This is a genomic window from Burkholderia sp. 9120, assembly GCF_000745015.1.
Taxonomy (GTDB): Bacteria; Pseudomonadota; Gammaproteobacteria; order Burkholderiales; family Burkholderiaceae; genus Paraburkholderia.
In genome coordinates, this window is sequence record NZ_JQNA01000002.1 from 5,455,192 (window position 1) to 5,916,564 (window position 461,373).

General features: G+C 63.5%; 383 protein-coding genes and 2 pseudogenes (2 of these 385 cut by a window edge). 178 read left to right on the plus strand and 207 right to left on the minus strand.

Annotation, left to right across the window (positions count from 1 at the left end; all coding sequences use genetic code 11):
* From FA94_RS32420 to FA94_RS32440, 5 genes are all read right to left on the minus strand, one after another.
* Positions 1 to 72, minus strand: the 5' end (the start) of a protein-coding gene (locus FA94_RS32420; protein ID WP_035559359.1) for a hypothetical protein. It extends 207 nt beyond the left edge of the window; the window shows 72 of its 279 coding nt (coding positions 1-72); it begins with the start codon at positions 70 to 72; its stop codon lies beyond the left edge, outside the window.
* 120 nt (positions 73 to 192) lie between these two features.
* A complete protein-coding gene (locus FA94_RS32425) occupies positions 193 to 1,344 on the minus strand; it encodes a porin (RefSeq protein WP_035559362.1) in 1,152 nt (383 codons plus the stop codon).
* Positions 1,345 to 1,471: 127 nt separating this feature from the next.
* Positions 1,472 to 2,290 carry an ABC transporter ATP-binding protein gene (locus tag FA94_RS32430; protein ID WP_035559365.1) on the minus strand — a complete coding sequence of 273 codons (819 nt, stop codon included), beginning with the start codon at positions 2,288 to 2,290 and terminating at the stop codon, positions 1,472 to 1,474.
* On the minus strand, positions 2,287 to 3,357 hold the full coding sequence (locus FA94_RS32435; RefSeq protein ID WP_035559368.1) for a FecCD family ABC transporter permease: 1,071 nt from the start codon (positions 3,355 to 3,357) through the stop codon (positions 2,287 to 2,289). Before FA94_RS32435 ends, FA94_RS32430 begins: the two co-directional genes overlap by 4 nt.
* 19 nt (positions 3,358 to 3,376) lie before the next feature.
* On the minus strand, positions 3,377 to 4,648 hold the full coding sequence (locus FA94_RS32440) for an ABC transporter substrate-binding protein (RefSeq protein ID WP_081936390.1): 1,272 nt from the start codon (positions 4,646 to 4,648) through the stop codon (positions 3,377 to 3,379).
* Between the two features lie 199 nt (positions 4,649 to 4,847).
* Between FA94_RS32440 and FA94_RS32445 the strand changes: the two genes are divergently transcribed.
* Both FA94_RS32445 and FA94_RS32450 read left to right on the plus strand, forming a co-directional pair.
* Positions 4,848 to 5,561: a response regulator gene (locus FA94_RS32445; protein WP_035559370.1), complete on the plus strand. Its 714-nt coding sequence runs from the start codon at positions 4,848 to 4,850 to the stop codon at positions 5,559 to 5,561.
* 13 nt (positions 5,562 to 5,574) lie between these two features.
* A complete protein-coding gene (locus FA94_RS32450; RefSeq protein ID WP_051981403.1) occupies positions 5,575 to 7,038 on the plus strand; it encodes an ATP-binding protein in 1,464 nt (487 codons plus the stop codon).
* Positions 7,039 to 7,049: 11 nt separating this feature from the next.
* Here the strand turns inward: FA94_RS32450 and FA94_RS32455 are convergent, their stop codons facing one another.
* The 7 genes from FA94_RS32455 to FA94_RS32485 all read right to left on the minus strand — a co-directional run bounded on the left by FA94_RS32455 (position 7,050) and on the right by FA94_RS32485 (position 13,463).
* Positions 7,050 to 7,661 carry a glutathione S-transferase family protein gene (locus FA94_RS32455; RefSeq protein ID WP_035559374.1) on the minus strand — a complete coding sequence of 204 codons (612 nt, stop codon included), beginning with the start codon at positions 7,659 to 7,661 and terminating at the stop codon, positions 7,050 to 7,052.
* A 121-nt stretch (positions 7,662 to 7,782) separates the two neighbouring features.
* A complete protein-coding gene (locus FA94_RS32460; protein ID WP_035559377.1) occupies positions 7,783 to 8,763 on the minus strand; it encodes a zinc-binding dehydrogenase in 981 nt (326 codons plus the stop codon).
* 107 nt (positions 8,764 to 8,870) lie between these two features.
* Positions 8,871 to 9,461, minus strand: a complete 591-nt coding sequence (locus FA94_RS32465) for a TetR/AcrR family transcriptional regulator (RefSeq protein ID WP_035559379.1) — start codon at positions 9,459 to 9,461, stop codon at positions 8,871 to 8,873.
* A gap of 202 nt (positions 9,462 to 9,663) precedes the next feature.
* Positions 9,664 to 9,984: a hypothetical protein gene (locus FA94_RS32470; RefSeq protein ID WP_035559381.1), complete on the minus strand. Its 321-nt coding sequence runs from the start codon at positions 9,982 to 9,984 to the stop codon at positions 9,664 to 9,666.
* Positions 9,985 to 9,997: 13 nt separating this feature from the next.
* Complete coding sequence (locus FA94_RS32475) at positions 9,998 to 10,195, minus strand: hypothetical protein (RefSeq protein ID WP_035559382.1); 198 nt, start codon at positions 10,193 to 10,195, stop codon at positions 9,998 to 10,000.
* Between the two features lie 365 nt (positions 10,196 to 10,560).
* Positions 10,561 to 12,363: a glycoside hydrolase family 15 protein gene (locus tag FA94_RS32480; RefSeq protein ID WP_035563757.1), complete on the minus strand. Its 1,803-nt coding sequence runs from the start codon at positions 12,361 to 12,363 to the stop codon at positions 10,561 to 10,563.
* A 104-nt stretch (positions 12,364 to 12,467) separates the two neighbouring features.
* Entirely contained in the window at positions 12,468 to 13,463 is a 996-nt protein-coding gene (locus tag FA94_RS32485; RefSeq protein WP_035559385.1) for an SDR family oxidoreductase, read from the minus strand.
* 307 nt (positions 13,464 to 13,770) lie between these two features.
* On the opposite strand from FA94_RS32485, the gene FA94_RS32490 reads away from it, so the two are divergent.
* A complete protein-coding gene (locus FA94_RS32490) occupies positions 13,771 to 16,944 on the plus strand; it encodes a response regulator (RefSeq protein ID WP_051981006.1) in 3,174 nt (1,057 codons plus the stop codon).
* 90 nt (positions 16,945 to 17,034) lie between these two features.
* On the opposite strand, the gene FA94_RS32495 is transcribed toward FA94_RS32490, so the two are convergent.
* From FA94_RS32495 to coxB, 5 genes are all read right to left on the minus strand, one after another.
* On the minus strand, positions 17,035 to 18,354 hold the full coding sequence (locus FA94_RS32495; RefSeq protein ID WP_197070267.1) for a c-type cytochrome: 1,320 nt from the start codon (positions 18,352 to 18,354) through the stop codon (positions 17,035 to 17,037).
* A 122-nt stretch (positions 18,355 to 18,476) separates the two neighbouring features.
* On the minus strand, positions 18,477 to 18,905 hold the full coding sequence (locus FA94_RS32500; protein WP_035559387.1) for a hypothetical protein: 429 nt from the start codon (positions 18,903 to 18,905) through the stop codon (positions 18,477 to 18,479).
* Positions 18,890 to 19,543: a cytochrome c oxidase subunit 3 gene (locus tag FA94_RS32505; RefSeq protein WP_035559390.1), complete on the minus strand. Its 654-nt coding sequence runs from the start codon at positions 19,541 to 19,543 to the stop codon at positions 18,890 to 18,892. The genes FA94_RS32500 and FA94_RS32505 overlap by 16 nt, the downstream gene beginning before the upstream one ends.
* Position 19,544: 1 nt before the next feature.
* Positions 19,545 to 21,623 (minus strand): cytochrome c oxidase subunit I, encoded by a 2,079-nt coding sequence (gene ctaD, locus FA94_RS32510; protein WP_035559394.1) that lies wholly within the window; start codon positions 21,621 to 21,623, stop codon positions 19,545 to 19,547.
* Between the two features lie 41 nt (positions 21,624 to 21,664).
* Complete coding sequence (coxB, locus tag FA94_RS32515) at positions 21,665 to 22,645, minus strand: cytochrome c oxidase subunit II (protein WP_051981406.1); 981 nt, start codon at positions 22,643 to 22,645, stop codon at positions 21,665 to 21,667.
* Positions 22,646 to 22,950: 305 nt separating this feature from the next.
* Between coxB and FA94_RS32520 the strand changes: the two genes are divergently transcribed.
* From FA94_RS32520 to FA94_RS32575, 11 genes are all read left to right on the plus strand, one after another.
* A complete protein-coding gene (locus tag FA94_RS32520) occupies positions 22,951 to 24,783 on the plus strand; it encodes a thiamine pyrophosphate-requiring protein (protein WP_035559397.1) in 1,833 nt (610 codons plus the stop codon).
* Positions 24,784 to 24,793: 10 nt separating this feature from the next.
* The gene (locus FA94_RS32525) at positions 24,794 to 25,915 is read left to right on the plus strand and encodes an enolase C-terminal domain-like protein (RefSeq protein WP_035559400.1); all 1,122 of its coding nucleotides are present in this window, start codon (positions 24,794 to 24,796) and stop codon (positions 25,913 to 25,915) included.
* Between the two features lie 18 nt (positions 25,916 to 25,933).
* The gene (locus FA94_RS32530; protein WP_035559403.1) at positions 25,934 to 26,935 is read left to right on the plus strand and encodes a hypothetical protein; all 1,002 of its coding nucleotides are present in this window, start codon (positions 25,934 to 25,936) and stop codon (positions 26,933 to 26,935) included.
* A complete protein-coding gene (locus tag FA94_RS32535) occupies positions 26,932 to 27,597 on the plus strand; it encodes a gluconate 2-dehydrogenase subunit 3 family protein (RefSeq protein WP_035559406.1) in 666 nt (221 codons plus the stop codon). Before FA94_RS32530 ends, FA94_RS32535 begins: the two co-directional genes overlap by 4 nt.
* Complete coding sequence (locus FA94_RS32540; protein ID WP_035559409.1) at positions 27,587 to 29,230, plus strand: GMC family oxidoreductase; 1,644 nt, start codon at positions 27,587 to 27,589, stop codon at positions 29,228 to 29,230. The genes FA94_RS32535 and FA94_RS32540 overlap by 11 nt, the downstream gene beginning before the upstream one ends.
* Positions 29,231 to 29,406: 176 nt before the next feature.
* Positions 29,407 to 30,309 carry an SDR family oxidoreductase gene (locus FA94_RS32545; protein ID WP_035559412.1) on the plus strand — a complete coding sequence of 301 codons (903 nt, stop codon included), beginning with the start codon at positions 29,407 to 29,409 and terminating at the stop codon, positions 30,307 to 30,309.
* A 15-nt stretch (positions 30,310 to 30,324) separates the two neighbouring features.
* Positions 30,325 to 31,617 carry an NRAMP family divalent metal transporter gene (locus FA94_RS32550; protein ID WP_231585082.1) on the plus strand — a complete coding sequence of 431 codons (1,293 nt, stop codon included), beginning with the start codon at positions 30,325 to 30,327 and terminating at the stop codon, positions 31,615 to 31,617.
* Between the two features lie 686 nt (positions 31,618 to 32,303).
* Positions 32,304 to 32,834, plus strand: coding sequence for a 2Fe-2S iron-sulfur cluster-binding protein (locus FA94_RS32560; protein WP_051981008.1), 531 nt, complete (start codon positions 32,304 to 32,306; stop codon positions 32,832 to 32,834).
* Entirely contained in the window at positions 32,834 to 33,820 is a 987-nt protein-coding gene (locus tag FA94_RS32565; RefSeq protein ID WP_035559418.1) for an FAD binding domain-containing protein, read from the plus strand. Before FA94_RS32560 ends, FA94_RS32565 begins: the two co-directional genes overlap by 1 nt.
* Positions 33,820 to 36,135 (plus strand): xanthine dehydrogenase family protein molybdopterin-binding subunit, encoded by a 2,316-nt coding sequence (locus tag FA94_RS32570; protein ID WP_035559421.1) that lies wholly within the window; start codon positions 33,820 to 33,822, stop codon positions 36,133 to 36,135. Before FA94_RS32565 ends, FA94_RS32570 begins: the two co-directional genes overlap by 1 nt.
* A 417-nt stretch (positions 36,136 to 36,552) precedes the next feature.
* Positions 36,553 to 37,176 (plus strand): LysE family translocator, encoded by a 624-nt coding sequence (locus FA94_RS32575; RefSeq protein WP_035559424.1) that lies wholly within the window; start codon positions 36,553 to 36,555, stop codon positions 37,174 to 37,176.
* Between the two features lie 15 nt (positions 37,177 to 37,191).
* Here FA94_RS32575 and FA94_RS32580 read toward each other — a convergent pair whose 3' ends face one another.
* Complete coding sequence (locus FA94_RS32580) at positions 37,192 to 38,607, minus strand: aminotransferase-like domain-containing protein (RefSeq protein ID WP_035559429.1); 1,416 nt, start codon at positions 38,605 to 38,607, stop codon at positions 37,192 to 37,194.
* 233 nt (positions 38,608 to 38,840) lie between these two features.
* Here FA94_RS32580 and aptA point away from each other — a divergent pair, with 233 nt between their 5' ends.
* A complete protein-coding gene (gene aptA, locus FA94_RS32585) occupies positions 38,841 to 40,169 on the plus strand; it encodes an omega-aminotransferase AptA (protein WP_035559432.1) in 1,329 nt (442 codons plus the stop codon).
* Positions 40,170 to 40,265: 96 nt separating this feature from the next.
* On the opposite strand, the gene FA94_RS32590 is transcribed toward aptA, so the two are convergent.
* Positions 40,266 to 40,784 (minus strand): DUF6496 domain-containing protein, encoded by a 519-nt coding sequence (locus FA94_RS32590; protein WP_035559435.1) that lies wholly within the window; start codon positions 40,782 to 40,784, stop codon positions 40,266 to 40,268.
* 179 nt (positions 40,785 to 40,963) lie between these two features.
* On the opposite strand from FA94_RS32590, the gene FA94_RS32595 reads away from it, so the two are divergent.
* Positions 40,964 to 41,215, plus strand: a complete 252-nt coding sequence (locus FA94_RS32595; protein ID WP_007178046.1) for a hypothetical protein — start codon at positions 40,964 to 40,966, stop codon at positions 41,213 to 41,215.
* Between the two features lie 28 nt (positions 41,216 to 41,243).
* On the opposite strand, the gene FA94_RS32600 is transcribed toward FA94_RS32595, so the two are convergent.
* The 11 genes from FA94_RS32600 to FA94_RS32650 form a co-directional block, all read right to left on the minus strand.
* Positions 41,244 to 42,452, minus strand: coding sequence for an ABC transporter substrate-binding protein (locus FA94_RS32600; protein ID WP_035559437.1), 1,209 nt, complete (start codon positions 42,450 to 42,452; stop codon positions 41,244 to 41,246).
* Positions 42,453 to 42,507: 55 nt separating this feature from the next.
* Entirely contained in the window at positions 42,508 to 46,152 is a 3,645-nt protein-coding gene (locus tag FA94_RS32605) for a molybdopterin cofactor-binding domain-containing protein (protein ID WP_035559438.1), read from the minus strand.
* Entirely contained in the window at positions 46,149 to 46,667 is a 519-nt protein-coding gene (locus FA94_RS32610; protein ID WP_035559440.1) for a (2Fe-2S)-binding protein, read from the minus strand. The genes FA94_RS32605 and FA94_RS32610 overlap by 4 nt, the downstream gene beginning before the upstream one ends.
* A gap of 31 nt (positions 46,668 to 46,698) precedes the next feature.
* Positions 46,699 to 47,898, minus strand: a complete 1,200-nt coding sequence (locus tag FA94_RS32615) for an amidohydrolase family protein (RefSeq protein WP_035559442.1) — start codon at positions 47,896 to 47,898, stop codon at positions 46,699 to 46,701.
* A gap of 111 nt (positions 47,899 to 48,009) precedes the next feature.
* Positions 48,010 to 48,723: an ABC transporter ATP-binding protein gene (locus FA94_RS32620; RefSeq protein WP_035559445.1), complete on the minus strand. Its 714-nt coding sequence runs from the start codon at positions 48,721 to 48,723 to the stop codon at positions 48,010 to 48,012.
* On the minus strand, positions 48,720 to 49,529 hold the full coding sequence (locus FA94_RS32625; protein ID WP_035559447.1) for an ABC transporter ATP-binding protein: 810 nt from the start codon (positions 49,527 to 49,529) through the stop codon (positions 48,720 to 48,722). Before FA94_RS32625 ends, FA94_RS32620 begins: the two co-directional genes overlap by 4 nt.
* Positions 49,526 to 51,469: an ABC transporter permease gene (locus FA94_RS32630; protein WP_035559449.1), complete on the minus strand. Its 1,944-nt coding sequence runs from the start codon at positions 51,467 to 51,469 to the stop codon at positions 49,526 to 49,528. The genes FA94_RS32625 and FA94_RS32630 overlap by 4 nt, the downstream gene beginning before the upstream one ends.
* A 31-nt stretch (positions 51,470 to 51,500) precedes the next feature.
* Positions 51,501 to 52,085 carry an amino acid synthesis family protein gene (locus tag FA94_RS32635; protein ID WP_035559452.1) on the minus strand — a complete coding sequence of 195 codons (585 nt, stop codon included), beginning with the start codon at positions 52,083 to 52,085 and terminating at the stop codon, positions 51,501 to 51,503.
* 64 nt (positions 52,086 to 52,149) lie between these two features.
* Positions 52,150 to 52,740 (minus strand): amino acid synthesis family protein, encoded by a 591-nt coding sequence (locus tag FA94_RS32640; RefSeq protein WP_035559455.1) that lies wholly within the window; start codon positions 52,738 to 52,740, stop codon positions 52,150 to 52,152.
* Positions 52,716 to 53,663 (minus strand): UPF0280 family protein, encoded by a 948-nt coding sequence (locus tag FA94_RS32645; protein ID WP_035559457.1) that lies wholly within the window; start codon positions 53,661 to 53,663, stop codon positions 52,716 to 52,718. The genes FA94_RS32640 and FA94_RS32645 overlap by 25 nt, the downstream gene beginning before the upstream one ends.
* 45 nt (positions 53,664 to 53,708) lie before the next feature.
* A complete protein-coding gene (locus FA94_RS32650; RefSeq protein ID WP_035559459.1) occupies positions 53,709 to 55,313 on the minus strand; it encodes a hypothetical protein in 1,605 nt (534 codons plus the stop codon).
* 270 nt (positions 55,314 to 55,583) lie between these two features.
* Here FA94_RS32650 and FA94_RS32655 point away from each other — a divergent pair, with 270 nt between their 5' ends.
* Positions 55,584 to 56,324 carry a TetR/AcrR family transcriptional regulator gene (locus tag FA94_RS32655; protein WP_035559461.1) on the plus strand — a complete coding sequence of 247 codons (741 nt, stop codon included), beginning with the start codon at positions 55,584 to 55,586 and terminating at the stop codon, positions 56,322 to 56,324.
* Positions 56,325 to 56,401: 77 nt separating this feature from the next.
* Here the strand turns inward: FA94_RS32655 and pcaC are convergent, their stop codons facing one another.
* Genes pcaC through FA94_RS32680 form a run of 5 tightly spaced genes read right to left on the minus strand, consistent with a single transcriptional unit; the run spans position 56,402 to position 60,380 of the window.
* Positions 56,402 to 56,791, minus strand: a complete 390-nt coding sequence (gene pcaC / locus FA94_RS32660; RefSeq protein ID WP_035559463.1) for a 4-carboxymuconolactone decarboxylase — start codon at positions 56,789 to 56,791, stop codon at positions 56,402 to 56,404.
* Positions 56,788 to 57,579, minus strand: coding sequence for a 3-oxoadipate enol-lactonase (gene pcaD / locus FA94_RS32665; RefSeq protein WP_035559464.1), 792 nt, complete (start codon positions 57,577 to 57,579; stop codon positions 56,788 to 56,790). The genes pcaC and pcaD overlap by 4 nt, the downstream gene beginning before the upstream one ends.
* A gap of 5 nt (positions 57,580 to 57,584) precedes the next feature.
* Positions 57,585 to 58,964, minus strand: a complete 1,380-nt coding sequence (locus FA94_RS32670) for a 3-carboxy-cis,cis-muconate cycloisomerase (RefSeq protein ID WP_035559467.1) — start codon at positions 58,962 to 58,964, stop codon at positions 57,585 to 57,587.
* A 53-nt stretch (positions 58,965 to 59,017) separates the two neighbouring features.
* Complete coding sequence (locus tag FA94_RS32675) at positions 59,018 to 59,668, minus strand: 3-oxoacid CoA-transferase subunit B (protein WP_035559470.1); 651 nt, start codon at positions 59,666 to 59,668, stop codon at positions 59,018 to 59,020.
* Between the two features lie 13 nt (positions 59,669 to 59,681).
* Positions 59,682 to 60,380, minus strand: a complete 699-nt coding sequence (locus FA94_RS32680) for a 3-oxoacid CoA-transferase subunit A (protein WP_035559471.1) — start codon at positions 60,378 to 60,380, stop codon at positions 59,682 to 59,684.
* 279 nt (positions 60,381 to 60,659) lie between these two features.
* Between FA94_RS32680 and FA94_RS32685 the strand changes: the two genes are divergently transcribed.
* Together FA94_RS32685 and folE are read left to right on the plus strand one after the other, a co-directional pair.
* Positions 60,660 to 61,589 carry a LysR family transcriptional regulator gene (locus FA94_RS32685; protein WP_035559474.1) on the plus strand — a complete coding sequence of 310 codons (930 nt, stop codon included), beginning with the start codon at positions 60,660 to 60,662 and terminating at the stop codon, positions 61,587 to 61,589.
* Between the two features lie 126 nt (positions 61,590 to 61,715).
* Positions 61,716 to 62,354, plus strand: coding sequence for a GTP cyclohydrolase I FolE (gene folE, locus FA94_RS32690; RefSeq protein ID WP_035563780.1), 639 nt, complete (start codon positions 61,716 to 61,718; stop codon positions 62,352 to 62,354).
* 63 nt (positions 62,355 to 62,417) lie between these two features.
* Here folE and FA94_RS32695 read toward each other — a convergent pair whose 3' ends face one another.
* A complete protein-coding gene (locus tag FA94_RS32695; protein WP_035559477.1) occupies positions 62,418 to 63,323 on the minus strand; it encodes a DMT family transporter in 906 nt (301 codons plus the stop codon).
* Entirely contained in the window at positions 63,320 to 63,517 is a 198-nt protein-coding gene (locus FA94_RS38925; protein ID WP_156126754.1) for a hypothetical protein, read from the minus strand. The genes FA94_RS32695 and FA94_RS38925 overlap by 4 nt, the downstream gene beginning before the upstream one ends.
* A gap of 129 nt (positions 63,518 to 63,646) precedes the next feature.
* On the opposite strand from FA94_RS38925, the gene FA94_RS32700 reads away from it, so the two are divergent.
* On the plus strand, positions 63,647 to 64,771 hold the full coding sequence (locus tag FA94_RS32700) for a VTT domain-containing protein (protein ID WP_035559480.1): 1,125 nt from the start codon (positions 63,647 to 63,649) through the stop codon (positions 64,769 to 64,771).
* Between the two features lie 16 nt (positions 64,772 to 64,787).
* Here the strand turns inward: FA94_RS32700 and FA94_RS32705 are convergent, their stop codons facing one another.
* A complete protein-coding gene (locus FA94_RS32705) occupies positions 64,788 to 65,657 on the minus strand; it encodes a CHAD domain-containing protein (protein WP_081936276.1) in 870 nt (289 codons plus the stop codon).
* A gap of 446 nt (positions 65,658 to 66,103) precedes the next feature.
* On the opposite strand from FA94_RS32705, the gene FA94_RS32710 reads away from it, so the two are divergent.
* Entirely contained in the window at positions 66,104 to 67,687 is a 1,584-nt protein-coding gene (locus tag FA94_RS32710) for an inorganic phosphate transporter (RefSeq protein WP_035559485.1), read from the plus strand.
* Between the two features lie 134 nt (positions 67,688 to 67,821).
* Here FA94_RS32710 and ppk2 read toward each other — a convergent pair whose 3' ends face one another.
* Positions 67,822 to 68,748 (minus strand): polyphosphate kinase 2, encoded by a 927-nt coding sequence (gene ppk2, locus FA94_RS32715; RefSeq protein WP_035559489.1) that lies wholly within the window; start codon positions 68,746 to 68,748, stop codon positions 67,822 to 67,824.
* Between the two features lie 321 nt (positions 68,749 to 69,069).
* On the opposite strand from ppk2, the gene FA94_RS32720 reads away from it, so the two are divergent.
* Positions 69,070 to 70,131, plus strand: a complete 1,062-nt coding sequence (locus FA94_RS32720; RefSeq protein WP_035559492.1) for a S1C family serine protease — start codon at positions 69,070 to 69,072, stop codon at positions 70,129 to 70,131.
* Positions 70,132 to 70,240: 109 nt separating this feature from the next.
* Here FA94_RS32720 and ggt read toward each other — a convergent pair whose 3' ends face one another.
* From ggt to FA94_RS32750, 6 genes are all read right to left on the minus strand, one after another.
* The gene (gene ggt / locus FA94_RS32725) at positions 70,241 to 71,974 is read right to left on the minus strand and encodes a gamma-glutamyltransferase (protein WP_035559496.1); all 1,734 of its coding nucleotides are present in this window, start codon (positions 71,972 to 71,974) and stop codon (positions 70,241 to 70,243) included.
* Positions 71,975 to 72,106: 132 nt separating this feature from the next.
* A complete protein-coding gene (locus FA94_RS32730; RefSeq protein WP_035559499.1) occupies positions 72,107 to 73,510 on the minus strand; it encodes an MFS transporter in 1,404 nt (467 codons plus the stop codon).
* Positions 73,511 to 73,669: 159 nt separating this feature from the next.
* Positions 73,670 to 74,434, minus strand: coding sequence for a phosphocholine cytidylyltransferase family protein (locus FA94_RS32735; RefSeq protein WP_035559502.1), 765 nt, complete (start codon positions 74,432 to 74,434; stop codon positions 73,670 to 73,672).
* Positions 74,435 to 74,461: 27 nt separating this feature from the next.
* Positions 74,462 to 75,481: a flippase-like domain-containing protein gene (locus FA94_RS32740; protein WP_035559505.1), complete on the minus strand. Its 1,020-nt coding sequence runs from the start codon at positions 75,479 to 75,481 to the stop codon at positions 74,462 to 74,464.
* Positions 75,478 to 76,302: a HalD/BesD family halogenase gene (locus FA94_RS32745; protein WP_035559508.1), complete on the minus strand. Its 825-nt coding sequence runs from the start codon at positions 76,300 to 76,302 to the stop codon at positions 75,478 to 75,480. Before FA94_RS32745 ends, FA94_RS32740 begins: the two co-directional genes overlap by 4 nt.
* The gene (locus tag FA94_RS32750) at positions 76,299 to 77,006 is read right to left on the minus strand and encodes a CDP-alcohol phosphatidyltransferase family protein (protein WP_035559511.1); all 708 of its coding nucleotides are present in this window, start codon (positions 77,004 to 77,006) and stop codon (positions 76,299 to 76,301) included. The genes FA94_RS32745 and FA94_RS32750 overlap by 4 nt, the downstream gene beginning before the upstream one ends.
* A 240-nt stretch (positions 77,007 to 77,246) precedes the next feature.
* On the opposite strand from FA94_RS32750, the gene FA94_RS32755 reads away from it, so the two are divergent.
* Complete coding sequence (locus FA94_RS32755; RefSeq protein ID WP_035559513.1) at positions 77,247 to 77,678, plus strand: hypothetical protein; 432 nt, start codon at positions 77,247 to 77,249, stop codon at positions 77,676 to 77,678.
* 211 nt (positions 77,679 to 77,889) lie between these two features.
* Here the strand turns inward: FA94_RS32755 and FA94_RS40015 are convergent, their stop codons facing one another.
* The 3 genes from FA94_RS40015 to FA94_RS32765 form a co-directional block, all read right to left on the minus strand.
* Positions 77,890 to 78,312 (minus strand): YjaZ family protein, encoded by a 423-nt coding sequence (locus FA94_RS40015; protein WP_494471393.1) that lies wholly within the window; start codon positions 78,310 to 78,312, stop codon positions 77,890 to 77,892.
* Positions 78,313 to 78,418: 106 nt separating this feature from the next.
* Positions 78,419 to 80,395: a PhoX family protein gene (locus FA94_RS32760; RefSeq protein WP_035559515.1), complete on the minus strand. Its 1,977-nt coding sequence runs from the start codon at positions 80,393 to 80,395 to the stop codon at positions 78,419 to 78,421.
* A 211-nt stretch (positions 80,396 to 80,606) separates the two neighbouring features.
* Positions 80,607 to 81,143 carry a hypothetical protein gene (locus FA94_RS32765; protein ID WP_035559518.1) on the minus strand — a complete coding sequence of 179 codons (537 nt, stop codon included), beginning with the start codon at positions 81,141 to 81,143 and terminating at the stop codon, positions 80,607 to 80,609.
* A 627-nt stretch (positions 81,144 to 81,770) separates the two neighbouring features.
* On the opposite strand from FA94_RS32765, the gene FA94_RS32770 reads away from it, so the two are divergent.
* The 3 genes from FA94_RS32770 (at position 81,771) to FA94_RS32780 (ending at position 84,223) form a co-directional block, all read left to right on the plus strand.
* Positions 81,771 to 82,922, plus strand: coding sequence for a porin (locus FA94_RS32770; RefSeq protein WP_035559521.1), 1,152 nt, complete (start codon positions 81,771 to 81,773; stop codon positions 82,920 to 82,922).
* A gap of 229 nt (positions 82,923 to 83,151) precedes the next feature.
* Positions 83,152 to 83,574 (plus strand): hypothetical protein, encoded by a 423-nt coding sequence (locus tag FA94_RS32775; protein WP_231585083.1) that lies wholly within the window; start codon positions 83,152 to 83,154, stop codon positions 83,572 to 83,574.
* Positions 83,575 to 83,707: 133 nt separating this feature from the next.
* Positions 83,708 to 84,223, plus strand: coding sequence for a metal-dependent hydrolase (locus FA94_RS32780; protein WP_035559523.1), 516 nt, complete (start codon positions 83,708 to 83,710; stop codon positions 84,221 to 84,223).
* Positions 84,224 to 84,245: 22 nt separating this feature from the next.
* On the opposite strand, the gene FA94_RS32785 is transcribed toward FA94_RS32780, so the two are convergent.
* The 4 genes from FA94_RS32785 to FA94_RS38935 all read right to left on the minus strand — a co-directional run bounded on the left by FA94_RS32785 (position 84,246) and on the right by FA94_RS38935 (position 86,771).
* Positions 84,246 to 85,067, minus strand: a complete 822-nt coding sequence (locus tag FA94_RS32785; RefSeq protein WP_035559526.1) for an AraC family transcriptional regulator — start codon at positions 85,065 to 85,067, stop codon at positions 84,246 to 84,248.
* Between the two features lie 73 nt (positions 85,068 to 85,140).
* Positions 85,141 to 86,067, minus strand: coding sequence for a serine O-acetyltransferase EpsC (gene epsC, locus FA94_RS32790; protein ID WP_035559528.1), 927 nt, complete (start codon positions 86,065 to 86,067; stop codon positions 85,141 to 85,143).
* Positions 86,068 to 86,239: 172 nt separating this feature from the next.
* The gene (locus FA94_RS32795; protein WP_035559531.1) at positions 86,240 to 86,473 is read right to left on the minus strand and encodes a hypothetical protein; all 234 of its coding nucleotides are present in this window, start codon (positions 86,471 to 86,473) and stop codon (positions 86,240 to 86,242) included.
* Entirely contained in the window at positions 86,463 to 86,771 is a 309-nt protein-coding gene (locus FA94_RS38935; RefSeq protein ID WP_156126757.1) for a hypothetical protein, read from the minus strand. The genes FA94_RS32795 and FA94_RS38935 overlap by 11 nt, the downstream gene beginning before the upstream one ends.
* A 24-nt stretch (positions 86,772 to 86,795) precedes the next feature.
* Here FA94_RS38935 and FA94_RS32800 point away from each other — a divergent pair, with 24 nt between their 5' ends.
* Positions 86,796 to 87,248, plus strand: coding sequence for a DUF3005 domain-containing protein (locus FA94_RS32800; RefSeq protein ID WP_035563788.1), 453 nt, complete (start codon positions 86,796 to 86,798; stop codon positions 87,246 to 87,248).
* Between the two features lie 270 nt (positions 87,249 to 87,518).
* Complete coding sequence (locus tag FA94_RS32805) at positions 87,519 to 88,124, plus strand: short chain dehydrogenase (protein ID WP_035559533.1); 606 nt, start codon at positions 87,519 to 87,521, stop codon at positions 88,122 to 88,124.
* Between the two features lie 101 nt (positions 88,125 to 88,225).
* On the opposite strand, the gene FA94_RS32810 is transcribed toward FA94_RS32805, so the two are convergent.
* Complete coding sequence (locus tag FA94_RS32810) at positions 88,226 to 89,164, minus strand: SMP-30/gluconolactonase/LRE family protein (protein ID WP_035559535.1); 939 nt, start codon at positions 89,162 to 89,164, stop codon at positions 88,226 to 88,228.
* Positions 89,165 to 89,879: 715 nt separating this feature from the next.
* Between FA94_RS32810 and FA94_RS32815 the strand changes: the two genes are divergently transcribed.
* Positions 89,880 to 90,584, plus strand: a complete 705-nt coding sequence (locus FA94_RS32815; RefSeq protein ID WP_035559538.1) for a helix-turn-helix transcriptional regulator — start codon at positions 89,880 to 89,882, stop codon at positions 90,582 to 90,584.
* On the opposite strand, the gene FA94_RS32820 is transcribed toward FA94_RS32815, so the two are convergent.
* Entirely contained in the window at positions 90,568 to 90,885 is a 318-nt protein-coding gene (locus tag FA94_RS32820; protein WP_035559541.1) for a helix-turn-helix domain-containing protein, read from the minus strand. The genes FA94_RS32815 and FA94_RS32820 overlap by 17 nt on opposite strands.
* A gap of 155 nt (positions 90,886 to 91,040) precedes the next feature.
* On the opposite strand from FA94_RS32820, the gene FA94_RS32825 reads away from it, so the two are divergent.
* Positions 91,041 to 91,634: an acyl-homoserine-lactone synthase gene (locus tag FA94_RS32825; protein ID WP_035559543.1), complete on the plus strand. Its 594-nt coding sequence runs from the start codon at positions 91,041 to 91,043 to the stop codon at positions 91,632 to 91,634.
* Positions 91,635 to 91,741: 107 nt separating this feature from the next.
* On the opposite strand, the gene FA94_RS32830 is transcribed toward FA94_RS32825, so the two are convergent.
* Positions 91,742 to 92,431 carry a FadR/GntR family transcriptional regulator gene (locus tag FA94_RS32830; protein ID WP_035559546.1) on the minus strand — a complete coding sequence of 230 codons (690 nt, stop codon included), beginning with the start codon at positions 92,429 to 92,431 and terminating at the stop codon, positions 91,742 to 91,744.
* A gap of 256 nt (positions 92,432 to 92,687) precedes the next feature.
* Between FA94_RS32830 and FA94_RS32835 the strand changes: the two genes are divergently transcribed.
* From FA94_RS32835 to FA94_RS32845, 3 genes are all read left to right on the plus strand, one after another.
* Positions 92,688 to 93,155 (plus strand): universal stress protein, encoded by a 468-nt coding sequence (locus tag FA94_RS32835; protein WP_035559549.1) that lies wholly within the window; start codon positions 92,688 to 92,690, stop codon positions 93,153 to 93,155.
* A 164-nt stretch (positions 93,156 to 93,319) separates the two neighbouring features.
* The gene (gene fnr, locus FA94_RS32840) at positions 93,320 to 94,114 is read left to right on the plus strand and encodes a fumarate/nitrate reduction transcriptional regulator Fnr (RefSeq protein WP_156126758.1); all 795 of its coding nucleotides are present in this window, start codon (positions 93,320 to 93,322) and stop codon (positions 94,112 to 94,114) included.
* Positions 94,115 to 94,267: 153 nt separating this feature from the next.
* The gene (locus tag FA94_RS32845) at positions 94,268 to 95,656 is read left to right on the plus strand and encodes an SUMF1/EgtB/PvdO family nonheme iron enzyme (protein WP_035559551.1); all 1,389 of its coding nucleotides are present in this window, start codon (positions 94,268 to 94,270) and stop codon (positions 95,654 to 95,656) included.
* A gap of 52 nt (positions 95,657 to 95,708) precedes the next feature.
* Here the strand turns inward: FA94_RS32845 and FA94_RS32850 are convergent, their stop codons facing one another.
* From FA94_RS32850 to FA94_RS32870, 5 genes are all read right to left on the minus strand, one after another.
* Positions 95,709 to 97,418, minus strand: coding sequence for a cyclic peptide export ABC transporter (locus tag FA94_RS32850; protein ID WP_231585084.1), 1,710 nt, complete (start codon positions 97,416 to 97,418; stop codon positions 95,709 to 95,711).
* A 36-nt stretch (positions 97,419 to 97,454) separates the two neighbouring features.
* On the minus strand, positions 97,455 to 99,470 hold the full coding sequence (fhuB, locus tag FA94_RS32855) for a Fe(3+)-hydroxamate ABC transporter permease FhuB (RefSeq protein WP_035559554.1): 2,016 nt from the start codon (positions 99,468 to 99,470) through the stop codon (positions 97,455 to 97,457).
* A complete protein-coding gene (locus tag FA94_RS32860) occupies positions 99,463 to 100,446 on the minus strand; it encodes an ABC transporter substrate-binding protein (RefSeq protein ID WP_035559556.1) in 984 nt (327 codons plus the stop codon). The genes fhuB and FA94_RS32860 overlap by 8 nt, the downstream gene beginning before the upstream one ends.
* An 11-nt stretch (positions 100,447 to 100,457) precedes the next feature.
* The gene (locus FA94_RS32865; RefSeq protein ID WP_035563798.1) at positions 100,458 to 101,267 is read right to left on the minus strand and encodes an ABC transporter ATP-binding protein; all 810 of its coding nucleotides are present in this window, start codon (positions 101,265 to 101,267) and stop codon (positions 100,458 to 100,460) included.
* Between the two features lie 91 nt (positions 101,268 to 101,358).
* Positions 101,359 to 103,530 (minus strand): TonB-dependent siderophore receptor, encoded by a 2,172-nt coding sequence (locus FA94_RS32870; protein ID WP_231585085.1) that lies wholly within the window; start codon positions 103,528 to 103,530, stop codon positions 101,359 to 101,361.
* Positions 103,531 to 103,864: 334 nt separating this feature from the next.
* Here FA94_RS32870 and FA94_RS32875 point away from each other — a divergent pair, with 334 nt between their 5' ends.
* A complete protein-coding gene (locus tag FA94_RS32875; RefSeq protein ID WP_081936277.1) occupies positions 103,865 to 104,782 on the plus strand; it encodes an AraC family transcriptional regulator in 918 nt (305 codons plus the stop codon).
* A gap of 51 nt (positions 104,783 to 104,833) precedes the next feature.
* Here FA94_RS32875 and FA94_RS32880 read toward each other — a convergent pair whose 3' ends face one another.
* From FA94_RS32880 to FA94_RS32915, 8 genes are all read right to left on the minus strand, one after another.
* The gene (locus tag FA94_RS32880) at positions 104,834 to 121,603 is read right to left on the minus strand and encodes a non-ribosomal peptide synthetase (RefSeq protein WP_035559561.1); all 16,770 of its coding nucleotides are present in this window, start codon (positions 121,601 to 121,603) and stop codon (positions 104,834 to 104,836) included.
* Positions 121,604 to 121,649: 46 nt separating this feature from the next.
* Positions 121,650 to 122,078 (minus strand): phosphopantetheine-binding protein, encoded by a 429-nt coding sequence (locus FA94_RS32885; RefSeq protein WP_035559564.1) that lies wholly within the window; start codon positions 122,076 to 122,078, stop codon positions 121,650 to 121,652.
* On the minus strand, positions 122,053 to 129,744 hold the full coding sequence (locus tag FA94_RS32890) for a non-ribosomal peptide synthetase (protein ID WP_035559566.1): 7,692 nt from the start codon (positions 129,742 to 129,744) through the stop codon (positions 122,053 to 122,055). The genes FA94_RS32885 and FA94_RS32890 overlap by 26 nt, the downstream gene beginning before the upstream one ends.
* 36 nt (positions 129,745 to 129,780) lie before the next feature.
* The gene (locus FA94_RS32895; RefSeq protein ID WP_197070268.1) at positions 129,781 to 141,948 is read right to left on the minus strand and encodes a non-ribosomal peptide synthetase; all 12,168 of its coding nucleotides are present in this window, start codon (positions 141,946 to 141,948) and stop codon (positions 129,781 to 129,783) included.
* A 340-nt stretch (positions 141,949 to 142,288) separates the two neighbouring features.
* On the minus strand, positions 142,289 to 143,719 hold the full coding sequence (locus tag FA94_RS32900; RefSeq protein ID WP_035559569.1) for a cupin domain-containing protein: 1,431 nt from the start codon (positions 143,717 to 143,719) through the stop codon (positions 142,289 to 142,291).
* A 78-nt stretch (positions 143,720 to 143,797) separates the two neighbouring features.
* Positions 143,798 to 144,556: a thioesterase II family protein gene (locus FA94_RS32905; RefSeq protein WP_231585086.1), complete on the minus strand. Its 759-nt coding sequence runs from the start codon at positions 144,554 to 144,556 to the stop codon at positions 143,798 to 143,800.
* A 16-nt stretch (positions 144,557 to 144,572) separates the two neighbouring features.
* The gene (locus FA94_RS32910; RefSeq protein WP_035559571.1) at positions 144,573 to 144,806 is read right to left on the minus strand and encodes an MbtH family protein; all 234 of its coding nucleotides are present in this window, start codon (positions 144,804 to 144,806) and stop codon (positions 144,573 to 144,575) included.
* A 555-nt stretch (positions 144,807 to 145,361) separates the two neighbouring features.
* Positions 145,362 to 147,830 (minus strand): penicillin acylase family protein, encoded by a 2,469-nt coding sequence (locus tag FA94_RS32915; protein WP_035563810.1) that lies wholly within the window; start codon positions 147,828 to 147,830, stop codon positions 145,362 to 145,364.
* A gap of 381 nt (positions 147,831 to 148,211) precedes the next feature.
* Here FA94_RS32915 and FA94_RS32920 point away from each other — a divergent pair, with 381 nt between their 5' ends.
* A complete protein-coding gene (locus FA94_RS32920; protein WP_051981016.1) occupies positions 148,212 to 149,210 on the plus strand; it encodes a hypothetical protein in 999 nt (332 codons plus the stop codon).
* 142 nt (positions 149,211 to 149,352) lie between these two features.
* On the plus strand, positions 149,353 to 149,901 hold the full coding sequence (locus FA94_RS32925; RefSeq protein WP_035559574.1) for a hypothetical protein: 549 nt from the start codon (positions 149,353 to 149,355) through the stop codon (positions 149,899 to 149,901).
* Between the two features lie 13 nt (positions 149,902 to 149,914).
* Here FA94_RS32925 and FA94_RS32930 read toward each other — a convergent pair whose 3' ends face one another.
* Positions 149,915 to 151,348: a carotenoid oxygenase family protein gene (locus tag FA94_RS32930; RefSeq protein ID WP_051981018.1), complete on the minus strand. Its 1,434-nt coding sequence runs from the start codon at positions 151,346 to 151,348 to the stop codon at positions 149,915 to 149,917.
* A gap of 162 nt (positions 151,349 to 151,510) precedes the next feature.
* Between FA94_RS32930 and FA94_RS32935 the strand changes: the two genes are divergently transcribed.
* On the plus strand, positions 151,511 to 152,242 hold the full coding sequence (locus tag FA94_RS32935; protein WP_231585087.1) for a TetR/AcrR family transcriptional regulator: 732 nt from the start codon (positions 151,511 to 151,513) through the stop codon (positions 152,240 to 152,242).
* 58 nt (positions 152,243 to 152,300) lie between these two features.
* Entirely contained in the window at positions 152,301 to 153,716 is a 1,416-nt protein-coding gene (locus FA94_RS32940; protein ID WP_035559577.1) for an aminotransferase-like domain-containing protein, read from the plus strand.
* Between the two features lie 14 nt (positions 153,717 to 153,730).
* On the opposite strand, the gene FA94_RS32945 is transcribed toward FA94_RS32940, so the two are convergent.
* Positions 153,731 to 153,919, minus strand: coding sequence for a DUF2970 domain-containing protein (locus FA94_RS32945; RefSeq protein WP_035559580.1), 189 nt, complete (start codon positions 153,917 to 153,919; stop codon positions 153,731 to 153,733).
* A 310-nt stretch (positions 153,920 to 154,229) separates the two neighbouring features.
* On the opposite strand from FA94_RS32945, the gene FA94_RS32950 reads away from it, so the two are divergent.
* The 4 genes from FA94_RS32950 to FA94_RS32965 all read left to right on the plus strand — a co-directional run bounded on the left by FA94_RS32950 (position 154,230) and on the right by FA94_RS32965 (position 158,813).
* Entirely contained in the window at positions 154,230 to 156,020 is a 1,791-nt protein-coding gene (locus FA94_RS32950; protein WP_035559583.1) for a nitrite/sulfite reductase, read from the plus strand.
* Positions 156,017 to 156,412, plus strand: a complete 396-nt coding sequence (locus FA94_RS32955; protein ID WP_035559586.1) for a DUF934 domain-containing protein — start codon at positions 156,017 to 156,019, stop codon at positions 156,410 to 156,412. The genes FA94_RS32950 and FA94_RS32955 overlap by 4 nt, the downstream gene beginning before the upstream one ends.
* Before the next feature lie 22 nt (positions 156,413 to 156,434).
* The gene (locus tag FA94_RS32960; protein ID WP_035559589.1) at positions 156,435 to 156,815 is read left to right on the plus strand and encodes a winged helix-turn-helix transcriptional regulator; all 381 of its coding nucleotides are present in this window, start codon (positions 156,435 to 156,437) and stop codon (positions 156,813 to 156,815) included.
* A gap of 162 nt (positions 156,816 to 156,977) precedes the next feature.
* Positions 156,978 to 158,813 (plus strand): ABC transporter ATP-binding protein, encoded by a 1,836-nt coding sequence (locus tag FA94_RS32965; RefSeq protein ID WP_051981019.1) that lies wholly within the window; start codon positions 156,978 to 156,980, stop codon positions 158,811 to 158,813.
* 63 nt (positions 158,814 to 158,876) lie between these two features.
* Here the strand turns inward: FA94_RS32965 and FA94_RS32970 are convergent, their stop codons facing one another.
* Positions 158,877 to 159,470 carry a flavin reductase family protein gene (locus tag FA94_RS32970; RefSeq protein ID WP_035559592.1) on the minus strand — a complete coding sequence of 198 codons (594 nt, stop codon included), beginning with the start codon at positions 159,468 to 159,470 and terminating at the stop codon, positions 158,877 to 158,879.
* A gap of 184 nt (positions 159,471 to 159,654) precedes the next feature.
* On the opposite strand from FA94_RS32970, the gene FA94_RS32975 reads away from it, so the two are divergent.
* Positions 159,655 to 160,281, plus strand: coding sequence for a hypothetical protein (locus FA94_RS32975; RefSeq protein ID WP_051981022.1), 627 nt, complete (start codon positions 159,655 to 159,657; stop codon positions 160,279 to 160,281).
* A gap of 52 nt (positions 160,282 to 160,333) precedes the next feature.
* Here the strand turns inward: FA94_RS32975 and FA94_RS32980 are convergent, their stop codons facing one another.
* The gene (locus tag FA94_RS32980) at positions 160,334 to 161,212 is read right to left on the minus strand and encodes a LysR family transcriptional regulator (RefSeq protein ID WP_035559599.1); all 879 of its coding nucleotides are present in this window, start codon (positions 161,210 to 161,212) and stop codon (positions 160,334 to 160,336) included.
* 92 nt (positions 161,213 to 161,304) lie between these two features.
* Here FA94_RS32980 and FA94_RS32985 point away from each other — a divergent pair, with 92 nt between their 5' ends.
* The 6 genes from FA94_RS32985 (at position 161,305) to FA94_RS33010 (ending at position 168,209) form a co-directional block, all read left to right on the plus strand.
* A complete protein-coding gene (locus tag FA94_RS32985) occupies positions 161,305 to 162,324 on the plus strand; it encodes a nitrilase-related carbon-nitrogen hydrolase (protein ID WP_035559602.1) in 1,020 nt (339 codons plus the stop codon).
* A gap of 79 nt (positions 162,325 to 162,403) precedes the next feature.
* Positions 162,404 to 163,300 carry a LysR family transcriptional regulator gene (locus tag FA94_RS32990; protein WP_035559605.1) on the plus strand — a complete coding sequence of 299 codons (897 nt, stop codon included), beginning with the start codon at positions 162,404 to 162,406 and terminating at the stop codon, positions 163,298 to 163,300.
* A gap of 328 nt (positions 163,301 to 163,628) precedes the next feature.
* Positions 163,629 to 165,191 carry an MFS transporter gene (locus FA94_RS32995; RefSeq protein ID WP_231585088.1) on the plus strand — a complete coding sequence of 521 codons (1,563 nt, stop codon included), beginning with the start codon at positions 163,629 to 163,631 and terminating at the stop codon, positions 165,189 to 165,191.
* Between the two features lie 12 nt (positions 165,192 to 165,203).
* Entirely contained in the window at positions 165,204 to 166,280 is a 1,077-nt protein-coding gene (locus FA94_RS33000) for an HlyD family secretion protein (protein WP_035559607.1), read from the plus strand.
* Positions 166,277 to 167,797, plus strand: coding sequence for an efflux transporter outer membrane subunit (locus tag FA94_RS33005; RefSeq protein WP_051981024.1), 1,521 nt, complete (start codon positions 166,277 to 166,279; stop codon positions 167,795 to 167,797). Before FA94_RS33000 ends, FA94_RS33005 begins: the two co-directional genes overlap by 4 nt.
* The gene (locus FA94_RS33010; RefSeq protein WP_063771812.1) at positions 167,787 to 168,209 is read left to right on the plus strand and encodes a hypothetical protein; all 423 of its coding nucleotides are present in this window, start codon (positions 167,787 to 167,789) and stop codon (positions 168,207 to 168,209) included. Before FA94_RS33005 ends, FA94_RS33010 begins: the two co-directional genes overlap by 11 nt.
* Before the next feature lie 99 nt (positions 168,210 to 168,308).
* On the opposite strand, the gene FA94_RS33015 is transcribed toward FA94_RS33010, so the two are convergent.
* Positions 168,309 to 169,523, minus strand: coding sequence for an ROK family transcriptional regulator (locus tag FA94_RS33015; RefSeq protein WP_035559609.1), 1,215 nt, complete (start codon positions 169,521 to 169,523; stop codon positions 168,309 to 168,311).
* Positions 169,524 to 169,720: 197 nt separating this feature from the next.
* On the opposite strand from FA94_RS33015, the gene FA94_RS33020 reads away from it, so the two are divergent.
* The 3 genes from FA94_RS33020 (at position 169,721) to FA94_RS33030 (ending at position 172,813) form a co-directional block, all read left to right on the plus strand.
* Positions 169,721 to 171,199 (plus strand): APC family permease, encoded by a 1,479-nt coding sequence (locus tag FA94_RS33020; protein WP_063771847.1) that lies wholly within the window; start codon positions 169,721 to 169,723, stop codon positions 171,197 to 171,199.
* Positions 171,189 to 172,190 (plus strand): ROK family protein, encoded by a 1,002-nt coding sequence (locus tag FA94_RS33025; protein ID WP_063771813.1) that lies wholly within the window; start codon positions 171,189 to 171,191, stop codon positions 172,188 to 172,190. The genes FA94_RS33020 and FA94_RS33025 overlap by 11 nt, the downstream gene beginning before the upstream one ends.
* Positions 172,191 to 172,381: 191 nt before the next feature.
* On the plus strand, positions 172,382 to 172,813 hold the full coding sequence (locus tag FA94_RS33030) for a PRC-barrel domain-containing protein (protein WP_035559612.1): 432 nt from the start codon (positions 172,382 to 172,384) through the stop codon (positions 172,811 to 172,813).
* 98 nt (positions 172,814 to 172,911) lie between these two features.
* Here the strand turns inward: FA94_RS33030 and FA94_RS33035 are convergent, their stop codons facing one another.
* The gene (locus FA94_RS33035; RefSeq protein ID WP_035559615.1) at positions 172,912 to 173,889 is read right to left on the minus strand and encodes a substrate-binding domain-containing protein; all 978 of its coding nucleotides are present in this window, start codon (positions 173,887 to 173,889) and stop codon (positions 172,912 to 172,914) included.
* Between the two features lie 133 nt (positions 173,890 to 174,022).
* Positions 174,023 to 175,360 carry a leucine-rich repeat-containing protein kinase family protein gene (locus tag FA94_RS33040; RefSeq protein ID WP_035559619.1) on the minus strand — a complete coding sequence of 446 codons (1,338 nt, stop codon included), beginning with the start codon at positions 175,358 to 175,360 and terminating at the stop codon, positions 174,023 to 174,025.
* A gap of 282 nt (positions 175,361 to 175,642) precedes the next feature.
* Here FA94_RS33040 and FA94_RS33045 point away from each other — a divergent pair, with 282 nt between their 5' ends.
* A complete protein-coding gene (locus tag FA94_RS33045; protein ID WP_035559622.1) occupies positions 175,643 to 176,293 on the plus strand; it encodes a methylated-DNA--[protein]-cysteine S-methyltransferase in 651 nt (216 codons plus the stop codon).
* 49 nt (positions 176,294 to 176,342) lie between these two features.
* Here the strand turns inward: FA94_RS33045 and FA94_RS33050 are convergent, their stop codons facing one another.
* Positions 176,343 to 177,929, minus strand: a complete 1,587-nt coding sequence (locus FA94_RS33050; RefSeq protein WP_035559625.1) for an alpha/beta hydrolase family protein — start codon at positions 177,927 to 177,929, stop codon at positions 176,343 to 176,345.
* Positions 177,930 to 178,072: 143 nt separating this feature from the next.
* The gene (locus FA94_RS33055) at positions 178,073 to 178,972 is read right to left on the minus strand and encodes a LysR family transcriptional regulator (RefSeq protein WP_035559628.1); all 900 of its coding nucleotides are present in this window, start codon (positions 178,970 to 178,972) and stop codon (positions 178,073 to 178,075) included.
* Positions 178,973 to 179,132: 160 nt separating this feature from the next.
* On the opposite strand from FA94_RS33055, the gene FA94_RS33060 reads away from it, so the two are divergent.
* Together FA94_RS33060 and FA94_RS33065 are read left to right on the plus strand one after the other, a co-directional pair.
* Positions 179,133 to 179,996 carry an alpha/beta fold hydrolase gene (locus FA94_RS33060; protein ID WP_035559631.1) on the plus strand — a complete coding sequence of 288 codons (864 nt, stop codon included), beginning with the start codon at positions 179,133 to 179,135 and terminating at the stop codon, positions 179,994 to 179,996.
* 61 nt (positions 179,997 to 180,057) lie between these two features.
* A complete protein-coding gene (locus tag FA94_RS33065; RefSeq protein WP_035559635.1) occupies positions 180,058 to 180,804 on the plus strand; it encodes an SDR family NAD(P)-dependent oxidoreductase in 747 nt (248 codons plus the stop codon).
* Positions 180,805 to 180,862: 58 nt separating this feature from the next.
* Here FA94_RS33065 and FA94_RS33070 read toward each other — a convergent pair whose 3' ends face one another.
* The gene (locus FA94_RS33070; protein WP_035559637.1) at positions 180,863 to 181,570 is read right to left on the minus strand and encodes a dienelactone hydrolase family protein; all 708 of its coding nucleotides are present in this window, start codon (positions 181,568 to 181,570) and stop codon (positions 180,863 to 180,865) included.
* A gap of 207 nt (positions 181,571 to 181,777) precedes the next feature.
* On the opposite strand from FA94_RS33070, the gene FA94_RS33080 reads away from it, so the two are divergent.
* The 5 genes from FA94_RS33080 to FA94_RS33100 all read left to right on the plus strand — a co-directional run bounded on the left by FA94_RS33080 (position 181,778) and on the right by FA94_RS33100 (position 188,157).
* On the plus strand, positions 181,778 to 182,755 hold the full coding sequence (locus FA94_RS33080) for a transporter substrate-binding domain-containing protein (RefSeq protein WP_156126760.1): 978 nt from the start codon (positions 181,778 to 181,780) through the stop codon (positions 182,753 to 182,755).
* Positions 182,756 to 182,884: 129 nt separating this feature from the next.
* A complete protein-coding gene (locus tag FA94_RS37485; protein WP_051981027.1) occupies positions 182,885 to 183,292 on the plus strand; it encodes a hypothetical protein in 408 nt (135 codons plus the stop codon).
* 76 nt (positions 183,293 to 183,368) lie between these two features.
* Positions 183,369 to 185,519, plus strand: coding sequence for an ATP-binding protein (locus FA94_RS33090; protein WP_231585089.1), 2,151 nt, complete (start codon positions 183,369 to 183,371; stop codon positions 185,517 to 185,519).
* Positions 185,516 to 187,528, plus strand: a complete 2,013-nt coding sequence (locus tag FA94_RS33095; protein WP_035559646.1) for a hybrid sensor histidine kinase/response regulator — start codon at positions 185,516 to 185,518, stop codon at positions 187,526 to 187,528. The genes FA94_RS33090 and FA94_RS33095 overlap by 4 nt, the downstream gene beginning before the upstream one ends.
* On the plus strand, positions 187,525 to 188,157 hold the full coding sequence (locus FA94_RS33100) for a response regulator (RefSeq protein ID WP_035559649.1): 633 nt from the start codon (positions 187,525 to 187,527) through the stop codon (positions 188,155 to 188,157). Before FA94_RS33095 ends, FA94_RS33100 begins: the two co-directional genes overlap by 4 nt.
* Positions 188,158 to 188,814: 657 nt before the next feature.
* Here FA94_RS33100 and FA94_RS33105 read toward each other — a convergent pair.
* The 4 genes from FA94_RS33105 to FA94_RS33120 are packed head-to-tail and all read right to left on the minus strand — an operon-like array spanning position 188,815 to position 191,222.
* Positions 188,815 to 189,288 carry a DoxX family protein gene (locus FA94_RS33105; protein ID WP_035559652.1) on the minus strand — a complete coding sequence of 158 codons (474 nt, stop codon included), beginning with the start codon at positions 189,286 to 189,288 and terminating at the stop codon, positions 188,815 to 188,817.
* A gap of 26 nt (positions 189,289 to 189,314) precedes the next feature.
* Positions 189,315 to 190,082: an HvfC/BufC N-terminal domain-containing protein gene (locus FA94_RS33110; protein WP_035559655.1), complete on the minus strand. Its 768-nt coding sequence runs from the start codon at positions 190,080 to 190,082 to the stop codon at positions 189,315 to 189,317.
* Complete coding sequence (bufB, locus tag FA94_RS33115) at positions 190,079 to 190,921, minus strand: MNIO family bufferin maturase (RefSeq protein WP_035559657.1); 843 nt, start codon at positions 190,919 to 190,921, stop codon at positions 190,079 to 190,081. Before bufB ends, FA94_RS33110 begins: the two co-directional genes overlap by 4 nt.
* A 22-nt stretch (positions 190,922 to 190,943) precedes the next feature.
* Entirely contained in the window at positions 190,944 to 191,222 is a 279-nt protein-coding gene (locus FA94_RS33120) for a BufA1 family periplasmic bufferin-type metallophore (protein ID WP_035559660.1), read from the minus strand.
* Positions 191,223 to 191,464: 242 nt separating this feature from the next.
* Between FA94_RS33120 and FA94_RS33125 the strand changes: the two genes are divergently transcribed.
* From FA94_RS33125 to FA94_RS33135, 3 genes are read left to right on the plus strand one after another with little or no spacing between them, the layout of a single operon-like run.
* Positions 191,465 to 192,037: a sigma-70 family RNA polymerase sigma factor gene (locus FA94_RS33125; protein WP_035559663.1), complete on the plus strand. Its 573-nt coding sequence runs from the start codon at positions 191,465 to 191,467 to the stop codon at positions 192,035 to 192,037.
* Positions 192,034 to 192,678 (plus strand): DUF1109 domain-containing protein, encoded by a 645-nt coding sequence (locus FA94_RS33130; RefSeq protein WP_035559666.1) that lies wholly within the window; start codon positions 192,034 to 192,036, stop codon positions 192,676 to 192,678. Before FA94_RS33125 ends, FA94_RS33130 begins: the two co-directional genes overlap by 4 nt.
* 27 nt (positions 192,679 to 192,705) lie before the next feature.
* Entirely contained in the window at positions 192,706 to 193,617 is a 912-nt protein-coding gene (locus tag FA94_RS33135; protein ID WP_051981029.1) for a patatin-like phospholipase family protein, read from the plus strand.
* A gap of 50 nt (positions 193,618 to 193,667) precedes the next feature.
* Here FA94_RS33135 and FA94_RS33140 read toward each other — a convergent pair whose 3' ends face one another.
* The 5 genes from FA94_RS33140 to FA94_RS33160 form a co-directional block, all read right to left on the minus strand.
* Complete coding sequence (locus FA94_RS33140) at positions 193,668 to 194,633, minus strand: porin (RefSeq protein ID WP_051981429.1); 966 nt, start codon at positions 194,631 to 194,633, stop codon at positions 193,668 to 193,670.
* 222 nt (positions 194,634 to 194,855) lie between these two features.
* Entirely contained in the window at positions 194,856 to 196,490 is a 1,635-nt protein-coding gene (locus FA94_RS33145) for a methyl-accepting chemotaxis protein (RefSeq protein WP_035559668.1), read from the minus strand.
* A 170-nt stretch (positions 196,491 to 196,660) separates the two neighbouring features.
* Complete coding sequence (locus FA94_RS33150) at positions 196,661 to 198,178, minus strand: GGDEF domain-containing protein (protein WP_156126761.1); 1,518 nt, start codon at positions 198,176 to 198,178, stop codon at positions 196,661 to 196,663.
* A 180-nt stretch (positions 198,179 to 198,358) separates the two neighbouring features.
* Positions 198,359 to 199,987 (minus strand): amidase, encoded by a 1,629-nt coding sequence (locus tag FA94_RS33155; protein ID WP_035559674.1) that lies wholly within the window; start codon positions 199,985 to 199,987, stop codon positions 198,359 to 198,361.
* A gap of 203 nt (positions 199,988 to 200,190) precedes the next feature.
* Positions 200,191 to 201,096: a LysR family transcriptional regulator gene (locus FA94_RS33160; RefSeq protein WP_035559677.1), complete on the minus strand. Its 906-nt coding sequence runs from the start codon at positions 201,094 to 201,096 to the stop codon at positions 200,191 to 200,193.
* A gap of 116 nt (positions 201,097 to 201,212) precedes the next feature.
* Between FA94_RS33160 and FA94_RS33165 the strand changes: the two genes are divergently transcribed.
* Both FA94_RS33165 and FA94_RS33170 read left to right on the plus strand, forming a co-directional pair.
* Complete coding sequence (locus tag FA94_RS33165; protein WP_035559680.1) at positions 201,213 to 202,091, plus strand: NmrA family NAD(P)-binding protein; 879 nt, start codon at positions 201,213 to 201,215, stop codon at positions 202,089 to 202,091.
* Between the two features lie 128 nt (positions 202,092 to 202,219).
* On the plus strand, positions 202,220 to 202,771 hold the full coding sequence (locus tag FA94_RS33170) for a GNAT family N-acetyltransferase (RefSeq protein WP_035559683.1): 552 nt from the start codon (positions 202,220 to 202,222) through the stop codon (positions 202,769 to 202,771).
* Between the two features lie 57 nt (positions 202,772 to 202,828).
* Here the strand turns inward: FA94_RS33170 and FA94_RS38940 are convergent, their stop codons facing one another.
* Entirely contained in the window at positions 202,829 to 203,560 is a 732-nt protein-coding gene (locus FA94_RS38940) for a hypothetical protein (protein WP_156126762.1), read from the minus strand.
* A gap of 962 nt (positions 203,561 to 204,522) precedes the next feature.
* Here FA94_RS38940 and FA94_RS33180 point away from each other — a divergent pair.
* The 3 genes from FA94_RS33180 (at position 204,523) to FA94_RS33190 (ending at position 207,272) form a co-directional block, all read left to right on the plus strand.
* Positions 204,523 to 206,031 (plus strand): MFS transporter, encoded by a 1,509-nt coding sequence (locus FA94_RS33180; RefSeq protein ID WP_035559686.1) that lies wholly within the window; start codon positions 204,523 to 204,525, stop codon positions 206,029 to 206,031.
* Between the two features lie 138 nt (positions 206,032 to 206,169).
* Positions 206,170 to 206,625: a YjjA family protein gene (locus FA94_RS33185; protein ID WP_035559689.1), complete on the plus strand. Its 456-nt coding sequence runs from the start codon at positions 206,170 to 206,172 to the stop codon at positions 206,623 to 206,625.
* A 185-nt stretch (positions 206,626 to 206,810) separates the two neighbouring features.
* Positions 206,811 to 207,272, plus strand: coding sequence for a DUF3761 domain-containing protein (locus FA94_RS33190; RefSeq protein WP_035559691.1), 462 nt, complete (start codon positions 206,811 to 206,813; stop codon positions 207,270 to 207,272).
* Between the two features lie 137 nt (positions 207,273 to 207,409).
* Here FA94_RS33190 and gudD read toward each other — a convergent pair whose 3' ends face one another.
* Together gudD and FA94_RS33200 are read right to left on the minus strand one after the other, a co-directional pair.
* Positions 207,410 to 208,759, minus strand: a complete 1,350-nt coding sequence (gene gudD, locus FA94_RS33195) for a glucarate dehydratase (protein WP_035559693.1) — start codon at positions 208,757 to 208,759, stop codon at positions 207,410 to 207,412.
* Between the two features lie 143 nt (positions 208,760 to 208,902).
* Positions 208,903 to 210,234 (minus strand): MFS transporter, encoded by a 1,332-nt coding sequence (locus FA94_RS33200; RefSeq protein ID WP_035559695.1) that lies wholly within the window; start codon positions 210,232 to 210,234, stop codon positions 208,903 to 208,905.
* Between the two features lie 403 nt (positions 210,235 to 210,637).
* On the opposite strand from FA94_RS33200, the gene FA94_RS33205 reads away from it, so the two are divergent.
* The 12 genes from FA94_RS33205 to FA94_RS33255 all read left to right on the plus strand — a co-directional run bounded on the left by FA94_RS33205 (position 210,638) and on the right by FA94_RS33255 (position 225,197).
* Positions 210,638 to 211,366 (plus strand): FadR/GntR family transcriptional regulator, encoded by a 729-nt coding sequence (locus FA94_RS33205; protein ID WP_035563848.1) that lies wholly within the window; start codon positions 210,638 to 210,640, stop codon positions 211,364 to 211,366.
* A 414-nt stretch (positions 211,367 to 211,780) separates the two neighbouring features.
* A complete protein-coding gene (locus tag FA94_RS33210; RefSeq protein ID WP_051981432.1) occupies positions 211,781 to 212,635 on the plus strand; it encodes a DUF3034 family protein in 855 nt (284 codons plus the stop codon).
* A 40-nt stretch (positions 212,636 to 212,675) separates the two neighbouring features.
* Entirely contained in the window at positions 212,676 to 213,119 is a 444-nt protein-coding gene (locus FA94_RS33215) for a group I truncated hemoglobin (RefSeq protein ID WP_035559697.1), read from the plus strand.
* Positions 213,120 to 213,223: 104 nt separating this feature from the next.
* A complete protein-coding gene (locus FA94_RS33220) occupies positions 213,224 to 213,844 on the plus strand; it encodes a methylamine utilization protein (RefSeq protein ID WP_231585090.1) in 621 nt (206 codons plus the stop codon).
* A gap of 17 nt (positions 213,845 to 213,861) precedes the next feature.
* A complete protein-coding gene (locus FA94_RS33225) occupies positions 213,862 to 216,237 on the plus strand; it encodes a putative bifunctional diguanylate cyclase/phosphodiesterase (protein ID WP_051981031.1) in 2,376 nt (791 codons plus the stop codon).
* 140 nt (positions 216,238 to 216,377) lie between these two features.
* Complete coding sequence (locus FA94_RS33230) at positions 216,378 to 217,940, plus strand: diguanylate cyclase (protein WP_035559701.1); 1,563 nt, start codon at positions 216,378 to 216,380, stop codon at positions 217,938 to 217,940.
* Positions 217,941 to 218,145: 205 nt separating this feature from the next.
* Positions 218,146 to 218,658 carry a DUF2844 domain-containing protein gene (locus FA94_RS33235; protein ID WP_035559704.1) on the plus strand — a complete coding sequence of 171 codons (513 nt, stop codon included), beginning with the start codon at positions 218,146 to 218,148 and terminating at the stop codon, positions 218,656 to 218,658.
* 29 nt (positions 218,659 to 218,687) lie between these two features.
* Complete coding sequence (locus FA94_RS33240) at positions 218,688 to 220,007, plus strand: DUF3443 domain-containing protein (RefSeq protein WP_035559707.1); 1,320 nt, start codon at positions 218,688 to 218,690, stop codon at positions 220,005 to 220,007.
* A gap of 214 nt (positions 220,008 to 220,221) precedes the next feature.
* Positions 220,222 to 220,458, plus strand: a complete 237-nt coding sequence (locus FA94_RS38945; RefSeq protein WP_156126764.1) for a hypothetical protein — start codon at positions 220,222 to 220,224, stop codon at positions 220,456 to 220,458.
* Positions 220,455 to 223,454 carry a tetratricopeptide repeat protein gene (locus FA94_RS33245; protein ID WP_051981033.1) on the plus strand — a complete coding sequence of 1,000 codons (3,000 nt, stop codon included), beginning with the start codon at positions 220,455 to 220,457 and terminating at the stop codon, positions 223,452 to 223,454. The genes FA94_RS38945 and FA94_RS33245 overlap by 4 nt, the downstream gene beginning before the upstream one ends.
* Positions 223,455 to 223,748: 294 nt before the next feature.
* The gene (locus FA94_RS33250) at positions 223,749 to 224,570 is read left to right on the plus strand and encodes an alpha/beta fold hydrolase (protein ID WP_035559710.1); all 822 of its coding nucleotides are present in this window, start codon (positions 223,749 to 223,751) and stop codon (positions 224,568 to 224,570) included.
* A 396-nt stretch (positions 224,571 to 224,966) separates the two neighbouring features.
* Positions 224,967 to 225,197, plus strand: coding sequence for a hypothetical protein (locus FA94_RS33255; RefSeq protein ID WP_035559712.1), 231 nt, complete (start codon positions 224,967 to 224,969; stop codon positions 225,195 to 225,197).
* A 146-nt stretch (positions 225,198 to 225,343) separates the two neighbouring features.
* Here FA94_RS33255 and FA94_RS33260 read toward each other — a convergent pair whose 3' ends face one another.
* Complete coding sequence (locus FA94_RS33260; protein ID WP_035559714.1) at positions 225,344 to 227,572, minus strand: NADP-dependent isocitrate dehydrogenase; 2,229 nt, start codon at positions 227,570 to 227,572, stop codon at positions 225,344 to 225,346.
* A gap of 409 nt (positions 227,573 to 227,981) precedes the next feature.
* Here FA94_RS33260 and FA94_RS33265 point away from each other — a divergent pair, with 409 nt between their 5' ends.
* The gene (locus FA94_RS33265; protein WP_035559716.1) at positions 227,982 to 230,165 is read left to right on the plus strand and encodes a TonB-dependent siderophore receptor; all 2,184 of its coding nucleotides are present in this window, start codon (positions 227,982 to 227,984) and stop codon (positions 230,163 to 230,165) included.
* 33 nt (positions 230,166 to 230,198) lie between these two features.
* Here FA94_RS33265 and FA94_RS33270 read toward each other — a convergent pair whose 3' ends face one another.
* Complete coding sequence (locus FA94_RS33270) at positions 230,199 to 231,116, minus strand: LysR family transcriptional regulator (RefSeq protein WP_035559718.1); 918 nt, start codon at positions 231,114 to 231,116, stop codon at positions 230,199 to 230,201.
* A 127-nt stretch (positions 231,117 to 231,243) separates the two neighbouring features.
* Between FA94_RS33270 and FA94_RS33275 the strand changes: the two genes are divergently transcribed.
* Complete coding sequence (locus FA94_RS33275) at positions 231,244 to 232,899, plus strand: MFS transporter (protein ID WP_081936284.1); 1,656 nt, start codon at positions 231,244 to 231,246, stop codon at positions 232,897 to 232,899.
* Positions 232,900 to 232,966: 67 nt separating this feature from the next.
* On the opposite strand, the gene FA94_RS33280 is transcribed toward FA94_RS33275, so the two are convergent.
* Positions 232,967 to 233,641 carry an RNA polymerase factor sigma-70 gene (locus FA94_RS33280; protein ID WP_035559719.1) on the minus strand — a complete coding sequence of 225 codons (675 nt, stop codon included), beginning with the start codon at positions 233,639 to 233,641 and terminating at the stop codon, positions 232,967 to 232,969.
* Between the two features lie 259 nt (positions 233,642 to 233,900).
* Here FA94_RS33280 and FA94_RS33285 point away from each other — a divergent pair, with 259 nt between their 5' ends.
* Both FA94_RS33285 and FA94_RS33290 read left to right on the plus strand, forming a co-directional pair.
* Positions 233,901 to 234,209 carry a putative quinol monooxygenase gene (locus FA94_RS33285; protein WP_035559721.1) on the plus strand — a complete coding sequence of 103 codons (309 nt, stop codon included), beginning with the start codon at positions 233,901 to 233,903 and terminating at the stop codon, positions 234,207 to 234,209.
* Complete coding sequence (locus FA94_RS33290; RefSeq protein WP_035559723.1) at positions 234,206 to 235,369, plus strand: iron-containing alcohol dehydrogenase; 1,164 nt, start codon at positions 234,206 to 234,208, stop codon at positions 235,367 to 235,369. The genes FA94_RS33285 and FA94_RS33290 overlap by 4 nt, the downstream gene beginning before the upstream one ends.
* 382 nt (positions 235,370 to 235,751) lie before the next feature.
* Here FA94_RS33290 and FA94_RS40020 read toward each other — a convergent pair whose 3' ends face one another.
* Both FA94_RS40020 and FA94_RS40025 read right to left on the minus strand, forming a co-directional pair.
* Positions 235,752 to 236,306: a hypothetical protein gene (locus tag FA94_RS40020; protein ID WP_502690851.1), complete on the minus strand. Its 555-nt coding sequence runs from the start codon at positions 236,304 to 236,306 to the stop codon at positions 235,752 to 235,754.
* A gap of 210 nt (positions 236,307 to 236,516) precedes the next feature.
* Positions 236,517 to 236,828, minus strand: a pseudogene (locus FA94_RS40025) (hypothetical protein); the annotation flags it as partial.
* On the opposite strand from FA94_RS40025, the gene FA94_RS39830 reads away from it, so the two are divergent.
* Complete coding sequence (locus tag FA94_RS39830) at positions 236,821 to 237,969, plus strand: collagen-like triple helix repeat-containing protein (protein WP_286166112.1); 1,149 nt, start codon at positions 236,821 to 236,823, stop codon at positions 237,967 to 237,969. The pseudogene FA94_RS40025 and the gene FA94_RS39830 sit on opposite strands and share 8 nt — an antisense overlap.
* 270 nt (positions 237,970 to 238,239) lie before the next feature.
* Positions 238,240 to 239,508 (plus strand): isoprenylcysteine carboxylmethyltransferase family protein, encoded by a 1,269-nt coding sequence (locus FA94_RS33305; RefSeq protein ID WP_035559725.1) that lies wholly within the window; start codon positions 238,240 to 238,242, stop codon positions 239,506 to 239,508.
* A gap of 86 nt (positions 239,509 to 239,594) precedes the next feature.
* Here FA94_RS33305 and FA94_RS33310 read toward each other — a convergent pair whose 3' ends face one another.
* Positions 239,595 to 240,524 (minus strand): EAL domain-containing protein, encoded by a 930-nt coding sequence (locus tag FA94_RS33310; protein ID WP_035559727.1) that lies wholly within the window; start codon positions 240,522 to 240,524, stop codon positions 239,595 to 239,597.
* A gap of 395 nt (positions 240,525 to 240,919) precedes the next feature.
* Here FA94_RS33310 and FA94_RS38345 point away from each other — a divergent pair, with 395 nt between their 5' ends.
* Entirely contained in the window at positions 240,920 to 241,198 is a 279-nt protein-coding gene (locus tag FA94_RS38345; RefSeq protein ID WP_081936286.1) for a transposase, read from the plus strand.
* Between the two features lie 256 nt (positions 241,199 to 241,454).
* Here the strand turns inward: FA94_RS38345 and FA94_RS38950 are convergent, their stop codons facing one another.
* Complete coding sequence (locus FA94_RS38950; RefSeq protein WP_156126766.1) at positions 241,455 to 241,607, minus strand: hypothetical protein; 153 nt, start codon at positions 241,605 to 241,607, stop codon at positions 241,455 to 241,457.
* Between the two features lie 30 nt (positions 241,608 to 241,637).
* Here FA94_RS38950 and FA94_RS33315 point away from each other — a divergent pair, with 30 nt between their 5' ends.
* Together FA94_RS33315 and FA94_RS33320 are read left to right on the plus strand one after the other, a co-directional pair.
* Positions 241,638 to 241,910 carry a hypothetical protein gene (locus tag FA94_RS33315; RefSeq protein ID WP_035559729.1) on the plus strand — a complete coding sequence of 91 codons (273 nt, stop codon included), beginning with the start codon at positions 241,638 to 241,640 and terminating at the stop codon, positions 241,908 to 241,910.
* 220 nt (positions 241,911 to 242,130) lie between these two features.
* Positions 242,131 to 242,451, plus strand: coding sequence for a DUF4148 domain-containing protein (locus FA94_RS33320; protein WP_035559731.1), 321 nt, complete (start codon positions 242,131 to 242,133; stop codon positions 242,449 to 242,451).
* A 261-nt stretch (positions 242,452 to 242,712) separates the two neighbouring features.
* Here FA94_RS33320 and FA94_RS33325 read toward each other — a convergent pair whose 3' ends face one another.
* The 7 genes from FA94_RS33325 to FA94_RS33355 form a co-directional block, all read right to left on the minus strand.
* Positions 242,713 to 242,961, minus strand: a complete 249-nt coding sequence (locus FA94_RS33325; RefSeq protein ID WP_035559734.1) for a hypothetical protein — start codon at positions 242,959 to 242,961, stop codon at positions 242,713 to 242,715.
* 94 nt (positions 242,962 to 243,055) lie between these two features.
* Positions 243,056 to 244,228 carry an acyltransferase family protein gene (locus FA94_RS33330; RefSeq protein ID WP_035559737.1) on the minus strand — a complete coding sequence of 391 codons (1,173 nt, stop codon included), beginning with the start codon at positions 244,226 to 244,228 and terminating at the stop codon, positions 243,056 to 243,058.
* 117 nt (positions 244,229 to 244,345) lie between these two features.
* Positions 244,346 to 245,392 (minus strand): phytoene/squalene synthase family protein, encoded by a 1,047-nt coding sequence (locus tag FA94_RS33335; RefSeq protein ID WP_035559740.1) that lies wholly within the window; start codon positions 245,390 to 245,392, stop codon positions 244,346 to 244,348.
* A 148-nt stretch (positions 245,393 to 245,540) separates the two neighbouring features.
* Positions 245,541 to 246,425 (minus strand): amidohydrolase family protein, encoded by an 885-nt coding sequence (locus FA94_RS33340; protein ID WP_035559743.1) that lies wholly within the window; start codon positions 246,423 to 246,425, stop codon positions 245,541 to 245,543.
* A gap of 32 nt (positions 246,426 to 246,457) precedes the next feature.
* Positions 246,458 to 248,359, minus strand: a complete 1,902-nt coding sequence (locus FA94_RS33345; protein WP_035559746.1) for a feruloyl-CoA synthase — start codon at positions 248,357 to 248,359, stop codon at positions 246,458 to 246,460.
* 77 nt (positions 248,360 to 248,436) lie between these two features.
* Entirely contained in the window at positions 248,437 to 249,888 is a 1,452-nt protein-coding gene (locus tag FA94_RS33350; protein ID WP_035559748.1) for an aldehyde dehydrogenase, read from the minus strand.
* Between the two features lie 74 nt (positions 249,889 to 249,962).
* The gene (locus tag FA94_RS33355) at positions 249,963 to 250,790 is read right to left on the minus strand and encodes a p-hydroxycinnamoyl CoA hydratase/lyase (RefSeq protein WP_035559751.1); all 828 of its coding nucleotides are present in this window, start codon (positions 250,788 to 250,790) and stop codon (positions 249,963 to 249,965) included.
* A 166-nt stretch (positions 250,791 to 250,956) separates the two neighbouring features.
* Between FA94_RS33355 and FA94_RS33360 the strand changes: the two genes are divergently transcribed.
* The 10 genes from FA94_RS33360 (at position 250,957) to tehA (ending at position 263,054) form a co-directional block, all read left to right on the plus strand.
* Complete coding sequence (locus FA94_RS33360) at positions 250,957 to 251,427, plus strand: MarR family winged helix-turn-helix transcriptional regulator (protein ID WP_035559753.1); 471 nt, start codon at positions 250,957 to 250,959, stop codon at positions 251,425 to 251,427.
* A gap of 287 nt (positions 251,428 to 251,714) precedes the next feature.
* Positions 251,715 to 252,974 (plus strand): 3-(3-hydroxy-phenyl)propionate transporter MhpT, encoded by a 1,260-nt coding sequence (mhpT, locus tag FA94_RS33365; protein ID WP_035559757.1) that lies wholly within the window; start codon positions 251,715 to 251,717, stop codon positions 252,972 to 252,974.
* A gap of 72 nt (positions 252,975 to 253,046) precedes the next feature.
* On the plus strand, positions 253,047 to 254,186 hold the full coding sequence (locus tag FA94_RS33370) for a porin (protein WP_035559759.1): 1,140 nt from the start codon (positions 253,047 to 253,049) through the stop codon (positions 254,184 to 254,186).
* 10 nt (positions 254,187 to 254,196) lie between these two features.
* Positions 254,197 to 255,924 (plus strand): tannase/feruloyl esterase family alpha/beta hydrolase, encoded by a 1,728-nt coding sequence (locus FA94_RS33375; RefSeq protein ID WP_035559762.1) that lies wholly within the window; start codon positions 254,197 to 254,199, stop codon positions 255,922 to 255,924.
* A 397-nt stretch (positions 255,925 to 256,321) separates the two neighbouring features.
* Complete coding sequence (locus FA94_RS33380) at positions 256,322 to 257,842, plus strand: ATPase domain-containing protein (RefSeq protein ID WP_035559765.1); 1,521 nt, start codon at positions 256,322 to 256,324, stop codon at positions 257,840 to 257,842.
* Positions 257,843 to 257,848: 6 nt separating this feature from the next.
* Positions 257,849 to 258,199: a response regulator gene (locus FA94_RS33385; RefSeq protein ID WP_035559767.1), complete on the plus strand. Its 351-nt coding sequence runs from the start codon at positions 257,849 to 257,851 to the stop codon at positions 258,197 to 258,199.
* A gap of 185 nt (positions 258,200 to 258,384) precedes the next feature.
* Positions 258,385 to 259,818, plus strand: a complete 1,434-nt coding sequence (locus tag FA94_RS33390) for an MFS transporter (protein WP_035559769.1) — start codon at positions 258,385 to 258,387, stop codon at positions 259,816 to 259,818.
* A gap of 16 nt (positions 259,819 to 259,834) precedes the next feature.
* Positions 259,835 to 261,034 carry a CaiB/BaiF CoA transferase family protein gene (locus FA94_RS33395; RefSeq protein ID WP_035559771.1) on the plus strand — a complete coding sequence of 400 codons (1,200 nt, stop codon included), beginning with the start codon at positions 259,835 to 259,837 and terminating at the stop codon, positions 261,032 to 261,034.
* 2 nt (positions 261,035 to 261,036) lie between these two features.
* Positions 261,037 to 261,861, plus strand: coding sequence for a citryl-CoA lyase (locus tag FA94_RS33400; RefSeq protein WP_035559774.1), 825 nt, complete (start codon positions 261,037 to 261,039; stop codon positions 261,859 to 261,861).
* A gap of 179 nt (positions 261,862 to 262,040) precedes the next feature.
* Positions 262,041 to 263,054 (plus strand): dicarboxylate transporter/tellurite-resistance protein TehA, encoded by a 1,014-nt coding sequence (tehA, locus tag FA94_RS33405; protein WP_035559777.1) that lies wholly within the window; start codon positions 262,041 to 262,043, stop codon positions 263,052 to 263,054.
* 106 nt (positions 263,055 to 263,160) lie between these two features.
* On the opposite strand, the gene bla is transcribed toward tehA, so the two are convergent.
* The gene (gene bla, locus FA94_RS33410) at positions 263,161 to 264,099 is read right to left on the minus strand and encodes a class A beta-lactamase (protein WP_035559779.1); all 939 of its coding nucleotides are present in this window, start codon (positions 264,097 to 264,099) and stop codon (positions 263,161 to 263,163) included.
* A gap of 99 nt (positions 264,100 to 264,198) precedes the next feature.
* Between bla and FA94_RS33415 the strand changes: the two genes are divergently transcribed.
* Positions 264,199 to 265,077 carry a LysR family transcriptional regulator gene (locus FA94_RS33415; protein ID WP_035559782.1) on the plus strand — a complete coding sequence of 293 codons (879 nt, stop codon included), beginning with the start codon at positions 264,199 to 264,201 and terminating at the stop codon, positions 265,075 to 265,077.
* On the opposite strand, the gene FA94_RS33420 is transcribed toward FA94_RS33415, so the two are convergent.
* Together FA94_RS33420 and FA94_RS33425 are read right to left on the minus strand one after the other, a co-directional pair.
* A complete protein-coding gene (locus FA94_RS33420) occupies positions 265,074 to 265,325 on the minus strand; it encodes a hypothetical protein (protein WP_035559785.1) in 252 nt (83 codons plus the stop codon). The genes FA94_RS33415 and FA94_RS33420 overlap by 4 nt on opposite strands.
* 53 nt (positions 265,326 to 265,378) lie before the next feature.
* Positions 265,379 to 265,882: a lecithin retinol acyltransferase family protein gene (locus FA94_RS33425; RefSeq protein WP_035559788.1), complete on the minus strand. Its 504-nt coding sequence runs from the start codon at positions 265,880 to 265,882 to the stop codon at positions 265,379 to 265,381.
* Between the two features lie 462 nt (positions 265,883 to 266,344).
* Here FA94_RS33425 and FA94_RS33430 point away from each other — a divergent pair, with 462 nt between their 5' ends.
* A complete protein-coding gene (locus tag FA94_RS33430; RefSeq protein ID WP_035559792.1) occupies positions 266,345 to 266,632 on the plus strand; it encodes a hypothetical protein in 288 nt (95 codons plus the stop codon).
* Positions 266,633 to 266,637: 5 nt separating this feature from the next.
* Positions 266,638 to 267,408, plus strand: a complete 771-nt coding sequence (locus FA94_RS33435) for a PP2C family protein-serine/threonine phosphatase (protein ID WP_035559795.1) — start codon at positions 266,638 to 266,640, stop codon at positions 267,406 to 267,408.
* Positions 267,409 to 267,441: 33 nt separating this feature from the next.
* Here FA94_RS33435 and FA94_RS33440 read toward each other — a convergent pair whose 3' ends face one another.
* The 10 genes from FA94_RS33440 to FA94_RS40030 form a co-directional block, all read right to left on the minus strand.
* Positions 267,442 to 268,794 (minus strand): sigma-54 interaction domain-containing protein, encoded by a 1,353-nt coding sequence (locus FA94_RS33440; protein WP_035559798.1) that lies wholly within the window; start codon positions 268,792 to 268,794, stop codon positions 267,442 to 267,444.
* Positions 268,794 to 271,850 (minus strand): peptidase domain-containing ABC transporter, encoded by a 3,057-nt coding sequence (locus FA94_RS33445; protein ID WP_035559801.1) that lies wholly within the window; start codon positions 271,848 to 271,850, stop codon positions 268,794 to 268,796. Before FA94_RS33445 ends, FA94_RS33440 begins: the two co-directional genes overlap by 1 nt.
* 41 nt (positions 271,851 to 271,891) lie before the next feature.
* Entirely contained in the window at positions 271,892 to 272,644 is a 753-nt protein-coding gene (locus tag FA94_RS33450) for a peptidylprolyl isomerase (protein ID WP_035559804.1), read from the minus strand.
* A gap of 37 nt (positions 272,645 to 272,681) precedes the next feature.
* Entirely contained in the window at positions 272,682 to 274,055 is a 1,374-nt protein-coding gene (locus tag FA94_RS33455; protein ID WP_035559807.1) for a beta-barrel domain-containing protein, read from the minus strand.
* Positions 274,033 to 276,696 carry an FHA domain-containing protein gene (locus tag FA94_RS33460; RefSeq protein WP_035559816.1) on the minus strand — a complete coding sequence of 888 codons (2,664 nt, stop codon included), beginning with the start codon at positions 276,694 to 276,696 and terminating at the stop codon, positions 274,033 to 274,035. Before FA94_RS33460 ends, FA94_RS33455 begins: the two co-directional genes overlap by 23 nt.
* A 239-nt stretch (positions 276,697 to 276,935) precedes the next feature.
* Positions 276,936 to 278,477 (minus strand): efflux transporter outer membrane subunit, encoded by a 1,542-nt coding sequence (locus FA94_RS33465; RefSeq protein ID WP_231585092.1) that lies wholly within the window; start codon positions 278,475 to 278,477, stop codon positions 276,936 to 276,938.
* 135 nt (positions 278,478 to 278,612) lie between these two features.
* Positions 278,613 to 278,888 carry a hypothetical protein gene (locus tag FA94_RS33470; RefSeq protein ID WP_035559819.1) on the minus strand — a complete coding sequence of 92 codons (276 nt, stop codon included), beginning with the start codon at positions 278,886 to 278,888 and terminating at the stop codon, positions 278,613 to 278,615.
* A gap of 280 nt (positions 278,889 to 279,168) precedes the next feature.
* Positions 279,169 to 279,603: a DUF4399 domain-containing protein gene (locus FA94_RS33475; protein ID WP_035559822.1), complete on the minus strand. Its 435-nt coding sequence runs from the start codon at positions 279,601 to 279,603 to the stop codon at positions 279,169 to 279,171.
* A gap of 47 nt (positions 279,604 to 279,650) precedes the next feature.
* Positions 279,651 to 280,154: a DUF4399 domain-containing protein gene (locus tag FA94_RS33480; RefSeq protein WP_035559825.1), complete on the minus strand. Its 504-nt coding sequence runs from the start codon at positions 280,152 to 280,154 to the stop codon at positions 279,651 to 279,653.
* 333 nt (positions 280,155 to 280,487) lie between these two features.
* Positions 280,488 to 280,646, minus strand: a complete 159-nt coding sequence (locus FA94_RS40030) for a hypothetical protein (RefSeq protein ID WP_459251939.1) — start codon at positions 280,644 to 280,646, stop codon at positions 280,488 to 280,490.
* 6 nt (positions 280,647 to 280,652) lie between these two features.
* On the opposite strand from FA94_RS40030, the gene FA94_RS33485 reads away from it, so the two are divergent.
* Positions 280,653 to 282,512 carry an SUMF1/EgtB/PvdO family nonheme iron enzyme gene (locus tag FA94_RS33485; protein WP_502690852.1) on the plus strand — a complete coding sequence of 620 codons (1,860 nt, stop codon included), beginning with the start codon at positions 280,653 to 280,655 and terminating at the stop codon, positions 282,510 to 282,512.
* A gap of 60 nt (positions 282,513 to 282,572) precedes the next feature.
* On the opposite strand, the pseudogene FA94_RS33490 reads toward FA94_RS33485, so the two are convergent.
* Positions 282,573 to 284,813, minus strand: a pseudogene (locus FA94_RS33490) (serine/threonine protein kinase).
* Positions 284,814 to 285,228: 415 nt separating this feature from the next.
* Between FA94_RS33490 and FA94_RS33495 the strand changes: the two are divergent.
* From FA94_RS33495 to FA94_RS33510, 4 genes are all read left to right on the plus strand, one after another.
* Positions 285,229 to 285,504 carry a hypothetical protein gene (locus FA94_RS33495; protein ID WP_035559830.1) on the plus strand — a complete coding sequence of 92 codons (276 nt, stop codon included), beginning with the start codon at positions 285,229 to 285,231 and terminating at the stop codon, positions 285,502 to 285,504.
* Between the two features lie 97 nt (positions 285,505 to 285,601).
* Positions 285,602 to 285,886, plus strand: coding sequence for a hypothetical protein (locus tag FA94_RS33500; protein ID WP_035559833.1), 285 nt, complete (start codon positions 285,602 to 285,604; stop codon positions 285,884 to 285,886).
* A 196-nt stretch (positions 285,887 to 286,082) separates the two neighbouring features.
* Positions 286,083 to 286,301 carry a hypothetical protein gene (locus FA94_RS33505; RefSeq protein ID WP_035559836.1) on the plus strand — a complete coding sequence of 73 codons (219 nt, stop codon included), beginning with the start codon at positions 286,083 to 286,085 and terminating at the stop codon, positions 286,299 to 286,301.
* 321 nt (positions 286,302 to 286,622) lie between these two features.
* A complete protein-coding gene (locus tag FA94_RS33510; protein ID WP_035559837.1) occupies positions 286,623 to 286,904 on the plus strand; it encodes a DUF3303 domain-containing protein in 282 nt (93 codons plus the stop codon).
* 141 nt (positions 286,905 to 287,045) lie between these two features.
* Here FA94_RS33510 and FA94_RS33515 read toward each other — a convergent pair whose 3' ends face one another.
* The 10 genes from FA94_RS33515 to FA94_RS33560 form a co-directional block, all read right to left on the minus strand.
* Complete coding sequence (locus FA94_RS33515; RefSeq protein WP_035559840.1) at positions 287,046 to 287,951, minus strand: isocitrate lyase/PEP mutase family protein; 906 nt, start codon at positions 287,949 to 287,951, stop codon at positions 287,046 to 287,048.
* An 86-nt stretch (positions 287,952 to 288,037) separates the two neighbouring features.
* The gene (gene leuD, locus FA94_RS33520) at positions 288,038 to 288,658 is read right to left on the minus strand and encodes a 3-isopropylmalate dehydratase small subunit (RefSeq protein ID WP_035559842.1); all 621 of its coding nucleotides are present in this window, start codon (positions 288,656 to 288,658) and stop codon (positions 288,038 to 288,040) included.
* Entirely contained in the window at positions 288,655 to 290,073 is a 1,419-nt protein-coding gene (gene leuC, locus FA94_RS33525) for a 3-isopropylmalate dehydratase large subunit (RefSeq protein ID WP_035559852.1), read from the minus strand. The genes leuD and leuC overlap by 4 nt, the downstream gene beginning before the upstream one ends.
* Entirely contained in the window at positions 290,070 to 290,960 is an 891-nt protein-coding gene (locus FA94_RS33530; protein WP_035559856.1) for an isocitrate lyase/PEP mutase family protein, read from the minus strand. Before FA94_RS33530 ends, leuC begins: the two co-directional genes overlap by 4 nt.
* 13 nt (positions 290,961 to 290,973) lie before the next feature.
* A complete protein-coding gene (locus FA94_RS33535; RefSeq protein ID WP_035559859.1) occupies positions 290,974 to 291,750 on the minus strand; it encodes an ABC transporter permease in 777 nt (258 codons plus the stop codon).
* A complete protein-coding gene (locus FA94_RS33540) occupies positions 291,747 to 292,505 on the minus strand; it encodes an ABC transporter permease (protein WP_035559862.1) in 759 nt (252 codons plus the stop codon). The genes FA94_RS33535 and FA94_RS33540 overlap by 4 nt, the downstream gene beginning before the upstream one ends.
* Positions 292,502 to 293,365 carry an ABC transporter ATP-binding protein gene (locus FA94_RS33545; protein ID WP_035559865.1) on the minus strand — a complete coding sequence of 288 codons (864 nt, stop codon included), beginning with the start codon at positions 293,363 to 293,365 and terminating at the stop codon, positions 292,502 to 292,504. Before FA94_RS33545 ends, FA94_RS33540 begins: the two co-directional genes overlap by 4 nt.
* Positions 293,366 to 293,372: 7 nt before the next feature.
* A complete protein-coding gene (locus FA94_RS33550) occupies positions 293,373 to 294,356 on the minus strand; it encodes an ABC transporter substrate-binding protein (protein WP_035559873.1) in 984 nt (327 codons plus the stop codon).
* Between the two features lie 232 nt (positions 294,357 to 294,588).
* Positions 294,589 to 295,284, minus strand: a complete 696-nt coding sequence (locus FA94_RS33555) for a GntR family transcriptional regulator (protein ID WP_035559876.1) — start codon at positions 295,282 to 295,284, stop codon at positions 294,589 to 294,591.
* A 220-nt stretch (positions 295,285 to 295,504) separates the two neighbouring features.
* The gene (locus tag FA94_RS33560) at positions 295,505 to 296,392 is read right to left on the minus strand and encodes a LysR family transcriptional regulator (protein WP_035559879.1); all 888 of its coding nucleotides are present in this window, start codon (positions 296,390 to 296,392) and stop codon (positions 295,505 to 295,507) included.
* A 218-nt stretch (positions 296,393 to 296,610) separates the two neighbouring features.
* Between FA94_RS33560 and FA94_RS33565 the strand changes: the two genes are divergently transcribed.
* The 7 genes from FA94_RS33565 to FA94_RS33595 all read left to right on the plus strand — a co-directional run bounded on the left by FA94_RS33565 (position 296,611) and on the right by FA94_RS33595 (position 303,336).
* Positions 296,611 to 297,378: a glutaredoxin domain-containing protein gene (locus FA94_RS33565; protein WP_035559887.1), complete on the plus strand. Its 768-nt coding sequence runs from the start codon at positions 296,611 to 296,613 to the stop codon at positions 297,376 to 297,378.
* 147 nt (positions 297,379 to 297,525) lie between these two features.
* A complete protein-coding gene (locus FA94_RS33570; RefSeq protein ID WP_035559890.1) occupies positions 297,526 to 298,194 on the plus strand; it encodes a GntR family transcriptional regulator in 669 nt (222 codons plus the stop codon).
* Between the two features lie 121 nt (positions 298,195 to 298,315).
* Complete coding sequence (locus FA94_RS33575) at positions 298,316 to 299,962, plus strand: MFS transporter (protein ID WP_035559893.1); 1,647 nt, start codon at positions 298,316 to 298,318, stop codon at positions 299,960 to 299,962.
* Between the two features lie 116 nt (positions 299,963 to 300,078).
* Positions 300,079 to 300,717, plus strand: coding sequence for a TetR/AcrR family transcriptional regulator (locus FA94_RS33580; RefSeq protein WP_035559895.1), 639 nt, complete (start codon positions 300,079 to 300,081; stop codon positions 300,715 to 300,717).
* A 96-nt stretch (positions 300,718 to 300,813) separates the two neighbouring features.
* On the plus strand, positions 300,814 to 302,052 hold the full coding sequence (locus tag FA94_RS33585) for a YbfB/YjiJ family MFS transporter (RefSeq protein WP_035559898.1): 1,239 nt from the start codon (positions 300,814 to 300,816) through the stop codon (positions 302,050 to 302,052).
* A gap of 154 nt (positions 302,053 to 302,206) precedes the next feature.
* Positions 302,207 to 302,362 carry a DUF3309 family protein gene (locus FA94_RS38350; RefSeq protein WP_035559900.1) on the plus strand — a complete coding sequence of 52 codons (156 nt, stop codon included), beginning with the start codon at positions 302,207 to 302,209 and terminating at the stop codon, positions 302,360 to 302,362.
* Positions 302,363 to 302,535: 173 nt separating this feature from the next.
* Positions 302,536 to 303,336, plus strand: coding sequence for an SDR family oxidoreductase (locus FA94_RS33595; RefSeq protein ID WP_035559903.1), 801 nt, complete (start codon positions 302,536 to 302,538; stop codon positions 303,334 to 303,336).
* Positions 303,337 to 303,339: 3 nt separating this feature from the next.
* Here the strand turns inward: FA94_RS33595 and FA94_RS33600 are convergent, their stop codons facing one another.
* The 5 genes from FA94_RS33600 to FA94_RS33620 form a co-directional block, all read right to left on the minus strand.
* The gene (locus FA94_RS33600; RefSeq protein WP_051981036.1) at positions 303,340 to 304,743 is read right to left on the minus strand and encodes a four-carbon acid sugar kinase family protein; all 1,404 of its coding nucleotides are present in this window, start codon (positions 304,741 to 304,743) and stop codon (positions 303,340 to 303,342) included.
* Positions 304,744 to 304,777: 34 nt separating this feature from the next.
* Positions 304,778 to 306,073, minus strand: coding sequence for a ribulose-bisphosphate carboxylase large subunit family protein (locus tag FA94_RS33605; protein WP_035559905.1), 1,296 nt, complete (start codon positions 306,071 to 306,073; stop codon positions 304,778 to 304,780).
* A complete protein-coding gene (locus FA94_RS33610; protein WP_035559908.1) occupies positions 306,070 to 306,609 on the minus strand; it encodes a VOC family protein in 540 nt (179 codons plus the stop codon). Before FA94_RS33610 ends, FA94_RS33605 begins: the two co-directional genes overlap by 4 nt.
* Before the next feature lie 93 nt (positions 306,610 to 306,702).
* Positions 306,703 to 308,589 carry a TRAP transporter large permease gene (locus FA94_RS33615; RefSeq protein WP_035559910.1) on the minus strand — a complete coding sequence of 629 codons (1,887 nt, stop codon included), beginning with the start codon at positions 308,587 to 308,589 and terminating at the stop codon, positions 306,703 to 306,705.
* Positions 308,590 to 308,663: 74 nt separating this feature from the next.
* Positions 308,664 to 309,689, minus strand: coding sequence for a TRAP transporter substrate-binding protein (locus tag FA94_RS33620; RefSeq protein WP_035559912.1), 1,026 nt, complete (start codon positions 309,687 to 309,689; stop codon positions 308,664 to 308,666).
* 216 nt (positions 309,690 to 309,905) lie between these two features.
* On the opposite strand from FA94_RS33620, the gene FA94_RS33625 reads away from it, so the two are divergent.
* Positions 309,906 to 310,970: a LacI family DNA-binding transcriptional regulator gene (locus FA94_RS33625; protein ID WP_035559914.1), complete on the plus strand. Its 1,065-nt coding sequence runs from the start codon at positions 309,906 to 309,908 to the stop codon at positions 310,968 to 310,970.
* A 645-nt stretch (positions 310,971 to 311,615) separates the two neighbouring features.
* Positions 311,616 to 312,089, plus strand: coding sequence for an Lrp/AsnC family transcriptional regulator (locus FA94_RS33630; protein WP_035559916.1), 474 nt, complete (start codon positions 311,616 to 311,618; stop codon positions 312,087 to 312,089).
* Positions 312,090 to 312,159: 70 nt separating this feature from the next.
* Here FA94_RS33630 and FA94_RS33635 read toward each other — a convergent pair whose 3' ends face one another.
* Both FA94_RS33635 and FA94_RS33640 read right to left on the minus strand, forming a co-directional pair.
* A complete protein-coding gene (locus tag FA94_RS33635; RefSeq protein WP_081936288.1) occupies positions 312,160 to 313,146 on the minus strand; it encodes a TauD/TfdA family dioxygenase in 987 nt (328 codons plus the stop codon).
* Between the two features lie 147 nt (positions 313,147 to 313,293).
* The gene (locus tag FA94_RS33640; protein WP_035559921.1) at positions 313,294 to 314,535 is read right to left on the minus strand and encodes a YbfB/YjiJ family MFS transporter; all 1,242 of its coding nucleotides are present in this window, start codon (positions 314,533 to 314,535) and stop codon (positions 313,294 to 313,296) included.
* A 284-nt stretch (positions 314,536 to 314,819) separates the two neighbouring features.
* On the opposite strand from FA94_RS33640, the gene FA94_RS33645 reads away from it, so the two are divergent.
* The 3 genes from FA94_RS33645 (at position 314,820) to FA94_RS33655 (ending at position 316,916) form a co-directional block, all read left to right on the plus strand.
* Positions 314,820 to 315,479 (plus strand): nitroreductase family protein, encoded by a 660-nt coding sequence (locus tag FA94_RS33645; protein ID WP_035559923.1) that lies wholly within the window; start codon positions 314,820 to 314,822, stop codon positions 315,477 to 315,479.
* A 127-nt stretch (positions 315,480 to 315,606) separates the two neighbouring features.
* Positions 315,607 to 316,086: a hypothetical protein gene (locus tag FA94_RS33650; RefSeq protein WP_035559925.1), complete on the plus strand. Its 480-nt coding sequence runs from the start codon at positions 315,607 to 315,609 to the stop codon at positions 316,084 to 316,086.
* Positions 316,087 to 316,097: 11 nt separating this feature from the next.
* Positions 316,098 to 316,916, plus strand: coding sequence for a 4'-phosphopantetheinyl transferase family protein (locus FA94_RS33655; protein ID WP_035559926.1), 819 nt, complete (start codon positions 316,098 to 316,100; stop codon positions 316,914 to 316,916).
* 21 nt (positions 316,917 to 316,937) lie between these two features.
* On the opposite strand, the gene FA94_RS33660 is transcribed toward FA94_RS33655, so the two are convergent.
* The 5 genes from FA94_RS33660 to FA94_RS33680 all read right to left on the minus strand — a co-directional run bounded on the left by FA94_RS33660 (position 316,938) and on the right by FA94_RS33680 (position 322,395).
* A complete protein-coding gene (locus FA94_RS33660) occupies positions 316,938 to 317,639 on the minus strand; it encodes a 4'-phosphopantetheinyl transferase family protein (RefSeq protein ID WP_035559928.1) in 702 nt (233 codons plus the stop codon).
* Positions 317,640 to 317,734: 95 nt separating this feature from the next.
* Entirely contained in the window at positions 317,735 to 319,063 is a 1,329-nt protein-coding gene (locus FA94_RS33665) for an MFS transporter (protein ID WP_035559935.1), read from the minus strand.
* 254 nt (positions 319,064 to 319,317) lie between these two features.
* Positions 319,318 to 319,554 (minus strand): DUF2783 domain-containing protein, encoded by a 237-nt coding sequence (locus tag FA94_RS33670; protein WP_035559938.1) that lies wholly within the window; start codon positions 319,552 to 319,554, stop codon positions 319,318 to 319,320.
* A gap of 92 nt (positions 319,555 to 319,646) precedes the next feature.
* Positions 319,647 to 321,386 carry an FAD-dependent oxidoreductase gene (locus FA94_RS33675; RefSeq protein WP_035559949.1) on the minus strand — a complete coding sequence of 580 codons (1,740 nt, stop codon included), beginning with the start codon at positions 321,384 to 321,386 and terminating at the stop codon, positions 319,647 to 319,649.
* 49 nt (positions 321,387 to 321,435) lie between these two features.
* Positions 321,436 to 322,395 (minus strand): MBL fold metallo-hydrolase, encoded by a 960-nt coding sequence (locus tag FA94_RS33680; protein ID WP_035559951.1) that lies wholly within the window; start codon positions 322,393 to 322,395, stop codon positions 321,436 to 321,438.
* Between the two features lie 259 nt (positions 322,396 to 322,654).
* On the opposite strand from FA94_RS33680, the gene FA94_RS33685 reads away from it, so the two are divergent.
* Positions 322,655 to 323,569, plus strand: a complete 915-nt coding sequence (locus FA94_RS33685) for an IclR family transcriptional regulator (protein ID WP_035559953.1) — start codon at positions 322,655 to 322,657, stop codon at positions 323,567 to 323,569.
* Entirely contained in the window at positions 323,566 to 324,474 is a 909-nt protein-coding gene (locus FA94_RS33690; RefSeq protein ID WP_035559955.1) for an IclR family transcriptional regulator, read from the plus strand. The genes FA94_RS33685 and FA94_RS33690 overlap by 4 nt, the downstream gene beginning before the upstream one ends.
* Before the next feature lie 40 nt (positions 324,475 to 324,514).
* On the opposite strand, the gene FA94_RS33695 is transcribed toward FA94_RS33690, so the two are convergent.
* From FA94_RS33695 to FA94_RS33720, 6 genes are all read right to left on the minus strand, one after another.
* Positions 324,515 to 327,226: a hypothetical protein gene (locus FA94_RS33695; protein WP_035559957.1), complete on the minus strand. Its 2,712-nt coding sequence runs from the start codon at positions 327,224 to 327,226 to the stop codon at positions 324,515 to 324,517.
* Positions 327,213 to 328,460 carry a DUF3142 domain-containing protein gene (locus tag FA94_RS33700; RefSeq protein WP_051981039.1) on the minus strand — a complete coding sequence of 416 codons (1,248 nt, stop codon included), beginning with the start codon at positions 328,458 to 328,460 and terminating at the stop codon, positions 327,213 to 327,215. Before FA94_RS33700 ends, FA94_RS33695 begins: the two co-directional genes overlap by 14 nt.
* Positions 328,453 to 329,211 (minus strand): PA3715 family protein, encoded by a 759-nt coding sequence (locus FA94_RS33705; protein ID WP_051981041.1) that lies wholly within the window; start codon positions 329,209 to 329,211, stop codon positions 328,453 to 328,455. The genes FA94_RS33700 and FA94_RS33705 overlap by 8 nt, the downstream gene beginning before the upstream one ends.
* A 223-nt stretch (positions 329,212 to 329,434) precedes the next feature.
* Positions 329,435 to 330,298, minus strand: a complete 864-nt coding sequence (locus FA94_RS33710) for a MurR/RpiR family transcriptional regulator (RefSeq protein WP_035559958.1) — start codon at positions 330,296 to 330,298, stop codon at positions 329,435 to 329,437.
* Between the two features lie 195 nt (positions 330,299 to 330,493).
* Positions 330,494 to 331,576, minus strand: a complete 1,083-nt coding sequence (locus FA94_RS33715) for an ABC transporter ATP-binding protein (protein ID WP_035559961.1) — start codon at positions 331,574 to 331,576, stop codon at positions 330,494 to 330,496.
* A gap of 69 nt (positions 331,577 to 331,645) precedes the next feature.
* Positions 331,646 to 332,419 carry an SDR family oxidoreductase gene (locus FA94_RS33720; protein ID WP_035563886.1) on the minus strand — a complete coding sequence of 258 codons (774 nt, stop codon included), beginning with the start codon at positions 332,417 to 332,419 and terminating at the stop codon, positions 331,646 to 331,648.
* Between the two features lie 334 nt (positions 332,420 to 332,753).
* Between FA94_RS33720 and FA94_RS33725 the strand changes: the two genes are divergently transcribed.
* The 4 genes from FA94_RS33725 to FA94_RS33740 all read left to right on the plus strand — a co-directional run bounded on the left by FA94_RS33725 (position 332,754) and on the right by FA94_RS33740 (position 339,389).
* Positions 332,754 to 333,986 carry an ABC transporter substrate-binding protein gene (locus tag FA94_RS33725; RefSeq protein WP_035559964.1) on the plus strand — a complete coding sequence of 411 codons (1,233 nt, stop codon included), beginning with the start codon at positions 332,754 to 332,756 and terminating at the stop codon, positions 333,984 to 333,986.
* Between the two features lie 184 nt (positions 333,987 to 334,170).
* Complete coding sequence (locus FA94_RS33730; protein ID WP_035559968.1) at positions 334,171 to 335,061, plus strand: carbohydrate ABC transporter permease; 891 nt, start codon at positions 334,171 to 334,173, stop codon at positions 335,059 to 335,061.
* On the plus strand, positions 335,058 to 335,909 hold the full coding sequence (locus tag FA94_RS33735) for a carbohydrate ABC transporter permease (protein ID WP_035559971.1): 852 nt from the start codon (positions 335,058 to 335,060) through the stop codon (positions 335,907 to 335,909). The genes FA94_RS33730 and FA94_RS33735 overlap by 4 nt, the downstream gene beginning before the upstream one ends.
* Positions 335,910 to 337,091: 1,182 nt before the next feature.
* Positions 337,092 to 339,389, plus strand: a complete 2,298-nt coding sequence (locus FA94_RS33740; protein WP_035559974.1) for a hypothetical protein — start codon at positions 337,092 to 337,094, stop codon at positions 339,387 to 339,389.
* Between the two features lie 81 nt (positions 339,390 to 339,470).
* On the opposite strand, the gene FA94_RS33745 is transcribed toward FA94_RS33740, so the two are convergent.
* Entirely contained in the window at positions 339,471 to 339,896 is a 426-nt protein-coding gene (locus tag FA94_RS33745) for a MarR family winged helix-turn-helix transcriptional regulator (protein ID WP_231585093.1), read from the minus strand.
* 60 nt (positions 339,897 to 339,956) lie between these two features.
* Between FA94_RS33745 and FA94_RS33750 the strand changes: the two genes are divergently transcribed.
* The 3 genes from FA94_RS33750 to FA94_RS33760 all read left to right on the plus strand — a co-directional run bounded on the left by FA94_RS33750 (position 339,957) and on the right by FA94_RS33760 (position 343,547).
* Positions 339,957 to 341,180 carry an FAD-dependent oxidoreductase gene (locus tag FA94_RS33750; protein ID WP_231585094.1) on the plus strand — a complete coding sequence of 408 codons (1,224 nt, stop codon included), beginning with the start codon at positions 339,957 to 339,959 and terminating at the stop codon, positions 341,178 to 341,180.
* 275 nt (positions 341,181 to 341,455) lie between these two features.
* Positions 341,456 to 342,553, plus strand: a complete 1,098-nt coding sequence (sfnG, locus tag FA94_RS33755; RefSeq protein WP_035559983.1) for a dimethylsulfone monooxygenase SfnG — start codon at positions 341,456 to 341,458, stop codon at positions 342,551 to 342,553.
* Positions 342,554 to 342,785: 232 nt separating this feature from the next.
* Positions 342,786 to 343,547 (plus strand): glycosyltransferase family 2 protein, encoded by a 762-nt coding sequence (locus FA94_RS33760; protein ID WP_051981047.1) that lies wholly within the window; start codon positions 342,786 to 342,788, stop codon positions 343,545 to 343,547.
* A 49-nt stretch (positions 343,548 to 343,596) separates the two neighbouring features.
* Here the strand turns inward: FA94_RS33760 and FA94_RS33765 are convergent, their stop codons facing one another.
* From FA94_RS33765 to FA94_RS33790, 7 genes are all read right to left on the minus strand, one after another.
* Positions 343,597 to 344,595 (minus strand): flippase-like domain-containing protein, encoded by a 999-nt coding sequence (locus FA94_RS33765; RefSeq protein ID WP_035559987.1) that lies wholly within the window; start codon positions 344,593 to 344,595, stop codon positions 343,597 to 343,599.
* A gap of 83 nt (positions 344,596 to 344,678) precedes the next feature.
* Entirely contained in the window at positions 344,679 to 346,121 is a 1,443-nt protein-coding gene (locus FA94_RS33770) for a metallophosphoesterase family protein (protein WP_035559990.1), read from the minus strand.
* 240 nt (positions 346,122 to 346,361) lie between these two features.
* Positions 346,362 to 347,804 carry a hypothetical protein gene (locus FA94_RS33775; RefSeq protein WP_231585096.1) on the minus strand — a complete coding sequence of 481 codons (1,443 nt, stop codon included), beginning with the start codon at positions 347,802 to 347,804 and terminating at the stop codon, positions 346,362 to 346,364.
* Between the two features lie 347 nt (positions 347,805 to 348,151).
* Positions 348,152 to 348,502, minus strand: a complete 351-nt coding sequence (locus tag FA94_RS33780) for a DUF4148 domain-containing protein (RefSeq protein ID WP_035559992.1) — start codon at positions 348,500 to 348,502, stop codon at positions 348,152 to 348,154.
* A 64-nt stretch (positions 348,503 to 348,566) separates the two neighbouring features.
* On the minus strand, positions 348,567 to 348,716 hold the full coding sequence (locus FA94_RS38955; RefSeq protein WP_156126767.1) for a hypothetical protein: 150 nt from the start codon (positions 348,714 to 348,716) through the stop codon (positions 348,567 to 348,569).
* A gap of 220 nt (positions 348,717 to 348,936) precedes the next feature.
* Positions 348,937 to 349,758 (minus strand): LytR/AlgR family response regulator transcription factor, encoded by an 822-nt coding sequence (locus tag FA94_RS33785; RefSeq protein WP_035559993.1) that lies wholly within the window; start codon positions 349,756 to 349,758, stop codon positions 348,937 to 348,939.
* Between the two features lie 7 nt (positions 349,759 to 349,765).
* Positions 349,766 to 350,845: a sensor histidine kinase gene (locus tag FA94_RS33790; RefSeq protein WP_035559996.1), complete on the minus strand. Its 1,080-nt coding sequence runs from the start codon at positions 350,843 to 350,845 to the stop codon at positions 349,766 to 349,768.
* 630 nt (positions 350,846 to 351,475) lie between these two features.
* On the opposite strand from FA94_RS33790, the gene FA94_RS33795 reads away from it, so the two are divergent.
* Both FA94_RS33795 and FA94_RS33800 read left to right on the plus strand, forming a co-directional pair.
* Positions 351,476 to 351,979: an inclusion body family protein gene (locus FA94_RS33795; RefSeq protein ID WP_035559998.1), complete on the plus strand. Its 504-nt coding sequence runs from the start codon at positions 351,476 to 351,478 to the stop codon at positions 351,977 to 351,979.
* A gap of 69 nt (positions 351,980 to 352,048) precedes the next feature.
* Positions 352,049 to 352,552, plus strand: coding sequence for an AidA/PixA family protein (locus tag FA94_RS33800; protein WP_051981051.1), 504 nt, complete (start codon positions 352,049 to 352,051; stop codon positions 352,550 to 352,552).
* 206 nt (positions 352,553 to 352,758) lie between these two features.
* On the opposite strand, the gene FA94_RS40035 is transcribed toward FA94_RS33800, so the two are convergent.
* A complete protein-coding gene (locus FA94_RS40035) occupies positions 352,759 to 352,935 on the minus strand; it encodes a hypothetical protein (RefSeq protein ID WP_502690854.1) in 177 nt (58 codons plus the stop codon).
* On the opposite strand from FA94_RS40035, the gene FA94_RS33805 reads away from it, so the two are divergent.
* Together FA94_RS33805 and yfcF are read left to right on the plus strand one after the other, a co-directional pair.
* Positions 352,907 to 353,323 (plus strand): DUF3455 domain-containing protein, encoded by a 417-nt coding sequence (locus FA94_RS33805; protein WP_502690853.1) that lies wholly within the window; start codon positions 352,907 to 352,909, stop codon positions 353,321 to 353,323. The two genes, FA94_RS40035 and FA94_RS33805, sit on opposite strands and share 29 nt — an antisense overlap.
* 30 nt (positions 353,324 to 353,353) lie before the next feature.
* On the plus strand, positions 353,354 to 353,986 hold the full coding sequence (gene yfcF / locus FA94_RS33810) for a glutathione transferase (RefSeq protein ID WP_035560005.1): 633 nt from the start codon (positions 353,354 to 353,356) through the stop codon (positions 353,984 to 353,986).
* Positions 353,987 to 354,029: 43 nt separating this feature from the next.
* Here the strand turns inward: yfcF and FA94_RS33815 are convergent, their stop codons facing one another.
* Positions 354,030 to 355,295: an MFS transporter gene (locus FA94_RS33815; protein ID WP_035560008.1), complete on the minus strand. Its 1,266-nt coding sequence runs from the start codon at positions 355,293 to 355,295 to the stop codon at positions 354,030 to 354,032.
* Between the two features lie 113 nt (positions 355,296 to 355,408).
* On the opposite strand from FA94_RS33815, the gene FA94_RS33820 reads away from it, so the two are divergent.
* Positions 355,409 to 356,389: a LysR family transcriptional regulator gene (locus tag FA94_RS33820; protein ID WP_051981053.1), complete on the plus strand. Its 981-nt coding sequence runs from the start codon at positions 355,409 to 355,411 to the stop codon at positions 356,387 to 356,389.
* Here FA94_RS33820 and FA94_RS33825 read toward each other — a convergent pair.
* The gene (locus FA94_RS33825; RefSeq protein WP_035560011.1) at positions 356,349 to 357,242 is read right to left on the minus strand and encodes a DMT family transporter; all 894 of its coding nucleotides are present in this window, start codon (positions 357,240 to 357,242) and stop codon (positions 356,349 to 356,351) included. The two genes, FA94_RS33820 and FA94_RS33825, sit on opposite strands and share 41 nt — an antisense overlap.
* Positions 357,243 to 357,363: 121 nt before the next feature.
* Positions 357,364 to 358,323, minus strand: a complete 960-nt coding sequence (locus FA94_RS33830; RefSeq protein WP_035560013.1) for an AraC family transcriptional regulator — start codon at positions 358,321 to 358,323, stop codon at positions 357,364 to 357,366.
* Between the two features lie 126 nt (positions 358,324 to 358,449).
* Here FA94_RS33830 and FA94_RS33835 point away from each other — a divergent pair, with 126 nt between their 5' ends.
* Entirely contained in the window at positions 358,450 to 359,532 is a 1,083-nt protein-coding gene (locus FA94_RS33835) for a zinc-binding dehydrogenase (RefSeq protein WP_035560016.1), read from the plus strand.
* Between the two features lie 19 nt (positions 359,533 to 359,551).
* On the opposite strand, the gene pdxR is transcribed toward FA94_RS33835, so the two are convergent.
* Positions 359,552 to 361,111, minus strand: coding sequence for a MocR-like pyridoxine biosynthesis transcription factor PdxR (pdxR, locus tag FA94_RS33840; RefSeq protein ID WP_035563900.1), 1,560 nt, complete (start codon positions 361,109 to 361,111; stop codon positions 359,552 to 359,554).
* 140 nt (positions 361,112 to 361,251) lie between these two features.
* On the opposite strand from pdxR, the gene FA94_RS33845 reads away from it, so the two are divergent.
* Both FA94_RS33845 and FA94_RS33850 read left to right on the plus strand, forming a co-directional pair.
* Positions 361,252 to 361,989, plus strand: a complete 738-nt coding sequence (locus tag FA94_RS33845) for an NAD-dependent epimerase/dehydratase family protein (RefSeq protein ID WP_035560019.1) — start codon at positions 361,252 to 361,254, stop codon at positions 361,987 to 361,989.
* Positions 361,986 to 362,543 carry a cupin domain-containing protein gene (locus tag FA94_RS33850; protein WP_231585097.1) on the plus strand — a complete coding sequence of 186 codons (558 nt, stop codon included), beginning with the start codon at positions 361,986 to 361,988 and terminating at the stop codon, positions 362,541 to 362,543. Before FA94_RS33845 ends, FA94_RS33850 begins: the two co-directional genes overlap by 4 nt.
* Before the next feature lie 96 nt (positions 362,544 to 362,639).
* Here the strand turns inward: FA94_RS33850 and FA94_RS33855 are convergent, their stop codons facing one another.
* The 12 genes from FA94_RS33855 to FA94_RS33910 form a co-directional block, all read right to left on the minus strand.
* Positions 362,640 to 363,224 carry a nucleoside 2-deoxyribosyltransferase gene (locus FA94_RS33855; protein WP_035563904.1) on the minus strand — a complete coding sequence of 195 codons (585 nt, stop codon included), beginning with the start codon at positions 363,222 to 363,224 and terminating at the stop codon, positions 362,640 to 362,642.
* Between the two features lie 186 nt (positions 363,225 to 363,410).
* On the minus strand, positions 363,411 to 363,851 hold the full coding sequence (locus FA94_RS33860; RefSeq protein ID WP_035560022.1) for a hypothetical protein: 441 nt from the start codon (positions 363,849 to 363,851) through the stop codon (positions 363,411 to 363,413).
* Positions 363,852 to 363,973: 122 nt separating this feature from the next.
* Positions 363,974 to 365,665: a purple acid phosphatase family protein gene (locus FA94_RS33865; RefSeq protein WP_035560025.1), complete on the minus strand. Its 1,692-nt coding sequence runs from the start codon at positions 365,663 to 365,665 to the stop codon at positions 363,974 to 363,976.
* A gap of 402 nt (positions 365,666 to 366,067) precedes the next feature.
* Complete coding sequence (locus tag FA94_RS33870; protein WP_035560027.1) at positions 366,068 to 366,292, minus strand: hypothetical protein; 225 nt, start codon at positions 366,290 to 366,292, stop codon at positions 366,068 to 366,070.
* Between the two features lie 108 nt (positions 366,293 to 366,400).
* On the minus strand, positions 366,401 to 366,820 hold the full coding sequence (locus tag FA94_RS33875; RefSeq protein WP_035563906.1) for a hypothetical protein: 420 nt from the start codon (positions 366,818 to 366,820) through the stop codon (positions 366,401 to 366,403).
* Positions 366,821 to 366,890: 70 nt separating this feature from the next.
* Positions 366,891 to 368,825, minus strand: coding sequence for a putative bifunctional diguanylate cyclase/phosphodiesterase (locus tag FA94_RS33880; RefSeq protein WP_035560030.1), 1,935 nt, complete (start codon positions 368,823 to 368,825; stop codon positions 366,891 to 366,893).
* Between the two features lie 409 nt (positions 368,826 to 369,234).
* Positions 369,235 to 369,531 carry a 4Fe-4S dicluster domain-containing protein gene (locus tag FA94_RS33885; protein WP_035560033.1) on the minus strand — a complete coding sequence of 99 codons (297 nt, stop codon included), beginning with the start codon at positions 369,529 to 369,531 and terminating at the stop codon, positions 369,235 to 369,237.
* Positions 369,532 to 369,533: 2 nt separating this feature from the next.
* Positions 369,534 to 369,845, minus strand: coding sequence for a hypothetical protein (locus FA94_RS33890; protein WP_035560036.1), 312 nt, complete (start codon positions 369,843 to 369,845; stop codon positions 369,534 to 369,536).
* Between the two features lie 12 nt (positions 369,846 to 369,857).
* Positions 369,858 to 370,439: an RNA polymerase sigma factor gene (locus FA94_RS33895; protein ID WP_035560039.1), complete on the minus strand. Its 582-nt coding sequence runs from the start codon at positions 370,437 to 370,439 to the stop codon at positions 369,858 to 369,860.
* A 122-nt stretch (positions 370,440 to 370,561) separates the two neighbouring features.
* Entirely contained in the window at positions 370,562 to 371,434 is an 873-nt protein-coding gene (locus tag FA94_RS33900) for an SDR family oxidoreductase (RefSeq protein WP_035563908.1), read from the minus strand.
* A 61-nt stretch (positions 371,435 to 371,495) separates the two neighbouring features.
* Entirely contained in the window at positions 371,496 to 371,897 is a 402-nt protein-coding gene (locus FA94_RS33905) for a VOC family protein (RefSeq protein WP_035560041.1), read from the minus strand.
* A gap of 118 nt (positions 371,898 to 372,015) precedes the next feature.
* Positions 372,016 to 372,678: a TetR/AcrR family transcriptional regulator gene (locus FA94_RS33910; protein ID WP_063771814.1), complete on the minus strand. Its 663-nt coding sequence runs from the start codon at positions 372,676 to 372,678 to the stop codon at positions 372,016 to 372,018.
* Between the two features lie 121 nt (positions 372,679 to 372,799).
* On the opposite strand from FA94_RS33910, the gene FA94_RS38355 reads away from it, so the two are divergent.
* Positions 372,800 to 373,159 (plus strand): Fur family transcriptional regulator, encoded by a 360-nt coding sequence (locus tag FA94_RS38355; RefSeq protein ID WP_081936290.1) that lies wholly within the window; start codon positions 372,800 to 372,802, stop codon positions 373,157 to 373,159.
* Between the two features lie 17 nt (positions 373,160 to 373,176).
* Here the strand turns inward: FA94_RS38355 and FA94_RS33920 are convergent, their stop codons facing one another.
* The 7 genes from FA94_RS33920 to FA94_RS33950 form a co-directional block, all read right to left on the minus strand.
* On the minus strand, positions 373,177 to 373,488 hold the full coding sequence (locus FA94_RS33920; protein ID WP_035560047.1) for a hypothetical protein: 312 nt from the start codon (positions 373,486 to 373,488) through the stop codon (positions 373,177 to 373,179).
* Positions 373,489 to 373,552: 64 nt separating this feature from the next.
* Positions 373,553 to 374,416 (minus strand): dienelactone hydrolase family protein, encoded by an 864-nt coding sequence (locus tag FA94_RS33925; protein ID WP_051981055.1) that lies wholly within the window; start codon positions 374,414 to 374,416, stop codon positions 373,553 to 373,555.
* Between the two features lie 244 nt (positions 374,417 to 374,660).
* A complete protein-coding gene (locus tag FA94_RS33930; RefSeq protein ID WP_035560048.1) occupies positions 374,661 to 375,764 on the minus strand; it encodes a nucleoside hydrolase in 1,104 nt (367 codons plus the stop codon).
* A gap of 130 nt (positions 375,765 to 375,894) precedes the next feature.
* On the minus strand, positions 375,895 to 376,833 hold the full coding sequence (gene rbsK, locus FA94_RS33935) for a ribokinase (protein ID WP_035560050.1): 939 nt from the start codon (positions 376,831 to 376,833) through the stop codon (positions 375,895 to 375,897).
* A 31-nt stretch (positions 376,834 to 376,864) separates the two neighbouring features.
* Entirely contained in the window at positions 376,865 to 377,866 is a 1,002-nt protein-coding gene (locus FA94_RS33940) for an ABC transporter permease (protein WP_035560054.1), read from the minus strand.
* Between the two features lie 2 nt (positions 377,867 to 377,868).
* Positions 377,869 to 379,482 carry a sugar ABC transporter ATP-binding protein gene (locus FA94_RS33945; RefSeq protein WP_035563916.1) on the minus strand — a complete coding sequence of 538 codons (1,614 nt, stop codon included), beginning with the start codon at positions 379,480 to 379,482 and terminating at the stop codon, positions 377,869 to 377,871.
* Positions 379,483 to 379,551: 69 nt separating this feature from the next.
* On the minus strand, positions 379,552 to 380,517 hold the full coding sequence (locus tag FA94_RS33950) for a sugar ABC transporter substrate-binding protein (RefSeq protein WP_035560056.1): 966 nt from the start codon (positions 380,515 to 380,517) through the stop codon (positions 379,552 to 379,554).
* A 193-nt stretch (positions 380,518 to 380,710) separates the two neighbouring features.
* Between FA94_RS33950 and FA94_RS33955 the strand changes: the two genes are divergently transcribed.
* A complete protein-coding gene (locus tag FA94_RS33955; RefSeq protein WP_035560059.1) occupies positions 380,711 to 381,583 on the plus strand; it encodes a LysR family transcriptional regulator in 873 nt (290 codons plus the stop codon).
* 7 nt (positions 381,584 to 381,590) lie between these two features.
* Here the strand turns inward: FA94_RS33955 and FA94_RS33960 are convergent, their stop codons facing one another.
* From FA94_RS33960 to FA94_RS33990, 7 genes are all read right to left on the minus strand, one after another.
* Positions 381,591 to 382,346 (minus strand): glucose 1-dehydrogenase, encoded by a 756-nt coding sequence (locus tag FA94_RS33960; protein WP_035563918.1) that lies wholly within the window; start codon positions 382,344 to 382,346, stop codon positions 381,591 to 381,593.
* A gap of 99 nt (positions 382,347 to 382,445) precedes the next feature.
* The gene (locus FA94_RS33965) at positions 382,446 to 383,933 is read right to left on the minus strand and encodes a SulP family inorganic anion transporter (RefSeq protein WP_035560062.1); all 1,488 of its coding nucleotides are present in this window, start codon (positions 383,931 to 383,933) and stop codon (positions 382,446 to 382,448) included.
* A 153-nt stretch (positions 383,934 to 384,086) separates the two neighbouring features.
* Complete coding sequence (mug, locus tag FA94_RS33970) at positions 384,087 to 384,614, minus strand: G/U mismatch-specific DNA glycosylase (protein ID WP_035560065.1); 528 nt, start codon at positions 384,612 to 384,614, stop codon at positions 384,087 to 384,089.
* A 105-nt stretch (positions 384,615 to 384,719) separates the two neighbouring features.
* Positions 384,720 to 386,282, minus strand: coding sequence for a DHA2 family efflux MFS transporter permease subunit (locus tag FA94_RS33975; protein WP_035560067.1), 1,563 nt, complete (start codon positions 386,280 to 386,282; stop codon positions 384,720 to 384,722).
* Between the two features lie 90 nt (positions 386,283 to 386,372).
* Positions 386,373 to 387,629: an HlyD family secretion protein gene (locus tag FA94_RS33980; protein WP_035560070.1), complete on the minus strand. Its 1,257-nt coding sequence runs from the start codon at positions 387,627 to 387,629 to the stop codon at positions 386,373 to 386,375.
* A 19-nt stretch (positions 387,630 to 387,648) separates the two neighbouring features.
* Complete coding sequence (locus tag FA94_RS33985) at positions 387,649 to 389,151, minus strand: efflux transporter outer membrane subunit (RefSeq protein ID WP_035563920.1); 1,503 nt, start codon at positions 389,149 to 389,151, stop codon at positions 387,649 to 387,651.
* Positions 389,152 to 389,189: 38 nt separating this feature from the next.
* Positions 389,190 to 389,627: a MarR family winged helix-turn-helix transcriptional regulator gene (locus FA94_RS33990; RefSeq protein WP_035560073.1), complete on the minus strand. Its 438-nt coding sequence runs from the start codon at positions 389,625 to 389,627 to the stop codon at positions 389,190 to 389,192.
* A 344-nt stretch (positions 389,628 to 389,971) separates the two neighbouring features.
* Here FA94_RS33990 and FA94_RS33995 point away from each other — a divergent pair, with 344 nt between their 5' ends.
* The 3 genes from FA94_RS33995 to FA94_RS34005 are packed head-to-tail and all read left to right on the plus strand — an operon-like array spanning position 389,972 to position 395,892.
* Positions 389,972 to 391,603 (plus strand): ShlB/FhaC/HecB family hemolysin secretion/activation protein, encoded by a 1,632-nt coding sequence (locus tag FA94_RS33995; RefSeq protein ID WP_231585099.1) that lies wholly within the window; start codon positions 389,972 to 389,974, stop codon positions 391,601 to 391,603.
* Position 391,604: 1 nt separating this feature from the next.
* A complete protein-coding gene (locus tag FA94_RS34000) occupies positions 391,605 to 395,108 on the plus strand; it encodes a beta strand repeat-containing protein (RefSeq protein ID WP_197070271.1) in 3,504 nt (1,167 codons plus the stop codon).
* 10 nt (positions 395,109 to 395,118) lie between these two features.
* A complete protein-coding gene (locus FA94_RS34005; RefSeq protein WP_035560078.1) occupies positions 395,119 to 395,892 on the plus strand; it encodes a FecR family protein in 774 nt (257 codons plus the stop codon).
* A gap of 38 nt (positions 395,893 to 395,930) precedes the next feature.
* Here the strand turns inward: FA94_RS34005 and FA94_RS34010 are convergent, their stop codons facing one another.
* Positions 395,931 to 396,854, minus strand: a complete 924-nt coding sequence (locus tag FA94_RS34010) for a LysR family transcriptional regulator (RefSeq protein WP_035560081.1) — start codon at positions 396,852 to 396,854, stop codon at positions 395,931 to 395,933.
* Between the two features lie 171 nt (positions 396,855 to 397,025).
* Here FA94_RS34010 and gltP point away from each other — a divergent pair, with 171 nt between their 5' ends.
* From gltP to FA94_RS34080, 14 genes are all read left to right on the plus strand, one after another.
* A complete protein-coding gene (gene gltP, locus FA94_RS34015) occupies positions 397,026 to 398,351 on the plus strand; it encodes a glutamate/aspartate:proton symporter GltP (RefSeq protein ID WP_035560083.1) in 1,326 nt (441 codons plus the stop codon).
* 30 nt (positions 398,352 to 398,381) lie between these two features.
* Positions 398,382 to 399,683 (plus strand): aminotransferase class V-fold PLP-dependent enzyme, encoded by a 1,302-nt coding sequence (locus FA94_RS34020; RefSeq protein WP_035560086.1) that lies wholly within the window; start codon positions 398,382 to 398,384, stop codon positions 399,681 to 399,683.
* Positions 399,684 to 399,733: 50 nt separating this feature from the next.
* Positions 399,734 to 402,106 carry a bifunctional salicylyl-CoA 5-hydroxylase/oxidoreductase gene (locus FA94_RS39665; protein WP_035560088.1) on the plus strand — a complete coding sequence of 791 codons (2,373 nt, stop codon included), beginning with the start codon at positions 399,734 to 399,736 and terminating at the stop codon, positions 402,104 to 402,106.
* Positions 402,103 to 402,885, plus strand: a complete 783-nt coding sequence (locus FA94_RS34030) for an SDR family NAD(P)-dependent oxidoreductase (RefSeq protein ID WP_035560091.1) — start codon at positions 402,103 to 402,105, stop codon at positions 402,883 to 402,885. The genes FA94_RS39665 and FA94_RS34030 overlap by 4 nt, the downstream gene beginning before the upstream one ends.
* On the plus strand, positions 402,882 to 403,439 hold the full coding sequence (locus FA94_RS34035; protein WP_035560094.1) for a MarR family winged helix-turn-helix transcriptional regulator: 558 nt from the start codon (positions 402,882 to 402,884) through the stop codon (positions 403,437 to 403,439). The genes FA94_RS34030 and FA94_RS34035 overlap by 4 nt, the downstream gene beginning before the upstream one ends.
* Before the next feature lie 27 nt (positions 403,440 to 403,466).
* A complete protein-coding gene (locus FA94_RS34040; protein ID WP_035560097.1) occupies positions 403,467 to 404,318 on the plus strand; it encodes an enoyl-CoA hydratase family protein in 852 nt (283 codons plus the stop codon).
* A gap of 1 nt (position 404,319) precedes the next feature.
* Entirely contained in the window at positions 404,320 to 405,528 is a 1,209-nt protein-coding gene (locus FA94_RS34045) for an acyl-CoA dehydrogenase family protein (RefSeq protein WP_035560100.1), read from the plus strand.
* A complete protein-coding gene (locus FA94_RS34050) occupies positions 405,525 to 405,968 on the plus strand; it encodes an acyl-CoA thioesterase (protein WP_035560103.1) in 444 nt (147 codons plus the stop codon). Before FA94_RS34045 ends, FA94_RS34050 begins: the two co-directional genes overlap by 4 nt.
* Positions 405,965 to 406,360 (plus strand): RidA family protein, encoded by a 396-nt coding sequence (locus tag FA94_RS34055; RefSeq protein ID WP_035560106.1) that lies wholly within the window; start codon positions 405,965 to 405,967, stop codon positions 406,358 to 406,360. The genes FA94_RS34050 and FA94_RS34055 overlap by 4 nt, the downstream gene beginning before the upstream one ends.
* A 101-nt stretch (positions 406,361 to 406,461) precedes the next feature.
* On the plus strand, positions 406,462 to 408,102 hold the full coding sequence (locus tag FA94_RS34060) for an AMP-binding protein (RefSeq protein ID WP_035560111.1): 1,641 nt from the start codon (positions 406,462 to 406,464) through the stop codon (positions 408,100 to 408,102).
* Between the two features lie 100 nt (positions 408,103 to 408,202).
* Positions 408,203 to 408,880 carry a glutathione S-transferase gene (locus FA94_RS34065; RefSeq protein ID WP_035560115.1) on the plus strand — a complete coding sequence of 226 codons (678 nt, stop codon included), beginning with the start codon at positions 408,203 to 408,205 and terminating at the stop codon, positions 408,878 to 408,880.
* A 185-nt stretch (positions 408,881 to 409,065) separates the two neighbouring features.
* Positions 409,066 to 410,559 (plus strand): DHA2 family efflux MFS transporter permease subunit, encoded by a 1,494-nt coding sequence (locus FA94_RS34070; RefSeq protein ID WP_035560118.1) that lies wholly within the window; start codon positions 409,066 to 409,068, stop codon positions 410,557 to 410,559.
* Between the two features lie 95 nt (positions 410,560 to 410,654).
* The gene (locus FA94_RS34075; protein WP_035560121.1) at positions 410,655 to 411,488 is read left to right on the plus strand and encodes an AraC family transcriptional regulator; all 834 of its coding nucleotides are present in this window, start codon (positions 410,655 to 410,657) and stop codon (positions 411,486 to 411,488) included.
* A gap of 109 nt (positions 411,489 to 411,597) precedes the next feature.
* Positions 411,598 to 413,634 (plus strand): M3 family metallopeptidase, encoded by a 2,037-nt coding sequence (locus FA94_RS34080; RefSeq protein ID WP_035560124.1) that lies wholly within the window; start codon positions 411,598 to 411,600, stop codon positions 413,632 to 413,634.
* Between the two features lie 84 nt (positions 413,635 to 413,718).
* Here FA94_RS34080 and FA94_RS34085 read toward each other — a convergent pair whose 3' ends face one another.
* Positions 413,719 to 414,957, minus strand: coding sequence for a hypothetical protein (locus FA94_RS34085; RefSeq protein ID WP_051981059.1), 1,239 nt, complete (start codon positions 414,955 to 414,957; stop codon positions 413,719 to 413,721).
* A 450-nt stretch (positions 414,958 to 415,407) separates the two neighbouring features.
* Here FA94_RS34085 and FA94_RS34090 point away from each other — a divergent pair, with 450 nt between their 5' ends.
* The gene (locus FA94_RS34090; RefSeq protein WP_197070272.1) at positions 415,408 to 416,511 is read left to right on the plus strand and encodes a serine hydrolase domain-containing protein; all 1,104 of its coding nucleotides are present in this window, start codon (positions 415,408 to 415,410) and stop codon (positions 416,509 to 416,511) included.
* Positions 416,512 to 416,532: 21 nt separating this feature from the next.
* Here FA94_RS34090 and FA94_RS34095 read toward each other — a convergent pair whose 3' ends face one another.
* The gene (locus tag FA94_RS34095; protein ID WP_035560127.1) at positions 416,533 to 417,297 is read right to left on the minus strand and encodes a ParA family protein; all 765 of its coding nucleotides are present in this window, start codon (positions 417,295 to 417,297) and stop codon (positions 416,533 to 416,535) included.
* An 88-nt stretch (positions 417,298 to 417,385) separates the two neighbouring features.
* The gene (locus FA94_RS37490; RefSeq protein ID WP_051981064.1) at positions 417,386 to 418,150 is read right to left on the minus strand and encodes a helix-turn-helix transcriptional regulator; all 765 of its coding nucleotides are present in this window, start codon (positions 418,148 to 418,150) and stop codon (positions 417,386 to 417,388) included.
* An 85-nt stretch (positions 418,151 to 418,235) separates the two neighbouring features.
* Between FA94_RS37490 and FA94_RS34105 the strand changes: the two genes are divergently transcribed.
* Positions 418,236 to 418,910 carry a class I SAM-dependent methyltransferase gene (locus tag FA94_RS34105; RefSeq protein WP_035560131.1) on the plus strand — a complete coding sequence of 225 codons (675 nt, stop codon included), beginning with the start codon at positions 418,236 to 418,238 and terminating at the stop codon, positions 418,908 to 418,910.
* A 6-nt stretch (positions 418,911 to 418,916) separates the two neighbouring features.
* Here the strand turns inward: FA94_RS34105 and FA94_RS34110 are convergent, their stop codons facing one another.
* The 6 genes from FA94_RS34110 to FA94_RS34135 form a co-directional block, all read right to left on the minus strand.
* Positions 418,917 to 419,675, minus strand: coding sequence for a GGDEF domain-containing protein (locus FA94_RS34110; RefSeq protein ID WP_051981065.1), 759 nt, complete (start codon positions 419,673 to 419,675; stop codon positions 418,917 to 418,919).
* 11 nt (positions 419,676 to 419,686) lie between these two features.
* Positions 419,687 to 420,073, minus strand: coding sequence for a DUF1987 domain-containing protein (locus FA94_RS34115; RefSeq protein WP_035560132.1), 387 nt, complete (start codon positions 420,071 to 420,073; stop codon positions 419,687 to 419,689).
* 20 nt (positions 420,074 to 420,093) lie between these two features.
* Positions 420,094 to 420,657 carry a SiaB family protein kinase gene (locus FA94_RS34120; protein ID WP_035563933.1) on the minus strand — a complete coding sequence of 188 codons (564 nt, stop codon included), beginning with the start codon at positions 420,655 to 420,657 and terminating at the stop codon, positions 420,094 to 420,096.
* A 14-nt stretch (positions 420,658 to 420,671) separates the two neighbouring features.
* Entirely contained in the window at positions 420,672 to 421,787 is a 1,116-nt protein-coding gene (locus FA94_RS34125; protein ID WP_035560135.1) for a SpoIIE family protein phosphatase, read from the minus strand.
* Between the two features lie 310 nt (positions 421,788 to 422,097).
* The gene (locus tag FA94_RS34130) at positions 422,098 to 423,693 is read right to left on the minus strand and encodes an FAD-dependent monooxygenase (protein WP_035563936.1); all 1,596 of its coding nucleotides are present in this window, start codon (positions 423,691 to 423,693) and stop codon (positions 422,098 to 422,100) included.
* Positions 423,694 to 423,903: 210 nt separating this feature from the next.
* Positions 423,904 to 424,821 carry an AraC family transcriptional regulator gene (locus FA94_RS34135; RefSeq protein WP_197070274.1) on the minus strand — a complete coding sequence of 306 codons (918 nt, stop codon included), beginning with the start codon at positions 424,819 to 424,821 and terminating at the stop codon, positions 423,904 to 423,906.
* A gap of 101 nt (positions 424,822 to 424,922) precedes the next feature.
* Here FA94_RS34135 and FA94_RS34140 point away from each other — a divergent pair, with 101 nt between their 5' ends.
* The 3 genes from FA94_RS34140 (at position 424,923) to FA94_RS34150 (ending at position 427,143) form a co-directional block, all read left to right on the plus strand.
* Positions 424,923 to 425,672, plus strand: a complete 750-nt coding sequence (locus FA94_RS34140; RefSeq protein WP_035560143.1) for an SDR family oxidoreductase — start codon at positions 424,923 to 424,925, stop codon at positions 425,670 to 425,672.
* Positions 425,673 to 425,728: 56 nt separating this feature from the next.
* Entirely contained in the window at positions 425,729 to 426,487 is a 759-nt protein-coding gene (locus FA94_RS34145; protein ID WP_035560146.1) for an SDR family oxidoreductase, read from the plus strand.
* Positions 426,488 to 426,555: 68 nt separating this feature from the next.
* Complete coding sequence (locus FA94_RS34150; protein ID WP_081936295.1) at positions 426,556 to 427,143, plus strand: septal ring lytic transglycosylase RlpA family protein; 588 nt, start codon at positions 426,556 to 426,558, stop codon at positions 427,141 to 427,143.
* 33 nt (positions 427,144 to 427,176) lie between these two features.
* On the opposite strand, the gene FA94_RS34155 is transcribed toward FA94_RS34150, so the two are convergent.
* Complete coding sequence (locus FA94_RS34155) at positions 427,177 to 428,274, minus strand: DUF4919 domain-containing protein (RefSeq protein WP_176060523.1); 1,098 nt, start codon at positions 428,272 to 428,274, stop codon at positions 427,177 to 427,179.
* A 318-nt stretch (positions 428,275 to 428,592) separates the two neighbouring features.
* Complete coding sequence (locus tag FA94_RS34160) at positions 428,593 to 430,782, minus strand: ATP-binding protein (RefSeq protein ID WP_051981067.1); 2,190 nt, start codon at positions 430,780 to 430,782, stop codon at positions 428,593 to 428,595.
* Between the two features lie 91 nt (positions 430,783 to 430,873).
* Between FA94_RS34160 and FA94_RS34165 the strand changes: the two genes are divergently transcribed.
* The 3 genes from FA94_RS34165 (at position 430,874) to FA94_RS34175 (ending at position 434,369) form a co-directional block, all read left to right on the plus strand.
* Entirely contained in the window at positions 430,874 to 431,614 is a 741-nt protein-coding gene (locus tag FA94_RS34165; protein WP_035560154.1) for a DUF429 domain-containing protein, read from the plus strand.
* A gap of 53 nt (positions 431,615 to 431,667) precedes the next feature.
* The gene (locus tag FA94_RS34170; protein WP_051981069.1) at positions 431,668 to 432,168 is read left to right on the plus strand and encodes a GNAT family N-acetyltransferase; all 501 of its coding nucleotides are present in this window, start codon (positions 431,668 to 431,670) and stop codon (positions 432,166 to 432,168) included.
* Positions 432,169 to 432,428: 260 nt separating this feature from the next.
* A complete protein-coding gene (locus tag FA94_RS34175; protein WP_035560159.1) occupies positions 432,429 to 434,369 on the plus strand; it encodes an SMP-30/gluconolactonase/LRE family protein in 1,941 nt (646 codons plus the stop codon).
* 60 nt (positions 434,370 to 434,429) lie between these two features.
* Here the strand turns inward: FA94_RS34175 and FA94_RS34180 are convergent, their stop codons facing one another.
* From FA94_RS34180 to FA94_RS34190, 3 genes are read right to left on the minus strand one after another with little or no spacing between them, the layout of a single operon-like run.
* Entirely contained in the window at positions 434,430 to 435,275 is an 846-nt protein-coding gene (locus FA94_RS34180) for an MBL fold metallo-hydrolase (protein WP_035560161.1), read from the minus strand.
* A 20-nt stretch (positions 435,276 to 435,295) separates the two neighbouring features.
* Entirely contained in the window at positions 435,296 to 435,622 is a 327-nt protein-coding gene (locus FA94_RS34185) for a tautomerase family protein (protein WP_035560164.1), read from the minus strand.
* A gap of 7 nt (positions 435,623 to 435,629) precedes the next feature.
* The gene (locus tag FA94_RS34190) at positions 435,630 to 436,175 is read right to left on the minus strand and encodes a hypothetical protein (protein WP_035560167.1); all 546 of its coding nucleotides are present in this window, start codon (positions 436,173 to 436,175) and stop codon (positions 435,630 to 435,632) included.
* 165 nt (positions 436,176 to 436,340) lie between these two features.
* Here FA94_RS34190 and FA94_RS34195 point away from each other — a divergent pair, with 165 nt between their 5' ends.
* Positions 436,341 to 437,237: a LysR substrate-binding domain-containing protein gene (locus tag FA94_RS34195; RefSeq protein WP_035560170.1), complete on the plus strand. Its 897-nt coding sequence runs from the start codon at positions 436,341 to 436,343 to the stop codon at positions 437,235 to 437,237.
* A 13-nt stretch (positions 437,238 to 437,250) separates the two neighbouring features.
* Here FA94_RS34195 and FA94_RS39670 read toward each other — a convergent pair whose 3' ends face one another.
* Positions 437,251 to 437,622, minus strand: a complete 372-nt coding sequence (locus FA94_RS39670; RefSeq protein WP_156126770.1) for a hypothetical protein — start codon at positions 437,620 to 437,622, stop codon at positions 437,251 to 437,253.
* On the opposite strand from FA94_RS39670, the gene FA94_RS34205 reads away from it, so the two are divergent.
* Positions 437,516 to 438,799, plus strand: a complete 1,284-nt coding sequence (locus FA94_RS34205) for a methyl-accepting chemotaxis protein (RefSeq protein ID WP_286166119.1) — start codon at positions 437,516 to 437,518, stop codon at positions 438,797 to 438,799. The genes FA94_RS39670 and FA94_RS34205 overlap by 107 nt on opposite strands.
* A 57-nt stretch (positions 438,800 to 438,856) precedes the next feature.
* Here the strand turns inward: FA94_RS34205 and FA94_RS34210 are convergent, their stop codons facing one another.
* From FA94_RS34210 to FA94_RS34230, 5 genes are all read right to left on the minus strand, one after another.
* Positions 438,857 to 439,879, minus strand: coding sequence for an alpha/beta hydrolase (locus tag FA94_RS34210; RefSeq protein WP_035560176.1), 1,023 nt, complete (start codon positions 439,877 to 439,879; stop codon positions 438,857 to 438,859).
* Between the two features lie 60 nt (positions 439,880 to 439,939).
* Complete coding sequence (locus FA94_RS34215) at positions 439,940 to 440,365, minus strand: organic hydroperoxide resistance protein (protein WP_035560179.1); 426 nt, start codon at positions 440,363 to 440,365, stop codon at positions 439,940 to 439,942.
* Between the two features lie 159 nt (positions 440,366 to 440,524).
* Complete coding sequence (locus FA94_RS34220; protein ID WP_035560182.1) at positions 440,525 to 441,091, minus strand: TetR/AcrR family transcriptional regulator; 567 nt, start codon at positions 441,089 to 441,091, stop codon at positions 440,525 to 440,527.
* 96 nt (positions 441,092 to 441,187) lie between these two features.
* On the minus strand, positions 441,188 to 443,461 hold the full coding sequence (locus FA94_RS34225; protein ID WP_035560185.1) for a xanthine dehydrogenase family protein molybdopterin-binding subunit: 2,274 nt from the start codon (positions 443,459 to 443,461) through the stop codon (positions 441,188 to 441,190).
* Positions 443,462 to 443,989: a (2Fe-2S)-binding protein gene (locus FA94_RS34230; protein ID WP_035560188.1), complete on the minus strand. Its 528-nt coding sequence runs from the start codon at positions 443,987 to 443,989 to the stop codon at positions 443,462 to 443,464.
* A gap of 140 nt (positions 443,990 to 444,129) precedes the next feature.
* Between FA94_RS34230 and FA94_RS34235 the strand changes: the two genes are divergently transcribed.
* A complete protein-coding gene (locus FA94_RS34235; RefSeq protein ID WP_035560190.1) occupies positions 444,130 to 445,026 on the plus strand; it encodes a LysR substrate-binding domain-containing protein in 897 nt (298 codons plus the stop codon).
* Here the strand turns inward: FA94_RS34235 and FA94_RS34240 are convergent.
* The gene (locus FA94_RS34240) at positions 445,013 to 445,900 is read right to left on the minus strand and encodes a LysR substrate-binding domain-containing protein (RefSeq protein ID WP_035560192.1); all 888 of its coding nucleotides are present in this window, start codon (positions 445,898 to 445,900) and stop codon (positions 445,013 to 445,015) included. The genes FA94_RS34235 and FA94_RS34240 overlap by 14 nt on opposite strands.
* A gap of 239 nt (positions 445,901 to 446,139) precedes the next feature.
* On the opposite strand from FA94_RS34240, the gene FA94_RS34245 reads away from it, so the two are divergent.
* From FA94_RS34245 to FA94_RS34300, 12 genes are all read left to right on the plus strand, one after another.
* Complete coding sequence (locus FA94_RS34245) at positions 446,140 to 447,096, plus strand: amidohydrolase family protein (protein ID WP_035560195.1); 957 nt, start codon at positions 446,140 to 446,142, stop codon at positions 447,094 to 447,096.
* On the plus strand, positions 447,096 to 448,022 hold the full coding sequence (locus tag FA94_RS34250; RefSeq protein WP_012428924.1) for an amidohydrolase family protein: 927 nt from the start codon (positions 447,096 to 447,098) through the stop codon (positions 448,020 to 448,022). The genes FA94_RS34245 and FA94_RS34250 overlap by 1 nt, the downstream gene beginning before the upstream one ends.
* Positions 448,023 to 448,138: 116 nt before the next feature.
* On the plus strand, positions 448,139 to 449,533 hold the full coding sequence (locus tag FA94_RS34255; RefSeq protein ID WP_035560199.1) for a UbiD family decarboxylase: 1,395 nt from the start codon (positions 448,139 to 448,141) through the stop codon (positions 449,531 to 449,533).
* The gene (locus FA94_RS34260) at positions 449,530 to 450,138 is read left to right on the plus strand and encodes a UbiX family flavin prenyltransferase (protein WP_051981073.1); all 609 of its coding nucleotides are present in this window, start codon (positions 449,530 to 449,532) and stop codon (positions 450,136 to 450,138) included. Before FA94_RS34255 ends, FA94_RS34260 begins: the two co-directional genes overlap by 4 nt.
* A gap of 40 nt (positions 450,139 to 450,178) precedes the next feature.
* Positions 450,179 to 451,255: a CobW family GTP-binding protein gene (locus FA94_RS34265; protein WP_035560202.1), complete on the plus strand. Its 1,077-nt coding sequence runs from the start codon at positions 450,179 to 450,181 to the stop codon at positions 451,253 to 451,255.
* A gap of 115 nt (positions 451,256 to 451,370) precedes the next feature.
* On the plus strand, positions 451,371 to 452,711 hold the full coding sequence (locus FA94_RS34270; protein ID WP_035560204.1) for a nucleobase:cation symporter-2 family protein: 1,341 nt from the start codon (positions 451,371 to 451,373) through the stop codon (positions 452,709 to 452,711).
* A gap of 95 nt (positions 452,712 to 452,806) precedes the next feature.
* Positions 452,807 to 454,186 (plus strand): isoxanthopterin deaminase, encoded by a 1,380-nt coding sequence (locus FA94_RS34275; protein ID WP_494471397.1) that lies wholly within the window; start codon positions 452,807 to 452,809, stop codon positions 454,184 to 454,186.
* Between the two features lie 537 nt (positions 454,187 to 454,723).
* Positions 454,724 to 455,506 carry a DUF3050 domain-containing protein gene (locus FA94_RS34280; protein ID WP_035560210.1) on the plus strand — a complete coding sequence of 261 codons (783 nt, stop codon included), beginning with the start codon at positions 454,724 to 454,726 and terminating at the stop codon, positions 455,504 to 455,506.
* 84 nt (positions 455,507 to 455,590) lie between these two features.
* The gene (locus FA94_RS34285) at positions 455,591 to 456,517 is read left to right on the plus strand and encodes a diiron oxygenase (protein ID WP_035563951.1); all 927 of its coding nucleotides are present in this window, start codon (positions 455,591 to 455,593) and stop codon (positions 456,515 to 456,517) included.
* 10 nt (positions 456,518 to 456,527) lie between these two features.
* Positions 456,528 to 460,178 (plus strand): amino acid adenylation domain-containing protein, encoded by a 3,651-nt coding sequence (locus FA94_RS34290; RefSeq protein ID WP_035560213.1) that lies wholly within the window; start codon positions 456,528 to 456,530, stop codon positions 460,176 to 460,178.
* 67 nt (positions 460,179 to 460,245) lie between these two features.
* A complete protein-coding gene (locus FA94_RS34295) occupies positions 460,246 to 460,734 on the plus strand; it encodes an SRPBCC family protein (protein WP_035560216.1) in 489 nt (162 codons plus the stop codon).
* A 192-nt stretch (positions 460,735 to 460,926) separates the two neighbouring features.
* Positions 460,927 to 461,373, plus strand: the start of a protein-coding gene (locus FA94_RS34300; protein WP_035560220.1) for an aminotransferase-like domain-containing protein. 753 nt of this gene lie beyond the right edge of the window; only the first 447 of its 1,200 coding nucleotides appear in the window; its start codon is at positions 460,927 to 460,929; the stop codon falls past the right edge of the window.

Sequence of the window (461,373 nt, forward strand, 5' to 3'; positions counted from 1 at the left end):
CTGGCCCGGCATGCTGCAATAAAAAAACAACGCGCCGGCACAGGCCAGCGCGACGATGAAAACGTTACCCATGATTCGACGAAATGGCGTCCGAGGTCAGAGCTTGTTAATGAGAATGATTATCATACACGCCCGGTCGTTTTTTCGTCTCGCAGCGTGGCAACGTGCATTGAGCGCGCCACGCTCAATGCGCTAGAAACGGTGCCGCATACCCGCCGCCACAACGAGCTGCTGATTGGTCGACGAAGCGGTCTGGCCGCTGACATCGGCGGTGAGACCCGAGCCGTCGGCGCTGATGTGTTCGTAGCTGCCTTGCAGATACACATCGGTACGCTTGGACAACGCATAGTTGGCCTGCAGCGACACTTCATGCCACTTCGGATGATGTTCGCCGTGCGCATTCGACAACGCGCCGGACGTGTACGTGTACTCGCCGTTGAGACTCAACGCCGCCGTCAACGCGTAGCTCGCGTTCGCTTCGTAGTTGCTGAAGCTCGCGCCTTGGCCGTTCTGCACGAGGCCGAGACTATTCGCGCCGTTGATCGTCGCGAGCCCGCCGAGCTGCGTGCGCGTCCACACGAAGCCGAAGGTCGCCGCACCTAGCGCGTAGTTCGCGCCCGCGCCGTAAGTGCGCTGACGCGCCGCGATAAAGGTACGGTCGGTCAGCGTCAACGCGCCATTCGCGTTGCTGCTGCCGCCGTTGTTCGCTTGCAGGTAACCCGCGCCGAGACTCAACGGACCCGCGTTATACGAAGCGCCGAAGCTATACAAGCGGTTGTCGTCGAAACCCGCGGCTTCGTTCGAGAAGCCGTACAACGCGCCGAAGCGCAAGCCGGCATAGTCGTTACTCGCGAACTTCAGCGAGTTGTTCACCCGAAACGAGTTGTTCAGGTTGTCGTTGTCGTACGGATGCGCGGACAGATTATTGCCGCCGGGATGATGTCCGGTGAAGCTGAGCGGCGCCAGATAATCCACCACCGAATCGTACTGTCGCCCGAGCGTGATCGTGCCGAGGCTGTTGTTCGTCAGCCCCGTATACGCCTGATAGCCGAACATGCGGCCGCCCTGGCGCAGCGTTCCGTTCATCACGCTGAAGCCGCTTTCGAGCTGGAAAATCGCCGCGGTGCCGCCGCCCAGATCTTCGCGGCCGCGAAAGCCCCAATGGCTGCCCGTCACGTTGCCGCTGCCCGCCTGCACGTTGCTGTGGCCGTTCTGGTTGTTCACGTAGGACAAGCCCGCATCGATAATGCCGTACAGCGCCACGCTCGACTGCGCGTGCGCCATCGGTGCGTGAACCGCGCCGTACCCCGCCGCGCACGCGGCAATCATCAGAACCTTCTTCATTGTTTTCCCCTGGTCAGTCGATAGATCTAGGCAACCGCGAGCGCGCACAACGACGCGACGCCTTCAACGAAGGCGTCGTTCGATCTACGGCAAACGGCTTGTGTAGTGGGCTGGCTGGGCCGCGTGGTTAACGGCTGGCGATGCCCGTGCGATCGGCGAGACCGTCGATCAGCACTTGATGGTGTCCACGCGAGCACGGCTCGATTCGCGCGACGACACCGAAAACGTGAGCCAGGCTCGCCGCCGTGACGACGGCCGGCGGTGGTCCGAACTGGACGATGCGGCCGTCGTGCAGCAACATCGCGCGGTCGCAGGCACGCATGGCGACGTTGATGTCGTGCAGCACGACGACGGTCACGATGCCGCGCTCGCGCGTCACGTCGCGCAACACCTGCATCACATGAAACTGATGGTTCAGGTCGAGCGCGGAGAGCGGCTCGTCGAGCAGCAACACTTGCGGATCGCGCACCAGCGCTTGTGCGATGCCGACCAGTTGACGCTGACCGCCGGACAACTCGTCGAGCGAGCGCGTGGCGAGCGTGTCGATACCGAGGCGTTGCAGCACCGCGTGCGCGTGCGCGATATCGTTCGCGTGATGCGCACCGCGCGGTTGCAGCGACGCACCGCGCGTCGCGCGGCACGCCACTAGTACCGACTCCAGCACCTGCAGCCGCACACCCGCAGGCAGTGCCTGCGGCAGATACACGACGCTATGCGAGCGCGCGCTCGCCGCCGACAACGCGAGCTTCTCGCCATCCAGCGACAACGCTCCGCTACTCGCGTGCGTGAGACCCGCCAACGTGCGCAGCAACGTGGATTTACCGCTGCCGTTCGGTCCGAGCAGCGCGGTGATCTGACCGCGCGGCAGCGGTCCGGCGTCGAGCGAAATGAGAACCTGGCGGCGTCCGTAATTGACGCTCAGGTCGTGAATGTGCAGCCCGCTCATCCGAGTTGCCCCTGCGATCGCACGACGATACCGAGAAACTGCGGAATGCCCACCAGCGCCGTGACGATGCCCACGGGAATCAGCACGCCAGGAATGATCAGCTTCGACGCGATCGACGCCAGCGACAGCATCAGCGCACCGAGCAACGCGCTACCCGGCAGATAGAAACGGTGGTCCTCGCCGAACAGGGTCCGCGCGATATGCGGCGCGATCAGCCCGACGAAACCGATCGTGCCGACGAACGACACCGCGAGCGCCGACAGCACCGAGACGCGCAACAGCGTGCCCAGCCGCAAACGTCGCACGTCGATGCCGAAGCTCGCCGCGCGATCTTCGCCGAGGCGCAGCGCGGTGAGCGTCCACGCGTTGCGCATCGACATGGGCACCGCGATCGCGAGCGCCACGCTCAGCACGGCGATCTTGGTCCAGTCGGCACGCGCGAGCGAACCCAGCGTCCAGAACACGAGACCTTGCAGCGCGTCGGCCGATGCGATGAACTGCATCAGCGACACTAGCGCGTGAAATGCGAACACCAGCGCAATGCCCATCAGCACCACGCCCGCCGTGCTCATGCCGCGCCAACGCGCGACGCCGTCGAGCATCAGCGCGGACAACAGCGCGAACACGAAGGCATTCGCCGAAACGATCCACGTTTGCGACACACCGGGAATCGCGATGTCGAGCACGATCGCGAGCGACGCGCCAAATGCCGCCGCCGCCGACACGCCGAGCGTGTACGGACTCGCGAGCGGATTGTTGAGGATGGTCTGCATCTCCGCGCCCGACAAACCCAGCGACGCGCCCACGATCAACGCCATCACCGCATACGGCAAGCGGATCTGCCAGACGATCACGCTCGTTGCCGGATCGGCCGAAGACGGATCGAACACCGTGCGCAACAGCGACGCGATCGGCAAACCCGACGGGCCGGAGCGCAGATCGAACAGCAACGCGCAGACAATTAACGCGGCGAGCGCCACCAGCGACATCACGCGTCGTTGCGTGAGACGCCGATAGCTGCGCAGGCTGGCGCCGTGCGGATCAACCTGATTCACAAGCGTGGACATCGATTCGATTCCGCTCCGGCTAGTGCGACGCGAGCGCCGCGGCGCTGCCGGTGCCGCTGCCGGTGCCGTCCACCCAGTACGCGCCGGCAGGCGGTACCGCGAGGAAGCGGCGATACAGTTCCGCTTGCGTCGCGTGCACGTCGAGGTCCTTGAACTGCTGCGGGTAGAACCACTTCGCGAACGCCTCGATCGCGACGATGTTGTACGGCGAGTCGTAGTAGTTGTGCGAGATGCCATGCACGCGGCCGTCGTGGATCGCCTTGATCGTGTCGAAGCCCGGCCGCGCGACCAAGGTCGCGAGACTGGCGCGCGCGTCCGAGTCACTGGTCAGCGCGCCCACGCGCAACGACGCGAGGCCCGGTTTGGTGCGACTGCCCGTCGCGATGTAGACATCCGGACGCGCCGCGATCACCTGTTCCATGCTGATATCGCCGAGTACGCCGGGCACGAGGCCGGCGGCAATATTGCGGCCGCCCGCCGCCGTGATGAACTCGCCGAAGTTGCCGTTGCCGGCGGTGTGGCAGCAGCCCGCGTCCCACACGCCCGCGAGCAGATCGACGAACACCTTCGGCCGTTGCGCTTGAGGCACCGCGTCGACCACGCTTTGCACGCGCGCCAGATGCTGTTGATAGAACTGCGCGTACGCATCGGCTTCCTTCTCGCGATGCATCACCGCGCCGAGCAGCTTGATACTCGGCAACGTGTTTTGCAGCGGATGCAGCCGGAAATCGACGAACACCACCGTCGTGCCGGTCGCTTCGAGTTGCTTGACGAGCGCGTTATAGCGGCTCGGGCCGTGGCCGGCGAGGCTGAAGATTGCGAGGTCCGGTTTCAGGCTCAACGCCTTCTCGTCGCTGATGCTGTCTTCGGACGCTTTGCCGATTAGCGGCACCTGCTTGATGCCCGGAAATTGCTCCGCGTACGCGTTGAAGGTCTGCGGGTCCATTGCCGGCAAATCGCCTTGCCAACCGACAATGCGCGCAAGCGGTTGCTTGCCTTCGAGCAGCGCGACCGCCATCAGCAGACGGCTTTCGCCGAGCAGAATGCGATGCGGCTCGGCGGGGATGTTGACGATGCGGCCGGCGAGGTCGGTGACCGTGCCGGATGCGGCGGGCGTGATCGACGTCGATGCGGCGGGCGCGGCCGCGAAAGCCTCGGGGCTACCAATGGCCGCAACCAATGCAATTGACGCGATCGACGTGATCCACGCGATCGACCAACCCACCGCCGCCGCAACGACGCTCAGCCGCGCAAAACGGGCGCGGCTGGAAAAGCTCCTAAAAATCGACATGATATAGTTGGTGAATGAGAATGATTGCCATTTGCCAGCCACTTTAGCGACGCAATGTAATGGCGATGTGTTGAAAAAGCGCTGTTTTGTAATGGAATGTGTTGGCGCGGTTCGAACCGCATCCGACGCCCCACGCCGACCCGCAGGGCGGCTACCATCCGCATCGGCGAATCCCGGGGCAAAGAACAAGAGTTTGACGATGGACCACATATTGATCGTCGATGACGATCCCAACATCCGCCATTTGCTGCGCGACTATCTGCGCGACATGGGCTATGACGCGAGCACCGCCGGCAACGGCGCGGAGATGCAGCGGATCATCCATTCGTCGCAGGTGGATCTTGTCGTGCTGGATCTGATGCTCGACGGCGAAGACGGCCTCGACATCACGCGCGAACTGCGGCGCTCGCACAGTGTGCCGATCATCATTCTGAGCGCGCGCGGCGGGCTGCTCGACCGGATTCTCGGCCTGGAAATGGGCGCGGACGATTACCTGCCCAAGCCCTTCGACCCGCGTGAACTGGTCGCCAAAATCAAGGTGGTGCTCAGGCGCACACGCGCCATGCCGGTGGCGCCGCGCGCGGATGCGAACGCCTTCGTCAGCTTCGCCGGCTGGCGGCTCGATACGCGCATGAAGCAGATGCTGTCGCCGGAGGGCGTGGTCGTGTCGCTCGGCGGCTCCGATTACCGCACACTGCGCACGCTGCTCGATCATCCGAACCGGCCGCTATCGCGCGAGTTTCTGCTCGATCAGGTGTTCGGCAAGGAACGCACCCCGCTCGACCGTTCGATCGACGTGTGCATCAGCCGCTTGCGCCAGCATCTGAAAGATGTGGCGCGGCGCGCGGAAGTGATCCGCACGGTGCGCAACGAAGGCTATATGCTGGTCGCCGATGTGGCGTATGAAGCGTGAGGCGCGCGCGTTCATGAAGCGCCTGTTGCCGCGCTCGCTGCCACGCTTGCTGCCACGCGCATTGACTCGCCTATGGCCCGACACGCTTTACGGCCGACTCGTGCTGATTCTCGTGGTCGGCATGTTCGGCGGCCAGTTGTTCACCAGCACGATCTGGTTCGAGACACACGACAACCGCACGCTCGAAATTCCCGCCCGTCTGTTCGCGAGCCGTCTCGCCGATACAGTGCGGCTCCTGCAACACGCGCCCGACGACGCCGCGCGCCGCGCGATCATCGGGCAACTCGGCGACGAGCGCTATCGGCTCAGGCAGATCGACGCGCCGGTCGCCTCGCCGGTCGAACACGCCGACGGTCAGGTCGCGCAATACATGGTGGGAAATCTGCTGTCGGGCGTGATTGCGCGGCGTCTCAAGGAACCCGTCGACGTGCGTCTGCTCGACGCCCACCTGCGCGACGAGTCCGGCCACCACTCCGGCATGCTGAGCCTGTTCAATTCACGCATGCCGACCGGCGATTTTCATGTGCAGCTCAAAGTGCCGAACGGTCCGTGGCTCGATGTCGAGGCCAATGAAGGACAGGCCGGCATGCAGACCCAACCGTGGTCGCTGGTGCTCGACTATCTGCTACGGATTTACTTCGTGCGCTTCATGGCGGTGTTTCTGCTCGCGCTCGTCGCGGTGCGATTTGCCGTGCGTCCGCTGAGAGAACTCGCGAAGGCGGCCGAGGCGCTGGGCCGCAATATTTATCGTCCGCCGTTGCCGGTCAGCGGGCCGCGCGAAGTGCGCACCGCGGCGCAATCGTTCAATACGATGCAGAAGCAACTGACCGACGGCCTCGCCGCGCGCACGCGTTTTCTGGCCGCCGTGTCGCACGATCTGCGCTCGCCGCTTACGCGTCTGCGCTTGCGCGCCGAAATGCTGCCCGATCCGGCATGGCGCGAGCGGCTGCGTGGCGATCTCGACGAGATGGAAGCGATGGTGCGCACGACGCTCGACGCCGTGCAGGGCGTGGAAATCACCGAAGCGCGCCACGACATCGATCTCGATTCGATGCTCGACAGCATCGCCGCGGATGCGCGCGAAGCAGGTCATGCGGCAACGGTGGAGGGCAATGCGTTACGCCCCTTCCCCGGTTATCCGCGCAACCTGAAGCGTTGTTTGCAGAACCTCGTCGACAACGCGATCCGCTACGGCGGCGAAGCGTCGATACGGGTCAGCGATATGGCGGGAGAAGTACAGATCGTGGTCGGCGATAACGGTCCCGGTATCGCCGATGAAGCCATGCTCGAACGCGTCTTCGAGCCCTATTTCAGACTCGCTGCGCAAGGTGTCACGGGAGCGACAGCAACGACGGGCACCGGACTCGGGCTCACCATCGCGAGAAGTATCGCGGCCGCGCATGGCGGCACGCTTGTGCTCAGAAACCGGCCGAACGGTGGGCTCGACGCGGTTTTGACACTGCAGCGGTATAGCTAACGCCCGGCCTGTTACGCGCCAGCCTTTTCCACCGCGCGCTGGTACGCGGGCCGAGCTTCGAAGCGGTCGACGAACGCCGTGAGATTCGGGAACGCGTCGCGTCCGCAGAAACGCAGCGCCGTCTGCGCGACGTAAGAAAGCTGGATATCCGCACCCGACAATTCGCTACCGAGCAGATAGTCGCGGCCGGCGAGTTCCTGATTCAGAAAGCCCAGGTGATTCTGCAATTCACTGCTGATCCGCGGTTGCAGCGGCGCAGCGCCGTCGCCCAGGCGCGCGGTGTAGACCTTCAGCATCAGCGGCAGCATCGCCGAGCCTTCGGCATAGTGCAGAAACTGCGAGTAACGGTCGTATTCGGGCGTGCCGTAAGCCGGGCCCAAACGACCGTTGCCATAACGGCGAATCAGATAGTCGACGATCGCGCCGGACTCGAAAATCACTGCGTCGCCGTCGCGAATCACCGGAGCCTTGCCCAGCGGATGAATCGCCATCAGTTCGGGCGGAGCGAGACGGGTGTCGGGATTGCGCTGATATTGAACGAGCTTGTAGTCGAGGCCGAGTTCTTCCAGCAGCCAGGTGATACGGCGTGAACGGGATTCGTTGAGGTGATGGACTTCGATCATGATGTGGCCCGGTGGAGTGGGAAGGTGGAAGAAAGAGTGAAGCATGCGCGCAGTTGCGAATCGCGTCGAGGATTCGCAACTGCCGTGTCGTTAGGGCACAAGCCCCGGCTCAAACTCAAGCTCAGGCGAAACGCAGCAACACCTTGCCCTTGCGTGCGCTCTTGCCACTCGCCTCAGCCGCCAACGCCACGTTCTCCACATCGAATACCGCGTCCACCGGCAACTTCAACTCGCCGGATGCCGCCAGCCCGATCAGTTCGCCGACCATGCGCGCTTTATCCGCAGCCGAAGTGACTTCGAAAATCTTGCTGGCCCAAAAGCCTTTGACCGTTGCCTGCTTGAAGATCGCATCGCCGGAACTGAGCCGCATCGGCTCGTTCGACATTGCGCCGAACGACACCAGCGTGCCGTTTTCGCCGAGCAGGCCGAAGATGTCGCCACTCGCATCGCCGCCCACCGAGTCGACGCCCGCGACCAGCGGCGCCTCGCCGATCAACTCGCGCACACGCTTCTTCCAGCCGTCGCCGTCCGTCGACACCGCATTGCCGATGCCGATCTCGGCCAGTTCCGCCACGCCCGCTTCGCGCCGCACCAGATTCACGACATGGATACCGCGCGAATTGGCGAGCATCGCCAGCGTCTTACCGACTGCGCCGTTCGCCGTGTTCTGGATGAACCACTGGCCCGCTTCCAGATGCAGATACTCGAGCAACATCACGGCGCTCAACGGCATGGCGATCAACTGACAGCCTACTTCGTCGCTGACCGCATCCGGCAGCGGAATCACCGCAGCCGCCGGTGCCAGCACGTAATCGGCCCACGCCTCGTGAATGCCGGCCACCACCACGCGTTGACCGACCTTCACATGCGCGACGCCTTCGCCCACCGCATCGATCACCCCGGCGACTTCGGTGCCGCCCACGGCCGGCAGCGTCGGCTTGTAGCCGTACTGACCGCGAATGGTCCAGAGGTCGTGATTGTGAATCGGCGACAAGGTCGCTTTGATCCGCACCTGGCCCGCGCCCGGATTCGGCGTGGGACGCTCGGCGAGTTGCAGCACTTCGGCCGGATTGCCGAAAGCGGAATAGAGGACGCTACGCAAAGTCGATCTCCTTGAACGTGCAACGATTGAAGCTCCGCATGACCTGGAGCCGGTGCTTGTGTATGGGATAGGTCGGCGGCCTGTCGAGACCACGACACGCCGCGAAATCACAGCGCGCGCAGCACGCTTTGCGTCACCGCCATGGCTTGCGCCATCGCGCTGCCGTCTTTGCGCAGCTTGGTGACGAGCGCCGCGCCGAGCCACATGTGATAGAGCAGTTCCGCCGCCTCTTTGGCGCGGATCTCCGGCGACAGCGAACCGTCGGCCTTGCCCTCTTCGATCACGCGCGCCAGACGCATCATCAACCGATCGACGCCGTCGCGCAGCACGATACGCATCTCGTCGGACAGGTCGCCGACTTCCGCGCTCAGCTTCACCACCAGACACTTTTCGTCGCCGTCCTGGTCGAGCTGCTCCTGTTGCCACGCGGACCAGTAGCTGAGCAGCTTGTCGCGACCGTTGACGCCGGGTTGGCCGAACAGCGCGTCGAGTCGCGCCGCGTAGTCCGCAACGTACTGTTGCAGCAGCTCGCTGCCGAACGCTTCCTTCGAACCGAAGTAGTGATAGAACGACCCTTTCGGGATGTCGGCCGTGGTCAGAATCTCGTTCAGACCCACGCCGACAAAACCCTTACGCGCGATCAGCGCGCGGCCGGCATCGAGGATGTGCCGACGGATGTGTGGATGGCTAGCTCTCATAGGTGACGGATTATGGCCGCAATTAGACCAGTCGTCTAGAGCGTAGAAATGGCTAGCCGCGCTAGCCTGTCCCGTCCGAGGATGAAGGGATGAGAGAGCACCACCGCCGCCTCGACGAACGCCGTGAAAAGCGCGCTGCCGGCACGGTTCCCCCACGTCATGGCGCGGTTCATAGCCCGCTTCATGGTGCTCTCCCAGGCAGTCAGGCCGGGCTGTAGATAATGCGCGCGAGTTCCTGATGCACTTCGACACTCACCGAGTATTCCGCCGACGCCTCGATGAACCGCAGCGCCACGCCGGACAACTCGTCGGACTGTTTTTCGCTCAACCGCGAGAGCGCCTCGACTCCATACGTATTCGCAATGACGTCGTGCGCCCGCTGTTCCGCGTCCGCAATGGACGCGAGCAGCGAGGGGTCGCCGGACAGCGCCGCAACGGCCTTGACCGCCGCCCATTGGGCGCGGCGTGTGGTCATGACCGTTGCGGACCGGTTGCGAAAAACGCGGGCAATGAATTTGAACATGGCCCGCCTCCGATCAAGCGACTGCGTTACCCGGCAACGTGCCCGTGTCGCGCTCGACGGTTTCTTTACCGGCCTCCAGTTTCTCCGCTTCGGCCTCGCCGATTGCACGTTGCTGTGCCATCGATGCCTGGCTCCAGGTGTGGTCCTCGGGAACCTGCGGCGTCCTGGTTGCGTTGTAGGCGGTCTTGATCAGTTTCGTGAGCTTGCTCATGATGAGGTCCCGTAGCGTGTAGTGAATCAACGTGTGTGATGATTTTTATCGGCGCTTATCTGAAACGTATGCGCTCAATCTGGGTCATGCAGTTCGGATGTTAGTGGCGTTGATATTTTTCAGGGGGACCGATTGTTTTTCTGTGTCGGTGAGCGCACTCAGGGTTTCCGCGAGACTTGATCGTCGTCGGGAACGCAGCATGGCAACTTCAAACGCTCCACTCAAGCGTGCGCTACGACTGGGTCGACCTGAAAGCGACGCCTCGGCCCGCCCCCGTGGTCGCTCGGAGTCCGGGCGACAGCGCAGGCTCGGGAACCATGGCGAAATAAAACGCGCGCCCCACAAGCCGCTCGGTTGCAACGGTATCAGGAGGACTCAGCCCTATCCGTGCGGCCATCACCGCGCCTCAATGTCGGACCGCTGAGTGCGAGCGCCGCATTGACAACGGCAAGATGGGTCAGCGCCTGCGGAAAATTACCGGCCAGATGCCGGCCCGCCACGTTATATTCCTCGGCGAGCAAACCCAGATCGTTGGCCACCGCGAGGACGCGTTCGAACTGCTCTCGGGCCTCCTCGCCCCTGCCCTGCAGCTTCAGGCACTCGGACATCCAGCATGAACAGGCGAGAAACACGCCCTCGCCCGGCTTTCCGACTCGCGGCCTGGTTCGCCGGATCAGGCCGCCTTCGGACAGCTCGCGACCGATGGTCGCGATAGTCGATGCAATACGGCGGTCTTCGACCGGCAGGAAGCCGACGAGAGGCAGAAGTAAAACACTCGCGTCCAGTTCATGTCCGCCGTAGTACTGGGTGAAGGTGCCGAGACCCTCGTTCCAGCCCTCCCGGCAGATCTCGTCATGCACGGTTTCACGCAACTCCCTGATTCTGTCCAGCATGTCGCGGTCAACCAGATTGCCGCGCTCATGACGTCCGACAAAGCGGTCGAACGCGACCCAGACCATGACCTTCGAATAGGTGTAGTGCCGCGCTTCACCACGGGATTCCCACATGCCGGCGCCCTCGGTTTGCCAGATCGTTTCGAGGTGCTCGATGAGCCGCGTTTCGACGACAAGCTCCTGATCCGAAGCAGGAACGCCGCCACGGCGCGACAGATCCAGACAATCCAGTACCTCGCCATACACATCGAGCTGGTGCTGCGTCGACGCGGCGTTGCCGATCCGCACAGGTTTGGCAAAGCGATATCCGGGCAGCATCTCCACGGTCCATTCCGGCAGATGGCGTGCGCCGTCGACCCGATACATGATCCGCATGTTGTCCGGCGAGCCGGCTATCGCACGCAGCAGCCAGTCGCGCCAACCCTGCGCCTCTTCGTGATAGCCGGCATTCAACAAGGCGGAAAGCGCAAAGCTCGCATCGCGCAACCAGCAGTAGCGGTAGTCCCAATTCATCCCGCCGCCGGGCGCTTCGGGCAGTGACGTAGTCGGCGCGGCAAGCAGACCGCCGCTTCGCTGATGAATCAATGCCTTGAGCGTAATCAGCGAGCGCCGCACCTGACGAGGCCAGCCGGTTTTGGCATTGTCGAACCGTCCGATCCAGTCGAGCCAGAAACGTCGCGTCGAAACGAGCGCCGCTTCGGCGTCGATCGACGCCGGAGGACCATCATGGCTGTTACCGTAGCTCATGACGAAAGCAATCCGATGGCCCGCGGACACGGAGAAATCAGCATCAATCGATGCCGCTTTTGCAACCAGCGGTACCGGCGCACGCAAAATAACCAGATTGGGGCCGACCTTGGCAACCATGTCGCCGCCATCCACGACGCTCCACGGCGACAATGCGCCGTAGTCGAAGCGAAGGCGCACGCAACTGTGCATCGTGACCTTTCCTCGCAGCCCGACCACGATGCGCACGACCGACGAAAAGGTCTTTCGAACCGGCATGAAATCGATGATTCGCACCTCGCCGTCCGCCGTCTGCCAATCTGTTTCCATGACAAGCGTATCGTCTTCGTAGCGTCGGACGCGGCCGGTGATCGCGCCTGCGGGCGCAAGCGACCAATGCCCGTGTTCGTCTGTTCCGAGCAAGGCTGCGAAACAGGCGTCATCGTCGAACCGTGGCCAGCACAACCAATCGATGGATCCGTCCTTCGCCAGCAGAGCCGCCGTCTCTCCGTCGCCCAGCAGCGCATAGTCTTCAATCAGCTTGCTCACGATCATCCGCCTTGTACCGCGCCGCTCGCCCGACCGGCGCTGAAGCAAAAATTGCCATCGCAACGAGACCGTTCCCTGTCATCGATGCATAAAAGAGCGAAGCGTTACGCGCCTTTCTTCTTCCTGACGAACAGACCCACGCCGGCCAGGCCGATTCCGACCAGCACCCAGAACGCGTTGCGATGGCGGTTTGTGAACATTTCCCAACTACCCGATCGTGACCGGCTGCCAAACCGTCCGTGTGCACCGTAATCGCCCGGAACCGGCTCGAACAGATTGCCGGGCGAGTCCGCCCCGAGTGGTTCGTCGGTCAGTTGACCCTCGTAGCCGGCGCTTGCCAGATACCTGTCTATCAGACCCGGAGCGACGCGGTTGGCAAGGATGGCCTTGACGGTGGGAAAACCGACCCAGACTTGCCGTCGCCTATGCGTTGCGGCAAAGAAAATGGCCCGTGCGGCCACCTCGGGTTCGTAGATCGGCGCCACCGGTTGTGCTTTCCTGCCCATCTTGTTTAGGGCCCAGTCGAATTGTGGCGTGTTGAGCGCGGGGAGATCCACCATGGTCAAATGAACGTTCAACCGGTCGTGGATGATCTCGGAGCGCAGCGCGTCGGTAAACCCCCGCACGGCGAACTTGGCCCCGCAGTAGATCGACTGAAGCGGCACCGACCGGTAGCCGAGCGCCGAGCCGACATTGACGATCGTGCCGCGGTTGCGCGTGCGCATCCGTGCGAGCGCCGCCATCGTGCCATGCACCTGCCCGAGATAAGTCACCCTGGTGCCGCGCTCGAATTCGCGCGCGGTGAGTTTCGACACCGGCGCGAATACCGTCGCCATGGCCACGTTGACCCAGACAACGATCGGTCCGAGCTCCCGTTCAACGCGTGACGCCGCCGCTTCCACGGCATCGGCGTCCGCGACGTCGGTCGGAATAGCGAGGGCGCGCACGCCGTAGTTCGCCTCGAGATCCGCAGCCGCGCGGTGGACCCGTGTGGGGTCGCGCGACAGTAATGCGACGTCGTATCCGTGTCTCGCGAACTCATCGACCGTGGCTCGCCCCACTCCGGCACCGGCTCCCGTCACCACGACAACCTTGGCCATAGCGTAGTCCCCGTTTATCGCCCGAATGCGGCCGACCGGAGCGTCGGAAATTCGGGCGTTCAAGAAAGATATTGTCCAGCGACCTGGCGAGCAGTTTCTGTTCCCGAGGAAACTGGCGGCGCTTGAATCACGTACGGTTACGCCGCCGACAACCGGGCGCCAATGCGTGGTCCCGTGAATTACAATGCGCGGGCCACTCGGTAGCCCGGTCGTCAGGCCGGACTGCCTGCCGCGAAGAACGGCGCTGTATCGACCACCCGCTGACGCACTGCAGCGAGACCATGCGACTAGTCTGGGTACACCCAATATGCTGACCTACAACAAAACCACAGCGATATACGGGGCAATTGCCGCGCTGACCATCACGATTTTTGTGCTCGATTGCCTGACGCCGCTCGGCGTTGCCGTCTGGATTCTCTACCTTGCCCCGGTGGCCCTGTGCCTATTCGTCAGGGACGCGGCCGCCCCGCTGTTATCCGCGCTGGTGTCCACGCTGTTCATTGCGGGCGGCTTTTTTCTTTCCAGCGGTACGCCGACGATCAGCGTAGCCGTCGTCGTGATGAATCGCGCGTTCGCCATCCTTACCATCTGGAGCGTGGGCGCCATGGCTTTCATGTACGTGCGTTCGCGTAGCAGACTCGAAAGCCTGACCCGATTCCAGCATGCCCAGGTGCAGGTCGCCACGCAGATTCGCGGCGCAACCACCCCCTCGGCTTTGGGCGCGTCGGTCTTGCGTATTCTGACGACACTGGCCGACGCCCAGGTCGGCGCGATCTACGTCCGCGACGAAGACATCTTGCGTCGCATCGCCACCTGGGCCCTGCCGGATCCCGACGCCGCGCCGGCGACCATTGCGCTCGGCGCCGGGCTGATCGGCCAGGCCCCGCAGGAAGGACGAACCCTCAGAATCGCGGACGCGCCGGCAGGCTACCTGCATATCGGCTCCGCACTCGGCGACGGGCATCCGTCGCAGATATTCGTTACGCCGCTGACCGCCGACGGCGTGGTGGTCGGCGAGCTCGAACTCGGCTTCGCCTCGGGCCAGCGGCCGCTCGACGACATTGAACAGGTGGTGGAAGGCGTGGCCGAGAGCATCGGGATGGCGCTTCGCTCGGCAAACTATCGTGCCCGCCTCGAAAATCTGCTGGAGGAGACGCAGCGCCAAAGCGAACAGTTGCAGGTGCAACAGGAAGAACTGCGGGTCACGAACGAGGAACTGCAGGAACAGAGCCGCGCGTTGATGGACTCTCAGGCCAGCCTCGAAACGCAGCACACCGACCTCGAACAGAAAAATGTGCTGCTCGAAGGCTATGCCCACCGTCTGGAAGCACAAAAAACGGAACTTCTGATCGCACAGGAGGCGCAGGAGGTCAATGCAAAACGCCTTGAAGACGCCAGTCGCTACAAGTCCGAATTCCTGGCCAATATGTCGCATGAACTGCGCACGCCGCTCAACAGTTCACTGATCCTTGCGCAACTATTGGAGCGCAATAAAGACGGCAACCTGACCTCGGAACAGGTGCGCTACGCCGCGACGATCCATGCGTCGAATAACACGCTGCTCGTTCTGATCAACGACATTCTCGATCTGTCGAAAGTCGAAGCCGGACAGATCGCGATCGAATGCGAACCGGTCACGATCGATGCATTGGTGCTGTCACTACAGCAGACCTTCGCGCCGATTGCGCAGGAGAAAGGCCTCGATTTTCGTATTCATCGAACAGCGGATGTGCCCGATGTCGTGATCACCGATAACCAGCGCGTCGAGCAGATTCTGCGAAACCTGCTGGCGAACGCAATGAAGTTTACCGAGGCCGGAGAAGTCCGCCTCACGGTTGAGCGCGTCGACGCCGAGACGCTCCGCTTCGACATCCATGACTCAGGAATCGGCATCGCCGCCGATAAGCTCGACCTTATCTTCGAAGCGTTTCAGCAGGCCGACGGCACCACCAGCCGTCGATTCGGCGGTAGCGGGCTGGGCCTGTCGATTTCGCGCGAGTTCTCCCGCCTGCTGGGTGGCAGGATCAGCGTCGCGAGCGAGCAAGGCGTCGGCAGCGTGTTCAGCCTCACGCTGCCAATTTGCTTCACGCCCGCGGCGCGACCGGCCGCGCCGGCCGATGCGACGCTGTCCGCGCCGTCTGCGAGCGCGCCATCTGCCGCGGCAAAAGTGGGACTGTCGGGCACCGCACCGCGCTTGCAGGTTTCCCCGCCGGCGCGACAGAACCTGGTCGAACTGCCGGAATCGCCGAGCGCTTCAGTGCCCGCCGATTCGATTCCCGATGATCGGAACTTACGGCAGCGTGGCGGACGCCTTATCCTGGCGATCGAAGACGACACCGCTTTCGCGGCCATTTTGCGCGACCTCGCACACGATCTGAATTTCGACTTCGTCCATGCAACGAATGCCACGAGCGGGCTCTCACTCGCACGCGAGACGCAACCCGCCGGCATCCTGCTGGATATCGGCTTGCCGGACCGCTCAGGACTCACGGTGCTCGAATGGCTCAAGCAGGATCCGCTCACCCGCCATTTGCCGATCCATATCGTATCCGCGACCGACCACGCCGAGCGGGCCAGGTTCCTTGGCGCGGTCGGCTATACGTTGAAACCCACCGCACGGGAAGCGCTCGAGGCAGCGATCCTGCGCCTCGAAACCCGGCTCGAACAACAGATGCGCCGCGTGCTCGTGGTCGAAGACGATCCCGTGATGAGCGAGAGCATTCGCGCCCTGCTGGAAACGGGTAAGACGGAGATCGTCCTGTCCTCCACGCTGGGCAATGCGCTCGGGCAGATGGAAACGAACCGCTTCGACTGCATCGTGACGGATCTCGCGCTGCCGGACGGCACCGGCTACGATCTGCTAGAACGACTCGCGGCCAACCTGTCCTGGGCGACGGTACCCGTCATCGTCTACACCGGGCGCGTGCTGTCCGACGACGAAGAGCAAAGGCTGCGGCGCTATTCGAAGTCGATCATCATCAAGGGCGCAAGATCTCCCGAGCGTCTGCTCGACGAAGTGACGTTATTCCTGCACAGCGTCGAATCCTCGTTACCGCCCGAGCAGCAAAGAATGCTCCGCGCGGTGCGGCAGCGCGATCGTGAATTCGAAGGGCGAACCATCCTGCTAGCCGAAGACGACGTGCGCAATATCTTCGCGCTTTCGCACGTCATCGAACCGCTCGGCGCGACCCTCAGAATCGCGCGCAATGGCCTTGAGGCGCTGCAGACACTGGAACGCGAACCCGACATCGACCTCGTTCTGATGGACGTCATGATGCCGGAAATGGATGGGCTTAGCGCCACCCGGGAAATTCGCCGCAGCGAACGGTTCGGACGGGTTCCGGTGATCGCACTGACGGCCAAAGCCATGGCCGACGATCGTCAGCGCTGTCTCGAGGCTGGGGCGGACGACTACATTTCCAAACCAGTCGACGTCGAGAAAATGATTGCACTGTGCAGAGTGTGGTTGCAACAACGGTAGAGGATCGACGCAGCCGCGAGTTCGGCGAACCCGCACGGCAATCGGCGCGGGGCCAACGCCGGCGAGACCGTACCGTGCGCGGAGCCCGCACTATTTGTGCAAGGCGCTGCGCACGCTCGACACGTCGTGCGTCGTCACCGGCGCCGCCGCATTGCCCCACGTATTGCGGATAAACGTCAGCACGTGAGCCATTTCGTCGTCGTCGAGCTTGCCGGCGAACGAAGACATCTTGCGCGACTCGGGTCCGTCCCTGGTATGCGGACTGCCGCCGCCTTCGACTAGCAGCCGCACGAGCGAAGCAGAGGAAGCCGATAGCACCGCCGGATTGCCCGCCAGCCGCGGATATTTCTGCGCTACACCCGCCCCGTCCGACTGATGGCAGCGCGCGCAGTAAGTCGCGTAGATGCCCGCGCCGGGATGCTCGACGTCGCCGGTTTTCAATGCCTGCGCGCTCAACAGCGCCGCGCGCGAACGCCCATTGAACAGGCCGCTTTGCGCGCGCGGCGGAAGGCTCTTCAGATACGCGGCGATGGCCGCGAGGTCCGCGTCGCTCATGTATTGCGTGCTGTCCTCCACGACCTGCACCATGCTGCCGAAGGTGATCAGTCCGCCGCCGTGGCCCTGTTTCAGGAACGCGGCAATGTCGGCCGGCGCGCTTCGGCCGAGACCCGAGCCGGGGTCGGCGGTAAGGTTCGGCGCGAACCAGTGGTCGTTGGTGCCGCCCGTCAGATAGACCGTGCTGGACTCGGTATAGCCGCGCTCTTCATAAGCCGGTCCTCTCGGTGTGTGACAGGCACCGCAATGACCCAGCGATTGCACGAGATACGCACCGCGATTCCATTGCGCGTCCCGTCCCGTTTCGGGCTTGAACGGACCACTCGGAACGAAGGCCCAGTCCCAGAACATGAGGGCCCAGCGCTGGCTGAACGGGAACGGCAATCTGGTTTCGGGCGCGGCGACCGCGACCGGTTGTACGCCATGCATGAAGTAGGCGTACAGCGCGTGCAGGTCCTCGTCCGAGATTTTTGCAAACGACGGGTAAGGCATCGCCGGATACAAACGCTTGCCGCCAGGCGCGACGCCTTCGCGCAATGCCCGTGCGAAGTCGTCGTAGGTGTACGCGCCGATGCCCATGTGCGGGTCGGGCGTGATGTTCGACGAGTAGATCGTGCCGAACGGCGACGCCATGCCGAGGCCACCGGCGAATGACGGTGAAAGTATTGGAGCGGCGCCTGGTTCGGTAACGCGTGGCGCGGCCGTATGACAGCCGGCGCAGTCGGCAGCTTTGGCGAGGTAAGCGCCGCGCGCGACCTCGGCGGCATCGGCGGGGTTGCTGTTTGCCGTGCTGTTCACTGTGCCACTTGCGGCGACGGCCATGGCCCACACAGCCGGCGGGTTCGGCGGGTTCATCGCTTCGCCCCACATAACGCCTGACGCAAGCATTATCGCCACACCAGGCGCCGCACGCGTCAGCCGTCGCCCATGCAACCAAGCCAATAAAGAAGCCATAAAATCGCGGAGCGTACGCATCGTCACCACCACCTGCACGGCGACACAATCGCCAACGCGACATCGGTCGCGACCAGTGCAAACAGGAACAACACGCTGCACATTGCCGCGACACGGCTCAGGAACCCCGCCAGTTCAGCACGCGTTCGCCGCGCGCCGCTCAATGCAGCCCCCTGTTTCGATCCTCCGATCCGCCGAAGATTGCGCCACGCGATCACGCTGCCCAATCCGCCCACGACAAAACACAGCGCACTGATCACGACGAGCGCTGGACGCATCCACGGAACAACCGGCGCGGACAGGGGTTGGTTGAACGGATAGCAGCTCTGCGCGGCCAGCGTTTCCGCCATCACCATCTGCAGTAGCCACGCAAGCGGCGGCAGGACCAGACCCGGCAGCACGTATCGCAACGGCGGAAACGGCGCGTCGCGCGGAGTCAACTCCTCGGCCATGACCCCTCCTGAAAGAGGTAAGGCGTCAGATACAGCGTGCTGAAAATAAACAGCCACACGACGTCGACGAAATGCCAGTACAGCCCGCCGATCGTCAACGCCGCACAGCGTTTTTCGTCGAAGTAGCCGAGCGCGGTCCACAACAGCAGGAGTAACAGCACGACGATTCCCACCAGCACGTGCGCCATATGGAATCCGGTGATGGTGAAATACAGCGAACCATAGAGATGTGTGGTCAGGCCGTACGGATGATCGTGCCATTCCAGCAACTGGATGCCGATAAACACGCAACCCAGCACGACACCCGTCCCCATCGACGCCACCGCCCAGCGCAGCCGCCTGCGGCGCACGAGCCGCTCGCACAACCAGACGAACACGCTACTCGACAGAAGAATGACGGTATTCGCCACGCCGAGTCCCAGCTTCGGAAGCCCTTCAGGCGGCCAGCGCTGCGGATTTTGCGAGGCCAGATACAGGTACGAAAAGATCAGATAGCCGAACAGCGCACCTTCAGTGACGATCAGCGTAAGACACCCCCACCATCCGCCCGAGCGCTCGCCCGCGCTGCCCACGGGCAATTCGTACGTGGGCTCCACAGGTTCGGATGACGGCTGATTCAGATCGATGGCGTCGCTCATTTCAGCCTCCCGCGTCGTGGACCAAGGCCGGCTCGCGCTGGAGCAACGGACGTTCGGGCCATAACCAGACGATGATCGACGCCGCGCAGCCGGCCAGCATCGCGCCCGCAAAAATCCACGCCGCCAGCGCGAGCCCGGCGAACACGAGCGTGGCGAAGACCGCGAGCCAGAACGGCGCGTACGAATCGCCGGGCATCTTGAGGATCACATCCGGACTGGCATCGAGCGCGGTGGTGCCGAGCGCTTCGCGGCCTTGCGCGAGCAGATAGCCTTCGTCGAGCTGCGAGTGCACATGGACCGTCTCGCCCGGCTCGTCGAGCTGCGAGTGCACATGGACCGTCTCGCCCGGCTCGTCGATCCGGCCTTCCCACAACGGATGACGACTCGCGAGCGTCGGCACCACCGCAAAGTTGTACGGCGGCGGCGGTGAGCTGACCGACCATTCGAGCGTGGGCGCGTCCCACGGATTGTCGCCGGCCGGCTTGCCGTTCTTCAGGCTCACCAGCAGGTCGATCAGAAAGATCAGCACGCCCGCTGCGAACAGGAAAGAACCCAGCGACGTGACGAGATTCACCGTATTCCAGCCCATGTCGGCGGGATAGGTGTAGATGCGCCGCGGCATACCAAGCAGACCGGCGATATGCATCGGAAAAAACGCGATATTGAAGCCCGCGAACAACACCCAGAACGCGAGCTTGCCGATGCGTTCGCTCATCATCTTGCCGGTGAATTTCGGAAACCAGAAGTAGATGCCGCCAATCACGGGAAACACGTTGATGCCGAGCAGCACGTAATGCAGATGCGCGACCACGAAATAGGTATCGGTGAGTTGCCAGTCGAGCGGCACGGCCGCCGTCATCACACCGGACACGCCGCCTATCACGAACAGCAGCACGAAGCCCGCGAAGAACAGGAACGGCACGCGAAACACCGGCCGCCCGGTCCAGATCGTCGCGATCCAGGCGAAGGTGGCGACCGCGCTGGGGATCGCGATCACCATGCTGGCGGCGCCGAAAAACGACAGCGCGAGCGCCGGAATCCCGGTCGCGAACATATGGTGAATCCACACGACGAAGCCGACCACCATCGTCGCGACCGTGGAGAGCGCCACCGGTCCGTAGCCGACCAGCGGACGCCGGCAGAACACCGGCAGCGCGTCGGAGACGATGCCCATGGCCGGCAGCACCACCGCGTACACCCACGGATGCGCGAAGATCCAGAACAGATGCTGCCAGAGCAGCGGACGGCCGCCGTTGAGCACGTCGAAGAAGTGCGTGCCGATGCGCCGGTCCATCCACAACATGAAGAACGCGAGACTCACCGAGGGCACCGCCAGCAGGTTGCCGCCCGACGCGGTCAAGGTACCCCACACCAGCACCGGCATCCGGTCGAGCGACATGCCCGGCGCACGCATGCGCAGCAAGGTCACGACGAAGTTCATCGAGCCGACCGTCGTCGAGATGCCAAGCAGCACCATGCCGAGCGCGTAGATGTCGATATTCGGCCCGGTGCTGTATTCGAGGCCGGAAAGCGGCGCGTAATTGAACCAGCCGGCGTCCGGCGCCTGTCCCGCCGGAAAACTCGCGTATAGAAAAATACCCGCGAACAGAAACAGCCAGTACGACAGCGCGTTCAGGCGCGGAAACGCCATGTCGCGCGCGCCGAGCACCAGCGGCCACAGATAGTTCGAGAAACCGGAGAGCACCGGCAACGCGTACAGGAAGATCATCGTCACGCCGTGCATCGTGAAGAGCTGGTTGTATTGCTCGGGCGTGAGGACGGTGGCGTTGGGGCGCGCGAGCTGGATGCGCATGAGCAGCGCTTCGACCCCGCCCATCAACAGGAAGATGAAAGCGGTGACGAGATAGCGCAAGCCGATGGTTTTATGATCGACCGTCGAGAGCCAGCCGCGCCAGCCGGGCGGCGCTTCCCAGATCTCGCGCAGGCGCTTTTCCTCCGCGCTGCCGGGCAGCACCCGGCCACGCTGCGGCAGCCGCGTGAGCGGCAAGCCGGCCACGGCGCAAGGCGGTGTGCGCGGCGATTCGCCAGGCGTCGAAGCAGTCGCAGGATGATCGGCCATCGAAAGGTGCTCCGTGATTTCAGCGGGTTTTCAACGGGGTTTCAATGCAGCGTCGCCAGATAGGCCGACAGCGCGGCGGCGTCGCCGCTCGTCAGCGCGATATCGGGCATCAACGCTTCAGGCTTGATCTGCTGCGCGTGCTCGATCCAGTCGAGCAGATGCGCCGGTGTGTTGGTGAGCGTGCCCGCCGCGATCGTGCGGCGCGAGCCGAGATGGGTGAGATCGGGCGCTTGCAGGCCATTGGCCTCGGTGCCGCGAATCGTGTGGCAACCGGCGCAGCGTTCGGCGAACAGATGCTGGCCCGCCACGGCGGCTGCATCGCCGACGGATGCCGCCGCCTGGCCTTGCGCGTCGCGCCACGCGTTGAAATCCGCCGGGGGTTGCGCGACCACTTCCAGCGCCATATGCGCATGCTGCGCGCCGCAGAATTGCGAGCATTGCCCACGATAAAGGCCCGCCCGATCCGCCTGAAGCCACTGCTCGTTGGTTTGTCCGGGGATGGTCTGGGTTTTCCCCGCCAGTTGCGGAACCCAGAACGCGTGCACGACGTCCGCGCTGTTCAGTTGCACCTTGACCGGCTCGCCGACCGGAATATGGATTTCGTTCGCCGTGCTGAAGTTGCGGGCCGGGTTGGGGTCGTCGGCGTAATCGACTTTCCACCACCAGTCGTAGGCGGTGACGGTAATGGTGAGTTGCGGATGACTGGCGGGCGAAGCCACCGACTCGAGCGTCACGAGGATATAGACCAGCATCGCCAGCAGCGCCGCCGCAGACAGACCTGTGCCGACGTAGATCCAGCGCATGCCGCCGGCTTCGGCATTGAGCGTCCCCATCTGAGCCGCCGGACGCTTGCGCAGGATCGCCCCGGCCAGCAGTGCGGCAATGATGAGGGTCACCAGGACCGCGATCGCGGTCATTACCCAGCCGAGATGCATGGTGGGACCGGCCGCCGGCCCCGCCGCATGCAGAAAGTAATTGAGCGGCGCCCCCGCCTCCGCATGCACCGTCATCGGCATCAACATCGACGCAAGCGCCGCCAGAAAGAAAATCTGTCCGTGACCGGCGTGCAGATCCCGTGATTCGGTCGTCTTGCTTGCGGACACTGTGGGCTCCCGTGGCATGGCCTGCCATAGCGGCACGTCCCACTCAGGCGAGCTTGCGGGACGTGGATCGACAATGCTGAAGCAAAAAATGGACCTCGCCTGCCGCCTGGTTTAGCGGTGCATGTTCACCTCTGCGAAGGGCCGAAACATTACCTTCTGAAAGAACGCGGAACGACGCTTGCGGCAAACGACTGGAATCCGTGTTTTCTTCTCAGGAGTAGTCCATGTCTCAAACCGTCGGCGACTTCATCATCGAGCGACTGCATGCCTGGGGTGTGCGCCGCATTTATGGCTATCCGGGCGATGGCATCAACGGCGTCTTTGGCGCGCTAAACCGGGCTCAGTCCGACGCCAAAAAATCGAAATCCGGCAATCCCATCCAGCCGATCGAGTTCATCCAGGTTCGCCACGAGGAGATGGCCGCCTTCATGGCTTCCGCGCACGCGAAGTTCACCGGCGAGCTCGGCGTGTGCATCGCCACCTCGGGCCCCGGCGCGTCGCATCTGATCACGGGTCTTTACGACGCGCGAATGGATCACATGCCGGTGCTCGCCATCGCGGGTCAGCAAGCGCGGGCGGCTTTGGGCGGTCACTACCAGCAGGAACTCGATCTCGTCTCGCTGTTCAAGGACGTCGCCGGCGCCTTCGTCGAACAGGCTTCGGTGCCCGCGCAGGTGCGCCATCTCGTCGATCGTGCCGTGCGCACCGCGTTAGCGGAGCGCAAGGTGACAGCCATCATCCTGCCGAACGATCTGCAGGATCTGCCTTACGAAGCACCCAGCCGTAAACACGGCACGCTCCATTCGGGCGTCGGCTATCGCGCCCCGCGCCTCATGCCCTACCCCGACGATCTCAAGCAGGCCGCCGACGTGCTCAACGCCGGCAAGAAGGTCGCGATCCTCGTCGGCGCGGGCGCGCTGCACGCAACCGACGAAGTCATCGCCGTCGCCGAAAAATTGGGCGCGGGTGTCGCCAAGGCGTTGCTCGGCAAAGCCGTGCTACCCGACGACCTGCCGTGGGTGACGGGCTCGATCGGCTTGCTCGGCACCAAGCCGAGCTATGAGCTCATGATGGAATGCGACACGCTACTGATGATCGGCTCGGGCTTTCCGTACTCGGAATTTCTGCCGAAAGAAGGCGCGGCGCGCGGCGTGCAGATCGACCTGAAGGCCGACATGCTGAGTCTGCGTTATCCGATGGAAGTGAACCTCGTCGGCGATAGCGTTGAAACATTGCGTGCCCTGCTGCCGCTACTCGAACAGAAGACGGATCGCGCGTGGCGCAAGAAGATTGAAGGCTGGACCGAGGACTGGTGGAAAACGCTCGACAAGCGCGCGCACGAAGCGGGCAAAGACGCGGTGAATCCGCAGCGTACCGTCTGGGAACTGTCCAAACGCATTCCGGCTAACGCGATCGTTACGAGCGATTCGGGTTCCTGCGCGAACTGGTATGCGCGCGACCTGAAGGTTCAGCGCGGCATGATGTGCTCGCTGTCGGGCGGCCTGGCGTCGATGGGCGCGGCCGTTCCCTATGCGATCGCCGCCAAATTCGCGTTCTCCGAACGGCCGGTGATCGCGCTGGTCGGCGACGGCGCCATGCAGATGAACAACATGGCCGAACTGATCACCGTATCGAAGTACTGGAAAGACTGGGCCGATCCGCGCTGGATCTGCATGGTGCTCAACAACAGCGACCTGAACCAGGTCACGTGGGAACAGCGGGCGATGGAAGGCGACCCCAAGTTCGAGGCGTCGCAGGATATTCCGTCCGTGCCGTATCACAAGTTCGCGGAGTTGATCGGCCTGAAAGGCATCTATGTGGACAACGACGCGCAGATGGGTGCCGCGTGGGACGAAGCGCTGGCATCCGACCGGCCGGTCGTGATCGAAGTGAAGGCCGATCCGAACATTGCGCCGTTGCCGCCGCATATCACGCTCGCCCAGGCCAAGGCGTTCGCGTCGACCTTGATGAAGGGCGATCCGAACGAAGGCAACGTGATCGTCGAAACGGCCAAGCAGGTGCTTGGCGCGGTGCTCCCCGGTCATCACGACAAGTGAGCGTGACGCCATGACGGATCGCATCGCATCGACCGGCGGGTCGCAAGCCATCGTGACGGCTTTGCGCGCGAGCGCCTACCGTATTCCGACCGACGCGCCAGAAGCGGACGGCACGTTCGCCTGGCATGCGACCACGCTGGTGGTCGTCGAAGTGGACGCCGCGGGACACACCGGCATCGGCTACACGTATAGCGACGCGAGCATCGTCGCGCTGATTCGCGACACGCTCGGCGAATGCGTGCTGCAGCACGACGCATGGGACATTCGCGCTATCTGGCAACAGATGCAGCGTCAGGTCCGCAACCTCGGCCGCGCGGGTCTGGCGGCCACGGCTATTTCGGCGGTCGACTGCGCGCTGTGGGATCTGAAGGCGAAACTGCTCGGCCTGCCGCTCGTGCGGCTGCTCGGCGCGGCGCGCGATACGGTGCCGATCTACGGCAGCGGCGGCTTCACCACCTACAGCGATAAACAGATGCGCGAGCAACTAGCCGGCTGGGTGGAGCGCGATGGTTGCCGCTGGGTGAAGATCAAGATCGGCAGCGAGCCGGAGAAAGATCCGGCACGGGTGGAAACGGCACGCGCGGCGATCGGCACAGCCGGGCTTTTTGTCGACGCGAATGGCGCCTTTACACCGCAGCCCGCTCTGCATTGGGCTCAACGATTCGCGGAGCAACGGGTCGAGTGGTTCGAAGAACCCGTTTCGTCGGACGATCCGGCGGGTCTGCATTTCGTGCGCGAGCATGCGCCAGCGGGGATGGAAATCGCCGCTGGAGAATATGGCTACACGCTCGACGATTTCCGGCAACTGCTTGCCGCCGGTTCCGTCGATGTCCTGCAGGCCGACGTGAGTCGCTGTGGCGGCGTCACCGGTTTCATGCAGGCCGCCGACCTCTGCGATGCCTTTCATGTGCCGCTATCGGCGCACTGCGCGCCCGCGTTGCATCTTCACGTCGCGTGCGCGGCGCCACGCCTGCGGCATCAGGAATGGTTTCACGATCACGTGCGCATCGAGTCGATGCTGTTCGACGGCGCGCCTCGGGCGGCCGGCGGCGTCATCGCCCCCGATCTGAGCCGTCCAGGCTGCGGCCTTGAATTCAAGGCTCGCGACGCCGCGTCCTACCGGATCGATTAGAAAAAGGAAGCCACTGAAATGACTTCTCAACGAGTGTCGGGGCTGATCTGCGCGGTGGCCGGCGCGGCTGCGGTGGCGGCGTTCGCGATGCGTTCCTCTGGACACGGCGAATCAGCACGAATTGCAACGAAGGAACCACGGCGCGGCGCACCTGGAAACACCCTGCGCGCGCAACGAACGCGGTCGGCAGCCAACATGGCGCCGGCTGTCGAAACGCACATCGAAACCTCCCGCACCTTCAATCACAGTTCCGCGCTGCTGGCGCTCTCCGTGCTCGCCGACAGCGCGATGGAGCACTATCGCGGCTCGTTCGACAACCCGGCGATGTATACGCCGCTAGTCTGCGCCACCCTGTCGCTATTGGCCGGCCTGCATGGCGGTCGCGACAGCCAGCAGCACGCCCATCAGGTACGTCACGCGATTTATCTGGGCGCCGCCGTCGCGGGTATCGCCGGTACCGGCTTCCATCTGTACAACATCACGAAACGCCCCGGCGGCTGGAGCTGGAACAACCTGTTTCATGCGGCGCCGGTCGGCGCGCCGATGGCCTTGCTACTTTCCGGCGCGCTGGGCGCCGTCGCCGAACAGTTGCGCGATGAACCGGCGCACGACCCGCAATTGCTCGGCATGCCGGCAGGCCGTGCGCTCGGCTTACTCGTCAGCGCGGGACTGATCGGCACGGCGGGCGAAGTCGCGCTACTGCATTTTCGCGGCGCGTTTCAACATCGCGCGATGTACGCGCCGGTCTGCGTGCCGCCGCTCGCCGCCGCCCTGCTCGCGCAGGCCGCCCTGAGCTCGCCACGCGAGCGCTGGCTGACGCGGCTGTGGTTGCGCGTCACCACGGCGCTCGGTTTTGTGGGCATGGGGTTCCACGCGCGCGGGATCGCGCGCCGTCAGGGCGGTTGGCGCAACTGGAGCCAGAACCTGTTCAGCGGTCCACCGTTGCCCGCGCCGCCGAGCTTTTCCGCGCTCGCGCTGGCCGGACTCGCAGCCTTGCGTCTGAGGGAGACCGAAACATGAGCGACACGAACAGGACACCGCGCGCCACCCGTTACCCCGGCTACGACGTGCTCGACAAACGCACGACCCCGTCATGGGACGACCCGACGCGCGACGTGATCGCGCAACGGCTGGCCACGCCCGCCGAGCCGCGCTTTTTCAACGCCGTCGAATGGCTCGCGGTGCGGGCCGTGTGCATCTGCATCGTGCCGCAAGCCGATGCGCAGCCCGTGGTGCCGCTTGCCGAACTGCTCGACGCGAAGCTGCACCAAAATACCGGCGACGGTTACCGCGACGTCCGCTTGCCTCCGCTTCAGCAGGCCTGGCGCACTGCCCTCGCCGCGCTCGACGCCGAGAGCCGCACGCGTCACGAATTGCCGTTCGGCAGCGTCGGAAAAACCGGCCAGATCGCACTGCTCGAAGCGATGCAACGGGGCGAACTCAAAAGTGACGCATGGTTCGGCATGCCCGCCGACCTGTTCTTTGCCGAACGTCTGCTGCACGACATCTGCAGCGCCTATTACTCGCATCCGCATGCATGGAGCGAAATGGGCTTTGGCGGCCCGGCCAATCCGCGCGGCTACGTGAGGATGGTCTTCGATCGGCGCGACCCGTGGGAGGCCGCTGAAACGAAACCCGGCCACGAAGAAGCGACTCGCAAGGAGAACCGGCGTGCTCGATGAAGCCCAGCAGCATCCACGCGGCAAAAACGGGCGGGCGCCCGACGTCTTCGAACGCGGCGGCTGGGTGCCGATGCGCGAATATCCGAACGACGACGAGGTCGACTTCGCGATCGTCGGCACTGGCGCGGGCGGCGGCACGCTCGCCTGCCGGCTGGCGGAGCAAGGCTTCCGGGTCGTTGCGTTCGATGCGGGCGCATGGTGGCGTCCACTGGAAGAGTTCGCGTCAGACGAAACGCATCAGGCGAAGCTCTACTGGACCGACGAGCGCCTCTGTGACGGCGAGAATCCGCTCAGGCTCGGCAACAACAACAGCGGCAAGGCGGTCGGCGGCAGTACGGTGCACTTCGCGATGGTCTCGCTGCGCTTCCGGCCCGAGTGGTTCAAGTCGCGTAGCGTGCTGGGCTATGGCGCGGACTGGCCGCTCGACTGGCGCGACATGTGGCGCTACTACGCACAGGTCGAGGACGCATTGAAGATCTCGGGTCCGGTGAATTATCCGTGGGGACCGAAACGACCTCGCTACCCATACCGCGCGCACGAATTGAATGCCGCGGCGCTCGTGCTCGCACGCGGCGCCGAAGCGCTCGGGATCGACTGGAGCGCCACCCCGTTGGCAACACTCTCGGCCCCACGCGGCAAAGCGCACCCTTGTGTGTATCGCGGCTTCTGCACCTCCGGCTGCGCGACCAACGCCAAACAGAGCGCTCTCGTCACATGGATTCCGCGCGCGGTGCGTGCCGGCGCGGAAATACGCGATCTGGCGATGGTCGGCCGTATCGTCACGAACGACGCGGGCCTCGCGACCGGCGTCGACTACCTGCGCGAAGGCCGCTGGCAGTTCCAGCGCGCGAAACATGTCGTGGTCGCCGGTTATGCAATCGAAACGCCGCGCCTCCTGCTGATGTCGGCAAACGGGCGCTTCCCGGACGGCCTCGCGAACAGTTCGGGCCTCGTCGGCAAGAACCTGATGGCGCAGTCGAATCAGGCGGTCTACGGCACCTTCGACGAAGAAATCCGCTGGTACAAAGGCCCCCCGTCGCTGGCGATCACGGAGCACTGGAATTACACCGATACCGGTAAGGACTTCTTCGGCGGCTACGCCTATATGAGCCAGGGACCGCTGCCCGCCGGCTGGGCCAGCGTGCAAAACGGCCGGGGACTGTGGGGCGACGCGTTAGCGCGCGAGATGCACAGGTACAACCATCAGGCCGGCTTGAAGATTGTCGGCGAAACCCTGCCGCAGGAGCGCAACCGCGTCACGCTCGCGGACGAAAAGGATCAGTACGGTCTGCCGGTGGCGCGGGTGACCTACTCGCTGTGCGACAACGACAAGCGGTTGATCGCTCATTCACTGAACTTCATGGAGCAGGCACTCGGTGCGGCCGGCGGCCGCGAGATCTGGCGTGAAAACGACGACACCTGTCACCTGAACGGCACCGCACGCATGGGCGACGATCCATCGCGCAGCGTGGTCGACGCGGACTGCCGCAGCTGGGACATCCGCAATTTGTGGATTTGCGACGGCTCGGTGTTTCCAACCGTGGGCGGGGTGAATCCCTCGCTGACCATTCAGGCAATCGCGTGCCGGACTGCCGAGCGCATCGTCGAGCTGGCTGCACGGGGAGAACTGTAGAAGCACAGGTGGTCGCGCAGGCCGGTGAGCATCGGCAGACGTGCCGTCGACCGCGATCTGCGTCGCCGTCCTTCGCCCAGTTGCGCCTTGCCCTGGAATGTCCATTGCTCAATCATTTGATTCCACGGGCGCGCCGCTGGTAGACGTCTCGCCTAATCGATACAAGGAGTCCCGCAATGTCAGAGACCCGCGATCAGTTCACGATGCAAGACCCGACTAAACAGTACCCCCAGCCCCCGTTCGAGCGACAACCGCAGTCCGCGCCTGGCCTCGCGCGACAGATGACGCCCAGGCCCGATCATGGCGAAACCAGCTACAAGGGCTTCGGCAGACTGGTCGGCCGGCGCGCACTGATTACCGGCGCGGACAGCGGGATCGGCCGCGCGGTCGCCATCGCGTTCGCCCGTGAAGGCGCCGACGTCGCGCTGAACTACCTGCCGGGCGAAGAGGCGGACGCGCGCGAAGTCGTCAAGCTGGTCGAGGCCGCGGGCCGCAAGGCCATCGCGCTACCCGGCGATGTAAGCGAAGAAGCCTTCTGCACGCAATTAGTGGATCAGGCGATCGAACGGCTAGGCGGGCTCGATATTCTCGTGAATGTCGCGGGCAAACAGACTTACGTCGACGAAATCGCCGATCTGTCGACGCGGCAGTTCGAAGCGACCTTCCGAACCAATGTCTTCGCGATGTTCTGGCTATGTAAAGCCGCCCTGCCGCATCTGCCGCCCGGCGCGACGATCATCAATACGACGCCGATCCAGAGCTATCAGCCCAGTGCCGGACTGCTCGATTACGCGTCGACCAAAGCGGCCATCACCGCGTTCACCCACGCACTGGCGAAGCAGGTCGTCGGCAAAGGAGTCCGCGTGAATGCCGTAGCGCCTGGGCCGGTATGGACGCCGCTGCAGCCGAGCGGTGGCCAGCCGGAGGAGAAAGTCGAGAAATTCGGCTCCGAAGTACCGATGAAGCGTCCGGGACAGCCCGCCGAACTCGCGCCGGTCTATGTGCTGCTCGCGTCGCAGGAGTCGAGCTTCGTGACGGGCGAGGTGTACGGTGTGACGGGCGGTAATCACCTGACCTGACGCGCCCGCAGAACCATGTCCTTCGTCGGCGAACAGGCGCGGACCACGGATGCGCGCGACGCACTGCCCGCGCATTCGTGGGCAATGCATGTCGGCCCAGGGCTGATTTCGACCGCAACCGACAACGACCCGAGCGGAGTCGTGACGTATTCGCTAGCCGGCGCGCAATTCGGTTACGACATGCTGTGGATGTGCGCGCTGTCCTATCCATCGATGGTGGCGTTCCAGCTCGTCGCGTCGAGAATCGCGGCGCAGACGGGTAAGGGCTTGACGGTAAACATGCGCGAGCATTACTCGCGTCTGCTTTTCTATCTCGCGGTTGCGCGCTTTCTCGTCGCCAACGTGTTCAACATCGCGGCCGATGTCGTCGCGATGGGGGTCGGCGCGCAACTCCTGTGGCACGGTTCAGTTCCGCTATTCGCCGCCGCTTTCGGCGTTCTGTCGATCGCGCTCCAGTGGTTTGTGCCGTACGCACGCTATGCGCGGATTCTGAAGTGGCTGGCTGCGTGCCTGTTCGCCTACGTCGGCGTCACGCTGATCGGCCATACGTCATGGCAGACGCTCGCTTTCAACGCCTTCGTGCCGCACATCACATGGCGCGGCGACTACTTCACCATGCTGCTGGCCGTGCTGGGCACGACGATCAGCCCGTATCTTCTGTTCTCTCAGGCCGAGCAGCAGATTGAAGGAAATCGACCTCGAGCAGCGGGTGCGGATCGCGCCACGAGCAACCGGCAGTTGAAAAAAGTGCGCGGCGATACTCTCATCAGAACGGTGCTGTCGAACGCGGTCGGGTTGTTTATCATGGCCGCGGCCGCGTCGACGCTTCACGCAAGCGGACACGTTCTCGCCAACGCCTACGACGCCGCAAGCGTACTTCGGCCGCTCGCTGGCGGATATGCATCGCACGTGCTGGGATTGGCGTTCATCGGCACCGCCCTGCTCGCTCTGCCCCCGCTCGCCGGATCGGCCGCCAATGCTGCGGTCAGCGCGCGGGACCGGCGCCCAGGCAAGCAGCACAATCGGCCGGTGGCTCGCGCACTTCTCGTTGTCATGGCGCTCGGCGTGTCGATCGGGGTCGGCCTGACACTCATGCACGTCGAGCCGATCCGGGCGCTCTACTGGAGCGCCGTGCTCAACGGCTCGACCGCTACGCCCGTGATGGTGATGCTCGTGTTGCTAAGCATGAAACGCTCCGCGGTGGGCGATCTCAACACCCATTGGACCTTGCGCGCGCTGTGCTGGTTGGCCACGCTGTTCGCGGGCGCGGCACTCGCAGCCGAGTTTGCCTGCAAGTGGCTTTTTTGAGCGCTGCGGGTCGCAGCGCTATCGAACGACGCAGCGGCTCAGACCGGCGCGGCGCTCGCCCGCAGGCACTCGTGTTACAGGCGCGATTGAATCCTGTCGAACCGCGCGGAGGGCAAGCTGGAGGGTCTTGTCTGATCAGCTACCCAACGGGGAGAGTCGAAGGCCAGTTCCGGGCGCGGGTACAACAGTTGCGACGAGGATATGAGGGCGATCGTCGATCTGGTGACGGCATCGTCGGCGGCAAGCCGCACAATCGCATCGAGCATGTCGCCCCTATCCAACCACAAGGTCTAATAGTGTCATGGCCACTCCCCCCGACAGCGGCGCCCCGGCCGGTATTCGCAAGATTTGCGCAAAACGTCGGCTGGCGCCTACCGCGGAACGATATGGGTCAATTCAGCATTTGATCCGAAGTGCGCTGTTGCATCGGCAGACATTAGCCTTCATCGCGTGGGTTTCGGTTGGGACGGGCACGATATTTCTTGTGCTTTCACTTCGGGCGATCGCTTTGTGCGCGTTTCTAGTCGGCGCCTGCTGCGCGTACGCTGGGCGGCGACCGCCGCCCTGAATCGCCGGTTGGTGGACAGACGCCAAGCTCGTGGAACGCCGCTTGCGACAACGCGCTGAGGTCACGGCGATGCCGGAGCATCGCGACAGGTCAACGCGAATTCAATGGGAGTGCAACCATGCATTTCGTCATCAACGGCTGCGAGGCCGAGCTGGACTTCGACCCCAGGACATCGCTGCTCGATCTGCTGCGGGAACACCGTCACCTGTTCGGCGCGAAAAAGGGCTGTGATCAGGGAGCATGCGGCGCCTGCACTGTGCTGGTGGACGGGACCCGCATCAACAGTTGCCTCGCGCTCGCGGTGCAGTACCAGGATTGCGCAATCACCACCATCGAGGGGCTGGGCGGACCAGACAAACTTCATCCTCTGCAAGCCGCTTTCGTCGAGCACGACGGCTTCCAGTGCGGCTACTGTACCCCCGGCCAGATCTGCTCGGCGCTCGGCATGGTCGAAGAACTGAAGCGCGGCGTGCCGAGCTATGTGAGCGCGGACGTGAGCGCGGCAGGTTTCGAACTCACGGACGATGAATTGCGCGAACGAATGAGCGGCAACCTGTGCCGCTGCGGTGCCTACAACGGCATCGTCGACGCGATCCATGACACGTTCGGCGCGGACGGCGTCGAGCCCGCCAGGCGCGAGGCCGCCTGATGAATCCCTTTACCTACGAACGCGCGTCCGATCCGCAGACGGCGCTAACGCTCGGCGTCCAGCCGGGCGCCAAATACCTGGGCGGGGGCACCAACCTCGTCGACCTGATGCGCGAGACCATCGAGCATCCCATCGTGCTCGTCGACGTTACGCGTCTCTCGTGCGCAATCGATGAGACCGCCGAAGGCAATCTGCGAATCGGCGCCGGGGTCAAGAACACCGCAGCGGCGGCCGACCGGCGCGTGCGGGAGCGCTATCCGATGCTGTCCGAGGCGATCCTCGCCGGCGCTTCCGCGCAGATCCGCAATATGGCGACCGTGGGCGGCAACCTGCTGCAGCGCACGCGCTGCGGCTACTTCTACGACGACGCGGCGCACTGCAACAAACGCGTGCCCGGCGCGGGCTGCGATGCAGTCGATGGTTTCAACCGCATGCACGCCATTCTTGGCGCTTCGCCCGCCTGTGTCGCCACCCACCCTTCCGATATGGCCGTGGCGCTGGCTGCGCTGGATGCGGTGGTCACGGTGGAAGGTCGCAACGGCAAACGCGAGATTCCGTTGATCGATTTTCATGTGCTGCCCGGCGAAACGCCTCACATCGAGACCGTGCTGGAGGCCGGCGAATTGATCACTGCGGTGACGCTGCCGCCTGCCATGACGGGTCGTTCCATCTATCGCAAGGTACGCGACCGCGCCTCCTATGCGTTCGCGTTGATCTCGGTCGCCGTGGTTCTGCAAGTGCAGGACAGCGTCGTGAAAGACGTGCGGATCGCTCTGGGCGGCGTCGCTCACAAACCGTGGCGCGCCAGCGCGGCCGAAGCGGCCGTCAAGGGCGGCCCGGCGACCGAAGCGGCGTTTCACGCGGCGGTGCAAACCGAACTCGCTTCCGCGCGCGGTCTGCGCGACAACGCCTTCAAGATTGAACTCGCGCAGCGCGTGATCGTCGACACACTGGTCCGCCTGACCGCTCTGCAGGAGACACACTGATGCCTATCCTCAAGGATGCCATGCAGGCGGTGATGAAAAAGGCCATTGCCCTCGCCCCTGACCGCTTTATCCCCGGCGGCGAGCCCGATCCGCTGATTCTCCGCAAGCACGGCCTGATCGGCGCTTCCGTGAGCCGCATCGACGGACCGTTGAAGGTTTCCGGCCTGGCGACTTTCGCGGCCGAATTTCCGCTCGATGGCATGACTTACGCGGCGCTCAAGTATTCGACCATTGCGCGCGGCCGCATTGTCGACTTCGACACCGCCGCCGCCGAGGCCGCGCCAGGCGTCGTCCTGGTGATGACCTACCGCAACGCGCCTCGCCTGAAACCCATGCCGGCGTTCATGACGCAGCCCAAGGCCGCGGGCGGCGACGATCTGCCGGTCATGCAGGATGAGCAGATTCACTGGAATGGCCAGCCGGTCGCGCTGGTGCTGGCCGAGACCCAGGAGCAGGCGGACCATGCGCAATCGCTGATCGGGATCACGTATGAGGCGCAAAGCGATGCGGTGACATCGCTCACTGCGGCCAAGGCGAAAGGCTCGGAACCCGGCGTGTTCCAGGGCGAGCCGTTGAAGCTTGAGATCAACGAAGCGGAGGCCATGCTGGCTGCGGCGCCCTATAAGATCGATGCCCGCTACACGACCCCGCGTCACAATCACAATCCCATCGAACTGCATGCGGCGACGCTCGCCTGGCAGGGCGACACGCTGCGGATTCACGACACCGTGCAGGCAGTCGCTCACGAAGCATGGACCCTCGCACACGTGTTCGGCATCGACGAGAAAAAAGTGCACGTCACGTCGCCGTATGTGGGCGGCGGCTTCGGTTCGAAAACGGTGTGGCAACACCAGGTGCTGGCCGCCGCAGCAGCGAAGCTGGCACAGCGGCCCGTGCGGATCATGCTGTCCCGCGAAGGGGTATTCCGCCTCGTGGGCGGCCGCACGCTCACCGAACAGCGAGTTGCGCTGGGCGCCCAGGCCGACGGCACGCTGGACGCGCTGATCCACACCGGCACGGTCGCCATGACGCCCCACAACAACATGCCGGAACCATTCATTCTGCCGGCAAAAAGCGCCTACGCGTCGCGCAGCTTTTTGCTCGACGTCGAGACCGTCAAGATGCACATGACGGCCAATACTTTCATGCGAGCGCCCGGCGAGGCAGTCGGTACGTTCGGCCTGGAGTCCGGCATCGACGAACTCGCGCACGCCATGGGCATGGACCCGATCGAATTGCGGATCGCGAACGAGCCGGACAAGGATCCGACGAGCGGGCTGCCGTTCTCTCAACGTGGCATTGTCGAGGCCTGGAAGGTGGGACGCGAGCGCTTCGGCTGGCAGGCGCGCGTCGCGCCGGGCGCACGGCGCGACGACGACTGGCTGGTCGGCATGGGCTGCGCAACGGGCACCTATCCGTATTACCGGATGCCGGGCGGCGCAGCACGTATCACGCTGACCGATACAGGGCGCGCCACCGTCAGCATCGCCGCGCACGAGATGGGCATGGGCACGTCGACCGCTCAGACTCAGATCGTTGCCGAGCGGCTCGGCCTGGGCATGGACGCCATCGATTTCAAATACGCCGACTCCACGTTACCAGGGGTGGTGCTGGCGGGCGGCTCGCAGCAGACGGCCGCGATCGGCGCTGCCGTGATCGCGGCTCATCACAAGCTCGTCAGAAAACTGCTCCAGTTCGCCGGCAACAACTCGCCCCTTTCCGGGCTTTTACCCGACGAAGTGGGCGGCCGCGACGGCGGTCTCTGTGCGCTGGCAGACGAGAACCGCTTCGAGACCTACGCCGCCTTGCTGGCCCGCGCCAGACAAACGGAAGTGACGGTCGAGGCTGACGCGCCGATGCCCTTCGAGTTACAACACTGGTCCATGCACAGCCATAGCGCGCTGTTCTGCGAGGTGCGGGTGAACGCCGTGACCGGCGAGATTCGCGTAAGCCGCTTTCTCGGCTCGTTCGACTGCGGCCGGATCATCAACGCCAAGACCGCGGCCAGCCAGTTTCGCGGCGGCATCATCATGGGCCTTGGCCTTGCGCTGATGGAGGAAAGCGAGTTCGACGAGAGAACGGGCCGCATCATGAATCCGTCGCTCGCCGACTATCACGTGCCGGTGCATCTGGACGTGCCGAAGATCGACATCATCTGGAACGATGACGCCGATCCTCACACGCCGATGGGCGCACGCGGCGTGGGCGAAATCGGTATTACCGGCGTGGGCGCGGCCGTGGCGAACGCGGTCTTCAACGCAACGGGCAAGCGCATTCGCGATCTGCCCATTACGTTGGACAAGGTCATCCGCTAAAGCGGGAATCGCTGCGGCCGTACGGGGTGAACGAGGCAGAAATGAATCTCCCTCGTTGACGCCTTTTGACGCTTAAGCGCCTCGAAATAATAGTCGTCGTCGACGCGGTGATCCCAGCGATCGACGGCGCCTCCTATCGACAAAGGCGGTTCGCGGCGGTCGGATTGCTCCTGCCAGGAAGTCAATGTTAGCTGCTCGATACGTCGCAACGTCTTATCGGTCTATTATTGGCGAAAATCTCAACAATACAGTCGTTTTACGGTCAGGGATGTGATCCGAGCCGGCTGTCGTCATGTGCCCGTACCGGACACCATCTCGCAAACCGTATAGGTACTGTACCGGCAACCCTCTTTAGAATGCTTCGACGTCCTATTGCTAGTTCTATTCCAGTTCTATCGCCAGACACCGGAGCACGCCATGTTTTACCTCAGCCTCAGCGCCCTGCCAGCCGGCATTCTGTTCGCGCTCGTCACCAGCATCACGCCCGGTCCGAACAACACGATGCTGCTCGCCTCGGGCGTCAACTTCGGTTTTCGCCGCACGTTGCCGCATCTGTCCGGTATCAGCCTCGGCGTCGTGCTGTTGATGCTGTCGGTGGGCATTGGCCTCGGTGAAGCCTTCGTCCATTTCCCGGTGCTGTACACGGTGCTCGAAGTGGCGAGCGTTGCCTATCTGCTGTATCTGGCGTGGAAGATCGGCACGTCGGGTGAATTGAAGCTCAAGAAAGGCGAGCGCCGGCCCATGAAATTTCATGAAGCCATCGCGTTCCAGTGGGTCAATCCGAAGGCATGGATGATGGTGCTGACCGCCGCCACGACCATTCATCTCAGCGAGAGCTACAGCATGAATGCGGTCGCGATGGCCGCGATCTTCTACGTGATCGGTTTTCCGTGCATCTGCTTGTGGGCAGGGTTCGGCACGGCGATGCGCAAGGTGTTGTCGGACCCGAAGCGCCTGCGTATTTTCAATGTCGCGATGGCGCTGTTGCTGGTGCTGTCGTTGTATCCGATCGCGCTGAAGCTGCTCGGCCACGCGGGTTGAGCAGCGCAATAGCGACTACACCGCGCCTCGGCCGACCCGCTCGATAAATCGCCACAACGCGTCGTCCGTCGAGTAAGGCGCGTTGAAGCGGAACCATGCGCTCGGCGCATCGTCGGGCCTGAAGTACGAGCCCGGCGCAAGCCAGATGCCGTGCGCGAGCGCCGCCGTCGCCACCTCGCCCGCACGCTCGGGTTCGATCGGCAGACGCGCCCACAGAAACAAGCCGGCACGCGGCCGGTGGAACAGTTCCAAACCCAGCGAATCGAGCCGCTCTTCGACCGTGGCATGCACGAGCTTCAGCCGCTCGTTCACGGCCTCCACGTGACGTGCATAGCGCCCTTCGAGCAGCACCTTGTCGACGATCCGTTCGATCGCTTCCGACGACGTCAACCCCACCGCCATCTTCGTGCGCGCCAGTTCGCGCAACACCGCGCGCTCGGCGACCACATAACCGCAGCGCAGCCCCGGCGTCACCGTCTTCGAAAAACCGCCCACGTACAGCACGCGCTGCAAGCCTTCCATCGCCGCGAAAAGCGGCGCGCCGGACGGCGCCAGTTCACGGCTCACGTCGTCTTCGATCACCCACATGCGCTGACGCTCGGCGATCTGCAGCAGACGGAACGCGGCCGACATGCCGAAGGTCGCGCCGGTCGGATTCTGCAGCGTGGTGTTGACGAAGATCGCCTTCGGCTTGTGCTGCGCGACCAGCGCTTCGAGCACGTCGGTATCGACGCCCGCCGGCGTGCGCGGCACGCCATGCACGACCAGCCCCGCGAGCTTGAGGATCTGCAGCAGGTTGCAATATCCCGGATCTTCGACGATCACGGCATCGCCCGCGCGCAGCAACGTGCGCACGATCAGATCCAGCCCTTGCGTCGCACCCTGCGTGAGCAGCACGTTGGAGACGTCCACCGGCAAACCGCGCCGATCGAGCTGCTCGGCGATCCGCTCGCGCAGCGGCGCGAATCCGTACGGATGCCCGTAATCGCCGAGCCGCGCCGCCGGCACCCGGCTCATCGCACGTAATGCATGCTGCAGACCGGTTTCGTTGATCCACTCGTTCGGCAGCCAGCCGCCGCCCGCCTTGATCGGCACCGAATGGTCGGCGAACACGTCGGACAGCAGCCAGGTCGCGGTGAGGCTCGGCGGCTGCCAGTCGGTCGCGGCGACTCGCGCGGACTGCGCGCGCGCCGCCACCCGGTAGCCGGAACCGCGCCGCGCGACCACCAGCCCCATCGACACCAGACGGTTGTATGCTTCAGTCACTGTGAAGGTGCTCAGCTCATGGCTCTGCGCCAGTTGCCGCACCGACGGCAGCAGTGCGCCCGCGCGCAGCGATTGCCCCTCGATGGCGCGCGTGAAGCCTTGCACCACCTGCTCGACGAGCGTGGGCGCGGCGCGCCGGTCGCGCTCGAGTTGAAGTTCGATCATGGTCAGGACGCAAAAGCACGCCGCAAAAGGCGGCGAAACAGGGATGAAATGCGTTGGATCGAAGCCTGCGAAAGCCTCCCATCCAGCGACACAGTTAGCACAGTTAGCGCAAACCTACCAATACAGTTAGCGTCACACTGCGTCAACTGTTTATGCCGCCATTAAACCGCGGACGCTACAGTTTCGCCATGCCCCAAAGGACGCCCTTGGGGACCCACTTCGAGGAGATACCCATGACTTCGCGCCCTGTCATCGACGACCTGTCGTCCTTCTGGATGCCCTTCACCGCCAACCGCCAGTTCAAGGCCGCGCCGCGCCTGCTGGAATCGGCCAAGGGCATGTACTACCGCACCACGGACGGCCGCGAAGTGCTCGACGGTTGCGCCGGTCTCTGGTGTGTGAACGCCGGCCACGGCCGTGACGAGATCGTGGCCGCGATCACCGAGCAGCTCTCCACGCTCGATTTCGCGCCGACCTTCCAGATGGGCCACCCGCTCGCGTTCGAAGCCGCCACCAAGGTCGCCGAACTGATGCCGGAAGGCCTCGACCGCATCTTCTTCACGAACTCGGGTTCCGAATCCGTCGACACGGCGCTAAAGATCGCCCTCGCCTATCACCGTTCGCGCGGCGAAGGCCAGCGCACCCGCCTGATCGGCCGCGAGCGCGGCTATCACGGCGTGGGCTTCGGCGGCATTTCGGTCGGCGGTATCGCGCCGAATCGCAAGACCTTCTCCGGCGCGCTGCTGCCGGCGGTGGATCATCTGCCGCACACGCATAACCTCGAACACAACGCCTTCACGAAGGGCCAACCGGCGTGGGGCGCGCATCTCGCCGACGAACTCGAACGGATCGTCACGCTGCATGACGCGTCGACCATTGCGGCCGTGATCGTCGAGCCGGTGGCTGGTTCCACGGGCGTGCTGATTCCGCCGCAAGGCTATCTGCAGAAGCTGCGCGAGATCTGCACGAAGCACGGCATCCTGCTGATTTTCGACGAAGTGATTACCGCCTTCGGCCGCATCGGCAAGGCGACGGCCAGCGAGTATTTCGGTGTGACGCCGGACCTGATCACGATGGCCAAGGCCATCAATAACGCCGCGATTCCCATGGGCGCGGTGGCGGCCAGCCGCACGGTCCACGACACGATTGTCAACGGCGGCGCGCAAGGCGCGATCGAACTGTTCCACGGCTACACGTATTCGGCTCACCCGGCAGCGGCCGCGGCGGCCGTCGCCACGCTCGATCTGTATCGCCGCGAAGGCCTGTTCGAACGCGCCGGCAAGCTCGCGCCGACCTTCGAAGCCGCCGCTCACTCGCTGCGCAACGCGAAGCATGTGAAGGACGTGCGCAACCTCGGCATGATCGCGGGCGTGGAGCTGGAATCGCGTGACGGCGCGCCGGGCGCGCGGGCTTACGAGGCGTTCGTCAAATGCTTCGAAGCGGGCGTGCTGGTGCGCTTTACCGGCGACATCCTGGCGTTTTCGCCGCCGCTCATCATCGACGAAGAGCAGATCGCGCACATCTTCAAGACGGTGGGCGACGTGCTGGCGACGGTGCAGTAAAGACAGGGCAGTAAAGCAGGAAAGGCGGCGCCGTCCTCGGCGCCGCCTTTCATTTATCGCCTGCCTCGCAACGGCAGGCCAGACAGCAGACCCCACTCAGTGATGCGTGCGTGAAGCTCTCGTGTGTGCCGCCTTTTTCGCGGCCGCCGAGCGCCCTGCCGCGCCCTTCGTCGCCGCTGCCTTCCTGGCCGCGGCAGAACGGCTGGCCGCCGGACGTTTGGCCGCCGCCGACTTCGTCTGCTTCGACAGCGCCGCGCGCGACGCGCCCGCGCTCCCTTCCCGCTTCAACGCATTGGTGGACGCTCGCGAACGCTTTGCCGTCGACTCCGTGCTCTTCTTCGCGGTGCTCTTGTGCTGGCCGGCGGCGTTATCCTTGGCGGCTTTCTTGCGTGTTGCCTCGCTCGCCGTGCCCTTCTTCGGCGATTTCACGGCGACGCCAGCACGGCGCGCTTCCGAGAGGCCGATCGCGATCGCCTGTCTGGCCGACCTGACACCGTGCTTGCCGGCGCGCACCTTGTCGACCTGTTCCTTGACGAACTCCCCGGCCTGGGTACTCGACGCCTTGCCGGCGCGTTTGTCGGCCGCGACGCGCTTAAGGGTTTTCTGTTCAGGCATGACGATCCTCCGGTTGATGGTGACCTTTGTCATGCAGCAACGGCCGTGCCGCCAGCGCGGCGGCCCTGAATCGTCGTGAATCGCGATGAAAGTTGCCCGCCAGGGCTCGCGCCGGCCAGACGGACGGCGTATGGTGTCAGCAAGGGTCGGCGCCGTGGTCCGGCCCACGGGAGACGCTCATGAAGATACCGACCGTTCGTGCAGGTGCGCATATCGAAGGCGTGCATTGGATCGCCGAATACGCGGAAGACGTTCACGAGATCCGCGTGTTTCGCGAGGGACAGGAGGTGGACGTGCATAACGCCCCGTCCACCCTGTTCGGCGATGAAGAGAATGCGGGCTCCAAAAGCACCGCGGATCATCGCGCGGTCGAAGCCGCCGTGCTCGCTTATCTGAAACGTTTTGTGATCGAGCACGACGCCGAAGAGTAGCGGCGCATGACGGCCGCCGCACTCACACTTAGTCAGCCGGCCGCAGCTTCTTGACCTCCGCATCCGACGGCTGAACGCTCGCGCCGTCGATATACCGGTACGACGTCATCACGCCCTTGCCGTCCTTCAAACCCGTCACGCCGACGTACGCGCCCATGGTCGACTGATTGTCCTGCGCGCGATAGGTGATCGGCCCGAACGGCGTATCCACGCCGAGTCCCTTGAACGCGGCGGCGAGCTTATCCGGATCGACCGAGCCGGCCTTCCTGATGCCGTCGGCAATCGACATCAACGCCGAATAACCCACCACCGAACCCAGTCGCGGATAGTCGTGATACTTGGCCTGATACGCGTCGACGAACTTCTTGTTGGCCGCCGTTTCGATCGAATACCACGGGTAGCCGGTCACGATCCAGCCGGTCGGCGCTTCCGCACCCAGCGGGTCCAGATAGTCCGGCTCGCCCGTCAGCAACGACACCACGCTGCGATCCTTGAAGAGTCCGCGCGTATTGCCCTCGCGCACGAACTTGCCGAGATCGGCGCCGAACAGCACGTTGAAGATCGCATCCGGCTTCGCGTCGGCGATCGCCTGGGTGACCGCGCCCGCGTCGACGTTGCCGAGCGGCGTGGCCTGTTCCGCGACGAACTGCACGTCAGGTTGCGCGGCCGTCAGCAGCTTCTTGAAGGTCGCCACCGCCGACTGACCGTACTCGTAGTTCGGATACACCAGCGCCCAGCGCTTCTTCTTCAGCTTGACCGCTTCCGGCACCAGCATTGCCACCTGCATATACGTGGAAGGGCGCAGACGGTACGTGTATTTGTTGCCGTCGGCCCAGACGATCTTGTCGGTCAGCGGTTCGGCGGCGAGGAAGAAAATCTTCTTCTGCTTCGCGAAGTCGGTCAACGCGAGACCCGTGTTCGACAGGAAGCCGCCGAACAGCAACTGCACCTGCTCGCGCGCGATCAATTCCTGCGCCACGCGAATCGTGTCGCCCGGGTTGCCGTTGTCGTCGCGCGACACGACTTCGAGTTGTTTGCCGAGCACGCCGCCCGCCGCATTCACCTGGTCGAGCGCGAGATTCCAGCCGTTCTTGTAAGGCCCGAGAAAGGCGGGTTGCGCCTTGTAGCTGTTGATTTCACCGATCTTGATCGTCTGCTGGGCGCTCGCGCTCAGCGCGGCGAGCGACAGCAGCGTCGGCACCATGAGGCGAGAGAGGAATCCTGCGCGCGTGGTCATGCGTTTCTCCGTTATCAAAAGGATTGCGGGAATACGGGTCGTTGTTATCAAGCATTCACTCGGCCGGCGGCGTCGCGCGAATTCGTGCGACGCTCGTCGCCACGTCCTGCCAGGCCGGCTTGCCACCGGCGAATTGCTGCCGCAGATAAGACACGAGTTCGCTCACCTGGGCGTCGTTGAAACTGTCGCGGTAAGCCGGCATCGTACCGAGTTCGGGCCGTGCAGGCGAGCCGATGCCGTCGAGAATCACGCGAATCAGGTTATCAGGCGTTGCGCTGTGCAGATTCGTGTTAAGCCCGAGCGACGGATGCGCGCCGAACAGTTGCGGCCCGTTGCCGGTGTGATGGCACGCGGCGCACGCGCCGTCGAAGAGCCGTGCGCCGAGCCCCACGGGCGCGCCGGTAATCGCACTGGCCTGTTCGTACTGACGCGCCAGCGCGACCGGATCGGCATTCGGCTCCAACGGATTGAGCGACGCCAGATAGGCAGCCATCGCGCGAATATCGCTGTCGGGCAGCGCCGCCAGATCGCCGACAACTGGCGCCATCGGCCCCGCCGCGACGCCGTGCAGCGGCGCGTGACCGTAGCGCAGATAGCTGAACAATTCGTCTTCGCTCCACGGCACGGGCGCGTTGGAGAGCGTCGATAACGCAGGCGCTTCCCAGCCTTCGGCGATGCCGCCGCCCATGAACGCCGCGCCGCTTTTCTCCGCGCCGAATGCGTTGCGCGGCGTATGACAGGCGCTGCAATGGCCGAGTCCGTTCACCAGATACGCGCCGCGATTCCATTGCGCGCTTTGCGTCGCGCTCGCGGTGAACGTCGTGCGGCCGAGAAACAGCGCGTTCCATGCGCTCATCAACGGACGCACGCTGAACGGATATGGCAGTTTCGTTTCCGGCGGACGCGAGCGAACCGGCGTTTGTGCCATCAGGTAAGCGTAGAGCGCTTTGAGATCGTCGTCAGAGGTGTTCTGGAACGACGTGTACGGAAACACCGGATAGAGCCGATGACCGTCGCGGCTGATGCCTTGCCGCATCGCGCGCACAAAAGCCTCCAGCGACCAGTTGCCGATCCCCGTCTGACCGTCGGGCGTGAGGTTGGTGCTGTAGACCGTGCCGAACGGCGTATCGAGCGGTTTGCCGCCGGCGTTCGGCACGCCGTTGTGCGCGGTGTGGCACACCGCGCAATTGCCGAGCGCGGCAAGCAATTTGCCGCGCGCCACGAGTTCGGGCGCGAACGCGCTCGCGAGCGGCGGCGTGATCGGTGCAATGGCAGCCGGCGCGAGCGACAACGCGCCGAGCCAGCCGGCCGCGCCCGCCGCGAATGCGCCGAGAAAGCCCAGGCGCCAGCGCTTTTTCTTGCGCGCTTTGGCGTCTTCGGCTTGCGCGTCGGCGAGCGCCGCGCGGATCGTCTCGGGCGTGAACGGCGGCCGGCGAAAGCGCACGCCCGTCGCGTCGTACAACGCATTGGCAATCGCCGCCGCGCCGGGCAGCGACGCGGATTCGCCCGCGCCCATCGGCGGCTCGCCGTGACGCGGCATCATCACCACGTCGATCACCGGCACTTCACGGAACGTGAGGATCGGATACGCGCCCCACTCCTGGCTCGTCACCGCGTTCTCGCCGAACGTCACGCGTTCTTTCAACGCGCGGCTGGTCGCCTGGATCACGTTGCCGTGAATCTGATGACGCACGCCGTCCGGATTGACCATCGTGCCGGTATCCTGGCCGACCACCACGCGCGTCACCGCGAGTTCGCCGCTCTTGCGGTTCACTTCGATGTCGGCGACCCATGCGGACCACGCCGCGCCGAAGCCGGGGAATTTGCTGTGCACGTAGCGGGCGTAAGCGAAACCGCGGCCTCGGACGATGTCGCCTTGTTCCTGGGCTGCCGCATTTTCAGCGCGGTTTTCAGCGGGGTTTTCTGACCGCTCGCGCGGTTCCCAGCCCGCTTTCTCGGCCACCGCTTTGACCAGATCGATCGCACGCGGATCGGTGAGATGCTGCAGGCGAAACGCGACCGGATCGACGCCCGCCTGCTCCGCGAGTTCGTCGATAAAAGACTCGTGCGCGAACGTGTTCGGCAACGCGGACACGCCACGCAGCCACGACGCCCGCACGATCGGCGGCATGTCGTCGCAGACAATCCGCATGGCGCGATAGTCGTACGGCGGCACGGCCGTGCGGTCGCCCATTTCGAACACCTGCGGCTGCGCGGAGATCGTGCCGGTCAGCAATAGCGCTAACGTCGGCGCGTCGTTCGACGGATAACGCGTCGCGAAATCGTACGCCGCCAATTCGCCTTGCGCATTCAACGCGCCGCGCACGTCCATCAATTGCGCGGCGCCTTTCGGCTCCCACGCATGCTCGTCTTCGCGCGATAGTTGCACGCGCACCGGACTGCCGGTGGCGCGCGAGAGCAACGCGGCGTCGGCGGCAACGTCGTCCGCGCAATTGCGGCCGTAGCAACCGGCCGCCTCCATGCGCACGATCTCGATGTGCGCTTCGTCCATGGCCATCAGCAGCGCGAGGTCGGCGCGCAGCGAATGCGGATTCTGCGTGCCCGACCAAACCTTCAGCGCGCCCTCGCGATAGTCGGCCACCGCGCACGACGGACCAATCGAGGCATGCATCTGAAACGGCCAGACGTAGGTGCGTTCCAGCACGCGAGCCGGGGCTTGCGCGAGCGCGGCATCCACATCGCCCTCGATCACCAGATCGCGGCGTTTGGCCGGATTCGCGCGCAGCGCGGCTTCCACCTGCTCGCTGGTGTGGAGCGGCGGCAAACCTTCCACGGCTTTCCAGCGCACGTCGAGCAGCTTTACCGCTTGCTGCGCGACTTCCTCGCGCTCCGCGACGATGCCGACGAAATCGCGAATCACCACCACCTTGACGATGCCGGGCAAATCGCTGAGCGAGTGCTCGTCGACCTGCAACAGGCTATTGCCCATGAAATCGCCCTGCGCGATGCCCGCATACGGCGGGCGCACCACACGGCCGTGCAACATGCCCGGGAGACGCACGTCATGCACGAAACTCAATTCGCCGGTGGCCTTCGCGGGAATATCGACACGCGGTGTGCTCTTGCCGACGATCCTGTAGGCGTCGGGGGATTTCAACGGCGCGTCGGTGGCGAGTTGCAGTTCGACGCGTTTGCCGACAACCAGGTCGGCGTAGCTCACGCAGCCTTTTGCTCTGGCGTCGTCACCGCGCTGAAAGACCACACCATCACGCACATCGAGCTGCACCGCGTCGACATTAAGACGTTCGGCCGCTTCCTTCAGCAGATAGTGCCGCGCCTGCGCCGCCGCGTGCCGCAACGGCACGGCGGAAATCTGAATCGTGGCGCTGGCAATCGTCGGCCCCTGATTCGGCGCCTCGCCCGTATGACCGAGCACGATCGACACACGCGTCAACGGCACATCCAGTTCTTCCGCGACGATCTGCGCGAGCGCCGTGCCGATGCCGGTGCCCAGGTCGACGTGCCCGTTAAACGCGACGACGCTGCCGTCGTCGCGCACCACGAGGAACATGTCCGCCTCGGTCGGCACGAACGACGAGCGCGATCCCGGCTGACCGATTGCCGCCTTCACCGGCGCCAGCGGTGGCCGCGTGACGATCAGCACACTGCGCGCGTCATACAACTGCTGACGCGAAGGCGGCGCGGCGCGTCGATCGACGCTGAAATCCGGCCCGGTCACGTGCGTACGCTCTCATGCACCGCCGATTGCGCGGCGGGCTGCGCGGCCAGCAACTCGGCGGCGCGCTGCACCGCGCGCACGATCTCGACATGCGTGCCGCAGCGGCACAGATTGCGCGACAGCTCGCGGCGAATCGTTTCGACGCTCGGATGCGGATCGCGATCGAGCAAGGCCTTGGCCGTCATGATCATGCCGTTGAGGCAATAGCCGCACTGCGCGGCCTGTTCTTCGATAAACGCCTGCTGCACGGGGTGCAGCGCCGTCCGTGTGCCGAGTCCTTCGAGCGTGGTGATTTCGCGGCCCAGCGCGACCTTCGCGGTAGTGACGCAAGCACGCGTCGGCACGCCGTCGAGCAGGACCGTGCAGGCGCCGCATTCGCCGAGACCGCAGCCGAATTTCGGCCCGTTCAGCGCGAGGTCGTTGCGCAGCAGGTACAACAACGGCGTGTCCGCCGCGGCGGCGACGAGATGCGTCGCGCCGTTCACGTGCAGCGTCAGCGGCGCCTGGCGGTTCATGACCGTGCAGGCCGGGCGGAGCCGCGCGCGCTCACAGCACCACCGGCACTTCGGTGGCCGGCGGCGTGTTGCGGCTGCGCCGGCAACGGATCAAGCCGTCGATCATCACCATGCCGACGCCGGGAATATCGCCGAGTTGCACGCTTTCAAGCAGCGTGTCGGCGGCCGTGTGTTGCGCGCGGTCCATGAACACGAGATCGGCGGGACGGCCCACTTCGATCAAACCCTGGCGCAGATCGCGCTGCCGCGCGGTGTTGCCGGTCGCGAAACAGAAGGCGATTTCCGCGGGCACGTCCGCGAGACTCGAAATCAGCGCGATCATTCGCAGAATGCCGAGCGGTTGCACGCCGGAGCCGGCCGGACTATCGGTGCCGAGAATAATGCGGTGCGGACACTTCAATTCGATCGCATGACGCGCGGTCAGCAAGGCGATCCGTTCGTTGCCGTTGTGGACGATCTCCAGCGCGCGGCTCGATTGCTCGCACAAATCGCACACGTGTCGATAAGACAGCGACGTATGCCCGCCGTTGATGTGGCCGATCACGTCCGCGTCGGCCGCGAGCACCACGTCGCGATCGATCAGCCCCGAGCCCGGAATCGACGGACCGCCTGTATGAATCGTGCTTTGAATGCCGTACTTGCGCGCCCACGCCACCATCTGCGCGGCTTCCTCGCCACCCTTCACGCTGCCGAGTCCGACTTCGCCGAGCAGCTTCACGCCCGCTTCCGAGAGCTCCTTGAAGTCTTCCTCGACCATGCCCTTCTCGATCACCGGCGCGCCCGCCATGACCTTCACGCCGCCGCCGACACCCGCGCCGCGCATGCCTTCGAACGAGCGTTGCGCGGTAATGGCCAGCGCCTTCACGCCGACGATGTCTTTCGGTCGGCCGGGTAAATGCACTTCGCCGGCCGAGATCATGGTCGTCACGCCGCCGTTCAGATTCGATTCGATCCAGCCCATCTGATTCTGGCGCGGCGTCCAGTCGCCGAATACCGGATGCACGTGCGAGTCGATCAGACCCGGCGCGACCGTGGTGCCTTTGCAATCGACCGTGGTCCGCGCGCCTTCGAGATCGCAGTCTTTTTCCCGGCCAATCGCGACGATCACGCCGTCGTCGATCACCAGCGTGTCCGCGTCGAGAATCGGCTGATCGATGTCGCCGGATAGCAGCAGCCCGATGTTCGTTACCGCGACCTTGCCCGACAAGCCTGTCAACGTCTCTGCTGCCATCTGCTTCTCCTTTCGCAACGACTGCGGGGCGTCGCGAACTTGCCTGGAGTGCCTTTCAGGCCGTTCGCCGCGCCGATGGAATCACACGCTCATGCATCACACGCTCACGCATTACACACTCAAATACGCGCGCCTCACGGTCTCGTTCTGCGCCAGTTCGCCAATCGTGCCGCTAAAGCGGATCTGCCCTTTTTCAAGCACATACGCGCGGTCACTGACCAGTTCGGCGAAATGCAGGTTCTGTTCGGACAACAAAATCGACAACCCTTCGCGCTTGAGTTCGAGAATCATGTTCGCCATCTGTTCGACGATCACCGGCGCGACACCTTCCGACGGCTCGTCGAGCAGGACCAGATACGGATTGCCCATCAGCGTGCGCGACACGGTCAGCATCTGCTGCTCGCCGCCGCTCATCTGGCCGCCTGGACGGCGCGGCATTTCGCCGAGATTGGGAAACAGGCGGAACAGTTTTTCCGGCGTCCATTGCGGCGCGCCTTCGCGCGGCGGCTGACGGCCGGTGGCCAGGTTCTCCATCACCGTCAGATCGGCGAACACGCGGCGGTCTTCGGGAACGAAACCCATACCCATGCGAGCGATCTTGTACGACGGCAACGCGGAGATGTTCTGGCCGCGAAACGTGACCTCGCCCTGACGGCGCGGCAGCAGACCCATGACCGCTTTCATCGTGGTCGATTTGCCGGCGCCGTTGCGACCCATCAGCGCGACGACTTCGCCGCGGCCGACTTCGATACCGACGTCGAACAGAATATGCGCGCGGCCGTAGAACGCGTTGAGGCCGGTGACTTTCAGCATCGGCTCGCTCATTGCAGCGCTCCCTGTCCTGACTGGCCGCCCGCCGTCTCATGCAAGGGCGCACGCGGCTGGAACGTTTTGCCGGTGCCGAAATAGACTTCCTGCACGCGGGTGTCGTTACGGATCGTGTCGGCGTCGCCCTCGGCGATCAGCTTGCCGCGCGCGAGCACGATCATGCGGTCGGCGTACGCGAACACCACGTCCATGCTGTGCTCGGTGAACAGCACGCCGATTTGGTGTTCGGTGACGAGACGCTTGGTCAGGGCCATCAACTCGTTGCGTTCCTTCGGCGCCATGCCGGCGGTGGGTTCGTCCATCAATAGCAACTTGGGACGGTTGGCGAGCGCAATGGCGAGTTCGACGCGCTTCACGTCGCCATACGCGAGCACGCCGCAAGCGCGCTGAGCATCCGCGGCCATGCCGACCTGGTCGAGCAACGCGAGCGCTTCGTCGACATAGTGTGCGGTCGCGGGCTTCCACAGGCCGAAGGTCTTGCGCTCGCGCGAGACCAGCGCCATCTGCACGTTTTCCAGCACGGTCATCGAATTGAAGGTCGCGGCGATCTGAAACGTGCGCCCAACGCCCAGACGCCAGATGTCGCGCGGACGCATGCCGACCAGTTCCTGACCGTCGAGCCGGATCGAGCCGGACGAAGGCGGCAACTGGCCGTTGACCATGTTGAAACAGGTGGATTTGCCGGCGCCGTTCGGGCCGAGCAGGGCCAGCAGTTGGCCGGCTTCGAGATCGAAAGAGACGTCGTCGACGGCCTTCAGACCGCCGAACGATTTGCAGAGACCGGCGACGCGCAGCAAGCTCATAGCCCCTCCTTGATCGCCGCCGTGCGTTGCGAGGGTTCGACGGCGCGGCTGTCGGCGTTGTCGACGGTGTCGTCGCCGAAGCGCTCGCGGATGAAGCCGACGATCCCCTGCGGAAACGCAATCACCAGCAGCAAGATTGTGAGGCCCAGCAGCGCCTGCCAATAATCGGTCTGCCGCGCCACGGTGTCCTGCAGCCACGTGAACACAGCCGCGCCCACAATCGGGCCGGTCAGCGTCTGCAAGCCGCCGAGCAGCACCATCACGAGGCCATCCACCGAGCGGCTCACGCTGATCACTTCCGGCGAGATCGTTCCTTTGGAGAAGGCATAAAGCGAACCGGCCAGTCCACAGAACAGCGACGCGATCACGAACACCGCCCACTGCACGCGCTTGACGTCGATGCCGATCGCCTCGGCGCGCAGCACGGAATCGCGCGACGCGCGCATTGCGTAACCGAGCGGCGAGAACAGCATCTTGCGTAACAGCCACACGCCGATCACGGCGCACACCAGCGTCAGGTAGTAAAACGCCACCGGAGACGACAACCAGTTCGACGGCCACAAGCCGAGCACGCCGTTGCTGCCGCCGGTCACATCGTCCCACTGGAACACGACGGACCAGACGATCTGCGCGAACGCGAGCGTCAGCATCGCGAGATAGACGCCGGAGAGCCGCACGCAGAACCAGCCGAACACCAGCGCGCCGCCCACCGCGAGCAGCGGACCTAGCAGCAGCGCGGCTTCCATCGGCAGATTCAGCACTTTGAGGAACAGCGCCGCGCCGTAGGCGCCGAGTCCGAAGTAAGCGGCATGGCCGAACGAATGCATGCCGCCGGGACCCATGATGAAATGCAGGCTCGTGGCGAACAGCACGGCGATCAGAATTTCGACCAGCAGCACCGGCATATAGGGGAATGCGTTCGCCGCGAGCGGCGCCAGCACGAGAACCAGTAAGGCAAGCGCGGCCAGCCATTTGAGGCGTTTGCCCGCCGGACGCAGCGGCGTTTCCGGCGCGGCCATGCCACGCACCGCGGCCGTTGCGCGACCCAGCAGCCCCCACGGACGCACCACCAGCACCACCGCCATCACGACGAACTCGGCGACCAGCGTGAAGCGGCTCAACGACACGCCGATGCCGAAGATCGTCACATGCCCAATGCCGATACATAGCGCCTTGATCTCCGCGATGATCAACGCGGCGACGAACGCGCCCGGAATCGACCCCATGCCGCCGACCACCACCACCACGAACGCGTTGCCGATCGTCTCCAGGTCCAATGAAAGATTCGCCGACATGCGCGGCCCTTGCAGCGCGCCACCCAGTCCGGCCAGAAACGCGCCGACGAAAAACACGCCGGTAAACAACCACGCCTGATTGATGCCGAGCGCGCCGAGCATTTCGCGGTCCTGGGTCGCGGCGCGCACCAGCGTGCCCCAACGCGTGCGCGTCAACGCATACCAAAGCAGCAGCAGCACCACGGGTCCGATCACGATCAACGCGATGTCGTAAGTCGGCAGCGGATGACCGAGGAATTCGACCGCGCCCGCCAGATGCGGCGCACGCGGTCCGAACAGGTCTTCCGGACCCCATAGCCACAATGCGGCGTCGCGAAAGATCAGCACCAGCGCGAACGTGGCCAGCAGATGGAACAGTTCAGGCGCCTGATAGATACGCCGCAGCACGATCATTTCGACCAGTGCGCCAAGCACCGCGACCACCAGCGCGGCCGCCAGCACGGACAGCCAGAAGCCGCCGGTGGTCTGGCCGAAACGGCTGGCGATGCTGTACGCGACATAAATGCCGAACATATAGAACGAGCCGTGCGCAAAGTTGACGATGCGCGTCACGCCGAAGATCAACGACAAACCGGCGGCGACCAGAAACAGCGTCGACGCGTCGGCGAGTCCATTGACCAGCTGTACCAGCAAATTCGAAAGCATCGCGACCCTCGGCAAATAACCGAATGCTAACTCAGCGCAAACCGTCTTCGCCCTTGATCTCGCTCGCCTGCAAGCCGCCGATGCGCGGCAGCGGCCGGCCCGAGGCCGTCACCGCGACGGCCACGACGATCTCATGCGCGCGCGGCGCGTCCGACACGCGCGCTTCGATCGCGTCGAAATGGCTGCGTACGAAGGCGGCGTCTTTGTGGCCGAGCGGCACGTCGATCGCGGTGCCGAGCGTGCCCATTTTTTTCGCCGACGGCACCAGCGCCGCACCCTTCTCGACCGCCACGCGCAGCGGCGCGCCGAGCTTGGGGTGCAGGATCGCCGCGGCGTGTTCCAGTTCGCCGGCCTCGCCCACGATCGCGGCTTTGCCGTAACTCTGCGCGTCGCCCGGTGCAATGCCTAGCGCTTCGACGCACTTGTTGCCGAGCAACGCGCCGAGTTCTTCGCCGGCTTCGATCAACGCGTCGAGCTTGGCCTCGTAGCGGCCAGCATACGGATTGTCGATCACCGCAATGGCGACCGCGCGGCGCGTGGGCGGATCGATCGTCTGGCCCATTTCAATACGTGTTTCGTCCACCTGCACGACCAGCTTGCGAAGCTTGATTGCCATTTCGCTCTCCGAGTTTCGATGCCTGCCTGGATTTCTTGCCGATGCGTCGGGTCCGGCCGTTACTTCAGCGCAAACCGTCCTTGCCCACGATCGCCTCTTTCGCGAGACCGCCGACGCGCGCATGCACGCGCTGCCCGGTGCTCATCGCGAGGATATACACCAGCTCGTCGGCCGCGGGCGCGCCGGGCACGCGCACTTCGATCGCGTCGAAGTGACTGCGCACGTAGCTCGCGTTGACGTGCGTGAGCGGCACGTCGAGCGCGGTGGACGGCGCGCCGACTTTTTTCGTCGACGGCACGATTGCGTTAGTCGGCACGCCGTTTTTCTCCAGCAGCTCGCGCATTGCATAACCGCCGGGAACATGCCACAGCGCGCCATGTTCGAGTTCGCCGCGCGCGCCGACAATCGCGCCCTTGCCGTAGCTTTCAATCGACGCAAGCGGCACCGCCATCGCCGCCAGCAAGCGTTGCGCCATGTCGAAGCCGATCGGTTTGAGCGCTTCCATGGCGTGCTCGATGGTCGCTTCGTAGCGGCCGGCGAATGGATTCGTCATCACCGCGGCAATCGCGCCGCGCCTGAGCGGCTGCGCGGGCGCGGGGCCGAATTCGTGAAAGATATCTTCGACGTGCGTCAGCACGCGGCGTATTTCGAACACGGAGCCTCCTTGTTCATGGGAGCGCGCTGGGTGAGCCACGCGCCGGTACGTGTGTCCTCGTGAAGTCCGGCGACGCGCACCCGTCCTTGCAGGAACAGCGCGGCGCCTTCTATCAAGCCTTGTTCGCGCAGACGTCGCGCGGTTTCGACGCCGCGCGCCAGCGCGAAATCGATCAACGGTTGCGGTAACGCGGGGACCTCGACGGTAACGAGCAGGTCGCCGAGATCGCTATCGTCTTTCAACGACGACGCCGGCCGCCGCACGATGCCCGCGTGGTCGAGATTCACGGCGTTGGCGATGATCGTGGCGGCGGCGTCGGCCGTGGCCGCGTCGCGCGCGAGCACGGTCACGCTGTCGGCAATGCCCAGGCTGAAACTGCGGCCGCGCCATCCGCTGGTTGCGATGCCACGAATCGGCTGGGTGGCGTCGAGCGTCAGGTTGGCGTCGAGCGCCTGATCGTGCGAGAGCCCTGCGCCCGATAACCGCGCGAGGTCTGCGAACACGCCTACGCGGTATTGCTGTCCTTCGGTCAAATACAGCGCAATGTCGCCACCGTTGTTGATATAGGCGCGGGCGATACCTTGACGTGCGAATGCGGTGATCAGTTCGTCGGCGACGCTGCCGGCCACAGCCGCCATCGGCGTGATGTAGCGCGCGCGATGCGGATGACACGCGGACCACATGCGGCGCGCTACGGCGCCGTTCGGACCCCCGTCGTTCAGCGACGCCTGATGCTTTACCGGCTGCCGCAGCAGCGTCAACTCGCCTACCAGCTCCGGCAATACGTCGACAAAGCGCGCCCAGCACGCGTCATACGCGGCTTGCAGCGCCGCGGGTTCGCCGTCGGCGTCGAGGATCAGGTCGATCGGCCCGTGCTGCCAGTGCCAGCGGGTCGCATCGAGCCGGGTGCGGGTGGGGTTCATCGCGGTCGTCTTCGTTGCATGGGTCGCATGGGCAGCGCGCGCCGGTTAGCCGAGCATCGGCGGCATGGCCGGCGGCCACGGATTGTCGGGATTGCGCGCCAGTGTGCGGCGCGCGAGCGGCGCGCCTTCCGTATGATCCGGCCCGTTCGCCAGCACACTCTCCAGCGAACGCACCGCGTCGAGATGACCGCCGAGGTCGCGATACGCGTCATACGTCATGGTGAACTCAATCGGCGCAACGAGCGCGGGCGTCGGCACCGTGCCGAACGAATGGTCCGGCATACGCGATACATCCACCATGACGGTGATGCCGCCGCCTGGCCACACATAAGCCGGCGCGCCGCCGCAGGTCACGTTGACGAGTTTCTGCTTGATCGCGCGCGTGAGCAGCACCGGGTTCTCGGTCGCGCCCGCGCGCAGACTGCCGCCCGCGCCGCCGATAAACTGCACGCTGGCGAGCGACGGCTCGCAGTTCTCGCCAATCCGCTCGACCGTGCGGCGCACCGCCTCCGGCATGGCCGCGATACGCGGCACGAGATCGTGGTCGAGTTCGTACCACTGCGCGTGTTCGCCGGTCGTCGACACCATCAGCAGACGCATGCCCGGCTTCGCGACGGCCGGGTCGAAGCCTTCGACAATCGCCAGCGGATCGTGAATGTCGGTGCCGCCCCAACCGGTGCCGGGATTGGCCACCTGGAAATAACGGCCCGGCGTCGATTTACGTCCGCGAATTTTCAGACCCGAGCGCGCCATGCCGAGGCACCGGCCCGCCTGATGTTCCGTCAACACGCCCGTAATGTGATCGTCGACCACCACGACTTCATCGACGTGATCAAACCACTGTTTCGCGAAAATACCGATGGTGGCCGAACCGCAACCCACTCGCATGCGCTGCTCTTCGACACCGTCCACGATCGGCGCGGCGCCCGCGCGAATCACCAGACTCGCGCCGCCGTCGATCGTGAATTCCACCGCTTGCTTGTTGCCGAGCGCGAGCATCATGTCGCAGGTCACGCGGCCTTCTTTCTTGCTGCCGCCGGTCAGATGATGCACGCCGCCGAGGCTCAGCATTTGCGAGCCATATTCCGCGGTCGTGACGTGACCGACGATCTCGCCCTGGCAACGCACATTCGATTGCTCAGGGCCGAGAAAACGGTCGGTGTCGATCTTCACCTTGAAGCTGCAATAGCTGAAAATCCCTTCCGTGACGACGGTGATCATATCGACGTCGTCGAGATTCGACGCGACGATAAACGGCGCGGGCTTGTAGTCGGGATACGTAGAGGATGCGCCGATACCGGTGACGAACAACGACGGGTCGGTCACCGGATCTTGCGTGGAAGACGCTGCACCAAATTCGACCGTGGTATCGGCAGCGTTGGCGTTGAGACCGACGGTATCCGCACGCGACAGGAACACCACCGGATCGACGCGAATCAATCTTCCCTGCGCATTCGCATAGCGATCGCACGCGCCGGTGCGGCCTTCGGATATCTGGCACAGCACCGGGCAGGCATTGCACTCGATCTTGTTCGTCGCCATGCGCTCGCTGCGCGGCGCGGCTTTTTCAAGCACGGTGGGACCGGGCGTCGACGCGGTTTCACCGTCGACGCGCTCGGCACCGAAATCGACCTTCGTATGTTCTGTCATGGCGGGGTTTCCATACGACGACATTACAATCGGTCCTGCTCCGGCTGACGAATAGCCCTTGTTTCAGGGCGTTTTCGTGTGCTTCGCCGCTTTCCATGTTGCGGTCACTCACCATTCGTGTAGTATCCGCTACACCAAACTCGTTAGAAATCTACTCGATCAAATTAGTCTGCGCAACGTGTTTCCCGGCGTTCACTTCAATGGTGCAACGCGACATCGGGGTGTAGCATGCCGTTCAACGTGACGCTAACAAAGAGAGCCGAGACCGCCATGAGTCCCACTGCCGCCCGCAAGCCGGGCGCTACCGGTATCCGTGCGAAGCAGGCGCAAGATACGCGCGCCAAGATCCTCAAGGCGGCCATCAAGGTCTTCGCGAAGCAAGGCTATGCCAGCGGCCGGATCGAGAGTATTTCAAAGGCCGCGCGTTCGCACGACCGCATGATCTATTACTACTTCGGCAGCAAGGAACAGTTGTTCGTCGAGGTACTGGAAACGATCTACACGCAGTTCAACGAGGCGGAAAGCCAACTCCATCTCGACCTGGACGATCCTGTGCACGGTCTTGAACAGATGGTGGAATTCGTCTGGCAGTATTACCTCGATCATCCCGAGTTCGTCACGTTGTTGTCGAGCGAGAATCTGCATCAAGGCAAGCATGCGAAGAAGTCGCTCAAGCTGAAAGAGATTTCGGGCTATGCGATTTCTGTCGTGCAACAGTTATTGGATGCGGGTCAGGCGCAACAGGTGTTTCGCGCCGACGTCGCCGCGCGCGACGTGTATCTGATGATCGCGTCGCTCGGCTATTTTTATAACGCCAACCAGTACACGCTGGGCGCGTTTCTCGGCGAACCGCTAATGGACAAGGCGGCGCTCGCGCATTGGCGCGAGGTCATCAAAGACACGGTGTTGCGTGCGGTGCGTTTGGAATTGCCGGCGAGCGCGGCAACTTCGGCAGCGGCGGGCTCCGCGATTTCCGCCGCAGTGATTGAGCGCGAACGCGGCGCTGCATAAAAAACGCGCGCCGTTTGAGCGGTGCGCGTTTCGTTTCTTCACAGCGTGACAGCGTGAATGCGTAGCAACGTACAGCGTTAAGGCGCCGCCGCATCGTCTTCGCGGAACAGTTTGTCGGCGAGATGGAACGCCGAGTTCGCCGCCGGCACGCCGCAATAAATTGCGGTTTGCAACAGCACTTCCTTGATCTGCTCGCGCGTCACGCCATTGTTCTTCGCGGCGCGCAGGTGCAACGCCAGCTCTTCGCTGCGATTGAGCGCCACCATCATCGCGATGGTCAGCAGACTGCGCGTGTGACGCGGCAAGCCCTCGCGCGTCCAGATTTCGCCCCACGCGTAGCGCGTGATCAGGTTCTGGAATTCTTCCGTCAGCTCCGTGCGGTTCGCCAGCGAACGATCGACGTGCGCGCTCCCCAGCACCGCGCGGCGCACGTCGAGTCCCGCTTCGTAGCGATCTTCGTCGTTCATTTCGCCTCCGTCAGAAAGTCGAGCACGGTCTTCGTGAACGCGTCGACTTGCTCGATGTTGGAAATGTGCGAGGCGTCCAGTTCGACGTAACGCGCGCCCGGAATCGACGCCGCCAGCTCGCGGCCTTGCGCCGGCGTGGCGGCAAGGTCGTGCGTGCCGCTGATCACCAGCGTAGGCAGTTTGATGCCGGCGGTTTCGGGACGCAGATCGGTGGCGTCGATCGCGTCGCAATTGGAGGCGTAGCCTTCCTTGTCGGTGTGCACGAAGACGTCGCGGATCATGGCGAGCACTACCGGCTCACGCTCGATGTACTCCGCCGTGAACCAGCGCGGCAAGACCGCGTCGGCGAGTGCGAGCATGCCTTCGCTACGCGCTCTCGCGGCACGCGGCACCCACACTTCCGGCGAGCCGATACGCGCCGCCGTATTGCACAGCACGACGCGCTCGAACCGGTCCGCGTGACGCGCGGCCAACGCGACGCCGGTCAGGCCGCCCATCGACAGTCCGCAAAAATTCGCGCGGGCGATCTTCAGCGTGTCCATCAGGCCGAGCACGTCGCCGGTTAATTGGTCGATCGTGTACGGACCCTTCGGCGCTTCGGAGTGTCCATGCCCGCGCGTGTCGTAGCGCAGCACGCGAAACTGGCGGGACAGCGCCGCGACCTGCGGCGTCCACATGGACAGATCGCTGCCGAGCGAATTCGACAGCACGATCCACGGCGCGTTGCCGTGACGGTCGCCGTCGATTCGATAGTGAAGCTCGGTGCCGTTGACTGCGGCGTAAGGCATGCCCGTTACTCCCTGGATGGGGCGCGCTGTGCGCCCGTGGTGTGAAGTGCCAGCACGGCGTCCACATAAGCGTGGGCCTGGCCGACGTAGTGTGCGGGATCGAGCAACTGCTTCAGCCGCTCGATCGGCAGATGTTCGGTAACAGCCGGATCCGCGGCGAGCACGTCGAACAGTGTTTGCCCGTCGCGAATCGCCGCCTTCGATGCGCGCTCAACCAGATGATGCGCGTCGAGCCGGCCGATGCTGTCGCCGAGCGCGAGCATCACCGCTTCGCCGAGAATCAGACCACGTGTAACACCGAGATTCGCGGCGAGGCGCGGCACGTTCACGTTCAGTCCGGCGGCGATCTGTTCGATGTTAGCGAGCGCGCCGCCCGCGAGGCGCGCGAGGTCCGGCAGCGCGTCCCACTCCGCCTGCCAGCCGCCGAGCGCGCGCTCGTGCTCCTGGACCATGCCGGCGAATACCGTGGCGACGAGCCCTGGCGCGCGTGTCGCGGCCGTCAGCACGGCGGCGCAGCCAACCGGGTTGCGCTTGTGCGGCATGGTCGACGAACCGCCCTTGCCCGCGGCGGCCGGTTCGGCCAGTTCATCGATTTCGGTTTGCATTTGCAGCGAGACGTCGCGCGCGATCTTGCCGAGCGTGCCGATCAGCATGCCGAAGAACGCCGCCGTTTCGGCGATGCGGTCGCGCTGCGTATGCCACGGCAAAGTGGGCGCGGCGAGGCCGAGTTCTTGCGCGAGCGATTCGGTGACGCGCGGCGCGGCGTCGCGCAGACTCGCCAGCGTGCCGGCCGCGCCGCCGAATTGCAGCACGAGCACGCGAGCACGCAAGGCATCGAGCCGTTCGCGATGCCGCAGCAACGCGTCGAGCCATTGCGCGAATTTCAGGCCGAGCGTGATGGGCAGCGCCTGCTGCAACCACGTGCGGCCGATCATCGGTGTTGCGCGATGCGTGGCCGCGAGTTTCGCCACCGCGTCGCACGTGGCGTGCAAACCCTGGTCGAGCAAGGCGAAGGTGTCGCGCAATTGCAGCATTGTCGCCGTGTCGATAATGTCCTGGCTCGTTGCGCCCCAATGCACGTATTTCGACGCTTCGGCGTCGGCGGCTTTGACGCACGCGGTCAGTTGCTTGACGAGCGGAATCGCGAGGTTGCCGCCGAGCGCGGCGTCGCGCGCGAGGGCCTCGGCGTCGAGTTGATCGGCCTGGCAAGCGGCTTCGATCGCGGGCACCGCCGTAGCGGGAATCACCTGATGTGCCGCCGATGCACGCGCCAGCGCCGCTTCGACGTCGAGCATGCGTTGCAGCGTGGCGCGCGGTGACCAGAGGTCGTTCATCGGCTGCGTGCCGCAGAGAAGGCCGGTCAGACGGGCGCTGGAGTCGAGCATGATGGCGTCGAGGTTCGGAGGGATCGGAGTGAAGCTTAACCCGCCTGCGTCGCTTACGCCGCTTGCGTCCCGTCGATCAGCGGCACGCCGGTCAGCTTGTGCAGCGCGTCGAAATCGATATCCGAGAAAATCTCGCGCACCACGAGGCCTTGATCCGTCACGTCGATCATCGCGAGGTCCGTATAGATACGGTCCACGCACGCAATGCCCGTGACCGGATAGGTGCATTCGGCGGCGATCTTGCTCTCGCCCTGCTTGGTCAGGTGCTCCATCATCACGTACACCTGCTTTGCGCCGATCGCCAGATCCATTGCGCCGCCCACGGCCGGAATCGCGTCCGGCGCGCCGGTGTGCCAGTTCGCCAGATCGCCTTTGGCCGAGACCTGGAACGCGCCGAGCACGCAGAAATCGAGGTGGCCGCCGCGCATCATCGCGAACGAATCGGCATGGTGAAAGTACGCGCCGCCCGTGAGCAGCGTGACGTGCTGCTTGCCGGCGTTGATCAGTTCGTCGTCTTCGTCGCCCTTGGCGGGCGCCGGGCCCATGCCGAGCAGGCCGTTTTCGCTATGCAGGAAGATTTCCTTGTCGGCGGCGAGGTGGTTGGCCACCAGCGTGGGCACGCCGATGCCGAGGTTCACGTAGGCGCCTTCGGGGATATCCAGCGCAACGCGCTTGGCCATTTCATCGCGAGTCAGTTTTTTCATGTCGGTCTCCGGGTCAGGCGGCGGTGGCGGCAGCGGTTTGATGCGCCGCCTGCGGCACTTCAATGACACGTTGCACGAAGATGCCGGGCGTGACGATCACTTCCGGATCGAGTTCGCCGAGCGGCACCACTTGCGACACCTGCACGATCGCGGTTTTCGCCGCGCTGGCCATGATCGGGCCGAAATTGCGCGCCGTCTTGCGATACGTGAGATTGCCCCAGCGGTCGCCCTTATACGCTTTGATCAGCGCGAAGTCCGCATGCAGCGGGGACTCCAGCACGTAATGCTTACCGTCGATCAGACGGGTTTCCTTGCCTTCGGCGAGCCGCGTGCCGTAAGCGGTCGGGGTGAAAAAGCCGCCAATGCCCGCACCGGCCGCGCGAATCCGTTCCGCGAGATTGCCCTGCGGCACCAGTTCGAGTTCGATTTCACCGGCGCGATACAGCGCGTCGAACACATACGAATCGGTTTGACGCGGAAACGAACAGATGATCTTGCGCACGCGCCTGGCTTTGAGCAGCGCGGCGAGGCCGATGTCGCCATTGCCCGCGTTGTTGTTGACGATGGTCAGCTCGCGCGCGCCCCGTTCGATCAGCGCATCGATCAGCTCCGACGGCATGCCGGCCGTGCCGAAGCCGCCGATCATGACGGTCGCGCCGTCGTGGACATCGGCGACGGCCGATTCAAGTGACTCGAAAATCTTGTTGATCATGTCGAATTTCCTTTGGGAACGCTGCGTGCCGCTGGGCTGCCGCCTTGCCGGTGTGTTCACTCGCGATTTGTTCGTTCTGTGAACATGGATTCGTTTAGCGAACGTTATGGCAATTATGGTTGCGCTTCGGCCGCATTGTCAAGGCAGGGGATTCCCCTTGACCCGCGGTTCCGGCCTTCAACGAACCAGCCCGATTATCCGCAGACGAGATTTTTGGACTACCCTCTATGCCGATAAGCCAATAATCCATCACGCGCACCGCTGCAGGCCCAATCGAGCATGTCCGAAACAAACCTGGATCTGAACCTGATCCCCTTTCTGGTCGCGATGGAAGACACGCGCAACGTCAGCCGCGCCGCCGAGCAGCTCGGCGTCAGCCAACCGCGCGTGAGCACCGCGCTGGGACGGCTGCGCGAATACTTCGACGATCCGCTGTTCGTGCGTACGTCCAGAGGCATGGAGCCGACGCCGCGCGCGCTCGCCATCCTGCCGGCCGCCCGCGACGCGTTGCTGCGAATCGAGAAAGGCATGCTCGACGTCCAGGACTTCGATCCGGACACCAGCACGCACACCTTTTCGATCGCGCTTTCCGATGTCGGCGAGATTGTCTTTCTGCCGCGCCTGCTGCAACTCTTTGCGGAGCGCGCGCCGTTCGCGAATCTGCGCTCGGTAACGCTGTCGCCGTCGAACGTGGAACGCGGGCTCGAATCGGGCGATGTCGACCTGGCGGTCGGCTATTTCCCGGATCTGGCAGGCAACAACTTCTTCCAGCAACGGCTCTTCACCCATCGTTTCATCTGCCTGATGCGCGCCGGTCATCCGCTCGCGAAGGCGCCGCTCACGCTCGCGCAGTTCGTGGCGGCGGGCCACGCCGTCGTCCGTGCCGAAGGACGCAGCCAGGAAGTGCTGGAGCAATTCCTGGAGAAAAAGCGCATCAAGCGGCGTGCCGTGCTCGAAACGCCGCATTTCATGAGCCTGCCGTTCATCCTCGCGCGCACCGATCTGCTGGCGACCGTGCCGCATGCGATCGGTTTCGCGTACGTGTCCGAGCATGCGTCGATCACGCTGGTCGAACCGCCGCTGCCCTTGCCGCGTTTCGATCTGCGGCAGCACTGGCATCGCAAGTTTCATAACGATCCGCGCGCGAGCTGGCTGCGCGGCGTGGTCGCCGAACTGTTCAACGACGCGATGGACGAGTGGCCGAAGTAGTCGCCTGCGCCCCGACAGCGATCAGGGTGATCGGCACGAAACGGCATAAAACATGGAACAATGGCCGCACTCATTGACCCCGCGCGCCAGCAGCAGCGGCAACGCGCGCTCCCGGAGGAACACCGCATGACCAGCAGCAAGGCAGAAAAAACCCAACCCGCGGCGAACGCGGACCGCCCGAGCCGCGAAGAAGCCGAAGCGGCCGTTCGCGTGCTGCTGCGTTGGGCCGGCGACGATCCGGCGCGTGAAGGCCTGATCGATACGCCGGCGCGCGTGGTGCGCTCCTATGAGGAGTTCTACGCGGGCTATCAGGTCGATCCGCGCGAGATCCTGGCCCGCACCTTCTCCGAAGTGGACGGCTACGACGAAATGATCGTGCTGAAAGACATCCGCTTCGAAAGCTATTGCGAGCATCACATGGTGCCGATCATCGGGCGCGCGCATGTGGCGTATCTACCCCAGCATCGGGTGGTCGGCATTTCGAAGCTGGCGCGTCTCGTCGATGCCTTCGCCAAGCGCCTGCAGATTCAGGAAAAGATGACGGTGCAGATCGCCGACACGCTGAACGAAGTGCTGCAACCGGCGGGCGTCGGCGTGATTCTCGAAGCGGCTCACCAGTGCATGTCGACGCGCGGCGTCCACAAGGCCGGCGTAACGATGGTCACGTCGCGCATGCTGGGCACGTTCCGCTCCGATCCGTCGACCCGTCGCGAGTTTCTGTCGATCGTGGGGAATCCGGGCGTGGTGGCGGTGGCCAATACGTAATACGTCGCGGGAATGGGCGGCCGTGCTTCAGGCCGTGCCTCATGCGTTGCCTCTTTCGCTGCTTCACGCCGTGCTTCGTGCGGCGCCCATCCGGCCCAACGTGGCGAGCAACACCGCGCCGAGCACGCACGCCACGCCCGTCAGTTGCGCCGCGCTGACCGGCTCGCGCAACGCGAGCGCCGCCAGGGCCACCGCGCTGACCGGCACCAGCGCGGTCATCAATCCGGCCTCCGCGCCGCTGATCCGCGCGGCGCCCGCATACCAGAGCACGAAACCCGCCACCGTCGGCACCAGCGCGTAGTACAGCACGCCGGCCAGCGCGTGCGCGTCGACCGGCAGCATCCACGGTTTCTCGAAGCAGGCGGGCGCGATCGCAACCGCGAAACCGATCCCGCACATCAACGCCGACAGCGGCAGCGGCGCGACCGGCTGGTGCAGCTTGCGATTGAGCAGAATGAAAAGCGCCTCGCAGACAATCGCCGCGAACACCAGCGCATTGCCCATCAGCGAACCCGCCGCATGCGGCGCCGTGAAATCGTCGGGATGGACGGTACACACCAGCACACCCGCCGTGGCCAGCAGGATCGCGCCGATCAAGGCCGGCGCCGGGCGCTCGCCGAGCGCGAGCATCGCCACGCCCGCCGACACCGCGGGCAAGGTGCCGGCAATCACGCCGGCGTCCGCAGCGGACGCGAGTTTCATGCCGCTGATCAGCAGCACCGTATAACCGACGCTGCCCGCGCCGGCCTGGGCGATCACGAGCAAGGTATCGTGGCGATCCAGACGCGGCCAGCGCACGCCGCGCCAGCGCATGACCAGCACGAACAACGGAAACGCGATCGCGAAGCGCAGCGCGGTCGCACTGAACGGCGGCAAGCCGGCCGCGATCGATTTGCTGACCACCACCGTGCTGCCGACGCCGAGCATCGCCAGTGCGCAAAACAGGTATCCGAGATGCCGCGAATTCATGGTGCCGTCCTATTCCTGTTATTCCTGTTCGTGGATACGTTGAAACGAGCAGGCAGAATAGGTGCGCGGCGGGCGAGCGGTCTTGAACGAAATTGCAGCGTGTTGATGAGCGGATCGATGAGCGTGCGGGAGAGCGGATCGGGATCGGCATAGGCATAGGCCCCGGCGTCGAACTCATCGAGTATGCTCAGCAAGGTCGGACGCGTTGGCCGCGCGCACGAAACACCCATGTCGGCCATCACGCCCGTCGGGAACGCACTTTGCAGGCACACTAACGAAGGCCGCTTCAAGCCGGCCCAAACGCAATAACAGGAGCTGCTCAATTGGTAGAGTTTCCGTCTTCGGCGGTGGCAACCTGGGGTGGCGCGTTCGTGTTCATCAACGTCCTGTTGACGCGCCTCGGCGTGCCGATTCCCGCGGTGCCCGTGCTGCTTTTCGCCGGCTCCGCGATCGCCGCCGGCACGCTGTCGTTCTGGCCGATCCTGTGCGCCGCGGTGCTCGGCGCGCTGATCGGCGACGCCGCGTGGTTCGCCGCCGGCCGTCTGTATGGCCGCAAGCTGATGGCCGCGCTCGGCCGACTCTCGCCCGCGATCGATTCCAAGGTCGACAAAGCGCGCTCGCTGTTCGAGCGCTTCGGCGTGCCGCTCGTGTCGATCTCGAAGTTCGTCCCCGGCCTCGCGCTGATCACCCCGCCGCTGATGGGCACGACAGCCGTCGACACGCGTATCTATGCTGTCTGGGATCTGGTGGGCGTGCTGGCGTGGGCCAACTTCTGGCTGCTCGGCGGCGCGGCGGCGGAACGGCAGTTGCACATGCTGCTCGACCTGGTGAAGGCGCGCGGCGGTACGGTGATCGATATTCTGCTGGGCGCCGCGCTCGTCTATCTGCTCTACCGGGTGCAACAGCGACGTCGTGAGCGGCGGCGATTCGCGCGGGTGGCATCGGCGGAGGCAGCGCAAGACGCGCCTCGCGGCTGGCGGCGAATCGTGCCGCCCAAGGTACTCGACGCCCGTCCGCAAGCCCTCGCACTCGACACGCAGCGCACGATTCCCGGCGCGCTCGCCCTCGATCCGCGCTCGACCGAGCAGATCGACGTTGCGCTTCGTGCGTACGACATGGTGATTTACTGCATTTGCCCGGACAGCGCGACCGCGGTGGAAATCACGCAGCGCATGCGGCTAGGCGGCTATACGCGGATTCGTGCGTTGAGAGGTGGGCTGGATGCATGGCAACGGCGCGGTTTTCCTGTCGAGCCGCTCGGGCCGCCCGACGAATTGAGCACCGGCAAACGACCACCGCAACCACAGCCGCACGGCGACGAAGCCAACGGCACGCGCGGCAACTTTTGCGACATTCAGGACATTCAGGACACGCACGATACTCAAAACGAAAGCCGCAGCGCGATCACGCTGCGCGGCTTCGCGCCGCGCCGCAGTCAAAGCACGTAATCCGCGCGGCTCGGTCTCAGCGATTGCGCAGCAGACTGGCGGCCGAGCGCATCCGCCGTTTGCGTTCTTTCTTCAGCCAGTGAAGCGCCGCGTCGGTGTCGCCGACGTCGGCGAGCAACGCGGTGTTGTCACGCAACAGCATTTCGCTGGCGACGATATCGTTTAGCGTCCCGAAGCGTTTCTGAATCTGCTTCAAACGCTTGAGCGTGCGCTTATGCCCGCCGCTCAGCACCGGCGCGAAGAACTCCAGCAGATAGCGCAGTTTCTTGCCTTCTTTTCTGACATCGTGAAAGGCCGTGTAGTTGGCGCGCTTTGCCCGGCGCGCGCGCTTCATGCGCTTCTTCAACGCGCGCTCGGAAGCCGCCACGCGTTGATTGGCAAATTCCTGCAGCGGCACGCGCTCGGGCGCGGTATTCAATTCCTTGGCGGCACTGCTCAACGCCTCGCGCAGCAAATGCTTGACGTCCGCATTCGATAGCGTTTCCCGGCTAGTGGCCAGGGCGTCGTCGCGTGCTTGCTGAAGCCTGGGCGCGAGGCCGCTCGCGGCGCTTTTCCTGCGGCTCAGCAACTCGCCCAGGATGTCCCAGTCGCGCGTCTTGCCGGCGGCCGTGGCCAGGTACTTATATAGCGCGCGTTGGCGCGTGTTCTCGGCTTTTTCCAGCAAGGGCTGGAAGGCCCACCAAAGGGAGCGCAGACGCCGCAGCGACACGCGGAACTTGTGCAGCGCTTCGGGCGAGGCGTCCTCGCGAACCGCTTTGCCCTCTTCGATCGCTTCGTTGACGAGCGGCTCGGCGTAGGCCGTGAAAGCGGCCTGCGCCGAAGTTTCCGCGCCGCCCGCTTCGCTGTCGGCGGCGTGCTTGTCCATTTTCCGGTGCTCTCGGTTCATTGGCGCCCCTTTTTCCGTTCCTCTCTGGAGCGTAGCAAAAAAAGAACCCAGTGGGGCTTGGCGCGCGCGTTCGCCGCGGCACGATTCGGGAGAAAGTGCACGACCCTTACGCCAGACAGGAAGATATTTTTACCGCGTTCGATAGCGCGACGCCGTATCACCGACTATCTTCAACATACGCGTCACCGCTCGCGCGAATGCAAAAAATCCGCGCCCGTCACTCGCGTGACATGCATGCAAACAACATGCAGTTGTTTTCGGACATCTGACAATCGATGTTCGCCAGCTTTCAGTCAAGCGTTCATCGAAATGGCCCGCAGCCTTTACCCGCGTGCCTTCCCGCGCGATATAGGTCCCACCGGGGCGTCATGTCGTTGTCATCGTTACGACACACTCGCCCCGCAGGATCGGTAGTTCCGCGACAAACAATTTTTGGGGCACAAGTCATGCCGGAACTTTCGTATCCGCAACCGGGCACCGCTGCTAAAGGCCGCAATCTCAGCCTCCTCATCTTCTTCGCGGTTATCGCTATCGGCGCCGCTTACTGCGCCATGCATCTGGTGGACGATCTGCAACCTGTCCGCGAGGGGTCGGTTCTACCGTATCTGCTCCTCGGCGTCGCACTGCTGATCGCGCTCGGTTTCGAATTCGTCAACGGTTTCCATGACACCGCCAACGCGGTCGCCACGGTGATCTACACGCATTCGCTCGCACCGAACCTCGCGGTGGTGTGGTCGGGTACGTGGAATTTCCTCGGCGTGCTGACCTCGACCGGCGCGGTCGCATTCGGCGTGCTGCAACTGCTGCCTGTCGAACTGATCTTGCAGGTGGGCAGCAGCGCCGGTTTCGCCATGGTCTTCGCGCTGTTGATCGCCGCGATCATCTGGAACCTCGGCACGTGGTATTTCGGTCTGCCGTCGTCGAGCTCGCACACGCTGATCGGCTCGATCATCGGCGTTGGTCTGATGAATCAGCTGATGCACGGCGCGAACGGCACCAGCGGCGTGGACTGGAACCAGGCGCTCGGCGTCGGCAAGTCGCTGCTGTTTTCGCCGCTGGTGGGCTTTCTCGCGTCGGCTTTGCTGCTGCTGGTGCTGAAAGCCGTGGTGCGGATTCCCGCGCTGTATGCCGAGCCGAAGGGCAAAGAACCGCCGCCGTTCTGGATTCGCAGCCTGCTGATTCTGACCTGTACGGGCGTGTCGTTCGCGCATGGTTCGAACGACGGTCAGAAGGGCATGGGCCTCATCATGCTGATCCTGATCGGCACGGTGCCGACCGCGTATGCGCTGAACAAGGCGGTCACGCCGGCTGAAACGCAAACGTACCTTGCGGTCGCACAGCATGCGTCGGTGACGCTCGGCAAGTACACGCAAGGCGCCGCGCCGTCGACCAATCCGCGTGGCGACGTCGAAGCCTATGTCCGCACCCGTCAGTTGGCACCGGTCACGTTGCCGGCATTGCAGCAACTTACGGAACAGATCGCGCACCAGGTTGGAGAATCGGGCTCGATGAGCGCCGTGCCGCAAGGCATCGTCGATAACGTGCGCAACAACATGTACGTGGCCTCCGAAGCCATCCGCCTGATGGAGAAGGCCAAACAGCCGGCGTTCGCACCGGAAGACGCCAAGGCCATCGACAACTTCAAGTCGCAAACCGATCACGCCACCAAGTTCATTCCGACGTGGGTGAAGGTCGCGGTGGCGATTGCGCTGGGTCTCGGCACGATGGTCGGCTGGAAGCGCATTGTCGTGACGGTCGGCGAGAAGATCGGCAAGCAGCATCTGACGTACGGACAGGGTGCGTCGGCTGAAGTCGTCGCGATGCTGACGATCGGCGCGGCCGACATGTACGGCCTGCCGGTTTCGACGACGCACGTGTTGTCCTCGGGTGTGGCGGGCACGATGGCGGCCAACGGCTCGGGCTTGCAATGGGGCACCGTGCGCAGCCTGATCCTCGCGTGGGTACTGACGCTGCCGGTGTCGATCGCACTCGCTGCCGGCCTGTATTGGGTGTTCCGGATGCTGTTCTAAAGAGCGTCTCTGAAGAAGCCGCCGGTCCGCGTTGACGTTCGCGGGATCGGCGAGTCTGAATGAAAAAAAGCGCGGCTCACAGGCCGCGCTTTTTCTTTGTGCCGAGCGCCGGGAAGCGCTCGGTCGCTTAGTGCTTAGTAAAGCTCGGGCACGATCATCGACGTCGGCACCGGCTGGCGGCTGTATTCGTCGTTATGAACACGCGCCGGCAGTTCGATCGCGGGATGTTCAACTTCGTGATACGGCATCTGGCTCAGCAAATGATGAATGCAGTTCAGGCGCGCGCGCTTCTTGTCGACCGCCTGCACGACCCACCACGGCGCCTCGGGAATATGCGAGCGCTGCAGCATCACTTCTTTCGCCTGCGTGTACGCTTCCCAGCGACGGCGGCTTTCCAGATCCATCGGGCTCAGCTTCCACTGCTTCAGCGGATCGTGAATGCGGTTCTGGAAACGGATCTCCTGCTCTTCGTCGGTAATCGAAAACCAGTATTTGAGAATCTGCACGCCGCTGCGCGCCAGCATCTTTTCGAATTCCGGCACCGAGCGGAAGAACTCTTCGTATTCTTCGTCGCTGCAAAAATTCATCACGCGCTCGACACCCGCGCGGTTGTACCAACTGCGGTCGAACAGCACCATTTCGCCGCCTGCCGGCAGATGCGAAACGTAACGCTGGAAATACCACTGCGTGCGTTCGCGGTTGTTCGGCGCCGGCAGCGCGGCGACGCGGCACACGCGCGGATTGAGCCGCTGCGTGATGCGTTTGATCGCACCGCCCTTGCCGGCCGCGTCGCGCCCTTCGAAAATCACCACGAGGCGGTGGCCGGTCTGCACGATCCAGTCCTGCAGTTTGACGAGCTCGCCCTGCAGACGGAACAACTCGCGGAAGTACATCTTGCGGGCTTCGCGATGCTCGGGCGTGAAGCCTTCCGCGCCGTCGATAATGCGGTCGTCGACTTCCATTTCGAGCTCTTCGTCGTAGGCGTCGATGAGGTCTTCCTCGAAACGGCGTTGCCGCTCTGCGAGCACTTCGGCTTCAGGTCTCGGATCCAGCTCTTTCATTGCGGCTCTCCTGGCAACGGAAATGGTTAAGCGCGCGGCGAGAAGTCCGACGCGAACGCGTTCGATTATCGAAGCGCGAGGTGTCAGCCGTGTTACCGCCGCAGCCGCAGTTCGGCGCCCTGTGGGTGCCAATGGGCACATACGGGCGCACAGCGGCACTTGGGCACACAGGCGCACGATTGCGGGGCATGCGGGGCCGGCTCACCTTGTCCTCATCCATGATAGCGACTTTTGCGGCGTCGTCCGGCGCCGCCTGCTGCATGGACTTGAAAACGTTGGCGATGCCCCGCATCTGCGTACCCGTTTATCCGGAGCATCGCCATGGGAAGCCGCCCACGCTTCATCGATGGCCTGTCGCGCGCCGCCTCCGACGCCCCCGGGCCGAATCCACTCAATCCTTTATCTGACGACACGCTACTCGACGCCTATTCCCGCACCGTGATCGGCGCGCTGGAGCGCGTGCAGCAGGCAGTCGCCTTCATTTCCGTCGAACGCAGGCTGCCCGGCGAGGCATCCGGGCACGGGCACGGGCGAGCCCGTGAGCGCGGCGCGCGCGGCGGCACCGGTTCAGGTTTTCTGTTCACGCCCGACGGCTATCTGCTCACCAATAGCCACGTCGTGCACGGCGCCACGCACATCCAGGTCACGCTGGCCGACGGCGCGAAATTCGACGCCGATCTGGTCGGCGACGATCCGGACAGCGATCTCGCCGTATTGCGGATCGGCTCGCCGGAGCCGTTGCCGCATGTCGAGCTCGGCGAATCGTCGAAACTGCGTGTCGGCCAGATTGCGATCGCGGTCGGTAATCCGCTTGGGCTCGCGCAAACCGTCACGACCGGCGTCGTGTCGGCGCTCGGCCGTTCGCTGCGCTCGAACTCCGGCCGCATGATCTATGACGTGATCCAGACCGACGCCGCGCTGAATCCCGGCAATTCCGGCGGTCCGTTGATCAATTCCGCCGGCCAGGTGATCGGTGTGAATACCGCGATCATTCCCGGCGCGCAGGCCATCTGTTTCGCCACGGCAATCGATACCGCCAAGTGGGTCATCATGCAGATCTTTACGCACGGCCGGGTACGGCGTGCGTATATCGGCGTGGCCGGCACCACGACGCCGCTCGTGCGGCGCGTGCAGCGCTATTTCGGCTTGAGTTCGGAGAGCGGCGTCTACGTGATGGAAATCGTCAAAGGCAGCCCGGCCTCGCTCGGCGGTTTGCGTACCGACGACACGATCGTCGCGATCGACGCGCTCGCCGTGCAGGACGTGGATGGTCTGCAGCGCGCGCTCGACGCATCGCGGATCGATAAACCGGTGAACGTGACGGTATTGCGCGGCGCACAGCGGCTTGAACTGACGTTGACGCCGGTCGAGCAGACGAGTTGAGTTTGCGGGTGTGAACAAAAAAGGCCTCGCGCTCAATCGAGTGCGAGGCCTTCTATCTTCGACCAGCGGCGCATCAGCAAAACCGCACCGCCATAGGTCACTCAGACACTTACGGAATCACCCGCGTCACACCACGGCCGCGCGGGTCGGCTGCCGCTTCCGGCGTATCGCCGTTCACCTTGATCGCCTGAATGTCGCCGCTGAAATCCTGACCCTTCAGCGTATAACCCTTGGCTTCGATCTGCTGGGCGAGTTCGCCCTCGATCGGCTTGTAGGGCTCCCAGAAGATCGTGTTCGGCGGCAACAGTTGATGATGGAAACGCATCGCCGCCACCGCGTCCTGCAACGGCATGTTGAAGTCGTAAATGTTGTTGATCACCTGGAAGATCGACGTGAAGATGCGCGACCCGCCCGGCGTGCCGATCACCAGTGAGACCTTGCCGTCTTTGGTCAGAATGGTCGGGCTCATCGACGACAGCGGACGCTTCTTCGGCTCGATCGAATTCGCGTCGCTGCCCACCACGCCGAACATATTCGCCACGCCCGGCTTCGCGGAGAAGTCGTCCATTTCGTCGTTCAGCACGATGCCGGTGCGATCCGCCACCACGCCCGAACCGAAATAGCCGTTGATGGTGTACGTATTCGACACCGCGTTACCCCACTTGTCGATCACCGAGAAGTGCGTGGTTTCGGCTTTCTCCGGCATGGTCGTGCCGAGACCCGGTTGCACGCTCTTCGTGTCAGACGGGGTGTTCGGATTGACTTCGGCCGCGCGTTTGGCGAGATACGCGTCGTCGGTCAATTGCGCGATCGGCACCTTGTAGAAGTCGGGATCGCCGAGATACTGCGCGCGGTCCGCGAAGACCCGCTTCTCGATTTCCGCGATCAGATGCACGTATTGCGCGGAATTGAGCGTGACGTCCTTGAAGTCAGGCGCGAGGTCGGCCTTCATCTTCAGCAACTGGACAAGGCCGATACCGCCCGAGCTCGGGGGCGGCGCGGTGTACACGCGATAGCCGTTCCAGTCGGCCTGGATCGGTGTACGCCAGACAGCCTTGTACTGCTGCAGGTCGGCCTTCGTAATCAGACCGTGTCCGCGCATGGACGCCGCGATCAGATCGGCCGTCTTGCCCTGATAGAAGTCTTTCGCGCCCTGATCCGAAATACGCTGCAGTACGGCGGCGAGATCCGGTTGCTTGAAGTTGACGCCTTCCTTCAGATTACCGAAGTACGTATCGAAGTTGGTCTTGCCGGCGAAGTCTTTCGCGGACGCGTCGCGGCGTTCCTGCAATTGCTGGCTGACTTCAAAACCGTTGGTCGCGTAGTGAATGGCCGGTGCGAGTACCTGCTTCCACTTGAGCTTGCCGAAACGGCGCTGCGCCTGCCACATGCCGTCCACGGTGCCCGGCACGCCCACCGCGCGATAGCCGAACAGGCTCATGCCTTTGATGACCTCGCCCTTGTCGTCGAGATACATGTTTTTGGTCGCGGCAAGCGGCGCGCGTTCGCGATAGTCGAGGAAGTACGGCTTGCCGTCGACATACAGCGTCATGAACCCGCCGCCGCCGATGTTGCCCGCTTCCGGATACGTCACGGCGAGCGTAAAGGCGATCGCGACGGCCGCGTCGACGGCATTGCCGCCTTCCTTGAAGATCTGTTCGGCGGCGTCGGCGCTGTACTTGTCCGCGACCGCGATGGCGGAGGCCGTGAGAATGGCCGGCTGGCTCTTCGCGGCGGTCTTCGCGACCGCGGGCGTAGCCTCGAGAAACCCGGTTGAAACTGAAACGAGCGCGACCAGCGCGAATCCGCTGGCGGACGATTTGGCGTTGCGGAACAACCTCATTGACTATCCCCCAAAGACGACTCTTTCACCTGACGAGAACGAAAGCTGCCTTGGGCTTATAACATGCAAGTCGCCCCTTTGCGAAGCCGCGAAAATCCTTAGTACGGACGCTGCGGCACGCAAAATCCGGCGTTACGCGCGGCCCCGACTGCCGCGCGCGATCTCGTCGCCGGCGCCTTGCGGCAGGCGCGCGGTGATCGGAATCGACATGAACGAAAACAGTCCGACCACGATAAACGCAGGCCAGAAATCGGAGAACACGATGCTCGAATGACCCTGCACGTTATGCGAAATTTGCAGCACGATACCCGCGATCGTCACGCCGAGGCCTAACGAAATCTGCTGGATCACACTCGCAACACTCGTTGCACGACCAACGTCGCGGCTCGGAATATCCGCATACGCGAGCGTGTTCAACGAGGTGAATTGCAACGACGGAAAGAACCCGCCGAACAGCACGACACACCAGATCAACCAGTGCGGCGTGCCCGGAAAGAACAGCCCGTAGACCGCGATCGCCAGACCCGCGCAACCCGCGTTGAACATCAGCACGGTGCGGAAACCGAAACGCTCGAGTATGCGCGACGCCGCCGCCTTCATGAAGATCGATCCGAACGCGGACGCGCAGGTGATCGACCCCGACTTGAAGGCTGTCATGCCGAGGCCTTCCTGCAACGCGAGCGGCAACAGAAACGGCACCGCACCGAGACCGATACGGAATAGCGAGCCGCCGACCACGCTCGCGTGAAAACTCGGAATGCGCAGCAGGCGCAAGTCGAGCACCGGCAATTCGACGCGACTGGCGTACAGCACATACAGCACGATCAGCACCACGCCGATCACGCACATGCTGACCGACACCGTGTTCGACACCAGTTCTCCGCCCACCAGCGAGAGCCCCAGCATGAACAGCGACGCACCGCCCGCTGACAAAATGAAGCCGGTCCAGTCGAGCCGCCCGGGATGCGCTTCGCGCACGTTGGCGATGTGCTTGTTGGCCAACCAGATGCCCAGCAGCCCGATAGGAATATTGACGAAGAAGATCAAACGCCAATGCAGATAGGTGGTAATGAAACCGCCGAGCGGCGGCCCGACCACCGGCCCGAGCAGCGCCGGCACCGTCAGATAATTGACCGCGCGAATGAAGTCCGATTTCGGCACCGAACGGAAGATGATGATGCGCCCCACCGGCACCATCATCGCGCCGCCGATGCCTTGCACGAAGCGCGCAATCACGAACATGCCCAGCGATGTGGAGGCCGCGCACATCAGCGAGCCGGCCATGAAAATGCCGATGGCCGTGCGAAACACCGTGCGAGAACCGAAGCGGTCGGCCACCCAGCCGCAGATGGGAATGAATACGCCGAGACCGATCACATAGGCCGTGACGGCCAGCTTGAGGGTGATGGGATCCTGGCCGAGATCGCGCGCCAGAACCGGCAGCGACGTCACGATGACCGTGCCGTCCACGTTTTCCATGAACATCGCACACGCGACGATCAGCGGAACAATGAAAGTGCCTAAAGCGAGAGGCATTGGCATGGCGACGGGTTGCAAGGCCGTCGATGTAAAGCGTCGATTATGGCATCGCATCGGCAACACATGTTGTTGTGCGAGCCGTAAACGGCAAAGAGCCGGTATCGAACCGGCTCTTTGATCGTGCCGCCTTCGCTCGGCGAAGACGCGGGAGAAGACTTAGCGCGACGCGCTAACCAGCGGTTGCAGTTGCGGCAGAATCTCGGTGCTTGCGCGCGCAACGTCGTTCGGGAAGTCGATCTCGATCCAGGGTGCGCCGGTGACGTCCGCGGTGTCGAACACCTGAGTGCGTTCCAGCAGCAGATCGCGCACGGCTTCTTCGTGCGGCAGGTTGGCACGACCGCTTTCGACATAGCCGGCCACGATCTCCGCGAAACGCTGCGCGGTTTCCTGGCGGAAGCGGAAGAAGCCGACCGATTCGCCGATCGTGTCGTAGTCGAGATTCACGGCCAGCTGCTTGCGCAGTTCGACCGGCACGCCGTCTTTCAGACACAGCTTGACGGGTTCGTCGCCGGCTTCGAAATCACGGTCGATCAACAGACGGTTGACCGTCTCGCCCGCGACCAGCGCGTTCAGGATGCGCTCGTCGTACAGCACGTCGGCGTCCATCAGCAGCACGTCGCCGCCGCGCGTCAACGCATCGGCCACCGTGTGCACCGTCAGCACGCTGCCCAGATCGAAACGCGTGTTCAGCACGGTTTCCACCTTGTGCGGCCAGTTGATGCGCTCCAGTTCTCCCTGCACCGACTCCGGCTGGAAGCCGAGCGCCAGGACGACGTCCGTCACGCCGGCGGTTTCGAGCATTTGCAGATGCCGCTCGAGCAGGCTCATGCCGTCGAACTGCAACAGACACTTCGGGAACTGAGCTTGCGGCGGTTGCTGGAGACGCAGGCCGAGGCCCGCTGCGAGAATGATGGCACGCATGCGCGGTCCTTTGAAAAAATACGGAGTTTAATCGACAACCGGCACGCGCCCCGTGGCGCGCCGCCGTTGCCAGCTTCGTTCGCTGAAGTGCAAAACCAGCAAGCCCGGCAAGCCTAACAGGATTTCGCGCGCGCGCTTGGCCAGCGACAACGCCAGCGCCGCGTCCGGTGGCAAACCGACCAGCGGCGCGAGCAGCAGATATCCGCCTTCCTGCACGCCGAGCGAACCCGGAATCATAAACGCTGCGCCGCGGATCGCCTGGCCCAGGCTCTCCAGCAGCAACGCGTCGACCCAGTCGACCGGATGACCGAGAAAGCGCAACGCGAGCCATACTTCGACCGTGCCGACGATCCAGCCCGCCAGACTCAACGCGAAGCTTGCCGCCACCCGGCCGCGCTCGCGGTACATGGCTTGCACGGCGGCGTCGACGGCTTCGGCGCGGGTCATTAGCGAAGACCAGTCACGCTTGCCGAACACTTTCGACACCACGCCGAGCAGGCGGCCGAACAGGCCGCGCCGCTGCGCATAGTAGAAACCGACGATCATCGCGCCCAGCACGCCGGTGGCGATCAGTGTGGCGGTTTGCAGATCGTGCAACGCGCCGTGCGCAGCGTATGCGCCGAACAGCAGCAGGCCGCCCAGCGCGAAGATGATTTGCGCAAGCGCTTGCGCCGTGGTGCTGACGGTGATCGCGGCGGCCGCGTCGCGCATACGCATGCCGCGTTGCGACAGTTGCCGGACCATGACGACCGGACCGCCGATCTGGCCGGCCGGCAGCAGACTATTCACCGACTCGCCGACCCAGCGCCCGAACAGCGCGTCGCGCAGCGACAGATCGTGATGCACGCCGTCGTGACGACGACGGAACAGCACGGAGATCGCGCCGGCGTCGAGCACGAGCGGCACGACGTGGAACAGCGCGACGAGCGCGAGCCCCCAGCCAGCGGCGAGCAGCGTCGACGCAATCGAACCGAAACCCTGCCACGCGAGCAAGCCGACAAACAGCGCCGTCCCGATCGACAGCAGAATCAGAGCCGCGCGACTCACGACCGATCCTTGCCGCGCGCGGTCATCTGACGGAACACCTGGCGGAAACCGAAGTACGCGATCGCGTCTTTCATGTTCGAGATGAAGCGGCGCCACGGCCGCATGTTCGGGTCGGTCACGTATTCGAACGTCAGCGACACGCGGATTTCATTCGCGCTGGCCGGCGTAATGCGATGGCGCAGCTTGTCGCCGTCGAAAAACACGAGGCCACCCGGCGGAATCTGCACCGAGCCGGGTTGATCCGGCACGTCCGGATTGCGCGTGTGCAACTCGTAGTCGAGCCGGCACGACGATTCGTCGATCACGCCGAGCAACAGCGTGTAGCGGCGGCCGTCATAGTACGAAGTATCGTAGTGCCAGCCGATGTGGTCGCCCGGCCGCGTGTAGTAGTACAACGCGTACGCGTGCGGGTCGTCGGCGGGCGAAAGTTGCAGTTTGTCGCCGCTCAGTTGCTCGAGCCAGCCGAGCAGTTCCTTCGAGCGGTACAGCTCGGCGATGAACGGCGCGAGGCGGTCGATCGTATGACGGCTGACGCTGCCGCCCTGCTTGTGACCCGGCAGGTAGTTGCGATTGACTTCGTCGAGCAGTGAGCGCGCGCTGTGGGCGAGCTGCGCGGTGACTTCCGGCGCGAGAAAATCTTCCAGATAGAGGAACGCGCCCTGATCCGCGAAATCCTTACGCAGACGCGGGTTGTCGAACGTACGCGTGCGGCCTGACACCGCGCGGTCCGCGTTCGGCGCGGCCGCCGAAGGCGCCGCCGAAACTGGCGAGCGGTCGGCTGAAACGGGGGCGATCACGCCGTCGTTGGCTTGCGTACTCATTCGCTGGCCCACATCTGACGGGGTTCGGCAGCGCTGGCGGCCACGGCCGGTGCGACGGCGGCAGCGGCGCGGCGCGCCACGCGCCAGTAGTCGATCACCACCCACGCGGCGAACAGCGGCGCGCCAATCGACGCCACCACGACGAACGGCATGACGACGCTCGTCAGCGTGACAATAGGTAGCAGGTACAGCACGTCTTCGGTTTCGAAACCGCCGACCGAGGCCTGCTTGGTGCCCGCCTTGCCCGCCATTTCCTCGATGCGCATGCGCAGGAAGAAAATCAGCGCGACGGCCACGCCGGCCAGCGCGCCGAGCCAGCCCGGCTCAACCTTCAGACCGCCGATGTGCGCGGCGCCCACACCCATTCCCATGCCGATGAACAGCATGACGGTGACGGCCGCGTCGCAAGCGAGGTCGTAAAAATGACCGATTCGGCTGGACTTCCCGCCGATGCGCGCGAGCTCGCCGTCCGTATGGTCGACGAAATTCGACAGCACGATCAGGAAAGCGCCGCCATTGGCCCACGCGAAACCGCCGTGCGCGAGGCACAGCGCGCCCGCCAGCCCGATCAGCAGGCGCAGCGTAGTGAGGTGGTTCGGCGTGACCCAGGTGTTCACAAGCGGAGTCACGAGTCGGCGGGCGAGCCGCGCGTCCCATGTTCTGGGCGGCGGAACGTTAATTGGAGTTTGGGGTCGCGAATTCATAACCCGGAAATATATACGGGATCGAGAAAGATTGCTTTCTTCCCGGCCGTTTCTTTGAGGTGGGTTCATTACCGCGATAGGTTAGCGGATGAGCAGAATCTGCTAAATCGATATAAAGTGCGAATCCAGTTGCGCCTGTCATGCGGGAACCCTTCGATGCGCAACGTCTTTTCGTGCCTGACGCGACGCCGCCACCCGTTGCGAACACACTACATCGAGCCCTGGTTGCCGTTACACCTTATGAAACGCTTTTTTTTCTCCGTAGCGCTTGCGCTGGCCGCCACGCTACCCCTTACCAGCCATGCCGTCGCGCTCGACGCGCCGCTCGCGTGCAATGAAAGCGGCCATCAGTTCATCGCCGATCTCGCGCAGCAACAACTGATCGACCCGAAGCCGACGCGCGTGGAGAGCAATTCGATCAACGCCTTTTCGCCGACCTCCGGCGCCGACCTGACCGCTTACGGATTCCGTATCTTCGCGGTGGTCGGCTACGAAAAAGACGACCCGATGTTCCGCGTCGGCGACGGCGAACCGCTCGCCCGCTCCGCCTACGGCGTGGTGGTGTTCGGTAGCCAATCCAAAGTGCAGAGCGCGATTACGGCTGCGGGCAGCACGGCGATCGTGCATCGCGTGGCGCCGCTGATCACGGCGATTTTCTGCAAGCGAAGCTGAGGCGGCGTGGCAGTGCGGCGCTAGCCGGGTTGGACAATAGGTAGATAGGAAATGCGGGATTCTGCGGGTTATCATCTTCGCAGATGGATTTTTCGGGGCCTGAAAGGGCGTCTATCTGCCTCCTGGTTCGCCAGGGTCCAGCCGTGCTGGTTACCGTCGGTTCACACCGACCAAGCGCACCCGCGAAGTTATGAGGCCCCCACGTGGGGCCTCACCTGTTTCTGGCGCACGAAAATCGCGCTACTGGCGATTGAGGCTCGGATCGCGAATGGGTTCGCCTCTCAAAATTTTCGCCGCCATGACACGAAATCTCACGATGCTTCGCCGATTGCGCGGAACGCCCGGCTTTCCGTTGGCGATGTCGCGCACATACGCAGAATGCCCGCGCAACATTCCGATGGTCGACTATCTTGCGCTCGCGGCCGAGCACGTCGAAATCGAGCGCCGCCTCCGCTCGTGGGCCGAACGACACGCAATGCGACGTATATTCGACATGGACCCTCGCCGTGGCGGCGGGAAATTTCGCCGAAGCGGGTACGTCCAGCGCGAAGGCGCTGGCGACAAGATGCGACAGGTCATATCGAACGCGTGCCACGTCGACATAACCTTGTCGCAAAATCGAAATCCACTTCATAGGCCAGCCAAGGGGGAAACCGCAAATTATCGCGAGATTCCCCCTCGCTGACTCCTCGGCCGGATGGCCTAGGGCAGGCAGTCGGCCCTACGCCGAGCCACTCCCCTTAAAGCTTCACCGCTGCCGGATCCGCCGTCAGATACCCCACCGACGCGCCGAACCGATCCTTATAGTTCGCGCGCACCAGCGGTTCGAGCGTGTCCCGCAACGACTGCGTATGCTGGCTGCCCCAGTCGCCGGCGTGCTGGAAGTTGCTCATGATGTAAGTCCAGCCGTTGAGCTCGTCGACCGCGTGCAAGCCGGTCGATTCGGCGCCGGCCGGCGTCGACAGCAAACGCGTGAGCTGTTTCGTGTCGACGTTGTACGCCCACAGGAAATTGTTCACGTGGTAGCCGCTGTCCTCGCCGATAAACAGCGTGCGCAGCTTCTCGGAGAACTTCAGATTGTCCGGATTCGCGACCCGCTCCGGATCGGCCTTGTTGCCGAGCGCGTCGGCGGCGATGTCCTTGCCGACCAGTAGCGCGCTGGTATGCACCGGCACCCACTCGCTGTTGATCGCCGCGCCGCCGTTGTCCTTCTGGCCGCCCGCGAGCTTGTGCTGAAGCACGCCGCCGGCGTTGATGGCGGCATCGACGGAAATGTTGCTCTCCGCATTCCACCCCTTCGCCGTGTTGCCCTTCACCATCGAATCGACAATGTTCTGCAACGCCGAGTACGCGATCTTGTCTTTAATGTTGACCGTCGTGCCTTCCATCTTCGTGAAGCCCATGCTGCCGCCCGCCAAAAACGCGTAACGGTGGGTTTCGAGGAAAGCCGCGACCTTTTCCTTGCCCGGCACGACCCGAACCCATTGCGCGGCGCCGCCGGCGAAAATCTTCTTGTAGCTGGCGTCGGACGGATCGGACCATTTGACGTCGATCACGTCCTGCGGACGGTTCGATTTCGCCATGGCCTCGACTTCCGCGCTCGTTGCGTGGCCCAGCTTGATCCACGACAGGTCCGCGCCCGCCGCGGCCGGATCGACCGAGAAGCCCGCGCCCACTTTCGCGACGTACAACGTGCCGGCCGACAGATCTTTCTCGACGTCCGCCACGAACATGAAGAGGCCGCTGTTGGTCGCGTCGTCGCCCATCAGCACCGTGCGGTTATCCGGCATGACTTGCACGAGCTCGTGCGAAATACGGCCGAGACAGTAGTGTTTCCTGACGCTGCCCGTGCCGTCCGCCTTGACCGTGATTTCCGGCAGATGCCCATAAAGGTACGGGTTGAAGGCGATGTTCGTGTTGCCGTACAGATTCTCGTTGTACGCCTTGTATTGCGCGAGACTGCTCGTGCTGGTCGTGAACGCGTCCGGCTCGTATTCCTCGCTGGACAGATGCGTATTCCACGGCGACAGGCTCGCGCCGCACGTGATCCACAGTCCATTCGCGGGCGACGTGTCGACGTTGTGATACTTGACGAGCGTCAGCTTGCCGGTGGCCGGATCCTGGTCCAGCGTGAGCACGGCGATCGGCGAAGGCAGACGGCCGTACATATCCGCGCCGGACTGCGAGCGCGTCGTGTATTCGAACTGGACCACGGCGAACACCGTGTTGCCCTTGACGCCGGCCACCTTCGCGCCGTCGATCTTCAGCAGCGACGTGCCGTCCGGCGAATCCGAGAAAAACTGGCGCCGTTGCGCGGGCACCGTGTTGTCGTAGATCGGCTGATTGTTGATGTCGAAGTAACCGCCCGCCAGCACGGTGCCGCCCTTGCCGTCCGGCACCATGTCGCCGGTCATGAAGAACGGCTGATAGGCAAGCTTGTAGGCCCGTTTGGAGCCATCGGAATACGACACGGTCAGGCTCGAGCCGACCGTGGTGGTCGCCATCAGCGCCGGATTGGCCAGCGACGGCGCCGGCATGCTGGCAAACGAAGCCGACGTGAAATTCGCGACGGGCGTGGCCACCGGGCCCGCCAGATCGTTGCCGCCGCCGCAGGCGGTCAGCATCGACGCCGTGGCGAGGCCGCCTAACGGCAGCATCGGCGCGCCGGCCAGGAGTTTCAGGGCCTTGCGGCGGGAAAGGTCGAACGGCTCTGCCATGTTGTTGTGATCCAGGGTTCGGGTAGCGTGGGTGAATGCACAGTCGGCACGCACTCAGACCCAAAACCGCATGGCTCACGCTCGCGCCGCTATGACGCGAGGATTCTATGAAGTGAATGTGAAAGTATATTGACAGCTATTGGTAATGTTTAATTTAGCTTTCTGTTAGCTAAACCGCCCTACCCTGCGCCTTGCGTCGCTCGCCCTGCCGTTAGCCCGGCCGACGAAACTCGTTTTCGACCCACGCAACGGCGCTCGCCTTGCTGAGTTTAAAGTTCGGCGCGACCTGAACCTGCGCGAGCTGTTCGCCGAACTGGTCGAGCGCGGTCAGCAGCGCGTACGGCTCGATTTCGTCGGGGACGATGTCGAGCGTGATGTCGAGTTCGTCGTTGCCGTCGGCGCTCGACACGCGCACTTCTTTATGAAGTTGCGCGCGCAGCTGTTGTTCGTGGCGGCGCAGCACTTCCGACGCGGTCTTCACCAGCGTATTGAACGCCGAGGTGTCGAGCGGCTTCGGATCTTTCTTGTTGCGGCCCATGGTCCACGGCCCGACGAGCGCCGGCTCCGCTTCGCCGTCTTTGATCATGGCGACGGCCCAGCCTTCGTCGTCTTCGTTCTTGATGACGCGCGCGGTCCAGCCGTCGTCGCGCCACAAGCGTGGTTCGTGCACGGTTTCGTCCAGTTCGGACGAGCCTTCCGTCGTGATATCGGCAGCGTTGTCGGACGATGGAAGGGGGGTGTCGGTCATTACAGGTTTACTCACGTTCGCGGGGCGGAAACACATCTGAAGCACACGATTCTACCTGCCCGGCTCGCGCCCAATGTGGCCCTCTGACGATCGGACAAGCCGGCATAAGCCCGGCGTCACTCGAAATATTCCGTTTCCTTATTCGCGGGAACTTATAAATCTATTATAAAATTTTTATAAAAAAACGCGGCCCGTGGGCCGCGTATAAAAGATGAAAAAGACACCCTTGGTCAAAGGGTGACTCAATTGTAGATGCGTAATTCTCCGGGATAGATCATCTCAACAGGAAGAGTGAGTTGCAGAAAACGCAATGAATCCCTGGGCTAGCGCCCATCCCTTTCGAATCCCTTCCCCGTAACGCCTGGCGGGCGGCGTCGCGATTGAGCAACGCCGCGGCATTGACAAGTCATTCACGAATTATCCGCGCAAAACAATTCATCTTTATTTACCATCACTTACCCGATTTCAATCCGCCATTACGAATTTGAAAATTCATTGTTGTGTCATATGCGATTAAAGATCGGAATAGCAGGAATACACTTCGCTGCGGATCGTCAGGCAGCCGGCGGAATCGGCGGTCAGCACTGGAATGCGATTCTCTATGCACAGTCCCGGAGTTATCTAAACATGAAAAAAACCCTCATCGCAGCAGGTCTCATGGGCGCGTTCGCCATCAGCGCTCACGCACAAAGCAGCGTCACGCTGTACGGCACGCTGGACGCCGGCCTCGTCTACTCGAACAACCAGGGCGGCCACAACAACTGGCAGCAAGGCAGCGGTTCGGTGTCGAACACGTACTTCGGCCTGCGCGGCAGCGAAGATCTCGGCGGCGGTCTGCACGCCATCTTCACGCTGGAAAACGGCTTCAACCTGAACAACGGCCAGGACACGGAAAGCAGCACGATGTTCAATCGTCAGGCCTTCGTCGGTTTGAAGAGCGACCAGTACGGTGCGGTGACGCTCGGCCGTCAATACGACTCCGTGGTCGACTATCTCGGCCCGCTGTCGGAAGCCGGCGCGGGTTACGGCAACAACCTCGCGGCTCACCCGTTCGACAACGACAATCTGGACAACTCGTTCTCGATCAAGAACGCCGTGAAGTACACGAGCGCGAATTATGCGGGCCTGAAATTCGGCGGCTTGTACGGCTTCAGCAACTCGGCCGGCCAGTTCTCGAACAACCGCGCGTGGAGCGCCGGTGCTTCGTACGACAACGGCCCGTTGAGCGTCGCGGCGGCTTACCTGCAACTGAACCAGTCGGGCAGCTCGAACCTGGGCGGCGCCGTGTCGCAAGGCGACGGCACCGCCGCAGTCGCGGCGAACCTGCAGCGCACCTTCGGCGCGGGCATCAACTACACGTACGGCCCGGCAACGGCCGGCTTCGTGTACACGCACACGCAACTGGACGGCATCACCGGCGTGGACGTCGGCGGCGTGACGTTGCCGGGCGTCTCGGGCACCAACCTGCATCTCGACAACTACGAGCTGAACGGCAAATACGCGCTGACGCCGGCGTTGAGCCTCGCGGCGTCGTACACGTTCACCGACGGCAAGATGTCGGGCTCGAACGGCTCGGGCGATCCGAAGTGGCACACGGTCTCGCTGCAAAGCGATTACTCGCTGAGCAAGCGCACCGACGTGTACGTCGAAGGCGTGTATCAGCATGCGTCGGGCGAACTCGGCAACTTCGGCGCGAACGTCGCGTCGATCAACACGCTGGCGCCGTCGTCGACCGGCAACCAGGTGGCCGCGGCCGTCGGTCTGCGTCACCGCTTCTAAGTTTTTTCAGCGGTACTTTGTGGAGCGGATGCATCCATCCGCTTTGCAGCCGAACCCGCGCGCGACACGATCGCGCGCGGGTTTTTTCATAGGCCTTACGGATCGGCGTATGACGCAGGCAGATAGTGACGGCGTCGCCATGCGGTGGGTATACTGAGCCCGGCTGCCTTGCCTGCCGCAATGTCGTTGCGGTTGAACGGCGGCTTCGTCGCGAAGCATGACGCACACGTTGTATCGCGCCGCGCTTCGCCCGCGCCCCAAGTTCCCGTGCCTGACCGGGGACGCCGACGACCGGATCATGAAAAGACTTTTCCTGCTTGTGCCTGTTATTGCTGTGACGGCTTGCCTCACTGCCTGCGGTTCCTCCAGCGGTCCCCTCCGCGACGCCTCCCAGCCGATGATGTACGTGTCTTCGCAACGTGCTCCCGCCTATATCGCCGATTGCCTCGAAAGCCACCTGTCGCGCATGCGCATGTCGAACGTTGGCGGCGCGACCGAGATCGCCGTCGGCTCCGATTCGAACAACTCGTATTTCGTGACGCTGACGCCGTACAACGCCGGCTCGGTCATCAAGGTGATGCATCCCGCGAACGCGCCGGACGATCCACCTGAACCGGAAATGCGCTTCGATATTGCACGCTGCGCGACCTGAGATTCGAGTCGCCTGTTTGCCGTTTGAAGGCCACGCCGATACGCGATTTTTTTAACTCGCGGATCGGCTATTTTTTTATCCGCGCTTCTGCGAACATAGCCGCCCTTTGTTCTTCCAGACGGCACGAGTTTCGATGGCATCCAGCAAAGCACATCATGCAACCGGGTTTGCGGCCGGCGTCATCGCGGCGGCAGTGGTCGCGCGTGTCGGCGGCGGCGGTTCATTTCATCTCGGTGTGTTGCTGAGCTTTATCGCGGGCGTGGCGGGCAGTACCGCGCCGGACTGGCTCGAAGTGGCGTGGTGGTCGCGCGCGCGTCGTCTGTGGATTACGCATCGCACGCTGACGCATTGGGGCGTGGGTTGGCTCGCGCTGCTCGCCGCGTCGTATCACTGGCTCGGCCATTCGGTCTATGCCGCGCCGGCGTTCGGCTTCGCATGCGGCGGTCTGATGCACCTGCTCGCCGACTGGCCGAATCCGCTCGGCGTGCCTTGGATCGCAGGCCGGCATTCGTTGAATCTGTGGAACAGCGGACACTGCGATCTGATCGTGGTGGCGGCTTCTTGGGTCGCGGCGTGGTTCGTCGGCCAGCACGTCTGGCTGCATGGCGTGCATGGGCTCACGATGCTGCACTATTTGCGAGCCGGGTAACGGCTGCGCGAAGCCTCGCGAATCAGCGGACGGCGGCGGCGTAGTTCGCGGGTGTCACGCCCAGCAAGCGCACGAACGCGCGCGTCATGTGACTCTGATCGGCGAAGCCCGCAGCGGCCGCCGCATCCGCGAGCGTCACGCCACGCGCGATCCATTGTCTTGCGAGTCCCACGCGCCGTTGCATCCGGTAAGCGTGCGGCGGCAATCCCATTTCGTGCGCGAAACCGCGCAGTAACTGAAAGCGGCTCAGGCCGGTATCGGCGGCGAGATCGGCGAGCGTGAGCGAGGCGGAAGGATCGTCGTCGATACGTGCTTTCGCGCGCGCAATCGGCCCCAACGCATTCGCCGACGACACACGCGCCGGTTGCGTGGCATGCGCGCGGACCAGATGTCCGAGCAGGTCGAGCAACGCTTCCTCCCGGACCAGATCGTCAAGCACGGCGTGCGTCTCTACCGAGACCGCGAACAGCCTGTCGAACCGACGCTTCAGCAGAGGATCGCGCGCGACCGGCTGGGTCAGCTCGATCTCGTGCGCCGCCACGCCGTTGAGTTCATGGGCAACGCCGATCAACATCGACGGTTCGAAATACAGCATGCGCCACGCGCGGCCGCGTTCGTCGAGCGGACTGCCGTCGTGGACTTCGCCGGGATTGACCATGATCGCGTCATTCGCGCGCGCCTCGACGACGCCGCGCCCGCTCGCCGACCGATGCCCACCGCTGACAATCACGCCGACGCCAAAGCGATCATGCGAATGACGCGGAAACGCGTGCGCGGTTTCGGCCACCGTCGCTTCGACGCCGGCCAGCGCGCAACGAGGCATGTGGACGCGGCCGCGTGACATGATTGGCGGCCTCAGCAGCGCGGCGACGCCAGGCGCCGAAGCTGACGCTGACGTTCGCTACAAGACGCGCACATTACCCGCGCCCCTCGTCGCTGCGCTCGCCTTCGCGGATCTTGCCTTGCGACACGCTGCTCCCCGGCGGCACGCTATGCGTGAGCCACACATTGCCGCCGATCACCGAGCCGCGTCCGATCGTGACGCGCCCGAGTATCGTCGCGCCGGCGTAGATCACCACGTCGTCCTCGACGATCGGATGACGCGCATTACCCTTGATCAGGGTGCCGTCGAGATCGGCCGCGAAGCTCTTCGCGCCGAGCGTGACCGCCTGATACACCCGCACGCGCTCGCCGATGATCGCGGTCTCGCCGATCACGACGCCCGTGCCGTGGTCGATAAAGAAACTTGGCCCGATGGTCGCGCCAGGGTGAATGTCGATCCCGGTCGCCGAATGCGCGATCTCGTTGATGAAGCGCGCCAGCAACGGCACGCCGAGCCGATGCAACGCATGCGCGAGCCGATGGTGCGTCATGGCCCACACGCCGGGATAGCAAAGCAGAATTTCGGTAATGTGCTGCGCGGCCGGGTCGCCGGTAAAGGCCGCCTGAATGTCGCTGACCAGCAGCGCGCGAATGCCCGGCAACTGCGTGCCGAATTCGCGCGCCACGTTGAACGCGCGCGCCTTCAGTTCGGCGTCCGGCGTCGCGCCGAACTCGGGCAGAAAACGCAGCGCGCGGCGGATCTGTTCCGCGAGCAGGCGCAGCGTACTTTCGAGCGTGTGGCCGACGTAGTAGTCGACGGTTTCATCTGTCAGATCGGGCGCGCCGTAGTGCGTGGGAAACAACGCCGCACGCAAGCCAGCAACGATGTTGATTACCGCGTCGCGCGACGGCAGTTCGCGAATACCGAGCGGATGCCGCGTGCGATGCAATTCTTCGCGCGACGCGCGCAGGTCCGCGACGATCTGTTCGAGACCCCAGCTATGGGCAGGCACATTAGGCATAAAAGACAGCGCCGCGCGCGGGCGCGGTTCAGAGTGATTGTCCCGAGAGATTACCGCGTTTTGCCGCAGCTCGCGCAGGGCGGGCTCAGGCTCTTCTCTACGGGATGCTCTGCTGAATACGGCTCGCGCATGTGGCGGCGCGCGGCGCGCGGCGTGACGTAGCGCGGCGGATTCAGATGGTCACACTGCTCGCGTCGATCCAGCGCACGGCCCAGTCGCGTGCATGCGCGATGGCCGCGCCTTCATCGGGAAAGCGTAAGTCGGTGGGGAAAAAACGGTTGGCGACCAGTTCGCCGTCGCTCGATCGCGAGATGACCACATAGGGTTGCCAGGAGCCATCGCCCGCGCGCGCAGGCGCGCAATTTAGCAAATAGCCGCGATGTGTGAATGCAGCATCAAAGTGCATGTGTCACCCGCCCTGACGGCCCCATAAATGTTTTCAGTAGCGCACGGTTGCCTGTTAGCGGCGTGTTACCGGCCACGATGAAATGGCCGGACGAATCTCGTCGATTTAACCGCGCTGCGCTCGTCGGAGTAAGATCATACTCTGTAGAAAATACGCGTCCATTAAAAAAATGAAAAGAATTCTGCGCGTAATCGCCAGGCGAAATGCGCGCCGTACGTAAGGGCGGCGCAAGCGCCGTGCAAGTCACGCGCGCCAACTTTTTTGCCGGGCGGAACGGGTTTTGCTGCACTTCACCCATGTCCTCTTCCAAGGAGAATGCATGATGAACAGCGATATCAACAAGCCAGCAGACACCAGCGCGCAACCGCTTACGAGCGGCCCCGTCACGACCGAATTGCACAACGACCGCACGCACGACAGCACCGTCGACACCGACGGCAAGAACCTCGAAGCCGCGCGTATCGCGGGCCACAGCCCGATCGCCCCCGACGAGATCACGACCTCCAACGCGACGCTCGTCAACAGCGTGCCGGAGGCGCTCGACGGCATGGCCGGATTCGACAGCCGGGTCGGCGGCAATCATCTGCTGCTGGCGCTTGAGCCCGGTTACACCGTGATCGATCGGGGCATGGTCGCGCCGCAAGAGGGCTATTCCGCCGATCATCAGTTCGATGATCCGCGCCCCGTCGGCAGCCGCCAGGATCGCGGCCGCATTCACTACGCGCTCAATCATCTGCGGCCGGCGCGCGTGATCGAATTACATCGGGTGAAATAAGCATTCGCATTTCGCGCATGTTTTATGTCTGTTTGAATCCGCACGCGCGGCCCGATTAAATCACGTGTCTTGAAGCGCACACCGTTTGAATAGCGGTGTGCGTTTTGTTTCGGATTTACCTCGGGTTTACCTTGCTCCCGGCCGCTCTCGGCCTATTGCACCGCAGCGATTAGAAACTCCAGGTTGCAGGACCTACGCGCCGTCGCGCCTTTTTCGCTTTTCCGAACCTCGGCACAATCAGGCGCACATCAACACTCAACGGGACAGCAAATGAAAAAGATCGTCGTGATCGGCGCCACCGGTACGCTCGGCCAGGCAGTCAGCGCGGAACTGAAGGTGCGCAATGAAGTGATCGAAGTCGGCGCAACACGCGGCCAGTATCGTGCCGACATTACCGACCCGGCGAGCGTCGCGCAGCTCTTCCGCGAGATCGGCAAAGTGGACGGCGTCGTCACCGCAACCGGCAAGGTGCATTTCGGGCCGCTGCCGGACATGAGCGTCGAACAGTTCTGGGTTGGTCTGCGGGACAAGCTGATGGGCCAGGTCAACGTGGTGCTGGCCGCGCAGCACTACATGAACGACGGCGGTTCGTTCACGCTGACGAGCGGCATCCTCGCCGACGAACCGATTCGCCTCGGGGCGAGCGCGACGACCGTCAACCTCGCGCTCGAAGGTTTCGTGCGCGGCGCGGCGATCGAATTGCCGCGCGGCATCCGTATCAACGTGGTGAGCCCGACAGTGCTGACCGAAGCGCTCGACGCTTATGCGCCCTTCTTCCGCGGCTTCGAGCCGGTGACCGCACAGCGCGCGGCGCTCGCTTATGTGCGCAGCGTGGAAGGCGCGGAGACGGGCCGCGTGTATCGCGTCGGTTACTGATCCTGATCGGCCGAGACAGCGGCGATGCGGTCACGCCGCATCGCGACGCCGTCCGCTAGCCAAACGCCGCGTTGCTTCGCGGCGGTGGCGGCGTGAGATTTTCAACCGCCCTGCACGCCCTGCGTATTCACGTAGACCGAGTACAAGCCGTGGCTCGCCGCCATGAACAGCCGGTTGCGATGCCGTCCGCCGAAGCACACGTTCGCGCAACGCTCCGGCAACGCAATGTGGCCGATCGCTTCGCCTTGCGGCGTGAAGATGCGCACGCCGTCGAGTTCGTCGCTGCCCATCCCCCAGCCGCACCACAGATTGCCGTGAACGTCGACGCGAAAGCCGTCCGGCGTGCCGGGACCGGCGTCGATCAGCACGCGGTTATTCGACAGCGAGTCGCCATGGCCGGCGACGTCGAATGCGCGAATCTTGCGCGGCTCGCCACGCGATTCGACGGTGTACAGCACCGTTTCGTCCGGCGAGAACGCGAGGCCGTTGGGGCCCAGCACGTCGTCGGCGACCACGCTCACTTCGCCCGATTGCCCGTCGATGCGATACACGCAAGCCGGCAACTCCGACGCCTGACGCTCGCCTTCATAAAAACTGTCGATACCGAAGGTCGGATCGCTGAACCAGATCGAGCCGTCCGATTTCACGACCACATCGTTCGGCGAATTGAAGCGCTTGCCGCGATAACGGTCCGCGAGCACGGTAATCGACCCGTCGTATTCGGTGCGCGTGACCCGTCGCGTCAAATGCTCGCAACTGACGAGGCGCCCCTGGCGGTCGCGCGTATGGCCGTTCGCGTTGTTCGACGACTGGCGAAACGTGCTGACCGCGCCGCTCGTTTCATCCCAGCGCAGAATGCGGTCGTTCGGAATGTCGCTCCACAGCAGATAGCGGCCGTCGCCGAACCAGACCGGCCCCTCCGACCAGCGCGCGCCCTGATACAGACACTCGACGGAAGCGGACGCCAGCATCAGCGCCTTGAAGCGCGGATCGAACACGCGAATGGAGGGATCGGGATAGCGTCGGCTGGTGTCGGTCATGTGGTGCGTGGATGGGGCGTGAGTAAGGGCGTAGTGGGGACGAGGTGGCGGCGATTTCAGCGCTTGATGCGAAGGCGTCACGGGTGAATGTGAGAGCCCGCGCCGGGCCCTGCATTTTTCCGTAGTCGGGCCCAATGGCGGAAATTGCGCGTGCGCGCGAATTGGCGCATTCAAGGTAGCACCGGGCTCGCAATGTTGTCAAACAACCTGATACTCGCGGCGCCGTGTCGAACACCAGGGAAACGACGCAGAAGATTAGGGGCAGCAATCCACCTATTTTGTATGACAATAGCGACTGGCGCGCAAAACACCGGGGCATCGCGGCACACGCAGGCCCTTAAAAATGGGGTTATTTGGCATTTAGCGTGCTTTTGCCTTAAATTTCGGCAAAAAATGGCCGATTAGAATGGGTTTCGCAGTTATGCTGCCAATGCCATGCATCAAAATGGCGGCTAACGCGAGAATCTCCCGCTCAAATGATCGATGAATGCCAATTGGATCAGAGATTCAGGTAGACAGAGCCGTTCATTCGCCGCTTCGCAGAATCACGGAAATGATGTTTCCTTCGAGAATCTCACCCGGCTTTGCAAAATAATTTTTGGTGATAGATTGTGAAGATAACAACAACCGCAGGCCATGCCCTACCGCAATTAACCGCTGCGGGCTGCTTGCGAGTCTGAGAGAGCCAAAATTGTCGCTACATTTTATCGAGCAGATGGCACCGCTACTGAACGCCGCCGACGAAGCGGAATGGTTCGGTGCAATCACGGGCCTTGCCGAGACGTGGGGCTTCGACAAGCTTTTGATCGCCATGCTGCCGCGTCCGACCATCCGGCTTGAAGACGCGTATATCCGCAGCACGTACGCACCGGTCTGGCGCCGTACCTATGACGAACAGGGGATGGTCCATATCGACCCGACGGTTGCGCATTCCATGACGCGCTCCACGCCGCTGATCTGGTCGCCGGATATCTTCGAGACCGACGCGCAGCAGGCCATGTTTGAAGAAGCGCGCTCGCATGGGCTACGCGCCGGCGTGACATTGCCGATTCATGGCCCGAATCAGGAAGCCGGCATGATGTGCTTCGTCAACGACACCAACCCGAACGAGGCGTTCTGGCGTCATATTGACGTGGCACTGCCGAATTTGCTGTTATTGCGCGATCTGGTAATCGATACCAGTCAGAAGCATTTGAATACGCACGCTCAGACTTTACTGCCCAAGCTGACGCCGCGCGAACGCGAATGCCTGAAATGGACCGCGCGCGGCAAATCCACCTGGGAGATCTCCCATATCCTGAACTGCTCGGAAGCCGTAGTGAACTTCCACATGAAGAACATCAGGACGAAATTCGGGGTGAATTCGCGGCGCGCGGCGGCCGTGATTGCCGCACAACTCGGACTTATTGACCCGGGTTGAGCAACGCGGCGGCGTCGCGGCTGAACAGCACGCGTTCGGCACGGCCCAGGTCCGCGTCGGAAACGGTCTTGGTGAAATACAGACCCAGCAGAATCGACACCGGCGCCGGGATTTCCGCGCCCGATTCAAACCGGCTGCCGCGCGACTGTGTCACGCCAAAACGAGCCCAGAAACGGCGCTGGCTCTCTTTCTTCTTTTTGCGGTAAGCGATGATCAGCACGCGATCAACCGCCGTGGAAGGCTCGGCTGCACGGGTTTGCAGGCCGGTTTGCGGTTGCCAATGATTTTCGAGAAGTTCCATTTTCTTGTCCTGTCGGTTAAGTACGGATGCCTGTCTCGAATTCTGCGTTACCCGATAAGCATTCACACCTACCTAGGTAGGTAGGTGGCAGAGCGATTCATAATGCATAAGTTTTCCTGCGTATTGGCTACCCCCAACACGTTCAGGAGAACGTCATGCAACCAGTAATCCGGATTGGAATGCGTCAGGAATTTGACAACGAGGACATCAACGAGATGTACCGCCTGCGAGCCCGGGTATTTCAGGGGCGACTAGGGTGGGAAACGCCGACCATCGCGGGCATGGAGGTCGACGGCTACGACGCCCTCGGGCCGCTCTACATGCTGATTCAGGACGAAAACGGCCGCGTGCGAGGCTGCTGGCGCCTGATGCCGACCGAGGGTCCGAATATGCTGAGGGACACGTTCCCGCAATTGCTGCACGGCGAAGCGGCGCCCGCCGGGCGGACCATCTGGGAATTGAGCCGGTTCGCGATCGAAACCAACGGCGAAGACCAGTCGTTCGGTTTCGCCGACCTGACCATGCACGCTATCCGGGAGGTCATCCGGTACGCGATCCAGATGGGCTTCACGAGCTATGTCACGGTGACCACCACGGCGATCGAGCGGATGCTGCGCAAGACCGGCATGGAGATCAGCCGGATCGGGCCGCCGGTGCAGATCGGCGTGGAGCGGGCGGTGGCGCTGGACGTGGCCATTAGCGAGAAGACCCGCTTCGCGCTGTTTGGGCCGATGGCGGCGGCGGCTTAACCCGCGTCCGCCTTAAGCACCTTTACCCGCTTCATCGCTATTACCGCTATTACCGCTGCCGCGGCGGCACCAACGCTGCGGCGGCGGGACGGCCGCCACCTGACCGTTCACGAACCGAACATCCGTTCCAGCGCATTACCCAGATGCGCTCGCATCGCCGCGCCGGCCGCCATCGGGTCCTGCCGGCGAATCGCGTCGAACACGGCGAGATGCTCGTCCTGCACCAAGCGCTGCCGCTCCACCGTCTTCACCAACGAAAGATTGCGCGACAGATTCATGCTGAACAGGATCTGTTCTTCGATAAACGACATAACCGTGATGAAAAACGGATTCTTGGACGCGCGCGCCACCGCCAGGTGGAACATGAAGTCGTCATTCGCGCCAATTTCCTGGGTTTCGCCGATTCGTTCCAGTTGATCCAATGCATGCTGGATCGCCGCGATATCGTCGGCGTCGGCTTTTAGTGCGGCATGCTCGGCCGCGCCCGCTTCCGTCACCATCCGAAATTCATAGCAGCGGCGGATGTCAGACAGCGTCTCGAGCGGCGCGAAACGTCGCACATCCGGATCGGGTCGACGCGCGACGGTCGTGCCCGAACCATGCCGCGTCATGATGATGCCGTCCGCCCGCAGACGGGCCAGGGCTTCCCGCACCGTCGGCCGCGACGTCGCAAAGCGTTCCGCCAGCGCGTGCTCCGTGGGCAAGCGCTCACCTTCCTTGTACTCGCCCTCGACAATGCGATTCAGAATATCGCCGTAGATCTTGTCGGGGAGGCCTGTGGTTTTGCGCTCGTTCATCAGCGGGCTGAAGCAGCTTGTCTGAGTAGGTCTTAATTGTAAGGCAAACCCGGTGCTATCTTGATTGGGTTATGCGTCTCATATCTCTGCGTAAACCGTCGGCGCTAAGGCTGAAGGACAGGGTGCGCTTTGCATTGTCATCGCGAAATTTGACAAGTCTTTGATTTACATCCTGCCTGCCTGCATCTTTTTCAGCGATCATTTAAGCTCGCATCGGCAAACAATCGCCAAACCCTCTTTCAGACGCGGAGTCGATATGTACACACGCATCCTTGTCGCGGTTGACGGCAGCAATACCTCACGCCGTGCATTCGAAGCAGCGCTCGCGCTCGCCAAGTCTAACGGCGCCGTGCTGCAGCCTTTCTATGTCGTCGAAAACACGCCGCTGTATTTCGAGGCGCCCGGCTACGACCCGTCCATATTGCGCAACCGTCTCGTCGAAGAAGGCAAGGAACTCGGCGCGGAATTCGCCAAGGCCATGCTAGAGCAAGGTGTGAAGGGCGAACTCGTGGTGGGCGAAGCGTCGTCGCTCGACGACGTTTCGGGGACCGTGCTGAAGGCCGCCGCCGCATTCAACGCCGATCTGCTGGTCATGGGCACGCATGGCCGGCGCGGTGTCCAACGGATGATTCTCGGCAGCGTGGCCGAGCGCTGCGTGCGTCAGGCGAGCTTGCCGGTGCTGCTGATTCCATCCGCCGCGGGCAAGGATAGCGAAGCCGCGTGACAAATCGCGGTTAGCCGGACCCGTCGCCTGGCAATCCGTCAGTCATACGCACGGACCTGATATCGCTCAAGATGCCTAACTGTTCGCGCGCGTCATTTTGCCGCTAAATGTGCAACGTGGCCGGTGGGACAATCAGTCATTACCCTGACAACTGGCTGCAGAACATGCTGACTCCTACCACTGCCGCGCCCGTCGCTCACGCCGACGATTCCATCGCAAGCTCCACGCCGGTGCGCAGCGGCCGCCGTGCGACGACCTTTCGTCCGAGCACGCGCAGCGCCGCCCGCTGTTCGAGTTGCGCGATGCGTCAACTCTGCATGCCGCAAGGCTTGTCGCCCGACGAGTTGACCAAGCTCGAAACGCTCATCTGTTCGGCGCGCTCCGTGCAGCGCGGCGAAGCGCTGTATCGCAGCGGCGATCGCTTCGACAGCATCTACGCCGTGCGTTCCGGTTCGATGAAAACCGTCATGGCGCACCGCGACGGCCGCGAGCAGGTCACCGGTCTGCGTCTCGCCGGCGAGGCGCTCGGACTCGACGGCATCAGCGAAGACGTGCATGCCTGCAGCGCCCTCGCCCTCGAAGACAGCACCGTCTGCATCGTTCCGTACACCGCGCTCAAATCGCTGTGCCGCGAAATCGGCTCGATGCAGGAACGTCTGCATAAGCTGCTGGGCGAGCAGATTGTTCGCGAGGCCGCGCAGATGATGGTGCTCGGCTCGCTGTCGGCGGATGAGCGGGTCGCGGCCTTCCTGCTCGACGTGTCGGATCGCAATGCGCAACGCGGTTATTCGTCGGCGGAATTCAACTTACGGATGACGCGCGAGGACATGGGCAGCTATCTCGGCATGACGCTCGAAACCGTGAGCCGCACCCTGTCAAGATTTCAAAAACGCGGACTGATCGATATACAGGGTAAGCACATTCGGATCGTCGATCTGGACGGTTTGCGGCATCTCTGATCGAGCGGTCTGTACAGCCGCGCAGCGCAGCCGTTCGTCGCTTACGTCTCTCCCAGGTTCCGCCGGTTTCCGTCGACGCGTAGTCATCCTGGCACGGCTCCTGCGACTCGGGTACAGTCTTGAGTCTGTCCCCCCGCAAGGAGACCCGGCGAAATGAACCGCGACCCCGCCCCGCATCACCCGCTCGTCCAGCGCCTGATCGACGCGCGTCGAATCACCGACGATCTGTTTGCTATCGTCAAACCCGAATTTCTGTATGAACGGCCGATCCGCGAGCGTCATCGCATCGTGTTTTATATCGGCCATCTAGAAGCTTTCGATCGTAATCTGTTCGATCAACGCCTGTGCGATCTCCCGGCGTTCGACCCGCAGCTCGACCAGCTTTTCGCGTTCGGTATCGATCCTGTCGACGGCGGTTTTCCCACCGATCAACCGGGCGACTGGCCGTCGCGCGACGCGGTGCGCGATTACGCGCTGCGCGCGCGTGAGCAGATCGACCGTGAGGTCGGTGCGCTTGCGGACAAGACGCCTCCCGGCCATGCAGGTCGTGGAGGCGGCGGCGATAGTACGCAAGCGGCCGCAGCGGAACAGCTATTGAACGTTGCAATCGAGCATCGGCTGATGCACGCGGAAACACTCGCGTACATGCTTCATCAATTGCCGCTCGAACAAAAAGTCAGCGGGCTCAATGAGCCCGTGGCAACCCAGCCTGGGCGCACGGGGGCGTTAGCGTCGATGGTCCGCGTGCCGGCCGGCACGGCCGTGCTCGGCATGTCGCGCGACGCTGGTCAATTCGGTTGGGACAATGAATTCGGCGAGATGCACGTGGACGTCCCCGCCTTCGAGATCGATCGCCACATGGTGACGAACGGCGCATTTCTCGCCTTCATCGACGCAGGCGGTTATCGCGAACGGCAATGGTGGTCCGACAAGGATTGGGCGTGGAAGGAAGCCGAGCGGATCGAGCACCCCGCCTGCTGGTCGCAACGCGACGAGCGCGACCCACGCCACGAGCATGACGCGCACGATACAACTGAACTGAGAGACGCAAACGGCAAGCAACCCGCGTGGACGCTACGCACCATGTTCGATGACGTGCCGCTGCCGCTCGATTGGCCCGCCTACGTCAGCCACGCCGAAGCCAGCGCCTACGCGCGTTGGACCGGCAAAACGCTGCCCACCGAAGCGCAGTGGCAACGCGCGGCGCACGGCGCGCCGCACGCCGCGTCCGGCAATTTCGATTTCCGCAGTTGGGACCCGCGCCCCGTCGACGCCTATCCGGACAACGTCAGCGCATTCGGCGTGGAAGGTCAGTTCGGCAACGGCTGGGAGTGGACGTCGACATTGTTCGACGCGTTGCCGGGATTCGAAGCGTTTCCGTTCTACCTGGGCTACTCGGCGAATTTCTTCGACGGCCAGCATTTCGTGATCAAAGGCGGATCGGCACGCACCGCGCAGTGCATGTTGCGGCCGGCTTTCCGCAACTGGTTTCAACCGCATTACCAATATGTCTATGCCGGGTTCCGCTGTGTGAAGGCATGACGCCGGGGCAATGTCATCAACGTAATGACATTGCCCCGTCCGGCGATCTCCCTCACGCCACCTGCACCGGCCGACCGCTGCGCTCATCGGACACGTCGACGATTTTCCCGTCCCGCACGCGAACGATTCTGTCGGCCGCGTCGAAGAACCGGTCGTCGTGCGAGATGGCAATAATCGTCTTACCCATCTGCTTGAGTTCGGGCAGGAACTCCCGGTAAAACACCCGGCGGAACGTCGGGTCCTGATCCGCGGCCCACTCGTCGAGCATGATGATCGGCCGCGCTTCGAGCATGGCCTGCACCAGCACGAGGCGTTTGCGCTGCCCGGTCGACAGATCGGTCGTACTGAAAGCGCCATCTTCGACACGAACCTTATGCGCGATCTCGAGCCGCTCGAGCGCTTCACGCGCGCGCTGCACATCGCCCGGATCATTGGTCACGAAGTCGTCGAACAGGTAGTAATCGGCGAACACCGCTGAAAACAACTGCCGGTAGCTGTCCACCCTGTCATGCCGCACCGGCTCGCCGTTCAGCAGCAGTTCGCCTTCCTGCGGCGCGTACAGCCCGAGCAACAGCTTGATGAGCGTGGTCTTGCCACAGCCGTTCTCGCCGACGATAAAAATGATCTCGCCGCGCCGCACGTCGAGATCGACCGGCCCCAGCGCAAAACCCGGCGCGCCTGTCGGCGCCGGAAACGCATACGACGCTCCCCGCAGCTCGATCCGCTCGAATTCCGGCAAGGCCGCAGCCGGCGCGTCGATCAGCAGATCCGGCTCGCGATTGGCGAACTCGGCGGACAGCTCGGCAATGCGCCGGAACGACACCTGCGCCTGGCCCAGCGCGGGCAACGCGCTCGACAACTGCTGCACCGGTCCCTTCACATACAGCAGCACGATCACGAAGCCGCTCACCACCGACGACGCCACGCCAAGCCGATGCTGCAGCGCCACCATCAAGCCGATCACGACGAAGAACAGCACCGACGACGTGCTCTCGTGCAGCCAGTAGAGGCTCATCGCCTTCGTCTTGAGTTGCGAGATCATGTCGATCGCGCCGCCGAGCTGCGCGTCATAGACACGCCGACGGCGGCCGCGATTCATGCGCAGTTCTTTCGCGCCCTCGGTGATCGAGCGATATTGCTTCTGCAGATCGTCCTGCGCGTCACGCACCTGATCGTAATAGGTGTTCCAGCGGCTCCGCGCCCAACGCGCCATCAACAGACCCGCAACGATCGCGAACGCCGCGAGTCCGAACAGCACCGGCGACAACAACAGCAGATACACGATGCAGCCCAGCGTCAGCGCAAACGCGATCGCATAGCTCGAAAAGCTGAACGTGAACACGCTGATCGTATCGATGTCGCCATTCAGCGTCGCGAGCAGCCGGTGCACGCGATGCTGTTCGATCGCGGCCAGCGGCGCGCAGACGATGCGCGACGAGATGTCTTTGCGCAACGCCGCGATGACCTTCTGTCCGACCACGCTGTTCGCGAGACCCGCGATCAGGTTGCCGCCCACGGTCAGCGCGCAGAGTCCCGCGAAGGCCCACGCGGTGCGCTCGCTCACGCCGCCAGGCTCATGGAGTCCATCGTTGACGGCGGCCAGCAGCCAGGCCGTCGAAAAACCGCCGATACAACCCATTACCGTAGCGAACAGGGTGAGCGGCCAGAAGCCGCCGATCAGCCGCAGCGCCTCGCGCATGGCGTGGCTCGCGGGCAGCGTCGACGCCGCCTTTGCTTTGTCCTTCTGTTTCGCCTGATTCATCGTACTTCTCCTTAATTCGTGTCACGCCGCGCGGCTTCAGCGGCCCAGCGACCACATCAGGTAAAGACCGCCGGCGATCATCGCGAGCAGACCGGCCGGCATCTGCTGCGGAAACAGCACGTTGCGGCTGAGCCAGTCGGACACGACCATCAGCAGCGCGCCGAGCAAGGTCGACGCCACCAGTTCCGTGGCGGCACGGCGAAATCCCATGCGCCTCGCCATATGCGGCGCCATCAGTCCGATGAACGACAACGGCCCGACGATCATCGCCGCCGCCGCGCTCAACAACGCCGCGAGCAGCAGAATCAGAAACCGCGCGCGCCGCACCGCCACCCCGAGCGACGCCGACACGGACGCACCCAGCGGAAAGATATCGAGCCAGCGCGTACACAACAGCGCCAGCGCGAACAGCACGACGGCGAGCGCCACCGCCGCGGACGCCATGTTGGCATCGATCAGATACGTGGAGCCCATCAGCAGATTGCGCAGCATCGGCGCATACGGCCCGCTGCCCGCGATCACCAGCCCGAACACGGCCTGCGACAGCGAACCGACGGCGATACCCGCGAGCAGCAGTTGCTCCGTGGCGAAGCCGCTGCGTTTGGCGAGCGCGAGCATCGCCAGCAAGGTTGCGAGCGCGCCGATGCCGCATGCGACGAACATCAGCGGCGCACCGGGCGCGCGCACCAGCAATACCAGCGCGATCATCCCGAGCAGGCTGCCGCCGCTGATACCGAGCACTTCGGGGCTCGCCATCGGATTGCCGCTCAGGCGTTGCAGCAACGTGCCGGCCAACGCGAGCAGCGCGCCGACGGCCAACGCGCTTTCGATCCGCGGCGCACGCCAGTGCCACAAGCCGGCCCATTCCGTCGACGTCGCCCAATGCCAGCCCGACACGCCGCGGCCAAAGCCCGCTGCGATTACGACAGCCACCACCAACGCGAGCGCCGCGCCGATCAGCAGACGACGCGTCGTGCGCGGCGCCTGCGGCGTGGCGAAGTGGTGCATGCGCTCCGCGTGCGGCGGCGCCGCGCGCGCTTTCAGGCGCGGCACCAGCCACAGCAGCAACGGACCGCCGAACAGCGCGGTGGCCGCGCCGGTGGGCAGCAATTCGCCGGCCAGTCCGCCGACCTGCTGGATCGCCTGATCGGTGGCCCAGAGCAGTAGCGCGCCAATCACCGGCGCCCACGTCAACTGGTCACGCAGACGACGCGCGCCACAGGCTCGCGCAATAGCCGGCGCGGCGAGTCCGATGAAACCGATCACGCCGACCGCCGCGACGACGAACGCCGTCAACGCGACCGCCGCCGCGAGCGCGAGAAAACGTGTGCGCGTGAGCGACAGGCCGAGACTGCGCGCACCGGCGTCGTCGAGACCGGCCAGCGTCAGCGGCCGCACGAGCGCGGCGCACAGCGCCGCGCAAACCACCACGCGCGGCAGCAGCCACAGCGTGGTGTGCCAGTCCTGTTGCGCGAGCGCGCCGCCGCCCCAGATGAACATCGCCGTGAGCGAGCGTTCGTAGATGATCGACAGCGCGAGGCTGATCGCGCCGCAATACAGGTTGACGATCATGCCGCCCAGCACCAGCGTGGTCGGCGCGAACGCGCGCCGCGAAGCCAGTGCGAAGACGAACAGCATCGCGAGCGAGCCGCCGGCCAGTGCGACGCCTTCGCGCCAGGCCAGCAGCCACGCGGGTGCCCACAACGTGGCCAGCAACAACGCGAGATACGAGCCTGCCGACACACCCACGGTCATCGGTTCGGCGAGCGGATTGCGCAACACCTGCTGCAACACCACGCCGGCGAGCGCCAGCGCCGCGCCGCAGAGCAGCGACAACGCGAGGCGCGGCAGCCAGCTGTAGTGGACCACCATCGCGCGAATATTGTCGACGTCGGGCGCGAAAATCGCCCGCAGCCAGTCGGATGGCGGCAAGTGGGACGCAAGGCCGCGCAACGTCAAGGCCGCCGCGAAGACCAACAGGCCGAGCATGGCCAGCAACGGACGGCGCGCATGCCACACGCCCGGCGTGCGGCCGAGGGAAAGATCATGCATCGTGCGCCTCCGGCAATAGCACATCGGCCAATTGGCGCGCGAAACGCGCGCCGCTGAAAAGCGCGCCGCCCTGCGACACCTTGGGCATGCCGGCCACGCGCTGCGCGCGCACGAACGGCAGACTGCGCCACAGCACGCCGTCGGCGAGCGTGGCGCGGGCCGCTTCCGGCAGCGGTTCGATATAGACGAGGCGCGCGTCGGCCACATCGGCGAGGCGCGTGAAATCCGTCACGGCGTAGCCGCGCGCGTTGGTCTCGTGAGTCCAGGCGTTGCGCAGACCCACGCGCTCCATCACGTCGCCGAACAGACTGCCCTTGCCGTAGACGAGCAGATGACGGTCGTCGACGAACTCGACCATGAACACCGGTTGTCGTGCGATCGACGCGCTGCTCGCCGCATTCGACGCGAAACGTGCGCGCACGGCCTCGAGCGCGGCATCGGCCGACGCGAGCGCCGCGTCGCCTTGCGGCTCGCGTCCGAGAATTCGCGCGAGACGCCGCGTTTCATTGCCGATCTGTTTCCACGGCTCGACACCCGCTGCGGATAAAGCGATCGTGAGGGTCGGTGCGATCCGGTGCAGTTGTCCAAGTAGCGGCTGATGCGCGGGCGTCACCAGCATCAGATCGGGCCGCAACTGTTCGAGCAGTTCGAAATTCGGCTGATACAGCAGTCCGATGTCGACCACGCCCGCCGGCAGCGGCGGCGCGACGTTGGTGCGCCGATACCAGTCGGGCACCGACGTGGCGAGCGGCGTCACGCCGAGAGTCAGCAGCATTTCGGTGAGACCGAAGTCCATCACCACGATGCGCGACGGCACGGCCGCCGGTCGCGCATTCACGCCAGAAGCGGAGCCAGAAGCGGAAACCCGCGCCGCCGAAGCAGCGCTCGCCGCGCCGGCAGCCGCCCGTGCGGACGCGCCCGTCAGCGCGCAAGCCAGCCCGGCCACCGTGAGGCCGAGCATACGACGTCGTTGCATGTGCGCTCTCCTCAACTCGGATAACACACGGGCACACCGCCGCGCGTGTTCTGCACGGTTTCCATCGGCACGCCGTAAATGGATTGCAAGACCTCGGGACGGCAGATTTCAGCGGGCGTGCCGCGCACCAGCAGATGACCGCTATGCAGCGCGACCATCTCGTCGCAGAAACGCGCCGCCATGTTGATATCGTGCAGCACCACCACCACGCCGAGTCCGCGGGTCTCGCTCAGACGCCGCACGAGGCCGAGCACTTCGAGTTGATGCGCGATGTCGAGCGCCGAGATCGGTTCGTCGAGCAGCAGGCAGTCGCTGTCCTGCGCAACCAGCATGGCGAGCCACACGCGCTGACGCTCGCCGCCCGAGAGCTGGTCGACGTAACGCTGCGCGTAGTGCTGCACGTCGGTGAGCGCCATGGCCTCATCGACGGTTTGTGCGTCTTTCGCGGTGAAACGACCGAGCGCGCCGTGCCACGGATAACGGCCGAGTGCGACGAGTTCGCGCACCGTCATGCCGTCGGCGGCAGGCGGCTGTTGCGGCAGATAGGCGACCTTGCGGGCGAATTCGCGCGACTCCCAGGCGTCGAGCGCGCGGCCCGCGAAGCGCAGCGTGCCGCGCGTCGGCGTTTGTTGACGCGCGAGCACGCGCAGCAGCGTGGTCTTGCCCGAACCATTGTGGCCGATCAGGCCGCAGACACGACCACGCGCGAGCCGCAGACTCACGTCCGCCAGCAGCGTACGACCGCCCGCTTCCACGCTCAGACCCTCGGCTTCGTAAAGCGCTTCGCCCTCGCGTTGCAGGCCTTCGCGAGCGGATTCCATCAACGCCGTTGCCAATCCTTTTCTCCTGTGAAACCAAAGCGAGCCCGCTACGCGTCGTCGACGCGTAGCGGGCTCGATGCTCATGCCAGTTTTACCACTGATACTTCGCGGTGCCGAGCACGCCGATCGTCGAACCGTAGTAGCACGCGCCGCCCGAACAATAGGCCACGTACTTGCGGTTCGCGAGGTTGGTGCCGTTCAGCGCGAACTTCCAGTTGCTGATGTCGTAGTGCACGGCGGCATCCAGCAGCACGACGCTGCTCACGTCGAACGAATTGGCCGTGTCGCCCGCCGACATGCCGATATAGCGCACGCCGCCGCCGAAGCCGAGCCCACGCAGCGGACCCGTATGCAGCGTGTAATCGGCCCAGATCGACGCCAGGTTACGCGGCGCGAACGTGGGCCGCTTGCCGAGCTGCGATGCCACGTTGGACTTCGTGACCACCTGATTCAGATACGTGTACGAAGCGATCGCCGACAGACTGTCGGACAGTTGCAGGCGGCCTTCGAGTTCGAGACCGCGCGAGCGCACTTCACCCGTTTGCACCGCATAACCCGGGTGCAGCGAGTCGGTAGTCGACACGTTCTGTTGCGTCAGGTTGAACAGCGCGGCCGTGAACAAGGCGTTGTAGTTCTTCGGCTGATACTTCACGCCGACTTCGTATTCCTGACCGGTGGTCGGCACCAGCGCCTGATTCGCGAAGTTCACGCCAGTGGTCGGCTGGAACGATTTCGCGTAGACGAAGTACGGCGCGATACCCGAGTCGAACAGGTACGACAGGCCGCCGCGCCACGTGAACGCGTGCGGCGTCTGGTTCTGCACCGAAGCCGCGGTCGGCGTGACCGACTGGATGTTGGTCGAACTCCAGTCGTTGCGCGCACCGAGCGTCAGCAGCCAGCGGCCGTATTCGATCTGATCCTGGATATAGACGCCGACCTGATCGGTGGCCGTGTCGACGCGCTTGGTGGTCGCCGTGATCTGGCGGAGCGTCGAGTAGTCCGGCGCAAACGGATTGAGCGTACCGACCGCCCCCGTCCCCGAGTTCGCACCGTTCAACAGGCGCTGATAGTCGAGCCCGAACAATACGGTCTGCTTGACGGCGCCGGTCGAGAACTTCGCCTCGATCTGGTTATCCATATCGAACTGACTCAGATGCTCGCGGTCCAGGAACGCGTTCATGGTCAGCACTTTGTTCGACCCCGCCACCGAGTTGCCGAAGAAGGTCTGGTGATAGTCGATGTCGTCGTGCATGTAACGCGCGTTCGAACGGAACGTGAAAATCGGGCTGATCTTCTGTTCGAACTGGTAACCCACGGCGTACTGCGTGCGGCGGAAATAATCGTCGTTCGGATTGCCGACGTAGGTCCCCGTGCCGATCTTGCCGTTCGGGTTGAAGGTGGCCACGCCGCTCACCGGCAGCGAGTCGAACAGGCCGCCCGCCGGGTCGCGCTGGTATTGCGCGTACAGCGTCAGCGAGGTGTCCTTGGTCGGACGGATCGTGACGCTTGGCGCGATCGCGAGACGCTGGTCCTTGATGCCGTTCACCTGAGTATCCGAATCGCGGCCGAGACCGGTCACGCGGTACAGCACGGTGCCGGCCTCGTCGACCTTGCCGCCTATATCGAAGCCCACTTCATAGCGGTCGTGATTGCCGAACTGCAGCATCAACTCGTGCACGGAGTCTTCGGTCGGCATCTTCGACACCAGATTCACGATACCCGCCGGGCTGCCCGCGCCGTACAGCACGGAAGCCGGGCCGCGCATCACGTCGATACGCTCGAGGAAGTACGGGTCGATCCGCGGATTCGCGTAATACGCGCTCGGCTGCAGGATCAGGCCGTTGAGATAGGTCGAGTAGTCGAAGCCGCGGCCGCGCAACTGGTCGAAACGGAAGTCGGTCGAGTCCTGCGAATAGACGCCCGGCGTGTAGCGCAGCGCCTGGTCGATGGTCGTCGCGCCCTGCTGATCCATCTGATCGCGCGTCACCACCGAGATCGATTGCGGCGTACGCACAATCGGCGTGTCGGTCTTGGTCGCCGTGAGGCTACGCTTGGCCACCACGCCCGCGATCGGGCCGGTCGCCGACGACTCACGCGAAGCGTTCACGCTCACGGCCGGCAGCGTATTGCTGCTCGCCGCGTTCGTGCCGCTGGCCTGCCCCACCGGCGCGCTCTGACGAGTCGCGCTGTCGGCGGCGCCCGACGATTGCGCATGCGCAATCGAGGAAAGCGCCAGCGGCATGCTGAGCAAAACGAGTCTCACCGGAAGTCCGCGCTGCCCCGTACTTTTGTTTTTCTTACATCCCTTCATCGTCGATTCACCATTGAATGTTAATGATAATGAGTCTTATTTCTTATGCAACAGCGATTTGTCCCACGGCAAAACAACGCCGTGGGACTGCGCAATGCGCGGGCTTGGGGGATGGACTATTTAGATTTTAATCAGGCGTTGCGTCCGGGAAAGCACGGCCAGTTTCCGCGCACACCTGTCGATTTCGGATGATACAGACATGTCCTTTGCAGAGGCGGACGTTTTTATGCGTCACATGGACACTAAATGACCGATCCAGACGATAATATCGAAAATACCGAATCGAATGGACAAATCTCTCGTGAAGCCCGTTGCGCATGCCAGCCCGGTCGGCAGTCCCGTGACCGTGACGAATTCCGCCGCATTGGCGAATCCCACTGTTAAAGCGTCGACCGACAGCCGGCCGGATCTGCCGATCGTGTTCGGCCAGGCGATCGAATACGAATCCGGCGCGCGCGAAATCGCCCACACGCATCCGCGCGCGCAACTCCTGTACGCCACCAACGGCGTGATTCGCGTGCGCACGCCCGGCACCAGTTGGGTCGTCACGCCGGACCGCGCGTTGCTGGTGCCGCCGCGCGTCGAGCATGAACTGGAGATGGTCGGCAAAGTCTCGTTCCGCACGGTCTATGTCGACCCGTGCCCGATGTGCGGCGACGAGGAAGGCCGCCTGCTGGCGGTGAACGCCCTGCTGCGCGAGGCGATTCTGGCGCTGGTCACGCAACCCGCGCGCAACCCGCCGCCGGGCAGTCTCGCCGACGTGCTCGCCCAACTGATCGTCCATCTGCTCAGCGCGGCCGCCACCGAAGACCTCGGCTCGATCCTCGACCAGGCTGCCCGTCTGCCGTTGCCGCAGCATCCGCGCTTGCGCAAGATTTGCCAGGCGCTGATCGACGAGCCGGCCAACAGCGACTCGCTGGAATACTGGGGCGACCGCATCGGCGCAAGTTCGCGCACGTTGGCGCGGCACTTTCAACGCGAGACCGGCATGCCATTCGCCAAATGGCGCGAGCAGATGCGCGCGTCCGAAGCGATGTGCCGCCTGTCGACCAGCACGCCGATCACCGAGGTGGCCGCCTACCTCGGCTACGCGGACGCCAACACGTTCGCGGTGATGTTCAAGCGCGTCCTGCATATGACTCCGTTGAAATATCAATCGATGATGAACCCCGCGACCGCGCCGCTGGACGCGCTGCAGGGCTGAGCGGCGCGCGCCGTCCGAGCGTCCGGACTCGCGCGCACCGCCCCGGCCCGCTTAGCGCGCCGCGTCGTCGAACGCCTCGCGCAACGTCGCACCTAGCGAGTCGAGCAGCGCGGGATGCCACGCGATGTCGTCGTGCGCCGCGTCCACCTCGACCGAGCTGGCGAGCTTCACACCGCTGCTCTGCCAGCGCGCGAGATCCTCGGCCGTTGACCGCGACGCACCGCGCGCCGCCCACCAGAAGGACAACGGCGCGCGCGGCGCAGCCGGCCAGTGCCGACGCAACGCGAGCGCGGCATTGGCTTGCGCGAGCGCCGCGTGTTCGACCAAAGTGGAGGCCGAGGCGGACGGCAACGCGCCGTCGTCGGCTTGAGCGAGCCATGCCGGAACGCGGGCAGCCAAAGTGGCTACTTCTTCCGGCGTGGCTTGTTCCCGCCAGGCGGGCTGCGCGGCCATCGTTGCCGCCTCAGCCGCCGTTGCCGCCATTGCTACTGTGACCGCCGCAGATGCCGCAACCGTCTTCCCGTTCACCCCCGCCACCTCGGCCGAGCCAACCGCATCAGCCGCCGCGTCCGGATGAATCGACACATCGAGCAGCCCGACGAACGCGACCTGCTCGCCCTCGTCCTCCAGCACACGCGCCACTTCCGTCGCGATCATCCCGCCGAACGACCAGCCGAGCAGCGCATACGGACCACGCGGCTGCGCGCGCCGGATCGCGTCGGCATACTGACGCGCCAGCGCTTGCAGTCCGGTGAAACGCCAGGACTCGTCGCTAAAGGCCGGATACTCGACGCCGACCACTTCCACTTGCCCCACCAGCATCTGCGCGAGCGCGCGATAGCCCGCCACCAGGCCGTAGCCCGGATGAATCGCGAACAGCCGATGCGGCGCATCGCCCGCATTCAGACGCACCAGATGACGCGGCGCGGCGGCCTCGTCGACAGCGTTCGAAGCAAACGCATCCAGCGCCGCAGCCAGATCGGCGAGCACCGGATGCTCGAACAGCATCCCCACCGCGAACCGCGCAAAGCCAGCGGCGCGCGCCAGTTCCGCCACCCGCAGCGTCGCGAGCGAATCGCCGCCCTGCTCGAAGAAATGCGCGCGTGAGCCAACCGGGACGCCGCCCAGCACGGTCTGCCAGATCGCGGCAAGCCGCACCTCGGTCGGCGTGGCCGGCGCTTCGTCGGCGGCAACCTGGGCTGCGGCATCGGTCGCGCCGGCGGCCGTCGCAAGCGGCAGCGCCTTGCTGTCGAGTTTGCCGTTGACCGTGAGCGGCAACGCGTCGAGCGTCGCGAACAAAGACGGCACCATATAGTCCGGCAACTGCTCGCGCAGGTGCGCGCGCAGCGCCGTGCTCCAGTCGTCGGGCGCGGTATGCGCCGGATCGGGCACGATCCACGCCGCCAGACGCAGGCTTTCGCTCGCGACGCCGTCGGTCGACGGCGCGCCGACCGCCAGCACCGCCGCGTCGCGCACGGCCGGATGCGCGAGCAGCCGCGCGCGAATCTCGCCCGTCTCGATCCGATAGCCGCGAATCTTCGTCTGGAAATCGTTACGGCCGACGTAGTCGATTTCGCCGTCGGCGTCGTGAATCGCGAGATCGCCCGAACGGTACAGACGCGCACCCGGCGCGCCATACGGATCGGGCACGAAACGCTCGGCGGTCAGCGCGGCGCGGCCCAGATAGCCGCGCGCGAGACCCGCGCCGCCCACGCACAACTCGCCGGTCGCGCCCTCGGGCACGACGTTCAGGTCGTCGTCGAGCACGCGCAGCGCGAGGTCGTCGAGCGGCGCGCCGATCACGCTGCGCGCCGTCGTGCCGACTGCCGCGCGCAGATCGTCGTCGGCGAGCGGACGGCAGGTGACGTGCACCGTCGTCTCCGTGATGCCATACATGTTGACCAGCATCGGCCGCGTACCTTCGACGCCGCGTGCGCGGCGCGCCGCCGCCCAACCCGCGAGCGCCTGCGGCTCGAGCTTCTCGCCGCCGAAGATCACCACGCGCAGACGCGCAAGACCGGCGTCGCTCTGCATGTCGACGCGCATCAGCGGCATGAAGGCCGAAGGCGTCTGATTCAGCACGCTCACACCCTGTTCGCCGAGCCAGCGGTGCAGCGCTTCCACGTCGCGCGCGAGCGCGGCGGGCGCGACGGCCAGGCGCGCGCCGGTGGTAAGCGCGCCGAAGATTTCCCACACTGAAAAGTCGAACGCGTACGAGTGGCACATCGACCAGACGTCATCGGCGTGGAAGCCGAATGTCTCGCCGGTGCTGTCGAACAGACGCGCGGCGCTGCGCTGCGAAATCGCGACGCCCTTGGGTTGTCCCGTCGAGCCCGACGTGTAGATCACGTAGGCGAGCTGCTCCGGCAACGCGACCGGCGCAGCGACGCGCCAGTTCGCCGGGGCGGGCGGCACGACGCCGATGTCGAGCATGCTGATGCGCGCACCAGCATGCGCAAGCGCGCCAATACCCGCTTTATCAACCAGCACCCGCACAATGCCCGCATCGCCAAGCAGATAGTCGAGCCGTTCACGCGGATACGACGGATCGAGCGGCACGTAGGCCGCACCCGCCTTCAACACGCCAAGCAGCGCCGCGATCAGCGCCGCGGACCGCTCGAATGCCACGCCGACCAGCTCCTCGCGTCCCACGCCCTGCGCGAGCAGATGCGCGGCGATGCGATCGGACCACGCGTCGAGTTCCGCGTAAGTAACGCGCGCATCGCCGGCGACGACCGCCAGCGCGTCGGGCCGTTGCGCGACCTGCGTCGCGAAGCGAGCCGCGAGCGACACGAACGCATGATCGACCGGCGCGGCCTGAGCGAAATCACCGCCCTCGAACGGCAACACGCCGCGCGGCACCTGCAGATCGCCCACCCAACGCGTGGCCGGGCGTGCGATCTGTTCAAGGAGCGCCGCGTACTGCGCGGCCAGACGATCGAGCACCGCCGCGTCGAGTTGCGCGGCGTCCGCGTTCCATTGAATCGACAGTGCTTCGCCGGGCGACACCGCGAGCGTCAACGGATAGTGCGTGCGCTCGAGCGTTTCCGACGCGCTCACCTCCAGCCCCGTCTCGCCTTCGCGCAGGCCGGCGTCGATCGGATAGTTCTCGAACACGACGAGCGTGTCGAACAGCGGCCCGGACTCGCGCCCCGCACTCTCCGCGGCCCAGCGCTGCACCTCGCGCAGCGGCGTGTGTTCGTGCTGGCGCAACGCGGCGTTATGTTGCTGCAGACTGGCGAGCCAGTCGCCGAGCGGTTCGTCCGAACGCAGCGCCGTCCAGACCGGCAAACTGTTGATGAACAGGCCGAGCATGCCGTCGATACCCGGCAGTTCGGGCGGACGCCCCGACACGGTGACGCCGAACGCGATCCGTCGACGGTTCGCGTGACGCGCGAGCAACGCGGCCCACGCGGCCTGGATCAGCGTATTGAGCGTCACGCGATGACGCACCGCCGCCGCCCGCAGCGCCTCGCTCAACGCGACGCCGAGCGGCTGCGCGAGACGATGCACGCCCGTGTTCCCAAGCGGCGCGGTGTCGCCTGCTTGCCGGCCGGCGGGCTTGCCGCGCAGCGACGGCATCAGGAGCCCGACCTCGTCGAGTGCCTGCAATTGCCCGCGCCACCAGTCCTGCGCGGCGGGTTGATTCTGACGCCAGCGCACGTACTCGCGATACGGCGTAGCGGCCGCCAACGGCGCATCGATTGCGTCCAGCGCCGCCGTCTCGCGTCGATAGGCGTAGATCACTTCGCCCATCAGTTGCGCGGCGCTCCAGCCGTCGAGCAGCGCATGATGATCCGTCCACACGAGATCGTGAGCGCCGTCCGGGCGTGCGAACAGATTCAGACGCATCAGCGACGCATGACGCAGATCGAACGGCGTCGTCACATCTTCCGCGCGCCACTGTGCAAGCGCGGCTTCATAGTCGTCGTGCGCGCGCCAGTCGTGCAACGTAACCGGCAACTCGACGCGCCGACGCACGATCTGCAACGCCTCGCCGCCGTGCCGCCATTCAAAGTGCGTGCGCAGAATCGCATGCCGTTCGAGCGCGATGCGCCATGCGGCGGCGAGCGCGTCGCGGTCGAGCGTACCGCGCAAGGTCAGTCGCTTCTGATTGATATAAACGCCCGCGCCCTGCTGCAACAGACTGTGGAACAGCAAGCCCTGCTGGAGCGGCGTGGCCGGATAAATATCTTCGACATCGCCGAGCGGCAGATCGAGCGCATCGAGCTGCGCGGCGTCGAGTTGCGCGAGCGGGAAATCTTCCGCCGTCGCACCGGCGGCCGCCCGCGAGCAATGCTCGACAAACGCCGCGAGCGACGCGCGGAATGAATCGGCGAGCGCGCTGACCGTCGCGTCGGCAAGCACATCCGGGCTGTAGCGCCAGGTGATGGCCAGCATGCCGTTCTCGACTGCACCGTTCAGGTCGAGCACATATTTCAACCGCGAATCGCCGGACATCGGCGCACCGGTCGACTCGCTCGCAAAGCCGAACCGGCCATTGCGTTCAAGCACCTGATCGGTCTGCCCAAGATAATTGAAGCCGATGCGTGGCGCCGGCAATGCCGACAATTCCGCGCGCACGGCCGGATCGGCGGCAAGCTGCGTGAGCATGCCCCAATGCAGGCCCTTGTGTTCGATTGCACGCAGACGTTGTTTGGCGGCGCGCAATGCGTCGCGCGTCCGTGAACGTCCGGCGTTCCCCTGCGCGTTCGCGTTCGCATCCACGTTCACGCCAGCCGGAATCCACACCGGAAAGCGCGTCGTGAACCAGCCGATCGTGCCGCTCAGATCGAGTTGCGCATCGATCTCCTCGCGGCCGTGGCCTTCAAGTGCGATCAGTGCGCCAGCCGCGCCACTCCACGACGCCACCGCGTCCGCGAGCGCGGCCAGCAGCACTTCATCCGTGCCCATCCGGTAAGCGCGCGCGGGTTCGCGCAACAGCGCCTCGGTCAGCGCGCGATCGAGCGTCAGTGTATGAACGCGGCTCGCCGCGAGCCGCATGTCGGCCTGCGACTCGTCGCGCTCGACCGGCAGCACGGCGCTCGCGCCCTCTAGCCCCATGCACCATTTCTCCGCCTCGCTCTGCGCCGGCAGCGCGGCGGCATAACGCGCCGCCTGTTCCACCCACGCGCTCCACGGCAACGGCGTGGCCAAGGCTGCGTCCGGTGCTTCGCCACGCGCCGCGCTCGCATACAAGGTTTCGAACTCGTCGAGCAACACGCGCCACGACACACCGTCCACCACCGCGTGATGAATCACGACGAACAAACGCCCTTCGTCCGCGCCGACCTTGAACCACGCCGCGCGCATCAGCGGTCCGGCTTGCAGATCGAGGTCGCGGTGCAGGCGCTCGCCCTCGCGTTCGAGCGCCGCGCGCCAGTCGGCTTCGCCGCTCAGATCGATCGATTCCACCAGCGTCGGCAGCGTTGCGAAGTAATCCGCGGCGGGCGTCACACGTTGAACCCACGTGCCGTCCGCGGTCTTCTCGAAGCGCACGCGCAACGCGTCGTGACGCGACACCAGCGCGCGCACCGCCGCCTCCAGGGCCTGCGAATCCAGCGTGCCCGCCACACTCAGCAATGCCGCCTGATTCCAGTGGGACTCGCCGTGCGGATAACGCCGGAAAAAGTCGGCCTGAATCGGCGTGAGTGGCAACGCGTCATGCCGTTCGGCGTGCCGGCTCTGGGCGTCGGCGTCGTCCGCCGACACGTCGAGCGCAACCGCCGCGAGCCGTGCCACCGTCGGCTGTTCGAACAGTTGACGCGGCGTGATGCGCAAACCCGCCTGCGCCGCCCGCGCGACGATCTGCAGACTCAGGATCGAATCGCCGCCCACCTCGAAGAAATTCTCGTGTACGCCGAGCGCGTCGCGTCCGAGCACGCGCTGCCAGATCGCCAGCAGCGCGGCTTCGCGCGGCGTGGACGGCGGCGTGTGCGAGCGCGCCGTGAGTGCCGCCTCGTCAGGGTCCGGCAATGCGCGGCGATCCACTTTGCCGTTTTGCATCATCGGCAACGCGGCGAGCGCGACGAACACCGCCGGCACCATGTGCTCCGGCAGACGCGCGTCGAGCGCGGCGCGCACGGCGTCGATATCGGCGCTGCCGCTCAGATAGCACACGAGCCGCTTATGCGCGCCGCTGCCGCGCAGATCGACCAGCGCTTCGCGCACGCCGGGCTGCTCGCGCATGGCCGTCTCGATCTCGCCGAGTTCGATACGGAAACCGCGCAGCTTGACCTGCTGGTCGAGTCGACCGAGAAAATCGATACGGCCGTCGGCACGCGCGCGGCACAAGTCGCCCGAGCGATACATGCGCGAACCCGGTTCGCCGCGCGGATCCGGCACGAAGCGATCGGCCGTGAGCGCGGCGCGGCCGAGATAGCCGCGCGCCATCGTCAATCCGCCGATGCACAGTTCGCCGACGCCCAGCGCGGGCACGGCGTTACCCGCGTCGTCGTAGACGCATGCCGTGCGCGACGGATACGGCGTGCCGATCGACACCACCGGGGTTTGCGCGTCGGCCGCCGTGGTGCGCCGATGCAGACACGCGACCGTGGTTTCGGTCGGACCATAGAGATTGTCGAGCGCGATGCCCGCGAGCGGACCGTCGCGCCATTGCGCGAGCGCGTCGCCAGGCAGCGCCTCGCCGCCGACGGTGATCTGCCGCAAGCGCGCCAGATCGCTGCGCGCGGGCGGCGTGCGCAACCACTGCTGCCAGTACGCGGTAGGAATGCGTGCGAAGCTGACCTGCTGCTCGATCAGCGTGCGGCTCATGGTGGCGAGGTCCCACATCTCGGGGCCGCGCATCACGACGCGACCGCCCTGCATCAGCGACGGCAGCAACTCGTGCAACGCGACGTCGAAGTTGATCGTCGACGATTGCAATTGCGTGTCCGTCGCGGCGATGTCGTAGGTGCCGATGAAGTCCGCCAGATGTTCGGCGAGCGCGGCATGATCGACCGCCACGCCCTTTGGCTGACCGGTCGAGCCCGACGTGTAGATCACGTACGCGAGTTGCGATGGATGCAGCGCGAGCGGCGCAAGTGTTTCGTCGTTGTAGGTGGCGTCGTCGTCGAGTGAGCCTTGTGCGTCCAGCGTGAGGACTTCGCAGTCCCGCAGCACGTCGGCGAGTTGCATGGCGCTCGCGCGATCGGCCACCACGCGCTGCACACCCGCGTCCGCGAGCATGTAGGCGAGACGATCCGGCGGATACGCCGGGTCGAGCGGTACAAAGGCCGCGCCCGACTTCATGATGCCGAGCAATCCAACCGGCAGCGCCGGCGAACGCGCCACGCACAGACCAACACGCGCTTCGCGCAGGCCTGCCGCTGACGGTTTATTGTCGACTTCCCGCTGCGCGGCGGCAGCATTCACGCCCACCGCAAGCGTTCGCAACCGCGCCGCTAACCGATCCGAACGCGCGCGCAATTGGCCATAACGCAGTTCCGCCCCTTCGCAGACGATCGCCACAGCCTCGGGCTGACGCTGCGCCTGCGCATCGATCGCCGCAAACGGCGCGGCAAACGAACGCGCACGCGGCGCGGCATCGCCCGGCGTGGCATCCGCGAGCGCGATGTCGCCGAGTTTGAGCGTGTCGTCGACGAGCACCTGCTCCAGCAACTCGACGTAATGCGCCGCGAGCCGCGCGATGGTCGCCTCGTCGAATACATCGGTGGCGTAACCGAACGACAGCGTGAGCGCGTCCGGCGTGTCGTTGGCATTGAGCGTGAGATCGAAGCGCGCGGTCTGTTCGGCTGCGTCCACGTTCGAGATCGTGAGACCCGGCAACGCAGGCGCGGCGCGATCGGCCTTCGCGTAGTTGAACATCGCCTGGAAAAGCGGCGTGTGACGCAAGCTGCGTTGCGGGTGCAAGGCTTCGACCAGTTGCGCGAACGGCACGTCCTGATTCGCCTGCGCGGCGATCACCCGTTCGCGCGCGGCGTCGAGCACCGCCGCGAACGGCTCGCAACCGCGCAATTTCGCCCGCACCACCAGCGTATTGACGAAGCAGCCAACCAGTTCGTGCGTCTCGCTGCGGTCCCGGCCCGCAACCGGCACGCCGACGCGAATCTCGTGTTGTCCGCTATAGCGCTGCAATAGCGCTTGCCATGCCGCGAGCAGCACCATGAAAGGCGTCGCGTGACGGCGCGCGGCCAGCGCGTGAACGCGCGCGCCGAGCGCGCCGTCGAGCGGCACGCGCCAGGCGGCGCCCGCGCTGCCTCGTGCATCGCTGCGCGCGCGGTCGAACGGCAATTCGAGGACAGGATGTTCGTCGCCGAGTTCGTGACGCCAGTAGTCGAGTTGAGCGGCCAGCGCGGTGGCGTCGGTTTCCTGCGACTGCCACAACGCGTAGTCGCCGAATGCCACGGCGAGCGGTGCCAGCGGTTGCGTTGGCTGCGCCGCCTGTCGCGTGGTTTGCGCGGCATACAGCGCCGCAAAATCCGCGAGCACGATGTCCTGCGACCAGCGGTCGGACACGATGTGATGCATCGAAAAATGCAGCACATGTTCCTGCGCCCGCAAGCGCAGCACGCTGACGCGTAGCACCGGTCCACGCAACAGATCGAACGGCTGCGCACCGAGCGCCGCCAGCGTGGCCGCGCGCTCCTGCTCCGGTTGCGCTTCGAGATCGAGGGTCTGCCAGCCGGGCTGCGCATCGAACGATTGCAGCGCGGCGCCTTCCGTTTCTTCGACCCGCATGCGCAGGCTCTCGTGCCGGGCAATCAGCGCGTCGAGCGCGGCGCGTGCCGCCGTCACGTCGAATTGGCCTTCGAGACGCACCGCGCCGTTGATCGTATAGGCGGGGCTCGCGGGGTCGAGCTTCCACAGGAACCAGAGACGCTGCTGCGCGGGCGTCAACGGAACGCGCGTCAAACTCGCGGGCCGTGGTTCGATACGCGACGGCACAGCATCCGCGTTTGCCGTGCTGTCTTGAAGCACAGCCGACAGCGCCGCCGCGAAATCTTTCAGCACCGGCTGGGTGAACAGCAGCGGCAGCGCAACCGTGCGCTTGAGTACTTCCCGCGTGCGAGCCACAGCCCGCATAGCCAGCAGCGAATGACCGCCCAGCAGGAAAAAGTGATCGTCACGGCCGACACGCGCCACGCCCAGCACATCCTGCCAGATTTGCGCAATTGCGCGTTCGTCGTCCGTTTGCGGTTCGACATACGCGGCGCTCGCATCGAGCGATTGCGGCTCCGGCAATGCACGCCGGTCGAGCTTGCCGTTCGACGTGAGCGGCAACGCGTCGAGCGCGACGAAAATGGTGGGCACCATATGCGGCGGCAGACGTGCGTCGAGCCAATGCTTGAGCGCTTCGCCCAAGAACGCGTTCGCCGCGATGTCACCGCCCGCGCCGCTCTCCGGCGCACGCGGCACGATATACGCGACGAGGCTCATCGCGCCGCTCGCGTCGGGCCGCGCCAGCACCGCGACCTCGCGCACCGTCGGCGCGCCGAGCAACGCGGCCTCGATTTCGCCGAGTTCGATGCGATAGCCGCGCACCTTCACCTGAAAGTCATTACGGCCGATGTATTCCGGTTCACCGCCCAGCAGCCGCCGCGCCAGATCGCCGGATTTATACATGCGACTGCCCGGCGCGCCGAACGGATCGGGCACGAAGCGCGCGGCCGTCAGACCCGGTGCATGCAGATAGCCGCGTGCCAGACCCGCGCCGCCCACGTGCAATTCGCCCGCCGCGCCATCGGCGACTGGATGCAGCGCGGTGTCGAGAATCGGCAGCGACAGATCGGGGATTGCCACGCCGATCACGCTGCGCGGCGCGGCGCCGCGGGTGTCCGCGAGACTCAACGGGCGATAGCTCGAATGCACCGTCGTTTCGGTAATGCCGTACATATTGACGACGCGCGGCGCGCGCGCGCCGCCCCGCTCGAGCCACGCGTGCAGGCTCGCCGGCTCCAGCTTCTCGCCGGCGAAGATCACCGTGTGAAGCGTGTGCAATGGCGTGTCGCTTTCCAGGTCGACGTGCATCAGCGGCATGAAGGCCGACGGCGTCTGGTTCAGCACGGTCACGCATTCGTCGCGTAACAGTCGATGACACGCGGACGGATCGCGCGCGGTCCAGTACGGCACGATCACGAGACGGCCGCCGTGCGTGAGGCAACCAAACAGTTCCCATACCGAGACGTCGAATGCATAGGCATGGAAGAGCGGCCACACGTCGGTGGGGCCGAAGCCGTACCACGCGTCGGTGGCGGCGAACAGGCGCGCCACGTTCGCATGCGTGATCGCCACGCCCTTCGGCCGGCCGGTCGAGCCCGATGTGTAGATCACGTAAGCGAGTTGTTCAGGATGCAGACGCAGTGGCGGCGTGTGCTCGGGCTGATCTCTCACCGCGTCGGCCAGCAACAGTTCGCAGCCGTCGAGCAGGTCCGCCCAGCGCGTGGCGCTGGGCGCGTCGGCCACCACGCGGCGGGCGCGCGAATGGTCGAGCATGTACGCCAGCCGTTCGGCCGGATAGGTCGGATCGAGCGGCACATACGCGGCGCCCGCCTTGAGAATGCCGAGCACGCCCGCGACCAGCGCCGCCGAGCGCTCCATGCACAGGCCCACGCATTCATCGGCGCGCACGCCCGCCGCGAGCAGGCGATGCGCGATCTGGTTCGACCAGCGGTCGAGCGCGTCGTAGGTGTAGGCGGTGTCGCCGTCGGTGAGCGCGATCGCGTCGGGACGTGCGCGGGTTTGCGCGGCAATCCGTTCGAGTACCGATTCGAACGCGAAGGTTTCGCGCGGCGCAGCGACGTGCGCGAGCGTCGAGGCGAGCGTCAGCGTGCGCAGCAGCGGATCGCCGTGCGCCGCGATCTGCGTCAGCAGTTCAAGAAAGTGCGCGTCGAGCCGTTCGATCGTTGCGCGGTCCACGCGCGTCGACTCCGCCGACCAGCGCAACCCGATCCGCGCGTCCGGCATGACACTCAGCGTCAGCGGAACATGCGTGCGTTCGAAGGCAGCCGTCTGTTCGATGGCCACGCCGTGCGCGCCGTGACGCAAGGTGGCATCGACGGGATAGTTTTCGAACACGAGCAGCGTGTCGAACAGGCCGTCGCCGCTCCGCGCGGTCCATTGCTGGATGCGCGACAGCGGCGTGTGTTCGTACTGGCGCAGCGCGCCATTGTGGTGTTGCAGCGCGTCGAGCCACGCCGACAGCGGCATTGCTTCCGGCACGTCGACCCAAACCGGCAGGCTGTTGATGAACAGCCCGAGCATCTGCTCCACTTGCGGCAAATGCGCCGGACGGCCGGATACGGTCACGCCGAATGCCACCTGGTTGCGGTTGCCGTAGCGCGACAGCAGCAACGCCCACGCGCCTTGCAATACCGTATTCAGCGTTACATGGTGACGTCGGGCGGTGTCGCGCAATGCTTCGCTCAAGCTTTCGTCGAGACGCGATTCGTGCGGCGGCAAGTCTGCTTCGGCGGCGACTTCCAGTGCGCGGCCTGTGTTCAAGCCGAGGCTTTCGAGCAGCGTTGCCGGTTCGTCGACGCGTGCGGCCTGCTCGCGCCACCATGCTTCGCCTTCGTCCTGCTGCAGACGCCATTGCACGTAGTCGCGGTACGGCGGCGCGTTCTTAACCGGTTCACGACCGGCGCGCAAAGCTTCATACGCGTCTGCCACTTCGCGCATGAGTTGTGCGCTGCTCCAGCCGTCGAGCAACACATGATGATCGGTCCAGATCAGATCATGCGCACCATCCGCGCGAATGAACAACGCGATGCGCAGCAACGGCGCACGCTCGACATCGAAGCCACGTTGCACGTCCTCCCGCATCCATGCGTGAAGCCGTGTTTCATAAGCCTGCGTATCGAGCGACGACCAGTCGTGCTCGACATACGGCAAATCAACATTACGCAGCACGACCTGCAACGCGTCGCCACCATGTCGCGTCTCGAACTGCGTACGCAGAATCGCGTGCGACGCAACCGCATGCGTCCACGCCGAGCGCAACGCCGCGCGATCCAGCTCGCCGCGCAAGGTCAAACGACGCTGGTTCACATACAAACCGCTACCGCTCTCCAGCGCGCTATGAAACAACAAGCCCTGCTGAACCGGCGTGGCCGGATAGATATCCTCGACACGCGCGAGGTCCAGTTTCAGCGACTCGAATTGCGCCTGGCTCAGTCCCGCCAATACAAAATCCGCGGCGGTCGCTTCCGGCTGTGCTTTGAGCGCATGTTGAATCAAGCCTTCGAGGCTGCGCTCGAACAACGCTTTCAACGCCTGCGCGTCGCTCGTGGCGAGAATCTGCGGCGCGTAGCGCCACGTCACGCTCAACGCGCCATTCGCGATACGTGCAACGATAGAGAGCGGTTCGTCGACGGGCGCGTCCGCGGCAATCGACTCGCCTGCGGATTCCTCCGCGAAACCGAAACGCCCCGCTTTGTCGAGGCTCGAATCGAACTGCCCCAGATAATTGAAGCCGACACGCGGCATCGGCAAACCGGCCAGCGAGGCCTTCGTGTCCACGTCACCATACGCGCTCAGCAGGCCCCAGTGCAGGCCGTTGTACGGCACCGCACGGCGTCGCGCCTTGGCATCGATCAGCGCGTCGCGCGCGTCATCGTGCGCTTCCAGCCACAGCGGATAACGCGTGGTGAACCAGCCCACCGAGCGGCTCAGGTCCGGCGCGTCGTTACCGAGCGCTTCGCGGCCGTGCCCTTCCAGCGCCAGCAACACGCCGCGTCCGCCAACCCCACGCGCGACGTTCAACGCCCGCACCGCCTGTGCCAACGCGGCGAGCAACACCTCTTCCACATTCGTGCGATACGCCTTCGGCGCGTCCTGCACCAGCAGCCGCGTCGTCGTCGCGTCCAGCGCGGTTTCGAGCGTCAGCGTGTCGGCCATACGCATCACTTGCGAAGACTCGACGAACGCGGCCGGCGCGCCGCCATCGGTTCGCGCCGCCGACAGCGCGTCGCGCCACCACTGCGCCTCGCGACGCACACCACCCTCCTGGGCATACGCGACGGAACGTTCGACCCAGACACTCCACGGCGTGCCCGCTTGCAGTTCGATCGCGTGGCCTTCGAGCGCTCGCGCGTACGCCGTTTGCAGATCGTCGAGCAACACGCGCCACGACACGCCGTCCACGGCCAGGTGATGAATCGCGACCAGCAGCCGCCCTTCGTCGCGCAAACGGACATAGCCCGCGCGCACCAACGGTCCGTTCGCGAGATCGAGCCCGGCCTGCAAACGCGTGCCCGCCTGTTCCAACGCCGCTTGCCACGCGTCGCGCTCGCGCCAGTCGAACACCTCTAGCGCACACGACGACGCCGCGCTCACCTGCTGACGCCACGCACCGTCGCGTTGGAAAAAGCGCAGACGAAGCGCATCGTGCGTGCGGACAATCGCGTCGAGCGCGGCGCGCAACGCCGTCTCGTCGAGTTCGCCTTCCACACGCAGCAACGCGGCCTGATTCCAATGGTTTTCGCCGAGTGGGAACTGCTCGAAGAACGCCTGTTGAATCGGCGTGAGGTCCAACGGTTCACGGGACTCGGTCAGCACGGTCTGCGTTGTAGCCGCTTCGGCCACCCGCGCAAGTCGCTCCACCGTAGGCTGCTCGAACACCTGTCGCGGACCGAGGACATACCCCGCTTGCCGCGCCCGCGCGACGATCTGCAGACTCAGAATCGAATCGCCGCCCGCTTCAAAGAAATTGTCGGTCACGCCGAGATCGTCGCGACCCAGCACCGTGCGCCAGATGGCGAGCAACGCCTGCTCCGCCGCCGTAGAAGGCGCGACGCGCGCCAGCGTGATGTCCGGCGCCGGCAATGCATGGCGATCCACCTTGCCGTTGCCCATCAGCGGCAAGGCGTCGAGATGGACGAACGCCTGCGGCACCATGTAATCGGGCAAGGTCTGCTCGAGCGCGGCACGCAACGCGGCCTCGTCCTCGCAACCCACGACGTAGCCCACCAGACGCCGGCTCGTCCCTTCGCCATGCAGCGCCACCAGCGCTTCACGTACGCCCGGTTGCGAACGCATCGCCGCTTCGATCTCGCCGGGTTCGATGCGAAAGCCGCGCAGTTTCAGCTGCTGATCCGCACGACCGATGAAATCGACACGGCCGTCGCGGCGGATTCTCACGAGGTCACCCGTGCGATACAGGCGTGCGCCCGGTTCGCCGTGCGGGTCCGGCACGAAGCGATCCGCCGTTGCCGCTGCCGCGCCGAGATAGCCGCGCGCCAGTTCGTCGCCGCCCAGGCACAGCTCGCCCAGGCCGCCGAGCGGGACGAGGTTGCCTTCCGCGTCGAGCACGGCAAGGCGCCGTTGCGGATACGCGTGGCCGATCGAGACGATCGTGTCGTCAGCGTCGGTTGCGCGAGTGGTGCGATAGAGCGATGAAATCACCGCTTCGGTCGGACCATATTGATTGTCGAAGCGCACGCCGGCGAACGCGCTGGTGTGCCAACGGCGCAGGCCGTCGCCGGGCAGCGGTTCGCCGCCGACCGAAATCCAGCGCAGTGTCGGGAAAGCTTGGGTCGGTAGATGATTGAGCCATTGCAACCAGTAGGCGGTTGGCAAATCCGCGCCCGTGACGCGTTCGCGCTCGAACACCGTGTTCAGCGTGGCCATGTCCCACAGCGCGTCGCCGCGCATCACGACGGTCGCGCCGGCCACGAGCGGCGCGAGCAGTTGTTCGGTGGCGACGTCGAAGCTGATGGTGGCGAACTGCAGGATACGGTCGGCGGGTTCGAGCGAATAGGCGTCGACGAATGCGCGCAGATGCGCGGCGAGCGCGCCATGCGGAACGCCGACCTGCTTCGGTTCGCCGCTCGATCCGGAGGTGAAGATCGTGTAGGCGAGTTGTTGTGGATGGGGTTTTGCTTGCGCTTGCGTTGGTTGCGCTTGCGTTGCTTGTGTTGCGCCCGTTGCTTGCGTGCCTTGCGTTGCGATTTGCGCGGCATCGTCTGCGGCTTCGAGCGTGTCGGCGAGCACCACCGGCGCGTTGCCGAAACGGTCCGCGAAGCGCGCGGCGCACACCGAGTCGGTGACGATGGCGAGCGCATTTGAACGGGCCAGCATCACGGTAATCCGTTCGTCCGGATAGTCGGGATCGATTGGCAGATACGCGCCGCCGGCCTTCAGAATGCCTAGCAAACCGGCGACCAGCGCCGGGGTGCGTCGCGTGCACAGCACCACGGTGCGATCCGTCGCATCGCCATGCTGTGCGAGCGCCGCGGCGATCCGCGCCGCCCATGCGTCGAGGCTCGCGTAGTCGAGCGTGCGACCTTCGCAGACCAGCGCGTCATGCGTGCCGCGCGCGGCGACCTGGGCCGCGAACAATTCGATTACGCTGGCTTGTGCGTCGCCGGTAGCACGCCGCGCGACAGACGGCTCGCTCGAAGCGCCACGCGTATGCAGCGGCAAATCGCGCAACAACGTCTCCACGCGCGCACCTTCGAGCAGCGTCAGATAGTCGTCCAGCAACGCGTCAATCGTAGCCGCGTCGAACAGATCCGCGGCGTAGTCGATCTGCGCGCGCAACGCGCCGTTGTCGTCCACCACATGCAGCATCAGATCGAACTTGGCCGCGCCGGTATCGGCGTCTAGCGCGTCGAGCGTGAGACCCGGCAACGTCAGCGTGCCTGCCGCGTCGCCCGGCGCGTAGCTGAACATCGATTGAAACAGCGGCGTATGCGTGAGACTGCGCGGCGGTTGCAGCGCGTCGACCACACGCGCGAACGGCACGTCCTGATTCGCCTGCGCGTCGAGCACGCGTTGCGCGATCTGCCGCGCGAGCGCGCCGAACGTGTCGCCGCCGTGCAAGTCCGCGCGAATCACCAGCGTATTGACGAAGAACCCCACCACGCCTTCCGTCTCGAGACGGTCGCGCCCGGCCGCCGGCGTGCCGATGCGGATATCGCGCTGGCCGGTATAGCGATACAGCAACGCGTCCCAGCCCGCGAACAACGTGGCGAACAAGGTCACGCCCAGTTCGCGCGACAACGCGCCGAGCCGCTCGCGCTGCGCGGCGCCGAGCGTGCGGCTCGCGCTGCCGCCGAGCGGAGTGTCGAGCCCGCGGCGCACACGGTCGGCGGGCAGTTCCAGCACCGGGTGACTATCGCCGAGTGTGGCGCGCCAGTAGTCGAGTTGTGCGTCGAGCGCGGCGCCTTCGAGCCATTCGCGTTGCCACAGCGCGTAGTCGCCGTATTCGATCGACAACGCGTCGAGCGCGTTCGCCTCGCCGCCCGCGCGATACAGCGCGCCGAGTTCCTTCTGCAGAATCGCCTGCGACCAGCCATCCGACACGATGTGATGCAAGGCCAGATGCAGCACATGCTCGCGATCGCCCTGACGCAACAGCGTGACGTTGAACAGCGGCCCGCGTTCGAGATCGAACGGCGCGCGCGACAACTGTTGCAGCATGACGTCGAGATCGCTCCCTTCGACGTGATCCACTTCACGCCAGCCGTAATGCGCTTCGTCCGCGTTCGCGAATTCGGCGAGGTGCTGCCACGCGACGCCTTCGGTTTCGCCAAAGCGGGTTCGCAAACTCGCATGCCGCGCGACCAGCGTATCGAGCGCAGCGCGTAGGCGCACCACGTCGAGTTCGCCCGCCAGACGCAAGGCGCCCACCATGTTGTACGCCGCGCTGTGCGGCTCGAGTTTCCACAGGAACCACAGGCGCTCCTGCGCATGCGAGAGCGGCAGACGCTCGCCGCGTTCGCGCAAACGCACGATCGGCAGATCGGACAGATCGTGGCCTCCCGCGGCGAACCGCTGCCGGAACGCCGCGCGCCGTTCCGGCGTGAGGTCGGCGTAACGACGGGAAACGGCCAGCATGTCCTGAGCAATATTGTTCATTGTCTAAATCCGGTATCCGATGGCAAACAGCAACGGGACTGACCCGTCAATCCAGTGTTTCGAAAAGGTCGTTGAGCGCATCGACGCGCGCGCTGCCCGCCTGTTCGGCGGACGCGCCCACGGCGACGGCTTGCGCGGCCTGCGCGTCGTCGAGCGCGGCGGCCAGCCGTTCAACCGTGCGATGGCGCAGCACGTCGGCGAGCGCGACCTTGCGCGACAGACGCGCCGTGAGCCGCGTCGCGATCCGCACCGCGAGCAGCGAATGACCGCCGAGTTCGAGGAAATCGGCCTGCACGCCGAACGCGTCGAGGTTCAGCACCTCGCGCCAGACCTCGAAGACGAGCGTTTCCATCGACGTGCGCGGCGCGAGCGGCGCGCTGTCGGCGACAGGTGTAATCGGCGGCAACGCGTTGCGGTCGAGCTTGCCGTTACGCGTGAGCGGCAATGCGTCAAGACACGCGAACGCGGACGGCACGAGGTGCGCGCTGACACGCGATGCGAGCCACTCGCGCAATACCGGCCACGGGTGTCGGGGCGTCGGCGTGCAGGACGGCGTAGGCGGCGAGACGGAGGTCGGTGGTGTCGGTGGCGTTAGCGATGTCGGCGCTGTCGGTGGTATCGGCGCTGCCGTCTTTGTTCGCAGCGGCGACAGCGACGCGTTGCGCGACCACCGCCGCATCGGCGATCCACGGATGCGCGAGCAGATGCGCCCGCACTTCCGCCGGTTCGACGCGGAAGCCGCGAATCTTCACCTGATCGTCGATGCGTCCCGCGAAGACGAACGCGCCGTCCGCCTGACGCCGTACGCGGTCGCCGCTGCGATACGCGCGCGCACCAGCGGGCCCGTTCGGATCGGGCACGAAACGCTCGGCGGTTTGCGCCGGACGGCCCAGATAGCCGAGCGCAAGCGCGGGACCGCCGATCAGCAGTTCCCCCGCGCAACCGTCGGGCATCGGCTCGCCGGCACGGTCGACGATACCCGCGCTTGCATGCGCGAGCGGTGTGCCGAGCGGCAGGCGCATGCGCGTTTCACGGGCCTGCTGCGTGTGATGCGCTTCTAGCGCTTGATCCGCCTCATGCGCCTCATACGCCAACACCCCGACCGTCGTCTCCGTCGGCCCATAGTGGTTGAACAGCACACAACCGCTCGCGAGCGAACGGATTTGCGCGACGAGCCCCGCTTCGGCCACCTCGCCGCCCAGCACGAGACAGCGGCGCGGCAGCACGTCGGCGGGAGTGGACGCACCGCGCAGCAACGCGCCGAGATGGCTCGGCACGATCTTGAGCGCGTCGATGCGTTGCGCTGCCATGTAGTGCGAGAACGCTTCGGGATCGGTTGCGCGGGCGTCGTCGATCATGTGCAGCGTCCAGCCGGACCACAGCGCGCCGAGCAGCGTGGTGTGGCCGAGATCGGCGGCGGGCGTCGACACATACGCCGCGCTGCCGATGCCGGCCGGCAAACGTTCGAGAATCGCCCCGACGTAGGCCGTCATCGCGCCGTGCCCGACCACCACGCCCTTCGGTTCACCCGTCGATCCCGACGTATAGATCACGTACGCGGGTTGCGCGGGATGCGGGACGGCGTGGTCGGCGGCAAAGTCATACGATGTGGCGGGATTGGTATTCGCCGCTGTCGTCGTCGGATCGATACAGGTGAGGGTGTCGCTCAGCGCGGATTGACCCGCCGGCAACGCGGCGGCAATCAGATGACGCGCACCGCTATCGGCGAGTTGCGCACGCAAACGCTCGGCGGGCGCGGCGATATCGAGCGGCAGATACACGCCGCCCGCACGCCATACGCCGACCAGCGCGACCGCCAGATCGAGCGAACGTGGCAATGCGACCGCCACGATGTCATCGGCGACCAGACCCGCGGCGTGAAGACGCGTCGCCAGTTCGCCCGCGCGTTGCCAGAGCGCGCTCCAACTCAACGATTGCCCTTCGCAGACGATCGCCGGCAAGTCGCCGCGACGGCGTGCATGCTCCGCGATGTGCGGCAGCATCGCGCCCTCAGCGCGACGCGCGTCGCCCGTTGCGGGCTGCGGCACGTCGAGCGTCAGCGTGCGTAGCAGCGGATCCCGCTGCGCCACCATCAGACGCAAAAGTTGCGTGAAATGCGCGTGAATCCGCGCGACGCGAGCGGCATCCAGCCGGGCAGCGTCGTACTTCCAGATCAGCGTGGTCTCGCGATCCGGCAGCACCACGAGCGTCAGCGGATAGTGCGCGCGGCCTGCGGATTCGATGCCTTCCAGCGTGAGGCCGGTGCCCTTGAGCGCGGCATCGACGGGATAGTTTTCAAATACGAGCAGCGTGTCGAAGAGTGCATCGCCGCTACGTGCAGTCCATTGCTGAACCCGCGAAAGCGGCGTGTGTTCGTATTGTCGCAGCGCGCCGTTGTGTTGCTGAAGCGCTTCGAGCCAGTTCGATAGCGGCGTCTCTTGCGGCACGTCGACCCAAACCGGCAGGCTGTTGATGAACAGCCCGAGCATCCGTTCCACTTCCGGCAGATGCGCCGGGCGACCCGATACGGTTACGCCGAATGCCGCCTGGCCGCGATTGCCGTAGCGCGACAGCAGCAACGCCCACGCGCCTTGCAATACCGTATTCAACGTCACGCGATGACGTCGCGCGGTGTCGCGCAATGCCTCGCTCAGCGTTTCGTCGAGTTGATGTTCGAGCGGCGCGGCTTCTTCTACGACACGATCCGCCTTGCGCTCATCGGTCAAGCCGAGGCTTTCGAGTAGCGTCGCCGGTTCGTCGACGCGTGCGGCCTGCTCGCGCCACCATGCTTCGCCTTCGTCCTGCTGCAGACGCCATTGCACGTAGTCGCGGTACGGCGGCGCGTTCTTAACCGGTTCACGACCGGCGCGCAAAGCTTCATACGCGTCTGCCACTTCGCGCATGAGTTGTGCGCTGCTCCAGCCGTCGAGCAACACATGATGATCGGTCCAGATCAGATCATGCGCACCATCCGCGCGAATGAACAACGCGATGCGCAGCAACGGCGCACGCTCGACATCGAAGCCACGTTGCACGTCCTCCCGCATCCATGCGTGAAGCCGTGTTTCATAAGCCTGCGTATCGAGCGACGACCAGTCGTGCTCGACATACGGCAAATCAACATTACGCAGCACGACCTGCAACGCGTCGCCACCATGTCGCGTCTCGAACTGCGTACGCAGAATCGCGTGCGACGCAACCGCATGCGTCCACGCCGAGCGCAACGCCGCGCGATCCAGCTCGCCGCGCAAGGTCAAACGACGCTGGTTCACATACAAACCGCTACCGCTCTCCAGCGCGCTATGAAACAACAAGCCCTGCTGAACCGGCGTGGCCGGATAGATATCCTCGACACGCGCGAGGTCCAGTTTCAGCGACTCGAATTGCGCCTGGCTCAGTCCCGCCAGCACAAAATCCGCCGCAGTCGCTTCGGCCCGCGCATTCACCGCATGGTCGATCAGACGTTCGAGACTGCGCTCGAAGCGAGCCTTCAGCGCCTGCGCTTCCTGCTCCGGCAGAACTTGCGGCGCATAGCGCCAGCTCACGCAAAGCTTGCCGTCGACGATCCGTGCGTTGATATCCAGCGGATAAGCCAGCGTCGCCGCGCGATCAGTCAACTCGCCGATGGCCTCGTCGGCGAGCGCAAAGCCGCCGCGCTCGTTGAAATGCCGGTCGAACTGCCCCAGATAATTGAAGCTGACCAGAGGCAAGGGCAAAGTCGCGAGCGACGCTTTGGTCTCCGCGTCGCCGTACGTGCTCAGCAAGCCCCAATGCAAACCGTTGCGCGGCACCGCGCGACGCCGCGCCTTGGCGTCGATCAGCGCGAGACGCGCGTCGGCTTGCGCTTCGAGCCACAGCGGATAGCGCGCGGTAAACCAGCCCACGGTACGGCTCAAATCGAGGTCCGTGTCGCTCTGCGGATCGAACGCGTCCAGCGTTTCGCGGCCATGACTTTCCATCGAGAGCAACACACCGCCCTGCGTGCCGACGGCCTGCGCGAGCGCCGCGAGTAGCGTCTCCTCGACGTTCGTGCGATAGGTCGCGCCCACGCGCTCTACCAGCGTTCGCGTGAAAGCCGTTTCGAACGACGATTCCAATGTTTGCACCGAAGCGACCGTCGGCGCCGCTGCTTCCTTCGCTGCAACAAAACCCCGCACGTCCGCGCGTGCAGCGGACAGCGCGCCGCGCCACCATGACAACTCATTGCGAAGCTCGCTACGTCGCGCGTACTGGGCCAGGCGCTGCGCCCACACGCTCCACGGCGCGCTCGCGGTCAGTTCGATCGGTGTGGACGCGCTGGCCTGCGCATACGCACGTTGCAGGTCGTCGAGCAGGACGCGCCACGACACGCCGTCCACCGCCAGATGGTGAATCGCGATCAGCAAACGGCCGCCCTGCGCGAGGCGGAACCAGGCCGCGCGAATTAGCGGACCGGCTTCGATATCCAGCGACTTCTGCAACGACGTGCCCTGCTGCTCGAGCGCCACAAGCCAGTCCGCGCGATCGCGCCAATCGAAGACTTCGAACTGGCACGCCGACACCTCGCCGACCTGCTGCTGCCAGACCCCGTCATGCAACGCGAAGCGCAACCGCAACGCGTCGTGCGTGCGAATCACTGCGTCGAGCGACGCGCGCAACGCGGTCTCATCCAGCGTATCCGGCACGGTGAGCAGCACCGCCTGATTCCAGTGATGCTGCGCGCCACCGAAACGTTCGAAGAACGCCCGTTGAATCGGTGTGGTCTCGAAGCGCGTCTGGCTTGTCCGCGAATGTTGCGCGGCGGCTTGCGTTGCGCCGCCCGATGCCGCCGTTGCTGTTGCCGTTGCAGCGGCCTTGACCGCCAGCGCCGCGAGTCGTTCGATCACCGGATGATCGAACATCTGCTTGGGCGTGAAACGCAAACCCGCGCGACGCGCCTGCGCGATCACCTGCAGGCTGAGAATCGAGTCGCCGCCGATCTCGAAGAAGTGATCCGTCACCCCGATATCGTCGCGCCGCAAAACGCGTCGCCAGACGGCGAGCAGCGTCGCTTCCGCTTCATTGCGCGGTTCCACCGGGCCCTGTGCCTCATTCGCTGCCAGCGACGAGCCGTCACCGTCGCCGTCACCGGCTTGCGGCGCCGTACCGAGCGCCAGCAAGGCCGCGCGATCCACCTTGCCGTTCGCCGTGACCGGAAGCGTCGCGAGCGCGCTCACGCGCGCGGGCACCATATGCGCGGGCAGATTCGCTGCGAGTTCGGCACGTAATGCGTCGGCGTCGAGCGAAACGCCCGCCGCAAAAGCGCTCAACTGAAGCGCGCCATGCTCGTCGGCGTGGGCGATGACCACGGCGTCCACGACACCAGGCAACGCGCGCAGCGTAGCAGCGATCTCGGCGGGTTCGACGCGGTAGCCGCGTATTTTCACCTGCTGGTCGAGCCGTCCTTCGAAGACCAGAGCGCCGTCCGCGCGTCGATATGCGCGGTCGCCGGTGCGGTAAAGACGCGCGCCCGGCGCGCCGTGCGAATCGGGCACGAAGCGCTCGGCCGTCGCGGCCGCGCGGCCACGATAGCCGCGCGCGAGCGTCGCGCCGCCGACGCAGATTTCGCCGCTCGCGCCGGGCAAAGCCGGATTGCCGTCGGCGTCGAGCAAATAGACGCTTGCGCCTTCGAGCGGAAAACCGAGCGGCAGCGTGGCCGCTGCGCCGCCTCGCGCGAACTCGGCGCGATCGAGGCGCTGCGTGAGCACGCCGACCGTGGTTTCGGTCGGCCCATAGTGGTTGAGCACCGCGCAATCGGGCGCGAGCGTCGCGATCCGCGTGAGCAGCGCGGGACCGGCCGCCTCGCCGCCAAGCACGAGCGCGCGGCGCGGCAATGCGTGCGCCGCATCGGCGGCGTGCAACAGGCCGGCCAGATGGCCGGGAACGATCTTCAGCGCGTCCACCGCATGCCGCGTCATCGCGGCGGCAAAGCGGTCCGGGTCGCGCACGTCGGCGTCACTGAACAGATGGAGACGCCAGCCTGCCGCCAGCGCGCCGAACAGCATGGTATGGCCGAGATCGGCGGCGGGCGTCGACGTGTAAGCAGCGCTTTCGATACCTTCAGGCAGACGGCGCAGCACCGCGTGCGTGTAGTTCGCCAAAGCGCCGTGCGAAACGGTCACGCCTTTGGGCTCGCCCGTGGAACCGGACGTATAAATCAGGTAGGCCGCTTGCTGCGGATGAGCGGGTTCGTTGGGGGCAGTATGTGCGTCGGTTTCGGTAGCGACGGCTTCGACGCTTGCAAAAGCGTGATCCGCGACGATCGTTTCACAAGCCGCCTCGGCGGCAAGCGCGGCGATGCGCGCTGCGTCGTCGGCCGAGCAGATCACGCAGCGTGCGCCGCTGTTCTTCAATTGCCAGATCAGACGTGCGTCGGGCGCGCCGAGATCGAGCGGCACATAGACGCCGCCCGCGCGCCAGACGCCGAGCACGCTCGCGACGAACGCCGCGCTGCGTGGCAATGCGAGCGCCACCGGCGTCTCCGCCTGCACACCGAGTCCACGCAAGCGCTGGGCGAGCCAACCGGCACGCGCCCACAACTCAGCCCATGAGAGCGTCTGTGCGTTGCCGGCTGCATCTTCTTCGACGCAGGCAATCGCGTCGCGTCGCGACGAGTCGTGCGCCGCACGCGCGGCAACTCGCGAGAGCACGGTGGCCGGATTGTCCTGTCCGCTCGATTGCGCCTGCGCTGCGGGGACGCCGAGCGAGAGTTCGCCCACGCGCTGTTCCGGATCGGCGGCGAATGCGTCGAGTACCGCCGCGAGCGTGCCGATGAGCCCGCGCACGTCGCGATGCGCCAATTGCGCGCAGCGGTATGACAGGACCAGCCGCAGCGTTTCACCCGGGACGGCGATCAGGCTGAGCGGATAGTGATTGCGTCCGCTGCTGTAGGCAGCGCCGTAGGTCTGCGCGTCGATGTCCTTTTCGGCGTCGGCATCGGGCACGGCCTCGCCCTCTGCATCCTGATCCAGCCGACTGATCCTGAGCCCGTCCTCACGCGCGGCCGAACTCAGGTGCTGCGGAAAGTTTTCGAACACGACGATGCTGTCGAACAGCGCCGCGTCCGCATCCAGCCCGGCACGTGCGCGCAATTTCGCAAGCGGCACGTGTTCGAGCGGGCGCAATGCGTGGTTCGCCTGTTGCACCTCGTCGAGCCATGCGCCGACGCTCGCCTGCGGCGGCACGCGCAGCGCGAGCGGCAACGTGTTCACGAACATGCCGACCATGCGCGCGACGTCCGGCGCTTCGGCGGGTCGTCCCGACACCGTCACTCCGAAGCACACCTCGCGCGTGCGCGCATGACGCGACAGCAGCCAGGCCCACGCCGCCTGCACCAGCGTGTTCAGCGTCACGCGGCGTTCGCGCGCGAAGCGCTCCAGCGTCGCGGTGCGCGTTGCGTCCAGCACGACGGTTTGCTCGGCGAACGGCGCGCGAGCGGCGGTGTCCGGTGCGGCATGTGCACCACGCGCCCGGCTCGCCGGCAACGGCGTCGGCCAGCCATCGTGCGCGAGCAGCGGCGGCAACGCGGTGTCATCGAACGTGCGCTTTTGCAGCCATTCCACGTAGCGATGAAACGGCGGCTCGGCCGCTTCATCGGCCACACTCGCACTGCCCGTGCGATGACGATCGTAAGCAGCAACGCAAGCCGCCAGCACCGCCGCCATACTCCAGCCGTCGATCTGAATGTGATGCAGCCGCCACACGAACCAGTAACGCGCGTCCCCGACTCGCAGCAGTTGAAGTTCAAGACTCGCCGCGTGTTCGAAGTTGAAGCCGCGCGTGCGCGCAGCCTGCCACTCCTCTGCCAGTTTTGCGCGCTGTTCAACAGACGACAGTGCCCGCCAATCGTCGAGCGCGAGGGTAGCGTCGCTCGTGCGATACACCACCTGCAACGGCGACTTCAGCCCGTTCCAGCGAAAGTCCGTGCGCAGCATCGCGTGCTTCGCGACCACCGTGCGCCACGCACGGCCGAGTGCGTCGACGTCGAGCGGCCCCGCGAATTCCAGCACCTTCTGCGCGTAATACGGATCCGCGTCGCCGCGCAATGCAAGCGCGAGCATGCCGGCCTGAATGTCGGTGAGCGGCGCGATCTTCTCGATGTTGTCTTTCAGGCGAAACGTCATGACGCGAACCCTGCAATGGAACGGCACAAAATGAATTCACGCATCGAAGCTCTCCAGCAAATTATCGAGATCGTCCTGATCGATCTGACTGCCGAAATCGGACGGCGTGTACTGCGGCGCGGCCCGATCGCACTGCGCGACCAGCAGGTCGAGCCGCGCGGCGAACGCATCGACCAGCGCCTGCACACGTGGCGCGGCCACTTGCTCGCCGGCGAAGCGCCAACTGATCGCGAGCTTGCCGCGCGCGACCTTGGCGTTGATGTCGAGCGCCCACGTGAACGGCGCATCCGCCGCGACCGGCCAGCCCGCGTGTTCAGAGGCGAAGCGCCAGCGGCTCGCGGCGTCGAGGCTCGGATCGAACTGGCCGAGGTAGTTGAAGCTGATTCGCGGCGCCGGCAGCGCGGCCAGCGTCGCGCGAACCGTCTCGCTGCCGTGCGCGTTGAGCAGGCCCCAATGCAGACCGTTGTGCGGCACGGCGCGGCGGCGCTCTTTCGCATCGACCAGCGCGCGATGCGCGTCGTCGTGCGCATCGAGCCACAGCGGATAGCGCGTCGTGAACCAGCCGACCGTGCGGCTCAGATCGAGTTCCTCGTCGCCGAGCGCCTCGCGGCCGTGTCCTTCGAGCGACACCAGCGCGCCGCGCGCGTCGCACCATTCGCGCAGCGCTTGCGCGAGCGCGGCCAGCAGCACTTCCTCGACGCTCGCGCGATAGGCCTTCGGCGCTGACTGCAACAGCCGGCGTGTGGCCGCTTCGTCGAGTTCGAGCGTGACCGCCTCGGTGTCGGCCATGCGCGGCAGCCGCGACGGCACCGCGAACGACGGGCTCGCGGTGTGCGGCATCTCCGCGTTGGCGAGCGCGTCGCGCCACCAGTTGGCTTCGTTGCCGACTTCGTCGCGTCGAGCATGCGCGATCGCGCGCTGCACCCATGCGCTCCACGGCAGATTCGCCGGCAACGTCGGCGTGCGCCGGGCGAGCGCCTGCTCATAGGCCGATTGCAATTCGTCGAGCAGCACGCGCCACGACACGCCATCCACGGCGAGATGGTGAACCGCGATCAGCAAACGCCCCTCGCCACGCAGACGGAAGTAACCCGCGCGGACCAGCGGTCCGTGGGCGATATCGAGTGTCGATTGCAGATGCTCGCCGGCTTGCGCGAGTGCGTCTTGCCAGGCCTCGTGCTCGCGCCAGTCGAACACCTGCAGCGCGCAGGCCGATGCTTCACCCACCTGCTGCTGCCACGCGCCTTCACTGCGGAAGAAACGCAGGCGCAAGGCGTCGTGAGCCGCGATCAGCGTATCGAGCGCCACGCGCAAAGCGGTTTCGTCGAGTTCGCCGCGAACCGCGAGCAGGGTCGACTGATTCCAGTGGTTCTCGCCGTGCGGGAACTGGTCGAAGAAAGCGCGCTGGATCGGCGTGAGACCAAGCGGTTCATGCGTCACGGCGAGCGCCGCGTGCGGCTCGGCGCTTTGCACGAGCGGAACGAGCGCGGCCACCGTGGGATGCTCGAACACCTGGCGCGTGCTGATCTTCAAACCGGCCTGACGCGCCCGCGCGACGATCTGCAAACTCAGAATCGAATCGCCGCCCGCTTCGAAGAAGTTGTCGGTAACGCCGAGGTCGTCGCGACCGAGTACCGCGCGCCAGATGTCGAGCAGGCTGCGTTCCGCCTCGCTCGACGCATCCACGCGTTCGCCGGTCAGCACCGGCGCGGGCAACGCGGCGCGGTCGAGTTTGCCGTTGCCCGTGAGCGGCAACGCGTCGAGCGCCACCAGCACGTGCGGCACCATGTGCGCGGGCAGCCGGCTAGCCAGACGCTCGCGCAACGCGGCAGCGTCGAACGTGGCGCCTGGCGTGCCGACCACATAGGCGACCAGTTGCGCGCTGTCGTCGCGGACCAGCGCAACGGCGTCGCTGACGTCGCGATCGGCCAGCAGCGCGTGACGGACTTCGCCCAACTCGATGCGGAAGCCACGCAGCTTCACCTGCGCGTCGTCGCGGCCGAGGTAGTCGAAAGCGCCGTCGGCGAGCACGCGGGCGCGATCGCCGGAGCGATACAGCCGCGAGCCCGGCGCGCCGAGCGGATCGGGCACGAAGCGTTCGGCCGTGAGCGAGGGACGTCCCACATAGCCGCGCGCCACCCCGGCGCCGCCTACGCACAACTCGCCCGCGGCCGACATCTCGCCGGTCGCGTTGCGCACCGCGAGGCCCAGATCGGGCAACGGCGCACCGATAGGCGACTGCGCGTGCGAGCCCATTTTTGCGGCGGACGTATCGCCGAGATCGCTCGCGTTGAGCAGATACGTGGTCACGTGGACGGTGGTTTCGGTGATGCCGTACATGTTGACCAGTTGCAGGCCGGCCGGCGCACGCGTGCGATGCCAACGCGCCAGCGCCGCCGGTTCAAGTTTCTCGCCGCCGAAAATCACGAGGCGCAGCGAAGCGAGCGGCGTCGCGTCGACGTCAGGCGCAAGATCGTGCTGCATCAACGCGCCGAACGCGGAGGGCGTCTGATTCAGCACGCTCACCTGCTCATTGCGCAGCAACGCGTGAAATGCGGGGGTGTCGCGCGTGATCCAATACGGCACGACGACGAGCCGCGCGCCCGTGCACAGCGCACCGAACATCTCCCAGACGGAGAAGTCGAACGCGCTCGAATGGAACAGCGTCCAGACGTCGTCCGCATGAACCGGATGACGTTGCGCCGCCGCGTCGAGCAAGCGAGCGACGTTGCCGTGCGTGACGCCGACGCCCTTCGGCTGACCCGTCGAACCGGACGTGTAGATGATGTACGCCAGTTGTTCGGGGTGAGGCTGGGCAGCCTGGTTCGCGGGCGAAACCTCGTTCGCGGCCCGATCCGCCGTGCCTGAATTCAGCAACGACAGCACGTTGAGATCGCGCAACAGCGTTGCGTGACGCGCGGCGCTGTCGTCGTCGGCCAATACGGTCTGGATACCGGCGTCGGCGAGCAGATAGCTCAGGCGTTCATGCGGATAGTCGGGATCGAGCGGCACATACGCCGCGCCCGCCTTCAGCACGCCGAGCACACCCGCGACCAGCGCATTGCCGCGTTGCGCGCAGAGGCCGACACGCGTTTCCGCTCGCGCGCCTTGCGCCACCAGACGCGCGGCCAACGCATCCGACCAGCGGTCGAGTTCGCCATACGTGAGCTGGTCCGTGCCGCAGGTGAGCGCGCGAGCGTCCGGCCGGCTGCGAACCTGTTCGGCGAAACGGGCGAGCACGCTTTCAAACGCGAACGATGTACGCGGTTCGGCCCAGGTCGAGGCCGCCGTCGGCGCCGGTAACGCGAAGTTGCGCAGCGGCCCTTGCGCCCGCGCGGCGACGATCTGCGAAAGCAGCGCGACGTAACCCTCGGCGAGGGCGTCGAGTGTCGAACGGTCGAGGCGCGCGGCGTCGGCGGTCCAGCCGAGTTCGAGCGTATCGCCGACCAGCGCCGTCACCGTCAGCGGATAGTGGCTGCGCTCGCTGGCGTCCACCGCCATGATGCGCAGCGGTGCGTCGCCGGCACGCAAGGCGGCGCTCACTGGATAGTTTTCGAACACGAGCACGCTGTCGAACAACGCGTCGCCACTGCGTCCCGACCACTGCTGCACGCGTGCGAGCGGCGTGGCCTCGTGTTCGCGCAGTGCGGCGTTCGCGCCTTGCAATGCGCGCGCCCAGTCGCCGAATTCCATCGCGGACGGCACATCCGTCTCGAGCGGCAATGTGTTGATGAAGAGGCCCACCGTACGGCCGATCCCTTCGGGCGCAACGCCGCGTCCCGATACGGTCACGCCGAACGCGGCGCGTGAGCGGTCGGCGCGGCGCGCGAGCAGCAGCGCCCACGCAGCCTGCAACACGGTGTTGACGGTGACGCGAGCGGAACGCGCCGTCTGCGCGAGTTGCGCGGTGAACGAGGTGTCGAGCACGCGGTGCAAGCGCAGCGCGGGCGTGGCGGCCGCGTGTGCGTTCGCGTTTGCATCTGCGTTTGCATCCGCATCGCTCGGCGAAGACAGCAACGCTGGCGCGCTATCCAGCAGCAATGCGGGCGGCTTCGTGTCGTCGCTCGCAAGATGCGCGCGCCACCATGCCTCGTCGCCGTGACGACCCTGCAGCCACGCGACGTAATCGCGCCATGCGGGTGCGCCGTCCCGCGGCTTCGTGTCCAGCGCCGTGCGTTGCCCAGCGCGTACGGTGTGGTAGTCCGCGAGCACTTCGTCGAGCAGTTGCGCGGCACTCCAGCCGTCGGTCAGCAAATGGTGGGTGGTCCACACGAGGTCGTGCGCGCCGTCGGGGCGTGCAAAGAGCGCGAGGCGCCAGAGCGGCGCGTGCGCGAGATCGAAAGGACGCGCGCGATCGGCGGCGAGCCAGGCGTCGAGGCGTGCGTCGTAGCCCGTTCCCTGCGCGTGCCAATCGTGGCTCTGCCAATCCAGTTCGAGCGTGCGCTGCACCACCTGCAACGGCACCCCGCCATGCGCCCATTCGAACGACACGCGCAGCACCTCATGACGCGCGAGCGCCGCTTCCCAGGCCGTGCGCAACGCGTCGCCGTCGAGCATACCCGCCAGCGTGAGGCGCTTCTGATTCACATAAACGCCCTGCGCCGCGCCTTCCAGCGCGTGGAACAACAGGCCTTGCTGAACCGGCGTCGCCGGGTAAAGATCGGCCACGTTCTGGAACGGCAACGCGAGCCGTGCCAGCGCAGCGCTGTCGAGTCCGGCAAGCGGGAAGTCTTCGGGCGTCGCGCCCGGTCCGGCTTGCGCGCAATGCGCAATCAGTTCGCGCAGGCTCGCATTGAATCGATCCGCGAGCGCCTGAGCGCTGTCGTCGTCGAGCAGGCCGCCGGCGTAGCGCCACTGCACCCGCAATTCACCGGCCACGACCATCGCGTTCAGGTCCAGCGCGTAGTGCAGCGCGCTGGCCGGATCGGTGCTGTCGTCGACCAGTTCCGGACGCAATGCGATACCCGCCGCGCCGGGCGTGCCGTCGAACTGGCCGAGATAGTTGAAGCTGACTTGCGGCGCGCTCAGGCTCTGCAGCGCGGTGGCCGCACGTTCCCAACCGGCGGCATGAGAGGCCGCGGCGCGCAGCAATGTCTTGGTGGCGCGCAGCGTCGCCATGCGGGCCTCGGCGGAATCCGCTTTGTCCGTTGCGTTGCTGGTCGCCTTGTCGGTTGCTTTCAGCCACAGCGGATAACGCTGCGTGAACCAGCCGACCGTTTGCGATACGTCCACGTCATCGCGATGCAGTGCACGGCCGTGACTTTCCATCGACACCAGCACGCCGCCCCACCCGTCGCATGAAAGCGCGAGCGCCGCGAGCAGCATGTCCTCGACGCTGGTGCGCAACGCATGCGCGGTGCCTTGCAGCAGGACGCGCGTCGCCTCGGCATCGAGCGTCGTGGTCAGCGTGCGCGCGTCGCACACGCGCTGGCCTTGCAAAGCCTCGGCAGGCCACAGCGGACGCGAAGCCTGCAAGGTCTCGCGCCACCACGCTATGTCGCTGGCGGCCTCCGTCGCATGCGCATTCACATTCGTAAGCGCCGACGGCGTCGACACGCGTGCGCTATCCACCCACACGCTCCACGGCATCGACACGCGTTCGGCGAACGGCGCCTCACCGCGTGCCAGACGCTCGCACGCGAAACCGAGTTCGGCGATCAGCACACGCCACGACACAGCGTCCACGATGAGGTGATGCGCGGCGAGCAGCAGACGGTCCGACGTCGACGCGGCGCGACGCACGAGCGCGGCGCCGAACAACGGTCCGTGCGAGAGATCGAAGCCGCGTTGCAGGCGCGCGGCGGCATCGGCCTGCGTCTGCTCCTGCGCGCTTGCATCGCCCGCCTCGACGACTTCGAAGCGCACTTCGCCCGCGCCTTGCACCTGCTGATGCCAGGCGTGCGCCTCGTCGCGCACGAAGCGCAAGCGCAGCGCATCGTGACGTTCGACCAGCGCTCGCAACGCCGTGTGCAACAGTTTCGCGTCGAGCGTAGCGGGCACGTCCAGCCACACGGCCTGATTCCAGTGCGCCGGCGCCTGCGGATGACGCTCGAAGAAATGCCGCTGTGCGGCGGTCAGCGGCAGCGGCGCGCGACGCTCGTTCCACTGGCGCGTGCTGCCGGTCTGCTCGCGCATCAACGCCGCGAGTCGCGCGACGCTCGGCGCGTCGAACACTTCGCGCGGGGTGACCGCATAGCCGGCGTCGCGCAGACGCGCGACCACTTGCAGCGTGAGAATCGAGTCGCCGCCCGCTTCGAAGAAGTCGTCGGTGACGCCGAGGTCGTCGCGTTGCAGTACCTTGCGCCACACCGCCAGCACGATGCGTTCGCGCGCGTCGCGCGGTGCGACGCTGGCGGTCGGCGCGACCGGCGCGGCCGGCAACGCGGCGCGGTCGAGTTTGCCGTTCGGCATCAACGGCAACGCGTCGAGACGCACGAACGCCGACGGAATCATATGCGCCGGCAGTTTTGCTTCGAGCGCCACGCGCAGCATGGCGGTCTCGTCCTGCGTATTGCCGGGAGCCGGCGCGGCTGTGTTCAGTTCGCCAACCCAATACGCGACGAGTCGCTTATTACCGCCATTGCCGCCGTCGTCGCGCGCCATCGCGAGCGCATCGCGCACGCCATCGCAACTGCGCAGCGCAGCTTCGATCTCGCCCGGTTCGATACGGAAACCGCGCAGCTTGATCTGTTCGTCCAGACGCCCCAGAAAATGCGCCTCGCCCTCTGCACCGATGCGTCCAAGGTCGCCGCTGCGATACACGCGGCTACCCGGCGCACCGTGCGGATCGGGCACGAAGCGCTCGGCGGTCAGTGCCGGCCGGCCGAGATAACCGCGCGCGAGCGTGGTGCCGCCAATGCACAACTCGCCCTGCCCGCCTTGCGGCAGCGAACCGCCATCCGGGTCGATCACGGCCAGCGTGCGCGACGCGAACGGCACGCCGATCGGTGCGGTGGCGTACGCGGCATCCGCCGCGACGGTCGCGCGATGCAAACAGGCCACCGTGGTTTCGGTCGGGCCATACAGGTTGTCGACGCGGATCGACGCGAGCGGCGAGCGCTGCCACGCGGCGAGCGCATCGCCCGGCAACGCTTCGCCGCCGACCGTGATCTGCCGCAGCGACTCGAAGCGACGCTTCTCCGGTTCGCGCAACCATTGCTGCCAGAACGCGGTGGGAATGCGCGCGAAGCTCACGTGCTCGTCTTCGAGCGCGGCGTTGAGCGTCGCGAGGTCCCATTGCGCGGCGCCACGCATCAGCACGCGGCCGCCCTGCATCAGCGCGGGCAGCATTTCGTGCAAGGCGACGTCAAAGTTGATCGTCGAGATCTGCAACTGCGTATCGGTGTCGCGAATCCCGTAGGCGCGCACGAAGTCGCTCAGGTGGCGCCCAAGCGCCGCATGCGACACAGCCACGCCTTTCGGACGGCCGGTCGAACCCGACGTGTAGATCACGTACGCCAGCGCTTCAGGATGCACGGCGGTAACGAGCGGCGCGGCGTCTTCGGCGCTCACGTCCTCCACTTGCAGAATGCGTCGACCGTCGAGCAAGCTGCCCACGCGTTCGGCGCTGGCACGATCCACGAGAACGATTTCAATGCCCGCGTCGTCGAGCATCGTGGCGAGACGCGCGGCCGGATAATCGGCGTCGAGCGGCACGAAGGCGGCACCGGCCTTGAGGATGCCGAGCAACGCGCACGGCAGCGCCACCGAGCGCGAGACACAAAGCCCCACGCGGACATCGGCGAGCGGCGCGGCATGCTCGCGCTGCAAACGGCGCGCGATCTGATTCGACCACCGTTCGAGCGAGCGGTAGTCGATCGCGTTGCCGTCGCACTTCACCGCCACGGCGGTAGGCCGCGTGCGCGCCTGCGCGGCAATCGCCTTCCAGACCGGTTCAAACGTCGACGCCCCGGCTTGTGCCGAGGCAGCGAAGGCCGTAAGCGCCGTCTGCCCCGTTCCGCGCGACAGACGCAGGCCGGCGAGCGGCGTGGCGCCCGCGTCGGCGAATTGTTCGAGCACTTCGAGGTAATGCGCGGCCAGACGTTCGATCGTGGATTCGTCGAAGACGTCGCAGGCGTAGTCGAACGCGAGTTCGAGTGCGCCGTTCTGTTCGGCCACGTTGAGCGCCAGATCGAACTGCGCGCCGCGCGTGAGGTTTTCGATGTCACGCAGGCGCAGATGGCGCGAATGCGCGAGCGCCGCGCGATCGATGCCCTCGTAGTTGAAGAGCGTCTGGAACAGCCCGCCGTGCGAGCCGTCGCGCGTGCCGCCCAGCGCGGCCACTACCCGCGCGAGCGGCGCCTGCTGATTGGCGAGCGCGTCGAGCAACACCGCGCGCGTTTGATCGAGCCACCCGGAACACGTCAGGCGACCGGAGATCGACACCGGCAGCGCCAGCGTGTTGACGAAATAGCCAAGCGCGCCGCGGCTCGCCGCGCTTTCGCGGCCGGCCACCGGCACGCCGACGCGGAATTCTCGTTGGCCGCTGTAGCGATGCAACAACGCGGTCCACGCGGCGTACTGCACCATGAAGGGCGTCGCACGCGCCGCCTGGGCGAGTGCGTTCAGGCGTTTCACGAGACCCGCGGGTACGTGCAGCGAGACCCGCTCACCTACGTCGCTGCGTTGCGCGGCGCGCGGACGGTCCAATGGCAGCGCGAGTTCGGCAACCGGCGAGGCGAGCCGTGCACGCCACCACGCGAGCTGCGTATCGAGCGCCGCGCGATGGGCGGCGTCGTTCTCGCCGCGCGCGTAGGCGGCATATTGCAACGGCGCGGAGTCGAGCGCCGCCGACGGCACGCCGTCGGCGCGCGCGTCATACGCGGCACACCACTCGTTAAGCAGCAACGCGAGCGACTGCGCATCGGCGACGATGTGATGCACGTGCAGATGCACGACATGTTCGTCGTCGCTCACGCGACAGAGCGCGACGCGCAACAGCGGATCGTGCGCGAGATCGAACGGTTGCGCAGCAAGATCGCCGAGGAAGGCATAGAGGCGCGCGTCGCGCACGCCGCTGTCGAAGGACGAGAAGTCCTCGCGGCGCCATTGCGCGGCGCGCACGTCGTCGACGATCTGAGCCGGCACGCCGTCGGTCTCGACAAAGCGGGTACGCAGGATCGCGTGACGCTGCACGATATCGCCGAGCGCCGCTTCGAAAACGGCTTCGTCGAGCTTGCCGCCGATCCGTACGCTCGCCGAAATCGAATTCGCCGTGCCTTGCGGGTCGAGTTGCCAAAGCAGATAAAGACTCGTCTGGCCGGCACTCAGCGGAGCCGGCTCATGGAGATCGACCGAGGCGAGGCGGTCCGCTTCGTCGGCGGATTGCGTAATCCGTTGAGCGACGTCGCGCAATTGCGCCACGCCCAAACGCGTCAACGCCGCCGCCTGGGCCGCGATAGTGGGATGTTCGAACACGAAGGCGATCGGCAACGCGGTGTCGAACCGCGCGTTGATCGCGGCGGCCAGTTGGCCCGCGACGATCGACTGACCGCCGCTCGCGAAAAAGTCGTCGTCGCGTTGCACGTGGCGCAGCGACGGCAACGCGTGCCACAACGCGGCAATGCGCTCTTCCAGCGCGTCGCCTTCGAACGGCGTCGCTGCTGTGTGTTGCGCGTGGCTCTCAAGTTCAGCGTTTGCGTCATGCACGTAACGCGTGACGCACGCGAGCGAGCCATCCGCGAAACCCGTCGCGCAAGCGGCGCGCCGCAGCTTCCCGCTCGACGTGCGCGGCAACGCGCCCGCTTCGAGCAACAGAACAGCGCCGACCGGCTCGCCGATCGCGGCGGCCACCGCGCGCCGGATCGCATCGATCACGGTCTGCTCTGCGCCGTCGCGCTGCGCGGCGCGCGCCAGTTCCGCCGCCACGCCGATTGCTTCCGCGCCGTTCGCGTCACGCACGGCGAAGGCCGCGATCCGGCCGCTGCGCAGTCCATCGACCTGCGCGAGCGCGCGCTCGATATCCTGCGGATAGACGTTGCGACCGCGCAGGATGATCAGATCCTTCACGCGGCCGGTGACGAACAGGCGGCCGTTGTTGACGAAACCAAGGTCACCGGTGCGCAGCCAGCGCGTGCCGTCGACGGCATCGGGAACGAACGTGGCCGCGCTCGCCGCCGGCTTGTTCCAGTAGCCCTGCGCGATGCTCGGGCCGCCCAGATGAATTTCGCCGACGCGTCCATCCTGCAGCAGTTCGCCGGTTGCAGGGTCGACGATTCTCAGCGAATGATCCGGCGTGGAGCGGCCACAATCGACCAGCGGCGTCGCCGCGCGGTCTTCGCTTTCGGCCTTACGCCCCGCGCCTTGCGCAAGTGCATTCACCTCGAACAAAGGCGCGAGCGCGCCCTCGCCCGCCACACCGCCGCTCGCGAATAATGTCGCTTCGGCGAGCCCATAGCAGGGGTACAACGCGCCTTCACGCAAACCCGCCGACGAAGCCTTGCGCGCGAACGCGTCGAGCGTGGCGGCCTGAATCGGCTCGGCACCGCAGAAGGCTACGCGCCAGCATGAGAGATCGAGACCGTCGAACTGCTTGTCGCGCACACGGTCCGCGCACAACTGATACGCGAAATTCGGACCGCCGCTCACGGTCGCGCGATAACGCGAGATGGCGCGCAACCAGCGCGCCGGTTGTTCGAGGAAGTGCTGCGGATCGAGCAGCACGAGTTCGAAACCGAAATACAGCGGCAACATCAGCCCGCCGATCAAGCCCATGTCGTGATAGAGCGGCAACCAGCTCAGCATGACGTCGCGCGTCGCGTCGATCGACATGCCCGCGTGAATCGCGTGTTCGTTGGCGGCGATATTGGCGTGGCTGACCATCACGCCCTTCGGCTCCGAGGTCGAGCCCGACGTGTACTGCAGGAACGCGAGCGCTTCGGCCTGCGGACGCTCGAAAGCGAGCGGCGCGGCGTGTTGCGTTTGCTCCGGCGTGAGCGTAATGCAGGCGGTGTCCTGCGAATCGCTGGTGAGCGCGCTCCACTGGACCTGCTGCTCCGCGCCGACAATCGCGATACGCGGCGAGCAATCCGCCTGCATCGCGCGCAAACGTTCGAGGTGTTGCGCATGTTGCGGTTGCGGCGCATAGGCCGGCACCGCGACAAGGCCCGCATACAGGCACGCGAGAAAGTTGACGACGTAGTCGAGGCCGCTCGGCAGCAGGATCATCACGCGTTCGCCCGGCGCGGCGTGCTCGCGCAACCCGGCGGCGGCGCGCTGCACCCGTTCGAGCAACTGCGTATAGCTGAGCGCGCGTTCGTCGGCGACGCCGTCGGCCAGATAGCGCAGTGCGATCGCATGCGGACGGTAATACGCGTGGTCGACGAGTCGCGACACGATGTCGTCGTGAGTCGCCGGACCGTTGGCGCTCGCGTCATGCGCCGCGCGCGCGAGCCGCGACTTGCGGCTCAGGAACGGGCAGACGTCGCCGGCGCGCGCATTGTCGTCGCCGAGAAAGTACTGTTTCCACTCCAGATTGCCGGGGTCGCCGTAGAAACCGAGGTCCGGGTGCGGATCGACCGCGTCCCACTTCAGCAGACGCTGGCGCACCTGATTGCGCGCTTCGCGGCCAATCACCTTGTTGGTGATGGTGTCGACGAACACCGCGCGCGGCTGGAACAGCAGCACCATGCCCGGCCCGAGATTGCGGCTATGACGCGTGGCGAACGACGGTAACGCGCACACCACGAACATTTCGATACCGGCGTACGAGAACTCCCAGTCTTCGTGGGAGGGATCGGGATATGCATCGGCGGCGGCATGCGGGTCGACGTCGTGCAACGCCTGCAGGATGCGCCAGAACTGACGCTGATACTCGTCGTGCGACAGCGGTTCGGCATCGGGCTCGAAGAACACCGCGATATTGTTCTTGCGATAGTCGGGCATGGCCGCGAGTCGCGCGAAGGTTTCCATCGACCCCGCCAGATCCGTGGTGTCCTTGCCGTTCACGAACGCGTAAAACATCTCGCCGCGCTTCTCCGCGACGGTGCCGAAGAAGCACGGATAGGCCGGGTGCATCACCTGCTCGCGCAGCGTCGCGTAAGAGGACGCGAGCCACTCGGGCAGTTCCACCTGCGCGCCGATCGCCTCGCCGCGAATCACGCGGCTGGTCCAGTCGGCGGCATTGCAGGCGCTCGCGCGCGCTTCCAGCGACAACGGCAAAGCGGCATCGCCCGGCGTGCCGTGAGATTGATTCGGTTCCATCATGCTCCCTTGATTTCGTCGACCGGACGCGCGCCGACGCGCGCCCGCCATGCGTGCCGCTCGCGGCCACGCTGATTTAGCTGGGTTTTCGTGGGGAGAATCGCGACGCTTCGGGATGAGCGTCTTTATTCTGAAGACATGGACCGCCGCGCACGGCGGGTTTGTCTATCGACTGCGATGTTGCATGGGTACGGCTTCGCGGCGCTTGCCTGGTGGCGGCCGGTTAGTGGCCAATTAGCTGCCTGGTATTGGCCTGGTAGTGGTCTGGTAGTGCCGGGCTTCATTCAGTCCGGTTCGCGCGCGCCGCTGTTGCAGGGCTGCAGCAACGCGCGAACGGCTTACGTCAGGCCGGCTGCGGCGCGTCGAGTTCGACGACGAGTGCGTTGACCCAGTCGTCCGGGATGATCGGCTGGTGATACGTACACTCGCCGGACACCACCGTCGAGCCGTGCAAACGGCCGTCGGGAATCAGCACCATGTCGCCTTCATTCATCTTCAACTGCATGCCGACGTTGCCCCAGAACAGCATTTCGCCCGCTTCGATCGTGACGAGACGGTGATCGTTGTGAACGTGGGTCGTCGAACACATCTCGTGCGGCTCGACAAACGTCTCGCGATCGATGTCGGGAAACTCGGCATAGATGCGCGTGCTGATGCGCTGCGCGAATTCGCAGAAACGTTCGATCGCCGACAGCCAGCGCAACTGTTCGCCGAGATCCCAGCGCGCGCGCTCCGTCAGACGTTCGGCCGCCGCGAAGCCCTGCATGCATTGTTCACGTGCGCTTTCGCCGTAGCGCGCTTCGAGTTCGCGCAGTGCGTCGGCGAAGCGGCGCGCGAGTTCGCGCTGGCGGTCCGGGCCGGCGTCGGGCGCGGCGCCACGATGCGTGAGATGCGGGCAGGCACGCGTCAACGCCGCGACAAACGCGAGTTGCTCGGCTTGCGCCGCGAACGCCGCACCGATCAGACCGAAGGCGCGATCGGGACGGCGCGCAAGCGCATACAGCAGATTGGTTTTGGCGAGGCTGGTCGGCAGATAGAACTGCCAGTACGAATGCGCGTCGCGCGTGATCTCCGCCGCCGACGCCACGCGTGCGAGCAGGTCTTCGCTGCCGCCGTCGAGCTCGAGCGTGGGATGCAAGGCGGCCGGCAACGCGTCGAAGAAGCCGCTGGCCTGCGCGCGGCGCAGCGCGCGGCGCTTCGAGGGCAGCAAGGCCCAACGTTGCACGGCGATAAAGCGCAGACCGTCCTGCAGATAATCGTTGCGCACGAGGCGCGCGAAGTTGTCTTCCCAGAACGCCAGTTCGTCGCCGATCAGGCGCGTCAGGCGCGCCGCGGCGGCATCGCCTTGCGTGGCGGCGTCGGTGTCGCGGCTCAGGTAGTCGAATGCGTACGCTTCGAGGAACGGTGCGATCTGTGCGCCGAGCGCGCGCACTTCGTCGGCGTGATAGGCGCTGAAGTGCTGCCACGCGTCCGCGTTCGTCTGCTGCGGCAGGTTCGCCACGTCGAGTTCATAGATGGACAGCAAGGTGCGATTCGACGCCAGCGAAGGCAGGCGGCTCACGTTGTGCGTGCGCACCGGCTTGCGGAACTTGAGAAACTCGAAGTCCTCGGGACGCAGCGGCCGGCGGTGATACTGGCCGTCGAGCACGAGTTCGTCCACGGTCGCGCTACGGAACGGCAGCGCGGCGGCAAAGCGCTTGATGAGGTCGACGTGGTGTTCGCTCTGTCCTTCGAACGGCTCGAAGTCGAACAAGGTTGAAAACGTTAGCGACATTTTCAGGAATCCGTTTTTAAGGAAATGAGGAGTGGCCGCTGGGCGCGCGCCGCTTTGATGCTGTGACGATCTGACGGTTTACTGTTCTACCGCGACGGCAGTGAGCGTATTCAGCACCGCCGCGGCGTGCGCTTCGAGAAAGAAGTGGCCGCCCGCGAATTCATGACGGCCGAACTCGCCTTGCGTGCACGCGGCCCACGCGTCGACATCGGCGGATTGCGCGGTGGCGCGATCGTCGCGGCCGGTAAAGACATCGATACGACATTCAAGCGGCAGACGCGGCGAACTCGCCCGACTCTGTTCCGTGTAGACCCCGCACAGATGAAAATCGGCGCGCAGCACCGGCAGCATGAAGTCGACGAAATCCGCGTCGGCCAGCAATTCAGTGGGCGTGCCGCCCAGTTCCGCGAGCTTCGCCACCATCGTCTCGCGAGGGCAGTCGAGCCAATGCGACTCGACCTTGCGGCGCGACGGCGCCACCGACGCCGATGCGCCCAACCACAACGGCATGCGGCCATCTCGTTGCCGCAACGCGTGACACAACTCGAAGGCCACCAGCGCACCCATGCTGTGCCCGAAGACGGCGAACGGCGCGTCGCGATCGAGGCGCTGGCCGATGTCGTCGGCGAGTTCGGCGATCAGCGGGCGCCATTCGGTATGCACGGCTTGCGCGCGACGCGTGCCGTGGCCGGGCAGTTCCGCGGCAATCAGATTCACACCGTCCGGCAACAACGGTATCCATCGCCGATACAACGCCGCGCTGCCGCCCGCATGCGCGAAGCAGATCAGATTGAGCGGCGTGGAAGTGGCGAAGGTCACGGTGCTGGCGGTGCTCACACTAGGCTGCATACGTTCAGTTCGGCGCGGAACCTTGTGCGGAGGCGCTCTCTTCCATCGCCTTGCGCAAGCTCAGCGGACGCATATCGGTCCACACCTCGTCGATCCACGCGAGGCAGTCTTCCTTCTTGCCGGACTTGCCGGCTTCACGCCAACCGGCGGGAATGGCCTTGTAGTCAGGCCAGATCGAGTACTGCTCTTCGTGATTCACCACTACGTGGAAATTCGTGTTCTCGTCGCCCCAACTCATGAATGCGCTCCGCTGCGTTAATTTGATTGGCTATGCGAATGAAAGACAGAAGTCCGCCTGGAGTGATCTCCATAAACGGTCCCGGCTCGCGAAACTCAGTTTTCGCGAATGACAATCATTCCCATTTGGACTCGAAGGTTAGAAGCCGGAACCGAAGGTGTCAACCGTCAAATCCGACGAAATGCGCGATGCATGTTTCCCATGAGCCGTTTCCGCCGATCAATCAATGACTTGCCGTTAAACCGCATTGACAATATTTATTTTTCTACGCGAAACCGTAGCACTACGGACAATATGGGTTTGCTGGAAGGCGTCACGGAATTCGATTAGGATCACGCGCGCATTCAACGAGCATTGCTCAAGGATTCATCGCGCATAGCGTTCGCCATGCCGTTTTCGACATCGCTCAGGTAAGTTATACGGACCGGAGAATGTTGCCGCCCATTACCCGGTCTTTTATACCGTCGTTATTGTTTCTATTCAGAGGCGCGAGCAGACAGACGACCCGCGCATGCGCGGGTCGTCCGGAAACCGGGCTCAAGCTTTAACGAGGGCTCAGGGTGGCACGGGTCCATCGAGCACGGTAACGCGCAGCGCCGGGTCCGCTTCGATCTCGGCGCGCGTGAAGGGCACCTTCAGCCACGCCTTGCTCGCGTAGCGCCGGGTGTAGTCGCTCTCGTGGCCGGACGCGGGGTCGTCGGATTGCGAGGTGGCGAGGAACGTGTAGGCCTGCGGCCCGCTATCGTCGAAGCCGACCACCTGCATGTAGGTGTTGCCGTTGGGATTGCCGTCGAGCGAGAAACCCTCCGGCGAATCGATCTTTTCCTGTGAACAGGCCGCCGTGAAATAGCCTTGCGCGGTGCAGCCGCCGAACAACGGCACGCGCGCGCCGTCACGCGTGGCGTAGAGCGCCGCGCCGCGCGGGCTGTCGGGTGCGAGACCCGCGCGATGCAGATCGTCGGCCGCCGTCAACAGCAGGTCGCGCGCGGTCGTGCCTTCAAAACTCAAACCGCGCGGCGTGTTGAGCGGATCGGCGGCACTGACGGGCACGCGATACGACCAGCCGCTCTTCTCGTGCTGCAGATGCGTCCAGAACACGTCCCACAGGTTCGCGCCACGCGCGTGCGGGTTGCCGGTGTCGTCCCACTCGCGCAGCGCCTTGCACGCCGACGCAAGCGTCTCGCTCGCGTCCGCCGAAGAGGTCGATGGGGTTGATGAGCCACCGCCGGTTTCACCACACGCCGCCGCCAGCACATCGGACTTGAAGCGCTCCGCTGAGAGCGCCCGGCTGTTCAACACCATCTGACGCACGCTCGCGCTGTCCGCGAGACGGCCCGGATAGCCGTCCCGGCCATCGAGACGCGCGCGGATCATCTGCAGCCCGAGTTGCGCGCGCAGCGTCATCTCCTCCTGGGTATCGAAGATCGCACCGTAGCCCGCCAGCGGCTGCGCCGGATTCGCGAGCGCGTAAGTGTTGTTCATGTTGGCGACGTAATCGCCGCGCGCGAGGCTCGGCATGTTCGCGAGCGGCAGTTTGCCGTTCGCGCCGGACCAGTTGCAGGCCGAGCGCGAACCGTCGAGCACCGGCACGCCGCGCGCTTTTTGCGCGAGCGCCGCCGCGACCGGCTGCACCGTGCACTGGGCGGACAACGCGGGCGGCACGTTCGGTATCGCGCCGATATCCGCGTACCAGGCACGCCGGTCGTTGCGTCCCACGGCGAGCGTGTTGACCCACGGCATCGACGCGTCGTCGCGCGTGATCGCGATGAAGTCCTCCAGCGAAGCCGCGCGGTCCCAGCGCAGGAACGTGTCGAAGGTCTGCGCGTTGGTCTCGTTGACGTCGCGGATCGCAAACGCCGAAGCGGAATTCGCGGCGAGCGCGGGCGAGAAGCCGGAGAGATCGATCAGCGGTCCGAAGCGGGTGCGATAGAGCGTACGTGTGATCGGCTGAAGCGTGCCGTCCGCCGCGCGCACCTGGATCGTGATCGGCACGCGCTGCATCGTTTCCGCTTTGCCGTCGACGAGATACGTGTCCGGGCGCCCCGGCGCGAGCGCGAGCCGGAACAGGCCGAAGCGGCGAGCGGTGGACACGGTCAAGCTCCAGGCCACGTTCTGGTTGAAGCCGATCATGATGACGGGCGTGCCGAGAAACGAAGCGCCGCTCACGTCGAGCTTGCCGGGAATCGTCAATTGCGCCTGATAGAAGCGGTCGGGGCCGCGCCAGAACCAATGCGGATTGCCGAACAGCAACCCGTGCGGCGTGCCGGTGGCATCGCCGCCGAACGCCATGGCGTTGCTGCCGATGCCCGCTCCGCCGCCGGCTTGCAAATACGGCAGCGACGTCACTTGCTGCGGCTTGCCATTCAACGACACGGCTGGCTTCGATGCATCCGCAGGAGCCGCGGGCGGTTGCGCGTTCGCGATCGCGTGGACAAAGCGCGCGTAGCCGCCCGCATACATCGCGGCCAGCATGCGCCGATAGATATCGCGCGTGTCGATCGGCTTCACCCAGGCCTGGCCGCGACACGCGGCGTGCGCACCCGCATGGGCGCCCTCGCCCAGTTCACGCAGATAGCGGTCGTAGCCCGCCGCGAAGCCGCGCGCGAGCGCCTGCGCTTCGCCGGATTGCTGCTTCTCGAACGTGGCGAGCGCCGTGTCGTCGACGAGAAAGCGGAAGTAGAAATCGGTGTCGATGTTGGCCGGCCGGCCGATGGTCGAATACGCCTTCGCCTGCGCAGCCGGTCCGAAGTAACGCGAGCGTTCGCCGCGCCAGGTGACGAAGCCGTCGGCGAGTGTGCAGAGGTCGTCGGTGGCCTGCGCATAGCCGTAACCGTAGCCGAGACCAGCCCAGTCGTTTGCTTCGATATGCGGAATATCGTAGGCGGTGCGGCTGATCCGCGCGTGCAATGCGGAGTCATCCGTTGGCAAATCGGTCTGCACATCCGTCGCGCTTCGGTCGAGTTTCCCCGCCACGCAGCCGGACAGCGCCATCGCACAGGCCGCGAGCAGCGCGGCGGCTTTCATGCGCTCGCGGCAGCGTGCCGCGAGCTTTCGTTGCTTCGTCGTGTTCCACAGAACCATCCAGTGCCTCCCTAGGCTGGCACGCCGATGCGTTGCGGCAGGCAACGAGCCGCCGCAATGCACCGAGCTTTATCACGGCGGCTGAGTTTAAAGCACAGGGCATCGACACCGCAAGAATGCGAATCATTTTCATTTGGAGGGAACTTTGATCGTCTGCGCGGTTCGTTTTCATCTGCCGCGCGCCACGTCGCTGATCAGACAGCGGGCACCCTCGTGAAGCGACAACGGCTGGCAATACGGCGACCGAGGAATGTCAGTGGTCGAAGAGTCTCGCGGTGATTCTGCTGCGCTATACGCGCCGCTATTTCAAGGTGCTGCCGTTGCTTGAAGGCGCAGTTCCTGTTCGCGCAGTTCTGGTATTCGCTGTTTTCGCTGACCATGGCCGCGACCGTCGCGATGCCCGTGATCGCGCTGGTCACGCGCCGCGTGTGGAGCGATGTCGCCTATCTGTCCTACTTCGGCTACGCGAGCGCCGTCACGATCAGCATTCTGCTGGTGATGGCATGGGTGCGCCGCACGGGCAGTTTCCGGCCGTTCGACGCGAAGGTGAGCTCGTGGGAAGGCATGGCGTTCCTGTTCGCGCGCTGGCCATGGTCGCTGCTCGGCATCGGCTCGGCGCTCGCCGACTGTCTGCACGGACAGGAATTCGCCTTTCGCGTGACGCCTAAAGGCGTGCCCGTTGTCGAGCGCCCGCCGTTGCGCGTGGTGCTGCCTTATTATCTGGCGATCTCGCTGATCTGCAGCCTGCCGCTCGTCATGATCGACGACGCCTGCAATGCGCGCGGCTTCTACGTGATCTCGAGCGTCAACGCACTGGTCTATCTGGCGGTCGCCCTGCTGATCGTCGTGGCGCATGATCATGAGCAAGGGCAACGCCTGTCCCTGCTCCGCCTGACAGCCGGCGACGGGCCCGCCGTGCGCCGCGTGGCCTTCGCGGCCGCTGTGCTGGTGCTCGGCATGGGCATGACCGAACGCTTGCCGGAAGGCGCGAACGCACTGCTCGGGCATGACGTCTCGGCGCGACCGCAAGCCGTGCCGGAAGTGGTTGTGGCGCAGCCGCAATTGCTCGGCGTCGACGACCCGGAACACGCGTTCCCGGCCAGGAACAATGCGATCGACATTGAACATATCTTCGTCTCGTGGGACGACCCGGGCGCGCCGACGCTGATCCAGAACGCCCACGAGTATGCGAACCGAACCGTCTCGACCGTCAATGGCTGGTGTCGATCGAACCGTGGCCGGCCCGCTCCCGCAACAGTCACACGCTGCTGCGCGATATCCGCACGAGCGGCGCTCCGTGAGCTTTTGACGATCCGCGCTTGACGGGCGGATTTTTTACGACCACAATCTTTCCACTGTTCAGATTTGGTGACCTTTAGCTCCTGGCGAAGTCACCGCCTTACCCCCTCGTTCGACGCCAACCCACGCGCCACCGCGCGATCCTCGCGTCATTCTGGAGATCACCATGACTTTTCTTCTGACGTTTGCCCCGTTCCTCGCCTTTGCGGTAATCGAGCGCCTCGCCGGTGCGCAGGCGGGACTGGCCGCCGGTGCGATCGTTGCCGCCGCACTGCTGATCCGCGATTTCGTGAGCCCGGTGCGCCGTATCAAACTGCTCGAAGTGGGCACGTTCCTGCTGTTTGGCGCACTGACGCTCTACGCGCTGACCAGCGACGTGCAATGGTCCATCGCCGCCGTGCGCTTGCGCGTCGACGGGGGACTCATGCTGATCGTTCTCGCGTCGATCGCGTTGCGCCGGCCATTTACGTTGCAGTACGCACGCGAAACCGTGTCGCGCGAACTGTGGAACAGCCCCGAATTCATCCACGTCAACTATGTGATCAGCGCAGCGTGGGCAGCGGCGTTCGGCGCGCTCGTGCTGGCCGATATCGCCATGGCTTATGCGACGGCGTTGCCGCATTCGGTGGGCATCGTCGCTACGGTTGCCGCCCTCGTTGGCGCGTTCAAGTTCACCGCGTGGTATCCCGCTCAACACGCGGCAAAACGGGCCTGATGTTTAGCGGCACTTAATCGTTTGGCGACTCGCTTGCCGACTCGTTTGTCGAATCCCGCGCCAGCCAGTTTCCATGAAACCCGTTCGGCACGCGGTGCGGAATCTCCACCGTCGCCAGCGGTCCGGCCGCGACGTTCAACGCATCGAGCACCAGCAGATCGCTGCGCGCTTGCGCTCCACGGAACACGACGGCCAGGATCCATCCATCGCCTTCGGCGGCACCGGATGTGGCATCGGGCACACGCGGCACGAAGACCGGCTCCGATGTCGCGTCGCCCGCCGGCAGTTCGAACACGTCGCGCGATTGCGGGTTGGCGTGATCGATATGAGCGATTCGCGTGAAGAGACCGTCCTCTCCGTCCGAATGCGCGGCCAGCCATCCATGACGATACGGCGCGCCGGCAAAGCGCTCGTCGATACGCGGAAATTCGCCGCTGATATCGGCAACGAGCTTGCTGGTGAACACGCGCGCGTGGCTGCGCAAATCCAGCGTCCAGCGACACAGGCGCGCATGACCGACGTCTTCGACCGGGCGGCCGTCAGGCCAGGTGAAATTCGGCGGAGCATCGAATTGCATCACGTCCATGTAGAGACAATCGTCCTGCTCCCACGCGTTCATCACCTGAAAGACGAAGCACGCCGGCCCTTTCCACCACTCGATCTCATCGCTGCCGTCGCGCCGCATGACACCCACGAACGCGCCGAACTGCGGCTCCCACGCGTAGGCCGGACCGCCCGCACGTAACCTCGGCAAGCTCGCCGTCAACGGCGTCACGGGAAACAGCAGATGCCGCGCGGTCATCGCGAAGTCATGCACCATGCTCGCGTAGGGCGCGTCGAAGCGCCGCAGATACGTAACGTGGCCACTCGCGTCGATGCTGCCCGCCGTGATGCCCGCGCCCAATCCATCCGGACCGCCATAGCCGAAGAACAGCAGTTCACCCGTTACAGGATCGAGCTTGGGATGCGCGGTAAACGCGCCATGCAACGCGCCGCCGAAATCGATCTGACCAAGCGTATCCAGCGTGCGCGCATGCAGTTCGACCGGCAAGTGCGCTTCCTCCAGCGCAAGCAGACGCGTGCCATGCCTCAGCACGTTGGTGTTGGCGCTGCCATCGTCGTACGGCAGCGAGTCGTCCGCGGAATCACCGAACGCGTTGCCCCGCGCGACACCGCGCTCGCGCTCGGCGAGCCAGCGTTGCGTGCGGACCCACCGGTTCCGGTAGGTCACGCCCGCCTCCGCGAACTCGAAGCGGTGCACCATGCCATGCCCCGCGAACCAGTGCTGCGCCGGATCGGGATAAAGCGGATTGGGACCGTTGCGCACCAGCACCCCCGCGAGCCCGGACGGTAACGCGCCATGCACGCGCAAGGGCCCACAGTCCGCTTCGAAGTCGATTGGCGGCAAGTTGGCCTGAAATGCCTCTGCGTTCGTCTGCTCGCTCATACGGTCACCCCATATTATTCCAGTGGAAAGATTTTGACTTTCACGGCCCTTTTGGTCAACATGTCTTTTCAAGACCAGAAAACCAGAGAGTTCACCGCCGCTATGAAAGATGGGTCGTCAACAGGCCGCAAAGCCGCCGCATCGTCGAAAACAAAGAAAACCATGGCTACGGCAACGCAGGACAAGCCCTATCACCACGGGTCGCTCCCGCAAGCGCTGCTGGCCGCTGCCGAGGCCGTGTTACGGCGGGACGGCATACGCGGTCTCACGCTGCGTGCGATCGCTCGCGAGGCGGGGGTGTCGCACACGGCGCCGCAGCACCATTTCGGCGACACCGCCGGCGTGTTGAGCGAATTGGCCGCGAGCGGTCATCGGCGTCTGGCCGCGAGCATGGCGGCCAAGGCGGAAGGCGAAGCGCCGGGGCGCCCGCGGAACAAAGCCGTCGCGCGCGGCTACGTGAGCTTCGCGGTGGAGAATCCCGATCTGCTTCACCTGATGTCGCGCAACGAAATGCTCGATTACACGCGAGCGTCGCTGATCGAAGCAAGACAGCTTTCCGCGCGTGCACTCACCGGCGTGCTCGATAACCCGCCGAAGGAAGCGCCGAGCGCAACCGCCGCGTTCGGGCGTCCGGATGCCGCGCAAGCTATCGCAATGACAGCCGCGTGGGCGTACGTGCACGGTCTCGCTTTGCTGTTGATCGACGGCCGTCTGAAGGCGTTGGCCGCATCGGTCGATGGCATCCGGAACGCGGAAGCACTGGTCGATGCGGTCATCGACCAGTTTCAGATCGTTCAGGTTGCCGGCGCGCAGAAAGATGCGCCCGCAACCAGCAGCCGGAGCCAGAGCCGCGGCGGCAGCGGCAAAAAATCCAAAGCGGAAACGCCGCAGTGAGCGGCAAACGCCAGCGCAGCATCGGCCATGCACATGCATGGCCCACACCGTCCGCCCAATGAAACGCTTTGAATTGCTGGCCAACACCATGGCCGACGAAATCCGCTCGGGCAGCCGGCCGGTCGGCACGCGCATGCCATCCGTGCGGCAACTCACCACGCAGCACGGCGTCAGCCAGTCGACCGTATTTCGCGCGTATTACCAGTTGGAAGAGTGGGGGCTGATTCGCGCCCGTGAGCGCTCGGGTTACTACGTCGCGCCAGGCGCAGCGCTCAAGCAGGAAGCCGCGCCACGACCGCCGCTCGCGGTCGAGTCGGCCAAGGTCGAAATCAGCGACCTCGTTTTTTCCGTGCTCGAAGCCGCGAAGCATACCGACGTGGTGCCGCTCGGTTCGGCCTTCCCGTCTCCGCAACTGTTTCCACTACAACGGCTCGCCAAGTCGCTTGGACATTCGAGCCGCCTGATCAGTCCGTGGAGTACGGTGGTCGATCTGCCGCCCGGCAATGAAGCGTTGCGCCGTCAGATTTCGCTGCGCTATCTGGGCATGGGCATTGCCCAACCCATGGACGAACTGGTCGTCACCAACGGCGCGCTGGAAGCGCTCAACCTGTGCCTGATGGCTGTCACCCGTCCCGGCGACGTCGTCGCGATCGAATCGCCGGGGTTCTACGCGGCCCTGCAAGCCATTGAACGGCTTGATCTGCGCGCGGTGGAGATTCCCGTCGACCCGGAGTCCGGCATCGATTTGCAGGCGTTGCAGGAGGCTTTCGAGCGGCATCCGATCAAGGCGTGCTGGTTCATGACCAGCTTTCAGAATCCGACCGGCGCAGCCATGCCGCAGGACCGGAAACAGGCACTCGTCGACCTGCTGGCCCAGCACGACGTGCCGCTGATCGAGGACGACGTGTACGGCGAGCTGCATCACGCGGCAACCCACCCGCTACCCGCGAAGGCCTTCGACACGAAGGGTCTGGTGATGCACTGCAGTTCTTTTTCGAAGACGCTAGCGCCGGGCTATCGCATTGGCTGGGTAGCCGCCGGGCGGTTCGCGCAGAAGGTGCAGCGGCTGAAGTTGATGACCACGCTATCGGCCAGCATTCCCGCTCAGGCGGCGATTGCGGATTACCTTCAGCATGGCGGCTACGACAAGCATCTGCGGAAACTGCGCGGTGCGTTCCGCACTCAGTTGGCCGCGATGGATGCCGCGCTGCACCGCTACCTGCCCGACGGGTCGCATTGGACCCTGCCGTCCGGCGGCTATTTCTTGTGGCTTCAGTTGCCGCCGCAGGTCGATGCGATGCAACTGCACCGTCTCGCGATAGCGAGCGGTATCGGCATTGCGCCGGGGCCCATATTCTCCGCGCGACACGAATTCAGGCACCACGTGCGACTGAATTTCGGGCATCCGTGGAGCGACGGTATGGAAAGCGCGGTCAAAACGCTGGGTTCGCTGATTGGGCCGGCGAGCTCATAAACCGCGCCGCGCCTTCAATGCGCGACGTTGATCGCCAGCTTCACCAAACCGAACAACGTCGCGCCGAACCCGGCAGCGAGCGCAACGGCGACCACCGGCAACAGCGGCAGCTTGACGTCCGCAATGTCGGCCTGATGCGAAGCGCTACGGCGAATGCCGAAGAAACTCCACAGCACGATTCGCGTCATCTTCAACAGATTCATGGCATCACCTTCTCAACGCAGGATTGTTCGCAGTATCTTTTATCTCAGGCCTAAGTCTGAGCCGCTCCAGCCTTGAAAAACAGCAGCAGTTGACGACAATTCCAGCGCAGCAGTCCACTCTCCCGCGCCCCGGCAATCCTTCATGCGTGGCGGCATTTGCAATCTGCTAGCGTGTTTTACGCGGCATCTGCTCCTGTTCAGCGAGCACCGTTGGTTCTATCGTTCGTTCGATCCTTGCTCCATCCAACGAAAACGACGCTCAGCAAGCCTGCGCCTTGTGCGGCGGCAGCGGCGGCAGACGCCCCGGACCATGTACCACTACACCCCGTTTGACCAATCCTTCGTGCGCAGTCGCGCCGCGCAGTTTCGTAATCAACTCGAACGCTGGCAGGCCGGCAAGCTGAGCGAAGACGATTTTCGTCCGCTGCGGCTGCAGAACGGCTGGTATGTGCAGCGGCATGCGCCGATGCTGCGCGTCGCCGTGCCGTATGGAGAACTGTCGAGTGCGCAGTTGCGTATGCTCGCCCGGATCGCGCGCGACTACGACGCGCCCGAGGCCGAGGTCTATCGCCTGGCCAGCGAAGCACAGCGCAAGCTCGGCACCGCTCGTTTGCCGACGCACTACGCGCACTTCACGACCCGCACCAACGTCCAGTTCAACTGGATTCCGCTCGCCAAAGCCGCCGACGTGATGGACCTGCTGGCGAGCGTCGACATGCACGGCATCCAGACCAGCGGTAATTGCATCCGCAACATTTCCTGCGACGAACGCGCGGGCGTTGCGCCTGACGAGATGGCCGATCCGCGCCCATTCGCCGAAATCATGCGGCAATGGACCACGCTTCATCCCGAGTTCGCGTTCCTGCCGCGCAAGTTCAAGATCGCGATTACCGGCGCGAGCGACGACCGCGCCGCGACCGATTGGCATGACGTCGGCCTGCGTCTGCTGCGCAACGACGCAGGTGAATTGGGATTTCGCGTCACGGTGGGCGGCGGCATGGGCCGCACGCCGATGATCGGCACGGTTCTGCGGGCGTTTCTGCCATGGCGGCAGATCATGAATTACATCGAGGCGGTGGTGCGCGTCTACAACCAGTACGGACGTCGCGACAACAAGTACAAGGCGCGTATCAAGATCCTGGTGAAGGCGGAAGGTCAGCGCTACATCGACGATGTCGACGAAGAATTCCGCCAGATCGTCGAGCACGACGGCGGTCCGCACACCATTCCGCAGGCCGAACTGGATCGCGTCAGCGCGTGTTTCGTGCCGCCGCATGGGCATGGCACGGAAGCACCCGTCGACCTCGAAGCGACCGCGACGCTGCAGGCCGCGGCCATCGCGACGCCGCAGTTCGGACGCTGGCTCGAGCGCAATGTCGCGGCGCATAAGAACCCGTCGCTGCGCATCGTGACGCTGTCGTTCAAACGTCTGCTGCAGGCGCCCGGCGATGCATCGGCGGATCAGCTCGACCGGCTCGCCGATCTGGTGGACCGTTTCTCCGCAGGCGAAGCGCGCGTTACTCATACGCAGAACGTCGTCCTGCCGTGGGTCCACGTCAACGACGTGCTGCCGCTCTGGCAAGCCGCCCACGACGTGGGACTCGCCAGCGCCAACGTGAATCTGCTCACGGACATGATCGCCTGCCCGGGCGGCGATTTCTGCGCGCTCGCCAATGCCCGCTCCATTCCGGTCGCGCAAGCCATTACCGAGCGCTATCAGGATCTCGACGAACTCAACGACATCGGCGAAATCGATCTGCACATTAGCGGTTGCATCAATTCATGCGGCCACCACCATAGCGGACATATCGGCATTCTCGGCGTCGATAAAGACGGCAAGGAGTGGTATCAGGTGACCTTAGGCGGCTCGGACGGCATGCTCGCCAGCGGGCGGGCGCAACCGGGCAAGGTGATCGGCCCATCGTTCTCCGCGCTCGAAGTGCCCGAGGTGATCGACGCGCTGCTTTCCGCGTACCTCGACCTGCGAGCGACGCGCGACGACAAGCACGAGTCGTTCATCGACACGGTGCGCCGCGCGGGGATCGAACCGTTCAGAAAGGCAGCGGATCGCGTCCGCTCGCACGCGGAGAACGCAGCATGAACGACACGACGCGGATCAAGTTGCTGACGGTGCCGGAACACACGTCGGAGCCGGCACAGCACGTCGTTGCGTTAGCGAACGACGAAGACCCTCACGACCGGAAAAGCGAAATCGCCGCAGCGGCACGCGTCGAATTGCATTTCCCCAATTTCACCGACGGACGCGCTTACAGCCAGGCGTATCTGCTGCGCCGCCGGCTCGGCTTCAAAGGCGATCTGCGCGCCACCGGCGACGTGCTCGTCGACCAGTTGATCCAGATGGAACGCACCGGCTTTTCCAGCGCGGTTCTGAAAGAAGGCATCGACCCCAACGAGGCGCGGCATCAGCTCGACCGCTTCCCGGCGTTCTATCAGGGCGACGTGATTCAGGACGCGCCCTTCCGGCGAACCTGAGCCGCCTGCGCGAAAACGGACCATGTTGCGACATCCTGAAGCCTCACCCGACGCGCTTTTATCGATGTGCCCTTCCCGCTCGATCCTTTCCCGGATCGGTCAGAAGTGGACGATGCTGGCGATCGTCGCGTTGCGCGAGGAGCCTTTGCGCTTCGGCGAAATCCGTCGCCGCATTCATGGCGTTTCCGACAAGATGCTGACCCAGACACTCCGGCAGATGGAACGGGACGGGCTCGTGCAACGCTACGCGTACGATCACCAGCAGCAGCGCGTGGAATACGGCTTGAGTCCGCTCGCGCAGAGCGTGCTGCCGATCGTGACCGAATTGAAGCAGTGGGCGGAGCGTTCAAGCGAACTTATCGAATCGAGCAATCTGGTGTTCGACCGTAAAAACGTGCCCTGAAACGCGGCATTCAAGCGTGCCGATACTTTCCAATCACTGACAACGCGAACCACTCGCCACCAAGGCACGCCGCTTGCGATGCATGCAAGCCGGACCTCTCGACTGACGCCTGCCACGCAGGCTTTCGTGACGCCCGACTCCCACAAACCCGGAGAACGCGACATGGACCTAGTCGATGATGGCGACACCAGCCGCGCCGGCCGCGTGCGCAGACGGCGACGTTCGCGCGTTTTATCCCGCTATGCGGGTCGCCCCATTCGTCTGATCTGGCGTTACGTGGCACGCCACAAATTCGCGCACGGCGTTGTTCTATTCAGCGTGGTCGCGGCGGTGGGCTGCGCATTGGCTTCGCAATACGGTATCCGCAATCTGATCGACGCATTGCCGGGCGGCCGCGCTCATCCTCAAAACGTGGTGCGCGCGTTCGCCGTGCTGGTCGTGCTGATCCTTGCCGACAACCTGTTCTGGCGCGTCGCCGGCTGGATTTCCGCGCGTACGTTTGTCGCAGTGACCGGCGATATCCGCCGGGAAATGTTCGATTATCTGGCCGGCCACGCGCCGTCATTCTTCTCCGACAAACAACCCGGCGTTCTGTCGAGCCGCATTTCGGCCACGGCCAACGCGGTTTACGTGCTCGAAAACACGGTCGCATGGACCGCGTTGCCGCCGAGCCTGACGGTCATCGGCGCCATTGCGATGGTCGCGGCCGTCAGCGTTCCGATGAGCCTCACGCTGGTCGGCATTTCGGCGGTGCTCGCGTTCTGTCTGTTTCTGCTGGCACGCAAGGGCACCGCCCGGCACGAGGCATTCGCGAAGCAGGCGGCGTCGGTCGATGGCGAACTCGTCGACGTGATCGGCAATATGGGGCTGGTTCGCGCGTTCTGCGCGGTGTTCCCGGAACGCCGGCGCTTCGACGGCCAGCTCGCCGCCGAGAACGATGCGCGCAAGCGCAGCCTGCTGTATCTGGAGAAGCTGCGGCTGTTGCACGCGGTCGCGACTTCGATCCTCTCCGCCTGCGTGCTCGGGTGGACGGTGTGGCTGTGGAGCATCGACCAGGCCACCACCGGCGACGTCGTGCTGATCGGCTCGCTGGGTTTCTCGATCCTGCACGGCTCGCGCGACATCGCGGTCGCGTTCGTCGATCTGACCCAGCACGTCGCCCGCCTTGGCGAAGCGTCGGAAACGCTGCTGATCCCGCATTCCATGCCCGAGCCCACCAAGGCCGCGCCGCTCGAAGTCCGCCGCGCCATGGTGGATTTCGAAAACGTGACGTTCGCTTATCCAGGCCGGCGGCCCGTGCTCAATTCGCTGAATCTGCACATCGAAGCGGGCGAGCGCGTCGGCCTGGTCGGTCCCTCCGGCGCGGGAAAATCCACCGTGCTCGCCCTGTTGCAACACTTCTACGAGCCGGGCTCGGGCACGGTGAGAATTTCAGGGCAGGACATTGCGCACGTCACGGTGCAAAGTTTGCAGGCTGCGCTGTCGATCGTTCCGCAGGACGTCACCTTGCTGCATCGCTCGTTGCTGGAGAACATCCGCTACGGCTGTCCCGACGCGAGCGAGGCCGACGTGCGCCGCGCGTGTCAGGACGCACATTGCCTGGAGTTCATCGCGGCGCTGCCGGAAGGACTGGAGACGATTGCCGGCGATCGCGGCGCCAAACTGTCCGGCGGACAGCGCCAGCGTATTGCGATTGCGCGGGCCATCCTGAAGGACTCGCCGATTCTGCTGCTCGACGAAGCGACCTCGGCACTCGACACAGCTTCTGAAATCGCGATTCAGGCCGCGCTCGAACGGCTGATGAAAAACCGCACGGTGATCGCGATCGCTCACCGGCTGTCGACGCTGCAGAGCTTCGATCGAATCGTGGTGCTCAATCGCGGCCGCGTCGTTCAGCAAGGTTCGCCGGCTCAACTGGCGACCGTGCCGGGCATCTATCGCGACACGCTCATGCGGCAGATCAAACGCACGCCGGCACCGCGGCCCGATCTGATGTAGGCAATGCCTTCATGATCGGCGTTGCGAGCGCTCACCCTGTAGCGAGCGCCCGACCCGCGCTCATTACGCGTTGTTCGCCGGATCGACGACCGCCGACATCGCCTCGCCGATCGCGTAGAACTGACCGCCGGCGATGTAATGCAAACTGCGCAACGCGGGATCCGCGCGCTCGAAATTCCAGTGACCGTTTTCGAAAACACGCGTATCGGCCCATGCACCGACCACTTCGCCGATGAACAGGTCGTAGGTTTGCTGGTTGTGCGGCTCCGGGATCACCTTGCAGGCGAGCCACGCGGAACAGCCGGCGACGAACGGCAGATCGTAACCGTCGATACCGAACAAACTCACCGCCGACCGCTGCAGCTTGTCAGGGTCGCTCGCGAGGCTCACGGTGCCGACGTCGTGCGTGAGTTGAAGCTGCGCCACGGTCGGCACCTGAATGACGAACGTGCCGGTCTGCTCGATCAGCGCGCGCGTGCGGGTCGCTTTGTCGAGCACGACCGTCAGCTTGGGCGGCGAGAAATCGAGCGCGCACGACCACGCTGCGGCCATCACGTCGTCCACGCCGTCGTAACGGCCGGACACCAGCACCGTGGGGCCGTGATTGAGGAGCCGGTAAGCCTTCTTCATGTCGACCGGTGCGATATGACTGTCCATGCGGATTCCTTCAGAGGCGACGTTGTTCACGTCTCATGTTGCAAACCAGACGAAGCTTATCTCAGACGCCCGCGCGGGGTGACGGGAACACCCACGGCGCGATTATTGGCGTTACGCGGTCCGGTCACGAGCAGTCGATTATCATTAAGTCGATCACATCACGTGAAAAATCCGGTGGTTGGATATGACGAATACAGGCAAAGCATTGATCATTGGGCTGGTGCTAATCGACCTCGGTGTAGTCGGTTATCTGCTGGTTCCTAGAGGTGAACGAACGACCGCGGCTAGCGGCGCGACAGGCGGCACGGTGGCAACCAGTGCCGTCAGCGCCGCGGCGGTCGGGCCCCGTGCCAGCGACACGCACGTCGTGGCGGGCAGCGTGCTGCCTACCGTGCCGTCGTCCGCTCAAAGCAGCGGCGAGATCGCGGCAGTGGCGCCGCTGCCGCCGCCGCGCAAGCCGAGCACTCATGCAGTCAAACCGGTCACGATTAACGCATCGGGCGAGACGAAAACGGCTGCGCCGCAGACAGCGGAAGGCGCGCATGGCGATATCAACCGGCAAGGCTCGAACCCGGTTGCAGCGGCGATGACCGACGCACTCGTCAAGGAATCGGCCAAACCCGATCCGTCGCTGCCGATGCCATCGGCGCCGATGCAATCAACGCCGCCGTCGGAGCCGCCCGCCGCGCGCGACGGGCCAACTCCGCGCGGGTCGAACCCCGTTGCCGCCGCCATGACGCAGGAACTGGTGAAGCAATCGGCCCGCGTCGATTCGGCGTCGCAACCGCCGGCGCGATCCGGCACGCAGTGAAGGCGCGGGAACGTCGATAGCGTCGGCGCGAACAACCGTATCCGCGCATTCCTCACTCAGCCTTTTTCATCCCCTCCCGCACGAACTCAACGAAACGCTTCACGACCGCGTCGTCGCGCGCGGCTTGCCATGCGAGTCCGACGCGCCACCTGGCGGCCGCATCGCGCAACGGCAACACCCTTGCGTCGCGCAACAGATACTGCGCTCGCGACGGCAGAAACGCCGCGCCGACGCCCGCCGCCACGCCCGCGAGCACCGATTGAATGTCGTCGGCTTGCTGTATGACGTTGGGCACGAAATTGTGTTCGCCACACCAGTGGTCGATTTGCGCGGCCAGGCCGGGACCGCGTCCACGCGCCAGCGCAATAAATCCCGGCTCGTTCAGTTCCTTCAGATTCGACGGAATGCGTTTCCAGCGCGCGTGCTGCGGGATTGCCAGCGCCAGCGCCTCATCGAGTACCGGAAAAGCGGACAGCCCCGCTTCGGCCGGCAGGCGCAGAAAACCCACGTCGAGTTTTCCGGCAAGAAGCCGCCGGCTTTGCTCCGCAGAAGAGAGGTCGTTCAGCGTGACGCTAACGTTCGGATAGCACCGCCGGAAACCGGCGATCAGTTGCGGCGCTTCGGTGAGCGTCGACAGTCCAAGGCCGACGCGCAAATAGCCGCGCGTGCCGCTACTCGCCTCGCGAGCCCGCGCGAGTATCTCGTCGGCGTCGCGGACCAGACCCGCCGCGTCGGCAAGAAACGTCTCGCCGAACACAGTGAGTTCCGCACCATGCCTGCCGCGCTCGAACAGACGCGCGCCAAGGCTCGTTTCCAGCGTGGCGATCTGCTTGCTCAGCGCGGGTTGGCTGACACACAGCACGTCTGCTGCATGGCCGAAATGGCGCAATTCCGCGACCGTCAGAAACGCGCGTAGGAGTTTGAGTTCCATTCCACGAAGTAATCGAAAGCATCGAATTTTTCATTTTACTTATTGAAGGGGGAGCGGTCCAATGAAGGCGTTTTCTCCATCGGGTTGCGAAGATGTCTTCCTCGTCAGGTCCCTCGCTTCGCGTGGCGTCTATCCCGCTCGTTTCATGTCGCGGCGACGCCGTGCAGAATGTCGCGCGCGTGGTGACGTGTCTCGCGAACGCCGCGTGTCAGAACATCGGTCTCGTGGTGTTTCCGGAAAGCTGCCTTGCCGGTTACGCGAGCATGGCGAAGTTGCCGCGCGCCGAACTCGAGGCCCTCGCGGAATCGCTCGACGGACCGTCGATCCACGCGGTGGCCGACGCGGTCGAACAGACTGGCGTGGCGGCCGGCGTCGGGATCGTGGAGCGCGCCGCCGACGGACGGTTGTTCAACAGCTACGTCGTGTGCCTGCCTGGCGGGCAGCGCCATTGCCACCGTAAGTTGCATGCGTTCGAGCATCGGCGGATTGGTAGCGGCGATCGGTTCACCGTGTTCGATACGTCGTGGGGGATTCGCATCGGCATTCTGATCGGCGCGGACAATTACCTTGTGGAGAACATGCGCGTGACGGCGTTGATGGGCGCAACGCTGTTGATCGCGCCACATCGAAGCTTCGGCGGACGCAGTGCGGGCGGGATGAAAATGCAGCCGGTGTCGATCGAACAAGCGAGGCGCGGTGAAAACGCACACAGGGCCTTCGACTCCAACAACGAAGTGCTGTCCGACTTACCTCACTGGCTACCCGCACGCGCCGCAGACAACGGTCTGTTCATCGCCTTTAGCGACGGCGCGGATGTCACCGATAACTCCTCCGTAACCGGCACAGGCATGATCGTCGATCCACGCGGCCGAACGTTGGCCTCGAACAGCGGCGATACGACCAACACGCTCATCTCAGCCGACATCGAAGCCAGCCTGACCCACAACAGCGCCAGCCGCCAATGGCTCACCGCGCGCCGCCCCGACCTCTACGGGCTGCTGAGTCGGGGAGAAGACCGCCGCACGACAGAGTTCGAACCACGCAGCCTCTCCCCACGCGGCTCGATCGCCGTCAGTTTCGCGCAAGTGGGCCGCAACCGGTTGATCGGATAGCACCCTCCGTCGCCAATTTCCCAGCAAACAATCCGGTCCTGCGTCAAACTGCACGCCTCGTTCACCATCGTTGCGTGCCATGCAATCACCTGACCTCAACCTGCTGATCGCGCTGGACGCGTTGCTCGAAGAAGGCTCCGTGGTCGGTGCCGCGCAACGCATGCATCTGAGCGCGCCCGCCATGAGCCGCACGCTCGCGCGGATTCGCGACGCCGTCGGCGATCCGATTCTCGTCAAGATCGGCCGGCGGATGGTGCCGACGCCACGCGCGCTCGCGCTGCGCGACCAGGTGCGCGCGTCGGTGGAAAACGCGGTGCGGCTGTTACAGCCCGAACGCGAACTCGATCTGGCCACCCTCGAACGCACGTTCAACCTGCAGGCGAACGATACCTTCGCCAGTTCGTTCGGCGGCGGCGCGCTGGATCGCATCCGGCGAGAAGCGCCGCGTTCGGTGCTGCGCTTCGAGCCGGGCAACGACATCGAGGCGCACGTCGTGCTGGACGGCAAGACCGACCTGCTGATCACCTCGATGCGTCCGTTAGGGCCGGACATCCATATGCAGCGGCTGTTCACGACCGCGATCGTCGGTCTCGCGCGCGACGATCATCCGATCTTCGACGGCGAAATCACGCCGCAACGTTTCGCGTCTTACGATCAGGTGAGCGTGTCGCGCCGCGGCCGTGCCACCGGTCCGATCGACGTCGCGCTCGCGGCGCTCGGCTTGACGCGCACGGTGTCGCTGGTGGTGCCGTCGTTTCATACCGGCGTGTTCGCGGCCGGCTCGTCCGACCTGATCGTCGCGTTGCCGGACCATGTCGCGGCGACCGCGAAAGCGCTGGGCGTCCGCGTGCGATCGTTTCCGATTCCCATGCCGCTGGAGACGATCGTCGTGATTCAGGCGTGGCATCCGCGTTTCCAGAGCGACCCGGCGCATCAGTGGCTGCGGCGCGTCGTGCGGGATGCGTGCGGCGGATAGCCGGTTTTTTTAACCGAGTTCGCCTCGCCTGATGCGTGCGTTCAACGCACGCATCGATTGCGAAAATCGCAATTTCCGAATCGATCGATGCTTCGTAGACTGGCTCCTGTCCCATTCCTGGAGCCAGCATCATGGGTTTTTCCGACGCGGTCGGCGTGACCGAATACGCGCTTGGTTTGCGTGGCAGGCGGGTCACGTGAACTCCGTCGTCAATCCAGCGCCCGCTTTCGCGACACCAACGCAAACGCCACCGCAAGCACCAGCGCAAGCAGCACCCCAGCCCCAAGCCCCCGCGTTCACCACACGGGTGGTCGTCGGGCTCGTGGGCGTGTTGATCGCCGTCGTGATCGCACAACTCAACGACCACGTCACCGACGTCGCCATGCCCGACATTCGCGGCGCGCTGGGCATCAGCCGCGACCACGCGTCGTGGTTGAGCACCGCTTATCAAGTCACGCAAGTCTCCGCGATGATGTTCGCGCCGTGGTGCTCGGCAACCTTCTCGCTGCGACGCTTCACGATCGGCGCGGTGGCCGCGTTCGCGCTGCTCGGCGTGGTCTTTCCGTTCACCTCGACGTTCGGCGCGCAGTTGACCTTGCGCGCGCTTCAAGGACTCGCGGGCGGCTGCCTCCCGCCGATGCTGATGACCGTCGCGCTGCGCTTCCTGCCGCCCGGCATCAAGCTCTACGGCCTCGCCGCCTACGCGCTGACGGCCACCTTCGCGCCGAACCTCGGCACGCCGCTGGCGGCCCTCTGGACCGACTATGCGGGTTGGCGATTCCTGTTCTGGCAGATCGTGCCGCTCGCGTTGGTATCGATCGGCATGATGGCGTGGGGCTTGCCGCAAGACCCGCTTCGCCTCGAACGCTTCGAGCAATTCAACTGGCGCGGCGTGCTGCTCGGTTTCCCCGCCATGGCGATGCTGGTCATCGCGTTGGAACAAGGCACCCGCGTCGGCTGGACCGACGCGCCGTGGCTCTGCGCGTTGCTCGTCGGCGGCGCGGTGATGCTGGCGCTGTTTCTCGTCAACGAATGGTTTCATCCGTTGCCGTTCTTCAAGATCCAGTTGCTGGCGCGCCGCAATCTGTCGCATGCGCTGCTCACGCTTGGCGGCGTACTGCTGATCCTGGTCGCCGTGCCGAGCCTGCCCGCCGGCTATCTGGTCGAGGTGCGCGGCTACCGGCCGCTGCAGCTCGCGCCGCTCGCGCTCTGCGTCGCGCTGCCGCAACTCGTTGCGTTACCCGCGGTCGCCGCGCTGTGCAATCTGCGGCGCGTCGATTGCCGCTGGGTGTTGGCGGGCGGACTCGGTCTGATCGCCCTGTCGTGTTTGGCGGGCAGCTTCATGACGTCCGACTGGATTCGCGACAACTTCTACACGCTGCAAATCATGCAGATCGTCGCGCAGCCCATGGCGGTGATTCCGCTGCTGATGCTCTCGACCAACGGCATGACGCCGCAGGAAGGGCCGTTCGCGTCCGCCTGGTTCAATACCGTGAAGGGCTTCGCCGTCGTGGTCGGCACCGGCGTCACCGAGGGCCTGACGACAATGCGCGAGCGTTTCCATTCGAACGTACTGATCGATCAGTTGGGCAACCGGCCGCAGGCGTTCGCAATGGCGCAGCAGGACATTGCGGCGCGCCTGCATGTCGACGCGCATGCGGCGCTGGCGCTGCTCGATCAGCAGATCCGCGAGCAGGCGCTGGTGCTCGCGTCGGCGGATGTTTTCCGCTTGATGACCGGCGTCGCGATCGTGTTCATTCTGCTGATCGCGGTGATCCCGACGCGGGTGTATCCGCCGCGCGCCGCCGTCACGCCGCCCGCGCCTGTGCTCACCCCGACACCCATGCCCGTCAAACAGCGAACCGATCCACCGATCCGATCGAAAAAGTAAAAAGGTTGACCTATGTCTGAGTCGAAGTCGAACAAGAAAATTTACGCCGTCGGCACGGTCGCGATCGTGCTGCTCGGCCTGTGCGCCGCGCTCGCCTACGGCGTGTTGAAACCGTCCGGACCCAGCACCGACGACGCCTTCGTCAGCGCCGATTTCACCGTAGTCGCGCCGCGCGTTGCCGGTCAGATCGTCGCACTCGGCGTCGACGACAATCAGTTCGTGCGCAAAGGACAACTGCTCGCGCAGATCGACGACCGCGATTACGCGGCGGCCGTCGACGCGGCAAACGCCAACGTCGCGGCCGCGCAGGCGGCAATCGACAACGTGTCGGCGAGCCTCGTGCAGCAACGGTCGCTGATCGATCAGGCCGCCGCGACGTTGTCCGCCGCGCACGCGAACGCCGTGTTCGCGCGCGCCGACGACGCCCGCTACGCCGACCTCGCGCAACACGGCGCCGGCAGTACGCAGAACGCGCAGCAGGCGCGCTCGCGGACCGACACCGCGCTAGCCGATGTCGCGCGCAACGACGCCGCGTTGCAAGCGGCCAGACAGCAGGTCGCCGTGCTGACGACCCAGCGCGAGCGCGCCGAAGCCACGCTCCAGCAGACGCAAGCCGCGCTCGATACGGCGCGTCTCAATCTGTCGTGGACACGCATCGTCGCGCCGATCGACGGCGTGGTCGGGCAGCGCGCGGCGCGCGTGGGCGCCTACGTGACGCCGGGCACGCCGCTGCTCGCGGTCGTGCCGTTGCAACAGGCGTACGTGGTGGCGAATTACCAGGAAACGCAACTGGGCAATGTGCGCCCCGGCCAGGCGGCGGAGGTTCGTGTCGACACCTATCCGGGCATGGTGTTGCAAGGCACGGTCGACAGCTTTGCGCCCGCGACCGGCGTGACGTTCGCGGCCATCGCGCCCGACAACGCCACCGGCAACTTCACCAAAGTGGTCCAGCGGATCCCGGTCAAGATCGTGCTGCAGGCGGGCCAGGCGTCGCTCGATAAATTGCGCGTCGGCATGTCGGTCGATGCGACGATTCGCACCGGCAACGCGCCTGCTTCGTCAGCCGGCGAAAAGGTCGCCGCACGATGAATACGCTGATCTCACGAATCGCCCTGGGCGTGTGCGTGCTGGGCCTTGCCGCCTGCACGGTCGGGCCTGATTTTCACCGGCCGGCGGCGGCGTTGCCGGATCGCTGGGAAGCGGGACATAGGGGCCAAGCCACGCCCCTATCGACAACGCCGTCGCAGATCGTCGACGGCGCGCTCGATCCGCAGTGGTGGAACGTGTTTCACGATGCCGAACTGTCGTCGCTGATCGCGCGTGTCGCAGGCGCCAGTCTCGATGTCAAAGCAGCCGGCGCACGGCTGATGCAAGCCCGCGCCGCGCGTCGTGTGAGCGGCGCGGATGCGCTGCCTTCGGTTGAAGGCACGGCGTCGTATCAACACGCACGCTCGAGCCAGAACGGGCTGCTCGACGTTGCCGGGCTCGGTGGCAAGCACGATTACAACGTGTGGCAGCCGGGTCTCGACGCGTCATGGGAACTCGATTTGTGGGGCCGCGTGCGGCGCGAAACCGAATCCGCCGATGCCAGCGTCGAAGCCAGCGCGGATCTACGCCGCGACGTGTTGCTCGCCACCCTCGCCGAAACCGCGAGCGACTACCTGCAATTACGCGGCGTGCAGGCGCAGCAGCAGATCGTTCAGCAGAATCTGGAGATCGCGCGGCACAGCCTGGCGTTGACGAAAATCCGTTTCGCCGACGGCGTCGCGACACGTCTGGACATGGCCGAAGCCGCCGCGCAAGTCAGCACGATCGAAGCGCAATTGCCGTTGCTCGACAACCAGCACGCACGCCTCGTCAATGCGTTGAGCTTTCTGATGGCTGCACCGCCGCGTACGCTGGAAGGCGAGTTGCGCGCGGCCGCACCGATTCCGGCGCTACCGTCGCGCGTGCCGGCCGGCTTGCCGTCGGAGCTGGTGGAGCGCAGGCCGGACATTCGCGTCGCCGAAGCGCATTTGCATGCGGCGACCGCGAGTATCGGCGTAGCGGTCGGCGACTTTTATCCGCGCGTCACGCTGTCGGCGAATCTGAGTTTGCAGGCCATGCATTTCGGCGATCTCGACCAGTGGAGTTCGCACATGTTCGGCGTCGGTCCTGCGTTGAGCGTGCCGCTATTCGAAGGCGGCCGGCTGAAGGGACAACTGGCGCTGCGCGAAGCGCAACAGCAGGAAGCCGCCATCGCATTCCAGCGCACGGTGCTGAACGCGTGGCACGAGGTGGACAACGCAATGAGCGATTACGACGCGCGTCAATCGCATCGCGACAAACTGGCGGAAGCGGTCGAACAGAACCGCATCGCGCTCGACAACGCGCAACGTCAGTACGTTGCGGGTGCAACGGATTTTCTGAACGTGCTGAGCGTGCAGAGGGATCTGCTCGGTACGCAACAGGCGCTCGCCGCGAGTTCGACCGAGGTGGCGGTGTCGCTCGTCACGTTGTTCAAAACATTGGGTGGGGGTTGGCAGACGGCGTTCCCCACCTCGTCGAAGCGTGTAGACCCAGGCGGCACAGCCCGCGTTTCCGGAGAAAGAGACCATGACTCTTGATGTCCAGGCATTTAGCGTTCTCGACGTCGCGCAGTTTCCGACCGTGATCGTTCGCAACGAAGCCATTCGGCCCGGTTATGCCGCGCAATGGGAACGGGAGATGGAGGCATTGATCGCGCACGCCGTGCCGTTCGTGATGTTTCATATCGAGGTGCGCGACCACGAAACAAACGACGACTTCAAGCAGCGTGGCGTGTGGCTCAAACAGAACAAGGCGGCGCTGGCGCGCGTGTGCAGGATGCTCGTGACCGTCGAGTCCGACGATACGAAGCGCGAGACAGCGCGAATTCAGGGGCGCGGCGCGACCAGGGCGTTCGGCATTCCGCATCGCGCGGTGGCGACGTTGGCGGAGGCTTGGGATATTGCGTCGTATCGCGCGAAGGAAGCGGCGCAAGTTGAAGGGGAGCGCTAGCGCCACGGAGATGGGCGAACGCCACACCGCATCGCAGCGCTTGCTAGAAGCGCCGGCGTTGGTGCCGCCTGGCACGCGCGCCAGGCGGTAGCACGCACACTAAGCCGTGGTCGCGTACCCCAGCCGCTCAAAGGCCTTCACACGCGCCCGCTCGACGCCCAGCACGATCGCGCCGAGCAGCACCGCGTCGGTGCCGGTCGCCGAGACGGCGAACTCGGGCACCGGAATCGGCAGCCACTGCGCGAGATGATCGCGGATCGCCGGCAACAGCAAAGAACCGCTCCGGCCGACACCGCCGCCCAGCACCACCAGCTTCGGATCGAGAATCGGAATGATCGACGCGAGGCCCCACGAAAGCTGCCGCGCTTCTTCCGCCACGCAATCGAGCGCGCGCTGATCGCCGGCATTCGCCGCGACGAACACCTCTTCCGCATTCGCCACCGTCAGCCCGCGCCGCTGCGCCTGCGCGACGATCCCCTTCGCCGCCGACGACGCTTCGAACATCGGCCGGTACACGCCATCCGATTTCGCGCCCACCACGGGCGCCGCGGGCAGCACCGCGATTTCGCCGGCAAAGCCATGCGCGCCGCGATGCAGACGGCCGTCGGCGATGATCCCGAGACCCACGCCCGTACCGACCGACATGAACACGAAGTTGTCGACGCCGCGCCCGAGTCCGTGCTGCTGCTCGCCGAGCGTGGCGAGATTGATGTCGTTCTCGACGAACAGGTCCGCGTCGAGTGCCTCCCTGAGCGACGGAATCAGCCCCGGCCGCTCCAGATCCGGCAGGTTCGGCGCGAGACGCAGCCGGTCGTGGTCGGCGTCCAGCACGCCCGGCGAACCGAACACGGTCGCGAGCACCGCGTCGCGCGAAACCTGCTGCTCGTCGAGCATTGCGTCCACGATCTCGACAATGCGCGCGACGAACCGCTCCACTTTCGCGGGCGTGCGCTTGTCGAGCCGCGCCACCACCGTGCCGGTCAGATCGGCGACCGCGCCGCGAATCCATTCCGCGCCGACGTCGATCGCGACCACGAAGCCCGCTCTGGCGTGCGGCGCGTAAAGACGCGGGGAACGCCCCGCGCTGCCGCCGCGCACCCCCGTCTGTTCGACGAGACCCAGCCGTTCGAGATTGCTGAGCGCGGCCGTGACCGTCACTTTCGACAGCCCCGTACTCTCCGCGAGCTGCGGGCTGGAGGCGGGCGCCATCGACAGCAGATGCTGGTAAATCGCCCATTCGTTGCCCTGGCGTACGAACGCGGGGCCACGGGTGACGGTGACGGTCGGCTGGCTGTGCTTTCTATGCGCGTGCATGGGCTGTCTGGTTTCGGGATGGCCGATCCTATCAACGACTGTACGGCGGGGCAAGCCGCCGCCCTCGCCGACTTAATGGAACATTTTTGGCTTGCTTGAATTAGTAAAGAAAGTTTCCTATCATTCGGCAACACAAAAATGAGATGAATGCCGAAGCATCCGATCAACGACGCGGCGAGCGCCGCATGGAGATATCGATGAGCGATTCCACCTGGCGGGAACCGTCCCCGCAAGTCACGGCTGACGCGGCCGCCGAGCCCGCGGCCGAGGCGCCGCACTTCCGCCGCTCGGTCGGCCTGTTCCCGGCGATCGCCGTGAACATGATCCAGATTTGCGGCGTCGGGCCGTTCCTGACCATTCCGGCTATCGTCGCCGTGCTGAACGGGCCGCTGGCGATCATCGGCTGGATTCTCGGCGCGGTGTTGTCCATGGCGGACGGCCTCGTCTGGGCGGAACTCGGCGCGGCGATGCCGGGTGCCGGCGGCACCTATCTCTACGTGCGCGAAGCGTTCCAGTACCGCACCGGCAAGCTGATGCCGTTCCTGTTCGTCTGGACCGCGATGCTGTCCATTCCGCTCATCATGAGCACGGGCATTATCGGTTTCGTGCAGTACCTCGGGTTCTTTCTGCCGACGCTGTCGGCATGGCAGACACACGCCATCGGCGTCGGCGTGACCGCGCTGGTGGTGCTCGCGCTGTATCGGCGGATCGAATCGATTCGCGCGTTGAGCACGGTGCTGTGGGTCATCATGATGCTGGCGGTCGGGCTGACCATCGCGGCCGCGTACTCGGATTTCCATCTGAGTCTCGCAACCACGCTGCCGCCCGGCGCGGGCGATCTCGGCAAGTTCTTCACCGGCCTCGGCGCCGGCCTGATCATCGCCATTTACGACTACGCCGGCTACAACACCACCGCGTACATGGGCGACGAACTGAAAAACCCCGGCCGCGTGATGCCGCGCTCGATCATCGTGTCGATCATCGCGATGATGGTGCTGTACCTGACGATGCAGATCGGCGTGATCGGCACGGTGCCGTGGCAGGAGGTCGCGAAATCGACGTCGGTGGCGTCGCTGGTCGTGGAGCGCAACTGGGGGCATACGGCGGCCGCGATCGTCACGGTGCTGATCCTGTTCGCCGCGTTCGCGTCGGTGTTCGCCGGCTTGCTCGGCGGCTCGCGCGTGCCCTTCTACGCGGCACGCGACGGCGTGTTCCTCGCCGCCTTCGGCAAGCTGCATCCGAAGCACAACTTCCCGCACGTCGCGCTGATCGTGATGGGCGTGGTCACGGCGGCCGGCACGTTTTTCGACCTGACCTCCGTGATCAACATGCTGGTTGCGGTCGCGGTGCTGTTGCAGTCGGTCGCGCAGATTGCGGCGCTGACCGTGCTGCGCCGCCGTCAGCCGACGCTCGAACGGCCGTACCGGCAGTGGCTTTATCCCGTGCCGAGCCTGGTCGCGCTGGTCGGCTGGCTCTACGTGTTCTATGCGACCGATCATCAATCGCAGTTGATGTCGACCGGCTGGCTGGTTCTCGGCCTGATCGCATTCCTGATCTGGGCGCGCGTGGCGCGTCAATGGCCGTTCGGTCCCAGGCCGATCCGCGAAGTATTTCTCGAACGTCAGATGAGCAGCACCGCAACCGCCTCCGCCAATACGCAAACGCATGCACGTTAACGACCTGGATGAAACCCGGCGCGCTGGCGCCGGGCCGCATGGATTTCTGCTGGCGATCGATTTCGGCGGCACCAAGATCGCCATGTCGACCGCCACGGAAACCGGACAACGCCTTCACGAAGCGGAAATTCCGACCCTGGCGCAACAAGGTGCGCAGACCGTCATGCGCCGCATGTTCGACGCGGCGCGAGCGTTGATCGCGACGACCGCGGCCGACGTCGGCGGTGAATTGCTTGCGGCCGCTGCCGTTACGCCGGGCATCGTGGAACCGGACGGCATTCGCCTCGCGCCGAACAACCCGGGCTGGGACCGGCTCGCCTTGCACGACGAACTACGCAGGGGTTTCGCGATTCAATGCGTCGGCGTTGAAACCGACGTCAAAGCCGCCGCGCTCGCGGAAGCCCGTTGCGGCGCGCTGGCCGGCGTCGAGTGTGGTCTCTACGTGAACCTCGGAACGGGTCTCGCGGCGGCTGCGGTTGTCGGTGGGAAGGTGCTGCGCGGCGCGCATGGCGCGGCCGGCGAGATCGGCTATCAGTTGCGCGGCGTGCCGGGCGAAACCCTATTCGCCGATGGCGGCGCGCCGCTGGAAGACTTCGTGTCGGGCCGTGCGATCGGCGAGCGTGTGAGCGCGCTGCTCGGACGCAACGTGAGCACGCGCGAAGCGTTTGCAATGCGTGAGTCCGTGCCGCAAGTGAAGGCGCTGCTCGACGACACGCTCTACCGCCTCGGCGTGCATATCGTCAATCTGAGCTTGATGCTGGACCCGTCGCGGATCGTGATCGGCGGCGGCATGGCGCGGATTCCGGGTATTGCGGACGACATCCGCTCGTTGCTGAAACGCGCCGTGCCCTATCCACCGGAGGTGATGATTGCCGCTTTCGGTCACGGCGCGGCGCTGCAAGGCGCGATCGTGGCAGCCGGCGATGCCTGGCGCGCGCGACGTGTGCCGCCGGGTCTTGCGCCGTTGCGTGCGGTGGAGCCGGCGTTGTAGTTAAACGGTGGCCGCCATGACACGCGCTACTCGTTGCTCGTTGCGCAACGCATCCGGCACCTGCCTGGCACCCGCTCGCAGCACGCTCCGGCCGAACCCAGGCACATGACGTGCTACCGCATCTCCCTGGTAAGAGGTTGACTGCCGGACTCGTCCGGCACCCATCCCGACACATAAACCAGGAGCCGAAAATGAAAGCGAACACACTGATCTGCGCTGCCGCGCTTGTCGCGATCTGCGCGTCGCAAGGCGCGGTCGCCCAGGTGGCCGGCCTGCAACCGCTCGGTGGCACGGTGGAGCAGACCAACGCGTTGCTGAAGGGCTGGAGCGTGCGCCGCGCGCTGGTCGACGAACCGGTCTACAACGATCTCAACGACAAGATCGGCAGCATCTACGACGTGATCATTGCGCCGGATCGCAAGGCAACCTACGCGGTCGTCTCGGTGGGTGGATTCCTCGGCATGGGCAAGCACTACGTGGCGATTGCGGTCGACCACTTCGAGATACGCGACGGCAATCTGTTCCTGCCCGGCGCAACCAAGGACGCACTAAAGTCCGTGCCCGAGTTCGAGTACAACAAGCTCGAAAAGGCGACCAAGCCGCACAAGGTCAGCGCGAATTAACGGGTAGCGGATAAGTAGCGGGTCAATGCAGGCCATGCAACGCAACGTGTGCCAACTATGCGACGTGAGGTGACGTGAGACGACGCGTTGCACGGCCTTCAACGCGTCGGGGCCGTGACCAGTTGCAACGGCGTCTCGATCACCCTCGACAGGTCGCCTTCCCTTCTCTGCTCGGTCACGGCTTTCAATGCCACATCGAGCCCGAACACGGCCTGGCGGTCCGCGAACTGATCGATGGTGGCGAGTACGCGGCCGTCGGCAATCAACGGCTTGATCGCTTCGATATCGTTATAACCGGTGATCGACACGCCGCCGGTTCTACCGGCGTCGCGCACCGCATCGACCGCGCCCATTGCCATGTTGTCGTTGCCGCACAGCAGTCCGCGCAGTTGCGGATGCTCGCCGAGCATCGCCGCGGCGGCGTCACGGCCTTTGCCGTAATCCCAGTGGCCCGATTGCACCGCGACCACCTTGATGCCCGCCGCGCTCATCGCCTCCCGGCCTCCTTCCGTGCGCTGCTGGGCATTGCGATCGGCCGAAATACCTTCGATGATCCCCACTTCGTCGCCCGCCTTGAGCCGCCCGGCCAGCACCTTCGCCACCTGCAGCGCGCCCTTGCGATTGTTCGGCCCGACGAACGGCACGGAGATACCGGCTGCGTCCTGAGACACGTCGTCGAGCGGATTGTCGATCGTAATCACGATGATGCCGGCCTTGATCCCGCGCGCGATCACCGGCGTCAGCGCCTTCGAGTCGGTCGGCGCGATCACGATCGCGTCCATCTTCGCGCGGATCATGTCTTCGACCATGCGGATCTGCACCGCCGTGTCACCCTCCGACGCCGTACCGCGCACCGTCAAACCAAATTGCGACGCGTAATGCTGCTGGTAGTTTTGCGCGGCGTTCTGCATGGCGGCCGTGAACGGATCGGCAAGCGACTTCAGCACGAGGCCGACCTTCAGCTTGCCGCCTTGCAGCGCCTGAACAGCGGGCGAGGTCAGCAGACCGGCCGCAGCGAGCGTGCCGGCAAACAGCACGCGGCGGCGCATGCTCAAAGGCGAGTTCTGCTGGGGCATGGCCCAGGAAGACCTGCTTCGGGGCGTCTTCTGCGTCATGAACGTTTTCCTCCTCCGCTGGCCTGACGAAACGCGACTCCGCACCCTGACGCCTGTGAACGGCCGCGCTCGCACGCTCGCATGGCGGCGAGCATCAAGCCGGCTTCAACGCGAGCAAGGCCGCGACGATGTCGTCGAACAGCGGACGGCTGCCGATCTCTTCGCTCAGGCAATTGTCCTTCAACTCCGCGAGCTTCGCCGCCACGTCGGCCGGTGTGTCGAGCCAGTCGCAGCGTTCGAGCAACTCTTCGAGCAGGCAGCCGTAAGCGCGAACTTCGAGACGCTGCAGCGCGGCGCCGGTGTCCGCCTCTTCCGTGCGATAGATCGATGCCGCGCCGAAATCGCCCAGCAGCGCGTGCCCCTGACCGTCGTACAGAATATTGTGCGCGTACAGATCGCCATGCATGATGCCGCGCCGATGCAAATGACTCGCCGCCAATGCAATGCCTTGCGCGATCGCCCACGCGGACGCCGGATCGAAGCGCGTGCCGGCGCCGTAGATGTCGCGCGTACACGATTCGAGGCTCGGCGGACCGCCCAGGTTGCCGAAGCGCGGATCGATCAATTCCATCACGAGTCCGTGCGTGCCCGCCGGATGGTCCGCCACTTTGCCCGCCACCGGGATCAGGTTCGGATGAACGCCGGCCTGGATGCAGGCGGCCATCTCGCAGTCCGGCAAACCGTCGCTGGTCACTGCGCCCTTGAACAGCTTGACGGCGACCGGTCGCGCAACGCCTTCGTGCTCCGCCGACAGTTCCGCGCGATAGATCACGCCGGAAGCGCCTTCGCCCAAAGTCTGTTCGAGTTTCAACGCGTTCCATGGGATCGCCGCGATCGGCGTATCGACCAGCGCCGAGGTTTCTAACGCTTCGTCGAACGGATTGCCGGCGAAGGCCAGCCAGGCGAGTCGGGGCAGGCGTGTCAGCCAGTCCGGCAATTTATCGAGCTGGTTCGCCGCGAGACGCACCAGTTCGAGCCGCGTGCAAGCGGCCAACGTGTCGGGCAACTCATGCAGTTGATTGCCTGCCAGCATCAGCTTTTGCAATTGCGTGCAGCGGCCGATTTCCGACGGCAGCGCTTCGAGCCGATTGTCGGTGAGCACGAGCCAGCGCAGCAGCGGCGGCAACGCGTTGCCGGACACTTCGCGAATCCGGTTGGCCTTGAAGCCGATCATGCTCAACTGCTCGCATTGCCCCAGCATGGGCGGCAACTCGGTGAACAGGTTGTCGGACGCAAAGAGAATGCGCAGCTTGCGCAGGCGCGGCAAATCGTCAGGCAGCGCACTGAGCGCATTGCCGGACAGGTCGAGGACTTCCAGCGTGTCGGCCAGATCGAAAATCTCGCGCGGAAATTCGCTGAGTCCGCACGCCAGTTTGAGCTGGCGCGCACCGGCGAGCTGGCCGGCCCGCAGTCGTTCAAGTGTCGTGGTCAAAGTCGTGGTCTGGCTATCCGTTGCCGGTACGCGTTGTACCGGGGGCCTCAATTCTACTGAGTCGCGGCGAGCGGGTCCGCGTTCGCCGTGATTCAACCCATCGTCACCAAAACGCCCCACACGGCGCGCACATCTGTCATGCTTTCACACCAATTGGACAGCAAGATCTGGAGCGCGGGCAGCGGGCTCGAAGTTCACACTGTTGAACATCGGCGCGCACTACGCGACATCGCGGCGTCGCCTTACCGGCATGCCGGCCTCCAACCCGCCAGGAGAAGCACCGTGACATACGCATACAAGTTGATGGATTCGCCCGTCGGACAGTTGAAGCTCGTCGCAAATGGCGAACGGCTGGCCGCGATTCTGTGGGAAAACGACAAGCCGAACCGGGTTCGTCTCGGCGCGCTGCTTGAGGCGAACGACCGCCCGATCCTGATCGAAAGCGAACGGCAATTGAACGAGTACTTTGCCGGCAAGCGCCAGGCGTTCGACCTCGCGCTCGACTTTCAGGGCACCGAATTCCAGAAGAAAGTCTGGCACGCGCTGTTGACGATCCCGTTCGGCCAGACGCGCAGCTACAAGGATATTGCGCTGCAAATCGGCAATCTCAACGCCGTGCGCGCAGTCGGCGCAGCGAACGGCAAGAACCCGATCTCCATCGTCGCGCCGTGCCATCGGGTGATCGGCGCGTCCGGCGAGCTGACCGGGTTCGCGGGCGGACTGGCGAACAAGATGCTGCTGTTGTCGCTGGAGGCAGGGCAGACTTCGTTGGAAGCGGCAGCGGATGGGGCGATTGCAACTTCTGCTTCTGCTTCGGCTTCGGCTTCAGCTTCGGCACCCGCGCCCGCTCCTGCCCATAAGGTCGAGGCACGCGCCAAGCCCGCACGTCACGCGCCGAGCGTCGGCACGCAAGCGTCGCTGTTCGGCAATTGAGAATCGAGAATTGGGTCAAGGCGCGCGGTTCGTTGCCGCACGCGAATCGTCAGAAGTTCGCGAAGAACGCTCGCGCGGCCACCATGCAGAACGACGCGACCAGTTCGCCGTGATACGCCTGCAACACGGCGGAAGCGCCGCCATCGGTTGCACCGCCCGCCACCGCCTGCTTCGCGAGCGACGCCTTGGCACTCGCGAAACCCTGCCTGATCGGCGCATACGGATCGTTCGGTCCAGTCACAGGCGAGTCCACGTCCAGCACCGAAGTCAGTCCCGCCGGCACCTTTGCGTTCAACCAGTACGCCTGCTCGGTGCGCGCGTTGAAGAAGAACACCGTCGGGTCCGCCTCGCCGCCGCACAGTTGCACCGGCGCGTGCGGCACCCAGTTGCGTAGATCGTTGCGCTTGAACGCCTGGCGCAGCGGCTGCGCCGGATTCGCAGCCGGGGTCCATGCTGCGGTGGGCTGCGGGAACGCGCCATCGGGATGAGCGGCGGCGTCTTCGAGGAGACTCAGACGATAAGCGTTGCGCACGAGATTGGCGTCGCCGAATCCCGCCGCGGACACCGGCTTTAACGCGACCGGCACGAGTGGCGGCGCAGCGGGCGGCGTCATCGCAGCGAATTGCGGCGCGGGCGGCACGCTGCTGAAGAGCTGCGTCGGCGGCAATTTCTTCGCGGCGAAAAGTGCGTCGAGCGGTTGCAGACTCGGTAGCAAGGTCTCGATACCGGGCGCGTACGCCGCTTCATAAAAATCGCTGGGCTTGCGATAGATGTTCCCATAGGCCCGCTGATAACCCGTCACGATCAAGGTCGTGAAGAGCGTCGAACCCACGTTGACTTCACCTTCGATCAACGCGTCCGCGGTCGCGGCCAACGCATACGGACCCGATCCCGGCGCCGATGCGGTCACCTTCACGCCGGCCGCCTGCAACGCGCGATGCGTCGCCAGCGCCACGAAGCCGCCCTGCGAATAACCGGTCACGAACAGCTTGCCGTTCTCGCGCGTTTTTTGTCCCCGCTTCGAGTCGTTCAGCACGAGGCGCGCGGCCCGCAGCGAGTCGATCACATCGGCGGATTGCTGGTCGGCGTTCAGATACGGGTGATACGGCAGATCGGAGCCGGCATAGCCCGCGTAATTGCTCGCCACCACGATGTAGCCCTGCGCCGCGTACATCGCGGCCACGGCGAGGCCTTCGCCGGCGCCGTCCGTGTTGGCGGGGTCCGTTTGCGTGATGTCGGCAAGGTTGTATTGACGGTACGGCGTGGTGCCGTGCGCGTAGATCATCAGCGGACGTGGCCCGCTGCACGCGGACGCGTGTCCGGTGGGGAGCATCAGCGCGCCGCTCGCCTGAGTCGGCTCGCCCGCGCCGCCGATCGTGCTGTAGCGGAACGTCACGATCTCGACGCCGCAAGCGGGCTTGCCGGCAATCTGCGCGAGCTGCTGACCGGAGGCATTCGACGCCAGCATTTTTCCAAACGCCGCGGCACTGAGCCGGAGCGACACGTGATGCTCGAGCAGTTGGCCGCGAGCCTTGCACCCCGTGTCACAACCGGAGTCGGCCTGCACACCGACACTGACGCCCGACGTGAAACCGATCAGCAGCCCGAGGGCGGCGTTTCGCATCGCTACACGCATGTGAGGCTCCGTTTTGTTGGTATGACAACGAATAGGCGGCCTTGCAAGGTGAAACGAGTATAGGTGAACCGATCCGCAAGCCGCTAGCGCGATCTCACGGCAGAACGACGACGCGATGACGCAATGACCCGGTCACGCAAGCCTCAGCGCGACGCCGGTATCGCCGACATCACCAGTTCTTCCGCTCGCGACAAAAACAGCTTCAGCACCGGCGACGTATTTGCGCGGCTATAACCGATCACCAGATCCACACCCGGCGCATCGCCTTCGAGCGGCCGGCTCACAACCGACCACGGCAGCAGGTTGTTCGCATACTCCGGCATCAACGCGAGCCCGCGCGTGGACGCCACCAGCGACATGGCCATCGCCAGATTGTCGACGCCATGCTCGGGCGTGAGCGTCACGCCGCTCTCCCGCAGATACTGTTCGATCACGTCGTGCAGCACCTTCGCCTTGTTCGACGCCATGATGAACGTCTCGCCGACCAGATCCTCCGCGCGGATCGCCGCGCGCCCGGTCAACCGGTGATCGCTTGGCATCAGCACGATAAGCTTTTCGCGGTACACCACTTTGTAATCGAGATCGAAGCCCGGCTCGGCGCGCAGAAACGCAAGGTCGAGCTTGCCGCGCGCGAGCGCATCGGCAAGGTCCGGCGAGTAATGGCTCGATACGGTGACGTCGACGTTCGGCAGTTCGTCGCGCAGCACCTGCATGGCGCGCGGCAGCCAGGTCATTTCCTGGCCGGTCAGAAACCCCAGCGCAAAAACCTGTTTGGCGGGCCGCGACGCACGGCGCGCGGCCTCGATGGCCGCGTCGACCTGGGTCAGCGCGAGCCGCGCATGGTCGAGAAAGGCCTTGCCCGCCGCGGTCAGTTCAACCCCGCGCGCGCTGCGGCTGAACAATGCCGCGCCGACCTCGTCCTCGAGGTCGCGAATCTGCCGGCTCAGCGACGGCTGCGACGTATGCAAGCGCCGCTCCGCCGCGACCGTCAGGCTGCCCGTCTCGGCGACGGCCACGAAATACCGCAGGTGTCGAAGCTCCATAACCCCTCTTGGCGAGACATGCCTTACAGGCATGCCCGCCAGCCTACAAAGTCTTTTTCCTTTGCGCAAGCCCCCACTACATTACCCATCAGGCAGCGACGCAACCGACACAGCGCACCTGCACACCATGCCTTCCATCTATATCGCAGAGGAACCTGAAATGACCGCACAGACCCACCAGAGCGCCCCGACCCAGTTCGTCGAAGCAAACGGTATCCGCTTCGCGTATCGCCGCTTCGGCAAGACCGGCGGCGTGCCGCTCGTGTTCAACATCCACTTCACCGGCACGATGGACCACTGGGACCCGGCCGTGACCGACGGCCTCGCGCAAGGCCGCGAAGTGATCCTGTTCAACAACGCCGGTATCTCCAGCAGCTCGGGCGAGGTGCCGGAATCGATCGAGGCGATGGCCGCCAACGCCGCCGCGTTCATCAAGGCGCTCGGCCTGACGCAGGTCGACGTGCTCGGTTTTTCGATGGGCGGTCTGATCGCGCAAACCCTGGCGATCGCCGAGCCGACGCTGGTGCGCCGGCTGATTCTGGTCGGCACGGGCCCGCGCAGCGGTGAAGGGATGGAATCGCTCACGCCGGAAGCGCAGGACATTTTCGGCGCGAGCTACGCCGAGCCGGACCATCTGTGGCTGCGCGTGCATTTCTCGCCTTCGGACGCGAGCCAGGCGGCGGGTCGCCGGTTCCTGCAGCGTTTCCGTCTGCGCAGCGAAGGACGCGACCCGGAAGCCAACGAGAAGGTCGCACCGGCGCAACTCGCCGCGCTCGCCAAATGGGGCGCGCCGCGTCCGACGCCGTTCGACTACCTGAACGAGCTGAAGCAGCCCACGCTGGTGGTCAACGGCGACAACGACGTGATCATCTATTCGATCAATTCGTGGATTCTTCAGCAGAACCTGCCGAACGCTCAACTGATCCTCTATCCCGACGCGAACCACGGCTCGCTGTACCAGTACCCGCAGCGCTTCGTCGCGCACGTGGCGCAGTTCCTGGCGGCAACCGGCGCAGCCGACTAAGCGCGATCAATCCACCCAATCAACAAGCCATCGATTCGATTTACCTAACCGGAGTCTCGTCATGAACAATCTCACAGGCAAAACCGCGCTCGTTACGGGCGCTTCACGCGGCATCGGCCGCGCCAGCGCGCTCGCGCTCGCCCAGGCCGGCGCGCAGGTGCTGGTTCACTACAGCAGCGGAGAGAAGGAAGCGGACGCCGTGGTCGCCGAAATTCGCGCGGCCGGCGGCAATGCGCAGAAAGTCGCCGCGAACTTACGCAATGCCGACGGTCCGCACGAACTGGCCAAACAGGTGCGCGCGGTGATCGGCCATCGGCTGGATATTCTGGTGGCGAATGCCGGCATTTCGAAGGCGGCGAGCATTGAAGACACGACCGTCGCGGATTTCGACAATCTGTTCGCCGTGAACGTGCGCGCGCCTTTCTTTCTCGTGCAACAGCTCTTGCCGGTAATGTGCAAGGGCAGCAGCGTGGTGCTGCTGTCGTCGCTCGCCGCGCGCGCCGCGGTCGGCACGCTGCCCGCGTATGCCGCGACCAAGGGCGCCGTGGATACGCTCGTCAGGCATTTTGCGTCCGCGCTCGGCGAACGCGGCATTCGTGTGAATGCGGTTGCGCCGGGGGTCGTTGAAACCGACATGTCCAATTTCACGAAAACCGATTCGGGACGCGAAGTCACACTGAACATGCAGGCCTTGAAGCGGGTCGCGCAACCGGACGATATTGCCGGCGCCGTGGCCTTCCTGGCCTCCGACGCCGCGCGCTGGATCACCGGCGAAACGCTGCACGTGGACGGCGGCTCGAAGCTCTGAGCCCGACGTTCAAAGCGCTAACCTCGACGCGCCGCCCGTTGACCGGTCAGCCTGCCGGTCACTTCCACATCGTGCGGCCGAAGAACGTCAGCGTGCGGTCCCATGCCTGCTGCGACCAGACCGGATCGAACTGGGTCCGCGGAATACGGCCGTAGCCGACCGCCGTTTCGTTCGCAAACGCATGATGCGCGAGATAGCGATGGAATTCGACGTCGACGTTCGCTTCGGTCAGCTTCTTTTCCAGCGCGTCGACCGTTTCCGCCGGGAAAAACTCGTCTTGCGTCGCCCAGTGGCCGATCAGCGGCACCTTGATTTTCGACGCGTCGATATATTCCAGCGGCGGAAAGCCGTACCACACCACGCCGGCCGCCACTTCGGGGATATTGGATAGCGCGAGCAAGGTCAGCGCGCCGCCCATGCAATAACCGGTCACCGCCACCTTATCCGCCTGCTGCTTCAGATACTGAACCGCGCCGCGCACGTCCTGCGTGGCGGCGTCGCCGAAATCGAGCGCGCTCATCAGATGGTGGGCCTCTTCCTGCTCGACGGTCGATTTGCCGCGGTACAGATCGGGCACCAGCGCCAGATAACCGGACAGGGCGAGGCGATCGGCGACGCCGCGAATCTGGTCGTTCAACCCCCACCACTCCTGAATCACGACGACGGCGGGCGCGCCTTCCAGTTTCGCCGGCTTCGCGAGATAGCCTTGCAACGGCTTGCCGTCAGGCCGGTTAAAAGTGACCATCGATCCGTGTGGCTGTTTCATCGGTTTCTCCTCGGGGTAGACGAAGCCGCTAGCATAGCGCCAGTGCCCCCCGTTCTGCCGGCGGCCTGCCATCCCGCGATACGTGCGATCAAGGCCTCGCCCACGGCCGGCCCGGGGTCTTTGCACCGGCGCAACGATCGAATTTTGCGAAACCCGCCACTCGATCTCATACTGCCGGCTACTTATCGCTTCCGGTTCGGGTCAGTCATGGTCGTACCCAAGTTCGTCGACGCCATTCGCCGCTCCGGAATGGACGCCTGCGTCAAGCTGCTGGTTGCGCTGTCCGTGATTGCCGCCGCCCTGTCCCGTCCAGCATTCTGCGACGCGTCCACCACCGCCTCATCTCCTACCGTTGGATCCGCGAGCGTCATGCACGTCCGGATTCTTCGCGTACCCGGCGACACGGTGCGCGAGGGCCGCTGGGCTTTTCTGATCACCGCGCTGGACCACACCGTGCCGGCTTACGGCCCCTACGTGATCGACAGCTATTCGGCGGCCATGTCGGCGCGGCGCGAGATCGACGAGGTCATCGCAGGACGCCGGATCAACGTGCTGGCCAGCGAACCCGGCCACCATGAACTCGACGCCGCGACCATTCCGATTCCCATTCCGATCGACCGTGGTCTGCTTGGCTATCGCGTGGCGCTCATCAACGAAGGGCAGCAGGCGAAGTTCAACGCGATCCACGACCTCGCGGGCCTGCGCACGCTGACGATCGGCCAGGGACAGGATTGGGGCGACGTGCCGGTGTACCGGCTGGCCGGCGTGCCGCTCGTCACGGCGAGCCGCTACGACCTGCTGTTTCCGATGCTGGCCGATCACCGCTTCGATATGTTTCCGCGCGGCGTGCTGGAAATCACGCGCGAGTTGAAGGCGTTTCAAACGAGTTTTCCACAGATGCGGGTCGAGTCCCATCTGCTGATCCGCTATCCGTACGCGCAGTTTTTCTACGTCAGCAAGGACGACCCGATCCTCGCGAAGCGAATCAACGACGGCCTCGAAGCCATGTTGAAGGACGGCAGTTTCGACGCGCTGTTTCGCGCGTATTTCTCGCGCAGCATCGCTGACCTGCATCTCGAACGGCGCGTGCTGATCGACCTGAAGAATCCGTTTCTGCCGGCGTGGGTGCCGTTGGACCGCAAAGCGCTCTGGCTCGATCCATTCATCGGGAATAAGCGCAACTGAAGGATTGGCTGATAACGGTTCAGGATTTCCTGACTTCAGAATCAGCAAACCGGCCGCCCAGAACCCGTGCCGCCTGACGTTCAGCAGACGGCAACGCGTTTAAAGTGGAGCATCCCCTTCCGTTGCCGGATGACCGTCATGCCCGATTATTTTTTGCAGCGCAAGAAGACGGTCAATCGCATCGACGCGCTGTGCGCGGCTCTGTTCGAACTTTGGTGTGAGGAGAAAAAACGTGTACCGCTCGCGTATCTTTTGCACTGCTGGCCATTAACCGGTCACGATCCGGTGTCGGTCAAAAAGATCGCCGACGCGCTGGCGGATCTGTCGCAGTTCCAGGCCAGTCTGCTCAGCCCCGGCGCGTCGCAGATGATCCGCGAGGTGATCGGCAACGTGCGCGAGATCATCGGCGAGCCGGCCCCGCCGGGCGCGCTGGCCGCGAACGGCGCCGGCATCATGTGGACGCGGGTCCGGTTGGGCAATCCGTCCGCCGCGGTGGCGGCCTTCACAAAAGCCGATTTCCTCGACGGCCCCTTATAGACCGCGATTTGCCTGCAAGTGCAAAATACAAACACAAGAATCACAGCACCTGCGGGGAATTATGGTGGTCAATAGCTTGAGTTCTCTCCTGGCCTCGACCGGCCGACTCCGGCATAGCGTGGTGCTGCGACTGCTCGCCATCGTGCTGCTGTTCAGTTGCGCGGTCACCCTGTTGCTGACCGCGCTGCAGCTTTACCGCGACTACGGCCGCGGCGTCGACGCGATCGAGACCCGTCTGGCCGATATCGATCGGAGCAATCGCGACAGTCTCGGCGAAGCGCTGTGGCAACTGAACCGCACCGAGCTTCAGTTGCAGTTGAACGGGATTTTGCGGCTCGCCGACATGCGCGCCGCCGAAGTGCGCGAGACCGGTTCGAGCGCCGCCCCGCTGGTGGTGACGGCCGGCACGCCGGAGAGCGGCGCCGTGATAGCCCGCGAATTTCCGATCTTCTACCGGATTCACGGCGTGCAGCAGAAAATCGGCAGCCTGTACGTGCAGGCGACGCTCGACAATCTGTATCGCGCGCTCACGCAAACCGCGCTGGTCATTCTCGTGAGCCAGGCGGCCTACACGTTTGTCGTCGCGCTGTTCACCATCTATATCATCTCGCGCCTCGTCACCCGGCATCTCGCCACGATCGCGCGGCAGGTCGGTCAGTACGATTTCCGCTCGGCGCACCAGCCGTTCGCCCTGCCGCGCCCGCAGCCGCGCTGGCCCGACGAACTCGACCGCGTGGTCGCCGCGTTCAACAACATGGGGCCGCGGCTGCACGAGGCGTATCTGGTGGAACGCGACACCGCCGCGCAGCGCGAGGCGCGGCATCTGGCCGAAGCGGCCAATCGGGCCAAGAGCGCCTTTCTCGCCAACATGAGCCACGAACTGCGCACGCCGTTGAACGGCATTCTCGGCTATACGCAGATTTTGCTGCGCGACGCCAGCCAGAGCGAACGCCAACGCGGCGCGGTCGAAGCCATTCACCGCAGCGGCGAACATCTGCTGGCGCTGATCGACGACACGCTCGACTTCGCGCGGATCGAGGCCGGCAAGCTGCGCATTGAAATGACCGACGTGCCGCTGCCGAGGGTGCTCGACACGATCCGCGAAATCATCGGCGTGAAGGCGGAGCAGAAGCGCCTGCAGTTCACCTGCGAAATCGCGCGCGGTCTGGCCTGCGCGGTTCGCGCCGACGAGCAGCGCTTGCGCCAGGTTCTGCTGAACCTGCTCGCCAACGCGCTCCGCTTCACGGACACGGGACAGGTCAGCCTGAACGTGGAGCGGGCGCCCTCCGGCGCGGTGCGCTTCTGCGTGCTCGATACCGGCATCGGCATTTCGGCGACCAAACTAAGCAGCATTTTCGAGCCGTTCGAACAGGCCGGCAGCGCCGCGCGGCGCGCCGGCGGCGTCGGCCTTGGTCTCGCGATCAGCCAGCAACTGGTGCGCGCGATGGGCGGCGAAATCCGCGCCGAAAGCGAGCCCGGTCATGGCAGCGCGTTCTGGTTCGATCTGGCGGCCGCCACGGTCAATTCCGCCGCGCCGCGCAGTGTCGCGCCCGGCACACCGTCGCGGCGTGTGATCGGCTACGCGGGCGCGCGCCGCTCCGTGGTGGTGATCGACGACGAACCCATCAACCGTGCGATGGTGAGCGAGTTTCTGCGGCACTTGGGGTTTGAGGTGCGCGAAGCCGCCGGCGGCCGCGAAGGCATTGCGATGGCGCGCGAGGAGACGCCGTCGCTCGTCATGACGGACATTCTGATGCCCGACATGGACGGCCTCGAAACGACGCGCCGCTTGCGGCGTCTGCCCGGCTGCCATGACATTCCGATCATCGCGATGTCGGCGAATCCGTCGTGGAGCGGCGAAAAACGCAGTCTTCATGCGGGCGCGAATGCGTTTCTGCCGAAGCCGGTCGAATTCGACCGGCTGCAAGCGCATCTTGCCGATCTGCTCACGCTGGAATGGCGCTGCGCGCCGCCCACGGGCTCCGCACCGGTCGAGCCGCCGCCTGAACCCTCGCCCACGCTGTCGACGGCCGAGATGGAGACGCTGCACCGGCTGGCCCGTCTCGGCGACATGCGCGCGATCGCCGCGTGGGCCGACCGGATGACGGCGCTCGACGCCCGCAACCTGCCGTTCGCGGCGCAACTGCGCGGGCTGGTCAAAGACTATCAGTCGAAAGCGATTCTGCTGCTCGTCGAAGCGCATCTCGACCGGAGGCGCACGTCATGAACGCCAACGCCAACCTGACGCAGCCGGCCACCATCCTGGTCGTGGACGACGCGCCGATCAACATCGGCGTGGTGGTGGACAGTCTCGAAGATGAAGGCTTTCGCGTACTGATCGCGCTCGACGGCGAAGAAGCGCTCGAACGCGCGCATTTTTCGCAGCCCGATCTGATTCTGCTCGACGTGAAGATGCCGGGCATCGACGGATTCGAAACCTGTCGCCGGCTCAAGCGCGAAGAAGCAACCCGCGAGATTCCGGTGATCTTCATGACCTCGCTGGGCGAACCCGACGATCTCGTCGAAGGCTTCTCGGCCGGCGGTATCGACTACGTGACCAAGCCGTTCCAGATTGCCGAAATGCTGGCGCGAATCCGCACCCACCTCGCGCTGCGCGCGCTGCACAAGCAACTGCGAACGCAGAACGTGCAGCTCTCGAACGAGGTCGCGGCGCACCGCGAGGAACAGGCCGCGTTATCGCGGGTGCGCGACGAACTGGAAATCCGGGTCGCGGACCGGACCAGCCAGCTTGCACGCGCGAATGCGAACCTGCTGATCGAAATCGACGAACGCAAACGGACCGAAAGCAAGCTGGTATCGAGCGAAACGCGCTTTCGCACGATCGTCGAAACCAGCCCGGTGCCGCTGTGCATCACGTCCATGCACGACGGCCGCGTGCTGTACATGAACGCGCCGTTTCGCTGGCTGTTCGCACTCGACAAGGAATGGCGCGGCGTCACCTACATCGCCGATTTTTACGTCGACCCAACCGAGCGCGACCGCACAATCGCATTGATGCGCGCCGAAGGCGGCTTTACCAATGCCGAAATCCAGTTCAAGGATTCGGCCGGCGCCAGCTTCTGGGCCGTCGCCACCGCCCGCATTGCCACCTTCGACGACGCCCCCGCGATCTACGTCGGCTTCAACGACGTCACCGCGCGCAAGCAGACGGAAGAAATGCTGCGCGCGAGCGAAGCGAGCCTCGCGAACGCGCAACGGCTCGCCAAACTCGGCGACTGGGCATGGAACGTCAGCGATGGGGTGACGCACTGGTCGTATGAGATGTACCGGATTCTCGGCCTCGAACCGAACGGCGTGCGTCCGAACCTGCGGACGCTGCGCGCCGCCCTGCATCCCGACGATCGCGCTGCGGTACGGCACGCGGTGCATACGGTGATCGCCGGCCGGCGGCCGCAGTTTCTCGATTGCCGTCTGAGCGGGAGCGGCGGCGAGCCGCGGATCGTGCAACTGCACGTGGAATGTTCGAGCGGTGGACTCGGGCAGCCGCTCACGCTGGTCGGCACGATGCAGGACATCACCGAACGCAAGCGCGTCGAACAGGAACTGCTCGAATCGCGCGAACGGTTGCGGGAATTGTCGGCGTATATGGAAGCGGTGCGCGAAGAAGAACGCAAACGCATCGCGATGGAAATTCACGACGAACTCGGCCAGTTGCTGACCGCGCTAAAAATGGACGTGTCGTTGCTGCGCATGCGTCTGGACAGCGATTCTGAAGCGGCGCGCAAGACCGACGACATGCGCGAGCTCGTCGAAAAAACCATCTGGATGGTACGAAATGTCGCCAGTCATCTCCGACCGGCCGCGCTAAACTTCGGCGTCGTGTCGGCGCTCGAATGGCTGGTCGACGACTTCGTGCGGCGCAATCAATTGCCGTGCAAGCTGGCGATTCACGGCGGCGAACCGGTGCTGCCGGACGCGCATGCCACGGCGGTGTTCCGTATCGTGCAGGCGTCGCTGACCAATATCGCGCGGCACGCGCTGGCCACGCGCGTCGACGTGACGCTCACCGGCGGCGACAACGCATTAGCCCTTCATATCAGCGACGACGGCTGCGGTTTCGACCCGGCCGCCGCGCGCCGCCGCTACTCGTACGGACTGCTGGGCATGAGCGAGCGTGCGCGGCTGATCGGCGCCACGTTGCAGATCGAGAGCGCGCCGGGCGCGGGCACGACCGTCTCGATTCACATCCCGCTCACGAATCGGAATCCCCCATGATCAGAATTCTCATTGCAGACGACCACGCGATCGTGCGAGGCGGTTTGAAGCAGATCATCGCGACCACCGCCGACATGATCGTCGCGGACGAAGCGGCCGAGGGCGCGGAAGTGCTCGACAAACTGCGCGCCGGCTGTCCCGATCTGCTGCTGCTCGACATGACGATGCCGGGCATCAGCGGCATCGATCTGATCCGGCGTGTGCGGGCCGAGTACGCCAACCTGCCGGTGCTCGTGCTGAGCATTCACAACGAGGCGCAGGTCGTCTCGCGCGCTTTGCGCGCAGGCGCCACCGGCTACCTCACGAAAGACAGCGACCCGGAGGTGCTGTTGACCGCGATTCGCAAGCTCGCCGAAGGCGGCCGCTTTATCGATCCGAAGCTGGTGGATTCGATGATCTTCGGCACGCACACGGGCGAAACACCGCCGCACGCCATTCTGTCCGACCGCGAATTCCAGGTGCTGCAAGCACTGGCCGCCGGAAAGAGCATTAACGACATTGCCGAAACGTTCGCACTCAGCGCCAAAACCATCAGCACTCACAAAATGCGGCTGATGCAAAAGCTCGGCCTCAACAATAATTCCGAACTGATTCGCTACGCGATCCGGCATCACCTGAGTACCGAGTGATTAGGCTCAGGAAATCCTTACATTTTTATCAGAATTTCCCGACACTCAATTGCGGGTGCACTGACCGACAAAATTTATAAGCGGCTTTATGCTTGAATGACTACGTTTTGGTTTACTATCTCGCCTACCAAAGGCGGTCCAGTCAGACAGCCTGCTTGCTACGAATCTTCGGAAACCCCCGCCAGCATTCGAGCTAAAGCAACAAATACTGTATTGCGCTGCGTCAATCGTAAGATTGACCGACAAACGTCTCTCAGGTTCTGGCATGCAATCCTCGGACGCCAGAGTCTTTAGGCCGACACGCTGTGTCGGCCTTTTTTATTCCCGCCGCACTTTCTTTGCCAATGCCAATAGCCATCGCGCTTCCCGCGCATTTAAGAGATGATCGCGCGATAGGCAAACCAAATCACCGGCATAGCGTCGCTGAAATTAACAATTTGGTGAAAATAAACCGCTATTCGCGCAAAGGGCGGGCATTGCCACGGCCGATAGGCCGGTAAACCGCGCTGCCGCAATGGAAAAAGCGGGAATGGATTGTTCGTTACCGCTATTCCGCGTCTTTGTCACGAATAACGGACGGATGTCAATTAAGGCAAAACACCAAGGTTGGTGCTGACTCACCGGGAACAGCAGAGCCGCGCACGCGCGGCGCTGCCCTTAACGGATGCCGAACTTATGGTCCAGCGAGAACACGCCCGCACCGCGTCCGATGATCACCAGCAGCAAGCCGGCCCACGACAGATGCGTCGGCCATGCGTCCGGATAAACGAATACCTCGATCACCGTCGTCATGCCGAGCAGCGCGAACGCGGAAAAACGCGAGAACAGACCCAGCACCAGCAGCAACGGAAAAAGATGCTCCGAATAGGCGGCAATGTGCGCGGCGATTTCCGGCGGGACGAGCGGCAGCTTGTATTCGGTGCGGAACAGTTCGTACGTGCTCGGCGTCAACGTGAGAATGCCGCTCACCTTCGTGCGTCCCGACATGAAGAAGATCGCGGCAATCGCGAAGCGCGCCACCAGCGACAACAGCGAGTCGTTGATCAAACCTTGCAGCTTCGCGGCTAGCGCGTTCCAGCGTCCGCGCAACGTGGTGTGCGCGCGGGGCGCCGTGTTCTGGATCGCTTCCATGTGAATCTCCGTGTCGGTCAAAGTGTTCAGTGAGGGGCAATGTCGATCGCAGCGAATGCGCCCGCCGCGATCAGGTCGCCGAGAAGTTGCATGAAATCGAGTGAGGGTTGCGCGTCGAGCGCGTTTTGCGCGGCGGCGTCGAGGGTCTGCGAAGCCGCGCACGCGTCGAGAAATACACAGCCGCCCGCGCTGAGCGGCCGCCACTGCACCGCGCCTTCGGGCCGTGTCAGCAATGCGCCTTCGCCCGACCAATCCAGTTCCGACGGCAGCTCGATCGCTTCGCGATTGCAACGCCAGATCGTGTAGGTTGGCTGGTTGGCGAACCATTGCCAACGCACGGCGGCGCGCAACGGCAGCGTCAGCCGCCCGAGTGCTTCCGGCGCAAGGCAGGCCAGTGAGACAACGTCGATGCCGGGTTCATCCGCGGCCGCGTGCGTTTCGGTCCACAGGCGATCGAGCCGCGCGACGTTCGCCAGATAAGGCAGTTCGCGAGCCGGTTCGAAGTCGTCCAGAAACGCGGGGAAATCGTGGCCGTAGTACAGCAGCCGCGCGTCCGAAGGCGCTTGCCGGCGCACATAAATCGCCGCGGCCGCGCGAAACCAGTCGCTGCCGACCAGTCGCTCCACGCTCGGAAAGTTCGCTTGCAATGCGTCGATGCAAGCCTTCACGACGTTGTTGCGATACACCGCGAAGCCCGGTTGCGCGAGCAGCGAAGCGAGCAAGGGCGACGCCGCATCGGCGTCGTATAGCGCGCCCGCGAATGCATCCTGGAAGTGACTGAGCGAGCGGTTCATACCATCGCCTCCGTACTCGCCAATAAACGTTGAGCGATCGCGCGTTCCGTCAGCAGATCGTCGAACGGCGGAATGTGATCGTCACGTTCTATCAGCGTGGGTCTCGCGCCGATCCGTTCGATCAGGTGGCCGTACAACGACCAGACGTCGTCGGCGATCGGTGCATCGTGCGAGTCGATCAGCAGCGTGGTGGCGCCGTGAGTGTCGCGGCTATGTCCGGCGAGATGAACTTCCATCACCGAGTCCGCCGGCACCGCGTCGAGATACGACGCCGCGTCGAAGCCGAGGTTGTGCGCGCTGATATAAACGTTGTTCACGTCGAGCAGCAGACCGCACCCTGTCGTGCGGCACAGGTCGCCGAGAAACGTCAGCTCGTCCATTTGATGACCGTCGAGCTGAAGATAATGCGTGGGGTTTTCAATCGCGATGCGCCGCGCGAGCGCATCCTGAGTGCGGGCAATGTTGTCCGCGATACGCACGAGCGCTTCGCGGGTGCGTGGAAACGGCAGCAGATCGGGGTGATACGCGCCGCGCCACGTGGACCAGGCGAGATGCTCCGAGACCAGCGTGGGCTCGACGCGATCCGCCAACGCCCTCAGTCTTTGCAGATGGGCCGCGTCGGGCGCACTATCCGCCGCCAGCGACAACGACACACCATGCAACGACAGCGGATGACGGCTGCGAATCGCGTCCAGCCATGCGAGGCGAGGGCCGCCGTCGACCATGTAGTTCTCGGGATGAACCTCGAACCACAGACCTTCCGCATTGCAGTCGTGGGCCTGCGCGTAGTGGTCGGGCTTGAGGCCCAAACCGGCGCCCAGGTGGGTTAGCGTCTTCATGATCGGCGAGCGGCGCGGCGAATTACGATTCCATCGGCGAGAGCGAACCCGTGCCGTGCGGCGTCTTGATCGTCGTGCAGGTGCCGACCGGCACGTTCTTCCACGAATTGCCCTGGAAGTCCATCTTCGAGGTGCCCGCGCACGTCGTGCCGGCGCCGGCCTTGCAATCGTTGTGGCCGGCCATGGCCACGCCGTAGCATTTCTCCATCGCGCCGCCGGCGGCCGGTTGGGTTTGAGCGAAAGCACCGCTAGCGAGCGAAGCGAGGGCGAGAGCGGCGGCGGCGAGTTTAAGGTTGTTCATGATGGATTCCTCAAGAGACTTCGTTTCAGGGTAGGTAGCAGCGCGGGCGGTTCAGGCAGTGCCGGATTTGCTTGCGTTTGCTGGAAGGTAATTCGACGACTTTCGACAACCGGTTACAGCAACGCGAAAAAATTTTCACGCAGGCCGCGCCGACTGCGTTTCGCGGCGGTTTGGGTCCACGCGCGCGGCAGCGTAAAATCTGCGCAAAATAAATTTCACTCTTTGTGTAACCAGAGCGACCGATGGATCGAACTAACGATGACGCGACGTTGCAAATCAAGGAGAAGCACCTGCAGGCGCTGCTTCTCAAAGGCATGGATGGCGACGAAGCGGCGTATCGGCGGTTCCTGTCGGAGTTGAGCACGCACTTGCGCGGTTTTCTGAGGAGGCGTTTGCACAGCCAGCCGGGCGATATCGAAGATCTCGTGCAGGAAGTACTGCTGGCGGTCCACAACGGGCGGCACACCTACCGGCCCGAGGAACCGCTGACCGCATGGGTTCACGCGATCGCACGCTACAAGCTGACGGATTACTTTCGGGCGCGCTCGCGTTACGACGCGCTGAACGATCCGCTCGACGACGCCTTCGAGTTGCTGGCCGCGCCCGATCTGGAGCCGGCGCAGGCCAAGCGCGATCTCGGCAAGCTCCTTGAACAGTTGCCGGACCGCCAGCGGCTGCCGATCGTGCACGTCAAACTGGAAGGGCTCTCCGTGTCGGAGACCGCGCAGATGACGGGCCTGTCGGAATCGGCGGTGAAAATCGGCGTACACCGTGGGCTCAAGGCGCTGGCTGCAAAGATTCGAGGAACGCGATGAAAACGGACGACTTGATTTCCCTGCTTGCAACGGGCGCCGCGCCGGTCGACCGGCACCTGCTCGCCAAGCGCTTCAGCCTCGCCGTGCTGGTCGGCGCGGTCGGCGCGACGCTGCTCGTCGCGGTGCTGCTCGGCGTGCGCCGCGACCTGGCGGAAGTGGCGGCCACGCCGATCTTCTGGGCGAAGATCGCGTTGCCGCTGTGCCTGATGCTCGGCGCGCTGCAACTATCCACCCGGCTCGCCCGACCCGGCGCGGCTCTGGGCGCGAGCGGCCGTCTGCTGGTTGCCCTGCCGGTGGCCGTGGTGTGGCTGGCTGGACTCTATGTGCTGATGTCCGCACCGACCGACTTGCGGCTCGCGTTGGTGCTCGGCAAAACGTGGCGCGTCTGCCCGTTCAATATCACGATGCTGTCGGTGCCGGGCTTCATCGCCATTTTCTGGGCGCTCAAAGGACTCGCGCCGACCCGCCTCGCGCTGGCCGGCGCGGCGGGGGGGCTGCTGGCCGGCTCGACCGCCACGCTCGCCTATTGTCTGCATTGTCCCGAGATGGGGATTCCGTTCTGGGGCGTGTGGTACCTGCTCGGCATGCTGGTGCCGACTATCATCGGTGCATTGCTGGGGCCGCGCCTGTTGCGTTGGTAAGGCGCCCGGCGTGTCGTGGAGACCGTCATGTCATCGATTCAACCCACGCAGTCCGATCCGTCCACCGGCGCGGCGCGCGCGCCGCTGACCGCGTTCGTGTTCGCGGGCGGCGGTAGTCTCGGCGCGATCGAAGTCGGCATGCTGCGGGAATTGCTCAATCGCGGCGAGCGTCCCGGTTGCGTCGTCGGCGCTTCCGCGGGCGCGATCAATGCCGCCTATTTCGCCGGCACGCCGAATGCCGAGGGCGTCGCGGAACTGGAAGCGCTCTGGTGCCGCATCCGCCGCCAGGACATCATGCCGTTTTCGATGCTCGGGCTGCTCGACCTTCTGTTGCGGCGCCGTCCGCATCTGGTGGAAGCCAAAGCCCTGCGCGCGCTGCTGGAAAAAAACCTGCGCTACGCGCGCATCGAGCAGGCGGCCTTGCCGCTGCATATCGTCGCGACCGAGGTGCTGTCGGGCAACGAAGTCGTGATCTCGTCCGGACCGGTGGTGGACGCAGTCCTCGCCAGCGCGGCGATTCCCGGCGTGTTTCCGCCGGTGCGGATCGACGGGGTGGATCTGGTGGATGGCGGCGTCGCCAACAACACGCCCATTTCGGTCGCGGTCGGTCTCGGCGCCACGCGCATCGTGGTACTGCCGGCCGGCTTTGCGTGCGCGCTGCGCGCGCCGCCTTCCAGTCCGATCGGCCAGGCCATGCACGCGCTCACGCTGGTCATTGCTCGCCAGCTCGTTCGCGATCTGGAGTTTTACTCGACGCGCGCCGACATCTTCGTCGTACCGCCGCTCTGCCCGCTCGAAATCTCTCCGTACGATTACACGCAATGCGATCGGCTGATTGATCGGGCCGCCGGAAAAACGCGCGAGTGGCTCGATGGCGGCGGCCTGGAGCATGTGTTCATTCCCGGTGAATTGCGACAGCACGCGCATGCGGCACATTGAGCGCGCGGTACCGTGAGCCAGGCTATGGAATACCGGCGATCTCGCGCCGATCAGAACCGCTGCACCAGACCCAGCTGCACGCCTTTGACCGGCGCACCGGGATACGCAACCGGCAAGCCGGTCACGTTGACGCCACGCAGCGTGAAGCTGGCATCGTCGTGATTCGCGAGATACGCCGCGGTGAAATAAAACAGCAGCGTGCGCGAAAAGTTGTATTCGAACGACGCGCTGAACTGATCGGCGCTCGCGCCTTCTCCCGTGAAATCCCGCACATGCGCATAGCCCAGCGAAGCGCGCACGTCAGCGGAAAAGCGGTATTGCGCCGACAGCGAACCACCCGCACCGTGATACAGCGGCGAGCCGCCATCGCCGTTGAAAAACGACAGCCACACGCGGACCTTGTCGATCGCGTAACTCGCGCCGCCGAGATTGGCGCGTAGCGCAGCGGCGCCGTGCGTCTGCTGACGCGCGAACAGCAGCTTGAAGTTGTCGATCTGATAACGGGCCGTCACGTAGTAACCGTCGACGCCGTTACCGTCGCTCTCCGACGCATCGCGCAGGGCCATCATGACCGTTGCGTCAAAACCACCGACCTGCGGCGACAGATAGGTGATCGCGTTATTCGTGTAGGGCGTGATCTTCGAGAGGTTGTTGAGCCCGGACGCGATGGTGCCCGCGCCGAACGCGTCGAGATCGCCTTTGAACGGAATATAGATCGGCGAATACTGGCGGCCGAAACGCACTTCGCCCCAACGCCCCCGCGAGCCGATCCATGCCTGGCGGTTGAATATCACACCCGGCGTTTGCAGCGTGCCGTCGGCGCTGCTGAAGCCGTTTTCCAGCGCGAACACCACATAGGTATCGGCACCAATCGGCTCGGCGCCACGCAGCCCGATTCGCGAGCCGCGATAAGCGCCCGAGTCGAGACGCGACGTCCATCCTGAGCCCGGGTTGGTGATTTCAACGCTGGTGTCGAGCACGCCGTATAGCGTGACGGTGCCGTCGTCCGCCGCCATGGCGTGATGCAGGCCAAGCACCAGGCCAACGGCGCCGACGCTTGCGCGCACAACCACGTGACGAAGCCACGCGATCCGCCGCGTCACTGGAGCGGGCTAGCCAGGCGCTGCTTTGACTGAAGATGTCGAAATGCGATGCACATGAGATCCTCCAAAGGCTGACCGATTATATTCGGCTCATCCGTTGAAAGACGCAGACATGTCCAGCGTTTTAATGCCGATTCATAGCGCGGTAGCGAGGCCGCGTGGATCCCGACGTGCGGTTCGCGCATTCGTCGGCGCTGCGGACGCACCAGTCGAACCGTCCCGCAAGTGAAACGTGGAGATCGACACCTGCAGCAGTTTCGCCTGCTCGGTGAGCGTCTGCGCGACGGCCGCCGCCTGTTCGACCAGCGCCGCATTCTGCTGCGTCACGCTATCCATCTGCGTGACGGCGTCGCCGACCTGATCGATGCCCGCGCTCTGCTCGGCGGCCGCGGCGGCGATATCGCGCATGACGCCCGACACTTTCGCAATCGCGTCGCGCGCGTCGTGAATCGTCGCGCCGGTTTTACCGACCAACTCGGCGCCGTTCTCGACCTTTTCCGCCGCGCGGCTGATCAGCGTACGAATCTCTTTCGCCGCCGACGCGCTGCGCTGCGCCAGGGTCCGCACTTCGCCGGCCACCACTGCGAAACCGCGCCCTTCGTCGCCGGCCCGAGCGGCCTCGACCGCCGCGTTGAGCGCGAGGATATTGGTCTGAAATGCAATGCCTTCAATCACCGCGATGATCTCCACCATGCGCTGCGACTCCGCCGACATTTCCTGCATGGTCGACACTGCCTCGGCCGCCATCTCGCCGCCGCGATTGACGATCTGCTCCGCGCTCGCCGTGAGCCGGCTGGCGGTCTGTGCGTTCTCCGCCGTCTGCCGGACCATCGCGGTCATCTGTTCCATGCTCGCGGCGGTTTCCTGCAGCGACGCCGCCTGACTCTCCGTGCGGGCCGACAAATCCGCGTTGCCGCCCGCGATCTCGCGCGCGCCGATCGCCACTTTGTCGGCCGCGCCCTTGATCTGTTCAATCGTCTGCGCGAGCGCGTCGCGCATGCGTTGCATGGTGAGCAGCAGACTCGATTCGTCGCCGTGACGGATCTGGATCGGCACGACGAGATTGCCGTTGCTGATCGCGCCGGCCACCTCAGCCACATAAACCGGATCGCCGCCGATGGCGCGCTGAATGCTGCGATTGGTGAGACTCACCAGCGCGGACAGCAGCAGCGCGACGGCCGCGAACACGCCGCCGACGAAATACAAGGACTCCCTGAACGCGGCGTCGATATCGTCCACGTAAGCGCCGGTTGCGATGATCCAGTCCCACGGCGCGTAACGCACCACGTAGCCGATCTTGCCGACCGCGGCGGAGGGCGGGTCTTGCGGATGCGGGAACACGTAATCCACGAAGCCGCCTTGCGGCGCCTGCGCGACCGCGGCGAACGCCACGTAGTGATGGCGGCCGTCGGCGTCGGCGGTCGCGGCGAGTTCTTTGCCGTTCAGCGCGGGCTTCATCGCATGCATGATCATGCGCGGCGTCGAATCGATCACGAGGAAATAGCCGTCTTCGCCGTAGCGAATGCCGCGCAGACGTTCGAGCGCCTGCTTGCGCGCGTCGGCCTCGCTGAGCGCGCCGCTTTGCGCCAGCGCCGCATATTCGTTGACGATACTAAGGCCCACGTGCGCCACGTTCACCAGATCGTGTTTGCGTTCCTCGATGCGTGTCTGACGCGATAGCCACGCCGCCGAAACGGATACGGCAAGTAGTGCGATCAGGCTGACGACGAGCGGCAGCCAGAGTTTCTGCGTGAAACTGAATCGATGCATGCCCACGCCTCAGATCGGTGTCGACGGATTGAACGAAGTCTTTTCGAGTTATCGTTATTTTTATGGCCCGGCTGAATGCGGCCATTCAATCCGTTTATCGGCAACTGTGACGGCGATATGTCTAGAGACAAACCCTTTGTCGAGCTGCATCGACGTCGCGGTCATGCGAATTAGATCGAACCACTCCCCTGATAATCGCGCGGCACGAAGGCCTCGATGCGATTGCGCCCGCCGCCTTTCGCGCGATAGAGCGCCTGGTCCGCGGCTTCGACGATCTGATGCGTGGAGCCCACGCCCGCCGATTCCGACACGGCCACCGCCACGCCGATGCTGACGGTGACGTGATCGCCCAGCGGCGTCTCGTTGCGGATGCGCAGCGCCTGAACCGCGCTCAGCATTTTCGCGGCCACGCGACGCGCGCCGTCTTCGTCGGTGGCCGGCAGGATCGCGGCGAACTCCTCGCCGCCATAGCGCGCCAGCAGATCGCCGCCGCGCGGCAGCGCCACCTGCAACGCGGCCGCCACCGCAACAAGGCATTTGTCGCCGGCCGGATGACCGTAGCGGTCGTTCAGCTTCTTGAAGTAGTCGATATCGATCAGCAACACGCCGAGCGGATGCTGCGTGCGCGCCGCGCGGCTCCATTCGAGCGCCAGCGTTTGATCGAAGCAACGGCGGTTGGCGACGTTGGTCAACGCATCCGTCAGCGCGATTTTTTCGAGGCGGTCGCGCGCATCGCTCAACTCCTGCTGGGTTCGAACCAGCCGGCTCTGCAAGGTCGTGGTGCGGATCGTGTACACCACCAGTGCGGTAAATATGCCTACCGTACCGACGTAAAAGTGTTCGCGCATCAGGACGATGCTCAACGCAAGCAGCGCCAGCGTGTAGGCGATCGGACTGACGTTTTCGATGATCACCGCGAGCGGCCTCTTCCAGTCGGCCGTGTCCGCATCGGCTGTGTTTGACGGACGCGTCATGCATGCCATGCTCAACAGCAGGAAGGGAATGTCGACGATCACGTCCATCAACGCATGGCCGTCGGAAACCGCAGCCCAGTGGTTGTACGCCGCGGCGACAAGCGCGTAGACCCACAAATAGCCGCACAAGATTTCGTAGAACCGGCGACCGGCATTGCGCGGTTGAACCAGCAGGCGCAAGGTTGCCGCAACGGCCAGCAGGCCGTTCTCGACGTCGTAGGTCAGCACCAGCACCGAGGCCGAGATCGGCGCGAGTGCATGGCCTGAAAACGGCACGACGGAGAAGATCGTGATGTACGCGAGGTAAGCGGTCACGACCGCCTGAATGCCGTCCATCCACACGAAAAACGGAATTCGCTGGCGGTTCGACACCGACGCGATCGCAAGGAGGATCGGCACGGCGTAGAGAAAATAGCTGAAGTCGGAGAACCACGCGATGCTCTCGGGAATCTGCTGGAAGATATCTTCCCAGGCGCTGAGCGCAATGCCGAGAATCCACAGAAACAGGCCGACGCCGAGCAGGACCCACGGCATGCGCAACGCGCGGACCTCCGCGCGGGCGCGCCAGCCGCAGGCCGCTAACGCGAACAAGGGCGCGACGATCAGAAAAGGATAGCTAACCAGGGTGGAGCGCGACGGGAACATCAGCAGGCACAGTGCGTGTGCGCCGAGGAAGCACAAGGCAAACGGTACGAGACGTATCGACGTTGGCAAGCGGCGCAAAACGTGACCCCCTAAACCCGAGGACGCCCAATGAAAACCATCGTGACCGAATGGCGATTCAACTGCTCTAGTGTCTGTCGGCCATGTGATTCATCTTAACTGATGCGATGCGGGCCGAACACCGGGAAGTGATCGAGGAATTGCCCGGCATCGCGTTGGCGCGAGCGCCGTTCAAGCGGCCGTTCGAGACTGGATCGGCAACGGCATAGCCGTGTGTGCCGGATAGCTCGGCGGCCTGCGCCACTGGGTGGCCTGTTCGTACGCATAGCCGAGCGCCAGCAAACGCGCCTCGCTCCACGCGGGTCCGACGAACGACAAGCCGACCGGCAGCCCACGCACCTGGCCGGCCGGCACCGTGAGGTGCGGATAACCGGCCACGGCGGCCGGCGTCGAAAATCCGCCGCCACCGTCGCTGTCGCCGTTGACGAAGTCGGTCAGCCACGCGGTGCCGCCTGTCGGCGCGACGATCGCATCCAGCCCGTGCTGACGCAATACCCGATCGAGTCCTTCGTCGCGCGATTGCTTACGGCAAGCTGCCAGCGCGGTTCGATACGCGTCGCTGTCCAGGTCTCCGAGCGCCTGCGCCTGGTCGAACAGTTCCTGGCCGAAGTAAGGCATCTCGTCTCGGCGATGCGCGTTGTCGAAAGCGATCAGATCGGCCAGCGTATGAATCGGCGCGTGCGGCGCGAACGTGTCGAGCCACAGCGGCAGATCGTGTTTGAATTCATGCAGCAGAACGGCCAGTTCTTCCTTGCCGTAGTCGACCTTCGGCAGATCGATCGGGTCGACGATTTCCGCGCCGAGCTCCTTCAACTGCGCGATGGCCAGGTCGATCTGCTGGTCGACTTCGTCGTGTCCCGTGAAAAACTCCCGCGCCACGCCGAGGCGCGCGCCTTTCAGCGCGTCTTTGCGCAAGGCCCGCAGATAATCGTCCGCCGCCGGAGCCGGCAGCGTTCGCGGATCGCGCGGATCGGGGCCACCCGCTAGTGCCGAAAGCAGCAGCGCCGCGTCGCGAACCGTGGCCGTGATCGGACCGGGCGTGTCCTGACTGTGCGAGATCGGGATGATGCCGTCACGACTCACGCGACCCACGGTCGGCTTCAGTCCGACCACGCCGCACATCGACGCGGGCGACACGATCGAGCCGTCGGTCTCGGTGCCGATCGCCATGGTCGTCATACCCGCCGCGACTGCTGCGGCCGACCCGGAACTCGAACCGCTGGTCGTGCGATCCAATCCGTAGGGATTGCGCGTCAGGCCGCCGCGTCCGCTCCAGCCGCTGGTTGAACGGGTCGAGCGAATGTTCGCCCATTCGCTCAAATTTGTTTTACCGACAATCACCAGGCCCGCCTCGCGCAAGCGGCGCACGAGCTCGGCGTCGCGCGTCGCGCGAATGCCGTCGAGCGCGAGCGAACCCGCGGTGGTCGCCATGCGGTCGCCGGTCGCGATGTTGTCCTTGATGACGATCGGCATGCCGTGCAGCGGTCCGCGCGACTTGCCCGCACGGCGTTCGCGATCCAGCGCGGCGGCAATCCGCAATGCGTCGGGATTCAGTTCGATGATGCTGCGCAGACGTGGACCACGGCGGTCGAGCGCGTCGATGCGGCTGAGCGCGAGGCGCGTGGCCTGAGTGGCCTGAGTGGCCTGAGTGGCCTGAGTGGCGTTAGTCTCGCTGGCGGTGTTGGCGACGTCGCCCGATACCGGTGCGAGCGGAGCCGGGTCCGCCGCGTGCGCGCCGTTGGTCGAAAGTAGCCCGGAGGCGAGAAAACCGAATGACTTGATGAATCCGCGTCGTTGCATGGAGAGATTGGAGTCGGCGTTTGTTTTACGTTTTAGGGCGAATCACACTTGGGTAAAGAGTCAAGCGGCTCGAAGCGGCGGCCAGAAGCTGCGGCTCGAAACTCGCGAGCGTATCTTGCCAAAATTCATTGCAACGCAGGCCCCCTAAGACTCGTATGTTTGTGCCTGATAAATCGCAAGTTCGATGTTGAATGCACGTCGCGTCACTCGGGTTTTCGCTCCCGGCCCGGCAAGTCCTGCAGCAGGTTCATGAACGCCCGCACCTTGGCGCTCAGCAGACGCCGCGAATGATAGAGCGCCCAGATCTCGACCGGCGGGCCGTCATCGATTCCCCAGCAGACGAGCCGCCCTGACAGCACGTCGGGCTCCACCAGCAGGCGCGGCAGAAGCGCCACGCCCACGCCGTTCAGCACCGCGTCGCGCACCATCAATAGCGACGACAGCCGCAGCACCGGCGTGGGCGCAAACGTCCGTACCTCGCCGCCCTCGCCCCGCACCCGCCAGAGCGCGATGCGCGCCGCCGCGGCCGACATGACGGCGGGCACCGGCAAGGGCTCGGCATCGGCTTCCGCATCGCTCGTGGATACCGACGGAATCGACACCGTAGGGGCCGCGACCATCCACCGTTGATCGCCAAGAATACGGCGTCCCACCAGTTGTTCGTCGCTCGGCGGATTGATGCGGATCACGAGGTCGTAACCATCCTCCACCGGATCGACGATGCGGTCTTCCGCCACCACCTCGAGTTCGACCTGCGGATAGGCCAGCGCGAAACGCGTTGCGATCGGGCCCAGCGCCACATGCGCGAACACCATCGGCGCGCTGATGCGCAAACGCCCGCGCGGCACCGGCGCGCGCGACGCGACGTTTTCGCCCGCCTCCTGAATCTCCGTCATCAGCCCGCGCGTGCGCTCATGCAGCACGAGCCCTTCCTCGGTGAGCCGCAACGTGCGCGAGCCGCGCTCGATCAGGCGCACGCCGAGTTGTTCCTCCAGTTCCGCCACGCGCCGCGACAGCGTGGCCTTGGGGCGGTCGAGCGCCCGGCTGGCCGGCCCGAATCCGCCATGCAGCGCCACCGCGTTGAAATCGGCCAGCGAGGTCAAATCCATGATCGTTCCAGATATGAGACGAGGTGTCTGTATTTTTGCACTTTCGGCTATCAGATGGAACGACTATTGTTCATCTCACGGGCTGATCGCAGCCCATCCAACCCAAGGAGCACATCATGGCAATCCTCGTTACCGGCAGCACGGGCGTTATCGGCAAGCAGGTTCTCGCGCATCTGAACGGCGGCGGCGTCGAAGTCCGCGCGCTGACCCGTTCGCCGGAAAAAGCGCAATTCCCCGCGGGCGTCAGCGCGGTTCAAGGCGACCTGTCCGACGTGGACGGCTTGCGGCGCGCGATGCAAGGCGTCAGCACGCTGTTCCTGCTGGCGCCGAATGCGCCGGACGAATTGACGCAAGCGCTGCAGGCGCTCAGCGTGGCGCGCGAAGCCGGCGTGAAAGGCGTGGTGTATCTGTCGGTGTTCAAGGGCGCGGAGTATGTGGACGTGCCGCACTTCACCGGCAAGCACACGGTCGAGCGGATGATCGAACACCTCGATATCCCGGCGACGGTGCTGCGCCCCGCGTACTTCATCCAGAACGACGTGCGTCAGAAGGAGCCGTTGCTCACGCACGGCGTGTACGGCATGCCGATCGGCGCGAAAGGTATTTCGATGGTCGACGTGCGCGATATCGGCGAAGCGGCCGCGCTGGAATTGTTGCGCCGGGAGCGGGCGGCGAACCGTCTGCCGCGCGAGACGTATGAACTCGTCGGCCCGGATGTGATCGACGCGGAGACCGTGACGTCGATCTGGGCCGACGCGTTAGGACGTAGCGTGCGTTACGGCGGCGACGATCTCAATGTGCTCGAACAACGTCTGAAGGCAGCGGCGCCGGCCTGGTTCGCTTACGACATGCGACTGATGATGAGCCGCTATCAGCAGGACGGCGCGGCCGCGTCGAAGGCGGAGGTCGAACGGCTCGCGGCTTTGCTGGGGCGTCAGCCGAGGTCGTATCGGGATTTCGCGGTCGAGACGGCGGCGGCGTGGGCGAGGGGTTAAGCATCAATCGGAGAAGCGGCGCCTTGCGATAACGCGAGTGAGATGAATCGACGGCGAGCACTAAAAAAACGCGTCTCGCCTCGGCTACTATCTGTGCTCGCCGCAAAGGCTCCTCCTCTTTATTCCCTATGCCCTTTACCGAGCGCATTACGCTAACCACACCGCGTCTCATTCTGCGGGCACCTCGTCTCGATGACGCCGACGCATTGTTCGCCATCTGGTCGGACGAGCAGGCCATGCGCTATTTCTCGTTTCCCGCGATGACCCGCATCGAAGAGGCTACGGAACGCATGGCGCGGTTGGTGAAGGCGTCCGCCGAAGGCAAGGATTTCATTCGCATGGTTGAGCTGCAAGCGACCGGAGAAGTACTCGGCACTTGCGATCTTTTCCACGTCGAAGCGCAATGCCGTCGCGCGGAGATCGGTTTCAGTCTCAAGCGTCGGCATTGGGGAAGCGGCTTCATGAGCGAGGCTGCATCGGCGGTGATCGAGCATGCGTTCGGCGCGTTGAATTTGCGGCGGATCGAAGCGGATATCGATCCTCGCAATACCGCCTCGGCGAGTTTGCTCGAACGCCTCGGCTTTGTCCGCGAAGGCCTGTTGCGCGAACGCTGGATTGTGGGCGATGAAGTGTCGGACAGCGCGCTTTATGGATTGCTCGAGGGCGATCGCCGGAGTTGAAGCGGGTGATAGCTCTCCCGCGCGAGATAAACCCGCGCGACAGAATCCGCAGCTGAGCTACTTCCCGCCTCGGTTGGCGCTTCCGCCACGACCCGGCGAACCCGAGCCGGTTGCGCCACCTCCGCGGCCGCCGCCGGACGTGCCGCCGCCGCGGCCACCCGAACCACCGCCGGAACTGCCGCCGCCGCGCCCACCAAAACCACCGCCCGAACTCCCACCGCCGCGGCCAACAAAACCGCCGCCCGAACTGCCACCGCCACGGCCAACAAAACCGCCGCCCGAACTGCCACCGCCACGGCCAACAAAACCGCCGCCCGAACTGCCACCGCCACGGCCACCCGAACCACCTCCGGCACTGCCACCACTGCCACCACCGCGGCCACCCGAATCGCTCTTCCTTTCCTTGCTTTCAGCCGGCTTCGAGGTTGTGGCCGGTGTGGGCGGGAGCAAAGGGCCGACGGAGCTCGAACTGCTCGGTGCGGCCGCTCCCAACAGCGACTCGTGGCCACTGAGCGCGGCATTTTCCAGGCGAAAACCGGCATTGCGTTGCGATCGAGGTGAAACCGGTTCAACCTGACGGACTTCGAGCGTTCCGGCCGCTCCGGCCTTCAAATGGCGGTTCTCGCGCACGAACAACTCCGCGTCGCTCGAGTATCCAACGCCGGCCCCCTCTGGAGCATGCTCTGGCGGCAACGACAACAGCCCGCGGTTGTGCGCTAACTTGCGTTTTTGATCAAAGGCGCCGGTCCAAGGGTTGAAGTCATAACTGACCACTTTGTTGTTGACCACATCGGTTGCGTGCAGACCGCCACCTGGTCCCGGTTCCTGGGTAATGTGAGGATACCGGGCCACGGTGCCGTCGTCGTTTTGCCTGTGAAATACGGTCGGTCGACCCGGTGTCTCGCCTCGACTCACAAACGTAGATCCGCCCGCGGACAGCACCGGAAGCGATGGACCCGGCGCACTCGCCGTCGCTTCCCCGGTCGTCGGCTTCGGGGCACTCGACGAGGTGGTCGCTGAAGGAGCGGCAATACTTTCGGTCGGTGCGGGTCTGGGGCTGTGCGGCACGACGGATGACAACGCAGCGGGGCTAGCCGGCGTTGCCGAAGTCGGCAAGGGGGCGGCGTTGATGGCACGCCGAGCTGAAGTGGGCGATGTGCTGGCAACAGGCGGAGCCGTACCGGCGCCCGCCTGCGCCGAGGTAATCGGCGGCGTAGGAACAGGAGGTAGCCATGCGGAACCCGACGGCTTGGGCGCATCACCGCCCTTTTTGCCGCCGCCACCGCCACCGCTACTGCCGCCACCGCCGTCGCCCTTGCGGCTCCCGCCCCCGCCCGTACCAAACATAAATCACTCCCCGTTTTAGTGACCCGCCTGATCTTTCAGGTTGCGCGATATTGTCCATTCGAGGACCGTGCAGGTATGTGCTCAAGCGTGATGTTTGCCGCCTGCCGGCCCTTTTCATCTGAAGAATAATACGCGTTATCAGAAGCCTGGTCAGAGCATCTGCCGCCGGCCCCGAGGCGACAGGAACGCTAAATTTTTAACCCCGCTGTCCGCGCGAATAGTTTCATGTAAGGGATAACCCGTATAATCACCCATCCAGAGGTCAGACATCTAGAGGACGTACATCCTCGAACCTCTGCCATGACGGGCGTCCCGCCACGCCGCGTCGACCTGACAAGCTCCTTTCTCCCCGATCCGTGAATCCGACCGCCGCTGCCCTGCCCTTCCGAAACGCCCTGTTCGCGATGCTCGGCATCGGCCTCGTCAACATGCTGGTTGCGCTCGACCAGACCGTCGTCAGCACCGCGTTGCCGTCCATCGTCGCCGAGCTGCACGGCTTCGAGTACTACGCGTGGATCGCGAGCGCATATTTGCTGGCGTCGGTGGTGACGGTGCCGGTGTTTGGGCGGCTCGGCGACTACTTCGGCCGCAAGCGCTTCGTGATCGCGGCGGTCATCACGTTCACGGTGGCGTCCGTGCTGTGCGGCGTCGCGAACGACATGCTGTTCCTCGTGATCGCGCGCGGTCTGCAAGGTATCGGCGGCGGGATGATGGTCGGCACGGCGTTCGCGTCGATCCCGGATCTGTTCCCCGATCCGCGGGCGCGGGTTCGCTGGCAAGTGGTGATGGCCGCCGCGTACGGGATCGGCACCGCGGCGGGGCCGTCGCTGGGCGGCTGGATGAGCGAACACTGGGGCTGGCGTTCCACCTTCCTGATCAACCTGCCGGTGGGCGCGGCGGCGCTCTACTTCATCTGGGCGCATCTGCCGAACCTTCAGCGTCCGCACGAAGGCGAAGTGAAGATCGACTGGCTCGGCGCGGCGCTGGTCGCCGCGGTGCTCGGCGGTCTGCAGGCCTTGATCGAAGCCGTGCCGAAACACGGCCTCACGGCCGGCAATCTGGTGCTAGCCGTCTGCGTGATCGCCGGCGCGATTGCCTTGCTGGTGTGCGAAAAACGCGCCACACATCCCATCATTCCGCTCGACCTGTTCAAGGACGCACAACTCGTCACGCTGTTCACGCTCGGCATGCTGTCGGGCTTCGTGATGTTCTCGCTGATCTTCTTCGCGCCGCTGCTGCTGCAAGGCGGCTTCGGGTTGTCGCCGCAACAGGCTGGCCTGCTCGCCACGCCGATCGCCGCGTGTATCGCCCTCGGCAGTGTGCTGAACACGCGGATCGTGATTCACATGAAGAAGCCCACACGGATTCTGTCGATCGGCTTTGCGCTGCTGCTGTTCGCGTCGATCGGGCTGGCCTTCGCCAATCCGGATACGCCCTACCTATGGATCGAACTGCCGATGGCGGCGGTCGGTATCGGCCTCGGCTTCATCCTCAATAATCTGAATGTGTTCGGCCAGGAGATTGCCGGACGTGAGCGCTTCGGCATTACGACCGCGCTGCTGCAATCCACCCGAATGGTGGGCGGCATGCTCGGCACGAGTATCGTCGCGACTGTCGTGCAGCATCACTACCGCGACGTCGTTACGCGCACGCTCAGCGTGCTCGGCGAGCCGGCCGCGTCGCAATGGCAGTCGCGTTTCGTCGATCTGCGCATTCTGATCGACGACGCTTCGCGCCTGAAACTGATCGCGGATATGAAGCCGTCAGGGCTCAATACGCTCGCGCTGATCGACACCGCGCGCGATGCTCTGGTGCAGTCGATTCATATCGGCGTCTGGCTCACGGCCGTCGCGGCGCTGGCGGCCGCGTTGCTGGTGCAACGCATTTCGCATGTGGTGTTCCGCAAGAGCTGATCTGCATCGCGGCGCGAGGCGCGGCACGATTGCTGCTGACGCTGGCAGCACGTGTCGGGTGTCGCCAAGGTTTAACAATAGGGCTCTCGAAACGCACCTATAGTAGAAGCTCTTTCAAATCTTCAGAGGGAGCCCACGATGAAAGCACGCACGTATCGGGCCGCAACCGCAGGGATTCTGTTCGCCGCGTTGCTGCCACTTTCGGCGGCCAACGCGCAACTCGGCAATCTACTTCAGCAGGGCAACTCGGGCGGATCGTCCGGCGGTGCACTCGGCAGCCTCGGCGGCCTGGGCGGCGCGCTATCGGGACAATCCGTGACCTCAGGCAGCACCGGCAACGTCGCCGGCGTGCTGCAGTTCTGTATTAAGAACAACTATCTCAGCGGCGACGGCGCTTCGTCGGTGAAGGACTCGCTGATGAGCAAACTGCCGGGCGGCTCGTCCACCTCGGACAGCGGCTATACCCAGGGCGCCAAAGGCATCCTCAGTAGCGGCAGCGGCCAGCAGGTGGATCTGAGCGGAGGCGGCCTGAAGGAACAGGTCACCAAACAGGTGTGCGACAAGATTCTCGCCCAGGGGAAATCCCTGCTTTGAGCCGGTCGCGAACCGTGTCGCGGGCTCGCGTTGCCCGCCTGGCTTGCCTGCGCGGGTAACGGGCTGGTCACACGGCCCAATTGTCAAATACCCTCATGAGGCCGAACGGCGGTCAACGTAATCGGTACGGCTAACGTTTCTGGAGAACGCACGTAACCTTCGTGCTTATCCTGGGGAGCTACGAAATGAATAAGCCGTTCCTGATTCTCGCGCTGAGCGCCGCCTTCGCATCCTCCGCCGCGTTCGCGCAAGCCAGCGCGCCGATGGCGGCGTCCGCCATGTCATCGGGCGCTGTGAGCGCCGTCTGTAAAGACGGAACCTCTTACTCGGGCGCCACGATGAAGGGCGCCTGCCGGGGTCACGGCGGCGTCGACAAGAAAGCGGCTTCCAAGATGAGCGCCCCGGCAGCGGCAGCGGCACCCGCCGCCTCGTCACCCGCGGCAGCACCGAAGCCGATGGCCGCGATGTCGTCCAGCGCGCCGGCAGCGGGCGGCGGCCCCGGCAAGGTATGGGTCAATACGAGCACCAAGGTGTACCACTGCTCCGGCGACAAGTACTACGGTAAGACGAAGCAAGGCTCGTACATGTCCGAAGCCGATGCCAAGACGAAGGGCTATCACGCGGATCACGGCAAGGCTTGCCAGTAATCGCGGCAGACTAAGCAACGCGAAACGCGAGCACCACGGAAAACGCCGCCGGTTTTTGACCGGCGGCGTTTTTCATTGCGGCGACATCGAGCGCGGCGACCAGGGCCGCACCGACTGCGGCGGCCCGGCTTTCCCGATCAGCGCACGAGGCACGGGCGCTTGTTGTCGAACTTCCAGTTCGGAATCAGATACTGCATCGCGACGCCGTCGTCGCGCGCGCCGAGACCATGCTGCTGATACAGCGCGTGCGCTTTCTCGAGTTCGTCCATATCCAGCTCGACGCCCAGACCCGGCGTCTGCGGCACCTTGACCTTACCGCCGACGATCCGCAGCGGATCGCGCGTCAGACGCTGCCCGTCCTGCCAGATCCAGTGCGTGTCGATCGCGGTGATCTTGCCGGGCGCCGCGGCCGCCACCTGCGTGAACATGGCCAGCGAAATATCGAAGTGGTTGTTCGAATGCGAGCCCCACGTGAGGCCCCATTCGTTGCACATCTGCGCAACGCGCACCGAACCCTGCATGGTCCAGAAGTGCGGATCGGCCAGCGGAATATCCACGGACTGCAACTGGATCGCGTGGCCCATTTGACGCCAGTCGGTGGCGATCATGTTGGTCGCCGTCGGCAAGCCGGTCGCACGTCGGAACTCGGCCATCACCTCGCGGCCCGAGTAGCCGTTTTCCGCGCCGCACGGATCTTCCGCGTAAGCCAGCACGTCGTGCTGATCGCGGCACAGGCGCACCGCTTCCGCCAGCGACCACGCGCCGTTCGGATCGAGCGTCACGCGCGCGTTCGGAAAGCGTTCGGCGAGCGCCGTGACCGCTTCGATTTCAGCGTCGCCGGACAGCACGCCGCCCTTCAGCTTGAAGTCGTTGAAACCGTAACGCGCCTGCGCGGCCTCGGCGAGCCGCACCACGGCCTCGGGGGTCATCGCCTGTTCGGTGCGTACGCGCTCCCAGTCGTCGTGTCCGTCGGCGCCGCTTGCATACGGCAGATCGGTTTGATTGCGGTCGCCGATATAGAACAGATAGCCGAGCATTTCCACTTCGTCGCGTTGCTGGCCTTCGCCGAGCAGCGCCGCGACCGGCACGCCGAGATGCTGGCCGAGCAGATCGAGCAACGCGGCCTCGAGCGCGGTGACCGCGTGAATGGTGGTGCGCAGATCGAAGGTTTGCAGGCCGCGTCCACCCGCGTCGCGGTCGGCGAATTGCGTGCGCGCCTTGTTCAGGATCGCTTGCAAATTGCCGATCGACTGGCCGACCACGAACGGCCGCGCGTCGTCGATGGTCTTGCGGATGCTCTCGCCGCCCGGCACTTCGCCGACGCCCATATGCCCCGCGCTATCACGCAGAATCACAATGTTGCGCGTGAAGAACGGGCCATGCGCGCCGCTCAGATTCATCAGCATGCTGTCGCGTCCGGCGACGGGCACGACGCGCAGTTCGGTGACGGTCGGCGTCGCGTTCGATTGAGTGGGTTGCGTGGACATGATGTTGAGCCTGGTAAGTGAGTGAGTTAGTGAGCCGGCGAGTGAACAGCGTAGCGCGCTGTAGCGCTCGCGTTCGACACGGCCGGCGGACGGCAAGAAGAAGTGGCATGACCCATGACGAACACCGCTAACGATCAGTGTAATCAGTGCGCGTTGCGGTGCACCGGCTCCGGCAGCGCGTCGCGATTCACGCGCCGGTCGCGGGTCAGAAAACCGGCCGCCGCCGCAATCAGCGACGCCACGCCGAGGCCATACAGGCCACCGGTAATCGAACCGGTGTGCTGCTGCAGATAGCCGAACGTGGCCGGCGCGAAGAAGCCGCCGAGGTTGCCGACCGAGTTGATCAACGCGATCACCGCGGCCGCCACGCGGGCATCCAGATAGCCTTGCGGAATCGGCCAGAACAGCGAAGCCGCCGCCTTGAAGCCGATCGCCGAAAAACAGATCGCCACGAACGACAACACCGGATTGCCCGACGTCGACGCGAACAGCCCGCACGCCGCGATCACCAGCGCCACCGCGAGCCACGCCTGCTGGAAGCGCCATTTCGACGACAGCACCGCGAAGCAGTACATCGCGACCATGGCGATCAGCCACGGAATCGCGTTGAGCATGCCGACCTGGAAATCGGTGAGGCCGCCCATCTTGCGGATGATGGTCGGCAGCCAGAAGGTCGCGGCGTAGATGGTCAATTGAATCGCGAAGTACAGGAGGCAGAACAGCAGGATCTGCGGGTCCTTCAGCAGTTTCATGGCGGGCAGATGCGCGCCGCCGTGCGCCTCGCGCTCGGCCTGCTCCTTCGCGATCGAGGTTTCGAGCACCGTGCGTTCTTCGGCCGTGAGCCACGACGCGTCACGAATGCGCGACTTCAGCAGCATCCAGCTCACGCCGCATAGCACGATCGAGAAACCGCCTTCGACGAGGAACATCCACTGCCAGCCGTGCAGACCGAAGCCGCGAATGGACAGCAGGCTGCCGGTGATCGGGCCGGACAGCACCGAGGCGAGCGCCGAGCCGGCCAGAAAAACCGCCACCGCTTTGCCGCGATCTTTCTGCGGCAGCCACTGGGTGAAGTAAAACACCACGCCGGGGAAGAAGCCCGCCTCGGCGACGCCGAGCAGAAAGCGCAGCACATAGAACGACGTGTCGTTCCAGACGAACGCCATGGCCGCCGCGACCAGTCCCCACGTGCCCATGATGCGGGTCAGCCACGCGCGCGCGCCGTACTTCTGCATCAGCACGTTCGACGGCACTTCGAACAGCGCATAACCGATGAAGAACAAACCGCTGCCCAGACCATACGCCGCCGCGCCGATGCCCAGGTCCGTCTGCATGTGCGAATTGACGAAGCCGATGTTCACGCGGTCGATGTAGTTCGCGATGAACATGATCAGGAACAGCGGCAATACGTGCCGCTTGACTTTGGAGACCGCGGATTCGAGCGGATCGGCGGCCGGGGCAAGAGCAGAGGTCAAGGTTGTCTCCAGTATCGGCCACTTGGGTGGCCTGATCGAACACAACGCGGCGCATTCGGGCAGAGAAGCAGAGGTGCGGGAAACGCGTGATACGTTGTCTGACGACAGTCTACATGGAGAGGTCGAGTGATTCCAATTCGGTGTTTACCCTTTCCCGACGAAATCGCCGTCCTGCATGGATTTCATATAGATTGACCACGACTGACCGTGCTGTGTTTTGCATCAAACCAGGACGTCTGATGACAATAATATGATGTATCTCCACCGGGTGGCAGATTAAGATCTCAGTCGCGGGATCGTCCGTGCCGCCGAGCGGCGCTATGATGGCCGGGCCGTCCCGTTGTACGACCTCTCGCGCACGCAACGTGCGCATTTTCAGCCGATTAGCCGACAAGCCACAGAAATGAGCAGCCTAACTGAGAAGGTGGTGGCCACCCTTTCCGACGAAATCCGCCGCGGCGCGTTGCGGCCGGGCGACCGCATTCCCACCGAAGTCGCGATGATGAAGCAGCTCTCCGTGAGCCGCTCCGTGGTACGTGAGGCGATCTCGCGCCTGCAAGCGGCCAGGGTGGTCGAGACACGGCACGGCATCGGCACCTTCGTGCTCGCGCCCGCTTCGGAAGAACCGCTGCAACTGCCCGCCGCCGATCTCTCCAGCATGCTGGACGTGATGGCGATCATCGAATTCCGGATCGACGTCGAAGCCGCGTCGGCCGCGCTCGCCGCCGCGCGGCGCACGGACCAGCATCTGAAGCAGATGCGCGCCGCGCTGACGCGCTTCGAGTCGGAACTCGAACGCGGCAGCACCGACACCGTCGCGCACGACATCGAGTTTCATTTGCAGATCGCGCGGGCGAGCGGCAACCGTTACTTCTTCGACGTGCTCAGCCAGTTGGGCCGCTCGGTGAGTCCGCGTACGCGACTCGGCACCGCCGAGATCGCGGAGCTGGACCATATCGAGCATCTGCGCAACGTACTGGCCGAGCACCAGATGATCCATCGCGCGATCGAACGCCAGGACGCGGACGACGCGCGCGCCGCCATGCGCATGCATCTGAGCAACAGTCGCGAACGGTTGCGTCGCGCGCATGCGGCGAGTCAGACGGACGGTCAGGTGGCAAGTCGAGGCTGACGCGCATGACGCGCGCTCGATCTACCGGCAAGGCGCCCTCGTCGATCTAAACATGGATCGAACAGGCACGATTAACCGCCATTCGTCGCTCGCTTAAAAACTCAAGAACGCGCCCACGCCGCCGTTAATAGACGGTGGGGTGGCCACACGGCAGTCCGCCAATCCCCACCTGTTTCCCCATTCAACGGCGCCCGACTACTTCCTCGACTACGACGCATCTCGTCGCTTGAGGCAGAGGTCGCGGCCAGGCACGCGCGGCGCAAGTCTCCCGATCGCGCCACGCCGCTCCGATTCACGGCACGTCTCTGGAGTTGTCAGATTGTGAAGTTGCGAATTCCTGGGCATCGGCATGTCCTGCGGACAGGGCTGCTCTGCGCCTCTCTCGCTGCCGTACCGTTGGCCGCGCAGGCCGAAGTGCAGTCTCCGGCACAGACTCAAGCCCCAGCTTCAGCGCAGTCCGAAGCGCCCGCTACGGGCGGCAAACTGCTGCTCACCGGCGGCGTATCCGAAGTCGAAGGATCAGCGGGCGGCGGGCTCACGCCCTGGGCTGTCATCGGCGGTTATGGCACCGGCGACCAGCTCGGCGGCAACGCCCACTTCACGTATCTGCGGACGCAGGACTTCGCGCTGTCCACGTACGGCGTCGCGGCGGGCTTGGCGAACCGGCTCGAGTTGTCGATCGCGCGCCAGACGTTCGATACGCGCAATGTCGGCCCTCAGTTGGGATTGCCCGCCGGGTTCAAATTCAATCAGGACATTTTCGGCGTGAAGGTGCGCGTGGCCGGCGACGCCGTGCTCGACCAGGATAGCTGGCTGCCGCAGATCGCCGCCGGCATCCAGTTCAAGCACAACGAGCAGGGCGACATCGTCAAGGCCGTGGGCGCCACCAGCAATTCCGGCACTGATTTCTATGTGTCCGCAACTAAGTTGCTGCTCGCCCAAAGTCTGCTGCTGAACGCGACGCTGCGCATGACCAAGGCGAACCAGTTCGGCCTGCTTGGCTTCGGCGGAGATCGGTCGGATCGGTATCACCCGGAGATCGAAGCGTCGGCGGCGTACCTGCTGTCGAAAAACCTGACGGCCGGCGCCGAATACCGCACCAAGCCCAACAACCGGAACTTCGCGCGCGAACAGAATGCGTATGACGCGTTCGTCGCCTGGGCGCCCACCAAACACCTGTCGCTCACCGCGGCTTACGTGGAGTTGGGCGACATCGCAACGGTCAGAAACCAGCACGGCGTCTACCTGTCCGCCCAGGTGGGTTTCTGACGCGCCCCCTCTACCACGACTCATGTCACCCAACGACGTCATGAACCTTGTCCGCCGTACCTCGACTGCCGTGCTTCTGGCCGGCGCACTCGTTGCGTTCCTCGGCAGTTCGCCCGCGCGCGCCGACGACTCGCTTTACGAGGTCTTCGGCGAGAAAGCCGGCCTCGTCAAGATCACCGACGACTTCGTCGCCGACCTGCTGGCCGATCCGCGCACGAGCCCGTACTTCGACGGCGTGTCGATCAAGCGTCTGAAGGAAAAGCTGGTCGAACAATTCTGCGTGCTGACGGGCGGGCCGTGCGAATACACCGGCCGCACCATGAAGCGCAGTCACGAAGGGTTGAATATCAATCGCGCCGCCTTCAATGCGCTGGTCGAAGACCTGCAAAAGGCGATGGACAAGAACGATGTGCCGTTCCGCTCGCAGAACAAACTGCTGGCGAAACTGGCGCCCATGTATCGCGACATTGAAGAGCGCAACTAAACGCCGTCGAACGCGCGGCGCGACGGCGTGCAACGCCGCGGCCGGCACTGAACAACCGGCCACGCGTAGCGGCCACCGACGTATGAACTGACGGGGATCACACAGTGACAAGAAGCAAATGGTTAAGCGTGGCGCTCACCGGCTGTTTGACCGCGCTGCTCGCTGTCCCGGCCCAAGCCGTGAGCCTGCAGGTCCAGGTGGTGGACCAGTCCGGCCAACCCGCCGCCGACACGGTGATCTACGCCATGCCGATGAGTACCAAGTTACCGGCGCGCCCACCGGCCGACGCGATCATCGACCAGGTGCGCCGGCAATTCGTGCCGCTCGTTTCTGTCGTTCAGACGGGCGCTTCGATCAGCTTTCCGAACAAAGACAATATCGAGCACGACGTCTACTCGTTTTCCCCCGCGAAGAAATTCGAGCTCAAGCTGTACCACGGCATCCCGGCTCATCCCGTGGTGTTCGACAAACCGGGGCTGGTCGTGATGGGCTGCAACATCCACGACATGATGATTGCCTATCTGCTGATCGTCGATACGCCCTACTTCGCCAAAACGGACGCGCAAGGACACGCGTCGATCGCGGGTCTGCCCGCGGACAACTACCAGGTCACCGCCTGGAGCTATCGCGCAGTCGATCAGGACGCGCGCCCGGCGCAAAAATTGAATCTCGGCGCCGACGCTTCAGCGAAGTTCGTGCTGCAACTCAAGCCGGACGCAATGTAGGTCACCAGGGAGTCGGTATGCGTATCCACAGTCTGCGCTCTCGCATCGCGCTAGTGTTCGTGCTGCTGATGCTCGCCGTTCAGGCGGCGGTCTTCGTCGTCATCAGCACGGTGATCGCGTCCAATGCGCACCGCAATGTCGAAGATCAGTTATCGGTCGGCGAGCGCGTGTTTCAGGAAGTGCTGCACTCGAATGCCGGCAAACTGACCCAGGCCGCCAGCGTCGTCGCGGCCGATTTCGGGTTCCGCGCGGCGGTCGCCTCGCACGACCAGACCACCGTCACGTCCGCGCTGCAGAATCACGGCGACCGCATCAACGCCGACGTCGTCATGCTGGTCGGACTCGACGGCAAACTGATCGCGGACAGCCGCGGCCCCACGCATGCCGGCGAACCCTTCGCGTTTCCCGGTCTGATCCGCAAAGCCGAACACAGCGGCGACGCTTCGACGATCGGCGTCATCAACGGCCGCCCGTATCAGCTCGTCGCGGTGCCCGTCAAGGCGCCGCTCGTGATCGCCTGGGTGACGATGGGTTTCGCGATCGACGACGCCCTCGCACGCGAAACCCGCGGGCTTACGTCGCTCGACGTCTCCTTCCTCGGCAAGCCCGACGGCAAACACTGGACGGTTCTCGCGACGTCGCTGGAACACACCGCGCGCGAGCCGTTGCAAGCCTCGATCGCCGCCGCGCCCGCCGATCCCCGCGCCGGCCCGTTCGATCTGATCGACGATTACGGCACGCGCGTGGTGCTGCTCGCCTCCGACGGCGAACCCGTGGTGGCGATCCTGCAGCGCTCGTTGAAAGAAGCGATGGCGCCGTATCATCGTTTGCAGACGACGCTGTTCATCCTCACGCTGATCGGCGTCGCGGTATCCATTGGCGGCAGCGTGTTCACCGCCCGCAGCGTCACGCGGCCGATCGGCGCCTTGACACGGTTTAGCCAACGCATCGGGCAGGGCGACTACAGCGAGCCGATCGAGGTCAGCCACCGCGACGAAATCGGCGAACTTGCCGCCGCGTTCAACCAGATGCGGGAAGGCATTGCCGAGCGCGAAACGCGCATCATGGACCTCGCCTATCAGGACCGCCTGACCGGCCTGCCGAATCGCGCGCTGTTCAACGACCGCCTGCAGCAGGCGATCGTGGTTGCGCTGCGTCTCGGTCATCCGCTCAGCGCGATGATGATGGACCTGGACCGCTTCAAGTACGTGAACGACACGCTCGGCCATCACATCGGCGACTTGCTGCTCGACGAAGTCGGCAAGCGTCTGCGCGCGAATCTGCTGCGTGCCTCGGATACGGTCGCGCGGCTGGGCGGCGACGAATTCGCCATTCTGCTGCCGACCGACAATGTCGACGCGGCAAAAATCGTGGCGGCGCGGCTGCTGAAAGCGCTCGAAACGCCGATCGTCGTCGAGGGCCAGGTGGTGGATGTGGGTGCCAGCATCGGCATCGTGAGCTGCCCGGAAAACGGCCGGGACATGCACACGCTGCTGCGCCGCGCGGATGTCGCGATGTACACCGCCAAGCGCGCCAACACGGGCTTTGCGATCTACGACGAACGCGACGATCAGCACAGCGCCGAGCGCCTGTCGTTAATGAGCGAGTTGCGTCACGCGGTCGAACACGACGAGCTCACGCTGCACTATCAGCCGAAAGTCGACCTCGCCACCCGGGCGGTCAAGTACGTCGAAGCGCTGGTGCGCTGGGAGCATCCGACCCGAGGGTTCATCGCGCCCGACCAGTTCATTCCGTTTGCCGAGCAAACCGGCTACATCAAATCGATCTCGCGCTGGGTCGCGGAAAAAGCGATCCGTCAATGCGCGCAATGGCATGCGCTCGGACTGGATCTGAAGGTCTCGATCAACGTGTCGGCACGCGATCTGATGCACGCCGAACTGCCGGAAACGCTCGACGCGTTGCTGCGCAAATACGAGGTCGACCCGGGTTCGCTGTGGATCGAGATCACGGAAAGCGCCATCATGGACGATCCGAATCACGCAATCGCGACGCTCGACCAGCTGCACCGGCTCGGCATCCGTTTATCCATCGACGATTTCGGCACCGGCTACTCGTCGCTGTCCTATCTGAAGCGGATGCCGGTCCATGAACTCAAGATCGACCGCTCGTTCGTGATGGGCATGGCCGACGACAAGGACGACGAGACGATCGTCCGCTCGACCATTAATCTCGGCCACAACATGGGGCTCAAGGTCGTGGCGGAAGGGGTGGAAGATGCCGCCACGCTCGAGCATCTGAAGACCCTGCGTTGCGATCTGGCCCAGGGCTATCACGTGAGCCGGCCGCTTCCGCCGGACAAGCTGGAGAGCTGGCTGGTCACGTGGCATGACCAGTCCGAGGCGCAATTGCGCGAGGCCGACGCGCCGGTCTAATCGCGCGGATGAAGCGCCCAACCGGGCGCCTGCCGCGATTGACCCCTCGACGGATTCAATGCTTCAATCCTAGCGCCGGGAAGCGACGACGAACGTCGTTTCCAACGCCGGATCGACCGGCACCCTCGGGAGTCACGCACGTGTCGACAGGACAGGTTGTCACCTCGCGGTACCGGTTGGCGCGGCGGCTCGTCGGGATACGCGTCTGCATTCTGCGCGCGATCGGCCGGCATCCTTTTCTGGCGGGCCTCTCCGGCATGCTTACCGCCACCGTGGTGGCGGGCCTCACCTTCCTCGCGCTCTACAACAGCCGCGAGGAAGAACTCCGCCACGCGGTCGAGAGCTCGCGCAACCTCGTCACGATCATCAGCCGCGATCTGGCGCGCAACTTTCGGCTGTACGACACCTCCCTGCTCGAGGTCGCAAAAGACGCGGGCCAGGCGGAAACGTGGCGCCTCGCGCCCGACCTCAGGCAACGCGTACTGTTCGATCGCACGCTGGGTTCGCCGCTGGCCGGCGACGCCTACGTGCTGGACGCGCAAGGCCGCGTGAAAGCCTCGATGAGCGGCAACACGTATCCGGGCCTGTCGTTCGCGCATCGGGATTACTTCACGGTTCAGCAGAACACGCCGCACGCGGGTCTCTACCTGTCGAATCCGTATGCGTCGCAAGTGCGCGGCGGTGCGGTGGCCGTCGCGTTGTCACGACGTGTCGATGCGCCCAACGGCGCCTTCGACGGCATTGCGATGGCCAGCGTGCGGATCGAGTACTTCGAGCATCTGCTCGACAACATCTCACTCGGTCCCAACGGCGCCGGCTTTATCGTGCTGAACAACGGCACGCTGCTCGCAAGCCGGCCCGCGGCACGCCTCGGCATCGGCTCGAACTATGCGAAGACCGCGAACTTCGCCGGCATTGCCGGCCACGAGATCGGCAGCTTCGTGTCGGACGGCTCGCTGGACGGCGTCTCGCGGCTTTACACCTATGCGCATGTGCCGGACACGCCGATCATCGTCGGCATTGCGCCGGCCGTGGACGACGTGCTGGCGGGCTGGCGCCGCCGCAATCTGCTGGCGGGCGCGATGACGGTACTGTTCGGCGCCGCCTACGTGGTGGTGGTGTGGCTGTTCGCCTTCGCACTGCGCGACAAGGTGCGCGCCGAGGCCGCGCTGCAGCGCGTCGCCGCGACCGACGCACTGACCGGACTCAGCAACCGCCGCGCGTTCGACCACCGGCTCGCGCAGGAATGGCGGCGCGCGCAGCGCGAGCAGACGCCGCTAGCGCTGCTCTTTATCGACATCGATCATTTCAAGCGCTTCAACGACACCTACGGACACGCGACCGGCGACGAAGTGCTGACCGTGGTCGCCGAACGTATTGTGTCGGGCACACGACGCGCGCTGGATCTCGCCGCGCGCTACGGCGGCGAGGAATTCGCCGTGGTGCTGCCCAATACGTCGCTCGACGGCGCGCTCAAGGTCGCCGAAAAAATCCGCAAACGGGTCGAGTCGGCAGGACTCGCGAACAAAGATACGCCGGGCGGGCACGTAACGATCAGCGTCGGCTGCGCAGCGTGCCAGCCGCCTGAAGGCGGCAGCGCGGCCGCATTGCTGGCGGCAGCGGATGCCCAGTTGTATGCGGCGAAAGCGGCCGGACGCAACCGCGTGATGGCGCGCGCGATTACCGCGCAACTGGCCGTCTGAACGCGCTACATCGATTCACCCTTCACTTCGCATCAATTAGTCCAGCCTGGTTTATTCGCGCGACCAAGCTTTCAATTTCAAACAGAAGCGGATTCGCTTCTCAATTCGTTGGATTTAAAAAGGCGACCGCACGCTAAGCTTCGTTTCGCGCGAGCGCGAGGGCAAGCTCGCGCGTATTTTCCAAAAACTTCCACAAAATCAAAAAATGATAACCAGTAAATTTGGAATCGCCGTGGTGGCGGCGGCGTCGTTCGTTACCGTCGCGCCTGCTTACGCGGCGCTGGGTAGCGCGCCGACGTATCCGGTGACGGCCAGCAGCACCGGCGCGGGCGCGGCCAGTCCGGGCGGCGCCGCGGTGGCGCGCTTCGCGGCGAGCGCAAGCGCCAATGCGGCGACGCCGGCTTATACCGTCAGTCAGACGACGCTGCCGTCCGGCACGGTGGTCAACGAGTACATCACGGCGGGGAACACCGTGTTCGCGTTGAGCTGGCAAGGTCCGACCATGCCGCCGCTGAAGACGCTGCTCGCGACTTACTTCCCGACTTACGTCCAGGCACTCACCGACGCGCACAACACCCAAGGCGGCGGCTACGGCGCCGCCGTCGTGCGTCAGACGGGGCTGGTCGTGGAGACGGGTGGGCACATGGGCTCCTTCGTGGGTCGTGCCTATTTGCCGCAAGCGCTGCCGCAAGGCCTGAGCGCTGACGACATCAAGTAAATCAACAGAAATCAAACGAGAGAATACAAGTGCGCAAAATCGCATGGATTATTGCCGCGGCGCTCGGCCTGAGTCTGGCCGCCTGCGGTGGGGGTGGTGGCAGCAGCGGCAGCTCGACGGCCAATTCGTCGACCTCGGGTAGCAGTTCGAACACGCCTTCGAGCGGCACGACGAACGGCATCACGAGCCCGCCGTTGACCAGCTCGACGCCCAACGTACTCGCGGCCGACGCGTCCGCCGTGCCGACCGCGGTCGGTCCCGGCAACACGATGGCGGTGACGGTCACCGGCACGGGCATTCACAACCAGCCGATGGTGAGCATCAAGCTCTGCAAGCCGGGGACGAACGCCACCGCCAACTGCGTGACGATTCCGAACGTGCTGGTCGACACGGGTTCGTACGGGCTGCGCCTCGTGCGTTCCGTGATTCCGGACGCGACCTTCAACACGTTCGGCACTGAAACGGCCAATAGCCTGCCGCTCGCCGAGTGCGCCTTGTTCGGCAGCGGTTATACGTGGGGCACGGTGCATACTGCCGACCTCGCGCTGTCGGGCGAAGTTGCCTCGACGCTGCCGATCCAGGTGATCGGCGACCCGGCGCTGACGACGGCCGCGCCGTCCGAATGCCAGGTGGGCCGCCTGATGGCGACCGCCGCCGATGTGGGCGCGAACGGCATTCTCGGCATCGGCGTGAGTCCGACGGACTGCGGTTCGGCGTGCGCCGTCGCGCCACTGTTGACGCACTACTACACCAACGCGGGCACGGCCACCACGGTGCCGCTCAGCGGCCAGGTCGCCAATCCGGTTTCGTATTTCGTGCAGGACAACAACGGCGTGATTCTCGAGATGGCACAGGTGTCCGATAGCGGCAGCGCGTCGGCCCAGGGCACGCTTGTGTTCGGTATCGACACGCAGGCCAACAACACGTTGGCCGGCACGAGCGCAACGTTGATCAGGACGGATATCAACAGCAACTTCACGTCGACCTATAACGGCACGACGCAGACCAGCACGTTCTTCGATTCCGGTTCGACGGTGATGTTCTTCCCGGATACGACGATCGCTCGCGACCCGGCGAGCAGCTACTACGTGCCGACCGCGACGGTGGGCCGCACGGCGACGCTGAGCTCGACCAGTCCGGCTAGCGCGACGCTGGGCTTCAACATCGCCAACGGGTTGACGTTGAGCGCGTCGGGAAACAACGCGTTCAACAACCTCGGCATCTATATGCCCGGTCAGTTCGACTTCGGTTTGCCGTTCTTTTACGGCCGGCATGTGTTCTACGGCATCGCGGGACACTCGTCGACGGGTGGCGGCCTCGGGCCTTATGTGGCGTACGTGTCGAGTTGAGCGGCGTGACGTTTGGCCCACAACGCTTGCGAGACTGAATACATCGCAGCACTGAAATAAACCCGGCCGCGCGCCGGGTTTATTCTTTAGGGCGCCGTATCGGGTCGAACTGATCGATCCCGATGCTCAAGTTATTCATCTTTGTGCCGATAGGGTTGATGGGGCGCCAGGTGATTAATCAGAATGCCCGCCTTTTCATCACCCGAAAATGACAATGAAGACCTCTTTGAACCGGCGCACAAGCGCCGTGTTCGCCGCGTTCTGCCGGAGCGCATGTGCGCAGAATTCAACGCCGTCGACGGCCACATCGAATGACTTCATGATCGGTGCGATGACTGGTGCGCAGCGCCTCGACCTCGACCTTGACCTGGACGTTGACCTTGATCGCCTGAACGAGCGTCAACCCCATGGCGTCAACCAGTGGCTGATGACGCAGCGAGGCGCAGCGTGAAGTCCGTCGCGTTGCTTCACCCACTGCGACGGCTCACGTTCCTGCCCGCGCTGCTGACGGCGCTCACGTTGACCGCGGCGGCCGTTGCGCCGCTCGGCGCCGGCGCCATGTCGGCCGGCGCGCAGGACGCTGCGCGTCTGCCGCGTCCGTTCCCGGCTTTGCCGCTCCTGCCGTTCGGCGATCCGACCACACCCTGCGCGCTGCGCTTCGGCGCCAGCCAGGAGTGGGCGGCCTCGCCGCTTGCCAAGCCCGCGCAACTGCTCGCATCGTGCGGCACCGAGGCGGCGGCCGGCAATCTCGACGCGCGCGCCATCTATGGACAGATGATGCTGTTCGGCTACGCGATGCCGCCGTCCGACACCGGCCTCGCGATGTTGCAGCAGGCCGCCGTCGACGGCTCGCGCAGCGCGCAACGTGTGGTCGGTTCGCTCTACCGCGACGGCATGCGTGCGCCGAAAGACTACGCCGCCGCGCGACGCTGGCTGACGCTCTCCGCGGACCAGGGCGACGGCCTCGCGGCCGAGACGCTCGGCCTGATGGACTACAACGGCGAAGGCGGCGCGGTCGACTTCGCCTCGGCCTACGCCGAGTTCGCGCGCGCCGCGGATCACGGCTCGTCGCACAGCGCGTCCAACGCCGGGCAAATCCTGTTCGACGGCCGGGCGGGCGTGCCGCGCGACGTCGCGGGCGGCGTCACGTGGTTCATTCAGGGCGCGACGCGCGGCGATGCCGACGGGGCGTTCCTGCTCGGCATGGCGCTGTTGCGCGGCACCGGCGTGAAGCAGGACGTTCGCAACGCGGCGGGCTGGATCAATACGGCTGCGGAGCGCGGCCATCTCGGCGCGCACGCGGTGCTCGCCGATCTGTACGTGGCCGGCGCTGGCGTGCCGCGCGACGAGAAAAAGGGTTTTGCGTTGATGTCCTACGCGGCGAGCCGCGGCTCGGTCTACGCGCAGCGCCGGCTCGGCGAACTGTATGCAGGAGGCACCGGCACGGCGCGCAACCTGGCGCTGGCGCGGGCATGGCATCGCAAAGCCGCGCTGGAAGGCGATGCGACTGCGCGTTTCCAACTGGCCGTTGAGTATCGGTTGGGCCTTGGCGGTCCCAAGGATCTCGACGCCGCAATCGGCTGGATGCGCGGCGCGGCTCAGGCCGGCCTCGCGGCGGCGCAGAACGATCTCGGCACCATGCTGCAGCGTGGCGAAGGCGAGCCACGCAATCTCGTCGAAGCGAAGCAGTGGTATCAGCGGGCCTCCGACCAGGGACTCGGCATCGCCGCGTTCAACCTGGCGTCGCTCGCCGATGCCGGGCTCGGCATGCCGAAAGATCCGGCGCTCGCGTTCCGGCTCGCGCATACCGGCGCCGAGCGCGGCGATCCGCAAGCCACGCTGATGGTCGGCCGGATGCTGTTCGTCGGCGATGGTGTGCCGGTCGATAAGGCGCAGGCGTTGGTCTGGTATCGCAAGGCCGCCGATCTCGGCAACGTCGACGGAGCACGTCAGACCGGCTGGCAGTATATGTACGGCATCGGCGTGCCGCGCGATGCGGTGCTCGGCCAGCGTTATCTGGAAACGGCCGCGCGGGCCGGCAATGCTCAGGCGCAGACCATCCTGGGTTTGTATCTGCTGGAAATGCAGGCGAACGGCGGTAGGGATGCCAATAAGGACACGGCCAAAGCCGACGGCAAGGCGTGGCACGTCAAGGCGGTCGCGCAAAACTTCGCGCCGGCCTATACCGCGATGGGCACGGTCTACTCCAAAGGCCAGGGCATGCCGCCCGATCAGCCGACCGCGATCAAATGGTTCACGCGCGGCGCCGAATCGAACGATCTCGCCTCGCAACGCGTGCTGTGTCTCGCCTATGCGAACGGCGCCGGCGTGACGCGCAATCCCGAGCTGGCGCAGCGCTGGTGCCGCGCCGCCGCGCAAGCCGGCGACCTCTTCGCGATGCGTCGGCTGGCCGTCGGCATTGCAGACACGACGTCGGAGCGCGACAGCAGTTACTGGCAATGGCGAATCGCGAGTCGCGGCGACGCGGTCTATCAGTCGATGCTCGGCGACTCGTACGATCTGGGCCGCGGCGTCCCCGCCGACTTCAGTGCAGCGGTCTACTGGTTCCGGCTCGCGGCGGAACAGGGCAATGTCTCGGCGCAAAGTTCGCTGGCGTGGCATCTGTTTACCGGGCTCGGCGGCGAGCGTAACGATCGGGAGGCGCTGGCCTGGGCCAACCGGGCGGCCGACACCAGTTCGGGCGCCATGGCCATGGTCGGCGAGGCTTATCTGTACGGCCGAGGTGTTCCGCAAGACGTTGATGTTGCGCGCGGCTGGCTTGAAAAGGCCGCAGCGGCCGGTTCGGGCGAGGCGGCCAGCGATCTCGCGAATCTGTATGAGACCGGCAATGGCGTGCCGCGCGATGATGCGCTGGCGCTGAGTTGGCATCGGAAAGCCGCTGCGCTCGGGAGCAATGCGGGAACCATCGCGCTCGCGCTGCGCGCTGAAGCTACGGGGGATGTGCACGCGCTGAATGGCCGCTCGATGCAGTGGCTCGCTGTTGCCGGCGATCCGGGTTCGGCTGGTTCGGCTGGTTCGGCTGGTGCGGCTGGTGCGGCTGGTGCGGCTGGTGCGGCCGGCGGTGCGCGCGCGCCCGCTTCGAACGACGCGACCGAATCCGGCCTGGCCTCGTGGGCTGCCCTCTCAACCTTGAACGAAGCCTTGCTGGGCGACACGCTGCGGCAGTATGAGATCGGCATGCGCTATCTGTCAGGCGACGGCGTGATGCGTGACAAGGCGCTCGGCGATGCGTGGCTTCAGCGTGCGCTGGCCGGCTTCGCGGCCGAACCCCATCACGCCATGTATGCGGATGCGGTCCGCGCCGTCGAACAACGCGTTAGCGCGCAACTGAGCGCGGATGAGCGGGAGCGGGCGCATCGGGTGGCCGTCAATCTGCTGGCGACGGTTCCGTCGAGCGCGGTCGCGGCGGGGGCGTATCGAAGCTGAAAGAAGCCGGCGCGTTTCAAGTTGAACGCAGGCGGCAAGCAGGAAGGTTTGGGTCTCGACCCAGGTTGAGAACCAAACCAGCGCCGCCGCGTATCCGAGCGACGCATTTGAACGACGCATTTGAATCGCCGCAATCATGTCAGCGGACGAGCACGGCGCGTCCGGCCACCGCATGAACATGAGCTGGTGCTGCGCCAGCAGCGCTCCAGCGAAATTCCGTAGCCGGATTGATTTTGACGTCCGGCCAGTGGCAACCTTGCGCATCCATCCCGGCGGAACGCTACGGAGGCGACCATGACCGACCCCTTCCTCGACTCGCACGACGACGACCTCGCCCATTTCGACGCACATGGCACCGCGCCGCTGCCGGCGTCGAACGATCAGGGCCATGTCGAGCATGCCGGCGCGCAAATCTGGTACGCGTCTTATGGCGCCGGCGCGCCGGTGATTCTGCTGCACGGCGGCCTCGGCCATAGCGGCAACTGGGGCTACCAGATTCCCGCACTGCTCGACGCGGGGTATCGCGTGGTGGTGGTCGACAGTCGAGGCCACGGCCGCAGCACGCGCGACACGCAGCCCTATCGCTACGAGTTGATGGCATCCGACGTGCTGGCCGTGATGAACCGCTTGCAACTCGAACGCGCCGCGCTGGCCGGCTGGAGCGACGGCGCATGCGTCGCGCTGGTGTTGGCCAGCGAGGCGCCCGAACGCGTGGCGGGCGTGTTCTTCTTCGGCTGCAACATGGACCCCAGCGGCACCCGGCCGTTCGTGCCGACACCGGTAATCGACCGTTGCTTCAGCCGGCATCGCAAGGACTACGCGAAACGATCGGCGACGCCGGGCGAGTTCGACGCGTTCGTCGGCGCGGTCAGCGAGATGATGCGCACGCAGCCCAACTACAGCGCGGACGACCTGACGCAGATCCGCGTGCCGGTTGCGATCGTGCAGAGCGAACACGACGAGTTCATCAAACCGGAACACGCCGACTATCTTGCCCGCACGATTCCCGGCGCGGCACTCATCGCGCTGCCCGGCGTGAGCCATTTCGCGCCGCTACAAAGACCCGGCCAATTCAATCGCGTGCTGCTGGATTTTCTGCGCCGCGTTTTGCCCTGAACGGGCTCGCGATGCCTGGAAATTAAGCATCGCGGCGAATCGGCGGGAATCCGTGTCGCGCCCAAGCCCGAAAATTTCACGATGTGGCATGAACGCTTGCTTCGTAAAAAATCGTGGTGCGTGGCACAAATTCGCCATTTCGCAATGTCGCCCCGCATTGCACATCGCAAAATGAACAACGCAAGCCTTTATTTTTAAACGAATTTTTTTGTTAGGTCGCCCCATCTAAGAACGGCTTGCGCCGCTACTCGCTGACGTAGACTCTTTTACAAGAGCCGGCGCTTCATGCAGTCGTGGCAGGTTGGACGGGACGATCAGGCGGTTGGACGGTCCCCACCCTCGCGCACGAAACCGCACCGGCACAGCGGTTTTTAAATGGCAATTGGGAGACTGAAAATGAAAGGCTTTCGCTTTGGCTCGACCCAGGGAGCGTTCTACATTTTGCCGGGACAGGATGGTTGGGCTGCCACTTACGGCAACGAAACGCTCGGCGAATTTTCCAGCGCGCAACAGGCCGCCGACGACCTCGCGCGTGGTCTGATCTGCCCGCATCTGTCCGAAGGCGACGATACCTCGTCGCTCGAAATTCCGGAGAAGCTCAGCGATTGGGAAATCGTTCACGTGTGAGGGCAGGTATGACGGCTGCCCACGTAGAAGTGAAAACGACGATGGCGCTCGAGAGCGCCATCGTCGTGCTTACTGCTTATTTCCGTGCGGTTTGCGCAGGTGTTGCTGCTGCCCTGGCTAATGCATCGACTGCGGCATCGACTACTTTATGCCACCGCGTCCACGATCTTGTTCAGCGTGGCGCTCGGGCGCATGGCCTTGCTCGTCAGCTCGACGTTCGGACGGTAGTAACCGCCGATTTCCACTGCCTTGCCTTGCGCTGCGGCGAGTTCTTCGATGATCTTCGCTTCGTTGTCGGCCATGGCCTTCGCCACGCCGGCGAACTGCGCCTGCAACGCCGCGTCTTCGGTTTGCGCCGCGAGTGCTTCCGCCCAGTACATAGCCAGGTAGAAGTGGCTGCCGCGGTTGTCGATACCGCCGACCTTGCGCGCCGGCGACTTGTCGTTGTCGAGGAACTTGCCGGTTGCCTGATCCAGCGTCTTGGCCAGCACTTGCGCCTTCGGGTTGTGATACGCATTGCTCAGATGTTCGAGCGACGCCGCCAACGCCAGGAATTCGCCCAGCGAATCCCAACGCAGGAAGCCTTCTTCGACCAGTTGCTGAACGTGCTTCGGCGCCGAACCGCCCGCGCCCGTTTCGAACAGACCGCCGCCTTCCATCAGCGGGACGATCGACAGCATCTTCGCGCTGGTGCCCAGTTCCATGATCGGGAACAGGTCTGTCAGGTAGTCGCGCAGCACGTTGCCGGTGACCGAGATCGTGTCCTTGCCGGCGCGGATGCGGTCCAGCGAGAACTGCGTTGCCTCGACCGGCGTCATGACGCGAATGTCCAGACCGGTGGTGTCATGGTCTTTCAGGTATTGCTCGACCTTCCTGATGATCTGGGCGTCGTGCGCGCGCGCCGCGTCCAGCCAGAAGATGGCCGGCGTGCCGGTCGCGCGGGCGCGGTTCACCGCGAGCTTGACCCAGTCCTGCACCGGTGCGTCTTTGGTCTGGCACATGCGCCAGATGTCGCCGGCTTCCACCGGTTGTTCGATCAGCACCGTGCCGGCTGCGTCGGTCACGCGGACCACGCCGTTCGCCGGAATCTGGAACGTCTTGTCGTGTGAACCGTATTCTTCAGCGGCTTGCGCCATCAGGCCGACGTTCGGCACCGTACCCATGGTGACCGGATCGAACGCGCCGTGCTTCTTGCAATCTTCGATCACCGCCTGATACACGCCCGCATAGCAGCGGTCCGGAATCACGGCCTTGGCGTCGTGCAGTTTGCCGTCGGTGCCCCACATCTTGCCCGACTCGCGAATCATGGCCGGCATGGACGCGTCGACGATCACGTCGCTCGGTACGTGCAGGCTGGTGATGCCCTTGTCCGAATTGACCATGGCCAGTTGCGGGCGAGCGGCGTATTGCGCCTTCATGTCGGCTTCGATCGCTTCGACCGTTGCGGCCGGCAGGTCTTTCAGACGCGCGTACAGGTCGCCGATACCGTTGTTCGGGTTGAAGCCGGCTTGCGCCAGCGCGTCGGCGTGCTTGGCCAGCACGTCTTTGTAGAACACCGACACCACCTGACCGAAGATGATCGGATCCGACACCTTCATCATGGTGGCTTTCAGGTGCACCGAGAACAGCACGCCCTTGGCCTTCGCGTCCGCGATTTCCGCTTCGATGAAGCTGCGCAGCGCGTTCTTGCTCAGCACCGACGCGTCGATGATCTCGCCCGCTTGCACGTTGGTCTTTTCTTTCAGGACCGTCTTCGTACCGTCGGTTGCCGTCAGTTCGATCTTCACGGCGCCGGCCGCTGCGATCAGCGCCGATTTTTCGCTGCCGTAGAAATCGCCGCCGCTCATGTGCGAGACGTGCGACTTCGAGTCCGACGTCCACGCGCCCATCTTGTGCGGATGCTTGCGAGCGTAGTTCTTGACCGACAGCGGCGCGCGGCGGTCCGAATTGCCTTCGCGCAGCACCGGGTTGACGGCGCTGCCCTTGATTTTGTCGTAGCGCGCCTTGACGTCTTTTTCAGCGTCGGTCGTGGCGACGTCGGGGTAAGCCGGCAGTTTGAAGCCCTGATCGCGCAGTTCGGTGATCGCGGCCTTCAGTTGCGGCACCGACGCGCTGATGTTCGGCAGCTTGACGATGTTTGCTTCCGGACGCGTGGTGAGTCCACCCAGTTCAGCCAGATCGTCGGAACCCTTCTGTTCCGCGCTCAGGTAGTCCGGAAAGGCAGCAATGATCCGGCCGGCAAGCGAGATATCGCGCGTTTCAACGATCACGTCGGACGAGCGCGTGAACGCCTTGACGATCGGCAGCAGCGAGTAGGTCGCCAGTGCGGGGGCTTCGTCGGTCAGGGTGTAGATGATCTTCGGCGGTGTGGACATGTTCGAGGCTTTGCTAGGTGAAGTGATAGACAGAGCGTTTGGTAGCGCTGAGCCGGCGAGGTTGCGACGAAGCTGCAAAAACGCCGCGCGATGCACGGCACTACTTTTTACGGCCCGACCGTGAGTATATGCGTGTTTTCCTCTACTCGCTGTTAAACAAACATATCCCCGAACCGGGCTCGATGGGGTCGAGCCCCGCCAGATAAGGCTTTGAGGCCAATGCCCTAGGTCTTACGACAGATGTCTTATAGATGACTTGCTAGCTTTCAAAAACATTGTTAATGCGAATCATATGCATTAACATTCGTGCGCTCGCTTTTTCACCATCCGTTTAACCGTCACTCGCTCGCAAGATGCCGTTCGCACCGTTTCGGTGCGCGGCGGTGGCAGCCTGTCCAACTCGAATAATATGCAGAATCTTTCTATCGCCGGCCGTCCGGCGTTTGCGCGCGGTCCGCGCCGCGCTCCGTCGCTGCTTAGCGCCGGACTCCTGGTTAGTGTGGGTTTGACGCTTTCCACACTCTCATCGAGCGGATGGGCGCAAGCCGCCCCGGCCAGCGACACCGCCGCCACCTTGCCGGCCGTGAAGGTTTCGGCATCGAAAGACACCACCGTGGCGCAGGCCGATACCGTCAGCGCCGGCGCGCTGGGTTCGCGCAAGCAGGTGGACACGCCGTTCTCGACCCACGTCGTGACGAGCGATGAAGCACAGGATCTGTTCGCGACCACCGCCAACGACCTGTTCAAGTACGATCCGGCTGTCTCGGCCATCAGCGAAAACGCCATCAGCGAAAACTCCGTCTTCACCGTGCGCGGTATGCCGATCGACACGCTGAACAGCATCAAGGTGGACGGCCAGACCTTCCCGTCGTGGGATACCGACCTCTCGCTCGAACCGTTCGAACAGGTCGAACTGCTCAAGGGTCTGTCGGGCTTCATGTACGGCTTCGGCTCGCCGGGCGGCATCGTCAACTACGTGTTGAAGCGTCCGACCGACACGCCATATCGCAGCGTCACGGTCGGCTATAAATCGGCCGGTGTGTTCACCGAGGCGGTTGACCTGGGCGGCCGCTTCGGCAACGACAACCGTTTCGGCTACCGCCTGAACCTCGTCAACGAAGACGGCAACACCGCCGAACCGAACGGCCACGTGCGCCGCCAGGTGGCGTCGCTGGCGCTGGACTTCCGCATCACGCCGGACCTGACCTGGACCGCCGACGCGTTCTACCAGAAGCGCAAAACCAACGGCACGCTGTTCGGTCTCGGGATCGGCGCCGGCGGCATTCCGGACGCGAGCAAGATCGACGTTGCCGGTTTGACCCAGCCGCAGAACTACTACCAGACCGAGATGGCGTCGTTCGGCACGGGTCTCGATTACCGTCTGTCGGAAAACTGGCACGCGAGCCTGAAGTACCGCTTCGCCAAGGAGAACCGCACCAATTCGGATAGCTTCCTGTACGTCACCGACACGGCGGGCAACTACTCGAACACGCTTTATGCGGCCATGACGCGCTACTTCTATCAGAACGTCGACGCCATGGTGCAGGGCCAGTTCAACACCGGCAGCATCAAGCATGACGTGGTGGTCGGCGCGGGCTTCCAGACGCAGACCAGCGAGTACAGCAACAGCACCGGCTGGAACATGGGCTACGCGCTCGGCACCGGCAATCTGTACACCACCACGCTGCTGACCAACAGCGAAGTCAGCATCGGCTCGGACCTGTATCGTCAGCAGCGCACCACGCAGGCCGCGGTGTATGCGAGCGATACGCTGCAATTCACGTCGCGGCTGTCGGCGCTGCTCGGCGTGCGTTACACGCAGTACCGCCAGAACGTCTACGACACGACCGCCGCCGTCACGTCGCAATACAGTGCGAGCCCGGTTACGCCGACCTTCGCGCTGATGTTCAAGACCGACCCGTATTCGACGCTGTACACGAGCTACGTCGAATCGCTGGAACAGGGCGGCGCGGCCGGCAATACCAACCTGAACTACCCGGCAACCTACGGCCCGATGCGCAGCAAGCAGTACGAAATCGGCTTCAAGACGGATCACGCCAGGTGGGGCGCCAATGTCGCGCTGTTCCGTGTCGACCAGGGCTACAACTACACGAACGTCAGCAACTACTTCGTGCAGAACGGCACCAAACGCTACACCGGCGTCGACGCCAGCGGCTGGCTCGCGCTGACGAACGAATGGCGCGTGATGGGCGGCGTGATGTGGCTCGACGCGAAGGCGGTGGACGTGGACGATCCGAACATCGACGGCAAACGCGTGTATGGCGCGCCGCGCTTCACCGTGACGGGCCGCATCGAGTACAACCCGGCGTATCTGCGTCCGCTGACGCTGGCGTTCGGCGGCAAATATGTGGGCAACCAGGCCGTGGATGCCGCCAACTCGCAGTTCGTGCCGTCGTATGTCACTTACGATCTGAGCGGCCGCTACGAGACGAAGATCGCCGGCCAGGACGTGACGTTCCGCGCGGGCATCAACAACCTGCTCAACCGTCGCTACTGGACCACCGCATGGGGTTCGTTCGTGTCGCCTTCGCCGACGCGCACCGCTGTCGCTAGCGCGACGTTGCTGTTCTAAAGCAACGCGCGTGATCGGGGCGCCTGAGCCGGCCTAACCCGCCGCAGGCGCCCCGAGCATCGCCGGAATCCCGGCGACCAGCGCGTCGATCGCACAGCGCGTTTTCAACGCCAGATACCGGCTCTTCGGCCACACCGCGTGAATCTCCTGCGCGGGCCGGAAACAATTCTCCATCACCGTCACCAGTTCGCCCTTGCCGGCATGACGCGCCAGCAGCCAGCTCGGCAACCACGCCAGCCCAAAGCCCGCGACCGCCGCGTCGACGATCCCCTGCATGTCGTCGAAAGCCAATTGCGGATGCACCTGCGCGCGACGCACCTGACCGTCGATGTCGACCACATCCCACGGCATCGGTATGCCGCCACGCAAATAGGCGATCGCCGAGTGGCCGCGTAATTCATCCACGTTGCGCGGCGTGCCGTGTCGTGCCAGATAGGCCGGCGCCGCGCCGATACTCGCGTATTGCATGCCCAGCTTGCGGGCCGCGAGACTCATGCTGTCGGCGAGCGGCCCGACCCGCACGACCAGATCGAAACCCTCTTCCACCACGTCGACGAAGCGGTCGCTGATCGAAATGTCGATCGTCAATTGCGGATGACGGCGTGCCAGCTCAAGCAGCACCGGCGCCGCGCAGTGATGGCCGAAGCACTGCGGCACGCTGACCCGCAGACGCCCTTTCGGCTCGCGCCGCCCTGAATCGAGATCGGCTTCCGCGGCTTCGAGTTCGGCGAGCGCGCGCACGCAGCGGTCGTAGTAGGCCTGACCGTCTTCGGTGAGGCTTTGACTGCGCGTGGTCCGATTGATCAGCCGCACGCCGAGCCGCTTTTCAAGCCGCACGATCACTTTGCCGACCGCCGAACGCGTGAGGTCCAGGCGTTCCGCCGCCAGCGCAAAACTGCCCGTTTCGACGACGCGCACGAACGTCGTCACACCATCGAGGATGTCGCTCATTTCTTTGCCTTATTGGGTCCGTACGCGATGCAGTGCTGGGATTTAAACGTGTCAATCGGGACATAAATTCCCCCTATATTACCGATTCCACGGTGGCCACGCCCGCCGACTATCGAGGTGAAATCTCATGTCCACGCATTCCAACGCGCCGCCACGGCCCGCCCAACCAACGCTCGAATCTGACGAACCCGCCGCCGTACGGCTCCTCGGCTTCTTTTCGATCCGCAAAAACACGTTGGCGCTCGGCGCGGTCTGTCTCGCGTCGCTGATGTTCGGCCTGGAAATCTCCAGCGTGCCGGTGATCCTCCCCACGCTCGAACGCGTGCTGCACGGCGACTTCAAAGGCATGCAGTGGATCATGAATGCCTACACGCTCGCGGTCACGACCGTGCTGATGGCGACCGGCACGCTGGCGGACCGCTTCGGAAGGCGACGGATTTTCGTGATCGGCATCGCGCTGTTTGGTGTCACCTCGCTGATCTGCGGCCTCGCGGAAAGCGTGCCGACCCTGATCGTCGCGCGTTTGCTGCAAGGCGCGAGCGGCGGCGCGATGCTGATCTGCCAGGTGGCCGTGCTGTCGCATCAGTTCAGCGACGGTCCCGAGCGCGCTCGCGCGTTCAGCGCGTGGGGGATCATCTTCGGCATCGGGCTCGGCTTCGGGCCGATCATCGGCGGGATGATCGTGGCGGTGTCGAGTTGGCAGTGGGTCTTCTGGGTGCACGCGGTGCTCGCCATCGTCACGTTGATGCTGCTGTTCGGCGGCGTGCAGGAATCGCGCGATCCGCACGCGCATTCGCTCGACATTGCCGGCATCGTCACGCTGTCGCTCGCGGTGTTCGGCCTCGTGTACTTCATCACGCAGGTGTCCGAGCTCGGGCTCGCGAGTTCGCGCGCGATCTTCGTTCTCGTGGCGACGGCCCTCGCCTTCGTGGCTTTTCTCTGCGCGGAGCGCTTCACCGCGCGGCCCATGTTCGACTTTTCGGTGTTCCGGATCCCACCGTTTTCCGGCGCGCTGATGGGCTCGGCGGGCATGAACTTCAGCTTCTGGCCGTTCATGATCTATCTGCCGATCTACTTCCAGATCGGTCTCGGCTACGACAGCGTGAGCGCCGGTCTGGCATTGCTCGCCTACACGCTGCCCACGCTGCTGTTCCCGCCGCTCGGCGAGCGCCTTGCGTTGCGCTACGGTTCGGGTGTCGCGATACCGGCGGGTCTACTGACCATCGGCGTCGGCTTCATGCTGATGAAGCTCGGCAGCAGCGTCGCGCATCCGGGCGTGTGGAGCATGTTGCCGGGCTGCGTGCTCGCCGGCGCGGGCCTCGGCCTGACCAACACGCCGGTCACCAATACGACCACCGCCGCAGTGCCGCCCGAGCGCGCGGGAATGGCGTCCGGCATCGACATGAGCGCGCGCATGATCACGCTCGCGATCAACATCGCGTTGATGGGCGCGATCCTGGTGGGCGGCATTCTGTTCGAATTGAAGGCGCGGCTGCCGGGCACGCTCGATATGGCGTCGCTTGGCCGCGTCGCCGAAAAAATCGCAGCGGGCAATGTGGATGCGATCAGAACCGGCATCCCGGGATTGGCGCAAATCGACCCGGCCGGCGGCATCGTGCATGACGCGCTGATGCAAGGGTTCGGCTGGGTGATGCTGTACGGCGGCGTCGGCGTGGCGATACTCGCCGTGCTGAGTTTTGTGATCTCGGGAAGTGCGTCGAGGAAGTTGGGCGGCAAGGCGAATTCAGTCTCGCAGCCAGCGGTTCGGTGTGACTCGTGTTAGGCCGTGCGTGAGCGGCTCGCGGCAGCAAAGCGGAGCGCTCGGCCGCTCGATATAGGCTGGTGTCGGTTTACCGTCGGCGCGCGCCGCGGCCGCTGCAGAACCCGGCACCGTCCACGCCACGATTGCACGCGTCGAGACTGTCGGCGCAATGGCGCTCGGCGTCGCGCACCATGACGTGAACCCGCGTCGGCGAAACGTCGAGCGCGCGGGCCGTGTTTTGCAGCGTTTCCTCGCGCAAGCGCACCATTTCGAATGCCGCGCGGCTGCGCGGCGGCAATTGTTCGAGCGCGTTGTAAACGTGCCGCAGCGTGTCGCGCATAAGCAGCGCCGCTTCGGGCGAAGGCTCAGGCGAAGGTACGTGCAGACCGTGATCCTGGTCGGCGTGATACGTGCCTTCCTGACTCTGGCGGCGCGACGCATCGACAGAAGCGTTGTGCACCATGCGGGTTACGTAGGCCACCGGTTGACGAACGGCCTCCTGATCGCGGAAGTCGACGAGCTTGATGAAAACGTCATGCACCACGTCTTCCGCAAGGCTTGCGCAACCCACGAAGCTGCACGCCAGCTCGACGAGCATCGGCCGGTTGTCGATCAGCACGTCGAGCAGCGCGGCCTTCTTCCAGTCGACCGCGCGACCTCGCTCGCGCATAGGCCGCGACGCAGGCGGACAAGCGACGCCGGCTTCGATCGCCGACAGGGGTATCGCTGTTGAAGACTCCCGCCGGACGAACAGCTCAGCCATACATTCGCTCCGCTTTCTAAAAGGAAGGGCGCCAATTTATCGCAAACGCGAATGATTCTCAATATTCATTTTTGAATAAGCTTCGGGGCGCGATAGTTCGCCGCAGCGGACAGGCCGAGTTCGTCACGATGTGGATGATGGCCGCGCCAAGTCAAGCCTCGCGAGCAAAACGATCCGAATCTGGTAAAACTGATGCCTGTGCCCAGGCTCGCGCCGTGATCGGCGCGCGTAGACCTACCCTACTTGCCGGAGTCGTTCGATGGCCCATGCTTATCTGCAGGTGATCGCCAATTATTTCGCCAAACCCGGTAACGGCGATGCGCTGATCGAGCCGCTGACGCAGCTCGCCGCGGCCACCCGCGCCGAGCCCAAGAATCTCTACTACGAATTTTTCCGCTCGCCGCTGAATCCGGATCACTTCGTGATCCTGGAGCAGTACAGCGACGCCGACGGCCTCGCCGAGCATCGCGACACCGAACACTTTCAGCGCCTTGGCTTCGGCACCATCATTCCGCTGCTAGATCGGCGTGAAGTGTCGAGTCATATGGTGCCAGGAGACACGGCATGACCAACGCCTTCCGTTTTCAGACTGTGCCGACGCTGGTCGTCGAGTATGGTGCGGCGCGCCGGCTCGGCGCTTTGTTGCGCGCGCAATTTCCTTCGCTTGCGCGCGTGTGCGTAGTGACGGACGGTTTTCTTCACGCGAGCGGTCTGCTGGATCCCGCGCTTGCCGATCTTGCTGCGCACGGCTGGAACGCCACCGTGATCCACGACGTGATCGCCGATCCGCCCGAACACATCGTGCTCGAAGCGACGTCGCGGACGCGGATTGCCGGCGCCGAACTCGTGCTGGGGCTCGGCGGCGGATCGTCGATGGACGTGGCGAAACTGATCGCCGTGCTGGCGCCGCAACGGCAGCAGGAGCTCAGCGAGATGTACGGCGTCAACAAGGTCACCGCGTCGCGCCTGCCGCTCGTGCAGATGCCGACGACCGCGGGCACCGGTTCCGAAGTCACCGCCGTGTCGATCGTGACGGTCGGCGAGGCGAAGAAAATGGGCGTGGTCGCGCCGCAACTGATCGCGGATCTGGCGATTCTCGACGCGGAACTCACGCTCGGGCTGCCCGTCGCGGCGACGGCGGCGACCGGTGTCGATGCGATGGTGCACGCCATCGAGGCGTACACGTCCGCGCACCTGAAGAATCCCGTCTCTGATCTGCTAGCGGTAAAAGCGCTGGATCTGCTGTCGCGCAATCTGCTGCCCGCCTGCGAGGACGGCCACAACCGTCAGGCGCGCGAGGCGATGCTGCTGGGCGCGACCTTCGCGGGCCAGGCGTTCGCCAACTCGCCGGTCGCCGCGGTGCATGCGCTGGCTTATCCGATCGGCGGTATTTATCACGTGCCGCATGGTCTTTCGAATGCGCTCGTCTTGCCGCACGTGTTGCGCTTCAACGCCGCGGCCGCCGCGCCGCTGTATGCGGAGCTTGCCGACGTCGTCGTGCCGGGCGTGACGGGCAGCGACGAGAGCAAGACTCAGGCGCTGATCCAGCGACTCGAACAGATGATCGCGGCGACCGCGATTCCGGCGCGGCTGCGCGATGTCGGCATTGAGATCAGCGGGCTGGAGCGGATGGCGAGCGACGCGATGTTGCAGACGCGGCTGCTGGTGAACAATCCGCGGCCGGTTAGCGAGGCCGATGCGCTGGCGATTTATGCGGCTGCGTTTTGAGTGAGTGGCTGCGGGGCAGTTGAGGGTGCGGGCGATGGGGCTGCTGGGTTGACGGTTTTATGGTTTGGGTCGTTTGGGTTGTTTGGGTTGTTTGGATCGTTTTGGTGGCTTCACGCCGTTACGGCGGCTCGGGACGTTACGTAGCACGCATCGGAACATGGCCTTGAGAACAAGGGGGAATTTGCGTTTTTGTCGAAGTAAATTCTGATTTTCTGCGGCTATGACGATCATTTTTTGTCGAATTTGCCGGATCGAGACATAAGCCACAATTGGCGTGCAACTTGCAATGATGACTCCACCATTAGTCGCTCAACGGGGACATCATGCGCAAATTCGCCGGTCGGACAGCCATCGCTGTCGCGACGTCAACATTACTCGCCCTCTATGGTTGTGGATCGACGATTAGCCCCGGCGGTACTAGTGGGTTAGGCGGCGGTGGGTTGGGAGGGACGTCGGGGAGTGGGACTTCAGGGACGTCGGGTGGTAGCTCGGGTACTTCGGGTACTTCGGGTACTTCGGGTACTTCGGGTACTTCGGGTACTTCGGGTACTTCGGGTACTTCGGGTACTTCGGGTACTTCGGGTACTTCGGGTACTTCGGGCACTTCGGGCACTTCGGGCACTTCGGGTACTTCGGGTACTTCGGGTACTTCGGGCACCTCAGGTACTTCGGGCACCTCAGGTACTTCGGGCACTTCGGGCACTTCGGGCACTTCGGGCACTTCGGGCACTTCGGGTACTTCGGGCACCTCGGGCACATCGGGCACTTCGGGCACTTCGGGCACATCGGGCACTTCGGGTACTTCCGGTACTTCGGGTACTTCAGGTACTTCCGGCACTTCGGGCACTTCGGGCACTTCGGGCACTTCGGGCACTTCGGGCACTTCGGGTACTTCCGGTACTTCGGGTACTTCAGGTACTTCCGGCACTTCGGGCACTTCGGGCACTTCGGGCACTTCGGGCACTTCGGGCACTTCGGGTACTTCGGGCACTTCGGGCACTTCGGGTACTTCGGGTACTTCGGGTACTTCGGGTACTTCGGGTACTTCGGGTACTTCGGGTACTTCGGGTACTTCAGGTACTTCCGGCACTTCCGGCACTTCCGGCACTTCCGGCACTTCGGGCACTTCGGGCACTTCGGGCACTTCGGGTACTTCGGGTACTTCGGGTACTTCGGGTACTTCGGGTACTTCGGGCACTTCCGGCACTTCCGGCACCTCAGGCACCTCGGGTACTTCCGGCACCTCGGGTACTTCGGGCACCTCGGGCACCTCGGGTACTTCCGGCACTTCGGGCACTTCGGGCACTTCGGGCACTTCGGGCACTTCGGGCACCTCGGGTACTTCCGGCACTTCGGGCACTTCGGGCACTTCGGGCACTTCCGGCACCTCGGGCACCTCCTCCACTCCGCTCGGCAACATCATCACCCAAGGCGGCAACCTGATCACCGCCGTGGGCACGACCGTCGCCGATACCGGCAGCAAGGTCAACGGTACGTCGATCCCCGGCGTCGACAGCGGAACGACAACCAACCTCGGTAATGCCCTCACCGATCTCGGCAACGGCGTGAAGGTGCTCGGCAACGGCACGGCCGCAGGTCTCGGCACCGTGGGCAGCGCCGCCAATCCGCTCGGCCCGACGCTCACCTCCACCTCCGGCGTGGTCTCCAACACTGGCGCCGCGGTGACCGCCGTCGGCGGCGTGGTGTCGAGCCTGGGCAGCGGTCCGCTGTCACCGCTCGCTCCCGTGACGTCCGCGCTCGGCGGCGTCGTCGGCGATGTGGGCAAAGGCGTCACATCCGTCGGCTCGGGATTGAACACCGCGCTCTCCAGCGCGCCCGTTCAGCAACTCGAGACGCAACTCAGCTCGGCGATCAACCCGATCACGCTGACCGTCTCGAACACGACGCAGACGCTCGGCAACGCCACCGGCCTCGGCTCACCGCTCAACAACCTGCTCGGCACGCTAGGCAACGGACTCGACGCGGCCGGCATCAAAGTGTCGGGCGCCACCGGCGATCAGGTCGGCAAGGACATCGGCGGCGTGGTGAGCCAGTTGGGCAAAACCGTCACGAGCACGGGCGGCCTGTTCACCGGAGCGACCACCAATCCGCTCGCACCGATCACAGGTCTGCTCGGGCCGCTCGGTGGACTCGGTGGACTCGGTGGACTCGGTGGACTCGGCGGACTCGGCGGAACGGGCGGCGGGTCGATCTCGATTCCGCCGTTGACGGGATTGATCGGCAACCTGGGGTCGCTCGGCGGTGTCGGCGGTTCAGGTGGCGCGGGCGGCGTAGGGGGTCTGCTGACACCGATCACGGGTCTGCTCGGCAAGGTCGGCTCGCTCGGCGGCACTACCGGCGCGGGTGGTCCGCTCACCCCGGTCGTCAGCCTGGTCGGCTCGTTGACGGTCAGCGTAACGGGCAGCGTCAGCGCGTCGCAAGGCGGTGCCGCGGCCAATCCGGTGACGGGGCTGATCGGAGGTCTCACGGGCGGTTCCGCCAGCGGTTCGGGCGGCAGCGGTTCGTCAAACAAGAACCCGCTTGCACCGGTGACTAACCTGGTCGGCGGATTACTCGGCGGTGTCACGGCAGGCAAGTAGATGACCGTGTGAAGCGCGGCGCCGCGAAGGAGTACTTCGGACGCCGCAATTCGGCGGCGTGCTTCGATGGAGTACCTGACGCAGCGATTCGAGCCGGTAGTTGAGGTAGTGCTTCGAGGGAGTACTTCTCAGTACTTCGAGGCAACACCTCGACGCAGCACTTCAAAGCACCCCCCTTAACAAGCTCCAAAACCAGCAATTCACCGCGGTGCCCGGGCCTCAAAAAACCAACAACCCGGCCACCTCCGATGTCATGACTACGAGGATGACATGAACTCAACCTTCGATACCGTAGCGCACGTCCACGACACCCGACCGCGAACCGCGACGCCGTTCTCCATCGGTCTGCTCGGCATCGCCGCCGGCCTGCTCACGCTCTGGCTCCTGCGCGACAGCACCGCGCTCGACGGCGCGACCCGCAGCACGGCCGCCTGCCTCGCGATCATCGCCACCATCGCCACCTATGAACTGTTCGTCGCCCGCGTCTACCTGCGCCCAAGCGCTGGCCTGACGAGCCGCGCGGTGCGTCCGCTGAGTCTCGCGCGAGTGACGGCGCGCCTGGCCGCGCTTACCTCGGTCTACGCGGGCATCGGCATGCTCTACTGGCTGCTGCCCGAATATCACGGCGCGTTCTACAACCCGTTCTGGTCGCTGATCCGCACGCTCGCGCCTTATGTTGTCGTGGTCGCGCCGTTCTACTTCGCGTGGATGGACCGCCATCAGCGCGAAACCGACGACGCGTATCTGCAGTGGGCGCGTCTGCTGTTTCGCGGCGAGCGTCCGGCGAATTGGCGCCCGGTGCGCGAAATGCTGGCGGGCTGGATGGTGAAGGCGTTCTTCCTGCCGTTGATGATCGTCTACCTGTCCACCAACGCGGATCACCTCAACGCGTCGCTGACCATCGCGCTGAACGCGCCCTTCTCGCTCGCGACGTTCCGCTTCATGTACGACCTGTCGTTCGCGATGGATCTGATGTTCGGCACAGTAGGCTACCTCTGCACGCTGCGCCTACTCGACAGTCACGTGCGCAGCGCGGAGCCGACCGCCCTCGGCTGGCTCGTCGCGTTGATCTGCTATCAGCCGTTCTGGTCGTTGATCTCGAACCAGTACATCCATTACGAAGGCTCGATGTTCTGGGACAACTGGCTCATTTCAGTGCCGGTACTGCGCGTGATCTGGGGCAGCGTCATCATTGCGCTGCTGACGTGCTACGCGCTCGCCACGATCTCGTTCGGCTTGCGGTTCTCGAACCTGACCAATCGCGGCATCGTCACGTCGGGGCCTTACCGGTTCACGAAACATCCCGCCTACATCGCGAAGAACCTGTCGTACTGGATGGTCGCGGTGCCGTTCATCGAACCGTTGGGCTGGCGTGTCGCGCTCACGCATTGCTTCGCGCTCGCAGCGGTGAACATGCTGTATTTCCTGCGCGCGAAGACCGAAGAGCGACACCTGATGAACGATCCCGACTACCGGGCCTACGCCGAATGGATCGCAAAGAATGGGTTATTCGCGAGACTCTCGCGTGTGTTCAACTAGGTTCTGGATATCGGTACGCGGCTCAACGCAAAGCGAACGCCGGTCGAAAGCGAGACCCACTATCGACGCTCGACCGGCACGCCGCATCACAATCGTCGCGTCAGCACACTGGCCAAACCCGCTTGCGGTCGCGAGAACAGCGACCCTTGCAGCAGCGCTTGCGGCCAGCGCTTCAACCACTCCAACTGCGCTTCGGTATCGACGCCGTTCACCACCACCTGCACATCGAGTGCATGCAGCAGATCCATCAGTGCCGTCATCACCACATTCGCACGCGAATCGCGCGGCACCGTGGCCATCAAATCGCGTGCAATGGTGATGGTGTCGACATCGAGCCCACCGAGCAGCGCCAGCGACGAAGCGCCGTTACCCCACTTGCCCAGCGAAATACCGGCGCCCGCGTCGCGCAGACCGGCGGTCAGCGTGCGCAATGACAGGAGTTTTGCGGCCTCGGCGCTATCGGCCACTTCGATATCGAGCAGATGCGCGGGCACGTCATATAACGCGGCGACACGCACGAGATCTTCCGCGAACGAACCGAGTATCGCCACTCGCGCAGGCACCGTGATCGCAACCGGCCGCAGCGGCAAGCGCGCGGCGAGACAGTCACGCAATTCACGGCATACGCCGTCCACCACGAAGCGCGCCATTTCCAGCGCGAGCTGCGGGTGTTCGAGCGGCATCATGAAGATGCCGGGAAGCAACAACCCGTAATCGGGATGCGTCCAGCGCACCTGCGCTTCGAGACGCGCCGGCGTGCCGCTCGCGGCTGTCGCGACACCCGGCGCACGATAAGCCCCTTGATACACGAGATGAAACTCGCCCGCGCGCAGTCCATCGCGAACCCGATTTTCGAGTTCACTCAGACCCGACGACGGATCACGCGAGTCGTCCGCGTCATTCTGTGCGACACACGCAACACGCGCGATCAACGTCGTTGCATGCGAGAAGGGTTGTAGGTAGTCGAGCGTGTGCATGGCGGAGACGAATTGATTGAACCTCGCTAACGTATGCATGGGTTATGCCAAGCGCTATCGCAACAGCAGTATGAAACACGAGCGGCAACCGGAGATCCTCGTTGCGTAAAGCTTCGCGCCCGCGAAATGAAACCTCCCCACGCGCCTTTCAAGTTTCGGAAATGCGCGTTTTGGCTCGCCTGTTACGTAGCATCACGCTTAACGTTACGCGAACCAGACCGCCGCAATGTTTGCGCGAGACGACAATGGTAAATCGCTGGGAGCCCGTGAAGCAGCACACCGTGCAACATGACGGAAAGGAATTAAAGCAGAAACGTTTTCATCGCGATATATCAGCGCAAGACCGTTTGACCGAGCCAAAAAGATTAACTAGTATCGGCTTCAGCGCAGCATGCGACGACCGCGACTCCTCCACATAGTCATTCAGGCAGCCGATGCTACACATCCCTCTCTCCGACGCCGATTGGGCTCGCGTCCAGAGTCTGTTTCCCGAACTTCCCTCTGCGCGCGGGCGGCCTCGCCGTAGCGATCGGGAAATTCTCAACGCGATACTCTGGCTCCATCAGCACAAGGAAAAATGGCACCGGCTTCCCGCCACGTTTCCTCCGCAACAGACCTGCTATCTCCGGTATATGACATGGCGAAAATCCGGCGTGCTGGAGCAGGTTTACGAACGCCTTCCCGTTTGCGATCCGGAGCTTTCCATGTCGTGAATCGGTCGGGCGATTGATTCGGATACCGTAGCTGATTCATGTCGATGCCTTGAATTCAGCGCTTGTGTTGGTTCACTCCGCACTGCCCGCGGACCCGCTGTTGACCCCAACCGAACAGCGCCGCATCCGCATTCAGCATGGCTGATTAATGCTTGAAATTCATCGCAAGCCATCCGTCTCCTTGTCATGGTGAAGACAAGCCTGACTCTCTGAGTGTCGCCGAACAATAAACGTCTCAGCGTGCACCTCCCCGTTGCTACACGAAGTCTTTCGATACCGCACCTCTCTGGTGCGCTGTGCAGAATTCGACCAGGCAGCCGGTGATCGTCTCCACCTTCTGTTCCGCCGGCCACGCCCGCAGGTATTGCGAGCCGATCTGGCGGGACTTCCGCAATACGGCGTCGCGCATGCGATGTCCCTATAGTTGAAGGAGATGGACATGAAGAAGGCTCTGATCATCGCAAGCGGATTGCTTGGTGCATTGGCGTGGCAAGCGCAGGCCCACGCTCAGGATGCCGGCACGGAAAACACCGCACAAGCTCAACCCGCCGTCGCCGACTCGGTCGGCGGACAACCCACCACTACCTCGATGTCAGGCGGCCCCGCGCGTGCGCAGGCGCTGACGCGAGCCGACGTCTATCAGCAACTCGTGCAATCGCAGAAAGGCGCTGAAGCAGCCCGTCTGCAGGAGCTATTCAAAGGTGGCAATTGACGAAGGACGTCGAGCAACCCGGACGATGCACGCGAACAGATAACCGCTAGTCGCATGCATCGTCATTCTCGGGCGCGCCGGGAATTTGTCTCAGATTTCACAACAAACATTACCTGTTTTGGTGATTACTCTGCCCAGATCGCAAAACTACAATGCAATCACTGACTACGAACAACAACGTTCGTAGCGCGACAAAGACCCGAACTGGAGGTAGTTCATCATGAAATCGCTCATTCAAGCTGTTGTTATCGCCGCTGCGCTGGCCGCTCCCGTTGCTTCGTTTGCCCAGTCCAACCAGCCCGCGACTCGCGCCCAGGTGCGCTCGGAATTGATTCAACTGGAACAGGCCGGTTATCAACCGGGTCGCGCCGACCCGTATTACCCGGCTGACATTCAAGCCGCTCAGGCTCGCGTCGCCGAACAGAACGGCACCGCGCAGGCTGCGCAATCGGGCTACGGTGGCGTGGTAAGCGGCTCGTCGCAAGGCGGCCATCCGGTGGCGCTAGATAACGGTCCGAAGTCGACTTACTTCGGCCACTAAGCCACGGTTGATGAAGATGGCGAGGTCTTGATCTGGCATAAGACGCGCAGCCAGCAAGCTGCGACCGGCCAGTCAGCGCCAACGCCCAGCGCGCCGTGTCGGCGCGCAACGATTCAAACAAACTGGCCCGCGACCGAGTTTCCCCGATCGCGGGCCAGTTCTGTATCCAGTACCTCCGTCATCGGGCTCCCGATGACTTCGCCTGGACCCGTGCGGTCCGGGCGCTTTTTTCCCCGCGCCTTTCTTTATGTCACACGCCGGTCATTCGCGCGCGATCAGATCGCCCACCTGACCACGGCCGGTGACGAGACAGCTCGACAGGAAATTTTCACCCTGGCTGCTGGCGCCGACGTCGCCGAAGCCTTTTTTCAGCGCGTTGGATTTGACCATCGCCGCCCCTTGATGGCACGTAATGGTGCCGATCTCTCCGGCTTGCGCGCGCATCAACGCCCTATCCGCCATCAGATAGCCCAGCAACAACAACACGGCAATATAGAACGCTTGTCGCATGGTTCGTCTCCTCTTTGGAAGAGACTAACGCGAACCATGGGCATACGGTCCTAGGGGTTTCCCGATTGATGGGGTTTCAATGACCCAGATTAAATCAACCGATGCCGCCGCGTGACGGACTATGCGGCGCGGGTGAATCAGGTCTTATCCCTAGAAAACGCAGTTGCTGGAGACCGCGTTGCACGCGTCGCGTATTCTGTTCGAATAGCAGATAAACCGCATACGCGTACGCATAACAGAGCACCAGCATGCCCGCGAACACGAGCGCGCCGTGTCCGTCGAATGGAATGCGCCGCCCGACACCCACTGCGGCGACGAACAGAATGAACGAGAAGTGCGTCAGATACAGCGAATACGAGAACCCGGAAAAACGAATCGCGATGCGCGATAACAGCGCGGGCCGCAATCGCACGTTTTCCCAAAGTATGCAAAGCAGGAACACGAAACACGGTACGCCGACGATCCAGTCGTTGGCGAGCAGGAACAGACGCGAGCACACCAGCGCGGCGAGCAGCACCGCGCCGCTGGCGAGCGTGAGCCACGGCCACCCGGTTCGCGCGCTACGCGCCGGAAAGCGCTGTTCCAGCACCACGAGCAACACGCCGAGCAGCCACAAACCGAAGCCGCTCAGCAGCGACGGAAACGCGACCATCGTGCCCACGGCGAACGCGGCGGCGCCGAATGCGCGAATGCCCCGGCGTTGCCGCAACAGGACAAAGCAGGCGGGAAACCACAGGTAGTACCAGAACTCGTTGGCGAGGCTCCATAACGGTCCGTTGGATCCGTAAGTACCGCATGCGAGGGTTTGCAGAAATACGAGGTTGCACGCGAACGTCGCCTGCCCGAGATGCGACGCGACGTTGATCTGCTGATCGAAGGTGCCCTCTGTGCCGAGATAAAACGGTCCGCCGGCCAGCGCGATCCCCATGCGATCCCAGAATAGCGTCAGCAGTAACGCCGGAATCAGCACGACCCAGAGCCGCGACAGCCGCTCGGTCAGATAGCGCGGCCAGCTCCACGTCCCCGCCGCCGTCTGCCGCAACACCGAACCGCCGACAAAGTAGCCGCTCAGCAGAAAGAACACGATCACCGCGGTGTGGCCGTAGTTACTGACGAAGTAGAAAGCCTTGGCCGCCAGCCCGATTCCGGCATTCGCGTGGTAATCGGTAAACATCAGATTGCGCAGATGACTCACGCACACGGTGCCCGCCGCCAAGGCGCGGATCAGGTCGAAGGTGTCGCAATGGGGTTTGCCGGAAGGCGCCATATGAGCCGGAAGCGGACGAAAGGTTGTCCGCCAAACTAAGGCTCATGGGCTTTTGATTCAGTACGTTCGCGCACACTGAACGTGAAGCGCGGGCTCGCCCCGCTTTACAGGCGCGCTTTACAGGCGCGCTTCGATCCGCGCGATGCGCGTTTCGATCGCGTTGCGCACCAGGCCGTTCGACGGCGCCAGCAGCAGCGACGAAGCGATGATCTGATACACCCGGTTGCGCCGTACTTTGGACACTTTCTGCGGATCGAGCCACGCGTCGTTATCCACCAGCAGCAACAGCGTCTCCAGCCCGATCAGAATCGGCCACAAACACGCGAGCCGCAAGCGCACGGAAAACGCGGGAATCGTCAGCGTGTAATCGAGCGCTTCGCGGAAATGCTCGAGCGACTTGCGCAGCAACTCGACCAGCAGCGGCTTCGCGCGCGCGGAATTGGCCGGCAGCAGCAGGTCTTGCGGGCTCAGGCCGTGTCGATCCAGCAGCGTCTGCGGCAGATAGCAGCGGCCGATCCGCAGATCCTTGCCGCAATCGCGCAGCACGTTGGTCAACTGCAGCGCTTTACCGAAACGCACGCCGCGGCGCGCCATCGTGTCGGGCACCTCTTTCAGCGTGCCCGGCATGTGCGCATAGGTCATCGTGGTCCAGAATTCGCCGACGCAGCCCGCCACCAGATACGTGTAGCGATCGAGGTCGTCGTAGTCGCGCAGCGCCGCGAGCTGGCCGGAGCGTTCGTCGGGGAAGGTGCGCAGATCGAATTCCATGCCCTCGGTGAGCGTCGCGACGATTCCGCGCACGGCCTGACGATCGGACTCGCTCAGTTGCGACAACACGTCGAGCGCGGGGCCGAGCGATTCGAGCAGGACCTTTTCGTCCGACTGGGTCTGCTGACCCGCGACTTCGGCGGCCATTCGATGGAACAGCGTGCCGTCGTCGGTGGTGCCGTTCACCTGGGCACGCAGCGACAGCAGCAGCGCGAGGCGCTGTTCGGGCGAGATCAGCGACGTGTCCGCGATCGTATCGGCCGCGCGCGCCAGCAGGTACGCGAGGCCGATCGGATCGCGCATCCCGGTGGGCAGCACGCGCAGCGTGAGATAGAAGGAGCGGGAAACGCCTTTCAGCAGCGGACCGAGAAGAAAGGCCCGGGTCGGATTCGACATGGATGGGATCAGGTCAGGATTGGCAACAAGCGGGCAAAAGCCGGTAAACAACCGGCAAGAATCCGGCGCTGCCGAATTGTATACGGCGAAGCGCCTTCGCCGTGCAGCGGCGAGTCCAACCCTGCCTTGACCGGTCTGCCCGTCCTGCTCAGGCGTGTGCGGCCAGTCCCAACAGCTCGACCGCGTTCTGTTTGAGGATCAACGGCCGGACCTCTTCCCTGAAACCGGCCCCGCTGAAATCTTCCAGCCAGCGATCCGGCCGGATCAGCGGGAAGTCCGAGCCGAACAGCATCTTTCGTTTCAGCAACGTGTTGGCGTGGTGAATCAACTCGGGCGAAAAGTACTTCGGCGACCAGCCGGACAGATCGATATAAACATTGGGCTTATGCAGCGCGATCGACAACGCCTGCTCCTGCCAGGGCCACGACGGGTGCGCGATCACGATCTTCATATCGGGGAAATCCGCCGCGACGTCGTCGAGATGAATCGGCTCGGAATACTTCAAGCGCAATCCACCGCCGCCCCGCATACCCGAGCCCATGCCGGAATGGCCGCTATGGAACACCGCCGTGAGCCGGTATTCGGCGATCAGCTCATAGAGCGGATACGCGAGCCGGTCGTTGGCGAAAAACGCCTGCATGGTGGGATGAAACTTGAAGCCGCGCACGCCGTACTCTTCCACCAGCTTGCGCGCCTCGCGCACGCCCATCTTGCCCTTGTGCGGATCGATACTCGCGAACGCGATCATGATGTCGCGGTTATTCTGCGCGAATTCGGCGATCTCCTCATTCGGAATGCGTCGGCGGCCCAGGTTCGCTTCGCAATCCACGGTGAACATCACGAAGCCGACGTTGCGCTCGCGGTAGTGGTCGATGGTCTCGGGAATCGTCGGCCGCCGGCCGAGTTTCAGCACGGTGCCGAAGTACTTGTCGGCGGCCTCGTCGAACTCCTTGCCGAACAGGTCCGGCGGCTGGCAGCAGGAGACTTCCGCGTGGACATGCATGTCGATCGCGACGATCTGGTCGAGTTTCATCCCGGGTGTCCCATTGAGGCGCGGCGCCTGCATCATGCCGCGCGGCAGGCGCTCGCGACGATCACGGCCGGATCGCGCTGCGCCGTCTCGTACATCGCGTCGACCAACCCGGCCCGCTGCGTCAGCACCGCGCGTTGATTGATCGAGCCTTTGTCGGTGATCTCACCGAGATCGAGCGAAGGCGCCACATCCATGAGCCGCAATCGCGCAATGGTGGTCGCGCCGCCGGTCGCCCCGCGATTGAGCGTGTCGAGCAGCGCGGCAAAGTGGGCACGCACGGCGGGTGCGGCGACCACGTCGCGCGCGCTCGCGTCCGCCGGCAAATGCGCCAGCCGCCGGCAATCGTCGAGGCGCGGAAACACCAGCAGGCCCACGTCGTCGCGATTCATACCGGCAACCACCACGTCCTGCACATAGGGTGCGCCTGCGGAAATCACGCGGGCCCGCATCGGTCCGACGCTGACGAAAGTGCCCGAACTCAGCTTGAAATCCTCCGCGATACGGCCGTCGAACAGCAACCCGAGCTCGGGCCGCGCCGGGTCGACAAAGCGCAACGCGTCACCGCTGCGGAAGTACCCCTCTTCATCGAACGCGTTGTCCAGCTCGGCCGCGTTGGGGCGCCAATAACCGGTCATCACGTGCGGGCCGCGATAGCGCGCTTCGAGTTTGTCGCCGACCGGCGCGAGTTTGACCTCGCAGCCGGGCGCCGGCAGGCCGACATAGCCGGCCCGCATGATCGGCCCCGTGGTGAACAGGCACGACGGCGACGTCTCCGTCATACCGAGCCCGGCCATGATGCGAATGCGCTCGCCGCAGTACTGCTCGGTAACGCGTTCGAGCCGGTCCCACGCCGCTTGCGACAACCCCGCGCCGGAGAAGAAATACACCTTCACGCGCGAGAAAAACGTCTCGCGCAACTGGCTGTCCTGCTCCAGCGCGATCGCCAGTTCCTCCCATCCCTTCGGCACATTGAAGTAGATGGTTGGCGCGATGTCGCGCAGATTGCGCAGCGTTTCCTCGAATTTGCCGTTGACCGGTTTGCCGTCGTCGATATAGAGCGTGCCGCCGTTGTAGAGCGCGATGCCCACGTTATGGCTGCCGCCGAACGTGTGATTCCAGGGCAGCCAATCCACCAGCACCGGCGGCTCGGTCGCGAACTCCGGAAAGGTTTCGAGCAGCATCTGCTGATTGCTGCACAGCATGCGGTGCGTGGTCGGCACCGCCTTCGGCAGTTTGGTCGAACCCGACGTGAAGAGAAATTTGGCGATCGAATCCGGGCTTACCGCCGCGTGAACGGCGTCGACGGTGGTCGGCGTGGCGTCCAGCAAATCGCTCAACGAGGTCACGCCGCGCGTGGCGGCCGGCTCGCGCGGCGGCGTGGCGGACACGACTTCCACGCCGGCCGGCACGACCGCGTCAATGGCGCGGGCAAACGTGTCGTAGTGGCTCGCGAATACCAGACCGGGTGTCAGCAGTTCGATCGTATGACGCAGCTTGCCGAAGTCGCCGGAAGCGAGCGCATAAGCCGGCGAGATCGCCGCATACGGAATCCCAGCCCACATCGCGCCGAGCGCGATTTGCAAATGCTCGAGATCGTTACCCGACAGAATCGCGATGGGCCGTTCGGCCGAAAGGTCGCGAGCGAGCAGTGCCTGACCGATCGCGCGAGCGCTGTGCAATGCGCTCGCGTAGCTCAGGCCGACCCATTGACCGTCGCTGCCGCGGCGCGCCGCCAGCCAGCGTTCCGGATGCGCGTCGGCGCCGCTTACGAGCCGCTCGGTCATCCGCTGCGGATGGGCGCCGAGCGCTTCGTCCGCGCGTAGATACCAGGTCTCGCCCTGCCGTTGCGTGCGCAACGATGGGGCGCCGATCGTCGCCACCCGGTAGCGCATCGGCGCAGCGGGCGTGTTCGTTTGTGTCGGCTCGTTATGCAAAGCCTGTCTCCTGTTGCTGTCTGCGGTCGACCCGCGTTCGCGCCCAATGCAAATGCTTGAGCGCGAAGCGAGCGCGATCAGATCGGATAGTGGCGCGGCCCGGTTTGAATCGTGATCCAGCGCAGGTCCGTGAATTCGGCAATCGACGCCTTGCTGCCGAAGCGGCCATAACCGCTTTTCTTCACACCGCCGAACGGCATCTGCGCTTCGTCATGCACGGTCGGCCCGTTGATGTGGCAGATGCCGGACTCGACACGTTTGGCGACGTTCCAGGCGCGCGCCACATCGCGGCTGAAGACCGCGGCCGACAAGCCATAGTCGCTGTCGTTGGCCACCCGCAGCGCTTCTTCGTCGCCGTCCACGCGCTGCACCGTGACTACCGGGCCGAACGATTCCTCGGCATACAGTTTCATGGCCGGCGTGATGCCGTCGACGATCACCGGTTGCAGGATCGCGCCGTCGACCGAGCAACCCACCGGCAGTGTCGCGCCGTGCTGCCGCGCGTCGTCGACCAGTGCGGCGATACGTTGCGCCGCTGCCGCGCTTTCGAGCACGCCGAGCACGGAATCCGCCGCCGCGGGATCGCCCGCTTTCAGGCTGCGCGCTTTGGCCGCGAGTTTCTCGACCAGCGCATCGGCAATCTTCCGGTCGACGATCACGCGCTCCGTCGACATGCAAATCTGCCCCTGGTTGAAAAAGGCGCCGAACGCGATGGCGGCCACCGCCGCGTCCAGATCGGCGTCATCGAGCACCAGCACGGGCGCCTTGCCGCCCAGTTCGAGCAAGGCCGGCTTCAGATGCCGCGCCGCATGTTCCGCGACGATGCGTCCCACGCGCGTCGAGCCGGTGAAATTGACCCGCCGCACCGCCGGATGCGCGATCAGGCGTTCGACGATCGCCGGGGCGCTGCCGGCGTCATGCGTGATGACGTTCACCACGCCGTCGCCGAGACCCGCGTCCTGCAGCACGCTGCCAATCAGCCGATGCACGCCCGGACAACCTTCCGACGCCTTGAGCACGACCGTGTTGCCGCACGCGAGCGGCATGGCAATGGCGCGCGTGCCGAGAATGACGGGCGCGTTCCACGGCGCCATGCCGAGCACCACGCCGCACGGCTGGCGCACCGCCATCGCGAGGCTGCCGGGCACGTCCGACGGAATCACATCGCCGTCGATCTGCGTGGTCATGGCGGCGGCTTCGCGCAGCATGTTGGCGGCCAGCATCACGTTGAAGCCGTACCAGTTCGGCATGGCGCCGGTCTCGGCCACGCCGGTTTCGATGAACTGCGCGGCGCGGGCGTCCATCAAATCGGCTGCTGCGAGCAGGCGTTTGCGGCGCTCGGTCGGCGCCAATGCCGACCATGCCGGAAACGCGCGCGCGGCGGCTTCAACAGCCGCGTCGGCGTCGGCCACCGTGGCGGCGGCCGCGCGCGACGCAGCACGGCCATTCGCCGGATTGATCCGCTCGAAGGTCTTGCCGTCCGCTGCGCCACGGCTCTCGCCGCCGATCAATAAAGTCACTTCCTGCATGTCTGTCGTCTCCTCGCCTGTCTCTTTTGCGGGCATTCGCCCGCGACCCAATCCGCCGTTAGGCGGGCGGTCGATCAGCGCTTGTAAGTCTGCAGGCCCGGCTTGATCGCCTTGTCGTCGAGGAACTGCTTCAGGCCCTGCTCGCGGCCACCTTCCGGATCGCGCAGTTGCGCCTGATCGAGCTTGGCGTACAGGTAGTCTTCGTTCTGATCCCACGTCAGTTCGCGGCAACGCTTGAAGCCATTTTTGGCGGCCCGCAACACCACCGGATTCTTCTGCAGCAGCTTGCCGGCCAGCGTGCGCGTGGTTTCGAGCAGTTCGGCGCGCGGCACGCTCTTATTCACGAGGCCCATCTGCGCGGCTTCCTGACCCGTGAAGGTCTCGCCGGTCATGATGTAGTAGAGCGCCTGACGATGTCCGACCGTATCGGCCATTGCCTTGCTCACCAGGTTGCCCGGCGGAATGCCCCAGTTGATCTCGGACAGACCGAACACCGCTTCGTCGGCGGCGATCGCGAGATCGCACGCAACCAGCGGCGAAAAGCCCCCGCCGAAACACCAGCCGTTGACCATCGCGATGGTCGGCTTCGCATACATGCGCAGCAGCTGCCATTGCCAGCGGCAGGCATCGCGGCGAATCTTTTCCTGCAGGATTTCCGGGCCGGCGTCGACTTCGCGGAAATACTCCTTCAGATCCATGCCGGCGGTCCACGCATCGCCTTCGCCGGTCAGCACCAGCACCTGCGCTTCGGCGTCGAGCTCCACGGCTTCGAGCACCTCGATCATTTCCTTGTTCAACGTCGGGCTCATCGCGTTGCGCTTCTCGGGACGATTGAACGTGACCCATGCAATGCCTTCGACGACATCGACTTTGACGGTATTCCAACGGCCTTCGTAATTCATCTGCTTTCTCCGTGAACGTTGACCGCGACGGCGGCCTGATGAACGCATTTAATATCAGGCTGCCTGATATGTAAAGTGGAATGTCGGCGGCTTGGTGCAAACCCCTAGCGGCGGAATCCGTCACGAGGCACGCTAAGATGCGGGATAGACCGGATCTCCTGCCCTCATGAGCAAAAACCACAATTCGCCTGTCGAGGCCGCCGCGCCGCGCACCCGCCGCACCAGCCTGCGCCTCACCTATGTGATCGGCAGTCTCGACCGCATTCTTCGGCGTCGCATGACCGAAGCGCTCGCGCCGCTCGGTCTGACGCTCGCCCAGTTCACGGCGCTTTCCGTGCTGGAAGCCAAGGGGCAGGCGTCCAATGCACAGGTCGCCGAGCGCTCCTTCATCACACCGCAATCGGCCAATGAAGTGATGAACGCGATGGCCGGCCGCAACTGGATCAGTCGCGAACCGGACCCGACCCACGGGCGTATCGTGCTGCTGCAACTGACCGACGAAGGACGCGCCGTGCTGCGCGAATGCGAGCAGGCGGTGAAGATCATCGAGAAGCAGATGATGGAAGGCATCGAACTCGACACGGCCAGCGCGCTGCAAACTCACCTCGAAACCTTCGTGCGAAATCTGCGCGGTTAAATTCTTCACGCCGTCAAATTGCTAGGTGTTTTCACCGAACGATTTGCGCTTGTGTTATCAGCCTACCTGATATTAAATCCACTCCACGATGCAGCGTGTGGAGACGCGCCTCATCGCATCCAGTCACATAGATAGTCTCGCGGGCATCGAACCGATGCGGTGCCGGCACGCCTGCCAGGACTCGCGCCAGACCGGCCTGCGGCGCGACAGTGTGGCAGCACGACAGCACGGAACCTGCCCTCCTCCTGCGAAACCGGCAAACCAAACACTTTAATAAGGATCACTACGTGAAGCGAACCGGAACACTCACCTCGAACGAGGACGCTGCAGCCACGGCCACGACGGCGACGGCGACACGCGAATCAGGCGCGTTCGTCACGCTCGGCCTGTGCTTCGCCATCGCGCTGCTGGAAGGACTCGACCTGCAATCGGTCGGCGTGGCGGCGCCGCGCATGGCGCACGAATTCGGCCTCTCGGTGGCGCAAATGGGACTCGCATTCAGCGCCGGCACCTTCGGCTTGTTGCCCGGCGCGATGTTCGGCGGACGGCTGGCCGATCGCATCGGCCGCAAGCGTGTGCTGGTGATTTCCGCCTGCCTGTTCGGCGTGCTCTCGATCATGACCGCGCTGGTCGGCGACTTCTCTACGCTGGTGATCGTGCGCGTGCTCACCGGCATCGGTCTGGGCGGTGCGCTGCCGAACCTGATCGCGTTGTCGTCGGAAGCGGTCGAGCCACGCTCGCGCAGCACCGCCGTCAGCGTGATGTATTGCGGCATTCCGTTCGGCGGCGTGATCGCTTCGGTAATCGGCGTGCTGAGCGCGGGCGATACCGAGTGGCGTCACATCTTTTACGTCGGCGGCGCGGGGCCGTTGATCCTGGTGCCGCTGCTGCTGGTGTTTCTCGCGGATTCGAAGGCGTTCACACAGGCTTCGCACGACGGCCGCGCGAAACCCGCGCCGGTCGGCGAGATTCTGTTCGGCGGCACGCGCGGGCTCTCGACGGTACAGATCTGGGTCAGCTACTTTTGCACGTTGATCGTCCTCTACTTCCTGCTCAACTGGTTGCCCTCGTTGATGGCGGCCAGCGGTTTGACGCGCGCGCAGGTCGGCTACGTGCAGATCTTCTTCAACGTCGGCGGCGGGATCGGCGCGCTGTGCATCGGCATGTTGATGGACCGCCTGCGCTCGGGCGTCGTGGTGGCCGGCATGTATATCGGGATCATCGCCTCGCTCGCCGCGCTTTCCATGGCACCCGGCTTCGGCGCGCTCGCCGCCTCCGCGTTCTTCGCCGGGATGTTCGTGATCGGCGGTCAATCCGTGCTGTATGCGCTGTCCGCGGCGTTCTATCCGACGGCCATGCGCGGTACGGGGGTAGGCGCGGCCGTAGCCGTGGGGCGCATCGGCTCGGTGGTCGGGCCGCTCGCCGCGGGTCAACTACTGGCCATGGGCCGCAGTTCGTCGACCGTCATCGGCGCGAGCATTCCGGTCACGCTGATCGCGGCCGCCGCCGCCCTGCTGTTACTGCGCCGTCCGCGTGCCGACCACTAACCGGCACGTCCCGCCAGAAGAATCAACAACCACACACCCATAAATTCAATCAACGGTTTGGAGACACCCTTCATGCAAGCATCCGCACGCCTTCTACTTTGCGGCGCCCTGTGCGTCGGCAGCGGCGCCGCAGCGGCCCAATCGAGCGTGACGCTGTACGGCATCATCGACACCGGCATCGAGTACGTCTCGCACGCCAATGCCGCGGGCAAGGGCCTCTTCCGCATGCCGTCCGTGACCGGCGAACTGCCTTCGCGCTGGGGACTGCGCGGCAACGAAGATCTCGGCGGCGGCTATAGCGCGATCTTCACGCTCGAGAGCGGTTTTAACGTGCGCAACGGCGAGCAGGGCCAAGGGGGACGACTGTTCGGGCGCCAGGCGTTCGTCGGCATCAAGAGCCCGTATGGCACGGTCTCGTTCGGCCGCCAGTACACGATGACCTACCTCGCGCTGATGGGCGCGGACCTGATCGGCCCGGACATCTACGGACTCGGTTCACTCGACGCCTACGTGCCGAACGCCCGCGCCGACAACTCGGTGACCTATCTCGGCAGCTATGCGGGCGTGTCGCTCGGCGCCAACTACTCGTTCGGGCGCGACGCCGCGGGCACCGGCAATTCGCCGGGCCAGGGCACCTGCACGGGGTCGGTGGCCGGGAACGCCACGCAATGCCGCGAGTGGTCCGTCATGCTGAAGTACGACACGCCGCTGTTCGGCATCGCGGCGTCCTATGAAGAACAGCGCGGCGGCAGCACCGCGGCGGCGAACTTCTTCGACGGCCTGGCGCCGACGCCCCTCACCAGCGCCGCCGACAAGGACGTCCGCACCCACGTGAGCGCCTACGCGAACCTCGGCAAGTTCAAGCTCGGGGCGGGCTGGCTCAACCGGCGCGTCGAGCCCTCGGCGGTGACGATCGCCGACGTGCGCTCGAATCTGTTCTTCGTCGGCGCGGCGTACACCGTCACCCCCGCTTTCATCGTCGACGGCGAGGTCTATCACATCGTCAATCGCGACCACGACACGCGCGCCACGATGGGCACGCTGCGCACCACCTATCTGCTGTCGAAACGCACCGCGGTCTACGCGCAGGGCTCGTATCTGGCCAACAGCGCGAAAGCGGCCTACTCGGTCAGCGGCGGTGGCGGCGGCACGACACCCGCGCCCGGCACCGGCCAGACCGGCGTGATGGTCGGCCTTCGTCACTCGTTCTAGGAGCGCCCGGATGAAATGCACCTCTATCGCGCTCGCCGCTGCCGCCGCGCTGAGCCTCGCCGCGTGCGGCGCCAGCGACGTCGGCAGCACCGCCGCGACCAGCGCCAGTGCGTTACCGCAACTCAGCGCCGCCACGTCGGCCACACTCGCGGGCAATTGCGCGGCGCTCGCCGCGAAGCTCAGCTTCGCCAACACCGTCTTCACCTCCGTCACCGACGTCGCGGCCGGCACCCTCGCGGTGGCCGGCAAGCCGATCGCCGAACACTGTCTGATCCAGGGCAACATGAATCAGCGCGTGAGCAGCGTCGACGGCAACACCTATGCGATCGGCTTCGAGATGCGCTTGCCGCTCGCATGGAACGGGCGCTTTTTCTACCAGGCCAACGGCGGCCTGGACGGCAACGTGGTCACGGCCACCGGCGAGATCGGCGGCGGCGGGCCGATTACCGACGCGCTCAACATGGGTTTCGCGGTGATCAGCTCGGATTCGGGGCACAGCGCGGCGCAGAACCCGCTGTTCGGCCTCGACCCGCAGGCGCGCATCGACTACGGCTACAACGCCGTCGCCGTGCTCACGCCGATGGCCAGGCAGGTGATCAAGCTCGCGTACGGCAAAGCGCCCGATCGCAGCTACTTCGACGGCTGCTCCAACGGCGGCCGCCATGCGCTCGTTGCGGCAGCGCGTTCGTCGGGTGATTACGACGGCATCATTGCCGGCGATCCGGGCTTCCATCTGCCGAAAGCGGCGATCGGCGAAATGTGGAGCGCGCAACAATTGGCCAGCGTAGCGACCGCGACGACGGCGAACGGCCTGCCCGACATCACGACGGGCTTCACGGCCACGGAACGTCAGATGGTCGCGTCGAAAATACTGGCTAAATGCGATGCGCTTGACGGCGTCAGCGACGGCCTCATCCAGGATATCAAGGCATGCCAGGCGAACTTCAGCCTCGCCAGCGACGTCCCCACCTGCAGCAACAACGTCCGCGACGGCACCTGCCTGACCGGCGCGCAAAAGACCGCGATCGGCAACGTGTTTTCCGGCGCGCGCAACAGCGCCGGCACGGCCCTGTATGCGAGCTTTCCCTACGACGCGGGTCTGGGCCCTGGCTGGTCGGCATGGAAGCAGGCGAATTCGATCACGCTCGACCCGGCCGCGGCGGCGTTCACGTTCACCACGCCGCCGAAAAGCGCCTCGGTGCTGAGCCAGTTGTCGGCATACGCGCTGAACTTCAGCATGGACAGCGACGCGCCGACGATCTTCGCCACCAGCGGCGTGTATAGCGAGTCGGCCTGGTCGTTCATGACGCCGCCGGACGAAACCAACCTCAGCGCGCTGAAGCTGCGCGGCGCGAAACTGATGGTCTATCACGGCACGAGCGATCCGGTGTTTTCGTCGAACGACACGACCGGCTGGTATCAACAGCTCGCCACGGCCAACGGTGGCGACGCGTCCAACTTCGCGCGTCTTTACACGATCGCCGGCATGAACCACTGCAGCGGTGGCCCGAGCACCGACCAGTTCGACATGCTCACGCCGCTGATCGCGTGGGTCGAACAGGGCAAGGCGCCGGACAGCGTGATCGCCAGCGCGCGCGACGCGAGCAACGTCGCGCCGAACGCCGACGTGCCCGCCGCGTGGGGGGCGGGACGCACGCGGCCGCTCTGCGCGTATCCGAAAGTGGCCCGCTACCAGGGCGGCGACGTCAACGCCGCGAGCAGTTTCGTTTGTAGCTGAGACGCCGGGCGATATCGGCAGCCCGAACGGGAGTCCGCGCCGCGAGATGGCGGCCGGGCTCGCGCTTCGTGCCCGGTACTTCCTTGCACTGGATTGAAAGAACCGCCCGCCGTCGCGCGGGTTATCCGTGGATAACCCGCGGATCACAATCGGCTGACAAGGCCGGCCAACCACCTCGGCCGACACCCCTCCCCGTTCCCCACCCGCACGACGCACCGCCCCGCCCGCTTGCAGTTCGCCAATCGCGCCGGGGCCGGATAGAATCCCCACCATCCAATGCCGACGCGCGCCAGCGCCGCTGATCAGCAGGAACGCGGATTGCTATCAAGTTTAGTTTGAGCGATAGCCGCGTCACGCACGAGCCGTCGCTTCTCCGCACTTTGAATGACACATCGACATGACTATCCACGAATCCCAGACGTCTTCCTCGCCGGAGCCCAGCCGATCGAGCGCGGCCCGGTCTGACGCGGCCCGCGCCAATGTGGAAACGGGGGTGCCGGGTCTTGACGAGATCCTGGGCGGCGGTCTGGTCCGCGGCGGCGTGTACCTGCTGGAAGGCATGGCCGGCGCGGGCAAGACGATTCTGTCGAGCCAGATTGGTTTTCATCGTGTAAGCCGGGGCGAGAAGGTGCTGTACATGACCTTGATCGCCGAATCGCACGACAAGCTGCTGAGCCACCTCAAAGGCCTGAGTTTCTTCGACGAGAACGCCGTCGCGCAGCAAATGCTGTTCGTGTCCGGCTATCACGAACTGATGCAGGACGGCCTCGACGGCTTCCTGAAACTGATCGCGTCGAGCATCTACGACTACCGGCCGAGCCTGATGATCATCGACGGTTTTCGCAGCGCGCGCGAATTCAGCGAAACCGAGCTGTCGCTGTCGAAGTTCATCCACGAACTGAACGCGCTGGTCGCGGCAATGGACTGCACCACCTTGCTGCTCGCGCCGCTCTCGGGCAACGAGCCGCATCCGGAACACACGCTGGTCGACGGTCTGATCGAGCTGAACCGCTATAACGACGGCATGCGCCGCGCCCGCGAAATCGAAGTGCACAAGATGCGCGCGCGCAATCATATGATGGGCAAGCACTTCTTCCGTATCGCCGAAAGCGGCTTGCTGATGTTCCCGCGCATGGAGGCGCAGTGCGCCGCGGCGCCCGGTCCGGTGGATCTGAAAACACGTCTCGGCTTCGGCCTGCCGCATCTCGACGCGCTGCTCGGCGGCGGCTTCGCGCAAGGGTCCACGACCACGTTGATCGGACCGTCGGGGGTCGGCAAGACGCTCCTCTGTCTGCAATTTCTCGCGGCCGGCGTGGCGCGCGGCGAACGCTGCGTGTACCTGGGCTTCTACGAAGGGCCGCAGCGGCTGATCGGCAAAGCCGAGGCCGTGTCGATCGCGCTGACCGACGCGCACGCGGACGGGCGTCTGACGATTCAGTGGCAGCCGGCCATCGAACTCGCCGTCGACGAACTCGCAGCCACCGCGCTCGCCACGGTCAAACGGATCGGCGCGACGCGTATCGTGATCGACGGTGTGGAGGGGTTCCGCGACTCGGCGCTGCGCACCGAGCGCTTCGGCCTGTTCCTCAACGCCTTTCTGCATCAGCTTCGCGAAGCCTGCGTCACCACCCTGCTCACGGAAGAACTGCCGCTCTACGCCGACCCCGGCCACGCGAAGAGCGTGCGCGTGTCGGCCTTGACCGAAAACCTCGTGCTGTTGCGCTACGCCGAAACCGACGCCGGTTTGCGCCGGATGATTTCGGTGGTCAAGCAACGCGAAAGCGCGCACGACACGTCGTTGCGCGAGCTCGTGATTTCGTCCGACGGTCTCGACGTGATTGAAAGCGCGGTCAGTCCCGCCAGTGTGGTCTCGGCGCCCGGCTTGTCGGCCACGCTGCAAGCGCGACGAAATCCCTAGCCGCCCATGAAAACCATTCTGGTCGTGGACGACGAGTTCGACATTCTCACGGTCTGGCGACTGCTGCTGGAGCGGCACGGCTATACGGTGCTGACGGCGTCGAACGGAGTCGCTGCGCTCGAACAGATACGCAAGACCCGGCCCGACATCATCGTGTCGGACTGCATGATGCCGATCATGTCCGGGCAGCAACTGTGCGCGGTGCTGAACGCCGACGCCGATCTGCGCGATATTCCAATCCTGTTGTGCAGCGCGGCGGCGGACATTGCCGTTCAGCCGAATCCTCATATCGAATACGCGCGTAAGCCGCTTTCATTCGACACCCTGCTGCAGACGCTGCAACGCCTCGCTCCGTAATCCAGCACCGGACGGTCAGTGACCGTTCCGGCAGCCTGCTCGCCCGCCCTTTCCGTTTAGCTCTCTAGGTAGAACCCCCGATTCCTGGCATCGCCTGGTCGGACTACTCTCGGCCAATCTATTCTATAGAACATCGTTCCGTCTAATAGAACGATCTGAACAAGAGACAGCCGAAGGAGGATTCCATGGCAAGCCTGCCGATCGATGCGCGACGCGCGTCGTCCGATTCAACCGCCGGGACGCCGGGGCTCACCCCCGGCATCAACGCGCGCATCGACCGTCTACCCGCCACGCGCACGGTGTGGATGCTGGTCTTCCTGCTGTCGATCGGCGGCTGGTTCGAGTTCTACGATCTGTTTTTCACCGCCTATGTCGGCCCCGGCCTCGTCAAGACCGGCATGTACGCGACGACCACCGCGTCGTTCTTCGGCGTGTCGGGTCTCGGCGCGTTCGTGGCGGCGTCGTTCGCCGGGCTGTTCATCGGCACGTTCTTTCTGGCGGGCATGGCCGACCGTTATGGCCGCAAGACCGTCTTCACCGTGTCGCTGCTGTGGTACTCCGTGGCAACGCTGATCATGGCGTTCCAGAGCTCCGCGCCCGCCATCAATCTGTGGCGGCTGATCGCGGGGATCGGCGTGGGTGTCGAACTGGTGACGATCGATACCTACGTCAGCGAACTCGTGCCGAAGCATCTGCGCGGCCGTGCGTTCGCGTTCGTCCACCTCGTGCAGTACACGGCGGTGCCCTCGGTCGCGTTCCTCGCGTGGTGGCTGGTGCCGCGCACGCCGTTCGGACTCGACGGCTGGCGCTGGGTGGTGATCATCGGCGCGCTGGGCGCGGTGGTGGTGTGGGCGATTCGCCGGCGCGTGCCGGAAAGCCCGCGCTGGCTCGCGCAACAGGGGCGCACCGCCGAAGCCGAACAAGTGCTGCAGACCCTCGAAGCCAAGGTCGCCGCGCAATACGGCAAGCCGTTGCCGCCGCCGGTGCCGACCGTCGAACCGGCCACCACCAAGGCGGCTTTCCGCGAAATCTGGCAACCGCCGTATCGCCGCCGCGCGATCACGATGCTCGTGTTCAACCTGTTCCAGGCAATCGGTTTTTACGGCTTCGCCTCGTGGGTGCCGACGCTGCTGGTGTCCAAAGGCGTGACGATCACGCACAGCCTGCTGTACTCGTTCGTGATCGCGATTTCGAATCCGTTTGGACCGCTGATCGGCATGGCAATCGCGGACCGGATCGAACGTAAAACGCTGATCGTGCTGTCGGCGCTCGGCATCGTCATTTTTGGCAGTCTGTTCGCCACGCAAACCTCGCCCGCCATGCTGATGACGCTCGGCGTGCTGATCACGTTGTGCGGCACGCTGCTGTCGGTCGGCTATCACGCGTATCAAACCGAGCTCTTCCCCACGCGTTTGCGAGCACGCGCCGTCGGCTTTGTTTACTCGATGTCGCGTCTGTCCGCGATGTTCTCGGGCTTCATGATCGCGTTCGCGTTGCGCCACTTCGACGTGACCGGTGTATTCGCGCTAATTAGCGTGTCGATGGTGATGGTGATGGGGGCGATCGGCATTTTCGGACCGCGCACCAACAACCTCAATCTCGACGAAATCTCGCATTGAAACAGAGGCTTTTGACATGACGCTGCCACTGGCTGGAGTCCGCGTACTGGACTTATCGAATGTATTGGCGGGGCCGTTTTGCGCGTATCAACTCGCGCTGCTCGGCGCCGAGGTGATTAAGGTCGAGCATCCCGAAGGCGGGGATCTCGCGCGGCGGCTGGGTGCCGACAAGGAAGCGTCGGCGCGCAACATGGGCGCCTCGTTCGTTGCGGTGAACGCGGGCAAGCAGTCCGTCACGCTCAATCTGAAAGACCCGCGCGGCAAGGAAATTCTGCGCGAGCTCGTCAAGACCGCCGACGTGCTCGTCGAAAATTTCCGGCCCGGCGTGATGACGCGCCTCGGTCTGGATTTCGACGCGTTGCGCGAGGTCAATCCGACGCTCGTGTATTGCGCGATCTCCGGCTTCGGCATGGACGGCGAGTTCGCGAAGCGCCCGGCCTACGATCAGATCATTCAAGGCATTTCCGGTGTGATGAGCGTGACCGGCGACGCCGACAGCGCGCCGTTGCGCGTCGGCTATCCGGTGTCGGACACGGTGGGCGGCCTCACCGCCGCGTTCGGTATCTGCGCGGCGCTGCTCGACGCGCGGACCACCGGACACGGCCGCATGCTCGACGTGTCGATGCTCGAAGCCACGCTCGCAACCATGGGCTGGGTCGTGTCGAACTACCTGAACGCCGGTGTCACGCCAACGCCGATGGGCAACGAGAACTTCACGGCCGCGCCGTCGGGTACCTTCAAGACCGGCGACGGCCCGCTCAATATCGCGGCCAACGAAAACAAACAGTTCGCGAGCCTGTGCGAACTGATCGGCCGCGCCGATCTGCTCGACGACCCGCGCTTTGCCGAACGCAACGCGCGCAAGCTGAATCGCGCGGTGTTGAAAGCGGAGATCGAAGCGGCGCTCGCGAGCGATAGCGCCGCGAACTGGGAAACGAAATTCTTCGATGCGGGCGTGCCGGCCGGCCGCGTGATGTCGGTACCGGAAATCCTCGCGCATCCGCATCTGGAGTCGCGCGCGTTTATCCGCGAATTTGCCGGCACGCACGACACCGACCGGCAACGCGTAACGCGCGCGGGTTTCCGTCTGCATGACGCGGACACCGCGCCCGCCACCCCCGCGCCGGTTCTCTCGGCGCACACCCGTGAACAACTCGGCGCGCTCGGCTACGACGACGCGCGGATCGACGAACTGCGCGCCGAAGGAGTGATCTGACCATGACGCAAACATTCGACGCGGCCAGGCTCGCCGCCGACTATTGGAGCACCTCGATCATCGACATCCATCCGGGGTCGATCAAGGTGCGCGGCTTTCCGATTCAGGAACTGATCGGCAACGTCAGCTTTCCGCAGATGATCTGGCTGATGCTGCGCGGCGAACTGCCCGACGCGGCGCAGGCGCGTTTGTTCGAGGCGGCGCTGGTGGCTTCCGTCGATCATGGCCCGCACGCGCCATCAATCGCGATTTCGCGGATGGCGACCAGTTGCGGCCTGCCTCTGAACGGCGCGATGGCCTCGGCGATCAACGCGCTAGACGACGTGCACGGCGGCGCCGGACAGCAGGCGGTCGAACTGTACGACTCGATCGGCGCGCTGATGGAAGCGGGCGCGACGCTGGAAGACGCGGTCGAACAAGGCGTGGATGCTTTTACGGCGGCGCACGGCAAATATCTGCCCGGCTTCGGCCACCGTTTCCATCCGGTCGATCCGCGCGCTGTGCGACTGCTCGCGCTGGTCGACGCAAGCGTCGCCGAGAAACACATCAGCGGACGCTATGCGACGATCGCGCGCGGCATCGAAGCGCTGCTCCAGCGCCGCAAAAGCAAGCCCGTGCCGATGAATATCGACGGCGCTACCGCGGTGATCTACGCCGAACTCGGTTTTGCGCCGGAACTGGCGCGCGGCGTTTTCTGCCTGTCGCGGGCGGTCGGGATTCTGTCGCACGCGTGGGAGCAGCGCGGACGCCATGAGCGCAACAAGGGCCCGATGCCGCGCCAGATGAACTACACGTACACGGGCGAGCCCGAGCGTCATCTGCCGTGAACGGGCCGCTCCTCAGCCCGCGACGCCCGCCCAAACCCGCCGCCCCACGTTGAGACGATCGCGCGATTTGTTGAGTTTTCTCCGCGTTCACCGTAATGCCGCCGCCTTTTACAGTACGTCATCGAACGCGCAACGCCAGAACATCGGAGCGCGTCGCAACGACAGTGGGAGGTGCGGTCATGAACGGCAATCGTGGGACGATTCCAGTGAGTTTCTTCGGCATCGCGGTGGGCGCGCTGGCGCTAGCCAATTTGTGGCGTGTGGCGATCAAGGTGTGGCACCTGCCCACCGAAATGGGACCGTTGGTGACGGTCGCGGCGCTGGCCGTCTGGGTGGTCCTGTTGGCGGCGTACGGACATAAGTGGCTGACGAATGCCGACGAAGCACGTGCCGAAATGCAACACCCGGTGCAATCGTCGTTCGCGGCGCTGGTGCCGGTATCGGGCCTGCTGGCCGCGCAACTGTTGCAGCCGTATGCGCATACGCTGGCGCTCGGTTTATTCGGCGTGGCGATGGTCGTGCAACTGACCCTCGGCGTGTATCTGCATGGACGGCTCTGGCAAGGCGGCCGTAAGCCTGAACTGAGCACGCCGGCCATGTACCTGCCGAGCGTCGCATCGAGCTTCGTTGCGAGTACGGCGGCCGCGTCGTTCGGTTTTCATCAGCTCGGCGTGCTGTTCTTCGGTGCCGGCCTGTTTTCATGGCTCGCCATTGAATCGATGCTGCTGCACCGCGCCTCCGTGCTCGAACCGCTGCCGGCAGCTTTGCGCCCGGTGCTCGGCATTCAACTCGCACCGCCGGTTGTGGGTGGCGCAGCGTACCTGAGCCTGACCAGCGGTACGCCCGATCTGTTCGCGCTGATGTTGCTCGGGTATGGCGTCTATCAGGCTGTGATGCTGCTGCGCCTGCTGCCGTGGATTCGCCAGCAACCCTTCGCCCCCAGCTATTGGGCCTTCAGCTTCGGCGTGGCCGCGTTGCCGACGATGGCTGCCCGGATGGTCGAACGCGGTGTGACGGGTCCGATCGAATGGGCTGCGCCGATTCTGTTTATCGCCGCGAACGTGATTATCGGCATTCTGGCGGTGGAGACGGTGAGCCTGCTGGTGCGAGGCAAGCTGATTCCGCCGGCCACGACACCGGCTCGGTTGACAACGCAAATGCGGGTCGGCTCGCGTATCGCACGGACCCACTAGGCAGCTCTTCGAGCGAGGCGCGTCAGGCGCCTCGCTCAAACGCATCAGCACGCAACACACGCAGCGCCCCTCGCTTCAATCCCGTGCTTTATCCATCCGTGTCCGCTCAAACGGACTGCACCACCAACGCCCCAACCTCCGCGATGGCCGCATTGCAGCGCGCCGCGTCACCATTCGTTCCGGTCAGATAGACCGCCACCAGCACCGGCCCGCGCCCGGGTGGCCACAGAATCGCGATGTCGTTGGCCGTGCCGTGATCGCCGGTGCCGGTCTTATCGCCGACGCCCCACTCCTGCGGCAGCTTCGCGCGAATCCGCGCGCCGCCGGTTTCATTCGCCACCAGCCATGCAAGTAGTTGCGCCCGAGAGGACGAAGACAAATGCTCGCCGAGCACCAGCTCGCGCAAGTTGCCGAGCATCGCATTCGGCGTGGTGGTATCCCGCGGATCGCCGGGAATCGCTTCGTTCAGCATAGGCTCGATCCGATCCAGACGCGTGATGCCGTCGCCGAGATCCCGCGCAAATGCGGTCAATCCGGCGGGACCGCCGAAGGTGGCCAGCAACAGATTGGCCGCCGTGTTGTCGCTCAGCGTGATGGCCGCCTTGCACAATTCGGCGATGCTCATGCCCGTGTCGCCGGTTCGCTCTCGCGTATGCCGGCTCGTGGCCGGCGAGTTCGGCACCAGATCGCGCTGCGAGAAAACGACGCGGCGCGCCAGATCCTCCTGACCGCGATCCACGCGCGTCAGCACCGCGCCCGCCGCCAGCACCTTGAACGTGCTGCACATCGGAAAACGCTCGTCGGTACGCAGGCCGGCGTGCAAACCCGAGGTCGTATCGACGATCGATACACCGAGCCGCCCACCGCTTTCCGCCTCGATCTGCGCAAGCCGCCGACGGATCGTTTCCGCTTTCGCCAATTCCAGTCCCGCCGCAGCCTTGCCTGTTTTCGGCACCGCCTTGCCGAACGCGCCCACGCTGCCAACCGCAACCCCAGCTATCGACACACCCAGCACTGCGCCCGCGAATTTCCGTCTCGTGATCATTGCCGCTCCTTGTGTGAAGCCGCCACTATCGGTTTTCCGCCGCGCGCTGACAAACGATGATAAGTTAGACGACTCCCAAGAAAATCTTATGCCTTCGTCATGCGACCTTATCTGCCACTGAACGCGCTGCGGGCCTTCGAATCGTCGGCCCGGCATTTGAGTTTCACGCGCGCGGCACTCGAATTGAACGTGACCCAGGCGGCCGTCAGCCAGCAGGTCAGAACGCTGGAAGAGCGTCTGGGCAGCGCCCTGTTCAAGCGCCTGCCGCGCGGCCTTGCCATGACCGACGAAGGCCTTGCGCTGCGACCGGTCCTGACCGACGCGTTCGATCGCATCGAAGCGGTGCTCAAGCAGTTCGAAGGCGGCCACTTCCACGAAGTGTTGACGGTCGGCGTAGTGGGCACGTTCGCGGTCGGCTGGCTGATGCCGCGCCTCAAATCGTTCCGCGACGCGCATCCGTTTGTCGAACTGCGGCTGCAGACGAACAACAATCTGGTCGATCTCGCCACCGAAGGCCTCGACTTCGCGATCCGCTTCGGCGACGGCACGTGGCCCGGTTCGCTCGCCACGCGCCTGCTCGATGCGCCGCTGTCGCTGCTGTGCGCGCCCGAGATCGCCGGGCGTCTGTCGAAGCCGGCCGATCTCGTCGACGAAACCTTGCTGCGCTCCTATCGCACCGACGACTGGATGAACTGGTTCAACGCGGCCGGCATTCCGCCGCGACCGGTGCGCGGGCCCGTGTTCGATTCATCGCGACTGATGGTGGAAGCGGCCATGCAGGGCGCGGGGATCGCGCTCGCTCCTGCGTTGATGTTCGGTCACGAGATCAACACGGGCCGCCTGGTGCGGCCGTTCGATGTCGACGTTCATGCGGGTAGCTATTGGCTGACCTGTCTGAAGGGCAAACCCATGACGCCGGCCATGCTGCTGTTCAGCCAGTGGATCGTCAAGGAAGCGGCCGTCCAACCAGGGCACTAGGAAAGCGCCGCGCGGCGATGGCCGTTCATGGCCGGCCGCTCGACTTGCGGCGGGAACACGTTCCACGAGCCGTCGTCGTGGCGAAAGAAGAAGATCGACAGCAAGCCGCCTGGCCGCAATGCTTCCACGCAGACGTAGCGCTGATGCGAAGCGCGGTGGCAAAACTGCACGACGCGGGCGGGCATCGACGGGGTCGGGGCGAGCCATTTGTCGACGGCCCAGTGCAAGGTCTTTTCTGCGGCAACCATGATGCTCTCCTTGAATCGTTCAACGCTCGAAGCTTGAATTCAGTGCGATCCGCTTACGCCAGTTGCGCGCCGAGTTGAGCACCGGTTTGAACACCCCGGCTGCCATTTTCGACAAAAGCCTTCACGAGGCACACCAGCGTCTGCATGCCGGCACGCGGATGACGCAAGCAGCAATGCACCTGTTCGCTGCGGCTTTCGCCGAGCAGGCACCATGCGCAGAAGTGCTCGCAATTGTTGGTCAGAAGCCGATAACGGTTTTCACCGAGACGGGAACGCGCGCGGCTCACGGCTTCGTCGCCGACGTAGCGGGCGGACGGAGTCGCGCGAACCGTCAGCGGATGGCCGGCGGCGAAGCGCTCGATTTCCACTTCTTCCACCGGACCGCGATGCGTCGAACTCGCGAAGCCCGCGTAATGCACCACGCGGCCGTTGCCGACATAGATGCCGTGGTGTTCGTAACCGCGGCGTTGCGTGACGAGGTGCGCGCCGATCGGCAGGTCGATGGTGGACACTGCGTCGCTGGCTGCGCGGTTCGTCGGGAGAAGGTTTGTGTTCATGGCTGGCCTCGCATCAATTTCCAACACTGTTGCGAGAGCTTTTGCATGATCCGGGCCATGCGCGGGGAAGCCTTTGTTTAAAGGCCCTGGCGCTATACCCATGGCGATTCGGCGGGGCGATGTGTGGGTGCCGAGCCAACAGAATTTGATGCGGAATGTTGGTGCGTGTCGTTCTGTTGCGGACACGTTACGGGGTTACAGCGCGGACACTGGCGAGGTCTTATCCGTCGTTTCGATGTGTTGGGTCCCACACCGTTTCGCAGCCGCGCTTGTTGGTTGACAGCCGACCTCTAACGCCGCGCACGCCGCCTTGCAGCGCGGCCGTCCGCGCGCAATCGACCAGCCATCAACACGTTGCGGACACAACGTCGAACGCCGCCTTCTATTGGCATAACCCTTGCAACATCGAAGTCAAATCCTAGCTAACAACGCGCCTGCGCACGCGGCCAACCGGAGAACGACATGGCTTCCATCACAGTGAACGACCTCACGCTCAACCTCGCGCTCGACCGTAAAGCGATGGCGGCGATCCGCGGCGGCGGCGGCGCGCCGTGGGTATATGGCTGGATTCAACCTTATGTGCGGGAAACGCCGAGCATTGGTCCGGTCGTCAACCTGTACGAGGTGTCGAACAACTTCTATGCTAACCAGATGATCAACCAGTTCCAGTCGGTCGACGTCCACAATACCGGCGCGAATTCGAACATCAACGTTTCCCCCGACGCACGCAGCAGAAACGATACGGTGTAGCCGTTGTGACCTGTGCCAGCCCCTTTCGCTGGACGTCGTCCGCGCGTTCCGACGCCGGACGCGTCCGCGAGATCAACGAAGATGCCTGCCTCGACCAGCCCGAACTCGGACGCTGGGCCGTCGCCGACGGCATGGGCGGGCACGCGGTCGGCGATCTGGCGAGCCACCTGGTGATCGACACGCTGAGCCGGCTCGCGTCGCCCGTCAGCATGAAGACGTGCGTCGCCGACGCGCGTGCGCGCCTACAGGCCGCGAACCGTCAACTCAGGGACGAAGCCGCGCGCCGCCAGGTGCAGCGTATCGGCAGCACGGTCGTCGTGATGATTGCGTGCGACCGCTTCTGCGCCTACGTGTGGGCAGGAGACAGCCGCTTATATCTGGCGCGCGAAGGGAGCCTGCGGCAACTCACGCGCGATCATAGTCAGGTGGAACAACTCAAGTCGCTCGGCGTGATTACGGAAGAAGAGGCGCGCCATCATCCCGCGCAGCACATGATCACGCGCGCGGTCGGCGCCACCGATTCGCTCGAACTCGACGACGATGCGATTGAGGTCGCCGACGGTGACGTCTTTCTGCTGTGCAGCGATGGCCTCAGCAATGAGGTCGCCGATGACGAAATACTCACCGTGCTAACTACGGCTTCAGGTGACACGGCGTCGGAGGAACTGATCGCGCTGGCGCTGGCGCGCGGCGGCCGCGACAACATCACCGCCGTGGTGGTGCGCGCGGAAGATCCTTATGCATCGGATAAGACCCTGCTGAATCCGGCGCCTTAGCAGCACGTTAGCGGCACCTTAGGCGCAGCGCGCTCATGCGTCGCTGTCTTCCTCATCGTGATCGTCGTTTTTATTCGCGGCCGCCGCGCTCCGATTGCGAAAGTCCTTTGAATGCAGCCCGTGTTTTTTCAGCAACATCTGCAAATGCGAGCGGTTCATGTCGATACGCCGCGCCAGTTCCGCCACCGTGCCGCTTACTTCGCGCAGGCCTCGTTCGAGAAAAGCCTTTTCGGCGTCGTCGCTGGCGGCGCGCTTGGCGTCGCTCAATGACATCAGATTCGCCACGCTGATCGGCTCCTGGCCGTTTGCACTCGCCGCATTCGCCAAGGCCGCAACCGATCCCGGTGCCGCCGGTCGCATATCGACCGGCAGGTGATCGATATCCGCCATCTCGCCGGCGAGACACGACAACCGGTACATCACGTTGCGTAACTCGCGGATATTCCCCGGGTACGCGTAATTCAGCAGAAAGTCCCGCAAACGCGGGGTCAATCTGATCGGCCTGCGTTTCAACGAGCCCGCCGCTTCATCGCCGAACCATGCGATCAGCAACGGTATTTCGTCGCGACGTTCGCGCAACGGCGGCAGCGTGACGTGAATCACGCTCAGCCGGTAAAACAGATCCTCACGAAACCGGCCCTCTTCGCTGAGCTGCCGCAGATTACGATTGGTCGCCGCGACAATCCGGGTATCCACTGCGATCGTTTCGTCGGAGCCTACCCGTTGAATCTCGTGTGCTTCGAGCACACGCAGCAGCTTCACCTGACCCGCCAGCGGCAACTCGCCGATTTCGTCGAGAAAGATCGTGCCGGTATGCGCACTTTCGAATTTCCCTTTGCGGTCATTCGAGGCCCCGGTAAACGCGCCCTTCCGATGCCCGAACAATTCCGATTCCAGCAGGTTGTCCGGAATCGCGCCGCAGTTCACCGAAATAAACGGTTTGTCCGAACGCGAACCGTTCGCGTGGACCACTTTCGCCATCAGTTCTTTGCCGGTGCCGCTTTCACCGTCGATCAGAACCGGCAGATCGGTCGGCGCGGCTTTCTCCGCGATTTCGAGCGATTCGAGCAGGCGCGGATTGTCGCCGAACGTGCCTTCGAAAATAAAACTGCGCTCCAGCAGCGCTTTTCTGCGCGCACCGCGAGAGAGTTCGACACGCTCCTGCGGTTCGGCGGCCACGGCCGCCTGCACGAAACGCTCCTTGTGCGAGAGTTGCATCACCTCGTCGCGCAACGACGTGGCTTGCCGCAGGAGCTTGTCGATATCGCCACGTTCCAGCCGCGACGACCAGCGCAGCGTGGAACGCAAGATCTCGATCCGTTCCAGCAGCCCGGCATAAGAAATCGCCGGGCTCGCCTCCTCAATCTGGTCGAGTATTTTCATCATCACGCGCTCAGTTGCTTCTGGACCAGTTGGTAATACATGCCACCGCGCGCGATCAGTTCGTCGTGACGACCCTGTTCGACAATCGCCCCTTCGTACAGTACGATAATCTTGTCCGCGCGCATGATCGTGCTGAGCCGATGCGCAATGATCACCGCCGTTCGGCCCTTCAGAATGTCGTGCATATTGCCGAGGATATTGCTTTCCGACTGCGAATCCAGCGCCGAGGTCGCCTCGTCGAAAACCAGCAGACGCGGATCGTGATACAGCGCGCGCGCAATGCACAGCCGCTGGATCTGCCCGCCGGAGAGTCCAATGCCCCGCTCGCCGACAATCTGCTCATAGCCGAGCGGCATCTTGCTGATAAAGGCGTGCGCGTCGGCCATTTTCGCGACTTCTTCAATGCGGCGCCGCTCGGGCGCGTCGTCACCGCTCGCGATGTTCTCCGCAATCGTGCCGGAGAACAGCAGATTGCTCTGCATCACATAACCGATCTGCGCGCGGTAATAGGCTTTGTCTACCACACCGAGATCGTAGCCGTCGATCGTCATCTTGCCTTCGCTCGGCGTATAGAAGCCGACCAGCAATTTGGCCAGCGTCGTTTTGCCCGAACCGCTGCGCCCCACGATCGCCACCAGCTCACCGGGTTTGATGTCGAAGCTGATGTTCTCGAGCACGTACGACGAATCGTTGTCGCCGTAACGGAAATAGACGCCGCTCAGGCTGATTTCGCCCTGCAATTCCGGCAGCATCACGCGTGACGGCAAATCCTGCGGCTTCTGCTCGGGCTCGATGTCGAGCACGTCGCCGAGGCGCTCCATCGCCACGCCCGCATCGTTCAACATGCTCCACAAGCCGACCAGGCCCATCAACGGACCGAGTACGCTGCCCATGAACGCATTGAAGGCGATCAACTGACCGATCGTCATCTCACGCGCCAGCACCAGGTTTGCACCGACCCACAGAATGGCGATCGTCGTCGCCGCGTTCAGCAATTGACTGCCAAGGCCGACGAGAATATTGAATGCGTGCGCGCGGTACTGCACTTCAAGCGCCTTCGCGTACTTCTTCTCCCAGCGCAATCGCACCGGCCGCTCGATCCCCATGCCCTTGATGGTTTCCACACCCGCGAGCGCTTCCATCAGAAACGACTTCGACTCGGTTGAAGCGGTGAACACCTCGCGCGCGTAGCTTTTAATTTTTGGCGTGGCAATCGCAGTCAAGGCCATAATCGGAATCACGAACGCGATCAGCACCAGCGTCATCTTCACGTTGTAGACGAACATGATCGTGAAGTAGATGAACACCATCAGCAGGTTCAGCGCAGTGGTCACCGTGGACTCGGTGAGGAACGCGCGGATCGTCTGGTTTTCCTGGAAGCGCGCAAAAATATCGCCGGTCTTGCGCTTGGCGAAAAACGAAAACGGCAACGAGAGCGTGTGCTTGAAGAACTGCGACATCATCGCGAAGTCCATGTTGCGTACCATGAAGTTCGCGAGATAGGCGCGAATCGACGACATCAATTGCGAAAATACGTTGGCGATAATCAAGCCGCCAATCAGCAGATGCAGCAGGCTGACGTTTTGATGCACGATCACGCCGTCGAGAATGTTCTGAATAATCAGCGGAGGAATCACGCCCAATACCTGGATCACGAAGGTGGCGAGAAACAGGTGGCCGAGAATCTTCTTGTACGGCGTGAGGTAGCCGACAAAGCGAATCCAAGGCGAACGCGCGGCCGACATTTGCAATAGATGCGGGCCGCCCGTAAATAGCAGACACGTACCGCTCCAGCCACGCTCGAAATCTTCCACGCTCATCTTTCTGAACCCGACTGCCGGGTCCGCCACCCACACGTAGTCTTTGGAGAGTCCATACACCACGACGTAGTGATAGCCCTCCCAATGCACGATGAACGGCAGATCGAAGCCGCGCAGCGAGTCGAACGTGCACTGCACGCCACGCGCGGTGAAACCGAGCGATTCACCGGCGCGCGCCAGACTGTCGAGTGTCGCGCCCTGGGTCGTGACGTTGGCCAGCTCGCGCAACTTGCCGAGCGTCATGGGAATGCTGTAGTGGCGACATACCATTGCGAGGCACGCGGCGCCGCAATCCATCTCTTCGGCCTGCTCGACCAGCGCGAAGCGTTTGATCACCTTCTCGCCGAACTCCGGTTTGCTCTGCAAGTCGAGCATCAACGGTAACTTGCGCCGCTGTTCGAGGCGCTTTTGCCGTTGCAATTCGCGGTCGCCGTAGCGAATCCGTTCGTCGAGCACTTCGCGGAGTTTGGGGTTGCGCTCCAGGATGAAATGGACGGTGCGCTCGGGAATCACCAGCAGGCGTGTATCGGTCACCGCCACGGCCGAGGCCATCTGTTCCTGGCGCATCAAACAGGCTTTTTCGCCGAATATTTCCCCTTCGCCGAGCGTGGCGAGCGTGTAGTCGTGGCCCTCTTCCTGCCGGACAATGCGCACTTCACCTTGCCGCACCACGTAGAGCCGCCGGTCGTCGCGGCCCTCCTGCCTGAAGATTTCCTTGCCTGCCGCCACACGTTTTACGCCGACGCTACGCACGTATTCCTCAAGTTCCACCTTGTTCAGTTTGCCGCGCAGATCGAACAACTGCGCGACGAAGCCGCCCGCCGAACTGATCGCCACGTAACTGGCCACGAAGGCCAACGCGGCCTGGTTGCCGGTGATAACCAGTTCGATCGCCTCGCGCGGAATGAACAGCAACTCGGTTTTCGCCGACGCCCGCACCGACGCTTCGTGGGCATAGGCGCGCAGCATCGCGATGTCGGCGAAGATCTCGCCCGATTTGCGCACGCCGATGCTGGTTTCCTTGCCGTGTTCCTCGGTGAAGAGCCGCACCGTGCCGGAGCGCACCACGTACAGACCGTCGGCTGTCTCCCCCGCAGAGCAGACGGTTTCGCCGAACGAATAGAACCGTGCCTGCGCGTAATCGGCAAGACGGTCGATCTCATCGCGTGAGAACGGCGACAGAATTTCCACCGAGGCGAGAAACTCGGCGGCTGAGGGCGCGGTCTGAGGGGCGTCCATGGGCTTGCGGACCTCCGTTCGGCGTGGCGGTTGCGGATCGGTTAGCGCGCTTCGATGACGTGCTCCTGCGCACGCGCGATCAGCCAGCTTTCGCGCAACAGGCGCCGGACTTCGGCGGCCACGTCGTCATCGAGCGCGGCCGGATATTTGGCCGTCACCGCGAAGATCTCAAAGCACGAGCGATCCGCCGACGGAAACGGTCCGAGCAGATCGCCCACCGCCGCGTTGAAGATCTTGGCTTCAATGTCCGCCTTCAGCGACCCACGCAACACCTTGCCGATCACGCCGCCCGCCTCGCGGGTATCCGCAATGGAATGCTCGCGCGCCATGTCGGCAAAGCTCTCCGGATCGTCGTGCAGATACGAGATCATTTCCTTCGCCTTGCCCTCGCTGTCCAGCACGATATGGCTCACCTCGATCGCGTCGAACTTCGGCGAATTCAGCGCGAAATAGTCTTTGATCGCTGTGTCGTTGCCGACCTCGTCGAGCATCTTCTCCTGATACAGCCCGTCGGTAATGAAGGCCTCGAATTCGTCGAGACCAACATGGAGCGCATCGAGGTATTGATTCATATCCGTCGCGCGGTGTAATCCCCGCACGCGGCGGAACTGATCGGCGCGCTGCTGGATTTCGTCGGCGCTGACCGTCAAGCCCTGCTTCCTCGCCGCATGCACCGTGAGCTTGTCGCGCACAATCTGCTCGATCAGGCTCTCGAACTGGCCGGTCAGTTTCAGAAGACGAATGAACTCGGCCACATCCACGACTTCATCATCGATACGCACTATCGCGGTCATGTCATCCGCTCCTTTTATGGACGTGTGATTCGCGTGTTCAACCCGCCACCTCGCGGAACGGATCGAGACCCAGATCGATCAGGCGCCGCTCGCGCACCACGATTTCCGCACTCGCCGTCATGCCATAACGCAACGGATAGCGAGTGTCGGCAATCTGGTAGTAGTTTCGGTCGAGCGTGACGCGGCCCTCGTACACCGGTTGTTTGTCCTGCTGCGACGGTTTGGTCGCCGGCGAGATATAGGCGAGCGTGCCGCTGATCAGCCCGTAGCGCTGATAAGGAAACGCGTTGAATTTCAGTTTGACCGGCAGGCCTTCGTGCAGAAAAGCACGGTCGTGTTCGGCGATCTCGATCTTCAGCACGGGCCGCGCATCTTTCGGTGCAATGCCGCCGAGCGGCGCGTTCGCCTGGATCTTGTCGCCGCGCTGGGTCGACGTGACGTCGGTGATAACACCCGAAACCGGCGCGAGGATCAGCAGAAAATTATCTTTGTCGATGTTCTCGAAGCGGATTCGCGCCGCCGCTTCGGCGACCAATCGCGCACTCTGCAGTTGCAGGCGCGCCTTGTCTTCGGCGTCGGTGATATCGCGGACCGCCGAGTCGTATTGCAGTTGCAGATCCGTCGTCTGCTGTCCGCTCGTTTCGAGTTGCGCATTCGCCTGCGCGTATTCGTGGCTCAGGCGGAAATCCAGTTCCGCGAGTTTCGATTGGGCGACCCGGTAGGCGTTGTCCGCTTCCAGCGCGGCGGTGCGCTTCTGTTCGACCTGCAATTCGGCAATGCCGCCACCACCTGGTTGCGCGAACAACTGTGAATAGCGGTCCAGTTCCTGGCGCGCCGCTTCTCGCGTGCGGCGTGCGTTATCGAGCACGCTGCGCGCTTCGTCGAGTTCGGCTTTCTGCCCTTCGGCAAGCTTGGTGGTGCCTTCGGAAACACGGTTTTCGTGCAGGCGTGCTTCCACTTCCATTTGCGCTTTCAGCGCCGCGGCTTTGCGCTCCATCAGCGCTTTCTTCTCGGGAAACTGTTTCCAGTCGCGCTCGGCATCTTCGAGTTTGAGTTGCGCTTGCAGCGCATTGCTGGCCGCTTCGATCGCGCCGCGCGCATTCAGCCGCGCCAACACGTCTCCCTTCGATACCGGCTGCCCTTCGGCGATATACAGATCGGCGAGTTCGCCGTCGATTGGCGCATAAATGCGGCGCACGTCCGACTCCGGCGACAAAGTGCCTTGTGCGCTGACAATCACATCCGCGCGCCCCACGAACGACCACAGCAGGCCGGCCACCACCAGCGCGACCATCGCCCAGATCAGCGCGCGCGCGAGCCGCACCGGCTCGGCGGTCAGGATCGCGATGCCCTCGACGCTGTGATCCTCCAGCGCCTCGGACAGCGGCCTAGGGTGATGGTCGCGTTTCACTCTGCTCGTCTCCGATCAACGCCAACTTGGCTTTCAGCAGTCCCGGATCCAGCACCATGCGCAATTCCGTCAGCGAGCGACGCTGCAAATCAGCTTCGGCGTCGATGTCGGCAAGCAGCCGGTCGAAGTCGGCGGGATGGTCGGCCTTCAACTGCGTAAATATCCGCATGCCCTGCTGCGCCGCGGTCTGCGCGTCGGACAGCAAGCGCGCCTCGCTGCGAAAGCCCGGCGAAATTCCCGCTTCTAGCCGTTGCGTGCCGCCAATCGGCCCACTCGCGCGATATTGTTTCCACAGGCTCTGCGCGCGCAGCAGCAGATCTTGCGCACGCGCCAGCGCTTTATCGTGCAGCGCGGCCACGTCTTTCTGGATCGACTGCGCGAACCACACATCCGTGACCGGATCGAGGCTCGCGTAGAACGACAGCAAACGCTCGTCGTAATCCTTGCCGCCGCGCGTTTTCTGTAGATCGCTGAATTGATCGAGCAAGGCCTTCTTATGCGTCTGCTCCGCTGCGAGCACGTCGGACCACGGTCCCGCCGGCATCGCGGCCAAACCCGCCAGCGCCTGCTGGGCGTCGCCGCGCTGCCACGCTGCCGTCACCGCGGACTGCTGCTGAATGACATCCTGCGAAGGCAGACGGCTCGCCGCCAATTGCTGAAACTGCGCCTGAAACGGCGGCGTGCTGAAACGCGTGGTTTTCAGCATGGCGAGCAACGGCGCCAATTGCCGGCTAAGCGCGGCATTCAATAGCGCCGTGTATTGCCGCAAATCGTCGCGCACCCGATCCAGGCCCGCGAGACGCGGATAGCGCTGCGCGTAATCGTCGAGCACGGCGGGCAAGGCGTCGGGTTTGTCGCGCGCCAGCTCGGTGCGGATTGTTCCGTTCAGACGGTCGATGGCGGCCACGTACACCGAATCGTCGCTCTCCAGTTTGCGCAGATGGCTGAGCGCCTGCGCATAAGGCTCCGCGAACACCGGCACGTACGATGCGATGCGGTCGAGCGCGCGCTGATGACTTTTGGCGTCGTCGTCCCAGCGTTGCAGCAAACCGTTGATGGTGGTCTCGTCCGCGTACATGCGAATCGGCGCTTCCATGCCGCCGCGCACCGCGACGAAACGCTCCAGATCGCCGACCCATTGCAATTCGCCGATCAGCGACATCGCGTCCGCATTGTTCGTGCTCAATGAGCGCATCTCGTTGAGCAGCGTGTCGGCCTGATCGAACTGCGCCTTTTGCAGCGTATTCAGCCAGTCGGGGAGACGCGCTTTCAGCAACGCCTCGCTGGCCAGCGCGCTGACTTTCGTATCGGCGGGATGATCCGCGAGGTAGCCTTTCGCGGCCGTGACTGCGCTGTTGTAATCGCCACTCGCCAGCAGGTCCTTCAATTCGCGCTCGGACGAGCCGCGCAGGTAGAGCGTCGACACGAGTGCAATCAGCACGACGAGGCCGGCGCCGCCCCACATGGCGATTCGCCGCACGCTCGTGCGATCGCCACCGGCGAACGCCTTGCTGAGTTCTCCCGCCATGAGGCGCCAACGATGCGTGCGGCCCTGTGTGGCGCTCTTATTGTTGGCACCGTTCGAACCGCGCGCGTCGGCGGCATGGGTCGCACCGTTTGCACCGTTCGCGCCATTTGTCGCATTGGCGCCGTTCACATGCTCCGCGATGCGCGCGTCACTCAGGCCGTTCCCCGCTCGCGCCGCCGAGCCGGTCGCGTCGCGCTTGCTCGGTCCCGACCACGGTTGGGCGGCCTGATTGACTTCGTCCTCGCGTTGCCGCGCCGGATCGACGCAAAAAATATCGAGGAACGAATTCGCCGCGCCGACAAAGGTGGTCTTGTCGGTATCGGCGGCTTCGTCGGCGGTGGGGTGGAATACGAGTTGGGTCACGGTGGGCTCGACTTCAGGGGGCTTCTGCAGCGTCACCCTGTAGACGAAGTGATCTCCCCCAAATGCAACCAGGTTGCCATCCGCCAGCGGCAGCGCGGATTCGTCCAGGCGTTTTCCGCCAACGAATGTGCCATTCGTGCTGCCGAGATCTTCGACATAGAACTCGCCACCCTTCAGGAAAATATGCGCATGACGCCGCGAGATGTAATTGACCTGATGCGGGTAGCGCTCCCTGTAGCGCGAGAAAACCTCGTCGGCTTTGCTGATCAGAAACGGAAAGGCCTGCACTTCGATGGGCTGCAGGCCGAGGTCGTCGCGCTGCGGCACCAGCAGCAGCGCCGACACGGGCGACGAGCCGGCTCCCGCCACGATTCGCGCGCGCGGCTCGATACTCACCCGGTAACAGAGCTCGCCGCCGAAGCACAACTCGTCGCCGGCGCGCACGCGGGCCGGCGTTTGCCGCACCGCGACGCCATTCACGGTCGTGCCGTTCTTGCTCTCGAGATCGGCGACGTAAAGCGCGCCCTGCTCCGTGAAAACGCGTGCGTGCCGGCGCGACAGTCGCGCGATCCGCTCTGCGGGGTAATCGGTGAACGGCGCCTCGCTGCGGCCGATCGCGAACAGGTTGTCCACGATCCGGATCGCGTCGAGCGCGGGGCGCTGCGCGGACGCAACGGGAGACAGCACTACGTCGAAGGCAGTGCCCGCTGTCACGCGCATCTCAGCAATCGGAGCTTCGCCGGTGGCCATTTTATCTGGATCACTAAGCGTTTACCCGTTGCGAAAAACACGCAACGAAAACGGCACGAAGAACTGCAGCGAAATGAGGTTGTTCGAGCGAGCCGCGCGAAAGCCGGCTCCTTAAGGATTGTAAGTCACGCATGGCAAGTGTCAATTTCCGGATGGTCGGTGATGAAGGCAATCGGCGCGTCATCCGCAGCCGAAATACCCGCGCTGCGCGCCACGTTGCGGTTTAGCTCAATGTTCTCTCAGTGTTCCTTTACTTCGGCCTGCACGTCGACGCTCGGCCAACCGCCGCCGAGCGCTTTGTAGAGGAGCACGGTGTCGGACAAAATCAATTGATGGTTGGCGAGTAAAGACTGTTGCGCATCCAGCAGCGTGCGTTCGGTTTCGAAAACCTCCAGCTGAGACACCACACCAAGGCGCAATTGCGACTGAATCTGATCCGCGACGATCTGTAAGCGGTCCACCTGCTGCTGCAACTCCACCCGCTGCTGCTTGTGCGAATTGAGATTGACCAGCGCGTTCTCCACTTCCTCGAACGCGCCCATCACAGCCACGCGATATTGCTGTTCGGCAACTGTCGATTGCGCTTTGGTGACTTTCACATGCGCGCGCACGCCGGGATCGAGCAGCGGAATGTTGATGCTCGGCATGAAGCCGTAGGTGAACGATTTCAGCAAGTCGGTCAGCGCGAAGCTGGCCGTGCCGCCGTGCCCGGTGAGGCTGATGGTGGGCAATTGCGCGAGCTTCGCCTGGCCGACCAGGTCGTACGCTTCGAGCACTCTGAATTCCGCGGCCACCACGTCGGGACGCCGTGCGAGCAATTGCGCGGGCAGGCCGTCGGGAACGGCCGGCAATTGCACGCGTTGTTGCAAATGGCCTTTAGGCAGTTGAAATTCGCCCGCCGGCACGCCGATCAGCGTACACAGCGCGTTATTGGCGATATCGCGCGAGCGGCGCAGTTCGAGCAACTGGTTCGTCAGGCGATTGATTTCTGCCTGCTGCCGCAGCACCTGGGTTTGCGGCACGATGCCGTTGCGGCGCTGGCCTTCGTAGATCGAGAGAATCAGTTTGTTGGTGACGAGGGTTTTTTGCTGCTGCTCGATCTGGTCGTCGAATTGCAGAATCTGAAAGTACGTGCTGGAAACGTTCGATACCAATTCCAGATAGCCCGCGCGCCAATCCGCTTCACTGGCGTGGAATTCGGCCTTCTGCGCCTGAACGCCTTTTTCGACTTTGCCCCAGATATCGATGTCCCAGTTCACCTGAGTCGCGAGGTTGTACTGCTTCGAGAACGTCTGGCCGGTGGTCTTTTCGAAGTCCGCGCCGGCGCCGAGATCCATGGTCGGCAAACCGCCCGCTTTGGCTTCGCCGATCTGTGTGCCGGCGACGTCGATCCGCGCAGCCAGCACCTTGATATCGAAGTTGCCGGCGATCGCTTTCGCGATCAACGTGTCCAGATACGGATCACGGAAGCCTTTCCACCAATCGGGTTCGATCGTCGCGGCGGCCGATACCGGCGCACCCTTCTGGTCCGACCATGCGGTTTTTGCGGGTGTATCGGGACGCTGGTAAGCGGGCATGCTGACGTCGATACACGCGCCCAGCGAGAGCGCGCAGAGCGTCGCGGCGCAGACAGTGCGCAGCGTGTGCGCCGAGGCTTTGCAGAAGCGCTGACGGACCGGGAAATCAAGCAACGCTGACACGATGGTCTCCGATGACACCCATTTCGCTGCATGAGCAAAACGCACCTTGTCGATCGGCCACCTCGTATGCGACTTCAGCATTGAAGCTTGAAGCGGTTCAGGGAATCGGGCGATGGTGTTGGAGCGTTGGGGGCGTAAAAAGAACGATTGATTGCGAAATCTTTTTGAGGAGCGAACCGCGGAAGCCGTTGTGGCCTCCGCGGTTTTCAACGCCGGTCAGACGTTGATGTTGTTGCTCGCGGTCACATGCGGGTTGATCGTGGTCGTGACGCCGGCCACGAAAGCCGCGTTGTTGCCGTTGGCGTTCTGGATGCTCATCGACGTATTGATCAACTGGGTGGCGTCGACGGTCTTGCTGTTATTGGGCGCGTACACCGGCGCAAAGCTGAAGTACGACGAAGACGGGAAGCCGTAGCCGCCGCGCACGGCGCTCATGGCCTTGCTGTCGAGTTGGGCGGTGATGGACAGGTCTTTGATGGTCAGCGTGTTCATGGTAAATCTCCTGGAAGGGAAGCTGCACAGTCTTGCGGTTGGGTTCGAGCATCTTGTCTGCTCGAGTGTCACTAATGCATGGGCTGTGCCAGTTTCGCTTCACGCTCCTAAATAAATCGCCGAACCGCTGTGGATAAAGGGCTGCGGGGAGTCGTCCCGTTACTCGGCAAATCACGGCAGAGAAACCGCGCGCCACGAGTGGTGGCTCGCAGCCAACAACCGGTGTGATGCTGTTGGTTGCGGCGTGACACCGAGTCGCGCAGACGAAAATCGCTCGACGTCATCGCGCGATCACCGTGATCTTCTTCGAGTACACCGGCGGATTGTGCGGCACATGCATGTCGTCGCCCATCAGCAATTGCAGCGTGTGTTTACCCGGTGGCAACTGAATCATGGTTTCCGTTTCACCCGCACCGAAGTGCAGATGATTGCGGTCCGACGGAATTTCCTGATCCATCGGCGGCAGGTCGGTGTCGATCAGCAAATGATGGTGGCCGGTATTCGGAAACTTGACGCCCTTCGGCGCCACGCCCATGTAGCGCAAGCCGAACCACACGCGGAACGGTTTATTGGCCGCGACTACCTGGCCATCGTTCGGATAGCCGATGTAGGCATAAGCGCCGGCCGGCGCCGGTGTCGTCCCGGCGGTGGCGGGAATCGACGAAATCAAAGCCGCCGACGCCATGAGCGCCGCGACCGCGATGATCTTGAACATGAAGGTCTCTCCGTCCTGACGGGCCCGCGTGGAAGCAGCGGGCAGCGCTAGTCTTTTTGCACGGTGATGGTGATCTTTTTCGAGTACACGGGTGGGACATGCGGCACGTGATTGTGATCGCCGAGAATGAGTTGCAACGTGTGCTTGCCCGGCGGCAACTCGATGCGCGCGTCGGTTTCGCCCGCGCCGAAGTGCAGATGATTGCGATCCGACGGAATTTCCTGGTCGAGCGGCGGCAGATCGGTATCGATCAGCAAATGGTGATGGCCGGTGTTCGGAAACACGACGCCTTTCGGACACACGCCCATATTGCGCAGCCCCATGCGGACCCACAGCTTGCCGCCGTGAATCACGGCGCCGTCGGGAGGCCAGATGATGTACTCCTCGGCGCCCGGTGGCGAAGGAGTTTGCGCGGCCGCCATGGCCGCGCGTGACGCGACGCAACCGAGTGCCGCAGCGAGAATCGCGCACAAAGCGGTACGACGCGTGGCGAAATGCGCCGCCGCGTCATGCTGCTTGCCGGGATCGACGTGGGTGTGAGTTCTTCGCATAGCGCACTCTCCCGAAGAGGGTCATGGCCATCTCGGCCGCGCAAGGCAGACCGAGTGTTCCAGCCGAATTTCGCGGGCGCTCGCTCGATGGGTCGGCCGCCTAGTTAAAACGACCGTACCGCGTTACTTTGTGAATTAGCTTAGGACGTAACTTGCCAAAAAGATACGCCACACTCGTTAACCGTATAGCGCAATGAGGAGAAGCAGACCCTGGTGACGCGCAAAGCGCGTGCTATCGTTATTAACAGGTTGCAGATGGATGGTCGATAGCGGCATCGATACCTTGTCCGATGTACTCCGGCGATTGCGGCGTGCGTCGCGGTCCTCGAATGCCTATGTTCTGTCCGGATCAAACAGGATGTGAAGATGTGGCGAATATTCCTGCTGGTATGCATGGCCGGGGCCATTCAGGCGCATTCGGATAATGCTCGCGCCGCGACGCAACGCGACGGCGCGAGTGACACGACGACGAATACCGCCGCTGGTTTTCATGGCGCGATTTCGCCATTCACGCTGCGACGGGATGATTCGGATTCACCGCGTATTGCGCTTGTGATTGGCAATGGCGCCTATGGGCATCAGCCAGGTGCGAAAGCGGATGCTGATGCGGTCCGCGATAATGCGCCGCGCGATGCTAAAGCCATGCGTGACAGCCTTCGCGCGCTCGGCTTTGACGTTATCCTGCGGACGAATGCGTCGCCGTCGCAAATGCGGCAGGCTATTGCGCAATTTCATCGGCGGTTGCAAGCGGGGGGTGTCGGGCTCTTCTATTTTGCCGGACACGGTATGCAAATCGGTGGGCAAACGCTGCTGGTTCCTGCCGGCCTCGATTTAGGCGCGCCGGCCGAATTAGTGCGTGACGGCCTCGACCTGAATACGGTGTTGCAGGCAATGGCTTCGCCGCGAAACGACCCGTTCAATCTCGTGATCCTCGATACGTGTCTGAACAATCCGTTCTCGGCAAGCACCCACGTTTCGACACTCAAGCTTCCGGCGAATACTGTAGTTGCGTACGCAACGGCGCCCGGCGGGTTTGCCGCGGACAGCACGCAGCACGGCGTTTATACAAACGAATGGCTACATGCACTTCACGATGCGCCATCGGACTCTCTGACGACGCTGCTGCAGCGCGTCGCGAGTCGTGTTGCTAGCGCGACCGGCGGCGAGCAAACGCCGTGGATTGCATCGGCGCTTCCGCACGCGTTCAACTACGCCGATGGCGTTGAACCTTCCGCGCACTACGTTGCCGACAACCGCGTCGTCGACCTGCACAGCCGGGGCATTCTTCCGAAAGATAGCAGCGAACAGTACGAGATCACCTTCTGGAATTCGATCAAGGACAGCAACTACCCCGGCGATTACGAAGCGTATTTGAAGGCCTATCCGAACGGCCGCTTCGCCACGCTTGCCCATGCGCGTATCGACCGCTTGCGTGCCGCGTCGGCGGCGAGTGCGCCGACGTCGGCTGCGGCGCCCACCACCGCACCGATAGCCGCGCCGCAAGCCGTAAAGCCGGCCGCACCAGCCACACCGGTCGCTGCTCCCGCACAGGAGCATCCCCGCCCCGCTCCCACACCGCCCGCAGCGGCCGTCGCACCCGCCGTGGCCGTCGCTCCAAAGCCCGCAACCCATCCCCCCAGCGCGGGTGAGAGCCGCGACTGTGCCACCTGTCCGATCATGATTCCCGTACCGGCCGGCGCATTCGCAATGGGCAGCAATACCGACGACCCCTCCGAGAAACCCGTCCACCATGTGACGATCGGCGCGCCGTTCGCGATCGGCAAATTCCCGGTGACGGTCGACCAGTGGAACGCGTGCGTCGCCGCCAATGCGTGTCAGAAACTCACGCCGGAGAACAACCCGAACAAAGCCGCGCCCGCGCGCGATCTCAGTTGGGACGACGCGCAGCAATACGTGAAGTGGCTCAGCAAAATCACCGGCAAGCCCTACCGCTTACCCACCGAAGCCGAGTGGGAATACGCGGACCGCGCCGGCACGGCCACGAAGTACTGGTGGGGCGATCAGATGCACAAGGGCAACGCCAATTGCAAAGACTGCGGCGATCCCTGGCACAAGGAAGGACCGGAGGCCGCCGGTTCATTCGCGCCGAACCCGCTCGGCCTGTACGACATGAACGGCGGCGTCTGGGAGTGGACGGCCGACTGCTGGCACAACAGCTACCAGGGCGCGCCTGTCGACGGTCATGGGTGGGATAGCCCCGGCTGCGATATGCGGGTGATTCGCGGCGGCTCTTGGCGCGAAGGCGGCGACTACATGCTCAGTGCGACGCGCTTCAAGTACAGCTCGGGCGTACGGCAATCGCAAGACGGTCTGCGGGTGGTCAAAGATCTCAAGTGATTCGATCGAGTGGTTCACGGTCTCTGCTCGCCGGAACCGTTCCTTCGCCGGACTTTCCGCTCAAGGCGTGGCGGGCTTTGTCGTAATCGGCGCGAAATCGGCAACGATATGGTCCTGACCATATTTACCGCCGATCTGCGCGAGCCGCGCTTCGAGCGCGCGCAGATAATCGGCGCGCGGTTCACTCTCGGGTCGCGGTTTGTCGAATAGCGCGACCGGTGTGATCAGCAGCACCACCATCTCCGATCCGAACGGCTTCGAAATGGTCCAGTCGCCCGCGCTGCCGATCGTCGCCGAATAGTGCGGCGGCGCCTGATTGTCTTTCGCGCGCGGACTTGGGACCATGTGCACGACGCTGCCATCGAGTTGGTAATAGTCCAGATTCACGTACGAGTCGTAGGCAGGCGTGACCACGTCGACGACCAGCGGGTTGCCTTCCGTGAGTTGTCCACCAGGCGGGCGCACATGCAGGGCCGCGACGCGGCCTGCTTGCCAGTTGCGCGTCCAGTAGGGGGAGAGCGCTTTGACGGTGTCGCATTTGTCGTCGACGAGCGGTTCGACGTCGAGCGCGACCGTATCGACGCCCGGCAATGCCGACAAGGTTTCCTTCAGATGCGCCGCTCCATAGCGCTGCGAGACGTAGCCGCGCACAGACAGCGAATGATCCTGAGTCGACGCGGAAAGCGCGGAGCAGGGTACCTGCGCCAACGCCGGCGCGATCGCAGCCAAGGTTAGCGCCGGTTTGGGTGCGGGCGGTGCGGGCGGTGTGACGGGCGGCGCAGCAAGCGCGATGCGAGGCGATGCGCCGCCTGAAGCCGCAGACACGGACGCAGGCACGGACGCCAACGCGGCAGGTGTCGAAACCGATGCTGAAACCGAGGCCGAAGATCCTGCGGAAGCCGACGCACCCGCGCCACTCCCTGCCGAAGAGGCAGTCTGCTCGGCCGCCACTTGCGACGCCGCCGACGCCCCCGAGTCCGACGCCACCGTCTCCCCTTGCCGGTTCGGCGCCGACCGCAGCGCGAACACCCCAACCACCGCAGCACACACCACCGCAAACCCCGCGAGCCCCGCCTTCGCCAACGTACCCGACTTCTCCGCGCGCGCTTCATTGTCGAATTCGGCGATGAAGCGCGTCACGCTCGGCATGCGCGTATTGCGATCGAACGACAGCGCGGCGCGCAGCGCGCGCCACTGTTTCGTGTCGAGATTAGGCGGCCGCTGCAGCTTGAAATCCGCATTGCGCGCCTAGGTGGCCGACAGTCGGTCATACGGATGATGCCCCGTCAACAGTTCATACGTGATGCAGCCCAGCGCGTAAATATCGTCACGCGGATCCGGCTCGCGATGTTCGATCATCTCCGGGCTCGCATACGCAGGCGTCAATGCGCCGAGACTGCCGGGGTCGAAAACCGTCGCATCGCTCTCTTCTTCCGGCCGCTGAAACACGCGGGCAATGCCGAAGTCGATCACTTTGACTTCGGCATTCGTCGTGAGAAACACGTTGGCCGGCTTGAAATCGCAATGCACGAAGCCGCGCTCATGCGCATAGGCGAGCGCGCTGCACATGCCGCGCACGATCGGCAGCGCCGCACGCACCGGCATGCCCTGATAGCCCGGCGTACGCAAAAGCTGGCTGAGCGCTTTGCCGGTCAGGTACTCCATCGTCAGATAGACGATCGGCCCATCGCGATCGAAGTCGTACACCGTGATGATGTTTCGGTGCGCGAGTACCTGCGCCTTGCGCGCCTCGCGCTGCAACGCAACGAGCGAGTTCGGGTTGCCGCGAAACTGGACATTGAGCACCTTGATCGCGAGATACGGTTTGCGATCCGATGCCTCCAGCTTGCGCAGATCGAGCGCCTTGTACACCGTGCCCATGCCGCCCACGCCCAGACATTCTTCGAGCACGAAGCGGTTGTTCAGCGTATCGCCCGTGCCTTTGATCTGATCGTGTCCGGCCGCGCCCGGTGCATTGGCGGCGTTGGCGGCGTTGCTCGCGCTCGCCGCGTAGCCGCTGCTCATGCCGTGCAGCGACGGAATGTCGACCGTAGTCTGAATGCCGGTTTCCTCGCCGCCCGCCGCGACGTTCGACACGCGCAACTGTTCGATACGGCGGCGCACTTCCACGTACAGATCGTCGGGCAACGGCGCCTTGCGTTGCGCGCTGCCGAGCATCTCCAGCAGCTGCGTGGGGCCGAGTCCTTCGGTCGTCAACGTGCTGTCGAGTTGAGCGACGAACTCGTCACGGGACAGCTCGCCGCTCTGGAAGTCGTGAATCACACGCGCAAGGCTAGCCATGTGTGCGAAGCGCTGCCGCTGCCGTTGAGCCGGATGTCATGCGGCCGACGCCGCTCCGGCTGGGAGAGAACCTGTCGTAACCAGTTACATGTGCCGGTTCGATACTAGCGCCAGGTCGGCGCTTTCGCAAACCAGGATTGCCCCGCTGCGCAGTCAACACTGCGGTGTCGTGCGAGAGCCAACAGCCTGCGCGCGTTTGTCGGGTGCGCGCCATCAGTATCGGATCGCACCACCTTGCCGCGGCTACGTGCATGACCGGATCGTTCCACGCGAAAGCCTTGCACAGCGGGCTTTCCAAAACTTTATTAGGAACCTTGAATAAAACTGGCACAGCCCATGCATTAGTGACACTCGAGCAGACAAGATGCTCGAACCCAACCGCAACACTGTGATGTTTTCTTCCAGGAGATTTACCATGAACACGCTGACCATCAAAGACCTGTCCATCACCGCTCAACTCGACAGCAAGGCCATGAGCGCCGTACGCGGCGGCTACGGCTACCCGACGAGCTCGTACTTCAACTTCAGCCCGGTCGTCGCGCCGAACAACAGCAAGACCGTTGACGCGACCCAGTTGATCAACACGTCGATGAACATCCAGAACGCGAACGCCAACAACGTCGCCTTCGCCGCCGGCCTGACGTCGACTATCAACCCGAGCATCACGTCGAGCAACAACATCCACGTGTAACGCCCGGCGCGGCGAAGCATCGGCCCATGTGCCCCCTACGGCCCGCTTCGCCGCTTCAGGACCCCATTCGTCTTCCGCGCACCTTTGGAGAATCACCATGTCATCCCTCATGATTCGCGATCTGTCCCGCACCCGCGAGCTCGACCGGCGCGCCATGTCGGCGGTAGTCGGCGGCACCGGCAGCAGCGTGCCGGGCCTGCCGTCCATCGCCGGCCTCGGCGGCATCGCCAACGTCAACGTCTCGATCAACCAGAACCTCAACCAGATGCAGTACGTGAACGTTGCCGCACTCAACAACGTCGGCGTGATCGGCGCGGGTTTCGTGCCGCTGCACCTGAACGTCAGCCCTTCGCTGTCGGGCGCCAACTTCGCCAACGTGTGACGAACCGCCGTCGCGACGCGCCGGGGATTGCGCAACGCCGCGGCGGCTCGTGCCGCTCGTGCATAAACATCGGGCGAGTCCTGAGCAGATTTCCTATACTGCTTGTGCGAGGAGACCTCAGCACATTCAGCAGCACAACGAGCGGCGTCCGGACCATCGCACCGGCCAGCCGCTCGACTTCTTTTATGGAGCCGCCATGACCCAGCTCGTGATCAAAGACCTCAGCGACAACGTCGAACTCGACCGCGAGGCGATGGCCGCCATTGTCGGCGGCGCACGGATCGGCGCGCGTTCGAGTCTGGCCGTGCCGTTGGTGCCCGCTTCGGCCCGCGTCGTCGATTACCCGCCCGGCTTTCCTGCCGCGCATCAGGCAATCGTCAAGGCCGCGATGCAACGCAAGACGCCGCGTGGCTAGTCTCCGTTGGGGCATTGACTTCATGCCCTTCGGAGACCGCGTACAAGGCGCCTACCTATAGGACGCAAAAGCCGTCCGCAATTTGGAAATACGATGCCCCGTCATGCATTCCGCGCGACGGGGCATCTGCTTTTTCGGCCTGACGATTGTCCGCACGCAGCGAGGTTAGCCATCGCGCACTCACCTATGCTGATAAGGACGCCACGTGGTTCGATTCACGCCGTCCGCCAATAGCACGCGTTATTCGGACAGCCTGTCGGCGCATTTGTGATTGCGGCGTGCCACGCACCGCCATTGCGAACCCACGATTGGAGACACCCCATGAAATTTATCGTGCAATGGAATGGTCTGCCCACTGCGGAGCGTTCCGTGATCGAACGCTTCATGAAAACGGGCGGCAAGCCGCCGGAAGGCGTCAACCTACTCGGACGTTGGCATGCGACTGCGGGTCTGCATGGCTTCGCGATCGTCGAGACGGACGACGCGCGGGGACTGTCGGCACTGGCGCTCGAATGGGGCGACTTGCTGACCATGAGCATTGTCCCCGCCATGACCGACGAGGAACTCGGCGCGGCGCTCGGCAAACATCAGGCATCGCACTAGTTAATAGTTAATAGTTAACAGGCGAGTTCTTCGCGTCTGCGCGGGGACGTGTCGTTCAGATAGTTTAGATAAGCGGGAACGAAGCGGGGAACGTTCATTGGAGCGGCGCGAAACCGTGCGCCGCTCCAGCATCGTCCTGCTTCACGCGGCGTCGACTTTACGTTCCAGCTCCGCATTCGGCACGTTATACGACGCTTCTATCGCGACCGCTTCGTCGAGGCCGACAAAGCGGTTGAAGTCCGTAAACGACGTGAGACGATCCGCGACCGCATCGGTCGACCCTTCGCGCAAGAAGATCTCCATCATCTCCTTGACGGCCTTGTGCGTCGCGAGCATCGATTCGATCGGACACAGCGTGTAGTCGAAGCCGAGCTTGTACACCTGATCGAGCGTCAGATAAGGGCTTTTACCGGTGCGCGCCATATTGAACAGGATCGGCTTGCCGAGCGGTTTCAGTCTTCGCACCAGTTCCTGCATGTGCTCGATGCTTTCCGGCGCATCCGCATAGAGGCCGTCCGCGCCGGCTTCGGCGTAGGCCGTCAGCCGCTCGATCGCGTCGTCGATTCCCGTGACGGCAATCGCATCGGTGCGCGCCACCACGAAGAAATCCGGATCGGTTCGCGCGGCCAGCATGGCGCGCAATTTCGCCTGCATCTCTTCTTTGGGAATCACCTGCTTGCCCGCAAAGTGGCCGCATTTCTTCGGCACGGCCTGATCTTCCAGATGCAGGACCGAAGCGCCCGCTTCTTCCCACAGACGAATCGTGCGCTGCACGTCGAGAATGCCGCCGTAGCCGGTGTCGGCATCGGCGAAAACCGGCAGCGACGTCGCCCGGCAAATGCGGCGGATGTGATCGAACATCTCCGTCTGCGTCAGCAGGCCGACATCCGGCTCGCCGGCCAGAATGCCGGACGCCGCGAATCCGCTCACGTAGATCGCTTTGGCGCCCGCCTGTTCGGCGAGCTTCGCGGTCAACGCGTCGTGCGCGCCGAGGCAAACAAACGGCGGGGACTTCAACAATTCTCTGAAACGTGCGGAACGGCTCACGGTGCTTCTCCCAGTCAAGGTCGGATCAGTCGATGCTCGTGACGTGGGGCTCGCGCAACGGTTCGCGCTCGCCACACGTCGGCGCGCTATCGCGGCAGGTAAGCCCAGGCACGCCTCGCGCGATCCTCGCGGCGAAAAGCGTCGATGTCGGCGGCGAGACGCAGCGTCTGGTCGACCTCGTCGAGTCCTTCGAGCAGTACCGCGCGACGCGCGGCGTCGAATTCGAACGGGATCGGCGGCAATCCGCGCGCGCGAATGTCGAGGGCGCGCAAATCGACTTCGAGCGGCTCGCCGTCCGCTGCGGCGGCAGCGAGCGACTCGATTACCGAGGCGTCGAGACGCACCGGCAGCAGCCCGTTCTGCAGACAATTGTTGAAGAAGATATCGCCGAACGAAGGTGCGATCACGCAGCGAATACCGAATTCTTCGAGCGCCCACACCGCCATTTCACGCGAGCTGCCACAACCGAAATTCGCACCGCCCAACAGAATCGATGCGTGCCGGAAGGCCGGCTGATTCAGCACGAAGTCCTCGCGCTCGCCCTGCTCGGGACCGCCGTCGCGATACCGCAGCGTTTCGAATAACCACGGCCCGAGTTGACCGCGCACGAGTTGCGAGATTCGTTCGATGCGAATGATCAGGTCGGTGTCGACGTTATTGCGCAGCAGCGGCGCGGCCGGCCCCTTGACTACCGTGAACGCTTTCATCGAACGACTCCGGCACGCGCGGGCGCGGCGATATGGCCTGCCAGCGCGCTGGCCGCCGCGACGGCGGGACTCGCCAGATGCGTGCGCGCACCCGGTCCTTGCCGGCCGACAAAGTTACGATTCGACGTCGACACGCAACGCTCGCCACGCCCGACGACGTCACCATTCGCGCCGACGCACATCGAGCAGCCGGGCTCGCGCCAATCGAAGCCCGCCGCGCGGAATACCTGCGCCAGGCCCTGTGCTTCCGCTTCCCGCGCGACGCTTAGCGAGCCGGGCACGACCCACGCGGTGACGCCGTCGGCGACATGATGTCCCGCGACGACGCGCGCGGCGGCCTGCAAATCTTCGATCCGGCTGTTGGTGCATGAGCCGATAAACACGCGGTCCACGCTCAACTCGTCCAGATGCTGCCCCGCATGCACGCCCATGTAATCGAGCGCGCGTTGCAGCGCTTCACGGCGCGCCGGATCGGTTTCGTCGACGGGGTCGGGCACGGCGGCGTCGATCGCGATCACATGCTCGGGGCTCGTGCCCCAGGTGACCTGCACCGCAATCGCCGACGCGTCGATCTCGACTTCGCGGTCAAAATGCGCGCCTGCGTCGCTCGGCAGGCGGCGCCAGTCTTCCAGCGCTGCGTCAAAGCTCGCGTCCTGCGGCGAGTATGGGCGGCCGCGCAAATACGTGAACGTCACGTCATCCGGCGCGACGAGGCCGAACTTGGCGCCGAGTTCGATCGTCAGATTGCAGAGCGTCAAACGCGCTTCCATCGAGAGCGCCTCGACCGCCGCGCCGGCGAATTCGACGGCGTAACCGGTTCCCGCGCTCGCGCCGAGCGTGCCGATCACGTACAGAATCATGTCCTTGGCGGTCACGCCTTCGGCCACGCTGCCGTTGAAACGGACCCGCATGGTGCGCGGTTTCTTCTGACGCACGGTTTGCGTCGCCAGCACATGCACCAGTTCGGTCGAGCCGATGCCGAACGCCAGCGCCCCCAACGCGCCATGCGTACAGGTGTGGCTATCCGCGCAAACGATCAACGTACCCGGCAACGACAAGCCCAGCTCCGGACCAATCACATGGACGATGCCTTGCCGCCCCTGCGCGCCGATATCGAACAACGGGATCGCGTGCTGCGTCATCTGCGCGCGCATCGCGTCGACCATGGTCGTGCTCCAGTCCGCGTCGCCGGCGCGGCGGCTGGGTTGCGTGGAGATCACGTGATCGAGCGTCGCGAAGGTCAACTCCGGATTGCTGACCGGCAAATCGCGCGCTTCGAGCACGCGGATCGCTTCGACGCCGGTCAGTTCGTGCATCAGATTGCGGTCCACCTGCAACAGGTCGACGCCACCCGGCAATTTCGCAATCGTGTGGCTGTCCCACAGCTTGTCGAACAGCGTGCGCGGCGCGTTCATGATGCCGCCTCGCCGCTTTGCGCGTGGCGTTTCTCGAACGCCCACACCTCGGGGAAGCCGACCAGTTCATGCAACTGGTCCATCGTGAACGACGGCACCTGCAGATCGAGCGAGTCGCCGTGTTCGAGCAGATGACGGTACGCGCTGTCCAATGCGGAGGTCGCCGCCGCCATGCCGATCGACGGATAGATCGCGATGCTGAAGCCCCACTCCTTCAGCGTGCTGCTCGCGACCACCGGCGAGCGGCCCGTGGGCACCATATTGGCGAACAGCCACGCGCCGCAATCGGCGAGTTCGCCGCCGATCCGCTTGAATTCCTCGGCGCTTTCCGGCGATTCGACGAACACGATGTCCGCGCCCGCGCGAGCGAACGCCTTGCCGCGCCGGATCGCTTCGTCGAGGCCGAGCGTGGTGCGTGAATCGGTCCGGGCGATGATCAGCATGTCGTCGCTGCGGCGTGCTTCGCGCGCGACTTCGATTTTCTTCAGCATGTCGTCCAGCGGCACGACCTGGCGGCCTTGAGTGTGGCCGCATTTTTTCGGCATCACCTGGTCTTCCATCTGGATCGCCTGCACGCCTGCGGCTTCGTAGCCGCGCACGGTGTGCCGCACGTTGAGCAGACCGCCGAAGCCCGTATCCGCGTCCGCGATCAACGGCTTGCCGATGCCTTCGGCGATTTGCCGCGCACGCCCCACCATGTCCGCATAGCTGACGAGACCGGCATCGGCCACGCCCAGATACGAGCCGGACACGCCGTAGCCGGTCATGTACAGCGCCTCGAACGGCAGGCGATCGGCGACCCGCGCCGAGAACATGTCGAATACGCCGGGCGCGACGACAAAGCGTCCGCTCTTGAGAATCGCTTTCAGCTTTCCGGGAGTACTCATCGAACGCTCCTGCTCAATTGCTATGGGTAAGACGCCGTTGCCACGCCAGCAACAGCAGATTGACGAGCGTCGCGAAGACGAACAGCATCAGCGCGAGCGCCATGATCGTGCTGGTCTCGCTGCGGTTCATCGCGATCATCAGCATGTGGCCGATGCCGCTCTGCGACGCAAACATCTCGCCGATCAGCGTGCCGAGCAGCGTCAGCGAAAAGCCGATCCGCAGGCCAGCGACCACTTCCGGCACACAGGCGGGCAGCAGGATGCGGCGCGCGAAAGCGACCGGACTCAGCCGGTAGGTGCGTGCCGCACGCGTGTAAATGGGCGGCAGGTTGCGCACGGCGTTCATCGTGAAGATCGTGATCGGTACGATGCCGTGCATCACGCCGAACACGATCTTGGCCCACAGGCCCAGGCCGAACGCCAGCAGCACGACCGGATACAGCGTGACTTTGGGAATCGAGTAGAAGCCCATCATCAGCGGCTCCATCACGTCGCCGGCCAGCTTGCGCGCGCCGAGCAGCATGCCGAGACACACCCCGCAGACCGCGGAGATCAGAAACGCCGAGCCGAACGCGAACGCGGTCACGTACAGACTCGCCGGGAAATCCGGGTCGCTGACAATATGAACCGCGCGGACCAGCGTGCGCCACGGCGTGGTGAGCACGTCCGGACCCAGCATCTCGCTCGATACCTGCCACAGCACGGCCAGCACGACGAGCAGCACAACGCCGTCGAGCCAGCGCCGCGCGTGCCGCGGTTTGATTGTGTGCGCAACGACGATCGTGCTCATGCCACCTCCCTGCGAATCCGCCGGTACAGGCGTGCTTCGGCCGAACGCAGCAGCGCGTTGACGGTGCCGACGAACAGCAGCATCAGCACCATCAGGCCGTACATGGTCGGGTTGTCGAAGTTGTTGTACGCAAAGGCGATCTGGTAGCCGAAGCCCGAACCCGACAAGACGAATTCCCCGGCCACGACGGCGATAAACGCGTACACCACCGTCAACTTGATGCCGGTGAACACAAACGGCAAACTCGACGGCAACGTAATCAGCCGGATTTCGTCGAACGTATTCAGGCGGCACACGCGGGCCGTACGCAGCAGCACACGCGGCACGCGCTCCAGACCGTTGAGCGTATTCACCGCCATCGCGACCACCGCGAACAGAAAACCGATGCCCACCAGCGGCCAGCGATTCAGGCCGAGCAGCACGATCAGGATCGGGTAGAGCACGAACACCGGCACCGCGTAATACGACAGCAGCAGCGGATCAAGCACACGCCGCACGCGCGGCAACCGGAACAGCAGCACGCCGCCGACGAAACCCACCACCACCGCCAGCGCCACTGCAAGCAACGCGCTGCCGAGCGTTTGCAAAATGTCCGACGTGTATTCGCCGGACACCAGCAGTTGCACGGCGCTCACGATCATCCGTGAAGGCGGAATGAACGACACCGGATTGATCCACGCGGCGCGGCTCGCAATCTCCAGCAGCACGATCAGCCCGACGATCAGACCGAGCCGCCAACGCGCGGCGGTATTCATTGCTGGCTCCCGAGCGCTTTGAGCGCTTCTTCGCGCAGCAAGCCCCACACTTGCGCGGTCAATTCGCCGAAACGCGCGTCGAGTGCCGTCGTACTGTCGCGCAGACGCGGCCAGCCGGTGTCGATCGTCGCGATGAAACGGCCCGGACACGCCGACATCACGCCGATGCGGTCGGACAGCAACACGGCTTCGTCGATCGAGTGGGTGATCAGCAGCACGGTCGCGCCGGTGTCGCGCCATAGCTTCAGGGTTTCGTCGCCCATCAGCAGACGGGTTTGCTGATCGAGCGCGCCGAACGGTTCATCGAGCAACAGCAGGCGCGGCCGCACCACCATGGCACGTGCGATACAAACCCGTTGGCGCATGCCGCCCGACAACTGCGCGGGGTAAGCGCTCGCAAACCGTTTGAGTCCCATGAACGACAGCGCGTGGTCGACCCGCTCACGCACTTCCGCTTCGGCGACGCCGGCCTGACGCGCGGCGAACGCGGCGTTGTCGAACACGTTCAGCCACGGAAAACTCGCGTCTTCCTGAAACACCACGGCGACGCCGTCCGGCACTTCCGCGCCGACCGGCTTGCCTTCGAACGTCACCGTCCCGCCGCTTGCGGGATTCAGACCGGCCAGCACGTCGAGCAGTGTGGACTTGCCGCAACCCGATGGACCCACCACGGAGAAGAACTCGCCCGCACGCAATTCGAGGCTCACGGGGCCGAGCGCGTGAAACGGCGGCTTGCCGCCCGTGCCGGGATAGATGCGCGTGACGTCGGTAAGCGTGGCCTCGATGCGCTTGCCGTCGGGCGACAGCGCACTCGGCGCGACCACCGAGATATTGGCTTTCTGGCGGGATAGTGCGCTCATCGCGACCTCACTTCTTGCTGCGTAGATCGGCCGGCAACATCGATTCGTCGACGATCTTCGACCAGTCGAATGGCCCTTCGGGAATGGCCTTGACCAGCACCAGGCCTTTGAGTACTTCGTCCATGCTCTTGTAGTCGAGACTGCCTTCGCTCCAGTACTTCGGATCGGCGTCGAGTACGTTGTTGATCGCCGAGGCAGCGACCGCCGGGTCCATCTTGTATTCCTTGGCGAGGATCTGCGCGGCCTCGGCGCGATGCGCGGCCATGTAGATCACCGCCTTGCGGCGCGCCAGGATAATGCCGCGAATCACCTCGGGATGCGCCTTCAGATAATCGGTGCGGACAATCCCGACGGTCTGCGTTTCGTTCGGCACGACGTCGTTCGAACGAAAGGCGATGCGTAGGCCCTCTTTCTTCGCGCTATACGACGGCTCGGTCATATAGCCGACGTCGATCGCGCCTTGCTGGAGCGACGTGAGCATGCCGCTCGAACTGCCCACCGGTTTGCGCTGCACCTGGCCCAGCAGGCCGACGCGGTCGAGCGCGATCGTGGAGATCATGTCGGTCGTCGATTTGGGACTGCTGTAGCCGATCGTCTTGCCCTTCATCTGCTTGATGTTGGTGATCGAGCCGTTCTTCAGTTCGACCCACACGAGGTCGCCGAGACTTTGCACGCCGCCGTGCACGATCGTCAGATCGACGCCCTGTTTCACCGCGGCGATCGCCGCGGGCAACGCCACCTCGCCGTACGGAATGTCGGACGCCATCGCGTTGCGAATGCTGGTTCCACCGCCTTCCGACGTGATGAAACCGGTGACGTCGACTTTCTCGTCCTTGAAGAAACCTTTGTCCAGCGCAACCGCGAACGGCACGCCGTACATACCGTCGCCCCAGTGCGTCACCGTCAGCGAACTGGCGTGGGCGCCGACGCTCGCAAGCGTCAGCGTCGCGCTCAGGCAGATACCCCGCACGACATTGCGAATCGCGTTCATGTGGTTCGTCTCCATCCACGATTGACGGTTGAGTGCCCGTCATTGTCGTTATGCCGCCGCGCGCCGTGACGCCGGCGACGGGTCAGCAAACGGCTTCGTCAAGTCGACTTTTTCCGCTCACCGTGTAAGTTAATGTATGCATTAAATCGTTAAAAGTACAGAACATCGGCATCGGAAAACGGCTGGGTTTACCCGTTATTCCGACGCGAATTCCTCTGTTTTAAAGGGCTTTTCAAGCCTGATGAATGCCGTGTTGCTGCAGCACCGCAGTCTGCTCGCGCCAGCCGCGTTCACGATGAAGGCGGTATAAGCGGCTCGCTCGCGCTGCATCGCCGCGACGAATCGCGTCGATGATTTCGTAATGCTCGGCGATCGATTTTTTCGGTTGTGGATGCGGCCGCAACTGTTGCGTGAAGCGTCGCACGCGATGCACCTGGTCTCGGCAATTCATCACGACCTGCGCGAGGCGCGCATTGCCGCCGAGTTGCACGAGTGCCTCGTGGAAGGCTTCGTCGGCGGCGGCCCAGGCTTGCATGTCTTGCGTGGCTAGCGCGTCGGTCATCTGCTGGCAGGCGTTGTCGAGCGGACTCAGATCGACGCCGCCGCGCGCGGCCACCAACCCCGCCGCCGTCGATTCGAGGCTGATCAGCACCTGGTAGATATGGCTGATATCGGAGACGGAGGTCGGCACGATGTGAATGCCATGACGCGGCACGATCTCGACCAGCCCTTCGCCCTGCAGGCGAATCGCCGCTTCGCGGATCGGCGTGCGGCTCACGCCGAGCATTTGCGCGAGATCCTGTTCGAGCACGTAAGAGCCGGGCGTCAGCTCGCTTTCTATGATTTTTTGCCTGAGGCTTTCGTAGGCGAGTTGCGATGAGTTGCCGTTGCGCGCTTCGGGTTGTGTGGCCGATTTGAGTTTTGGCACGACGCTCCTCCAGGCGGCGCCGAAGCGCACGCGGCTATCCGACTATCCTGCACGGCGGTCTGCGCAGCGTGCAGGCCGGCTGGCGCCGTGCGCAACGCGCGAACGTTTCGATGCTAGCACCGCGCGCTGTGCGGCGGCATGAAGGGAAACGCTTAATGCAATGCGCTCCGCCATGACAAACCAGCGGCGCGCATGACGCATGGCGCGTGGCAAAGGCCAATCACCCGCCGCGTAAATGCGCGACCAGCATGCGGCAAGCCACCGGCAACGCGTCCAGCGAACGCACGGCTAACAGCAGCTCGCGCTCGGCCCACGCATCGGTAAGCGCGACGATCGACAAACCCAGCTTGTCCGCCTGCTCCTGCGCGATTGCACGCGGCATGACGCCGAGCCCGAGTCCCGCTGCAATCATCAGACATTGCGCGTCGTAGCTCGTCACCTGAATGCGCAGATTGACCGGGCGCGCATGAGCGTGCGCCGCGCGCGTGAGTTGCTGGCTGATCGCCGTATCGGGCGGCAGGCCGACGTACTCGAAGTCGAGTGTGTCCGCGAAAGCCACCGCCTGATGCTGCGCCAGCGCATGACCGGCCGGCGTGACGAGCGTCAGGGAGTCGCGGTGATAGGGGAACGTTTGCACGTCGTAGCCGTGCGGCACGGACGTGAACACGCCGATATCCGCTGCGTTATCGGCGACGGCTTTCACCACCCCTGTACTGGGCTTTTCTTCGAGCTGGATCTGAATCCGCGGATGCTGCGCGGCAAACGACTGGATCTCGCGCGGCAGGAACTGCACGACCGACGACACATTCGCCGCCAGCCGAATGAGTCCGCTGACGCCGCTGGCGTAATCGCGCATTTGCACGGCAATGTCGTCGAGTTCATGCAGCGCGCGGTGTGCCAGCGCGACCAGCCGTTCACCGGCGGCGGTCGGCATCACGCCTTTGTTGGTACGCCGTAGAAGCGCCACGCCCAGCGTGGCTTCGATCTCGCTGATGCGCTTGCTGACGGCCGCTGCCGCGATATGTTCGCGCTGCGCCGCGGCCGCGATGGTGCCGGTTTCAGCAACGCTGACAAACAGCCTGAGCGAAAGCGGATCGAGTGTCGGCATGACGTCCCGCGGCAAGTAACCGAGCTAACCGGGTTCGCCGATGGATTCGGCGCTCCTCGGTACGGCGTGTGCGTGCCACCACCACTGGCACGTTTGCCCGCCATCGTGGCTCGCGATGACGGCATGGTCAAGCAATGCTTTGCACGTAGCCACGGCCTGGCAACAATGAGATTGACCGGCGGCCTCTTTCGAGGCGAACCGCGCGACAGGAGACAGCGATGCAAACCGCGACCCACGCAAAGATCAAGGTGTTCTGGCAACCCGGCTGTTCGTCGTGCTTACGCACCAAGGAGTTTCTGACGAAGCAGGGCATCGAATTCGAATCGATCGACGTGCATAACGATCCCGACGGCGCCGAGCAACTCGCCGCGCTGGGCGCGCGCAGCGTGCCCGTGGTCGCGCTCGGCGGCCGCTACACGTTCTGTCAGTCGATCAACGACGTCATCAAGTTTCTGGATCTGAAAACGAAGATCATGACGCCGCTGCCGCCGGCGGAACTGGTCAGCCGCCTCGAACTCGTGCTCGAATCGAACGCGCGTTATACGCGGCAATTCGGCGGCGCCGCGTATCGCGAACCGTTCAGGAATCGCAACCGGACGCCGGCCGGTCTGACGTTTCACGTCTTCCGCGTGGCCGAGATGGGTATCGAGGCCGCGCAGCAGATCGAATTGCGATTCGAAGGATTCGACGAAGTGCCGCCCGCCGACTGGGGACCGCAGCAGATTGCCGCCTGGGGCGACAGCGTGAGGGCGCATTTGCGCGCGTGGTGGCAGGCTGAGACGGATCGCTCGCTCAGCTACGACGTGCCGACTTACTATGGACGGCGGCCCATGCACGAAGTGCTGGAGCGCACCGCGTGGCATAGCGCACAACACACGCGCCAGGTCATGCTGATGCTGGAAAGCGAAGGTGTCGCGGTCGACCGGCCGCTGACGGCTCAGGATCTGGCCGGCTTGCCGCTGCCGGATGAAGTGTGGGACAGGTAACGGTCGACCCGGCCTGTCGGGGTGGTGCGGCGCGCAAAGCGCCGCATTGAAAGCGTGACGGAGTTTCGCAAGCGGCTCATAAACTGAACCCATCTTTCGCGTCTGCGTGGCAGAATCGCCTTCAATCCGTCGGCGAGACAGAAACACATGACCACGCTGCGCGAAAAATCCACCGACTCGGTGTATCTACAGCTACGCACCAAAATTCTCAGCAACGAGTTTCGTCCCGGCATGCAGTTACTGGAACGCGACCTCGTCAGTCTGTTCGGTGTGAGCCGCACGCCCGTGCGGGAAGCGCTCGTGCGTTTGCAGAAGGAAAACCTGCTGCAGATCGTGCCGCGCCACGGTATTCGCGTACGTCAGGTGTCGCTCGCGGATATCGAAGAAATCAACCAGGTGCAAACCAGTCTCGAAGCGACCGCTGCCGGCATTGCCGCGGCCGCAACGCTGCGCGCCAAAGACCTGGCGCCCTTCGATCAGGCCTGCAACGCCATGGAGCGGGCGCGCGAGAAAAACGACCTCGCCGCCTGGACCGCCGCCGACGAAGCCTTTTACGCGCATCTGCTGAAGCTGGGCGGCAATCCTCGGCTCACGCAGATCGTCAATGAATGCTGGGACCAGATTCGACGCGTGCGCGACCTCACGTTGCGTCTGACCGCACTGGCCGATCTGCCGGTGGCGCAGCATCGGGCGATCGTGGAGGCGATCCGCGCCGGCGACGGCGCGACAGCCGAACGCCTGTGCCGCGACTATCGCGCGAGTTGTCTGCAGTTCGAGATCGATACGTTGCGGCGATTCCGCATTCTCGAAGTGTGACCGGTGGCAAACCGGCTACACGCCCACGCCTGGCGAACGAATGTCCGCGCGCGACGACGCCCGCCGCCGCCCACTCACCTATCATGCTTGTGAACGCCTCGCCCATTCAGATAGGCACGTCATGACCGCAGCGTCGATTGCAGCGCCCTCCAACGTCCCCAGCGGACAACTCCTGCCATTCCGCGAATCGCTGCTGGCCATGCTCGGCATCTCGTTCGTCGCGATGCTGGTCGCGCTGGATCAAACCATCGTGGGCACCGCGTTGCCGCGTATCGTCGCCGAATTGAAGGGCTTCGACCTGTACGCGTGGGTCGCGACGTCGTACATGCTGGCCTCGGTCATTACGATTCCGATCTTCGGGCGGCTCGGCGACCAGTTCGGCCGCAAACCGTTTCTGATCGCCGCGATCATCCTGTTCACGGGCGCGTCCGTGTTGTGCGGGCTCGCCAGCAGCATGCTGCTGCTCGTCCTGTCGCGCGGCCTGCAAGGGATCGGCGGCGGCATTCTGATCGGCACGATGTTCGCCACCGTCGCCGATCTGTTCCCCGATCCGAAACGGCGGCTGCGCTGGCTGGTGTTCGTCACGTCCTCGTTCGGCGTGGCCAATATGGTGGGGCCGTCGCTCGGCGGCATGCTGACGCAATACGGCGGCTGGCGGCTGGTGTTCTTCGTCAACGTGCCGGTCGGGCTGGTCTCGCTGCTGTTCGTGCAGCGCTTTCTGCCGCCTTTGCATGAACTGCGCCGCAAAGGCCCGGTCCGGCTCGACTGGCTCGGCGCGTGCGTGCTCGCGCTCACGTTCGGCACGCTGCAGGTGCTGATCGAACTGTTTCCCAAGCACGGCATCGACACCATGACGATCGCGCTCACCGCCGTCGCGGCGAGTTGCGCGCTGATCCTGTGGCTATGGGAACGCCGCGTCGGCTATCCGATCGTGCCGGTGGACATGCTGATGGATCGCAAGCTGTCCGCGCTGTTCGCCATGTCGGTGCTCGGCGGCTTCGCGCTGTTTTCGCTGGTGTTTTATGTGCCGCTGCTGTTTCAAGGCGGCTACGCGATGTCCGCGCACGACTCGGGCATGCTGATCACGCCGCTGCTGCTGGGCACGACGATCGGCAGCGTGGTCAACAACCGGATCGTCACACGAATCCGCCGCGCGAACGGCATCATGTACGTGGGCTTTGCGCTGTCCGCGCTGGCTTGCCTCAGCGTGGTCGCGCTGCACGGCAACGAGCCGCATCTGGTGTGGATGTCGTGCATGGGCATCAGCGGACTCGGCCTCGGTCTGGTCGCCACCAGCCTGACGGTCTGTTCGCAACAGATCGTCTCGCGCGATCACGTCGGCGCGGCGACCGCGCTGCTGCAATCGCTGCGGACCTTCGGCGGCATGCTCGGCACGGTGATGACCGGCGCGCTGCTCGGTCATCTCTACTCGCGCGGCGTCCACCGTTCGCTCGATTCGTATCAGGCGACGCAGTGGTTCAAATCGTTCGCCAGTCCGGAGTTGCTGGTGGATCGCGCGGAACAGGCCGCGTTGATCAACCGGCTGGTCAGCGCGGGCCACGCGGGCGACGCGATGATGAATTCCGCCCGCGACGCCCTCGTGCAGTCGATTCACATCGGCATTCTGGTGGCCGGCGCTGCCGCGCTGGTCGGCCTCTGCCTCGCCTGGTTCGTGCCGCCGGTGCGGATCGGCTATCCGGACACCGCCCTCGCGACGGACGATCCAACGCCGGCCGAGGCCCCTCCCGTGCCGCGCAGCGCGCTCTAAACGCCTGCTGCGGCGGGCGTCGACATTCTTCTTGCGTTCTGTATCACTCGATATATAATCCGTTTCTATATCGAGTGATACATAATTTTGTTTGCTACGCAGGAAGGATCTTCGCCATGGCACGACCCCGCGGTTTCGACGAATACGAGGTGCTCGAAGCGGCCAGCGCCGCGTTCTGGAGCAAGGGCTACGAGGCCACTTCCACGCGCGACCTGGTCAAGTCGACCGGTTTGACACAGCCCAGCCTTTACAACGCGTTCGGCGACAAGCGCGGTCTGTATCTGCGGGCGCTCGAGCACTATCTCGAGCACACGCTGCGCGAACGGATCAACCGGCTGGAAACCACCATGACGGCGGCGCAGCGCGTCACGATGTTCTTCCACGAAATCATCGAGCGGGCAATTGCCGATCCCGACCAACGCGGTTGCATGCTGGTCAACTCGGCGCTGGAAACCACGTCCGACGATCAGGCTTTCCGCGCCACCGTCGCCGCCGAACTGGACGAACTTCAGGCGTTTTTCCGTCGCTGTGTGGCCGAGGCTCAACAAAGTGGCGAGATCGCGACCACCGTCGCAGCGGACGATGCCGCCGCTCATCTGCTCGCCACGTTGATCGGCATCCGGATTCTCGCGCGCGTCAAACCGCAACGCGCGCAGCTCGTCGCGGCGATCGCGCCGGCGCTCATGCTGCTAGGCCTGCCGGCACTGCCGGAGTTATCCGCGCCAGCGCCATCTGCGCCAGGCAGCTCCGGCTAAGCCCCACGCGCCGAACGCGGCGCCTCTTCTAATGCAAAGTTTTTCCCCACCGACATCCGGTCGCCGCGCCATGCGCGCGCCGGTAAAGGAACCGTCATGTCCGCAGTCCCCGCTTTAACGCCCGAAAGCACGCCCTCACTTGATAGCCGCGCGCTGTTCGCAACGCTCGCGGGGTTGTGCGGCAGTCTCGTCGCGATCGGGCTGGCGCGATTCGCCTACACGCCACTGATTCCCTCGCTGATCCAGGCGCACTGGTTCACCTCGTCGCAAGCCGTGACACTGGGCGCGGCGAATTTCGCCGGCTATCTGGTGGGCGCGTTGATCGGCCGTCCGCTGGCGTCGGCGTTGTCGAATCGCAGCGCGTTGCGTTGGCTGATGGTGGTCGTCACCGCCGCGTTCTTCGCCTGCGCGTATCCGCTTTCGATTAGCTGGTTTTTCGGCTGGCGTCTGCTGTCGGGCATCTCCGGCGGCGCGATCATGGTGCTGGTGGCCACGTCGATTCTTCCGCATATGCCCGCGCCGCGTCGTGGCTTTGTTAGCGGCATGATCTTTCTCGGGCTGGGTCTCGGTATCGCGGCATCCGGCACGCTGATTCCCCAACTGCTGCACTTCGGTTTGCAGACCACATGGATCGGCCTCGGCGTCGTCGCGCTGGTGCTGACCGCGGTGAGCTGGTTCGGCTGGCCGTCGACCAATCCGCCCGCGCCGCCGGCGTCGTCCGCCGCGCATCATGACGCGCGCCCGCAGGGTTTAAAGCTACGCGTGCTGTACGCGCAATACGCGGCGAACGCACTCGGACTCGTCCCGGCGATGGTGCTGCTGGTGGACTACGTGGCGCGCGGCCTGGGACGTGGCGCGGCGATCGGCGCCGACTACTGGGTGTTGTACGGCGTGGCGGCGATCGTGGGACCGGTACTCTGCGGCAACATGGCCGATCGTATCGGCGCGGGCAAGGCCTATCGGCTCGCGCTGCTTCTGCAAGCGTTAGCGGTCGCGATGCTGGCGCTGTCGGGTAGCACAGTGGCCCTGGTCATCGCGACGGTGATTCTCGGTATCTTCACGCCTGGCATCGTCACGCTGGCGCTCGGCCGCATTCATGAACTCGTGCCGCACGACCACACCGAACAGCGTGCCGCATGGAGCCGCGCGACGACCGCCTTCGCTCTCTTCCAGGCGCTCGGCGGCTATGGGTACTCGTATCTTTTCTCGCACTCGCATAACAATTACGCGCTGATTTTCATCTGCGGTGCGGTGGCGCTCGGCGTTGCGTTCGTTGCCGATCTGGTGGTGGCTCGCATCGGCGCGCTGCGGCCCCGCACAGGGGTAAGCGAATGACGCGGGTTTAAAACGTTCTCGACACCACTCTCCGCCTGGGCATGCGGTTTGCTGAATAGGGACATCGATCTGCCGATCGCGAACCCTTCTCACGATGGGCGCTGCGTGGCTAGCGTGACGGCAGATCCTGTCAACCCAAGCGGAGGTTATTAATATGTTGGGAACTATTCTTCTGATTGTGCTGATTCTTCTTCTCATCGGTGCGTTTCCGACCTGGCCGCATAGCCGCTCGTGGGGCTACGCGCCGACGGGTGGTATCGGTGTCGTGCTGATCGTCATCATCGTGTTACTCGTGGCGGGTGTGATATAGCCTCGGCAGATTGAAGCACCAGGTTCTTTCGTTCAGATTCGTTCGAACCGAACCTTGAACCTGGCCGGCCGCCGGATATCGATGCAGTTCGCTGCTCGGTTATCCGGCGGCTTCGTTATGTCGACGGTTGCCGCTTATTCAAGTTTGTCACGCTTGTCACGTCGGAGAATGCGATGGAAAAGTTACTCGCGAATCAGGTCGCCTTGATCACCGGCGCTAGCTCCGGGATTGGTTACGGCGTCGCGAAAGCGCTGGCGGATGCCGGTGCCACTGTGGTGCTCAACTACCACTCGCATGCCGATGCAGCGCAACAACTCGCCGACGAGATCGAGCAGGCAGGTGGCGCCGCACTCGCGGTTCAAGCCGATGTGGCCAACCCCGCTCAAGTCGACAGTATGTTCGACGCCTGCCGTACGAGCTTCGGGACTGTGGATATCGTGATCGCGAATTCGGGCGTGCAGAAAGACAGCGCGTTTGCCGATATGACGCTGCAAGATTGGCAAACGGTACTGGCAACCAATCTGACCGGGCAATTTCTGACCGCGCAAGCCGCTGTGAAGGAATTCAGGCGACGCGGACCGCACGACGTGTCCAAAGCGTTGGGCAAGATTATCTGCATGAGCTCCGTGCACGAAGTCATTCCGTGGGCGGGACATGTGAACTACGCGGCGTCGAAAGGGGGCATTCAGATGTTCATGAAATCCCTTGCGCAAGAGGTCGCGCCCGAACGGATTCGCGTCAACTCCATTGCGCCCGGCGCGATCCGCACGCCGATCAATAAAGATGCATGGGATACCGAGGCCGCGCGCGAGAAGCTGCTGAAATTGATTCCGTACGGCCGTGTGGGCGACGTGGAGGACATCGGCAAGGCCGCTGTCTGGCTCGCGTCGGACGATAGCGATTATGTGGTCGGCACGACGTTGTTCGTCGACGGCGGCATGACGCTTTATCCTGGCTTTGCGGATAATGGCTGACCGTTACGCGTCTTGTGCTTCGTCGCCGTTGAGCAGTTGTTCGAACAGATCCGCGCCGCCCATCTGACCGCCTTTGAGCATGATCTCCATGCCGTCGAGTTCCGCACGATCGGCATGCAGACGGCACACCGTGACACCGGCCGACAAGGGCGCGAGATACGATAAACCCCATGCGCCGAGTGCACGCACGGCGAAGCTCGACGTGTCGCCGCCGGCGATGCCCACGCGCTGCAAAGGCACGGCGTTGAGTACTTGTTGCAGCAGTGCCGCGCAGGCATCGGCGAGTTGTGGGAGTGCGCCTTCGGCAGATGTGGTTATATTCGCATCGGCATTCACCGTCGTCTCGCGATCCGCCGCGCGCACCGCTCGCCGCTTCGTGAAGGCGAGCACATTACGACCATTGCGCAACGAACTGGCTATCGCTTCCACACGTGTCGCGAGATATGCGGCGGCAGCGTCGCCGGTCATTTGTAATGGGTCCAACTCGACACGCAAATAAGATCGCGCCGCCTCGATCTGTAACTCGGTCAACGGCGACAAACTGCCCGCCAGCACGAACACGGGACCACGCGCGCGCGCCAGCCCGACGGGTTCGCTTGCCGTTGCGGACCGACACGCGTCACCGCGCGCCAACGCATACGCCTGCGCGACACTGCTCGCGCCGACCGCCAGCAGCGGCGCCGACGTCGCGGCGTAACGCGAGATCAGATCGCCAATCGCTTGCAGATGCGACTCGTCGAGCACGTCGAACAGCACGGCGTCCGGCTTTGAATCGAGCCGACGCCGCACATCGGATTCCAACGCAGCAGCGCCCGCCGCGTAACTCCGCCAATCGATCGATTGCACATTTTCCAATCCTTGTCGCTGTAGATGCACGCGCAAATCCGCTTCGTGCATCGGCGTCACAGGATGTCGGCTCATGGTCGGATGACGGTCTATCCGGTAGACCGCTTGCCGCGCATCGTCGGCGCCGGCCGCCGCGAATAACTCGCCAAACACGCAATAGCGCCGCAAATCCGGCTGTCCGCCGACCACCGCGACCAGTTCGTTCGCGCAGTGCTCGCGGAGCGTGCGAACCGCCACGCCGATGCTGCCAGTCTGCGGCGCGCTATCGAAGGTCGAGCACACCTTGTAGTGCATCACGCGCACGCCAAGGCTCGCGAATGCCGCACCGACACGGGCGAGTTCACGTTGCTGCGCGGAGGGCGCCATGGTCCGCGCCGCGCCCGCGACACCGAGCGCGTCGAGCGGGCCCAGCGTCGACAGACGCGCGGCATCCGGCGGCTCGAAAAACAGCATCGTGCGCAAACCGGCGCGGGCGAGATGCGCGAGCGTGTCGGTCGCGCCGGTGAAATCGTCGCCGTAAAACGCGTAGTCCGGGCCATCGTTGCGCGGCAAGTCGCTCATGTTCTTAATGCCCTTATCCGTGTCGACGCGCCGCTCACGCGCGACCGCCGAAAAACTGCAACGCGCGTCGCAGTTCCGGCATGTGTTCCGCGTACACCGGCAACGGCGTGCCCGCCTGCACTGCGGCCCACGCCTGGCGCACGCTCGTTACGCCCGCAGCGGGGCCATCCGGATGCGCGAGAATGCCGCCGCCCGACATGAACAGCAGGTCGGTGGAACGCACCGCGTCAAAGGTCGCCTGCGCGGTGCCCGCCCATTGGCCCGATGAAAACGCCGGCAGCACCACGTCGTCGTAGCCGGACGCGAGCGGCGTCGCGCAGTCGCGTGCCGACTCGATCACCTCGGCATCGCTCTGCGCGAATTTGCCGGCCAGGCCGTGCACGTGCATGTGATCGACGCCCGTCAAACGCCACAAGGTTTGATACGCCTGAAACGACATGCCGAGCGCCGGATCGCGCGACATCATGCCGTAGCCGTTGCGATGCGCGTGAAGCACCAGCGGCGTGGCGCGGCGCAGCGTCTGGATTGCCGAAAAGCCGCACCAGTTGATGCTCGCCATCACGCAACTGCCGCCTTCCTGTTCGACCAGATCGGCGTGACGGCGCATGGCGTCGAGGTCGTCGGTGATATTGAACGCGACCATGACCGGCCGGCCGCTGCGCTCGCGATAGCCGCGCACTTCGGCCATCACCGCCCGCACGCGCTCCGCGAGCGGCGCGTGCAGCGGGTTCGCGCACACCTCGTCGTCCTTGATGAAATCGACGCCTGCTTCGCAAAGCTCGCGCACCAGCGCCGCCGTTTCCGCTGCGCTCAGGCCAACGTTCGGTTTGACGATCGTGCCGATCAGCGGTCGGTCGCGCACCTCGGTCAGCGCGCGCGTGCCCTTCACGCCATGCCGCGGCATTTCAAAACGCGCGCGATAGGCGGCCGGCAAACGCAGCGACAACAGGCGCATGCCGGTCACTTCGCCGAGGTCGTATAGATTGCCGGCGACGGTCGCGGCCAGCGTCGGCAAATTCGCGTCGATGTTGGCCAGCGGGAACGACAGCGTGACGCGCGCGCGCCGCCACGGTCCGTTGATGCGCTGGCGCGCGAGCCAGGCATTCGGCAAGCTGGGTTGCTGAGCGGCGTCGAGTTCTTCGATGCGCAGCACGGTCGCGCGACTGCGCGCGCGCAGCGCGTCGGATTCATTGGCCACGCGCACGAAGGTGCCGCTCGACTGCTCGCCGGCCATCACGTCGGCGACGCGCGCGGGATCGAGCGGCGTCTCGATCAGATAGTCGGCTTCGAGTACATCGTCGCCGGTCTGCCGTTGCGGCGCGGCGTTCATAGCGTGCCCAGATCGGGAAAACGGCGTACCGGATCGCTGCCGTCCCAGTCACGGGACGCCGCATAGATCATGTCGAACAGTTTGCCTTTCGGCCCGGCGATCTCCGACAGTTCGATCACGGTGCCCGGATGGTTTTCCGTGTCGAAGTAAACGAACCGGCCGTTGCGCCCCACTTCCCCGCTCATCGCGACCTTGAAACCCTGCTCCTGCAGACGGGCGAGATCCGCGTCGAACGAGGTGGTCCAATACGCGTTGTGCTGCAAGCCCGTATGACCGGCGGTGAGAAAGTCGCGATACATCGACGGCGCGTCGTTACGTGTCTGGATCAATTCGACCTGCAACGGTCCCGAGTTCGCCAACGCGACGGAGTTATGCACCTCATAAGATTGGCCGCGATACGTGTAGTTTTCGATGGGCACGCGTTCGTTGTAGAACCACGGGCCAACGCCGAGCACGCGGCTCCAGTAGTCCATTGCGGCTTCGATATCGCGGACCACATATCCCGCCTGACGAATTTCGCCAAAGAAACGACTCATATAGCTCTCCCAAAGCACCAGGATTGAAAAGACGAGCGACACCCCGGCGCGGCTGTCGACGCAGCGCCCGTAGGTCGAACGTGTAGAGAAAACTTAGAGAAACCCGATCGATATCCAGGGAATCGCCGCGACCAGAATCAACCCGACGATCAGTGCGCCCATATAGCCGGCGATCGGACCCATGCCCGCGTCGGGATTGACCTTGCTGATTGCGCACGCCGAGTAATAACCGACGCCGAACGGCGGTGAAAACAGGCCCACGCCCATCGAGAGAATCACGACGATCGCGTAGTGCACCTCATTGACCCCGGCGAGCCGCGCGATCGGAAACAGCAGCGGCCCGAACAGCACAATGGCGGGTATCCCTTCGAGCACACTGCCGAGCATCACGAACACGACGATCGACACCGCGAGAAAACCATACGCGCCGCCGGGCATGGCGCCCATCCATTGCGCGAGGTCCTGCGAAAAGCCGGATTGCGTGAGTGCCCACGCCATGGCGGTCGCGCATCCGATGATAAAAAGAATCGCCCCCGACAAAGTGGCGGCGTCCACCAGCATGCGGCCGAGCCGCCGCCATTCGAACCGGCGATAGATCAGCACGCCGACCAGCATCGAATAGGCAATGCCGATGGTGGACACCTCGGTTGCGGTCGCGATGCCCTCCACCACCGCCATGCGAATCACGAACGGCAAGGCCAGCGCCGGCAACGACACGAGGAACAGCCGCCCGATCTGCGCCCGCGTGAACCGCTGCGCACCACTCAGATCTTCCTTGCGGTAACGCCACCACACCACGGCGCACAGAATCAGCGCGAGCACCGCGCCCGGCAGCATGCCCGCCGTGAACAACGCGGAGATCGACAAGCCGGTGACCGAGCCGATCGTGATCAGCACGATGCTGGGTGGAATGGTTTCGCTTTGCGCGCCGGTCGTAGCGAGCAGCGCGACCAGATCGCCTTCGGAGGCACCGCGTTTTTTCATCTCGGGGAACAGCACCGGCGCAATCGCCGCCATGTCCGCCACTTTCGAACCGGAGATGCCGGACACCAGATACATCGCGCCGATCAGCACGAACGACAACCCGCCATGTACATGACCGACGAGGCTCGCGAGGAATTCGATCATCGCGCGCGCCATGCCGGTCATTTCGATCAGCAGGCCGAGAAACACAAACAGCGGCACCGCCAGCAACACGAGATGCGACATGCCCTCGTCCATGCGACCGACCATCACTTCGAGCGGCGTAAAGGTCGAGAGACCGAGATAGCCGAAGGTGGCAAGCGCGAAGGAGAACCCGATCGGCACGCCCGAGAAAATCCCGACCGCCACGACGCCGACGAAAAAGATCACGAGGTTGGTCTTGCCCAGGGTCTGGAACCATGGGCCGGCGAACACCGCCACCGCGCCAAGCACCGCCGCGATGACGAGCACGATAAGTATGTCGCGCATCCGGCTCACCTGCGCGAGACGAAGCATGCCGACCAGCAGCATGAGCGCCGCGCCGATGGGCAACGCGAGCGCGCGCCACGCGTTGCTGATCTGCAAGGCGGGCGTCACGATCGCGGCCTCGCCGGACGCGTAGTCATAGGCCGGTGCGATCAGTAGCGCCAGCAACGCAACCGACGCCGCGATCGCCAGCGTATCGACGAACGCGCGCCGCGACGGCGACAAACGGCTGACCAGCGCCGTCATCCGCATATGTTCGCCGCGTCGCAACGCCAGCACGGCGCCGAGCATGGCGAGCCACAAAAACAGGATGCCCGCGAGTTCGTCCGACCAGACCAGCGGCTGATGCAGCACGTAGCGCCACACCACGCCCGCGAGCATGACGACGATTTCCATCGCCAGCAGCGCGGCCGCACAGACTTCGACGAGCGCGATCAAACCGCGATCGAAGCTTCGCAGCCAGCGGCGCGGCGCGCTCGCCGCGTGCAACGGCACGTGCGCTTCCACTGGGTTCAACGCGTGATTCGACATCCTTGCGCCTCCTCGCGGGTGCTCGCCGCGCTTCGTCTTTTCATTTGGTGCTCATCGGTTTGCAGCGCGCGCGTTCAGGCCAGCTTGCCGACCGATTGTTCGAGCAGGTCCCACGCCTGATCGCCGAATTTGCCTTTCCATTCGGCGTAAAAACCCGCCTGGCGCAAAGCGGCACGAAACGTATCCGGCGCCGGACGATTGATCGCGAGACCCTTGCTTTGCAGATCCGCGACGGCCGCGTCGTTGAGCTTGCGCACGTCCTCGCGCTGCCGCAGCGCCGACTGATTGAACGCGTCGCTCGCAATGCCTTGCAGGTCTTTCGGCAAGCGTTGCCACGCGCGCGGATTCAGCACGAACCAGTAGCCGTCCCACATGTGATTGGTCAGCGAACAGTACTTCTGCACTTCGTAGAGTTTCGCCACTTGCACGATCGGCAGCGGGTTTTCCTGCGCATCGACGATATGCGTTTGCAGCGACGAATAGACTTCGCTGAATTGCAGGCTGGTGGGCGACGCGCCGAGACCCTTGAACATGTCGATACTGAGCGGACTCACCGGCACGCGGATCTTCAGACCGTGCATGTTCTGCGCGCTCGTGATCGGCCCGGTGCTCGTGGTCGTCTGACGAAAGCCGTTGTCCCACATCTTTTCGAACGACTCGAGGCCGGCCTTCTGCATCGCCGCGCGCACGTACGCGCCGAGCTTGCCGTCCATCGCGCTCCACACCTGGTTGTAGTCGCTGAAGGCAAAGCCGACGGCATTGATCGCGACGGACGGCGCGAGCGTCGACACCACCAGCGCCGACGGCGTGAACATTTCGATGCCGCCGCTGCGCACTTGCGCGAGCATGTCGGTGTCGCCGCCCAACTGGTTGTTAGGGAATATCCGGATCTCCATGCGCCCCTTCGACGCCTCGCGGATCTGGTTAGCGGCCTCCTGCGAGCGCACGTTCAGCGGATGCGCGAGCGGCAGATTGTTGCCGTACTTGAACACGAACTCCGGGCCGGACGCCGCGCGCACGATCGCCGGAAAACCCAGCGCGCTGGCTAGCGGTAAGGCAGCTGCGGCGCGCAGTACGGTGCGTCTCGCGAGGTTGGTCATTTGAGCGTCTCCTTGCTTATAATTGATGTGACGGTCGAATCCATCAAAAACCATCATCGTTCACGGCAACCTTTACTGGCATGACGGACTACGCTTTGATTTCGGGTCGGCGGCGTTCAGTCGTTGCGTGATAGCTGCAAGACTAGGCGTGCGCGGCAAGTGCTGTCAAACCGCGAACTTGATGGTTTTTGATTGACCTCTCCCTGAAGGACTGCCATGTCCGAACCGCTTCCTGGCGCCGACGCTAACCTCGCTGCACGAGCGCGCATTCCCGATATCGCGCGTGCCGCGGGGGTCTCTACCGCCACGGTGGATCGTGTGCTCAACGGTCGCGAGAACGTGCGCGCCGTCACTGCGCAACGTGTGCTGCAAGCGGCCGCGCAACTCGGTTATCTGCTCACGCCCAATGCGCCCGCCGTCACCGCGTCGAAGCCCATGCGAATAGCGTTTCTGTTGCCCGCCGGCACGAATCGCTACCTGCACATGCTCGGCGACTACATCGACTTCGCGCACGATCAGTGGAACGCGCTCGATATGAAATGCCGTGTGCACTACGTCGAGAGTTTCAATCCGAAGGAACTGGCCGACCGTCTGTTGCATTACGGACAGCGCGCGGATGGCGTGGTGTTCATGGCGCTTGAACATCCGCAAGTGCGAGACGCGGTAAATGCGCTCGCGGATCAGGGCGTGCCCGCTATCACGTTGATTTCGGATTTATCGAATGCGCGGCGGCTGGCTTATGTAGGTATCGACAACCGCTCGGCCGGGCGCACCGCGGCGCTATTGCTGGGGCGTTTCATGGGACCGCGCCCGAGCGGCAAGATCGCGATGCTCGCGGGCAGTCTCAACTATCGCGGGCACGAAGAGCGCGAGATCGGCTTTCTGCATCTGATCGAATCGACGTTTCCTCAGGTACGCGTGATCGGACTGCGTGAAGGACACGACGATAGCGAGCGCAACTATATGCAGACGCGCAAGTTGCTGGAGCAGCATCCCGATCTCGCGGGCATTTATAACAGCGGCGGCGGATCGGATGGCGTCGCGCGTGCGATTGTCGAAGCGCGTTCGGAACAGAAGATTCTGTTCGTCGGCCATGGCTTGACGCCGGATACGCGCGCGTTGTTGATCGATGGGACGATGGACGCGTTGATTACGCAAACGCCGCAGTCGATGGTGGGGAATTGTCTGCGGATTTTCCGCAACGTGCGGGAGAAACGCGAGGCGATGCACGACGTGAAGCCGGTGCAATTCAGTATTGTTCTGCGGGAGAACTTACCTTGACCTGGCGGCCGGGAGAAGCACCGCCAGCAAGGCCGGCAGCGTCAAACGTAGCGTCGTATCAGGTCAGGCACGCCGGATGCTCAATCACCTTCGTATTCAAACTTCAACACGAAAGGAGATCACATCATGCCTTATCTTCTCGGCTGGCTTCTTGGCGTCCCGCTGATCGTACTGGTCATCCTGTACCTGATTTTTCACTGATTCTCAGCAACGTCTCTCAGCGCCCGGCGCGCTGACTCGTGAAAGGCGACGCCCGCGATCTGCGGCGTCGCCTTTCGCGCATCCGGCACGCGCGCAAACGTCGTCCCGCGATCACCGCCGTCGATGCCACCTCCACCAGGCATTCGGTTAGGAACATGCGTCCATGCCCGGCGAGCGCGCCTTCCGGCGCGGTTGACGCCGGAATTCGCCCGCGTGCCGCCTTCTTGCTGGGAAGGCAGCGAGACACCGGATAACAGCTTGTGGCTAAACGAGGCCGTGGGCGCGAAGCCCGCGGCCCGGGCGGTTGTCCCGGGCATGAATGCACCCTGAAAATATACCCGGAGGCAGGCTGGATAGGCTTCTTAAAGCCCTGCGCCGGAACCGTCATGTCAGGACGATATTCCGCTAGAATAGGATTTCACAGAACATACTTCCGATAACGCTATGACAACCCGAAATCGCCCACTCGACAACCAGGATCGCAAGATCATGCGCGAGTTGCAGAAAAACGCGCGTCTGAGCAATGCGGAACTGGCCGAGCTGGTGGGCATGTCGACCACCGCGTGCTGGAATCGCACGCGTCAGTTGGAAACGGAGGGATACATCCGCGGCTATGTCGCTTTGCTCGATCAGCAAAAGCTCGGTTTCGCGGATGTGGTGTTGCTGGAGGTCACGCTCGACCGTCACGACGACGACGCCCTCGCCCGCTTCGGCGCCGAACTCGCGACGCTGTCGGAAGTGCTCGAGGCGTATCTGGTGTCGGGCGACTACGACTATCTGGTCAAGGTGGCCGTGGACGGCACCGCGGGTTACGAGCGCTTTCTGCGCGAGAAGCTCTACAAGATTGCCGGCATCCGGCATAGCCGCTCGATGTTCGCGCTGCGCTGCATGAAGAGCATTCCGTCGATTGCGGTGTAGCGGGTTGCTGCGTCGCGCTTCGTCGGCTGCATCAGCGCATTAGGCAGATCGCTGTGACCGTGCCCCGCGCTCACGCGCCGTGCGCTTCCGCCATCGCCACGACAATTCGCCGAGGCCCCGAAAACGGCGCTCGGCCGTGCGTCAACAGCATGTTGTCGAGCATCATCACGTCGCCGCGTTGCCACGCGAAATCGAGTCGATGCGCGTCGTACACCGCACGCACGCTATCGAGTTCGGCGTCGGCGATCGGCGTGCCATCGCCGTAGTACACGTTGCGCGGCAAATCTTCTTCTTCGACGAGGTCGAGCAGCGCCTCGCGCGTCGCGTCTTCCAGCGACGACACATGAAACAGATGCGCCTGGTTGAACCACACGTCCTCGCCGGTACGCGGATGCCGCGCGACCGCCTGGCAAATCTGCCGGGTGCGCAGATCGCCGTCTTCTTTCCACTCCCATTCGATCTGATGCGCGCGGCAATAGGCTTCGGCGACCGCCGTGTCTTCGGTGTTGAAGACCTGCTGCCACGACAGATCGAGTCCACTGCCGTAGTTGCGCACGTACATCAGCTTGCGATTCGCGAAGCGTTCGCGCAGCGCGGGATCGATGCCCTGATATACGGCGCGCGCGTCGGCTACCGGTGTTTCGCCGCGATCGCCAGGCGCGACGTCGCAGTAGAACCAGATTTTCATCGGCCAGTTCGTCGTGTACGCCTGCTCGTTGTGCTGCGGAATCCACTGATGCGCCGGATAGTCGGTCGACGAATAGACACCCTTCGTCACTTCGCTGCGCGGCGTCGAGCCGAACTCGTACGACAGCAGTGGCGAGCCAAAGCTCTTGGCGAATTCGTGAAAGCGTTCAATGCTCATGTCGGCGAAACCGCGCAGCAGCACACCGCCGTCGCGGGCGAGATGCTCGTGGATCGAAGCGTGCCAGCCGCGATCGAGAATGTCGCTGGCGTCGGCGGGTGCGTTCATGACCGGCAAACGCGTGCGGCCTCGCTGGAACGCGGTATCGGCGAGCTGGATCTCAGCGGGTGCTTCCCGGATGTCATTCGACATACGTGGCTCCTGAATTGAGTGAGTCGATTCGCGCCGCGAAGCGCACCGGCCGACGCGTACCTAAGTCGATTCGATGCAACTCCGGGATGACTCAGCGAATGCAACCCGGTGGTAAATCGATTTTTGCGATGATACTGATAATGATTCTCATTTGATAGTGGCACGCAACGGCTTCTGACACGCGGCCAATACCGCGCCGGCCGCGAGCAGTAGCGCGGAGTAGACGAGCCCGCGCGCGAGACCGGCGCCGTCCGAGACCCAGCCGATCACCATCGGCCCGACGATCTGCCCGAACGCGAAGACGATCGTGAACGCGCTGATGCCTTTGGCCCAGTGACTCGCGGGCAGGTTGTGGCGCACGAATGCGGTGGTCGACGCGACGGCCGACAGGAAGGTCGCGCCGAACAGCACGCCGGACACGAACGCCACCCACGGCTGAGTAAACAGCGCGGGCAGCAAGGTCGCGATGGCGAGCAGCGCGTTGAGCACCGCGAGCGCCTGGCCGCCTCGCATTCGGTCGAGCAGGCTGGACCATATGCGCGCCGACATCACCGTCGCCACGCCGAGCAGCAGATAAAACCCCGTGACGACGACCGCGCTCATGCCCGCGTTGCGCAGCAGCGCCACGATGAACGTCATATAGCCGATGTAACCGACACCGAACAGGCCATAGCCCGCCAACGCGAGGCCGAAACGCGGCCAACGCGGCGCGTCGGCGTGAGCGGTTGCGCGCGTCGCCGGATGGGCGGCGGGATGTACGCGCTCGATCTTGCGCGCCGCCTGAATCGCCACCGCGGCGAACGCCGCGCACGCGACGGCCAGCGCGAACCACGCGAACTGCCAGCCGTGCGCAACGTTGATGATCGTCACCGGCACCAGTACCGACGACGCGACGATTCCCCATCCCGTGCCGCCGTAGTACAGACCGAGCACGAGACCGGCGTCGTGCGGTCTCGCCGACGCCAGACGCGCCGCCAGCACGCCGCCGCTGATGAAAATCGCCGCGCTGGTCGCGCCGGTGATCACCCGCAAGGCAAGCAGCGAATGCGTGTCCGCAAGCAGGCCGCTGACGGCCATGAGCAGCGTCGTGGCCGCGCAGCCGACACCAAACAGGACGCCCGACGACCAGCGGCGCGCGAGCGGCGGGAACGCCAGCGCGCCGAGCAGATAGCCCAGCGCGTTGGCGGTGTTCATCGCGCCGGCCTGCGCGAAGCTCCAGCCGAGGTCGAGCTTCATCGACGGCAATAGCAGCGCGTAAGCGAAGCGGGCGAGTCCCAGCGCGATCGCGCTGCCTAGTGAGAGCGCGGCGGCAAGCATCAGGGTCGGGAGACGGTGCGCCGCTTCGGAGTCCGTGGCGGACACGGCGGCGTCGAGTGATTTTGTCGGCATGGGCGGGCGGAAGTGGGCAAGGAAGCTGCAGACCGGTTGTGCCGCAAACGCTGATTACGGCACCTCGCCATCATATCCGGGGACGCCGGGCGGGGCTGACAGTTAGTTGCTTTTTATGAGTCGAGCCGATTCCGTTTGGCTCGACCTCCGGCCGCGAACGGCTTAACGGACAAGCCCAAGGCCAACAACTATCATTACTGACACCCAAGACTAAATGCGAATGATTTGCATTTACGAGATAATTAGCCCATTATTCAGCCCATACCTTCAGTCGAATACACGCCATGACCACGCTAGACATCAGCCGCCTCGAACCCGCACTTCCCGCGACCGCGAAACCCGGCGCCACCGCCACGCCCCATGCATCGGCAGCGCTCGAGGTGCTGCTGTCGCGCCAATCGCATTGGCCGCTCACCGAACCCGGCCCGGCCGACGCCGAACTCGATCTGATCTTCGACGCCGCGTTGCGCGCGCCCGATCACGGCAATCTGCGGCCATGGCGCTTCGTCACGATTCGCGGCGAAGCACGCGGTGCGCTCGGCGACCTGCTGGTCGATCTGGCCAGCGCGCGTTCGCCCGAGGAACCGCGCTCCGCGCACGCGCATCGGCGGCAAAAGGCCTTCGCGGCGCCGCTCGTGATCGCACTCGGCGCGGCCGTGACGGCGCATCCGAAAGTGCCGGAAATCGAGCAACTGCTGGCGGCCGGCGCGGCAACGATGAACATGCTCAACGCGATTCATGCGCTCGGCTACGGCGGTTTCTGGGCCACGGGACCGGACAGCTATGAAACGCGTCTGCACGACGCGCTGGGCTTCGCGTCGAACGAGCGTCTGCTCGGCTTTCTTTTTGTGGGCACGGCGAAAACGCCCGGTCAGGCACCGGTGCGGCCGTCGCGTAGTGCGCACGTGCGTGAATGGTTGCCATCGCAACCAGCCCGAAACTAATACAAGCCATTGACGCACACGTTGCGTCATCGCCCTTGCGTCGCAAGCGACAAGCGCTGGCCTGCGACGCGGCAGCTACTCAATCCGGCCGGCGCGACTCATGGACCGTGTCCATTCAGGAGCCTCGATGAACTTTCGCTCTCACTACAGCAGCCGTCCCGAACTGATCGACGATCATCCGACCGACACCACCGACGCGCCCGAGCGCACCGTCCTCAGCGCCGTTCGCACCTGGCTGCGGCCGGCCTGCGAATCGGCACGCGGCGGCGTGCAATGGCGCGACATTCTGAGCGGTGTCGGCTTGCGACAGGACGGCATAGAACATTTTGATTTGCTGATGCGCTCGCTAATGCACGTGTCCTATCGTCCGCTCGACATGCGTTGCCGTTGCGCCAGCGATCTCGGCAAGGACGAAGCCGTCATTTTGCAGACCATCGCGTTGCTGCAAAAAACGCATAGCGGCGCCGCGTTGCGCATGTTGAGCGAGTGGCTGCCCTCGCCCGCGGTCAGCGGCGTGCTGAAGCTGATCCGCTGGTTCGCGATCGATCTGCTGGACGCCGGCATGGAACTCGACGTGCAAGCGCGTCGCGTGACCTACATGCATTGAGGACGCAGCCCATGTCACTGGAATTGGACCTGGCTGCGCCGACGTCCTCGCGCGTGCGCGACGGCAGCGATGCGCGTGCGACCGAACCCGCGGCGAACAGCGCCCGAATCGCGCACGCTATCGTCACTGCCGCACCGCCCGTTTTCTCTTCTCACTCACTGACGCGCCACTATCCGCGTGGCGTCACCGCGCCGCGCGCGGGCGAGTTGCATCTGTGGCGATTTCGCTGCGAATGGTTGCCGGTGCCGGTGCAGGAGGGCGACGGCTGGCTGTCGAAGACCGAGCGCGAACGTGCGCGATTGCATCCGAACGCCGCGTTGCGCAAGCGCTTTGTCAGCGCGCGCGTGGTGGCGCGCTGGATCGTCGCGAATCTGTTCGACTGCGCGCCGCGCGACGTCGATCTGCAGGACGACGGCAACGAGAAACTGCGCGCACGTCATCCTCATGACGGCCGCGGCATGACCATCGACATCGCTTACGGCGGTATCTGGATCGTGGTGGGCGTTGCATCGGCCACGCTGGGCTTGAGCGTCATCGTGCCGTCACCCGGCGCAAGTGCCGACGAGACGCCGGAAGGCGCGCGCCGGCGTGCACGTTATGGCAGCCTCTGTAATGCGCTGCGTTATGCGCCGGTGGATATCGACATGGATCTGCTGTTGAGCAACACCGCGAGTTGCGCATTCGACCTCGCGGAGCATGGCCGCTGGCATGTGTTCGATCTGCCGATGGGCGGCAAGATTCGCGCGGCGGTGGCGCTCGCGCAGCCGGTTACGCAAGTGCATACCTTCGGTTGGCCGAAGTCTCTGGCGATCGGCGAAATCAACCCCTAGCCGGCCAACGTCTATCGCGGTCTATCGCGCGAAGGTGGCGGTTGACCACGCCACGCACGCCGAATAGGCGTCTGGCGCTGCGATCCACTGTGCGGCGATTTCGCGCATATCGTCCGGAATCCGATTGCTCAACGTCACCTGGCTACCTTCACGCGGCAGCACCGTCAGGTACTGCAAACCACGCGAGATGCCCGCGCCCGTTGTCTTGACGAGCGCTTCCTTCGCCACCCAGGCTTCGTAAAACGCAGCGGTCTGCTGCATCGCATCGCGGCGTTCGAGCCATGCCACTTCGGTGGGGTCGAGCGTCAACGCTGCAATCGAACGCCAATCGAATCCATCGCGCTGCTGTTCGATATCGACGCCGACGCGCCGAACCGGCGACATCGCGATCAAGCCATGCGCCCCCGCGTGCGATACGTTGAAATCGAAGCGGGCCGAGTCCGCCAGACGCGGACGGCCATTTCCGTCCTGAGCAAAACGTATGGCGTGAGCGGTGATGCCAAGGCGTTGCGCGAGCAGTTCACGCAGCGCGGCACGCACGCTCGCGAAACGCACCGTGTCCTCATGGTGGAGAAATCTGCGGGCACGGGCACGCTCGTCGTCGCTAAGGGAGGCGAAGACGGTCGCGTCGCTCAGCGACGCATCAAAGGCAAAATCGATCCGCCACAACGAAATATCGGACGGACCGTCGTGCGGCAAAAGAACAGGTTCGATGGAATGCATCGCAAAGATTCGGACGATCTACGTACGGTAGAAAAGGAACACGAAAAGACCATTCGCGACTCTACCCGATATCACGCCCGATTCCACCTCTGCCTTCAGATGCGCTTCATGTCCTTCGGTACGCCGAGCAACAACGCCACGCCGCTCACGAACAGCAACCCGCTCAGCAGATACAGCGCGTTATCCATACTGCCGGTGTGCGTCTTGATCAGTCCGATCACCCACGGACTCACAATGCCGCTCGTAATGCCGATGCTGCTGATCAACGCGATCCCCGCCGCCGCCGCCGTGCCGGACAGATAACCCGACGGCACCGTCCAGAAGATCGGCAGCGCCGCGAAGATCAACACCGAGGCCAGCGAAAGAATCGCGAGCATCGCGGGAAAGCTGCTCAGATGCAGCGTCAGCAGCGAAAGCGCCACGCCGCCGCCAATCGTGCAAACGGCAAAATGCCGGCGACGTTCGCCGCGGCGATCCGAGTGACGCGCGATCAGAATCAACCCGACCGCCCCGATTGCATTGGGAATCACGGTGTACAGACTGATCGCCACCACGTCATGCACGCCGAAGTCGCGGATCATCAGCGGCATCCAGAAGTTCAGCGTTAGCGAGGCGCAGGTCAGCGAGAAGTAGATGAACGCGAACAGATAGACGCGCGGATTGCGCAACGCGTGCAGAAACGAGCGCGACGAATGCGCATCCGACGAAGCCCGGCGCCCTTCGTCGCGTTGCGCGATCAGTTGCGCTTTTTCGTCGGCGCTCAGCCAACTGGCGTGCTGCGGACCGTCCACCAGATAGAACGCGGCGAGCAGGCCGAGCACGATCGCGGGCGCGCCTTCGATCACGAACATCCACTGCCAGCCGAACAGGCCCAGCACGCCGCCCATGTCGCGCATGATCCAGCCGGATACGAGACCGCCGAGCACGCCCGCCACCGCGACGCCCGCGAAAAAGATCGACAGCACGGCCGCACGCCGCCGCGCCGGATACCAATACGTCAGATACAACACGATGCCGGGAAAGAACCCCGCTTCGAACACGCCGAGCATGAAGCGCAGCAGATAGAAGTGCGACGGCTTCGACACCAGCATCATGCCGACCGACGCAATGCCCCACAGCAGCATGATCCGCGTGAACGTGCGGCGCGCGCCGAAGCGTGCCAGAAGCATATTGCTCGGTACTTCACAGATCACATAGCCGACGTAGAAAACCGCCGCGCCGAGGCCATACATGGCGTCGCTGAAACCGAGGTCGTGCTTCATCTGCAATTGCGCGAAGCCGATATTGATGCGGTCGAGAAACGACACTACGTAGCAGAGAAACAGAAACGGAATGATCCGCAGCGAGACCTTGCGATATAACAGGTCGTCGTGCGCGGCAGCGGAGGCGCCCGGCTCGAGCGCGGGGGCGAGGGATTGGCTCATCGATTATCTCCAAACGTGAGGGTCCAACGGACCCGCCGGGTCCGGCGTCTTGATGCGCCGCGTTGTCGTCGTCTACGTGGACGGCAGGCGGCGTTGTTACGCCGCGTCGCCGCTGTGAATGGCGCGCGGCTCGAATGGCCACGCGCGTGTTTGTGCTGCTTTTAACGGTGCTTTTTTAATGCTGCGTTTTAATGCGGTTTTCTAACGCTGCTTTTTAACGCCGCGGGCTTAAACCGCTGGCTTAAACCACTCGCTTAAGCCGCGAGCGAATGCGCCTGCGTGTCTCGCGCTGAAACGTCGATTACCCCGTCGCGCGCATGCTGCACGGCTTCGAGTAGCGTCGCGTGATCGCCAATATGGTTGGCGAGCAATAGAATCAGTTGCGCATTCGCCGACTGGCTCTGCGCCTCGTCGAGATCGCGATGCATGTCGATCAGCGCTTCGTAGAAATCGTCGGGGCGCGTGAGATTCGGTTGCGTGTTCAGTGTCATGTCTGTCTCCTGCTATTTTTTGCCGATGCCTTGCCGTGGTCGCAACTGTGCCGCGTGCCTGGGCCAACGGTCCAAGCTCCAGGCTCCAGACTTCAGGCCGTCCCTTCGACGCACAATGCGCGTTTCAGCGCCTGCGTTACCGCGTCCGCATCGAGCTGCCGCCAACGCGCGCACACATGCTGGTCCGGCCGGATCAGATAGAACGTGCCGGGTTTGGCGTCATAACGTGCGTTCGCATGACCATCCGCGTCGTGAGCGACTCTCACACTCGCCGAATGCGAAACTGAAATCGACGCGGAGGCCAGAACAGCCGCCTGCAGATCACCGCTCGTCACCACGACAAGCTTCAACGGAATCGGCCCGGTGTTCAGCGCATCCAGCGCGGCGCGCGTCGCCTGATCGACACCTTGCTCACCGCAGAACAACACGCCGGTGAACTGCTGACCGAGTTGCTGCAACAACCAGGCCGGTTGCGCGGCCACCAGAACCGGCGCATCGACGCACGACGCGCCCGGCACCATCGCCCCTTCGAAGCGATCGCCGTCCGCGGTATTGAGCGGCGAATCGCGCAACACCGCCGGCACCGACAGGCGCCCGCTATTCGCCAATTGCCGCGCAAACGGATGCTGCCGCGAGAGCTTCAGCACCGCATCGCGGAACACGCGACTCACGGGACTCTTCGGCGTAATGAAATCGGTGGAGCGGGTGGAGTTGCGGATGTTTTCATCGGCGGCGAATTCGCGTTCGCTCGCGTAGGTGTCGAGCAGCGCGTCGGACGCGTTGCCTTCGAGCACCATCGCCAGTTTCCACGCGAGATTTTCCGCGTCCTGTACGCCACTATTCGCGCCGCGTGCGCCGAACGGCGACACGCCGTGCGCGGAGTCACCCGCGAACAGCACGTTGCCGTGCCGGAACCGATCCATGCGCAAACACGAAAACGTGTAGACGCTGACCCATTCCAGTTCGAACTTCGCATCCGCGCCGAGCAACGCGCGCACGCGCGGAATCACCCGCTCCGGGGTCTTTTCGAGTACCGGATCGGCGTCCCAGCCCAACTGGAAATCGATCCGCCACACGTTGTCCGGCTGACGATGCAGCAACACCGATTGGTTCGGATGGAACGGCGGATCGAACCAGAACCAGCGCTCGGTTGGAAAGTCCGCTTCCATCTTCACATCGGCGATCAGGAAACGATCCTTGAACGTGACGCCCTTGCTGTCGAGTCCCATCAGCGTGCGCATGGGGCTGCGCGAGCCGTCGGCGGCAACGACATAGCGGCCGCGCAACGGGTACGGTCCGTTGGGTGTATCGACCGTCAACGTCACGCTGGCATCGTGTGTGCCCGGCGCGCCGTTCTGCTGCACGCCCACCACTTTGCTCTTCCAGCGGATCTCGAGATTCGGCAATGCCTGCGCACGTTCGAGCAGAAAACCTTCGACGTAATACTGCTGCAGATTGATAAACGCGGGCCGGTTGTGACCCGCTTCCGGCTGCAGGTTGAACGTGTAGACCAGCTCGTCTTTCAGAAACACTTTGCCGACGTTCCAGCTAATGCCCTTCTCCACCATCCGCTGACCGCAACCCAGTCGATCAAAAATATCGAGCGACCGCTTCGAAAAGCAGATTGCCCGCGAGCCGGTGGACAACGAACAATCGTCGTCGACCAGCACGACCGGCACGCCCTGCTGCGCGATATCGATCGCGGTGGCCAGGCCCACTGGGCCCGCACCGACCACGATCACCGGATAAGCCGCCTGCTCCGCGCCGCCGTGCGCGCTTTGCTCGCGGCACGGCTGGTAGTCGAACGACAGCGTCTGGTAGTTGATGCTCATCTTATGTCTCCGTCCTGCTCTTCTCGGCGTCGCTATAGTGCGGTGGGGATCAGGCTTGCAGCGCGTCCCACATGTCCTTGTCGCGTTGCGCGGTCCAGATGCGCGGATGCGTAATGCCGCTCGCTTCGTCGAATGCGCGCGACACGTCGAACGGCAGGCAATGCTCGTAGATGAACACGTGGCCGAACTTCGGGTCCATTGCCTTGCGCGTGTGCGCCATTGCGGCCTTCAGATCGAGTTTCTGTTCGACGGCTTCACGACCTTGCTGCAGCAGCGTGGTGACGAAGTCTTTCGTGTAGTCGAGACCCTTGTTGACATCTTCCGGCGTGGTCAGCGCGGGGCCACGGCCCGGCACCAGCTTGTCGGCCTGCAGCGCGCGCAGCGCTTCGAGCGTGGCCGGCCACTGTTCGAGTTGGGCGTCGCCGCAATAACACGCTGCGTCGTACTCGACCAGATCGCCGGAGAACAGCACCTTCTGCGACGGCAGCCACACGACCGTGTCGCCCTTCGTGTGCCCGGCGCCGAGATGCGCGATGCGCACTTCGAGCTTGCCGAGAAACAGCGTCATTTCCTTCTCGAACACCAGCGTCGGCCACGTCAGGCCCGGCACTGTTTCGACACCGGCAAACAGACGCGGGAAGCGTTCGATTTCCGACTTCATGTCCGCCTCGCCGCGCTCGACGATCATCTCGTACGTGCCGCGGCTCGCGATCACCTGTTGCGCGCCTTCTTCGAAATACGCCGACGCGCCGAGCACACGCACCGCGTGGTAATGCGACAGCACGACGTATTTGATCGGTTTATCGGTAACGCTGCGGATCTTCGCGATGAGGTCTTGCGCCATGGCCGGCGTGGCGGTGGTGTCGACGATCAGCACGCCGTCGTCGCCGATGATCACGCCCGAGTTCGGATCGCCTTCCGCGGTGTACGCGTAGGCGTTCTCGGACAACTTCGTCCACGTGACTTTCTTGACTTCCAGATCGGCCTGGGATGCGAATGCCTTTGCCATGCTTGTCTCCCTCAAAAGTTGGACGTGAGGCGAGACGGCCGGCTGCGCACGGAATGCGCGGGCTGACGGTATTGGAGGATTGTCTCGCCCCGTTTTGACTCTGTGACTGCGCCGGTGTGTCGGGGTGAATGCATCTTATGGCTGCGCGAGTTTATTTGTCAATAGCGAAATGTATCGCTATACACAAATCTTCATGCGCCTAAGATGGAGACGGGCAATGCGGCAGTCGCTTAGGCTTTCGGCAAGGCCATCGGTTAACATGGACCCTTTTTTACGGACGGGCGCGAGGGTGAGCAAAGCAGCGAAACCGGCCGTGGGCAAAGGCGCGGGCGGCGACGACAGCGCGCCAGGCGGCAAGCCGCAGCGTGGCATTCAGAGCGTGGAAGTGGGCGGCCGCGTGCTGCTGGCGCTCGCGCAGGCGCGCACGCCGCTGGCGTTGTCGGATCTCGCTACCGCCGCGCAACTCGCGCCGGGGCAGGCGCACGCCTACCTGGTGAGTTTGAGCCGGCTGGGTCTGATCAAGCGCGACGACCTGTCGGGCCGCTACGAACCGGGGCCGTTATCGCTGCGGCTCGGTTTGCTGCATCTGGAAAACCAGCCGGCGTTTCGCGCCGCCGTGCCGCGCGTCGCGACGCTCGCGGAAGCGATCGGCTTCAGCGTGGCGATCTGTATTGCCGGGCCGCAAGGGCCGACCATCGTCCGCTATGAGCACGCGGGGTTTCCGCTGCACGTCAATTTGCATGTAGGCACGGTGATGTCGCTACCGGCGACGTCGACGGGACGCGTGTTTTGCGCTTATCTGCCGCGTGAGGTATTAGACGCGATGTGGGCGAATCAGACGGGCGCAACGAATGGCGCGACGAGCACGATGAGCACGATAAGTGCGATGACGCCGCCCGACGAAAGCGCCGCGTTCGAAGCCGCGTTGAACGAGATTCGCGCGCGCGGTCTGGCACGCAGCGTGGATGCGCCGAGTCCGGGCATCAGCAGTTTGAGCGCGCCGGTGCTCGATGGCGACGGCGGTTTGTCGCTGGCGCTGACGGTGATCGGCTCGACCGGCGCGATTGATGTCGCCGCCGACGGTCCCATCGCCCGCGCGCTGCTCGCGGCGGCTCATGACATTAGCGTTGAACTCGCCGCTGCGCCTTCCCTGTTAGCTTCTTCTGCCACGTGACCGATTCTTTCGACCTCTCTCTCGCCGCTTCCGCCGATGCCAAACCGCAGCGCGGCATCCAGTCGCTCGACAGCACCGGCGAGTTGCTGGCGGCGCTGGTCTCGGCGGCGCGCCCGCTGAACTTGCGCGATCTTGCGGCGGCTGCCGGCATGCCGCCGGCCAAGGCGTTTCCGCATCTGGTGAGTCTCCTGAAAATCGGTTTGCTCAAGCGCGATGCGTCGGGCTGTTTCGAAGCGGGGCCGCTCGCGCTGGAACTCGGGTTGATCGGCTTGCAGCGCCTCTCGCCGGCGCGTGAGGCGGAACCCGAGGTGGTCGAGCTGGCGGCGTCGACCGCGATGAGCGTCGCGATGGCGGTGCTGGGGCCGCTGGGGCCAACCGTTGTGCGTCTGGAGGAATCGGCGCGGCCGCTGCATGTGAGCTTGCGGGTCGGCACGGTGATGTCGCTGGTGAATACGGCGATTGGCCGCGTGTTCGCCGCTTATGTCGCCGACGACGTGCGCGCCGGTCTGCTAGCGCAGGATCATCTGCGGCTGGCGGGGGCGGACGCGGCGGATATTTTCGCGGCGAAAGCGCGCGGAGTTGGAGCGGGTGTGTCGAAGACGGTCGATGCAAACGCCGGCGCGACCTCAGCGTTAACGCCTTTGACTCAAGCCTACGCGCAGCGTCTCGCGCAAATCCGCGCGGACGGTATCGATACTGCGTTGAGCCGACCTGTGCCTGGCATCAATACGCTGGCCGCACCGGTGCTGGATCACACCGGCAGCATCTGTCTCGTGCTGGCGCTGATGGGACCGAGCGGCAGCTTCGATAGCGATCCGACGGGTGGTCCGGCGCAGACCTTGCGCGCCGCGACGCTGAGATTGTCGCGGCGGTTTGGGTGGATGGCGGCGACGAGCGGGGCGTGACGCTCGACGCCTCATTGCAGGTCAGTCTTTTGGCAATGCGTTAAGACGTAGGCCGGTTGCGGCCGGTCGCCCGCCGCCGATACCACCACCAGCCAGCCCCCATCACACCGGCAAGCACCAGCACCCCAATCAACGCAACGCGCTTCTTATGCCGCCCGGCGTCACGCCGCACGTCACGCCAAGCCTGCGTATAAGTGAAGGTCGCCGCCGCCTTGAAATCCGGCTCCGGGCACAGCGAGCCAAACGCCCCGCCGAAGTCCACGTACGCCCCCTCCTTCACATAGCGCTTGTAAAAACCCTGCGCGCGCTCGGGATCGTAGTTGTGCATCCAGTCCGTCCCGCGACACAACACGGCAGCAAACGCCTGCGAGCGCGCCGGCAATGCGTCGGCCGCTTTCGCGATGTACCCAGCAGCAATCTCGCGGTAATGAAAGCGCATCAACGGCTGGCTCTCGCTTGCCGCGTAGCGGCGCTTTTCGTCGGCGGTGACGAACGGTCCTGCCAGATCGTCCTCCGCGCGCGTCGCGGGCGTTTCCGGCGTGTTCGGCTGTTTCGCTGACGCGGCGGCTGCGTCGCTGGCCGCGTTCGCATCCGAACCCCGCGCCACATGCGCGCCGATCACACCCGAGCGCCCCGAGCCACCCTCGAAATCGCCGTCGATGTCGTGATAATCCGGCCCCTGCTCGTAGCCCATCAATTCCATGCCGAACTGTTTCGCGAGCGTCGCCGCGGCGAACCAGCCACGCGCGCGATTCGTGCGGGTCCACGCGTGCTGCGCCTGGTCGAGCGCGGCGCCATAGTCGTGCGCGAGCTCACGCAGATGAAGTTGCGTGCGCGCCGTCTGGCCGTTTTTCCAGTCGTAGGCGCTGTAACGCGGGTCGTCGTCGGCGGGAAAATACGGCAGCGCTTCGTCGATACGGCCATCTCTCACGAGACGGCGTGCCAGCAGATAACGCAACGAGTCGCCGGCAGACGGCCGCGCTGCGTAATACGCGTTCGGATCGGTCGGCAGCGGCGGCGCGGCGGACCATGTCGGCACGCGCGTATCGACAAAGTGCTTCAACTCGTCCGTGGTGAGCACGCGCTCCGCGATGTACGCCATATCGCTGCCGTACGCGATATCGGTCACCGAGCCGTCGTTCACACTCGCATCGTCGCTTCGCGACGCGGCGTCGAACAGATAACCGAGTGCCTCGACATACTGTCCGCGCGACAAGGTCAACACCGCCTGCTCGCCTTTGATCAGTCGTACGCCCGCCGGCTCCACGCTCGAATCGGCGGCCGGAAAACCCTTCGAAGCCTGCGCGTACGCCTGCACGGCCGCGGCCGTATCGCCCCGGCGCAGCGCGAGTTTCGCGTTCACCCAGCTAGCCAGCGCGCTGTGTTCACGCGCCGCCAGCATGCCGGCGAAATCGTAACGGCCGACTCGATAAGCCAGCGCGGCGAGACGATCAGCGCCCGCTACATGATCGATGCCGCGTTGCCGGATCGCCTCCACCAACGAGGTCAACGCCGGATTCGGTTTGATGCCGTGGTCGCCGCGCGCGGCATCGGCATAGCCGGTCGGCCCGAAACTGTTGTCGTAGCCGCCGTAGTATTCGGACGCGCTCGCCGGCTGGTCGTTGACGATATCGCCTTCCCGCGCGAGCGCATACGCCACCAGCAGACGTTGCGCGACCGGATCGTCGATCAGCGACGCGACCCGCGCCTTGCCTGCCTTGCCGGCCAGCGCCCATGCCGCGATGAATTGCAGCGACTCCACGCCGCTCACGCCACCGCGCACCGCCTGTTGCGCATAGAGGCCGATGGCCCGCTTCAGGTCCGCGGGCGCGATCGCCGTCGCGCAGGGCGTGTCGTTCAGGAAGCTGCGGTAATCGCACTGCATGTCCGATTTCGGATTGTGCAGATAGGTCAGCGCTTCATCGCCGAAACTGGCGACCGCGAGGCCCTGCGGGTCGGGCGCGCCGTTCGCGGCGAGTGCGCGCGGGCGGGCGTACGCCGCGGGCAACGCGGCGGTGAGGGTCTTGCATGTGGCGGCATCCGTGCAGCTGTCGGCTCGCGCCTGGGCTATCGCCGCGAGTTCGGTTGCCGCTGCGACCGAGCGCGGCGCGCCGGATGAGCCAGGTAGCGCAAGCACCGCTTCGAGGCGGGTCGTGGCGCGGGTCAGGAAGGATTCTTTGCTGGCGCAGGCGGATGACGTCGTCGCGGCGCTCGACGACGCACCGCCTGAGTCGGGCGCGGCGTGATTCGCAGGGTCGGCACCGGAAGCCGCCGCGCTGGATGCCGGCGCATCGGCCGTTGGCGCGGACGAGCCGGACGCCGCCGACGCAACCGCCGTACTCGCGCAACCCGTCAGCGCGTGCGTATAGTCCACGTCGGCCGCGGCATAGAGACGTTGCGCGTCCGGCACGCCCGTTCCTAGCGCATACGCCGCGTCGCCGTCGGCGGCTTTGGCCATTGTCGCGAGTGTCGCGATCTGCGCGGACGTCAGACCGGCCAACACCGCCTTCGCCGGATCCACCGCTTGCGCGCCCGCCGCAACCCGCACGGCTTCGGGCGCCAGCAAATGATCGCTCGGCGTCACGAGCCGCGCCACCTCATAAGCGAACGAATTGTTCGGCGTGCCCGACAACGTGCCCGCGCGATTGTCGAGCAATTGCAGCGGAAAAAACGGTCCGCATGCGTGGACGATCACAGCGCCGGCCAGTAGCGCGAACGCGCCGCCGAATGCGACATATTTACGGTTCAACATGAACGGAGACCTTGTGGTGATCGGTTTCGCCGCAGCGAAGCCAGCCGATGTCGCGGCGCATGCCCGCGCGCAACAAGCCGGGTTGTACGCGACGCAGCAGCATGCCGCGCGCGTCGTAATCGAGTGCATAACCGTTGATGCCGTCCGCGGCCTGGCAAGCGGCGTCGGTGCGCACGACCGCCGGCAGCGTCGAATCGGCGTTGCCGCTGCTCACTAGCGACACGTCGAACAAGCCCGGCTGCTGCGCGTTCGGATGGACGTCGACGCTCATCGCTGAAGTCAGCGGTGCGCGGCTCAAGACAGCGCGCCAGGTTGTCAGACTCCACGCGCGCTCGTCGGCGTCGGTGGGCAAGCGGAACCAGACGATGCCCGCCAGACCGCGCAATTCGTCGCGTTGAATTTGCGCGACGAACACCGCCATCTGCCCGGGCTGCGCGACCAGTTCATGCGACAGGCCTTGCGCGAAACCGTTCGCGAGCAACATCGGGCGTTCGCTTTCAATGCCGGCCACGCGGCCATCCGCACCCCAGGTCACGCGCGAGCCGTAAGTGGGCAACGCGACGCGCCATGGCCGCTGCGTGCGTCGCGCGAAAGCATGCAGCCACGTGCGCGCTTGCGCTGGATCGAACAGGCCCTGCGCCGGGTTCATCACCGCGTGGACCTGAAGGATGGCGGCGTCGGCTTGCTTCAGCAGCGCGTCGAGCGCGGGGCTGTCGAGCCAGGTGGGCAACGCAGTGATCGTCAGTTTGATGGCGGGATCGAGCTGCGCGCGCAGCGCGGCGAGAAACCGCGTGTAGGCCGCGAGTTTCGAGGTCGCGCAGTCATGGTCGATTTCAATGGCCGCGAGTGGCACACCGTGCTGTTTCCAGTCGTCGGCGAGTTGAGTAATGCGTGCGACCGGCAAGCTGTCCAGATCGTCGAGTTGGCCGTCGATTCGCACCACGGCCGTGATCGGCACACCCGTTGCCGCGAGCGTCGCCCAGTCCGGCGACACGGCGGTCCAGTCGTTCCGGCTGTCTTTCTCGGCGGCGAGCACGTGCCACGACTGCACCAGGCCACGGCTCTGCTGGATCGCCGCGTTGACCGACGGCGTCCATTTGCGCTGCCAGACATAGGCGTCGTTCGGTAACGGCGTGACCGGACGGCTACACGCAGCGACCAGAACGATTAGCGACAACACGACAAAAACGGCGAACGTGCGTCGCTTGTGTCGCAATGTGCCGCTGTCACTCATAGTGCAGGGCTTTCGGCACGCTGTAGGCGGCGCCGTTGTAGTTCAGCGTGGTGGTCGAGCGTTTCGGCGCGCCATCCTTCGACACGCAATCGCTGCTCGTCTGCTTGCTCACGCGCTTTTTCGAGGTTTCGCCGACGCGCAACGTGGCATAGCCGGACGCGTTGGCCGGACCGACGGCGAGCGAACGCGCGATCGACGAAAACGTTCCCGCGCAATTGCCATCCCATTCGCCGGAGTCGTTCGCGACGAGCATGTCGTCGAGCACGCGGCGCAGCGTGTGGCCGTCCTGTACATACAGGCTCAGCGCCTGCGCTTCGTAGGGATTGACGCGCGACGAACCTTCGTACGTCACGCGCACGCCGAACGCGCGCAGTTGCGGCGTCAACTGATAGCGCGCCGTGTCGAGATCGATCGAACTGAAGCGAACCGCGTCCGACGTGATCGCCGACGGTTCATAGAAGTGCGCGACGATCGCACCGGATTGGCTATCGGCAACGAGCACTTCGACGTCGTAGACGGCTTCATCGTCGGTGGCGCCGGCCTGGGGCATCGGCTGCACGGCCAGAGTCAGCGACGGGTCCGCCGGCCAGACTTTGCACGCCGCGTGCTCGCTATCGAGTTGGCGGCCGGGGTGCAGCGTTTTCATCCATTGGCTCAGATTGGCCTGGCAAGCCGCCTTGGCATCGGTATCGGCGTCGGCATGGGCGAACATGGGCAGGCACAGCACGGCTAAGGCGATGAGTTTTTTCATTGTTCTCCCGGTTTGCTTTATTGGACGTTCTGCCGCGCGCTCGCGAATCGAGCTATTGCCGCGGATTTTAGGGCGAGCGCTGTCCGTTGTAAAACGATGGTGAGGCGGGAGTGTGAATAGGGGCGTTTCAGCGTGGTATCGCCGATAGCCAGGAGAATGGGATTAATGCGGAACGCAACAAGCGGGGCGACCGTCGCCAGGTTCCAATACAGCTACGTGACGATCAATCCCCGGTCGCCTCCGGTTCATGCGACGCCAACCGCGCCTTCGCGTGGCGCATCTTCTCAAGCGTCTTCGGACCGGCTTTAAGCGCGACGCCGATCGCGAGCGCGTCCATGATGCACAGATGCACGAGCCGCGACACGCCCGGCGTATTCGGATCGATCGGGCTCGGCACGCGCAGCAGCAGCGGAATATCGACTAGCCACGCCAGCCGCGAACCGACGTTGGTCAGCGCAATGGTGGTCGCGCCGCGCTCCTTCGCGATCTGTATGCTCTCGTTCACTTCGACGCTGCGGCCCGAATGCGAAATGGCGAATGCCACATCGCCCGGCTCCATCAGCCCCGCGTAAAGACGCTGCAAATGACCGTCCGTAAAAGCAGTCGACGCAATGTCGAGCCGCAGAAAGCGCAACGCCGCGTCTTGCGCCACGAGGCCCGACCCCGAGCCGACGCCGAAGAAGAACACCCGCCCCGCGCTCGACAGCGCCGCGATCGCGCTCTCCACGACCGCGGGGTCCAGCGCGCCGCGGGCATGCGTGATGCCGTCGATGGCCGCTTCGCCCACCTTGTCCATCAAGGTCTGCACGTCGTCGTCGCGCGCCACCGCGGTCGACGCGTACGGCATGCCGCCCGCCACGCTCTGCGCCAGTTGCATCTTGAAGTCGCGCAGACCATGCGCCCCGATCGCGCGGCAAAAACGCGTGACGGAGGGCTCGGACACGTCGGCGCGCTGCGCGAGTTCGGTGATGCTCGCGCGCATGGCGAAGTCGACGTCGCTCAGCACCATATCGGCGACCTTGCGCTCGGCAGGCCGCAAGTTCGCCAACGCGCTGCGAATGTGGGGAATCAAGTTCGGTGCGGACACCCGGTGTTCCTTAAAAGCGCCCTCAGACCTGTCGCTTCGCGCCGGCCGCCGAAGGGGACTTCCTTCGGGGCGGTGGACGTCCTGCGGAGCGGAAAACGTGGGACGTCCCGGCGTTTTCTTACGGGTTAAATGAATCCGCGTCGCGGTTGCCGTTGCGGCCGGAACCGGAATCGGAACCGGACGGCAACACGCGGCTCAGACCAGCCTGCGTCCACTCTCCGTATCGAACAGATGAATATGTTCCGCCGGCAAACGCAGCGCGATACGTTGGCCAGGCTCGATTTTCGAGCGCTGGCGCGTCGTCACGCACCACGTGCTGCCGCCTATTTTCCCGTACAAGTGGGTCTCCGCGCCAGTCGGCTCGACCACTTCGACTTCCATCGTGGCGTCCGGCGTCTGCGCCATGGTCTCGATGTGTTCGGGGCGCACGCCGAGCGTGACTTTCGCACCGACTGCCGCCGAAGCCGACGCGCCTTCCAGCACGATCTCGCCGCCGCCGGTCAGCTTCAACGTGAGGCCCTGGCCTTGCGCGCCGCTCGCCACCACGCCTTCGGCAAAATTCATCGACGGCGAGCCGAGGAAGCTCGCGACGAACAGATTCGCCGGACGATCGTACAACTCCAGCGGACGACCCATCTGCTCGATCCGCCCCGCGTTCATCACGACGATGCGATCGGCCATGGTCATCGCCTCGATCTGATCGTGCGTGACGTAGATCACCGTATTCTTCAGGCGCTGATGCAGCGCCTTGATTTCAGTGCGCATCTGCACGCGCAGCTTGGCGTCGAGATTGGACAGCGGCTCGTCGAACAGAAACAGCGACGGCTCGCGCACCACCGCGCGGCCCATCGCCACGCGTTGCCGTTGACCGCCCGAGAGCGCGCGCGGCAAACGGTCCAGATAACCGCTGAGATTCAGCATCTTCGCGGCGGCTTCGATCCGCGGCTTGAAACTCGCCGACGATTCCTTGCGAATGCGCGGTCCGAAGGCGATGTTTTCGTAGACCGACAAGTGCGGATAGAGCGCGTAGCTCTGGAACACCATCGAAATATTGCGCTGCTGCGGCGCGAGCGTGTTCGCCCGCGTGCCGCCAATCATCAGATCGCCGCCGCTGATCTCTTCGAGGCCGGCCACCATCCGCATCAACGTGCTCTTGCCGCAGCCCGACGGACCGACCAGCACGACGAACTCGCCGTCGTCGATGTCGAGATCGATGCCGTGCACGACTTGCGTGTCGCCATAGCGTTTGAAGATGCCGCTTAGTTGCACTGCTGCCATGCTGTCCTCATCGTCTTGCTTCGTTGACTCGACCGGGAGTTGCGGGTTTTTGTTCGGGTGTCGCTGTGTTCAGATCTGTTCTAGCGTCAGTTCTTCCGCCATCAAACGATTGCCCGCCATCAGACCGCCGTCCACCGGCAACGCGACGCCGGTAATCACGCGCGCCATCGGCGACGCGAGAAACTGCACGGCGTCGGCGATGTCGTCGGGCGTCGCGAAGTCGCGCAACGGGTACCACTTCTTCAGATCCTCGAACACTTGCGGGTTCTTGTCGACGCGCGCCTGCCATGCCTGGGTCTTCACCGTGCCCGGACACACGATGTTGGCGCGAATGCCATAGCGGCCGAGTTCCATGGCCAGCGCTTTCGTGTAGCTGATCAAGCCGGCCTTTGCCGCGCTATACGCGGGGTGCCCGAGCGCGGCCATGCCGTTCACCGAACCGATCAGCACCAACGCGCCGCACCGGCGTTCGATCATCGACGCCCGCACCGCTTCCACCGTGTGATACGTGCCGTTCAGATTCAGATGAATGTCGCGTTGCCAACTCGCGGCGTCGGTGCTGGCAAGCGTCAGGCCTTGCGCAGCGCCGGCGTTCGCAACCAGCACATCCACCGGACCGCGCACCTTGACTGCGGCCGCCACCGCTTGCTGCACCGCGGCGGCATCGCCGAGGTCGACCGCGATCGGCGTGACGTGCGCGTCGCCGAGTTGCGCGGTCAATGCCTGAAGCGCGGCCGCGTCGATGTCGAGCGCCAGCACGGTATCGCCCTGCTCCACGAAACGCCTGCACAACACGCTGCCGATACCGCCGCAAGCGCCCGTTACCAACACCACACGATTCATGTCCGCCTCGCTCATCAACTGGTCATTCGCACCGGATTAGCATGTAAATTTCCTACAAACTCGATGTCGGCCAGTTGTCTAGTCATCCCGAAGATTGGGTATCCGTGACTTCGCGTTACGCAGAATACCCCTGCTTTACAGCATCTTATGCACAAAACCGGCTGCAAAAAAATATGGCAGACCCTACGTGACAAGCTATTTTGCGTCATGTAGGATTTTTTCAAACAATTTAACCCAAAGCGGCCGGCGATGGCAGCAGACCACCCCACCATCATCGGATGGGACCGGAGCCGGCGCTCAAGCGCCAATTCCGATCGACAACAGGAGAGAGAGAATGTCGTTGCATGCCCGTGCTTCCCTCGCGCTAGGCAAAGTTGCCGTGGCGCTCGCGTTTGCAGGTATCGCCGTCGCGGCTCACGCCGACACGGTCCGCGTCACGGTCGCGCACTACAGCGACGCGACCGCGCCGTACTTCGAAAAAATGGCCCGCAACTTCGAGAAGGCCAATCCCGGCACCACCATCAAGATCGAAGACGTGAACTGGGACACGCTGCAACAGAAACTCCAGACGGACATTTCCGGCGGCGCCAATGCCGACCTCGCGATTGTCGGCACGCGCTGGCTGCTCGACTTCGTGAAGGACGACGTGGCCGAACCGCTCGACGGATACATGGATGCGAGCTTCAAGAGCCGCTTCATCGGTCCGTTCCTCGCACCGGGCGAAATCAACGGCAAGGTGTACGGTCTGCCGATCGCGGCTTCCGCGCGCGCTTTGTACTACAACAAGGATCTGCTGGCGAAAGTCGGCTATCCCGACGGTCCTAAAACGTGGAACGACGTGATCGACGCGTCGAAGAAACTGAAGGCGCAGGGCATTGCCGGCTTTGGCCTGCAAGGCAAGGAAATCGAAACGGACGTCTACTATTACTACGCGCTGTGGACCAATGGCGGCGACGTCGTCGGCAAGGACGGCAAGGCGGCGTTCAATTCGCCGGCCGGTATCAAGGCGGCCACGCTGTACAAGTCGATGATCGATCAGGGTCTCACGCAACCCGGCGTGACCGGCTATAGCCGCGAAGATGTGCAGAACCTGTTCAAACAGGGCCGCGTCGCGATGGTGATCTCCGCGCCGTTCCTGTCGAAGCAGATCAAGAAAGACGCGCCGAACCTGAAGTACGGCATCGATCCGATTCCGATGGGTACGACGCACGCCACGTACGCCGTCACCGATTCGATCGTGATGTTCAAGAACTCGAAGGTGAAGAAGTCGGCCTGGAAGTTCCTCGACTATCTGTTCACGAAGGAACCGCGCGTCGAGTTCTCGACGACCGAAGGTTTCCTGCCGACCACCAAGGCTGAAGCGACCGATCCGGCGTTCAACGATCCGGATACGAAAGCGTTCGTCGCGTTGCTGCCGACGGCGCGCTTCGCACCGACCGTGACCGGCTGGGAAGACACCGCGAAAGCCGTGACCGATGCAATGCAGTCGATCTACCTCGGCAAGGCGAAACCGGCTGACGCGCTGAATGCGGCAGCCACCCAGGCGAACAAGTCGCTCGGTCATTGATCGTGCTTTGATCGCTCGTTCTGATCGCTCGGTTTTGATCGCTGAGTGATCTCGAGGTGATTTGCTGAACACGGAACGCGCGCCGCCATCGTGAAGGCGGTGCGCGTTTCGGTCGTAATGCACTATCCGGCCCATCCCGGCGCGCGCGCGAATGAGCGCAAGCGCGTCTTACGATCGAGCACGCATGAGCCGTTCCGCTTCTTCGCGCCTGCAGGCGCCCTGGTTGCTGATTGCGCCGAGTCTGGTACTCGCGCTCTTTATCATCAGCTATCCGATTTTCAACATCGTGTGGCAATCGCTGCACGAGGTCTCGCGTTTCGGTGCGATTCGCGATTTCACCGGCCTACAGAACTTTTATACGATTTTCGACGACCCCGCGTTTCTCGCGGCCGCGCGACGAACCGTTGTGTGGACCGTGTGCGTGGTGGGTGGCACCGTACTGATTTCAGTGCCGGTCGCGCTGATCCTGAACCAGGATTTTTACGGCCGCGGCATAGCGCGCACCATCGTGATGCTGCCGTGGTCCGTCTCGCTGACCATGACCGCCGTGGTCTGGCGCTGGGCCTTCAACGACGATTACGGCATGGTCAACGTCACACTGCAAAGGCTGGGGTTGATCAGCGGCCCGATCCATTGGCTCGCGACGCCGGATCTCGCGTTTCCGGTGGAGATCGCCGTCGGCATTCTGGTGTCGATACCCTTTACGGTGACGATTTTGCTGGGCGGGTTGTCCTCCGTGCCTGGCGATATCTACGAGGCGGCACGCATGGACGGAGCGAGCGCGTGGCAGCAGTTTCGCAAGCTGACCATGCCGTTGCTGCGACCCTTCATCAACATGACGATCCTGCTGAATGTGATCTACGTGTTCAACTCGTTTCCGATCATCTGGGTCATGACGCAAGGCGGGCCCGACAACGGCACGCATATTCTCGTCACTTATCTGTATGAGTTGGGCTTCCGGTTGGGACGTCCCGGTGAAGCCGCGGCGGTGTCGCTGATCATGCTCGTCATGCTGTTCGTTTTCTCGATCGCCTATCTGCGCCTGCAGCCCGCGAAAGAAGGAGATCCGTCATGAGTCTCAGCATCAAGATGAAGCGCTCGCTGTGGTGCTGGCTCGCGCTGTCGCCTCTGGTTGTGGTGGTGTTGTTTCCGTTTGCCGTGATGCTGTTCACGGCATTGAAACCGGCCACGGAGATTTTTGTTTATCCGGCGCGCTGGTTGCCCGTTCATTGGCAATGGAGCAATTTCGTCGACATGTGGCAAGCGGCGAATTTCGGCGTGGCGTTACGCAATAGCACGGTGATCAGCTTGCTCTCGACCGCGCTCGCTTTGGCCGTGAGCTTGCCCGCCGCGTATGCGCTAGCCAGATTTCCGTTTCGCGGACGCGGTTTGTATCGACAGTTCCTGCTCGTCACGCAGATGTTGTCGCCCATCCTGCTCGTAGTGGGTTTGTTCCGCCTCGCCGCGATGATCCCTTATGGCGATGGCAATCTGGTCGACTCGAAGATCGGCGTGATCGTCTCTTATGCGGCGTTCAATATTGCTTTCGCCGTGTGGATGTTGTCCTCGTACTTTCAGACGGTGCCGCGAGACCTGGAAGAGTCGGCGTGGCTCGAAGGATGCGGACGCACCAAGGCCGTCTTCAAGGTCTTCCTGCCGCTCGCCGTGCCCGCGATCGTCGTAACCGCCATCTTCACGTTCATAAACGCGTGGAATGAGTTTGCCGTGGTGTATACGCTGATCCGCTCGCCGGAGAACAAGACGCTCACCGTGCAGGTGACCGATATGGTGGCGGGCAAGTACGTCGTCGAATGGCATCTCGTGATGGCCGCGACCTTATGCGCGACGCTGCCGGTTTCGATCGTGTTTGCGTGGTTGCAGCGATTCCTGGTGAAGGGTTTGGCGCTCGGAGCCGTGAAGTAAATTGGCGGGCGCGCTGGCCATTGCGAACGCGCCCGCTCGACTACACTTGAACGCCGTCGCACCCTGAATTTCGAATTAAATTAGGGTGCGAATTCAATAAAATATCGAATAAAAAAGTACCGCAACGCGAATTATCTGTTCGCACCCCATTCTATTTTTAGAAATTCAAATAGCACGCTCCTATTTATATTAATAATATTAAATAGCGTACTTCTCGACGGAATGTCAAACACCACCAATCTGCTGACAAATCAAAGATTTACGTTTTCCCGTCGATCGTGAGGAAGAGATTTTCCTCTGCGGCGCATTTGGTTAGTCATAAGCCGCCCCATACGGCGGATTCTCGGCATTATCACTTATCGTCTCGAATTCCCGCCACGTTGCACTGGTGAAACGTTTATAATTCCTCTGCCGAAAGCATCTGTAAGTAATACCAGATGCACGAGAAAGCACACCAGTGTCGGCAATAATTGCATTGGTGCAGGTTGCGCGAGGTTGAGCGTCACGTCTGATCTTTGGGCGCGCCTCAATTACCGTCGCACCGCTGCGTTCGTATCGGCGCCAGGCCGTCAGTTGCGAAGGAATGGGACTTAGCTGGAACATCAGCTCTCCTGATTTCCTTCGTTGCGCGTGCCTACCAGAAATTTGTTTTCACATTCACGGCGCGCTGCTGTATCAACGCGAGCCTTGCCAAAGTTTTACGAGTCACGTCATCGGCATGTCATCAGTGATTGTGTCGTTTATCCGGTCGCGCGTTCGCGAGTCGGAGGACGCCGGCTGGGAAGTCGACTGAGCTTTCACGCAACGAATGGGTACGCTGAAGCGCTGCTACATGCCGCGCTCGATGCGTGGCGTTGCCTATTCAAAAGTGTGACCAGCGAGAGCGCTCTATCAAGTGAGTCTTTCGTAGTCAATAGTAAGTATTCCGTAATATAAACGCCGGCCGACATTTGATTGATTGTTCAGCATTCAATCGCCTGACAGGTCGTCGCACGAACGGCTGTCTAAGGGCTCTCGTTCTCATAACAACGGCGCGCTCGAGCGCTGGCTTCATCAGCAATGAACGCGGTTTCGGCGCGTTCTCTGGTTGACCTCTCTCTGTAGTCATAACGCCAACGCGGACGACTTTGATCGATCTTGCTGATTCCTCGGGGAAAACCTGCTTTTAGCGATACACGGACAATGATGAGATATTGGAAACTTCTAGGCGTTGCCTCGGCAACGGTGTTGGCATCGTTTGGCGCGGAAAGCGCGCAGGCCGCTCAAAGCGGCACTATCACTGTGTCGGGCCAGCAGTACAAGCTGTGCGGACAAGAGAACGGCAACTGCTCGTTCCTCGGCACAGGCTCTGTGGTGTTCGGCGCGGTACCGCCTAATTCGCCGTCGGTCATGCTGACGGCGCCGAAGACCTTTAGTAATGGCGTCGGCTGCTATGTCGGCGCGGTTTCGCAGACAGATCCCGCCTATGGTTACGGCAAGTCGTGCTGGGTGAAGGCAGTCGCCGCTACGCCGACGCCGACACCAACGCCGGCACCTACCCCGGCTCCGGCTCCCACGCCCACACCGACTCCCACGCCAGCTCCGACGCCGACGCCGACTCCAGCGCCCGCACCGGCTCCAGCCCCCGCGCCCGCTCCGGCCCCGGCTCCGACGCCTACCCCAACGCCGACACCGACGCCCACTCCGTCGCCGGCACCGGGCAGCTCCACGCTTTCGTGCAGCACGCCGACGCAAGCGGCAGGCGGCACCGCCAACGGCGTGATCAGCGCCGACACGCCGACCACCGACGGCATGCGCATTTTCCAGAACAACGCAGCATTCAAGCTCGCGATCACGACGAACGTCCCGAGCGCGGACACGGTCGTCTGGTCCGTCGCGGACTCGAACGGCGCGATCAAATCGCAAGGCAGCTTCGCGGTTAAATCCGGCGTGCAGACCAGCACGATTCCGTGTACCTCGACGTGGTCAGGCTACGGCGCGCTCACCGCGACGCTGCGCTCGAACGGCGGCACGTTGCCGAGCAGCGGTACGCGTCCCACGGGCATCGCAACGTTCGGCGTGTTGCCGAACCTGAACTCGGCACTGGGCACGGTTAGCTACGCTCATCAGGACCAGCATCGCTTCGGCATGCAGGGTTTCAACGGCAACATCGCGGCATTGCACGATCTGGGCATTACGTGGACGATCGACGATCGCGAGCAATCGGCCATGGAACCCAACGGTCCGAATACGTACACGCCGAGCGTGAGCGACCTCGATCCGTTCTACAAGGCCAATCCGGATCAGATGCGTATCGTGCGTCTCGACGGCATCCCGGCATGGGATTCGAAGACCGGCCAGTTCAACGACAGCTACTACGCGCCGTCGAACATGACCGAGTTCCAGGGCTTCATGGCCAAGGTCGGCACCGACACGAGCCAGATCCGCGCCGCGAACTATCCGAACCAGCAGAGCAACTACTATCAGGTGACGTGGGAACCGAGCCTCGGCTGGGCCGATAGCGACGCGAATTTCGTCGCCATGTACAAAGCAGCGTATCAAGGCATTCACTCGACCGATCCGAACGCTGTCGTGATGGGCACCGCGAACCCGTTCGCGTCGAACTGCGACACGTGTACCACCGGCTATCTGCAGAAGTACGGCGCACTGGGTCTGTGGAATTACATCGACGCGGTTGCCACGCATGGCTACTGGAACGCGGGCACCTATCCGGCGCATCCGCCTGAGTTGCAGGATTCGGACCCGAGCACGGCGAATCAGGCCAACGCGCTCGACAATCAGATGACGCAACTGCGCGCAGTGATGCAGGCGGGCAAGCCGAATATGAAGCTCTTCTTCACCGAAGCCGGCGTGAGCTACGATCCGGGCCTTAACTACGGTCCTACTGTCCCGTCGCAGAACCAGTTGTTTGCGCAAGCAGCAGTGGGCGTGCGGGCACACATCATCGTGCTGGGCGGCGGCGCGCAACTGACGACGCTGTTCTACGGTCCGGACTATCCGGGTGAAGTCGGTTACGGTACGTTCTTCGACCTGAACGACGCACAAGGCGCATTCGGTGCGACGAACCTGTCGCCGAAGCCGGAAGCCATGGTGTTCGCGACGATGACGCGCGCGCTCGACGGTACGAATACGCTGGGTCGTGTGAACGGCACGCCGCAAGGCACGTATGCGTACTCGTTCCAGCAACTCGGCAACGGCAAGGTCGTGACCGCGGCATGGGCGCACAGCAATGCACAATGGCCGACGAGCGCCGGCGTATATAGCCAGAGCTACTCGACCAGCTACAAGCTGACGGTGGACAACGCCGGCACGTCGGGCAATGTGACGGACATCGACGGCTACGGCAACATGACCACGCTGCCCTACACCAACGGCCAGGTCACGCTGACGCTCACCGAAGTGCCGCAGTACATCGTGTCGAGCAACGCAACGGTCGCCAAGGCCAATTCGACTGTTCCGGTCGGATACACCGGTCAATAAGCTGACCGACAACCAGGTCGACAGTCATTGAAGACCTCGGACGCGCCGCCGCTCACCGCGGCGGCGCATCGATAGAGCGAGTCAGGCGTCTCCCGCCTGCTCGCTCATTCGTTCAATATTCGCGTTCACCCTCTCCAGCAGTTCAACCAGTTGCGTGACTTCGTCATCACTGAGTCCCGACAACGCGTCTTCACTTCCCGCAAACAGAATCGCCCGCGCTTTCGACAAGCGTTTTTCCGCATCGGCCGTTAGTGAAATCAACCGGCTACGTTTGTCCGCAGGATCGGGAACCCGATCGACGATCTCGTCGCGCTCCATACGGCTCAGCAACTGGGCCATGGTGGGCTGCTCCACTCTCGCGAGCCTTGCCAGTTCAGACTGAGGCAACGCCTTGCCCCCTTTCAACGCATTCAGCACGGGAATCTGTCCAACGGCGAAACCGAGCTGGCGCAACTGCGCGTCGAAGATGCGCGTGAAGCCGCGGTTGATCAAACCGATCAGCGGCATGGGATTGGAAAGCTGTTTTCTGACCGGCATCGCATTCCTCTTGACGAAACATAGCTGCCTATGCTTAAACTACATAGGCAGCTATTATATATCCGGAGCCGGTTCATGAATGCATTCCCTCGTATCGCGATTGTCGGCGGTGGCCCCGGCGGCTTGACGTTAGCGCGCATTCTGCATTGCCAGGGCATTGCGTCGACCGTGTTCGAGCGTGAGGCCGGCCCGGATGTTCGCCCTCAAGGCGGAACGCTCGATCTGCACGACGAGTCCGGCCAACTGGCACTGCAGCGCGCCGGACTCGACGCGGAGTTTCAGCGGATCGCGCGGTACGACGATCAAGGGTCGCGCCTATTCGACAAAACGGGCGAGCTGCTGTTTGAAAGCGCCGATACGACGAGCGGCAATCGTCCCGAAGTCGATCGCAGCGAACTGCGTCGTATCTTGCTCGATTCGGTGCCGCCCGGCTGCGTGCGTTGGAATAGCGAGTTGCGCGAGCTGCGCCAACCCGACGAAGGCGCGTGGCAGTTAAGCTTTTCCGATGGTCACGAGGTTTGCGCCGATCTGGTCGTGGGTGCGGACGGCACGTGGTCGCGCGTGAGGCCACTGCTGTCTCACTACATGCCGCAGTACAGCGGATTGATGTTCATCGAATTCGGTATCGACGATGTCGACGCCAGTCATCCCGATGTCGCGAAGCTGGTAGGCCGCGGCAAGATGGAGGCACTCGGCGATGCCCGTGCGCTGATCGCGCAGCGCAACGGCAACGCGCACATTCGTGTCTATGCGATCTTTCGCGTCCGGCAGGAGTGGGCGGCCGATACATTCGACTTCTCATCGCCCACAGCAATACGACACGACCTGCTCAACCAGTTCGACGGATTCGCCGACGAAATTCTCGCGTTGATTCATGCGAGCAACGGCCACTTCGCAGCGCGGCCGATTTACGCATTGCCGGTTGGACACCGCTGGACGAATCGGTGCGGTCTGACGCTGATCGGCGACGCAGCACATGTGATGTCGCCCTTTGGCGGCGAAGGCGTGAACGCCGCGATGCTGGATGCGGCCCAGCTCGCCCGCGCTCTAAGCGACGGTGTCGATTGGAAAGCGGCCGTGTCGGCGTACGAAACGCAAATGTTCGAGCGTGTCGTTGCGCCCGCCACTTTTTCGGCTGAGGCCGCTGCAGTGCAGTTGTCCCACGACGGTCTCGCGCACGCGCTAAGGCATCTTCGAATGCACGAGAGCGAAGCGCGCGATGAAGCGATCAAGCGGCCATCGCAGATGAACTGACCAACAATCACGCCCACCAATAGATCGATTTGCGTTTTCCATATACGCAGACTGCGCAATGCATGATGCAAACCAACGTTGTCCCGCGCGAACCGCCGCTACGACATCGACCTCGTACTTTCGAGCATGAGAATCACGCGTTTTTCATCGGTCGATAGCAGATTTAATTGATTGATCCAGGGCGCATCCCTGCCATAGATTCGACCTGTGCGTCGCCAACCTTGGCGATGATCCGCCGGAGTCTGCTCCGGTTTGCGAACGAACAGGGAGTCGACATGAGCGAGCGTCAGGAAGAGTTGAAATTTGCGTACTGGGTGCCGAACGTCAGCGGTGGTCTGGTGGTCAGCACGATCGAACAGCGCACCGACTGGAGTGTTGAGTACAACCAGAAGCTCGCGCAAACCGCCGAGCGCGCCGGCTTCGACTACGCGCTGAGTCAGATTCGTTTTACAGCGGGCTACGGCGCCGACAACCAGCACGAATCCGTGTCGTTTAGCCAGGCCTTGCTGCATGCAACGACGAAACTGAAAGTACTCGCCGCGATCCTGCCGGGTCCGTGGAGTCCCGCAGTGGTCGCGAAGCAGATCGCCACGATCGATCATATTTCCAACGGGCGTATCGGCATCAACGTGGTCAGCGGTTGGTTCAAAGGCGAATTCACTGCGATCGGCGAACCGTGGCTGGAACATGACGAGCGCTATCGTCGCTCACGCGAATTCATCGAGGCGCTCAAAGGTATCTGGACGCAGGATAACTTCACCTACCGCGGTGACTTCTATCGTTTCAACAACTACACATTGAGTCCGAAGCCAGTACAAAAACCGTATCCGGAGATCTTCCAGGGCGGCAGTTCGCGCGCAGCCCGCGATAACGCGGCGAGCGTCTCCGACTGGTACTTCACGAACGGCAATACGCCTGAGAATCTCAAGCTGCAGATCGACGACATACAGACGAAGGCGGCGAAGAACGACCACAAGGTGCGCATTGGTGTGAACGCGTTCGTGATTGCACGCGATACCGAGGAAGAAGCGCGCGCTGTGCTTGACGACATCATCGCCCACGCGCACGTGGAAGCCGTTCACGCTTTCGGCGACGCGGCCAGACAGGCAGGCAGTGCATCTCCTGAAGGCGAAGGAAACTGGGCGAAGTCGACCTTTGAGGACCTGGTGCAGTACAACGACGGCTTTCGCACCAATCTGATCGGCACACCGCGTCAGATTGCAGAGCGCATTATCGAACTGAAAGCGGCGGGGGTTGACCTCATATTGGCTGGGTTCCTGCATTTCATCGAGGAGGTCGAGTACTTTGGGCAGAAAGTACTGCCGCTCGTGCGCGAACTCGAAGAAGCCGCGCTTCGTCGCAAGGCAGCTTGATGCGGTAGTGGCCGCACCGCCGACTATGTTTCAGAACATCACGCGGGCTTCACGCCCGCGTGGCGTATTCCTCTGTGCGTCATGAACCAGGTGAACCAGACGGCCGGGTCTCGCGTATGATGGAGCGACGTCTCAAGCGCTCGTGCCTGCGATCATCCACCCTCAGGCGCGAACCCTTCCATTGCGCCTTACGCAGTCGTTACTGCGATCGAGGTGCGGCTTCTGCCCTACTATGACAGCCAGCCCGTCCCCTTACAATTCCCAGTTCATTTCATGCGTCATCTGCGCGTATAACGAAGCGCCACGGATTGCAAAGGTACTCGCCGTGGCCGCGGTCCATCCTGCGTTGGGCGAAGTCATTGTCGTCGACGACGGTTCCGACGACGGCACGGCGGATATCGTCAAACAGTTTCCCTCTGTGCGTCTGATCATGCGCGGCGTGAATGGCGGCAAGAGCGCGGCAATGGTGGACGGTATCGCCGCGGCGCAAGGCGACCTGCTCATGCTGCTCGACGCCGATCTGAAAGGCCTCGCCGCCGAGCATATCAGCGCACTGGCGGCGCCCGTGCTCAAAGGGCGTGCGGATGTCAGCATCAGCCTGCGGCAAAACAGCCTGACGCTGTTTCGCGCTATCGGGCTCGATTTCGTTTCAGGGGAACGTGTCGTTAAAAAGGCGTTGCTGCATGCGGCCCTCGAACAGATTCAGGCGCTCCCACGCTTCGGCATCGAAGTATTCATGAACCGCCTGATCATAGAGCGGCGTCTGCGAATCGCGGTGACGCACTGGCCTCATGTGACCCAGGCCCGCAAGACCGAAAAACTCGGCTACTGGCGTGGTGTTCGCGCCGAATGGCGAATGATCGCCGACCTGCTGAAAGCGGTTTATCCGCTCGCATTGATCACGCAGACGGTTCGATTGCTACAACTGCGAATTCGCCACGGACGAGCTTCTTTCGCGACACGCATGAAAGGAACGCCGGATAGTTCGCAGTAGTCTGCGGATTCTCTACGGCATGCCGCTTCTCCGAAACGCCGCGTGACGTTCAACTCCGTCTATTAACACGTGCCAGCGCCAGGGCAAGCATGCCGATGGCGCCCAGCACGAGAGGACAGAACAGCGTCGCGAAACGCCACAGTATGAGTGCAGCCCCAACCGCGGCATGCGGCACCCACGCGCCGAATGCGGCGGCGAGACCGAGGTCGCCGCCACCTCCACCGGCCGGAATACCGGTCCACAGCGCCGCGTGCAAAACCAGCGCCTGAACGGCCACAACGAAACCCGGCGGCAACGAATAACCCTGTTCGAGCAGAATGAACCACAATGCGCCGTAACGCAGCAGCCATTGCGTCGTTGTCAGAAGAAGCAAGGCACCGAGCCGCCAGCGCGACCCCGATAGCAGATGCCGCCATTCATCGCGCACATTGGCGACGAAAGCCGTCCATCGCGCAGGCGGCCAGCTCGGCATACCAACACGCCTGATCGCGCCGCCCGCACTCTCCGCGAGTTTTCGCCGGCACGTCCAGATTACGCAGGCCACCGCAATAGCCCCGATCGATGCGCCCGCCACGATATGCAAGGACTTCGGCGTAATCAACCCGGCAATCAGGCCAATGCACGACACGAACGAAACGGGCACCGCGACGGTGAAGAACGCGAGGTCGAGCGCCTGATCGCCACTCACTACGGTAGTGGCCTGCGTCCACGAAGCGCCAGCGCGTTGCAACAGGCCGAGATTTACGCCATATCCCGCTGCGCCGAACGGAGAACTGAGAAACGCCGCGTCGGTAATAAAGGTAATGGCGAGCGTGCGCCGGAATCGTATGCGAAGACCCAGAGCCGTTTGCATCAACTGCTGTTTGCCGGCCTTGGCGGCGGCACTCACGAATGCGCTCGCGGCCAGCATAACGATCAAACGGGTCGACGCCGACTGAAGTCCGGCCAACGTCGCATGAACACCCAGCAGGAACGGCGCACCAATCGCAAACACGACGCCCACTATGGCCAGAAGTACGGTCACACCGAATGCGAGCGGCTTCGTCAAGAGAGCGTCCGTGGCAACGCCATTGGATGAACAGCGTTTATTACGCGAGCGATCCGGCGCGGCCGGCTACGAGCACCCATGCTTCAGCGCTTCAGCATCGCGCGGGCCGCTTTCGCGGCGCCCGGGCGGCCCATATCCACCGCGACGAAATGCGCGATCTTGCGCTCGCCGAGGTCGACCGCGACGTAGTCGTTCGGCGCTTTCGCGGTAAGGCCGTCCGACGCCGAATGGTATTCAATGCGCAGTTGTGAAGCGGTAACGACGAGCCGCAGATAACCGTAGTTGGTGTCATCGTAATTCTCGAGCACCACCACGTCGTTTTTCGCCGATGCCGCCTGCAAAACCTGCGGCGCGCGAATCGGTGCAGTGCCACTCGGCGCCAGTTTGATCAGGCCATGGCCCCCGTTACCGCACACAATATAGGGAATCTGCGTGCCATCCGCGCGACGGGTCCGTGTGAAGCGCTGATAGTTATGCGCATGCCCGGAAAGAAACGCATGCGGCCAAACGCCATTGGCTTCACAGACCTCATCGATCTGTTGCAGCATCGCGGTACTCGAGCCGTGGCCGCCCGCGCAATAGGGCGGATGATGATCGGCAATCAACAACGCACCCGTGAATTTTTCCGCTTTCACGCGTTTGAGCGCGGCGTCGAGGTAGTCGAGCTGACTGCGCCCAATGTGCGGATCCGAAATCACACCCGGGTCTTCGAGCGTATTGCTGTAGATCACCAGCACGCGCACGAACGGCGCCTCGAACGTAAAGAACACGCCGGGCTGAATCTGCGCGGTACGCGACAGACCACCGGCCTCCGGCGTCACAACGAAGTCTTCCGCGCAGAAGTTGCGCAGAAATGCCGCGAGACTCTTTGCATGCGCCTCGGGCGAGACCATGCCGTCGTGATTGCCCGCGCATGCCAGAATCGGTGCGGGATAGTTTCGATAGGGCTCGTAAAACTGATCGTAGTAGTACTTGCTCTCGCCGAAGCTGTAGACCACATCGCCGAGTAACAGCGCGAACTGCGGGATTTCCGCAGCGTTCGGCTCGGCGAAGTCGGCCGTCATCTTGTCGGCGACTTCATTCTGCGTGGCCGGTCCCGTTGTGTTGCCGCAATCACCGAGTGCGTGAAAGACGAGCTGTCCCGACGCCGTTACGGTATCGACCGCGCCGGTATTACCGCCAAACACCTCGGCGAGCGACAGTTGCGGTTCGACGCCACCGCGCGGCGCGGGAAACGGCAGCGGAAAGAGCTTGTGCTCGGCGTTGAGTTTATCGATCTCTTTGTACGCCGCGTCGTCCGATGGATGAGAAACGCGGAACACAGTCGGGTCGGCGGTCGGTTGCGGCTGCGCGAACACGGGATGCGTCAGCGCGCGCTCGCGCAGCGCGACGGAGGATGCATCGGCATTGCCCGGCTGAGGCACAGGCACGGCAGCCGCCGCCTTGCCTTCGCGCGCCTCCTTTCGCTTCGCTTTCTTGCCGCTGTCTTTCGTTTCGCTCTTCTTCGACTCGCGTTTTGCCGGCATGTGCGCCTCTTTCAAACTGATCGGTCGGGAATCTGGCAGGCAACGATATCCGTTGCAAACGTAGAACCTTACGACACACGCGTGTCGGAAAAGTGTCCGATCGAAGGCAAAAAGGGAGAGCACACCATTCAACACCGGCAGCGTTGAGCGCGCGGCGCGTTAGCAGGAATGCGCGTTCGTCGCGGCGGCCATGTACTGACTTGAATTTGTCACACACGCCCGTTATTTTTCAAGCGTAATTTACGACGTCGTCGCGCCCAGCAGAACCATGCTGTGGATGCCGGCTAAAGCCTGCTGCCACGCGTCGCTATTTCGTTCCGCCTGGCCGTTTTCGAATAGCGGCTTCAACAGCGCCAGCAGATCTTTCGACTGCGATGAACTGGAAGGTGTGGTCACATCCGAAACCAGAACGCCCCGCACGTATTCGGATTGACGCGTCGATTGACTCGACGACTGATTCAATGACGCACTCAGCAATTTGCCCTTTTCAGTGGCGATCTGGGTGGTGCTATCGGCGTCGTCGTTGATCTGCATGTAGTCATAGTTCTGCGAGGTCTTCGACGTGTTGAGCACCGGCGCACCGGTTCCCGCGAGCGCCTGGTGATAGCTCGCGCTCAGATGCGATTGCTGAGTTTGCGAGATCGTGCCCTTCAGAAAATTGCCTTCGCTGCTGGTGCTTTGCGATAGCTGATACGCGAATGCATCGACCTCGCCCAAACGGAACCGATTTGACGACACCGGCGTTTCGGTAACCGAAGCGCTGAAATCGGCGAGGCCTGTCAGCATCGCGTGGTCCGACTGCGCGAGCCAGGGCGCGTAGGCCGTGCCGGCGAGTTGTTGCGACGGTGTTCCGTCACTGCTGTTCATTTGCGAGAACGCGTCTTTGAACATGCTCATCAACGCCGCGTTGCCGTGACCGCGTGCGGTGGCATTGTCGATCTGCTTCAGATAGCTTGCAATGGCCTGGCTGCGCTGCGCGTCCGAGCCCCACAGCGCGGAATTGCTGGTATCGACGTCGACGTTCATCTTGCCCGCCGCGCCCGAGATACTCAGGGTTCTGGCGGTGCTGCTGGTAGAGAAATCGACCGCCAGATTGTTTGGCCCGTCGTTGGTGACATTGAACTGCAACTTCACCGATGACAACACCGACGGGTCCGTGTCCATCAAACCACTAAGGTCGATCGTGGGCGGTACGGCGCTCAGGCCGTTGATAGCCTGCTGAAAACCATCGGCCATTTTGGCCAATGCGCTGCGCTCGGCATCGCTGAGCTTGCCGCTGCTGTGCATGCTGACCGCGAGTGTGCCGCCGCCGCTATCCAGTGCGATATCCACTTCGACGCCGCTTGCGGTCTTAACCGTCAGTTTGATATCGCCTTGCGGACCCTGTGTCGATTGATCCAGGCCAGCGATCCCGCCTGTCGACGCGACATTGACCGATTGCGAGAAGTCGCTGCCCGTCGTCTTGAAGCGATCCAGCAGCGCACTGCCTAAGCCATAGAACTGACCGGAAATGGACTGCGACATGTCATTGCCCGCCATCGCCAAGGTCACGGCATCCGAGCTGTTTTGAGCCCATGTGACCGTTGACGCAGCGTTCGCGAGTTTGCCCTCTGGCGTATAGACCACGGGTGCATCGACGCCAATCATCGACGGGATCGTCACGATGGTCGACGCGGAGGTCATGACCGATTCCTGCGAAGCCGTCGCGCTCACGGAGGCCACGCTAGCGGTCGCATTCGATAACGGCGTCACTGTAAGTGCTGGCAGTGCATTCAACGGCGACAACGTGGTCATATCGAGCGGGCCTTATTTCCTGGTATGGGATAGAGGACGTCCGGCCGACATCCGCTTTGTCAGTCGCTATATCGGCAGTCGATACAGGATCTTTATATGTCTGACGAATGTTATGCGAGATAACTTGGGTCGAAGCTTTGGAACTACGTAACGGCGTAGCGAATGACCCATTGTGGGATCCTGCTTACCCAGGTTGCTTATCCGGGCTACGTCGCAGGATCCTGTGTGCGCACTATTCAGCTACCGAAGTACAGATTGCAGTAGCTGACCGGCCCGACACAACCCGCGTTCATCGTCGTATGTACCGGACGGCCGGACGACGAGCTGCCGTTCTGAGCCACACCGCCATACGACGATTGCGTCGCTTGCTGCGGGTCTTGCGCGGCAACCTTCGCTTCGGCTGCCTGAATGTCGGCGGGGTAGGTGGCGTCGTCGCTCGTTGACGGGTTGTAGCCAGCCTGTTCGACACGTACCAGGTCGGCGCGCACTTCAGCGCGCGTCACCGGCGCATTCGATTGTGCGAAGCTGAGAACAGGGGTAGCCAATGCGCCAGCGGCGAGAGCGAAACAAACGAGAACGTTTTTCATGATTCAGTTTCCTTTATGACTTGGTGAATTAGAGGGCAACGATTGCCCTAATGAAGTTGATACGTTAGCTACCGAAGTACGGCGTGCAGTAACCTGCGGGGCCGACACACTGCTGCGTTTTTGTGTGGGCGACTTCCTTCGCGGAAGCTTGCGTCATGACGCCGGCCGAAGCAGCAAAGACCAGCGCGAGAACGATAAAGAGTTTTGCTTTCATCTGGATGCCTAACTAGTTTGAGATTGAAGAGTCCTATCTGCGTGCTTGAAAATACCTCCTCGCCCGCTTACCGCTGCGTACTGCTTGCGAGGCGAAGGCACCGTCTCTGCCCTGGTGCCTTCGTTCGCGGCGCTTGTGTTTGCCGCCGTCCATACAAGGGCAAACACATCGAATCGCTGCTTATTCCAATTATTTTCTTGCCGACGAAATGACCCGAACCTTACATTCCCCTGAACAGGTGGGCGTACAGGCGGCTAACGATCAGCCGGGTCGGATTGCCGCGCAGGGTTAGCGTCAATTTCCCCGCCTCGTCCCGCTGGGCGGTCTCGATAGCCTCGCAGCGCACCACGGCGCCACGGTGGATCTGCCAGAATCGCTGCGGATCGAGTTGCGGCAACAGTTCGCGCAACGACACGCGGATCAGATGCTCGCGTTCAGCGGTCACGACACGAATGTATTTATCGGCAGCTTCGAAGAAGAGAATGTCGTCGATCGGGACCATCGTGATCGTATTCCCGGCGCTCGCCTGAATCACTCGCAGCGGCGCAGCGGCCGGCATTCTGCGCGACGGTTCCGGTTGACCGCCGGCCAGCAGTTCGCGCATCTGATCGACAACGGTATTCAGCGAAGCGACCGCCGCTTGTGGCGGTTGGCGGTCTTGCAGGCGCTCCTGCAGACGTGCGCAGGTTTTGGCGAGGCGCTCGGTCTGCACCGGCTTCAGCACATAATCAAAGGCCGAGCGTTCGAATGCCTGCAGCGCATATTGGTCGTAGGCGGTCACGAACACGATCAGCGGAAAGTGCTTGCCGTCGTCGGGCCAGTCTTCGGTCAGCGCCTCGGCGCACTCCAAACCCGTCATACCCGGCATGCGGATATCGAGGAACAGAATATCCGGCTGCAAACTTAGCGCCTGCTCCGTCGCCGTTTCGCCGTCGCCGACACTGGCGACGATCTCCAGATCAGGCCACAGCCTGAGCAATTCGGCTTGCAGGTTGGCGGCCAGCAACGCCTCGTCTTCCGCAATCAAAGCTGTCGTCTTCATGATGGTTTTACCGTTGATACGGAAGCGTGACGGTCACGAGAGCGCCCCCTTCCTTGTCCGTTGCGGGAATCAGTTCGATGTGGCCGGCGTGGCCGTAGAGTGCTTCGAGGCGCTCGCGGACCTGTTGCAAACCGAAGCGGGCACCGTGCTCCGGCAGCGCGTCGAGTCCAACTCCGGTGTCGCGCACGGTGAGTATCAGCAACCCACCTTCAAGCATGGCCGTTACTTCGACCCGGCCGCCTTTCACCTTCGGCTCCAATCCGTGCTTGATCGCATTTTCGACCAACGGTTGCAGGAGCAATGGCGGCAATGGCAGCGTGGCGAGTTCCGCCGGCAGTTCAAGCCGTATTTGCAGCCTTGAGCCCATCCGGATCTGCATCAACGCGAGGTAGTCGGCAATGCGCTCGAATTCGGTTGAAAGCGGATGCAGTCCGGTACGCGACGCCTCGAGCGTAGCCCGCAAATAAGCGATCAAATGATCGAGCATGCCTTGCGCACGCGGTGCGTCGTGGCCGATCAGCACACGCAGATTAGCCAGCGTGTTGAACAACATATGCGGCTCGAGCTGCGACTCCAGCAACTTCAGGCGATTTTCCGCCGCTGTGCGCAGTGCCGCTTGTGTACGGGTTTCCATGGCAGCCATGCGAGCACGTGCATAAAGAAAGTAGTTAATGCCGATGGCCGGGACCAGTGCCACGACAATGCTGAGAAGAACCATGCGCGTGTCCGCCGCGATGATCAGAGGCTCGCGATGCGTGCCCGTGAGCAGATCGCCGAGAGCGACGCCCGCAAAGTACCCCACGATCAGCGAACCGACGATCCACGGCGCCATCAATCCCCAGCCCGGCCAGTTCCGCTTCGCGTCGAGGTTCTCGGGAAAGCGCTTACGCAGCCAGTAGGACAGCCCGTGACGTCCCGCGACAATCAGCGCCTGAGTGAACGACACGACGAGAAAGGCGTACATCAGATCTTTCATGAACGACTCCTCGTAGATCGTGCTGTACAGCCACGCGCTGCCGACGGTGGTCGGAATCGTCACCCGAAGCGTTCGCAGCAGCCATCGGGGTGGGGTCGGAAGTAGGTTCATTGCGCAGTATCGAATCCGGGGGTTGATCAATAACTCAGATAACAGGTCGATGCTTATCACATTTCCCGCCATACCGACGAATCTTGTTCGTCGCGTGGTACACGGAAAGTTCGTCGATGGCATGTTGGCGTCCCGCTATCTGTGGATTAAACCTGCTGTGACGCCATCTTCGCGAACATACCGGTCTCACGCCATCGCGTTGCGACGAGCGGCGCCTGCATGTCGCGAAATGAACCTACGCGGCGCGAAGTGCAGGTCTCAAACGGCTGAGCCGCATCAGCGCGTAACGAAAACGAAAGATGGAAACGCTCGCGGGCCTATCGGGTGCCGTCGTCGCCTGATCGTGTGATCGCCTGAAAGATAAATCTCTGGACCAGTGAACACCGGTTTCAAACATGGCGACGCCGTTATGTTGAATATGCGAGAGATTTCCCATAGGCCTTTTCCGCTTCTCGCGTACCTCTCTATTTTGGCAGCTACGTAGCCCGGCAGGTGCGACCTATATTTCGACTGCGGTTCGCCCGGACCCTGCCGCGACAACGTCCCGGTACGCATGATTTTCATGCACTGGCGGCCGTGCGATGCAAGTTCGTGCTGCGGCAAGACCCTCTACATTAATTAGGAGTTCCTATGTCACGCGTGACCGATGTGCTCGTCTCATTCGATACAGCGACGATTCTGCAGAAGTACCCGAACCCCAGTAAGAACCCTAACGCTCCGACGCAGATCGATGCGCGCTATGTCTATATGATCACCAATCAGGACAACGTGATCTCGGGCCAGGCAGGCGGCGAACTCGACATCAAGGCACAGGTGGGCGATCTGATCCGGTGGCGCGAAACGAGCCTCTCGCTGGGCTTCGAGACGCAGGCGATTTTCTATCGCTTCATCGGCAACGTGGGCAACGAGCTGATCTCGACGCCGACGCCGCGCATGGCGGAAGCCTCGATTCCGGTGCCGAACACGAGCTCGCCGGCCACGCCGACTTGCCAGAAGGTGGCGAACTATTACTGGTCGTCGGAAATGCTGAAGGAGGGCCGCGTGACTTACCACTTCAACTTCCAGATTATCGACCGTAATTGCCAGTCCAACGGCTGCTTCTCGTGGGATCCGTTTATCTCGATCCACAACTGATGCTGACGGGCGGGCGATTGCTGCACGGCGATCGCCCGCTTTCTTCTCTTGTCACGCCGGAGAGTGCCCATGCCAGCTCAGCATGACGATGTCCTCGTCATCGTCGACGCCGCCGCGCTGCTCGCAGCGCATCCCGACGCCAGCCTCGATGCCGACGCGCCCACGCCGATCGACGGCCGGCACGTCTATGTGATGAACGCCGGCGACGCGCAACAGATCGGTCGTAACGACAGCCGGATAGCGGCCAGACTCAGCGCGGGAGATGAGTTGCATCTGCGCGAGAGCGCGATGTCGTTGAGAGCCGAAGAAAGCGTTGTCTTTTACCGTTTCGCTTTGGCGGATGAGGGCGTTATTACTCCGCTGGAGGCCGTGGCACACCATGCAACGCTGTCCGTACCGAATCCGGACGACCTGCTGCAGCCGAAAACCCAGCAGATTGGCGGGCATTACTGGCGCAGCGAAGTACTGGCGACAGGTAGCACGACGTGTGCGGCGGATTTCATCGTGGTCGGCAACGATGAGAAGGTGCGCGGTTATTTCCGCTGGGAGATCAGTATCGACATAGAGACGTAACGCCGCACATTCGCGGCATTGAGAATTCAGCCGCACCGGCACGCTGGTCATCAGCCGTCGGTCGGCCCCTCGACCTTGAAGAACTCGAGTCGCGCAGACTCGTGGCACAGCACGCGCTCAACGCGGATATCCTGTCATCGCGTACTATCTGGACTATCGAATTCGCCTGGCCGCTTCTCCGCCAGGCCGTCCTTCCGCGTTGCACGTCATCCCGTCATCAAGGTGAGACCCATGTTCCAGCGTTTCCTGAAGCCGTCCCTGGCAATCGCCATGCTATCTGTGTTAGCCGCGTGCGCGACACCACCGTCCGCTCCCGTCAGCTCTTCCTCCAGTTCTTCCAATGCCAATACCTCCATTACGCCGCCGCAAGGTACGCGAGCCATGACATTGGCCGCGGCCGGCGTGCAGAACTATTCGTGCGAGTTCGACGCGCAGCATCGTCTGGGATGGGTGTTCAAGAGTCCGCAAGCCATGCTGTTCGATACGAGTGGTCATGCGGCGGTTCGTCACGGCGCGGGCCCATCGTGGGAAGCGGAAGACGGCAGCAAAATCGTGGGTCATGTGCTTGCACAGCAACCGAGCGAAACGCCGGCAAGCATTCCCCAACTGCTGCTTGAAACGCATGGCACGGGCGCCAGCGGCACACTTGCGGATGTCCGCTACGTGCAACGTCTGCACACTGTCGGCGGCTTGGCGCCACAAGCATCGTGTTCGACGGAGCATCAGATCGGAAGCTCGCCCTATCTTGCCGACTACGTGTTCTACCGGTAACAGCTCCATTCAACGCCCAAGGAGAGTGTTTTGCCAGAAGGTCTTCTTCATCTTTACACCGACGCGCAATTTATCAGCCCTTATGCCATGTCGGTTTTCGTAACGCTTCACGAGAAGCGTTTGCCGTTCGAGCTTTCCACGATCGATCTCGCCAATAACGCGAATCATGAAGCGGGCTATGCCGCCCAATCATTGACGCAGCGCGTTCCCACATTGATACATGGCGAATTCGCTCTGTCGGAGTCGTCGGCGATCACTGAATATCTCGACGAGGCGTTTCCCGAAACGCCCGTCTATCCGCAAGCGCGTATTCACAAAGCGCGAGCGCGCCAGGTACAGGCGTGGCTTCGCAGTGATCTGATGCCGATCCGACAGGAGCGCTCCACGGAGGTCGTGTTCTATCGCGCGCCGGGCGCGCCGCTGTCCGCTTCGGCCAATGCCGCCGCTCAAAAGTTGTTCTCCTTGGCCGAGACGTTGCTCTCCAGCGATTCACCGAATCTGTTCGGCGAGTGGTGCATTGCCGATCTGGATCTTGCGTTGATGCTGAATCGCCTCGTGCTGAACGGCGACGCAGTGCCCGAGAAATTGGCCGACTACGCTACGCGGCAGTGGCAACGTCCGTCGGTGCAGCGCTGGCTGGAACTGGAGCGTCCTCCGCTGTAAAGGCGGCAGCCGCGCGCGGCGCCGTGCAAAGAGCTTGCGGAAATTAAAGGCTGGCGCCCGCACGGCGCGCCGTACTTGAGCGGCGGCAGTAAGCGCTCATCATCAGGAAGCTGATCACAAAGCTCACGCCGCCGACAAGAAGCAGGCCGGTCTCTCCGAACAGCGGCAGCAAATTCGTCAGCAGCCCGGTGACCACCCACGCCACCGCCATTACCGACCCGGCAATACCGAGTGCCCAGCCTTGCCGTTGTTCGCTGACGGCGTCGGAGTAAGCGGTGTACATCGTTGTGTACGCCACCATGTCGAAACAGCCGACTAGCGTGGCGAGACACCACAACACGATCTCCTGCGGAAATAGCGCGGACAGGATCTGACACACGCCGGCGATCAATAAGCCGGTCTTTGCAATGTCGACCACGCCCCAGACCCGGAGCATGAGCCGCACGACGAACAGCAGACCCAAAACGAAGCACACACCGATCAAGCCGCTGAACAGGCCGAGTTGCGAGCTCGAATAGTGGAATTTCGTTTGCAGCAACAGCATGATGGTCTGCAAATACAGCCCATACCCCACCTGCATCAGAAAGAAGACGACCGACAGAAACGCCACCTCTTTGTGCATTGCCGCCTGATAGACGATACGCAGCGGCAGCAACAGATCGATGCGGGTCGCGCCCACTGCCTGCGCCGTGTCGCGATACGAGCATGCGGTCCAGATTGCGCACGCGGCCGATAGTGCGCCGACCAGCAGGAAGGGGGTTCCATAGTTGAATATCGGCGCGATGGTTCGATCCGACGTGACGCCGCCCAGCACCGGGCCAACGATCACACCGGCGCTAAACGCCAGCGACATGATGCTCATGTTGTAAGCCTTGTTGTCGGGCGTACTCATGTCGGTGATCGCCGCTTGCGCAATGCCCTGGCAGCCCGCCATCAGACCGCTCAAACCGCGCCCAACGAGCAGCAACCAGACGCTAGCCTGAAACACACCGAGCGCCATGAGAAAGTAGCTGGCCGATAGCCCGGCAATGCACAACAACAGGATCTTCCGTCGGCCATACCCATCCGATAAATTGCCCATCAGCGACGAGCCGAAGAACATAAAGAACGGATAAATGCCGTAACCCAGCCCGAGGTAAAAGTTGCGGAGCTGCGGCGTAGCATCGGTCGCCAGAATACCGGCCTGCGGATCGTTGAATATCGCCGACATCATCGGATAGACGAGGCCGAATCCCATCGCATCGATCGCGATGGCGAGCAGACACGGGCCGAGAAGCTTGAGGTTGAGTTTCGATCTGGACAGGGACATTCGCGCTCCGTGGGCAATGACTCGATGCCCGCAACGGTAACGTTCACACTCACCCTGCCGGTAGGTCTCCGCAGCCGATAACAGCTATCGGTGGAACTGATACGATACGGCGCATGGACCTACTGGCGGCAATGCGAATCTATGTGCGGGTAGTGGAACGCGGCAATATGTCGAGGGCCGCGCGCGACCTCGACATTGGCCAGCCTGCCGTTAGCGAACGTATTGAACGGCTGGAGCGACATCTCGGCGTCAAGCTGCTTCGCCGTAGCACCCGCGTCGTCTCGTGCACGGATGAGGGCAAGCTCTTTTACGAACGCTGCAAGCAGGTGATCGACGCAGCCGACGAAGCCTGCGCCGCCGTGTCGCAACAGGATCCCAGGCTGCGTGGCGTGTTACGTATCGCGGCGCCGCAAGGTCTCGGCGAAATCGTATTGCCGCGCATTTTGCTGGGTATTCGTGAGCAGCATCCGCAACTCAACATCGATCTGATATTGAACGACCAGATGGTCGACCCCGTCACCGAGGGCGTGGATATTTCGTTGCGGCTGGGACAACTGGGCGAAGGGAGTTTTATCGCTCGTCCACTGGGACATGTTCGGCGTGTACTGGTGGCGGCCCCTGCCTATCTAGAACGATGCGGCCTGCCGGATCATCCCGATGAACTGATCGCGCATCCATTCATTCGCGTGATGGGTCTGTTCGGCGACGGCATGCTGAGGCTGTTCGATGAACAGAAGGCACTGATCTCCGCGCCGGTTTCGCCGGCGCTTAGCGTGAGCCATTGGCGGCCGGTTTACGAGTTGTTGTTGGCGGGTGCGGGTATCGGGGTGCTTCAGGAACCCGTCTGCGCCGAGGCAATTGAGAGCGGTCGTTTGATTCGGCTGCTACCTCGATATACCGTGCCGGGTTTTGAATTGAATGCGCTGTGCGCGCGCCCTATTCCGTCAAGAACACGCACCATCATGACCGTGCTGGAAAGAGAACTTCCCGCTGCACTCGATAACTTCTCTGCCAACTACACCGCACCGAGTACGGCAAGCAAAAAGCAACGCATTAAACCGACGCCGCTCGTGGCGGGCGATCCCAACGTTTGACGAGACTCGCGACCATCCCTATCGTCACGACCGCAATACCAGCCAGCGTGAGCGAATGAGGCTGCTCTTTCAACAGTAGTGCGGCCTCAATCGTGGCGAGGAGCGGCACCAGCGCGGCGAACGTCGCGCCAATAGCCGGTCCCAGGATCGAGACGGCTTTGCTGAAGAAGTACAGCCCCAGTATCGACACCAGCACACCTTGATAAACCGCCTGAATAGCGACGGCGGCGATCGGCGCATGCAGGAGCGGCGATAAACCCCGGCTCAACACATAGAACGGACTATAGAAAAGCGCCGAGCCGACCGATACGATTGCCGTCGCGCGAATTGCGCTGACGGCATATCGCTTCGTGGTGACGTTATAGATCGCCCAGAGCAGTCCGCCCAAAACGAATAGCGTGATGGAAAACGCGCCGCCCGTGTTGGACAGTACATCGAACGCGGCCATGCCCATGCCGAACAATACGGTCAGAATGCCGATTTTCTGTGCGGTGGAAAGCGTGTCCTTGATCACGAACCTGCCGAGAATGGCCGTGAATGCAATCATGCTGCCGGGCGTCAGCGCGAAATAGCCGACCGGCGCGCGGCTCACCCCAGTAGCGACTAGCAGGATATAAGGCGCGCCCACGCCGACGACCATCACCAGTGCGGGGACAAGGCCGAGTCCGTTGAGCTTGCCTCGTAGCAATACCGGTAATAGCAGAATGCCGGAAACGATGAAACGGACGAAAACGATGTCATAGGAATCCAGCGTCGAATGCGTGACGCCAAGACGCGTCACGACTGGAAACCCTCCCCAGATCACGGCCGCAATCAATCCATAGCCAATCCCGGCCAGTCTCTCGTTTGTCATTGTTTTCCTTCCTCACGTTCCGTACCGTCAACCTACGGGTTCGAACTCATGCCGGAAGGATGCAGCGGCGCGTTGCGTGCGTCCAATACATTGTTGCCGTGTTATTAGGTCGGAAAAGCTCTTAGTGTTCCAGCGCCGACTCTCCCACCCGCCCCTCCGCCGACTGCGCATTCACCCGAAATCTCCCCGGACTCACCCCCGTGTACCGCTTGAACGCGATACTAAAAGCCGTATCCGACTGGTAGCCGATTCGTGAAGCGATCCCCGTCAACGATTCGTCGGAATGCTTGAGCGCGGAACGCGCGATCGTCATACGCCACTGCGCGAGATATTCGACCGGCGCAGTCCCCACCTGACTCCGAAACCGCTGCGCGAATGCCGTTCGCGACATCCCGACCGCCGACGCCAGACTCTCCACCGTCCAGCGCTCGCCGGGCTGCGCATGCATCATCGACAGCGCGCCGCCTATCTTCGGATCGGCCAGCGCGCCGAGCCAACCTTCGGGCTCGCGCGCCGACGCCAGATAAGCGCGCAACACGTGAACCAGCACGAGCGCCGCCAGACCGCTGCGCGCCACGTCCGCACCGACATGCAAGTCGTCCGTCTCCCAGTTGAGCAGATCGAGCACACGCGATAACGCATGCGTGCCGACGTCCGACGCGCGCAGATGAATCAGCGGCGGCAAGTGTCGCAGCAACAGATCGCTGACGTCGTTCTCGAACGTGAAGCGACCGCTCGCGAGACTAACGCTTTCGTTATCGCCCTCGCCCTGAAAACGCACCACGCCATTGCTGCTGCGAATCGGCTGAAACGCGGTGGGACCTTCGAGCGCGGGTCGGTTTGGGTCGCTGGCGGAATAGAACGGCTGACCGTCGGTGAGCATGTAGAAGTCGCCGCGTTCGAGCACAACCGGCTCCGCACTCCCTTCGATCCACAGAAAGGAGCGCCCTTCGAGCATGCCGCCGAATTTGATGTGCTGATACGAAGGGAACCGGAAGCTCCATGCGCCTCGTCCCTCGAATCGCGATGTCAGGATACTGCTCACGCGCAGCATCGAGAGTACGTCGGATAGAGCATCCATAAATGTACGATCGAATAAGAATCAGACCGTTTTGATTATAGCCAGCAACGAAGGCCAGCGCGATCATGAGCTCACTTTCACGACGCCATCCGTGTCGTTACCTGAACCTCATCAAGGAGCACTCGCATGAAAGCCTGGCAACTCGAACGTCTCGGTGGAACACTCAGCCTGATCGACCTGCCCATTCCCGAACCGCGCGCGGGTGGCGTCGTGGTGCGCGTCGAAACGTCGTCATTGCTGTCGTATATGAAAGACTACGTGGACGGCAAGCTATCGATCTATCACACGCCGGATCGTCCGTTCATTCCCGGCGGCAACGGTATCGGTTTCGTTCACGCAGTGGGCCCGGACGTCTGGCATCTGAAGCCCGGTCAACGGGTGGTGTTGTCGTCCCATTTCGTTGCGCAGGAGAACGTCGCGACGCCCGCGGAGATGCTGCTCGGCATCACGGCCATCAGTGCCGACTCGGGCCCGCTGCAGTCGGACTGGCCGGATGGCACGCTGGCCGAGTACGCGTCGTTTCCCGCCAGCGCCGTGACGCCCGCGGACGACCTGGCGCCACTGAGCGCCATCCAGCTCGCCATGACGACGCGCTGCATCGTGCCATTCGGTGGACTGTTGCGCGGTAGGCTCGCTGCCGGCGAGACCGTGGTCGTCTCGGGCGCGACGGGCGCCTACGGCACAGCGGCGATCATGGTCGCCCTGGCGATGGGCGCGGCACGCGTCGTAGCGCTCGGGCGCAATCCGCGTGCGCTCGAAGCCGTCGCGCAACTCGCCCCTGCGGGGCGCGTCACGACAGTCGCGGCAACCGGCGACGTCGACGCGGACCGCGACGCGATTCGCCGCGTCTGCGGCGGCGGTGCACAACTCGCGTTCGACATGGTCGGCAACGCGGGCGATCCGAACATGACGCTCGCCGCGCTGCGCAGTCTGTCGAGAGGCGGCCGCCTTGTCGTGATGGGTAGCATGAACGTGCCGTTGCCGGTGCCGTACACCGAAGTGATGTTGAACGGCTGGGAGATCCTCGGTCAGTTCATGTATCCACGCGATGCCTACCGGCGTCTGCTGGACCTGATCCGCAGCGGACTGCTCGACATTGCGCCGCTACGCGCGCTCGTCTATCCGTTGAATGCGTTGCCTGAGGCGATGGCGGCCGCCGCCAACGCCGGCAATCTCGAGTGTGTCGTCATGAACCATCGCGATGAATGACGCACGGCCTGGCTTTGCATCACGACAGCGCGCGCGCCAACGCGATCACCCCTGACGCGATATCGTCGACGCCGACCGACGCAAACCCAAGGACCAGCCCCGCCGGCGCTGGTCGGTCGACCGCGTGGCGCGACAGCGCCCGCGTTTCGATGCCTTCGAGCGCCGCGCGGCGCACTACTTCGTTGTCGTCGGTGTCGCGCGGCAAGAAGGCCGGCGCGTCGAGTCCGGCAATGATCGGCGGCACCTCCAGCAAGCCGGCAAGATATCGCGTCACGTTGGCCGTCAACGCTTCAGCGCGCTCGCCGTAAAGCACGCGCATGCGCCGGATATGCCGGCCAAAATGGCCATCGGCGATGAACTCGTGCAGCACCGATTGCTGATCCAGCGGCACATGCCGTGCGGTCAACGACAACGCGGCCACGAACGGCCCGACGAGGCGGTCGGGCACGATCGCATACGCGGTTCGCAGCGCGGGAAACAGTAGCTTGCTGAACGTGCCGCAGTAGATCACGTGGCCGTCGTCGTCGAGGCTCTTCAACGCCGCCAGCGGATTGCCCGCGAAACGGTATTCGCTGTCGTAGTCGTCTTCAATGATGACCGCGCCACGTTCACGCGCCCATTCGAGCAACGACAACCGGCGTTCGAGCGCGAGCGGTGGCCCCATCGGCGCTTGCCGCCCGGCCGTCACGAATGCGAGGCGCGCGTCGGGCGCGTGTCGGCGGGCCCATTCCACATCGAGGCCGCTGGGGTCGACCGGCACGCCGATCACGCGCGCGCCCGCTGCCTCGAGCACGAAGCGCGCGCCAACGTAGCCGGGATCTTCGATCCACGCGGCGTCGCCCGGATCGAGCAGCAGACGCGCGGAGAGATCGATCGCCTGCTGAACGCTGCCGAGCATCACGACGTGATCCGCCGAACACGCGATGCCGCGCGACATGCCCACATAGCCGGCGATCGCTTCACGTAGCGGCCGGTAGCCTTGTGCTTCGCCATCGCCGAGCAGATCACGCCGGGTGCGGCGCGCGCGTTTGGCCGCAATGCGCGCCCAGAGATCGAACGGAAACGCGTCGAGGTCCGGCTGGCTCGCGCGGAAAGCGCGTGCCGGGATCGAGCGGCCGCTGAGTTGGAAGGCGCTGCGGGCGAGCAGGCGTCCGCGGTTGGAGAGCACCACGGCTGGTCGCTGCGCGCCGCTCTCGTCGTCTTTGCTTTTGCTGTTGCTGTTGCTGTTGCTTTTGCGTTCACGTACCGATGAGCGGCCGTCGCGCTTCTTGATCGACGTAGGTTCGCCTCGATCGCCACTGTCGATGCGCCGATCCGGCAATTCAGCCGCGACGAAACTGCCACGCCCTACCGCGCCTGCCAGATACCCTTCCGCGTCGAGTTGCGCGAACGCACCCAACACGGTTCCGCGCGACAGCTCGAAGCGCGCCGCGAGATCGCGTGTGGAAGGCAGCCGCGCGCCCGGCGGCAAGCGGCCGCTCAGAATCGCGGCGCGCAGTTCGTCATAGAGCCAGCGCTGCCGCGACACGCCGTCGGGTCGCGGCGCTAAGGCGAGTTCAATCTGTTCTGCCCGTCGCACCGGTTTCTCCGTCAAATTGGCTTAGTTATTTTCTCGATAATGGACCTTTTTTGCGACCATTAACAGCCCTATTCTGCTCTTCATCGGAAGCACGGCATGCCGTCGCGGACGTTCGCTATCGCTTACGGGAGAGAAGAGGAATGGCACACAAAATATTTGTTGCGGGCGCAACCGGCGCGATTGGCGCCGCGCTCACGCCGCTGCTGATCGAGGCGGGCTACAAGGTTTTCGGCAGCACGCGGCGTGCGGAGCGCGCGAAACAACTCGAAGCGGCAGGCGTCGTGCCGGTTGTCGTCGATGTATTCGACGCGAGTGCGCTGCGGGATGCACTACGTTCCATCGCGCCGCATAGTGTGATTCATCAACTCACGGATCTGCCTGCGGGACTCGATCCTGCCCGGATGGCCGAGGCCGTGCGGAACAACGCGCGGATACGCGACGAGGGCACACGCAACCTGATTGCCGCCGCCATCGCGGCCGGCAGCAACCGGTTGATCGCGCAAAGTATTGCGTGGGCGTATCGGCCAGGCGCTACGCCGTACGACGAAACGTCACCGCTCGACGTCGACGCGGAAGGCGCGCGCGGTATCAGCGTGCGTGGCGTCGTGGCGTTGGAGCAGCAGGTTTTGGAAGCCGCGTCGTTGAATGGCACGGTGCTGCGATATGGACAGATCTACGGCCCTGGCACTGGAGCAGACGCGCCGAAGGGTTCGAGCCCGCTACACGTCGAGGCTGCTGCGTACGCGGCCTTGCTGGCGCTTCAACAAGGCGCTGCGGGTGTGTACAACATCGCGCAAGACGACGCGGAAGTCACCAGCGTGAAGGCAAAACGTGAGTTGCGCTGGCGAGCAAGCCTGTGTCGGGTGGCACGTGTATGAACGCGCGCATGCTGTCGTGTCTGTCGAATCGGTCGAATCTGACGGCCGGCAAACCCGCGCTGTTTGCCGCGCTCGCGGTGGCCGTGCTGTCGCTCGGTCCGGCGGCGCCTCGCTCGGCGTTCAACTGGTTCGCTACGCTTTGTGGCGGTACCCAAGGCAGCGGTCCACTACTGTCCAACGGCTCGCCGAACACGAATGCGAATGCCAATGCAGCGAGCCGGCCGGCGTCGATTATCAAGGTGTTGTCATGCGAGGCGCTGCCCAATGCGCCGGGCAAATCAATCACGATGATCACCGTTGAGTATCCGCCGCTCGCGTTCACGCCGGCGCATCGTCATCCGGGGTCGGTGACGGCCGTCGTGCTGCAAGGAACGGTGCGCTCGCAACTAGGTGGCGGAGCGGCGATCAATTACGCCGTGGGACAGACGTGGTTCGAGCCGCCGGGCACGCTTCATGTGTTTGCCGAGAATCCCGATCCGGTTCATCCGGCGAAACTGCTGGCGACGTTTGTCACGGATACGGGGTGTGGAGCGTTGGTGTTGCCGCCCGATTAGCACTCGACTAGCGGGGTGCCGCGGGCATACGCCGGTTGGCCACGGAGTCGACATCACCAGATCGGCCAGCGGCGGAACGCACCGACGTGAATGTCGCTACGCGTTTTTGAAGGTGCTAAACAAAGTCTTCGCCAGCGAACTCATATCGTCGCCGCCCTCGCGCAGCGACGCGATCCCGGCGCCGACGGCCATCGTCCTCTCCACTCTGCGTGCGTGATCTCGTTCGACGCTTTCCCGAATGGCCAGCGGAAGCGCCGCGACCTGAGCGACAACCTGAAAATCGCCGAGTCCTGCGAGCATCGGATTGTCGGAACCGCTGAGCATGGAGCGCGCGTCGGCCTTGAAAAGCACTAACGGCTTGCCCGCATGCCAGGCGAGCGATGCTTCCACCACCGTGCCTTCATCGGCAACACGGCCATTCAGATTCGCGACAACAACATCGCAGCGTTCGAGCAGTTGATACGTATCCAGGCTGAAGATCGCGCGATCGAGAATCTGCGCGGCTTCTTCAACCGACGCGCCCAACTTCTCGAGTTCCGGTTTGAGTCGCGCAAATTCCAGACCATCGCGATGCGGCAGAAACGTCGCGAAACCGGCGGCTTCCAACGTGTGAGCAATCGAATCCATTTCCGCGCGTTCGGCCGCGTTGAAGAGCGGACCTGCGCAATACACGCGTAGCATTTTTTGCGTCTCCTGAAGGGTGGCCTTGAATCGCGAGACGCCTTCGCGGCATTCGCCGCATGAATCGTCCCACTGCCAGGAGCTTAACGCGCCGACAAACAACATGCTGAATCAGGCCACCTGTCGCTCATATTTGTCGCTCAGGCGAGGACGCTGAGCGAACCTCGCCGCGTTCCCTTCACCGCATTAATCGTAGTGACGATGCCGATGATGCCGCTTGCCCGACCGATAGCCGCGCGAATAGTCGTCCGAGTACGAATTGGAGCGCGACATGTTGCCGCCGAGCGCCGACCCCGCGCCGCCGCCCAACGCCGCACCGACGAGGCCACCGCTGCGGCCGCCCATCGCATTGCCGGCCGCGGTGCCCGCGCCGCCGCCCAGCGCGCCGCCGATAATCGCGCCCGTGCGCTCACGACGGTTCGACGTCACCGCACCGCCCGCGCCGCCGCCGACCGCGCCACCGAGAATAGCGCCGGTACTGCCGCCGACCGCACCGCCCAGGGCAGCGCCGGCGACACCACCGAGCGCGCCGCCAAGGGCGTTGTTCATGTCACCGGCCATGGCCGGCAAAGAAGCCGCAGCGCTGAGCACGGCAATAGCAAGCATCTGAACGAGTTTCTTCGGCATAAAAAAGCTCTTTTGTGTTTAGGACGGCGCCGAGTATAACCGGCAATTTGAAAGCTTTTTGTAACCGCCTAAACACACGTCCGTAAGACGTGTAACAAAAGATCTATGCCGTTTTACCGCCCTTATCCGCGTCGTTTCTTCTTCAACTCGATCGTCTCGAACAGCTCATAGTTTTGCGTCGGCGTCTGGTCCGCGCCGGGCGCGTGATAGTAGTTCATCGTGATCGTCGTCTCGCCGCCGTGCTCACCCGGATCGTGATCGAACACGGCGATCCCGTAGCCCGTGCCGGTATCGCGCTGCGCGGACCAGATCGCGTCTTCAACCGCATCCGCGCCGGCGCGTACGAATGTGCCCGCCGTCGTGCCCGGAACCGGACGGTTCGGCCGCGTGAACAGGCGCGCTTGCGGCATGCCCGTGCCGGCGTCCACGCCGTACACATCCAGCGGCGCGCTGGTGCCGCCGCCGCCGAGAATCAGGTGAATCGTGCCGTGGCTCGTATCGAACGTCGACGCACCGGACGACACCGCCGACATCACCGGCTTCGGCTGCAACGTATCGACCGGACGGCCCGTGGCGATGTCGGTGCCTTTGTTGTGATTGCAACCACGCACGGGGTAGCTGCGCTCGTAATCGTGATCGTGACCGCACAACACGAGGTCCACACCGTAGCGATCGAACAGCGGCAGCCACGCTTCGCGCAGACCCTTGTCCGAGCCGTTGCCGGTCTTCGACGAACTCAGCGCGTCCTGATGCATCTGCACGACGATCCAGTCGACTTCGCTGTCCTCCGCGGCATGGCGCAGGACGCGTTCGAGCCAGCGGGTTTGCTCGCCGTCGCTATAGCCGCGTACGTACAGCGAAGTGCCCGGTTGAATCGGCGGATTGCCGGTGCTGGCCACCGGCACCAGCGGGGCCGGGCCGGCGACGAAAGCGGCGGCGTCCTGATAGACGATATCGTCCGCATCGAGCGAGATGAACAGCACCGAGCTCACGCGGAAGCTGTACCAGCGCCCCTGAAAACGCGTGTGATTGTCCGGCAGCGTATAGCGCGCGAGGTACGACGCGAGGCCCTGTTCGCCGTTGTGAAATTCGAGTTCGTGATTGCCGGGACACGGCATCCACGGACGATTGGCCGCCGAGGTCTGGCAGTTGTTGCCGAAGTCGCGCCATACATCTGGCTGATGCATCGGGTTCAGATTCGCGTAGCAAAGGTCGCCGTTGAGCAGATGGAACAGCGGCTCGAAACGCTCGACCGCTTGCACCGCGAAACGGCTTTGCGGCGACGACAAAACCCAACCGGTATTGGGCGTCGCGAGGTCACCGTAGCTGGTCCAGCGAAACGCCGCGCGGCCGCGCGGCGCGGTGCGAAAGTTTGCCGTGAAAGGCTGCGCCGCGTTGCTGTCGTTCTCGGCGGTAACTTCGTATTCGTAACTCATGTCGGACTTCAGGTCACGCAAACGCGCGTGATACGCGAACACCACTTCGCCGTTGATGCCGTCGGTGTACGTGCTTTGCACAGCGTGCACCGTGTGCTTCGCGCCACCCGCGGCGCCGAAACGCACTTGCGGCTTCACCGCTTGCGCAAGCGTCGCCCACGACACGGTGGCTTCGCTCGACGGATCGTTGCCCCACGTCAGGTGGATCTGTTCGGGCGTGCCGTCCGGCGTGCTACTCGCGGCACGCGCCGTCGACGCGAACGTGCTCGCTGCGGTAGCGAGGCTGGAGGCGCCGGCAAACTTCAAAAACCCACGACGCGAAACGATGGAAGCGCCCTGTTCGGACGGCACAGCATTGGCGATTTTCTTGTTCGACATGTCTGGTATTTTTCTATGGGTGGAAGGATGCCGGCGAATACGCGGAGAGACCATGCGGCTGCGTAGGCGGCAAGGATGCGGCTGAATGTGCACCACGAAGGTGACCCGCGATCCTAGCCGTGAAGCTATGACAGCCGGATGAAAACAGTCATACGAAAAGTACCGTGAATCAGCGTGCGATTGAGAATGGCGAGCCAGAACAGGCGGCTTCGATGTCAGGCGAATAATTCTTACGAATTACCGACATTTACGGCGCCGCAGTCACGAAAGTGAAAGGGGAGTTGACGCGCACGAGGGCGGGGTGAAGTGATGCGAGGTAATGCGAAGTGATGCGTTGATCGCGAAGCCGCCGGAAGCATGAATCCGTCATACGGACTCATGTTTCCGGCGACCTGCGTTCGTTCAGGCTTGGGGAGCCGTGTCGTCGGTGGCTTGCGTGTCGGCTGCGGCGTCTTGCGTCTGGTCGTCTTTCTTTTCGACCATTTCTTCCAGCTTACCGGCGCCTTCGAAACCGGCTACAGCCGCGATGCCTTTCGTCAGCAAGCCTGCGCCCGGATCCACTTTTTCTGCTGCTTCAACAGCGGCGAATGCCCCTGCAATCTTTCCTGCTTCGTCCAAGAGTCCCATGGCGCTCTCCTCGAAAAAAAGTGAATTAGCATCCTCTCACGAACTCGGCGGCTTGTCGTCAAATGTCAATTGAACATGACGATTGGCGGATAAGTCGGCGGCGACGCACTATCGCTTCGGCGGTTGAGGATTGTTGGCAGGATTCGTATCGAACCTGGAGACGCTACTGATTCCGTCTTCGCTGACAAGCTTCAACAGATCGGCCTCCATGTCATCCGCAATGAGCTTGCCGTAGACCTCGTCGCCGTTCACGTAGACCGTAAACGATTGAAGGTATTTCGCCTTCTTCTGCGGATTCTCAATCGTCTCGCGGGTCCACTGATAGAGCGGATAGTTTTCCGTGCCGAGTTTCTCCGCCTCGCTGACGTAATCGGCGAACGCATCGAACTGACACTTCAACGTGGCGTTGTGTTTGTGCAGAACATCACGCAACGCAGCGTGCGACGCGTACGTTGGGTCGGTGCGCAAAGCCTCCGCGAGCCCGCACGCAACCGTTATTCTGAGTTGAAATTGCAACGTGGATTCCATGGCTGCCTGGGTGTCGGCGTTAACGTGCAACGTACGCATGCAGAACGGCAAGCGGGTCGCAAAACGTCGCTCATTCCTTATCCGCTAACTGAGCAACAACCGGTTCGTCGATTCGCGCAATCTCGCTGCCCCGCACGGGCTTACCGAGCAGAAAGCCCTGAGCGTGCGTGCAACCGCATACCCGCACGAAGTCCAACTGTTCCTGCGTCTCGATCCCTTCCGCCGTGGTCGGAATGCCGATTTCGCGTGCCAACGCAACGATCCCGCGAACCACCGCGGCGGATTCGCGACGATGCACCGACTCCTTGACGAAGGAACTGTCGATCTTCAGCTCGTCGAACGAGAAGCGCACGAGCGTCGACATGGTCGAGAAGCCCGTGCCGAAGTCGTCGAGCGCGAGTCCGATACCCAATGCGCGCAGCCTCGCGACGTTGCGCCGGGTGACGACGTCGTCATTCAGCAGTACGGTTTCCGTGACTTCGATATTCAATCGCACGGGCGGCAGCTTCGTTTTACGCAGAATTGCCGCCACACTCGAAGCAAACGATTCTTCCCGCAATTGCACCGGCGATACATTCACGGCGACTGTGACTTTATCTTGCCAGGTCGCGGCTTCCCTGCAAGATTGCAGCAATGCCCATTCGCCCAGGGCGAGAATCAGGCCGGTACGCTCGGCCGTGGGAATGAACGCGGAAGGAGGCAGCTCGCCACGCGTGGGATGCGTCCAGCGAATCAACGCTTCGCGGCCGGACACCGCGCCGCTGCTGAGATCGACAATCGGCTGATACTCCATGCGCAAGCCGCTATACGACTGCAATGCGCCTTCGAGGTCGCTGCGCAGCAAGCTCAGGCTCTCGTCCGACGCATGCTTGCCGGTATCGAACAGCGCGAACGCGCTTTTACCGCTGCGTTTGACCGAATACAACGCGCGGTCGGCGCAAATCAGCAATTGCGGTCCTGTTTGCGCATGCTCCGGATAGAGCGAGACGCCCACGCTCGCGCCGATATGCACCAGCGCCTCACGCAAAGCGAACGGCCGTGCCAATGTTTTGACGATGCGATCCGCCAGGATACGCACGTCGCGCGCTTGCCCGGTTGCGTCTGAAATGGCGACGAATTCGTCGCCCGCCAGGCGTCCGACGAGATCGCCGCTCGGCAGTACTTCGCGCAAGCGGATCGCGGCTTCCTGAAGGATCGGATCACCCGCTGCATGGCCTAGGCTGTCGTTGATCGCCTTGAAACCGTCCAGATCGATCAGCAGCACCGCGAATTGTTGATCTTCACGCAGCGCGCCCAATTCAGTGCGCTCCAGCAGCAGTTCGCTGAGCCGTGCGCGATTCGGCAAGCCCGTGAGACTGTCCTGACGCGCCAGACGATGACTGTTTTCACGCGCAAGCAGCAAGGCGACCGTGTCGCGATTGCTGCGCAGCGCCACCGTGAAAAATCCGGCGGCGCAGAATGGCGCCTGAAACAGCAAGACGAGTTTGCCGGAGCCAGGCGACAGCGCCGCGCCAAGACCCAGCAGCCCGAGAATGAAAGTAATCTGCAACAGCACAAGCCGCGGGGTGCCGGCATTGCGTCCCGCCAGGCCACCAATCACACCGACGGCGCAAACGTTTCCCAGCAGAAATAGTGTTGAGTCTCCGCTCATATTGCACAGTAACGTGCCGAATCCGAATAGCGCACTCCAGAGCAGGCTGGCGAATAGAAACGCGGAGGTAGGAGTCGGCTGGCCGCGAGCGCTGCGGGTGCAGTTCAACCAGATTAGCGCGAGGCGGGCAATCAGCAGCGCGACGACAGCCACGCCCCAGCCGGCGTAGAGCGCATTGGGATAAAGATAGAACGCCGTCGCGCAAACGCTGATTTCACAGATCGACGCGAATATGATCGACGCGGTGCGTGTGAACAGATTGGCAAGCAGTACCTGCCGATTGTCCGCGCTCAGGTTCTGAGCGGAAGAAACGATCCACTTAAAAAACGGAGACCTTGGTTCGCTGAAAGCCATGACCTGCACATTTTTGTTGGTAAGTGGATCGGTATGCTGCGCAATTATTACGTAAACACAATGAATCGGGTTGATTCAGGCGTGGGGAACCGCGCATTGGGACGACGAGATCGTGAGTGACGGAGCGGCCATTCTGGAAGACAAAGATGTCAAGCTCAACTGCCTATTCGATTCACTGGAATAAATTTATTCCGGCGTGCGGATAGTGTTCGCCAATAGAAACAGCCGGCTGGGCGCCGGCTGTGTGCTCTCCAAGATTCCGAAAAAATTGGTTGCGCATGCACGAGTCCGTGCATAGGCCCTCTAGATGGCGCGAACCTGACGCTGCGATGGCCGTAATGACCAGGTGCGTCTATCGGAGAGGTGCATCGACAGTGAATCGACAGGAAAGTCGGTTGCGCGACGCCAGCTATGACGCTCTGGCTAGCTTGATCGCGCGTTCAGGGCAGGCCGTCACGCAAAGTCCACACGAACGGCAAGCGTCCGCGTTCGGCGTGTAGGCCACTTTCATTCCATGCACCCGCAACTTGAAGCGATTCATTGCGCCGAGCTTCGCGTAGTCGGCGTCGTCGATACGCCGAATCTCGAACACGTTCTCGGGGCACACCTCCAGACAGTCCCCCTTGCCTTCACAGCGGCGCAGGTCGACCACGGGCACGATCACACCCGCGTCCTGCTTGCACTCGGCGGTCGCTTTCTGGCGCATGCTCATTCTCCTTTGCGTCGGCCGAAACGGGTTTGCCAGGTCGCCTGGAATTGCTCGCGTTCTTCAGGCGTCATGGCCTGCCATTTGCGCCAATGCCGCCGTTCGCGCCAGCCGCCGCCGTGTCCGCGAAAGCCGCCGAACAGAATGCGGCTCAATATCAGCAGACCCAATGCGTGCCAGAAATCGATCAGGCGGGCGCCGACGAACAGAGCCGGCACCACCCAATTCCACAACGTCATCACCGCCCACCCGAGCACGGCGACGCCGACCACCACGAGCGGCACCAATGCAATACATTTGATTCGAGATTTCATCCGTCGACTCCTTTAAAGATCCAGTTCGTCATAAACCACTTGCAGGCGGGCGCGCAGATGCAACACCGCATAGCGTTTGCGCGCAAGTAAGGTATTGATCGCTACACCCGTTTCCGCTGCCAACTCCTTGAACGCGCGCCCCTCCAGTTCGTGCGCGATGAATACGTCGCGCTGATTGGGCGGCAAATCGTCGAGTGCGTCCTGCAAGGTTTCGAGCAATGCGGCGCGCGCGTACAGCGCTTCGGGACCTGCGTCATGGGCGGGCAGCGCGAGATCGAGTCGATACTCGTAATCGGCTTCATCTCCGTCGTCGATGAGTTCCGATAACGGTTGCTCTTTCTTCTTGCGAAAACGGTCGATGATGCGATTGCGCGCCGCGCGAAACAGCCACGCGCTCGCCTGCTCAATGGGAGCGGGAAGCCGGTACGCCTGCACGAACTCGTAGAAGACGTCCTGCAAGATGTCCTCGGCCTCGCCGGGATCGCGCACACGACGCCGGATAAAATTCCCGAGCTTCATGCGCTCACGCACCACAGTCGCGGTGATATCGCTATCTCGGTCTTTCATCGTGTCCGGGGTGGGCTGCGGTTCCATGCGTCTGAAGACGTTTCAGGATCGCGGATATTGTGGGCCGTTTGAAGAATCTTTGGGGCCTGCCGAACGGCAGCCGGAAATGGTGTGACGCGCAGCGGCGTGCGAGCCGCCGCGCCACGTCATCAGACGGCGTAGTAGCCGGGCTGATCGATATCGGTGAGCAGGTCGGGACCTGTCGGCGACCAGCCGAGCAGCGAGCGCGTACGCGCGCTGGCGCCGGCCATGTCCGCGCCGACGAAACCCGCGAACCACCCGAAGTGCTCACGGCCGCGCGATTCGACCGGCACGCCGAGCCGGCGTCCAATCACTTCGGCGAGATCCTTGAACAACACACCCTCGTCCGCGACTGCATGGTAGACGGACTCGGTCACGCCCTGCTCGACCGCCAGCCGGTAGACCCGCGCGGCATCCAGCCGATGCACGCCGCCCCAGCGGTTCAGGCCTTCGCCCAGATAGGCGGACACGCCCGTCTCGCGCGCCATGCGGATCAGCATCGGGACGAAACCATGATCGCCCGTACCGTGAACCGATGGCGCGAGCCGAACCGTCGCGGCGCGCACGCCGCGCTCCGCCAGCGCTCTTGCTGTGGCCTCCGACTTGCGGGGAAAAGACGGGTCGGGCACGTCCGCTTCGGTCGCAGCGCGGCCTGATGTGAGGTGCGCGAGCCCCGAGGTCACGAGAAGCGGACGGTCCGATCCTTGCAACGCGCTTCCAAATGCTTCGATCGCGCGGCGCTCCTGCTCGGCGTTCTCGACGAAGCGGGAGAAGTCGTGGTTGAAAGCGGTATGAATCACCGCATCCGCCGCCGACGCGGCGCTGTGCAACGCGTCGAGGTCTTCGAGCGTGCCGCGAATAACCCGTGCGCCGGTCGCGGCCAGCGCGGCCGCTTTGTCGTCGGAACGGACAAGGCCCGTCACCTGGTGGCCGGCGTCGAGCAACTCACGGACCACGGCGGAGCCGACCCATCCGGTGGCTCCGGTTACGAATACTTGCATATGCTGAAACTCCTGCATGTCCGCGCGGCCATCGGGTACGGCGGAAATGCGATTGAAGATGTCAAAGGTCGAAGGTGCCGCGATACGCTTCGTCGGCATCGGACCGGGTATTGATTTCCACGAGTACGCCGCCGGGCACTTCACAGAAAAACCGCGAGCCGCGTTCGTGTTTGAACACGCCGGTTTTCATCACGACGCCGGCCGTGGCCATGCGGTCATAAAGCGCGCGAACGTCGTCGAGCGTGCCCAGTTCGAAGCCGATGTGAAAGTTGTGCGGCCACGCAACCGGATGGTCGCCGGCGTCGTCGATCACGATGTCGAAACCGGGGCGTTTCAGAATCCAGCTACCGTGCCGCCCGGTAACCGTGCAGCCGAGATGTTGTTCGAAGAAGGTCGCCGTTGCGCTAACGTCGGACGAGGGGAAGCTCATGTGATTGAGCTTCATGGTGGTGCTTTGGGTCATGTCGATCTCCGTTGATCCGGATCGCTCGTTGCGTTCCGTACGGAGAATGTTACGAGTAAAAGCTCGCGTTCAATACTCGCGTCGCCCGACGCTGTACCGACGACCGCTCAGGCCCGTGCTACGGGCGTTTCCGGGCATGCGGCGAGGTTTTGCGCGGGGCCTGCTCGCGTTTATCCTGAGATTGCGGCGGCTCTTCGGCGGGCGAAGCGGAAGAATCGCGCGCCAAGGCGGTCTCGGTGGCCGACATCATCGTGAGGTAGCCGAATGCGGCGGCTGTCACGCGGCGAATGAGTCCGGCCATGTCCGTCTCTTCCCGTTCGCCCGCCGCGTCGACGAGGCCGCGAATCATTGCCAGCAGATCGCGCGAGGCGACCAACGTGTCCTCTTGCGGCGGTAGACCGTCACGCGCGAGGATTTCCGTCAGCAAGGAGCGTATCGAACCCTTGGTGGAGAGTGCCGCGCGCATGTGCGGTCGGCTCTCTTCCACGTCGAGCAGGCGCGCGAGCGTGGGCCGCGCGAACTGCTGCCGCACCGATACGCCAATCAGATGATCGAGCGCGACCGGTCCGCTGGCATGGTCGAGCGCCGCCAGCGCCTCCTGATAGAAGCCTTCGCTTTCACGCTGCATCAGCCCGAACGTGAGCGCGTCTTTGCTGGGGAAGTACTGGTACAGCGAGCCGATGCTGACACCGGCGCGCTCCGCCACCGCGTTCGTATTGAAGCCTTCGAGCCCCTTGCTTTCTAGGACTTGGGCGGCCGCTTCGAGCAGGGTGGCGACCATGCGTTCCGAGCGGGCCTGGCTGGGTGCTCTGCGCGGTTTAACCGGCGACGAACTGGACGGTCGAGGCATACGGCGAGTGGAATGGAAAAGTGATTGGCGTTAAAGACGCAGTCTAAGCAATATCGGGCGGCGCGTTAATAGCGATTGTCGGCGATCGGCCAGGTACTTCGGTGACGCGCGGTTGCTGTCCAACGTAGCGTTCGGTGACGGCCGCATGGTCTATGAACTGAATGACGGCAATCCGCACGACCACATTGTTTGCAATGCGTGCGGTGGCGTTCATGAATTCTTCGATGCTGAAATCGAGGCGCGACAACAGGCTGTCGCGGAGCAAATCGAATTCGCGGTGTTGGGGCGACGATTGGTGTTGTTCGGTTTGTGCGTCAACTGCAAAAAAGGGCAGCGCATCGGTCAGGCGGACGATCCGGAAATAGCGGTTCGCTTCGCCTTTATGTGGCTACCCTCTTCACAACAGAATTAACCGCGGCCGTATTCCGATTACGGCTTGCCTTTAAGCGTGAACGGCGCCAGCAGCGCCTGCACATCCACCCGCTGCCCCTGAAGCAGAAGCAGCCGTGCGTGAAGCACCGTGTTTTCCAGCACCAGCTTGGCGGTGCTCAACAGGTAAAGCGCGTGAATGTCGGACACGGCCATATTGCCCGCTTCGACCTGGTGGTGACGCTCAACCAGAGAACTCATCACAAGCTGCCTGAGTTCCTGCTCTCCAAATGGCAGGTCCGCGTAATCGATCGGGTCGTCGGCTTCGACCTCTCGCAGCATCTCAACGAGCGTTTCCGTGCTTACTTGCATGTTTCGGCTCCACGTTGTCGGTTAGGGCCAGCATCACCAAGCTACGTCATCCAGCACGTCTAGCCTACTGCTTCGATTTAACCGCGTCCAGCGTACTGTCGTTTCCTGCGTTCGCGGTACGCAGCACCGAAGAAACAAAGCTCTCGAAGCCCGGCTCCCAGATCGGAATCGCACGGTCGACGGCGAACATGCCGTGACCATCCCGGCCAAACGGTTGCTCGATCACCAACTGCCCCTGACCGCCCGCCGCCTGAAACGCGCTGAACCAGGTGCGGACGATATCCGGCGCGAAAAACATGTCGTTCTGCACGTAGTGCCAATAAACCGGCACATGCGTTGTCGACGCATAGTGCCCAATCGTCTCGGCCATTCTGTCAGGCCCACACGGGTCGCCGGGGTTGGTGGCGGGACGCCCGCCACGCCCACCGGAGAAATTGACCACGGCGATAACGCCGGGCGGAGAATAACTGGCGGCAGCGAGCGACGCAAATCCCCCCGCCGACTGCCCCACCAGAATCACATGATTTTTGTCGATTTGCGGCAACGTGTCGGCAAACGCAATCGTGGCCAGCAGATCCTGGGCCGCCGCGTTGCCGGCCGCCAGGAAGTCGGGCCGCTTGCACGAGCCGGCGTCTTCGGCGAACGTGCCGCCCGTCTCGCCATAACCGCGGCGTATCGGCACGATGACCGCAAAGCCCATCCGTACGAACTCGCGAATCTGCGCAAGCTTGCGATAACGGCCGACCTTCACACGGTCTCGGGCATTCGGCGGATTGCCGTGACTGAGAACGATGAGTGGGAACGGACCCGCGCCGTCGGGCATATAGGTCGTCGCGACGAGCTTGCGCTGGCCCATGCCGAAGAAGCTTTTCTCTGTCGTCGGCACCGACACGACGGTTTCGTGCAGGTCCGTCGCCGTCGGGTCCAATTCCCCCGCGATGGCGGAACATCGCCATAGCGCGAGCGTTAGTGCGCAGGAAAACAATCCAATGCGGAGCAGGTTCTTATTATTCATATCGCCTTTCGAAAGACTTTATCTGCACGAGTTTGAAGAGAAGCCATCAAGGTCGTTCGTCGTCACCGACGCTACCTTACTGCTTTTTTCTTCATGCGTCGGCAGATCTCGTCTTTTTAGGGCTAGTGGGCTTCTGTTCCGCTTCGGCAGCGCCGTGTCACGGCAGCGTAATCGGCACCGGGCGCGTCAGCAGATCGACATAGAGACTGAAGAACCGGTTGTTATCGAACTGTGTGACATACGTAATCCTGTTCGGCGAAGCGCCGGACGCAGGCTGATCCGGATAGACCGTCACATGCCCTTGATTTTCGCTACTCGTGGTGTCGATATCGAGGTAAGCGCTTTTGGTTTGCGTGGCATACGTCGGATCGAGGAAGTACGCGATCGTCAACGTGTCGAACAGATCGGTGTTGTCGGCAAACGCGCCTGCATTCGCAATGCCATAGGCCTTCGTCACCGCGGTCTGCTTGTTCGGGTTGTTGACGATCTGGTCGTACACGCTTTGCGTAAGCGGCACTGTGTTCGTCACGTCGAGCGGAATCACGGCTTGCGGAATCGTGGTCTGCAATACCGTACGCACGGCAAGCGGATCGAACCACCAGTTCAGCTCGGCCACGGCGTTCGCATTGCCCGGCACCGCCATCGCGCCGCCCATGTAGACGATCTGTTTGATCAGCGGCACGATCTCCGGCGCCTTCATGATGGCCGTGGCGAGATTGGTCGGCGGACCGACTTCGAGAATCGTCACCTGGTTCGGATAGCGCTTGATGGTCTGGATCATGAAGTCCGCGGCGCTTTGCGTCTGCAGTTTCGTCGACACCGCGAAGCCGTCCGGCGGTGGGACGAGTTGCGACTGTTGAGTCGGCTCAGGCCGGCTCCACGCGCCGAAATAGCCTTGCGGATTGGCCGCCTGCTGCGCGCGAATACCCGCTACGTCGTATTGCAGCGGATAGTCCGCGCCGCCGTAGACGCCCACCACGTTCTGCACGCCCATGCGTTCCACAGCCTTCAACGCATCCGATTCTTCCTGCAGCAACCAGTCGTTGCCGGTGACCACCGTAAGCCCGAGCAGATTGACCTTGGCTTGCCCCATCAATTGCGTGGTCATGGCGAAGAGCTGGCCGTCGTCGCCCATTGTGTTGAAGTCCGAGTCGATGATGATTTTCGGCGCGGTGGCCAGCGGATCATTGGCCGTTACGCCACCTCCGCAGCCGGCCACCACCGTTGACATCATCAGGATACCTAGACATTGTGATTTCATGTTTTTCGTCCAGTTTAGAGCGTGATTAACGAAGAAACACCATCGGGAGAAGGTGTCGATAAATCAACGTCGAGCCACCCGGGGAGGGTGGCGGTACGGACAGCCCCACATCACACAACAGGCGCCCGTGTCAGGCTGCGCTATCCACTTCAGCGCGATTCGGAATGGACGGCTGCGCACCGGCGCGCGTCACGGAGATCGATGCCGCGCGTTGCGCGAGGCTGATAGCGCCTTCGAGAGGCTGGCGCGCGGCGAGCTGCGCGGCGAACACGCCGATAAAGGTGTCGCCGGCCGCGGTCGTGTCGATGGCCTGGACCTGCGGCGCGGGAAAATGCTGGCCTTCACCGCCGTCCACCAGCAGATAGGCGCCCTGCGCGCCCAGCGTGACGATCACATTGCGCGCCCCGCCGCGTTGCAATTCGGTCGCGGCCCGTCGCGCGCCGCTTTCCGACTCGACCGGCAAACCGGCGAGGATAGCGGCCTCGACCTCGTTCGGCACGAGATAGTCGACCAGCGGCAGCCATTCCGCCGGCAGTGGACCGGTGGCCGGCGCCGGGTTCAGCACGGTGACCTTGCCCAGCCGGCGAGCCAGCGCAAGGGTCGCGTGAACGGCCTCCGGCGGCGTTTCCAACTGGCATACCACGATGTCGCAAGCCTTGATCGCGGCTTCGTGGCGAGCGACGCCTTCAGGCGTCAGTTCGCCATTGCTGCCCGCCACCACGACGATCGTGTTCTGCCCGTCGTCCGACACCGTCACCATCGCGACGCCGGTCGGCTGGGTCGGATGCACCTCGATCCCGCTGCAGTCGATACCCTCGGTTTCCAGATCCTTGACCCGCTGGGCCCCATTCGCGTCTTTGCCGACGCAGCCGACCATGGCCACCTGCGCGCCCATTCGCGCGGCCGCAACGGCCTGGTTGCCGCCTTTGCCGCCAGCGACCTGCGAGAACTCATGCCCGCCGATGGTCTCTCCCGGACGCGGCAGATGCGGCGCGCGCGCGACCAGATCGGTGTTGATGCTGCCCACCACCAGGACGCGGCCCTGTTTCGTCTCTTTTGACACGTTCATTCTCCTGCTCACCATTCAGCGAATGGTCGATTTATGCGGCGCGACGCCGGCTTCGATAAGTATCCAGCACGACGGCCACCACGATGACGGCCCCCGTGATGATGCGTTTGGTCGGCTCGGTCGCGCCGATCTGGGCAAGGCCCGCGGCCAGAACCGAAATGATCAACACGCCGAAAAAGGTGCTCGTCACCGAACCGCGCCCGCCCATCAAACTCGTCCCGCCGATCACCACCGCCGCGATCACCTGCAGCTCGATGCCTTGGCCGGCATTTGGGTCCGCGGCTTCGAGCCGGGAAATCTGGAACAGCGCGGCGAGACCGGCCAGCAGGCCCATCATCGCGAACACGGCAATCTTGTAAGGCCGCGGATCGACGCCCGCGAGACGCACCGCTTCTTCATTGGTGCCGATGCCGACCAGGTAGCGGCCAAACACCGTACGCGTCAGCAGAAACTGGGCGGCCACCATCACGGCGATCGCGATCAGGAACGCCGGCGAAATGCCGAACGCGATCGGGTTCGACAGAAAATCGAAGGCGTCGCCGATATAAGCGGTGCGCGAATTCGTGAGCTGATACGCGACACCGCGCGCCGCTTCGAGCACACCAAGCGACACGATGAACGACGGAATCCGCCAGGCCACGGTGATCGCGCCGGTCACGCAACCGGTGAGCGTTGCGCCGGCCATGCCGAGCAGCGCCGACGGCAGCGCCGGCCAATGCCACTGCAAAGCCGCGACGCTGGTCAGTGCCGCGCCGAGCGCCAGCACGGAGCCGACCGACAGATCGATGCCCGCGATAATCAGCACGAACGTCATGCCGACCGACATCACGACGAGATCGGGGATCTGGTTTGCAATCGTGCTGAACGTGTCGTAGCTCAGGAAGTGCGAACTCAGCAGCGAGAACAGCACGATCATGCCAAGGAGGGCGCCGAGCAGTCCGAGGTAGTTCGAGAAGCCGAGGCGCGTGCCGATCGACTTCGCTTTCTTCGGGGGTTCGCTCTGCAGCGTGGGCAGGCTGGTTGGTGCGGTCATGCTCAATACTCCACTAATTTTCTTTCGTCGGGCGCTTTCGCGTCGGGTTCGATAGGCGCATGCAGCATGTCGTCGCGCTTCGCGTAGCCCGCGAACGCCGCGGCCAGCAGCGAGTCCTGGGTCCAGGCGCCGCGTTCGAACAGCCCCGTCATCCGGCCGGCCGACATCACGCCGATCCGGTCGCAAATCGACATCAATTCGCGCAGATCGCTCGATACCACCACCAGCGCGCGGCCTTCTCTCGCCAACGCGCCCATCAACGCATAGATGTCGAACTTTGCGCCGACGTCGATGCCGCGCGTCGGTTCGTCGAACAGCAGCACCGAACAATCGCGCGCGAGCCAGCGGCCGATCACCACCTTCTGCTGATTGCCGCCGGACAACTCCGACACCGGCTGCGCCGGGCCCGCGCTACGAATACGCATGGCGTCGATCTGCCGCGTGGCGAGCGCCGCCTCGCGACGGCCGTCCACTACGCCCTTGCTCGACACCGAGCGCAGATGGCCCAGCGAAATGTTGGCCGCGATCGGCTGGCTCAGTAACAGCCCCTCGCCTTTGCGGTCTTCCGTAATCAATGCGATGCCGTTCTTCACGGCATCCGCGGGCGACGTGATCGTCACGGGCGCGGGTGCGCCACCTTGACGCCCGATCGACACCGTACCGGCGTCCGCGCGATCCGCGCCGTAGACGAGCCGCAGCAATTCCGTGCGCCCCGCGCCGATCAATCCGCTGATGCCGAAAATTTCGCCGGCCTTGACCTCGAACGACACATCGCGCACCGCCGGTTCGCGGGTCATGCCGCTGACCTTGAACGCCACCTCGCCGATACGCCGCTCGCCGAGGTCGATCCGCTCGCCGATATCGCGCCCAACCATCAGCGTGACGAGGCGGTCGGTCGTGAGATTCGCCATCTCGTCGACATGCACGAGCCGGCCGTCGCGCAATACGGCGGCACGCCGCGCGATCCGCTTCAATTCTTCAAGCCGGTGCGAGATATACACCAGCGCCACGCCCTTCGCCTTGAGCCGCTCGACCTGCTCGAACAGCAGATCCACTTCGCGGGCGGTCAGCATCGCGGTCGGTTCGTCGAGAATCAGCACGCGGCAATCGCCGATCAGATTGCGCGCGATCTCGACCATCTGCTGATGCCCGATGCCCAGGGTACTCACCAGCGTGTCGGGGTCGATTGCGTCGAGCCCGACTTGCGCCATGGCATGGCGCGCGTCCTCGCGCAATTTGGCGCGGTCGATCCAGCCGAACGGGCCGCGCCGCGGCAAGCGATTCAGAAAAAGATTCTCGGCCACCGAGAGAGTCGGCAGAAGATTCAGCTCCTGCATGACCATGCGCACGCCAAGCGCCTCGGCCTCCTTGCGGCTGGCGGGCGTGTAGGCCGCGCCCGCCAGCGACATCGAACCGGCAGTCGGCGTAACGAGGCCGCCGACGATTTTGGACAGCGTGCTCTTGCCCGCGCCGTTTTCGCCGGTCAGCGCCAGCACTTCGCCCGCGTGCAGATCGAGCGAGACATCGGCCAGCACGGGTTCGGCATAGGTCTTACCGACGCCATGCACCCGTAACACGGGCGCGGCATCGGCGACGGAGGGGATGGGAGTAGACATCAGATTGATCAACCGACAGATACCAGCCGGCGTGGCCGCTCGACGGAGCCGCCACGCGCAATGCCAGTCTTATTTGGTAACCAGATCGACCGGCGTTTCGACGACGCCCGACAACTCGGATTGCTTCTTGTGTTCGGCGAGCGCTTTCAAAGCGGTGTCGATACCGAACACAGCCTGCTTAGCGGCGTACTGATTGGCGGTCGCGAGCACGCGGCCGTCGGCCAGCATCGGCTTGATGGCGTTGATGTCGTCATAACCCACCACCTGCACCTTGCCCGCCTTACCGGCTGCGCGCACCGCGGACACGGCACCGATTGCCATGTTGTCGTTGCCGCACAGCAGGGCCTTGACGTCCGGATTCGCGTTGAGGATCTGGCTCGCCACCGCGTTGCCCTTGTCGATCTCCCACTCGCCCGATTGCAGCGACACGACTTTCATGCCGCCCGTTGCCATGGCCTGCTTGAAGCCGGCGCTACGTTGCTGCGCGTTGGTGGTGGTCGACACGCCTTCGATAATGGCGACGTTGTCGCCCGACTTCAGGTGCTTCGCGAGGTAGTCGCCGACTTTCTGCGCGCCCTTCGCGTTATCCGGACCAACGAACGGGATGTTCAGGTCTTTCGACTTGAGCACGTCCGTGTCCAGCTTGTTATCGATATTGACGACGATGATGCCGGCGTCCACGGCCTTCTTCAGGACCGGCACCAGCGCCTTCGAATCGGCCGGCGCGATCACCAGCGCGTCGACCTTCGAGACGATCATCTGTTCGACGATGCGAATCTGGTTAGCCGTGTCCGTCTCGTCCTTGATACCGTTCGTGACGAGGTCGAATTTGGTGGGATTCTGCTTCTGATAATCCTTCGCGCCGGTTTCCATGGTCAGGAAGAATTCGTTGGCCAAGGACTTCATGACCAGCGCGACCTTCGGCTTGTGGGTGGCCTGAGCGAATGCCGTCTGCATCGGCAGGATCGACACTGCGAGGAAAGCTGCGCTGGCTACGATGGCGCGACGGCGCGCCGGTTGGAAATGGCGAATCATTAGTGTCTCCGTGTCGCTCATTCGCTCTACTGCGAGCCCTTGAGTCGTGTGATGTGCAGGAACGCCGCACTTGCCGCCGCCTGCAAAAGCCTTCATGGCTTTCCGCGTGATATCCGACAAGCATGGCAAAACTAATCCTATCCTCGGGAAGTGGGTTATGCTATGCCAAATTTCAAAACCTTGCGTTTCAAAAATGGAACACGTCGATTGGGATGACCTGCGGATTCTGGTGGCAATCGCCCGTGGAGGAACCATGCGGGCGGCGGCCACCGCCTGCGATCTGAGCGCGCCGACCCTGTCGCGCCGCCTCACCGAACTCGAACGAAAGCTGGGCGAGCCGCTGGTCGACCGGGTGCCGTCAGGGTGCACCATGACGGCGTTCGGCGCCCGCGTGCTGGCGTGGGCGGAGCAGATGGAGGACCTGGCCCACCGGATCGAACGCGCTGCGGACGTGAATGGTGGCGCGGCGGCGCACGGCACGGTGCGGATCAATGCGGTCGAATGGCCGTCGTACATCCTGCTGAAACTGCTGGGTTCGTTTCAGGACCGGCTGCCCGGACTCGCGATCGAAGTGCTGACTTCGCGCCGCCCCTATAGCCTGGCGCGGCGCGAAGCGGACATTGCGCTGTGGTCGGAATGCCCTGAAGAGGGCGATCTCTACGTGCGGCGGATCGGCCGGATCCGTTTTGGGCTGTTCGGCTCACGCGACTACTACCTGCGCCACAAGGCGGCGATCGTGAAGAAGGAGTGGGACAAGCTGTCGTTCGTCGGCTACGACGACCGGCAGCCCGATCATCCCGCCACCCAATGGCTGAAAGCACTGCCCGGCGCGCCGGCGCCGTCGCTGCGCAGCAGTTATGGCATGGGCGTGTTCGATGGCGTGCTGGGCGGTTCGGGGTTGGGCGTGCTCGCGCAACTGGCCGGCGATACGACGAGCGACCTTGTTTGCGTGGAGAAGCACATCAAGGCGCTCGATCAGGATGTGTGGATGGTGTTGCATCCGGCGCTGCGCGATAGCGAGCGGATCAGGACGGTGGCGAATCTGATTGCGGAGATTTTCCGCTAGGCGCGGGCTAGAGCGTCGCCGTCACGCCGCCGTCCACGTAAAGAATATGGCCGTTCACGAAGTTCGACGCGTCACTCGACAAAAACACCACCGCACCCACCAGGTCTTCCACATCGCCCCAGCGCTTTGAAGGCGTGCGTCCAATCAGCCAGTTGCTGAAGGTCTCGTCTTTAACCAGCGCCTCGGTCAATTCGGTCTTGAAGTAGCCCGGCCCCAGGCCATTGACCTGGATCCCGTGTTGCCCCCAGTCGATCGCCATGCCTTTGGTCAGCATCTTCACCGCGCCTTTGCTCGCCGTGTAAGCCGCAATGTTCGGCCGGCCCAGTTCGCTTTGCACGGAGCAGATATTGACGATCTTGCCGCGCTTGCGAGCAATCATGTGCCGCGCGACCGCCTGCCCGACCAGAAACACACTGTCGACGTTGGTCTTCATCAGCTCTTCCCATTGCGTATGGGAAAACTGTTCAAGCGGCGCTCGACGCTGCATGCCGGCGTTGTTCACGAGAATATCGATCGCCCCTATTTCGCTTTCGACGCGACCAATCGCCTTTTCAACCTCATCGGCGGAGGTCACGTCGAAACTCGCCGCACGAACGCTAGCGCCCTCGTCGCGCAACCGGCCGACCGCTTCCGACAGGCGTGATTCGCTGCGCCCGTTCAGAATCACTTCGGCCCCCGCGCCGGCCAGCCCTTTTGCCAACGCGAAACCGATACCGGTACTCGAACCGGTGACCAGCGCGCGACGCCCCGACAGATCGAACATCTTCAGATTGGCGTTCAACTCAGCTCCTTGTCGACGTTACGTCGTGAAGACGCTCGCGGCCTTCACACGACCGTAGCCATCGTATCGCGCCCGCCGATATCACGCATGCTCGATCGCGGCGCCCGCTCGTTGCAGCAGGCCGGCACACCGCTCGGAGAGGTTGTCGAACCTGAGCGCCTTGCCGGATTTTCCGTAGCGCTCAGCGAGGGTCTCCAACGCATCGATCGCGGAATGATCCGCGACACGGAGATGCCGACAATCGATCGTCACGTCGGAGGGATCGTGCTGCGGCGTGAACAACGCCGCGAAGTTCGCCGTCGACGCAAAGAACAACGTGCCGTGCGGTCTGTACGTCTTCTTGCCGCTGTGCGTTTCATCGACGTCCGTGCGGATCTCGCGCGCATGTTGCCACGCAAAGTTGAGCGCGGCGATCACGATGCCGCACAGGACGGCAATCGCCAGATCCGTGAAAACGGTGATCACGGTGACGGCCACCACGACCAGCGCGTCATTGCGAGGGACTTTGCTCAAGCTGCGCAGCGAACCCCACGCGAACGTCTGCTGCGCGACGACGAACATCACGCCCACCAGCGCGGCGAGCGGAATACGTTCGATCAACGGCGACAGAAACAGGATAAACAGCAGAATCATCACGCCGCTCGTCGCACCCGAGAGCCGCGACCGGCCGCCCGAACTGAGATTAATCATGGTCTGGCCGATCATCGCGCAGCCCCCTAATCCACCGAGAACGCCAGACACGATGTTCGCCACGCCGAGCGCCACGCATTCGCGATTGGGTTGCCCGACGGTTTCCGTGATGTCGTCGGTCAGATTGAACGTGAGCAATGTTTCGAGCAGCCCGACGATCGACATCAACACCGCGTAAGGCAACACGATGCGCAGCGTCTCGAGGTTCCATGGAACGGCCGGCAGATGAAACACGGGCAGACTGCCCGCAATGTGCGCCATATCGCCGAGATTGCGCGTCGGCAAGTGCATCAACTGGCTCAGTACGCCCACGCTGACAATAGCGACGAGCGCGGGCGGCACGGCCTTCGTGACGCGCGGCAGCAGATAGACGATCAGCATCGTCAGCACGACCAGCGCGCACATCACGGCCAGCGGCGTGCCGTGCAGCCACTGCACGCCGGACGGCGTCGCCGCCTTGAAATGCTCCAGTTGAGCCATCGCAATGATGATCGCCAGCCCATTGACGAAGCCGAGCATGACCGGGTGAGGCACCATGCGAATCAGTTTGCCGAGCCGTAGCACGCCGAACAGCACCATCAGCAGGCCACCGAGCACCACCGTGGCGAGCAAATACTGCACACCGTGCTGCACGACCAGCGCGACGATCACCACGGCCATCGACCCGGCCGCGCCGGAGATCATGCCGGGCCGGCCGCCGAAAATCGCCGTCAACGCGCAAATAATGAAGGCCCCGTAAAGGCCCATTAGCGGGTTGACCTGAGCGACCAGTGCAAACGCAATGCACTCGGGAACCAGTGCGAACGAGGACGTCAGGCCGGCCAGTACGTTCTGCCTGATATGGGAGAACCACTGATCGTGGAAAGATTCAATCTTCATCTGTGGGAATCGAAGCCAGAAAATGCGGGGCGCGGCGAAGCATGGCCGATCGTTGCGGGGGCATCGACTCAAAACGCGAACGCACGATCCGAAAAACCGTGCGTGAGCGCCTCAGCAAATTTATGCGGACGCTGAGTTTACAACATTCGACGACTAGCCCACCGCAACGCGCGCTTCGCGATAGGCGGCCACCAGCGCATCGAGGCTGAAACCCCGGTTCAGTCCGCTTGGATTGGGCAAGACCCATGCGTATGCGCCGCCGAATGGTTTGGCTTGCAGTCCCCATTCGATATTCGGTGCGCCGGAGATTGCCGAGAACGCCATCTTTCCAAGGAAAGCGACATACCTTGGTGCGTAGTGTTCGATCTTCCGTTGAAAGGCCTCACCGGCAAGTTGCATCTCCGAGCGCGTCAGTTCGGCCGCCCGTGCGGTCGGTCGCGGGACCACGGTCGTGAGGCCGTATCCATGGCTAAGCAGCGTGTGGTCGTCTTCGGGGCGAATCTGTTCGGGCGTGAAGCCCGCCAGATGCAGCACGCGCCAGAACCGGTTGTTTCTGCCCTCGAAGTGATGCCCCGTCGAAGCCGCACGCATGCCCGGGTTGATTCCGCAGAATACGAGCGACAAGGCCGGTTCGAGCAGATCGGGTAGCGATAAGGGCGAGTCCAGGTCAGCAGGTCCCATTGCGTGTCGGTATTGGGGGTTAATAGAACGCCAAGGCGGGATGCATGCCGTTCGAATAGGCTAACGGGCGACCACCGAGCTTACCTCAATAGTCCCCGCTCGCAATCAATGCCCGCCCGCACCGGCCGCCGCCGCTGAGGCATCCTTCGACGGTTTGGTCACCCAGATCAACGGCACGATCGCAATGAAAATCACGCCGGAGAGCCAGAAGATATCGTTCAATCCGAGCATCGCGGCCTGTGCGTTCAACGCGTGTTCGAAGTACGCCATCGCCTGAGCCGAACTGCCCCCCAGCGTGGTCTGCAACGCTTCGAGCCCCTGAGTGAACACCGGGTTATTCACGCTGGTTTGCTCGGCGAGTTGCGAATGATGCAGGATCGTCCGGTTGTTCCAGCCCGTGCTCACGAGCGACGTCCCCACCGCGCCGGCAAACACCCGCACGAAGTTCGACAGGCCAGCCGCAGCCGGTATCTTGTTCGGTGCGAGACCCGACAGAATGATCGCGGTGAGCGGCACGAAGAACAGCGCGGTGGGAATCCCCTGCAATAACGTGGGCAAAACGAGCGTCCACGTATCCACACCGGTCGTGTAGTGCGAGCGCATGAAGAACACCGCGGCAAAGCCGACAAATGCAAGCGTGGCCAGCACGCGGGCGTCGGACTTCGGCATGATCTTCGCCATCACCGGCGCGAGAAGCACCGCGAAGATGCCGAGCGGCGCGGTGGCCAGCCCCGCATCCACCGAGCGATAGTCGAGGAAGCCTTGCATCCACTGCGGCAGGATCACGAGGTTCGAGAAAAACACCGCATAGGCAATGGAAATCGCCACGGTGCCGCCGAGAAAATTGCGCCCCGCGAACAGGCGGACGTCGATGATCGGATTCTTTTCGGTGAACTCCCAGATGAGGAAGAACACGAAGCTGATCACCGCGAACACCGTCAGCGCGATGATCACCGGCGAATTGAACCAGTCGAGATCCTTGCCTTTGTCGAGCATGATCTGCAACGAACCGACCCAGCCGATCAGCGACAGCAGACCGACCTTGTCGATCGGCAGACGCTTCGTCGGCGTTTCGCGGGTGCGATAAATGAACCACGTCACGCCGGCCGCGAAGATACCGACCGGAATGTTGATGTAAAAAATCCACGACCAGGAGTAGCTGTCGGTGATCCAGCCGCCGAGCGCCGGGCCGGCAATCGGACCGACGGTTGCGGTCATCGCCCACAACGCCAACGCGGTCGAGCTTCGTTCCTTCGGATACGAGCCAAGCAGAATGGCTTGCGACAGCGGAATCAGCGGACCGGCCACCGCGCCCTGCACGATCCGCGCGGCGAGCAGCGTCGGCAGATTCGGCGCCATACCGCACAGCCATGAAGACAGCACGAACAGCAGAATCGCCCACACGAACAGCCTGATCTGGCCGACCCGCTGCGTGAGCCAGCCCGTCAACGGAATCGCGATCGCATTCGCCGCGGCAAACAACGTGATGACCCACGTGCCCTCATCCACGGAGACGCCCATGTTGCCGGCGATCGTGGGCACCGCCACGTTCGCGATCGACGAGTCCAGCACGTTCATGAAAGTGGCCAGCGCCACGGCGAGGGTTGCAAGAACCAGCTTGCCGCCCGTGAGCGGCGGAAGCGGTGCGGAATTCGTCGAAGCATTCATTGGATCACCTTGACAGGCTTCTGGGTGTTTTGCTGTTTATCCATCGTCTGACTTGTCAGATATCTGGATAAAAAAATAGACGTGATGAACTCAACCGGCGCTGCGTTTCGTCTTGCCGCGCGCGGTGGTTGTGGCCGCCACCGTGCGGTTTACCGGCATGTTCTGCGCGATGATGCTGGCGATCTCCGCGTCGGCCTGCGCGCCGTACTGGGCGAAAACATCCGTGCGATACGACGTGTTGACGGCAGCGGCGAGCTGCGTGCCGGTTTCGTCGTGCGTGTCGACTTCCACGTCCATGGAGAGGCCGATGCGCAGCGGATGCGCGTTCAGTTCGGCCTGGTCCAACTGGATGCGCGCCGGCAGACGTTGCACGACCTTGATCCAGTTGCCGGTGGCGTTCTGCGCGGGCAGTACGGCGAATGCCGCGCCCGTGCCGGCCGAGAAGCCCACTACCCGGCCGTGGTATTTGACCTTCGAGCCGTACGCGTCCGCCGTCAGTTCGACCGGCTGACCAATGCGCATGTGCTTCAGTTGCACTTCCTTGAAGTTGGCGTCGACCCACACGCCGTTCAGCGGCACGATCGCCATCAGCGGCGTGCCGGGCCCCACGCGCTGGCCGACCTGCACCGAGCGGCGCGCGACGTAACCGGTGACGGGGGCCGGCAAGGTATTGCGCGCGTAGTTCAGGTAAGCGTCGCGCACCTTCGACGCCGCGGCCTGCACATTCGGATGCTGTTCGATCGTGGTGCGGTCGGTAAGCGCGTGGTTGGCTTCGGCCTGCTGGCGCGCGGCGTCGAGCGCGGCCTGCGCGGCGTTCACCGTTTCACGGGCATGGGCGATGTCTTCACCCGACACCGCGCCGGTGTCGGCGACGGCCTGACGGCGCTTGAGGTCGTCGTTGGCGCGTGACAGGTCGGCCTCGCGCTGCGCTACCGTCGCCGCGTAGAAATCGTTGTTCACGTAGAGGCCGCTCACCTGGCGCACCGTCTGGCCGAGCGTGGCTTCGGCGTTCGAGAGCGCGACTTTGGCGTCGGCGTTGTCGAGCATGACGACCGGGTCGCCCTGCTTCACGACCTGCGTGTCGTCGGCGTTGACCGCGATAACGGTGCCGCTCACTTGCGGCGTCAGTTGCACGAGGTTGCCGCTGACGTAGGCGTCGTCGGTGGATTGATAGAAGCGCGCCGACGTGTACCAGTACGCGCCGTAGCCCGCCGCCGAGATCACGATCGCCGCGCCGAGCAGCGTGAGCAGCAACTTACGTTTGCCGGGCTTTTGCGTGTCGTCGCCGGCGCGCTTACCGGTTTGGGTGGCTTCCGCCGTCGTCCGGTCGGTGGTGATTTCGCTCATGATGGTTCTCCTGTGCGCTTTATTGAGTAGCGACGGGGTTGGTTTGTGCAACGGATGTCGTGCCGTTCCCGCTGCTCTCGCTCGTGTCGGTGTAGCCGCCGCCCAGTGCCACGGCTAGCGCGATCTGCTGATCGCGGCGGTTCATCTTCAGATTGGCGACGGCCTGATCGGCGGCAAGCGCATTCACGTCCGCGCTGAGCACCGTCAGTTGATTCGTGAGACCGGCCTTGTATTGCGTGATCGCGAGCCGGTCGGCGCTGCGCGCGGCGTCTTGCGCGGCCTGGGCGTCGACGAGTTGCGCGTCGGTCGAGCGGACCTGCGCGAGTTGCGTGGCGACCTCGGAGAACGCCGTGACCAGCGTCTGGTTGTAGGTGGCGACGGCATAGTCGAAGTCGGCGTAGCGGCCCTTCAACTGCGCACGTAACGCGCCGCCGTCGAAGATCGGCAGATGGATCGCGGCGCCCGCCGACTCCGTGCGGCTTGCCGCCGTCAACAAACGGCCGAAGCCGAACGCGTCCAGACCCGTCGCAACGCTCAGGTTGATGTCCGGATAAAACTCGGCCTTCGCAACTTTGACTTCGTGCGTGATCGCATCGACGCGCCAACGCGCGGCCGTCAGGTCAGGACGACGGCTCACGAGATCGGCCGGCAAGTTGTCCGGCAGTTGCACGACATCGCCGATGCCGAGCGTAGGACGCGCGATCGCGAGGCCACGATCCGGACCCGCGCCAAGCAGCGCCGCCAGTTGATAGCGCGTCGTGACGATGCTGCCGTCGATCGAGGACAACGCCGCGCGGCTCGTCGCCAGATTCGCTTGCGCGGTCTTGCGCTCGACCTCGGTATCGAGACCCGTCGCGATGCGTCCGGCGGTGATGCGGTCGATCTGTTCGCGCTGGCCGATTTCATCCGCCGCGATGTCGCGCAGCACATAAAGACGCGCCAACTGGTTGTATGAACGGGCAATCGACGCATCGAGCGTGAGCCTGACGACTTCGCCGTCGGCCCCGCTCGCCTGCAGTTGCGACATCGACGCCTTCAGCGCTTCGCGATTCTTGCCCCATAGATCGAGATCGTACGAAGCGCTCAGCAGCCCCTGGTTCTCCGACTGCCACGACCCGGCGTACGGCGGCGGAACCAGTGCCGTCGACGAATACTGCTGACGCGTGTACGAGTAGCTCGCGCCGACCTGCGGCAGCGTGTTCGCCTTCGCCGTTTCCGTGTAGGCCGAGGCGGCGGCGATCCGGGCGCGCGCCTGGTCGAGCGTCGGACTGCCCTTCAGCGCTTCAGCGAGCAACGCCTTCAATTGCGCGTCGCCGAACTGGTCGGCCCAATCGACGGCGGGCCAGTGGCCGGCTTCGGCTGGCAGGCTTTGCTGCGTCGCAAAACTTTGCGGCTGGGCCATCTGCTTGTCACTGTGAATGCCGGCGTAATTCGCACACGCCGACAGCACCGCCGCAAAGATCGCCGTCAGGCCGAGCTTCGCCGCCGACATCACGTTCTTCCTATTTAATTGCATGTACATTTTCTGACCTGTCAGATAATTGGGCAAAAAAAAGAGGCTCAGTCCGCCACGAACTTGAACAGCAGGCGCTGCAGTTCCTTGAACTCGGCTTTCGTAAAGTGCTTCAGGCGATTGTTGAGCACGACGGGCGCGACCTCGGGAATGCGGTTCGCCACTTCCTCGCCTTCGTCCGTGAGGCTCAGATTGACCACCCGACGATCCTCGACGCTGCGCGAGCGCGCCAGCAGCCCTTTGCTTTCGAGCTTGTCGAGCATGCGCGTCATCAGGCCGGTGTCGATGGCCAGCAGTTTGGCGAGCTCGAACGGCGTGGTGGCCATGCCGCGATGCATGGCAAGCAGAACACCCATTTGCTGGCTGTTGATGTCGAGGTCTTTCAACGCCGCGTCCATTTCGGCGATCAGGATGTTGCGCGCCTTGTTGATCGCGAAGCCGACGCTTTGGTCTGGTGAAAAGCTGTCTTTCGAGTAGTGGCCCATGGTGCGGATTCCTCTATGGGTACTGCGGAATCGCAGTGATTGACCGAACGTTATCTGTTATGTCAGATATTGTCAAGCGAGATTTCTGACTTTATTCCAACCCGCCATCCGCGACAGCTACCCGGCCAAATGCACATTATTTGATCAGCCGCTATCAAGTACCCGTTATGCATTGCCGATAACTGGAACGAAGGGGCGTTAGGACGTTGCGACAGCAACGCGTAGCCGAGCCGGTAGTGAGCGAACCTGCCGGCCAGGGGGGACCCTATAACAGATCGAGACGATGGTTGCCGTGCAACGACGGGCGCCTGCTTATCGTCCGAAAAAAACGGACATAAAGAGTCATGAAGCGACGCTTGATGCAATGCCTGTCGGGAATGGCATTGATGGCTGCAGCCGCCAGTGCCATGGCCGACGACGGCTTCACTATCGCGCGTTTCGAGGTGGAGGGAAACAGCCTGCTGCCGGCCGACGAGGTGCAGCACCTGTTGCAACCGATGAGCGGGCCGCACCGCGTCTACGGCGACATTCAGCACGCGCTCGAAGCGCTGGAAAATGCCTACCGCAAAGCGGGCTATACGGCCGTGCAGGTCAGCGTGCCCGAGCAGGAGCTGATCAGCGGCATCGTCAGAATCCAGGTGACTGAAAACCGTATCGGCAAGATCACCGTGACCGGCAACCGGCATTTCAGCGACAAGAATGTCCTCGCCGGGTTGCCGCCACTGCGCAGCGGCCAGTCGCCGAACCTGCGCGCCATCTCCGAGGCCGTGCAACTGAGCAACGACAATCCGGCCAAGCAGGTCGGCGTGACGCTGAGCAGCGGCAACGAACCCGGCACGGTCGACGCCGAAGTCAAAGTGGCCGACGAGAATCCGCTGCACGTATTCGCGACGGTCGACAATTCCGGCGCGGCCTCCACCGGCCGCTGGCGCACCGGCGTGGCCATTCAGGACGCCAATCTGTTCGGTCTCGATCAGGTCGGCACGCTGGCGTATACGACATCGCCCGATAGCCCGAGCGGCGTGCGCGTCAACGTCTACTCCGTGGGCTATCGGATTCCGCTGTATCGCCTCGGTGACAGCCTTGAATTTCTCTACGGCAAGTCCAGCATCAACACGCCGAGCTCGTCGCCGACGCTCGGCGGGCTGCTTGGCTTCACCGGCAAAGGCGACATCTACGGTTTCCGCTGGAACCACTTCTTCGCCCGCCGTGGCGAGACCACCAGCAAGCTGGTAGTCGGCCTCGACTACAAGAAAATCGATTCGACCTGCAACGTCAACGGAGTCGAGATCAGCACCGCGGGACCGACACCGCCGGTCGCGTCGTGCGTGCCCTACACCACGGTGCCGCTCAGCCTGACGTATGTCGGTCAGACTCGCAGCATTGGGCAAAGCATCGATTACGACCTCGGCATCTCGCGCAATCTGGCGACCGGCTCGCAATACACCAACACCGACGGCCGCACCGATCGCTATTCGTACCTGACGCCGGGCAGCCGCGATACCGTCGACGGCTTCATGATCCTGCACGGCGACGCGTCGATCACCCGGAGCTTCGCCAACGACTGGCAATGGCGTCTGGCCAGCTCCGCGCAGGCCACCAGAAATCCATTGGTGTCGTCGGAGCAGTTCGGTCTGGTCGGCATGTACGCCGTGCGCGGCTTCACCGAGCGCGCGGTGACCGCCGACAGCGGCGTGTTCTTCAATGCCGAGCTCTACACGCCGCAACTCGTCAGCGCCGGCAATCTGCGCCTGCTGGCTTTCGTCGACTACGGGCATGGTCATAACAGCCATGTCGGCAGCAGCGGGATTCCGGCCAACCTGAACGTGTCGAGCATGGGGGTCGGCGCGCGCTACATCCTGGGCCGCAACGTCAGCCTCCGGCTGGACATTGCGCGAGTCGACGCGGCCGGCCATTCACTCACCGAGAAGCGCGGCGACATCCATGCCGATGTCAGCGCGAGCCTGGGCTTCTGATATGACAAGTCGAACTCAATCGAACAGGCCGGCCGCCGACGCCTCATCGCGACTCGCTTCGCGCACGCCCTCGCTGACAGCGCTAGCGCTGGCGGCCATACTCGTGACGTGGAATATCCGGTCGATGGCGGCGGCGCCCGCAGCCAACGCGCTGCCGACCGGCGGCACCGTAACCTACGGCACCGCCACGATCACGCAAGCGGGCAACACGCTCAACATCAACCAGAGCAGCGGGTCGGCGATTGCGAGCTTCGGTACGTTCAGCATCGGCGCCAACGCGGTGGTCAACATCAACCAGCCGGGGGCGACTTCATCTTTCCTCGCGAGAGTGACCGGTTCGGATCCTTCGCAGATCTACGGCCTGCTCCGGTCCAACGGCACGGTCGCGCTGATCAATCAGAACGGCATCCTGGTCGGCCCGTCCGGCGTGGTCGACGTATCCCGGTTCATTGCCAGCACGCTCAACATCAGCGACAGCAATTTTCTGGCGGGACGGCTGACGTTCAATGCCGGCAGCGTGGCGGGCAGTGTCGAGAATCAAGGCGTCATCAAGACGGCCAGCGGAGGCAGCGTCTATCTGGTCGGCGCCGACGTCAAGAACAGCGGCACGATCACCAGCCCGAACGGCGAGGTGCTGCTGGCCGCCGGACAGACCGTGCAACTGGTCGACACTGGTACGCCGGGTGTGACGGTCAACGTGACCGGCACCAGCGGCAACGTGACGAACCTCGGCAACATCGCGGCGGAAGCGGGGACGATCGGCGCGGCTGCCGGCCTGATCAACAATAGCGGCGCCCTCAACGCCAGCAGCGTGGTGAGTCAGGGTGGACGGATCTTCCTGCGCGCCTCGCAAAACCTGACCACGACGGCAAGCTCCAGCATTACTGCCGACAGCGCGGCCCAGGGCGGCAACGTCACGTTGTATTCGGACAAGATTGCGTATCTCGATGGCATGATCTCCGCGATCGGCCATGCGGGACAAGGTGGCTACGTCGAGACATCGGGCAAGCAGTCGCTCGACGTCGTGAAGCTACCGACGGTCGGCACGGGCGGCAAGTGGTACATCGATCCGTTTTCCCTCGATGTGGTGGCGGGGAGCGACAACAATGTGAGCACCTCGGATAACGTGATCACCTCTGCGGGTTCGGGCTCGACCATCCAGGCGAGCACGGTGGCGAGCGTGCTCAACAGCGGCGTCAACGTCGTTCTCGCCACCGGCTCCGACGGCACAGCGGTCGGCGGCGACATCACGGTGAGCGCCGCCATCAACAAAACCAGCGGCTCCGCGGCGTCCCTGACGTTGAACGCCGACGGCAACATCAACATCAACGCCAATATCACCAGCACGTCGAACACGCTCGGGCTGAATCTCAACACCAACGTCAACGGACTGGAAAGCGGCACCCACACCGTGACGATCGGCAATGCCACGCTGGGCCTCAACGGCGGGGCGCTGACCGTCAGCGACGGCAGCGGCAATGTCGGCAACGGCAATCTGGTGCTGGGCAGCGGCGGTACGTTATCGCTGAATAATGCGTCCCTGAGCGCCGGTTCGTTCGTCAACACCGGAACGGCCACGTTCGCCAACGTGACGGGATCGATCGGTAACGTCAACAATCAGGGCAGTCTGTCGATCACCTCGGGCAGTGCCCTGAACGGCGAGACGCTCATCAATACCGGCAATCTCGCGCTGAGCAGCGCCACCCTGGGTTTCGGCACGTTCACCAACGACACCGGCGGACAACTCTCCGGCAACGGCACGATTTCGGTGGCGTCCGGCACAGGCGTCCTGCTCAACAACGGCACGGTCTCGCCCGGCGGCGACGGCACGATCGGTTCGCTGTCGATCACCGGCGGCTACAGTCAGAGTTCGAGCGGCACGCTGCTGATCGACGTCGCCAGCGCCAGCAGCTACGACACGCTCGTCTATTCCGCGACGTCCCTCTCGCTGGGCGGGACGCTGCAAACCAATCTGCTGGGTGGCTATGTCCCGACCTTGGGGACGACCTTTGCCGTTATTTCAGGTCCTGTCAGCAGTACCGCGCCCGGTGTATTTCGTCATGTCCTCGGTAACGTGATCGACAGCAGCGGCGCGCTGGAAATGATCAAGCCGGTTTACGACAGCGCTGGTCCGGGTTTGTCGCTGGCGATGGCGGGATCGGAGACCATTACTTATACGGGCACCGCCGAGAGTCTGTGGGGCAACACCTTTTTCTGGTCCACCGGTTACTTCCCGACCGCCATTGACAACGTCATCGTGGCTGCAGGCGGACGGCTGGCGCATGGCGCCTACGACGGTGTCGATACCGTCAATAGCATCACGTTCAATACCGGCTCGAATCTGTACCTGTCCGGCGGCATGCTGAACGTGACCGACATCAGCGGCAATGGCAGCGTCGCTGGCGGCGGCGGCGTGCTGGGTTATACCGGCGTCGTGAATCTGGGTGCGCTGTCGTTGACGAACGGCGGGAGCATCGTCGGCAGCGGCAGCGGTTCGCAACTCAACGTGAGCGGCAGCTTTTCGCAAAACGGCGGCTCGATCTCGACCAACGGAGATATGTCGGTGACGCAGAGCACCGGCGACCTGGTGGTCGGCGACATCACCGCGCGCAACCTGACGTTGAGCGCGGCAAGCGGCGCGATATCGCAACAAACCTCGCCGCTGCACGTCACGCAACAGTTGAGCACGTCGTCCGCCAACGGCACGACGCTGACGCTTGCAGGCAATCAGATCGCCGGTATTTCCGCCAGCAATACCGGTGCCGGCGATATCGCGATCGTCGATAACCTCAACACGTCGGACGCCAGCGCGGTGAACGTCAGCCGCGTCACGAATGCCGGGGGCAATGTCAGCGTCAACAACACGGGGGCGATGATCGTCGGCGTAGGCGGTGTCAATGCGACCGGCGGCATCGTTCTGTCCGTCGCCAACACCAATGCGCCGACCGACAATCTCACGCTCGACGGCGTGCTCACCTCCGCGGGAATGAACATCAGTTCGTCCGCCGGCAACAACATCGCGGTCAATGCGAACGTTGCGACATCGGCGCCCGGGTTGGCGACATTCACGGTGGTCAATGGCCGCGTGACGTATGCGCCTGGCGTCAGTATCTCGGACGCCAGTGGCACGGTCGTGCCGGTGGCGGTTGTGACGCCGCCCGTTGTGACTCCGCCGGTTGTGACGCCGCCTGTCGTGACGCCTGTCGCGCCCGCGAACCCCGCGTCGCCTGCCAATACCCCAACTTCTACGGCGTCGCAAACGGTGGCATCCGCGGTTACGCAAGCAGTCACGCCAACATCCAATGCCGTCGTTCAAGCTGTAACGTCGACACAGTCCGTCGGCGCGACGGTCGTACCGACCACACAGCCGACTAGCATCAGCATTACGTCCACCTCCGAAACCATGACGGTCGGTGGCGACCCGGGCACGTTCGGCGGCTCCGACACGACGACAAGTTCGAGCCAAAGCACCAGCAAAGCCGCCGCCAAAATGTATTGCAACTGATATCCCGGCCATGAAACAAACCATCAAGCAAATCCATTGGCATGGCCGTACGATGTTCCGGCTCTCGCGGCAATGCCTGTTTATGCTGGCCACGCTGAGTTGCGGCAGCGTCGCCTATGCGCAGGCCGTGGGTACAGTGACCCACCTGTCCGGCGTGCTGACGGTGAAACACGCCGACGGCAGCACCGCGGTGCTCGCGATCAAGTCGTCGATCGCGCAGGGCGACACGCTGGTCACCGAGGCGAACACGTACACCCGGGTCAAGTTTGTCGATAACGGCGAGATGGTCTTGCGGCCGTCTTCGCAGGTGGTCGTCAAAAGTTACGTGTACGACGTGGATCACCCGGAGAGCGACCATGTTGCGATCCAACTGATTAGCGGCGGCCTGCGCTCGGTCACCGGGCTGATCGGAAAACGCAACCATGATGCGGTGAGCTTCGACACGCCGACGGGCACTATCGCTGTACGCGGCACCAACTTCGGTGCGCTCTTTTGTCAGAGCGATTGCGGCAGCGTACCGACACCGAACGGGGCTGCGCCACAGAATGGTCTTTATGTCGACGTGTCGCAAGGCGCCGTGATGGTCGCCAATTCAGGCGGCCAGCAGGTCTTTCAGGTCGGGCAGTTCGGCTATGTAGCGAGTTCGACGACTCCGCCGATCGTGCTGCCGCCGTCGCAAGGCGTACCGGTCACGATGCCGCTGTCGATCAGCAAGAATGCGCCGGCGGCGGCGGGTGGCGCGACGGGTACTGCGGCGGGCGGTGTGGATTGTGTGGTGCAGTGAGGCTTACCCCCGCAAAAGACAGCGAACCCTCGCGCCAACTAGCTTGACACCCCATGTTCCGCCTGATCGAAAAGGTTGGAATTGAAATCGCACGTTTGCGCGGCCAATCTCGCCACGGCCGAACTTAGCGACTGTAGCTGGTCGCCCCGATGCATCGCGATGTACTTGATGGGTGGCAGCGCGGGCCGCGTGCGCACCTCCACGAGTGCGCGTCGTTCCAGCATGCGCGACAGGCACGCCTTGGGCAGATAGCTGACGCCGAGCCCGGAAAGCGTCAGGCCAATCTGTGCGACCAGGCTATTGCTCGCCAACACCTTCTGCAACGCGACGCCCTGCTCTTGCAGGAAGCGGCTATAGACGTAGCCCGTGCCGGACAATCCGCCTTGCAGGATCAGCGGGAATTTTCCAATCTCCGAGAGCGGTATGGCGCTCCTCTTCGGCGCCAGGCTCGCCGCGCACATCCACGCGTTGTCGACCTGACCGACGGGCGTAGTCGCGTACTGCTCGACCTCATTCGTTTGCGGCACGATGATCACGTCGACCGTAGCCGCGCCGAGCCGCTCGCGCAAGGTTGCGTTCAGGTCGACCTCAGCTTCGACCTGGACCTTCGGATACTCCCGCTGAATCGCCGCGATCAGACGCGGAAGCCAGGTGAGCGCCGTGAGTTCCGTTACACCAATGCGAATCTGCCGCACCAGCGATTCTTTCGAGCTCATACGATCGACGACCTGGTCGCGACGCTCCAGAAACTCCTTCGCGTAGTCGAGCAACTCCGAGCCTTTCTCCGTAAGACGTGCAGAGCGATACGTGCGGTCGAAGATCGCCAGACCAAACGCACGTTCAAGTTCCTGAACGCGTTTGGAGACGGCAGATTGCGTCGTGTTAAGACGGACCGCGGCGGCTTCGAACGAACCGAGTTGAACGATCCAGTAAAGCGCTTCCATCTGTTTGAAAGTCAGCATGTCGTGCTCGAACCATGAATTTAAGCGATAGTTTCTCATAGAAAAAAATCGCTTTTTTTGCTTCTTTTGACTACTTAAGGTGTGGTCATCGAGCTTCCAACCGCGCTCGATCGAGGCCGCGCTCGCTAGAAGGCGCCCCGTCTACATCGTCGGTTCGCTTCTGGAGGACGCATGGATTCCCTTATTGAAACAGCTCCCGCCGAGCACACGGCACGCAAGCCGCGTGTTGGGCTTGCCTGGCAGATTCTGATTGGGCTCATCGTCGGCATAGTCGTGGGGGTGGTGTTGAATCACTTTCCGCAGCAACGCGAGTCCGTCGTCACGGGTCTTTTGCAGCCGGCCGGAGACATCTTTATTCGTCTTATCAAAATGGTCGTCGTGCCGATCGTGTTCACGAGCATGGTCGTCGGAATCGCCGGCGTGGGCGACGGTCGTTCGCTCGGGCGAATCGGTCTCAAGACCTTGATCTATTTCGAGGTCATCACGACGATCGCCATCGTGCTCGGCCTTGTGCTCGGCAATGTTTTGCAGCCCGGCGTCGGCACCGATATGTCGCAGCTCGGTCATACCGACATCGCACGTTTTCAGCAGACGTCGCAGCAAACGCAGGGACATCACGGCTTCATGGCGCTGCTGCTCAACATCATTCCCGACAACATCATTACGTCGATGGGACGCGGGGACCTGCTGCCCGTGATCTTCTTCTCCGTTCTGTTTGGACTTGGTTTGCAGTCGGTGCCGGAGGAATATAGAAGACCCGTACTCGCCACGTTTAAAGGCATCGGCGACACGATGTTCAAGGTCACCGCCATGGTGATGCGTTATGCGCCGATCGGCGTGTGTGCGCTGATTGCGGTGACAGTTGCGAGCTTCGGCTTCGGCTCGCTGCTGCCGCTAATCAAGCTGGTCGCAGTGACCTATCTCGCGATCATCCTGTTCGTGGTCTTCGTGCTGGGCATCACGGCGCGTATTTTCGGCTTCAACCTCTTCACGCTGCTCAAGGTTATCAAGGACGAGTTGATTATCGCGTTCTCGACTTGCAGTTCGGCGACCGTACTGCCGCAGTTGATGCAGAAAATGGAAGACTTCGGCGTACCCAAAAGCATTACTACTTTCGTGGTCCCTACGGGATACACGTTCAATCTCGACGGCGCATCCATCTATCTGGGTATCGGTACGCTGTTCGTCGCTCAACTCTACGGTGTGCACCTGGGTTTGCAGGAGCAATTCGTACTGGTTTTGACGATGGTCGTCACTTCGAAGGGTGCGGCGGGTGTCCCCGGCTTCATGTTCGTCATCCTCCTGACAACGCTCGCCAGCGCCGGGCTCCCCCTTGAAGGACTCGCGTTCATTGCCGGTGTGGATCGCATCATGGACATGGGACGTACTGCGTTGAACGTGGTCGGCAATGCGCTCGCGCCGCTCGTCATCGCCCGGTGGGAAGGACAGTACGACGCGGAGAAAGGCAAAGCCTATTTAACGTCGCTGGATGCTTGAGTATCGAACAACATGCAAGGAGCAGGTCACATGAGCAGCAACCAAGGGCAGTTCTTTTCCTCATCCGTCATGGAAGAGATCAAAGCGCGTTTTCATTGGATCAATCACGACGTGGACGGAAGCGAGCGTCTTTTCTTCGACAACGCCGGTGGATCGTTTCGGCTCAAAGCCGCATCCGAAGCGTTCGCGAGCATCGATGCGCTGCCCGATTGTCCCGAGCGCATCCATGAACGCGCGCGATACCTTCAGGACATTCAGACGCGTGGAGAATCGGATATTCGTCATATTCTCAACGCTCGCGGCGGTAGCATTTATATGTCGCTGACCGCGTCCGCCGCCATGTTCGACATGGTGCGCGCAGTCATGGAAAACACGCCCGGCACGAACGCGGTCACGACGATTCTCGAACACCCGTCCTCGTTCGATGCCATGAAGCTCTACTGCGAGCGCACAGGCAAGCAGTTGCGCGTTGCACCGAGCAATCCTGCAACCGGCGGTGTCGATGTCGATGCAATCGTTTCACTCATCGACGCAGATACCGCGCTGCTGAGTGTGATGTATGCCTCGAACATTTCAGGTGCGAAGTTCGACATTGCTTCGATCGTCGAAGGCGCGCGCGCGAAGAACCCCGACTTGTTCATCATTGTCGATGCCGTCCAGCATGCGCCGCACGCGGTGATCGACCTTCAGAAAACGCCGGTCGACGGCATCAACTTCGCACCGTACAAGTTCTTCGGCTGCCGAGGTTCAGGCATTGCGTGGCTGTCAAAGCGAATGGCGGAGTTGCCGCATCATCGGCTCGAAGCAAAAGAGAACGGCGTGTGGGAACTCGGCAGTCCCGCGCCGGCGCAGTTTGCGGTAGTGAGCGCGATTGTCGACTACGTCGCGTGGATCGGCGAGCAGGTCAGCGACTCCGGCGATCGGCGAGAACTCTTCGCACAAGGCATGCAGCACATCGAGAGCCACGAGCGTGCGTTGCTCTCGATGCTTCTGGATGGTGCGGAGGGGCAGCGCGGACTCAGAGCAATCGACGGCGTGAACGTGTTCTGGGACCACGCGGATCTGACGAAGCGCGATCTTATCGTGGGCATCGGCTTCGACGGCCTCGATCCCACGGCTGCAGTCCGCGAATACGAGAAACGCGGCGTGATTGTGTATGAGCGCATCGGGACCAGTCCCTATTCGGGACGTATGCTCAGGTCATTTAACCTGGAAGGCGCGGTGCGAATTTCGCCGTTACATTGCCACGAGCCTCGCGATGTCGCTCGCTTCCTCGCGGTCACGGAAGAGCTGGCACGTCTACCTCCACCATCACCTTTACTTGACATCTAAACTATCTAGGCCTAAATTATCTCCAGGCGGAATCCTCTTGGAGAACAAGCATGCGCATCGTCTGTATTGGCGGCGGCCCGGCCGGGTTGTACTTTGGCCTGTTGATGAAGGGCCGGAACCCGGCGTACGAAGTCATCGTCGTGGAGCGCAACCGCCCGTACGACACCTTCGGCTGGGGCGTGGTGTTCTCCGACCAGACACTCGGCAACCTGCGCGCGGCCGACACGCCCAGCGCCGACGCGATCCTCGACGCGTTCAACCACTGGGACGACATCGAGATCAACTTCCGCGGCGAGCAGATCCGCTCGTCGGGTCACGGCTTCTGCGGTATTGGCCGTAAGCGTCTGCTGAACATCCTGCAGGCGCGCTGCGAAGCGCTCGGCGTCAAACTGGTGTTCGAAACCCAGGTCACCGACGACACCGTCTACGAAGCCGACCTGATCGTCGCCTGCGACGGCGCCAACAGCGCGGTCCGTCAAAAGTACGCGGCCACCTACCAGCCCGCCATCGACATGCGCGATTGCCGCTTCGTCTGGCTCGGCACCAAAAAACTGTTCGACGCCTTCACCTTCGCGTTCGAAGAAACCGAATTCGGCTGGTTCCAGGCCCACGCGTATCGCTTCGACGATCAGACCTCCACGTTCATCGTCGAAACGCCGGAGCGCGTGTGGCGCGCCGCCGGTCTCGACGAGATGAGCAAGGAAGACAGCATCGCCTTCTGCGAAAAGTTGTTCGCCAAGTACCTGGACGGCAATCCGCTACTGTCGAACGCCACGCATTTGCGCGGGTCGTCGCAATGGATCCGCTTTCCGCGTGTTGTCAACGAAGAATGGGTTCACTGGCGCGACAACGCAGACGGCTCGCAAACACCGGTCGTGCTGATGGGCGACGCCGCGCACACCGCGCATTTCTCGATCGGCTCGGGCACCAAGCTCGCGCTCGAAGATTCGATCGAACTCGCCAACAGTATCGGCGCGCATCCCGGCGACTTGCCCGCCGCGTTGCAGCACTACACCGACGTGCGCAGCATCGACGTCCTGCGGATTCAGAACGCCGCGCGCAATTCGACCGAATGGTTCGAGCACGTCGACCGCTACACCGCGTTCGAGCCGGAACAGTTCGCGTATTCGCTGCTCACGCGCTCCCAGCGCATCTCGCACGAAAATCTGCGTGAACGCGACGCGGCTTATCTGTCGGGATTCGAAGACTGGCTCGCGCAGCGTTCGGGCGTACAACGCGCGCCCGAAAAGCATTCCGTTCCGCCAATGTTCACGCCCTTCACGCTGCGTGGCGTGACGCTGAAAAACCGTGTTGTCGTATCGCCGATGGCGCAATACTCGGCCGTCGATGGTATTGCCGGCGACTATCATCTGATGCACCTCGGCGCGCGCGCCATGGGCGGCGCTGCGCTCGTCATGACGGAAATGACCTGCGTGTCGCCCGAAGCGCGCATCACGCCTGCCTGTCCCGGCATGTATGCGCCCGACCACCTGAGCGCGTGGAAACGCATCGTCGATCTCGTGCATGGTCAGTCGGATGCGAAGATCGGCATTCAGCTCGGCCATTCCGGCGCGAAAGGCTCGACGCGTGTCGCGTGGGACGGCATCGATCAACCGCTCGCCGACGGCAACTGGCCGCTCGTCTCGGCGTCGCCGCAACAGTATCTGCCGGGCGTCAGTCAGCATTCGCACGAAGCTTCGCCTGAAGAACTGCGCGAGATCGAAGCGCAATTCGTCCGCGCTACGCAAATGTCCGCCGAAGCCGGTTTCGATTGGCTCGAATTGCACTGCGCGCACGGCTACTTTCTGTCGAGTTTCCTGTCGCCGCTGACCAACCAGCGTACCGACGAATACGGCGGCTCGCTTGAGAACCGTCTGCGCTATCCGCTGCAAATCTTCAAAGCGATCCGCGCAGTGTGGCCGCAAGACAAGCCGATTTCCGTGCGTATTTCCGCGAACGATTGGGTGGAAGGCGGCACGACACCGGACGACGCCGTGCAGATCGCCCGCGCCTTCAAAGCCGCCGGCGCCGACATGATCGACGTCTCGTCGGGTCAGGTCAGCAAAGCGGAAAAGCCGGTCTACGGCCGCATGTTCCAGACGCCGTTCGCCGACCGCGTACGTAACGAAGCCGGCATCGCGACGATCGCGGTCGGCGCGATCTCCGAAGCGGATCACGTCAACAGCATCATCGCGGCGGGCCGTGCCGATCTGTGCGCGATAGCGCGCCCGCATCTGGCGAATCCGGCGTGGACGCTGAACGAGGCCGCAAAAATAGGCTATTTCGATGTGATGTGGCCGAAGCCCTACACGGCGGCAAAGTCCCAGCTCGAACGCAATCTGGAACGCGAGCGTGCTCAAGTGGCAGCGAACGCCGGTCTCTCGCCCCAAGAACGTGCACAGCGCGCGGAGGGCACCACGTGAATACGGCCACGCTCACCTCGACAACGCTCGCCGGTCAACATGCGGTAGTGACCGGCGGCGGCAGCGGTATCGGCGCGGCTGTGGCGCAAACGCTGCTGCGCGCCGGCGCGCGCGTCACCCTGATGGGCCGCAACGCGGAACGGCTGGCGGCACAGCAAGAACAATGTCAGGCGCTCGGCGACGTGACCTGCATCAGCGTGGATGTCACGCAGGAAGAATCCGTCGCGAATGCGTTCGCGCAAGCGGGCGCGGTGGACATCCTCGTCAACAACGCCGGTCAGGCGCAAGCCGCACCGTTCACACACACCGACATGGCGCTGTGGCAGCGCATGCTCGACGTGAACCTCACCGGCGTTTTTCTCGGCACGCGCGCGGTGCTGCCCGGCATGCTCGAACGCGGCCATGGGCGCATCGTCAACGTCGCCAGTACGGCGGGACAAATCGGCTACGCGTACGTGGCCGCCTATTGCGCCGCGAAACACGGCGTGATCGGCTTGACCCGCTCGCTCGCGCTCGAAGTCGCGACCAAAGGCATCACCGTCAACGCCGTCTGCCCCGGCTACACGGAAACCGAACTGCTGCACGCCTCGCTCGAACAGATCACCAGCAAGACCTCGCGCACCGAACAGCAAGCGCGCGACACCCTGCTGCGCTCGAATCCACAACGCCGCTTCGTGAGTCCGCAACAAGTCGCCGACGCCGTGCTCTGGCTGTGCCAGCCCGGTTCGGACGCGATCACGGGGCAATCCCTTTCCATCTCCGGTGGAGAAGTCATGTGACCAAGTCAACGAATCTCAAGAAAACCGCGGCAAGCGAGTCGAAACCGCCGCGCAAAGGCGTCGCCAAACCCGCGGAGAACGTCGTGGACCTCGAAATGAGTACGGGCGCCGATAGCCACATGGGTCTGCGTTTGTGGCTGCGCATGCTGACCACCACCAACCTCGTGCAGGCTGAACTGCGCAAGCGCTTGCGGACCGAATTCGACACCACGTTGCCGCGCTTCGATCTGATGGCGCAACTCGAGCGTCATCCCGAAGGCCTGAAGATGACCGAGCTGTCGCGCCGTTTGATGGTGACGGGCGGCAACGTCACCGGCATTACGGACCAGCTCGAAAAAGAAGGGCTCGTTTCGCGCGACAACGATCCGAACGATCGCCGTTCGATCAGCGTGTGCCTGACGCCCGCCGGCCGCAAAGCATTCGACCGGATGGCGGTCGCGCACGAACAGTGGGTCGTCGAACTGTTCGGCGGCCTGAGCCTCGACGAAAAATCGCGGACTCATCAACGTCTCGGCAAGCTCAAGCAACACTTGCTCGACACGCTGAAAGACTGAACCGCACCGCCGACCCTGGAGACACCCATGACACGATCCAACGCCGACGCGCTGCTAGCCGGCAACCGCCTGACGCTCGCCGGTTACGAGGCGCGGCACTTCGGCTGGCACCTCGCCGACAAGGTCGCGACGATCACGCTGAACCGCCCCGAACGCAAGAACCCGCTGACCTTCGAATCGTATGCGGAGTTGCGCGATCTGTTCCGCCAACTGAGCTACGCGACGGACGTGAAGGCCGTGGTGATTCACGGCGCGGGCGACAACTTCTGCTCCGGTGGCGACGTGCACGACATCATCGCGCCGCTGATCGATCTGCCGATGCCGGAACTGCTGCTCTTCACGCGCATGACCGGCGACCTCGTCAAAGCCATGCGTCATTGTCCGCAGCCGATCATCGCCGCCGTCGACGGTATCTGCGCCGGAGCGGGCGCGATTCTCGCGATGTCGTCCGATATGCGCCTGGGCACCGCCCGCAGCAAGCTCGCGTTTCTGTTCTCACGCGTCGGCCTGGCCGGCTGCGATATGGGCGCTTGCGCGATCCTGCCGCGCATCATCGGTCAGGGGCGCGCCGCCGAATTGCTGTTCACGGGCCGCTCGGCAAGCGGTGAAGAAGGTCACGCATGGGGGTTCTACAACCGCCTGTGCGAACCCGCCGCGCTGCTTGAAGAAGCGCGGAAACTCGCCGCCGACCTGGTCGCCGGCCCGACCTTCGCGCACGGCATCACGAAGAAGATGCTGCACCAGGAATGGAGCATGAGCATCGACGAAGCGATCGAATCCGAAGCGCAAGCGCAGGCGATCTGCATGAGCACGCGCGACTTCGAGCGAGCGTACAGCGCGTTTGCCGCGAAATCGCGTCCGGTGTTCGAAGGAGATTGAATTGAGCGCCGATAACCATACGGATCTGCATAGCGCGTTGGCGTGGCCGTTCTTCGAGCCGCGTCACCGCGAACTGGCCACGGGTATCGAAACGTGGTGCCAGGCGAACCTCGGCCATGAATCGCACGACGACGTCGACGCCACCTGCCGCCATCTGGTGCGTGAACTCGGCGCGGCCGGCTGGCTGAAATACGGCGTGGGCGGCGTGGCCTATGGCGGCCACGGCGATACGATCGACACGCGCGCCGTCTGTCTGCTGCGCGAAACGCTCGCCAAACACTCGGGGCTCGCGGACTTCGCGCTGGCGATGCAAGGCCTCGGTTCCGGCGCTATTTCGCTCGGCGGCACGCATGAACAGAAAACCCGCTACTTGCCGCGCGTGGCCAACGGCACGGCGCTCGCCGCGTTCGCGTTGTCGGAGCCTGAAGCGGGGTCGGACGTCGCCGCCATGGCGCTCTCCGCGCGCGAAGACGGCGACGCTTACGTGCTCGACGGCGACAAGACGTGGATCTCGAACGGCGGCATCGCCGATTTCTACGTGGTGTTCGCCAGAACCGGCGAAGCGCCGGGCGCACGCGGCATCACGGCGTTTATCGTCGATGCGGATACGCCGGGGCTTGAAATCGCCGAACGGATCGACGTGATCGCGCCGCATCCGCTCGCGCGCCTGCATTTCGCGGGCGCACGCGTGCCGCGCAGCCAGATGCTCGGCGCGCCTGGCGAGGGTTTCAAACTCGCGATGCGCACGCTGGATATTTTCCGCACGTCGGTGGCGGCCGCGTCGCTCGGATTCGCGCGTCATGCCATGGCGGAAGGCCTCGCGCGCGCGTCATCGCGCAAGATGTTCGGCCAGACGCTCGGCGATTTTCAACTGACGCAAGCCAAGCTCGCGCAGATGGCGTTGACGATTGACAGCAGCGCGCTGCTCGTCTACCGCGCCGCCTGGTTGCGCGATCAAGGCGAAAACGTCACGCGCGAAGCCGCCATGGCGAAGTGGCATGCAAGCGAAGGCGCGCAGCAAGTAATCGACGCGGCCGTGCAACTGTTCGGCGGCATGGGCGTGCAGAGCGGCACGGCCGTCGAGATGCTGTATCGCGAGATTCGTGCGCTGCGAATTTACGAAGGCGCGACCGAGGTGCAGCAGTTGATCATCGGCCGCGATCTGTTGAAGGCGCATGCCGCCGACGCCGCGAAGGGAAGCACGAAATGAACGCGTCTTTCGAAAGGCCCGTGCGTGTCCGCTTCTCGCACTGCGACCCGGCGGGCATCGTGTTCTTTCCGCAGTATCTGGTGATGACCAACGCGCTGGTCGAAGACTGGTTCAACGAAGGCCTGCGCGTCGACTACGCGCAGATGATCAGTCAGCGCCGCGTCGGCCTGCCGATCGTCAAACTCGACTGCGAATTTTCGCGGCCGAGCCAGATGGGCGAAACGATCACGCTGACGCTGAATGTCGCAGCAATCGGCCGGCGCTCGATCTCCATCGAGATTGTCGGCCATTGCAACGGCGAAACCCGGTTCCGCGCAAAACAGGTGCTGGTGACAACCTCGCTCGATCGCAACGTTTCTATCGACATTCCCCCGGACATCGCGAGCGCGCTCGCGGCGTTCGCCCCTCAGCCCGACTCCATCGAGGCGCATCGCTCATGAAAAAAGCTCTTCTCCCCGCCGGTTGGATCAAACCCCGCGGCTACGCGAACGGCGTCGCGGCCACCGGCACGCAAGTGTTCATTGCCGGTCAGATCGGCTGGGACGAACAGGCGCTTTTCCAGACCAGCGACTTCGCGGCGCAAGCCATCCAGGCGCTCAAGAACGTGGTGGCCGTGCTGCACGAAGCGGGCGGCAAGCCGGAGCATCTGGTGCGAATGACGTGGTACGTCACGGACAAACGCGAGTACCTCGCGGCGCTGAAAGACATTGGCCGCGCGTTTCGCGAGCTGATCGGCGACTACGACATCGCGATGAGCGCGGTGCAGGTCGTCGCGCTGATCGAAGACGAAGCCAAGGTCGAGATTGAAGCGACCGCGGTGATTCCGCAGTAACGCCGTACGAAGCCTCCGAAAGCAACACGCAAACGCAGCACGAGAAAGCCCACCAAGCCCACCGAAGCGCATTCAGCCGGCTCACCGCCCCGGAGACCATGATGGAACCGTCAGCACACGTCGATACCTTCGCGCGCGACAATCTTCCGCCGCAGGATCAATGGCCTGTCTTTCTGCTGGACAACCCGGACGTGGCCTACCCCGCGCGGCTGAACTGCGCGACCGAGCTGCTCGACGGAAGCATCGAAGCGGGCCATGCCGACCATCCGGCGATCTGGTCGGAAGTGGACGGCAAGCCGCACGCCACGACTTACGGCGAATTGCTGGCGCGGGTGAATCGCAGCGCGCACGTGCTGGTCGATGAAATGGGTTTGCAGCCCGGCAACCGGGTGTTGCTACGCGGCCCCAACACGCTGCATATGGCGGTCACCGCGCTCGCGGCGCTGAAGGCCGGGCTGGTCGTAGTGCCGACCATGCCGCTGCTGCGCGCCAAGGAGTTGAAGCAGATCATCGAGAAAGCGCAGGTCGGCGCGGCGTTGTGCGACGCGCGCCTCACCCAGGAACTGGCGCGCTGCGCCGATCCGCAGGACGAGTTCTACTGCGCGGGCCTGAAGCAAACGCGCCTGTTTCACGACGACGCCGCCGATTCACTCGACACGCTGGCGGTCAACAAGCCCGACGATTTCACCGCCTGCGATACCGCCGCCGACGATGTCTGCCTGATCGCCTTCACCAGCGGCACGACCGGCGCGCCGAAGGGCTGCATGCACTTTCATCGCGACGTCTTGGCGATGTGCGATCTGTTTCCGCGTCATGTGCTCAAGCCGACGTCGAGCGATATTTTCTGCGGCACGCCGCCGCTGGCGTTCACGTTCGGGCTCGGCGGGCTGTTGTGCTTTCCGCTGCGCGTGGGGGCATCCACGGTGCTGATCGAAAAACTGACGCCGGAAACGCTGCTGCAAGCCGTCGAACGCTTTCATGCGACCGTGATGTTCACCGCGCCGACGTTCTACCGGCAGATGGCGCCGCTCGTCGCGCATCACGACATATCGACGCTCAAGAAAACCGTCTCGGCGGGCGAGGCGTTGCCCGATTCGACGCGGCGTCTGTGGCACGACGCGACCGGCATCGACATGATCGACGGCATTGGCGGCACCGAGCTGATCCACATTTTCATTTCCGCGCAGGGCGACACGATCCGCCCGCATGCAATCGGCCGCGCAGTGCCGGGCTACGTCGTACAAGCCGTCGACGACGACATGCAACCGGTCGCGCCCGGCACGATCGGCAAACTCGCGGTGCGTGGCCCGACCGGCTGCCGCTATCTCGCCGACGACCGGCAACAGAAATTCGTGCGCGACGGCTGGAATCTGCCGGGCGATTCGGTCTATCTCGACGAAGACGGCTACGTGTTCTACCAGGCGCGCGCCGACGACATGATCGTCTCCGCCGGTTACAACATCTCTGGTCCCGAAGTGGAGAGCGTGCTGTTGCAACACGAGGCGGTGGCCGAATGCGGCGTGATCGGCGTGCCCGACGAAACGCGCGGGCAGATCGTCAAGGCGTTCGTGGTGCTTAATCCCGGTCATGCGCCGGACGATAAGCTGGTCGCCCTGTTGCAGGATTTCGTGAAAAACAGCGTGGCACCGTATAAATACCCGCGCGTCATCAGCTTCGTCGGCGCGCTGCCACGTACCGAAACCGGCAAGCTCAAACGCTTCGAATTGCGGTCCATGGCATAAGCCTCACGCAGCGGCGTCGAATCCAGAGGCGTAACTAGAGCCCCGCCTCTGCGCAACACCCCTATGATGTGACACTCCACTGGCTACCGTTCCTCGACCCATGCTGACTGTCCATCATCTGAACAACTCCCGCTCGCAACGCGTGTTGTGGCTGCTCGAAGAACTCGGCGTTCCGTACGAGATCAAGCGTTACCAGCGCGACCCGAAGACCATGCTGGCGCCGCCCGAACTGCGTGCGGTGCATCCGCTCGGCAAATCGCCCGTGATTACCGACGACGGCCAGACCGTCGCCGAATCGGGCGCGATCATCGAATATCTGATCGGCAAATATGGCCAGGGCCGCTTTGCGCCGGCGCCGGGCACGCCCGAGCATCTGCGCTACACGTACTGGCTGCACTATGCGGAAGGCTCGGTCATGCCGCCGCTGCTGTTGAAGCTGGTGGCGTTGCGCATTGCCAGTGCGCCGATGCCGTTCTTCGCGAAGCCGATTGCCCGCAAGATCGCCGCGACGCTGCAATCGACCTTTATCGACCCGCAGTTGAAGTTGCATCTCGGCTACATCGATAAAGAGTTGAGCGCGACCGGCTGGTTCGTCGGCAACGACTTCACCGCCGCCGACGTGCAGATGAGCTTCCCGCTCGAAGCCGCCACCGCGCGCGGCGGCATGGAAGGCCAGATTCCCGCGATCACCGGCTTCCTGAAGCGCATTCACGCGCGGCCGGCTTACCAGCGTGCGCTGGAGCGCGGCGGCAAGTACGAAATCATCGGCGGCGACTGATCGGCGCAGCACCCAGAAACTCGTAGTTGTGGCGCGAAAGTGGCGGGTGCTAGACTGAAATTCCTATTGTCATCAACGGGTTGCCGGCGTTTCTTGCGCTAAGCGGCGGCCAGTCCGTTATCCGCGCGAACCGGCCGGGTTGCATCCCCAAAAAGCCGGTCGGCAGCGGCACAGGAGTTCCCCGCATGACCCATTCCCTCCACGGCAGGCAACGCTGGCTGGCGCTGATCGTTCTGTGCCTCGGCGTGCTGATGATCGTGCTCGACACGACGATCGTGAACGTCGCGTTGCCGTCCATCGCGGCGGATCTCGGCTTTAGCGAAACGTCGCTGGTGTGGGTGGTCAATGCGTACATGCTGACCTTCGGCGGTTGCCTGCTGCTCGGCGGGCGGCTCGGCGATCTGTACGGCCATCGCAAACTGTTTCTCGGCGGCATTACGCTGTTCACGCTGGCATCGCTCGCTTGCGGCATGGCGAACTCGCAAGGGCTGCTGGTGTGCGCGCGTGCCGTGCAGGGTTTGGGCGGTGCGATCGTGTCGGCGGTGTCGCTGTCGCTCATCATGAATCTGTTCACCGAACCCGGCGAGCGCGCCAAAGCCATGGGCGTGTACGGCTTCGTGTGCGCGGGCGGCGGCAGTATCGGCGTGTTGCTCGGCGGACTGTTGACCAATCTGCTGAGTTGGCACTGGATCTTTCTCGTCAATCTGCCGATCGGCATTGCGGTCTACGCGCTGTGCGTCGCGTTACTGCCGTCCGCGCGCGGTCATGCTCACGGCGAACGGCTCGACGTAGCGGGCGCGGTGTCGGTCACGGCGTCGCTGATGCTCGCCGTCTATGCGGTGGTGAACGGCAACGAGGCCGGCTGGACCTCCGTGCAGACGCTCGGCTTGCTGTTCGCGGCGCTGGCGCTGCTCGCCGTGTTCCTCGTGATCGAGGCACGGGTCCAGCATCCGTTGATGCCGCTCGGGCTGTTCCGCTTGCGCAATGTCGCGACCGCGAACGTCGTCGGCGTGTTGTGGGCCGCCGCGATGTTCGCGTGGTTCTTCATTTCGGCGCTGTATCTGCAACGTGTGCTCGGTTACCGGCCGCTGCAGGTCGGACTCGCCTTTCTGCCCGCCAATCTGATCATGGCCTTCTTCTCGCTGGGTCTATCGGCGCGGGTGGTGATGCGCTTCGGCCTGCGCATTCCGCTTGCGGTCGGCCTGCTGGTCGCCGCGTGCGGCCTCGCGTTGTTCGCGCGCGCGCCAGTGGGCGGCAGTTTCGTGATCGACGTGATGCCGGGCATGATCCTGCTCGGCTTCGGCGCCGGCATCGCATTCAATCCCATGCTGCTGGCCGCCATGAGCGACGTCGATCCGAGCGATTCGGGTCTGGCGTCCGGCATCGTCAATACGTCGTTCATGATGGGTGGCGCGCTGGGTCTCGCGGTGCTGGCGAGTCTCGCCGCCGCACGCAGCGACGCGATGCAGGCATCGCAGGGCGCGGTCGCGGCGCTCAACAGCGGCTATCACCTGGCGTTTCTATTCGGCGCGATTTTCGCGGCATCGGCGGGTGTGCTGGGTGGTTTGCTGCTGCGTCCCGGTCAGCAAGCTGCTGCGGACGCAACACCGGGACACGATGCCGCGCCGTCAGCGCGTTCATCTGTCCCGGAGAGCAAAGCGGCGGCGCAGAACTCCTGAGTTCGATTATCCGAACGGTCGTAAAAGCGCAATCCCGATCAAATGGGTCCGTCCGCGGTTAGCTAAGCTGGCTTCATGCTGATGTGAGAGCCGATATGAACCCGGTTGGAAAAGCGCTCTGGTTTATCGAAAGTCACTTTGCCGACGCGTTGACGCTCGACGACATTGCCGATTGCGGCTGCGTATCGCGCTTCCATATGGCGCGCGCTTTCGAAGCGGCCACCGGGCTTTCGGTCATGCGCTACGTTCGCGCACGTCGTCTGAGCGAAGCCGCGCGGCGTCTTGCCGGCGGCGCGCCCGAGATACTAGCGGTCGCGCTCGACGCCGGTTACGGCTCCCACGAAGCATTCACGCGTGCGTTTCGCGAGCAATTCGGGCTCACGCCCGACGCGCTGCGCGCGCGAGGTCATCTCGACAACCTTGCTCTCGTGGAGCCGATCAAAATGGACGAAACTCTTCTCACGCATCTGGAGCCGCCGCGCTTTGTGGACGGCGAACCGCTGCTCGTCGCCGGTTTGGGCGAACGCTATACGTGCAATACCAGCACCGCGATTCCGTCGCAGTGGCAGCGCTTCAACGCTTATGGCGGCAAAGTGCCGGGGCAGGTGAGCGGCGTCGCCTACGGGGTCGGTTACAACGCCGACGAAGCCGGCAATTTCGACTACCTGTGCGGCGTCGAAGTCACTGACTTTTCGGCCTTGCCGGCAGAGTTCAGCCGCGTGCGGATTCCCGCGCAACGGTACGCGGTGTTTAGCCATCGCGAGCATGTGTCGGTGATTCGCCGCACCATGAATACGATCTGGAATCAATGGCTGCCGGCGTCAGGACATACGCCGGCGGATGCGCCGCATTTCGAGCGCTATGACGAGAAATTCGATCCAATCAGCGGCATGGGTGGGTTGGAAATCTGGTTGCCGTTGAAGAGCTGATTCGTAGCGGTAGTGGAACACTTCAGCATCGCTTTCCTTGCGCTCACCGTCGGCGGCAATGTCTTATCATGTCAGCTCCTGGACCCTGACGCCCACAAGGCAGATCGCGATGACCGACCACAGCAACCCGCTGTTGCAAGACTGGCAAACCCCTTACCAACTGCCGCCCTTCGCGCAGATCAAACCGGAACACTTTGCGCCGGCCTTCGCCGTCGTATTCGCGGCGCATCTCGCGGAAATCGACGCGTTGGCCACCAATCCGGCCGCTCCCACGTTCGAGAACACCGCAGTCGCGTTCGACGCCGCCGGCGCAGGGCTGAATCGCGTGCGTCTGGCCTTTGAAAATCTGTGCTCGTCGGAATCGTCGGCGGCGTTGCAGGCGGTGGAGCGCGACATGGCGCCGCTGCTCGCCGCGCACGACAGCCAGGTCTCTATGCATGCGGGCTTCTTTGCCAGATTGAACGCGGTTTATCAGCAAGCCGCAACACTGGAATTGAACGAAGAACAGCAACGCCTGCTGCAACGGCTGCATACCGATTTCGTCCGCACGGGCGCTACGCTGGAAGGCGCCGCCCGTGAGCGCTTCGCTGCGATCGCGGAGCGGCTGGCCGAGTTGTACACCGGCTTCGCACAAAACGTCCTCGCCGATGAATCCAGTTACCAACTGCCGCTGACCACCGAAGCCGACCTCGCTGGCCTGCCCGATTTTCTTCGGCAGTCGGCGCGGAGTGCGGCTCAGGAACGCGGCGTCGATGGCTACGTCATTACGCTTTCGCGTTCGCTGGTGCAGCCGTTTCTCACGTGGTCCACACGTCGCGATTTGCGCGAAGCCGCATGGCGCGCATGGACCGGCCGTGGCGAAACGCCCGAGCGGGACAACCGCCCGCTGGCACGCGAAATCCTGCTGTTGCGTGCGGAACAGGCACGTCTGCTCGGCTACGACAACTACGCGGTGTACGCGCTGACCGACCGCATGGCAGGCGAACCCGCCGCCGTGTACGACCTGTTCAGCCAGGTTTGGGAACCGGCCAAAGCGAGCGCCGAGCAGGAACGTCAGGCGCTGGTCGCGCAGGCCGCCGCGCTCGGCGAGCCCACCGACATCGAACCGTGGGACTGGTACTACCTGGCCGAGAAAATGCGCGTGGCCCGCTATGCGCTGGACGACGCGGAAGTGAAGCCGTACTTCAGCCTCGACGCCATGCTGAATGCGATGTTCGATTGCGCCAGCCGCCTGTTCGGCGTTCGCTTCGTCGAGCAGACCGGCGTGCCGCTGTATCACGCGGATGTGCGTCTGTGGGAAGTGCGGCGCGGCGACGACCTGATTGGTGTATTCCTCGGCGATAACTTTGCGCGGCCGAACAAGCAGGGCGGTGCATGGATGAGCGTCTATCGGACTCAGACGCGCAACGGCGGTAGAGCGATTCCGCTCGTGGTGAACAACAACAATTTCGCGCGCGGCGGCAACGGCCCCACGTTGCTCAGTTTCGACGACGTCCGCACGCTGTTCCATGAATTCGGTCATGGTTTGCATGGCTTGTTGTCCGATGTGACGTATGGACGGCTGGCCTGCACCAGCGTGCCGCGAGACTATGTCGAATTGCCGTCGCAGCTCATGGAGAACTGGGCCACGGTGCCGGAAGTGCTGGCAAAGCACGCACGCCACGTGACGACCGGTGCGCCGATTCCTGCTGCGCTGATCGAGCGCATTCGTGCTTCGCAGACTTTTAACCAGGGGTTTGAGACAGTGGCGTACACGTCGTCGGTTCTGATCGATATGGCGCTGCATCTTCACGAAGACCCGGAGAGTATCGACATTGCCGACTTTGAAGCGCGCGAGTGCGAGCGTCTCGGCGTGCCGCGCGAAGTGGGAATGCGCCACCGGCTGCCTCACTTCGGCCATGTTTTTGGCGGTGCGTACTATGCCGCGGGCTACTACGTCTACATGTGGGCGGAAGTGCTGGAAGCCGAGGCGTTCGACGCATTCGAAGAAGCCGGCGACGCTTTTGAACCGGTGTTAGCCGACAAGCTGCGACGTTATGTCTATAGCGCCGGGGATAGTCGCGAACAGCGTGCTGCGTTCCGCGCGTTCCTTGGCCGCGATCCGAAGGCGGCGCCGATGTTGCGCAAGCGGGGATTGCTGGCGTAGGTTCCTCAGTCGCGCCGTGTTCCGAAGCGGTGCGATGTATGCCGATAGTGGGGCCGTAGTACGGCGTCACTATCGGATGCAGCGCTAACAAGCCTCATGCGCGGACTGAAAACCCTCTGGCAAATATCGCGCGTATTTGCTGTGCAGAAGCGCCACGCCTTGATCCGTCGTTGCGGTGTAATCCAGCTTGCTGCGGAAGGCCTCAAGCCGGGCCTTGGATGCGCTCAAGACTTCCGCCCATGTTGCCAGACCAATCCGCAGATTGTCTTCCTGATGGAAGAACCCATACGGCTTTCCTTGCTGGCGCACCGTTCGAGCCGCTTCGGGGGTCATTTCGTTGGAGATAGCGATAAACGTCCAGTTCGTGTTCTTGACATCAAAGCGCTCATCGCTCGCAACCGTCAAGGCGTAACTTTGAATCTGGCTAAGCACTTCCAGGTCAATCTTCTGAGACGGCCGTTTCAGCTCCACGACCAGAAATTCCCGTCGGGTTTGTGCATAGGCTGGCACCTCTCGTGCGAGCATAAGATCAATCACGGCCTGAGTTCCGTTGTCGCGAACAACGCCGGCCTTCTTCCTCTTCTTGACTCTTGCCTCAAGCGGACGAAGTCTGGCGAGATGTTTTCGCAAAACCGTATTCAAATTCTCGTCACTACTTGTCAGCAAGTATTCCTCGCCGAATAGCCACGTTTCATTTTCCAGCATACGGTGCAATTGACTTCGCTCATGCACGCTCTTTTTTGATCCGGACTGAAAGAGCAATTCCTGAAATCCAACTAGAAACTGAAGTCGATCGGCGACCATTTTGCTGGCTCCGATGATGGAGGACAGGGTGGTGTACTGCAGTAGATCCGCAAGCTCCGTTTGTTTTTCTTTCGGCAAGCCTAGAACATCCGACAGAATGCGCTTGAGCGACTCCGGGCTTTCATCAAGCGCGGTCTTTAGCATTCTCAACGTAAAGTGGCGATCTTTGGACTGTCCTTCGCGGAACGAATCAAGGTACTGATGGACATTTAGCGCGCAAATGTCAAAGACTTCTCGCCTCGCTATCTCCAGTGAATCCGCCGCGTCTCCGGTGAACGGATAAGCACCTTCGGCTTTCCACTGTTGCACCAACTCAGAAGCGGCTTCGGCCTTGCGGCGCCGGAAGTGTGAACGCAGCGCATCGCGCACCCTGTCAGCGTCCGCGTCAAGCGCGTTGCATATCAGTTCCGCCATGTCGTTGAACGGCTTCCCGCGAGCGAGAGACACAAGATGGTCAGGTTTGGCCTCGACATGAACAGACCGCCTCGGACACGATGCGATATCAATCAATTCGCTCATCTACCTACCCCCCAAATTGTTCTTTCCAACACACCAAGTTCGCCCGTGATTTTATCCTCTAGCGGGTAGGTGTAAATTATCGGGATAGAGTCAATCCGTGTTGCATCGATGCGTCCCGGTATCGTTCAACGTTGACGAAGCCGGCATCCAGCATCAACAACATGAGAACTTAATCCGGCTGTTGTCGCGGCACTCATTGAGAAGGCCGCTGCCGCGAAAAACCAGGCGCGTCGCATAGAGCGCATTGACTTCCTTCGAGCTCAGGCTTGAAGGTTTTTTTTCGTGGCAGCTTCGGTCCGACTGCGGTTATTGGCTCAAGCTAACCGGCGACGGATTTTCGATCCTGCGACGTTAAAGAGAGGCATAGAACCGACAGCGAGGCAAACCATGTCAGAGAGGGGGAGTATGTCCGGCCTGAGCAAAACAACCCGGCACGGAGGCGTATCTCGCGTGCTTGTCACAGCGGGACTCGTATCGATACTCGGCGCATGTGCGTCGGAGCAACCATCGGCGTCAGCATCCGCGCCCGAGGCATCCAACCCGCAATCCACATTTCCCGGCGCCGACTGGACGCGAGCCGCACCGACCACACAGGGTTTCTCGCAAGACGGTATCGACCGCGCTGTCGCCTACGCGAAACAGCAAGGTTCGACGTCCGGCATGATCGTCCACGACGGCGTAGTCGTTGCCGAATGGGGCGACGTATCGAGAAGATCCAATCTCTATTCGGCGCGCAAGAGCTTCATGAGCGCACTGATCGGCATTGCGGTCGGACGCGGCCAAATTCACCTCGACGACACGCTCGCGCAACTCGGCGTCGACGACAACGAACCCACTCTTTCGCCGACCGAGAAGCAGGCGACCGTGCGCATGCTGCTGGAGGCACGCTCCGGCGTTTATCACCCGTCCGTGTACGAAACGGCGGAAATGCAAGCCGCCAAACCACCGCGCTATAGCCATCCATCGGGTACGTTCTGGTACTACAACAACTGGGACTTCAACACGGTCGGCGCGATCTACGCAAAGGCCAGCGGTCAGGATATTTTCCAGGCGCTGCAGACGGAGATCGCGAACCCCATCGGCATGCAGGATTACCGGCCATCGGACGGCCACGATGTGTCCGGCGGACTCGCCACGCGGTATCCCGCCTATCTGATCGACATGAGCGCCCGCGATCTTGCCCGTTTCGCGCTGCTGTATCTGCACGATGGCCGTTGGCGCGACCGGCAGATCGTGCCGGCGGAATGGGTCGCCGAATCGACGCAATCGTATTCGGACACGACAACCGGCGGTTACGGCTACATGTGGTGGACGAGCGTACCGGCAAGCCGGCCTCGCGGCCCGAAAGCGGCGCTGCTAAGGCCTACTTTCTGGGCCGATGGTCACTTGGGGCAATATGCTGTCGTCGTGCCGTCGCTCGATCTGGTCGTGGTGAACCGGATCGATGCGCGGCTTACGTCGAAGCGCATGGGGCAACTGAAAATGGAGAAGCTGGTGTGGTTGGCCGAGTCCGCGCAAAACGCGAGCGGAATCGGGCCTGAACCCGCCAACTAACGCGAAGGCCAAAGCTTCCCGCTATTCGCTCAGCTCACGATGCAACGCGCGATATTCCTGCGAAAGCTTATGCCCCGGATCGAGGTGAATGACGGGCTTCGCCTGCTGATGCGATTCGCGAATCTTCACCGACGAAGACAGCCGCGAAGCCAGCACCGGCAAGCCCTCGGCGACGAGTTCATCGACCAGTTGCTGCGGCAGGCTCGCACGCGGTTGAAACTGGTTGATGACGATGCCCTCCACTTCCAGCGCGTCGTTGTGATCTTGCTGGATCTCCTTCACGTTTTCCAGCAACGTGTACAGCGCGCGACGGGAGAAGTCGTCGCAGTCGAACGGAATCAGACAGCGCTCGACGGCGATCAGCGCGGAGCGGGTATAGAAGTTCAGCGCCGGCGGCGTGTCGATATAAACCGCGTCGTACATGTCGAGCTCGTTGAGCGCATCACGCAACTTGTAGATCTTGTAGCGCGATTCGAGCTTGCCGTGCAACGCGTCCAGGTCGGCATGCGCGGGCATGATGTCGAGATTCTCGAACGGCGTCGGATGAATGAACGACGTGATTTCCACGGGCTTGAAGCTGAACGTCAGTGCGGTTTCGAAGAAGCCAGCAACGGTGGGATGCGCCTCGCTGGTTTTTGCGCCGAGCAGGTATTGACTTGAATTCGCCTGCGCATCCAGGTCGATCACCAGCGTGCGCAAACCTTCGCTGGCGCTGATGGCCGCCAGGTTGCACACGATCGTCGATTTACCTACGCCACCTTTCTGATTGAATACGACGCGCCGCATATTCTCCCCTTGCACGGAAGCTAACCCGAAGACCCCAGCATACCTGAGTCGTGTGTGTCGGGATGCGGCACGTGGGGCTATTTTCCGGCTAGCTGTCCGCTGCGGTTTCGCAAAACGTCACGCTAACGCGGCCACGCTCGAACAGGAACGACGGCGCAATGCCGAACATCGCGCGAAACGTACGCGATAGGTGCGCCGAGTCCGCGAAACCCGCCACATGCGCCGCACGGGTCAGGCTCGATCCGCGCATGGCCTCTTCCACCGCCGCGCGTAGGCGGCACCATAAAACGTAGCGTCGCAAAGGCACGCCGATCGCGTCGCGAAAACGGTGCGCGAGCCGGCCCGGTGAGCGATGCACGGCTTCGGCCAGCGCCGCCAACGTAATTGGTCCGTCGAGACGCTCGCGAACCAGCGCGCAAACCTGCGAGACGAGCACATCTTCGGTCGACGTGCCGTGCGCCGGCGGTCCGATCAGACTGTCCACCAACGACTGCGCGGCAACCGTATCGCCGGCAGCGGCATGGCGCGCGAGGGCGCGCAACCGCGGGTCGAACGGCAACGCAGCGAGGCCGGCGTTTTCACGGCCGCTAAAGCGCGCCCACTCGATGCTTTCAGGCTCCAGATACAACACCGCCGACGTTCCGAACGCGGGATGCGCATGCGGAACATCCGGCGGAATGAGCAACAGATCGGCGCGGAGCACGCCGCTTTGCGGCGACTCAAAGACAACCGGCCCATCGAGGCCGAAAGCGATCTGCGCCAGATGATGCCGATGCGAGTCCGACGCGTGAGCGGGCGCCAGCATCAGCAGGCGCTGCGGCCAGACATAGAGATGGAATGGAGTCGCGGACATATCAGCCAGTTTATTCAAGTGCTGAGAGCATGACCGCGCGCATGCTGGCGTCTCGATCCTTAACCCGCGCTCTCGAGGTGCATGAATGTCTTCCAATAACGGCTATATCCACGCGCTGCGCTTCGCTTCCCTGACTGCGCTATACGACCCCGTCGTTGCGATGACATCCCGCGAGCGGATGTTCAAATCGGCACTGCTCGACGGCGTCGCGCTGCAACCGGGACAAAGAGTACTCGACGTGGGATGTGGCACCGGAACGTTAGGCTGCATGGTAGCGCAGCGCGAACCGGCACTGGAGATGCATGGCATCGACGGCGATCCGGCGATTCTGGCGCGCGCCCGGCGCAAGTCGGCGGAACGCGGGGTGTCGGTGAGCTTCACGCATGCGATGTCGTTCCAGCTACCGTTTCCCGACAGCCATTTCGACAGCGTGCTATCGAGCCTCTTTTTCCATCACCTGGACTACGACGCCAAACAGCGCACGCTGGCTGAAATACGTCGGGTGCTGAAGCCGGCCGGACAATTGCATATCGCCGACTGGGGCGCCGCGCAGGATCCGTTGATGCGCGCGGCTTTTCTCGTCATTCAGTTAGTGGACGGTTTCCGGACGACGCAGGACAACGTCCGCGGCAAATTGCCCGGCATGGTGGAGCAGGCGGGATTCAAAGGTGTTCACGTTGACGGACGATTCCGCACGATGCTCGGCACCATCGAGATCGTGCGCGCCGACAAAACTCCCGCTGCCCCGATCTCTGGCTAAGCGTATTCAATCCTCGCCCGACACCGTCAGCGAGGCCAGTTGCTGATCGGCAAACTCCACGCGATTGCGGCCGCCGCGTTTTGCTTTGTACAAAGCGGAATCGGCTAAGCCGTATGCGGTGTCGAAATCAGTCCGCGCTGCATTGGCGCTGACGCCGAAGCTCGCCGTAATGCGACGATTCACGGGTGCCGCGAACACATGATTGCCGATCGCCGCGCGCATTTTCTCCGCCAACTGCAGTGCGTCGGCGAGATTGTGCCCCGGCAACAGCACGGTAAACTCTTCGCCGCCAACCCGGCCGATAACACCCCGATCACCGACAATACGCCGCAAGCAATCGACAATACCGAGAATCACGGCGTCGCCCACCGGGTGGCCGAAATCGTCGTTGACCTTCTTGAACTCGTCGATGTCGAGCAGGATCATCACGGCGCGATCCACGCGCAACGCCTTGATGGTCCGCTCGATCACCGCACTGCGGTTCAGAACGTCGGTCAACGCGTCGTGAGTCGCGCGATATTGCAGTTGCTGGGTCAGCGCATGCATCTCGCGCTCGGCGCGGTCGCTGCGTCCAATCAGGCGACGCGTTTCGCGCATCAGGCGCTCGAAATGCCCAATCAATTCGGCCAGCGCCAGGCGCGATTGCCCGGCGTCCGCGTCGGCGTTCGCATGAATCGCGCGGGCCTTCTCCAGCGCCTCGCTTTCGTTCCGGAACAGGTCCGGAGCGTCGTTCGAAGGTGTGTCCGAGGAGGAAGTTGACACCACCGTAACCGTCCTTATGTCGCAACCGGGCAATCGGTAAACTGGATCGCCGTGAAATCGGCCTGCAATTCTTCACCGAATTCGAGAATGGTTTCGTCTTCGGCGTCGCGGAACCACCGCACGAGTACCTGATTGCCCGCCGAAGCCGCCTGATCCAGCGCGTCGAACACGCTGAACAGCATTTTCGTGCTCGAACTGTTGAAGTACGTGAGCGTGACCTCGACCGTGATCACGGCGTCGTGACAAGCCGCCAGGTAGGCGCGAAGCTGCTCGATGATCGGGGCGTAAAACGCGGCCGCATTCTCGGGATACGACTCGCCCCGGAACGTCAGCATGTTCTGATCGAATTGAAAATCGACTTCCGGCGACGTCGTCGTAGCTGCAATATAAAGATTATCCATGGCGCGTACTCGTCACTGGGTCAGATGATGGTCTTGAGGCAAAACAGCGTGGTTTCCGGGGTATCCACACGCGGATAAAAGGCAAACTCCAGCGGAGCGCTCGCGTCGCGCGCCATGGTCAGGAACCCGAGCCCCGCGCCTTTGCTTTCTTCCGGCGTATCCGCGCGCAGCGTCAGCTTATACGCCTGCTTGATTTCTTCAAGCGACATGTTGCGCAACGGCTCGAGCCTTTCGCGCAAATTACTTACCGCCGACGTCGCGATCGGATTCATGCAGAGCATGAGATGACGCTCGCCCTCGGTGCTGATGCACACCGCGCCCTCGCGAATTGCACCGCCCTCGACGCCGCCCTCGACGAGCGAGTCCGACGAATAGTGGACGATATTCTGCGCGAGTTCGATAAAGGACGAAAACAATTTGCGCCGGGTCGGTCCGCTGACTCCCGCCACTTCCAGTTGCAGTTTCACGACCTCACTCATTGCCGCCACGATGCTGTGAGAGAAGTAGCCTTTATGATAAAAAATCAGGTTGCGCCGCTGAGCGAGTTCGAAGAAGGCGGCATCCTGTTCCAGAAGTTCAAACATGTTCATGGACTACCCTAAACGCGTGCAAAAAATAGCGTGACGTCATCGCGGCGCGCCTGGGCGCCCTGCCAGTCGGCCAAAGCGCGCTGCAGACCTTCGCAGATGGCGGATAACGGTTGAACACGGTTCTCGACAATGAGGCCGAGCGCGCGACGCTTCCCAAAAGCGATTTTTCGCGGACCGCCGATCTGATCGATCAGTCCATCGGTTGAAACGAACAGCAAGCTGCCTGGCGGAAGCTCAACGGTGTTCAGCGCCCACGCATAGTCCGCCTGACTGTCTACATAACCCACGCCCATGCGCTCGCCGGCCATGCTGTCGAACGCCTCGGCATCCGGCCGCAAAACATGCAACGCAATGCGCGCGCCGGAAAAATGCAGTTGCCGCGATTGCGCGTCGAACCAGAAGAACGCGGCGTCGAGGCCGTCGTTCGACTGCGGCGACTCGCCCGCCCCATGTTCCTGACCGAGCAGGCCCTTGACGTTGCGGTTGACCGCCGCCAGCAGCGCGGCTGGGTCGCGTGGCCCGATCCGTTCGAGCGCCTGCGACAGCGAAGCCGATGCAAGCAGCGTCATGAACGCGCCGGGCACGCCGTGGCCGGTACAGTCGGCGACGGCGCAAAACCATCCATCGGGAAACGACGCGAAATGATAGAAGTCGCCGCCCACCACGTCGCGCGGCTCCCAGACCAGCGCGGCGTCCGCCAGCATGGACGACAGCGCGTCGCGCGAAGCACGCAGCATGGCTTGCTGGATCACGCTCGCATATTCGATGCTCTGCATGATCTGGCGGTTCTTTTCCGCCTGCACTTCGGCCACCGCGCCCAATAGCTGAAAGCCGCTCGCCAGTCCGACGAAGCGGCCCTGCCGCGTCACGATGAAACCGTCGGACAGCGCCTTGTTGCCCGCCTCGACCGTTTTGAACGTCAGCGCCTCGATACTCATGTCGGCGTCGACGATGAGCGGCTCCTTGTCCATAAACGCGATACAGCTTTTCTTGTCGTAGAGCTCGCGGTGAAACGGCTTGCTCATTTGCGACAGGAAAATATCGCGGTTAATCAGTCCGATCGGACGATCGCCTTCCACCACGGCCAAACTCCCCATGTCGCGCCGCGCATAGAAAATCTCCATGGCAAGGGAATTCGAATCGGCGGCATCGACAGCGGGAAATTCGTGACATAAATCGCCGGCGCAACGCGGGCTTGCGGTGACTCCGGGGCGACGAAACTGCGCAAGCGCGGGATGCATTTCGAGCCTACCCGTTGAACAAGAAATGAGCACGCTAATGCGTCTATATGTCAGTTTCGTTACGGCCAATCATTAAAGAAAGGATCCTCGAAAGTGAAACGGGAGGTCGATCCGCTGAAAGGCCTGTTGCAAACGTTTTCCTCGTTGTTATTAGCTTTTTGCGATTATTTGAGCGTGCGTTGCGTCTCGGCGACTACTGACTTGCGGGGCTTCGTAAGCAGACAACATCCCGAAGATAACGCTCCAGTGATGTCACATCCGCTGACGTGCCCCGCAGCGCGATCACCTGGTCAGGCCTGATCAGCACCCAGCCGTCGCCGTCGCCTTCGAAGCGGTAGCGCCGGCGCGCTTCGCCTGCCGGATCGTCGGCGGTATCGAGCGGTACGCTTTGAACCGCGTCGCCGAACGGCGCGACGATGGCTTCGGCATGCGACGCCTCGCCGCCGCGAAACACGACCAACGTATGACGTGCATCCAGCAGCGGCCATAGCGTCCGCTGTTGTCCGTCAGTTGCATGAGTCCAATGCAGATCGAGCGCGCGCGTGCCCGGAAAACCGCGCGCAGGATGCCCCGACGCGCCGCCAAGCGCGACCAGCGGACCATCGTGATAGGTGATATCCGTCTCGGCCATCTCGGTTCGCAAGCGTTCCTGCAACGCCGGCACGTGGTCGAGTACGGACACGGCCGCGTCGCGGGCAAGACGCGCGAGTGGATGCGGCGCCATGCCGACATGCAGCAGTCGCGCCGCGTTGTCGATCACATGGCGCGCCACCGGCCGCCGTTCGGCCTCGTAACTGTCCAGCAGCGTGGCGGCCTCGCCGCGCCCCTGGAGCACGTAAGCGAGCTTCCAGCCGAGGTTCGCCGCGTCCTGGATGCCCGTGTTCATGCCCTGCCCGCCCGCCGGACTATGAATGTGTGCGGCGTCGCCGGCGAGAAACACGCGGCCCTCGCGATAGCGCGCCGCAAGCCGCTCATTGATTCGAAACGTGGATAACCAACCCGGCTCCGACAACGTCGCGTTCGGCGGCCCATGGCGCGTCACCTTCTGCTGGAGTTCATCGAGAGTCGGCGGTTCGTCGCCTCGCGACGTTGCTTCGTCGCCGACGCGGCGGCTAATCACGCGCCATACGTCGTGCGCGAACGGAAACAGCGCGACCGTGCCGCCGTCGTGCCACCAGATGTGAATGCTGTGCTGATCGAGTTCGGCGCCGTCGATACGCACGTCGCCGAGCAGATACGTGTCGGGCTCCGTATCGCCTTCGAACGCGATGTCGAGGGCATGGCGCACCGCGCTGCGCGCCCCGTCGGCGCCGACCAGCCACGATGCGGCCGCTTCCTCGATCCGGCCGTCCGCCTGTTTTAGCGTGGCCGTCACGGTATCGGCGGTTTCGCTCAGGCCGGTCAGTTCCACGCCACGCTCGATCACGCCGCCCATCTCGACGAAGCGTGCCGTGAGAATCGCTTCGGTGCGCGACTGCGGCAGCAGGAGAGGATCGGGATGCGCGCTGTCGATGCCGTCTTTCATGGACACGCGCGCCAGCCGGCGAGCGCCGTCGCCGAAGGTCACCGCGCTCATGGCGACGGCCGCCTCGTCGAACGCCGCGCCGACGCCCAGGCCGCTCAACAGCTCCAGGCTCGCCGGCCACACCGCGAGCGCTTTCGACAGGTCTGCGGGTTTCTCCAGCCTGTCGATCACCCGCACCGCGATGCCGTAATGGCGTAGCGTCAGCGCCAGTGTCAAACCGGTCGGCCCGGCGCCGACGATCAAAACCGGAACGCGATGATCCATGGTCAGTTCCTCGTAAAAGTTGGCGGCTTCGGCGTCGCGGGGCGTGATCGAAGACCGGACGGCCGCGCGGACGCACAACAGTACCCTCAGCCTGGTAATCTTTGGCGCGGAACGCAAGGCCTAATGCTCGGCAATCTACGGGCCTGGCGCATGACTTGTTTCGCGCTATGCGCAGGTTTCGTTGCGGACGCACCGAGCCGGACGCCCGTTTTATGCGCCGTTCGCCACCGCCTGTTCCTCGCGCGCGTACTGCGCAGGCGGCCGGCCAACATGCCGCGTGAACGCGACGCTGAAGGTGCTGGCCGAGCTGTAACCGACACGCTGCGCCACTTCGGCGACGCGGCCTTCGTTGCGACGCAACAGGTCTTTCGCGAGCGCCATGCGCCACGCGAGCAGATATTCCATCGGCGCGACGCCGACCGCGCGGCTGAAGCGCTCGAAAAAAGTCGACCGCGACAACGCGGCTTCTTTCGCGAGTTCCGCGACCGTCCACGCGTGGGTAGGGCGTTCGTGCATGCCACGGATCGCCGCCGCGAGTCGGCTGTCGGCGAGTCCGCGTACCAGGCCCGGCGACGCATTCGTTCCCGCCGTCGAGCGCAATGCCTCGATCAACAGCACTTCCAGCAGCCGCGACAGCACGACCTCGCGCGCGGGCCGTTGCTCGTGCGATTCCTCGCGCACCAGTTGCACCAGCGTGGCCAGCCGATGTTCGCCGCGGACATGCACGATTTGCGGCAGCAGCGAAACCAGCAACGACGCATCCGGCGAGCCGAAGCGGCAATGGCCCGCCATCATGCGCGTGTCGATCGGGCGGTCCGGCGCGCCGATTCGGTATTCGCCGTTGCCGAGCGCGAGCGGGTCCGACGTCTCGACGCCCGGCGGCGGCGGCTCGAGGCTGGAGATCGCGACGCCATACGCCGCCGGAATCAGGACGAAATCGCCGGATAGCAGTTCGAGCGGCGCGTGTCCGTCGATCGTGATGCGGCAACCGCCTTCGAGAATCGCGCAGTAGAACGGCTGGCCTGCATCTGAACGACTGATGCGCCAGGGGCTCGCGCTGTGGACGAGTTTGGAGAACCGCGCACTGGGTTGCAGCAGCGTCACGACTTCGGCCAAGGGATCGATCATCGCCGGACTCCTGCAAATGAAATTCGGATTGTCGATTGTAGCGAGTACGGCGTTGGCGATCTATCGTATGAGCACACCCCAACCCAATCATCGGAGTTTTTATGAAAACCGTGCTAATCACCGGCTGCTCTTCCGGCTTCGGCCTCGAGATCGCCCGCTACTTTCTGGCGCGCGACTGGCAGGTCATCGCGACGATGCGCGCACCACGCGCCGACGTGCTGCCGCCTTCGGAGCGCCTGCGCGTGCTGGCGCTCGACGTCACGAATCCGGACAGTATTCGCGAGGCCGTCGAGGCCGCCGGTCCGATCGACGTGCTGGTCAACAACGCGGGTTTCGGCGCGGCGTCACCGGCCGAACTCGTTCCGCTCGCGACGGTGCGCGAGGTCTTCGAGACCAATACCTTCGGCACGATTGCGTTGACGCAGGCGGTGCTGCCGCAGTTTCGTGAGCGCCGGGCGGGCGTCGTCGTGAATGTCACGTCGAGCGTGACGCTGAAGGCGCTGCCGCTGCTCGGCGCGTATCGCGCGAGCAAGGTGGCGGTGAACGCTTTCACGGAGTCGATGGCGCTGGAACTCGAACAGTTCGGCGTACGAGTGCGTCTGGTGCTGCCGGGACGTGCGCCCGACACGCGTTTCGGCGAGAACGCGCGTGCTCATATGCATGGTTTCGAACACGAGGCTTATGCGGGACTCGTGAAGAGCGTCTTCGCGCAACTGCAAGATGCGTCCGCTCCAGTCACCCACGCGCAGGACGTCGCAGAAGCGGTGTGGCGCGCAGCGACCGATCCGTCTTCGCCGATGCGTATTCCAGCGGGCGCGGATGCCGAACAGTGGGCAGCTGAGGCTCGCTGACCGAATGGCGCGCGGCTCGCTTGTTTCGAGCCGCGCAATACGACAAGGAGATTCTCATGCAGGACAAACCTATCGCCCTCGTCACTGGGGCTAATCAAGGTATCGGCCTTCAGATCGCCAGGGATCTCGCGGCGCAAGGCTTCACGGTGCTGGTCGGGTCGCGCGATGTCGAGCGCGGCGAAGTAGCAGCCAGAGAGGTGGGCTCGGACGCCCGCGCGCTTCAACTCGACGTGACGGATCAGGCTTCGATCACGGCTGCGGCGGAACGTATTCGCGTGGAACTGGGCCGCCTCGACGTGCTCATCAATAACGCCGCCATTTCGAATACGAACAAGCAGCCCGGTCAGTCCGTCGAGGAGTACGCGAGGACGACTCGCCCGAGTAACGTATCGCTCGATGAAATGCGCGCGGTGTGGGACACCAATGTGTTCGGTGTTCTCGCTGTCTATCAAGCGATGCTGCCGCTTCTGCGGCGAGCGTCGGCGGCCCGGATCGTCAACGTGTCGAGCGGCGTGGGCTCGCTGACGACGAACTCGGACCCCGCCTTTCCGTACCGTGCGATTTTTGGGCCGGTCTATCCGGCGTCGAAGACAGCCCTCAACGCGTTGACCTTGGCCATGGCGCTCGAACTGGAGCCGGAAGGGACCAAGGTCAACGCCGTTTCTCCGGGCTTCACCAAAACGAACCTTAATGGTTATGCAGGTACGGAGACGGTCGAAGAAGGTGCTCGGGAGGCGGTGCGTGTCGCGCTGCTCGGCGCGGACGGCCCGACAGGGACATTCACGCGATGGGAGAACCAGACGATTCCGTGGTGAGTAAGCGTCAGGCGTTACTTTTGCTACTCAGGTCATTGCTGCTTTCGTCTGGCTGAGGAGGAGTAGCAATGGAAACGAATCTTCATACCACGGCGAGTCGGCTATCGACGCCTTTCGTCGACGCCGACTTGACTCGTCTACAGCACAGCCAACGAGGAAAGCTTCGAGCGTTTCTGCTGCTTCTACTTCTCGCGCTCTTCTACGGGTTAAGTACCGCGCTTGCGCAGCAACAGGCGGCCCCCATCGACACCACGCACGCGAACCATAAGGCCGCGAACAACGCCCCGCTCGATCGTTCCGGCAAAGCGCGCAAAGGCACAGCCTCTTACTACGGAAAGAAGTTTTACTCGAAAGAAATGGCCGACGGCACGCGGATGAATCCTCAGTCCAATGTTGCCGCGAGCAAGACGCTGCCGATCGGCACCAAGGCCAAGGTCACGAATCTGGACACCGGCGCAAGCGCGGTGGTGGTGATCAAGGATCGCGGCCCCTATGTCAAGGACCGGATCGTCGATGTGTCGCCCAAGACCGCCGATAAGCTCGACCTGAAAAAGAACGGCACCGCGCCCGTCGAAGTGAAGCCGGTTGAAGTGCCGCAGTCGGACGGTAGCGTGAAGCCGGGTGCGGGCGCGGTGCAAACGCCGGGCGGGAAGTAGGCGCCCGGGTGTTTGGGACTCACCGTCTAGTTGTCACTGAGCCGCGACAGGGATTTCCCGATTGAAAACCTGAGTGACTTCAAAATAGAAAGTCTGACTGTGCCCGCTCGCGTCGACTGCATCTAGCAAGTCGTAGCGGGATTCTCCGTTTTGCACCAGTTGCTGCCTCGTGACGCGCAGATTCTTGGCGCGGACCCACGCATACTCTTCCGATGTAGCGACAATATGAACGGCCGTGTCCTGACTCAATCCATTGCCGCTGTGTGCGATATCCTGGTTAATACCGAACAAATACAGCCGCATCTTCATTTGAGTCTCGACGTCTCCAGATTTGCCCAGCAGGAAGCTATAGGCGGCAATGAAGTCCGTGATGGGTATATCCTGGATAGGTCGAATTTTTTCAACTTCCCTGATCTTCGCAAGCGCTCCGTTGATGTCACCTTGCTGCGCGAGCTGAAGCGCGTCGCGCTCCGAGTTAGTGCACAGGTAGGCCAATTCGCCGTAGTTAAAACTTTTATCATTTAGAAATCTGACGCGTGCCTCATGCGCCTGCTGCAAAGCGGCGTAATATTTCCCGTCTTTCGCGCTAACCGGCAGCGGATCATAGATACCTGCCTTTTTGTTGAGTGACGTCACAATTCTTGAATTCAACAAAAAATACGCAACCGGCGATTTACCGACGGTCGACGGCCCGGTATAAGAAACGACCTGGAGATTTTCGTTGTGGTAGGGGTATGTCTGCAAGCCAGTGATACGTAACGATTGCGAGCGCAACCATTCCGTGACTTCATTGATCGTAATAACCCGTACTGGATCGTCCGGCGTGGCGCCACTTCCGGTGCGCTCTTTCAGAATATCCGCCAGCGCAACAGCACGTTGACGACAAGCTTCAGCATCATCTTGCTTTGCTAGTTTCGCATAGAGCTTCGCGCATTCCATCTGTACATCGTAGCTAGGGAATTGCGGCAGCGGTGCGTACTTCTCCAGGACCCGAAGCCGGCTAATGGCTCCCGTGTCGTTGCCGGCCTGATCGAGGGCCTCCGACTCTTTAACCGTCGCCTGAATTTCCCTCGACAGCGCCTCCAGGTCGATTTTTTCGTCCTGTGCGAATGCCTGACGCTGCGATTGCAATTGCGCAGCGATCGAGTCCGGTGTGTCAGCGAAGCTATTTCCGCAGAACGAAATGCAAAGAAGACTGATTACCCACCCCATCCTGCGCATAGCGACCCCGAGTTAAAATTTTTTGCTCATATTGAGCCAGCGGCAAAGGTAACCTTCGGGGCACTCAAAATCAAGAGACGTCGGGATGACACAGATTACGCCATGTAATAACAACGCGCGGTTCCGTGGAAAACGAATGTTAATGACCGTTATGCGTCGCGAACAGAACGGCCCGCTCGCGACGTATGTTTCCGCATGGTTTCCGAATGAAAGGAAACGTGGGTTCGATTACACACTCGGGTCGATTATCTGCGCCGGCAGATGACCGACACACTGACACAGCACTTCGCAAAGCTGCTCGAAAGAAACGGGTTTCACGAGATGACACTCGAATCCCGCCTCACGCGTTTTAACGCGGTCGTCCGCTTGGCCCCACCCCGTCAGCGCAACCAATGACGTTTGCGCGAGCTGCGTGCGTGCGCGCAACTCGCGAGCGAGTTGTATCCCGTCCATGTCCGGCATGCCGATGTCCAGCACCGCGACGCGCGGCTCGAACTCCTTCACGGCTTCGAGCGCGTCAGCGCCGCTATGAACCACGCGGGTCGTGCAGCCGCTCATGTCGAGCAGCATGCCGAGGCTCATCGCGGAATCGACGTTGTCGTCGACGATAAGAACGCGAAGACCTTCGAAGCGCATCGGCTCCGTCACTCGGGTGGACGATTTCACGTGTACGGGTTTCTCCACAATCGGCAGATGAACGGTGAATGTGCTCCCCAGACCTCGTCCGGGGCTTTCGACGGCAATATCGCCGCCCTGTAGTTCCATCAATCGTTTCGCGAGCGCCAGGCCAACACCCAAGCCCTCGCCGCTAGCTTGAGGCGCGTCGAGTCGCTCGAACAACCGGAACAACTTCGGCAAATCTGTCGCGGCGAGTCCGTTGCCGTTGTCCGATACGCGAATCACCACGCGGTTCTCGTCGCGGCCAATCTCCAGTTCGATGCGACCGCCCGACGGCGTGTACCGCGCGGCGTTGTTCAGCAGGTTCGACAGCACCTGCGTGAGCCGCACCTGATCGGCGTGGACGTACAGCCGCTCCGGCGGATAACGCACGTGCAAGGCATGGCCGCCTCGATCGAGCAACGGCCGGCTCAGTTCGAGCGCCGAACGCACGGTATCTTCAACGTCGATCTCCGTTCGCGACAACTGCAACGCGCCGCTGCTGATGCGCGCCACTTCCATCAGATCGTCCACCAGTCGAACCATGTGATCGACTTGCCGGTCGAGCATGTCCAGGATCGGCAACGAAGTCTCGGCCGCGCCCGCACATCGCAGAATCTGCAGGCCGTGTCGAACCGGCGCGAGCGGATTGCGCAACTCATGCGCGAGCGTGGCGAGAAACTGATCTTTCATGCGGTCGGCGTCGAGCAGCTTTTCGCGGCTCTCACGGAGCGCGTGCTCCGCTTCCACACGAGCCGTGACGTCGCTGGCTGCGCCGAACCACTCGACGATCTTGCCGTCGGCATCGAACAGCGGCACCGCGCGCGAGTGCGCCCAGCCCCATGTGCCATCGACCTTCGCGACGCGGTGCTCGAGCTCGAACATCGAGCGCGAATCGAGCGCCAACTGGATCGCGGCGAGCAGCCTGGGTTGATCCTCGGCATGAATGTAGTTGCGCACCCAATCTTCGCTGACGTCGGTCGTATCGCGCAGAAAACCGCGACCGTCCAGCGCCCGCATTAATTTCCAGTCGGGACTCATGCGGTAAAGCGAGTACGACGTGGCGGTGACCAATGCGCGCAGACGCGCCTCGCTCAGACGCAGGGCGTCTTCCGACCTCGCACGCTCGATCAGATCCGCGGTCAGTCGCGCCATGATGTCGATCAGCCCCAACTGCCGTTCGTCGGGTTCGTGGAAACGGCCCCAGTGTGTGGAGATCATGCCGATGAAGGCGCCGTCGCGAGAACGTAGCGGCGTAGACTGCATGGCCTTGATGCCGGTCTCGCGAAACACGTCGAGATCGACCGTGTCGCAAAACGGCGCGTGATGTTCAATGTCGGAGACCACCACGCGTTCGCCGGTGGCCCACGACTCGCCGCAACTGGTCGTCGATTCGATCAGGACCGTGCGCCAGTGGTCAGCCGCGTGAGCGGTAAAGCCACTGTGCGCGAGAAGGTGAAGATGGGGTTCGTGCTCGCCCGCTGACATGTCAAGCATCTGCAGGCTGGCAAAGTCCGCGCTCATCAGCACACGGGCTGTCTCGACTACCTTCGCGTAGAGCGACGGCAGATCGTGACGTTCGAGCAGGGAAAGCGATAGTTCGTGCAGCAGGCGGCTGTCGTTGAGATCGGCGGGCAACGAGCCTAGCGGCTCGGCGCTGTCGTTGTCGCTACGGTTGTCGCCGCGGTTGTCGTCGCGTACGCTTGGGTCGCCGCGTAGCCGGGATTCGATCGGCTTTACGATTCCTGGAAGTGGCGTCATTCGGCTTGGAGGCGTTGGTTTCGTTGATGCATTATAGGTCGGCTATGCGGGGGGATTGCCTGCGCGTTTTGCGCACAACCAGGATGGGTGAATGACAAGAGACAATGGGCTGGCGCGGGACATCGTGGGCGTGGACGGCTGTAAGGGCGGTTGGTATGCCGTCAAGCGAGATCACAAGACGGCGGAAATTCACACTCGCGTGTGCGCTTCGTTCGACGAGCTGCTTACCTGGGCGCCTGCCCCGGCGATCGTAGCAATTGATATTCCCATCGGGCTCTCGTCCGATGGCAAACGGCAATGCGACGTGGCCGCCAAGGCGGCGCTGAAGTGGCCGCGTAGTGCGTCGGTATTCCATACGCCCGTGCGGCAAACGCTCGGCACTAATTGCTACCAGGAGGCTTGCCGGCGACACCGCGTGGTCACGGGCCAGGCGATCTCAAAGCAGGCGTTCAACATCCTTAAGAAGATCGCGCAGGTCGATATGGCGTTGCAAAAGTCAACTGTCGACGCTGCACGGGTCTTTGAAGTACACCCGGAGTTGGCCTTCATGCAACTCCGCGTGGAGCAAGGGGGATCGCCTGGTGGGATAAGCGAGTCGAAGAATAAGCCGGAAGGTCATCAGATACGCAAGGCGTTACTCGATGCGGAATTCGGCGCGGCGCTGAATGCCGCTCTAGCCGAACGCGTAGCCCGTGATGCAAGCCTGGACGATATCGTCGATGCATTCGCCGCGCTGTGGAGCGCGAAACGCATCGCCGAAGGGAACGCTTGCAAGCTGCCGGAAATAACGGTGGTGGACGCAACGGGTTTGCCTATGGTCGTTCGTTACTGACAACGCTCTCTTATTGAATCGTCTCTCACTATCTAACGGATCGGAACCCTGACATGCAGCCAACCATCGACGAACTCCTCGCGCTTGATTTACTCACGCTACGCGAACACACAGAACTGGCTGGCGATGTCTTCGATGCCGATCAGCAACGCTTGCGCTTGCAACAGTCACTGAACAACAGCGAGGTGTGCTCAGTGCAACGCGCAGGCAAACTGGTCGCCTACGCAATGCTTCGACCTGAGTCGGAGAACTGCTGGTTCGTGGGCGCGTTTAGTACGCATCCTTTGCACCGAACCTCCGCGGTTGTATCCGAGCTGCTTGCGAAAGTCGCAAGGCTCGCACGCGAACGGGGCATTGCCGAGTTCAGAAGCCACGTCTACAAGACCAACCGCCTATCGGTCGCTTTCCATCGCAAACTCGGCTTTCAGATTACCCGTGAGAACGAGAAGGCTTTCGAGTTCTTCACGTCGGTATCGACACTCGGCGAGCGGCCCGCCATTCGGCGTGCAGCCGACACAGCGACGACGGCTATGCCTCCGACACCGGACAATTAATTGTCCGGGGCGTGCGTGCCGATCACCGCATCGGGCACTACGCGAAACAATGCCTTATGCATGACCCAAGAGGTGCCCCACAGGAAACGATCGCGCTTCGCGCATGACCGCAATGCCCGTCCGTATGCAAAGTCGAGATGCGAGCTTGTAAAGGAACAACGAGTTACCTATGTTCCTACGTGGGTCGCCGATCACGAATTTGAAATCTGGCTGGCCGACTATTCTCGTGAACGATCGCCACATTCCGGAGAGCATCCATCATGGTCGAGAAAAAACGGATTCATGCCGCGCTCCTTATCGCTGCGTTCACAGCGATCGCCACGGTTGCACCGGCGTGTCCAGCGGAAAACACGACCGACTGGCTGGCGAACACCTATGGCACCCTCGCTGCCCACGTGGGTAACACCGCGCGCTCCATGTGGGTCGCGCCCGAAGGCGTGATCTATACGGCCTCCATGTGGGACGAGTACGAGGGCGGCGTCGCGTTCTACCAGGCCGGCAAGAGCCTCGGCTCGATCGGCGCGCACGGCGAGTTTCAGGGCAGCGCGATCACGGGTAATGCGACGTCGATCTTTGTGGCACTGCAGCCCGGCGGAACTTACGGAACCGGTGCGGTGGGACGATACAACCGCACCACCAAGGCTCGCGATCTGTTGATTCAGGTGAGCGCGTTCAACAACCTGCCGCGAGTCGACGTCGTGACTGGACTGGCCACGGCGGGCTCCCTCCTCTATGCCAGTGATTTCTACGGCAATCGCGTTCGGATCTTCACTACGGCCGGTATCTGGCAGCGGGACATCAACATCACCGGGCCGGGCGCCCTCGCCGTGGATGGCGCAGGCAACGTTTGGGTCGCCCAGAAGAGTGAAGGCTCGATCGTCGAGTTCAGTTCTACCGGCGCGTTGCTGAACACGATCCGGATGCCAACCGGCTCGCAGCCCTCAGCACTGTATTTCGATGCATCGTCGGGGCAACTCGTGGTCGGGGACCAGGGCCCTGACATGAACATCAAGCGCTACAACCTCTCAGGCACACCGGTGCTGGCCAGTACATTCGGCATTCAAGGCGGCTATCTCGACACCACGACGGGAATCAAAGGACAGGTCGGCGACAAGCGCTTCACTCGCGTCGTCGGCATCGGCAAAGACACCGCCGGCAACCTTTATGTACTCAACAACCCGTGGGGCGGAAGCTGGGACCTCGGCCGCGACGGTGGCACCGACATTCACGCTTACAGCAGTACCGGTCACCTGCAATGGAAGCTTCAGTCTCTCAACTTCGAGGGAATCGCCGCGCCGGACCCGGCCACCGACGGCCTCTACTTCTATAGCGGCACCAACATCTACGCCGGCACCGCCGGGGGAACCTTCGTAGCGAACACGGTCGATCCAATTGCCTATCCGTCCGATCCACGCATCAACATCAACGATCGCTCACGGGACGAGCACTTCGGTCTGCTCGCCAGCGTCGGTGCAAACCGGATTCTCGTGGCGACGGGCCAGAACCCTGACACCTACTACTTCTTCCACTTCAACGCGGCGAATGGCTACATCGCCATACCGGACGCCACCCTCCCCGGTCCGGCGTTCAACACAACGGCATCGGTCAGAGACGGGTTCTGCATCGACAGCAAGGGTGGCGTGTGGGCTGGCCTCGACAAGACCGGGACCCTCTACCACTATCCGCTAATCGGCTTCGACGCCAGCGGCAAGCCAACGTGGGGACCCGGTATCCCTATTGCCATTCCCGACAGCGTCAAGCCGCTGACGCGCATCGTCTACCTCGCGGACAGCGACACCATGATTCTCGGGCAAGGCGTTGTCGGGGGAACGGACTGGACGGCGATAGGTACACGGATCGAGGTATATCACGGCTGGAGTGCGGGCAACACCACCAAGCCCAATCCCGTGATTAACCTCCCGCACGTCGGCGCCAAGTCGATTGATGCGGTCGGCAACTATCTATTTGTCGGCTACTGGTTCGGGAGCGGAGAAGCTTTGCCGAACATCGACGCTTTCAATCTCGGTACAGGCAACCTGGACACCACGCTGGTCAACACCAGTACCCGTACCGTCGACACCAGCAGCGCCATTGATTCGATGTACGGCGTCAGGGCGTATTTTCGATCGACAGGCGAGTACGTGGTCACGAAGAACAATGTGAAGGGGTCAAGCATTACGGTGTATCGATGGACGCCTTGAGGGGGTGGTTCGTTGATTGTCACGGCATAGCGGTGTTCGTCATTACTTCTGCGCGCGGCGTCAAGCTTCGGTCTCGTAGAGCAGACCGTAGCTGCCGCTCGCTCGCTTGATTCGCGCGAAGCCGAGTTCCCCCAAATGCATACCTGCGATCAACAATCCCTCTGTACTGACCCGGTCCAGAAGCCGTGATCGTGTGGTCGCTGCCTGGGTCGGGTCTTGATCGAATGCAATCGATACGTCCGGCCGTGTTATCTGGATGTGCGGAAAATGGACAATATCTCCCCATACAAGCAGACCCTGATCTCGGGACTCGATAAGATATCCGGAATGCCCCTCTGTGTGCCCAGGTAGCGACATTGCGCTGATTCCGGGAAGTATCTCTCCCTCATTGAAAGTACGAAGCTTGTCGCGGTAACCGTCGAACACTTGACGCGCTATCAGGAAGTTACCGCGGGCACGTTCGCTGGCACGACTCAGATTGCCGTCGTCCTGCCAGAATTCGACCTCTCGCTGATGAGCAACCAACTCCGCATTCGGAAAAGTAATGTGTCCGGCTGTGTCGACCAGTCCTCCAACATGATCCGGATGGGCGTGTGTCAGCAGGATGGTGTCGATCTCGGATGGCTCGACACCAGCAAGCTGCAAATTAGTTATCAGGCGACCACCCCATTGCTTGATGCCTCCAGCCCCACCATCGATGAGAATGGTGCGGCCCGCCCCGCGTACCAGGTAGCAGTTGATATGCACAGCAGACGGCTCCTTCTGCCCTGCATCGCTTTGCATTCTGGAGGCCTCGGACGAGTCGATGTTCGAGAGAATGTCCAGGCTGGCGGTGAGGTAGCCGTCGCTGATGGCGGTGATCGTGAAATCCCCGACTCGCTGACTTGGAAAGTTAAGGGTAGACACAGTGCTTCTCCAGAGACTTTCTAATTTCGTGCGTGAATGTTCGAGGCGGCATAACCAAAACAACGGATGCGTGCAGTGAAACCCGTGCTGCGCAAGATGATGTCGTCCAAGGCTTCCATGAACCTGTTCATGACTGCGGGCGTACGAAACGTCTCAAGGCGGTATTGGACCTCCGCGAAGGCGGCATATCCGTGTCCCTGCCGAACGTCCACGTAGATGACATGAACGTTGTTGAGGTCCGCTTCGAGAACACTCGTACAGAGTTCGGTGCAGTCGCGGGAAAGCTTTGAAAGCCTCTCATCAGACGGCATTTGCCCCTTGGGCATATAGAAGGTGACATTGGGCATCGCGGATCTATCTTTCCTGTTCTGTCGAAACAGGGCGGGAGCTTGTCAGTTGTTCCGTCATCGGCGAATAGAGGTGGACGCGTTCAGACAGATTCTCGGCAGGCGGAGCGTTTCGCCCAGGCAGTCTTGCGAGCCAGCGGTGTTCCGGAGACTTCTCCAACGCAACGGCTCGTATGGCCAACGGTGTGAGACCCATGTGGATCAGCGGTTCCGGGCCGCTTGCACACAGCACGAGGAGTTCATCTGCATTTACCGCCGGCGCAAGGCTGATACCGCTATAGAGATTTCGGTGCCAGTCGGTGATGTGTTGCTGCCACCTTGCAAAATTGCCGCCGCCTTTCTGGCGATATTCCTCTCCCGCTAGAACATCGAGTCCGTCAATCGTGTGGATGGCCAGGTAGAGCGGGCAACCATCGCTTAACGACCTGAAGCGCTGCGACGTGTGAAAGCCACTCACTGAAATGAGGGCAGGCAGTTTTTCGAGGCTGTAGAAGTCGTTCCACTCGGCTTCGCTGGTGGGATCGGAGAAACTGCATTCCACGGTGTAGATCATCAGATTGTCCTTCGCGACGGATGAGCGTGTTGCAGCAAACGGTTCATGTTCATTGCAGTAACGTCATGCTAATCTGAGCTTTCCCCTGTATATAGCGATATAAAATCAGCCTTCAGTGACATTCACTCAAGCTGACGTTAAATGCATTCCCACCGGCGAGATTCAATGCGACGCAAGATCCCAAGCAATTCCGCGCTCCTGGCTTTTGAGGCCGCGGCTCGACACGGCAGCTTCGCCCGCGCGGCCGAGGAATTAGCGCTGACCGAGGGCGCCATTAGTCGTCAGATTGGTCGATTGGAAGTGTTTCTAGGTGTCGCTCTGTTCGAGCGTGTTGGAAATCGGGTTCGGCTCGCACCCAACGGCACGCGATACGCGGTGCAGGTTCGCGAGACTCTCGATCGGTTGGAACGGGACAGCCTTTATCTGATGGGGCAGTCCAGCGACGGCGCAAGTATTGATATCGCCGCCATTCCGACCTTTGCCACCCGCTGGCTTATCCCACGGCTGAAACGCTTTCAGAGTCAGCATCCGAACATTACCGTGCATATCGCGGAACGTATGGAACCGTTCATTCTTGCTGGTAGTGGTTTCGACGCAGCAATTCATTTTGAGCATCCGGCATGGGCGGGTATGCGATTGCATCCTCTGCTGGAAGAGGTGCTTGTACCCGTCTGTAGCCCGGCGCTTCTCGCCGATGCCGATGCGAATGTTTCGCTGGATGAACTGCCGCGCCTTCATAGAAGACAAAATCCGGACGCGTGGCAGCTTTACGCAGAAGAGGTCGGCATCGTGCTGACTAATTCAGCGGTTGGCGCACGTTACGATCTTCATTCCATGCTCATAGAAGCGGCGCTAGCGGGTTTGGGTGTTGCGTTGGTGCCGCGTCTTTATATCGGGGCAGAGCTTGAACAAGGCCGTTTGGTCGCGCCTTGGCCGGAGAGCAAAACGATTGCCAAGAACTTTTGCCTCGTTCTTCCTGAAGCGATCGAATTGAGTGAAGAACCACTTCAGGTATTTGCGAAATGGATTCTTCATGAAGCCGGGAGGCTTGGCGATTTGTAGCGTCCCATAACGATCAAGCAAGTGCCAGAAGCTTTCGAAACATCTCGTCTCCCTTTGGTGTGACGCTGACGAGACGAGACTTGGGCGAGCGGACGATCCAGCTTTGGCCAACGTAGAGTTTGAGCATATGCGTCCCCAGTGCGCCGCCCAGATGCGGGTGCCGTTGCGTGAGATCGGCACATGGACGTGCGAACACGCGACGTTCACTTTGCGCCGAACCCAGATCGATGCCAAGCGCACGCAACTGCTGCACGCCGGACCGGGTGGCGACCAGTTCTGTGTCCTTCCGTCGCAACCAACGCGCCTTCATCATCGAGGCAAGTACGCCCACCACCCGCACCGACACCACCAGAACCGCACCCATCCAGTGCATCACTGCCCCCATTCATTCCTTCCGCCCACCCTCCCAGCCCAGCCAAACGTTTGCCTCCACCGCAATCACGCCAACAAAACACCAACCTCACCCGGCCCGATGCTTGCTTTTATGTAACTACAAAACAGCAACCACCGGGACCACCACCATGTCGAACCCGCTCGAAATCGTCGAACTGACTCACCACGTCAAAAAGCTCGCCACGGGAAAGATCTCCGACATCAACGACATCAACCGCGAGACCACCTTCCTCGCCCTCAACGCCCTAATCGAAGCCGCCCGCGCCGGCAACGCCGGCCGAGGCTTCGCGGTCGTCGCGAACCAGGTCAAACACGTATCCGCGCGCATCGGTGAAATCACAACGGTACTCAACAGAGAACTTGCGGGATCCTTGACCAAGCTGACCGATCTCGGCGACAGCATGATCGAGCGTCTACGCTCACACGAAGGCCAACGCTGCGCCGACCTTGCACTGAATATGATCGACGTGATCGATCGCAACCTGTACGAACGCTCTTGCGACGTCCGTTGGTGGGCCACTGACTCGGCAGTGGTCGACTGCCTCGCTACCGCCACCCCGGAAACACGCGCCCACGCATCGCACCGCTTGTCGGTCATTCTCGACAGCTACACGGTCTACCGCGACCTATGGATCATCGACGCCGAAGGCAACGTCGTCGCCAATGGTCGGCCGGACACCTACGCAGTCCACGGCCGCAACGTCGCCGACGCAAGCTGGTTCCGAAGCGCGCTAAAAACCCCATCGGGAGCAGACTTCGTTGCTGGGGACATCGAGTCCTTGCCGCTGCTGAAACACGCTCAAGTTGCCACCTACGCCACCGCGATACGCGAGAACGGCGCAGTCGACGGCAAGCCGCTCGGCGCGCTGGTGGTCTTTTTCGATTGGGCGCCGCAAGCATCGGCGGTTGTCAAAGGCGTGCGTCTGACCGAAGAAGAATGGCGACGCACGCGCTGCATGATCGTCAACGCGTCGCATCGCGTGATCGCCAGTTCGGATGACACAGGCGTGCTCGACGAGCAGTTCCGCCTGAATACAGACGGGCGGTCGGCCGGCTTCTATCAGCTATCCGACGGACGCACGGTTTCGTTCGCCGCGACGCCCGGCTACGAGAGCTATCGCGGCCTCGGATGGTATGGCGTCATCGTCCAGTCGCCGGCAACGGTATAAGCCCAATCAACCACCCGCGGCCCGATCACACCCCCCATCAAGCCGCGGCACACACACTTATTGCAACCGTGCCTTCAACTCATTCGCGAGTTGACGAGTAGCGGCCTTCGTCGGCGCATCATTCGCCAGCACATTCAGCAAACCAAAATCATGGATCGTGCCGTCATACCGCACGGTCGTCGCTTCATCACCGGCCGCATCGAGTTTGCGGCCGTAAGCCTCGCCCTCATCACGCAAGACATCATTCTGCGCAACCTGAATCAACGCGGGCGGCAGTCCCTTCAACTGATCCACCGACGCGCGCAACGGCGAAGCATAGATCTCGTTGCGCTGATTCTGATCCTTCGTGTACGCGTCCCAGAACCACTTCATCATCGGACGCGTCAGGAAGTGCCCTTCCGGAAAAGCGTTATACGACCCATCGTTGAAGTTGTTATCCGTGACGGGCCACATCAATCCCTGGAAACGAATGTCCGGACCGTGCTTGTCCTTCGCCATCAAGCTGACCACCGCCGCCATGTTGCCGCCCACGCTGTTACCGACCACAGCGAGCCGATTACCGTCCACACCGATTTCACTGCCATGCGCCGCCACCCACTTCGTAGCAGCATAGGCCTGGTTGATTGCGACCGGATAGCGCGCCTCGGGCGAAGGCGTGTAGTTCACGAAGACTGCCACCGCGCCCGACTGCACCACGAGATCACGCACCAGTCGCTCGTGCGTCGGGAAGTCACCGAGAATCCAGCCGCCGCCGTGGAAAAACATGAAGACCGGCAGCGTGCCCGTCGCGCCCTGCGGCTTGACGATGGTAATGGGCACGCTGATGCCGTCCTGTTCGATCGTCTTGTTGGACACGTCGATACCGGAGAGGTCGACTTTCACGCCGCTCTGCGCGCCGACCAGTACCTCGCGGGCCTTCGCCGGCGAGAGCGTGTTGATTGCCGGCCCTTTTCCGCTGTTGAGCGCGGCGAGGAACTGGCTCGTGACGGCGTCGGGCGTTGCCGGGCTCGTCGTAGCGGCGAAACTCGTGTTGGCGGCGAGAACGGCGGCGGCAAGAATGAGGGGCTTGAAGGTCTTCATGGTTCGCTACTTCCAGTTGATTAGTTGAGTTCGTTTAAAGGTAAGACGGGATTCGGCCGCTCAAACAAGCGTGAGCGTGACGTCGATATTTCCGCGGGTGGCGTTCGAATACGGGCAGACCACGTGGGCCTTGTCGACGAGCGTCTGAGCCGCTTCGCGCTCCATGCCCGGCAGCGAAATCTTCAGTTCGACTTCGATACCGAAGCCGTTCGGAATCGCACCGATGCCGACGCTGCCGTCAATCGCGACATCCTTCGGAAGGGCGATCTTGTCACGCGCCGCGACGAACTTCATTGCACCGAGAAAACACGCGCTGTAACCCGCGGCGAACAACTGCTCGGGATTTGCGCCCTCGCCGCCGGCACCGCCCAGTTCACGAGGCGTGACGAGCTTGAAGTCGAGCTTGCCTTCGGGGACGACCGCACGGCCGTCACGGCCTCCGGTGGCGTGAGCGTGAGCGCGGTAGAGAACGGTTTCAATCGACATGATGAGACTCCTAAAAGTTTGATTTATCAATCTACTACTAGATAGATTTGCACTAACACAAAAACTTGAAATCCATTGCTTCCCCTACATCACTTATCTACATGTAGATAGACAAGCGGGCCAGATAAAGAGGTGGCTCGCCACCTCCTTTCATTGCAATTACCCGACAACCTTGACCGTGGTCTCGACGTCTTCAAGCCGGGCCTTGGTCTTGAACAACCGGCTCGCCAACACGCTGCCCTGATAGGCGGCAAAAAGCGCCCGTGCGGCGTTCTCAGGCTTACCGTTGATCGCCAGCGTTCCTTCTTCAACGCCTTGCACCAGCACTTTGGTGAGCCAGCGCTCGTTAGCCTTGAAAAAGGCCTGCACTGCCTGTCTGATGTCGTCCGGCAGCGACTCGATGTCAGCTGCGAGCATGCCGCACAGGCAGATCTGATCGCCGTCGCCCAAGGTCTTGCCGAACAGCTTGGTGTACTTGCTGAGCTTGGCGTCCGCGGGCAATGTGTCGCCAATCGCGTTCATTGAACTCAGCACTTCGTCACTGTACGAACTGACCGCTTCCAATACCAGATCGTCTTTCGACGGAAAGTAGTAGTGGATGCTCGCCGTCTTGATTCCAACCAGGTTGGACAAGTCACGGTAGCTGAAACCGTTGTAGCCGCGCAGCATGATGAGCGTGACTGCGTGGTCCAGAATCTGCGAGCGTACGGGCGATGGCGTGTTCATGGACTGCACTTTATCTACCTGTAGATAGGTAGTCAAGCGTTTTTTTCGCCCGTGCGTGACACGGGCGCTCGTGGGTTCAAAACGGTCTGGGTCGACCTATGCGCTGGCTTTCACCTTGACCGTGGCGTGAGCGCCCACCTTGCTCAAATCAAACGGGGTGTCCCTCAACCGCTGTCCCGTCAACCTGAACACCGCATTCGCCACCGCCGGCGCAACCGAAGGACTCGACAACTCCCCCACCCCACCCGGCTTCGCCAGATCGCCTTGCACGATCTGAATATCGATCTCCGGCATATCCGTCATGCGCATCACGCGATAGGTATCGAAGTTCTTCTGCTCGACCTGCCCGTGACGAATATCGATGCGATCGCCCATCGCGTGTCCCACGCCCCACATCAGCCCGCCGTACAACTGTTCCTCGACGCCACCCGGCGACACTGCCAACCCGCAATCCGCGACGCAGGTGAGCTTGTCGATCACGACGCTATCTCCGTTACGCTTCACTCGCGCAACCACGGCCACATAGCTGCTGTATGCCTGATTCGTCGCCACACCGAGCGCCGTGCCAGGCGGCAACGGCTTACCCCAACCGGCTCGCGCGGCGGCCTCACGCAGAACAGCTTGATGTCGCGGGTCTTTCATATGCGCGAGCCGAAAATCGACCGGATCGCGCTTGCCCGCATGTGCCGCCTCGTCCATGAACGACTCAACCGCGAACACGTTCGGGATATAACTCACCGCGCGATACCAGCCGGTCGGCACGCCGGTTTCATGACGCACCCAACCGATATCGACATGCGGCGCGTCATAAGCGAACTCATACTTGCTGATGGCTTCGGTAGTGCTGTAGTCCATCCGGTCAGGACGATCGAAGTAACCCGGCTCCCATTGTTCCGGCGAAGCCGGCATCACCGCACGCAATTGCAGCGTGCTCAGATTGCCGTGCATATCGAGCACGGCTTTCCCTCGGTGATAACTCGCCGAATGATAGTAAAGCGCGCGCATTTCATCTTCACGGCTGTTCATCAGCTTGACCGGTTTACCGACCTTCAGCGCGAGCCACGTCACTTCGAAGAGCCAGTACTTCGATTCGCGCGACCCGAAGCTTCCGCCCGACACGAGCTCATGCAATACGACGCGATCCGCGGGAATAGCGCCGATCACCTCAGCCGCCTCCCGTACCGTCGAAGGCACTTGCAATCCGCCCCAGTACTCAATGCCACCGTCTTTCGCCCACGCGGTAACGTTGATCGGTTCCAAAGGATTCTGCGCTTTATACGGCATCGAATACGCCGCCTCGATCACGCGCGCGCCATGCGGCCATGCGGTGCCCGCGTCGCCGTGCTGAATAGTCGGCACGACACGCGCGGCGGGATCGTCCAGCCATCTGGCCTGCTGCGCGGCGAGCGTGCTGCTGTCGAAAGTCTCAAGCGGACTGTCGTCCCACTCCGCCCGCAACGCGGCTTGCCCTTTATGCGCCGACCAGTAATCATCGGCTAACACTGCAACGCCCGCCTGATTGCCGCCGAGAATATCCGGCCGCCCTGGAATCTGCACGATCTGCCGCACGCCGGGCACGGCCAGCGCATCTTTCGCATCCACGCTACGCACACGCGCGTTGATCACCGGCGCTCGCGTGACCACCGCCACGAGCAAACCCGGCAACAGCACGTCGATGCTGTACGGAAACGCGCCCATCGCCTTCTGCGCCGCGCCGCGTTTCTTCTGCAATTTGCCGATGTATTTGAACTGGGACGGATCTTTCAACGCGACGTCTTTCGGCGCCGGCAATTGCGCGGCGACGCTCGCCAGCGAACCATAATTCGCGCGCTTGCCGCTCGCCGGATCGACCACGAAGCCGCTGTCCGTCGTCAACGACGACGGCGCCACATTCCACTGTTTCGCCGCCGACGCAATCAACATCGCCCGCGCGGTCGCGCCCGCACGTCGCAAGCGATCGTATTCGAGCGACACGCTGGTACTACCGCCCGTCGAAAACACTTTCCACAGCGGATGAATGTATTCACCAAAAAACGGATTCTCTGGCGTGATCACATCGACACGAAACGGATCGACGTCCAGCTCTTCCGCTACCACCGCAGCCAATGCGGTGCGCGTGCCGGTGCCCGAGTCGTGCTTGTGGACCACCAGTTTGATCGTATCGTCGGGCAGCACGCGGACCCACGCATTCGGTTCGAATTCGCCGGGTAACGGCTGCGGATCGCCGCTTGCGTTCTCGCCTTTAGCCAGCGCTTCGGGCAACTGGAAACCAATCGCGAGGCCCGAGGCCAACAACGCCGAACTCTGCTTGATAAACCGACGTCGCGCTGCGCCGCGTGCGCTTGCCAGCGCATCTTTATCGTTGCGCATTCAAGCCTCCTCAGCCGCAGCGTGAGCCGCGCACGCCGCCGCGCATGCAGGCATCACCACCTCGGCCAGTGCCGGATCGCCCGACGCCGCTCGCTTGATCGCCTTGCGAATCCGCGAGTACGTACCGCAGCGACAGATGTTCCCCGACATCGCCGTCGAGATGGTTTCATCGTTGACGGTCGGCTTATCCTTGAGAAACGCGGCCGCCTGCATCAACTGGCCGGACTGACAGTAGCCGCACTGCGGCACATCCTCGGCGACCCAGGCCAGTTGCAGCGGATGCCGGCCGTCCTTCGACAACCCCTCTATCGTCGTAATGTTCTTGCCGGCCACCGCCACCGCCGGCAGCAAACACGAGCGCACCGCCTCACCTTCCAGATGCACCGTACACGCGCCGCAAAAACCCCCGCCACAGCCGAACTTCGTGCCGGTCAACCTGAGCCGGTCGCGCAACACCCACAACAGGGGCATGTCTTCCGGTACATTGTCGAGCGAGTGCCGCGTGTCGTTGACCACGATCTCGATCATGCGCTGTCTCCTGAATGTCGTTGTGCGGCGCGGCGCGTGCGAGGGCCGCACGGGCCGCGTGCTTGCGGCCATTATTGAAAGCCGTTAAGCCCAGCGCCAGCGACGATTTCTTCCATCACCCGTAAGTCCGGCTAACACCCATGTTGAAGCGCTACCCGTCCCTTCAGTCGATGCAGGCGTTCCTGCAGGCCGCCCGCGTCGGCAGTTTTTCGAGCGCGGCGCGGCAGTTGTCGCTCACGCACAGCGCGATCAGCCAGCAGATCCGCACGCTCGAAGAGTTCGTGGGCCAGCCGCTGTTCGTGCGCGAAAGCGGCCGCGTGGTGTTGACCGACGCGGGTGTGCTGTTCGCGAACCAGCTGGCGGATGGCTTCGAGCAGATCGACCGGGCGTTGTCGTCGGTCAAGGAGCGCACGGTCAAGCAGTCGATCACACTCGACGTCGACCCCGAACTCGCGCAAAGCTGGCTGGTCGCGCGTTTGCCCGCCTTGCTCGGCACGCTGAGCGGCACGTCGTTGACGGTGCTGTCCACACCGCGTCACGAACGCAGCGCATTCGAGCGCGTGGATATCGCGCTGCGGTACGGGTATGGAGAATGGGACGGTTTCGAAAACGCGCTGATCTGCACCGACCGGTTGACGGCGGTCGGCTCGCCTGCGTTGCTGCCGGCGTGCAGCCTCGACACGCCGCTCACGCCCGAGCAATTGCTGGAGTTGCCGTTGCTCGGCTACACGAAACGCTCATGGATTCCCTGGCTCGCCGCGGCCGGCATGCCCGCTGTCGAGCCGGATGCGGTCGCCGTCTTCGATAACGCCGCCGGTTTGATCGCGGCGGCCAGCGCCGGTGTGGGCGCGGGTCTCGCGCGCGGCCTGCTCGCCGCCGACGCGATCCGCAACGGCACGCTGATCGAACTCACGCAGGTGGAAATTCCGACGCACTACAACCTGTACGCCGTCTGGCCACGCGACAAAGCAGAGCGGGTCGCGCCGTTGATCGACGCGATACGCGAACTGGTCGCGCAAACGGTCAGCTCACGCTAGCCGCCACCTCCCGCACCGTCTCAAGAAACAACGCCAGCACCGGCGACGGCGCCTCGGCGCGATACCGCGCATGCAGCGACACTTCCGGACGCGGCGCGGCCACCGGCACGAACACCACGCCACCAGTGGACAATTGCCGCGTCGACGAAGGCAGCAACGCCACGCCGAGCCCTTCGCGCACGAGGCACAACAGCGTATGCACCTCGACCACCTCCTGTTCGATTTGCGGCGTAAACCCTGCTTCGACGCAGCAGTCCTGTAAGAAGCGCGCAAGCTGCGACTGCCGCAACCCGAACGACACGAAGCGCTCCGCCTCCAACTCGCGCAACGCCAGTTCGTCACGCGCGGCGAGCCGATGCCCCAATGGCAATGCCACCACGGCCGTCTCGCGCATCACCACCTCGCTGCGAATCTCCGCGTCCTCATGCGAGACGCGGAAGAAACACACATCGAGACGCCGCTCCTTCAGCGCGAGAATCTGCGCGGCCGGCGTCATCTCGTGCAACGTCCATTGCACTTGCGGATGCTTCTCCGCGAAAACCCGCAGCGCGCGCGGAATCGGTTCGACCATCGCTGAACTGATGATGCCGATCTCGAGACTGCCCACTTCGCCACGCCCCGCGCAACGCGTCAGATCGATCGCGCGTTCGAACTGCGCGAAGATCAACGGCACCTGCTCCTTAAGTGTTTTCCCTGCATCGGTGAGTTCAACACGGTGCTGCGAACGCGTAAATAACGCGGTGCCCATCTCCTCTTCGAGGATGCGAATCTGCTGACTGAGAGGTGGCTGCGAAATGTGCAGGCGTGCGGCTGCCCGGCCGAAATGCAGTTCGTCGGCAAGCACCGCGAAGTAACGCAACAGCCGGATGTCCATATCGCAAACGTATCAAGATCGTGGTTAAAAAATATTGTACAGAGCGTTTTTCTCTTGTGAGACTGCATCGCAAGCAGCAGTGCACATCAGTGTGACACTCGATGCCGGCGAGGGGAAGGCGCACAAAAATGCGCCTTGCAAAGGGCCGCATGGGTCAGCCCAATGGGCTGAGTCCATCGATGCGCCTGCCCGCGATCCGGCAACTGGATACACCAGTTCCTCTCAAGGAGATCGAGTACATGATCATCGACACCAGCTGTTATCCGACCAACCTGGTCGACCTCGCGTGGCGCCATGACGGCGAGCCATTTTCCGGCGAGCGTCTGATCGAGGTGATGGACGGGCCGTACTTCATCAACGGCAAACCTCGTCGCATCGACAAGGCGTTTATTCAACCGCCGCAAGGCAACACCATTTATACGTGGACCGATGGCGAACGCTCGGGCCGCGAGTCGATAGACGACTACATGGCGTACACCGTGGAAATGGTTCAGAAGTACCCGGACCGTTTGATCGGCTGCTTCGTCTACAACCCGCGTTGCGGTCCCGAGAACGGCGCGGAAGCGATCGAGTTCTACGCGAAAGAACACGGCTTCAAGATGGTGCAGTTGCAGGCCAACATGCATGCGTACCGCCCCGACCGCGCGCTCGACTGGCTGCGCCCCGCGCTGCGTAAGTGCGCGGATCTCGGCCTGCTGGTGAAGCTGCACACCGGCGACGGTCCGTACAGCATTCCGAGCGAGTGGTATCCGCTGATTCGCGAATTCCCGTCGGTGAATTTCATCATGGCGCACTTCGGCGTGCAGACGGGCGGCGTGTATTGCTTCGAGCCGTATCAGATGGCGCTCGATACGCCGAACGTGTATTGCGAATCGAGCTGGTGCCTGCAATCGCGGATCGTCGAATTCGCGAAAGTACTGCCTACGCACAAGATTCTCTACGGTTCCGACACGCCGCCGAATGAGCCGGGCATGTGGTTGCGCCTGCTCGAAGTGTTGTGTCACGAACCGCCGCAAGGCCTCAACCTCGACGAAGACACGCTTGAGGATTACCTCGGCAACAACCTCGCCCGCATGATCGGACTTGAACCGAGCGCGCCGCCGCGAAGCGTCGAGGAAGCGCAAGCCTATCTGAAACAACATGCCGGCGCCGCGAAGCAATACGCCGGCCAGGCCGACTACGCAGGAGCCCGCTGATGATCATCGATACCCATCTGCACCCCACCAATCTCGTGGACGAAGCCTGGCGCCATACCGGCGAGCCGTTCACCGGCGAACGCCTGCTGAAGATGATGGACGGTCCTTACATCATCAACGGCAAGCCGCGCCGTATCGACATGGGTTTCATTCAGCCGCCGCCGGGCAACACCGGCTACCGCGACGGCAATCGGCGCGGCCGCGAAGGCATTCGCGACTACATGTCGTATATCGCCGAACTCACGCAGAAGTACCCCGATCGTTTTATCGGCAACTTCACGTACAACCCGCGTTGGGGTCCGGAAAACGGCGCCGCCGAACTCGAATTCCACGTGAAGGAGTACGGCTTCAAAATGCTCAAGCTGCACGCGAACATGCACGGCTACCGGCCGGATCGCGCGCTCGACTGGTTGCGTCCGGCTATGAAGAAATGCGCGGAGCTCGGCGTGGTGGTGCTGATTCATACCGGCGACGGACCGTACACGATTCCGACGCAGTTCTACCCGATCATCCGCGAATTCCCGATGGTGAATTTCATCATCGGTCACTTCGGGATTCAGACCGGCGGCAACTATTCGTTCGAAGCCTTCTGGATGGCGATGGATACGCCGAACGTGTATTGCGAATCCGGCTGGTGCTACCAGTCGCGCATCGTCGAATTCGCACGCGAGTTGCCGCGCAACAAGATCGTGTTCGGTACGGACTCGCCGCCTAATGAGCCGGGCATGTGGCTGCGCGAACTGGAAATGCTGTGCGGTCCCGCGCCGCAAGGCATGAATCTGGATGAAGACGGTCTCGAAGACTACATGGGCAACAACATCGCCCGTCTGGTCGGCATCGAACCGACCAAGCCGCCGAAGGATCTCGCCGAAGCGGAAAAACGTTTGAAAGCCACGTATGTGAACGACGTCACGCAGCCCGCTTAAGGCTCGTCGGCGTCGCGAGGCGGGCGCGATTTTCACCGCTCCTGCCTCGCACACGGTGTCCTCTTTCGTTTTCGTTATCGCTCAAGTTTTAGCTTTCGCTTTGGACGGAGTTCACTATGGCGGATAACCTCTTCCGCGCCACGCAGGATTTCCATCGCTTTGCGCTTGCGTATCGCGAGCACTATCCCGACGATGTATTGACGCTCACGCAGCCGCTTTCAGCCGATCAGGACGTGACGGCCGTCGTCGCGGAACTTGCGACACGTGGACAACATCCGATGCTGGTCTGCGACCACGTCGATGGAATTTCCACAACCCTCGTCACCAATTTCTTTGCCTCACGCACACGCATTGCGCGGCTCTTCGATATCGACGCATCCGGTTTGTTCGATGCGTATCAGCAGCGTGCCAATGCGCCGATTGCACCCGTATATGTTTCCAGTGGTCCCGTTCTCGATCAGGTCATAGAAGGCGACGCCGTCGATCTCGCGCAGTTGCCGATGATCCGTCACTTCGACACCGACCGCGGCCCGTACATCACCAACGCGGTGATCGTCGCCGAAGACCCGATCACCGGCGTCGCCAATCTCAGCTATCACCGCTCGATGCGGCACGCGCGCAATGCACTCGCCACCAGCCTGCATTCGCGTGGCCACCTCTGGCGCATGTTGCAAACCGCCAAAGCACGCGGCGACACGTTGAAGGTCGCGATGGTGATCGGCGCGCATCCGTTGTTCATGCTGGCCGCCGCCGCGCGCGTTCCGTTCGGCACGGATGAGCGCGCCATTGCAGGCGCTCTGTTCGGCGCACCGCTGGAGCTGGTGCGCACGCCGCGCTATGGCATTGGCGTGCCTGCATCGGCCGAGTTCGTGCTGGAAGGCACGATCGATCCCGACGCGCATGCCGAAGAAGGCCCGTTCGGCGAATTCACCGGCTATTCGTCGGATCGCTCGACCAACAATGTGTTGCGCGTCGACACGATGATGAGACGCAACGACGCGTGGCTCGTCGACGTAGTCGGCGGTCCCTACGCCGAGCATCTAACGCTGGCCCGCCTGCCCCGCGAAGCAGAGATGAGCGAAAAGCTGAAGGCGCGCTTTCCGTCCGTCACCGCGCTGCACTACCCGAACTCGGGCACGCACTTTCACTGCTACGTGGCACTGAATCAGACACGCGACGGCGAAGCGCGTCAGATCATGCTCGCGCTGCTCGGCTGGGACCCGTACCTGAAGAACGTCGTCGCGGTGGACAGCGATATCGACATCACCAACGACTCGCAGGTGCTGTGGGCCATCGCGACGCACTTCCAGCCGCACCAGGACGTGTTTATCGTCGACGGCTTGCCGGGCAGTCCGCTCGATCCTTCATCGTCGGCGGCGGGCACGACGTCGCGCATGGGGATCGACGCAACGCGCGGCTCGCAGTTCGACGGCATCCGCGCGCAGATCAGCGAACACGCGGCGCAACGCGCCGTAGACATCCTGGCTCGCGCCGCCGGAGCACAACGATGAGCACGCGGCGGCTGGTAGTCGGCATTAGCGGCGCGTCCGGGTTTATCTACGGCGTGCGTCTACTGCAATTGCTGCGTGAGCTCGATATCGAAACGCATCTGACGGTCTCACGCAGCGCGTTACTCACGATGACGCACGAAACCGACTACAAGCTCGCCGACGTGAGCGCACTCGCCAGCGCCACCTATCGTTGCGACGACATGGCCGCGGCCATGTCCAGCGGCTCATTCCGCTCGATGGGCATGATCGTCGCGCCGTGTTCGATGAAGACGCTCGCCGAAATCGCCAGCGGCATGTCATCGACACTGATTTCACGCGCCGCCGACGTCACGTTGAAGGAACGTCGACCGCTCGTGCTGCTGGCGCGCGAAACGCCGTACACGCTGGCCCATCTGCGCAACATGACTGGCGTCACCGAAATGGGCGCGATCGTCGCGCCACCCGTACCGGCGTTTTACGCGCGCCCGGCTTCGCTCGACCAGATGATCGACCACACGCTAGGCCGTATGCTGGATCTGTTCGGTCTCGAAGCGGGCACCGTCAAACGCTGGCGAGAAGTTGAAACACCCGCAGTCGCACCCGCACCCGCACCGAAACCCGCCTGATAGCCGAACCGCAGCACGAACGACGACACGGAGAAGAGTCATGAATCACATTCACACCACCCACAACGACATCGAGAAAATCCCCGTCACGGTGCTGACCGGCTTTCTCGGCGCCGGCAAGACCACGCTGCTCAACTACATCCTGCGCGAAAAGCACGGCCGCAAGATCGCAGTGATCGAAAACGAGTTCGGCGAGATCGGGATAGACGGTGGCCTCGTGCTCGAATCGACCGAAGAGATCTACGAAATGACCAATGGTTGCGTGTGCTGCGTCGGCGCGGTGCGCGAGGATCTGGTGCGGATCGTGCGGATGCTGGTGGAAAGGCCGGACCGGCTCGATCACATCATCGTCGAAACGAGCGGGCTTGCCGATCCGTATCCCGTGGCACAGACCTTCTTTCTCGACGATCCGATTGCGAAGCAGGTGACGTTGGACGCCGTCGTCACGATGGTCGACGCGAAGCATATCGCCGCGCATCTGGACGATCTGGTGCTGGACGGCAGCGACAACCAGGCGGTCGATCAGATCGTGTGCGCGGATCGGATCGTGATCAACAAGGTGGATCTGGTCGGCCCCGACGATATTGCGTCGCTAACGCAGCGCATTCGCGGACTCAACGCGACGGCGGAGATCGTCGAATCGAGCTACGCGCAAATCGATCTGGACAGGATTCTCGGCGTGGGCGCGAACGAGTTCTCGCAGATTCTGGTCGAGTCCGACGGTTTGCATGAAGACGAGCACGCGCACGACACGCATCAGGCGCACGCAGACCACCACGAACACGAACATGCCGACCACCAGCACGACGAAAGCGTCTCCTCGGTCGGCATCGAAGTCGACGCCGACATCGACCTCGACGCGCTGCAAACCTGGCTCGCCGAACTGCGCGACGCCGACGCCGCCAACCTGTTCCGGATGAAAGGCATTCTCGCCGTGCAAGGCCAGTCGCACCGCTATGTGCTGCAGGGCGTGCACAACGTCATCGAACTGCGCGCGGCGCAAGTGTGGGGCAGCGAACCACGCTCATGCCGCATCGTATTCATCGGCCGCGATCTCGATCGCGCCGCGCTGACCGACCGCTTCCACGCCTGTCTTGCCGTGCCGGTTGCGGCCTGACGGGAGATCCGACCGACGCGTGAACCACGACTGCACGGCCAGCGCCGTGCGGCATGACCTCGCGCGCCGATCGACAACCACAATCGCAGCATCCCTCTTGCATGGGAGACACGCCATGAACACCGCCCTACACCCCGTCGATCGAATCCTGCCGAAGCGCCAGATGATCACGCTGGGTTTGCAGCACATGCTGGTGGCTTATATCGGCGCTATTGCGGTGCCGCTAATCGTTGCGTCGGCCTTGAAGATGTCGCCGGCCGACACGACCGTGCTGATCAGCACGGCCCTGTTTTGCTCGGGCATCTCGACGATCCTGCAAACTGTCGGCTTCTGGAAGTTCGGCGTGCGTCTGCCGATTCTGCAAGGCGTCGCGTTCAGCAGCGTCGGCCCGGTGATCGCGATCGGCACGAGTCCCGGCGTCGGCTTTGCCGGCGTATGCGGCGCGGTGATCGGCGCGGGTCTCTTCACGATGTTCGCCGCGCCATTGGTCGGACGCTTACGACGATTTTTCCCGCCCGTGGTGACGGGCTGCATCGTAACCGTGATCGGCTTGCAGTTATTCCCTGTCGCGTATCAATGGGCGGGCGGCGGCGAGGCCGCGCAGCAGCAGTTCGGCGCGTTGCCCTTTCTCAGCGTCACGCTGTTCGTCGCGATCGTGATTCTCGGAATCAACCGCTTCGCCGGACCGTTCCTGCGCAATCTGTCGGTGCTGATCGGCTTGATCGCGGGCGGCATTCTGGCTTGTTCGCTCGGCATGGGCAACTTCGCGAGCGTAGGCGCCGCGCCGTGGTTCACGATGCCGCTGCCGTTCCACTTCGGCACGCCCGTGTTCTCGCTGGTCCCCGTGCTGACGATGATCGTTGTCATGGTCGTACAGATGGTCGAATCGATGGGCCTGTTCGTCGCGATCGGCGATATCGTCGATAAGGAAGTCAGCGAGGACGACGTCGTGCGAGGCATGCGCGCCAACGGTCTGGCGAGCGCGATTGCGGGCATGTTCGCGGCGTTTCCGTTCATCGCGTTCATGGAGAACGTCGGGCTCGTCATTCTGACGGGCGTACGCAGCCGTTGGGTGGTGGCGATCAGCGGTCTGCTGATGTGCGTGGTGGCGCTGGTGCCGAAGATCGGCGCGGTGGTGGCCTCGACGCCGTCGGCAGCGCTCGGCGGCGCCGGCATCGCGATGTTCGGCGTGGTGGTCGCAGCCGGCGTGCAGACGCTGGCGAAGGTGGACTTCGAGCGCAATCGCTACAACGTGCTGATCGTCGGTTTCACGATCGCCACGGCGCTGATTCCGGTCATGGCGCCGCAGGTTTTCAAACACATGCCCGACTGGACGCAACCGTTTCTGCATAGCGGCGTGGTACTGGCGTGCCTCGTCTCCGTCGTGCTGAACGCGGTGCTCAACGGCGCGCATGAAGAAGAAGTCGTGCCCGCCCACAACATGGTTCGCGAATAGACGGTCGACCTCCGCGCGGCGCTCGTACGGGTTTCATGCGCGGCAAAACGCGCGCGGCCGCTTCGCGGTAACTGAAAGGACATTGAATCATGAGCATGCAAACTGAAGCGTTGCTGATCAAGAACCCTGTCGCCGTGATGAGCGGCATGAACGGAGACCGCGCGCGTTTAGGCCAGGTCGATCTGCGAATCCGCAACGGCCGGATCGAGACCATCGCGGCGAATCTCACTCCTCGCGCCGACGAACGCGTGATCGACGCACGGTCCTGCGTCGTCTATCCGGGCTGGGTGAATACCCACCACCATCTGTTCCAGAACCTGCTGAAGGCGGTGCCGTCCGGCATCAATGCGGATTTGCAGGAATGGCTTGCCGCCGTGCCGTACCCACGCCTCGCGCGCTTCACGCCGGATCTGGCGCGCGTCGCCGCGCGTCTCGGCATGGCCGAACTGCTGCTCTCCGGCGTGACGACCTGCGCCGATCACCACTACCTCTATCACGCGGAAGGCAGCACCGAAACCGGCGATCTGCTGTTCGACGAAGCGGCGTCGTTCGGCATGCGCTTCGTGTTGTGCCGCGGTGGCGCTTTGCAGGCGGCAGGCGATCACCCCGGTTTTTCCAAGCTCGCGCTCAAACCGGAAACGCTCGATCAGATGTTGGCCGACATCGAGCGTTTGAAGGCGCGCTATCACGATGCGGGCGATGCTTCGATGCGCCGCGTCGTCGTCGCGCCCACCACGCCGACGTTCTCCCTGCCCCCCGAGTTGCTGCCGGAAGTCGCGCGGGCGGCTCGTCGGATGGGCCTGAGGTTGCATACGCATCTATCGGAGACGACCCGCTATGTCGACTTCTGCAAGGAGCGCTTCAACAAGCTACCGGTCGAGTTCGTCGCCGATCACGAATGGCTCGGCCCCGATGTGTGGTTCGCGCATCTGGTGCATCTGCAGCCCAGCGAGATCGCCCTGCTCGCGGAAACCGGCAGCGGTTGCTCGCATTGTCCGGTCAGCAATGCGCGACTCGGCAGCGGTATCGCCCCCGCGCCGCAAATGGCCGCTGCCGGCGTGCCGATGTCGCTGGCCGTGGACGGCGTGGCGTCGAACGAATCCGGCAGCATGACCAACGAAGCGCATTTCGCGTGGCTCGTTCATCGCGCGGCCCAGGGCGCGGCGGCCACCACGGTCGAAGAAACGATTCATTGGGGCAGCGCGGGCGGTGCGGGCGTGCTCGGTCTCGACGCGGTCGGTACGCTCGAAGTGGGCAAGGCGGCGGACTTCGTGCTCTACGACGTGAGGGATCTGCGCTTCAACGGTTTTCACGATCTGGCGGTGGCGCCCGTGACGGCGGGCGAACCGGCGCGTGTGCGCTACAACGTGGTGAACGGCCGCGTGGTGGTGGACAACGGCGTGATTCCGGGCCTCGATCTCGACGCGCTTCGCCATGAAGCCGGCGAGGGTGTGAAGCGGCTACTAGCCGATTGAGGAGCGCGCCGAGATCCGCGTACGACACAGTGACGACCGTCTTATGAATTGACCCAATAGCGGTCGAATAAAAAATCGACATTCCCAGATATTGATCCGACCATCCGGACGGTAAATTATTTAAATAATTCCCATCCAGATATAATCAACACGCATAAATTATAAAAATCACCTCGAAGGGGGTGATTTTTATAAATCCAATACGCATCAGTCTTCCAAAAAAATTACCCCAAAGTCTCTTCCTGAATGCCTTTATGGCCTAAATTCATGCCATAAGCATAGAAATAAAAAGATCTCTCTATTTTCCCAATCTGCAAATTACAAATCCGCCACGCATATCTCCGCGACACGTGTTTAAAACACACGACACCTGAAATACCACCTGTTCACAAAAATCCCCGGTTTTAAACAAAAAACCTTATTAAATGCACTCTCACGATTGGCATTGAATTTGCATTATTGATTCCGCGACGACGGTTGCCCCCCGCTGTCGTATTTCCTTATCGATACCTGAGAAACATACTGAGGACGACTATCGTGAACAGCATTGAGAAACTCGAAGCGCAGCTCGAAAAACAACATGCGGCGCTCGCCCATCACCCCATCTTTCACTCGATCGAAACCCTTCAGGGTCTGCGCACCTTCATGGAGTGGCACGTGTTCGCCGTATGGGATTTCATGTCGCTCGTCAAACGTCTGCAGGCCGATCTGACGACCATCACGCTGCCGTGGATCGCTCCTCGCAATGCGAACGCCGCACGGCTGATCAACGAGATCGTGCTCGGCGAGGAATGCGACGAAACGCCGAAGGGCCACATGAGCCACTTCGACCTGTATCTGCACGCCATGCGCGATGTTGGCGCGAGCACCGAGCGCATCGACCGGATGATCGGCTTGCTGTCAAAGGGCGCCAGCGTTCATAGCGCGCTCAGCACTGTCGAAGCCCCCGCGCCGGTGATCCGCTTCGTCAGCTCGACCTTCGCGACCTGCTATGAAGGCGCGACGCATCAAGTGCTCGGCAACTTTTTCTACGGTCGCGAAAACGCGATTCCCGACATGTTCCGCACGCTGCTCGCCGGCTGGAAGATCGAGCGCGCCAGCGTGCCGCTGCTGAGTTACTACCTCGACCGTCACATCGAAGTGGATTCGGGAGAACACGGCCCGGCCGCGCGCGCAATGATCGCCGAGGGCGCCGGCGGAGACGAACGCAAGTTGCGCGAAGCGCTCGAAGCGGGCGTTGCCGCGATCGACGAAAGGCTGCGCCTATGGGACGGGCTGCACGCGCATCTGATCGCCCAGAAAGACGCGATCGCTGCCTGAGTTCCGGCGCCGGCGCCCAAGGCGGCAGTACGACTGCCGGGCGTCCGCGTCTTCCGGTTCAAATACTCTTCTGAGGCAATGGCCATGATGTCACTCCAGAGTTACGTCAGTCACGCGGATCAGTGGGAACAGCGCGCGACGATCCGCTCGCGTCCCCGGCGCATCGTCGAAGACGACGCGCTCAGTTACTACCCGATCGAACGTCAGCCGCTCTACGCGCACCCCACCATCGTCGACGCGGGTTCGCGTGTGCAGGACTACATCCTGTTGCAGAGCTTCTACAAGTACATCAACGACGTGATCATCTTCGAAACGGAGATCGTCAACCGGACCGCGCTCGCAATCGCCAAGAGCCGCTTTCCGTTCGACTTCCCGTTTGCATGCAAGAGCGATGCGATGTCGGTGGTGATCGACGAGCACTATCACGCGTACGTCGCGATGGACTATCTCGACCAGGTCGAGCGCAACACGGGCATCGCGCCAATCGAGCAGAACAAGGAGATCGAGTTGTCGCGTGCGATTCCGCGAGCGATCGCCTACGTGCCGGCTGAGTATGCCGCCGGTATGGAATTGCTGGCGGTCGCGATATCGGAGAACACCGTGACCGCCGAGGTCGCGGCGTTCTCGCGCGACGCCACGCTCAAGCGCTCGGTCAAAGGCGTGATGGCCGATCACCTTGCCGACGAAGGCCGTCATTCGGTGTTCTGGATCAACCTCGTCAAGCTCTACTGGTCGCAGATCGGCGAGCCGGCGCGGATCGCGCTCGGCCTCGGCCTGCCGTACTTCCTCAAGGAGTACCTGACCAACGAGTTGCAGCTCGAATTCGACCGCCGTCTGATCGCTTCACTCGATCTGCCGCAGGCGAGCCGCGAGCAGATCGCGAACGACATGGTCGGCGCTTATCCGATCACCAGTACGCATCCGATGATCGTCAATATCCGCAAGTTTCTGAAGATGGCGGGATTGCTGGAACACGAACCCACGTGCGCGGCAATTGCCGCGTACCTGTGAGGAGCGGTGCATGAGAACCTTAACTTTTGCCGTCAGCGGCAATAACCGGCTCGGCGCAAATCTGCTTGCGCTGTTGCACGACGTCGGCCACATGGTGCAGGCGGCCGACACGCAGCCGGGTCCGTTGCTCGACATGGCGCAGGTGCTCGGCATCGCGGAACCCGGGACGGCCCACGCGGCCGCCGCGCCGCTCGCGGTCGAATGGCGGGTGCGCTGCGGTACAGCCGAGCGTGCCGGCGACGCGCGCTATCACGCCGGCCGCACGCTCGAATTTCACGCGACGTCCACGACGTTGCCGCCCGCGACGGTATCGATCGAATGGCGCTCGCAGGACCGCGCTGGCGCCGTTCGGCAAATCGCCGGCCGTGCGATCGAACTGACGCCGACGCTGTGCGGCGCGGACATGGTCGCCGAAATCGAAGCAACGGCCGAAGAGCTGTTCGCTGAAATCGTCAGCCTCCTTGGACGCGATGCGTTGAACGAAAACGTACTGCCGACCTTAGCCGCCGCGGACCAGGGCGGTGCACTCACGCTCGACCTTCGTGCGTTGGCGGGCTGGCATGCGACCAACCAGACCGCACGGCCATTCGAGCTCGATCCGTCGCTGCCGGAAATGGTGTCGCGCACCGCACGCGCCACGCCGGAGGCGATTGCGCTACACGATGAACACGGTACGGTCACTTACCGCACGTTCGTCGGCGCGGCAATGAAGCTGGCCGGTCAACTGGCAGCCGGGGCGCCGGCGCCCGGGGTCCTTGCGGCAGAGGCGGAGCCCATCCCGCGCGTGATTGCGGTGCGACTGCGCAAATCGTCGCTGTTGTACGTTGCGATACTCGGTGCGATCGGCTCGGGCGCGGCGTACCTGCCGCTCGATCCGTCGTTCCCGGCGGAGCGGGTGCGGTTGATTCTGGAGCAATCGCACGCGGATTGCCTGATCACCGACGACACGTTCGACGCCGCCGCGCTGCACGGTCTGCCGGTGAGCATCGTGCGCCTCACGCAACTCGATGCGGCGGGCGTCGATATTCAGCGCGCCGCATGGCCCGTCGAAGCGGATCCCGACCGTCTGCGCCGCTGCGCGATCACGATCTTCACATCGGGTTCGACCGGCGTGCCGAAGGGCGTGATGCTCACGCATCGCAACATCGTGCACTTCTGCCACTGGTACCGCGATTACATCGAGTTGAACGCCGCTTCGCGCGTGCTGCAGTTCTGCACGGTTGCGTTCGACGTGTCGCTGCTCGACATCTTCCCGACCTTCCTCGCGGGCTCGACGCTGGTGATTCCGACTGAAGAGCAGCGTCACGCCCTCGACGATCTGAGCCGCCTGATCGCCGAGCGGCGTCTCACGCATGCATTCCTGCCACCCGCCCTGCTGGCCGTCATGCCACCCGCCGACTGGCCCGATCTGAAGCATCTGCTGACTGGCGGCGACATCTGCTTTCCGGAGACCATTGCGCGGTTTGGCGCGACGCGTCAGTTCCACAACATCTTCGGCCCGGCGGAATGCACGGTGCTGGTCACGATCGCGCGGCTGCAAGCCAGCGACAACAACCGCATGATCGGTCGCCCGACCGCGAATGTCCGCTGCTACGTGCTCGACGAAAGCGGTCATCCGGTGCGCACCGGCGAAGCAGGCGAGCTGTGCGTGGCGGGCGCGGGCGTTGCCGACGGTTACCTGCGCCGCGCCGATCTGAGCCGCGAGCGCTTCGTGCCGAATCCGTACGCGAGCGCCGACGGCGTGTGGCCGAACGCGCACAACGAAACGCTGTACCGCTCCGGCGACATCGTGCAATGGGACAAGCAGGGCGCACTGCATTTCATCGGCCGGCGCGATGCGCAAGTGAAGATCCGCGGCTTTCGGGTTGAACTCGGCGAAATCGAAAACGCCGCGCTCGCCACGAATCTATTCAGCCAGTGCGCGTGCGTCGTCGACGAACGCAAACGGATTCGCATCTTCGTCAGCAAACCGCGCGACGAAACCGTCACGGCCGACGCCTTGCGTGCCGCGCTCGCCGTTAAATTGCCCGACTACATGCTGCCGCACGAAGCGATTGAGCTCGACGCGCTGCCGGCCACCAACAACGGCAAGATCGACCGCGGCGCGCTCGCGCAGATTCCGTCGCAACGCGCCGCTGCGGCAGCGCGCGACGGCGAACCCGCGAACCCGACCGAGCGTCAGTTGCGCGCGTTGTGGGCCACGCTGCTCGATCTCGACGAACCGGAAATCGGCCGTCACGATTCGTTCTTCGATCTCGGCGGTCACTCGCTGCTGGTGTCGCGCCTGATGCTCGCCGTCAAGCGGCAGATGGCCGGCAATGCGCCGCTTGCGCGCTTCATGGAACGGCCGACCATCGAAGCGCTGGCGTCGCTGCTCACCGACCGTGATCGCAAGAAGGGCGACCGGATTCCGCCGCGCGTGTTCGCCGACATGCGTCTGCCAGACGAGATCCGGCCGCTCGACGGCTTACGGCCCGATCCGCGCAACCTGGCCAATGTGCTGCTGACCGGCGCGAACGGTTTTCTCGGCAGCTTCATCGCCGCCGAACTGATCGAGCAAACCGATGCGACTGTGTGGTGCCTGATTCGTGCGAAGAACGACGAAGAGGGTCGCGCGCGCCTCGACACGGCGTTCCGCACGAACGGCCTGCCCGCGCTCGCCGGTCATCCACGCCTGAAGGTCGTCACCGGAGACCTTGCCGAAGACCGCCTTGGTTTGTCGAAGGACACCTGGCAGCAACTCGCCGAGCGTATCGACGCGATCTATCACAACGGCGCGCACGTCAATCACGTGTACGACTACCCGTTCCTGTATCGCGCGAATGTGGCTTCGACGCTCGAGTTGCTACGGCTCGCGTGCGAGCGGCGCAACAAGTCGCTGCATTTCGTCTCGACGCTGTCGGCGGCGAGCGCGACCGACAGCGACGGCAAGCTGATCGAAGACGGTCCGTCGCTCGACGCGCCCGCGTTCGTCAACAACGGCTACAACGTGACGAAATGGGTTTCCGAGCATCTGGTCTGGGAGGCGGCGCAACGCGGCATCGACGCGACGATTCTACGGCCCGGCAACATTACAGGCGTCGCGCGCAGTGGGCTGTGCCTGCCGGATCGCAACCGCGTGCTGCTGCTCGTGAAGGGCTCGCTGCAACTCGGCTTCGCACCGGCCGGCGACACTGCGTTCGATTTCAGCCCCGTCGATTTCCTCGCCCGCGCGATCGTGCTTTGCAGCATCGATCCGCAGCGCGAACAGCGAGCCTTTCACTTCCAGAACCCACAACCGCTGACGTGGGAAGGCTACCTCGGCACGTTGTCGCGCCTCGGCTACCTGCTCGCGCTCGAAGATCCCGCCGTATGGCGCGACCGCCTGATGTCGATCGACGAATCCAATGCGCTGTTCGACGTGGTGGCGTTCTACCTCGACGACTCGCAGGAGGACATCGGCGATATGGCACGGATCGAACACCACGTCACCGCCACCACGCTGGACCGGCTCGGCCTCGCGTATCCGGAGAAAGACGCGGCGTTGCTCGATGCGCATTTCGGCTATCTGGTGACGAGCGGCTTCCTGCCCGTGCCGCCGCCGGCTTCTGCATCGGCTTCAACGAAAAGGAAGCTCGCCGACGTACAGATTGCGTCGAACGATGCCGCGCAATCGGCCTGACCCTTGCACTGCCCCCGCTTTATCCCGGCTTCACCCAGGCGTCACCCCAACCCTCAAGGAGAGCATCATGCAGCAGAAAGTACGGATCGAACTGCGCCCCGACACGTTGATCCACAACCTCGGCACAACCGTCCATGCCGGAATCGCCGAACTCAACGCACCGGCTCGCAAGGTGTGGGAAACGGTCGGTCGCTTCGACGGCTATAACCGCTTCGTCACCGGCCTCGAGCGTATCGAAATGACCGGTACGGCGACTGGACTGCGCTCGTTGCGCAACAAGTTCTTCGCCGGCGGCGATCTGGTGGTCGAGCAACTCAATTCGCGCGATGACCAGAACATGACGATGACGTGGACGCTGATCTACACCACGTTCGACATCGGCAACATGTGGGCGTCGATGCAAGTCGTGCCGCGCGGCGATAACGCCTGCACCGCCACCTACCGGATCGCCGGCGAAGCACGCTCAGGCGACCCGAAGGATCAGCCCGCGTTCGACAAGTTCGCGGTCGACTTCCTGAAGATGGCGATGGACAACCTGCGCGCGATGTTCAACTAGGCGCGAGCGCTGCGGTAAGCGGTGAAGCGACCGCGCAGCCGCAGCCGCACTACGCCCTCGCAGCGGCGCCGCAAGCCTGCTGCGAGGGCGCGTCAACCTGCCGGATCAGCGTTTCGGGGCCACCGCGAAACGAACGGCCATGGCGCCGCCGGCTTGCCCTGCCCACTCATCATCGATCTCGAGCCCGAAGCCATGGATAGACACATTCCGCCTGTCGGCCGCTGGAAACTGGCGAGACGTGCACAGCAGATGACGCATTCCGCGCTCAGGGAGTTGCTCAAGGTGACCGAGCGCGCCGATATGATTTCATTCGCCGGCGGCCTGCCGTCACCCGATGCGCTGCCGCTCGCGCGCATTGTCGAAGTCACGCAGCGCATTCTCAGCACCGACGCAATCGGCACACTGCAATACGGCCCGTCGGAAGGCTACACACCGCTGCGTGAAGCGATCGCCGAGCGCTTCACGCGCAACGGTTCGCCGGTGCGAGCGTCACAAGTGCTGATCACCACCGGTTCGCAGCAAGCGCTGGATCTGGTGGCGCGCGTGCTGATCGACCAGGGTAGCCGCGTGCTGGTCGAAACACCCACCTATCTCGGTGCGGTGCAGGCGTTCTCGCAATACGAGCCGAACTTCGAACAA

What these genes read in the sequence shown, in the direction of transcription:
- FA94_RS33060 (WP_035559631.1), top strand. Translation starts at nt 179,133, where the DNA reads ATGACCGCACAGACCCACCAGAGCGCCCCGACCCAGTTCGTCGAAGCA.
- FA94_RS34125 (WP_035560135.1), bottom strand. Translation starts at nt 421,787, where the DNA reads ATGGAGATTTTCTATGCGCGGCGCGACATGGGGAGTTTGGCCGTGGTG.
- FA94_RS32910 (WP_035559571.1), bottom strand. Translation starts at nt 144,806, where the DNA reads ATGAGTTGGGGCGACGAGAACACGAATTTCCACGTAGTGGTGAATCAC.
- FA94_RS32915 (WP_035563810.1), bottom strand. Translation starts at nt 147,830, where the DNA reads ATGAAAGCCGCCGCGCTGCTCGCGGCCTGTGCGATGGCGCTGTCCGGC.
- FA94_RS32985 (WP_035559602.1), top strand. Translation starts at nt 161,305, where the DNA reads ATGTCTTCCTCGTCAGGTCCCTCGCTTCGCGTGGCGTCTATCCCGCTC.
- FA94_RS34175 (WP_035560159.1), top strand. Translation starts at nt 432,429, where the DNA reads ATGGTCGAGAAAAAACGGATTCATGCCGCGCTCCTTATCGCTGCGTTC.
- FA94_RS32445 (WP_035559370.1), top strand. Translation starts at nt 4,848, where the DNA reads ATGGACCACATATTGATCGTCGATGACGATCCCAACATCCGCCATTTG.
- FA94_RS33395 (WP_035559771.1), top strand. Translation starts at nt 259,835, where the DNA reads ATGACGCTGCCACTGGCTGGAGTCCGCGTACTGGACTTATCGAATGTA.
- FA94_RS34075 (WP_035560121.1), top strand. Translation starts at nt 410,655, where the DNA reads ATGAACCCGGTTGGAAAAGCGCTCTGGTTTATCGAAAGTCACTTTGCC.
- aptA (WP_035559432.1), top strand. Translation starts at nt 38,841, where the DNA reads ATGACTTCGCGCCCTGTCATCGACGACCTGTCGTCCTTCTGGATGCCC.
- FA94_RS38945 (WP_156126764.1), top strand. Translation starts at nt 220,222, where the DNA reads ATGAAGACCTCTTTGAACCGGCGCACAAGCGCCGTGTTCGCCGCGTTC.
- FA94_RS32530 (WP_035559403.1), top strand. Translation starts at nt 25,934, where the DNA reads ATGACTTCTCAACGAGTGTCGGGGCTGATCTGCGCGGTGGCCGGCGCG.
- FA94_RS32455 (WP_035559374.1), bottom strand. Translation starts at nt 7,661, where the DNA reads ATGATCGAAGTCCATCACCTCAACGAATCCCGTTCACGCCGTATCACC.
- FA94_RS33625 (WP_035559914.1), top strand. Translation starts at nt 309,906, where the DNA reads ATGTCCGAACCGCTTCCTGGCGCCGACGCTAACCTCGCTGCACGAGCG.
- FA94_RS34250 (WP_012428924.1), top strand. Translation starts at nt 447,096, where the DNA reads ATGATCATCGATACCCATCTGCACCCCACCAATCTCGTGGACGAAGCC.
- FA94_RS33495 (WP_035559830.1), top strand. Translation starts at nt 285,229, where the DNA reads ATGAACACGCTGACCATCAAAGACCTGTCCATCACCGCTCAACTCGAC.
- FA94_RS33310 (WP_035559727.1), bottom strand. Translation starts at nt 240,524, where the DNA reads ATGCATACGTTAGCGAGGTTCAATCAATTCGTCTCCGCCATGCACACG.
- FA94_RS40030 (WP_459251939.1), bottom strand. Translation starts at nt 280,646, where the DNA reads ATGAAAACCAGCGGCGGTATTCGTCGTCGTGTCACTCGCGCCGTCGCG.
- FA94_RS33645 (WP_035559923.1), top strand. Translation starts at nt 314,820, where the DNA reads ATGACCACGCTAGACATCAGCCGCCTCGAACCCGCACTTCCCGCGACC.
- FA94_RS38345 (WP_081936286.1), top strand. Translation starts at nt 240,920, where the DNA reads ATGCTACACATCCCTCTCTCCGACGCCGATTGGGCTCGCGTCCAGAGT.
- sfnG (WP_035559983.1), top strand. Translation starts at nt 341,456, where the DNA reads ATGAGCGAGCGTCAGGAAGAGTTGAAATTTGCGTACTGGGTGCCGAAC.
- FA94_RS32930 (WP_051981018.1), bottom strand. Translation starts at nt 151,348, where the DNA reads ATGAGCGAGCAGACGAACGCAGAGGCATTTCAGGCCAACTTGCCGCCA.
- FA94_RS33385 (WP_035559767.1), top strand. Translation starts at nt 257,849, where the DNA reads ATGAAAACCATTCTGGTCGTGGACGACGAGTTCGACATTCTCACGGTC.
- FA94_RS32820 (WP_035559541.1), bottom strand. Translation starts at nt 90,885, where the DNA reads ATGGAACTTCTCGAAAATCATTGGCAACCGCAAACCGGCCTGCAAACC.
- FA94_RS33750 (WP_231585094.1), top strand. Translation starts at nt 339,957, where the DNA reads ATGCTTAAACTACATAGGCAGCTATTATATATCCGGAGCCGGTTCATG.
- FA94_RS33580 (WP_035559895.1), top strand. Translation starts at nt 300,079, where the DNA reads ATGGCACGACCCCGCGGTTTCGACGAATACGAGGTGCTCGAAGCGGCC.
- FA94_RS32770 (WP_035559521.1), top strand. Translation starts at nt 81,771, where the DNA reads ATGAAAAAAACCCTCATCGCAGCAGGTCTCATGGGCGCGTTCGCCATC.
- FA94_RS33250 (WP_035559710.1), top strand. Translation starts at nt 223,749, where the DNA reads ATGACCGACCCCTTCCTCGACTCGCACGACGACGACCTCGCCCATTTC.
- FA94_RS33445 (WP_035559801.1), bottom strand. Translation starts at nt 271,850, where the DNA reads ATGGACGCCCCTCAGACCGCGCCCTCAGCCGCCGAGTTTCTCGCCTCG.
- FA94_RS34245 (WP_035560195.1), top strand. Translation starts at nt 446,140, where the DNA reads ATGATCATCGACACCAGCTGTTATCCGACCAACCTGGTCGACCTCGCG.
- pcaC (WP_035559463.1), bottom strand. Translation starts at nt 56,791, where the DNA reads ATGAACGACGAAGATCGCTACGAAGCGGGACTCGACGTGCGCCGCGCG.
- FA94_RS34260 (WP_051981073.1), top strand. Translation starts at nt 449,530, where the DNA reads ATGAGCACGCGGCGGCTGGTAGTCGGCATTAGCGGCGCGTCCGGGTTT.
- FA94_RS32535 (WP_035559406.1), top strand. Translation starts at nt 26,932, where the DNA reads ATGAGCGACACGAACAGGACACCGCGCGCCACCCGTTACCCCGGCTAC.
- ggt (WP_035559496.1), bottom strand. Translation starts at nt 71,974, where the DNA reads ATGAGGTTGTTCCGCAACGCCAAATCGTCCGCCAGCGGATTCGCGCTG.
- FA94_RS33650 (WP_035559925.1), top strand. Translation starts at nt 315,607, where the DNA reads ATGAACTTTCGCTCTCACTACAGCAGCCGTCCCGAACTGATCGACGAT.
- FA94_RS33635 (WP_081936288.1), bottom strand. Translation starts at nt 313,146, where the DNA reads ATGTCGAATGACATCCGGGAAGCACCCGCTGAGATCCAGCTCGCCGAT.
- FA94_RS33530 (WP_035559856.1), bottom strand. Translation starts at nt 290,960, where the DNA reads ATGAGTACTCCCGGAAAGCTGAAAGCGATTCTCAAGAGCGGACGCTTT.
- FA94_RS34295 (WP_035560216.1), top strand. Translation starts at nt 460,246, where the DNA reads ATGCAGCAGAAAGTACGGATCGAACTGCGCCCCGACACGTTGATCCAC.
- FA94_RS33510 (WP_035559837.1), top strand. Translation starts at nt 286,623, where the DNA reads ATGAAATTTATCGTGCAATGGAATGGTCTGCCCACTGCGGAGCGTTCC.
- FA94_RS33480 (WP_035559825.1), bottom strand. Translation starts at nt 280,154, where the DNA reads ATGCGAAGAACTCACACCCACGTCGATCCCGGCAAGCAGCATGACGCG.
- FA94_RS33815 (WP_035560008.1), bottom strand. Translation starts at nt 355,295, where the DNA reads ATGTCCCTGTCCAGATCGAAACTCAACCTCAAGCTTCTCGGCCCGTGT.
- FA94_RS33155 (WP_035559674.1), bottom strand. Translation starts at nt 199,987, where the DNA reads ATGCAACGACGCGGATTCATCAAGTCATTCGGTTTTCTCGCCTCCGGG.
- FA94_RS33960 (WP_035563918.1), bottom strand. Translation starts at nt 382,346, where the DNA reads ATGTTCGATCTGTCGGGGCGTCGCGCGCTGGTCACCGGTTCGAGTACC.
- FA94_RS33735 (WP_035559971.1), top strand. Translation starts at nt 335,058, where the DNA reads ATGAGTCTCAGCATCAAGATGAAGCGCTCGCTGTGGTGCTGGCTCGCG.
- FA94_RS32880 (WP_035559561.1), bottom strand. Translation starts at nt 121,603, where the DNA reads ATGAACAATATTGCTCAGGACATGCTGGCCGTTTCCCGTCGTTACGCC.
- FA94_RS32650 (WP_035559459.1), bottom strand. Translation starts at nt 55,313, where the DNA reads ATGACAGAACATACGAAGGTCGATTTCGGTGCCGAGCGCGTCGACGGT.
- FA94_RS32470 (WP_035559381.1), bottom strand. Translation starts at nt 9,984, where the DNA reads ATGTTCAAATTCATTGCCCGCGTTTTTCGCAACCGGTCCGCAACGGTC.
- FA94_RS32620 (WP_035559445.1), bottom strand. Translation starts at nt 48,723, where the DNA reads ATGAGCGAGCCGATGCTGAAAGTCACCGGCCTCAACGCGTTCTACGGC.
- FA94_RS33505 (WP_035559836.1), top strand. Translation starts at nt 286,083, where the DNA reads ATGACCCAGCTCGTGATCAAAGACCTCAGCGACAACGTCGAACTCGAC.
- ppk2 (WP_035559489.1), bottom strand. Translation starts at nt 68,748, where the DNA reads ATGAAAGAGCTGGATCCGAGACCTGAAGCCGAAGTGCTCGCAGAGCGG.
- FA94_RS38350 (WP_035559900.1), top strand. Translation starts at nt 302,207, where the DNA reads ATGTTGGGAACTATTCTTCTGATTGTGCTGATTCTTCTTCTCATCGGT.
- FA94_RS33540 (WP_035559862.1), bottom strand. Translation starts at nt 292,505, where the DNA reads ATGAATACCGCCGCGCGTTGGCGGCTCGGTCTGATCGTCGGGCTGATC.
- FA94_RS33945 (WP_035563916.1), bottom strand. Translation starts at nt 379,482, where the DNA reads ATGTCTACTCCCATCCCCTCCGTCGCCGATGCCGCGCCCGTGTTACGG.
- FA94_RS32680 (WP_035559471.1), bottom strand. Translation starts at nt 60,380, where the DNA reads ATGATCAACAAGATTTTCGAGTCACTTGAATCGGCCGTCGCCGATGTC.
- FA94_RS33330 (WP_035559737.1), bottom strand. Translation starts at nt 244,228, where the DNA reads ATGGCGCCTTCCGGCAAACCCCATTGCGACACCTTCGACCTGATCCGC.
- FA94_RS34285 (WP_035563951.1), top strand. Translation starts at nt 455,591, where the DNA reads ATGATGTCACTCCAGAGTTACGTCAGTCACGCGGATCAGTGGGAACAG.
- FA94_RS33280 (WP_035559719.1), bottom strand. Translation starts at nt 233,641, where the DNA reads ATGGCTGAGCTGTTCGTCCGGCGGGAGTCTTCAACAGCGATACCCCTG.
- FA94_RS32835 (WP_035559549.1), top strand. Translation starts at nt 92,688, where the DNA reads ATGTACACACGCATCCTTGTCGCGGTTGACGGCAGCAATACCTCACGC.
- FA94_RS33825 (WP_035560011.1), bottom strand. Translation starts at nt 357,242, where the DNA reads ATGACAAACGAGAGACTGGCCGGGATTGGCTATGGATTGATTGCGGCC.
- FA94_RS33670 (WP_035559938.1), bottom strand. Translation starts at nt 319,554, where the DNA reads ATGACACTGAACACGCAACCGAATCTCACGCGCCCCGACGATTTCTAC.
- FA94_RS33875 (WP_035563906.1), bottom strand. Translation starts at nt 366,820, where the DNA reads ATGGAATCCACGTTGCAATTTCAACTCAGAATAACGGTTGCGTGCGGG.
- FA94_RS33550 (WP_035559873.1), bottom strand. Translation starts at nt 294,356, where the DNA reads ATGAACGCGATTCGCAATGTCGTGCGGGGTATCTGCCTGAGCGCGACG.
- FA94_RS33350 (WP_035559748.1), bottom strand. Translation starts at nt 249,888, where the DNA reads ATGCAGGAAGTGACTTTATTGATCGGCGGCGAGAGCCGTGGCGCAGCG.
- FA94_RS33940 (WP_035560054.1), bottom strand. Translation starts at nt 377,866, where the DNA reads ATGACCGCACCAACCAGCCTGCCCACGCTGCAGAGCGAACCCCCGAAG.
- FA94_RS33585 (WP_035559898.1), top strand. Translation starts at nt 300,814, where the DNA reads ATGTCCGCAGTCCCCGCTTTAACGCCCGAAAGCACGCCCTCACTTGAT.
- FA94_RS33995 (WP_231585099.1), top strand. Translation starts at nt 389,972, where the DNA reads ATGAAGCGACGCTTGATGCAATGCCTGTCGGGAATGGCATTGATGGCT.
- FA94_RS34010 (WP_035560081.1), bottom strand. Translation starts at nt 396,854, where the DNA reads ATGCTGACTTTCAAACAGATGGAAGCGCTTTACTGGATCGTTCAACTC.
- FA94_RS32900 (WP_035559569.1), bottom strand. Translation starts at nt 143,719, where the DNA reads ATGTCGCTAACGTTTTCAACCTTGTTCGACTTCGAGCCGTTCGAAGGA.
- FA94_RS33565 (WP_035559887.1), top strand. Translation starts at nt 296,611, where the DNA reads ATGCAAACCGCGACCCACGCAAAGATCAAGGTGTTCTGGCAACCCGGC.
- FA94_RS34160 (WP_051981067.1), bottom strand. Translation starts at nt 430,782, where the DNA reads ATGACGCCACTTCCAGGAATCGTAAAGCCGATCGAATCCCGGCTACGC.
- FA94_RS32500 (WP_035559387.1), bottom strand. Translation starts at nt 18,905, where the DNA reads ATGGCCGAGGAGTTGACTCCGCGCGACGCGCCGTTTCCGCCGTTGCGA.
- FA94_RS33470 (WP_035559819.1), bottom strand. Translation starts at nt 278,888, where the DNA reads ATGAACACGCTGACCATCAAAGACCTGTCCATCACCGCCCAACTCGAC.
- FA94_RS33205 (WP_035563848.1), top strand. Translation starts at nt 210,638, where the DNA reads ATGAGCAGCCTAACTGAGAAGGTGGTGGCCACCCTTTCCGACGAAATC.
- FA94_RS33885 (WP_035560033.1), bottom strand. Translation starts at nt 369,531, where the DNA reads ATGCGCCAGAAAGCGACCGCCGAGTGCAAGCAGGACGCGGGTGTGATC.
- FA94_RS34270 (WP_035560204.1), top strand. Translation starts at nt 451,371, where the DNA reads ATGAACACCGCCCTACACCCCGTCGATCGAATCCTGCCGAAGCGCCAG.
- FA94_RS32760 (WP_035559515.1), bottom strand. Translation starts at nt 80,395, where the DNA reads ATGGCAGAGCCGTTCGACCTTTCCCGCCGCAAGGCCCTGAAACTCCTG.
- FA94_RS33440 (WP_035559798.1), bottom strand. Translation starts at nt 268,794, where the DNA reads ATGATGAAAATACTCGACCAGATTGAGGAGGCGAGCCCGGCGATTTCT.
- FA94_RS32890 (WP_035559566.1), bottom strand. Translation starts at nt 129,744, where the DNA reads ATGACGTTTCGCCTGAAAGACAACATCGAGAAGATCGCGCCGCTCACC.
- FA94_RS32750 (WP_035559511.1), bottom strand. Translation starts at nt 77,006, where the DNA reads ATGAATTCGCGACCCCAAACTCCAATTAACGTTCCGCCGCCCAGAACA.
- FA94_RS33235 (WP_035559704.1), top strand. Translation starts at nt 218,146, where the DNA reads ATGATAACCAGTAAATTTGGAATCGCCGTGGTGGCGGCGGCGTCGTTC.
- FA94_RS33080 (WP_156126760.1), top strand. Translation starts at nt 181,778, where the DNA reads ATGGTCGTACCCAAGTTCGTCGACGCCATTCGCCGCTCCGGAATGGAC.
- FA94_RS33185 (WP_035559689.1), top strand. Translation starts at nt 206,170, where the DNA reads ATGAAAGCACGCACGTATCGGGCCGCAACCGCAGGGATTCTGTTCGCC.
- FA94_RS34060 (WP_035560111.1), top strand. Translation starts at nt 406,462, where the DNA reads ATGGAACCGTCAGCACACGTCGATACCTTCGCGCGCGACAATCTTCCG.
- FA94_RS34210 (WP_035560176.1), bottom strand. Translation starts at nt 439,879, where the DNA reads ATGAAGACCTTCAAGCCCCTCATTCTTGCCGCCGCCGTTCTCGCCGCC.
- FA94_RS32495 (WP_197070267.1), bottom strand. Translation starts at nt 18,354, where the DNA reads ATGAACCCGCCGAACCCGCCGGCTGTGTGGGCCATGGCCGTCGCCGCA.
- FA94_RS38950 (WP_156126766.1), bottom strand. Translation starts at nt 241,607, where the DNA reads ATGCGCGACGCCGTATTGCGGAAGTCCCGCCAGATCGGCTCGCAATAC.
- FA94_RS34070 (WP_035560118.1), top strand. Translation starts at nt 409,066, where the DNA reads ATGACCCATTCCCTCCACGGCAGGCAACGCTGGCTGGCGCTGATCGTT.
- FA94_RS33790 (WP_035559996.1), bottom strand. Translation starts at nt 350,845, where the DNA reads ATGAACCTACTTCCGACCCCACCCCGATGGCTGCTGCGAACGCTTCGG.
- FA94_RS32950 (WP_035559583.1), top strand. Translation starts at nt 154,230, where the DNA reads ATGTACCACTACACCCCGTTTGACCAATCCTTCGTGCGCAGTCGCGCC.
- FA94_RS33705 (WP_051981041.1), bottom strand. Translation starts at nt 329,211, where the DNA reads ATGAAAAAACTCATCGCCTTAGCCGTGCTGTGCCTGCCCATGTTCGCC.
- FA94_RS33015 (WP_035559609.1), bottom strand. Translation starts at nt 169,523, where the DNA reads ATGCACGCGCATAGAAAGCACAGCCAGCCGACCGTCACCGTCACCCGT.
- FA94_RS33020 (WP_063771847.1), top strand. Translation starts at nt 169,721, where the DNA reads ATGAGCGATTCCACCTGGCGGGAACCGTCCCCGCAAGTCACGGCTGAC.
- FA94_RS32565 (WP_035559418.1), top strand. Translation starts at nt 32,834, where the DNA reads ATGAATCCCTTTACCTACGAACGCGCGTCCGATCCGCAGACGGCGCTA.
- FA94_RS33050 (WP_035559625.1), bottom strand. Translation starts at nt 177,929, where the DNA reads ATGCGTGTAGCGATGCGAAACGCCGCCCTCGGGCTGCTGATCGGTTTC.
- FA94_RS33360 (WP_035559753.1), top strand. Translation starts at nt 250,957, where the DNA reads ATGAGCAAAAACCACAATTCGCCTGTCGAGGCCGCCGCGCCGCGCACC.
- FA94_RS33265 (WP_035559716.1), top strand. Translation starts at nt 227,982, where the DNA reads ATGCAGAATCTTTCTATCGCCGGCCGTCCGGCGTTTGCGCGCGGTCCG.
- bufB (WP_035559657.1), bottom strand. Translation starts at nt 190,921, where the DNA reads ATGAAGACGCTAACCCACCTGGGCGCCGGTTTGGGCCTCAAGCCCGAC.
- fnr (WP_156126758.1), top strand. Translation starts at nt 93,320, where the DNA reads ATGCTGACTCCTACCACTGCCGCGCCCGTCGCTCACGCCGACGATTCC.
- FA94_RS34150 (WP_081936295.1), top strand. Translation starts at nt 426,556, where the DNA reads ATGGAAACGAATCTTCATACCACGGCGAGTCGGCTATCGACGCCTTTC.
- FA94_RS33865 (WP_035560025.1), bottom strand. Translation starts at nt 365,665, where the DNA reads ATGTCGAACAAGAAAATCGCCAATGCTGTGCCGTCCGAACAGGGCGCT.
- FA94_RS33745 (WP_231585093.1), bottom strand. Translation starts at nt 339,896, where the DNA reads ATGCCGCTGATCGGTTTGATCAACCGCGGCTTCACGCGCATCTTCGAC.
- FA94_RS34055 (WP_035560106.1), top strand. Translation starts at nt 405,965, where the DNA reads ATGAAAAAAGCTCTTCTCCCCGCCGGTTGGATCAAACCCCGCGGCTAC.
- FA94_RS32815 (WP_035559538.1), top strand. Translation starts at nt 89,880, where the DNA reads ATGGCACCGCTACTGAACGCCGCCGACGAAGCGGAATGGTTCGGTGCA.
- FA94_RS34165 (WP_035560154.1), top strand. Translation starts at nt 430,874, where the DNA reads ATGACAAGAGACAATGGGCTGGCGCGGGACATCGTGGGCGTGGACGGC.
- FA94_RS38955 (WP_156126767.1), bottom strand. Translation starts at nt 348,716, where the DNA reads ATGAAAGCAAAACTCTTTATCGTTCTCGCGCTGGTCTTTGCTGCTTCG.
- FA94_RS32505 (WP_035559390.1), bottom strand. Translation starts at nt 19,543, where the DNA reads ATGAGCGACGCCATCGATCTGAATCAGCCGTCATCCGAACCTGTGGAG.
- FA94_RS33140 (WP_051981429.1), bottom strand. Translation starts at nt 194,633, where the DNA reads ATGGCGGCGGACGACGGCACCGTCACGCTATACGGCGTGCTCGACACC.
- FA94_RS33370 (WP_035559759.1), top strand. Translation starts at nt 253,047, where the DNA reads ATGCAAGCATCCGCACGCCTTCTACTTTGCGGCGCCCTGTGCGTCGGC.
- FA94_RS32955 (WP_035559586.1), top strand. Translation starts at nt 156,017, where the DNA reads ATGAACGACACGACGCGGATCAAGTTGCTGACGGTGCCGGAACACACG.
- FA94_RS33675 (WP_035559949.1), bottom strand. Translation starts at nt 321,386, where the DNA reads ATGAGCATCAACTACCAGACGCTGTCGTTCGACTACCAGCCGTGCCGC.
- FA94_RS32765 (WP_035559518.1), bottom strand. Translation starts at nt 81,143, where the DNA reads ATGACCGACACCCCCCTTCCATCGTCCGACAACGCTGCCGATATCACG.
- FA94_RS33335 (WP_035559740.1), bottom strand. Translation starts at nt 245,392, where the DNA reads ATGTCGAATCCGACCCGGGCCTTTCTTCTCGGTCCGCTGCTGAAAGGC.
- FA94_RS33190 (WP_035559691.1), top strand. Translation starts at nt 206,811, where the DNA reads ATGAATAAGCCGTTCCTGATTCTCGCGCTGAGCGCCGCCTTCGCATCC.
- FA94_RS33725 (WP_035559964.1), top strand. Translation starts at nt 332,754, where the DNA reads ATGTCGTTGCATGCCCGTGCTTCCCTCGCGCTAGGCAAAGTTGCCGTG.
- FA94_RS32975 (WP_051981022.1), top strand. Translation starts at nt 159,655, where the DNA reads ATGACGAATACAGGCAAAGCATTGATCATTGGGCTGGTGCTAATCGAC.
- FA94_RS32895 (WP_197070268.1), bottom strand. Translation starts at nt 141,948, where the DNA reads ATGATGGAACCGAATCAATCTCACGGCACGCCGGGCGATGCCGCTTTG.
- FA94_RS32635 (WP_035559452.1), bottom strand. Translation starts at nt 52,085, where the DNA reads ATGGCAATCAAGCTTCGCAAGCTGGTCGTGCAGGTGGACGAAACACGT.
- FA94_RS33400 (WP_035559774.1), top strand. Translation starts at nt 261,037, where the DNA reads ATGACGCAAACATTCGACGCGGCCAGGCTCGCCGCCGACTATTGGAGC.
- FA94_RS33990 (WP_035560073.1), bottom strand. Translation starts at nt 389,627, where the DNA reads ATGGGCCACTACTCGAAAGACAGCTTTTCACCAGACCAAAGCGTCGGC.
- FA94_RS33890 (WP_035560036.1), bottom strand. Translation starts at nt 369,845, where the DNA reads ATGAAATCTCGAATCAAATGTATTGCATTGGTGCCGCTCGTGGTGGTC.
- FA94_RS34225 (WP_035560185.1), bottom strand. Translation starts at nt 443,461, where the DNA reads ATGCGCAACGATAAAGATGCGCTGGCAAGCGCACGCGGCGCAGCGCGA.
- FA94_RS40015 (WP_494471393.1), bottom strand. Translation starts at nt 78,312, where the DNA reads ATGAAGTGGATTTCGATTTTGCGACAAGGTTATGTCGACGTGGCACGC.
- FA94_RS32805 (WP_035559533.1), top strand. Translation starts at nt 87,519, where the DNA reads ATGAAAAAGATCGTCGTGATCGGCGCCACCGGTACGCTCGGCCAGGCA.
- FA94_RS34195 (WP_035560170.1), top strand. Translation starts at nt 436,341, where the DNA reads ATGCGACGCAAGATCCCAAGCAATTCCGCGCTCCTGGCTTTTGAGGCC.
- FA94_RS33285 (WP_035559721.1), top strand. Translation starts at nt 233,901, where the DNA reads ATGGCCCATGCTTATCTGCAGGTGATCGCCAATTATTTCGCCAAACCC.
- FA94_RS32745 (WP_035559508.1), bottom strand. Translation starts at nt 76,302, where the DNA reads ATGAGTACGCAAGCCAACGACGGCGTGATCGCCCCCGTTTCAGCCGAC.
- FA94_RS33860 (WP_035560022.1), bottom strand. Translation starts at nt 363,851, where the DNA reads ATGCCGAAGAAACTCGTTCAGATGCTTGCTATTGCCGTGCTCAGCGCT.
- FA94_RS33685 (WP_035559953.1), top strand. Translation starts at nt 322,655, where the DNA reads ATGGACCCTTTTTTACGGACGGGCGCGAGGGTGAGCAAAGCAGCGAAA.
- FA94_RS33720 (WP_035563886.1), bottom strand. Translation starts at nt 332,419, where the DNA reads ATGAATCGTGTGGTGTTGGTAACGGGCGCTTGCGGCGGTATCGGCAGC.
- FA94_RS33715 (WP_035559961.1), bottom strand. Translation starts at nt 331,576, where the DNA reads ATGGCAGCAGTGCAACTAAGCGGCATCTTCAAACGCTATGGCGACACG.
- FA94_RS34275 (WP_494471397.1), top strand. Translation starts at nt 452,807, where the DNA reads ATGCAAACTGAAGCGTTGCTGATCAAGAACCCTGTCGCCGTGATGAGC.
- FA94_RS32925 (WP_035559574.1), top strand. Translation starts at nt 149,353, where the DNA reads ATGACTTTTCTTCTGACGTTTGCCCCGTTCCTCGCCTTTGCGGTAATC.
- gltP (WP_035560083.1), top strand. Translation starts at nt 397,026, where the DNA reads ATGGATTCCCTTATTGAAACAGCTCCCGCCGAGCACACGGCACGCAAG.
- FA94_RS34130 (WP_035563936.1), bottom strand. Translation starts at nt 423,693, where the DNA reads ATGGATCATCGCGTTCCGGTTTTGATCGTCGGCGCCGGGCCGACCGGT.
- FA94_RS37490 (WP_051981064.1), bottom strand. Translation starts at nt 418,150, where the DNA reads ATGTCCGCGACTCCATTCCATCTCTATGTCTGGCCGCAGCGCCTGCTG.
- FA94_RS33630 (WP_035559916.1), top strand. Translation starts at nt 311,616, where the DNA reads ATGACAACCCGAAATCGCCCACTCGACAACCAGGATCGCAAGATCATG.
- FA94_RS33615 (WP_035559910.1), bottom strand. Translation starts at nt 308,589, where the DNA reads ATGTCGAATCACGCGTTGAACCCAGTGGAAGCGCACGTGCCGTTGCAC.
- FA94_RS33215 (WP_035559697.1), top strand. Translation starts at nt 212,676, where the DNA reads ATGAACCTTGTCCGCCGTACCTCGACTGCCGTGCTTCTGGCCGGCGCA.
- epsC (WP_035559528.1), bottom strand. Translation starts at nt 86,067, where the DNA reads ATGCCTAATGTGCCTGCCCATAGCTGGGGTCTCGAACAGATCGTCGCG.
- FA94_RS33120 (WP_035559660.1), bottom strand. Translation starts at nt 191,222, where the DNA reads ATGAACAACCTTAAACTCGCCGCCGCCGCTCTCGCCCTCGCTTCGCTC.
- FA94_RS32435 (WP_035559368.1), bottom strand. Translation starts at nt 3,357, where the DNA reads ATGTCCACGCTTGTGAATCAGGTTGATCCGCACGGCGCCAGCCTGCGC.
- FA94_RS33290 (WP_035559723.1), top strand. Translation starts at nt 234,206, where the DNA reads ATGACCAACGCCTTCCGTTTTCAGACTGTGCCGACGCTGGTCGTCGAG.
- FA94_RS33900 (WP_035563908.1), bottom strand. Translation starts at nt 371,434, where the DNA reads ATGCAAGTATTCGTAACCGGAGCCACCGGATGGGTCGGCTCCGCCGTG.
- FA94_RS32730 (WP_035559499.1), bottom strand. Translation starts at nt 73,510, where the DNA reads ATGCCTCTCGCTTTAGGCACTTTCATTGTTCCGCTGATCGTCGCGTGT.
- FA94_RS33055 (WP_035559628.1), bottom strand. Translation starts at nt 178,972, where the DNA reads ATGGAGCTTCGACACCTGCGGTATTTCGTGGCCGTCGCCGAGACGGGC.
- FA94_RS34145 (WP_035560146.1), top strand. Translation starts at nt 425,729, where the DNA reads ATGCAGGACAAACCTATCGCCCTCGTCACTGGGGCTAATCAAGGTATC.
- FA94_RS32780 (WP_035559523.1), top strand. Translation starts at nt 83,708, where the DNA reads ATGGCATCCAGCAAAGCACATCATGCAACCGGGTTTGCGGCCGGCGTC.
- FA94_RS33380 (WP_035559765.1), top strand. Translation starts at nt 256,322, where the DNA reads ATGACTATCCACGAATCCCAGACGTCTTCCTCGCCGGAGCCCAGCCGA.
- FA94_RS33695 (WP_035559957.1), bottom strand. Translation starts at nt 327,226, where the DNA reads ATGTTGAACCGTAAATATGTCGCATTCGGCGGCGCGTTCGCGCTACTG.
- FA94_RS34140 (WP_035560143.1), top strand. Translation starts at nt 424,923, where the DNA reads ATGAAAACCGTGCTAATCACCGGCTGCTCTTCCGGCTTCGGCCTCGAG.
- FA94_RS33135 (WP_051981029.1), top strand. Translation starts at nt 192,706, where the DNA reads ATGTCATCGATTCAACCCACGCAGTCCGATCCGTCCACCGGCGCGGCG.
- FA94_RS33340 (WP_035559743.1), bottom strand. Translation starts at nt 246,425, where the DNA reads ATGAAACTCGACCAGATCGTCGCGATCGACATGCATGTCCACGCGGAA.
- FA94_RS40035 (WP_502690854.1), bottom strand. Translation starts at nt 352,935, where the DNA reads ATGGCTCGCGTACCTTGCGGCGGCGTAATGGAGGTATTGGCATTGGAA.
- FA94_RS33180 (WP_035559686.1), top strand. Translation starts at nt 204,523, where the DNA reads ATGCTCGGCATCGGCCTCGTCAACATGCTGGTTGCGCTCGACCAGACC.
- FA94_RS32845 (WP_035559551.1), top strand. Translation starts at nt 94,268, where the DNA reads ATGAACCGCGACCCCGCCCCGCATCACCCGCTCGTCCAGCGCCTGATC.
- fhuB (WP_035559554.1), bottom strand. Translation starts at nt 99,470, where the DNA reads ATGCATGATCTTTCCCTCGGCCGCACGCCGGGCGTGTGGCATGCGCGC.
- FA94_RS33095 (WP_035559646.1), top strand. Translation starts at nt 185,516, where the DNA reads ATGAACGCCAACGCCAACCTGACGCAGCCGGCCACCATCCTGGTCGTG.
- FA94_RS33605 (WP_035559905.1), bottom strand. Translation starts at nt 306,073, where the DNA reads ATGAACGCCGCGCCGCAACGGCAGACCGGCGACGATGTACTCGAAGCC.
- FA94_RS33105 (WP_035559652.1), bottom strand. Translation starts at nt 189,288, where the DNA reads ATGGAAGCGATCCAGAACACGGCGCCCCGCGCGCACACCACGTTGCGC.
- FA94_RS33680 (WP_035559951.1), bottom strand. Translation starts at nt 322,395, where the DNA reads ATGGCAAAGGCATTCGCATCCCAGGCCGATCTGGAAGTCAAGAAAGTC.
- FA94_RS33985 (WP_035563920.1), bottom strand. Translation starts at nt 389,151, where the DNA reads ATGTACATGCAATTAAATAGGAAGAACGTGATGTCGGCGGCGAAGCTC.
- FA94_RS32580 (WP_035559429.1), bottom strand. Translation starts at nt 38,607, where the DNA reads ATGATCGAACTTCAACTCGAGCGCGACCGGCGCGCCGCGCCCACGCTC.
- FA94_RS32485 (WP_035559385.1), bottom strand. Translation starts at nt 13,463, where the DNA reads ATGGCCAAGGTTGTCGTGGTGACGGGAGCCGGTGCCGGAGTGGGGCGA.
- FA94_RS34115 (WP_035560132.1), bottom strand. Translation starts at nt 420,073, where the DNA reads ATGGATAATCTTTATATTGCAGCTACGACGACGTCGCCGGAAGTCGAT.
- FA94_RS33660 (WP_035559928.1), bottom strand. Translation starts at nt 317,639, where the DNA reads ATGCATTCCATCGAACCTGTTCTTTTGCCGCACGACGGTCCGTCCGAT.
- FA94_RS32970 (WP_035559592.1), bottom strand. Translation starts at nt 159,470, where the DNA reads ATGGACAGTCATATCGCACCGGTCGACATGAAGAAGGCTTACCGGCTC.
- FA94_RS33000 (WP_035559607.1), top strand. Translation starts at nt 165,204, where the DNA reads ATGTCTGAGTCGAAGTCGAACAAGAAAATTTACGCCGTCGGCACGGTC.
- FA94_RS33270 (WP_035559718.1), bottom strand. Translation starts at nt 231,116, where the DNA reads ATGAGCGACATCCTCGATGGTGTGACGACGTTCGTGCGCGTCGTCGAA.
- FA94_RS32980 (WP_035559599.1), bottom strand. Translation starts at nt 161,212, where the DNA reads ATGGAACTCAAACTCCTACGCGCGTTTCTGACGGTCGCGGAATTGCGC.
- FA94_RS33275 (WP_081936284.1), top strand. Translation starts at nt 231,244, where the DNA reads ATGTCCACGCATTCCAACGCGCCGCCACGGCCCGCCCAACCAACGCTC.
- FA94_RS33450 (WP_035559804.1), bottom strand. Translation starts at nt 272,644, where the DNA reads ATGACCGCGATAGTGCGTATCGATGATGAAGTCGTGGATGTGGCCGAG.
- FA94_RS32670 (WP_035559467.1), bottom strand. Translation starts at nt 58,964, where the DNA reads ATGCTCGACTCCAGCGCCCGTCTGACCGGCCTTCTCTGCGGCACGCAG.
- FA94_RS33785 (WP_035559993.1), bottom strand. Translation starts at nt 349,758, where the DNA reads ATGAAGACGACAGCTTTGATTGCGGAAGACGAGGCGTTGCTGGCCGCC.
- FA94_RS32520 (WP_035559397.1), top strand. Translation starts at nt 22,951, where the DNA reads ATGTCTCAAACCGTCGGCGACTTCATCATCGAGCGACTGCATGCCTGG.
- FA94_RS33320 (WP_035559731.1), top strand. Translation starts at nt 242,131, where the DNA reads ATGAAATCGCTCATTCAAGCTGTTGTTATCGCCGCTGCGCTGGCCGCT.
- FA94_RS32525 (WP_035559400.1), top strand. Translation starts at nt 24,794, where the DNA reads ATGACGGATCGCATCGCATCGACCGGCGGGTCGCAAGCCATCGTGACG.
- FA94_RS33065 (WP_035559635.1), top strand. Translation starts at nt 180,058, where the DNA reads ATGAACAATCTCACAGGCAAAACCGCGCTCGTTACGGGCGCTTCACGC.
- FA94_RS32590 (WP_035559435.1), bottom strand. Translation starts at nt 40,784, where the DNA reads ATGCCTGAACAGAAAACCCTTAAGCGCGTCGCGGCCGACAAACGCGCC.
- FA94_RS33980 (WP_035560070.1), bottom strand. Translation starts at nt 387,629, where the DNA reads ATGAGCGAAATCACCACCGACCGGACGACGGCGGAAGCCACCCAAACC.
- FA94_RS34215 (WP_035560179.1), bottom strand. Translation starts at nt 440,365, where the DNA reads ATGTCGATTGAAACCGTTCTCTACCGCGCTCACGCTCACGCCACCGGA.
- FA94_RS32940 (WP_035559577.1), top strand. Translation starts at nt 152,301, where the DNA reads ATGAAACGCTTTGAATTGCTGGCCAACACCATGGCCGACGAAATCCGC.
- FA94_RS33775 (WP_231585096.1), bottom strand. Translation starts at nt 347,804, where the DNA reads ATGACCTCCGCGTCGACCATCGTGACGATCCCGTCGATGATTGGCGTC.
- FA94_RS33460 (WP_035559816.1), bottom strand. Translation starts at nt 276,696, where the DNA reads ATGGCCACCGGCGAAGCTCCGATTGCTGAGATGCGCGTGACAGCGGGC.
- FA94_RS32425 (WP_035559362.1), bottom strand. Translation starts at nt 1,344, where the DNA reads ATGAAGAAGGTTCTGATGATTGCCGCGTGCGCGGCGGGGTACGGCGCG.
- FA94_RS33110 (WP_035559655.1), bottom strand. Translation starts at nt 190,082, where the DNA reads ATGAACCGCTCGCTCAGTCACTTCCAGGATGCATTCGCGGGCGCGCTA.
- FA94_RS33100 (WP_035559649.1), top strand. Translation starts at nt 187,525, where the DNA reads ATGATCAGAATTCTCATTGCAGACGACCACGCGATCGTGCGAGGCGGT.
- FA94_RS33830 (WP_035560013.1), bottom strand. Translation starts at nt 358,323, where the DNA reads ATGGATGCTCTATCCGACGTACTCTCGATGCTGCGCGTGAGCAGTATC.
- FA94_RS32440 (WP_081936390.1), bottom strand. Translation starts at nt 4,648, where the DNA reads ATGTCGATTTTTAGGAGCTTTTCCAGCCGCGCCCGTTTTGCGCGGCTG.
- FA94_RS33125 (WP_035559663.1), top strand. Translation starts at nt 191,465, where the DNA reads ATGGATCGAACTAACGATGACGCGACGTTGCAAATCAAGGAGAAGCAC.
- FA94_RS32795 (WP_035559531.1), bottom strand. Translation starts at nt 86,473, where the DNA reads ATGCACTTTGATGCTGCATTCACACATCGCGGCTATTTGCTAAATTGC.
- FA94_RS33025 (WP_063771813.1), top strand. Translation starts at nt 171,189, where the DNA reads ATGCACGTTAACGACCTGGATGAAACCCGGCGCGCTGGCGCCGGGCCG.
- FA94_RS33375 (WP_035559762.1), top strand. Translation starts at nt 254,197, where the DNA reads ATGAAATGCACCTCTATCGCGCTCGCCGCTGCCGCCGCGCTGAGCCTC.
- FA94_RS33845 (WP_035560019.1), top strand. Translation starts at nt 361,252, where the DNA reads ATGGCACACAAAATATTTGTTGCGGGCGCAACCGGCGCGATTGGCGCC.
- gudD (WP_035559693.1), bottom strand. Translation starts at nt 208,759, where the DNA reads ATGTCCACGCAACCCACTCAATCGAACGCGACGCCGACCGTCACCGAA.
- FA94_RS33895 (WP_035560039.1), bottom strand. Translation starts at nt 370,439, where the DNA reads ATGGAACCGCAGCCCACCCCGGACACGATGAAAGACCGAGATAGCGAT.
- FA94_RS32595 (WP_007178046.1), top strand. Translation starts at nt 40,964, where the DNA reads ATGAAGATACCGACCGTTCGTGCAGGTGCGCATATCGAAGGCGTGCAT.
- FA94_RS32450 (WP_051981403.1), top strand. Translation starts at nt 5,575, where the DNA reads ATGAAGCGCCTGTTGCCGCGCTCGCTGCCACGCTTGCTGCCACGCGCA.
- FA94_RS33255 (WP_035559712.1), top strand. Translation starts at nt 224,967, where the DNA reads ATGAAAGGCTTTCGCTTTGGCTCGACCCAGGGAGCGTTCTACATTTTG.
- FA94_RS33880 (WP_035560030.1), bottom strand. Translation starts at nt 368,825, where the DNA reads ATGGCTTTCAGCGAACCAAGGTCTCCGTTTTTTAAGTGGATCGTTTCT.
- FA94_RS34095 (WP_035560127.1), bottom strand. Translation starts at nt 417,297, where the DNA reads ATGCGGCGCGTCGTATTCAATCAGAAAGGTGGCGTAGGTAAATCGACG.
- FA94_RS33130 (WP_035559666.1), top strand. Translation starts at nt 192,034, where the DNA reads ATGAAAACGGACGACTTGATTTCCCTGCTTGCAACGGGCGCCGCGCCG.
- FA94_RS33260 (WP_035559714.1), bottom strand. Translation starts at nt 227,572, where the DNA reads ATGTCCACACCGCCGAAGATCATCTACACCCTGACCGACGAAGCCCCC.
- FA94_RS33760 (WP_051981047.1), top strand. Translation starts at nt 342,786, where the DNA reads ATGACAGCCAGCCCGTCCCCTTACAATTCCCAGTTCATTTCATGCGTC.
- FA94_RS33910 (WP_063771814.1), bottom strand. Translation starts at nt 372,678, where the DNA reads ATGGTCGCCACCCTGCTCGAAGCGGCCGCCCAAGTCCTAGAAAGCAAG.
- mug (WP_035560065.1), bottom strand. Translation starts at nt 384,614, where the DNA reads ATGGGACCTGCTGACCTGGACTCGCCCTTATCGCTACCCGATCTGCTC.
- FA94_RS33390 (WP_035559769.1), top strand. Translation starts at nt 258,385, where the DNA reads ATGGCAAGCCTGCCGATCGATGCGCGACGCGCGTCGTCCGATTCAACC.
- FA94_RS33430 (WP_035559792.1), top strand. Translation starts at nt 266,345, where the DNA reads ATGGCTTCCATCACAGTGAACGACCTCACGCTCAACCTCGCGCTCGAC.
- FA94_RS33545 (WP_035559865.1), bottom strand. Translation starts at nt 293,365, where the DNA reads ATGAGCGCACTATCCCGCCAGAAAGCCAATATCTCGGTGGTCGCGCCG.
- FA94_RS33010 (WP_063771812.1), top strand. Translation starts at nt 167,787, where the DNA reads ATGACTCTTGATGTCCAGGCATTTAGCGTTCTCGACGTCGCGCAGTTT.
- FA94_RS34050 (WP_035560103.1), top strand. Translation starts at nt 405,525, where the DNA reads ATGAACGCGTCTTTCGAAAGGCCCGTGCGTGTCCGCTTCTCGCACTGC.
- FA94_RS33005 (WP_051981024.1), top strand. Translation starts at nt 166,277, where the DNA reads ATGAATACGCTGATCTCACGAATCGCCCTGGGCGTGTGCGTGCTGGGC.
- FA94_RS33560 (WP_035559879.1), bottom strand. Translation starts at nt 296,392, where the DNA reads ATGCCGACACTCGATCCGCTTTCGCTCAGGCTGTTTGTCAGCGTTGCT.
- folE (WP_035563780.1), top strand. Translation starts at nt 61,716, where the DNA reads ATGACCAGCAGCAAGGCAGAAAAAACCCAACCCGCGGCGAACGCGGAC.
- FA94_RS33640 (WP_035559921.1), bottom strand. Translation starts at nt 314,535, where the DNA reads ATGCCGACAAAATCACTCGACGCCGCCGTGTCCGCCACGGACTCCGAA.
- FA94_RS37485 (WP_051981027.1), top strand. Translation starts at nt 182,885, where the DNA reads ATGACCGTCATGCCCGATTATTTTTTGCAGCGCAAGAAGACGGTCAAT.
- bla (WP_035559779.1), bottom strand. Translation starts at nt 264,099, where the DNA reads ATGATCACGAGACGGAAATTCGCGGGCGCAGTGCTGGGTGTGTCGATA.
- FA94_RS33820 (WP_051981053.1), top strand. Translation starts at nt 355,409, where the DNA reads ATGGACCTACTGGCGGCAATGCGAATCTATGTGCGGGTAGTGGAACGC.
- FA94_RS34040 (WP_035560097.1), top strand. Translation starts at nt 403,467, where the DNA reads ATGACACGATCCAACGCCGACGCGCTGCTAGCCGGCAACCGCCTGACG.
- FA94_RS33770 (WP_035559990.1), bottom strand. Translation starts at nt 346,121, where the DNA reads ATGCCGGCAAAACGCGAGTCGAAGAAGAGCGAAACGAAAGACAGCGGC.
- FA94_RS34080 (WP_035560124.1), top strand. Translation starts at nt 411,598, where the DNA reads ATGACCGACCACAGCAACCCGCTGTTGCAAGACTGGCAAACCCCTTAC.
- FA94_RS33975 (WP_035560067.1), bottom strand. Translation starts at nt 386,282, where the DNA reads ATGAATGCTTCGACGAATTCCGCACCGCTTCCGCCGCTCACGGGCGGC.
- FA94_RS33415 (WP_035559782.1), top strand. Translation starts at nt 264,199, where the DNA reads ATGCGACCTTATCTGCCACTGAACGCGCTGCGGGCCTTCGAATCGTCG.
- FA94_RS32615 (WP_035559442.1), bottom strand. Translation starts at nt 47,898, where the DNA reads ATGGCAGCAGAGACGTTGACAGGCTTGTCGGGCAAGGTCGCGGTAACG.
- rbsK (WP_035560050.1), bottom strand. Translation starts at nt 376,833, where the DNA reads ATGAACGTGTCAAAAGAGACGAAACAGGGCCGCGTCCTGGTGGTGGGC.
- FA94_RS32785 (WP_035559526.1), bottom strand. Translation starts at nt 85,067, where the DNA reads ATGTCACGCGGCCGCGTCCACATGCCTCGTTGCGCGCTGGCCGGCGTC.
- leuD (WP_035559842.1), bottom strand. Translation starts at nt 288,658, where the DNA reads ATGAAAGCGTTCACGGTAGTCAAGGGGCCGGCCGCGCCGCTGCTGCGC.
- tehA (WP_035559777.1), top strand. Translation starts at nt 262,041, where the DNA reads ATGAACGGCAATCGTGGGACGATTCCAGTGAGTTTCTTCGGCATCGCG.
- FA94_RS33740 (WP_035559974.1), top strand. Translation starts at nt 337,092, where the DNA reads ATGATGAGATATTGGAAACTTCTAGGCGTTGCCTCGGCAACGGTGTTG.
- FA94_RS33030 (WP_035559612.1), top strand. Translation starts at nt 172,382, where the DNA reads ATGAAAGCGAACACACTGATCTGCGCTGCCGCGCTTGTCGCGATCTGC.
- FA94_RS32570 (WP_035559421.1), top strand. Translation starts at nt 33,820, where the DNA reads ATGCCTATCCTCAAGGATGCCATGCAGGCGGTGATGAAAAAGGCCATT.
- FA94_RS33620 (WP_035559912.1), bottom strand. Translation starts at nt 309,689, where the DNA reads ATGACCAACCTCGCGAGACGCACCGTACTGCGCGCCGCAGCTGCCTTA.
- FA94_RS32960 (WP_035559589.1), top strand. Translation starts at nt 156,435, where the DNA reads ATGTTGCGACATCCTGAAGCCTCACCCGACGCGCTTTTATCGATGTGC.
- FA94_RS32465 (WP_035559379.1), bottom strand. Translation starts at nt 9,461, where the DNA reads ATGAGAGCTAGCCATCCACACATCCGTCGGCACATCCTCGATGCCGGC.
- FA94_RS32695 (WP_035559477.1), bottom strand. Translation starts at nt 63,323, where the DNA reads ATGAATTCGCGGCATCTCGGATACCTGTTTTGCGCACTGGCGATGCTC.
- FA94_RS33610 (WP_035559908.1), bottom strand. Translation starts at nt 306,609, where the DNA reads ATGAGTCGTTTCTTTGGCGAAATTCGTCAGGCGGGATATGTGGTCCGC.
- FA94_RS33930 (WP_035560048.1), bottom strand. Translation starts at nt 375,764, where the DNA reads ATGAAATCACAATGTCTAGGTATCCTGATGATGTCAACGGTGGTGGCC.
- FA94_RS33655 (WP_035559926.1), top strand. Translation starts at nt 316,098, where the DNA reads ATGTCACTGGAATTGGACCTGGCTGCGCCGACGTCCTCGCGCGTGCGC.
- FA94_RS34240 (WP_035560192.1), bottom strand. Translation starts at nt 445,900, where the DNA reads ATGGACATCCGGCTGTTGCGTTACTTCGCGGTGCTTGCCGACGAACTG.
- FA94_RS33420 (WP_035559785.1), bottom strand. Translation starts at nt 265,325, where the DNA reads ATGGTTGCCGCAGAAAAGACCTTGCACTGGGCCGTCGACAAATGGCTC.
- FA94_RS33315 (WP_035559729.1), top strand. Translation starts at nt 241,638, where the DNA reads ATGAAGAAGGCTCTGATCATCGCAAGCGGATTGCTTGGTGCATTGGCG.
- FA94_RS32645 (WP_035559457.1), bottom strand. Translation starts at nt 53,663, where the DNA reads ATGAACCCCACCCGCACCCGGCTCGATGCGACCCGCTGGCACTGGCAG.
- FA94_RS32875 (WP_081936277.1), top strand. Translation starts at nt 103,865, where the DNA reads ATGGACAAATCTCTCGTGAAGCCCGTTGCGCATGCCAGCCCGGTCGGC.
- FA94_RS34230 (WP_035560188.1), bottom strand. Translation starts at nt 443,989, where the DNA reads ATGATCGAGATCGTGGTCAACGACACGCGGCACTCGCTCGACAATGTA.
- FA94_RS33325 (WP_035559734.1), bottom strand. Translation starts at nt 242,961, where the DNA reads ATGCGACAAGCGTTCTATATTGCCGTGTTGTTGTTGCTGGGCTATCTG.
- FA94_RS33905 (WP_035560041.1), bottom strand. Translation starts at nt 371,897, where the DNA reads ATGACCCAAAGCACCACCATGAAGCTCAATCACATGAGCTTCCCCTCG.
- FA94_RS32575 (WP_035559424.1), top strand. Translation starts at nt 36,553, where the DNA reads ATGTTTTACCTCAGCCTCAGCGCCCTGCCAGCCGGCATTCTGTTCGCG.
- FA94_RS32475 (WP_035559382.1), bottom strand. Translation starts at nt 10,195, where the DNA reads ATGAGCAAGCTCACGAAACTGATCAAGACCGCCTACAACGCAACCAGG.
- FA94_RS32810 (WP_035559535.1), bottom strand. Translation starts at nt 89,164, where the DNA reads ATGACCGACACCAGCCGACGCTATCCCGATCCCTCCATTCGCGTGTTC.
- FA94_RS32710 (WP_035559485.1), top strand. Translation starts at nt 66,104, where the DNA reads ATGCCGGAACTTTCGTATCCGCAACCGGGCACCGCTGCTAAAGGCCGC.
- FA94_RS34190 (WP_035560167.1), bottom strand. Translation starts at nt 436,175, where the DNA reads ATGATCTACACCGTGGAATGCAGTTTCTCCGATCCCACCAGCGAAGCC.
- FA94_RS33730 (WP_035559968.1), top strand. Translation starts at nt 334,171, where the DNA reads ATGAGCCGTTCCGCTTCTTCGCGCCTGCAGGCGCCCTGGTTGCTGATT.
- FA94_RS32860 (WP_035559556.1), bottom strand. Translation starts at nt 100,446, where the DNA reads ATGCAACGACGTCGTATGCTCGGCCTCACGGTGGCCGGGCTGGCTTGC.
- FA94_RS32720 (WP_035559492.1), top strand. Translation starts at nt 69,070, where the DNA reads ATGGGAAGCCGCCCACGCTTCATCGATGGCCTGTCGCGCGCCGCCTCC.
- FA94_RS33665 (WP_035559935.1), bottom strand. Translation starts at nt 319,063, where the DNA reads ATGAGCCAATCCCTCGCCCCCGCGCTCGAGCCGGGCGCCTCCGCTGCC.
- FA94_RS33425 (WP_035559788.1), bottom strand. Translation starts at nt 265,882, where the DNA reads ATGAACACAAACCTTCTCCCGACGAACCGCGCAGCCAGCGACGCAGTG.
- FA94_RS33465 (WP_231585092.1), bottom strand. Translation starts at nt 278,477, where the DNA reads ATGCTGAAGTCGCATACGAGGTGGCCGATCGACAAGGTGCGTTTTGCT.
- FA94_RS38935 (WP_156126757.1), bottom strand. Translation starts at nt 86,771, where the DNA reads ATGGGTGAAGTGCAGCAAAACCCGTTCCGCCCGGCAAAAAAGTTGGCG.
- FA94_RS32825 (WP_035559543.1), top strand. Translation starts at nt 91,041, where the DNA reads ATGCAACCAGTAATCCGGATTGGAATGCGTCAGGAATTTGACAACGAG.
- FA94_RS34105 (WP_035560131.1), top strand. Translation starts at nt 418,236, where the DNA reads ATGTCTTCCAATAACGGCTATATCCACGCGCTGCGCTTCGCTTCCCTG.
- FA94_RS33965 (WP_035560062.1), bottom strand. Translation starts at nt 383,933, where the DNA reads ATGAAGATTGAATCTTTCCACGATCAGTGGTTCTCCCATATCAGGCAG.
- FA94_RS34135 (WP_197070274.1), bottom strand. Translation starts at nt 424,821, where the DNA reads ATGATCGATCCCTTGGCCGAAGTCGTGACGCTGCTGCAACCCAGTGCG.
- FA94_RS32755 (WP_035559513.1), top strand. Translation starts at nt 77,247, where the DNA reads ATGAAACGCTTTTTTTTCTCCGTAGCGCTTGCGCTGGCCGCCACGCTA.
- FA94_RS33355 (WP_035559751.1), bottom strand. Translation starts at nt 250,790, where the DNA reads ATGAATTACGAAGGCCGTTGGAATACCGTCAAAGTCGATGTCGTCGAA.
- FA94_RS39670 (WP_156126770.1), bottom strand. Translation starts at nt 437,622, where the DNA reads ATGGGGGCAGTGATGCACTGGATGGGTGCGGTTCTGGTGGTGTCGGTG.
- ctaD (WP_035559394.1), bottom strand. Translation starts at nt 21,623, where the DNA reads ATGGCCGATCATCCTGCGACTGCTTCGACGCCTGGCGAATCGCCGCGC.
- pcaD (WP_035559464.1), bottom strand. Translation starts at nt 57,579, where the DNA reads ATGCCTTACGCCGCAGTCAACGGCACCGAGCTTCACTATCGAATCGAC.
- FA94_RS33145 (WP_035559668.1), bottom strand. Translation starts at nt 196,490, where the DNA reads ATGCATCGATTCAGTTTCACGCAGAAACTCTGGCTGCCGCTCGTCGTC.
- FA94_RS32735 (WP_035559502.1), bottom strand. Translation starts at nt 74,434, where the DNA reads ATGCGTGCCATCATTCTCGCAGCGGGCCTCGGCCTGCGTCTCCAGCAA.
- FA94_RS33535 (WP_035559859.1), bottom strand. Translation starts at nt 291,750, where the DNA reads ATGAGCACGATCGTCGTTGCGCACACAATCAAACCGCGGCACGCGCGG.
- coxB (WP_051981406.1), bottom strand. Translation starts at nt 22,645, where the DNA reads ATGTTGATGCCGATGACGGTGCATGCGGAGGCGGGGGCGCCGCTCAAT.
- leuC (WP_035559852.1), bottom strand. Translation starts at nt 290,073, where the DNA reads ATGAACGCGCCGCGCACGCTGTTCGACAAGCTGTGGGACAGCCACACG.
- FA94_RS33165 (WP_035559680.1), top strand. Translation starts at nt 201,213, where the DNA reads ATGGCAATCCTCGTTACCGGCAGCACGGGCGTTATCGGCAAGCAGGTT.
- FA94_RS33600 (WP_051981036.1), bottom strand. Translation starts at nt 304,743, where the DNA reads ATGAGCGACTTGCCGCGCAACGATGGCCCGGACTACGCGTTTTACGGC.
- FA94_RS32610 (WP_035559440.1), bottom strand. Translation starts at nt 46,667, where the DNA reads ATGAACCGCCAGGCGCCGCTGACGCTGCACGTGAACGGCGCGACGCAT.
- FA94_RS34085 (WP_051981059.1), bottom strand. Translation starts at nt 414,957, where the DNA reads ATGAGCGAATTGATTGATATCGCATCGTGTCCGAGGCGGTCTGTTCAT.
- FA94_RS33835 (WP_035560016.1), top strand. Translation starts at nt 358,450, where the DNA reads ATGAAAGCCTGGCAACTCGAACGTCTCGGTGGAACACTCAGCCTGATC.
- FA94_RS33500 (WP_035559833.1), top strand. Translation starts at nt 285,602, where the DNA reads ATGTCATCCCTCATGATTCGCGATCTGTCCCGCACCCGCGAGCTCGAC.
- FA94_RS34185 (WP_035560164.1), bottom strand. Translation starts at nt 435,622, where the DNA reads ATGCCCAATGTCACCTTCTATATGCCCAAGGGGCAAATGCCGTCTGAT.
- FA94_RS33575 (WP_035559893.1), top strand. Translation starts at nt 298,316, where the DNA reads ATGACCGCAGCGTCGATTGCAGCGCCCTCCAACGTCCCCAGCGGACAA.
- FA94_RS34220 (WP_035560182.1), bottom strand. Translation starts at nt 441,091, where the DNA reads ATGAACACGCCATCGCCCGTACGCTCGCAGATTCTGGACCACGCAGTC.
- FA94_RS32655 (WP_035559461.1), top strand. Translation starts at nt 55,584, where the DNA reads ATGAGTCCCACTGCCGCCCGCAAGCCGGGCGCTACCGGTATCCGTGCG.
- FA94_RS33700 (WP_051981039.1), bottom strand. Translation starts at nt 328,460, where the DNA reads ATGAGTGACAGCGGCACATTGCGACACAAGCGACGCACGTTCGCCGTT.
- FA94_RS33225 (WP_051981031.1), top strand. Translation starts at nt 213,862, where the DNA reads ATGCGTATCCACAGTCTGCGCTCTCGCATCGCGCTAGTGTTCGTGCTG.
- FA94_RS33800 (WP_051981051.1), top strand. Translation starts at nt 352,049, where the DNA reads ATGCCAGCTCAGCATGACGATGTCCTCGTCATCGTCGACGCCGCCGCG.
- FA94_RS32685 (WP_035559474.1), top strand. Translation starts at nt 60,660, where the DNA reads ATGTCCGAAACAAACCTGGATCTGAACCTGATCCCCTTTCTGGTCGCG.
- FA94_RS33570 (WP_035559890.1), top strand. Translation starts at nt 297,526, where the DNA reads ATGACCACGCTGCGCGAAAAATCCACCGACTCGGTGTATCTACAGCTA.
- FA94_RS32705 (WP_081936276.1), bottom strand. Translation starts at nt 65,657, where the DNA reads ATGAACCGAGAGCACCGGAAAATGGACAAGCACGCCGCCGACAGCGAA.
- FA94_RS34005 (WP_035560078.1), top strand. Translation starts at nt 395,119, where the DNA reads ATGAAACAAACCATCAAGCAAATCCATTGGCATGGCCGTACGATGTTC.
- FA94_RS34000 (WP_197070271.1), top strand. Translation starts at nt 391,605, where the DNA reads ATGACAAGTCGAACTCAATCGAACAGGCCGGCCGCCGACGCCTCATCG.
- FA94_RS33160 (WP_035559677.1), bottom strand. Translation starts at nt 201,096, where the DNA reads ATGGATTTGACCTCGCTGGCCGATTTCAACGCGGTGGCGCTGCATGGC.
- FA94_RS32560 (WP_051981008.1), top strand. Translation starts at nt 32,304, where the DNA reads ATGCATTTCGTCATCAACGGCTGCGAGGCCGAGCTGGACTTCGACCCC.
- FA94_RS34120 (WP_035563933.1), bottom strand. Translation starts at nt 420,657, where the DNA reads ATGTTTGAACTTCTGGAACAGGATGCCGCCTTCTTCGAACTCGCTCAG.
- FA94_RS34235 (WP_035560190.1), top strand. Translation starts at nt 444,130, where the DNA reads ATGTTGAAGCGCTACCCGTCCCTTCAGTCGATGCAGGCGTTCCTGCAG.
- FA94_RS32430 (WP_035559365.1), bottom strand. Translation starts at nt 2,290, where the DNA reads ATGAGCGGGCTGCACATTCACGACCTGAGCGTCAATTACGGACGCCGC.
- FA94_RS32800 (WP_035563788.1), top strand. Translation starts at nt 86,796, where the DNA reads ATGAACAGCGATATCAACAAGCCAGCAGACACCAGCGCGCAACCGCTT.
- FA94_RS33855 (WP_035563904.1), bottom strand. Translation starts at nt 363,224, where the DNA reads ATGCTACGCGTGTATTGCGCAGGTCCGCTCTTCAACGCGGCCGAACGC.
- FA94_RS32550 (WP_231585082.1), top strand. Translation starts at nt 30,325, where the DNA reads ATGTCCTTCGTCGGCGAACAGGCGCGGACCACGGATGCGCGCGACGCA.
- FA94_RS32600 (WP_035559437.1), bottom strand. Translation starts at nt 42,452, where the DNA reads ATGACCACGCGCGCAGGATTCCTCTCTCGCCTCATGGTGCCGACGCTG.
- FA94_RS32965 (WP_051981019.1), top strand. Translation starts at nt 156,978, where the DNA reads ATGGACCTAGTCGATGATGGCGACACCAGCCGCGCCGGCCGCGTGCGC.
- FA94_RS34065 (WP_035560115.1), top strand. Translation starts at nt 408,203, where the DNA reads ATGCTGACTGTCCATCATCTGAACAACTCCCGCTCGCAACGCGTGTTG.
- FA94_RS33955 (WP_035560059.1), top strand. Translation starts at nt 380,711, where the DNA reads ATGGAACACGTCGATTGGGATGACCTGCGGATTCTGGTGGCAATCGCC.
- FA94_RS32990 (WP_035559605.1), top strand. Translation starts at nt 162,404, where the DNA reads ATGCAATCACCTGACCTCAACCTGCTGATCGCGCTGGACGCGTTGCTC.
- FA94_RS32945 (WP_035559580.1), bottom strand. Translation starts at nt 153,919, where the DNA reads ATGAATCTGTTGAAGATGACGCGAATCGTGCTGTGGAGTTTCTTCGGC.
- FA94_RS39665 (WP_035560088.1), top strand. Translation starts at nt 399,734, where the DNA reads ATGCGCATCGTCTGTATTGGCGGCGGCCCGGCCGGGTTGTACTTTGGC.
- FA94_RS32625 (WP_035559447.1), bottom strand. Translation starts at nt 49,529, where the DNA reads ATGAGCTTGCTGCGCGTCGCCGGTCTCTGCAAATCGTTCGGCGGTCTG.
- FA94_RS32850 (WP_231585084.1), bottom strand. Translation starts at nt 97,418, where the DNA reads ATGAATCAGGCGAAACAGAAGGACAAAGCAAAGGCGGCGTCGACGCTG.
- FA94_RS33920 (WP_035560047.1), bottom strand. Translation starts at nt 373,488, where the DNA reads ATGCAAGTAAGCACGGAAACGCTCGTTGAGATGCTGCGAGAGGTCGAA.
- FA94_RS32545 (WP_035559412.1), top strand. Translation starts at nt 29,407, where the DNA reads ATGTCAGAGACCCGCGATCAGTTCACGATGCAAGACCCGACTAAACAG.
- FA94_RS33795 (WP_035559998.1), top strand. Translation starts at nt 351,476, where the DNA reads ATGTCACGCGTGACCGATGTGCTCGTCTCATTCGATACAGCGACGATT.
- FA94_RS34255 (WP_035560199.1), top strand. Translation starts at nt 448,139, where the DNA reads ATGGCGGATAACCTCTTCCGCGCCACGCAGGATTTCCATCGCTTTGCG.
- FA94_RS32675 (WP_035559470.1), bottom strand. Translation starts at nt 59,668, where the DNA reads ATGAAAAAACTGACTCGCGATGAAATGGCCAAGCGCGTTGCGCTGGAT.
- FA94_RS33475 (WP_035559822.1), bottom strand. Translation starts at nt 279,603, where the DNA reads ATGTTCAAGATCATCGCGGTCGCGGCGCTCATGGCGTCGGCGGCTTTG.
- FA94_RS33870 (WP_035560027.1), bottom strand. Translation starts at nt 366,292, where the DNA reads ATGGGACTCTTGGACGAAGCAGGAAAGATTGCAGGGGCATTCGCCGCT.
- FA94_RS33305 (WP_035559725.1), top strand. Translation starts at nt 238,240, where the DNA reads ATGAACTCAACCTTCGATACCGTAGCGCACGTCCACGACACCCGACCG.
- FA94_RS33850 (WP_231585097.1), top strand. Translation starts at nt 361,986, where the DNA reads ATGAACGCGCGCATGCTGTCGTGTCTGTCGAATCGGTCGAATCTGACG.
- FA94_RS33780 (WP_035559992.1), bottom strand. Translation starts at nt 348,502, where the DNA reads ATGAAAAACGTTCTCGTTTGTTTCGCTCTCGCCGCTGGCGCATTGGCT.
- FA94_RS32935 (WP_231585087.1), top strand. Translation starts at nt 151,511, where the DNA reads ATGGCTACGGCAACGCAGGACAAGCCCTATCACCACGGGTCGCTCCCG.
- FA94_RS32490 (WP_051981006.1), top strand. Translation starts at nt 13,771, where the DNA reads ATGCTGACCTACAACAAAACCACAGCGATATACGGGGCAATTGCCGCG.
- FA94_RS32630 (WP_035559449.1), bottom strand. Translation starts at nt 51,469, where the DNA reads ATGCTTTCGAATTTGCTGGTACAGCTGGTCAATGGACTCGCCGACGCG.
- FA94_RS33070 (WP_035559637.1), bottom strand. Translation starts at nt 181,570, where the DNA reads ATGAAACAGCCACACGGATCGATGGTCACTTTTAACCGGCCTGACGGC.
- FA94_RS32865 (WP_035563798.1), bottom strand. Translation starts at nt 101,267, where the DNA reads ATGGAATCCGCTCGCGAAGGCCTGCAACGCGAGGGCGAAGCGCTTTAC.
- FA94_RS34265 (WP_035560202.1), top strand. Translation starts at nt 450,179, where the DNA reads ATGAATCACATTCACACCACCCACAACGACATCGAGAAAATCCCCGTC.
- FA94_RS34290 (WP_035560213.1), top strand. Translation starts at nt 456,528, where the DNA reads ATGAGAACCTTAACTTTTGCCGTCAGCGGCAATAACCGGCTCGGCGCA.
- FA94_RS33595 (WP_035559903.1), top strand. Translation starts at nt 302,536, where the DNA reads ATGGAAAAGTTACTCGCGAATCAGGTCGCCTTGATCACCGGCGCTAGC.
- FA94_RS34020 (WP_035560086.1), top strand. Translation starts at nt 398,382, where the DNA reads ATGAGCAGCAACCAAGGGCAGTTCTTTTCCTCATCCGTCATGGAAGAG.
- FA94_RS33035 (WP_035559615.1), bottom strand. Translation starts at nt 173,889, where the DNA reads ATGCCCCAGCAGAACTCGCCTTTGAGCATGCGCCGCCGCGTGCTGTTT.
- FA94_RS34170 (WP_051981069.1), top strand. Translation starts at nt 431,668, where the DNA reads ATGCAGCCAACCATCGACGAACTCCTCGCGCTTGATTTACTCACGCTA.
- FA94_RS33170 (WP_035559683.1), top strand. Translation starts at nt 202,220, where the DNA reads ATGCCCTTTACCGAGCGCATTACGCTAACCACACCGCGTCTCATTCTG.
- FA94_RS33950 (WP_035560056.1), bottom strand. Translation starts at nt 380,517, where the DNA reads ATGATTCGCCATTTCCAACCGGCGCGCCGTCGCGCCATCGTAGCCAGC.
- FA94_RS32830 (WP_035559546.1), bottom strand. Translation starts at nt 92,431, where the DNA reads ATGAACGAGCGCAAAACCACAGGCCTCCCCGACAAGATCTACGGCGAT.